We start from the raw sequence: 447374 nt of genomic DNA on the forward strand, positions 1-447374 counted from the left end.
TCCTGGCCGACGTAGTGGTCCAGCCCGGTCCCGGGCTCGCCGAGGTTGCCCGTCAGCGTCACGAGCAACTGGATGGCGCGGTTGCCCAGGTCGTTGTGGTACCAGTCGTTGACGCCCTTGCCGTGGATGATCTTCGCGGCGTCGGCCTCGGCGAACTCGCGGGCGACGCGCTGGTAGGTGTTCTCGCCGACGCCGGTCTCCTCGTGGACGAACTCGGGGGTGTACTGGGCGAGTTCGTCCCGGAGATTCTCCCAGACCGTGCGGACCCGGACCGTGCCGTCGTCGGCCTGGACGGTCCGGTCGGCCGACAACTGCGGGTCGAAGTCGAGTTCGATGCTCGCATCGGGGTCGTGCTGGCCGTCACGTTCGCCGAGCGACCCCGGCGCAGTCCTGAGAGTCCCGTCGGCGTCGACCATCACGAACACCTTCTCGGGGTCGTCGGCGTCGGTCGCCATTCCGACCTCGCTCGCCCGGAGGAACTTCCCGGTGTCCTCGCGGACGAGCAGCGGCATGTCGGTCTGCTCTTTGAGGTGGGCCTCGTCGTACAGGCCCTCGCTGACGATGGTCTGGGCCATCCCGAGCGCGAGCGCGGTGTCGGTCCCGCCCTCCGGCGAGATCCACTCGTCGGTGTGGATGGCCGTCTGGGAGTAGTCGGTGAAGACGCCGACGCGCTTGGTGCCGTTGTAGCCGGCGTCGAGGAAGTACTTCGCGTCGGGGATGCGCGTGACGTTGACGTTCGACCCCCAGGCGACGAGGTAGTCGGCGTTGTACCAGTCCGCCGACTCGGCGTTGTCGGTCTGGGTGCCCCAGGTGATTGGCTGGCCAGGCGGCAGGTCGGAGTACCAGTCGTAGAAGCTGTGCGAGACGCCGCCCAGCAGGTTGACCAGCCGAGAGCCGCTGGCAAAGGAGACGGGTGACATCGCCGGGATGGGTGTGAACCCGGAGATGGCGTCGTATCGGCCCTCCTGGACCTCGTCGATGACGTGGTCGGCGATCTCGGTCAGCGCCTCGTCCCAGGAGATGCGCTCCCACTGGCCCTCGCCCCGGTCCCCGGTGCGCCGGAGGGGGTGGGTCACTCGCTGGTCCGCGTTGACGTAGTCGGTGTAACAGGCTCCCTTCTGACACCCGCGGGGGTTCGGGTCCGGGAGGTCGTCGTCGATGGTCGGGTAGTCACCGGCCTGCTCCTCGCGCCAGACCTGGCCGTCCTTGACGAAGACGTTCCACGAGCACGACCCGGTGCAGTTGACGCTGTGGGTCGAGCGGGCGACGGAGTCCCAGTCCCACTCCTCGCGGTAGAGATCCTCCCAGTCCCGGTAGGGGTAGTCCCCGATGGGGTCGTCGACGGCCTGCAGGCCGCGCATCCCGTCGTCGGCAAAGGAGAGGCCGGTCGCACCGAGCAACGACGCGGCACCGAGGCCCTTCACGAAGTCGCGTCTGCTGATTCCGGAGCTGTCCATCCAGCGATCGTCGTCGGGAGTCTGTCTACTCATGGGTCATGAAGACGGTCAACGTTGCACAGGCGGTTCCGGCGAGGGCGAGCACGAGGCCGGCGGTCGTCGAGCCACCGGCCTCGAGGCCGGCGGCGACCAGTCCGACGCCGGCCAGCTTGCTGGTGGTATCCAGCAGGCGGTACTGCCGATGTGTGAGAGTCGCGAGTTCAGTCATCGCCGTCACCACCTCCTTCGCCCTCGCCGGCCGGCGTATCCGCCCCACCGTCGGCGGCGACGCCGTCCTCGTCAACGCCGGCCCCCGCGTCCTCGTCGCGTAGAAGGAGATAGGTCACGACGCCGAACAGCGGGGGCACCAGGAGCAACGCGGCGCTCAGGACGGGGTTCACGACGCCGGTAGTCGTATCCAGCACCTGATCGGCGAGGATGTTGTTCATCCCGGCGATGGAGGCGATCATGATGAACGCGACTGCGGCGACGCCGACGCCGGTCTGCCACGGCCGGGAGAGCGGATCGGCTGTGAAGTGCGTCGGTTCGGGGGTTCGGTCGATGAACGGCCAGGCGGCGACGGCGGCAAAGACCAGTCCAGGCAGGACGATGCCGCCGATGAACTCCCCGCTGACGTGGACGCCGCCGACTGTGAAACTGGCCCACGTCGGGAGCAGTTTCAGGAAGCCGTATACCCACATCAGGAACCAGTCGGGCATGATGAGCGCCGGGGTGGACGCGGGGTCGTTCGGCCCGTACTCGGCGACGTTGTGGACCGGGAGCAGGCCGGCGAGTGCCGACAGGGTCGCCGCCGTCACGAAGAACACGACGGCCGAGACGGCGGCCTGATTCGGGAACGCGGGCAAACCGACGATGACGTCGTCGTCGTCCTCGTCGACCGTTCGCCGGCCCGACTCGACGTCGCCGTCGCGCGGGGCCTCGGTGTGTTTCTGTCGTATCAGGATCGTCATGTGCAGCGCCAGGCCGCCGGCGATGAGCAGCGGGATGATGAGGACGTGCAGGAAGTATAGTCTGGGGATGGTCGCGCTGCTGGGGAACTCGCCGCCGAAGACAACCTGCCCGAGGAAGTCCCCGACGACGGGGATGGAGACGGTCAGGTTGTAGCCGATGCCCGTCGCCGTGGCGGCGAACTCGTCGAAGGGCAGCGCGTACCCGGTGTAGGCCGCGCCCATCGCGAGGGCGGCGAGGCCGGTACCGACGACCCAGTTCGGTTCGCGGGGGTTGCGGTAGGCCCCGGTGAAGAAGACCCGCAGCATGTGCAACCCGATGGAAGCGACGAACAGGTGGGCCGCCCAGTGGTGGAGTCGGCGGATGAACATCCCGAACGGGACGTCGTAGGTGATGTGCAGCACCGAGACGAACGCCTCGGGCATCTCCTGGCCCTGGAACTTCTGGACGCTCCCGTCGTACTCGACGTCGGAGGTGGAGGGTTCGAAGAAGAACCCGAGGAAGACCCCCGAGAGCACTAGCAGGAGGAAGCAAAACATCGCCACCTCGCCCAGCAGGAACGAGTCCTCGGCGGGGAATGCCTTCCCCAGGAACCGCTGTGCAGACTCGAGGTCGAGTCTGCTGTCGAACCAGCCGTAGAGCCGCTCTGAACGGGACATCTACTCTCCCCCCGCGCCGACCGGACCCTCGAAGTCGCCGGTCGCGACCAAGTACCCGTCGCTGCTCAGCGTGATGGGCAACTGCGGAAGCGGTCGCCCGGGCGGCCCATCGGTCACGGCCGCGCCCCGAAGCGGGGCGAACTTGCCGAAGTGACACGGGCAGACGAGCAGGTCGTCCTCTCGGTCCGAGACCATACAGCCGGCGTGCGTACATACTTTCGAGAACGCGGCGTAGCCACTGACCGTAAAGCCCATCTCGATGCCGCCGCCGTACTCGCTCTCGGGGAAGCGCACGAGGAGCGTCGGCGCGTCCTCGATGCCGGGTCGTGGTTCCGGGAAGACCGTCAGCAGCTCGCCCTCGTTCAGACGGTCCTCGGCGATGCGCTCGCCCGCCTCGTCGACGAGCGGGACGCCATCCGAGTAGACCGGGCCCTCGTACCCACGCTCGAATACCTGCGTGAGACTCGCCAGCGGGGCGGTGAGACTCGCCACTGCGGTCACGCCGCCGACCGTCGCGAGGAACTTCGCGAAGTCACGTCTTCGCAGCTCGGCGCGCACGTCGCTGTAGAGCGTCGGACGCGTCTCGAGTTCCCCGGAACACGAACACTCCTCCGTGCCGTCGTCGTCGGGTTTCGGATAGTCCATCAGTCGTGCCCCCGTATCTCTGCGACCTCGACGTGTGGCATGAACCAGGCGTAGTACGCGACGGTCGAGAGCGCCAGCGAGAGGAACATCCCCGTCGCGTAGGCCCCGAAGTACTGGGTCCGCGCGAGGGTGAGGTACTCGGCCGTGAACAGTGCCGCGAAGACGATAGAGAGGACCGTCAGGCCCCCCATCACGACTAACCCCTCGATGGCGTCCGAGGCGTCGTGGTACTCGACGACCCAGCGGTGCTCGGTCTGGAACCAGGGGAGCGACACCGACCCGCCGTCGGTCACCGGTTCGGCGTCGTCCGGCGGTCTGACCGCCCGATTCATGAACTGGTGGACGCCGGCGAGGACGCCGACGAGCGCGAACAGCGCCACCCAGACGATGACGCCGACCTGACTGGGCGAGAGCTTGTTAGGCGTATCGACGAATCCCTCAAGCGGGCGCAGCTCGCTCACGCTCTCGTCGATGGCTATCTCCTCCGACGGCGGCTCGCCGTGGAGCGCGACGTACCACATCGGGAGCAACACCGTCGTGAGTAACAGGGCGATAAGTATCGTGTTCCGTCTCATACCAGGTATCGTGTCTCTATAGTCGGGCGCTGTCCGGTACTCGAAACCGCGTCGTCGGGCCGTGCTATTGGGGGTTGCAGTAGAAGCGGGTTCAAGTACGCTCCCAAGATGTTAGGGGCTTTTTAAGGGGTTCGACGGGCGAACATATTCGCACACAGATTTATCATTCAAACTACTACAAGTCATAGCTGATGACTGACCGGCTCCTCACAGAGGTGGAGGTGTTCAGGCCGCAGTCGTGCATGGTGTACCCGCACGCGAGCGAGGAGTGGGTCGTCGACTCGGTGACGCGCCGCCGGTTCGGGACGGACCACGACAGGGTCGTCGAGGAGTTTACCCTGAAAGGCGAGGGCGATGAGCCACCCATCGAGTCGGAAGCAGCCACGGGTCTCGAAGAGGTGTTCGCCCACGAGTCCGGCCACATCTACCGGTTCGAGCGGGAACCCGACCGGGGGTGTATCTGCGAGCGAATCGAGCGCCGCGGGAGTCTCGTCCACGAGTTCCGCGCGGGCGAGGACACGACGGTGGTCACCTTCCTCAGCCCGGACGCCGAGACGCTCCGGGCCGTCATCGAGGATCTGCGGTCGGAGGCCGAGTGCGTCCAGTTGCGCCGCCTCATCGAGAGCGCGGACGGGGTGGGCGACAACCACCCAGTCGTCCTCGACCGCGAGATGCTCACCGACCGGCAGCGAGAAGTCCTCGAGCGGGCGTTCGAGCTGGGCTACTTCGACCACCCCCGCAACGCCAACGCCGGCGAGGTCGCGGCCGACCTGAGCATCACGACGTCGACGTTCACGGAACACCTGGCCGCGAGTCAGCGGAAGTTGCTCGAGGCGCTCTTTTCCGGGTGAAGCCTGGGAGTTATTGTGCCCGCGTGACAGACGGGGACCATGACCGACGACCACGACCACGACGACCACGACGACCACGACCACGACGACCACCACGCACACGACGCGTCGGCGGTCGCCGTCGCCGTCCTGACCGTCTCGTCGTCGCGCACACTCGAGGAGGACCCCGCGGGCGACGTGATCGCGGCAGCCTGTGAGGAAGAGGGTCACGACGTCGTCGGGCGGCGACGGGTCGACGACGACCGGGACGCCATCGTCGAGGCGGTGGCGGCGGCCATCGACGAGGACGACGCCGACGTCGTCGTGACGACCGGCGGGACGGGGCTGACGCCCGACGACGTCACCGTCGAGGCCCTCCGCCCGCTGTTCGACCGCCGCGTCCCCGGGTTCGGCGAGCTGTTCCGCTGGCTCTCCTACGAGGAGGTGGGCCCGATGGCGATGGCCTCGCGAGCGACGGCCGGCGTCGTCGACGAGCAACTGGTCTTTTGCCTGCCCGGAAGCGAGAACGCCGCACGGACCGGTGCCGAGCGCCTCGTCGCCCCGGCCGTCGGTCACCTCCTCGGGCTAGTCCGTCGCTGAGGGTACCCGTACGGTTTTGCGGACCGCCCTGTTACGACCACCCGATGACCGACGAGTTCACTCACGTCGACGAGGAGGGACAGGCCCAGATGGTCGACGTCGGAGAGAAGGCAGACAGCCAGCGCCGGGCGGTCGCCCGCGGGGAGATTCGGCTCTCGTCGGGCACCCTCGAGGCCATCGCGGCCGACGAGGTGGAGAAGGGCGACGTCCTGGCGACGGCCCGCATCGGTGCCATCCAGGCCGTCAAACACACGTGGGAGACCATTCCGATGTGCCACCAGATTCCCGTGACGAACGTCGACGTGGCCTTCGACGTCGGCGAGTCGGCCGTCGAGGCGACGGTGGCCGTCGAGACGGTCGGCAAGACCGGCTGTGAGATGGAGGCCCTCGAAGGGGTGACGACCGGCCTGAACGTCGTCTGGGACATGGTGAAAGCAAGCGAGAAAGACGCCGACGGCGAGTACCCGTCGACGGCCATCGAGAACGTCCGCATCGTCGAGAAGTCGGTCGACCGGTAGTCGCCGGCGTCGGTCGCACCCCCGCACGCGGTTCGGACAGCGGGACCGCTCACCGTCGAAAACACATAGGTATCTGCACCGACAAGGAGGTTCCATGCAGGTCCTCGGCATCGTCGGGCACGCAGACACCGGGAAGACGACCCTCGTCGAACGCCTCGTCTCGCGGCGCGCCGACACACACCGCGTGGCGACGGTCAAGCACTGCGACCACGCGCCCGACGTCGACACCGACGGGAAAGACACCGACCGCCACCGCGCTGCCGGGGCGGCCACCACCGTCGCGACGACGGACGACGGCGGGTGGTTCGCCACCGGCGAGTCACGAACCCTCGCGGAGACGCTCGACGACCTGGCCCCCGACTTCGACTACGTGTTCGTCGAGGGGTACTCCGACGCGTCCATCCCGAAGGTCGTCCTCGGGGACCGGCAAGCGGTCGACCCTGTCGTCCATCGCGCCGCTGACGGCGAAACGGCGGACGTCGACGCGGTTCTCGAGGCGGCCGACGCCCGCGACCCGTACGTGACCCTGGCGTCGCTCGTGCGCGAGGTCAAGCGCAGTCCCGACGAGGACCGCTCGGGGGCCATCGCCACCTTCACCGGCCGGGTCCGCGCGCGCGACGGTGACGACGACCCGCCGACGGAGTTCCTGGAGTTCGAGCGCTACGACGGCGTCGCCCAGGAGAAGATGGCAACACTCCGCCGGGATCTCGAGGCCCGCGACGGGGTATTCGCGGTGCGTCTCCACCACAAGACCGGCGTCGTCGAGGCCGGCGAGGACATCGTCTTCGTCGTCGTCCTGGCCGGCCACCGCGGCCAGGCGTTCCGCGCCGTCGAGGACGGCATCAACCGGCTGAAAGAGGAGGTCCCGCTGTTCAAGAGGGAGGTCACCGTCGACGACGAGTTCTGGGCCCACGAGCGATAGGTGGCCGGGACGGGAGCCGTTCCGGTCGGTTAGGCGACAGGACTATAACAGTCATCTTCGTACTTCTACGTGATGTCGAAGAAGGTCATCGCCATCGTCGCTATCGCCCTCCTGGCACTCGCGTACGTCTACCGCGATTAGCGACGGCACGTTCCCGGTGGTATCGCCCTCCGACCACGTTTCCGAACCCTTAGGAGCGACAGCGCCGTAGGCCGCGCCATGTACGGCGTCGTCACGCGCAACGAGGACGAGACCGAGTGGTCGGAGTTCGACCGCGCGTTCTACGAAGTCAAGGACGTCACCGGTCGGGCCGCCGAACCGGTCGCCGGCGCGGTCAACATGGTGTCGTGTTTCGGGGACAACGCCGTCGAGAGCGAGGAGGAGCTGCTGGCCTTCGACGACGAGGGCACGGCGGCGACACGCAACGAACCGTACTTCGACTGGACGTACGTCTGCCCCACCCACGACCGGTACCGCGAGGGCCTGCTCGACATCATCGAGGAAGCGGCCGCGGTCAACGAGGACGTCCGCCTCGACGACGTCGGGTTCCCGCGCGAGGAGTACTGTCACTGCGACCGCTGTGAGCGGCGCTTCGCCGGGAGCGAGTTCGAAGACTGGGGCGCCTGGCGCACCGACGTCATCACCTCCTTCGTCGCCGCGGCCCGCGAACGGGTCCCCGGCGACCTCTATCTCACGCTGTACCCCGACCCGTACCCCGGGCACCTCGAGGCCCGCAGCGGGGTCGCCATCGACGACCTGGCCCCGTACGTCGACGAGTTCGTCGTCCCCATCTACGACATGGCCTACTCGACGACCTACTGGCTCGAGATACTCGCGACGGGGTTCCGCGACCGGCTCTCGACCCCGTTCAGCGTCGAACTGTACGCCGTCGACGTGGACATCGACGACCTCGCGAAGGCCACCGAAGTGGCCGCGGAGTACGGTGAGAGCGTCCTCTTTGGCTACGACGCGAGCAACGCCAGGGCGACCATCCGCCGGGTGAACGCCGACGCGCGCGAAGGGCAGTCGTTCGGCCCGAACTGACTGGGTCGCGGGTGCCTTTATTTATTCGCCGCACTACATATCTAGTATGCGCGAACGCATCACTCGTGTATTCAACAGGGCGAAGTACGCAGCTATCGGCGGGGCCATCGGTGGCGCTGTCGGCGGACTGTTCAGCGCGCGCGGCGCGAGCACGGCGGCCGGGGCCGGCGCGCTCGCCGGCGCGATTCTCGGCGAGAAGTGGGCGTCGGCCGCCCCCGTCGTCCAGCGGGCCCGCTCGAAGGCAGACGAGGAGTGGGCCATCGCCGGACCCGTGGTCGAGAAGGCGAAGGCGAAAGCGAAGTCCCACGTCCCCAGCAGGCGGTAATCGGTCGCGGGGGCTCAGTCGAAGAACCGGTCGCGCCACCGCAGAATCTCCTCGCGGTCGCGCGTGTCCTCCGGGAGGGTCTCGAACCACCGAGCATCGCTTATCTCGCCGTCGGGGTCCGAGACGCTGACCGCCGTCGTCTCCGCGCGCGCCTCGAACACCGGCAGGATGCCCCAGGTCTCGTTGCCGTCGCAGTAGAACTCGACGCGACCGAGCATCCCGAGACCCTCGATAGTGGCCTCCACGCCGCTCTCCTCGCCCAGCTCGCGCAGCGCCGCCTCCCTGAAAGACTCGTCGCCGTCGAGCTCGCCTCCGGGTAGGACCCACTGACCGACGCCGTCGTGGCGGACGAGCAGTAGCTCGCCTGGGGGCCGGTAGGTCAGCGTGTGTGCGCCGAAGGGCGCGCCGTGGGCCTTGGCGTCGGTGGCGACCCGCTTGAACCGGTGGCGCGGCACGCGGCGGTGGCGGGTGAACTCTACGAAGTCCTCGTGAGCGGTCGCCAGGTCGTGATACGTCTGCTCGGCCTGCTGGCTGGCGACGTCGGCGAGATACCACAGGCTGTCGACGGTCGTCATCCGTCCAGCGAGTCGGCATGCCGGGTCGCGAGACGATACCGTGGACGGGAAGGTCGAGGCGAGTAGGTCATAGTTCGGCGTAGGGGAGTATTGCCTATAAGTCTTCGACAACGAGCGCGGCTTCACCGCACGACCGGTGTCTCCCCGACGCCGGGGCGAATCAGTCCCTTTTTGACGAGTCGTCCAGTAGCGGCGCCTATGGCATTCGAAGAAGACGATCAGGTCATTCTCCACGACGAGCACAGCGACTACGACGGACAGGAAGGTATCGTCACGCAGGTCGTCGAGACGATGTTCGGCGACGCGAACTACACCGTCTCGTTCGAGGACGGCCAGGAGCAGGGCGTCCCCGAGGACAACCTCGAAGCCGTCGAGGAGTAAGGCCCCGATGTCGTCGGTCCCCTTCCACTACGTCGACCTCCGCACCTTCTGTTACGCGACGGAAGACGAGAAACGCGTCGAGGAGGCCCTCCGTACCTTCCTCCCGGAGGACTACCCTATCGAACGGGTCGAGAACGAGGGCCACTACGGGGACCGCATCGTGGTGCTCTCGGCACGGGTGGAGAACGCCGACGACGTCAGGCACGTCCTCACGCAGGTCGCGACGCTCCCGGACATCGACGAGGTGCGCGCGGAACTGGACGACCGGGTCGACGACAACTGCTCGTTTTTCCTCACGTTCGACAAGCAGGCCGCATTCGGGGGCGAAATCGCCCGCGGTGACGGCATCACACTCCGTGCGAAGGTGGAGGCCTACCCCGCGAAGCGAGAGAAGGCAGTCGCGAACGCGCGGGAACTGCTCGACGAACTGTGATGTACGAGGCCGTCCACGCCCGTCCCGACGGGGCGAGCACCGTCGCCAGACAGGCGCTTTCGGCCGCCGAGTACGGGTTCGACGGCGTCGTCGTCCGGAACCACGGCGACGAGCGGGCGAGCGACGACAGAGACGCCATCGCGGCCGAGTACGGCATCGACGTGGTCGCCGGAATCGAAGTCCGTGCCGAGGACCCCTCGCGGGCCAGCGGTCTCGTCGGGAACGCGCGGTCGAGCGAGACGCTGGTCGCCGTCCACGGCGGCGACGTCCGGATGAACCGCTTCGCAGTCGAACAGCCGGCAGTCGACGTGCTCGCCCACCCGATGCGTGGCGACGGCGACTTCAACCACGTCCTGGCGGCCGCCGCCGCCGACAACGGTGTCCGGGTCGAGTTCTCGCTGGCCCGCGTCCTCCGAGCGGAGGGGGGCAGTCGGGTGCGGGCGATCCAGGACCTCCGGAAGCTCCGGGAACTCGTCGCGGACGCCGACGCGCCCTACGTCGTCAGCGCGGACCCGTTCACGCACCTCCAGTTGCGGGCCCCGCGTGAACTCGTCGCCGTGGGCGAAGCCGTCGGGTTCGAGGCCGACGCGGTGCGTGCGGGGCTGGCGGAGTGGGGCCGACTCGCCGAGCGCAACCGCGAGCGAGGGTCCGAGTCGTTCGTCGAACCGGGCGTCCACATCGATGAGGACGAACAGTGAGGACATCGAGGTGGTGGGCGCGCGCCAGGACCGCACGGTTCTTGTCCCGTCCGCCGCTGGAACCGGTATGAACGGCGACCGACGGGCCAGGGGCGACCGGCAGTGAAGCACCTCCCGAAGCACCTCCGACCTCGCTGGCGGTACCTCGCCATCGCCATCGAGACCTGGCCAGACGCCTCGTTCGACCGGCGGGCGCTCCAGCGCGACCTGTGGTACGCCGCCCAGAACCTGCTGGGCGACACCGGGAGCGCCGAGGTCGACCTGACCGTCGTCTCGTTCGACCGGACCGGCGGCGAGGGAGACGCCATCGTCCGCACCCGGCGAGGCCACACTGACGAGGCCCGTGCTGCGCTGGCCTGTCTCGACAGCGTCGGCGACGACCCGGTGGGGCTTCGCGTCCGCGGCATTAGTGGGACCGTGCGTGCCTGTGAAGAAAAGTATATACGCGGGCCGCCGGAAGCACCTGCCAAGAGACAGGTCGTGTTCGAGAACCAGGACCGTCGGGCCGTCGAACGGGGCGAGCGAATCGACGTCCAGACCGACGACGGGTTCGCGGGCGCGACCGCACTCGATTTCAGATAACTATGCAGGGACAAAGTCAACAGCAGGCGTACGACCGCGGGATCACCATCTTCTCTCCGGACGGACGTCTCTATCAGGTCGAGTACGCCCGCGAGGCGGTCAAGCGAGGGACAGCGAGCATCGGCGTCAGGACGAGCGACGGCGTCGTCCTCGCCGTCGACAAGCGCATCCGCTCGCCGCTGATGGAGCGCTCCTCCGTCGAGAAGATCCACAAGGCCGACGACCACATCGGCATCGCCTCGGCCGGCCACGTCGCCGACGCGCGCCAGCTCATCGACTTCGCCCGTCGACAGGCCCAGGTCAACCAGCTGCGCTACGGCGAGCCCGTCGGCGTCGAGACGCTGACCAAGGAGATAACCGACTACATCCAGCAGTACACGCAGGTCGGTGGCGCGCGCCCATTCGGCGTCGCCCTCATCATCGCCGGCATCGCCAACGGCGAACCGCGCCTCTACGAGACGGATCCGTCGGGGACCCCCTACGAGTGGAAGGCACTGGCCGTCGGCGCCGACCGCGGCGACATCCGCGAGTACCTCGAGGAGCACTACTCCGAGGAGATGGACCTCGACGCAGGGATCGACCTCGCGCTCGAGGCGTTGGCCTCCGTCAACGAGGAGGGCCTCGCCCCGGAGGGCATCGGGGTGGCGACCATCGACGTCGACACCGAGATGTTCCACGAGCTCACCGACGACGAGAAGCACGCCCACCTCGAGGAGGCGGGCCTCCTGGCGGCCGACGAGGACGACGAGGCCGGCGACGCCGAGGAGTAACAACCGCGGGTCGACGGCCCCGAGCGCTTCGCGACTGATCGCTCGGGTCGCGACGAACGGTCGTGGCCACGTGTTCAGGCGTGTCTGCCACGCTTCGGGTCAGCAGGTAGCTCGACGGCGCGGCGAACCCGAGAGCGAGGAGTCCGGCGTATAGTACGGGACCGGCCGGGCGCGACCTGCGACGCTACCCATCGGTCAATGACGCCCCACACCACCCCAAAGCGACCCCTCAGTCGTCGCTCGCTTCCGCTTCTTCGCTCTCCTCGCGTTCTTGCTCCTGGCTCGCCTGTCGCTCGCGCTCGCCCTCGTCGGAGCGGGCGGCGACCAGCGCACCGCGGGAGACGCTGTACATCGGTTCGTCAGCGTGCCGGACGTCGCTGATGGAGAACGGGATGTTGGCGTCCTCCAGGTGCTGTTCGAACAGCTGTGCGAACCCGTTCGGCGAGGACGTCCCGCCGGTGACGACGACAGGGACGTCGAGGCCCTCCTCGACGTCCTCCTCGTCGACCTCCTCGACGATGTTGCCGATGACGTAGTCCAGCAGGTTCTCGTAGTAGATAGCGAGCGCGCCCTCGACGCCGCCGACGTCGGTCTGGAAGTCCAGTTCGAAGTCGTCCTCCTTGATGGAGGTGACCTTGTCGACCGAGCGCCCGGTCGCCTGGGCGGCCTGCTCGTCGATCCAGTCCCCGCCGCGGGCGACGGAGAACTTCATCACCGGCACGGCGTAGTACGCCAGGCAGACGTTCGTCATCCCGGCGCCGAAGCTGATGCCCAGGCCGGTGAAGTCGTTGTCAGCCAGGTCGGAGTAGATGACCCCCATCCCCTCGTTGATGGGTTCGGCGTCGTAGCCCATCTCGTTGAGGAACGACTCGATCGTCTTCTGGTGATAGAGCGTGCTGAGGTTCGAGTCCATCGGGTCGGCAGGCGACGAGAAGTACAGCTTCTCGTTCGGGTAGTCCGGGGACCCGACCACCTGCTCGATGATGAGCTTCATCATCGGAATCGCGGACTTCTCGGAGGACGAGAGGATGCCCTGGGACATCGGCCGTCGTGTCTCGCGGTTGAAAATGTTCGCGAAGTTGAGGGCGTCGTCGCCGAGGACGTACACCTTGTCGTCCTTCCGGATGTGGAGCACCTCCGAGCGCGACAGCATCTGTTCGGCCATATCGCTATACTCGATTTCGACGAACGAGTTCCGCTGCTGGACGAAGACGGTTTCGTTACCTTCCTGTTGCGCGGAAATCAAGTTCATCGTTCCCACGTCGAGACCTTTAGCCATGGTAATACGTTACGAACGTCGGTGGTTTCGACAGATAAATCTACCTGTAGGTTGGGGTAATGACACGTTACTCGAACGACCAGAACGCGACCGACGTCAGTTCAGGATGTCCGCGATTCGGGCCAGGATGCGTTCGAGCAGGGTATCCTGTTTCTGTTCGGTCTCCTCGCGCTGGCGCTGGCGCAGTTCCTGTAGGCGGTCCGTCTGGTCGTCGACGGTCGAGGTCGACCGGTCGGACTGTTTGTTCCCGCCCTTCAGGCTCTGGAGGTTGTTGACCTGCGTGTCGACGGAACTCCGGTGGACCCGTTCGGCCTCGACGTTCATGCCCGAGGTGTCCATGTCTTCGAGGTCGGGGTTCAGCTTCAGGGCGGTCCCCTCGTGGCGTTCGACGCCGCCCCAGGTGATGTCGACGTTCGCCATCGCCTCCTCGATGTCGCGCTGGATGTCCTCGTCGGAGAACTCCTCACCCTCGTCGTCCTCGATGCCCTCGATGTCGCCCGGCCCGGGCCGCGCGCGCTCGACGTGGTACGCCACCAGTGCGCCCCCCGTCGAGGCCAGCAGTGCGGTCAGGCCTGCGCCGTAGACGAACATGACGTGAATCGCGTACTGGGGGCCGGACCCAGAGGCCCAGTTGAACGGGTACGCGAAGACGAAGAAGGCCAGGCCCGCGAGACAGACCACCGACCCGGCCACGCCGCCGTAGACGGCGCGTCGGCCGACCGGGAGGAGGACGATGACACTCGAGAGCGTCGCGGGTAGGGCGACCATGCCGACGGCGAAGGCCGCCTCGCGGAAGACGTACCCCTCGGCCCCGCCGAACTGGCCCGCGGCGCTGATGACGAACGCCGCAATGCCGAGCCCGATACCGCCAAAGAAGAGCGCGAACCCGACGTATACGTCTACCTCACGGTCGGGTTCGCCGATGTAGCGTCGATACCACTCGAAAAGTCGTCCGTCAGCGTTCTGGTCTGTCATGGAGCATCGGTCGTTATCGTCGGGTACAACAGTATTGCCGGTATCTCGTAATCAATCTTTCCTGGGCCGGTATGCGGTGCTCGTCCCTCGTCACTCGAAGGAGATCCGTGTGACGCGACCCGGCGTCTCCCGGAACCGCCAGACGCGACTGTCCCGGCGTGCCGGGTCAACCCGGTCGACCTGCCGGAGGCCCTGAGTGATACACTCCCACCAGCTGTCCGGACTGTCGTACCCGGCCGGGTAGTCCTCGTAGAGCGCCTCGACGAAGTCGCTCCGCGTGGCCTCGGACTCCGACCTGAGGAACGCGAGTGCCGCACCGACGGCCTCCTGGCGGCGCTCCGTGCGCTCGTCGTTCCGCCCGGGAACGTCGATGGCACTCAGGTCGGTGATGTCCGCGCCCGGCGGCTTCTCGCCGACCAGCGGGCGGTCCGAACGGTACTCATCAGTGCCGCCGTCGCCCAGTTGCTCGCGCGTCCTGGCGATGGCGTCCTGGGCGAACAGATCCAGTCGCTGCCGCTCGACGGAGGAGAGTGCATCCGCGGCCGCGGTCAGCTGGTCGTCCTGGATTCGCGCCGTGACGCCGCTCCGGTCGTCGGTACCCGTCCCGTCTGTGACCGCCGCCTCCGCGACGGCCGCCAGGTCGTCGTCCGCCTCGACGTCGGTCACCCGGTCGGCGTACTCCGCCAGGCGCTGGCCCGTCTCGCCGTCGGACGCGATGTCCAGTCGGTGCGTGACGAGCCACCGGAGGTAGCCGTCGATGCCGTCGAACCCGAGCACGTCCGCCTCGACCGCGAGCGACCGTGCGGTCTCTGTGTCGACAGTGAGTTCCAGTGACCGCATTCGAGTCCTCTCTTGCAGAGACGTCGGTATAAAGGTTCCCGACCGTCTGACGCTCCCGTCTCCCACTCCCGACGCAGTAAGGCCTTTAAGCCGGCCCCCGTAACCGACAGGTATGATATCGCTTGACGAGGCTGTGACGGCCCGCCTCGAATCCCACGGGCAGCGGTTCGAGGTACTCGTCGACCCGGACGCGGCGCTGGCGATGAAACGCGGCGAGTTCGACGGCGAGCTCGAGGACGTCATCGCCGCGGAGGACGTCTTCGAGGACGCCGTCCGCGGGGACCGGCCCCCCGAGGAGATGCTGGAGAAGGTGTTCGAGACGACCGACTCGATGGAGATAATCCCGGCGGTCGTCGAACGCGGTGAGATACAGATCACCGCCGAGCAGCGCCGGGAGATGCAGGAACAGAAACACAAACAGCTCGTCCAGCGCATCACGCGCAACGCGGTGAACCCGCAGATGGACGACGCGCCCCACCCGCCCGAGCGCATCGAGTCCGCCCTGGAGGAGACGGACTTCCGGGTCGACCCGATGGAACCCGTCGAGAGCCAGGTCGACGAGGCGCTCGACGCCCTCCGGCCGGTAATCCCCATCCGGTTCGACGAGGTGACCGTCGCGGTCCAGGTGCCGCCGGACTACGCCGGGAGCGCCCAGGCACAGATACGACAGTTCGGGAACCTGGAACGCGAGGAGTGGCAGTCCGACGGGTCGTGGGTCGGCGTCCTCACGTTCCCCGCCGGCCTGCAAAACGACTTCTACGACCTCGTCAACGAACACACCAGCGGGCAGGCCGAGACCCGAATCATCAAAGACGAGGACGACCTCAACACTCGCGGCTGAGCAGTTCGATCCGGGGAGCCGCCGTTATCCCTTCTTGAAGCCGATGATGAAGCCGCCGGTGAAGCCCGCGCTGACCGGGAGCGCAGAGAGCAGCGACAGCAGCCAGGAGGGGGGCTGTCCCGCGGCCGCGCTGCCCGCGGACGCCGCGGTGTCCTGTGCCGTCCCGGTGATGGCGTCCCAGTTGACCTGGAGGACGCCGCGCGTCTCGAGGAACTTGAACAGAGCGAGTTCGAGACCGACGATGATGGCGATTATCTTCGCGACCTTCTTGGCGGCGTAGCCGATGATGCCGCCGATGAGGCCACCGCCGCCGAACTCGAGTCCCATCTGCCGGAGTCCGAGGCCGTCGAGCTGTAACGCAAACTCTACCATGTCGGATACTTACCACCTGCTTTTATATCCTTTGTGCCTCTCGCCGTCCGTCTCTGTGACCGCGGCGCGACCCGAGAAGGCCAGGCCCTGGCCCGCCTGCCGCCAGCTGTCACCCGTTCTTGTAGGTCACGCCGGCGCCGGTCTCCGGGTAGGACCAGTCGACGTTGCCATGTGGACAGGCAAAGCGACAGCTGCTACATTCCAGGCAGTTCTCGTAGGCGATCTGGGGGACGCCGTCCTCGCCCTCACGCCAGACGTTGGCCGGACACACCGAGATACACTCGTAGGTGACACACTCCTCGGCACAGAGGTCGGGAATCTCCACGTCCAGGTGGGACTCACCGGGATCCTCGTACTTGACGGTGTAGAGGCGGTCTTCGAGCGAGTCGTTCTCTATCGTGGGGGTCTTGGGTTGGGCGCTCATGTCAGATCAGTTTCCGGTATCGGAAGGCCAGTTTCGCCGCGCCCGTGTATCCGCCGACAGCCTCGAGCAGTCGCTGGCGGGCCGCGGACGCGTGTTCCTCTTTCGGCGCTCTGTCCATCTGGAAGTACTCGCTGCCGGCGTCGGCCACCGCTCGCGGGAGCTCCTCGAAGAGGAACTCGCGGTCGGACTGGACCGTCTCCATCAGCCACTCGTACCGTTCCAGGTTCCGGACCACGAACGAGTCGGTGAGGTCCTCGCGGTACTGGGCCAGTGCGGCGTCGTCGGGCGTGGCACCCGACGCGGCCGCTGCGAGGGCCTTGCCGGCGTGGTAGCCGCTCTCGACGGCCATGTTCGTCCCCTCGAGGTGGACGCCGTTGTTGAGGACCAGACCCGCTGCGTCGCCCACGATGACCGCGCCGTCGTGGACGAGTTCGGGAATCGACTCCGCGCCGCCCTCCGGAATCGTCTTGGCGGTGTACTCGACGGTCCGGGCGTCCCGGAGCAGCGGCGCCACCTTCGGGTGGGTCTTGAACGCGTTCAGCGTCCCCTCGGGGTCCGGTTGCGTGGTCGCCGCGTCGGACAGGCGGTAGGCCAGGCCGACGCTGACGGTGTCCTCGTTCGTGTAGATGAACCCGCCGCCGAAGGCCTCTCCGACGGCGCCCTCGCCGAAGTAGTGGTAGGAGACCCCGGCCTCGTCGGTCAGGCGGAACCGCTCCTCGATTGCGTTCTCGTGCTCGGGGAACTCCAGAACCTCCTTGACGCCGACGGCGACGTTCTCGGGGGACTCGGGCTTCTTGAGGTCGGCAGCCTCGCTGACCAGCGAGTTCCCGCCCTCCGCGAGGACGACGTAGGGGGCGCGGATCGTCCCGTCGGGCCGGTCCGTCTCGACGCCGACGACGCGGCCGTCCTCCGTGACCAGTCCCGTCACGGTCGTCTCGGTGAGCAGCGTCGCCCCCGCGTCGACCGCCTGCTCGGCGAACCACTCGTCGAACTCCCCGCGCAACACGGTGTACGAGTCGTTGTGCGGCGGTTCGTGCCACTCGCCTGGACTGATGGAGACCGCCGTCTCGTCCCGGTCGGTCAACATTCCAAAGCGGCGTTCGGCGATGTACCGCTCCAGCGGCGCCTCGTCGATGTCGACGAGCTCGCGTATCGTCGGCGTGTAGAGCACGCCGCCGAAGACGTTCTTCGCGCCGGGATACCGACCGCGTTCGACGAGCAGTACCTCCAGCCCGCGGTCTGCCATGGTGACGGCCGCCGCGCTCCCGGCGAGCCCGGCACCGACGACGATAGCGTCGAAGGCGCCGTCGTAGCTTGGCGTCTCCGTCTCGCGGCCCGTTCGGTCGAGTGCGTCGGTCATTGGGTCACCTCCAGCAGTCCGTCTTCCTCGATGCGCGCCGCGAGGTCGGGACAGACGTCGAAGAGGTCGCCGACGATGCCGTAGTCGGCGTGCTCGAAGATGGGTGCGTTGGGGTCGTCGTTGATGGCGACGACGACGTCACTGTCGTTCATCCCCTCGACGTGCTGGACAGCACCGGAGATACCGACGGCGACGTACAGCTCCGGCCGGACGGTCTTGCCCGTCTGGCCGACCTGTCGGGCGCCCTCGACCCAGCCCTCGTCGACTGCTTTCCGGCTGGCCGCCAGGTCCGCGTCGAGCGCGTCGGCGAGTTCCCGGACCGGTTCGAGGTCGCCGTCACAGCCGCCACCGACGGCGACGATGCGGTCCGCCTCCGTGATGTCTGCGGTGTCGCCGACCTCGCGTTCGCGGACCGCCGACATCGTGTCCGCCTCGTCGACGACCACCTCGACGTGCGCTATCTCGCCTTCGCGGTCAGGGTCGGGGTCGGCCGCCTCGAAGACGCCGGGGCGTATCGTCGCCATCTGGGGCCGGTGGTCCTGACAGAGGATCGTCGCGAGGACGTTGCCCCCGAACGCCGGCCGCCGGGCCTGCAACAGGCCGTCCTCGTCGACGTCGATCTCCGTGCAGTCCGCCGTCAACCCGGCGTGTGCCGGGACGGCGACCCGGCCGGCGAAGTCCCGCCCGGTGTGGGTGCCGCCGATGAGGACGATGGCGGGTTTGCGAGCCTCGACGAGCGCGCGGAACTGCTCGCCGTAGGGGTCGGCGCGGTAGGGCTCGAAGACCGGGTCGTCGGCGACGAGCGCGCGGTCGGCGCCCCGCTCGATGGCCGCCTCGGCGACGTCGTCACAGTCCTCGCCGACGACCAGCGCGACCAGGTCCTCACCCAGTTGCTCGGTCAGGTTCGTCGCCTCGTCGAGCAGTTCCCAGGAGACGTTCATCACGTCGCCGTCATGGGACTCGACGAACACCCAGACGTCGCTGTACTCGTCGACGTCGACCGTGCCGTCGTCGCTCATGCCATCACCTCCGTCTCCTGGAGGGACTCGAGCAGGTCGTCGACGTCCTCGACGACCTCGCGCTCCCGCTCGACGGGGTCGACGGTCTCCATCCCGCCGACCTCCGTCGGTGAGGCGTCCATCCCGACCTCGTGCTCCTCGAGGCCGAGATCGTCGGCGGACAGCTCCATCGGTTCGAACTCGTTCTCGGCGTAGAGCTTGCGGTGGAGCGCCGCCGTCCGCGGTTCGTTCTCGCCGTAGGCGACGGCGACGACGACGGGCAGGTCCGTCGCGACGACCTCGTGGCCGCCCTCGACGTCGCGGGTGGCCACGAGTTTGCCCTCCTCGAGTTCGGGTTCCAGCGCCTCGACGTAGGTCAGTTGGGCCCAGCCGAGGTGGGCCGCGATACCCGGCGGTACCTGCCCGGTCGAGGAGTCGGTCGTCTCCTCCCCACAGACGACGACGTCCGCGTCCAGCGCCTCGGCGGCTGCCGCGAGCGTCAGACTCGTCGGCCAGGTGTCACTCCCGGCGAACTTGCGGTCGCTGATGAGGGCGGCGTCGTCACAGCCCAGCGCGACGGCGGACTCGAGGACGTCCGTAGCCGTCGGCGGCCCCATCGTCATCGCCAGTACCTCGCCGCCGGTCTCGTCACGGAGCGACAACGCTGCCTCCAGCGCGTTGCGGTCCGGCCGATTCATCACTGCCGGTGCGCTCGCTCGGTCCAGGTGGCCGGTATCCGGGTCGATACCGACCTCGTCGTCGTCGGGAACCTGCTTCACACCGACAACAATCGTGGGTTCGATTGTCATAGATTGATCATCACACTGTGGCTCACTGCCGAATTGTATCGCTGTGCGTCAGTTGCAACTTCACGACTCCCCATGGTAAGGTATCCCGCCCACTCCTGAGAACCAGGAACAGACACTAAATTTATATAGCGGGGCAGGTGGAACCGCTCCTGAGATCTGTGGTTCCGCTCTCGGCCGCCCAGCCCGGACGAAAAAAGACCCGCAGGCGGGGCGCAGCGGAGCCGGTCTGCGACCCAGCGTCGCAGACTCGCGGCCACGGTGTCACCCTGGTCCCGGCGTGGCTGGAGGAGGACAGAGACGTCATCGAACGGCAGTTGCTCCGGTTCGATGGACCGTCCGAAGAGTGAAACCGACGGGACGACAGACCAGCGCATGGACGAGACAGTCGACGCGTACTCGGGCCCGTTCCGATTCGAGTACGACCCGGCGGTCCTGCGCTACGGGTGTGACTGCGTCGCCGACCTCGGTGACGAACTCGCCACACACGGCCTCGAGCGCGCGCTCGTGGTCTGTGGCTCGACCGTCGGGGAGACGGCGGCGGTCATCGACCCGGTTCGCGAGGGCCTGAGCGACCGGCTGGCCGGCGTCTTCGCGGAGACCACGCCCGTCAAGCGCCTCGGGACGGCCTACGACGCGCTCGAGTGCTTCGAGTCGGCGGACGCCGACGCCATCGTGAGCCTCGGGGGCGGGAGCAGCCTCGACGTCGCGAAGGTGCTCAGCGTCCTCACCGCGACCGACGAAGCCCCCGCGGCCGTCGGCGCGGCCTTCGAGGAGACTGGGACGCTGTCGATCCCCGAATCGGACCTGACGCCAGTCGTCGCCGTCCCGACGACGCTCGCCGGTGCCGACCTCTCTATCGGCGCGGGCGTCACCGCCGACCCGGGGACCTGCCCGGTGACGACCCCGGTCAGCGGTGGGATCTCACACCGCTCGCTGATGCCCGCCGTAGTGTTCTACGACCCCGACCTGGTGGCGACGACGCCACGGCCGATCCTGGCCGCCTCGGCGATGAACGGGTTCGACAAGGGCGTCGAGACGCTCTACGCCCGGACGGCGACGCCGGTGACCGACGCGACGGCGGTGCGTGGACTCGGACTATTCTCGGACGGTCTCGCGGCGCTCGGTGATGGCGGGACGGACCACGGGGTCTACGCCGCGCTCACGAAGGGCATCATGCTCCTGCAGTACGGCATCGCCAGGCCCGACACGACGACGCTCTCGCTGGTCCACACCTTCGGCCACGGTCTCACCAGGACCGACGACGTCCAGCAGGGGGCCGCCCACGCCGTCGTCGCCCCGCACGTACTCGAGTACGTCTTCGCTACCGTCGACGGCCGACGGACCCTGCTCGCCGAGGCGCTGGGAGTCGACGCCGCCGAGGACCCCGCGGCGGCGGTCGTCGAGCGAGTCGAGACACTCGTCGACGCCCTCGAGTTGCCGACGCGACTCCGCGACGTCGACGGCCCGGAACCGGACGAGTTCGGCACGGTCGCCGAGGCGATTCTCGACGACGCGTTCGTGGCCAACCGGCCGCCGGGACTCGAACCGACCCGCGAGGACGTCGAGGCAATTCTCGAAGCGGCGTGGTAGGACGGGGCGCGGGGGCGACCGGCGGGCGCCCGGCGCTGGTATTTGTTGTCTGAGTATCACTGCTGTGCATGGACGAGTTCGGCATCGAGGCCACCGTCGCGTCGGTGGACTTCGCCGGGAACGTCCGCGAGGTGACCGAGGACGCGGCCTGCATTGAGCGCGGCCTCGAACAGTCCGACCGGCACACCCTCTATCACACCGAGGGGCGGTTCGTCGACGAGCGAACCCTCGGGGTCGACGGCGACCGCATCCGCGGGCTCCCGGAGGCCGCCGCGCTCGCGGGCGGGAACCGCTGCCGTCGGCTATTCGAGGGTGCCGCGCAACACCTTCGCCGCGACGAGAATCGGGTCCCAGACCGGGCTGAACGGCGGAGCGTACGCGAGGTCCATCCGTTCGAGGTCGGCGACGGTCGCCTCGCCGTCCAGCGCCGCCGCCAGCGTGTCGATACGGATGGCCGCCCGGTCGCGGCCCACGATGGCCCCGCCCAGCACCCGGCCGCTCTCGCGGTCCGCCGTCAGGGTCACCGTCGTCTCGTCGCCGCCCGGGTAGTACCCCGAGCGCGACCCGGCCGTGATGGTCTGCGAGACGGGGTCGAAGTCCGCCTCCCGGGCCGCCCCGTGGTCCAGCAGGCCGGTGCGCCCGCACTCGAGGTCGAAGGCCTTGACGACGGCCGTCCCGGAGACGGCGCCGACCGGTTCCGGGTCGCCCGCCACCGTCTGCCCGATGGCGCGACCGGCGCGGTTCGCCGTCAGCCCCAGGGGAATCCAGACCGGGTCGCCGGTCACGGTGTGGTGCATCTCCGCGCAGTCCCCGGCGGCGTAGACCCCATCGACTGACGTCCGCCCGTACTCGTCGACGGCTACCGCCCCGGAGTCCCCGAGTTCCACGCCCGTCCCCTCGAGCAGGCGGGTGTTCGGCCGGACGCCGATGCCGACGAGCGCCATGTCGACGTCGATGCGCCCGTCACTGTGGACGACGCCGGAGACCGCGTCCTCGCCGACCAGTCGCTCGACTTCGGTGCCCAGGTGGAGCGTCACGCCCTGTTCGCGGAGGTGGTCGGCGACGCGCTCGCCGACGGCCTCGCCGAACGGGGGGAGCAGGCGGTCGGACCGCTGGAACACGTGGACGTCCAGGCCGTGTTCGGCGAACGCTTCGGCCATCTCGACGCCGACGTAGCCGCCGCCGACGACCGACACCGTCTCGGGCGGGTCGCGGGCGGTGTACCGCTCGACGAGCGCGGTGTCGACGGCATCGACGGACGTGTCGACGGCCGGGACGCCCGGGTCCGAGAGCGCCGCCCGGACCGCCGCGGCGGAGTCCAGCCCGTGCATCGTGAACACCCCCTCGAGCGTGCTCCCCTCGATGGGTGCCGTCACCGCGTGGGCGCCGGTGGCGACGAGCAGGTCGCCGTAGGGCTGGACCAGCTCCTCGCCGTGATGGTCGACGGTGACGATACCCTCGTCGGTGTCGACCGAGACGACCTCGTGGTTCCGCCGGACGTCGATACCGCGCTCCGCGGCGTCGGCCGGCGACAGCGAGAGCAGGTCCGTGATGTGCTCGACGGTCCCTTTCACGTAGTAGGGTGTCCCACAGTGGGCATAGGAGATCCACTCCCCCTTCTCGAAGACGAGGACGTCACCCTCCGGGTGTTCGCGAGCGAACTTGCTGGCGGCACTCAGGCCGGCGGCGTCACCGCCGACCACCACGAGCGGGTCGGTCATACCCTGATACTGGATTGCGGGCCACTAATATCTGAGTTACCTCGCGGTAGGCCGGTCCCGTCGAGACGCCGTGAGACGCTGGTCAGGCGACCCTATCCAGGTCTGCCGCGGGCCAGTCGAGGACCACGCGAACGTCGACACCGTACGTCTCGACCGCGACCCGGTCCACCGCACGCACCTCGCCCGCGGTGACCGCCGCCCCGTCCGGTGTACGGAACGAATCGAGGCCCATGGGCGACCGACTCGCTCCCGGCCCGGGAACCAACGGTAACACACTGTTACTCGCTTACGCGCAGTAACTTTAAACGGTTGCTAGACGAATGGTGGACAGACATGAGCGACTCACCCGAGCGACTCGAAGTGTGGTGTGCCGGCGAGGACTGGTGTCCGATCACGACGACGGCGACGCTCATCGGCAAGAAGTGGCATCCGGTCATCATCCACCGCCTGCTCGATTCGGGGCCCTCCGGGTTCAACGAACTCAAAGACGACGTCGACGGCATCTCCTCGAAGGTCCTCTCGGACAGTCTCGAGGACCTCCAGGAGAAGACGCTCGTGGACCGGGAAGTCATCAGCGAACAGCCCTTCAGAGTCCAGTACTCGCTGACCGAGCGAGGCCGGTCCCTGGAGGACGTCATCACCTCGATGGCCGAATGGGGTCAGGAGAACCTCAAGGAACCCACAGACTCCGACGGCGGCATCGGGTGATCTGCGGGGAGTCAGGCCCGTTTCAGCACCAGTCGTCGAGCGTGACGACGAGGGCGGTCTGTATCCACGCGTCCTCGCACTCCGTATCGTAGATGATGGTCTCGTCGGTGCCGGTCGTGACGAGTCTGTACCGGTCGTAGCGCTCGCTGTCGGGTCCGGTCGTGGGGAGTCGGCCGTCGGTGTCGGGGGTTCTGGAAGACATAGGGGGTGGCGGCAGTTTGGTTACTCTACATCACCTAGTACCACTCGGTAACCCTTAACACCTGCGTATGCCGGTGGTTACCGGGCCACCGGCTCGAAACCTGCCGACCCCCACACCCACCCGCGAGGGAGCGAGGCGGAGCGCGTTACCCCCACGTGAGCTGCAGTTAACTGCGAGGCGACCGTCCTGTATCCCGAGTGATAATACATGGCCGATTCCGAGTTCGACCTGCGCGCACCGGACCTGACGAGCGAGGACCTGCTCGTCATCGACGACCCGTACTTCTCGGGGGACGACGTGGCTATCGTGACGGGGGCCGCGTCGGGCATCGGGCGGGCGACGGCCGTCGCCCTGGCGTCGAACGGCCTCACGGTCGTCGGGGCCGACATCGACGCCGAGGGGCTCGAGGGGACGGAAGACATCGCCACAGAGTGTGACGCCGCGGGTGCCTTCCACGGCGTGGAGACGGACCTGACCGACGACGGGGACGTGGCGGCCGTCGTCGAGGCTGCCGCCCGAGAGGGTGCCCTCCGGTTCGTCGCGAACATCGCCGGGATGCAACACATCGCCGGCATCGACGAGTTCCCGATGGAGAAGTACGACCTGCTGACCGACGTCATGCTTCGCTCGCCGTTCAAGATGGCCCAGGAGGCGATGCCACGCATCCGGGCGACCGACGACGGCGTCGGGGCGATCGCCAACATGTCGTCGGTCCACGGGCACTACGCCACGAAGGACAAGCCCGCCTACATCACCGCCAAGCACGGCGTCGACGGGCTCACGAAGGCCATCGCCGCCGAGGGCGAGGGGGCGCTCCGTGGCTTCTCCGTCAGCGTCGGCTACGTGCTGACGCCGCTGATGGTGAACCAGATCGAAGACACCGCCCGGGAGCGGGGCATCTCCGAACGGGCGGTCGTCGAGGACGTGATGCTCGGACAGGCACGGACCAAGGAGATGATGACCCCCGCCGAGGTGGCGAACCTCTTCGTCTTCGGGTTCTCCCGGCACGCCAAGCACCTCAACGGCGCAGACCTGCTCTTCGACGGCGGGTACACCACCACGTATGAGTGACGCCGAGCGCGAGGAGGGGGCGACGCGCGTCGCCATCGCCTGCCAGGGTGGCGGCAGTCACACCGCCTTCACCGCCGGCGTCCTCAGGACCCTGCTGGCCGAGTGGGACGACCACCACGAACTCGTCGGTATCAGCGGCACCTCCGGGGGTGCGTTCAACGCGCTGGCGGTGTGGTACGGCCTCGTGACCGGGGACGAAGGCGACGCGCGGGACCTGCTCGACTCGCTGTGGGACGACCTGGCGGCCTCTAGCCCCCAGGACCGCTGGACGAACGAGGTCCTCACGGGAACCTCGCGGCTGGAGAGCGCCGGCTTCCCGATTCCGTCGGTGAGTCCCTACCAGTTGCCGGGGCCCGAGGTCGGCAAACGGCGAATCAGGGCGGTGCTCGAGCGCCACATCGACTTCGAGGCCATCCCCGAGCTCTGCGAGTCGCGCGTCCCGAAGCTGGTCGTCGGCACCGTCGATATCAACGCCGGCGTCTTCGAGACGTTCACCGACGGCGACGTGGACGTCGACGCGGTGCTCGCGTCCGCGGCGGTACCAAACCTGTTCCGGGCCGTCGAGGTCCACGGTCATCTGCACTGGGACGGTCTGTTCTCCCAGAACCCGCCGATCAGTGACCTGTTCCACGTCGCCCCGGCCCGGAAACCCGAGGAGCTGTGGGTCATCCAGATAAACGAGCAGACGTTCGAGGGCGAACCGCGGACCATCGACGTCATCGCCGACCGCCGGAACGAGCTGTCGGGGAACCTCTCGCTCAACCAGGAGCTGCGCTTCATCGAGCGTGTCAACGACTGGATAGAAGCGGGGACGTTGCCGGCAGACGAGTTCACGCACACGGAGGTCAGCCGGATCCAGAAGGGACGACGCTACGGCTGTGCGACGAAACTCGACCGCGACCCCGATTTCCTCGACGAACTGCAGGCGCTCGGAAAGCAGCGGGCCCGGGAGTTCCTCGAAGGTCGCGAGGGCTAGGGCTCGCCGTACGTGTGGAAGTCGACGGCCTGTTCGAGCAGTTCGTCGGGGATGCCCGGCACCTCCTCGGACCGTACCGGCCCCTGTTCCTCGAGGAGGTCGGGGTCACGCGGGAAGTCACGGAGTTTGAAGTGCACCGAGATGCCCGCTTTGGCACCCTGCCCGAGCGCGACGGGGACCTGGTTGTGGCCGGGTGTCAGGTCGCCGACGGCGTAGACGTTCTCGACCGACGTCTCGCCGTGGTCGTCGACGTCGACGGTGCCGTCGTCGTTGACCGCACAGCCGAGTTCTCGCGCGAGGCCGTTGTTGTACTCCGCGCCGTACATGGCGAACCCGCCCTCGTACTCGCGGACGCTCCCGTCCTCGAACTCCAGGGCCTTCAGCCAGCCGTCCTCGCCGTTCTGGACGCCGGTGACGTCCTCGTGGATGACGTCGATAGGGTGATGCTCGAGCATGCCGGCCGTCGCCTCGCTCCACTCGGGGTCGTCGCCGCGGGTCAGCAGGTCCACCTCGTCGGTGAAGTTCAGCATGATGGCCGCGACGTGGGCCGCGCTCTCGGAGTGGCCCATCACGTACACCGACTCGTCGACGAACATGTAGGCGTCACAGTGCAGGCAGTAGTGCAGGCCCCGGCCCGTGCGCGGGAGCGGCGGGTCCGGACGGACGTCGTTGAACCCCGTCGCGAGGACGACGTACTCGGCCTCGTACTCGGCGGCGTTCCCCGAGAGGACGACGGTCCCGTCCTCCTCGCGCGAACACGTCGTCACCATGTCCTGATGGAGGTCACAGCCGTAGGCCTCGAGCTGCTCGCGGCCGGTCTGGAGGAACTCGGCGCCGCTCGTCGCCTCGGTGACGCCAAGCAGGTTGTGGACCTCCTGCATCATGGCCGCCCGACCCCCGCCCCGGTTCACCACGGCCGTACTGTGGCCGAGTCGCGTGCTGTACAGCGCGGCGGTCATGCCGGCGGGGCCCCCGCCGACGACGACCACCTCGTACTGGTGACGGTCGGTGTCACTCATGGCGATACCCTCACAGCGCGTCGTGATATATCTGTGTCACGAAGGGTCATCGTGGAACGTCCTCGAAGGCGTGCTGGACGACCTTGTTCAACGCGGGGTGAGCGTGGATGGTGTCGGCGATATCGTCGACGTGGCCGGAGCCGGCCCGCATCGCGACGACGACCTCGTGTATCATCGTCGAGGCCTCGTAGCCCAGCGCGTGACAGCCGAGTATCTCGCCGTCGGGGCTCGCGAGCACCTTCACGAAGCCGTGGTCGAGTTTCTTCGCCCGGCCCATCGGCGTGCCGGGGAGGTCCCGTCGCCCGACGACGTACTCGCTTCCCGCCTCGTCGAGCTGGGCCTCCGTCTCGCCGACGCCGGCCATCTGGGGTTCGGTGAAGATGGCGTGGGGCATCGCAGTGAAGTCGGCGGCCCGCTCGCTCCCGTAGACGACGTTGTCGACGGTGACCTGGGTCTCGTAGTCGCCGGAGTGTTTGAACATGAAGTTGTCCGCGATGTCGCCCTGTGCCCAGACGTTGTCGGCCGAGGTCTCCAGGCGCTCGTTCGTGACGACGGAGCCACGGTCGTCGGTCTCGATGCCGGCCGCCTCGACGTTCAGGGTGTCCGTGTTGGGCCGGCGACCGAGCGCGACTAAGAGCTGTTCGCCGGCGACCGAGATCTCGTCGCCGGACTCGGTCTCGGCGTGGACGGTGACGCCGGCCTCGCTCTCCGAGACGGCCGCCGCCCGGTGGCCGGTGTAGACGTCGTGGCGCTCGCGCGCGATGTCGGTAAACGCCTCGGCCACCCCGGGGTCTTCGCGGGGGACCAGGGTGTCCATCATCTCGACGATGGTGACGTCCGTCCCGAGTGATTCGAAGAAGTAGCCCAGTTCCACGGCGATGTACCCGCCACCGAGGACGACCAGCGAGTCAGGCTGGTCGCGCTCGTAGAGCGCGTCCCGACTGGTCCAGAAGTCCACCCCGTCTATGCCGTCGATGGGCGGCACCAGTGGACGGCTCCCCGCGGCGACGACCACCTTGTCGGCTGTTACGCGCTCGCCGTCGACCTCGACGGTCCGCTCGTCGACGAACACGGCCTCGTCCGCATACAGCGTGAGGTTGGCTTTCTCGCGGTAGCGCTCCTCCATCCCCTCGGCGATAGGCGAGAGCGTCGCCTCCATATCGTCTATGACGGCGGCGTAGTCGACACCGTCGAGGGAGGCGTCGAGGTGGAACTCCGTTGCCCCCCGGACGCGGTCGGCCGCCGTGGCCGCCTGGATGAGCATCTTCGAGGGGTTACAGCCGCGGTTGAGACAGGTGCCGCCGAGCGGCCCCTTCTCGACGAGGGCCGTCTCGAGGTCGGCTTCTGCGGCCGCCGCGGCGACGTTGTTCCCGGTGCCCCCGCCCACCACGAGCACCTCGTAGTGAGTCATCGGCGGTCGTCTTCCCCTGCCTCGTCGCCGTGCTCGGCGCCCCACTCGAGCATCGACGTCAGGACGGGTTCGAGCGCGGCACCGCGTTCTGTCGGAGAGTACTCGACCCGGACCGGCCGGTCGCTCAGCAGGTCGCGGTCGACCAGGTCGTCGTCCTCCAGCGCCGCGAGGCTCTCGGCGAGCATCTTCGAGGAGATACCCTCGAGCGAGCGCTTCAGCGCGCTGAAGCCCATGGGACCGTCGGCGAGCAGTCTGTAGACGATGCGGACGTGCCACTTCCTGGCGACGACGGCCTGTGCAGTCGCGAACGCGTCGTGCGTGTCGACGAACGTCCTCGCCCTGGTCCGGCCGGACGCGTGGGCCCGGTGGAGGGTCTGGGTCTCTGAACTCATCGTGTGTCGGGGAAGACACCCGAGGGGTTACTTAACGTACCCCGGACGGGCAGCCGACGTTCCAGCGGGCGTCAGGCTTATATACGAGATCCCGCGCTCGTTCGAATCGCTCGATGTGTCTGAGAGCGTAGTCCGCCCCAGACAGGGCGTGTACACCGAGTGAACACCCCCACGGCGCTTATCCGCTCGGCTCGCGTACGTGACAGTATGCCAGTCACGGATACGGACGAACTGCGCGAGATCCTGGAGCGCGAGCGCGTCGCCGTCGTCGGGTGTTCCACGACGCCCGGCAAGGACGCCCACGAGATACCGAAGTACCTGCTCGACCAGGGCTACGACGTGATACCGGTCAACCCCTTCGCCGACGAGGTCTTGGGCCGGAAAGCCTACGACTCGCTCGCGGACGTCCCCGGCGAGATAGACATCGTCGACGTGTTCCGGCCCAGCGAGGAGGTGAGCGACATCGTCGACGCCGCGCTCGCACGGGACGAGGATGCGGTCATCTGGTTGCAGCTGGGCATCCACGACGACGACGCCGTGGAACGGGCAGAGAGAGCCGGTCGACAGGTGGTCCAGGACCGCTGTATGAAGCCGACCCACCAGCAGCTGATGGCGTAGGGCACGCAGAACTGGGCGCACGGGACAGGGAGGTCAATCACCACAGTGACGGTCGGTGGGCCAAGGGTTTTGGCCGCTCCCGCCCTTCATGACTGTATGAACGCGGACGAAGTCGCCGCCCTCATCGAACAGGACATCGCCGACGCGAACGTCACCGTCACGACGCCGCGGGACCCGGACGACGACAAGCACTACGCTATCTCGGTCGTCTCCCCGGAGTTCGCCGACAGGACGCTGGTCGAACAGCACCAGCTGGTCCACGACGCGCTGGGCGAGCACCTGACCCGCGACATCCACGCCATCGAGCTGACGACGGCCACCCCGGACGAAGCCTCGAACTGAGTCGGGGACGCCACGTGACCCCCACCAGCGCCACTGATTTACCCCTGGTCGCACTACAGGTGAGCATGTCCTTCGAACCCGAGACGCTCTCCGAGGCCGAGGTCACAGAGCTAGTCGACGAGACCATCGCGAACAACGAGGTGGTCCTGTTCATGAAAGGCACCGAGCTGATGCCACAGTGTGGCTACTCGCGGAAGGCCCTGGGCCTCATCAGGCAGTACCGCGAGGACGTCGAGACGGTCGACGTCCTGCAGGCGACAGACGCCTTCCGGGCCGCGCTCTCGGAGTACAGCGACCGCGAGACGATTCCACAGACGTTCGTCGACGGCGAGTTCGTCGGCGGGAGCGACATCTTAGAGCAGCTCGACGAGCGCGGCGAGCTGGAGCCGACGCTGCAAGGGTAGCCTGTCTCGGCGAGTTCCGCGAGGAGTACGGGCGCGCTTACTCGTCGTCTTTCATCTCGCCGAGCTTCTCGACGAGGTCCGAGGTGGAGGCTTCCGTCTCGAAGGACACCTCCCCGTCGTGGTCGTTCTCGTGGACGGCCACGCCGTCGCTGTCGTCGGTATCTACGTCCTGGTCCTTTTGCTCAGACTCGTCGTAGCTCCCAAAACCCATACCAAAGACTTGGGGAACCAGCGGCAAAAAACGTCCGGTAGTAAGCGCCTCCGGCGTGTGGTACCGCGTCCCGTCCCGCGAGCGCCCGCTCCGGTGGGCGAACCACGGGTACGCCCAGGACTCCGGGAAGCAAAGGTTCTTGTTTCTCCTCGGCTTTTCGGTAGACAACGATACTCGAGAGCCGTCGTTCTCGCGACGGCGACGTAGTCTTCAACGGACAGGTTTCCCGTATCATGAGTACTGCAGACGAGACATTGGCGAAGATCAAAGCACAGGTCGAATCGGAGACGCCCAGCGACATCACCATCGAGTCGGTGACGTTCGAGGGGCCCGAACTGGTCATCTACACGCCGGACGCCCAGACGGTGGCGAACCGCGACGGTATCGTCCGGAACCTCGCCCAGACCCTCCGAAAACGAATCAACGTCCGCCCCACCCAGGATGCGCTGGTCCCGCCGAAGGAGGCCCGGCCCCGAATCGAGGAGATCATCCCCGAGGATGCAGGCGTCCAGAACCTGGATTTCGACACCCAGACCGGCGAGGTGTTCATCGAGGCCGAGAAGCCCGGACGGGTCATCGGGCGCCACGGCGAGACCCTGGACCAGATCGCCGCCAGCGTCGGGTGGACGCCCGAGGTCGTCCGGACGCCGCCGATGGAGTCCTCGACGGTCTCGAACGTCCGGAACTTCCTGAAACAGGAGCGCGACGAGCGCCGCGACATCCTGGAACGGGTCGGCCGACAGATCAACCGCCCGATGACTGCCGACGAGGAGTGGGTGCGACTCACCACGCTGGGCTGCTGTCGCGAGGTCGGTCGGGCCTCGTTCATCCTTTCGACCCCGGAGTCGCGCATCCTCATCGACTGTGGCGACAAGCCGGGCGCGCAGGGCGAGGTGCCCTACCTCCAGGTACCAGAAGCGCTCGCGGCCGGGCCCAACTCCATCGACGCCGTCGTCTTGACCCACGCTCACCTGGACCACTCCGCGCTCATCCCCATCCTCTTCAAGTACGGGTACGACGGCCCCATCTACACCACCGCACCCACCCGCGACCTGATGGGCCTCCTCCAGCTTGACTACCTCGACGTGGCCGCCAAGGAGGGACGCACGCCGCCCTACGAGAGCCAGCAGGTGCGGGATGCGTTGAAACACACCATCCCACTGGAGTTCGGCAACGTCACCGACATCGCCCCGGACGTGAAACTGACGATGCACAACGCCGGCCACATCCTCGGGTCGGCGGTGTGTCACTTCCACATCGGTGAGGGCCGGTACAACGTCGCCTTCTCCGGTGACATCCACTACAAGGACACCCGCCTGCTCGACGGGGCGGTCAACGACTTCCCGCGCGTCGAGACGCTCGTTCTGGAGTCGACCTACGGCGGCAAGAACGACTACCAGACCGACCAGGAGGACTCAGAGCGGGTCCTCAAGAAGGTCATCAACGAGGCTCACCAGAAGGACGGCAAGATCCTCATCCCCGCGTTCGCCGTCGGCCGCTCCCAGGAGCTGATGCTCGTCTTAGAGGAGGCGATGCGCGAGGGGGACATCCCGACGATGCCGGTCTACCTCGACGGGATGATCCGCGAGGCGACGGCCATCCACACGGCCTATCCCGAGTACCTCCGCGGGAACCTCCGCCAGCGCATCCTCTACGAGGACGAGAACCCCTTCCTCGCCGAACAGTTCGCGCAGGTCGACGGCGGCGAGGAGATGCGCCAGGACATCGCCGACGGCGAGCCCTGTATCGTCCTCACGACCTCCGGGATGGTCACCGGCGGGCCCGTGATGTCGTGGCTCCGCCTGCTCGGGGGCGACCCCGACAACACGATGGTGTTCGTCGGCTACCAGGCCGAGGGGACGCTGGGGCGACAGATACAGCGGGGTCAGGACGAGATAACCATGTCGGACAAGAGCGGCCCGCGGGCCGAGCGCGTCAGCCTGAAGATGGGCGTCGAGACCGTCGACGGGTTCTCCGGCCACGCCGACCGGCAGGGCTTAGAGACGTTCGTCGAGACGATGCACCCCCGGCCGGAGAAGGTGCTCTGTGTCCACGGCGACGAGTCCTCGACGAACCAGCTGTCCTCGGCGCTCTACCAGAAGTTCAACATGCGGACGTTCAACCCGAAGAACCTCGAGACGTTCCGGTTCGTCTGAGGGGAAAACGGTCAGTCGGACTTCGATTCCGGGCCCACGTCGTCGGTGGTCGAACTGGACCCGTCCGAACGGAACGTGTTAAACCCGAGTATCGAGTGCAGCGGGCACGTCTGAGTCAGGCCGGTCACCGTGAACACGGCCCCGACGACGAGCAGCAGGGCGGCCACGACGAGCCCTGTCGTCCCCGCTGTGATGGTCAGGATGCCGGAGATGGCGGCCACACCGACGATGAGGAGGACCGGTCCGAGCACGAGGCGAGCGATTCTGTCGATTCCGCCGACGTTCTTTTGCATAAGTACGTCTCCATTATTGTATAGCACACCCACCATTATGAAAAGTTCTGGTCGTTCCCGGGAATCGAGAACCTGTAGCCGCGAGACCGCCGGTGGCCGGAATCGGCCACTGAAGCCAGTCCGTCGGCCGTCCGTTCACCGGCCGGGGACTCACTCCTCGGTCGTCTCTCTCTGCCGGTCCTCGTCGCTCTCGGCGAGGTTGAGCGCGCCCAGGAGTCTGGCGCTGACGACCTGTTCGACGATGTCGACCAGCTGCGCGTCGTCGCTGGTGTAGTCGGCGAAGATGCCAAGCGGTATCTGTCCGCCGGCCATCTCGCGGTGGCCACCGGCGCTGCCGACGTCGCTGAACGCTTCGTCCAGCACGTTGCCGATGTGGACGCGCGTGTCGGCCGACCGCCCGCTGAACTGGATCTCGTCGTCGATGATGCCAAAGACGATGGCGGTGTCGACGCCCTCAAGCGTCGCGAGGTAGTCGGCCGCCTGGGGGAGCGCGTCGCGCTCTCTCGTCCGACCGACGTGCGAGAGGAGCACGGACCCCCGGACCACGCGGTTCTCGATGGCGTCGGCGATGGCGTCGACCGTCGCCCCGCTGACCGCCGGCGACGACAGCTGTCTGAGCAGGTCCCCGTCGGCGAAGTCGTGGAGGAAGCCCGCAGCGTCGTACTCGGCCCGCGTCGTCCCGCGGAGGAAGCCGAGCGTCTCCTGACGGATGGCAAAGAGCAGCGCCGTCGCGAGCGTGGCGTCGACCTCGACGCCGAGTGCCTCGATGTAGCCGGTGAGGATGCTCGCCGTCGCCCCGATCTCCTCCCGGTGGTCGACGAAGCGGGCGGTGACGTCCTCGGCGGGGTGGTGGTCGATGACGACGTCGACGGGGGTGCCCTCCGGAACCTGGTTGTTCTCGCCCGGGAGGGAGTGGTCGACGAAGGCGAGCAGGGACCCGTTCTCGCGGTTCGTGACGACATCGGGGTCGAACGGCTGGAGGTCGATCTCGAGGAGGTTGACGAACGCCCGGTTTTGCTGGTGCGAGATGTCGCCGCTGTAGAGGATGCGTCGCTCGTCGATGCCGGCCATCGCAGCGATGCGTCCGAGTGCGATCGCGCTCGCCAGACAGTCCGGGTCCGGGTTGTTGTGACAGACGATGGTGATCTCCTCGCCCTCGACGAGCAGCGACCGCAGGTCCTGTGGCTCGCTCATCAGGTACTGCTTGCGTCGGCAGGGTCAAATACTCTCCCCGCCAGTCGCGAGGAGCCAAGATTCTCGGTCCCCCGGTCCCAACGGACGATATGGACGAAAGCCGTGGTGACGACGTGACCGCTCTCCCGTGGTACCTGAAGGCAGTCATCCTCCTGCTGTTGCTCGTCGTGCTGTTCATCATCGCCGTCGACATCCTGCACTTCGCGAATGCGTTCTGAGACGTGCCAGGAACTGCGCGGCGAAAGCGTAACCGCTCAGACCAGCAGCTGGATGTCGGCCTCGACCATCTCCTGGAAGGCGCTCGCGGCGCCCACGCCGGTCGTGACGCCGTCGTAGAAGTCGTCCTCGTCGTAGTCCAGCAGGTCGATGGTCATCTGGCACGCCTGGAGGTCGACGCCGGTGTCGAGCGACATCTGGATGAGTTCCTCGACGGTGGCGACGTCGTTGTCGGCGATGCGTTTTCGCATCATCCGCGTGGTCATCGCGTCCATGCCGGGCAGGGCCGCGATGGCGTTTGGCATCGGCATGTTCGGGTTGCCGACGGCGCTGAGCTGGAGGTCCGAGGAGTGGTCCTCGTGGAGTATCTCCAGGCCCCAGAACGTGTGGAAGACGGTCACGTCGTAGCCGAAGGCCGACGCCGTGCTCGCGAGGATGAGCGGCGGGTACGCCATGTCGAGGGTGCCCTTCGTGGCGATGATGACCATCTTCTTGGGGTCCTCGCCCACGTCGTCTCTGACGGCTGCGAGTTCGGCCTCGAGCTCCTCTACGCGTGACTCGAGGCGGGCCAGGTCGGGCGTGGGCTCGCCCGCCGTGGTGTCGTCGGTGCTCATCTCAGCGCTCACCTTCCCCGCGGATCGTGGTCGGCGAACTGGTCGGCATCGTCACGCCACCCTGGCGACGAAGTGCCGGAAGACCGTCTCGCCTCCATCCTCTGTCTCCTGCTGGTCGACCAGTTCCACGTCGGCCGTCGACTCGGCCCAGCCCCCGATGTCGCTCATGCTCCCGGGGTCCGTCGCCAGCACTTCGAGTGTCTCGCCCTCCGCGATGTCGTCGACCGCCTGCTTGGTCTTGACGACCGGCATCGGGCAGTTCTCTCCACGAACGTCGAGTGTCTCTGACGCGTCGATATCTGAGTTCATCGTGATTCCTCGGCAGGTAGTATTGTCCATTACGATAAAAACCCTGCGATAGTATTGTCCATAAACTCCAATACAATAATAGAGTTGTCTGCACGAAACGGAGTACAGGGCCTCCGAGTGACGATATCTTTCGACACATCCAAAGTCTTATTTTGCGTACTTTACAATACTCATCCAACGATGTATCAGCACAGTTCCAGCGGTGACGTCCTCACGGTACCGGCCGAACCGGCGGGCTGCTCGGGGGTGCCCGGGGGCCGATGACGGCACTCGCACAGGTCGCGTTCGCACCCGAGCTGTTCCCGAACGGGGTCGTCCAGTACCTGGTCGGCGGGTTCTTCGTCGGTCTCGGAATCAGCGTCATCTACCTCGGCTCCGGCATCATCGCGGGCAACAGCACCTTCCTGGAGACCTCGCTCTCCTACGTCTCGAAGCTGCCGCGGTTCAACCTCCCGCGGTTCGTCCAGTCGCGGGACTGGCGGGTTCTCTTTACCGTGAGCATCGTCCTCGGGGCCGTCGGCTACAAGGCCCTCTTCGACCCGACTGTCTTCGTCACCGAGGTGCAGTGGTGGCGACTGCTGGGCGGGGGCGTCCTCGTCGGCGTCGGGACCCGAATCGGGAAGGGTTGTACCGCGGGCCACGGCGTCTGTGGCGTCGGCTCCGTCTCGCGGACGTCGATCGCCAACGTCGCCCTGTTCCTGGGGACCGCTATCCTCGTCGCGCTCGGCGTCGCGGCGCTGGGGGTGACCCCCTGATGAGCGACGCCGGCCGCGGGCCGTACTTCACCTTGCTCATCGTCGGCGGGGGTCTCCTCGAGGGGTTCGGCCTGGCATACAGCGGGATGGCCAGGCCCGAGGTCGTCCTCGATTTCCTCCAGCTCCAGGACCTGGGCCTGTTGCTCGTGATGGGCGCGGCGTCGGTCACCGCCGGGGTGACCTTCTGGGCCGCAACGAAGTTCGGCGACCGGGCACCGCTGACGGGGCGGGCCTACACCAAGCGGGTCAAATCGATGGACCGCAACGTCGCCGTCGGCGGCGTCGTCTTCGGCGTCGGCTGGGGACTGTCGGGCATCTGTCCCGGCGCGGGCTACGCGAGCGTCGGTATCGGGAACTACCAGATACTCTGGGGTCTGGCCGGCATGTTCGTCGGCGCCTACGCGCAGGGGTACTGGCGGGCGCTCCGCTCGAGTGACAGCGCGAGTAGCGTGGCCGCCGACTGAGATGGTTCGCGTTCCCTCGCGGCCGTCGTCGCGGCAGACGACAGACCTACTGTCCCTCGACGACGATACCGGAACGATGGCACCGAACCCAGCGGTCAGGTCCCGACTCGCCCCGACGAATCGACTGCCCACCGTCGGTCCGGTCACCGGGAGCGAGGTGGTCTGACGTGGGGTTCCACACGTTCGACGCGGACAAAGCGGCCCTGCTCGACGACGTCTCGCGGTTCCGGTACTGCTCGCGCGACGAACTCGTCGGTCACCTCGCGTGTGACCCGACGGCCACCGTCGCCGACCTGGGCAGCGGAACGGGCTTTTACACCGACGAGGTGGCGCCGTTCGTCGGGACGGTCTACGCCGTGGACGTCCAGGCCGAGATGCACGACTGGCACCGCGGGAACGGCGTCCCGGCCAACGTCGACCTGGTGACGAGCGACGTCGCGTCACTGCCGTTCGACGACGGCCACCTCGACGCCGCCTTCTCGACGATGACCTTCCACGAGTTCGCATCGCCCGAGGCCCTCACGGAGCTCCGCCGGGTTCTCGCCGACGGCGGCCGCGTCGTGACCGTCGACTGGTCGGCAAACGGCACGGGCGACGCCGGCCCGCACATGGACGAGCGATTCAGCGCGGCCGAGACGGGCGCGCAGTTCGAGGCGGCCGGGTTCGACGTGCCCGTCACGCAGGAACGGCCGGACACCCTGCTGGTCGTCGCCGTCGCGTAGGGTCGCGACCCGGCGCCGGGAGCTGACGTGCTGTCGTCGCAACAGTAGTGTGTAGAATCCACACACTTATGCTCGCGACGCCCGTACGTTGACATAGAATGCCAGAATCAATGAGTGAATACCTAAAGCAGGACATGGAGTGTGAGGGGCTGCTGGAGTGTTTCCACGGGCTGAAGGCGCTCGACAGGGAGATATTCGGCGTCCTCGCGTCGGCCTCGGAACCGCTGACCGTAGACGAGATCGCGGCGGAGGTCGACCGGGAACGCTCGACGGCCTATCGGGCGGTCCAGCGCCTGCTCCAGGCGGGGTTCATCCAGAAAGAACAGGTCAACTACGACCAGGGTGGCTACTACCACGTCTACCTCCCCACCGACCCCGACCAGATGGCCGACGACATGCAGCGGATGCTCAACGACTGGTACGCGAAGATGGGCCAGCTCATCCAGGAGTTCCGCACGAAGTACGATCAGCCAGAGCGGGCCGCCCCAGAGCAGTAGCGACGTGACAGACGCGGTTGCATCCCGCCTCGAGGCGCGACGCGAGGCACTCGCGGAGACCACACTCGACCTCCTGGCGGTCGATACCCAGAACCCGCCGGGGGAGACGGCCGCGCTCGCGTCGCTCGTCGAGGACCGGTTCGAGACGCTGGGGCTGTCGACGGAGCGCCTGACCGTCGACCCGGCGAAGCCGAACCTGCTGGCGACACTGCCCGGCGAGCGCGACACCACACTGCTGTACAACGGCCACTTCGACACCGTCCCCTACGCCGCGGGCGAGTGGACACACGACCCGCTGGGCGAGTGGGTCGACGACAGACTCTACGGCCGGGGGGCGACCGACATGAAGGGGCAGGTCGCCGCGATGCTCGAGACGGCGGCGGCGTTCGTCGAGACGGACACGACACCGCCGGTGACCCTGCAGTTCCTCTTCGTCAGCGACGAGGAGACCGGCGGGCCGGCGGGACTGGAGTCCGTGCTCGACCAGCACGACCTGTCGGCGGCCGGCTGTGTCATCGGCGAGACGACCTGTGACAGCGACCGCTACGCGGTGACGGTGGCCGACCGGGGGAGCATCTGGCTGACCCTGTCGGCGACGGGCCGAGGCGCACACGGCTCGCGACCGATGCTCGGCGAGAACGCCATCGACCGCCTCTACGGCGCCGTCGAGCGCATCCGGACGCAGTTCGGCGACGAACCGCTCGCGTTGCGCCGGGAACTGCGCCCCATCGTCGAGGAATCGGTCGCCTACTACGAGGGGACGATGGGCGCCGACGTCGCGACCGACCTGTTCGAGACGCCGACGGTGAACCTGGGGGTCCTCGAGGGCGGGCACAGCATCAACAGCGTACCCACACAGGCCAGCGCCCGCGTCGACGTCCGCCTGACGGCCGGCGTGGACACGAGCGACCTGCTCGCGCGCATCCGCGACTGCGTCGACGACTGTGAGGGCATCACCATCGACGACGTCGGCTGGAGCGTCGGCACGTACGAACCGATAGACAGCCCGCTCCCCAGCGCCGTCGCCGAGACGGCAGCCGCGGTCACGGGCGAGTGTATCTACCGGCGGAGCGCCACGGGCGGCGGCGACGCCAAGACGTTCCGCAACGCGGGCATCCCGACGGTGGAGTTCGGCGTCGGCACCGACACCGTCCACGGCGTCGACGAGTACATCACGGTCGAGGCGCTCGTCGAGAACGCGACCGTCTACGCGCGATTGCCGGAGGCCTTCGAAGCCGTGCTGGCTGGCTGATCGGCCGACCCGTCAGTATTGTTCCATTCACACAAAACAATTAAGGGCGTCGGTCACCAAGTCTCGCTTGATGAGCAACGACGAGTCACTCGATGAGATCCGAGAGAAGAAGCGACAGGAACTGCAGACCGGTACCGAAAACGAGTCTGGTGCGGCGTCACCGTCCGAACCGGTACAGATCAACTCGGTCGAGGAGCTGGACGAGGCGGTCGACGAATACGACATCGTCCTCACGGACTTCTACGCGGACTGGTGTGGTCCGTGCAAGATGATAGCGCCGACCGTGGCGGAGATAGCCGCGGAGACGGACGTCGCCGTCGCCAAGGTAGACGTCGATGCCAACCAGCAACTCGCCGCCCAGTACGGGGTCCGCGGCGTCCCGACCCTGGTGCTGTTCGCCGACGGTCAACAGGTCGAAGAGGTTGTCGGGGTCAAGGGCAAGGACGCGCTGCTGTCGCTCATCCAGCGATACCAGTGACGTCGCCCGCCGGTCCGTGACAGCGTGACCGGTGCAATCCGTGCGGAACTCAGACCGACGTTGGTAGAGACCCGGCGGTAATTCAGAAGAGTCGATATGTCGGTCGCGGGCGACTGTCGGCCTGTCCCACCCGGGACAGCGACCACATGACTGCCCAGCGATCTACCCAGCCAGCAGGGACGAGCAGGCGCGGTTTCCTGCTCGCCACCGGCGCCGTCGGCCTCGACGCGAGGGTCGCCCAATCTGACGGCCCGAACGGCACCCGCACCTTCAGGGTGCGCATCGAGAACGGCTCCGGGGAATCGACGCTCCAGACGACCGACGGCGGGAAACCGGTCCCGCTCTCCCGGGCGGCCACGCCGTTCACGCGCGCGACGGACCAATTTCAGCAGCGGCGCGTCCGCCACGCCCGTCGACGGCGACGGGCCTGCGCCCCTGTTCCCGGGCGAGCCCTACGAGTTCGCGGTCACGGCCACCCGGGGACGACCGACGCAGTACCTCTCGCTCGTGATCATGTCCGACCGGTCGAACGCCCTGTCCTACGCACTCGGCGTCGGGCCGTCGTGGCACTGTTCGATGGCACCGCCCCACTCGCCTGGAACGTGACCGGGCACTTGGGGCTCCGGGACGCGAGGACGGAGATAGACGAGGAACCCGGCGTCGGGGGCGACCAGGCCCCCCGACACCGTCGCGACGGCATCGGCCTGGTCGAGCGCGCACCGTCGCCCACGTCGACGCCGTCAACGGGTACGGGTACCCCGCGATGGACGCCGTTATCCAGGTCCAGATTACGCCGTCGGGTGAGGCCTGAACCGGGAACCGAGTCGGTCCCACCCGGTTGCTGGATGGGGCGAGGCGAGCGACGGGACCGACGGGCCCGACTCGCTCGCCCCGACGATTTCGGGTGCCTACTGCCAGTCGGTCAGGTCGACGAGACGGTCCGAGACCAGCCACTCGCCGGGCGCGTCGGTCGCCATCGAGACCGTGTCACCGACGACCTCGAACGTGGGCGTCTCCATACTTCAGCCACGCTCTCGGAGCCGTTATCGGTGATACTTACCCTGTTCGGGCGGCCGGTCACCCCGACGCCCACGCGACCATCCGGCCGTAGACCGGGTCGGTCGACAGCGCGTCGGCGTCGCCCACGAGTACGAGGGACTTCTTCGCCCGCGTCAGCGCGACGTTGATGCGCCGGTAGTCCTCGAACAGCGGGCCGTCCAGCGCCCCGGTGGCGGTAAAGGAGACGACGATGACCTCCTTGCTCGACCCCTGGAACCGGTCGACGGTGTCGACCGCGACGTCGGGGAGACGCCGGGAAATCTCCGAGACCTGCGCGCGGTAGGGCGCGATGACGCCGACGTCGGCCGCCTCGACGCCGGCCTCACGGTAGGCGGCGACCACGTCGGCGACGGCGTCGGCCTCCGTCGGGTTCGTGTTACCGACCTGCACGCCGTCGGGGTCCACGAACGAGACGCGGTCGCGCAGGTGCGCCGGGAGCGCCTCGATCGAGGCGCCCGGCAGGTCGTCGATGCGCTGGCCGGCCACGTCGCCGTTCGCCGGGCGCAACGCGCCGTCGTAGAACTCCTGTGAGGCGAAGGCCTGGATGTGCTGGGCCATCCGGTACTGCTTGTCGAGCATCACGCCGGCGTCCGGGTAGGTCTCGATGAGGCGTTCGAACAGCGACGTCGTCAGCGTCTCGTCCTCGGACTGGACGACCGGGGGGAGCTGCTGGTGGTCACCCACCAGGACGAACCGGTCGGCCAGGGTCGTCGCGGCCAGCGTCCCCGGTTCGGTGAGCTGACCGGCCTCGTCGACGACGGCGACGTCGAACGACTGGCTCTGGAGCGCCGTGCCGCCACAGGTCGCCGTCGTCGCGGCCACCACGTCAGCCGACTGGAGGCTGGCGGCACACTCGCCGGGGTCCCCGCTAGTCTCGAGGCGATACTTCTGCATGTCCTCGCGGACCCCGCTCTCGGTGCCCACGCGGACGACGTCGGTGAATCCCTGGTCCTCGAGGGCCTCGATGGCGTTGTCCACCGCGCGGTTGGTGAACGCCGACAGGAGGACCCTGTCGCCGCGCCGCACGAGTGCCCGGACCATCCGGGCCAGCGTGTAGGTCTTGCCGGTGCCGGGCGGGCCGTGGACCAGCGCGAGGTCCTCGGCGCCAACGGCAAGCGAGACGGCCTCGTCTTGGGCGGCGTTGTTGTCGATAAACGTCTCCTCTGGCGGCTCGAAGCCTGGCTCGCGCCGGCCAAAGAGGACGTCTTTGGCCCCGGCGGACTGTTTCAGGAGCGCGTCGTGGAGCGCGTTCTGGAGGCGACTGGTGGTGAGTTCGGAGGGGTAGACGTCCAGGCGGCGCAGGTCCAGCGGTTCGTCGGCGGTGACGACGATCTCCTCGCCGCTCACGGCGTCGCCGTTCGCGCTATCCGAGGCGCGTTGCGCCTCGCCACCCAGTCGTTCGACGCGGGCGAGTTCGGCGTTGCCCGTCACGGGGTCGCCGTCGCTCGCGAGCACGAGGTTCCCCTCGCGTATCTTCGAGACAGCGCCGGTCCCGCGAGCGCGGAGTTCCCAGCGCCCGCCGTCGAGTTGTCGCCGACCCGTCGGTTCCAGGTCGACGAGCGCCCGGTCGTCGTCGGCCCGTTCCTCCGGGGTCTGCTCCCACAGTTTCGCGTATTCGCGGTGGACGGCCCGGCGTTCGGCCTCGATAGCCGCGTAGAACCGCTCGAAGTACTCCCGTTCCTCGTCGGGGATGGCGACGCCGACCTGGCCGGCCTTGGACTCCTGGTCGAGGCGGCCCGAGACGGCCATGCAGGTGTCCTGTTCGAAGCAGTACTCGCACTTGGCGTTGGCCTCGTATCCCGTGGGGACGGCGGTGTCGTGTTCCATCGCGGCGATGGCGTTCCGGGTCCGGATCACGTAGTTCAGCAGGCCGGGGCCGATGGCGAACTCCTTCGCTGGCGAGAGGTCGCCGCTCTCCTCGTTGCGGTCGACGGCCGCGTTCTTCGTATAGAGGAGCGTCCCGGTGTTCGGGGCGGCCTCTATCGGAGTCTGGGAGCCGCCGTCGCCCGCCATCACCTCGCTTACGTCAAGCGAGTTCGCGGCGCGTTCGCCGAGCATCAGGGCGTAAGCCGTCGCCTGGATCTTGTCCTGGAAGCGCGGTTCGCGCTTGGTGTTCTTCCCGGTCTTCAGTTCGACGGGCATTCCCCGACGGACGGCGTCGGCCCGCCCCTTCATGCCGTAGCGTTCCGAGATGAGCGTCATCTCCGAGCGCCACTCGCTCTCCGCGGGACCGAAGTCCCGCGCCGAGCTGTCAGCGGCCGTCGCCGCTCCGTCGGGTTCCGTGAGCGTCCCCTGGTTCAGCCAGCCCTCGATGGCTTTCGCGTGGTCCCGGACGTCGCCGGCCACCTCGTCGGCCTCCCGACCCAGCAGGCCGATGTCCAGTCCCGCCTCCCTGACCTGCTCCTCGATGGCCGTCTCGACGTCCTGGCCCCGCAGGAGGTCCCCGAACACCTCGTGGACCACGGTCCCCTTCACGAGCGGATAGGCGAGGTCGGCCCCGTCGAGTTTCCGCAGGTAGTACATCCGGGGACATTGGACCCACGCGCGAACGTCGGTCACGTCGACGAGGAAGTCCGGTTCGACGACGACGGCCGCGTCGCTGCCGACCGAGTACTGCGTCTCGCCGCGGTAGGTCCGCTCGTCGGCGTCGTAGACGGCGATCTCCATCCCCGGCTCGACGACCGCGCCCGTCTCGGTCCACTTGCCCCACAGCGTGACCGTCATGGGTTCGCCGGCCCCCTGCTCGGGCCGCACCGTCACCTCACAGAGGTCGCTCTCGCCGTGGCTCGTCTGGACTGTCTTCGGGCCGTCGACGTCGACGACGACGCCCCGGAGGCCGTCGGCCCCGCTCACGGCCCGGCCTCCCGTCGGCGGCGAGCGCGACTCGCCGGTCCCTGACTCCCGTGCACGCTCACGGGGACGGCGTCGATACCCAAAAGTCGTTCGCGCCCGCTCATTCCTCGGCGGCGCCGTCGTGGGCGTACTCACGGAGCGTCTCCAGGTCGACGTCCGCGAGGACGGCCTCGCTGGTCGCCTCGAGCACGACGGGCGGCGCGACGCCCGCCTCGTGGGCCTCCACCCATCGAGGCACGCACAGACACCACGCGTCGCCAGGCTCCAGGCCCGGGAAGTCCAGTTCCGGGCGGGGCGTCACCAGGTCGTTCCCTCGTGCCTTGCTGAACTGGAGGAACTCGTCGGTCAGCACGGCACAGATCTCGTGGCGGCCCGGGTCCCGGGCCACCGGGTAGCAGTGGCCGTCGCGCATGAACCCCGTCATCGGGTCGGTCGAACAGGCCGCGAGGTCGCCGCCGAGGACGTTGGCTTCGCTCTCCATGCGTCGAGTGGTCGGGGCCTCCGGTATAACGGTTCGGTACGGAGTGAAGGTGTAGCCGGTCGGTGAGACCGATGGCTTCATTCTCGCGGGGACCCAACACGGACTTAACAATGCGCGTTCGCGACTGGCAGGACATCATCGAAGACGTGATGGAGAGCAACGCCGACCCCGGTGGGTGGCGCGCCGTCGGCGGCGACCGCGCGAACGGCATCGGCGAGGACATCTACTTCGGCCACCCCGACTCCGGGGTCTACCAGATGAAGACCTACGCCAAGAACCCCTTCGAGGTCCAGGGGGTCGGCACGCGGGTCGCCCGGCGCGTCGACGACGACATCGAGCCCCTGTTCCCGGAGGAGGGGACCGGCATCTTCGGCGTCCAGCAGGGCATCGAGGACGAGGACGAGGCCGAGGAGAAGGTCGAGGACCTGGAGACGGTCCTCGAGACCCACGCCGACGCGCCGACCACGCCGCGCGCACTCATGGAAGACGTGCTCGACGCCGTAGACTCGCCGGCCTACGGCCCGATGGAGTTCGACCAGTACGACCGCCCCGAGCGGATGGAGGGGCTGACCGACACGTTCGAGGAAGCCGAGGAACTGCTCGACGCGGAGTTCGAGGACGTCATCGACGAGGACGTCGACCGGGGGTTCTACTGATGGCCGGAGGCCGCTGATGGTCGGACCGTCCATCACCGACGCGGACCGCGAGCGGTTCCTCCTGTGGTTGAAGTTCGGGTTCGCGCTCCTGGTCGGCGGTTCGATGGCGATGGTGACGGTGTACGGCGGCGCAGCACTGCCCGTCGTCACCGGCGTCTTCGTCGGGACGACTGCGCTCGGCGCGGTGTTCGCGTGGATCGCGATACCCGACAGCGTCGCGGGCCAGCCGTACGATACGCGCGAGCGGGGGCCGAAACCAGGCACCCGGACGCGGGCGCGCCGCGAGCGCGAGGCGACAGAGGCCGAACCGCGACGGGCCGACGGTGACGGCCGCGAGCGCAAGAACTGAGCGAACCGCACGCTCACGACGGGTCCCGGCAGTGAGAGCGGCGGCGAGGCGTCAGTCGTCCGCGGGCGTCGGACTCCCGCCGATCTCCGGGCGGACGACGTCGCGGTCGGTCGCCTCGCCCTCGATATCGTAGGGGTACTCGCCGGTGACACAGCCCAGACAGAGGTCGGCGCGGCTCTCGCCCAGCGCCGCCGCGATGGCGTCGATAGAGAGGTACGACAGCGTGTCGGCCTCGATGTCGTCGCGGATGTCCTCGACGGACTGGCCGGCCGCGATGAGCTCGTCGCGGGAGGCCATGTCGATACCCATGTAACACGGGGAGACGATGGGCGGCGAGCCGATGCGGACGTGGACCGCCTCCGCCCCGGCGTCTTTCAGCAGGGAGATGAGCTGTGTCGAGGTGGTCCCGCGCACGATCGAGTCGTCGATGATGGTGACCGACTTCCCCTCGATGGTCGACTTGATGGGGTTCAGTTTCAGGCGGACGGCGCGTTCGCGCTCGTCTTGGGTCGGCATGATGAACGTCCGGCCGACGTACCGGTTTTTCATCAGGCCCTCCGCGAACTCGATGTCGGAGCCGTCGTCCTGGGCGGCCTCGGCGTACCCGGAGGCAAACGCCCGACCGGAGTCGGGCACCGGGAGGACGACGTCGGACTCGATGCCCGACTCCTCCCAGAGCTTGCGGCCGAGCTCCCGCCGAATCTCGTAGACCAGGTTCTCGTCGATAGTCGAGTCCGGTCGGGCGAAGTAGACGTGCTCGAAGAAGCAGTTGGCCGTCCGCTCCTGGTCGACGAGCTGGTAGGTGTCGAAGCCGGTTCCGTCGGGGTAGAGGACGACCAGTTCGCCGGGTTCGACGTCGCGGACGAGATCGCCGTCCAGGGTGTCGATTGCCGCTGACTCGGAGGCGATGACGTAGCCGTCGTCCAGTTCGCCGATACAGAGCGGCCGGTTGCCCTCGGGGTCGCGGACGCCGAGCACCGTCTCGTCGTGCATGATCGTCAGCGAGTACGACCCGTGGATGCGGTTCATCGTGCGCTTGACCGCGCGCACGAGGTCCTCCTCCAGCAGGTTCCGTGCGAGGTCGTGTGCGATGACTTCGGTGTCGCCGTCTGAGGTGAAAGCGTGACCCAGTTCGGCGAGTTCGTCGGCGATCTCGTCGGCGTTGACGAGGTTCCCGTTATGCGAGAGCCCCAGCGACCCGGACTTGAACGAGACCGAGAAGGGCTGGGCGCAACTGGAGTTGACGCTGCCCGCGGTCGGGTAGCGGACGTGCCCGATACCGTTTGACCCGTTCAGCGATTCGAGGTCCGCCGGGGCGAACGCGTCACCGACCAGTCCCATCTCGACGTGGCTGTGTTGCTGGAAACCGTCGTGGGTGACGATGCCGGCCGACTCCTGGCCGCGGTGCTGGAGGGCATACAGAGAGTAGTAGAGCGGGCGGGCGGCACTTCGGTCCTGAAGAGAGATGCCGACGACGCCGCACTTTTCGTGCATTTGTGGGATGTCAGACCGTTACTCGCCGGCCTTTGACTGCCACTCGTAATCGCGTCGTTTCGCCGATTTGCCGAAGCCACACGACGCACAGACCTTCTTTTTCTTGTGATACGACTTTTCCCCACACCGGCGACACTTCACGTGTGTCGTGGTGTTTTTCTTACCCTGGCTCGGAGTTCCTGCACCAGTCATGGATTAATCGAGACGACGTTATCCCCGCGTATAATCGTTGTGTCTTCGTCTTCGATGACCAGGTTCATGTGCTGGTCGTAGCCCGTCAGTTCGCCCTCGAATATCTCGCCCCCCTTCAGCTGTACGGTGACCTCTTCGCCCAGCGACGCTTCGAGTACGTCAAGCGGTCGTCCACTCATGTTCGGTTGGGATAGTGATGGCCGCTTAAACGTACCGCTTGCTCGACCAGGCGAGGTCCGCGTCGACGCGGCGGCCTCAGACGTCGACGCTGAAGGGGGCGTACGCCGCGGCGTCGGCCGCGAACCCGGCCACCAGGTCCGCGAGCGCGTCCAGGTCCGCCGGGTCGATGACCTCGACCGGCGTGTGCATGTAGCGGTTCGGGAGGCCGACGTTGACCGAGGGGACGCCGTCGCGGGAGGTGTAGAACGCGTCCGCGTCGGTGCCGGTCCGCGTGCCGGTGGCCTGCAGCTGGACGTCGATGCCCGCCGTCTCGCCGACCTCGCGGAGCGCGTCGACGACGACCGGGTGGTTCGCGCTCCCGCGGGCGACGACCGGCCCGCCGCCGAGCTCCACGCCGGTCGAGCGCTTGCCGGGCGACTCCGGGGCGTCGGTCGCGTGGGTCACGTCGATGGCAAGCGCCGCGTCGGGGGCGACGTCGAAGCCGACCATCTTCGCGCCCTGGAGTCCGACCTCCTCCTGGACCGTCGAGACGGCGTAGAGCGTCGCGTCGGTGCCGCGCTCGGCCGCCCGACGGAGCCCCTCGGCGGCCGCCCAGATACCGATCCGGTTGTCCATCCCGCGGGCCGAGAGCCGCCCGTTTTCGAGGGAGCGAATCTCCTGGGAGAACGTCACCGGGTCCCCCCGGTCGACCAGGGCCGCCACCTCGTCGCCGTCCGCTGCCCCGACGTCGACGTACTGCTCGCTGATCTCCGCGACGGCCTCGTCGTCGGGGTCGCGGAGGTGGATGGCCGTCTGCCCGACGACGCCGGGGACCGGGCCGTCGGCCGTGTGTATCGTGACGTGCTGGCCGCGCGTGACCGTCTTGTCGGACCCGCCGATACGGCTCAGGCGCACGAACCCGTCGTCCGTGAGGTCGCGGACGATGAAGCCGATCTCGTCGCCGTGGCCCGCGAGCGCCACCGACATCTCGCCCCCGTCCAGTTTCGCCACCGCGTTGCCGTAGTCGTCGGTGTACACCTCGTCGGCGAACTCGGCGACGTAGTCGACCCAGACCCGCTGGCTGTTCGCCTCGTAGCCCGACGGCCCGGGCGTCTCCAGCAACGACTCGAGGAACGCACGCTGTGGTTCGTCCATGCCCGGCGTTGGACCCCGGACGTCATGAAAGGGCGGTACGGGGCAACCGATAAGGTCGACGGGGGAGAACTGCCAGTATGGTTGACGTTACGCTGTTCGAACTCCACCTCGAGGGGTCCCAGTTCACGGCCAACGCCCCCGACAGCGGGGTCGGCGGGGCCACAGAGAGCGACGAAGACACCGGGGAAGTCGCCGACGAGGGGACGGGTACCGTCCCCGTCGCCCTCCTCGCCGTGCTCGGGGTCGTCCTCGCGCTCGCGTCCGCGGTCGCCGCGAAGAAGATACTCGGCGGTGTGGACGAGGCGTCCGACTGACCGGACAGGGACGGCAGTTCTCCCGGCCCGGGCGACGACCAGTACCGGACGGTCCGTCGCGGAGCCACCGTCACCGTGGCGACGAGGGCGAGCGGTCGGCCTCCCTGTGAGCGACGCGAACCTGGCTGTTAATGCGGGTGGGCCCCAACAGCGAGCAGAGCCGTGGCGGACCCATCGCTTCCCCGTCCCGTGCCCGCGAGGCCCGCACCGCCGGCAGCGGGCAGCGGGTGTGTCGTCTGGCATCGCCGGCACCTCCGCACCACCGACCACCCGGCCCTGGCGTACGCGGCGCGAGAGTACGACACGCTCTGTCCGCTGTTCGTCTTCGACCCCCGCTTCTACGACGACGCGTCGCTGGCCTGTGACGCCCGGATCCGCTTTCTCCACGAGTGTCTCTCCGACCTCCAGGACCAGTACGCCGACCGCGGCGGCGAACTGACCCTCGCACACGGGGACCCGGTCGCGGTGCTCGAGGGGTTCGTCGACGCGGGGTGGGACGTCGTCGCCACCGCCGACCCGACCGGCCGCTACGGCCGTCGGCGTGACGACGCCGCGGCGCGGCGCTGTGACGTGACCTTCGTCGACGGCGACGGGCTGGTGCGAGACGCTACCGACACCCGGGAGAACTGGAGTGACCGCGTCGAGGCCTGGTTCACCGCCCAGGAGGCGACGTGGGACGGGACCGCGGTCACGCTCCGGAACGAGTCGACGTCCGTCACTGTCGATGCTGTCGAGAACGCGTACGACGTCGAGCCTCAGAAGACGGACGTCCCGCGGGGCGGCACCACCGCGGCACGCCGGCGGTTGCGCTACTTCACGCGGCACCTCGGGGAGTACCCCGGAAGCATCTCCGCGCCGGCGGACGCGGAGACCGGAACCAGCCGGCTCTCGCCGTACCTCCGGTTTGGCTGTCTGTCCGTCCGCGAGGTCTACCAGTACGTCGACGAGCACGCGACCCACGACCGGGGGCGACAGATGTTCGTGTCCCGGCTGTACTGGAACCGCCACTACAACCAGAAGCTCGAGGACTGGCCGGGGTGGATGCACAGGGCGGTGAACCCGGTGTTGCGGGACGTCCACGCCGACACCTACGACCCGGACCTGGTGACCGCCTGGAAGCAGGGCGAGACCGGGTACCCGATGGTGGATGCCTCGATGCGCTGTCTTCGGGAGACCGGCTGGCTGAACTTCCGGATGCGCGCGATGTGTGCCTCCGTCCTCTGTGACCTGCTGCGCCAGCCGTGGCGGGTCGGGGCCGACTGGTTCTACTACCACCTCGTCGACGCGGACCCGGCGATAAACTACACGCAGTTCCAGAGCCAGGCGGGCGTCGTCGGGACGAACATGCTGCGCACGTACAACCCGCGGAAACAGGTCCGGGACAACGACCCGGAGGGCACGTTCGTGCGGCGGTGGGTGCCGGAACTCGAACCGCTCCCCGTCGAACACCTGGACCAGCCCGAGAAGACCCCGCTACACGTCCAGGACGAATGTGGAGTCACGATCGGCGAGGACTACCCGTACCCCGTGGTCGAGTACGAGGCGGCGCGACAGGCGCGCCTGGAGGAAGTCGAGTCGCTCCAGGACGGCGCCGAGGCCGCCCTGTCCGACCCCGAAGTCGCCCGGCGAGCGTCGCTATCCCGGCGTGGCCGGACAGACGACTCCGTGGACGGGTGCGCGGACGATCTGGGGGACGACGACGGGTCGCAGACGTCACTGTCCTCGTTCTGAGTGGAGCGGGTCGGCGGCGCCCGACCACACCACTTTCGCCCGGCTGATCCCGGTCGGCCAGCGTGCCGACCAGCATCGTATTGGATATATCTTACAATACCGAGGTCGATCAGAGACCACACACGACTGTGAGAATCCGTCGGCTCCGTGGCTTGAACCGTACCACTGTATTCAGTTCCAATATCTTAATCCTCGTCGACCCGGCCGGCGCAGACCGGTTGTCCGGACACATAGTATTGTATAGAATTTGGATTACTATGCAAACGTTTTAGTACACCCATCCGGTAGGTGGGGGTGACGACATGAATCCAGAAGACTTCCCGAGTCCGGACGAAGAGGTGGAGACGGTCGACCCTGCGACACTCAAGCAGCGCATCGACGACGGTGAGGACGTCACGCTGCTCGATACGCGGATGGAATCGGACTACGAGGAGTGGGCCATCGACGGCGAGAGCGTCTCGTCCATCAACGTCCCGTACTACGAGTTCCTCGACGACGATATCGACGCGGACGTCCTCGAGACAGTCCCCGACGACCGCGAGGTGACAGTCCTGTGTGCGAAAGGCGGCGCCAGCGAGTACGTCGCCGGTCGGCTCGCCGAGCACGACTACGAGGTCGAACACCTCGAGGAGGGAATGAACGGCTGGGCGCGCATCTACGAGGCCGTGGAGGTCACGGACTACACCGGCGCGGGAACCCTCCTCCAGTACCAGCGCCCCTCCTCGGGCTGTCTGGGCTACCTGATCTACGACGACGGCGAGGCGGCGGTCATCGACCCGCTCCGGGCGTTCACCGACCGGTACCTAGAGGACGCCGAGGACCTGGGCGTCGACCTGCAGTACGCACTGGACACCCACATCCACGCCGACCACATCTCGGGCGTGCGCGACCTGGACGAGGCGGGCGTCGAGGGCGTCATCCCGGCCGCCGCCGTCGACCGCGGGGTCACCTACGCGGACGAACTGACGACCGCGGCGGACGGCGATACGTTCTCCGTCGGCGAGGTCACCATCGAGGCCGTCTACACCCCCGGCCACACCACGGGGATGACCTCCTATCTGGTCGACGGCAGCCTGCTCGCGACCGGGGACGGGCTCTTCGTCGAGAGCGTCGCCCGCCCCGACCTGGAGGAAGGCGACGAGGGCGCACCTGACGCCGCGCGCATGCTCTACGAGTCGCTGAACGACCGCGTGCTCTCGCTGTCCGACGACACGCTCGTCGGCGGGGCCCACTTCAGCGACGCGGCCGAACCGGCCGCGGACGGCACCTACACCGCCCCCATCGGCCAGCTGGTCGAGGAGATGGACGCGCTCACGATGGACGAAGACGAGTTCGTCGAGCTCATCCTGTCGGACATGCCACCCCGCCCGGCCAACTACGAGGACATCATCGCGACGAACCTCGGGCAGAACGCCGTCGACGACGACCGGGCGTTCACGCTCGAGCTGGGGCCGAACAACTGTGCAGCGAGCCAGGAATCCCTCGCGGGTGACTGAGGAGGGTGATGGTCCCTGAACTAGTCCCGCTCCAGGTCGCCGCCGACCTGTTCCCCCACGGCGTCGACCGGTACGCCATCGGCGGGCTCCTCGTCGGCCTCGGGGCGGCGGTCATCTACGTGGGCACCGGCATCAGCGCCGGCGCCAGCACGTTCCTCGAGTCGACGCTGTCGTACGTCTCGGGCCAGTCGCGGTTCCAGCAGTACGTCGCCTCGCGCGACTGGCGACTCGTGTTCACGCTCGGTATCGTCCTCGGGGCCGCTATCTACGCCGTCGTCTACCAGGGCGGCGCCTGGACGACGGACGTCGCCTGGTGGCGACTGCTCGCCGGCGGCGTCCTCGTCGGCGTCGGGACCCGCGTCGGGAAAGGGTGTACCTCCGGCCACGGGGTCTGTGGCGTCGGGTCGGCCTCGAAGACGTCGCTGGCGGGCGTACTCGCGTTCCTGGCCACGGCGATACTGACGGCCCAGGTGGTCGCCGCGCTGGGGGTGACGCCGTGATGGCGGGCGCTCTGTCGGACCGCCACCCGCTGTTCGTCCCGCTCGTGCTGGTCGGCGGCGTCATCTTCGGCTTCGGTCTCGCGTTCAGCCACATGGCCCGGCCCGAAGTGGTGCTGAACTTCCTCCAGTTCGAGGACTTCGGCCTGCTGTTCGTGATGTTCGGCGGCGCGGCGGTGACTGGCCTCGCGTTCTTCGTCGCGCCGCGCGCGCTGGACCGGGCGCCGCTGACCGGCGACCGGTTCGAGCGCCGGCTGAAGCCCTTCGACCGGAACGTGCTGGTCGGCGGGGGCATCTTCGGCGTGGGCTGGGGGCTGTCGGGCATCTGTCCCGGCGCCGCCTACGCGAGCCTCGGCATCGGCAACGTGACCATCCTGTGGGCTATCGCGGGGATGTTCCTCGGGGCCTACGCGCAGGGGTGGTGGCGCAGCCGGACGGACACCGTCGACCCTGCCGCCACCGGGGCGGACTGACCCCATCGACCGATGGATGTCTCCGTCGTCGCGCTCTTTCTGGTCGCCGGGCTCGCGAGTCTGTTCATGGCCTGGGTCATCGGTGCCGGCTCCAGCGGCGCGACCCCGTTTGCCCCCGCCGTCGGCGCGAACGCAATCTCGACGATGCGCGCTGCGTTCGTCGTCGGCATCTTCGGGCTGGCGGGCGCGGTGACACAGGGAGCGAACGTCTCTGAGGCCGTCGGCCGCGGCCTCGTCGGTGGCGTCAGTCTCCCCGCCCTCGGGGTCATCGTCGCACTCCTCGCCGGGGCGGGGCTCATGGCCGTCGGCATCTACACCGGGTATCCCATCGCGACGGCCTTCACCGTCACCGGTGCGGTCATCGGTGTCGGCCTGGCTCTCGGTGGGGCGCCCGTCTGGGGGAAGTACCAGCAGATAGCGACCGTCTGGGTGCTGACGCCCGTCGTCGGTGGGGGACTCGCCTACGGCATCGCGAGCGTGTTGCCGCGGCCGACGGTCCCGGAGGCGGCGACGGTTCCCACCCTCGCCGCGCTGGTCGGCGTCGTCCTCGCCAACGTCGAGTTCGCCTTCCTCGGCCCCGGCGGCGGTCCCGGGACGCTCACCGGGTTCGGCCAGCGCGTCCTCGGTCTCGACGGACTCGTCGCGGCCGTCCTCCTGTCCGGAGTCGTCGCCCTCGTCGTCTGGAGTGCGGTCTACCGGGACATCCGTCGCGACGAGGCGGCCGGACTCAGACACGTCCTGCTGGCCCTCGGTTCGCTGGTCGCGTTCTCGGCCGGGGGGAGTCAGGTCGGCCTCGCGGTGGGCCCCCTCTTACCGCTACTGGACGAGGTGGGGACGCTGTCGCCGGCGGTCGTGCTGGCCGGTGGTGGCGTCGGCATCCTCGTCGGGTCCTGGACCGGTGCCCCGCGGATGATAAAGTCGCTCGCCCAGGACTACTCTTCACTGGGGCCGCGCCGCTCGATCGCGGCGCTCGTCCCCTCGTTTCTCATCGCACAGACAGCGGTGTTCCTGGGCGTGCCGGTGTCGTTCAACGAGATAATCGTCAGCGCAATCATCGGCAGCGGGGCCGCGGTCGGCGGCGGGAGCGCCGTCGACCCGCGGAAGATTCTGGTCACGGTCGGTGCCTGGGCCGGCTCCTTTGTCCTCTCGCTGGCCGTCGGCTACGGGTCGATGACGGCCATGAGCGCCCTGTAAGTCGGGGCGCCTCAGGCGGTTCGTGGCGGCGGGACGAGGTAGACGTTCCCGTTCGCGCGGGCCACGACGTCCTCGGAGACGCTCCCGAGCAACAGCCGGCGCATCCGGCTCCGGCCCCGGGAGCCGACGAGCGTCGTCGTCGGTTGCACCGTCGATTCGACGTCGAGGATCTCGTCGGCCGGGTCACCGCGCCGGACCTCGACGGTCGTGTCGATGTCCCACTGGGAGAGGGTCGCCGCGAGCTCGTCGAGACGGTCCGCCGGATCCCCGGCGTCGTCCGTGGCGTCTTTCGGTGAATCGACGTGGACGAGCGTCGCCGCCTGCGTCGCGTGTCGGAGATACGAGAACGCGTCGAACGCGCGCTCGGCGTTCTCGGAGAAGTCGGTCGCGTAGAGCACCCGCTGGAACAGGTGCGCTCTGAGTACGTCCGGGTCGTCGGCCTCGCGCTCGATGCGGTTGACCAGGAGCGGGACGACGGTGGTCCGCGCGAGGTTGCGGGCCGTCGACCCGATGACGCGGTTCTCGAGCGGACTCTGTCCGCGCGAGCCGATTATCGTCAGATCCGCGCGCTCGGCCTCGGCGATGCCGTTGATACGCCGGTGAGGGGTCCCGCGCACGACGTGGGTCTCGGTCGCGAACCCGGCATCCGCCATCACCTTCCGGTACCGGGCGAGTCCGCGCTCGCGCCGCTCTCTGAAGTCCATCCCGGGCATCCCCGCGTGGACGTTGGACGGGATGACCGTGACGAGGTGTATCGTCTCGACGCCGATGCGGCCGAGACACTCGAGGCACGTCTCGTTCTCTATCGCTGCTTCGCTCGCCGCCGAGAGGTCTGTCGCGTATATCGCCCTCATAGCCGTGGATACGATACCTGGCGTTAATATTGTTTTGATTGGGCAAGACTGGATCGCAGAACAGGCAGGCAAGGTGCAGAGCGACCCCGCCACAGTCGGGAGGGCCACCGTGGTATCGAGCCCGGTACTCGTGAAGCGCCGAGCGCGCGAGGGTTAATTTCGCCGGTCAGTCAGCGCTCTCAACTGGTTCCGGGGGCGGCCGATATCTCTATAACGTATCCGAATATCTCGGTGAGTTAGCAGTCGGATACCCTTCAGTAATATTGTGTCGATAACCCAAAACCGTTATCAGTCTCCTCGGGTTACGGTGGGATGAGCAGAAAGGTATGATATTCACACGACAACACAACTGCAGAGGTGACGTCGGATGGTAGACCTCGGAGCCCTCGCGTCGATGGGCGACGGCGTCCTCGACGCGGCGACCCTCATCGGAATCGTCCTCGTCGAGGCGGCGCTCCTCTACGTTGGTTACGGGGCGGTCGAAGAGGCGTTCGGACACGCGGTGGTCAAACGGATACGGGGTGAGTGAGAGATGGAGATACTCGGACTCGGTCTGGGGATGGTCGCACTGTTCGTCGGGTTCGGGCTCCTCATCGGGGTCCTGTTCGGGTTCTTCGGCATGGGTGGGTCGTTCCTGGTCACGCCGGCGCTCCTGGTGATGGGGTATCCGACCCGCGTCGCCGTCGGGAGCGGCCTCGCCTTCGTCTTCGGGACCTCGGTCATCGCGACCCTGAAACACCGCGACCTCGGACAGGTCGATTACAAACTGGGCGTGTTGATGATCGCCGGGACGACCGCCGGCATCGAGGTCGGCAAGGGGGTCGTTTTGCACCTCGAGTCACTCGGGATGGCCGGCAGCATCATCAGCGTCACGTACGTCGTCCTGCTGGGTGGTATCGGCGCCTTCGTCACCTACGAGGCACTCAAGGGCGGTGGTGGCGGCGGCATCGACCACGACGCGGCGGACGACGACGTCGACGCCGACGACATCCCGGACATCGCAAAGAAGATACAGTCGTACCGCGTCCCGCCCATGATATCCCTCCGTGGTGGCGTCAGCGTGTCGCTGTGGATGATTCTCGGCGTCGCGTTCGTGACCGGACTCCTGTCCGGGTTCCTCGGCGTCGGCGGCGGGTTCATCCGCATGCCCGCGCTGTTCTACCTCATCGGCGTGCCGGTGCCCATCGCCGTCGGGACCGACCTCTTCGAGATCGTCTTCTCGGGGGGGCTGGGGAGCTTCCTGTACGCACTCGACGGCGGCGTCGACCTCTCCATCGTGGTCCCGCTGCTCGCCGGGAGTGCCTTCGGGGCCCGCGTCGGCTCGGCCGCGACCAGCATCGTCGACGAGGACGACATCAAGGTCTACTTCGGCCTGATGTTGCTCGGTGGCGCGCTGGCCGTCGCGGTCCGTGAGGCCGGCAACTTCTACGGTATCGACGTGCTGAACACCGTCAGTCTCGTGCTCATCCTCGGGTCGGCGCTACTGGTCAGCGGCGCCGTCGTCTACAGCAGCATCACCGCGCTGCGAGACGAGACAAAGACGTCCTCGCCGGCATGAGTAGTTCGTAGTATTGTGGTTGATACACACAAGCATTTTACGGCCTCGAGACGTAGTCGACGGTAGACCAATGCCAGAGTCGATGAGCGAACAGTTACGCCAGGAGATGGTGTGTGAGGGGCTGCTCGAGTGCTTCCACGGGCTCTCGCAGCTCGACACCGAGTGCTTCCAGGCGCTCGTCGAAGCCGAGGAACCGCTGACGGTCGACGACATCGCCGAGTCGGTCGAGCGCGAACGCTCGACGGCCTATCGGTCGGTCCAGCGCCTCCTCCAGGCGGGCTTCATCCGGAAAGAGCAGCGAAACTACGAGCACGGGGGGTACTGTCACGTGTACACTCCGACGGACCCCTCGGAGATCGCCGACCAGATGCAGCGCGTGCTCAACGACTGGTACGCCAAGATGGGCCAGCTCATCCAGGAGTTCGAGACGAAGTACGCGACAGGCACCGAGTCGCCGGCCCAGGTAGAGCGCTGACGCCGGGTCTCGTGACTCCGGTTTCTCCCTCTTTGACCGGCCGAGTGAGGACAGTGTGCAGGTGACGGGCACCCGGTCGCCACCGTCACCGGGCTCTCACCGATAGGTGGCGGCCGGGGCGCTCGCCCGCTCGAAGACCAGCGTCCAGCCGCGCATCGTGAGTGTGACCTCGCCGTCGTCTAACTCGACGAGGTCGTGCTGGCGCAGGCTCCGGAGGAGCGACTCGGGGGCGTCCGACTCGGCCGCGAGCTCGGCCCCGGAGTCCGTGCGCCCGCCGTGGGCGTACAGCCGCGTCAGGGCGCGGACGACGGGGGCCGGCGGTTCGAACCCGCGCAGCGGCTGTCGGGTACGGCTGTACTCGCGCCGGAGGTACCGGCCCAGGAGATTGAGCTTCCGCGGCGGGTTCAGCGACAGGTCGACGCCGACGACGACGCCGTTCCTGACGTACCGGAACTCGATGGCCGGGTCCCGCCGGCCCTGCAGTTCCCGCTCCGACCGGCCGACACTCACGATAGACTCGAGCTCGACGTGGAGGGGGTACCTGATGCCCGTACAGCCGACTCGACCGGGGGTGACGCGGAGTTCGCCGATCTCGAACTGCCGGTCGGGGACCCGGCCGCCTATCGTCGCCGGGTGACACGCGGCCACCTCGGTCCCGTCGAGCAGCCGGCGGAACAGCAGGGCGCTGACGCGTCGCAACGTCGTCTCGGACCCGTCGACGAACAGCACCACCCGCTGGCCGCCGCGCTCGAAGCCGACGGTGAGGACCGGAGCGCCGAAGGCCTGCTCGGCGGCCTGCGGGGGCGGGCCGAGTCTGACGTCGAAAATCTCGTCGAGGTTCGCCTCCTCGGCCAGCTCCGTGCCTCTGACCGAGAGGCGGGAGTCGTCGAGGCGGAGCTGTGCCTCGCTCGGTTCGCTGGAGACGGACGTACAGAGCACCGTCGCCGAGATGTCGAGCGTCGGCGTCACGGTCGGTCGCCGGGAGTCCGATCCGCTCGCGGCGGCGGGACGGCCGCCCGGTCGCGGCGGCACGGGGACCGGTGGTGCTGTGGTTGCATCCGTATCGGTACGACGAGGTCGACGGCCACAGAGTCACTATGACGGACGTGGAGATATAAGCGTTCTAGATGGTCTGTCGCGTCGACCGGTGTCAGGGCCTCGGCGACGCCGGGTCGGGTCGCGCCGGGTCCGGGAGGAAGGCTTTCCTCGGTCGCTTCCGTACCGACGTGCCGTGTCGCTGCACCGACTCGCGAGATGGAAACGACCGCTCCGGTTCGTCATGGGTTTCGTCTACATCTGTGCGGGCCTTGGCCACTTCCTCGCCCCGAAGGTGGTCGAACAGGTCGTGCCACCGCAGCTCCCGCGGCCGCGAGCGCTCGTCTACCTCTCCGGGGCCGCGGAAGTCCTGCTCGGCGCCGGCGTCCTCTTCGAGCGGACCCGGCGGCTGTCGGCCCGGGGACTGGTCGGCCTGCTCGTGGCCGTGTTCCCGGCGAACGTATACATGGCGGTGACCGACGACCTGGCCCTCGAGGGGGTGCCGGAACCGCTGCGCGACCCGCCGGATGCGGCGCTGTGGGCGCGGCTGCCGCTCCAGGCCGTCCTCGTCGCCTGGGCGTGGTGGTACACCGACCGGTCGTCGGGTGCGGAGTAGTCGTGCCATCGCCCCAGACAGTGCCCGGTGGGACGTCCGGCGTCGGTCTGTCTCCCCAGGCACACCACACGACGCCGAGTGCCGGACTCTCAGGCCTCGTCGTCCGACGGGGGGCGGACCACCAGCACCGGGACGTCGGTTGTCCGAAGGACGCGCTGGGTCACGCTCCCGAGCAGCACCCTGTCGAGGCCGCGCCTGCCGTGGGTCCCCATCACGATCAGGTCGACGTCGTTGTCGTCGGCGTACTCGAGGATGGCCTCGTGAGGAGACCCCTCCAGGACGTCAGTGACGACGGTATCGACGTCTCGCCCGCGGGCACGCTCGAGGACCTCCGCCTCCGCGCGCCGGCCCGCCTCCTCCAGGTACCCGACGACCTGCTGGGTACGTGGGTCGAGCGGGAGGGGATTCGTGTCGACGACGTATAGCACGTACAGGTCCGCGCCGGACGTCTCAGCCAGGTCCAGGGCGTGTTCGACGGCGCGCTCGGCGTCCGAACTCCCGTCCGTCGGCACCAGTATCCGGTCGTACATGGACGGATCTACGCTCCGAACGGTCATAGGTGTGACCCGGGGGCCCGGCAATCCCGTGTCGGGCGGATTCGTCCCGCGGGACGCTACATGAACATCCGGTCTTCAGGGTAGTCCCGGCCCCCGGACGCGTCGCTCCCTTCTATCGACTGCATCCTGGTCGCGAGCTCCTCGTAGTAGCGTTTCATCTCCTCGGAGCGGGCCTGGAGCTCCGTCTCGTCGACCTCGAGGCCGTAGAGCGTCTCGAGCGCGTCGAGGAACCGGAGCGCGGCCTCGAAGTCCGGCCCCGGCGGGTGCGTCGGCGTCGTCAACACGCCGGTCGGCGGCGTCTCGTCCTCGAGGCTCCGGAGGAGGAGTTCGCTGACGACGCCGTCGAAGAACCCGCCCGCGAGGGGCTGGATGTCGGCCGAGCCGATGCGACGGGTCCGGAACTCGTCGGTCCCGACGTGGAAGACGACGTGTTCGTCCGGGCCGTGCGGGAACGGGACGCCGTGGAGCAGACAGACCTCCTCGATGCCATGGGCCTCGACCCACGCCGACACGCCGTCGGCGAGCGGTTCGCCCGCCCACACGGGGACGAGTATCTCGCTGATGAGCAGGGAGATGTCGGACCCCGCGGCCGAGTACAGTCGCATGGGGAATCGCGGTTCGCCGCCGGTGAAGGGTGTGATGTCGGGCAGGTTGTCGGTCCTGACGTGGCCGACCTGTTCGGTCAGCGTGTGCGAGACCAGGTAGTCGATGGCCGTGAGCCCTGCGAGGCCGAGATTCGCCGTGCCGAGGATGAGGGTGTCGCCGACGTCCGCCTCGGGGGTCGACTCGATGTCGAACGATGGTGGTGCTGTCGCCATGTCGTCTCGTGTATCGCTCAATAGGACAATAATACTCACTGCCCGGACGGCCCGTCGGCGGGTTCGTCGTCGGGCCGCTCACTCCTCGGATTTCGCAGACTCGGCGACCGCTTCGAGGAGCGTCTGCTGGTTCTCGACGTACGCCGGGGCGTCGTGGTCACGCTCGAAGCTGACGACGCGGGAAAGCGCCGCCTGCCCGTCGGACGCTGTCGATTCGATTTCGTCCGCGAGGTCTGCGTAGGCCGCCGCGAGCTGCTCGAAGGCGTCACGACGGGCCCGTTTGGCCGCGACGACGGCCTGGGTCTCCTCGATATCGTCCTCCAGTGTCTCTATCTCGGCGAGATCGGCGTCGGCGTTCCCGCCGGTCGCCGCGGCGGGCGATACCGGCCTCGCGTCGCCCGAGGTGGACCGCGCCGAGAGGCGTTCGCGAACCTCCTCGATACCCTCGTCGGCCTCCTCGAGCAGTTCGTCCGCCGCTCGAGTGAGCGACTCGACGCGGCCCCAGAGAAATCGGGCCTGCGTCCGACAGTAGTCGGCGAGTTCCTGGACGGAGAGCGGCGCGCTATGGTCTTCCATTGTCGGGGAGAGGCGCCCCAGGCTGAAGCCAGTTGTCACGCGGGTCGCTCACGGCGCCCGGAAGACCCGTATCGTGTCGCGCTTGGTCGGCTCGTGGATCAGCTGGGCGAAGCCGTACTCGGCGAAGACGTGCTTCCAGTTTCGGTAGTACAGCGGAAACTCGTCGTCGACGTAGCTCACTCCGGTCTCCCCGCGGCCGCGCTCGGGGCTGTTGCCCTCGTTCTCGGCGGTGACGAGAAGCTCCCCGGCGACGCGGGCGACGTCCTCGAAGACCCACTCGTCGTCCGGGTGGATGTGCTGGAGCGTCTCGACGGAGTAGACGACGTCGAAGGCGTCGTCGTCGTACTCCCCGAGGAGGTCCTCGATGGCCCCGGCCTGGAACGTCCCCGTCTCGGCGAGGGTCGGGAACGCGTCGGCCATCACCTCGAAGGACTCGTCGTTGATGTCGATGCCGGCGAGGTTCTCGAACCCGTGCGAACGGAGGTGCTCGAGGTGGCGTCCGGACCCACAGCCGAGTTCCAGAATCGCGGCGTCGTCGGAGACGTAGTACCGGAGGGCGTCGAGAATCGTCTCGCTGACTTCGTTGGGGCCAAGTTCGGCGTAGTAGCGCGGCGAGAACCGGCCGGAGCGACCGGCCCAGTCCTCACGTACTTCGTCGGGGTCCATACGGGGGTGGAGACGGCGACGGTGTAAGTGTCTCTCGAAGTTGCGAGCATCCCTGGCCGAGGGCGATCCGCCCCGGATCACACTGGCGCGGCGGACCCCGTCTGCAACGCGACCACCACGACCAGCGAGGTGACGAACACGCCGACCACGAGGAGGCCGTAGTTCGCAAAGGGGTTGTCGGCCGTCCACAGACTCGCCGAGTAGTGGGTCGTCGACAGCGGCGTGAACGGCGTCACGCCCATCGGCGTCAGCGCGTCGCCCGCGACGTGGCCGAGGATACCCACCGTCCCACCGACGGCCCCGACGAGCGCCCCCGCCGTCGGCGTGAACAGGCCCACCGATTCTGCGGAAAGTGAGAGCGCGGCGCCACAGGCGAAGCCGACGGCGAGTGCGGCCCAGACCGTGTGCGTGATGCCGCGGTGGGAGACGAGCGGCAGTCGGTGGTCGACGTCCGGCGCCGTCGCGAGGCCGACGGCGAGCATCCAGCCGACCACCGCGAGCAGCGGTTCCCCCAAGACCACGAGCCCAGCGCCCAGAGGTGCATAGAGGAGGAGATTCACTCCGTAGTGGCCATTCCGGTACATCCGCGTGGAACGTGGCGGGATCGAAGGGAAAGCGTTGTGGCTCGTCGGCGGCGCCCTCGAACATCCATCTAATTGACCCCACGCCCGGGCGGCCCCGACGCGTTCAGCCGGCGAGTTTCCCCGCGAGCACCTTCGCGGCCGTCAGCACGGGGTCCCAGACGGGGCTGAACGGTGGCGCGTACGACAGGTCCAGATACGAGAGCTGGTGGACCGTCATCCCAGCGTGGAGCGCGGTCGCGACCGTGTCGATGCGCTTTGCGACGCCCTCGGCCCCGACCATGCTCGCACCGAGCACCCGGCCGCTCTGTCGGTCGCCGACCAGCGTGACCTGTATCTCCGTCCCGCCGGGGTAGTAGTGAGCCCTCGATTCGGTCGTTATCGTCACGGAGACAGGGTCGAACCCCGCGTCGACGGCCGCCGCCTCGTCGATGACCCCCGTGCGTGCGACCTCGAGGTCGAACGCTTTGACCGCCGCCGTCCCGGCGATCTGCCCGACAGGCAGCGGGTCGCCCGCCACGGTCTGCCCGATGGCACGGCCGGCACGGTTCGCCGTCAGCGCGAGTGGGACGTGATCGGGCGCATCGGTCACGACGTGGGTCGCCTCCGCACAGTCCCCCGCGGCGTAGACGTGTGCGTCGTTCGTCCGGCCGTACTCGTCGGTCGCGATGGCCCCGGTCGGCCCCGTCTCGATGCCGGCACGCTCGGCGAGGTCCGTGTTCGGCGCCACACCGACGCCGACCAGCGCGAGGTCTACGGGGACCCGCTCGTCGCCGGCACGTATCGCCTCGACCGCTCGCTCACCGACGAGTTCCTCGACCGGCGTGTCGAGGTGGAGCGTGACACCCTGTTCGCGGAGGTGGTCTTCGACGACGGCGGCGGACTCGGCCCCGAAGGGCTGGAGGATGTGCGGGAGCATCTCGAAGAGGTGCACGTCCAGCCCGTGTGTGGCGAAGGCCTCGGCCATCTCGATGCCGACGTACCCGCCGCCGATGATGCCCACGGCCTCTGGCCCCTCGGCCGAGGTGTACTCGCTCGCGACGGACCCGTACCCGGTATCCGAGCGGTTCGCCGTGGGCGTCTGCTCGCCCAGGGACCGGCGTATCTCGGCCCCCTCGTCCATGCCGTGGAGGGTGAACACGCCGTCCAGGTCCATCCCGTCGAGCGGCGGTTTCACCGCCCGCGCACCGGTGGCGACCAGCAGGTCGCTGTAGCGCTGTTCGAGGGTCCCGTCGGGTCCGTCGACTGTCACCACCCGCCGCTCCCGGTCGATGTGGGTCACCTCGTGGCCGGTGCGCAGGTCGATGTCGCGGTCCTGGATAAACTCGGTCGGCGTCATCGAGACGAGATCGTCGAGCGTCTCGACGTCCCCCTTGACGTAGTAGGGCAGTCCGCACGCGCCGTACGAGACCCAGTCGCCCTTCTCGAAGACGACGACGTCCCGGTCGGGCGCGTCACGTTTGAACTTGCTCGCGGCACTCATCCCCGCGGCGTCACCGCCGACGATTACGAACGGGTCGGTCATACCGGATGGTTCGTCCGCCAGGCACATATAGTATTGTGTTAGATTTGAATTATTGTTAGGGTGTCAGAATTTCGGGGCGTCGAGATCTCTCCCGGTTTGTGGGCCAAATAACCCCGAATAGGCGATTCGAAGCCGTGGAAGACCGGTGTTCGATTTCAATGTGTCCACGGAACTCGGCGGGAATATTCTGTCTGGTGTACAATCCTACACGCTGTTCCGAACGGATTCAGTGCATGAGCGTGCACCCTCCCGCGGGGGAACACCGGGCGCACAGTCACGGAAACTCCCGTCCCGGCCGTTCCCAGGAGTCGGGACCCACCGCCCCAATTAATGTCATTGGAACATTATTTTAGCGCATGAACTTCGACGAGTTCACCGGCGAAGTACAGCATCGACTCGAACTGGCCGACACGGGCCAGAGCGTGCGGGCGATCCGGGCGACGTTACTGCCAGTGGGCCAGCGTCTCTCGGCGGGGAACGCCGAGGACCTCGCGGCGTCGCTCCCCATCGAGATCAAGTGGTACCTCGCCGGGGCGGTCCACGAACACGGCCAGCACTTCGACTGGGCCGAGTACGTCGAGCGCGTCAGCGGAATCGAGGGGGCGGACCCGGCCGACGCGGCGCATCACGCTCGGGTCATCGTGGACCTGGTCGAGAGCGTCGTGCCGGCCTCCGACTTCCGGCAGCTCCGCGACTCGCTTCCCGGGAGCGAAGGCGACGAGAACTGGGGGAACCTCTTCGAAGTCGTCGACAGCGGTGGATGGAGCGAGCGCTGACCTGACGCGGTCACGCGCTCCGGCGAGACCGGCCCGGCCGCGCTCACGGACGACGTCCGCGACGAATTTGCGCGGGCTGTGCCGACTGGACCCACGTCCGTGACCGGACAGGACGACACCCGACGCGTCGACCGGGGCCGTCAGGATACCGTCCCGTTCGACGTCACCGACCGGGATAGCCACGTGCGTTCAATTCTGCTGTCCCACGAGCGTGGCACACACTCCGGCGCCTTGAGCGGTGTGGACCTGTCGTCGTACTGAACCGACCGTAACCGGTAGGCGTCTGTCGCCCCAAGGTACGGCCGGGACAATGGCTACGCATCAGTTCACAGACCGAAGCGAGGCGGGCGAACAGCTCGGAGCGGCGCTCCGCGAGCGGGATGTCGACGTCGACCTCGTGCTCGCGATTCCAAGGGGCGGACTCCCACTGGGACGCGCCGTTGCGGACGCGCTGGGCGTGCCACTCGACGTCGTCGTCGCGAAGAAGATCGGGGCGCCACACAACCCGGAGTACGCCCTCGGTGCCGTCGCCAGCGACGGGAGTGTCTGGCGCAACGAGTCGGCACTCCGGCAGGTCGACCCCGGCGAGGAGTACTTCGAGCGCGAGCGCGAGAAGGAAGCCGAGAACGCCAGACGGAAGGCCGAGCGGTACCGCCAGGGCGGTTCGGAACCGGACGTCCGGGGCAAGGCCGTCGTGGTCGTCGACGACGGTGTGGCGACCGGGTCGACCGCCAGGGCGTGCCTGGAACTGCTGCGGCAGAACGGCGCCGACCGGCTGGTCCTGGCGATACCCGTCGGTCCGCCCGACACCGTCGCGGAACTGGGCCAGCTGGCCGACGCCGTCGTCTGCCTGTGGACGCCCCAGCACTTCAGCGGGGTCGGGCAGTTCTACGACCGGTTCGACCAGGTGTCGGACGAGGCGGCGATAGCGTACCTCGACCAGGGAGGGGTCTGATAGTGACTGCTGTGAGTCATTTCGGTACCAACCGCACGACTACGTGCGGTCGTACCGGTAAACAGTCACAGCAATCACTATGAGGCCTGTTCACCCGTTCGGCGGTCGGGGCGGTCGGTGGCACCGGCGTCCGGAACGGCGACCTCCCATGGGACAATACTTTGATCCCCGCCCGTCCTTTGGTACCACGAGACGATGTCATCGACGGAGGCAACGACCCTCACGAGGCGGAGGCCGACGCGCTTCTCGACCGGCACGAGACCGCCGTTCTCTCTCTTACGGACTCCACCGAACCGTACGCGACCCCGACCGCGTACGGCTACGAAGCGGACGCCTGTGGGTTCTTCCTGCGGCCCGCGCCGCCCCAGCGGACAGAGAGACGCGCCGTGCTCTCGACGGGACCGCGGGCACGTGTCATCGTCTACGAGGCAGCGCCGCCGATCTACCGGAACGTCGTGGCAGTTGGAACCCTGCAGGGGGTCTCTCGGTCGGAGCTGCCCGTCGAACACCGCGAACAGTGTCCCCGAGTCCGTCGGGAACGCGGCGCGCGCGACCGCCCGAAGCTGAAGCGCCGACTCGACGAACTCGAACCGACGGCGGTGAGTGGTCGGCGGATCGAGACCGTGGGACTGACCGCCACGAACGGGGCTCGCTCCGGGGGAGCCCGACACAGCCCAGGTGGGACGACACGTACACTGGAAGGTCGGCACCTGTCGACTCGGGCGGTGAAGAGACGTGAGACCCCAGCAAAGCGTTCGCTCGTACGTGCCGGATTCTGGGGAATCGATACTGTCGAAAGGTGCCACCTCGTCAGCGACTAGTCTACCGAGAATTCGGGGGCCGGCTGGGGTTCTGTCCCGTCGTCGGTCTGTCGTTCGGTGATCTCCAGTTCGCCCTGGTCCTCGATGGCTACCTGATACCCCAGATAGGTGAACTCGACGCGGACATCGGCGTTCGACGTCGTCACCAATCGATCCACCTGTTCGACGTCGAGCACCTCGTACAGTGGCGGAGTCAGTTCGGCCGGGTCGGTCCCTTCACGTTCGGCGATGCGCTCGGCAACGCGAGAAGAAAGCGACGAAATCCGTTCCATAGGCGACATGATCTCTGAGAGATAATAAAGTCCGGCAGGTTCGAGAGAATCACCACGTTCAGTAGTTTATTTTTCTCCGGCGGCCGGTCCGTGTCTGCGCCCACTCCAGAGACGCGGGCGGCCACCGCCACGGCACCCGATAGAGAGCAGATCGTGTAACCCGAAGACACCGTAACGTGACACGTCGGGGAGAGATGTGTCGGGCGATCTCGCGTTCCCCCCGGTACCCCGCCATCGCTGCCCGCGACATGCGATGGTTATTTTATACCGGGGCTGGAGGAGTGTGGACGAGAGACGGCACGGTCGACAGATAGACCGAAGCAACCACATGACCGACGAAATCGAGGAATTACTCCAGCGTGTCGGCCTGACCGAGTACCAGTCCCGAGCCTACGTTACCTCGGTCCGTCTCGGGACGGCCCGGTTCACGGTACTGGCAGAGGAGGCCGAGATTCCACAGCAGCGCATCTACGACGTCGTCGACGACCTTCAGGAGTTCGGCCTAGTCGAGGTCAACGAGGCCAGCACCGGGAAGGAAGCGGTCGCGATACCCCCGGAGGTGGGCCTCGAGGAGCTGAAGAACCAGCAGGTCAGTCAGTTCGAATCGCGCTTCGAGCGGGCGATGACCCAGCTGGACGGGATTGCGGGCGACGTCGACCGGCCGAGTGGCTACGTGACGGTCGTCAGCACCGAGTCATCGGTACGGCGACACGTGTCGCGGGCCATCGAGACGGCGGACTGGTGGCTCTTTCTGTCGCTCCCGATGGAGTGGTACGGTGCGTTCAAATCGGAGGTTCGCGAGGCCCTCGACCGCGGCGTGACGGTCCGGTTGCTCGTCCAGACCGACGACCTGGCGACGGTCGAGAACACCACGTACCACGAGGAGCTGCTCGTCAACTGCCGGCTGGAGGCCGACCTCGTCGTGGCCGCGGACCGGGACTACGGTATCTTCCGTGGCCTCTCTGCCCCGTCAGTCAGCCGGCCGTCGCTGGTGACCCGTGACAGGAGCATCGTCGAGATGTTCCAGCGATACAGCGAGCAACTGTGGCTCGGGTCGCGGGAGATAGCGACGCCGGCCAACCGGCCGCGCCGGTACCTCACTCCCTGGCGGGCGATCATCGACTACGAGTCGGCGCTGGAATCGACCAGGCCGGTCGAGGCCTACGTCGAGGGGAACGACACGGATACCGGACAGCCCGGGACGTGGGTCGGCCCAGTCGTCGACTATCGGATGGAGGCGGACCCCGACGTCGACTACCGGACCGTGCTTCCCGAGGTAGCCCAGATAACCGTCGAGACAGAGCGCGGCCGGGTCAGCGTCGGCGGCTGGGACGCCGTGCTCGAAGACGTCGCTGCCTACGGCCTCGAGATGCGGCCCGACCGACCGCGTCGGTGAGCCGGCGATGGGCGTCGACCGCGGCCCGGGACAGGTTCCGCCCACTCGCGCGCGTTCACTCGAACCGGGGTACGGGCGCTGCGGGATTTGAACTGTATGAAAACTCGCCGTGCTCGTCTTCCAGGGTTCGAATCCTCAGCCGACGCGCCGCAGCGCTCACCGTCGTTCGCGCAGAACCACGGGCGCTGAGAGCGCTCGGTCCTCGGTCGAGCGAATCGTCTCTTCAGGCGTGAGGCGTCCGTACTCGCGGGTTTGTGGACTGGGATATTCTGAGAGGACAGACAATCTGTTTCGCTCGCGGTGCATACAACGCGCGTATCGGTCATCAGGTCGCCACTTGATTTCACCGACTCGAACGATTAGTACAGTGACTATACTGAACGATTCGAGTAACTCGGAGGCAGTATCGTCTCGTGTTCCACTCGCGCGTTGTATCTCGCACGCTTCGAATCACCCCTGCCGAGGTTCCGTAAAATAGCGCGTTATCGCTACGGAGGTTGTCTGTAGGAGATTCCAATCACTCATTTCGGGGCGCCAGGGGCGAAACAAGCGGTACGTAGAGTGTGAATCGGCCGCTACGCACTATCGTTAGTCGCCCAGGTATTGCGGATGGAACCTGCAGGACGTCTCCGTGGTCGACGGTGGTCCCGGGTTGTGCCGCGTGATCGCATAGAAGAGCGATATATCGTTTACAGTACCCGACGTCGGATCGACAGTAAGCGGGCCGGCCGTTTAGAGTTCGACCGGTTCCTGGCCGGGCGCAAGTCGGCTGTTGAGTTCGTCGAGATCGAGCTCCAGGCCCAGACCTGGGCCCTCGGGGACCTCGATGCGGCCGTCCTCGATGAGTGGGTCGCCGATGTAGAGGTCGTCCCACCAGTCAACGTCGCGAGCGTGCCACTCGAGGACGAATGCGTTCGGCACGGTCGCGCAGGCGTGCACACTCGCGACTGTACCGACTGGGCTGGCGACATTGTGTGGCGCCACTGGAACGTCGTAGGCGTCGGCGAGGGCGGCCATACGACGGAACTCCGAGAGCCCACCACACTTCTGGATGTCGGGCGCGGCGACGTCGAGGGCATCCTCATCGAGGAAAGGCACCAAGCCTTCGACGCGTGTGATGTTCTCACCGGCGAGTATGGGCGTCGACGTGGCCTCGGTGACACGCCGGTGGGAGTCTGCGTTCTCCGGCGGAACGGGATCCTCGAGCCATGCGATATCGAACTCCTCGAGTTCGCGCGCAACGCGAAGAGCGGTCTCCACGTTGAAGTTCCAGTGGAGGTCGAACGCGAGTAACGGGTCGTCACCGATGCGTTCGCGGACTGCCGCAACGACGTCAACCTTGTGCTGGACGGCGGCGTTGGATAGGCGGCGGGTTGCGGTATCCGCGTCGCCAGCGGCGACATCGAGATCGAACTTGAGTGCATCGAAGCCATCGTCGATAACTGCCTCGGCAGCGTCGGCATACGCTTCGGGTTCGTACGCTTTGAAGGACTTGTCGGACCCTTCATCCAGGTGGGTGCCAGCGTGACTGTCACAGTAGATGCGGATCTCGTCGCGGTATTTCCCGCCGAGGAGTTGGTAGATGGGAAGATCGACGAGCTTTCCGACGGCGTCCCAAAGCGCAGTTTCGATGCCAGAGACGGCTGCCTGCGAGAATCCAGTACCGCCGGCGAGTCCCGAAAGAAGCTGCGTCATGTGTTCGGTAAGGCGCTCGACGTCGTAGGGGTTCTCACCTACGAGGCCGGGTTCGAGATACTCGATGTGCTCGCGGATAGGGCCATTGTACGCTTCCCCGACGCCGGTGACGCCAGCGTCTGTCTCCACGGTAATGATGTTCCACGGAAAGTTCCCGCCGATGACATGACAGGTGATGCCAGTGATTTCGACGTCGCGGCTCGGATCGCGCGACATCCCGCGGTCGCTGAGATCACGCCACTCGATTCCGCCCTTCATCTCAGAAACGAGGTGATGGTATTTCGAGTTCGACATTGTGCAGAAGGCCCATCTCTCGCAGTGTATAAATAGATTCAGCACGGAACTGGAATACGTCGCCAGAGCTGTGGGGAGAGAGATCAAACTTACCCGTTCCGTATAGGACATCGGTCAGTTCGATATTGGCTAGTGGATCAGGTTTCCAAGCCATCTGTCTCTATAAAAGCTGTTCTCCTGCCGTTGCTTTACTCGCTCTGTAATGAGAGGTACAAATCTACATAGAATAAGGCAAACACCGCTGGTGGGAGTTGCGAGTGCTAACTCGAGAGTCCCGATACTGTCTGGTCGGACTGTAGCGACCGATAGGCGCGCGATGTCTTGCCGCTACGAGAATCAGCTGTGTGTATGTATTTTTCAGCAATCAGTACGGAGAATTAGATGGTTTCTCCGGGGAGGCCTGTTTAGATGCACGCGAATCGTCAGACGACACCTCGGACTCGGAACCGTTCGACCGTCGAACGGAAAGTAAGCACACTGCGTCTCTCGGCAGAACCAACCCGTCGCTGTCTGTCGGCCTGAATCGCGAAAACGGCTACGGGCGCTGAGGGATTTGAACCGGATTCAGACGTGCTCGCCACGCTGCGCGCGACTGGCAGGGTTCAAATCCTCAGATAGCGAATTTGCGACTCACGGTTTGTTCGCCGCAAAATTCCACGGGCGCTGAGGGATTTGAACCCCCGACGGTTTGGTCCGAAGCCAAGCACTCTGTCCAGGCTGAGCTAAGCGCCCTACGTGAACTGCTATACCGACGTTGTGGTTTAAACCAACCGGTTCGAGACGGGCCCGGGTGAGCCAGTCACGCGCCGCCGGCCGCCACTCACTCGGTCTCCGGGGACGTCTCGGCCTCTTCAGCCGGAAGGTCGGCCTCTTCGAGAACCGCGGCGGTGTCGATGCCCTGCTGGTCGGCCAGCGCCTCGACGATTGCGCGCTGTTCGGCGAGTTCCCGGTCGACGTCGTCGACGCGGTCGTTGGTCGCCTCGACTGTCTGTCGGAGGTCCTGGAGTTGCGTCTTCAGCTCGTTGACCTTGGTGTAGACGTCATCTGCGACGTCCGCTACTTTCTGTATCTTCTTCGCCGTCGATCCCAATCCCATGGAGTCCGATACGTGGGGAAGCCATTTCCCGGTTTCCCTCGAACGCCGCCGTTAAGACCACGCCGTTCCGAGCGCCGGTATGAACGCGTTGCGCGTCGCGCCGACCGTCGGCATCGTCGGCTGTGTGCTGTATATCCTCTCGCTGGCCGCCCCGTACGTCATCGTCGGTGAGCCGACCGCCGTCAGCGCCTACTACGGTGCCGGGGTGCTCTCGCCACTCGTCCTCGGTGTGCTCTCGCTGGTCGCCATCATCGTCCTGGCGGCCGGGCGGGAAGGGCGGACCGACCCGAGCGTCGCCGCGGGCGCGGGGCTGGTGGTCGGCCTCTTCGTCGTGGGACTGAGCCTCGCCTGGGCGGTGACCGTCCCGGGTGACCTCGTGCTGGGACTGACCGAGTCGACGCTCATCGAGCACCACCGGTGGGCCGTCGTCGCGGCGGGTGTCCCCATCCCGGTGGGGTCGGCGTGGTTCGCCCGCGCGCTCGGCCTGCTTTGAGCCGGGCGTCGTCTGTCAGTTTGGGGGACATTCGAAAGGCCCTTATGGGGCGGCGGCGGAATCACGATGTGGACTAGGTCGGGGGGTTTGGCCCCCCTCGATACCCGCACTATGGTCATCAGCGGGGACCGAAACCCGGGGGCGTCCGGTCTGACGGACGTGGACCCCGTGAGCCAACGTCGAAGCCTCGTCCCGCGGGGACGGCGGTCCACGCGGTCACATCTGCAGGGATGTGCCCGCGCGGTTAATCGATGGCACTCCGTCAGGCACGGAAGTGAGCAGCGGACCATCGAACACCCGTCGCTCGTGGGGTCGCGGGGTGGAGGAGGCAAACGGGATTACCCTCGTCCGAACGTCGGGCAATTCCCGGGGTCCACTCTCATTCATAGACGGCCACTTTTTGCTGCGTCGGGTGTCCTCGCGAGCCTTCGGCTCGCTGTGGGCACCACTCCTTGCAAAAACGTGGGGAAAAATGCCGGACTCTCGACCTCCGGTCTCGAGTCCGGTGAAACCGCGCCTCCGGCGCGGTATGCTTCTTGACGGCCTGCCCTTCCCCGGGTCGTGGCACGGAGGCCACTCCCGGCCATGATGTACAATCCGACGCGCGAGTTACGATAGAGATGGAATCCCACTGCGGTCCAGCGTCCGACGAGCGAAGCGAGGCGGTTCACCGGAAGCGCGACGAAGCCGCGCATTCCGGCAGTTTTCCCCACGTTTTTGCAAGCGGGGGTTCGCGGAGCGAACCCCCCGCAGTAAAAAGTGGTTAGGGTTCGACCAGCCCTTCGACGTTCGATAGCTCCAGGCCGCCACCGATGGTGCGGTTCGGGTAGGGGATGTTGATGTCCTCCTCGTCGAAGCGCTGCTTGACTGCCTGGACGTACTCGCCGCGGGTCTTCACGAAGTCGGCGCGGCTGGGGTCATCGATCCAGACTCGGGACTGCAGGCCCACCGATGAGTCGCCGAGCTCGACGAGGCGCACCGACGGCGCGGGGTCCTCCATGATGCCCTCGTTCGCCTCGGCCTCCTCGATGATGATCTCGGTCGCTTTGTCGATGTCGTCGTCGTAGCCGATACCGAAGACGAACTTCAGGCGGAGCTGCTCCTTGGCGACGGGGTTCTTGATCACGCCGTCGGTCAGGTTCGAGTTCGGCACCGTCAGCAGTTCGTTGTCGAAGGTCCGGACCCGCGAGACCCGCAGGCTGATGTCCTCGACGATGCCGGAGTTGCCGTCCCACTCGATCCAGTCGCCGATGCGGAAGGGCTTGTCCGTGTAGATGAAGATGCCGGCGACGAAGTTCTTCAGGACGTCCTGCATCGCAAAGCCGATCGCGAGCGTGGCGGCCGCCGCGATCGTCGCGAGCGACTGGAGGAAGTTGCCGAACTCGGCCAACCCGAACGCGACCGAGACGGCGACGAAGAGCATGACGATGCTCGTCAACTTCTTCAGCGGCTTTCGTGCGTGAGCGTCGAGGTCGCGCGATTCCAGCGAGCGGTCGACGAGTGGGATGACGACGACCTTGCCGAGGACGTATATCGCGACGAAGGCGACGACGAACACGATGGCGCTCGCGATGGCGGTCGCCGCCGGAACCCCGAACCCGTCGAGGAACTCGGCGATGGGGCCGACCTGCATCATGGCTCGAACACCGCCGTGTGCCCGCGAACGCGGACCACCTCGGCGTCGACGAGGTCCGCGAGGTCGTCCGCCAGCGCCTCGGTCGTCGTTCCGCCCCGGGACGACCGGAGGAACTTGACCTTCACGTACTCGGCGTCGTCGAGCTGCGAATCGAGTTCGTCGGCGACAGATTCGATGCCGTGCTTGCCGACCCGGAGCGTCGCGTCGAGCGCGTGGAGTTTCCGTTCCGTGTTGTCAGCGACCATTGTGTGGGGAGTAATTACGCCGAGGATTTTAAAAGCGTACCCAACACGACCGGTCACGAGTACGGATACCGTGACTGTGCGCCACAGGCACAGGTGACGACCACGTGCCCGTTCTGCGTCCGCACCCTGGCGTTGCGTCCCGGGACGAGGTAGGTATCACACGACGAACACGTCGAGCGCTCGAAGGTGCGCGGGAGCCGGAGGCGCTGGCGCTCGCCGACGCGACGTGCTCGCCGGACGTACGCCCGAGCGCGCTCCTCGTGGCCCGAGAGCACGGCCTCCCGGGCCAGCTCCTGGAGGCGCTCGATGCGTTCGCGGGCGATGGTCGCCTCGTCGGTCATGGTCGCCACTCCGGGAGGGGCCAAAAAATGCCTTCCGAAGCGCGAAGTCGGTAGGATTTTCGGCGGTGCCGGCGACCATCTGGATGTGCGCGTCCTGAACTACCTCGAACTGGAGTCCCGCCTGGACCGGTCGGGCATCGGCACCTCGGTGGACCACCAGCGGGCGGCGCTGGCCGAGACGGACGTCGACGTGGTCACGTCGCCGTGGCGCGACGGCCATCCGGCATGGGCGCTGGGTGGGAAGGTAGCGTTCGACGACCCCGTATTCCGGGAGTACGACGTCGCTCACTGCAACATGATCGGCCCCGGGTCCGTGGCCGTCGCCAGACACGCGAAGCGACACGACGTGCCACTCGTCCTCCACGCCCACGTCACCCGCGAGGACTTCCGGGACAGCTTCCGGGGGTCGAATCTCGTCGCGCCGGCGCTCGGGGAGTATCTGAAGTGGTTCTACTCGCAGGCCGACCTCGTGCTCTGTCCCTCCGAGTACACGAAGGGCGTCCTCGAGGACTATCCCGTCGACGCGCCCATCAGGCCGATCACCAACGGGGTCGACGTCGACGCGCTCGAAGGGTTCGAATTGACCCGCGAGGAGTACCGCGAGCGCTACGACCTCGATGGGATGGTCGTGTTCGCCGTGGGCAACGTCTTCGAGCGCAAGGGGTTGACGACGTTCTGTGAACTCGCCGAAGCGACCGACTACGACTTCGCCTGGTTCGGCCCCTACGACGACGGCCCGCAGGCCTCGGCGGCGGTCAGACGGTGGACGTCGGACCCGCCGGCAAACGTCACCTTCACCGGGTGGATAGACGACATCCGCGGGGCCTACGGGGCCGGCGACGTCTACCTCTTTCCCACCAAGAACGAGAACCAGGGCATCGCCGTCCTCGAGGCGATGGCCTGCGGGAAGGCCGTCGTGCTCTCGGACATCCCCGTCTTCCGCGAGTACTACGAGGACGGCCACGACTGTCTCATCTGTGCGGACAGGTCGGAGTTCGAAGACGCCCTCGAACGACTCGAAGCGGACCCCGACCTGCGCCGGCGACTCGGCGAAAACGCAAAGGCGACGACACGTGAACACGGACTAGAAAGGGTGGGCGAGCGACTGGTCGAGACCTACGAGGAGGTGGTCTGACCGTGGACGGAACCGGAACGCACCGACGACTCGACGACCGCTGCACAGTCGACCGGGTTCATCAGGGCCTTCGGCGTCGCGGCGGTTCCGTACATGATATTCTACGTACTGTCCGGGTCACTGCGAGGGGCGAGCGGGACGCGCCTCCCGCTTCTGGCGCGTGTCATCGGCCTGTTCGGGTTCTTCCTCGGGTTCTCCTATCTCGCCGGCGTCACCTTCGGACTCGGGCCCGTCGGTGCGTATGCCGGGATCGTCCTGAGTTACGCCTGGATGATGCTCGTGCTCGCCTTGGCGTTCCAGCGCGGCGACTGGGCGGGGCGAGCGACCGGGATGATAAGCGCCCGTGAGTCAGCAGGCGAGTGTGCGAGACGTGCGAGTCGGCTGCTACGGCTCGCTTGAAACCCTCAATTGGTGATCGGTCTCAGGAACCGTGGTGAATTCAGGGCGCATATTCATCACTGTCCGGTCAGACAGAAGCGAGGATACAGAGCCGCTATTGGGCAAAGCCGCCCTGCCACTAGCCTCGATATTCCGGGCGGGACGACAGCTCACGCTGTTTTGACGAACTGTGCGCTACCATTCTGCTCGATTATGATGCGATAGCCTTCATAACTAAACGTGATTCCGACCTGTGCTCCACGGACCGGAGGATTCGAAAATATTTCGTCGATAGTATTGCCAAGGTGTTCGTATGTGGGGGTCAGTTCTTCAGGCTGTTTCCCTTCCAGATCAGCCACTATTTTCGCAATTTGCACGGATGGCTTGTGTTGATTGACCTCCAATTGTCGGTGGGCAATTTCGTCCGAGGGCGAGTTCATCGTCGTCTTGGAGTTGGAACTCTACGCGATTAGTCGTCGTGGCTTATTACTTTGACTCTCACAGTGTTGCTCTTCCAATCGAACAAATATAATGGTCGATGGTGTTATAAGCCCGTTTGCCATGTGTTATTTAATGGGTGATTCTGAATCTCCCTCTAACACACAGGGCGTCGTTGCGGTCAGGTTCGCGGTGTCCGACCCGACGTATCCGTTTGTCGGGGTAACGCAAGAAGCGGATTGTAGGGTCGAACTCGAAAAGATGATACCGCGGGGATCGGGCAAGTTTGCGGAGTTTTTCACCATCATGGGTGCCGATCCGGATCGTATCCTCGACCTTGCCCAATCAAACGACTTCGTCGAACCCCGACTCGTTGCGAGGTATGAAGACGGTGGCCTCTACGAATTTGTCGTAGAGGGGTTCTGTCCCGCGCGGGATCTGGCCGAACTCGGGGCTATTCCGCAAGAGGTGGTGGGTGAGAACGGGAAGGGGCACATCGGTGTCGAAATACCACCGACTGAAAACCCATCCAGCATCGTCGAGGAGTTCCTCGACGACCATCCCTCGGCGACCGTAGTTGCCAAAGAGACGAAAGAACGCTCAACACCGCTATTTACGATTGAAGAGCTTCAACAGGTAATGGACGACCGGCTCACCGAGCGACAGAGAGAACTACTTCTGGCCGCGTACGATGCTGGATATTACGAACGATCACCCGAAACAACTGGCGAAGAGATCGCCGATGCGTTCGGGATTAGTCCCGCGACGGTTTCACAACACCTCCACGCCGCCGAACGCAAACTCATCTCACTACTGAGCCAAGAGAACAGCTCGTTTCAAAGCAAACAGTAGTTTCGAATGTTTCAACAGAGCCACCGAGACGACCGACGGACCGACGCGACACCAATGACAAGCGTTTAGCCGCTGATGGTGGTACGCCCGTGAAATGGCACTGCCGCACGTCGCCGCGTTCACCGATACGTACCTGCCGACGGTCAACGGCGTGACCTACACGGTCGAGACGTGGCGCGACCGCTGGCAGGCCCGCGGCGGGCGGATGGACGTGGTCTACCCGGCGAGCGACCACGAGGCCAGGGACGGCGAGTACCCCGTCCGGAGCCTCCCGTTCCCGTTCTACGAGGGCTTTCGCCTGGGGATGCCACAGATTCCCGACGCCGTCGCGGACGCTGACCTGGTCCACGCCCACACCCCATTCAGCCTCGGCATGGGCGGCCAGCGACTCGCCCGCAAGCTCGAGGTGCCGCTGGTCGCCTCCTACCACACGCCGACCGGAGAGTACGCCGAGTACGTCGCGTTCAACGGCACCGTCGAGGCGGCGGTCCAGGCCGGCGCCGAGAGCTACGAGCGGTGGTTCCTGGACCGCGCGGCGGTAGTCCTCGTGCCGAGCGAGCGCACGGCCGGGCACGTCCGCGAGACGGTCGGTACAGACGCGCGCGTCGAGGTCATCCCGAACGGCGTCGACACCGACTTCTTCGAACCCGTCGACGCGGCGGCGTTCCGGGACCGCCACGACCTGCCCGAGGGGCCGCTCGTGGGCTACACGGGGCGCCACGGCTACGAGAAGTGTCTCGGCGACATCCTCGAGGCCTGCGAGGGCCTCGAGGCCACGGTCGTATTCGGCGGCGACGGGCCAGCACGCGAGCACCTCGAGGCGGAAGCCGCCGAGCGAGACATCGACGTCCGGTTCCTGGGCTTCCTGGACCGGGCGGAACTCCCCGCACTGTACGCGGCACTCGACGTCTTCGCGTTCCCGAGTCCGGTCGAGACCCAGGGGCTGGTCGCCCTGGAGGCCAACTGCTGTGGGACGCCCGTGGCCGGCGTCGACGCGGGCGCGCTCCGGAACACCATCCACGACGGGCAGACGGGGTACTCCTACGAGGAAGGGGACATCGAGGGGTTCCGCCGGGCCATCGAGCGCGTCCTCGACGAGGGCGAAACGCTTCGACAGCGGTGTCTCGACCGGCGGGAGCGCGTCAGCGTCGAGCACGCGGTCGACCGGCTCGAGTCGGTCTACGACGACGTGCTGGCGACGGCGCGACGGTGACAGAGCGCCAGCGGGGTACTGGAGGCGAGCCGCCTCGACCGTGTCTGTCTTCGGGACGTAAGCGGGGCGCGATTACTCGCGCGAGTGGCTCATCCCGACCCCAAAGGCGACGCCGTTGACGAGGCCCAGCGCCAGGCCGAAGTAGAAGTTACCCAGGGCGACCGCCAGGACGAGACCGACGCCGGCTCCCAGGGCGACGCCCTTCAGGACGGTCGGCCAGTGCAGCCAGTCGACGCCGAGACGCGGGACGTTCATCGTTTCTCCTACGCGCGCTGTAGGCAAAAAGCTACCAGCGGGAACGGGGGTCGGAGTGCGGTGACGACGACGGCCGCGGTACCTATTTGTTACTGGAGTGACCAATTTTCCGGTGAGATGGATGATAGTGACTCCGACGACGACGCCGGCCCGCAGGAACGAATCATCGAACGTCAGGTCGACCCGGTGCCGGGGGAAGCCAACGTCCGACTCCTGGAGACCATCGCCGACGTGGAGGGGGTCGACGCCACCGACCTCCCGCGCCTCTATCCGTGGCTCGACGAGATTCTGAAGAACCTCTTCAGCGACCCGCCGGCCGACGAGGCCCAGACGGAGGTCACGTTCTCGTACTACGGCTACAGATTCACGGTCACACAGGACGGGAGGATAACCATGCGGAAACTCGGCTCGCTGCCCGACGACGTAGCGTAGTCAGGCCAGCGCGCTGCCGGCGCGGACGAGCGTCCGCTCGCCGAAGGCCGGCCCCACGAGCTGGAGGCCCACGGGGAGCCCCTCGTCGGTCTCGCCGGCGGGCACGGAGATCGCCGGGAGGTTCGCCAGGTTGACCGGCGTCGTGTTGGCGTCGGCGAGGTACATCGTCAGCGGGTCCTCGAGGCTCTCGCCGCGTTTCATGGGCGGCACCGGCATCGTCGGCGAGGCCAGCACGTCGGCGTCCTCGAGGGCCTCGTCGAAGTCCCGTTTGACCCAGGCACGGGCGTCCTGTGCCTTCTTGTAGTACTTGTCGTGGTAGCCGGCCGAGAGGGCGTAGGTGCCCAGCAGGATGCGGCGCTTGACCTCCTCGCCGAAGCCCTCCTCGCGGGCCTTCGCGAACGACTCGTTCCAGTTGCCGTCGTAGCCGCCCGACTTGCCGTAGCGGACGCCGTCGAACCGGGCGAGGTTCGAAGAGGCCTCGGACATCGCGATGACGTAGTAGGCCTCGACGGCGTGTTCGACGGAGGGGAGGTCGACCTCGTGGTAGGTCGCGCCCTGCGCCTCGAGTTCGCTCATCGCGTCCCAGAACGTCTCGACGACGGCGTCGTCGGCCCCGTCGAGCAGTTCGGTCGGGACGCCGATGGAGAGGCCGTCGACGTCACCGTCGGCGGCGTCGGCGTACGACTCCTCGCCGTCGGGGGCCTCGCGGGTCGTCGCGTCGTGTTCGTCCGGCCCGGCAATGACCTCGAGCAGTTCGGCGGCCTCCTCGACAGTCGGCGCGATGGGGCCGATCTGTTCGAGGCTGTTCGCGTAGGCCACGAGGCCGTACCGGGAGACCAGGCCGTAGGTGGGCTTGATGCCGACGACGCCACAGAAGGCGGCCGGACAGCGGATGGAACCACCGGTGTCCGAGCCGAGTGCCAGGTCCGCGTCGCCCGCGGCGACGACGGCGGCGGAGCCACCGGAGGACCCGCCGGGGACCCGCCCCTCGGCGACGGGGTTCTCGACGGGGCCATAGGCCGACGTCTCCGTCGTCGTGCCCATCCCGAACTCGTCCATGTTGGTCTTGCCGGGGATGGTCGCGCCGGCGGCTTTCAGGCGCTCGACGACGGTCGCGTCGTACGGCGGGACGTACTCCTCGAGCATCTTCGAGCCACAGGTCGTCCGGACGCCCGCCGTGGAGATGTTGTCCTTGACCGCGACGGTCCGGCCGGCGAGTGGCCCGTCGTCGCTGCCCTCGATGCGCTCGGCCGTGACGTAGCCGTTGTAGTCGGTCATCTCACGACACCTTCGGCCCCTTGAACTGGCCCGCCTCGGCCTCGGGGGCGTTCCGGAGCGCTTCCTCCTGGCTGAGACACTCGTGGACCTCGTCCGGGCGCATGACGTTCGCGAGGTCGGCCTCGCGCTCTGTCTCGGGCACCTCGTCGAGTGCCTCGAACGCTTCGAGGATGTCACCGAACTGCTCGGTGAACCGCTCGACCTCGTCGGCCTCGAGGTCGACGCGCGCGAGTTCCGCGACGTGTCGGACCTCCTCGGGGTCGACGGCGTTGTCGCTCATGTCTCCGGGGTAAACTGGCCCGGCAGTAAGCGTTTCGAAACGACGACCCCCAAACTAGGTTGGGTAATTACTGAAGGTGGAGGCTCACTAACGTATCTAACAACAGAATTTATGGAATTGGAAAGAATACCTTCGAATGAGAGCAAAGGATTTAAGTCGCCCGAGCCACAACAGAACGTTACAGAAGGCGTTTTCCGGGTCTCCGACCCGTCTGTCCGTAACCAATGACCGATACGACCATCCGCCGATACACGAGTGAGCGCGAGACCGAAGACCAGCAGGCCACAGAGGAAACGGCAGTCGTCTGTCCGGAGTGTGGTGGCTCCCTGGTCTCCGATAGCGAACGCGGCGAAACTGTCTGTGAAGACTGCGGGCTCGTGGTCGAAGAAGACGAGATCGACCCCGGCCCCGAGTGGCGAGCGTTCGACTCGACGGAGAAGGACAAGAAGTCCCGCGTCGGCGCGCCGACGACGAACATGATGCACGACAAGGGCCTGTCGACCAACATCGGCTGGCAGGACAAGGACGCCTACGGCAACTCCCTGTCCTCCCGCCAGCGCGAGAAGATGCAGCGCCTGCGCACCTGGAACGAGCGGTTCCGAACCCGCGACTCCAAGGAGCGCAACCTCAAGCAGGCGCTGGGTGAGATAGACCGCATGGCCTCTGCCCTGGGACTCCCGGAGAACGTCCGGGAGACGGCCAGCGTCATCTACCGCCGTGCGCTCGACGAGAACCTGCTGCCCGGCCGGTCCATCGAGGGCGTCGCGACGTCCTCGCTGTACGCGGCCGCCCGCCAGGCCGGGACCCCCCGCTCGCTCGACGAGATTACGAGCGTCTCCCGCGTCGAGAAAGACGAGATCGCCCGGACCTACCGCTATGTCGTCCGCGAACTGAGCCTCGAGATCCAGCCCGCCGACCCCGAGAGTTACGTCCCCCGCTTCGCCTCGGACCTGGACCTCACCGAGGAGGTCGAGCGCCGGGCCCGCCAGCTCCTCCAGAACGCAAAGGAACAGGGCGTCCACTCGGGCAAGTCTCCGGTGGGTCTCGCGGCCGCGGCCGTCTACGCGGCCTCCCTGCTGACAAACGAGAAGGTCACCCAGAGCGAGGTCAGCGAGGTGGCAAACATCTCCGAGGTCACCATCCGCAACCGCTACCACGAACTGCTCGAGGCCGAGGACAGCGTCCACCCCTAGCAGACCGTAACCTAGACTTCCCGGAGGGCCCTCCGGCCGGTATGGAGACCACCCGTCACTTCGTCGCCACCGTCTACGTCGTCAGCGACGGCGCCGTCGCGCTCCACGAACACGACAAACTGGGGATGTGGCTCCCCGCGGGCGGCCACATCGACCGGGACGAACTTCCCCACGAGGCGGCTCTGCGCGAGACGCGCGAGGAACTGGGCCTGGACGTGGACCTGGTCGCCCCGAAAGAACAGATCGCCAGCGAGACGGTGCGCTCGATACCCCAGCCACAGCACTTCCTGCTCGAGGACATCAACGTCGACGCGAGCGGGGCGGTGGGCCACCAGCACATCGACTTCATCTTCTACGGCGCAGCGGGGAGTCGCGACATCGACCCCGGACCGGGCGAGCAACCCGCCGAGGACTGGGGCTGGTTCACGCCCGAGGCCCTGCGGGACGACGCCGACCGGTTCCCCGAGGACGTAGTCGAGGTGGGACAGCGCGCGATCGCCGCGGTCGAGGGGCGGTAACTTTTTATCAAATTGACACGAACGTGCTAGCATGTATCGTGTTCTGCTTCCCATCGACAGCAACGTAGAACGGGCCACGGCACAGGCAAGCGCCGTACTCGACCTGCCCCACGCCAGCGATTCGGTGACCGCGACAGTCCTGCACGTCTTCGAGGACGAGGTGACAGCGGAGAAGACGTCCATCGAACAGACCACCTCCGGGAAGAAGATGCTCCAGATGCTGCGCGACGCGGGCGTCGACGTCGAGACGGTGAGCGTCCACGGCGACCCCGAGGAACGGATCGTCACCGCCGCTGCGAAGCGCGAGGCGGACATGATCATCCTCGGCGGGCGCAAGCGCTCGCCCCTCGGCGCACTCGTCTTCGGGAGCGTCAGTCAGGCCGTCATCCTCGATTCCGACCGTCCGGTGACGGTCACGGGGAGCGGCGTCGACGGAACGGCCGAGTCGTCGCCGGCGTGAGCGACTCGACGTACTGTGTGACGTGGTCGTCCATCCGGCGCTTGTAGCCGGCCTGCCGGGCCAGTCGGTCGAGTTCGCGCGCGACCAGCGAGCCGTACTGCGCGGCCTTCTTGTCACGCGTCGCGACGGCCTCGGGGAGCGAGCCCAGTGCTACCTGTCTGAGCGCCCACTTGCGCGTCTCGCCGTCGACGAGCATCCGGTCGTCGAGGCGAAGCGCCGCGCGGACCACGGCGTCGTGTAACAGCGGCGCGACCGGTTCGACGCCGGCGGCCCGTAGCGCGAGCACGTCCCGCTCGAGCTGGTCTGGCAGCGTCGCGACCACCTCGCGCTGGGCGCCCCGGACCGTGTCTGCCTCGACCCGGGGGTCCTCGGGGGCCTTCGCCACCTTCGCGTAGCCGCCGAACAGTTCGTCGGCCCCCTGGCCGACGGCGAGCCGGTCGAACCCGTCCGCGGCGACCCGCTCGGCCGTGAGATACAGCGGAAGCGCTATCTGGATCGCCATCGCGTTCGTCCGGCCGGTGGCGGCGACGAGTTCGGGGACCGCCCGTTCGAGCGCGTCGTGGGTCAGTTCCACGACGGTCAGGTCGCGGTCGAGCGCCGCGGCGGCCGAACGGGCTGCCTCGACATCGTGGCTCTCCCGGAAGCCGGCGACGTACAGCGGCGCGTCGAGGCGCGCCGCGAGCAGCGCGGAGTCGACGCCGCCCGAGAAGGCGAGGGCCAGTCCGTCGGTGTCGACGGCGTCGATGCGCCTCTCGACGGCCTCGCGGACGGCCTCGACGGCCGTCCCGCGGTCCGCGTACGCGGCCGGGGCCGGGAGCGACCAGACCGAGCGGGCCCCAGCGTCGTCGCGGACGTACCCTGCGGGGAACGGTTCCGGCGTCTCGAGGTCCGACGGGTCGTGGCTCCAGACGTCGGCCGGGAGCTGCTCCCCCGAGGCGTCACGTTCGACGAACAGCGGGTATCGGCCGAGCACGTCGCGCACGAGCGCACCCTCGAGGTCGCCGGAGAACCCGCCGGTCCCCGGCAGTGGCTCGCGGGAGGCGAGCGCGGCCCGGACGACCTCGGGGTCGGCGCCCTGCATCAGTCCAGGTAGGTCGAGAGGCGGTTGACGACGCGGCGCTTCGCGCCCCCGGCGGCCTGGCGGAAGCTGATGCGCCAGGGCGTCCGCTCGCCCTCGACGGTGGTCCGGCCGTCGGCGATGGCCGAGAGGATTGCCGCGACGGAGCGTTCGTCCGCGTCGACGTTCGTGACCGCCTGGCCGACCATCTCCGCGATGTGGGCGTCGCTCCCGGCCGTCATCGGCAGACTGCGGCGGCGCGCGAAGCGTTCGGCCTGTCGGTTCGACCGCCCGGTCAGCAGTCGGGAGTTGTACACCTCGATGGCGTCGGCCGTGGCGAGTTCGTCCTTCGAGATGTGTTCTAAGACGCCGTGGCGCGACTCCTGGAAGGGATGGGGGACGACCGCGAGGCCGCCCTGCTCGCGGATGCGGTCGAGCGTCTCGCCGAAGGAAAGGCCCTGCGGGATCGCCTCCTGGATGCCCAGCGCGAGGACGTGGCCGGCGGCACAGGTCACCTCCATGCCCGGAATCCCGACGAGGTCGTACTCCGGTGCGAGCTGGGCGGCCCGGAGACTGGCGTCGATCTCGTCGTGGTCGGTGACTGCGAGTGCGTCCAGCCCGACGGCGCTGGCCTGCTCTAGAAGGAGTTCGACGGAGTCACGGCCGTCGTAGGACAGCGACGAATGCGTGTGGAGCTCGACCGACAGCACAGGTGGCGGTTAGCAATGCCCCGGCAAAAACGCCCCGATACGCGTCGCGGCCGAAAACCGACCGTCCGTGCCCACCGGACGGTATCCCGACCGACCAGTTCCCTCCCCCGTCAAGTCACCAGTCTGGCGCGGGTGTGCAGTGCGACCGCTCACAGGTCGTGACTGCGTGCGGAGATACTGGCGCGACGGGAATCAACGCCTACCCCGACGATTTCGGGTGTTGAAAGACGGCGCCTCAGTCCGCGGGGTTGGCCACGTCGGTGCCGGCGTCGAACGGCGCCGGACCGCGGACCTCGTCGTCGGTCAGGTAACACTGCGGGTCGGGCGCGAACAGGTCGTCCTCGATGGTGAGCGCGCGCAGGCGGGAGGCGCCCCGGCAGACGCCGGCGTACCGGCAGTCGGCACATTTCCCCTTCAGGTGGGCCTCGCGGTTCCGCAGCTGGCGCAACAGCGGGTTGGACTCGTCGTCCCAGATGTCGCCGAACGAGCGGTCCCGGACGTTCCCCAGCGAGTAGCCCTGCCAGAACTGCGTGAGGTGGACGTTGCCCTGGTAGTCGACGTCCGCGACGCGTTCGCCGGTCGGGTCGCCCCCGTTGACCCGGAGGTACTCGTAGACCCGCCGGGCCTGGGCCTCGCTCATGTGCTCGCGGGCGTACTCCACGAGGTAGGCCGCGTCGGCGTAGTTGCCCACCAGCAGCGTCTCGATCTCCTCGCCCCGGTCGTGGTACTCTCGGGTCATGTCACAGACGCGTTTCACGGCCGCTCGGCGGTCCTCGGGGGTGAGGTCGGCGTCGACGATCTCGGTGCCGCGCCCGCCGTAATCCAGGTGGTAGAAACAGAAGCGGTCGACGCCCACGTCGGTCAGCAGGTCGACCACACCCTCTAAGTCCGGCGCGTTGCGCTCGGTTATGGTGTAGCGCAGGCCGGTCTTGAGGCCGGCGTCCAGACAGTTCTCGATGCCCCTGACCGCGCCCTCGAAGGCCCCATCCAGGCCGCGGAAGTCGTCGTTGCGCTCGGGGAGGCCGTCGACGGAGACGCCGGCGTACTTCAGCCCGGCGTCTTTCAGCGAGGCGGCGCGCTCCTCGGTGATGAGCGTCCCGTTCGTCGAGAGGACCGGGCGGACGCCCACCTCGTTCGCGTAGGCGACCAGTTCCTCCAGGTCCTGGCGGACCAGCGGCTCGCCGCCGGAGAACAGCACCACCGGCGCGCCGTAGTCGGCCAGGTCCTCGAGCAGCGCCTGCCCCTCGGCCGTCGAGAGCTCGCCGTCGGCGATGTCGGTGTCGGCGGCGGCATAGCAGTGGTCACAATAGAGGTTGCACTGCTTGGTGACGTTCCAGACGACGACCGGCCGGCGCTGTTTCTCGTCGCGGATCTGAGACTTCGTGGACTCGTCGGCCGCGTCGTAGCGCAGGCCGTCACCCTCCGCATCGAGGTCAGAGAGGAGCTTCGAGACGGAGATCATTCCGCGTCCCCCTGTAGTGTCTCGGCGGCCATCTCCTTGCGGTCCATGGTTGCGTCGTCGTTGGCCTCGGCGTCGTCGGCCACGAGGGACTGCTCGGCGGTCTGGAACCGGCGCGTCTCGTCGGCCGGACAGAGCCACAGGCGCTCGACGCTGTGACCGAAGAGGGCACTCGCCTGTTCCCGGGCGACGGCAGCCGTGGGCGCGCTCACGCTCCCGGCGTGAGTGAGCGGTTCCGCCGGGTCCTCGCTGACGAACAGTTCCCACTCCCGACTCGTCGCACCGCGGGGGGCGTCCACCTCGTTGTCCAGGCGTTCCATACGGGCCTTCTAGAAGGCCCCGTAAAAAATGGGTCTACCGAGTTCCCACCGCCTGAGAACGGCGTCAGTCAAGCGGTGTGTTCCACGGGCCGTCGGGTGCTCTCGCCGGCACCCCGTCCGTGTCCAGCGGGAGCTGCTCGCGGGCACGCTCGACACCCTCGCGGACGTTCTGCCCGACCCCGTTCAGGTGGGCCTGGGCCAGCAGCGGGTTGACGCTCGACGCTTCGGCGTGGGCGTAGACGTCTGTCGTCCCGTCGGGGCCGGGAAAGAGCATGAGGTGCAACTGCCGGCGCGCCAGCGGGCCGTCGCGGTACACCCACGACGCGTGCTCGGGTGCACCCTCGCGAGTCTTCAGGCGGGCGAAGGGGTTCCTGACGAACCCGGCCGTCCAGAGGCGATCCTCCGCGGACGCGAGCGGCTCCGGCAGCGATCCGGCGTACTCGCCCTCCGTGATCGGCCGTGGCCCCAGCCGATCGTCGAAGCATCGGCCGAGGGCCTGCGAGGCGGCCCGCCGGAGCGGCTCCCACCAGGCGGCGGCCGGCCCCCTGTTCCACCGGAACGGGAGGCCGTACGTCTGGGCGAGTCCCACGGCGGCGCCGAGACGCGTCAGGGGCGATGGGAGCGAATCGACCATGCGCTACCTGTACACGGCCCAACAGTATCAAAGCCACACCTGGGGGCAGCGGACGGTCGTACCCGCAAAATGACGGTTCGGGTCGGGCGAGACCACACGACTGCGACGGAACCGGGCCGACGAGTCGGTTAGGTTAAAGGGTTGGGGGGGTCAGGTTCGGGCAAGGATGGTTCGGGACCCGTTCGCTGACGACGACACGCCGGAGTTGGAGACGGTCCTCGACGCGCTCGACGACGAGGACTGTCGGGCCATCGTCAGCGTCCTCGACGAACCGATGACGGCGAGCAAGATCTCCGAGGAGAGCGGCATCCCGCTTTCGACGACCTACCGGAAGCTCGAGCTGCTGACCGAGTCGTCGCTCCTCTACGAGGGCGTGGAGGTTCGCTCGGACGGGCAACACGCGAGCCGGTATGCCATCGACTTCGAGGAGGTGGTCATCGCGCTCGACGAGGATCGGGAGTTCGCCGTCGAGATATCTCACCGGGCCAGGTCGCCAGACCAGCGACTCGAGAACCTCTGGTCGGAGGTGCGAAAAGAGACATGAGTCCACACATCCCCAGTTCACAGGTCGGTATCGTCGTCTCGAAGACGCTCATCCTCATCATCGGTGGGCTGATTACCTACTACGCGTACCAGGCCTACCGGCGCACGGGGTCGCCCGAACACAAGTGGCTCACATACGGGTTCGGGGTGGTGACAGCCGGGGCGATAATCGGCGGGGTGCTGGACCTCCTCGTCGGCACCTTGCTGGACGTCGAGCTCATCAACACGAGCGTGTTCGTCTCGAGTTCGTTGACCGCAATCGGCCTCGGCATCATCCTCTACTCGCTGTACGTCCGGTAGGGGGCCGTTCCCAATGGCTAAAAATTGGGGGTGGTTTATACAGGGAGCCATGTCGTCCGTCAGGCTACGATGGTCGATACGAGTACAGTCCTGCTGGTCGCAGCCAAGACGGTGACGCTGTTTTGTGGCGCTGTCCTGACGTATCTGACCTACCAGGCGTACCGGCGGACCGCATCGCCGGCCATGCGAGCCCTGTGGGTCGGCATCAGTTTCGTGACCGCCGGTGCGGTATTCGCCGGGAGCCTCCACCAGGTGCTGAACGTCACCGTGGCGACGAGTGTCGCCGTCGAGAGCGTCTTCACCGCGGCCGGGTTCGTGGTGCTCACGTACTCGCTGTACACCGAGCAACCGAGCGAGGAATGAGCGCCGACTCACCCGTCGGGCGCGTCGCCCTCGGTCGCGACCGGCGACCGCGGACCGTGGATGGCCAGCACCGAGAGCAGATTGCCGGCAAACACCGCCGCACCCAAGAACGCGAGTCCACCGGCGAGTCGAACGTCGACGGCGAGTCCGCCCTCGTGTGCGACCGAAAGCAGGCCGGCCGTGACCAGCGAAATCGCGTCGAGGCGGCTCAGACGCCCGTCGTAGAGGTCGTCTATCGTCGGAACGGCCTGCAGTCCCACCCGGTCGCTGTACCGGTCGACCCAGACGAGGAAGGGGACGACGTGATAGAGCGTCCCGAAGACGGTGAAGCCGACGACGCCGACGAGCAACAGCGTCCCGCCGGCCGGCCCCCCGAACAGGTCGGCCAGCGCGAGGGGTGCGTCCGACCACGCGAGGGCCGCGAGCGGCGCCCAGACGAGCAACGACAGGGCCACCACGGCGTACCGGGTCAGCATCGGCGACCACTCGACGGGGCCTCGGACCAGTCGCGAGGCGAGGACGACGCCGACGACGCCCAGGCCGGCGGCGACCAGCAGGCCGCCGAGCCGCGCGAGGTGGGCCAGGCCCACGAGTCGGCCGACCGCCAGGAGGACGACCCCGACCGGATAGCCGACCGTCTCGGCCCGCAGCAACGCTCGCTCGGGGCCCCAGTCGGGGGCCTGCGTGAACATCGGCCCGAGCTGGGCCAGCGCCCCGGCCACCGTCGTCAGGACGGCGCCGAACACCGCCAGTGTGGCGTGGGCGGCGAGCAGTCGCCCACGCGTCACGCCGGCCACCGGTGTGAGGCCGACCGCACGGTCCAGGGCGAGGCACACCCCGGCGACCGTCACCAGCGCGAAGAAGGTCAGCGCCGTCGCGAAGTGTGCCGTCGTCGCGTCCCACTCGTCGCGGGGCAGGGACCGGCCCACGTTGTAGACGAAAGCCCACACGCCCGCGAGCGCGACGGCGCCGGCGACGGGGAGCCACAGTCGCCGGTGGGTCAGGAACGCGGCGGCGAGACCGGCGAATCCGAGCGCCGAAAGCGGCAACTGGGCCGCCGCCAGCCGTCGCGAGTGCAGTGCCGTCCCGGTCCAGACCGGGACGAACTGCGTCATGGCCCCGAGGATGGTGAGACAGACCCAGCCGGCCAACAGCAGGTGCACCTGCGCGAGGTGGGCCCCGCGCCCGCGGCCGAGTCCGACCGCGACCCCCGCGAGCAAAAACCCCAGCGCGACGACGAAGTGAGCGAGCGGAACGGTCGTCGGCGGTCCGGCGTCGGCGTCGACGGCTCCGGGAATCGGGTTCATCGGTCGCTCATTGGGCCGGGACGGTGCTGGACCTGGGGCCGAACACGTTCGGGGAAACCGTCCCCGGCGCGGCGCCGGTACCGGGATACATGGCCTCCGAGACAGTCGTCGCCGAGACGGACGCACCGACGGACGCCCGGGTTGAGCACCTCGAGGTCGGGTCGCTCGGGCCGCCGGAACCGCTCACGCGTACGCTCGAACGCCTCGCTGAGTTGTCCGACGACGCCGTGCTGGTCCAGCACAACGACCGCGCGCCCCGGCACCTCTACCCCCGGCTCGAATCGCGGGGGTACGCCTTCGAGACAGTCGAGACGACCGACGAGACGGTGACAGTGATATGGAAGGGATGACAGGGACAGACGAGACGCCGGACGTAGAACAGGCCGTCGAACATATGTGCGACCGCGGCGCGACAGTCAGGTCGGCCCAGGTAGAGCGGGCGCTCGAGGAGTTGCGTGCCGACGGCGACCTGACCGACGCCCAGCGGCAGGCGGTCGAGCGGCTGAGCGATCGCCTGGTCGAGCGGTTACTCGCGGTCCCACGCGAGAGCCTCAGGGCCGCCGACCGTGCCGGCGACGTCGAGACCGTCGAGACGGCGATGGAACTGTTCGGCTAGAACTGCGGCGCCAGGACCAGCAGGGCCTCGCTGTCGGCCGTCGCCGACAGCGACACCTCGTTCCGGCCGTCGAAACGGACCACGTCGCCCCCCGAGAGCGATCTGACCGTCCCGCCGACGGTCAGCTCGACGGCGCCCTCGACGAGGTGCAAGACGAGGTCCCGGCCCGGGTGGGTGTGGGCCGGCACCGTCTCCCCCGCAGGCAGCGCGAGGCGGACCGTCCGTGGTTCCCCCTCGAACACCCGCGTCTTCCCCGTCTCTCCCAGGTCCTCGAGGGAGACGTGGTCGATACCCTCGGTGTCGTCGGCGTCCGGGTTGTCGTCGGGAATCGCCTCCTCTGTCGGGTTGCTTTCGGTCATCCTCTCTTTGGCAGCTTCGCGACGTACTTGTGTGGTTGTACCTCGGTACACTCGTAGTTTTCGGCGTCGAACGCCTCGACGTCGGCCCGGAACTCGAGGTAGAGCGGCCGCGGGTCGTGGTCGTTGACGATCTCGAGCGTCTCCCCGTCGTCCAGTGCCTCGAAGGCTGCGTGTACCTCCTGGTGGCGCTGTGCCGGCGGGAGGTCCCTGAGGTCGAGCGTCGTGGCAGGCATCGTCGTCGGCTTCGAGCCGTCCCGACGAGGGGATTCTGGCGAACACGTTCGGCAGCAGACTCTGTGTGTCCCGGACCGTTCACACAGATATGGGATTCCTCTCGGGCGTGCGCGGCACCGACAGCGGGTTCGACGGCTACGACTCTTTCGACCAGGCCCACCTCCCGGCACCCGGGTCGTTCCTCGAGGGCCACGACGTCCTGACGGGTCGGACACACGCGGCCTTCCACCGACTCACGCGGACCCTCTTCGAGGAACGGGGCGTCTACGACGCGACGTTCGGATACAACCTCGCGCGACTGAATCTCGACCGGCGCCACCCCGACGCCGGCTTCCGTTACGCCCGCGAGCGAGAGCCGCCGGCCGGCGGAGGCGACTCGACGGGTGGTCGGGTGCTCCGAGCGTCGTTCACGCCGACGACGGCGTTCTGTCCGCAGAGCGACGCGCTGACCCTCGGTGCGTTCCGCGCGTGGAACGGCCTCGAGGACCGACACGAGTACGACCTCGTCCGGGTGCGGGTCGACGGGACCCACGACCAGAGCCCCGCCATCAACGGCCACCTCGCACAGATCGAACGGGCCTTCCTGGAGACCGGGTCGGTGGCGACTGCCGTCGAGACGGCCGAGAGATCCGGGCAGACACCCCCATAACTGAGGAGCTATATGTATGCCACCTAAACCCGTCGCTGTCGGGCGGTCTCGTCGAATCCGAGGAATTGAAGTGAGTCGGTATCGTCCTCTCACTATCGAACGATGACAACGTCAAACGGGGGTGAAGACGGCTTCCAGGTCGGCAGTGAGGAACGACCGGGTGACGTCGTCCTCCAGGGCGTGGCGGCACAGAAGGGCTGTGACGTCCTCGACCTGGCACCGTTGCAGGATGCTGTCGACGTCAAGGCGCTGAACCAGCTGTTCGAGGCCCCGGGCGTCGAGCGTCTGGAGTTCGTCTACGAGGGGTTCGAGGTCGCCGTCGAACCCGGACGCGTCCTCCTCAGAGAACTGCCGTGAGCGCCCGGCCTGTGCGGACCTGGTTCTCGCGGGCGTCGTAAGAGAGCACGTCGACCGCGTCCAGTTTCGGCAGGTCGACGTGATGGAGTCGTAGCCGGAGCGTGTCGGGACTCCCGACAGCACCGTGAGCTCCCTCCGCGACGAGCTGCTCCGAGAGTTCCTCGAGCGACGTGGGCTCCGTCCGGTCGGCGACCAGCTCGACGATCTCGCGCCGGTACGGACGGGCGACGAAGACGGCGACGACGTCCCACTGCGGGTCCTCCGGCCGGTCGGGCGACGGGAGCGAGACACCCAGCGCCTCCAGGTCGACCGGGAACCGGGGGACGAGTCTGACACCGTCGGCCGTCCGGACGACCAGCTCGGCCGATTCCAGTTTCGGGAGATGGCAGTGATAGAGGTCGATGCGCCGTCGCTCTCGTTCGTCGTCGGTCACCCGTCCCGGGGGCCGTTGCTCTTCCAGTGCGGCCAGCTGTATCGCGAGGTCAGATTCCGTCATCGAGCCGGGCTCGTTCGCGACGAGCGAGAGAATCCGGCGGTGTCGCATGTCAGAGAGGATATCGGAGATGAGAAGCGGGTCGACCCGCGTACCCTTGCCTGACTTGCTCATGCACGCTAATTGATCGTGCTGGATAATGGGTACGCTGCCGGAAATATTCGGTACCCGTTCACTCGTCGCCGAGCAGTCCCTCGAAGACCTGCTTCTGTGCCCGGCGGATGTGCTGGTGGAACGTCGAGGACCCGATGCCGAGCGACGCGGCGACGTCCTCGCCGGAGTTCTCGCGCGGCCAGTCGAAGTAGCCGGCGTAGTAACTCGCCTCGAGCGCGGCCCGCTGGCGGTCCGTGAGCCGTTCTATCAGCGCCGTCTCGGCGGCGCCGTCGGCCGTCCGGCCGGAGTTCTGACGGCGCGCGAGCATCTCGATCCCGGGGGTGGCCTCGCTGATGCGGTCGAGTACCAGCTGTGTGTCGGCGTCCGCGGGGAGGTCGAGTTCCAGCAGGAGCGTCCCGTCGTCGACCGTCGCCTCGCGGATGCGTCCCCCGTTGCGTGCCACCGGTCCCAGCACGGGCGGGTCGGTCAGGGTGGCCTGAATCCGGGTCGTCTCCGCCTCGGTGCCCAGTACCTCGATGGCTTCCCAGTGTGGGACCGCCGGGGACGCGACCCAGCGTTGCAGGACGTCGACGACGTCGCCCGTCCCACGCCCGTAGACGAGGAACCGGTCGGCGTCGAGCGGAATCGTCCGGTCGAACGAGAGCGTCCCCTCGCCCGGGACCGGGCGAGACAGGCGCTCGAAGACGTCGCGGTCACGCAGCGTTATCTCGACGACGTCGTCGCTCAGCAGGGCCCGCTTGCGCTCGACGGCCGCGATGGCGTGCCCGAGAATCTCGCCGAGCTGGCCGACGACCTGACGTTCCGTCTCCCCGAACGCACCCTGCCGGTCCGAGTACAGTCCGACCAGTCCGTACAGCGTCCCCTCGTGACAGACGGGGAATGCGGCGACGGACGAGTAGCCGAACTCCTCGGCGAGGTCGTACCACGGCTCGAACGTCGGGTCCTCGAAGACGTTCCGACACACCTGCATCTCCTGTGTCTCTATCGCCCGGCCCCCGGGACCCCTCCCCCGTGGCGAACTCGAATCGGCGACGACGCGGGCCCGCTCGAGGTAGCCGTCGACCCCGGCCTCGACTCGGGGCCTGACCAGTCCGGTTTTCGGGTCGACGTCGGCCACCCAGGCGAACGAGTACGAGTCGGAGGCTGCGAGCTGTTCGGCAGCGGCGCGCTCGATCTCCTCGCGCGTCGACCCGTCGACGACCGCCTCGGTTATCTTCCGGACGGTCTCGTGGAGGCTGTTGAGCGCGGCGAGGCTGGCCCGCTCGCGCTCTATGTCTCGTTCGCGGGTCTTCTGATCGGTGATGTCGAGCATCGCCCCGCGGACGACGTCGTCGGTCCCGGGGGCCCGTTCGGAGAACACCCGGAGCCACGTCACCGTCTCCTCGTCGGGACAGATGCGAAACTCCGTCTCCAGCCGTTGCTCGCCGTCGATGCACGCTTCCATCACCTGCTCGACGCGGGCGCGGTCCTCGGGGTGAACGACGTCGAGGACCTCCCCGGCCGTCACGGACGCACGCGGCTCCATCTCGAATATCTCGAACAGTTCGTCGGTCCAGACCAATTCGTACGGCGGTTCCGAGACGTCGAGTTCCCAGCCGCCGACGTTCGCGAGTTGCTCTGCGTGTTCGAGCAGGCCGGTCGTCCGCTGCAGTTCCTGTTCGCGTTCGACCCGCTCGGTGATGTTCTGGATGTACCCCCGTACGGTGTGGGTCTCGCCGTCGTCGACGAGCGCCTCCCCGGCCGCCCTGACCCATCGCTCCTCGCCGGTCGCGGTTATCAGCCGGATGTCCTCGCTGTAGGGCTCGCCAGCCTCGATACATCGCTCGATGCGCGACGCCATCACGGCCCGGTCGTCCGGGTGATAGAAGTCTAACCCGTCGACCAGCTCCGGGTCGAAGTCCTCGTCGTCGACCTCGTGGATGCGCCGCGTCCCCTCGGTCCAGGTTACCGTGTCCGACGCCACGTCGAGTTCCCAGCCACCGACCTCGCCCATGCGCTCGGCGTTCCGCAGGAGGTCCTGGGTCCGGTCGATCTCGGCCTCGCGCGCCCGCCGGGCTGAGATGTCCCGGATGACCCCCGTCGTCCCCCGGAAGTTGCCGTCCGGATCCGTGCGCAACGCGATGTGGTTCTCGACGGGGACGGGGTCGCCGTCTTTCGGGATCGCCTCGTACTCGACGGTGAAACTGTCGGCCGTCTCGTCGACCAGCAGGTCGCCGATGATATCCGTGATGCGTTCGATCTTCTCCTCGCGCATGCCGATGGCGACGGAAGCGCCCAGCAGTTCGTCGGCGTCGTATCCCGACAGGTCGACGGCCGCGTCGTTGACGTACGTGAACCGCCCGGCCGCGTCGAGTTCGTACACCGGGTCGCCCAGGGCGTCGAAGAGGCGCCGGTACCGGGCCAGCTCGTCCTCGAGGTCCGAGACGTCCGGGGTCGTCTGTCGCGGGCGCCACCAGACCCGCCCGCTGGCGCCGACTTTCTTCGTCTCGAGGGCGCCGCGGTCGACCAGCGTCTCCAGTCGCTTGTAGGCCCCGCGCCGACCGCAGTCCAGCTCGGCCGCGATTTCTTGGGTCGTGCGTGGTTCCTGTGGGTCCGCGGACTCGTCGAAGACCGCGAGCGTCGACTCGTAGACGTCCCCCGACCGAGTTGCCATGCACCCGAATCGTCGACGACTGACATAACAGTTCCGCCGGCGGAACCAGCGCGGCCGGCGGGGGCAGACGATGGCGCATGGAAAGCAATTTAGCCGGCCGGCGGCGACTGACCGGTAATGAGCCTGTCCGACGCGGACCACGACGTCGTGGTCGACGAACTCGACCGGGAGCCGACCCGGGCGGAGGCGGCCCTCTTCGAGAACCTCTGGAGCGAGCACTGCGCGTATCGCTCCTCGCGGCCGCTCCTCTCGGCGTTCGACTCCGAGGGCGACCAGGTCGTCATCGGCCCCGGCGACGACGCCGCCGTCGTCTCCCTGCCGGCCCACGACGGCGAGGAGATGTACATCACCATGGGCATCGAGTCACACAACCACCCCTCGTACGTCGACCCGTTCGACGGCGCGGCGACGGGCGTCGGCGGCATCGTCCGCGACACGCTCTCGATGGGGGCCTACCCCATCGCGCTCGCGGACAGTCTGTACTTCGGTGACTTCGAGCGCGAACACTCCCGCTATCTCTTCGAGGGCGTCGTCGAGGGGATCTCCCACTACGGGAACTGCATCGGCGTCCCGACGGTCGCCGGGTCGGTGGCCTTCCACGAGGACTACGAAGGGAACCCGCTGGTCAACGTCTCCTGTATCGGCCTGCTCGAACCGGAGCGGACCCTCACCGCCGAGGCCCAGCAGCCTGGCAACAAGCTCGTCCTGGTCGGGAACGCCACCGGCCGCGACGGCCTCGGTGGGGCCTCCTTCGCCAGCGAGGACCTCGCGGAGGACGCCGAGACCGAGGACCGGCCGGCGGTCCAGGTCGGTGACCCCTACGCCGAGAAGCTGCTCATCGAGTGCAACGAGGCGCTGCTGGACGAGGAACTGGTCGAGTCGGCCCGCGACCTCGGAGCGGCCGGCCTGGGCGGTGCCTCCTCGGAACTCGTCGCGAAGGGCGGCCTCGGCGCCGAGATAGAGCTCGACCGGGTCCACCAGCGCGAGCCGAACATGAACGCCATGGAGATCCTGCTGGCCGAGAGCCAGGAGCGCATGGTCTACGAGGTCGAACCCGGGAACGTCGAGCGCGTCGCGGAACTGGCCGAGCGCTACGACCTGGGCTGTTCGGTCATCGGCGAGCTCACCGAACCGGGGACGAACTACGTCTGCACCTTCCAGGGCGAGACGGTCGTCGACGTCGAGGCGGAGTTCCTCGGCGACGGCGCGCCGATGCACGACCTGCCCGCCGAGGAACCCCCCGAACAGGAGCGTGACCTCCCGACCGTGAACCTCACCGAGGCCTTCGAGCGCATCGTCGCCAGCCCGAACACCGCCTCGAAGCGCTGGGTCTACCGCCAGTACGACCACGAGGTCCAGGTGCGGACGAGTGTCCTGCCGGGCGACGACGCCGCCCTGCTGGCCATCCGTGAGGCCGGCACGGGCCTGGCCTTCTCGGCGGGTGCCGACCCGAACTGGACCGGCGCCGCCCCCTACGAGGGGGCCCGCGCCGTCGCCCTGGAGAACGCGACCAACGTCGCGGCGAAGGGCGCCGTGCCCCACGCCGCCGTCGACTGCCTCAACGGCGGCAACCCGGAGAAGCCCGACGTCTACGGCGGCTTCAAGGGCATCGTCGACGGCCTCGCCGACATGTGTGCGGACCTGGACGTGCCCGTCGTCGGCGGCAACGTCTCGCTGTACAACGACTCGCAGGCCGGTCCCATCCCGCCGACGCCGACGCTCGCGATGGTCGGCGTCAAGGCGGGCTACGACGCTCCGCCGATGTCGCTGTCCGGCGAAGGCACGCTCGTGGTGGTCGGCGACCACGGATTGGATGGTGACGCCGACCCGAGACTGGGTGGCTCCGAGTACACCTCGATCTTCGGCGGCACCGACGCCTATCCCGACCTGCCAGCCGACCCGAAGGGCCTCGTCAGCACCATCGCCGAGGTGGCCGACGAGGACCACGTGCTCGCCTCCCACGACGTGAGTCACGGCGGCCTGGCGGTCGCGCTCGCGGAGATGGTCCACGAGGACGCCGGCGCCAGCGTCGACATAGAGACGGTCGAGCGCGGGACGCGCAAGCGCCTGCTCTTCGGTGAACAGCCCGGTCGCGTGGTCTTCGAGACAACCGACCCGACGGCGGTCGCCGAAGCGTTCGACGGCGTCGCGCCCGTGACAGTCGTCGGCGAGGCCGACGGCTCGAGCCACCTCGAACTGACGGTCAACGAGGAGACGCTACAGTACCACGCCGGCGAGATCGCCGACCTCCGCGCGACCATCGACGACGAACTCGCCTGACGGCGTCGCCGGACAGCACGGTCGAGTAGCTGGCCACGGGACACGCGGGAGTGCCCCGGCAGGTCTCAGGCCAGTGCGAACGCGATGCCGAAGGTAAGTACCAGGCCCAGCAGCGCGACGCCGGCGCCGGTCAGGATCTGGGACGTCGTGAAGTCGCTCTGTGGGGCCGTCGAGCGAAGCGGCGGCGCTCGCTCGGGCAGGCTGACGTTCTCGGGGTCGTAGTCCGGACGTGACTCCGCGTGGTGGTCGTCGTGGTCGTCTGCCATGGTCGTGGATTTTCCGAGCGCATACGAGTAACTGTCGGAATCTCGTTTCGGGTGTCAAACGGGCGATCGGCGGGCTCAGCGACCATCGCGCCGTCGTCGCGAGACGACCCCGTGGGCCGTCGAGAGGACGACGAGCGACGCCACGACGAACGCGCTGACGGCGTTGGCCGCCAGGTGGATCGGCAGGAGCGCGAGGTAGTTCGCGACGAAAAGCACCGTCGCCCCGGCCCCGACGCCGCCGTAGTACTTGTGCCAAGGCCGGTCGCCGTCCGGTTCGCGTCGCGCCATCTCCAGGACCTGCTCGGCCTCGTCGGTCAGCTCGACCCGCCCCCCGCGCCGGTCGTAGTCGACGACGCCCGTGTCGGCCATCTTCGGGAGGTGACACTGGTAGAGTGCGACGTAGACGCGCTTCCGGGCCGCCGATCCGATCATCGCGACGGTCACGTCGTTCTCTTCGGCGGCGATCTCCTCGGCCAGCCTGCCGAGACCGACCGGTCCATCGGCCCCGTCGAGGTACTCGAGCACCCGTCGGCGGCGCTCGTTTTTCAGGAGAGTGAAGACGGCGCCGGTCGGCAGTTCTGACTCGTCGGTGTCGTTCAGTGCGGCCGACTGCGTGGGCCCGGGGGACTCCTGTCGGCCGCGCAGGTCGGTGAGCGTATCACTGCTTCCCATGGCGTGTCACAGAGAGTCATTAGACGTATCGGTACTTCAACTGGAAGAATAGTACACTCGTGTTCACACTCATTCGGCCGGTTTCGCTCGGCTTATCTCGCCCGGACCGCCCGACTGTGAACGGATCCACGCGACGCCGGGCACGCGAGTTCACACAGCGGGTGAACGAAATAAATCGTCGCCCGCCGACGAACGAGCGGGGCCGACGCCGGTCCGACGCAGTCGTGAAATGGGAAAGTCCAGATTACCGGCCCCGGGCCTCACTTGCGCCAGTCGAAACCGTCAAACGGCCATGTGGCGAACGTTCGGACAACAAATGACGCTCACCAAGCGAATCATCCCCTGCATCGACGTCGACGTCGACGAGAACGGGGACGCGGCGGTGTACACCGGGGTCAACTTCGAGGACCTGGAGTACACCGGCGACCCGGTCGAGATGGCCAAAGCCTACAACGAATCCGGCGCCGACGAGTTCGTCTTCCTGGACATCACCGCCTCCGCCGAGGGGCGGGAGACGATGCTCGAGACGGTCTCGGCGGTGGCCGACGAGGTCTTCATCCCCCTGACGGTCGGCGGCGGCATCCGGACCAAGGCGGACATCAAGGAGACGCTGCGGGCCGGCGCCGACAAGGTCTCGATCAACTCGGGGGCCATCGCCAGGCCCGAACTCATCGAGGAGGGCGCGGCCGCCTTCGGCAGCCAGTGCATCGTCATCTCGCTGGACGCTCGCCGGCGCTTCGACGACGCGGGCGAACACTACGTCGAGGTCGACGGCGAGGAGTGCTGGTTCGAGTGCACCGTCAAGGGGGGCCGCGAGGGGACCGGCATCGACGCCGTCGCCTGGGCCATCGAGGCCGAGGAGCGCGGCGCGGGCGAGATTTTCGTCAACTCCATCGACGCCGACGGCACCAAGGACGGCTACGACATCCCGCTGATGAAAGCCGTCTGCGACGCCGTCTCGACGCCCGTCATCGCCTCGTCGGGCTGTGGCAGTCCAGAGGACATGGAGGAAGTGTTCGTCGAAGCCGGCGCCGATGCCGGACTGGCTGCCTCTATCTTCCACTTCGGTGAGTACACCATCGCCGAGACCAAGGAGTACCTCGACAGCGTGGGTATCCCGGTCAGGCGCTGACGGCCAGGGACGAAGTATCAGCGCCACCCGTCCGGAATGTCGGCCCGGTGATCCTCGAACAGCTCCAGAACCGGTCGAATCTCCTCGAACGATGGTCCCCTGGTGACCTCGCCCCGCCTTTCGTCCCAGGCGATGTAGCCATGCGAACGGAGCAACGGAAGGTGGACGTGTTCGAACTCCACCTGCAGCGTCTCCGGGTCGACACGGCCCTCGTGGACGTCACCGGGGAGCGCCACGCCGTCGGACTGCGGGTTGTGATCGAGGAGGGCGACCAGCAGTCGGCGACGGGCGGGGTGTTCCAGGGACCGGAGTACCCGCTGCCAGATATCCACCCCAGTCATGCGTCAATAAAGTGCGCCCATCCGGATAATATTTTGGGAGAATCGAAACATCTGTGTGTCAAACGGTAGTGTCAGTCGAGTCCGCGCCACACGTCCGTCGACCGCAGCCGGGCGGTGGTTGCCGGGACCCGCTCAGGGCATCGGCAGGACGACGCCGTTGGGCAGGACCCCGGCGAGCACCAGCAGCCCGAGGACCAGGGTGGTGGCGGCGACGGCCGCCATTGGCGGGTCGAGGTGGGTGTCTGCGTGGGCGTAGAGCGTCCGGCCGAAGAACTCGCCGGCGAGGCCGGCGAGCGCCCCGAAGCTCGCGCCCAGGAGCAGCGCCCCGAGGAACGGGACCTCGCTGGCGACGAGGGCGGGCGTCATCTCGCCGGGGCCGTACTGGGCCGGGACGAGCGAGAGCGCCGCCAGGGACGCGGGCAGCGCCATGTGCAGGACGACCGGCGGCCGGTAGTTGTCGACGACGACCAGCGCGAGCGTCACGGTAGCGAGGCCGAAGGCCAGGTACGGGCTGGCGGTCCGGTAGGCGACGTACGCACCAAACAGGCCCGCGCCGGCGCCGAGCACCAGCGTCCTCGCCCACCCGGACTGGTGGGGCAGGAACGGTTCGACCACCGGCCGCTCGCCGCCCTCGCGGGTCCGCTCGCCGTCGTAGGCCGACATGTCGAGCCAGCCGCCCTCGGGCCGCCCGACGAGTGGATAGCCGAAGACGAGGCGGTGGGTGAACCCGGAGACGACGACGGCGAGGGCCACGGGGTCCAGCGGGAGCGCGAGCAGCGACCCCGAGACGGCCGCGACGGCGTAGCCGAAGGCGCCGAAGACGCCGCCGACGACGAGGACGTCGGGGTCGGCCCCCAGCGAGACGCCGACGGCCTTGGCCGGGTGGTACTCGGTGTCCGCGGGCATCTCGCCCCGGCGCGCGGCGAAGGCCGCGGCGGCGACCCCGCCCGCGAAGGCAACGTGCGGGCCCAGCACCGGCCCCAGGCCGACGCTCCCGGTCAGGCCGGCGGCCGCCGTCTCCGCGCCCACGCTGCGCCCCACGAGCGTCGCCGCCTCGCCGGCGACGACGACCAGGCCGGCCAGCGCGAAGGCTCCGTAGGCCCCCAAGGCGGCGCCGAGGAGACCCCCGGCGAACGCGCTCAACAGGAGCTCGACGGCGAGGGGCCCGAGTCCGGGTAGTTGCAGCGGGACGACCATCAGCCAGACCACCTCGGGGGGCGACGCAGGAACATCGGTATCCACGGCGTCCCCGCCGAGGCTGAAATAGCCATCGCTCGCCGGGGCGCGGGGGACGGAAGCCGCGAGGGCTTTGTACGCGGGTCACCTAGGAGTGCGCGATGGAATGGCGGTGTGAGTGGTGCGGGAAGCCCCACGAGGAGAACGACCCGCCCTGTGACAACTGCGGTCACGGGACCTACGAACGTGCCGTCCGACAGGTGAACGAGGAGGTGGTCGAAGGCGGCGCCGCCTGGGTGTGCCAGGACTGTGGGCGCGAGCACGTCCGCAACCGTCCGCCGTGTCGCCGCTGTGGCGGTTCCGACTTCGAGCGCCGTGTCGGCCCGCCCGAGAGCGACCCGCTCGACGAGATCGCGACGTCGTGGCGCGACGTCATCGAGGCGAAGTACGTCCTCGGGTACCTCGCCGTCGCCGCGTTGCTCGCAGTCGTCGTCCTCACGACCTTCGGGTTCGTCTCGCTGCCGGGTCTCGGAACCGACGCCGGGGCCGCCCCGCCGGCGGTCCCGGACGCTCCCGGAAGCGCCGACGTGGCCGAGGGGCTGGACCTCGCCGCGACGGAGGAGGCCTACGTCGCCGTCCTGAGCGAGCGCCGCGAGGCCGCCGGCGCGAGTCCCCTGGTCCGGAACGCGACGGCCGACGAGGCCGCGGCCTACTACAACAAGGCGCGCGTCGACGCCCGCTACGGCGGCGGCGAGGGGCCGGACCGCGAGGCGTTCGCGGCGTTCGACCTGGCCTGTTCGCGGCCGAGCGTTGTCGCCTACGAGGTGGCCTTCGACCGGACTCCGCGGTCGGTCGCCGACTTCGACGACGAGGCCGCGTTCGCGACGGCGCTGGTCGACAGCTACGCCGAGCGCGGCGCGGCCTACCGGGCGGCCGAGACGGGTACCGTCGGCGTCGACGTCCACGTCTCGCCGGACGGGCGCGTGTTCGTCACGCACGTGGTCTGCTGAAAAGAGCGACGTGGTCTGCCGAAAAGAGCGCGGTTACGCCGCGGACTCGAAGGCGTCGGTGAAGGCGTCGGCCTTCTCGATGACGCGGTCGGTACCGTCCTCGAGGGCGTCGAGCGCGTCGACGTCCGTCTCCGTCTTGATGGTCAACACGGGGTCGGTCTGCCCGCCGGACTGCTCGGGGTTCACGTCGTAGGTCGCCGCCGTCACGCCCTCTGTCTCGAGCAGCGCACCCTTGATGACGTTCATGAACGTGTGGTCCTCGCCGGCTATCTCGAGCGAGAGTTCCGTGTCGGATTTGTCGATGACGCGAAGGTCCATGTCCTCGTCTGGGCGCCTGCGACCCATCAACGTGTCGTTTCCCGCGTGCCAGACCCGGCACCGTCAGACCAGCGCGTACACCATCAACAGCCCGAAGTAAAGCAGGATGAGCGAGCCGAGCGCCTTCAGGCGGAACGTGCCCAGCGACCCCTCCTCGTCGGCGTGGGCCGCCCGGAACGCCGCTACCTCCGCGTCCGTGAGGGCGCCCGGGTGCTCGAGCCCCCGGTGGAGCGCGAGCCAGGACTCGCGGGCGAACGGCCGCCCACAGTAGCCACACTCGTAGGCCGTGGCGTCCTCGGGGACGTCGTAGGCCTCGTCGCTCGTGGGCACGGTATCGACGCCGTCGTCGAGTTGCCGTTCGCTCATAGGTGTGGCAGTGGCACCTCCGGACGCGAGACGACCCAGAGACTCGTCATCGTGTAGAACACCATCACGGCGATGAAGGGGTACTGCGACCGCACGGCCTGCAGGCGCGCGGGGAAGAGGTCGTAGGCCGCAGTGTGGGCCACCCAGATGGCGACGAGATGGCCGACGACGACCGACGCCAGCGCCACCCCGCCGAACCACCCCGGCAGGTCGAGCACCGGGACGAGCGCAGGCGAGCCCAGCGGGTCCGCCAGCGCGACGGCCAGCGACGGCGCGAGGACGAGGAAGTAGCCGAGGTAGTGGGCGAAGTGATAGCCAGCGGCGATTGCCAGCAACGGCGGCGCGAACCGCCGGGCCAGGACCGCCGGGGCGAGGTACGTCTCGGCGGTCTGTCGACCGGCCCGGACGGCGAGGCGGTACACGCCGAGAAAGAGCGCGAACCCCGCGACGAGCGCGAGCGGATACAGCAGGTGGGCCGGCAGCCCCGCGGCCACGAGCGGCGTCGTCAGGTCGCGCCAGGCCGGCGTCGTGACCAGGCCGTCGTAGGTGGTGACCCACAGCAGCGCGACGACGAACGCCACTTCGTCCGCGCCATCGACCAGGCGTGCCGTCGAGAGGTCCATCCCCGGCACCCGCAGGCGGTAGCCGTCCTCGCCCCGGCCGACCGGCGCGACGCGGCCGTAGTACCGGAAGACCCGCTCTACGGGGTCGACCCGGTCGAACCACGTCGCCGGGCCGAAGACGACGGCGCCGGCGAGCGTGACCACCGAGTACACGACGACGACCGTGGCGAGCAACCGCGGGTCGTCGGCCAGTGGGCTGACCACCTCGACCCAGACGAGCGCCAGCAGGCCGGCGACGCCGGGCCAGGCCCCGAGCCGGTCGGGGTACGACCGGTCCAGGGATGGCAACAGCCCCGCCAGCGTCTTCCAGGGGTTCAGGACCGTCCAGGTGTTGCCCAGCAGGTACGTCGTCATCGCCAGGCCGGCCCACCAGCCCACCCACACCAGCAGGATCGCCAGGTTGGTCCGGGCGTTCGTCGGGCCGAGAAAGCCCGTCACGAGGATGGCGGCGAGCCCGACCACGCCGACGGCCCGGCCCGCCAGCACCAGGCCCCGTTCGCCGCCCGACGTGAGCGGGACGCCCCAGGCGTGGGCGCGCTCGATGAACGACCGGTCGGTCACGAACGAGGCGAGCAGGAACGAGGCACCCACGGCCGCACCGCCCGTCGAGAGGAAGAGCCACGTCGGGACCGTCAGCGTCTCCCGGCCGCCACCGGCCAGGCTGCCCCCGTGTGCGCTCGCCGTGCCGACCGCGAGGAGCCCCACTGCCGCACACAGAACGCTGACGACGAGCCGGCCTCGACGGACTGTCATCGGTTCCGATTGGTTCCGCCCGTCCCTGTATGTTCCGACATCGGGCGAGCGAATTGGATGGGCTTTTAGTAATCGACTCGCAAGGACCGGGTATGAGCACGACCGAAGAACGCACAGACGGTGGCCACGGGGACCACCACCTCCCGGCGACGGAGGACTGGCCCCGCGGGTTCGGCGAGGCGAGCTGGTGGCCGTTCGTGACGGCCATCGGCGCATCGGGCATCTACGTGGGCGCGGCGCTGTTCGTCCTCTCGATGGCCGAGGAACCGCTCGTGGGCGGGACAATCAGTGCCGGCGCCGTCGTCGGCAGCGTCGGTATCTTCCTCGTGGGCCTGTACGGCTGGCTCTACCACGCCTTCGTCTCGGACTTCTGGGAACGTGGCACCAACCACCACTCCAGTCGAACGCTGAAGTTCGCCATGCTCCTGTTCCTCGGGACTGAGGTGGCGACGTTCGGGGCCGGGTTCATCTACTACTTCATGATCCGCGGTGGCGACGTCTGGGTGGACGCCGCCATCCCCGAGGTGTTCGGGTCGCTCGTCATCGTCAACACCGTCATCCTGCTCATCAGCTCGGTGACGCTGCACTACAGCCACCACGCGCTCATCAACGGGAACCGCGACCGGTTCATCAAACTGCTCGGCGTGACGCTGCTGCTCGGCATCGTCTTCATCGCCGGCCAGGTCTACGAGTACTACGAGTTCATCGTCCACGAAGGGTTCACCATCGGCGAGGGCATCTACGGGTCGGCCTTCTACGGCCTGACCGGCCTGCACGGCCTCCACGTGACGATGGGCGCCGTCCTGCTCGGTATCGTCTTCGCCCGCGCCTACTACGGGCAGTACTCCCCCGAGCGCCACACCTCGGTCTCGACGGCCTCGATGTACTGGCACTTCGTCGACGTCGTCTGGGTTTTCCTGGTCGTCGTCCTCTACATCGGCGCGAACCTGGTCTGAGTTTAAGCCCCTCCCCCCGTTGTCCCCGGTATGGAGCAACTCGACGTCAACGACGGGTTCGACGTCCACGACTACCGCCACGGGTTGAAACTGCTCACCCAGGACCGCGACACGATGACCCTCGAGAACCGCGCGGACTTCGCCTGTCCGGCCTGCGGCGAGGCGTTCGACCGCCTGTTCGTCAGCGAGAAGCGCACGAACACGTTCGGTGACCCCGGACGCCCCTTCTGTCTCGCCCGAACCGACGCGCAACTGCTGGTGCTGACGCACTGACCTCCCGATCACCTTCGCGACGGACTGCGGACCAGAGTTGGAATCCCGACGGGTACGGCGAGCGAAAATGAAACGATATTTCAGGGCGCTCGATAGAAAAGCCACACATGCGAGATGCGCAGCGGGGTGACCAGGTATTCATCGCTCTCGCCGACGAACGACGGCGGCGCGCCCTCTCGTTACTGGCCGACCACACGGAACTGACGCTCCCCGATCTGGCAGACGAGATCGCCGAACGGGAACACCGGACGTCGCTCGCCGACATCCCGCCAGAGGCGGTCTGTCAGCTGTACCTCGAACTCTATCACCGACACGTCCCCCAGCTGGAGGCCGCCGACCTCGTCACCTACAGCCAGGAGCAGGACCGCCTCGCCGTGACCGAACTCGGGCAGAAGGTCGATCAGACGCTGCTCGAATCCGTCGAGTCGTTGCTTTCCTGACCCGTCTTCGCACGAAATACCAAGTAAGCGGGTCGTTACCTGTCTATTTGGTCTATTCCGAAGGAAAGAGCCGGTGGAGGGATTTGAACCCTCGGCCTAATCCTTACGAAGGATTCGCTCTAGCCAGTCTGAGCTACACCGGCACGCCGAGCGCCTCGCAGCACTCGAACAGTGTGCGATAACCGCAATAAGGATTGCGAATCGGGGGCGTCGAGCGAACGTGTCCCACGCCCCTCCGGCGCTTCTCGGCCGCTCTCGACCCCGAACTCACCGCCGGAGGTGCACGTCCAGGACGACGTTCTGTTCGCCCGGCGCGTAGGACCGGACCGCCCGGCGCGCCTCGACGGCCACCTCGTACTCGGGTTCGGCGGCGGCCCGAATCGCGCGCTCGCCGGGCCCGAACAGGTCGTCGTCGGACTGGATGTCGTAGTAGTGGAGCGTACAGTCGTCGCCGGCGAGGCGAATCGCCGTCTCGAGGAACTCGTCGGCACTGTGGGGGAGGTTCATCACGACGCGGTCGGCCCACCCCTCGTAGTCGGTCGCGACGTCGCGGACGTCGCCACAGACGGCCGTCACGCGGTCGGCGACACCGTTGCGCTCGGCGTTCCGCCGGAGGTACTCGACGGCCGCCGCGTTGATGTCCGTCCCGACGCAGGTGGCCCCGCGCTTCGCGAAGGGGACGACGAACGGGCCGACGCCGGCGAACATATCGAAGGCCCGCTCGCCCGCCTCGACCTGTTCGACGACGCGGTGGCGCTCGGTGGCCAGTCGTGGCGAGAAGTACACCTCGGCCAGGTCCAGTTCGAACGCACAGCCGTACTCGCGGTGGACGACCTCGGTGGTGTCGCCGGCCAGCACCTCCCAGTCGCGGACGCGCTGCTCGCCTTTGATCTTCGAGGCGCGGTTGAGGACGCCCTCGACGGGGAGGTCCGAGGCCATCAGCGCGTCGGCGACGGCCCGGGCACGCGCCGGGTCGTCCTCGTCGACGATGACCAGGTCCCCGATGCGTTCGTAACTCGGCTCGAACCCCAGGATGTCCGCGGGCATCGTCTGGCCCTCGCGGACGGGCGCGTCGAACTCCACGACGGCGAACTCGTCGGGAACGCCGGTCGGGTCGGTGACGGGGACGTAGAGCCAGCCGTCCTCGACCGTGATGTCGTACCCGTCGTCGACGAGGTCCGCCTCGGCGAGTCGCTGCCGGGTCACCTCGCCGTCCTCGCGCGGGACACGAACGCAGGGAACGCCCATACCACCCCTCCCCCGCCGCCGGCGGTAAGCCTGACGCTTCGCGCCATTTATCTCCGCGGCTCTCCGACAGCGGATATGCTCACCTTCGTCGGCCTCGGCCTCTACGACGAACGCTCTGTCACGCTCGCCGGCCGCGACGCCATCCGCGACGCCGACCGCGTCTTCGCGGAGTTCTACACCAGTCGGCTCGTCGGCACCGATCTGGAGACGCTGGAGGCGTTCCACGACACCACCATCGAGGTCCGGGACCGCGCCGGCGTCGAACAGGACCCCGAACCCGTGCTCGCGGCCGCCGAGGACTCCGAGGTCGTCTTCCTGACCGCCGGCGACACGATGGTCTCGACGACGCACACCGACCTCCGCCTGCGGGCCGCGGAACGGGACATCGAGACCCACGTCGTCCACGGGACGACCGCCCAGACCGCCGCCGGGTCGCTGACGGGTCTACAGAACTACCGCTTCGGGAAGGCGACGACGCTCCCCTTCGAGGACGCCCACGGCGGCGACGGCGTCCCCGACAGCGTCGTCACGACCATCGCGGACAACCGCGCCCGCGACCTGCACACGCTGGTCTACCTGGACATCAAGGTCGACGACCCTCACTGGGACGACGGGGACGAGACGTACATGACCGCCGACCACGCCGCCGGCCTGCTCGCGAACGAGTTCCCCGAGACGCTGGGCGTCGTCGTCGTGCAGGCCGGCAGTCCGGACCCCACCGTCGCCGCCGACACGCTCGCGGCGCTGGCCGAGCGATCCTTCGGCGACCCGCTACACATGCTCGTGATTCCCGGGTCGCTGCACCCCATCGAGGACGACGCGCTGACCGCGCTCGCTGGAAAACCCTAGTCGTCGCCCGGCGCCGCCGCCTCCTCACTCGGGTCCGTCGTCCCCTCGAACGCGCCCGCCAGGTCGTACTCCGTCCCGGTCACCAGGAAGAGCAGGTCCTCGACGACGACCGTTATCTCCGGGAGCTCGCGCACCAGCAGCCAGGTGATGCCCACCAGCACGACCACCGACCCGACCTGGGCCAGGATGCGGTCGGCGATGTAGTACGAGACCATCCGCGGGTCGGAGAGGCCAAAGAGGGTCATCATCGGGTCGACGAACCACTGCATCTGCTGGAGCCCGAAGGAGATGGCGATGAAGACGTTCCGGACCAGGTTGAGGCCGTAGATGACCGCCGAGGTCACCGCGAGCGCCTTGAGTTTCCGCCCCCAGGGCGCCTTCACCGCGAGGATACCGCCCGCGAAGATGGCGATGCTCCCCAGGCCCGTACACGCGAGCAGGATGTTGTACGTGATGGGGCCCTCCTCGTGTTCGAACCAGAACGTGCTCTCGTAGGGGTACTGCTTCGTCGCGATGCGGACGCCGTCGTGGGTCAACCCGTCGACCACCAGCGGGTCGACGCCGACCAGGCCCAGCAGGAAGGCGGTCTGGTCGGTGACGAGTTCGACAAGCCACTGGCGAATCGGCCCGACGGTCACGGCGGGGACGTAGACGATGCCCATCAGCCCCACCGCGCGGGTGAGGACGAAGAGTGAGTCCCGGCCGTTCCACAGCAGGTAGGCCGTATAGGCCGACAGCGGCACCGCGGCGACGCTGCCCAGACCCTCGACGAGGCTCTTCTGCGTGAACACGAAGTGCGGGACGAGGACGAGCCAGAAGAGGGCGAACAGCCCCCAGCCGGCGACCGCGACGCGGCGCGCCCATCGTTCGTTCGTGTACGCGAGGACGCTGCTGCCGAGAAACGCCGCCAGCACCAGCCACATCAGCGGCTCGGAGTACACCAGCGGGTCGAACGACAGTCCACCCAGCTCGACCGTCGACTGCAGGACTGTCGCTGTCATGGATGCTATCTTGGCAAATCCGCCGTATATGTTTTGTCGTTACGTCTGCGTGTGCATCGACACCGCACGGCCGCCGGCCGGCGCTGTCGCTATCGGACGGAGCGCGAAAGAAAGGTCGGAAGTCAGGGACCGGAACTGCTCCGGTTAGTTGTTACGGCGGACTGCGAGGAGCGCCGCGGCGACCAGTGCGATGAGAGCGAGCACGGCCGTGAAGCCAGGCCCGCTGTCACCGGTGGTGGTCTCCTCCGGCGGTTCCGTTTCGGTCTCCGTCTCGGTCATCTCGGTGGCCGTTTCGGTCTCCGTCTCGGTCTCCGTCTCCGTCTCAGTCTCCGTCTCGGTCTCTTCCTCGCCGACGGTCACGTCAGCGCTGTCCGTCACAGCGGTGCCGTTGTCGGTGTACGGCGCGTCGTTGTCCGGGAAGTCGTAGGTCTCGTCACCGTCGTCGTCCAGGTGCGGCATGGCGACTGCGGTGAAGTCCCCGTCCTGCGGGGAGTCGAGCGTGACCTCGATGTCCGAGTGGCTGCCAGATTCGAGGTAGTCGGAGGCTCCGATGACGTCACCGGAAGCCGAGCCCTCGTGGATGGCGATGAAGCCGCCGTCGGACAGCTGCGCGCTGTCGACGACGACCGTCGTGCCGTCGGAGTCCTGGTCGGAGATGCTCACGGAGGCCGTGGCGGCACCAGCGACCGTCCCGTCGATCTCGTCACCCACGTCAGAGCCGCCGAGGCGGGTCTGCGCGGTGAAGTTGGCGCCGGGGCTCACGTCGCTGAAGTCGGCCATCGCGGTGAAGGTGCCGTTCGGGCCAACCGTCGTGGACGGCTGGAGCAGGAACGGACTCTCGCTGTCCGAGCTCCGGATACGGACGGTGACCTCCGAATTCTGCGGGAGGTTCGTCGTACCGCGGAACTGCTGGTCAGCACCAGCGCGGACCGTGATGTCGTCGTCGTTGTTCAGCGAGGCGTCACGGTCTTCCATCGTGGCCGTGTCGTTGACGACTGCGTCGTCGTCGACAAGGTCACTGCGCTCCTCGTGGAGCGTGAAGTTCGCGAGCATCTCGTCACCATCTCCGAAGTTCCCGGCAGCGGAACTGTCGAAGAAGTGGTCGGTGTCGACCGTGACGAAGTGCGTGTTGTTCTGCGCGTCGTAGATGACACTGCGGTTCTCGTTGTTCAGGTTGTCGTACTCGTCGAAGGTGACTTCGACGTTCGCACCGGGGTCCGCGTTCTCGAAGGTGAGGTTCGCGGGCGAATTGGCGGCACCGAAGTTAGCCTCGTTGTTGAGGTAACTGTATGCGACAGTGTCGTTCGCGATGTCGTTACCGTTCGGGTCGTTGATGCCGTTGTCCTTGACGAACTCGAGGGCACCGTCGAGACCGGAGGCCTGAACCTGAACGACCATCGTGTCGTTCCAGGTGACCGTGTCGGTCTGCGTGAGGTTGCCCTGTGCGGCGAGGTCGTAGACCATCGAGACGTTCCCGTTGTTACCCTCGTTGAGGTCGCCGAAGTCGCTCTCCGGGGCGACCCAGACCTGGGCGCTCTCGGTCGAGCGCTCGCTGAGGGAGATCGTCGCGACGTCGTCCTCGTCCTCGACGCGGTTCGTGTGACCCGCAGTCACGTTCATGTCGTAGTCGGTCGCGTCGAGGAGCTTGGAACCGACCTCGTCGAGGTCAACAGTCCCGGAATCGTCAACGTCGTTTTGCGAGAAGCCACGCTCGTCGAGGACCGTGACTTCGTCGTCGTCGTCAACCGTGGTCACGACTGCAGCGGTACCAGAGTGGGTAGTGTCGGTCCACGTGGTATCACGCGCACTGGATGCACCAGCGGAGAAGCTGTTGAACTGGATGGTAACCTCACCGTCACCATTGTCGTCGGTGACCTGCATCGTGAGGTTGTAGTTCGTATCGGCGATGTTACCGATCTGGACCGTACCTTCGTCCGTACCGTCGAGCTGGACGGTCACGTTGACCACGTCGCCGCGCTCCTGGCTGTAGACAGCCTGACTGAAGCTGGCTTCGTCGTCAGCAGCCTCGGAGACGTTGATCTGAGACGTCGTGGCGCCGACGGAAGTCTGGTTGTCGATGACACGGACGGTGTACGGACCGTCGCCGGCGTCCTGCGTGCCGAAGTTGAACGTGTTGTTGCCGGTGCTGGAGAGCGACGTCGTGTTGGTTCGGCTAACGACGTCGTCGTTGTTGTCACGGAGAAGGACCTCGGCGCCCTGGCCACCGCGCGTGATGGTGACGTTGGCTTCGAGGTCGTCGTCGTCGGTGATGTCGGTGTCGACGGCTTCGATGCCGAGGCCGACCTGGTTCACCGTGAACCCGGTCGCACGCTCGAACGCATCGTCACCGTCGGTGTCGTGCGTGATGTTGTAGCTCTCACCGACGTCGAGGTTCTTCGTGTTGAGGTAGACAACGTCGCTGTTGTCGTCGAAGGTGCCGGAAGCGATGATACTGCCACCGCTCTCTCGGACAGTGAATGAGTTAGTGGCGGTCGGGCCGGCAGCGGTATCCTCGACGGCGATACGCTCACCACGGTAGACGTCGATGTAGTTCAGTCCCCCCTTACTGAACGAATCGTCGCTGGCGACGTTAGTGGTGGACGGCGCCACTGTCCGGGAGGTGACTCGAATGTTGCGCTTGTAGAGCGTGGTGGTATCGACACCGTTTGCCGACACTTCCCGCAGAACGACGGTCACGTTCTGGTTCGGCGATGGGTTTGCCAGCGAGCCGCTGAGGGAGACCTCAATTCGGCCATTCTCGTCAGTCCCACCGTTGTTGTCGATGTTGACGTTTCCGTCACTTACCTTCTTGCGCTCGACATAAACGTCTATTTCTGGACTAGCGGCTGTAACGGTACCGTCAGAGTTGACGGCCGTGTCGAGCGTTGAATTGAGCTGTACTTCGATATTGTCCGCGTTACCCCCGCTATTGGCAGTATACTCAGTCGCCTGAGTAATGCCGACGTTAGCGGCGGCAGCAGCCCCTCCCGAGAACGCAATGGTCCCGGCGAACACCGAGAAGACCATCAGCGCTGTCAGGAACAGGCTTCTGAGTTTTTCGTTTGTATCTGTCATAGTTTGTTGATTGCTATCGGGCGGCGCCAGCTGCTTTCCACGTAGCCAGAGCGCAGTCGCCGCGACCACGCGTAGACCGAACCAGTGTACTCGCATCTAGCACCATGGGTAGGGGTACGCTCTAAACCTATGGTGGGTATTATAAATGTTTTGTGGTCAGCCATGCGGGATGACACACAGCACCAAGCCTGTCAACGGCCCCGAGAGAGAATCTCGTGGACGTTTCGGACCGTTACAGTTCGTTTCAGGTACGTGTCATGCGACCGTCTGACGTGGAGCAGACGTGTTATAAATGAACGAAAAGCCGCCCGGTCAGTTCGTGACGATCTCGACCTCGTGCCCGTCGGCGTCCTTGGTAAAGGCGTAGCGGTCGTCGCAGCTCGCGGGGTCGCGGTAGTCCTGGGCGTCCCGCTCCAGCAGCGTCTCCCACGTCTCGTGGAGGTCGTCGGTGCTGACCGCGAGGTGGCCCCAGGCGTCGCCCAGCTCGTAGGACCGACCGTCGTAGTTGTAGGTCAGCTCGACGGACATCGCCTCGTCGGCGGCCTCGCGGGGCTTCAGGAAGTACAGCGCGAACGAGTCGTGCTCGGAGCGACGGAACAGCTCGTAGTCGAGTTTGCGGGCGTACCAGCCGATGGCCTCGTCGGCGTCCTCGACGCGCAGCATCGTGTGGTCGAGGGACCACGTCGCGCCGTGGTCGCGCTCGACGATCTCGACCTCGTGGCCGTCGGGATCCTTGACGAACGCGTACGAGCCACCGCAGGAGTCCGGGTCCCGATAGTCCTCGACGCCGGCGTCCATCAGTTCCTCGTAGGCGTCGTAGACGTCCGCACACCGGACGGCGATGTGGCCCCACGCGTCGCCCATCTCGTAGGAGCGCCCGTCGTGGTTGTAGGTCAGTTCGAGCATCGCGCCCTCGTCGTGCATGTCCTCGGGGCCGAGGAAGACGTTGGTGAACGTGTCGGCCTCCCAGCGGCCCTTCTCCTCGTAGTCGAGGTAGTTCTGGTACCAGTCGAGCGACGCGTCCAGGTCTTCGACGCGCATCATCGTGTGGTCGAGCGTCAGCATATGCGTGCCGTGGGACGGGTGCGCGAAAAGGTTACCGTCCTAGGAGAGACACACAGTGGGTCTGGGGACGGGAGTACCGAGAGCCAGAAAGCCCCCGACCTATCGACTCCCGCGGCTCGCTGCGCTCCTCGTTCGTTTCACTCACTGCGGTGCTTGCGTCGCCGGGGTTCGTCGATAGGTCGGCCCCTTTCAGTCCCGCCCGGGTGGAAAGTCCACGGGGTGGGACTGAAAGGGGCCGCTCGCTCCGGGAAGACGGGCGACGTAAGGACCGCAGGCCTGCGGCCGAGGACCGCAGCGAGCCCCTCGACCGGAGCGAGCGGGGGCTTTCTGGCTGTTCGAAACTGTCTGGACCCTGCCAGCAGAGAGACGGACGACTCTTCGAAACTCAGCCGGTCCACCAGCTCACTCAGCGTCCGACCCGACACCGAAGACCCCAGTCTCACGCACCGTCGGCCAGTAGAACCACCAGACGACGGCCAGCATGACGACCGTTCCCAGCGGGAACCCGACGTAGCCGACGCGGCGGTTGAACCCGAGAACGACCGTAATCTGTGAGAGGCCGGCCGCGGCGAGCGCGAAGGCGGTCAGGCGCACGTCCTCGCGCCAGACGACGCCGGCGACGGCGCTCCCCAGGGCGATGAGATACAGGAGGACGCCGGTCCCCCAGGCCTCGATGAATCGGGGGAGGCCGTCGGTGAAGCGAAAGAAGAAGTCGTACACCGAGACCACCATCGGGGGGTTGGTGTTGAACAGGCCAAAGGAGAACACCAGCGTGAGTTCGTCGCCGATAAGCAGCACCGTCCAGGGGACGAAGCCGGCGACGGCGACGGCGAGAAGGCGGCGGCGTGGGCCGTGCTCCATACGCGTGGGTAGGGAGTCGGCGCAAAGAGTCCACGCATTCCCACGCGGGGCCGCCCGTGCATGCGGAGGAGAATACTCGGTCGCAGCTTACCGCCGGGCGACGATACGCAGGACGTCCTCGTCGGCCAGTTCGTGGCCGCGCCCGACCTGTTGCTCGTCGTGTTTGGCACTCGGCCCGGTGACGCGGGCGAAGCGGAAGCGCTCGTCGAAGCTGCCCCCCAGCTTCTCACAGGCGTCGTCCACGGTGTCGCCCTCGCGGAGGATGAGCGGTTCCTCGTAGTCGACGCCGCGGCCGGGTTTGTCCATGTAGATGCGGATGAGCCCCAGTTCCTCCCAGATGCGCTCGGTCAGGCCCTCCAGCCCTTTCTCCTTCTCGGCACTGATGAAGATGGCCTCCTCGGGGTCGATGTCCCGGTCCCGGAGTTCGCCTTTCACCGTCGGGAGGTAGTTCTCCTCGATGAGGTCGGCCTTGTTGACGACGACGATGGAGGGGAGGTACACCCGGTTGTCCATCACGCCGTCGATGAGGCGGTCTAAGTCCATCTGCTCGCCGATGGTGACGTCGGCGTTGACGTAGCCGTGTTCGCGCAGGACGGCCTTGATCGTCTCCTCGTCCAGGTCGAGGTCGACGGAGCTGTTGATGCTCAGGCCGTCCTTGGCTTTCTTTCGCACGGACACGCGTGGGGGGTCGGTGTCGAGGCGGATCTTGTTCTTGTACAGTTCCTCGCTCAGGCGGTCGTACTGGTCGATCTCGAACACCGACACCATGAACACGATGAGGTCGGCGGTCCGGACGACCGAGAGGACCTCCTTGCCGCCGCCGCGGCCGCCGGCGGCACCCTCGATGAGGCCGGGGACGTCGAGAATCTGGATGTTGGCGCCCTTGTGCTTGAGCATCCCCGGGTAGACGTCGAGCGTGGTGAACTCGTAGGCACCCGTCTCGGACTCGGCGTTGGTCAGGGCGTTCAGCAGCGTCGACTTGCCGACGCTGGGGAACCCGACGAGGGCGACGGTGGCGTCGCCGTGTTTCTCGACGCCGTAGCCGCCGCCACCGCCCGAGGAGGACTGCTGTTGCTCGAGTTTCTCTTTCTTCTCGGCGAGTTTCGACTTCAGCCGGCCGATGTGGGCCTCGGTGGACTTGTTGTAGGGCGTACTCGCGATTTCCTCCTCGAGTTCCTGTATCTCCTCTTCGAGCCCCATTACGTGTACCTCCGCCGCGCGCGCTGGATAAGGCTTTCTTCCCTCGCCGACCGGCCCGTCGTCAGTCGGTAATTCTTGCCAGCCACGTGTAAGTCGACACGCCTTTAGGCGGCCAACCGTCAGGTTCGATCATGGCAGACGTCGAGCGCTTCCGCGACAGCACGCAGATCCGCCTGCCAGCCGGTGCGCTCGACGGCATCCGCGAGGAACTGGAAGCGCGGTTCACCGTCACGGTCCGTCGGGAGGACGACCACGTCCGCATCATCGGGTCGCCGGTCGAGATCAAGGCGGCCGGCGAGTTCCTCGCGATGAACGGCGTGACCTTCGCCTAACGGCCGCAGGTCGGCCGGTCCGGCCGTGTGTCGCACTCACGGGGGCGTCGGTGAAACGCAATCCTTTAAACCGCCGAACGGGATGGCTGAGACATGGCTGGAACTATCGAAGTGCTCGTTCCCGGCGGCCAGGCCAACCCTGGCCCGCCGCTCGGTCCCGAACTGGGCCCGACTCCCGTGGACGTGCAGGCAGTCGTCCAGGAGATCAACGACCAGACCGCAGCGTTCGACGGCACCGAAGTCCCCGTCACCGTCGAGTACGACGACGACGGGTCGTTCTCCATCGAGGTGGGCGTCCCGCCGACGGCCGAGCTCATCAAGGACGAGGCCGGCTTCGAGACCGGCAGCGGCGAACCCCAGGAGAACTTCGTCGCGGACCTCAGCGTCGACCAAGTCATCCAGATCGCAGAGCAGAAACACCCCGACCTGCTGGCCTACGACCTCAAGAACGCCGCGAAGGAGGTCGTCGGCACCTGTGCCTCCCTGGGCGTGACCATCGAGGGCAACGACCCCCGGGAGTTCAAGGAGCGCATCGACGGCGGCGAGTACGACGACGTCTTCGGCCAAGCGGCCAACGCGTAACGCCGACCCGACTCTCGGAGTGCGATTTCCCTGTTCGCTCGCCCGAAAGCGGTGTGTCCGTCCCCGTACCCGCGCCGGTATGTGACTGTCACACACCGTCTGCGCGGTGGTTCGACGCTTTTAAGTGTCGCATCGGCCTCCACACGGACGAGACAGGCAACCGCCTGTTTCACTGACCCGTAGCAGCCGTTTGGCGCACTACGGAGGTGAACAATGGCAGACCAGGAAATAGAGAATGCAGTCTCTCGCGCACTCGAGGACGCACCTGAGCGGAACTTCCGCGAGACGGTCGACCTCGCAGTCAACCTGCGCGACTTAGATCTCAACGACCCGTCGAACCGCGTCGACGAGTCCGTCGTCCTCCCTGCCGGCACCGGTCAGGAGACCGCCATCGTGGTCTTCGCCGAGGGCGAGACAGCCCTCCGTGCCGAGGAGGTCGCAGACGACGTACTCAGCCAGGACGAACTCGAGGAGCTCGGGGGCGACGACGACGCCGCCAAGGACCTCGCAAACGAGACCGACTTCTTCATCGCCGAGACGGACATGATGCAGGACATCGGTCGCTACCTCGGGACCGTCCTCGGTCCGCGCGGCAAGATGCCGGAACCGCTCGACCCCGACGACGACGTCGTCGAGGTCATCAACCGAATGAAAAACACCGTGCAGCTGCGCAGCGGTGAACGTCGAACCTTCCACACCCGCGTGGGTGCCGAGGACATGTCCGCCGAGGACATCGCCGACAACATCGACGTCATCCTCCGCCGCCTGCACGCCGACCTAGAGAAGGGGCCGCTCAACATCGACACCGTCTACATCAAGACGACGATGGGGCCCGCCGTGGAGGTGGCCTGACATGAGCGCCGAAGGCGAACGCAAGACAGAGACCATCCCGCAGTGGAAACAGGAGGAGGTCGACGCCCTCGTCGAGACCATCGAGTCCTACGAGAGCGTCGGCGTCGTCAACATCGCGGGCATCCCGTCCCGCCAGCTCCAGGACATGCGCCGCGACCTGCACGGCACCGCGGAACTCCGCGTCTCGCGGAACACGCTGCTCCGGCGGGCCCTCGAGGAAGTCGACGACGGCGCGGAGGACCTCACGCAGTTCGTCGAGGGCCAGGTCGGCCTCATCGGAACGGACAGCAACCCGTTCTCGCTGTTCCAGGAGCTCGAGGCCTCGAAGACGCCGGCTCCCATCAGCGCCGGCGAGATCGCCCCGAACGACATCGTGATTCCCGAGGGCGACACCGGCGTCGACCCCGGACCGTTCGTCGGGGAGCTCCAGAGCGTCGGGGCGGACGCGCGCATCCAGGACGGCTCAATCCAGGTCCTCTCGGACTCGACCGTGCTCGACGCGGGCGAGGCGGTCTCCCAGGGGCTCTCGAACGTCCTCAGCGAGCTCGGCATCGAACCGAAGGAGGTCGGGCTCGACCTCCGCGGCGTCTTCGCGGACGGCGTGCTGTTCGAACCCGAGGAACTCGAGCTGGACGTCGACGAATACGCGGCCGACATCTCGGCCGCGGCCAGCCGGGCCTTCAACCTCTCGGTCAACGCCGAGTACCCGACGGCCCAGACGGTCCCGACGATGCTCCAGACGGCAAGCGGCGAGGCAAAGAGCCTCGCACTCCAGGCCGCCATCGAGGACCCCGAGGTCGTCCCCGACCTCGTGAGCAAGGCCGACGCGCAGCTGCGCGCGCTCGCGGCCCAGATCGAGGACACGGAGGCGCTGCCCGACGAGCTCCAGGACGTGGAGGTCGCCGCGGCACCTGCGGAATCGGCTGACGAAGACGACGAGGACACCGCAGACGAGGACGCCGGCGACGACGTCGAGGCCGAGGCCGAGGAGGCCGAGGACGACGATGACGACGATGACGACGCTGGCGACGCGCTCGGAGCGATGTTCTAACCACCCACACACCACATCACAGAACAATGGAATACGTTTACGCTGCACTCATCCTGAACGAATCGGGCGAAGAGATCAACGAAGACAACCTCACCGGCGTGCTCGAGGCCGCCGGCGTCGACGTCGAGGAGTCCCGCGTCAAGGCGCTCGTCGCCGCGCTGGAGGACGTCGACATCGACGAGGCCGTCGAGCAGGCCGCCGCTGCACCTGTCGCCGCGAGCGGTGGGGCCGCGGAGGCCGACGAGGAGAGCGCCGACGAGGCCGACGACGAGGCCGACGACGAGGCCGACGAGGAAGAGGCCGACGACGAAGACGACGACGAAGACGACGACGCAGGCGGCGAGGGCCTCGGCGAGCTCTTCGGCTAATCAGCCGACGGCAACCAGCGAACTTTTCTTCGGTGCCGACCCGCACAGCGACGCGTCCCGCGAGCGCCCGGGCGAGTGCTGCCCTCGCGAAGCCACCGGACCAGCGCGCGGGGATACGGACGCCACCGACCGGTGCTGAGGTTCAAGTACCGGGACGGGACCAGGGGCATCTATGCTCCCGGTCAGACTCTCGGGCGACCCCGTCGCGACGGCGACGCTGCTGGCGGCGGTGGCCGGGGGCGTCTGCCTCGGCACGGTCAGCGGCCTCGTCCCGGGCCTCCACGCGAACACGTTCGCGCTCCTGCTCGCCGCTACCGCCGGCACCGTCCCGGGTCCGCGCCGCTACGTCGGGGCGGCGATGCTCTCGGCCGGCGTCGTCCACACGTTCCTCGATGTCGTCCCCGCCCTGGCGCTTGGCGTCCCGGACCCCGCGATGGCCGCCGGCGCGCTGCCGGGTCACCGGCTCGTCGTCGAGGGCCGGGGCCGGGAAGCGCTACGGCTCTCGGCCGTGGGGAGCGCCGGCGCCGTCGTGCTGGCGGCGCCGCTCGCGCTGCCGGTCACGGCCGGGATGGTCGAACTCTACCCGCTGGTCGAGGCCCATCGCTCGCTGGTCCTCGGCGGCGTGGCGGCGCTGCTCGTCGCCACCGAGCGCGACGCCAGAGCGATGGTCGGGGCCTGCTGTTCGCTCGCGGCCAGCGGGGGCCTGGGACTACTCGTCCTCGACGCCGAGGTGACGTCGCTCCTGCCCGTCGCGGACGTCCTCGTGGCGCTGTTCGCGGGACTGTTCGGCGCGCCGGTGTTGCTCGCGGCCATCGACGGCGAGGGCGCCCCCGCACAGGCCGACGCGACGGTGACGACGCCGCGGCGGAGAGTCGCCGGCCTCGTCGTCGTCGGGACGCTGTGTGGCGCGGTCGTCGGCTACCTGCCGGGCGTCTCAAGTGCCGTGGCGGCGACCCTGGCGCTCGGGCTGACCGCGGACGGCGGCCCGCGTGCGTTCGTGGTCACGACCAGCGGCGTGAACACGGCGACGGCGGTGTTCGCGCTGTTTGCGCTCGTCGCGCTCGGCGAACCGCGCACCGGCGTCCTCGTCGCCATGGAACGGGCCGGCGTCCCGCTCGCGCTCCCCCCGCTGCTGACCGCGGTGGCACTCGCCGCCGTCGCCGGCGCGGTACTGGTACCGGTGCTCGGCGACCGGTACCTCCGGACCGTCGGCCGACTGAACCCGACGCGCCTCTCGCTGGCGGTCCTCGCGGCCCTGGGCGTCCTCTCGTGGGTCTTTGCCGGCGCCGTCGGCGTCGGTGCGTTCGGCGCGGCGACGCTCGTCGGGCACGTCCCGCCGCACTTCCGGACGCGCCGAGCGACGCTGATGGGGGTGTTGCTCGTCCCGCTGACCCTATAGGTAGCCCCGCCGGCGGAAGTGAGCGAGCATGACGGCCACGATGAGCGCCATCCCCAGCATCGTCGCCGGGTAGCCGAAGGTCCACGTGAGCTCGGGCATGTTGTAGGGGCTGTCCGCGAAGTTCATCCCGTAGACGCCAGCGACGAACGTCAGCGGGATGAATATCGTCGCGACGACGGTCAGCACCTTCATCACCTCGTTGGTCGACTGCGAGAGGGTGTTCAGGTAGATGTCGCGGGCGCCCGCCACCAGGTCGCGGTAGGTCTCGGTCAGGTCGACGACCTGGACCAGGTGGTCGTAGACGTCCCGGAAGTACTTCTCGGTCTCGGGGGCGACCTGGGCGGGATCGCCGCGGGCGAGGACACCTACGGCCTCGCGGGCCGGCCAGGCCTGCTTGCGAAACGAGAGCAGGTCCCGTCGGACGTCGTTTATCTTCTCGAGGGTCTCCCGGTCCGTCGAGACGGTGACCTCCTCCTCGATCTCCTCGATGTCGGTCTCGATCTCGTCCAGGAGGTCGAAGTAGCCGTCGACGATGACGTCCAGCACCCGGTAGGCGGTGAAGTCGGCGCCGCGGTGGAGCAGGCGCTCGTCCCCGCGCGAGACGGCGTCGAGGACGCGCTGGACCGGTCGCGCCGCGCCCGGCGAGACGGTGACCACCCAGTCGTCGCCGACGAAGATACCGACCGGCGTCGTCTGGACCTCCTTCTCGAAGGTCGTCTCGCCCGGCGAGAGCGCCGCGACTTTCAGCAGGACGAACGTGTAGTCGCTGAACTCCTCGGTCTTGGCCCGAGCGTGGTTCCGGACGTCGTCGATGGGCAGCGGGTGGAGGTCGAACGCGTCCCGAATCGCGTCGACTTCCGCCTCGGTGACCGACGTGGCGTGCACCCAGGTCGTCCCCGGGGCGCGACGGGCCGCCGAGAGGTCGTCGTAGGCCACCGCCTCCTCGTCGGCGTAGACCACGGCCGAAATCACGGTTCGGTTCCCCCCTGGGCACGGCCGACGGTCAGAAGCGTCAGCCCGAGCATCAGCGCCGTCAGCGAGAACGCCCGGCCCGAGTACGGCACGAGGACGCCGACGGCGTAGCCCCCGAGGCCGACGGCGGTGAGCAGCGCCCCGGCGATTGCTGCCGTGTGCATACCGGCCACTCGCCGGCCGGGCAGAAAACGGTACGCCCCGGTGGCGTCAGGAAGTGGGGTGCTGGATGGCGCCCAGGAGCGTGTCGACCCGGTCTCGCTCGTCGATGCGCTCGGGGTGGACGGCGATGGCGACGACCACGTCACCCTCGTGTTCGAAACTGGAGACGTGCAGGCGGACGTCTATCTCCTGGCCCTGGACCTCGGAGGTGCCGGTGAACTCGCTGACCGTGCGGTCCTCACCGAGGATCTGGACGGTCCGGTTGCCCTGGCTCTCGACGTCGCTGATGCGCCCGGAGCGCTGGACGAGTCGCTCGACGAGGCGGCGGTTGGACTGGCTCGCGAGCGGGTTCAGCGACTGGCCGGCGACCGTCGCCCCCGGCGTCGAGAGGAGGACCAGGCGGGCGAACTCGACTTCGCCCAGCGGTCCAAGGTCGACCGAGCGGTTGTACTCGGCGACGTGGTTCGTGATGCGGACGGTCCGCTGTTGTCCGACGACGGAGACGTTCCGGGTCACGGTCTGGGCCTCGGCGCGGGCCTCGTCGTAGCCGGTCGTCTCGAGGGCGGCGGCGTCGACCGCCGCGGGTTCGGCCTCGAAGGCGACGGTCTCGCCGGTGATCAGGCCGACGCATCCGGAGGAGACGACGAGGAGAGCGACGAGCGCGGTGAGGAGTCCGGTTCGCATGGTGTCCCAACAGATGCCCCGTGGTGTAAAAAAACAACACGTGTCGGACCGTCGGCCCGGCTCGGGCAGAACCAGTCAGCGAGGGGGCCCGTCCCAGAGCGGTTGCTGCGCTCGATTGCGGGTGTCGGCGACAGTCACTCGGCTACGGGCCCACCCGGGTCAGATGGTCACACCGGTCGAGGACAGCGAGGCCACGACGAGCAGCAGTCCGAGTGCCAGAAGGATGCGGACCGGCCGCGAGTTTGCGTGGAACAGGTTCATCGTACGTTCCACTGACGTGCAGGTACGGTATTGGTATACACTACCTGTCACGACCCGGGCCACGGGAGGGCGGGTGTCGGCGCGGCGGAAGTCGTTGCTTACAGCCAGAGGGCGGTGTCATCGTGCGCGCCCGGTACCTAGACACCGAGCGCCGTGAGCTCGTCGTGTCACTCGTCACCCGCCACGGCTTCCCAGCCCCGCATCCCGTCTTCGAACCTGGGTGTAACCGGCTCGCCACTGACGGGACCAGCACGTTCCGATGACAGAATCGAGAGGGCGCCCGGACCCCACTTGAATCGGAGTCACAGGCGTTACGGGGCCGCGTACGTCGGTGAAGATATCGACCGGAAAGCTATCAGAACAGGCTCGCCAGCACGTTGATCACGGCCCATTTCAGTGAGTTGATGACCCCGATGCCGTCGATTCGGATGTCACCGTCCATGAGAGCGTTCTGGAACGCGGTCGTGGGGGTGTTCGATTCGAGGATCCTGTCGATGGTCGCCCGGTCGGTCGTCATCTTCAGCGTCGCGTCGTCACGAGTTCCCTGTTCGAGTTCCTGAATCTGGAGTTGCGCGTTCATTCGGAACGACGCAGTGCCTTGCGTGCCATCTGCATCGGTGACGATTAGATTCACGCGCTCGTTTTTCAGCTGGTCGGCGGCGATGCCGAGGTCACTCGCGTCGACGTTCTCGTTGTACGTCGAGACGAATCCCTCGAAGCTCCCGAACATCTCGTCGGCCCACGCTGGCTGGTCAGATTGGGCGAGGGCTGGGGCGACTCCGAACGACGCGACCGAGACGACGACGACCGTCGCAATCAGTAGTCGGACGGATTGAGAGCTACTTGGTAAGCATTTCATAACGACAGTAGGTACGCCGATCGAGTATATATACTCGTGCTGACGGGTGATAGCAGTCGTCGGCTCCACATCGCAGCGAGCCGGCTCTGACAGTGTCGTGACGTCGCTGCAACGACCCCAGTACCACCAGACCCAACGGAGAGACGACCGGAGGGGTGCCGATACCTCAGAGCCGGTAGGTCGGGCCGTCGTCGGTGTCCTGCACCTCGACGCCGAGTGCCTCGAGCTCGTCGCGCAGCTCGTCGGCGCGCTCGTAGTTCCCGGCCTCCCGCTCCTGCTCGCGGACCTCGAGAACGAGTTCGACGAGGTCGCCGGCGATGGTCACGTCGCCGTCCGTCTGTTCACCGAACGAGAGGCCGAGGATGCCACCACCCAGGTCCTCGAAGGTCTCGACGGCGCGCCGGAGGCCCCGGTAATCGAATGCTTCGTGTGCATCCACGTGGGTGTTGACCGCCGCCGTCACGTCCAGGAGGGCCGTCGTCGCCTCGCGGGTGTTGAAGTCGTCGTTCATCGCCGCCTCGAAGTCCGCCCGGGCCGCGTCGACGGCCTCGCGGAGCGTCTCGTCGGCGACGGTAGCGTAGGCGTCGACGTCGTCGCAGGCCGCGACGGCGCGCTCGTAGCCCCGCTGGAGGCGGTCCCAGCGCTCCCGTGCCTCGGCAATGGTCGCCTCGCTGTAGACGGCGCTGGAACTGTAGGCCGTCGAGAGCAGGAAGGTCCGGAGGACGTCGGGGCCGAACTCCGCGACGGCGTCGCAGACGGTGAAGTAGTTGCCCAGCGAGGAGGACATCTTCTCGCCTTTCGTCTCCAGTAAGCGGACGTGGAGCCAGTACGTGGCGAACTGCTCGCCGGTCGCGGCCTCGCTCTGTGCCACCTCGTTCTCGTGGTGGGGGAAGACGAGGTCCTGGCCGCCGACGTGGACGTCGATGGACTCGTCCAAGTGGGTCATCGACATCGCCGAGCACTCGATGTGCCAGCCGGGTCGGCCCTCGCCCCACGGCGAGTCCCACGTCTGGGCCGTCTCGCAGGCCGCCGCGGCCGGCGCGGCCTCGGGATGCTGGTGTTCCTCGACGTCCTCGGGTCGGACGCCGCCGGCCTTCCAGAGCGCGAAGTCCGCCGGGTGGTGCTTCTCCGACTCGGCGGCCGCACCCTGTGACTCGATGTCTTCGACGGTCTGGTTCGACAGTTTGCCGTAGTCCTCGAAGCTGCGAACGTCGAAGTACACCGAGCCGTTGGCCTCGTAGGCGTGGCCCGACTCGACGAGGCGCTCGACGAGCGAGATTATCTCGGGGACGTGCTCGGAGACCCGGGGGTAGACCTCCGCGCGCTGGAGGTTCAGCGAGCGCATGTCCTCGATGACCTGCTGGACGTAGTGACGGGCGACGTCGGCTTCGCTGTCGCCGTCCTCGCCGACGCGGGCGACGATCTTCTCGTTGACGTCGGTGAAGTTCTCGACGTGGCGGACGTCGTAGCCCAGGTGCTCGAGCCAGCGACACATCACGTCGACGTGGACCCACCCGCGGGCGTGGCCCAGGGGGGGCGGGTCCGACGTCGTCAGCCCGCAGTAGTACAGCAGCACCGAGTCGGGGTCGCGCGGCTCGAAGGGCTCTTTCTCGCCGGTCAGCGTGTTCGTCACGCGCAGCGTCATTGGCAGGAGGGTCTGTCCGCGCCCGCTTTAAGTCGTCGGATGCCTGCGCGCGGTCGCTGCCGGGGCTACCGGCCGACCGCGGCCTCGACGAGACGGAGCGCGTCCGGTCCGTCGCGACGTTCGACGACGACGACGAGCGTCTCGCCGCCGACCGCGGCGGCCTCGACGTCGACGTCAGCGGTTCCGAACCGGCCGAGCACGTCGGCCAGCGCCGCCCCGGAGAGGTCGCCGGTGGCGACGACGGCCGTCAGTGACCCCGCGTCGCGCCCGAATCGAGCGTCGCCGACGACCAGCAACGGGTCCGTCGCCTCCGCGTCCACGGGCCCCAGGCCGGTCTCCATCGACACGCGCGCCTCGGCCGCGGGCGGCCCGTACTCTGGCAGCTCCTCGGCGAACCGGCGCAACGCCGTCGCGACGGCGTCTACCTCACCGTCGACGTCCAGCGCCCTGGCGGCGGCGGTGTAGTTGACGACGTCCGCCCGGAGCGCGTCGTAGAGGAAGGGGCGCGCCCGGACGGCGTCGCGCGTCTCGCTCGCGAGTGACATACCGGACCTGACGCTGGAGGGGACAAAAACCCGCGTGACTCGCGGGCGAAGCCCCTATGAACGGTTCGTCCTAATCCAGAGGTATGACCCCAGCGCTCGTCATCGCCGCCCACGGCTCGCACCTGAACGCCGAGTCGAGCACGCCGACCTACACCCACGCGGACACCATCCGCGCGACCGGCGCGTTCGAGGAGGTCCGGGAGTCGTTCTGGAAGGAGGAACCGTCGTTCCGCGAGGCGTTGCGGACCGTCGACGCCGACGAGGTGTATCTCGTGCCGCTCTTTGTCTCGGAGGGGTACTTCACCGAGCAGGTCATCCCCCGGGAGTTCCGCCTCGAGGGCTGGGACCCGGACCTGTGGCGCTCCGACGGGACGAGCGCCACACACGCGACGCTCACGGCCGAGGATACCGGCCAGACCGTCCATTACTGTGGCCCGGCGGGCACCCACGACGCGATGAGCGACGTCATCGTCCAGCGTGCCGAGTCGGTCACCGGCGACCCCGACGTCGGCGAGGGCTTCGGCCTGGCGGTGGTCGGCCACGGCACCGAGCGCAACGAGAACTCCGCGAAGGCCATCGAGTACCACGCCGGCCGCATCCGCGACCGGGGCCGCTTCGACGAGGTGCAGGCGCTGTTTATGGACGAGGACCCCGAGGTAGACGACGTCACGGAGTACTTCGAGAGCGACGACATCGTCGTCGTCCCGCTCTTTATCGCAGACGGGTTCCACACCCAGGAGGACATCCCCGAGGACATGGGCCTGACCGACGACTACCGCCTCGGCTACGACGTCCCCACGGACGTCGACGGCCACGCCATATGGTACGCCGGCGCGGTCGGGACCGAACCGCTGATGGCCGACGTCGTCCTCGAACGGGCCGCCGACGCCGGGGCCGACGTCGACGCAGCCATCGAACAGGTCCGCGAGCGGACCAGCGGCGCCAACCCGACCGCGGGCGACTGACCGCCGGTCGGAGACCGACTCGTTTTTTTCGCGGGAGCCCTGTCTCCCGGTATGCACGGCGACCATGTGGACGCGCTGGTGGCGACCGCTCCGGACGGCATCGCCTTCGACGACCTCCGCGTCGACCGCGAGGGGGACCGCTACGCGTTCGAGACGCCCGAGGAGACCCACGGCGCGCTGAGCGAGGGCGACCTGCGGGACGTGGCCGCCGACTCGGCGTACGTCAGCAACTGGTACTTCTGGCACGCCGTCGCGCCACAGAAGGCCGACCGCTGGGCGTTCCTCCGGTGGCTCGAGGACGCCGACGAGACGGCCCTGGAGTCCCGCCTGGACGACCTGGGGGACGGCGTGGTCAGCGAGTGGGGCCAGCTTCGGGTCACCGCGACTGTCGACGACGAGGGCGAGCGGCGCTACCACGTCCGTCACGCTGACGATGCGCGGGCGGACGCCGCCGCCCTGACTGCCCACGAGGACCCGCGGGCGGCCCGCGACCTCGCGAAACACGACCGACGGGGGCGGTACCGCCCGCTGAAGTCGGCCCCGACGCTCCGGACCGGGTGGCGCTTTGCCGACCTCGCGGCGGCCGACCTCGTCGAGACGGTCGAGACGTTCTATCCGGCGTCGGTCGCCAACTGGCACCGCGAGCGCGAGGGCGACCTCGATATCACCCACTGGCACGAGACCGTCGAGCGCCAGACCGGCATCTACGGCGTCGTCAAGACCTGGGATCGGGGTGAGGGGTACGAACACGTAAACTGGGTCGCCGAGGCCTGCTGTGACGACTCGCAGTGTCTGAAGCGCCGCGAGTGGCACTACGACGGGGAGACCGACCTCGACGTCGACGGTGGCGACGGCCGCTTCCCGTGTCGCGAACCGTGTTCGGTGGTCATCGCGGCCGCCAGACAGTGGACGAAACTCGAGAGCGAGGACACCCGGACCTACGAGTTCGAGCTGACGCCCAGCGAGAAAGAACAGGTCGAGGGCATCATCGAGGCCGTGGCCGACGGGCGGGCCGGCGACATCCGCGAGGCCGACGTCTACGAGGACGCGAACCGCTATCGGGCACGCTTCCTCCGGGCGAAGCAGTTCGACGAGGACGGCAACCTCGGCGGCGTCCCGACGGACCGTGACGACGGGGAGTGACCCCTATTCGGAACTGCGGACGTACAGCGCGACGAGCGCGGCCGCGACGACGGCCAGCGAGCCCAGCAGCAAGCCGACGTTGTCGAGGACGGTGACCGCGACGACGGCGAAGGCGAGCGCGATCCCGCCGAGCGCGAGGACGGGGACCGACTGGTTCTCCGGGAGCAGCGAGCCCGACCCCCGCTCGGGCCGTGGCTGTGGTTTCGAGAGCGATTCGTCTACCAGCACCGACTCCTCCCCGGCCGCGGGTTCGTGAACCTCGACGTCGACGTAGCGCGTCTGGGCCCCGTATCCCGTGACCACCTTGAGCGAGCCCCGGACCGGGAAGGACGCGTCCTCGTCGACCTCGATACGGACCCGCCGCTCGGACTCGCCGCTGACGTAGTGGTTCGACGCCTCCAGCGTCGCCGCCGCCGACAGGTCGTCGTCGATGTGCAGGTGCACGTGGAGCGCCTCGCCGTGGTTGACGACGCGGACGTCGAAGCTCCCGTCGGCCTCGAAGGCCGTCGGAACCTCCAGTCCGTGGAGCTCCTGACGGTTGACGTGCACGGGCAGGGCGTCTGTCACATAGTCGATTCCGGCGGGACAGGTAAAAAAGGTTCAGGCGGGGGCCTCGTCGCGCATGTCCGGCGGGAGGAGGTTGGGGATGCCGTCCTCGATGGGGAACGCCTCGCCACACTCGGTACAGACGAGTTCGCCGGTGAGTATCTCCTCGTCCGCACGTTCCTCGACGGTGAGTTCGAGGTCGTGTTTGTCCAGCGGGCAGCAGATGATGTCCATCAGGTCCTCTTTCATACGTCGGAGGTGGGCTGGCGGGCGCAAAAGTCTGCCGCTCTCCAGAAAGTCGGGTGCGAGAGCGCCGTCTAGAACGGGTGTTCGCGGACGATAGTCTCGCCCCGGCCGGGCCCGACGCCGATGGCGTAGGCCGGCGTGTCGAGCTGGTCTTCGATGTACTCGACGTAGGTGCGGGCGTTCTCGGGGAGCGCGTCGTAGCCCTCGTCGGCCACCGCACCCCAGTCCACGTCGTCCCAGCCCTCGAAGGTCCGGAGCGTTGCCTCGCAGCGTGCCCACTGCTCGGTGGTAGCGGGCATCGTCGTCAGTTCCTCCCCGTCGAGGGTGTAGGAGTGGCCGACCTGCACTTCCGCCAGACCGCCGAGCACGTCCAGGTGATTGATCGCGAGGCCGTCGAACCCGGAGACGCGGGTCGCGTGGCGCAACATCGGCATGTCGAGCCAGCCGACCCGTCGGGGTCGTCCGGTGACGGTGCCGTACTCGCCGCCCTCCTCGCGGATGTAGCGGGCCAGGTCCTCGTCGGGGCCCTCCTCGTCGCCCTCGTAACCCGGCGTGTCGCCGACGACGCCGCCCAGTTCGGTCGGCAGCGGTCCGCTTCCGACGCGGGTGAGGTAGGCCTTCACGATACCGACGACGTCGCCACTGCCGACGACCCCCGGACTCAGACCGGTGCCGACGGCCGCGCCGCCGGCGGTGGGGTTCGAGGAGGTGACGAAGGGGTAGTTCCCGTGGTCGATGTCGATGATGGTCCCCTGGGCGCCCTCGATCATCACGTTCTGGCCGTCGACCATCGCGTCGGAGAGAAACTCGCCGGCGTTGACGGTCATCCCGTTGGCCTCGAAGCGGCGGCCGTACTCGCGGAACTCCTCGAAGAGCGCGTCGACGTCGAAGGCCTGGGGCTCCTCTAGATCCGCGATATCGACGCCGTAGACCTCCTCGACCAGCGCGCGCTTCTGCGGGACGGCGTACTCGAGTCGCTCCCGGAGGACGTCCGGCTCGAGCAGGTCCCCGATGCGGACGCCCCGGCGGCCGGCCTTGTCCTCGTAGGTCGGGCCGATACCCCGACCGGTGGTCCCGACCTCCTGGTCGTCCTCGCTCTTTACCTCCTCCTCGATGCCGTCGAGGACACGGTGGTACGGGAGGATGACGTGGGCGCGCTCCGCGACGCGGACGTCGGGATCGAGGCCACGTTGCTGCAACGTGTCTATCTCGTCGAACAGCGTCCGCGGGTTGACGACGCACCCGTTGCCGAGCACGCCGACCTTGCCGCGGATGGCTCCGCTCGGCACGAGCGAGAGTTTGTACTCCTCGCCCTCGTGGACGACGGTGTGGCCGGCGTTGTCGCCGCCCTGGTAGCGGGCCACGACGTCCGCGTCGTCGCCGTACAGGTCGACGATACCGCCCTTCCCCTCGTCGCCGAGCTGTGAGCCGACGATGGTTACGGTCATCGCACGACCATTCCGGCCACCGTGATAAACAGATTACGGTCCGAACGTCCGGTTCGCTGGCCGTCGCCGGCTGTCAGCCCTTCCCATGTGAACTGTTGCGATGGCTTTATGACACCGCTGTCCGTACGAAACAACCGGCAAAGGCGGGTAGATGAGGGTAACTTTTAAACCCCGCAAACACAAGTTAACAATTGCCATGATAGACAGGCTTGAGAAGGAAGTAGACATGCTGGAGCGACACCTCCAGGTGCTCCGCATGGTGATTGAGAACGAGCCTATCGGTATCGTGAAGATGTCCAACGAGACTGGATATCCCCACCACAAGGTTCGCTACTCGCTGCGCGTGCTCGAGGAGGAGAACCTCATCGAGCCCTCCAGCCAGGGAGCAATCACCACCGAGCAGACCGGCGAGTTCGTCGACGACTTAGACGAGAAGATCGACGAGATCATCGAGAAGCTCGAGGGCATGAAGATCGAAGATGCCGCCGAGATAGAAGGCTAGGACGACTGTTTTCGTCTCGCTACAGTTCGGGTACCGCCAGGTGGAACTCCTGGTTTCTCGCTTCGAGCAGACAGAGGTGGTACCCGTCCTTGCGCGAGAGGTTCACGTAACTGTCGCGTTTGTCCCGGCTGAACAGTCCGCTCGAGGTCGCCTCCTCGGCGGTCTCCAGGGCACCCGGTTCGAAGAAGCTGCTGGTGACCAGGAACGCCGCCGCGAGCGTCTCGGAGGCGTTGCCAACGCGCTCGCCGTCGCGGACGAGCGTCGTCATCTGCTCTTCGGTGGCGGGGGAACGCGAGTCGTTCATGTTCGCGACGACGAGCGGGTTGCCCATCCGGTCGCGGACGACCACGTCGAAACGCTCCTGTGAGCGGTGTTCCTCGCCGTTCTCGACGTAGGTCACCGACACCTGGCCGTTGAGTTCCGCGCGGTCGATTCGGGGGATGGCGTCGAAGAGGTCCTGCATCCCGCTGGCGTGGCCGGTGTTGGCGATCTCGTAGAGCAGGTGGCGGATGAGCCAGTCGACGAAGCGGTACTGCATCGTCCCGTGGAGGAACGCCTCGAAGGGCTCGCCGTCGACGGACGCCTCCTCGGCCTCGAACTGGGTGTGGTACTCGAGGCGCAGGTTCTCCTCGACCGCCTCGCGCCCGACCTCGCCGTCGTGAGCCTTCGCCAGCGTGGCCTCGCCCTTCGAGTGGTACCGGACGAACAGGTTGGTCTTGCTGATGGCGTCGCCGGGGGTGAGGGCGGTCCCGGAATCGGTGACCGCACCCCCTGCCTCCTCGAGCTGGCGCTCCAGGCGCTCGATCTCGGCGCGTGCCTCCTCCAGGTCGGACTGGAGGCGGTCACGTTCGGCTCGAAGGTCATCCGCCGTCGACTCCAGCGATTCGACCTCCGCCTCCAGACGTGAGATCTCGTTCTCGCGCTCTGCCAGCTCCGACTCGAGGGACTCGACCTTGCTCGGATCGCCGTCGTCGCTCTCGTTCGAGTTCGTCGGGGTCGGCCGCGTCGCCGGACTCGAGGACTGCGTCGGTTGCCGGCGCGTCTGTGGCGACTCGGCTGTCCCCGCCCGGGGTCGGTCACGCCGCGGGCCGGCGTCGGCCCCGGGGTCGCTCTCGGACGCACTCGCGGCCGACTGGTCGGACGAGGCCGACCGCTCGGGGTCCACGGACGGAATCGAGCGCGTCTCGAGGTCCGCCGCCGTGGTCGCACCGCCGCTGTCGCCGCTCGTGTCGGCGCCGCGCTCGGCGTTCGCCAGGCTCTCGTCTCGCTGTTGACTCACCGGCCCGGTCTGGACGGCCCCGTCCGTTGGCTCCCCGTCGGGCGTCGGGGGCGACTCGCCGCTCGACGCCGGTCGTTCGCTCGTCGGCTCGGTCTTCGGCGTCGGGTCGTACCGTTCGACGCCCGAGTCGGTCGTATCGGACTGTTGCCGGGGGTCCGACCGTGACTGTGTCGGCTCCGTGTTCGACGCCGCCGCGTCCGCCGACGTCGCCTGCTCTGTCGTGTCAGTCGACGCCTCGGCGGCTGGGTCGTCGGCCTCGCCGCCGGAGCGGACCGACGCCCCCTGACTCGACCCGGCGGCCTTCGACCCCGGCGGGCCACTGCTCGACCGGGCACTGACGTCCTCCCTCGACTCGGACTCGGCGTCCCCGTCGCTCCCGCCACCCGCCGGCGGCGCGTCCGCCACTGCACCCCCGGACGCGTCGGCGGCCGTCGCGTCGTCTCCGTCGTCGGCCACCTCGGACGGCGAGTCCGGGGCCTCCTCGACGGCGACTGCACCCGAGTTCTCGGCTTCCTCCGTGGCCCCCTCGGGTTCGGGGATCTCTACTGGCGTGATGTCGACGGGCTTGACCTCGTAGATGCCCACCTCACCGTTAGCCTGGTCGAAGGCCTCGTCGTCGGTGAGCAACCGCTCTGCCGACCCGACCCAGGCGACGCTCATCGAACGGCCCTGGTGGTAGACGACGTAGTAGTCGCCCGAGAGAACGTTCTCGGAGAGCTCGACGAAGCCGGTGAACTTCCCGTCAGCGAGCGTCCGGTCGACCTCCTCGATGGCGGTCTCTTCGGTGTAGTACTTCGCCCGCACCTCGTCGGCGCGGTCCTGCATCACCGCGAGCAGGGGGAGTGCCTCGTGTGGAGCCTCGCGGGCGGTGCCGTCGGCGTCCTCGAAGTCCTCGATGTCGCCGTCGAGGACTCCGACGACCGTCCCGTTCAGCATGAACAGTCGCGTCGGGCCGGCACGGACGGCACCCGAGAATTCGTCCGCGGCGAGTTCCTGGAGGCCCTCGTACCCGCCCGCGAACGGGACCGGTTCCCAGTCGCCGACCCGTTCGTCTGTACGTGTGGTCATTACCTCATGGAAGCCCCATGGAAGACAAATAGTTTGTGCCCAGACCGGCCAGAACAGCGAGTCCGATGGGCATATGTCGCCCGACCCGTAACGAGGGGGTATGGAAGAGCAACCGGGGTTGAGCGACCAGTATCGGACCGCCAGCCCGTGGCCGGTGTTCATCGCACTCGGCCTCGCGCTGTCGGAGGTGGGCGTCTTCGTCGGCCTGTTTCCGGTGGCCGTCTTCGGCCTCATCCTCTTCGGTGGCAGCGTCGCCGGCATCCTCACCGAGTCGGGCTACGCCACCCGCCCGTGGCCGACGCTCGTGGCGGTGGGTGCGGTGCTCGCGCTCGTCGCCGCTGCCATCGCCCTCTGGCAGATCCCCGCGAGCGAGTTCTACGTCGCGAACATCGGCGACAACGGCCTGCTCTCGCGGATGGTCGCCGTCGTCGTCGCCGGCGTCGTGATGGCCGCGATGGGCAGCGTCGGGTCGCTCTTAGAGCAGTCTGCGGTCTGACGCCGACACGCTGACGGTCCGGGCGACCGTCTGTCGGGTATGACCGAACCAGCGATGACCCGGTTCCCCGTCCCCGACGAGGCGGACCTGCCTGCCGACGTGCGCGAACGCATCGAACGAGAGACCGAGGAGGCCGGCTTCACCCCGAACGTCTTCTCGGCGCTGTCCTACCGGCCGTCGCAGTTCCGCGCCTTCTTCGCCTACTACGACGCGCTGGTCGAGGACAGCGCGCTCGAACGCGCGGAGATCGAGATGATAATCGCGGCCGTAAGCGGCGTCAACGACTGCCTCTACTGTGTCGTCGCCCACGGCGCGCTGGCCCGTATCTACGCCGACGCCCCCCTGCTGGCCGAGCAACTGGCGACGAACCACCGGACCGCGGACGTCGGCGAGGCCCACCGGGCGATGCTCGACTTCGCGGTGAAGCTGACCGAAGCACCCGCGCGCGTGTGCGAGGACGACATCGAAACCCTCGAAGACCTCGGCTTCTCCCGGGAAGCGGTCTGGGACGTCGGCGCCGTCGCCTCGTTTTTCAACCTCTCGAACCGGATGGCCCACCTCGCGGACATGCGTCCGAACGAGGAATTTTACACGCTTGGTAGAGAGTAATTATTCGCCGAACGGGTAGCGGACACATATCTACGGGTAAGACCGAGATACCGGGCTCGATACACTATCAATTCTATAATACTTTTTCCCATCACGGGAAGCAAACCAGCAGGTATTCCACGCCCCACCGACCCGTACAGCTCGTGGCGGTATTATTCTAGTAGATAGAATAGGAACGCCCGCCTCGATACTCAGCAGGCTCGAGTAATCTCGGAGTACCGACCAGAGTTGGTGTGGCATGAGCCCCCAGTCCCCGGTCGTCGACTGTCGCCTGGCGACTGTCCCTGGTTCGAACGGAGCGATTCATCTCTCCCGTTTGTATCCATCTCTTGATATCAGCACCCTTCGATCGGCAGGTCGACGTGGCGTCCAGCGAGGTAACTATGTATTATCGTTGGTAATTCAATCGAACTATCACACTGCCGGATGAAAGGTTGTCACGTTATTAGACATCGTAACACTTCGATTGCGAAGGATGCACACACATACCAGAAAAGTCACAGCACTCTCGCTGGTGCTGTTGATGCTCGTATCATCTTCAATCGCGATCGGCTTTGCCGGCGCGTCGCTGCAACAGGCCGGGAACGCCGGGAACGCTGGGAACGTCGGCGCCGCGACGGTCTCGTTCTCCGACCAGACGACGGCCGGGACGACAGTCACCGTCGACTCGGTCAACGTCTCCGAGGGCGGGTTCGTCGCGATACACGATAGTAGCCTGCTGGAGGGCAACGTAGCCGGGAGCGTCATCGGAGTGAGCGAGTATCTCGAACCCGGCGAGCACGAGGACGTCGAAATCACGCTGTTCGACGTCCCGGGCGCAGAGTTCGATCAAAGCGAACTCACCGAAGACGACACGCTGATCGCGATGCCGCATCTGGACACGAACGCCAACGAAACGTACGACTTCGTCGAGACGGACGGCGCGGCGGACGGTCCGTACGTGACAGAAGACGGCTCGCCGGTGACTGACGCGGCCAACGTCACCGTCGAAGCGGAGGAGCTCACGGAGGGTGAGTCGTACACCGTCTCGAACCTCTCGGCACCGCCGTCCGTCGAAGAGGGTGACCCGGTGACCGTCAGTGCGACGATAACGAACCCGAACGACGTCGCAGACACGCAGGAAGTCGTCTTCAGGTTCGACGGCACCGTAGTGGTCCGCGAAGAGGTCGAACTCGCGGCCCAAAACTCGACGACCGTCTCGTACACTCTCGATACGTCGGAAGTCGACACCGGGTCGTACTTCCACGGCGTGTACACGCGGTCCGACGGCGCGCCAGCACAGATCCAGGTCGTCGACGACGTACAGTCCTTCGAGGTGTCGAACCTCTCGGCCCCCGAGGCTGTCGAAGTTGGCAGCGAGTTCACGGTGACCGCGACCATCACCAACCCCAACGCGTTCGTCAGCAGACAGTCCGTCGAGTTCCGGTTCCAGGGTGGCCTCGTCGAGGCACGGGACGTCTCCCTCGACGCTGAGAGCAATTCCACGGTCGAGTTCCAGGCTGACGCGAGCGACGTCAGTCCGGGCACGTACATCCACAGCGTCTTCACCCGTGACTTCGGACAGTCGGCACTCATCACCGTCGAGACACCTGGAGAGGGCCCACCGACTGAGGAACCCACCGAAGAACCGACTGAGGAACCCACCGAAGAACCGACTGAGGAACCCACCGAAGAACCGACTGAGGAACCCACCGAAGAACCGACTGAGGAACCCACCGAAGAACCGACTGAGGAACCCACCGAAGAACCGACTGAGGAACCCACCGAAGAACCGACTGAGGAACCCACCGAAGAACCGACTGAGGAACCCACCGAAGAACCGACTGAGGGCGACGCGTAGAGGATAGCCGAGACCCTGTTCGAGTCGCGGGCGAGCAAGGCGAGCGACCACTACCGAGTTGGGCAGTCGGTCCGGCGGTCTGTGTCTCCGTCCCGGCTCTTCCTCGCGACGTCTCCCCACGTGCTGGCCCGTCCGTCGTGGTTCCAGCACGGGGTCGTCAGACGTGCCGCGAGCCGGATCGGCGGTGACGACCGACGACCACCTGAGCGAAACCAACAGTCTATTTACCGCCCTGTGCTAACCCCGATTTATCCATGGCACTGTTCGGATTCGAGAAAGACACCCTGCTCGACCTCACTGTCAACTTCATCCCGCTGGGTATCATCCTCTTTTTCATCGCCGCGTTCGCCGTCGTGCCCGCGTTCGGCGTCGACCCGGTGTTCTCTGGGATGCAGTTCGCGCTGATGATCTCGATGTTCTTCTTGCTTGGCGTGCTGACCTACTACGCCGGGCGTGCCATCGAGAACGCCGAGAAGGAAGCGGAGGCGGCGGCGCTCGAGGAACCGACCGACAGCGACCCGGAAATCGAGGGGACGACCGAGGAGTCGGCGGCGCTCGACGACGAGGGAGCGGACGCCCAAGCGGCGATCGAGCAGACTGACGACGACGCCTGAAGACGGAGACGGACCGACCGAGGGCGGCGCGGAACCGACCCTTTCATTATCGTCTAGTCCCGAAGGGCGACCATGGCAGCAGGAGATCTATTGCTGACGGGGTTGATGGCCGTCCTCCTCGTCGGCATTGCCGCGCTTTTGACACGCATCGAGGACTGGCGGTCGTACACGCCGCTGGCGGGCGGGGGTTCCGCTACCGGCGAGACCGTCGTCCACAGAGAGAAGCCGACGGGGGTCATCCGCTGGCTGACGACCGTCGACCACAAGGACATCGGCCTCCTCTACGGGGCCTACGCGGTCATCGCGCTCGCCGTGGGCGGCATCATGGCGATGCTCATCCGCCTCCAGCTGGTCACGCCCGCCGGTGCCCTGCTGGGGCCGAACGCGTACAACGGCATCCTGACGAGCCACGGCATCACGATGCTGTTCCTGTTCGGGACGCCCATCATCGCGGCGTTCGCGAACTACTTCATCCCGCTGCTCATCGGGGCCGACGACATGGCGTTCCCGCGCATCAACGCAATCGCGTTCTGGCTGCTCCCGCCCGCGGCGCTGCTCATCTGGGCCGGGTTCTTCCTCGCGCCCATCACCGGCAACATGATCGAACCGGCCCAGACCAGCTGGACGATGTACACGCCGCTGTCGGTCGAACAGACCAACCCCGGCGTCGACTTCATGCTGCTCGGCCTGCACCTCTCGGGCGTCGCGGCGACCATGGGGGCCATCAACTTCATCGCGACCATCTTCACCGAGCGAGACGACGAGGTGAGCTGGGCGACGCTTGACATCTTCTCGTGGACGGTCCTCACCCAGTCGGCGCTCATCCTCTTTGCCTTCCCGCTGCTGGGCAGCGCCATCGTCATGCTGCTGCTCGACCGCAACCTCGCGACGACGTTCTTCGCTGTCGAGGGCGGCGGGCCGCTGCTCTGGCAGCACCTGTTCTGGTTCTTCGGCCACCCCGAAGTGTACATCCTGGTCCTGCCGCCGATGGGCCTGGTCAGCCTCATCCTGCCGAAGTTCTCGGGCCGGAAGCTCTTTGGCTTCAAGTTCGTCGTCTACTCGACGCTGGCCATCGGCGTGCTGTCCTTCGGCGTCTGGGCCCACCACATGTTCTCGACGGGCATGGACCCGCGACTGCGGGCCTCGTTCATGGCCGTCTCGATCGCTATCGCCATCCCGAGTGCAGTCAAGACGTTCAACTGGATCACGACGATGTGGAACGGCCGGCTGCGCCTGACGACGCCGATGCTGTTCTGTATCGGCTTCATCGCGAACTTCATCATCGGCGGCGTGACCGGCGTCTTCCTCGCCGCGGTCCCGGTCAACCTCATCCTCCACGACACCTACTACGTCGTCGGCCACTTCCACTACATCGTCATGGGCGCCATCGGCTTTGCCGCGTTCGCCGGCATCTACTACTGGTTCCCGGTCTTCACCGGCCGGATGTACCAGCGTACGCTCGGGAAGGCCCACTTCTGGCTCTCGATGGTCGGGACGAACATCACGTTCTTCGCGATGCTGGCGCTTGGCTACCTCGGGATGCCCCGCCGGTACGCGACCTACCAGTTCGACGGCGCCATCGCGCCGCTGGCACAGGTCCAGACGTTCCACATCGCCGCGTCCGTCGGTGCGGTCATCCTGTTCGTCGGCCAGATAATCTTCGTCTGGAACCTCGTCCAGTCGTGGCTCGAGGGCCCGGTCGTCCAGGACGGCGACCCGTGGGACCTGGAGCGCGACGGCATGCTCGACCGCGAGTTCGAGTGGTTCGACCGGAAGCTCGAGACGGCCGTCGCCGACGGCGGTGAAGACGAGGACCAGTCAGTGCTGCCCGACGGCGGCGAGCGGACCGACGCGGACGACTGAGACGGGCGGCCCTGTTTTCGCGACGGCGGACGCATAGATTCACGCACAGCGCCGACGAACCGGCGAGTGACGGGCTCGTCCGTTGGCGCAGTGACGCTGGACGACAGGGAGAGCGACCCGCCGGGAGCACACGAGGACAGTCAGGCCGCGCCGGCGACCAGCACCATGGCGGTCACGAACATCATCACGGCGATGCCGGAGAGCACGAGGAACAGCAGTTCCTTCTGGGACATACCCTCCGTAGGGGACGGAAGTGAAAAAGGCTAATCGTCTCGCGGCCGACGCTCTGGTATGAGCGAAGCAGTCGCCGCGAGATCCGGCGACAGAATCGTCGTCCGCCTCTACGTCGCCATCGTCGCCCTGGCGGGCGTGATGGGGTACGTGCTCGGCGTCATCCGCCCGGAGAACCTCCAGCCAGTGCTGTTCGGGATCATCCCGCTCCCGCCGACGCCGCTGGGGGTCGCCATCTACGGAGTGACGACAGTGGGCGTGGGGCTCGGGGTGTTGCTCTTGCTGGTCGTCTACGTCTCGCGGTACGACGAGGCGAGCGAGTGACGGCCGGTCCCGCAGGTCACCGGGCTGTCGACGCACGGACCGACGGGCCCGCGTCGCCGACGACGGACCGGGAGGGCGGGCCGACGGCTCAGACCGCGCCCGCCGTCTCGGTGTAGGACCCGTAGGCCGCCTCGAAGACGGCCATTATCTCGCCCATCGTCGCGTAGTCTTTCACCGCGTCCACGATGGCCGGCACGACGTTGTCCCCCTCGTCGACGCGGTCACGGAGCGCGGCCAGGTGGGCCTCGACGGCCGCGTCGTCGCGCTCGGCTTTCACCCGTTCGAGGCGCTCGTGCTGTCGCTGCTGGACGGATTCGTCGACGCGCAGCAGTTCTGGTTCGGTCTCCTCGGCGACGGTGTAGGCGTTCACGCCGACGACGACCTCTTCGTCGCGCTCGACACGTTCCTGGTACTCGTAGGCCGAGTCCTGGATCTCGCGCTGGAAGTACCCCTGCTCGATGCCCGCGAGGACGCCGTCGCGGACCGACCCGTCACCCAGCTCCTCCTTGATGTGTTCGATGTAGGCCATCGCCTGCGACTCGATGTCGTCGGTGAGCGCCTCGACGGCGAAACCCCCCCCGAGCGGGTCGACGATGTCGGCGGCGCCGGACTCCTCGGCGATTATCTGCTGGGTCCGCAGGGCGACCCGGACCGCCTCCTCGGAGGGCAGCGCCAGCGCCTCGTCGAAGGAGTTGGTGTGGAGGCTCTGGGTGCCCCCGAGGACGCCCGCCAGCGCCTGGATGGTCACCCGGACGACGTTGTTGAGCGGTTGCTGGGCGGTCAGGGACTGGCCGGCCGTCTGGGTGTGGAACTTCAGTTGCTTGCTCTGGGGGCGGGCCGCGCCGTACCACTCGTCCATCACCCGGGCGTAGATGCGCCGCGCGGCCCGGAACTTCGCCACCTCCTCGAAGATGGCGTTGTGCGAGTTGAAGAAAAAGGACAGCTGGGGGGCGAAGTCGTCGACGTCCAGCCCCCGGTGGAGGCAGTCCTCGACGTAGGCGAAGCCGTCGGCCAGCGTGAACGCCAGTTCCTGGACGGCCGTCGATCCCGCCTCGCGGATGTGATAGCCCGACACCGAGACGGGCTTGAAGTTGGGCGTCTCATCGCTTGCGTACTCGATGACGTCGGTGACGAGCTTCAGCGAGGGCTCCGGGGGGACGACCCACTCCTTCTGTGCGATGAACTCCTTGAACATGTCGTTCTGGAGGGTGCCCCGAATCTGGTCGCGAGCCACGCCTTGCTGGTCGGCCAGCGCGACGTACATCGCGTAGACGACCGGTGCGCTCGGGTTGATGGTGAAGGAGGTCGAGACCTCGCCCAGGTCGATGCCGTCGAAGAGCACCTCCATGTCCGCGAGGGTGTCGACGGCGACGCCCTCCTTGCCCACCTCGCCGTCGGCCATCGGGTCGTCCGAATCCAGCCCCATCAGCGTCGGCATGTCGAAGGCCGTCGAGAGCCCCGTCTGGCCCTCGTCGGTCAGGTAGTGGAACCGCTCGTTTGTCTCCTCGGCGGTCCCGAACCCGGCGAACTGCCGCATCGTCCAGGTCCTGCCCCGATACATCGTCGGGTAGACGCCGCGAGTGTACGGCGCCTCGCCGGGGAACCCCAGGTCGGCGTCGTAGTCGATGTCGGCGACGTCGAGCGGGGTGTAGAGCCGGTCGACCTCGAGGTTCGAGACGGTGGCAAAGCGGTCGCGGCGTTCGCCGTGGGCGTCCAGCGCCGGGTCCAGCGTGTCGTTCTCCCAGGCGTCCTTGGACTCACGGATCTTCCGGAGGTCCGCCTCGTCGTACATACCACGTTATATGACACCAGATTGCATGAACGTTCGGGCGCTTCCCCCGTCACTCCTGGAGGCGCTGGGTCGTCTCGACCAGCGGGTGGTGGGCGTAGTCGACGACGTCGATGTCGGCGATGGACTCGAGGTCGGACTCGGCGGCCGTCTTCGCCATCCCCAGTTCCACCGGGGGGTCGAGCACGATGACGTAGGCGTCCATCCGGTCGATGTCGAGGCGCTCGGCGGCCTTCACCCGGTGGTGGCCGTCCGCGAGCAACAGGTCGCCGCCGTTGTCGATGACCACGAGCGGTTCGGCCAGTTTCCGCTCGAGCTCGTAGACCCGGCCCTCCAGCTCGTCCGCGTAGACCGTCGTCTGTGTCGGCGTCAGGTCCGCCAGGGACACCGTCCGCCGCTCCTCGTGGACCGTCGTCCCGTGGATGTTCTCTAGGGTCCGGCCCAGTTTGTCCACCTTGTCGGGGGTCGCGCGCTCTATCTGCGAGCGGATGACGTCGGCGTTCGAGATGATGCCCACGAGGTTGCCCGCGTCGTCGACCACCGGCAGCTTCTGGATACCCGACCGGAGGATGACCCGGGCGGCGTCCTGGACGGCCATCTCCGGGTGGGCGACGAGGATGTCGTCGGTCATCACGCGGAACATCGGTTCGTGGTCCTCGGCTAAGAGCAGGTCGCGGGAGCTGACGAACCCCTCGACCCGCCGGCCGTCGGTGACCGGGAAGCCGCTGAACTCCTCGTTGTTCGAGATGCGCTCGGCGACCTCGGCAACCGTGTCGTCGAGTTCGACGGTGGCGACGTCGCGTGTCATGTACTCCCCGACGGTCGGCCGGCCGGAGTCCTCCATCGACACTCGATTGACGACCGACGGCCAAAAAGACTCCCCTACCGGGGGTCGGCGTCGCCGTCGCCGCTCGCCGGGGCCGTCGCCTCGTCGTCCTCGTCGCCGGTCTCGCCGTTCGAGCTCGATTTCGACTCGCCCTCGTCGGGGCGCGCCCGCCCGACCAGCGAGTCGCCCAGCGTCGCGCTGGCGAATCCCTCGGTCGCGTACTCCGAGGGGCCGTACACGTCAAGCAGGCGGTTCGACCGCGCCTCGACGGCCTCGAGGAACCGGTTGTTGACGACCCCCGTGACGATGTCGTGCAGCGACTCCGCCCGGTCGTCGACGGACTCCAAGACGCCCAGCGTGATCTGGGCGCCGGCCATGTCGGCGTGGCCGCCCGCCGACCCGATCTGCCCGAAGGCGTCACGGAGCGCCTCCCCCAGGTCGATGTCCGCGCCGCGGGCCCGGGCCGACGCGTAGATGGTTCCCTCCATCACGCCGTAGACCATCGTCGCGTGGACGCCATCCAGGTCGAGCAGTCGGTCCGCGGCCTGGGCCAGCGCGTCCCGGTCGGCGACCTGGCCGACACAGCTGAGCAGGACCGACCCCTCCTGCTCGCGGTTCGTGATGGCCCGCCCGATGACCGAAAGCGTCTCCGAGGTCACGCTCGGGTCCTCGATGCGCTGGAGGATACCCATGTCGGCCCGCTCGACCAGGCGCGCCGCCGCCAGGAAGTCCTCGGCGGAGACTTCCCGGCGGAAGTCCCGCGTGTCGACACGGATGCCAAAGAGCAGCCCCGTCGCGATGGGTCCGGGGATGTCGACGTCGAACCGTCGGAAGTAGTCCACCAGCAACGTGCTCGTCGCGCCGACGCCGCTCCGGAGGTCGACGAACCGTCCCTCTATCGGCACCCGCGGTGGGTGGTGGTCGATGACGATGTCGATGTCGAGGTCCTCGGGCAGCTGGTCGTTGACGCCTGGCCGGGAGTGATCGACCAGCGCGAACCCGGCGAACCGGTCGAGTCCCTCGTGGTCTCCGGGCTCTAAGTTCTCGAGGTCGTAGTCGAGCAGGTTGACGAACGCCCGGTTCTCCTGGTGGGAGATGTCGCCGTAGTAGCAGACGGTCGCCGAACAGTCGGCGCGGTCGGCCAGTTTTGCCAGGGCGACGGCGCTGGCGATGGCGTCGGGGTCGGGGTTGTCGTGGGTCACGATGGCCAGTTCCCCGTCGACGTCCCGGAGGATACGCTGGAGCTGGCGGACGCGCGTCCCGTCCTCGCCGACGGCCTCCCTGAACCAGCCGGTGAGCACCTCCTCTGGGTCGACGAGTCTGTCGGCGACGGTCCCGAAGGACTCGCGCTGGTCGGCAGTCGCCCCCGTGCCGGTGTAGACGAGCAGGAACGCGTCGGGAAACAGCGTGGCCGCCGTCCGCGCGGCCCGCAGGTTCGTCGCGGGGTCCTCGGAGGCGACGACGACGGTGTCCGGCGCGACGTCGAGTGCCACGAGTTCGTCGGGGTCCGTCTGGTCGGCCTCTGTCACGCCGATGCCGTCGTCCCGGAGCGCCCCGGCCCGGGGCCTGTCGTCGGTGACGACCACGAGGTCACCCTGCCTGTCACCGAGCGTATCGAGCAGCGACAACGCGGTGGGCCCGGCGCCCAGCACCAGCCGGGAAGACATACCAGCTCCTCTACCCGGAGCGGCTAAAAACCCTTCACTTCAGTCGTTCCTGGAGGAACGAGGGGTGTGCGGCGGTGACGCCGTCGAGCGCGAGGATATCGTCCTCGATGACCCTGGCCATCGACCCGCCGTCGGGCGCGCGGACCTCGGCCATCAGCATGTGGTCGCCGCTCGACGTGTACAGTGCCTCGATGGCGTCGACGTTCTTCAGCTGGCGCGTCGCCTCGACGTACCGCTCGCTCGCCACGTCCATCCCCACCAGCGCGATAGACTGGCCCGCGAGTTTCTTCGGGTCCACGTCGGCCGAGTAGCCGACGATGACGCCCTCCTCCTCGAGCTTCTCGATGTACTTTCGCACCGTCGGTTTCGAAACGTCGGCTCTGTCAGCGATCTCGGCGTACGACGCCTGTGCGTCTTCCTCAAGGATAGACAGGATTCGACGCTCCGTCGACTCGGTGCTCATGTAGCGTATTTTTCCGTGGACAAAAAAATATCTTCCGAACAAGAAACCCCTCGTGTACGACAGCCCAAACGGGGTTGTCGACGGGTTACTTGTGGTGGTGGAGCAGCTCGTCGTAGGTGCGCTCCCACTCGGCGTCCTCGTCGAAGTAGCGCTCGGCGAGTGGCTCGTCGGGCATCTCGCCGGTCGCACGCTTCTCCTCACCGTAGGACGGGCTCTGGTCGTCGACGTAGTAGCGACCGGTCAGCACCTCACCCTCGTAGAGCTTGTTCTCGGTCTGGAACATCATCTCCGCCGCCTCCTGGCGGTCGTTGACGTCGTGGTCGTGCTCGTCGGACTGCTGGATGTCCGTATACGGGACGTAGTGTTTCGCGTCCTTGTTCCAGGTCGGACACTGCGTGAGGAAGTCGATGTGGGCGAACCCGTCGTGTTCGATGGCCTCGGCGATGATCTCCTTGGCCTGGTTCGGGTTGACCGCGGCGGTGCGAGCGATGTAGGTCGCACCGGCGTTCAGCGACTGGCTGAGCGGCCGGATGGGCGACTTCGCCGAGCCGTGGGGCTGGGTCTTTGACTTGTGGCCCTTCGGCGAGGTCGGCGAGGTCTGGCCCTTCGTCAGCCCGAAAATCTCGTTGTTGAACACGATGTAGGTCATGTCGTGGTTCTCACGGGCCGTGTGGATGAGGTGGTTGCCACCGATGCCGTAGCCGTCACCGTCGCCGCCGGCGGCGATGACTTCCAGTTCCGGGTTGGCCAGTTTCGCGGCCCGAGCGACGGGCAGCGAGCGGCCGTGGATGGTGTGGAACCCGTAGCTGTTGAAGTAGCTGTTCAGTTTCCCGGAACAGCCGATGCCCGTAAAGAGAGCGACCTCGTCGGGGTTCTTGCCCACCATGGGCATGGCCTGTTTCAGCGCCTTGAGGACGCCGAAGTCACCACAGCCCGGACACCACGTCGCCTGCGGTTCGATGCCGGGTGTGAATTCGTCTCGGTCTATCTCGCTCTCGTCTCCGATTGCACTGAATGCACTCATAGTTAGTCACCCGCTGCGGGGAGGTACTTCATGTTGGTCGCGGCGAGGTCCTCGCCGTTGATGCTGGATTCGAACCCGTCGACGATCTCGGCGGGTTCGAAGGGGTTGCCGTTGTACTTCAGGAGGCTCGACATCTTGTCGCCGTACTTGCCGATCTCCTTCTGCGTGAGGCCGCGGAACTGCCCCGTGGCGTTCATCTCGACGACCAGCGCCTGGTCGACGGACTCGAGGAACTCGCTGACCTCCTCGACGGGGTAGGGCATCATGTCGGAGACGCCCAGTGCCTTCACAGAGTGACCGGTCTCGTTGAGGCGGTCGACGGCCTCGAAGGCCGTGTCCTGCTGGCTGCCCCAGACGAGGATGCCGTAGTCGGCCTCCTCGGGGCCGTGGTAGGTCTGGTGGTCGGCGTTCTCGTCGAGGTCCGCACGGATGTCGTCGAGCTTCTCGAGCCGGCGGTTCATCTGGGCGATACGGTTCGCGGGGTCCTCGCTGATGTGGCCCTCCTCGTTGTGCTCGTTCCCGGTCGCGAGGAAGCGACCGTTCTTCTGGCCGGGGATGGAGCGCGGACTGACGTTCGACCCGTCCTCGGGTTCGTGCAGGAACCGCTTGAACTTCCCCGAGGAGTGGTGGGCCGCCTCCTCGATCTCCTCCTCGGTGAGGACCGAGCCTGGGTCGGCGTTCGGTTCCTCGTCGAAGTGGCTCGCCGGCAGGTTCCGGAGCTCGCCCTGGATCTTCTGGTCGTAGATGACGATGGTCGGGATCTGGTACTCGTAGGCGATGCGGAACGCCGAGCGCGTCTGCGTGTAACACTCGCGGATGTTTGCTGGGGCGAACACGACCCGTGCGGAGTCACCCTGTGACGTGTACAGGACGTGTTCGAGGTCGGCCTGCTCGGGCTTGGTCGGCATCCCGGTCGACGGACCGGCACGCATCGCCTCGACCAGCACGACGGGCGTCTCGGTCATCTCCGCGAGGCCGAGCGGTTCGGACATCAGCGCGAAGCCACCGCCGGACGACCCGGACATGGCCTTGACGCCGGCGTGCGAGGCCCCGAGTGCGAGCGCCGCGGCCGCGATCTCGTCTTCGACCTGCTCGGAGATGCCACCGAAGTTCGGCAGGTGCTGAGACATGATGGTAAAGACGTCGGTCCACGGGGTCATGGGGTATCCGGAGATGAACCGACAGCCCTCGTCGAGGGCCCCATACGAGATCGCGTTGGAGCCCGAGAGGATGACCTGCTCCTCGTCGTGGGTGTTCTCCGGAACCTCGATGTCGTGGTCGACGTCGAGTTCGTTGGCCGCCTCGTAGGCGTCCTCGAGGACCGCGAGGTTCGCTTCCTGCATGTCCCCGCTCATGTTCTGTTCGATGAGCGTCTCGAACTCGTCGGTCTCGATGTCGAGGATGGCGGCGGTCGCGCCGATACCGGCCGTGTTGCGCATGATCTCGCGGCCGTGTTCCTTCGCGATGCCGCGCAGGTCCATCGGGACGACCTCCCAGCCGTTCTCCTCGGCGGCCTCCTCGAGGCCGACCTCGTCGACGTCTTCCTCGTCGAGGAGTCCCTCGTCGTACAGCAGGACGCCGCCCTCGCGCAGTTCGTCGAAGTTCTCGTACAGCGGTTTGAGCTCCTCTTTCCCGTAGTAGGCCTCTTCCTGGGGGTTGCGTGCGAACGAGTCGCCCAGGGCGAGCAGGAAGTTGTAGCCGTCGCCGCGTGACTGTACCGGTTCGTCCTTGGCCCGTACCTCCACGTACGTGTGGCCACCCCGGATCCGCGACGGGTAGTGGCGATGTGTGAACACGTGAAGTCCCGAACGCATCAGGGCCTTCGCGAAGTTCTGACTCGTCGAGTCGATTCCGTCGCCGGAACCGCCAGCGATTCGCCAGATTAGCTCGTTGTCTGTCATGGTTAAATCTCGGCCCCAGCTGAGGTGCCGTACTCTGGCAATTGGGGGGCCGTGACTAAAGATTTTCCACTCCGACGACACTCATTAATCGTTATCTTTCGTTTGACGGGGCTCAATCGGCCGATTTCGGGAGGCGAGCGACAACGGAGTTCGAAGAACGTCGAGTCGGGAGTGGGCAGATACACACGTGGGAACCAACCTGGGACCCTGACCGGCGGAAGGCATAACCAGACGGGCCACCTACCTCTGGCGTCGATGTCGCTCTCCGAACTCATCGCCGGCGTCGAGGGGCACGAACAGACGCTGACCGTGTACAACGCCGGCGACGACGTCAGTGACGAACTGCGGGCGCAGTTCGCCGACCGCAACATCCGCGTCGAGACGGAACGCACCGAGAGCGGCCGGCCCGGCGAGTTCGTCACGCTGAGCGACGACGGCGAGGTGGTCACGGCGACCAGTCTGGCGGCCTTCCGCGACGAACTCGGCTCGGGGTCGGCCACGGGATCGGTCGGCGACAGCCCGTACCGGCCGCTTCTCGACCACCTGGACGAGACGATGTTCACCTCGTGGTCCATCGACCGCCTGGTGGCTGCCTCCCGGGAGATCGAGGACCGGGCCTGGCGGGTCGGCCGCGGGGCACTCCACGCCGGGTTCCAGACCACCACGACGCTCGAGGGCGAACGCGACCTCTACGAGCGTCTGGGCGAGACGGACGTCGACGTCCACGCCTACGCGTACCCGGACTCGGATCCACCCACCCACGATCGGTTCACGCTCCATCATCCACCCACCCACGATCGGTTCACGCTCCATCTCGAGCGGGCAAGCGAGATCGAGAACTCGTGGTTCGTCGTCTTCGACGGCGGCGGCGACGACGAGCAGAAGAGCGCCCTGCTGGCCGAGGAGCGCGAACCCAGAGCGTTCTACGGGTTCTGGACCTACGACCCGTCGACGGTCGACTACATCCTGGAGCATCTGGAGTCGACCTACGGCTTCGTCGAACAGTGAGCGAGGTCGAGGCCGGCGAGGGCGAGAACCGCATGTTCCGTATCGTCGAGACCGGTCAGCGGGTGAGCGGCCTCGAGCTGGAGTTGCACCTGTTTTTCGACCGCTGGCGCGTCAGCGAGCGCAGCGACGACCGCCGGGTCGTCCGGACCGCCGACGGCGAGACGCTGACGCTCGAACGCGACCGGGAGTACGCCCGGCTTACGTAAGGTTCTCGAACACCGAGCGGTCGTGGCCCAGCAGCACGTCGGCCCCCGTCTCGCGCTCGAGGTCGCGGCACCGCTCGAGGCTGTCCTTCCACGCGCCGTTGTTCCACAGCAGACTCGTGGCCATGGGCTGGCCGGCGTAGTTCGCCTCGACGTAGGCCTCGTCGCCGACAACGAGCAGTGGCCGGTCGGGCCGATGAACGAGCGCCCCCAGCAGCCCAGGTGTGTGACCCGGCAGGTTGAGCAACTCGACGCCCTCGGTCAGGTGGTACCGGTCGCCGTGGACCACCTGCCAGTTCAGGTCGTGGTCGAAGTCGCTGGCGAGGTAGGCGATCGAACCCTCGTCGGTCTTCGCGCTGTAGTACGCGAAGGGCAGTTCCTCGCGGTGGACGTAGATCGGCACGTCCGTCCCCGCAAAGTTGTAGAGGCCGCCGGCGTGGTCCAGGTGGAGGTGGCTCATCACGACGGCGTCGATGCCCTCGATCGAGTAGCCCGCGGCCCCCAGATCGTCCGAGAGGTGGTGGTCGGCGGCGTCGACGTGAGCGAACGCCTCGTACAGCGGGGCGGGCCAGTACCCGTCGCCGGCCTCGGGATGCGAACCGGTGTCCCAGAGGATGGTCATCTCGGGCGTCTCGATGACGAGGTTCCAGACGACGAACTCGGCGTACTCGTGGTCGGGCGAGCGGTTCGAGGCGGTGGCGACGGCCTGCCCGTCGACCACGAAGTTCATGTCGGCAGTGACAGTCCCGCGGTCGACGAACGAGACCGAGATATCGTCCATACCCCAGATACGTGTCAGCGCCGGATAAGGAGTGGCCCAAACAGGTAGGGAGTGACAGTGCGACGCAATGACCCGGCGTTACTGCGGGGCCTGCCGGTAGATGAGGTTGCGCTGGATGTCGTTTGCCCCTTCGTAGATGACCGGGATGCGGACGTCACGGTAGACCCGCGAGATGCGGTTCTCGGTCAGCACCGAGCGGCCGCCGTGGAGCTGCATCCCCTTCTCGGCGCAGTCCGTCGCCGCCTCGGTGGCGCGGGTCTTCGCCAGTGCGGCCCAGTACCCGGCGTTGTCCTGGTTCGCCACGCGGTCGGCGGCGTGCCAGGTGAGCGTCCGAGCCGACTGGAGTTCGAGCTGCATGTCGGCGAGCTTGTGCTGGACGGCCTGGAACTCGTCGACGGTGCGGCCGAAGGCCTCCCGGTCGTGGACGAACTCCCAGGCCTCCTCGATGGCGGCCGTCGCCAGACCCAGGCCGTGGCCGCCGACGATGACCCGGCCGTGGTTGAAGAACTCCGCGAGCATGTAGAATCCGGCGCCCTCGACGCCGACGAGGTGGTCCTCGGGGACCCGGCAGTCGTCGAAGACGATGTGGGCCTGCTTGGAGGCGCGAAAGCCCATCTTCTCGGGGATGTGCTCGGCGTCGTACCCGTCGGTGTCGGTGGGCACGATGAACATCGAGTAGTTGCCATAGCGGTTGTTCGGGTCGTCGCCCGTCTTGGCGTAGACGGTCACCCAGTCGGCCTCGACGCCGTTGCCGATCCAGTACTTCTCCCCGTTTATCACCCACTCGTCGCCGTCCTTCTCTGCGGTCGTCGACATCCCCGCCAGGTCGCTGCCGGTCTCGGGTTCGGAGACGGCCAGGCCGGTGATCTGTTCGTTCTCGGCGACCGGCCGAAGGAACTCCTCTTTCTGGGACTCGTCGCCGTGGTCCTCGACGATCTCGGCCCCGAAACTCGCCAGCTGGAGCGTGAGCGCGATACCGGCGTCGGCCCGGTAGAACTCCTCGGCGATGGCGAGTATCTGGTGGAGGTCGTAGCCCTTCCCGCCCCACTCCTCGCCGATGTCCTGGGCGACCAGGCCGGCGTCCATCCCCGCTTCGAGGATGTCGACGGGGTACTCGCCGGACGCGTAGTAGTCGGCGGCGTTGGGCGCGATGTGTTCGTCGGCGAACTCCCGTGCGGCCTGCTTGACCTCGTGGGCGTGCTCGGGGACCAGCTCGTCTGAGAGTAACTCCATGGCCGACCCATGGACCGTGCCACCATATACCTCGTGAAACTTCCGAAAACGTCGCCGGAGTTGTTTCCGCGAAATCGCCGATAATCGGCCGGTAATCTTTTGGCAGTCAATAGCAAGCGAGTGGTATGGATCGACGCGACTACCTGGCCGCGGGTGCGGGTGTCGGTGTGGCGGCGCTCGGTGGCTGTTCGTTCCTCGCGGCCGCGGAGACGCCCCCGCCCGCGGTACCACGGCAACGACTCGACGAGGGCGAGTGGGTCCAGACCGGCGAGACGTCAGGGACGGTGCTCGAACGCAGTTACGGCCCGGTGACGCTCGAGGCCGTCTCGCACGCCCTGCGGTACGTCGACCAGGGCCTGCAGACGCAGGTAGCCGACCGGACGCTGGGACAGATAGCGACGGCGCTGGCGGTCTTTTTCGCCTCGCGGGTCGACTTCAGCCCCGACCTGGACAACCTCCCGGGCGGCGTCGGCCAGGAAGAGATCGTCGACCAAGTCCGGGCCAGCAGTCGCGAACAGTTCGAACAGCAGCTGCGCGACCAGGGACTGACCGACATCGAGAAACGCGGCGAAGGGACGCTCGATATCGATACCGGCGAGACCGCGGAGACAGTCGAGATGACCGCCATCTACCCCTTCGAGGGCATCGAGTTCCCGGTGACCGAGGACGAACGCGTCACCATCCCGGCGGCGGACATCGAGGTGTCGGCGCTGCTGGCCGTCTGGCACCACGGGGACTTCGTCCTCATCTCCGGTGGCGCTTTCCCCGCACAGAACTTCGCGACGACCGTCGAGGACGACCTGAGCGAGGGCATCACGGTCTCCGTCGACGTCGATCTCGGCCTGACGCCGGCGGCCTACGGTGAGGAGATCCGCGGCCTCGTCGCCGGCGTCGAGTGAGACACTGCACGTCGACATCCCGGTCCTGGCCGTCGGTGGACCGACGGTCGCCGGGCGCCCCCGACCCGGCGACTCGCACTGGTACACTCCCCGAGTATCGATCGGCCCGGCTATCTCGCTGCTCTCGAGCGGTCGACTCGACCAGGAATCCGCCCTCAGACGTCGATTTGCTGCATGAGGTCGACCAGTTCCTCGAGTTCGGGGAAGGTGTAGACGGTCACGTTGATGTCGGAGTCGAGCGCCTGGACGCGCGAGTCGAACATCAGCGCCATCTCGCCGTCTCGGTCGCCCACGAGCTGGTCGACCATCCCGCTACCCGGCCCGAACGTGAAGTTCGGCGTGGAGATGTCGATGGTCGTGTCCAGGACGTTGGCCCACCCGTCGATGAACCCGGAGGTCATGATGTTCCCGATCTCCTGGATGGCCGACCGCTCCATGTCGGTGAAACCGGTCGCGCTGGGGTCGGTCTCGCCCATGTCGCCGATCATCCCAGCCGCGAGGTCCTTCGCGCTCCGGGCGCTGAACAGAAAGAGGATGTAGCCGTGGGGCTTTTCGACCATCTCGATGCTGATGCCGATCTGTTTCTCGTCGCCGATGTGGGTCTTGATGTCCGGGATGTCGATGAAGTTGATCTTGGTAATCTCCATCTTCGTCTCCATCCCCGTCATCTGGCTGAGGTGGCTGGCGACCGTGTTGCCCCCCTCCTTGGCCATCTGGTTGAACAGTCCGAGCTTCCGGATATCTATCTTCAGACTCATGAGCAAAGGGGTCTTGGCGGAGATTCTGTCCGCTCGTACATAAGCGGTGCACCCACATTTTCGCAGGCGAGAATCGGACTCACGCGACTCTGACGCTCACCGCGACCCCCTCGCCCAGCGGGAGGAGTCCGGTCTCGAAGTCCGGGTCGGACCTGACCGTCTCGAGGTAGTCCGCGATGCCCCTGCTCATCGCGTTCGCGTCGACGGACTCGCCCGCGAGCAGGGCCCGCACGTCCGTGAAGTCCAGCGGCCCGGCCTCGATGGCGTTGTCCGCCGCGACGACGCCCCCGACGGGCACCTTCTCGCGAACCGCCGCGAAGGCCTCGGCGTAGCGGTCCTTCTCGTTGTCGACGAGCACCACGTCGAACGGGCCCGCGTAGTCCTCGACGGTGTCGATGGCGTCGCCGTGTTCGAAGCGCGCCCGGTCGGCGTAGCCGCCGCGCTCGAGGAACTCGCGGGCCTCGTCGAGTTCGTCGGCGTCGACCTCGGTCAGCACGACCTGGCCGTCCTCGGGGAGTGCCGGGGCCATCCAGTACGCCGAGTAGCCGAAGCCGGAGCCGAACTCGAAGACCCGCTCGGCGTCGACCATGCGGGCAAGCATCCGGAGCCACCCGCCCACGGCCGGGCCGACCGTCGGGAACCCCTCGCGGTCGGCCTTCGCGTCCATCTCCGCGATGACCTCGTCGGGCTCGGGGGCGAGCGTCCGGGCGAACTGTTCGGTGACGTCGAGCAGCGGAGTCTCGTCCATACCGGTCGTGTGTCCGGCCCGGTGGTAAATCTCTCCCCACGAGCAGGCCTCCGACAGGTACTCAGTCCCCGTCCCGGGCGCTGGCGACCAGGGACTCGACCCGCTCGCGAGCGACCGGGTTCGTCGTCACGCCGTCGCGTTTCAGCGCCGTCCCGACGACGACGCCGTCGGCGGTTTCGAGCAGGTCGCCGACCGTCTCTGCCGTGACACCGCTGCCGACGAACACCGGGACGGACGGGTCGACCTCGTCGCGGGCCGCGACGACGGCATCGAGGACGCCCTCGTCGGTCGTTGCACCGGTCCCAGCCCCCGAGACGACCAGGCCGTCTGCCAGGCCCCGATCGATGGCGTCCGCCACCTGCTGGTCGAGCGGGCGGTCGGCCAGCGGCGCGGAGTGTTTCACCGCGACGTCTGTGAGTATCGCCACGTCGGCGTCGATGCGCTCGCGCAGACGGAGCGTCTCGTGGGCCCGTCCCTCGACGACGCCCTGGTCGGTGAGACGGGCGCCGGTATGGACGTTGACCCGGACGAACGAGCCACCGGTCGCGGCGGCCACCGAGAGCGCCGCCGCCGCGTCGTTCCGGAGGACGTTGACCCCGACCGGGACGTCGACGGCGTCGCGGACGGCACCCGTGACGGCGGTCACGTCGGCGACGACGTGGGCCGGCACCTCGTCGGGGTAGAAGGGCGCGTCGCCGAAGTTCTCGACGACGAGCGCGTCGACGCCGCCCGCCTCGAGCGCCCTCGCGTCCGCGACGGCCCGCTCGTGGATCTCGGCGCGGGAGGCCTCGTGTGCCGGTGCGCCGGGGAGCGCCGGCAGGTGGACCATGCCGACCACGGGCCGTTCGGCACCGAAGACCGCCGCTCGGTTCATACCGCTCGCTTCGGCGGCGGGGCTGAAAAAGGCAGTCGCCCGACTCCGGCGCTACGCGTCCCAGTAGTCCGGTTCGTTCCCGGGCTTCCACTTGATGGAACAGCCGCGAGACGGGCGTTCCGTGGCGGTCACGTCCTCGCCCGCGAGCACCGTCTCGACGTGGGCCGCCATCTCGCGCTCGGTCGGGTCGTCGTCGGGGTTCGGGGCGTCGTCGAGTCGGCCGTGGTAGGCCAGTTCGAAGGTCCCGTCGACGTTCCGGAAGAGGAACGGGTCGGGCGTACAGCGGGCGCCGTAGGCCGCCGCGACGGACTGGTCCACGTCGAAGAGGTAGGCGTCGTACTGCACGGTACCGTCTGCGACGACCGCCTGCATCCGCTCGAAGGAGTCGTCGGGGTACTGCTCGGGGTCGTTCGGGTTGATACCGACGACGGCGAGGTCGTCGAACTGCTCGGCGAGGCGGTTCAGTTCGGGCATCTTCGCCTTCGCGTACGGACAGTGGTTGCAGGTGAACACGACCAGCAGGGCGTCGTGGTCCTCGAGGTCCGAAAGCGAGTGGGTGGCGCCGTCGGTACCGGGCAGTTCGAACGCCGGCGCGGGGTCACCGTGTTCGAGTACGTCGGATTCCGAGTCTAGCGAGACCATACCCTCACTTGGGCGAGTGTGGACAAAAACGTCCTGTCGGCGGTGCCCCGGTCACTCGGGGACTGGTCGCCCGGCGGAGGCGTCGCCCGCGACGGCGAGTACGACCGCCGTCAGTGCGATGGCCAGCACGCCGATGCCCGCGACCGCCAGGAAGGCCGCCTCGACGCCGGCCCGTTCGACGACGACCGCGAGCACCGGCGGCGCGACCGCCGCCCCGCCGGAGATACCGACCGTGAGGAGGCCGAAGTTCTTCCCGGCCGAATCGGCCGACGAGAGCGCGTCGGCCAGCGACGCACGGGCCGGTCGACTCGCGTCGACAGTGGCGCTCAGGACGAGCACCAGCGCGAGGGCACCGAGCGTCGGGAGCACGCCGAGTCCGAGCGCCCCCGCGACGGCGACCAGCGCCGCGTACCCCGCCACGAGCACCACCGCGGGCGAGAACCGGTCGGTGAGCCACCCGCCACCGAAGATGAGGACGGCCCCCGTGACGAGCATCGCCGACACCGCGAAGTTGGCCGTCGGGTCGGGGACCCGGTAGACGGTCGCGAGCAGGCCGGCGGTGAACTGCTTGATGCCCCACCCGGCCATCGACGTCACGAACCACAGGACGGTGAGTGCGACGATGGGGGGCGAGGAGAGCACCGTCCGGAGTTCGGCGCGCGCTCGCTGGGGGAGTGAGGCCGCCGTCGGCGCCGTCGCAGTCGGGGCGGTGACGTCGTCGTCGACGTACCGGTCCAGCGTGACAATCGCCACCACGCCGTAGAGCCCCCCGAGCACCGCGATGGAGCCGACGGCCAGTCGCCAGTCCAGGCCCAGCGTCGCGAACAGCGCGACGACGGCGGGCGGCGCCGCGAACCCGACGGCGCCGGTGAACCCGTGGACGCTGTAGGCCCGGCCACGCGTCGCCGGCCCCGTCGCCGCCCCGATGAGCGGGTAGTGGGCCGGGTGGTGGCCGGCGATGCCGACGCCCGTGACGGCGCTGGCCACCAGGAGCCAGGCGTAGGACTGGGCGGTCGCCGTCAGCAGCGCCCCCAGCGCGCCGAACGAAAGCGAGAGTGCGAGGACCGGCGTCCGCCCGCGCGAGTCGGAGACCGACCCGAGCGGGAGCTGGAGTGCCGTGACGACGACGCCGACGACGCCGAGCGCGACGCCAAGCTGGGCGTCTGTCACTCCGAGCTCGCTCCGGAGCGGGCCGAAGATCGGCGGCAGGAGCATGAAGTACGCGTGGTTCGCGACGTGGGACCCGCCGACGAGCGCCACGACCAGACGGGACTGGGAGTCGGTGACCACCGTTGGCGGTGCCTCGTGGCGACGGTAAAAGAGCGTCCTGATTGCGCGCTCGCCGCGGCGATCGGGTTACGACGTCGACTCCGTGGCGCCGAGGCGGTCGGTGACGGCCTCGTCGAACGCGGCGGCCGCGGCGTAGACCTCGCTGTCCCGGTCGACGGTGTATGTCGTCTCCTCGCCATCGGCCTCCTCCTTCGAGAGAAAGCCCATCTCGACGAGGTGCTCCAGCGTCCCGTCCAGGTACAGGGTCTTCATCGCGACGCCGGCGGACTCGCTCAGTTCGGTCCGCGTGTACTCGGTGTCGGCGTCGAGACGGAGTATGGCGTCGATGACCGCCGGTGCGTCGTCGTGTTCGGCGACGTGGCCCCACCCCGTGTCGGGGTCCTGTGCCTGCCCAACTTCGTCGTGCATTACGTTCACCCAGGTCGGGCCTCTCAATAAAGTCCGGGGCTTCTCTGTGAGGGGACGGGTCGGCCCGGCACGCGACGGGCGGGAGGAAGCAGTACCGCGGGAGGGGCGAGGGAGCAAGGTTTTTGTCCGCGACCCTCCGCCTCCTCTGTATGAGCAGTCGACGAGAGATCCTGGACCTGCTTCGGGAGAACGCCCGCTACACCACCGAGGACATCGCCCGCCAGACCGACTTCTCCGTCGAGGAGGTAGCGGCCGCAATCGAGGACTTCGAGGAGGCAGGCATCGTCCGCGGGTACCAGGCCGTCGTCGACTGGGGCGCCGTCGAGACCGAGGACGAGCGGGTCCGGGCGACCGTCGAGCTGAACGTCGCGCTGGACCGCGAGACCAACTACGGGGACATCGCCGAGCGCATCGCCAAGTTCCCGGAGGTCACCTCGCTGCGACTCGTCAGCGGCGACTACGACTTCGACCTCGAGGTCGAGGGCGACTCGATGCGCGAGGTGTCCCACTTCATCAGCGACAAGATCGCGCCCATCCCCGAGATCACCCAGACGGTCACCCACTACATCATGGAGTCCTACAAGGAACAGGGGATGGAGTTCGGCGACCGCGACGACGACGATAGACTATCGGTCTCACCATGACCTTCGAACCTGCCGACCGGGTCGAGAAGGTCCCGCCGTCGGGTATCCGCCGGTTCTTCGAGCTGGCCGAGGAGATGGACGACATCATCTCGCTGGGCGTCGGAGAACCGGACTTCACGGCGCCGTGGGCCGCCCGCGAGGCCGCCATCGCTTCACTCGAGCGGGGCCGGACCTCCTACACGGCCAACCGCGGCAAGCGGGAACTGCGCGAGCGCATCGCCAGGTTCGAGGCCGACAAGCACGAGCTGCCCTACGACCCCGACGAGGAGATACTCGTCACCGCGGGCGCCAGCGAGGGCATCGACCTCGCCTTCCGCGCGCTGTCGAACCCCGGCGACGCCATCGCCGTCGTCCAGCCCTCGTACGTCTCGTACGTGCCGGACGCGACCTTCGCCGGCGCGGAGGTCGTCGACGTGCCCACGCGGGCCGAAGACGAGTTCAAACTCACGCGGGACGTCCTCGAGTCGTCGGGCGCCGCCGAGGCGGACGTGCTGGTCTACTGCTACCCGAACAACCCGACGGGCGCGACGATGACCGGTGACGAACTCGCCGAGGTGGCGGCGTTCTGCCAGGAGCACGATCTCGTGGTGTTCGCCGACGAGATATACGCCGACCTGACCTACGAGCACGACCACACCTCAATCGCGACGCTGCCGGGGATGCGCGAGCGGACCATCGTCTTCAACGGGTTCTCGAAGGCCTTCGCGATGACCGGGTTCCGCCTCGGGTACGCGATGGGGCCGCCCGAAGCCATCGAGGCGATGAACCGCATCCACCAGTACACGATGCTCTCGGCGCCGACGACGGCCCAGTACGCCGCCATCGAGGCCCTGGACAGCTGCTGGGGGGAGGTCCAGGAGATGACCTCGCAGTACGACCGTCGTCGCAAGTACGTCCTCTCGCGCTTCGAGGAGATGGGCATCGACTGTTTCGAGGCCGCCGGCGCGTTCTACGCGTTCCCGAAGTGCCCGTGGGACGACGCCGAGGAGTTCGCCGAGGCCCTCTTGCAGGAGGAGGGCGTCGCCGTCGTGCCGGGCACTGCCTTCGGTGAGGGCGGGTCCGGCCACCTGCGCGTCTCGTACGCCACCGGCCTGCCCGACCTCAAAGAGGCGATGTCGCGCATGGAATCGTTCCTCGAGTGAGAGACGGTCCGGTGTGGCGACGTCCGAGTTATCAGATATTGTAACGGTCCCGTAAGTTTCAGTATGGGCCGGGGTAAAGCACAGTCAACCGTGCCGAATCGTGTCAAACCGCGGATAATACCGCGGGACGGGTCACTGACAGTCGATTTCTCTACGGGTCAGCGAGCATGAAACACAATGGCAATTGACCACTCCGAGGACCGAGCGACCGACCAGCCACAGGCCGGACCGGCGGACGAGGCCGCGACCGTCGGCGAGTACACCTGGGACGACCTCCGTCGGGAGGTCCACAGCGGCGGCCGGTTCGACCGGAGCGAGTACCTCGGGTTCGAACCGAACAAACTCCCACAGCACCTCGATGACGGGGCGAGCGCCGCCAAGTCACTCACCGAAGTGTTCGAGTCACACATCGACCCGAGCACGACGCCCGTGAGGAAGGACGTCTACTCGTGGGAGCACTTCAAACAGGAGTATTACTACGAGGACGGGGAGCGCCCGACGGACGGCGAGGGCAACGTCGTCCCGTTCGACGCGTCCGAGTACCTCGCGTTCGAGCCCGAGCAGACGGAGAACGTCCTCTCGCACGGCGAGGACCTCGCGGCCGAACTGGACGCCGTCGTCGACCGCAACACCGTCGACGTCAACCCCGACCTCGACGAGGACGCGTTCTTCTCGACACGGGAGGGCTACACGACCGTCGTCAACCGCTACGACCTGGAGAAGGCGGTGCCACAGTCCAAGAAGTCCCACTTCAAGGAACTCGAACGCTACTGGGTCAACAAGCCGTTTGCCTGCGTGGTCATCTTCCACTCCCGGAAGGAAAACGAGAAGAAGTACTACGTCATCGAACCGCACCGCAACCCCATCGAGTCGGACCTCATGTCCTTCCTCTCGGGCAAGCTCAAGACGGCCATCAAGTACTCCGAGGACGACGTCATCGTCAAGGGGTCGGAGGCCGACCGTGCCGACGTCATCCAGCGCGAGGCCGAGCAGCTGCTCTCGCGGTACGACCTCTACGACGGGTCCGTCGCGAGTTCCGGCGACGACGGGAGCTTCGTGGGGCAGGTCAAGCGTCTCCTCGGGATGGAGGCCGAGTCAGAGACGGACGAGGGGCCACTCGAGGGCATCTCCGCGCGGCCGGAACCGGCCATCTTGGAGGACGACCCGAAGACCCTCAACGAGTACCAGGTCGAGAAGCTGCTGTACATGCTCAAGCGGGACTTCATCGGCTACGCCCGCATCGACGGCATCAAGCACGACATCAACGTCGAGGACATCTCCTGTGACGGGTACAACTCGCGTGTGTTCGTCTACCACACCGACTACGAACAGATCATCTCGAACGTCGAACACGGCGAGGGCGAACTCGACGACTTCGTGGTGAAACTCGCCCAGCGGTCGGGCAAGGGTATCTCGAAGCGCCAGCCCCAGGTCGACGCCACGCTTCCCGACGGGTCACGTGCCCAGCTGACTCTGGGCCGAGAGGTGTCCGACCACGGGACGAACTACACGATTCGTCAGTTCAAGGACGTCCCCTTCACTCCCATCGACCTCATCAACTGGAACACCTTCTCGCTCGACGAGATGGCGTTCCTCTGGCTGTGTATCGAGAACAACAAGAGCCTCATCTTCGCCGGGGGTACGGCGTCAGGGAAGACCACCTCGCTGAACGCCGTCTCGCTGTTTATCCCCTCGAACTCGAAGATCGTCTCTATCGAGGACACCCGCGAAGTCGAGTTGCCCCAGCGTAACTGGGTCGCCTCGGTGACACGGCCCTCGTTCGGCGAGGACGACAGAGGCGACGTCGACGAGTTCGACCTGCTGGAGGCCGCGCTCCGGCAGCGGCCCGACTACATCGTCATGGGCGAGATCCGTGGCGAGGAAGGTCGCACCCTGTTCCAGGTCATGTCGACCGGGCACACCACCTACACCACCTTCCACGCCGACTCGGTCGGCGAGGTCATCAAGCGCTTCACCACCGAACCGATAAACGTCTCGAAGACCCTGTTCACGGCGCTGGACCTGGTCTCCATCCAGACCCAGACGCGGGTCGACGGCAACAAGGTCCGCCGGAACAAGTCCCTGACCGAGATCAACGAGTACTCCGCGGAGAACGACGAGATCAACGTCAGGGACGTCTACGAGTGGCGGGCCCAGCGCGACGAGTACGTCCAGATGGGCAACTCCAACACCCTGGAGGAGATCAAGTTCGACCGCGGGTGGACCCAGGAGAAACTGGACGAGGAGATATTCAAGCGCAAGGTCGTCCTCGCCTATCTCATCGAACAGGGGCTCAACACCTACACCCAGGTCGCAGCGACCGTCCAGGCCTTTATCAACGATCCTGACACGATACTGACGCTCATCGCGAACGACCAGTTGAAGAACTCGCTCGAGGACCTCCGGGAGATGGAGTCGGTCAAGATCGATATCGACCCCGCGAAAGAGGAGATGGTCCCCCGGCCCGAGGCGCCCGCGGAGATGGTCGAGGAGACCAAGGCCGTCCTCGACGACGCCTCGTCGCTGTTCGACAGCTACCGGAGCCGCGACACCCCCGACATCGTCTCGGCCCTGATGGACGGCGAGATGGACCCGGAGTCCGAGACCGAGGACGCCGTCGGGTTCGGCGAGTTCGTCCCGAAGGTCGGGGAGGAGTGACCGATGAGCCTCAAGACGACGGACCGCCAGGAGCTGGCCAGCGGCGGCGCGCTGGGTGACACCTTCTACCCGGCCTACCAGCGGCTGTTCGACGAGGAGGGCGACTTCGTCCAGGGTGTCGAGGAGAAGCTCGCCCAGGCCCGGATGGCCGACAACGTCGAGATGTTCCTGGCGCGGGCGCTCGCCGTCGGCGTCATCGCCGGGCTGGCGCTGTGGCTCGTGGGGACGCTACTGGGCTACCTGGTGGTCAACCTCCTGATTCCGAACCCCTCGGAGTTCACCTTCATCGGTATCCCCGTCTCCGACTCGACGTCGGCGCTCATCGACACGCTGAAGCTGCCGATTCTGGTCCTCTGTACCGGCCTCGTGTTCGGGTTCATCGGCTTTGCCGTCGGCTTCGGCTCGCTCGTCTCGATTCCGTACTTCCGCGCCGGGGCCCGGAAACGGGAGATCAACGTCCTCCTCTCGGACTCCATCTCGTTCATGTACGCCCTCTCGGTGGGTGGACTGAACCAGCTCGAGATCCTGCACGCGATGGGCCAGGCCGACGACACGTACGGCGAGGCCGCAAAGGAGTTCCAGTCTATCGTCCTAGAGACCGAGTACTTCGATACGGACTACCGGACGGCAGTCAGGAACCAGGCGCTGGAAACGCCCTCGGATCAGCTCTCGCAGTTCCTGACCGACATGCTCTCTATCATCAACTCCGGGGGTGACATGACCTCGTTCCTGGAAGACCAGAAGGAGAAACACATGCGGACCGCCCGACAGGAACAGGAGAAGATGCTGGAGACGCTGGAGCTGTTCGGCGAGATGTACATGACCCTCTCGCTGTTCCCGCTGTTGCTCATCATCATCCTCGTCATCATGTCGATGATGGGCAACGCACAGACGATGCTCATCTACGGGACGGTCTACGGCCTGATTCCCCTCACCGGCATCGCCTTCCTCGTGCTCGTCTCGACGGTCACCCAGGACTCCGTCGGCGACGGCTACCTGCGGCCCAACAACCGCGAGGAGGACGTCGTCGTCGACGAGGGCATCGGCGTGTTCAACCTCGGCCTCGTCGAGCAGTACACCGGGCGCCACGGTATCTTCGACCGCATCAAGAACCGCGAGGGCACCTACGAACTCACGCAGATTCTGCTCAAACCCCACCTGTTCTTCCGGGACCACCCCATGCTGGTGCTGGGACTGACCGTGCCGACGTCCATCGTCGCGCTGGCAGTCACCGTCGTGCTCGGCTGGGCGCCGCTGTCGGTCGACGGGATGCTCGCGAACCCCGTGCTCGGCACGTTCGCGTGGGTGTACGTCCCGCTGTACATCAACTTCCTCCCGCTGGCGGTCTTCTACGAGTGGAACCAGCGCTCGCGGAAGGCCATCGTCGGCAACCTCTCGGAGAACCTCCGGAAGCTGGCCTCCGCCAACGACACCGGGATGACCCTGCTGGAGTCGATCAAGGTAGTCTCGGAGACGTCGGCCGGGAAGCTCTCCGACGAGTTCGAGACGATGCACGCGAAGGTCAACTACGGCACCAGCCTCAAGAACGCCCTCCGGGAGTTCAACAACAAGTACCACGTGCCACGCCTGGCGCGGACGGTCAAGCTCATCGCGGAGGCCCAGGAGGCCTCCAGCCAGATTCAGGACGTGCTCTCGACGGCCGCACAGGCCGCCGAGAACCAGGACGACATAGAGCGCGACCGCAAGTCCCGAACCCGCATGCAGACGGTCATCATCATCATGACCTACCTGACGCTGTTGGGCGTGATGGCGCTGCTGAAGACGCAGTTCCTCGACGTCATGGCCGGCCTCTCCGCCCAGGCCTCGAACGCCGGCGGCTCGGGCGCGGTCGGCGGTGGCGGTGGCTTCGGGGGCAACGTCGACACGAACATGCTGTCGATGCTGTTCTTCCACGCGGTGACCCTGCAGGCCATCCTGTCGTCGTTCATCGCGGGCTACATCCGCGAGGTCAAGCTCATCGCGGGCGTGAAGTTCGTCGTCATCCTCTCGACTATCGCCCTCGCCGTCTGGATACTGGTCGGGTGACCGGCCCGGACCGTTCCCACGACGTCTCGCGGCGTCGGTGAAGCCCCCGGAGCGCGTATCGATATCGAGAGCGCGGCCAGGCCCTCGCGCTCGGGAGTACGACAGATGACAGACGACGACGGACTCGCCCACCAGATTCGCGAGTCCCTGGGCGACCGACCGGGACTGACCGCTGAAGACGCCGTCGAGACGTGGCTCGACCGCTGTCTCGCGTTCGCCGAGTCGCTGCCCGAAAAGTGAGTGGGGCCGACTCCAGGCCGGGTCGGCGGAGCCGGCACGACGTGGCGGTTTTATTCGACCGGCCGCTCAAACGTCGCCCGTGTCCCCCGAGCGAACCTGTCCCGACTGCGCGGAACCGCTCGAGAAGATGGAGCTCCAGGGAACCGATGCGCTGGGCTCGCTCGCCATCGTCGCTCCGGCCTCGGACGACGGCTTCCTCAGCAGCCACCGGGCCGACGAGGTGCTGACGCCCGTGCCGTACGTCTGTCCCGAGTGTCGACGGACGCTCGTCTACGCAGAGGAGTGAATGGACTCGCCGGGATTGAGCGACCGCGAAGCGGTCGCGATGTTCGGCGAGTCCACGACTGAGGGAGCGAAAGCGACCGAAGAAAGTGGACTCGCCGGGATTTGAACCCGGGGCCTCTCCCATGCCAAGGGAGTGATCTACCTCTGATCTACGAGCCCTCTCGGCATTCACCTGTATCCGGTGGCCTTTCTTAAAGGCATCGAACCACGGGGGAGGTGTGAGACGGTCCCGTACGACACAACTGATAATTGCGGCACAATGGCTAAGAGCATCCAGTACGAGCATCGATCAGACGCGGTTACCAGGGTCATATCGGGTCAATTATCATGGATGTGAAACGGGGCGGAGATCGCGAGGCACGTAGCCAGCAGGGACGGGCAGCGACAGAGCGCGGGCAGACGACGCTCGATTTCGCCATCGGCATGAGCCTCTTCCTCGCGGTCCTCATCTTCACCTTCCTGTTCGTTCCAGGTCTGCTGGCACCGTTTACGGCCGGCGGGCAGGATGAGACGGTATCGACGAATCGGGTTGCCGACTACCTGACGAAAGGGGCGCTCGGGACGCCGCGGGACCCGTTCGTCCTCGACACGCAATGTACGATTCTCTTCTTCGATAACCGGACGGCGGCGGACAAGTGCGGCGGCGACTGGAGCAGTGACACGCCGGTCGAGGAGACGGTGGGTCTCGACCCGGCGCGGCAGAACCTGAACGTCACCATCCGGGGGACGGCACCGAACAGCGGCGACGAGGAGGTCCTGTGCTGGGACGAGGACGATAACGTGCTCGTCGGCATCTCGCACGGGACGTGTGGCACCAACCCCGGCGACCCCGACGTCCCGTTCACCAGAGGCGACACGCCCCCGGACACGAACGACGCGACGGTGACCGCCCTCCGCGTCGCCTCGCTGAAAGGGACGGACGTCACCGTCTACGTGGAGATGTGGTAGGATGCGGGGCCAGGCACACACGCTGGAGGCCACCGTCGCGAGCCTGTTGCTGCTCGCGAGTCTCGTCTTCGCGCTCCAGATGACGGCCGTGACGCCGCTGTCTGCGAGTACGTCCAGCCAGCACATCGAGAATCAGCAGCAGGCCACTGGCAGTGGCGTCCTCGCGGCGGCGGCCGAGGAAGGGGCGCTCAAGCCCGCGGTGCTCTACTGGAACAACTCGAGTCAGCGCTACCACGACACCAACGGCAACCTGGGCTACTACACGAACGGCCCGCCGAACAACACCTTCGGCGACATGCTCAACCGATCGTTCGACCAGCGGGGCATCGCGTACAACGTCTACTTCACGTTCCAGAACGCCGGCGGGGAGAGCATCACCCAGCGGTACGTCTACAGCGGGGCCCCCAGCGACAACGCGGTGTCGGCGTCCCGCACGGTGACGCTCCTCGACGACGACCACCTGTACAACGCAAACGAGACGCGCAACGCGACGGCGCTGACGAACCCGAACATCACCTACCCGATACCGGACACGGGCCGGAACGTGTTCAACACGGTCCGCGTGGAGGTGGTCGCGTGGCGCATCTAGCCCGCGAGGACCGGGGTCAGATAATCCTCATCGCCGCGTTCGCGCTGGCGGTGACGTTCGTCGCGCTGGCGCTCATCGTCAACTCCGCTATCTTCACCGAGAACCTCGCCAGTCGAGGCGAGACGGGCGGGAGCGACGACGCACTCGACGTGCGTGCGATGGTCGAAGCAAGCGTGGGCGAGGCTATCGCCGGCGCGAACATCCACAACACCACGTCGACGACGACGCTGGGCGAGGGGGTAAAGGACGGTATCGGGGAGACGACCGACCAGCTGGAACTGCAACACGTCACCAGCAGCGCGCTGGTGGAGGTGTCGCTGGTCTCGGGGTCGCCGGTGAACGGGTCGCGAATTGCCCAGAACGAGAGCGGGGGACGGACCTTCGAGGACAACGCCATGTCCGGCGACGCCGAGTGGCAAGTCGTCACCCGCGTCGAGCCTCACTCGGACCGGTACAACGGGACGCGTGCCTTCAGGATGAACGTCTCGACGCTCCCGGATTCGGGCGACGCGTTCGTCGTCACGGCCAACGGGACCGATGGGGAGCCGACCTGGGAGATGCGCCTCTACAGCGACTCCGACGGGGACGTCGACGCCGGTGAGGACGTCACCGTCGAGGTCACCACGCCGAGCGGGAGCGAGAGCTGCACCCACGAGACCGAGCACCCCTACGTCCACGTCGACGTGACCGGGGGGGCCGTGGCCGGCGAACCGTGTGACGCGCTCCGGCGAGGGTTCTACGATGGCGGCGATACATCCGTCTTCGACGGCCGGTTCGCCCACGGCGTCGGGGACGAGCGGTACAACATCACCTTCGAGAACGGCGGCGAGGTGGTCGGGAACTACTCGCTCGTGACCCGGTCGACGGGTGCCAACCCGACCCCGAACCTCAACACGGCCGTGGGCGCCTCGCCCTACGTCACCGACGCGGTCTACAACGTGAGCGTCGAGTTCACCTACGAGACCTCGGAGGTCCGCTACGAGACCAGGATTCGGGTCGCCCCGGGTGAGCCAGATGCGTGAGGACCGTGCCGTCTCGACGGCGCTTGGCTACGTGTTGACCCTCTCTATCGCGTCGCTGCTCGTGACGGGCCTGCTCGTCGCCGGCAGCGGCTTCGTCGAGGACCGCCGCGAGCAGGTGGTCCGTGAGGAACTGACCGTCATCGGCCAGCAGGTCGGGGCCGACCTGGCCCGGGCGGACCGGCTCGTCCTCGCGGCGGACAGCAGCGGTGGGGACCTGACGGTCCAGCTCAACCGGACCTATCCCGACCGCGTGACGGGGAGCCCCTACCGGGTAGCCATCGACCAGTCGAACGAACGGGTCGTCCTCAGCGCCTCGAACCCGGAGATTACGGTGACGGTCGGCGTCACCCACGAGACGTCGCTCCGGGACTCCTCGGCCGACGGCGGGAACATCCAGCTGGCCTACGACAGCGGGGACCTGGTGATCCGCGATGTCTGAGCGTGGGGTCAGCGAAGTGCTGAGCTTCACGCTGGTGTTCGCGCTGGTGGTGACCTCGGTCGCCATCGTGTCGGTGAGCGGCCTCGGGAGCCTCCAGGACGCGCGCGACGCGGAGCAACTCGAGAACGCAGAGCGCGCCTTCGACGTGCTGGCCGACAACCTCGCCGATCTCCACCGACAGGGCGCCCCGAGCAGGGCGACCGAGATCAGCCTCGGCCAGGCGCAGCTGGCGACCGAGGACAACGTCACGATGACCGTCAGAGTCGAAGACAGCGGCGGGACCACGACGGTCGGGACCTGGGAGATTCGGCCGCTGGTCTACAGCGGCAACCAGGAGCGAGAGCTCGTCTACGAGGCCGGCGCCATCTTCCGGACCAACCGCGACAGCGGGTTCGTCGTGCGCGACCCGCCGCTGGTGGTCGACGACGACCGGGTACTGCTCCCGGTTATCGGGCTCAACTCCCCGCAGGTCCAGAGCCTCGGCGGGTCGACGGTGCTGGTCCGGGCCACCCACCGCGAGGCCGACGTCGCGTTCTCACGGACGGACGGGTCCATCGAGTCGCTCACCGTCGAGGTAGCGTCCCCGCGGGAGGCCCAGTGGGAGCAGTACTTCGAGTCACACGGGTTCACCTGTACCGGCAGCGCGCCGATATCGTGTGTGTACGACCCGCCCCCATCGGACAACTTCGAGCGGGTCTACATCGTCTACCACGACATCGGCGTCGTCATCGACAAGTAGGGCTCACCCGCTCGTGACGTTCAGTTTGTTCTCCGAGATGTGGAGGTAGGTCAGCCGGACGATGTTAGTCTGGGGCGGGATGGCGCGCTGGCCCAGGAGCGCCTGGTCGTAGTGGACCGTCCCGCCGTTGTCCAGCTCGACGCTGCCGGCGACGATGCCGCCATAGAGGTGTGCCTTGCCGATGTAGACGTCGCTCGACCCGGTGATGCCTGCGGGCGCGTATATGACCCCCTCGTAGCGGATAGTCGAGGAACCCGACCCGCTGATGCGGGTCGTGAAGTCGGACTTGCCGTAGAGCCAGAACTGCGAGGCGTTCTGGTTGTCCGCCACGTCGACGACGCCCCCGGAGTTGGGAATCGAGAGGTGCGCGCCGGTGGGACTGGTGGCCTCGCCCTGGACGAACACACGCACCTGTCCGTCACCCTGCACCTCGATGCGCCCGTCGTTCTTGATGTGGACGAAGTCCCGGACCGCGATGGTGACGTCGCCGCTCCCGGTGTCGAGCGTCAGCGTCCGGCCGTCGAGCGTCAGGCTGTCGAGGTAGTAGACGCCCTCGGTGAGCGTCTGGTCGCCGCTGTCGAGCGTGGTGCTCGTGATGGGGACGCCAGCGTCGCCGTTGTCGTTCTCGGCGCTCGCGTTGTCGACCTGCTGCTGGACGTAGCCGTCGACCGGCGCGGCGCCGTCGACACCGCCGATCTGGGTGACGCTCCCCTCGACGGTCCCCTTGATCTTCTTGCTCGAGGTGTACTCGACGCTGCCGTTGACCCACCCGCTCCCCTTGACCTCGACGCGGTCGCCGGAACGAATCGACCCGTTGACCTCGCTGTTGCCCGTGACGACGACGTCGCCCGCGGTGGTGACGGTGCCGAACGCGCCCCTCGTGTCGGCGTACGCGCCCGTCCCCACCGAGGAGTCGTAGCTGTCGGTCCGGGCGGGGTCGCCACCGTTGCCCGAGAGGCGGATCTCGCCGCCGGCGGACGTCGCGGCGACGGCGCTGGTCACCTCCCGCGGGCCGGTCGGGACGGTCAGCGTGGCGGTGACCCGCTGATTCGGGTGGTCGTAGGAGGCCTTCCCGTCGGTCCGCTCCTCGAAGTACCGGCCCCAGGCGCGGTAGTACTCGCTGGTGACGGTGACGTTGACGACGCCGGTCTCGAGGGGGTTCGTCCGGTCGGCGCTCGCGTCGGGGTAGACCTGGGTCGTCTCGCCGGGGGTCAGCGAGGCCCGGCCGGACAGCGTCGTGTCGCCGCTGACGGTGATCAGCGGGAGCGTCAGCGTCGCGTCACGGTAGTAGAACTCCGGCGGTGAGACCATCACGGTCCCGTTCCGGGATTTCTTCCAGACGCCGCCGCCCTGGTAGGCGACCTGGCGGTCCTCGTTCTCGTAGACGACGGCGCCGAGCGGGACGTCCAGCAGCGTCGTCGTCGTCGTCGGGGACGCCGAGGAGTTCGTGATGGTTATCTCCATCCGACCGGCCGCGTCGTCGACGCGGTACCGGGCACCCTGTACCCGCGAGAGCGACACCTGCTGGCCGTTCGAAGAGCCCAGTGCGACCATCGCCGCCTGGGAGTCCAGCTGTGTCATCACTTTCTCCGAACGCGAGACGTCCAGTCCCACCTCGGTGTCGGTCAGCGCCGTCGCGCCCAGCCCCACGACCAGCGTCGACCCGACGATAACCATGCTGAAGACGAGTAACAGTCCGAGCGGCGCGGACTGCGCACGCTGTCGACCCTCGCGGCGACGCCAACCAGTCATTGCCGCCCCTTTGTTATCATGTGTGATAAATCAAGTGGCCACCCGACGAATTCGTGCCGTGTGAAAACGCCGGCCGGGATATATACTCGCCGCTCCGGATATCAGACGTGAGGATTTCCCCTCCCCCGGACGACTCGACACCGGTCCCCGGCGGTCAATCCTCGAATCGCACCGTGTTCTCGGAGACGTGCACGTACGTTATCTTCACGACGTTCGCCTTCCGACTGACGACCTGCGTGTCTCCGAGTGCCTGGTCGTAGTGGATGCGGCCCTTGGTGTCGATATTCACGTCACCGGAGACGATGCCGCCATAGATGTCCCCGTTTTCGACCCGGGTTCCCCCTGGACCGCCAGCTCCGACAGGTGCCCAGAGCACGCCGGTGAACTGACCCCCGTCCACCGATGCGTTGAACGTGTCGTTCGCGTAGAAGCGGAGCTGTGGGGCGTCGTCGCCGGGGACGGAGACCGTGCCACCGTGGACTCTGAGACCGGCGTCTCGCCATCCCGAGACGCTCACTTTGCCGTCGCTCGGGTTCGCCCCCATCGTCCGGACGTAGACGTTGACGCGATTGTCCCCCTGGACGTCGATGGTACCGCTCACGTCGACATACTCGTCGACGACGATGGTGATTGCGCCATCGTTCGTGTCGAGTTCTAGCGTCTCGCCACTGCCGAGGTCGATTCTCTCGAGGTGGTACCGCCCCGCGTTCTCGATCGTGACCGTCGACCGACTCGAGAAGTCGAGCGTGGGGTCCGGCCCGCCCGTTATCGCGTCGTAGGCGTCGTTCGCGTCGTCGTTGTCGTTGTCGTCTGCCACATCCTGTCCCATCGTGGCGACGAAGTGATTCAGCGGTGACCGCGTGTCGACACCCGAGATCTGCTCCTCGCTATCGTAGGAGGCGCTCCCGGACGCGGAGAAGCTGTCCGTCCAGTAGATGTCTCCGTTGATGTCGGCGCTGCCGGTGATGTCGACGTCGGACCCAGAACGGATGTTCCCGTGGAAGTTTGCGTTGCCCTGATAGTCGACGGAGCCGCCGAACGTGACGTTCCCGTTCGACCCCGTGGCGCCGGAGGAGTACTGCGAACAGTAGTCGCCTGGCTCCGACGAGTTGTAGCTGTCAGTGTAAAACGGGTTCGATCCGGGCGAGTCCCCACACGGGCGCCCCCCGTTGCCCTGGACCTGGAGGCTTCCGGAGGAGAGCCCGGCGACCGCAGACGTGAGTTTGGTGGTTCCGATAGGCGTCACCAGGTCGATGGTCACCCGCTGGTTTGGGGGGTCGTAACTGACTTCGCCGTCGGTCCGCGTCTCGAAGTATTGCCCCCAGGCCCGGTAGTAGTCGCTCGTTATCGTGACGACGATGGTCCCGTTCTGAATCGGGTTCGAGACGTCGACCTCGTTCGAGCTGGTCCGTCGAACCGACGCTCTCTCGCTCAGCGAGGTGTCACCCTCGACACTGATAATCGGGAACGTCAGCGTCGCGTTCCGGTAGTGAAACTCCGGCGGCGAGACCATCACCGACCCGCCGTCCGTCTCTTTCCAGACGCCACCGCCCTGATATGCGACGGTACTGCTCGCCCCAGTCGTGCGGACCGAACCGAGGTCACGGTCCACGAGCGTGACAGTTCCACTCGGTTTCTCGTGTTCGATAGTGACGTGCCCGGCAGTCTCGTCCAATACGTACCCGTCGTTCACCCCGCCCGGGATGTGAACAGTCTGTGCGTTCGAACTGCCGAGCGCGACCAGCGCCGTCTCGGAGTCCAGCTGCGTCAGGGCTTGTTCTGCCCGTTCGTTTGCCAGCTGGTCTTGCGTCGTCGTAATCGCTCCCGACCCCAGCGCGACGACCGCCGTCGCGCCGATAAACATCACTGCGAACACCAGCAAGAGGCCCAGGGGCGCGCTCTGTGCCCGGGTTCCCAACGGCGGCTCTCTGGACCCCATACTTCTTTCAGGATTCTATCGCTTACTTAATAAGTTCGGTGGCTCGGCTATCACTTTAGAGACTAACCGACAATCGCCGGGCACGAGCGCCCGTCGGTAGGCCGTGATCGGGTCACTCGTACGTGACGGTAGTCTGTGACGGCGCCGGTCGCAGGACGTAACTCGTGGCAGCACCGCGCTGGACGGGGCGGAGGCCTGCCGTGAGAATGGTGGCGTCGCCGGTCCCGATCTCGAACGGCGCGCCGAACCTCAGTGGACCGTCGTCGGGCGTCGTGACCATCGCCTCACGGCCGTCTGTCAGTGCGGCGTCGATGCGGGCGACCACGAGCTTGAGATAGACGTACTGGCCGGTCATCAGCTCCTGTTCGAACGCGAAGGCGGTCCCGTCGTCGGCTACCTCGACCAGGTCCACCGACGCGTCCTCGATGGAAAAGAGCAGCTCGGCGCCCTCGTGTTCCTCCGTCTCGGTGGCAGCTGCCGCCGGGAGCACGCGCAACTCGCTGACCGTGACGACACAGGAGTCGAAGTCCGCGACGGCGTCCGAGGCGTCCCGGAACCGCGTCACGAGGAGGCCCGTCTCGCCGTTCCGGCCAGGACAGCCCGCGAGCGCACCGCTGCCGGCCACGAAGCCGGCCGTCCGGAGGAAATCGCGGCGCTGCATACCGAGGTAGTACACGAGTCCGTTATAAAGGTCTGCTGCCCGCTCCCGCGAGATAGAAACCGTTTTGTCGGGCCGGCGACGACGACCCGGTGGGAACAGCACGACCGCAAATCTGACACGCCGTGGGCTTCCATGGCTCGGGATTGCGGCCGTGTTCGGCATCAGCCGATGCCAATACGCCTCGCTACCGGTTAGCGACGAGCGGTCTGTGCCGTTCCAACCAGAACTATGGCACGAATGCACACACGCCGCCGCGGCTCGTCCGACTCGGACAAGCCCGTGGCAGACGAACCCCCCGAGTGGAGCGACGTCGACGAGGACGCCATCGAGGACCGCGTCGTCGAACTCGCCGAACAGGGCCACTCGCCCAGCGAGATCGGCCTGCAGCTGCGCGACGAGGGCGTTCAGGGCACCCCCGTCCCGAACGTCAAACTCGCGACCGGCAAGAAGGTCACCGAGATCCTCGAGGACAACGACGCCGACCCCGACCTCCCCGAGGACCTGCGGAACCTCATGGAGCGGGCCGTCCGACTCCGTGAGCACATGGACGAGAACCCCGGCGACCACCAGAACAAGCGTGCGCTCCAGAACACGCAGTCGAAGATCCGCCGGCTCGTCGACTACTACCGCGGTGACGAGCTCGACGAAGAGTTCACCTACAGCTACGACGAGGCCGTCGAACTCCTCGACTGATGTCGGCGACCGGTCGGGACAGCGCGCCAGCCCACGCCGCCAGTGACCTCGCCGCGTCGCTGCGCGAGGCCGCCTTCGTGCGCCTCGTCAGCGGTGCGTCCGGCGCGTCGCTGGCCGCGACTGGCGTCCTGGCGCGGGCGCTCGACGACGACGGCACGCCGTTCCAGGCGAGTGTCGTCGGGCCCTTCGCCGACTCCGACCGGACCACCGACGCCGACTGCGTGGTCGCGCTCGGCCACACCGTCCCGAACGCGGACGTCACGCTCACCGGCCGGGTGGCCGTGACGGCCTTCGAGACGGCCCGGGAGCTCGGCGCGTCGACGTCCCCGACCCTCGCGCTGGCCGGCACCCTCGCCGCGGGGCAGGTCGACGGGACGGTCGCCGAAGCCGCCGAACGCGCCGGTCTCGACCGGCGCCCTGGCGTCGCCGTCCCCGTGGCGGACCTCGCCGACGGACTGGCCCACTCGACGCTCCTGTCTGGGCCGTTCTCCGGCGACGAGGAGCGTGCACGGGCGACACTCGCCGACCTCGACCTGCCCGCCAAATTGGGTGCGGACGACCACCGGCGCGTCGCGTCGCTGGTCGCGCTGGCGGTGACGGGCGCCGAGACGGCGTCCGAGCGCGCCACGACGGCGGTCCAGCGGGTGCTTCGCCCCTACACCGGCGGCCCGTTCGAGACGGTCGGTGGCTACGCCGACGTCCTCGACGCCGCCGCCAGGACGCGGCCCGGCGCCGGCATCGCGCTGGCGCTGGGCCACGACAGCGTCTGCGAGGACGCGCTGGCCGCGTGGCGACGACACGCGAGTCGCGCCCACGAGGCCGTCCGCGAGGCGACGACCGGCCGCTACGAGGGTCTGTACGTCGCGCGCGGCGACGCGATGCCCGTCGGCACCGTCGCCAGACTCGTCGCGGACTTCCACTCGCCCGAACCCGTCACCCTCGTCGTCACGGACGGCGAGGCGGCGGTGCGGGCGACCGATGGCCGGGACGTGGCCGCACCGCTCCGGGCCGCGACAGACGCCGTCGGCGGCCGCAGCGTCGAGACAGACGCCGGCGCGCGGGCGCGGTTCGACGTCTCCACGGCCGACCTCATCGAAGCGTTCAGGGAGGCCCTATGAGACGCGCTGAAGTCCGCACGACACACGGGTCCGCCGACGCCGCAGCACGCGTCGCGGCCGCACTCCGGCCCGACAACACCGACGAGATGGACACGCGCGTCGACGACGACGCCGTCGTGACCACCGTCGAACGCGAAACCACGGGCGGCCTGCAGTCGACCGTCGACGACTACGTCGTCAACCTCAGAGTCGCAGCACAGCTTACGAACGACACCACAGAATCCAACCATGAGTGAACGAAGCGTCTCCAAGCGCAAGCAGCAAAAGCGGTGGTACACCGTGCTCGCTCCCGAACAGTTCGACCGGGAGGAGCTCGGGCGCACACCCGCAGACGAACCGGACCAGGTGCTCGGTCGCACCATCGAAACCACGCTGGGCGAACTGAACAACGACGCCAGCGAGAACAACACGAAGCTGACCTTCAAGATCAACGAGGTCGCGAGCGACTCCGCGTACACGGAGTTCGTCAAGCACGAGCTGACGCGGGACTACCTGCGCTCGCTCGTCCGGCGCGGTTCCTCGAAGATCGAAGCCTTCGTCACCGTGCTGACGACGGACGACTACCGCGTCCAGATTCAGCCCGTCGCGGTCACGACCAAGAAGGCCGACGCCTCCCAGGAGAAGGCCATCCGCCGGACGATGATCGACCTCGTCAGGGAGACGGCCAAGGACCGCACCTTCGAGGAGGTCGTCGACAGCGTCGTCGAGGGACGGCTCTCCTCGGCCATCTACGGCGAGGCCAAGGACATCTACCCCCTGCGGCGCGTCGAGATCCAGAAGACCACCCTCGAGGCTCGTCCCGAGGAAGTCGCCGCCGAGGAAGAGGCCGCCGTGGACGTCGACGAGGAGGACGTCGACGTCGACGAGGCCTGAGCCGGTCGCAACTCACTTTTCTGCGGGGGAGTCGTGGCTCGTACTCACCAGCAGGCACCCGACGCAGCGACGCGAATCGAGCCCGTCCGCTCAGTCTGACCCCGGGGTCACGACCACGGTCCCGACCATCCCGCCGCGCTCGTGGGGGATACAGAAGTAGGGGTACTCCCCCTCGACCTCGAAGGTGTGCTCGTAGGACTGCCCCTCGAACAGTGTCCCGCGGTTGCTGTTGCCCCAGGACTTCCGGGCGGACTCCTCGGAGTCGAAGTCACCCGACGCGAAGAACGCGGCACCGTCGGGGAGTTGCCCCTCGTAGGCCGTGACCGTGTGGCCCTGCTTGCTCGTGTTCAGCCACGTGAGCGTCGTCCCCGGTTCGATTTCGATGCGCTGGGGTCGGAAGGCCCGCGCCGACATCCCGACGTCGTAGTCCTGGGTCCCGCTGCTCCCGCCGATACACCCCGCGAGGCCGGCCACCGCGGCCGGTCCGACCGTCCGGAGGAAGGCCCGACGCTCCATGGCCGGGAGTGAGGCCTACGCGACTAAAGACCGCTCGGTTCCGACCCGGTCAGTCCCGGAAGGTCAGGCCGTCGCGCAGGACCCTCGCGTCGGCCAGGAGCGCGTCCCGGTCGGCGTCGGTCGCGCCGGTCAGCGTGACGTGGCCCATCTTCCGCAGGTCGTAGACCTCGCGCTTGCCGTACCAGTGCAGGTGGGCCCGCGGGGTCGAGAGCACCTCGCGCTCGCCGTGGAGTTCGGCGGCCTGGCGCTCCGCGACGTCCCCGAGGATGTTGGTCGAGACGGCCGACGAGCGGAGGTCGGTGGGCCCCAGCGGGAGGCCAGCGACGGCCCGGACGTGCTGTTCGAACTGGGAGGTGTGACACCCCTCGATGGTCCAGTGCCCGGAGTTGTGGGGGCGCGGCGCGATCTCGTTGAGCAGGATCTCGTCGTCGCTCGTCTGGAACAGTTCGATGCCGAAGACGCCGCGGCCCTCCATCACGTCGAGGACGTCGAGAGCCACCTGTCGGGCGCGCTCGCGGACGGCCGCGTCGGCGCGGGCGGGAGCGACCGACTCCCGGAGGATCTCTTCCTCGTGGACGGTCTCGGTGACGGGGTAGGTGTCGCGCTCGCCGTCGCCCCGACAGCCCATCACGGCGAGTTCGCGCTCGAAGTCGACCATCTCCTCGACCATCGCCGGCCCCGCGATGTCCGCGACGGCGTCCGCGACGTCCCCGGGGCCCTCGACGGGCACGTTCCCGCGGCCGTCGTAGCCGCCGGTCCGGGCCTTGAGCATCGCCGGGTAACCCAGCTCCTCGCAGGCGTCCCGGAGGTCGTCGGCCGTCTCGACGGCACGGTACTCGGGGACCGGCACCCCTGCCTCGGAGAGGCGGCGCTTCTGGACGAGCTTGTCCTGGATGGTCCGCAGCGTTGCCGGGTTGGGGTGGACCGGCGTGCCCGTCTCGGCGGCGACGGCCTCGAGCACGTCCGGGTCGGCCAGCTCGATCTCGAAGGTGAGGTAGTCCGACCGCTCGGCCAGCTGGCGGAACGTCTCGCGGTCCTCGAACCCGCCGACCAGCTGGTCGCGGACCACCGGCGCGGCCGGGCAGTCCGGCGTCGGGTCGGCGACGACCAGTTCCAGCCCCAGGGGGGCCGCGGCCTCCCCCATCATGCGCCCGAGCTGGCCACCGCCGACCACGCCGACGGTCGGTCCCGGCGAGGTGAGTGTCATGTCGCTGGATTCCGGTGCGGCGCGCTTAAGCGTTGACTTCTGGCTCGGCGTCAGCGGTAGGACTCGTGGACCCAGACAGTGAAGACGTTCTTGTAGCCGCTGGTCCGCAGCCGGTAGGTCTTCCCGGTGTAGCCGTTCTCGCGGAGTCGCTCTTTCGGGACCGTCGAATCGTAGTCCTGCGTGAGTATCATCGGCGGGCGCTCGGTCATGGCCGTCACGCCCAGTGCCGTCGGACTGTTCTCGCAGGCGGTCTGGACGTCTTGCGCAGCGAAGTACCACGGGATCGGGAGCGCGTTGTACCACCGCATGCAGGTCGGCTCCAGGTTCCAGTAGGAGTCGTCCCACTCCGAGCGGTTCTGCTCGACGAAGGCCTCGTTGTCGTCGTAGGCGTCGCCTTTTTCGCCGTGGTAGACGACGACGTCGGTGCCGTTCGCGTTGGCCGTCGCGACGCGGTCCATCGTCTCGAGCGCCGTCCGGGTCGACTCCTCCGGCTGGGCGAACTGCACCAGCGGGTTCTCGTCGGCCGTCCCGTCGACGTAGACGTTCGTGACCGCCACGTTCGCGACGAGGACGGTCACGAGGACGACGACGAGGCCCGTTATCGCGACGCCGACGACGTCGTCCATCTCCAGGGACTGCACGCCCCAGCGGAACACGGCCGCGAGGCCGACCCCGGCCGGCAGTGCGAGCGGCACGACGGCGTGGGTGACCAGCCACGGGGCACCGATGTCCGTCCCGGCCGGGTACCCGAAGATGGAGACGAACCCGCCGTAGGCGACGAAGGGGACGAGGTGGCGCGCGCGGACGACCCCCAGGCGGTCGAGCGCGAACCCGAACACCGAGAACGCGAGCAGGGGCGCGGAGGCGAACCCGAGGGCCTTCAGTGAGGTGCCCAGATGGCGCCGGTAGTTGTCGGGGGTCTTCTCGGAGGCCGGTTCGAACCACTCCCCGTACTGGTCGACCACGCGGTCGAGCGTTGCCTCGACCATCTGTGGGAACAGCCGCGGTTCGAAGACACCCTGCCAGAACCCGACGGCGCCCTCCGAGGGCGGGGCCGGCGGGTGTCTGAGTCCCTCCAGACCGGCGCCCCGGGGGGCATAGAAGAACAGCGAGACGACGAGAAAGACCCCGGCGGCCAGCGCGACGTGGCCGGCGTAGGCGCCCAGCACGCTCGCGGGGCTGTCGTGGCGCCCTCGGAACGCTCGGACGGGTTCGACCAGCGTGTGAATCCCGCCGTAGAACCGGCCGACGATCCGACGCTTGACGGCCGCGAGCGAGGGGCCCGCCCAGACGAAGGCGGCCGCCTCGCGGTAGCCGTTCGGGAGGACGAACACCTTCGCGAGCAGCAGACCCAGCGCGCCCAACCAGGTGAGGACGTAGACGATGGCGTTCTCCTTCGAGGCGAAGCCAAGCGCCATGAAGAAGGCGACGGCATAGAGGTACCGTGGCCGGCGCGTGTCGTAGAACCGGACCAGGAGGCCAAACGCGGCGAACATGAACGCCGCGACGAGGACGTCGCTGCGCATGAACCGCGAGTAAAAGAGCACGACGGGATTGACCGCGAGCAACAGCGCCATCGCCACCGTCTCGGTCTCGCGCAGGTGCGCACGGAACAGGAGTGCCGTCAGCGGCAACAGACTGCCGACGACGGCGACGGGCAGTCGCATCGTGAAGTCGTTCGGTCCGAGCGCGGCGAACACGTAGCGGTCGACGTGCTGGATGAACGGGCCGTGGATGATTCGCCGGTAGGCGAAAGAACCGGTCTCACCGTAGTGGAGCGCCCAGTAGGCCACGCGCCCCTCGTCGAAGTGGGCGGGGCGTGCACCCAGGAAGGCGAGTCTGAGGACGAACGCGAACAGCGAGACGCCGACGACGAGTTTCACGAGGGCGTGCTCGTCGGCGTCGAGCCATCGCTGGACGCGGCCCTGAAACGCGCGGAGGGGCGATAGGACGTCGCGTGACCCGACCATACTGGGGTCAAGCCCATGAGGGATTAGAATCCTTCTGGTTTCTCGAGGCGGAACGGTAGTTCTTTAGTGCCAACAGCCACCCAATCAGGTATGGTGCAGCTCGGACTGGTCGTCGCCCAGTACGACAAACACGGCGCCGTCGTCGAGGAGATGACCGAGTCGGCGCGATCGGCCGCGGCCGGCCACGACGTCGTCGAGACGGTGACCGTCCCCGGGGCCTACGATACGCCGCTCGCGGCGGACCGCCTGGCCCGGCGGGACGACGTCGACGCCGTCGCCGTCCTCGGGGTCGTCATCGAGGGTGACACGGACCACGACAAGGTCATCACCGACGCCGCCGCACAGGCCCTGACAGACGTCTCGCTCGAGCGAGACACCCCCGTCACCCTGGGCATCCTCGGCCCGGGGATGAGCCGGGCCGAGGCCGAGGCGCGGACCCACAAAGGGGGGACGGCCGTCACGAGCGCCATCGAACTCGCGACGAAACTACCATGACTATGGACTTTTCAGCACGGGTCGAACGTGTAGAGCCGAGCGCGACGCTCGCGATCAGCAACAAGGCCGCCGAACTGGAGGCCGAGGGCAAGGACGTCGTCGACCTCTCGGTGGGCGAACCGGACTTCGACACCCCCGAGAACATCAAGGACGCCGCCAAGGCCGCACTCGACGCCGGCCACACCGGCTACACCCCCTCCAACGGCATCCCCCAGCTCAAGGAGGCCATCGTCGAGAAGCTCCACGACGACGGCCTGACCCAGTACGGCACCGAGAACCTCATCGTCACGCCGGGGGGCAAGCAGGCCCTCTACGAGATATTCCAGACCGTCGTCGACGACGGCGACGAGGTCGCCCTGCTGGACCCCGCGTGGGTCTCCTACGAGGCGATGGCGAAGCTCGCCGGCGGGACGCTCACCCGCGTCGACACCGCGGCCCACGACTTCCAGCTCGAGGGCGCGCTCGACGACCTCGCCGCTGCCGTCTCCGACGAGACGGAACTGCTCGTCGTCAACTCCCCGGGCAACCCCCACGGCGCCGTCTACTCCCGCGAGGCGCTCGAGGGGCTTCGCGACATCGCCGTCGAACACGACGTCACGGTCATCTCCGACGAGATATACAAGGAGATCACCTACGACGGCGTCGAGGCCGTCTCGCTGGGCACCCTCGAGGGCATGGCGGACCGCACGGTCACGCTCAACGGCTTCTCGAAGGCCTACTCGATGACCGGGTGGCGCCTGGGCTACTTCGCCGGCCCCGAGGAACTGGTCTCCCAGGCCGGGAAGGTCCACTCCCACTCGGTCTCCTGTGCGGTGAACTTCGTCCAGCACGCGGGCGTCGAGGCCATCACCAACACCGACGAGGCCGTCGCGGAGATGCGCGAGGCCTTCGCCGAGCGCCGGGAGTTCCTGATGGGGCTCTTCGAGGACCACGGCGTCGAGGTGCCCGAACCCCAGGGTGCGTTCTACATGATGCCCCACGTCGCGCCGGAGGGGGACAGCGAGTCGCGGAGCGACTCGACTAGTCGACCGGTGGAACCGGGAGACGACACCGAGTGGTGCGACCGGGCCATCTCCGAGGCCCAGGTCGCCACCGTCCCCGGGAGCGCCTTCGGGACGCCGGGCTACGCGCGCATCTCCTACGCCAACAGCAAGGACAGGCTCCAGGAAGCCGTCGACCGCCTGGCCGAGGCAGACCTCATCTGAGGACGGCCGGCTGACGGTCTGTCCGGCGGGCCCGTCAGGCCCGCTGCTCCAGAACCCGGTCGACGATGCGCCCGGTCGAGAGCAACCGGTCGTCGACGTCGTCGAGCGGCGTCGCCCGCCGAATCTCGGCGTCCAGCCCCCGTTCGCGCAGGGCAGTCCGGAGCGCGTCCGCGTCGTGGTGCTGGTCGTACCCCAGCGCGATGACGTCCGGGTCGATGCGCTCGATGGGGACGAAGATGTCCTCCGGGTGCCCGAGGTGGGCCTCGTCGACCGGTTTCAGCGCGGCGACCATCTCCCGGCGCTGGCCGTCGGGAATCACCGGCGGTTCCTTGTGGGTGACGTTGACCGAGCGCGCGACGATGACGTGGAGTTCCTCGCCCATCGCCGCGGCGTCCGTAAGGTAGTGGACGTGGCCCGGGTGGAGGATGTCGAAGGTCCCCTGGGCGACGACGCGAGTCACGAGTCGAACTCCTCCTCGCGCAGCTCGCGGTCGATGTCGGTCTGGTCGAAGTCGAAGAAGGCCTCCTCCGGCGGGTCGACGTCGAGCACGTCGAGGTCGACGGCCTGGCCCTCGCTGTCGAAGGCCCGCCAGTCGTCTGGTCCGTACGGGTAGCCGATGATGATGTGGACGTCGCCGCGGCCGAACGTGGCCAGGTCCGCGTCGCTCGGCCGGAGGACCCCGTTGGGGTGCGAGTGGACCGACCCCGCGGCCCGCATGTCGTTCGGGACCATGCTCGTCTTGACCGTCGCGCTGACCGGGTTCGACTCGGTGCCGGGGATGACCAGCACGTCGGTCAGAACGGTGCCGTCCTCGTCGATGCCGACCTCGCTCGCGCTCGCGCCGCGAAGCAGGCCCATGTACTCGTTCGGGTGGGCGTCCTCAGACGCGGCGAGTGCGAAGTCGAGCGCCGACTCGGCGATGCCGAGGATGCCGCCCGAGCGAAACAACCCCATGCCTGGCGCTCGGGTCCGGTCGGTTCTAAGCGTTGTGTCTCGCGTCCACGGATTCCGAAGAGTACAAACGGCGGCTTGCCGAAGAACGTGCAAATGTCTTCGCCAACTGGCACCCCCGACGGTGCCGTGGTTCCCGACGGGGGAACCGTCGTCTTCGATCTCGCTGCAGAGTGTACTGTCGACGACCTAGAGGAGGGCGCGCTCTACCACGCGACGGTCAACGGGACCGTCGAGTACGGCGTCTTCGTCGACCTCTCGGAGGAGGTCTCGGGCCTGGTCCACGACTCGAACCTCGTGGGCACCTACGAGGTCGGCGACGACCTCGTCGTCGAGCTGGGCGAGATTCGCCCGGACGGCGACCTCTCGTTCGAGGAGGTCCAGATAGCCGACTACGAGGAGCGCCACGTGGCCCACGGCGATGCCCGCGACGTCGCGGCCCTCGCGGACGCGACCGGCGAGACGGTCGTCGTCGAGGGGCAGGTCGTCCAGATCAAACAGACCGGCGGCCCGACCATCTTCCAGGTCCGGGACACCACCGGCGTCGTCCCCTGTGCCGTCTTCGAGGAGGCGGGCGTTCGCGCCCACCCCGACGTCGAGATAGACGACGTCGTCCGGGCCTCCGGGCGCGCCGAGGAACGCGACGGCGGCGTCCAGGTCGAACTCGACTCGCTGTCGGTCCTCGACGGGGCCGAGGCCGATGCGATTCGGGCCGACATCGAGGACGCCACCGCGGCGGCCGCCCGCCCGGCCGACGTCGAGCCGCTCGTCGAGTGGCCCGCCTTCGAGAAGCTCTGGGACGACCTCCGCGAGGTCGCGACCGAGCTCCGCCGGACGGTGCTCGAGGGGCGCCCCATCCGGATGCGCCACCACGCCGACGGCGACGGCCTCTGTGCGAGCGTCCCGCTCCAGGTCGCGCTGGAGAACTTCATCGCCAGTCACTACACCGACGAGGACGCCCCGGACCACCTGCTCAAGCGCCTGCCGAGCAAGGCGCCGTACTACGAGATGGAGGACGTCACCCGCGACCTGAACTTCGCGCTCGAGGACCGCACCCGCCACGGACAGAAGCTCCCGCTCGTGTTGATGCTCGACAACGGGTCGACCGAGGAGGACACTCCCGCGTACCGCAACCTCCGCCACTACGACATCCCCGTGGTCGTCGTCGACCACCACCACCCGGACCCCGAGGCGGTCGAACCCTTCCTCGAACACCACGTCAACCCGTACCTCCACGACGAGGACTACCGCATCACGACGGGCATGCTCTGTGTCGAGCTCGCCCGGATGATCGACCCCGACCTGAGCGACGACCTCCGGCACGTCCCCGCCGTCGCCGGACTCTCGGACCGCTCGGAGGGCGAGGCGATGGGCGACTACGTCGACCTCGCGCGCGAGCAGGGGTACTCGGAGGGCGACCTCCGGGACATCGGCGAGGCGCTTGACTACGCGACCCACTGGCTGCGCTACTCCTCGGGCGAGCAACTCATCACCGACGTGCTCAACGTCGACTGCGACGACCGGGAGCGCCACGAGCGGGTCGTCGAGTTCCTCGCGACCCGCGCCGAGCGCGACGTCACAGACCAGCTCGACGCCGCGATGTCCCACGTCGAACACGAGCGACTCGACAACGGCGCCCACCTCTATCGCATCGACGTGGAGAACCACGCCCACCGCTTTACCTACCCCGCGCCGGGCAAGACAACCGGCGAGATACACGACCGGAAGGTCGCCGAGACGGGCGACCCCGTCATCACCATCGGTTACGGGCCCGACTTCGCCGTCCTCCGGTCCGACGGCGTCCGCCTGGATATCCCGCGGATGGTCACCGAGCTCACCGAAGAGGTCGACGGCGGCGGCGTCTCCGGCGGCGGTCACCTGGTCGTCGGTTCCATCAAGTTCGTCTCGGGGATGCGCGACGCCGTCATCGACGCGCTCGTCGAGAAGATGGCCGAGGCCGAACGCGACGACGCGCTCGGGAGCGCGACGGCCCTGCCCGAGGAAATATAGGCGACCTCTCGCCCTTCGTTCGCGGTAGTCCGGGCAGGTTCGAGGGACGGGCTTGTGCGGAGAGTCGGGCCGGTCCCCGACGAGTAACCGCTTCGACAGGCCCGGTCACGGCGGATCGACCCCCGCGTTCGACCCGAACCTGACGCGGCGCAGCGCGAGGCCGGCGACGGCGAGCGCCCCGGCCGCGGCGGCGACCGTACCGACCGGCACGTCCGGCTTTCCGCCGCGCCAGTCGGCGTCGAAGACGGCCCCGTAGTACGAGGCCACGTCGCGCCCGTGGAGGACCAGCACCGTCTCGCGGTTCGCCGTCGCGGCCTGTTCGTTCCAGTTGAGGCTGCCCAGGACGACGGCCCGGTCGTCGACGACGGCACCCTTCGCGTGAATCTTCGCGTAGCGGCCGCCGGGGTCGGCAAGTTTGGCGGTAAGCGGTGCCCCGGTTCGGTCGGCCCAGCGGTCGAACCGTTCGACCGTCCGCTGGTTCTCCTCGCGGACGTACCACGCGCTGCTGAGGAGCAGGCGAACGGTGACCCCGCGACGGGCCGCGCTCCGGAGCGCCCGCAGTAGGGGTTCGTCCCACGCGCCGACCGTCGGTTGGACGACGTCGACGGACGAGGTAGCGCCGTCCACCTGCGCGACGAGTTCGCGCTGGGCGTTGTCAGGGGTCACGAGCAACGTCGTACGGTCGACCGACACCGTCTCGGGGTCGAAGCGGCGGGGGTAGGACGCCGTCGCGGGTTCGCCGCGCTCGAAGCGCCGGCCGTCGCGGTATGTCGACCACCGGACGGCGTCGCGCCACCCGGCGTCGGCGCGAAAGGTCGCCGCGAGCCCGTCGACGACGGCCGACTGGCCCGTCTCGACGCCCCAGCCGCGACTGCTGTTGCCGCCCGTGCCCGCCGGCTTCCAGTTCTCGGTGAGGACGACCGCCCGGTCGTCGCCGACGGCGTACTTCGCGTGGTGATATCGATACCGGGCGTGCGGGCCGGCGACGAGGCGGATGTCGATTCCCGCCCCGGCCAGCCTGTCGAGCGTCCGTGCGCCGGCCCTGGTTCGGCCGCCGACTGGTTCGCCCTCGAGCAGGACCCTGACGTCGGCCCCGCGGCGCTGGGCGGCCACGAGCGCGTCGGCGACCCGTGCCGAGGTCAGCGTGTAGCCGGCGAGGTAGACCCGTCGGTCCGCACGCCGGATAGCGCGCAGCGGGGCCCGCGGGGCGTCGGGGAGCGTGAAGACGCGCACGTCGGCAGAGCCACCGGCGACGACCGGCCTGTCGGTCGCTCCCAGCGGCCGCCAGCGGAGCGTCGACCCGCGCACGACGCCCACCTCGCCCTCGACGGCGTCGGCGTACCGGACCCGCTGGACGGTGTGGTTCGCCCGCCGGAGCGAGACGGTGTCACCGCCGTTGGCCAGTTCCAGCGACCCGTTCACGCCGACGACGGTCGCGTCGGTCAGGTTCCGGACGCGGCGCGGGTCAGTCGTGACGGCGACGCGACCCGCGACCGTCCCGTTCGGTAACTCGAGCGTCGAGCGCCCGTCGGTCAGCGCGTACCGCCCCAGATCGGTCCCGGGTGGCACCGACAGGACGACGAACTCGCCGCGGTCACCGCCGGCCAACGGGTTCGGGTAGACGGCGTGGACCTGCGGGGCGGAGGAGGGCTCTGAGGGTGTGGACGCACCCGGTGCCGGTGTCCCGCCGGCGGCGGGGCTCACGACAAGGAGCGAGACGACGAGCGCGACGGTGACCAGTCTCCGCATCGGCGGGTCTGGTCGCCCGTTCGCACAAAAAGGTACGCCCGACTCAGGCGTCGGCGGCCTTCTCGGCCTCGGCCTGCACGAGGTAGGCGCGGTCGTCGGCGTACTGAGCCGCTTCGTCGAGCGCGTCCCGCGTACCGATCTGACAGAGGGCCCACGCGGCCGACGCACGGACCTCGTCGCTGTCGTCGGACTCGAGGATATCTGCGAGCGGGTCGATAGCCCGGGTGTCGCCGAGCAGGCCGAGCGCGCGGGCCGCGACCGAGCGGATCTCCGGGTTCTCGGCGTCCATGCGGTTGGCGACCGGCTGGACCGAGTCGGGGCTCCCGATGGCGCCCAGCGCGCGCAGGGTCACCTTCTGGAGGGCGACATCGCCGTCCCCGTCGATGAAGTCGTGGAGCGTCTCGGTCGCGCGCTCGTCGCCGATCTTCCCGAGCACGCCGATCTCCTGCTTGTTGCGCTTCTGGGCGCGCTGGTGCATCACCTCGAAGGCGGGTTCGGCGTCGCTGCCGAGGTGATAGAAGATGTCGACGATGTTCTCCTCCATGAACTCGGAGCCGACCTTCTCCAAGGCGAAGAGGACGAGTTCGAGGTTCCCCTCCTGGGCGTGGAGCTTCGCGGCGTTCCACTCGGGCGGGAAGTCCTTGCGGTTCTCGTTGGTCAGGATGTCGTAGAAGCCCTTGGCGTCGAGTTGCTCCTGTACCGTGAGGTCGTCCCAGACCTCGGCGGCCTCGAGGTCGTCTTCGAGCGTCTCGGCGGCCTCGAGGAGCGCGGCGATGGTCTCCGCGTCGTCGTCGGCATCCAATTCGGCGTCGCCGATCGCGTCGGCGACGGCCCCGAGTGCCCCGGCCGCGTCCTCGGTGCCCTCGCCGACGTCGGCGTCGTGGTCCACGTGCTCCTCGCTCGCCGCGAGGAAGGCGTCGACGGCGTCGACAGCGTCTGGTTCGCCGCTCTCGGTCCACTCGCTGTCGGTGACCGTTCCCTGCGCGGTCTCGAGGATGTCGACGACGTCCTCGGCGTACGGGCCGCGCTGGGACTCGAGGTCGTCCTGGAGGTCAGAGAGGCGGGATTCGAGCGCCTCGCGGGGGTCCTCGGCGTCCTCGTCGTCCTCGTCCGGTTCGGGCAGGTCGGCGGCCTCGAGGTCGCTCTCGACGGCCTCGAGCGTCGCCTCGACGTCGTCGAGGGCGGCCTCGGTCTCGGCTGCTTCGAGGTTCGCTTCGGCTTCGTCCAGTCGTGTCTCGAGTTCGTCGGCCGTGACGTCGGCCGCCTCGTCTTCGGCGGCGTCCTCGGCGTCGGGCTCGTCGTCCCCGTTGCTCATGTACGCAGGTGTGTCGGTACGGGCCAAGAGCGTTTTCCTTTCTCGGCGAGTCCGTTCGTCTCGCCCGCTCGACTCATTCTCTCACCGAACATCGCGACCGCTTCGCGGTCGCTCAATCCCGTCACAGAGAGGTATCCTTACGTGTCCGCCCGGCCGACGGCCTCGTATGCCCGCAGACAGCGTGCAGTCGCTCATCGACCAGTTACACGAGGAGGCGGCGATGGACCGGCCCGACGAAGCGACGCCCGACGTCGGCATCGTGATGGGGTCGGACTCGGACCTGCCCACGATGGCCGGTGGGAAGGGGGAACGGCCCGGCGCGTACGCGGCGCTGGCCGAGGAACTGGGCTTCGAAGAGCAGACCGACTACACCGACGCCCCCGATAGTCGGTTCACCTTCGAGACGTTCGTCGTCTCGGCCCACCGCACGCCCGAGTTGATGTACGCCTACGCCGAGACAGCCGAGGACCGTGGCATGGACGTCCTCATCGCGGGGGCGGGCGGGAAGTCCGCCGACCTCCCGAACATGACCGCGAGCATCGCCTACCCGCTGCCGGTCATCGGGGTTCCGGTCCAGGAAAAGTCCGTCGACTCGGTCATCGGGATGCCCCAAGGCGCACCCATCACGGCGGTCGACGCCGGCAAGTCGTTCAACGCCGCGCTCTCGGCGGCCCAGATTCTCTCGCGGGAACACGACGAACTCCGCGACCGCCTCGTCGAGTACCACCGGGGCCTGCAGGAGGACGTCGGCGAAGCCTCCCGTGACCTCCACGAGCTCGGGACGCCCGGGTTCAAAGACGCCTACTGGGACGAGGACTGAGCGAACCCGACGCACCCCCAGCAGGAGGTGTGCCTCGGGAACGGCAGCGTCGGTGCCGGCAGCTGGGACACGTCGGTACGTCACGTACCGGGGTCACTGGGAGGCCCGGTGTGGTCTGGCCCTGATAGAGGGTGCCAGGCCCGTGTTTCGGGGGCCTCGTCACGGACCGTTCGAACCGCCCGAAATCGGGCGGCCGGAGTGGTTATCAACCCTTATATGCCAGTACTTCCAACCGACGTACGATAGGAGTTTCCCGAATGAGTAATCCATGGATCGCCATCGGCGCGCTGGCGGTCGTGGGGCTCGCCATCCCGGTCAGCATGATGGTGGTGTCGAGCCTCCTACGGCCGAGCGTGCCCGAACAAGGCAAACGTGCCACCTACGAGTCCGGCGAGGTGCCGACCGGCAGTAGCCGACAGATTCGGTTCAACATCCAGTACTACATGGTCGCGCTGCTGTTTGTCATCTTCGACATCGAGACCGTGCTCATCTTCCCGTGGACGGTCATCTACCGCGACGCCGTCACGGAGCCGACCGTCGGGATGATGTCGGTACTGCTGCCGATGGTCGTGTTCATCGGCGTGCTCGTCGTCGGGCTCGCCTGGGCGTGGCGCAACGGCGCAGTCCGCTGGGTGCGCAGTCCGCGCGCGACGAAGGGGGCAGACACATATGAGTAGTGACCAGACACCACCGGCCGTAGAGGACGTATCGACACAGGAGGCCCGGATGGGCGAGGGCGTCGACGACCGCTTCAACTCGACGCTGCGCGAGGCGTTCGGGTCGACCCCGTTCATCCTGACGAAGTTCGACAAGTTCATGAACTGGGTGCGGGGGTCCTCGATGTTCATGCTGCAGTTCGGCATCGCCTGTTGCAGCATCGAGATGATCCACACCTACGCCATCAAGCACGACCTGGACCGATTCGGTGCGGGGGTTCCGCGCGCCTCCCCGCGCCAGGCGGACGTCATCATCGTGCCGGGCACCATCGTCTCGAAGTTCGCCCCGCGGATGAAGCGGGTCTACGACCAGATGCCCGAGCCGAAGTTCGTCGTCTCGATGGGGTCGTGTACCATCTCCGGCGGCCCGTTCCAGGAGGGCTACAACGTCATCAAGGGCGCCGAGGAGGTCATCCCGGTCGACATCCACGTCCCCGGCTGTCCGCCCCGTCCGGAGGCGCTCGTCTACGGCGTCGCCAAGCTCCAGGAACGCATCGCCAACGGCGAATCCTCGCCGGTGACAGTCAAACCGTACGAGCTCGAACAGTTCGGCGACCTCGAACGGGACGAACTCGTCGACAAGCTCGCCGGGGAGATCGACGAGGACGACCTCGTCATGCGGTACAACTGGAACGACTCGCCATAACAATGAGTACGATAAGACATTCCTGCTCGCTCCGCTGCGCGGGCTGTGACTCATCTACTCACACTCGACACCGGAGGTGTCTCGCGTGAGTATAGAGAAAGTACCAGAGACGGACGGCGAAATCGGCGTCACGGACGACGGCCTCGACTACGACGCACTGGCTGACCTGCTCGGCGGGCACGTGCTCGACCGTGAGGAGCACGTCAACGCCGAGGGGTTCGTCATCCGCCCCGACGAGGTACAGGAGGTCCTCTCGACGCTGAAGACCGAAGCGGGCTTCGACCACTGTTCCTGTGTCACCGCACAGGAGTACGACGACCGCTACGAGTCGATCTACCACCTGCGGAAGTACGACGACCCGACCCAGGAACTGTCGGTCGTCGTCCCGACGACGAAAGACGACCCGACCAGCGAGTCGGCCGCCCGCGTCTTCGACACGGCCGACTGGCACGAGCGTGAGGCCTACGACCTGGTCGGCATCGACTACGACGACCACCCGGACCTGCGACGCATCCTCCTGCCCGAGACCTGGCAGGGACACCCGCTCTCGCAGGACTACAACCAGGACCAGCCACAGATCGTCACGCTCCGGGAGAACGCGAACCCGCTGCAGGGCGACCACCGCAGCGAGGACGATTCGGACACGATGTTCGTCAACATCGGTCCCCACCACCCGGCGACCCACGGCGTCCTGCACGTGAAGACGACGCTGGACGGCGAGCAGATCGCCGACATCGACCCCGATATCGGGTACCTCCACCGCTGTGAGGAGCAGATGTGCCAGCAGGGGACCTACCGCCACCAGATCATGCCCTACCCCGACCGGTGGGACTACGTCTCGGCGGGCATCCTCAACGAATGGGCGTACGCGCGTGCGGCCGAGGACCTCGCGGACATCGAAGTGCCCGAGTACGCACAGATCATCCGGACGATGTCCGCGGAGTTCTGTCGCATCGCCGCGCACATGCTCGCGCTCGGTACCTTCGCGCTGGACGTCTTCGGCGACTTCACCGCCATCTTCCAGTACGCCTTCCGCGACCGCGAGGTCGTCCAGAACATCTTAGAGGACCTGACCGGCCAGCGCCTGATGTTCAACTACCTCCGGCTTGGCGGGGTCGCCTGGGACCTGCCCGAGCCCCGCGAGGAGTTCTTCGAGAAGGTCCGGGACTTCCTCGACGAACTCCCCCACAAGCTCGAGGAGTACCACGACCTCATCACGGGCAACGAGATCTTCCAGATGCGGTGTGTCGACACGGGCGTCCTCACACCCGAGATGGCAAAGCAGTACGGCGCGACCGGTCCCGTGGCACGCGGGTCGGGCGTCGACTACGACCTCCGGCGTGACGACCCCTACGGCTACTACGACGAACTGGACTGGAACGTCGTCACCGAGGAGGGCTGTGACAACTTCTCGCGCGTGCTCGTCCGCATGCGCGAAGTCGAGGAGTCGGCGCGCATCATCGAGCAGTGCGTCGACCTGCTCGAACAGTGGCCCGAAGACGAGCGCGAGATCCAGGCCAACGTCCCCCGGACGCTGCGCCCGGACCCGGACAAGGAGATCTACCGCGCCGTCGAGGGCGCGAAGGGCGAACTCGGCATCTACATCCGTTCGGACGGGACGGACAAGCCCGCGCGGTTCAAGATCCGCAGCCCGTGCTTCTCGAACCTGCAGACGCTGCCCGAGATGTCCCAGGGCGAGTACGTCCCGGACATGGTCGCCTCGCTGGGTAGCCTCGATATCGTCCTCGGGGAGGTGGACCGCTGATGCTCCAGGAGTCCGCCCCGCTCCCCGAGGCCCTGGCGAACCTGCTGGGCCTGGACCCGAACAACACGCTCGTGATGATAATCATGAGCCTCATCGGCGCGGCCTTCATCGGGACGCTGATGATGACCAACACGGCGCTGGCCGGCCCGTGGGCAAAGCGGAAGATCACGGCGGCGTTCACCGACCGCATCGCGGTCAACCGAGTCGGACCGTTCGGCCTGCTCATCATCGTGGCCGACGCCGTCCGACTCCTCTCGAAGGAACTGATCGTCCCCGAGGGCGTCGACCGGCCGGCGTGGGACCTCGCGCCGCTGGTCATCGCCAGCACCGCGCTGCTGGGCTTCGCCGTCATCCCGATGGGCAACGGCATCCAGCTGGCCGATCCCGAGGTCGGCCTGGCGTACGTCTTCGCGACGGCGTCGATGGCCTCCGTCGGCCTGGTGATGGCCGGCTACGCGTCGAACAACAAGTACTCGTTCCTCGGCGGCCTGCGTGCGGTCGCGCAGAACCTGGCCTACGAGATTCCGCTCATCCTCACCGGAGCCTCGGTGGTCATCTTCGCCGGCTCGCTCCAGATGACCGAGATCGTCGCGGCCCAGTCCGAGACGCTCATCGGGCCCATCCCGTCGTGGTACGCCTTCGTCAACCCCTTCGCGTTCGTCCTCTTCATGATCGCGAACCTCGCAGAGGTCGGGCGCAACCCGTTCGACATCCCGGAGGCGCCGACCGAGATCGTCGCCGGGTACCAGACCGAGTACTCCTCGGTGTACTTCGTCCTGGTCTACTTAGGCGAGTTCATCCACATCTTCCTGGGCGGGGCCATCATCGCCACCATCTTCCTCGGTGGCCCGGCCGGCCCCGTGCTCCCGGGCATCGTGTGGTTCATGATCAAGATCTGGGGCGTCTTCCTGTTCACGCAGTGGGCCCGCTCGGCGGTCCCGCGCGTGCGCATCGACCAGCTCATCGAGATCGGCTGGAAGGGGATGCTCGTGCTCTCGCTTGCGAACCTCATGCTGACCGCGGTCATCGTCGGGGTGATCGCCTGATGTGCCCCGGCGAGACCGTCCACGGAGGTGACTCCACATGATAGGAATCCTGAAATCGATGGCGACGACGATGAAACACGCGCTCGACGGGGAGACGTTCACGGTCGAGTACCCGGACGTCGCCCCCGAAGTGAGCCCTCGCTTCCGCGGCGTCCACAAGTGGAGCCAGGAGCGGTGTATCTGGTGTCGCCAGTGCGAGAACGTCTGTCCGAACGACACCATCCAGATCGTGATGGACGACCAGCGCAACGGCGAGGAGTACAACCTCCACATCGGCCAGTGTATCTACTGCCGTCTGTGTGAGGAGGTCTGCCCGACCGACGCCATCCTGCTGACCCAGAACTTCGAGTTCACCGCGGACACGAAAGACGAGTTCGCCTACAACAAGGAGCAACTCAAGAACGTGCCGTGGTACAAGGACATCGACCCGCTGGAGTCCCGGGAACCGGACCGGGGTGCCTGGATCGGCGAGGGCGACGGCGAAGTCGACTATCAGTAGCGACCGGCTGCGTACGGAGGCATTTTTGTCATTCCGAGGGCGTGAGCGACCGGTGTGTCGCTCCACGGCGAACGCCGCGAGGGCGGGACTTATGTCACACCCCCTGTACTACCCGACATGCATCGGCGAGCGTATCTGGGCGGGGCCGCGATGGCGGTGGCCGGCCTCAGCGGGTGTGGCGGTGGTGAGAGCGAACCCCCGGTGGCCGGGGAGATAGACGTCACGTTCGAGACCAGAGCCTCCCGGAGTTACACGATCAGGCTGGAACTGGTCGACGTCGACGACGACGTCGTCGACCAGTTCGAATCGGAGTTCCCGACGGACCAGGACGATGCGCCGAGCTTCTTCGCAAGCGGGCTAACCGACGGGCCCTACAACATCACCATCTCGACAGCGGCCGACAGCCAGACCCTCGAGTGGTCACCGGAGGGCTGCCAGCGCTTCGAACTGCGCGTGACTCTGCTCGCGGACGGCCTCCTCGAGTACAGCGGGCGCTGCTTACCGGCCGAGTCCTGAGCCGGGAGCGACGTGGCTACTGCCCCGGGAACAGGAGGAGGCGTCCGGTCACGAAGACGAAATAAAAGCCCAGCAGGTAGGCACCCTCGGTCCGGGTGAGCGTCCAGTCTCGAACGTGCGTCGACCAGACCAGCAGGCCGGCGCCGACGGCCAGTTTGACCGGGAGGTCCCAGACGACGACGGCCGGCGGGACGTGGTACGTCGAGACGACGCCGCCGAGGCCGATGCCGACGAGGGGGTTCACGACGTTGCTGCCGACGAGCGTGCCCAGGGCGACGTTGGGGGCCCGGCGACGGATGGCCTCCATCACCGTCGTCAGTTCCGGGAGCGCGGCGGCGACGCCGAGGGTCACCACGCCGACCATCGAGCCCCCCAGCGCGAGCGTCGCGACGACGGTCTCGACGACCGAGAGCAGCAGCGACGCGGACAGCAGGACCACGACCAGCAGCGCGGTGGCGACGAGAGCGTCGCGTCGGGGATCCGCGCTGGGGCGCTCACGCATCGCGTCCGGCTGTCGCCGGCCCACCACCCGGACGACGACGTAGGCCAGGTAGAGGGCGAGCAACGCCGCCCCGTCGAGTCGGCTGACGGTGCCGTCGGCGGCCACCAGGAGCGTCACGGCCAGCGCACCCAGCATCGGGAGGTAGCTCTCGCGGACGAACGAGCGAGAGAGGGGCACGCTGCCGTAGGCGATGAGGAGGACGCCAACCAGGAGGAACTGCTGGACCGTCGAGGATCCCATGTTCCCGCCGAGGACGACGGCAGAGGTGACCTCGTAATCCAGCGTGCCGGAGACGATGCCCAGCGAAGCGACCAGGTGCGAGCTGAGCTCCGGCAGGCTCGTCCCCAGTGCGAGGACAGTCATCCCCACGAGCACCTCGTCGACGTCGTAGTGCTCGGCGAGCGCGAGCAGGCGGTCGATGGCGCGACCCGCGGCGGTCACCAGTGCATAGAGCGCGACAGCGCCGACAGAGACCTGTGTCAGGAGCGCCTCGGTCACCACCATCTCAGCGGCCGGCCAGCCAGGTGTCGTCCCACGCGAGCTCGTGGGCCGGGTCGAAGGACTCGGTGGTCCAGACCGGGCAGTTCTCGCACTCCCAGACACGCCCGACGGTCCCGTCTCGGGTGACGACGCCCACCGAGGCCCAGGTGTGCCGGTCGCAGTAGTCCCCGCCAGACATGTTTGTGAACGGAGACGAACGGGGCCGGCAAAAGTCTACCTGCGTGTCCGCCGGGCCACACGGCCGGCCCGGTCGGGTGGGTCGTGCCAGACGTCCCGACCCGGCCGAGATATCACGGCGAGAAACCGGCAATCTATGCGGAGACCGCGAGCGCAAAGAGGAATCTTCAAAGGGCCGCCGGCAAGAGAACCAAACAAGATGGCACTGTACGAAACAATCGCGTTCGTGCTGTTCGCTCTCGTTACCGTGAGCAGCGCGGCCGGCGTCGTGCTCGTACGCGACGTCTGGCACTCGGCGTTGTTACTGGGCGTGTCACTGCTCAGCGTCGCCGTGTTCTACGTCATGAACCAGGCAGCATTCGTCGCGACGATGCAGATTCTGGTGTACATCGGCGGCGTCCTCGTGCTCATCACCTTCGCAGTGATGCTGACCCGGGAGGACGAGTCGGTGATCGAGGTGACACCATGACCACCAAACCCGAACTGTCGACGGAAGGGAGTTTCGTGCCGGGACTGGCCGCAGTAGCACTGTTCCTCGTGTTCGTTGCAGTGTTCATGGCGGCGTCGTTCCCGGACCCCGTCGGGTTCGGCGAGTCCGCAGCGATAACGACGAGTCTCGGGGCCGCGATGTTCGACATCGCGCCCAGCGTGCTGATGGGAGAGGGCGAGACGGCCGTTCCGTCTGAAGGGTTCATCGTCGCCTTCATCCTCATCGCCGTCGTTCTCGACGCGGCGCTCGACGGGGCCCTGATGCTCGCAAAGCGCGAGGAGAGCGGTGAGAACGTCTCGCTGAACGCGGACGACGGCGAGGGCCACGCCGTCGCGACGGACGGGGGTGACGGGTCGTGATTCCCGTCGAGTCGTACCTCCTGCTCTCCGCGGCCGTGTTCTGCATCGGCCTCTTTGGGATCCTCACTCGAAAGAACGCGCTCATCTTCCTGATGTCCGTCGAGCTGATGCTCAACGCGGCGAACATCAACTTCGTCGCGTTCTCCATCCAGCACGGCAACCTCACCGGCCAAGTTTTCACCCTGTTTACGATGGCGCTGGCGGCCGCCGAGGTGGCTGTCGGCATCGGCATCGTGCTGGTCCTGTACCGGAACTTCAGCGACGTGGACGTCACGATTCCGACGACGATGAGGTGGTAACACATGGCTGCATTCACATACGCACCCGCGATCGTGCTGTTGCCGTTCGTATCGTTCCTGGTCGCGCTGTTCCTCGGCGATCGGATGCCGAAAGGGGGCGCGCTGGCCGGCATCGCCGCGACCGGTGGGTCGCTGCTGCTCTCCATCTGGGTCGCGCTCACCGTCGCCGGCGGCGGCGCGTACAACGAGTTCGTCTACACGTGGGTCGCCGGCGTCGAGTCGGTGACGCTACGCTTTGGCCTCCTTCTGGACCCGCTCTCTGCGCTCATGTTGCTCATCGTCACGCTCATCTCGTTCCTCGTCCACATCTTCTCGCTCGGGTACATGAACGACGAGGACGAGACGGGCCTCCCGCGCTACTACGCCGGCCTCGGCCTGTTCACGGCGAGCATGCTCGGGTTCGTCGTCGCCAACAACCTCCTCATGGCGTTCATGTTCTTCGAGCTGGTGGGGCTGTGTTCCTACCTGCTCATCGGGTTCTGGTTCCGCGAGGACGGCCCGCCGAGTGCCGCGAAGAAGGCGTTCCTGGTCACCCGCTTCGGTGACTACTTCTTCCTCATCGGCGTCGTCGGCGTCGTCGCCACCTTCGGCACGGGCCTGTTTGCCCCCATCACCGAGGGCGGCGAGGTCGTCGCCCAGAGCTTCCCGGTGCTGGCCGAACACGCCGTCGTCGACGGCGAGACGGAGGCCATCGCGATGCTCGACACCGTCGGTCTCTCCGCGCAGGCGTGGTTCACGGTGCTTGGCCTGCTGGTGCTCGGTGGGGTCATCGGCAAGTCCGCGCAGTTCCCGCTGCACACCTGGCTCCCCGACGCGATGGAGGGCCCGACGCCCGTCTCGGCGCTCATCCACGCGGCGACGATGGTCGCGGCCGGCGTCTACCTCGTCGCGCGGATGTACGGCTTTTATGCCATCTCCCCGACCGCACTGGCTGTCATCGCGCTCATCGGTGGGTTCACGGCGCTGTTCGCCGCCACCATGGGCCTCGTCAAACAGGAGATCAAGCAGGTGCTCGCGTACTCCACCATCTCCCAGTACGGGTACATGATGCTCGCGCTGGGCTCCGGTGGCTACATCGCGGCGGTCTTCCACCTGACCACCCACGCCGTGTTCAAGGCGCTGCTGTTCCTCGGCGCGGGGTCGGTCATCATCGCCATGCACCACAACGAGAACATGTGGGACATGGGCGGCCTGAAAGACAAGATGCCGGTGACCTACTACGCGTTCCTCTCCGGGTCGCTCGCGCTCGCCGGCATCCTGCCCTTTGCCGGCTTCTGGTCGAAAGACGAGGTACTCTACGAGGCGCTCATCCACGGCCTCGGGAGCGAGGGCGGCCTCGCGACGTCCTACATCGTCGCGTACGCGATGGGACTGCTGGCCGTCTTCTTCACCGGCTTCTACACCTTCCGGATGGTCTTCCTGACCTTCCACGGCGAGCCCCGGACCGACACCGCGCGTGACCCCCACGGCGTTCGCTGGAACGTCAAGGGGCCGCTTGCGGTGCTGGGCGTGCTCGCCGCGACGGTCGGGTTCATCAACATGAAACCCGTCGCGGAACTGACCGGCGCGCACATCGACTTCCTGCACGCGTGGCTCGAAGGACCCGAAGAGGGCGGCTGGCCGGCCGCGCTCGTGACCGACTCGCATCACTACGGCGAACTGCTGCACGACGTGGCGGGCGTCTCGGCCGGTGAACCGCTCGGTTCGATCGGCACGCTGCTGGCGTCGGCGGCCGTCTCTCTCGCACTCGCTGTCGCCGGGGCCGGCCTCGCGACCGTGCTGTACCGCGGTCCGGACCCGGTCGAGCACACGGACAAACTCGGCAGTCTGAAGACCCTATTCATGCACAACTACTACCAGGACGAGTACCAGGTGTGGCTCGCGACGGGGCTTACCTACCCCCTCGCACGCGTGATGGACAAGTTCGACCAGGGCGTCGTCGACGGCGTCGTCAACGGCGTCTCCAGCGTGAGCCTGTTCAGCGGCCAGCGCGTCCGGCGCATCCAGTCGGGCGTCGTCAGTAACTACGCGACGCTGCTGACGCTGGGGCTGGTCCTGCTGCTTGCGGCCTTCGGCATCATCGGGGGGTGGTTCTGATGGTGATGGTCGCTGCCCTCCTCGCGATTACGCTGCTGGGCGCGGGCGTCGTCATGCTCGCGCCAGATCGCTACGCCGGCAAGCTCGCGGCTGCGATCAGTGCCGTCCCGGCGCTCCTGAGCGTCTACATGTACTGGGCCTACCTGACCCAGTTCGAGGGGACCGGCAACGCCCTGCTGCAACCGGGTGACGTCGCCTTCGGGCAACAGATTCCGTGGATCGACTTCGGTGGCCTCACCGTCTCCTACTACGTCGGGCTGGACGGCGTCAGCATGCCGCTGCTCGCGCTGACGACTATCCTCACCACGCTGGCCATCGTCTCGGCCTGGACGCCCATCGACGAGCGCCAGTCCCAGTTCTACGGCCTGATGCTGTTCATGGAGATGAGTCTCATCGGCGTCTTCTCCGCGCTCGATTTCTTCCTCTGGTTCGTCTTCTGGGAGGGCGTGCTCATCCCGATGTACTTCCTCATCGGTGTCTGGGGCGGCCCCCGGCGCAAGTACGCCGCCATCAAGTTCTTCGTCTACACGAACGTGGCCTCGCTGGTCATGTTTGCGGGCCTGTTCGCGCTGGTCTTCTCGACGGACCTCACCTCGCTGGCCCTGCCCGCGATGGCCGAGGCGTTCCGGTCGGCCAGCGGCCTGCCCACCGTCTTCGGGATGAACCTGCTGACCCTCTCTTTCATCCTGATGTTCTTCGGGTTCGCGGTGAAGGTGCCCGTCTTCCCGTTCCACACCTGGCTCCCGGACGCCCACGTCGAGGCGCCGACGCCGGTGTCGGTGATGCTTGCGGGCGTCCTCCTGAAGATGGGGACCTACGCGCTCCTGCGGTTCAACTTCACGATGCTACCGGAGACGGCCCAGCAGCTCGCGGTGCCACTGGCCATCGTCGGCGTCGTCAGCGTCATCTACGGCGCGATGCTGGCGCTGGCCCAGCGTGATCTGAAACGCATCGTCGCGTACTCCTCCATCTCGTCGATGGGGTATGTCATCCTGGGCCTGGTCGCCTTTACCCCGCACGGCATGGGCGGTGCGACCTTCCAGATGATCGCCCACGGCCTCATCTCCGGGCTGATGTTCATGTCCGTCGGCGTCATCTACAACGTGACCCACACACGCATGGTCGGCGACATGTCCGGCCTCGCCGACAAGATGCCCTGGACGGTCGGCATCTTCGTCTCGGCCGCCTTCGGCTACATGGGCCTGCCCCTGATGGCCGGGTTCGCCGCCGAGTTCCTCATCTTCCAGGGCGCCTTCGACGCCGCGACGCTGGGTAGCGCCGCGCCGGTGCTCACGGCGGCCGCGATGTTCGGCATCGTCATCGTCGCGGGCTACCTGCTGTGGGCCATGCAGCGTACCCTCTTCGGTGCGTTCAACCTAGAGACGGACTACACGGTGTCTGAGGCACCGTTCCACGACGTCGCACCGCTGGCGGTGCTCTTGCTGCTCGTCATCGTGCTCGGCGTCAACCCCGACCTCTCCTACGAGATGATACAGAACTCGATTCTCCCGGTCATTGACCTCGGAGGTGGTGTATAGATGGTGACACAGCTGGCGCCGCTGCAGGCGGCAGCGGTCCCCGGATGGACGGCGCTGGCGCCCCCGCTGGCGCTCGCCGTGACCGCGCTCGTGCTGTTCCTGGTCGATACCGTCGACCCGGATACGACCAACACCAGCCTGCTCGCGGGCATCTCCGTCGTCGGGTCGCTGACCTCGCTCGCGCTCGCCGTCTGGTTCGTCGTCGGCGGTACTGGAATCCCGACCGGCCAGGGCGGCCAGGGGACGCCGGTGCTGTTCAGCGGCCAGCTGGTCGTCGACCAGCTCGCGCTGTTCTTCATGGTCATCGTCGGCAGCGTCACCGCGCTCGTGACGCTCGCGAGTTACGACTACGTGCGCGAGCACAGCTACCAGGCCGAGTACTACTCGCTGGTCCTGCTGGCCGCGACGGGGATGTCGCTGCTCTCGGCGACCAACTCCCTCGCGTCGGCGTTCGTCGCCTTCGAACTCGTCTCACTGCCCTCCTACGCGCTCGTCGCGTTCCTCAAGAAGAACCGGGGCAGCGTCGAGGCGGGCCTGAAGTACTTCCTCATCGGCGCCGTCTCCTCGGCGGTCTTCGCGTACGGCATCTCGCTGGTGTACGCCGCGACCGGCGTGCTCCGATTCGACGCCATCGCGACGGCCATCGAGAGCGGCGTCCTCCAGACCGTCGTCGACGGGTCGGTCCAGGCACAGGCCGGCGAACCGGCCGTGACGATGTCCATCCTCGGGGTCGGCATCCTCATGATCATCGGCGGCGTCGCGTTCAAGACGGCCGCTGTGCCCTTCCACTTCTGGGCGCCGGAGGCCTACGAGGGTGCGCCGGCCCCGATCTCCGGGTTCCTCTCCTCGGCGTCGAAGGCCGCTGGCTTCGTGCTCGCGTTCCGCGTGTTCGCCACCGCCTTCCCCATCCAGGCGCTCATCGCCGACGGCGGCGCCCTGAACTGGGTCGTCGCCTTCCAGGTGCTTGCCATCGCGACGATGTTCATCGGGAACTTCGCCGCGGCCACCCAGGAGACGGTCAAGCGGATGCTGGCCTACTCCAGCGTCGGCCACGCGGGCTACGTCCTCATCGGACTGGCCGCGCTGTCCTCCTCCGGTGAGGGGCTGGCGTTCAGTATGAGTGCCGGAATGGCCCACCTGCTCGTCTACGGCTTCATGAACACGGGTGCATTCCTGTTCATCGCGCTGGCCGAGTACTGGGGCGTCGGCCGCCGCTTCGAGGACTACAACGGCCTCGGTCGCGAGGCCCCGCTGGCCTGTGCGGCGATGACCGTCTTCCTCTTCAGCCTCGCCGGCCTGCCCATCGGCGGCGGGTTCTTCTCGAAGTTCTACCTGTTCTCGGCGACGATGAACGTCGGGGCGTGGTCGCTCGCGGCCGCGCTCGTCATCAACAGCGCCCTCTCGCTGTTCTACTACTCGCGGGTCGTCAAGGCGATGTGGATCGAAGAACCCAGCGGCGAGAAGCGGGTCGAGTCCTACCCGACCGGCCTGTACACCGCCGTCGTCGCGGCCGCCGTCGCGACGGTGCTGCTCGTGCCCGGGTTCGACTACGTCTCCAGCGTGGCCTTCCGCGCGGCGACGCTCCTGTAGGCGGCCCGCGGCAGGTTTCGCTCGTATTCCGCGGTCAGGGCCGCTCGTAGACCACCAGGCCGCCGGTGTCGCGGCGCTCGACCCGCCCCTGGGCCTCCAGAACGTCGAGGTGACCGACGGCCTCGCTCATCCCCGAGAAGTACTCCGTCGCGGGGAGGTCGCCAAAGAGGCCAGTCATCACCGCCGCGGGCGTGGTCGCGCCCTCCGCGACGATGTCAGCGACTTCGTCGGTCCGCCGGTCGTGGGCGGCCAGGATCTCGTCGATGCGGTCCTTCGGGGACTCGACGGGCTCTCTGTGGCCCGTGAGGAAGCGGTCGTGGCCCTGCTCGCGGAGCCACCGCAGCGAGTCGTTGAACGCGGGCAGGACCCGCGGGCGCTGTCCACCCCGGTCCGGCGGCGGCTGGAGGAACGGGTTGGGCGTAATGTCGCCCAGGACGTTGTCGCCCACGATGGCCGTGTACTCGCCGTCGTCGTCGAAACTGAAGAGTATCTCGCCCACCGCGTGGCCGGTGACCTCGTCGACGGTCAGGCGCTCGTCGTCGACGGTGACGACGTCGCCCGCGTCGAGTTCCCGGTCCGTGGCGACGCTCTGGGCGTACGCGAGGAAGGCCTCGGGAAGCTGGGTGACGGCCTCTGCCGTCTCACGGGAGATCCCACACCGCTCGAAGAAGTCAGTGAAGTACTCCTGTTCGTAGTGCAGGCGCGCGGCGAAGTCGTCCATGATGGCGGCCGCCTCGGGACTCGCGAGGACGCGGGCCCCGCGGGACCGCAGGCGGGCCGCCAGCCCGAAGTGGTCCGGATGGGGGTGTGTCACCAGCACCTGTTCGACGTCGCCGGGACCGAGTTCCCTGGCCTCAAGCGTCTCGAGCAGTCGCGACCACGCCTCGTCGCTGTCCGGTCCCGGGTCGACGACGGTCCGACCGCCGACGTACGCGTTGACCGGACCCACCTGGAACGGCGTCGGGATCGACACCCGTGTGAACATACCGTCGTGTTCCCGCCCATCGGCCAAAACAGTTCGTGCCGCCCGGCCGGAGCAGTTCTCTCGACCCGTTGCGGGTGCCACAAAAGATATATTCGTCCTCTACGTAAGGACAGATATGAACAAACACTTCGAAGACGCACGCTACTACCTCAAGCGCGCTGGCGAGACGGCCAAGAAGGGCGTCGAGACCGAACTCGAACCCGTCGAGGAGCGGTTCCGCGAACTGACCGGCGACGAAAAGGAACCCGAACCGGGCCGACTCGAGAAGGTAAAGGCCGACCTGAAAGAGCTCCAGGAGAAAGCCGAGGGCGAGGCCGAGACGGCCATCGCCGACGCCCGCGCGAAGATCGACGACTACCGTGGCACCACGGAACAGGAGGCGTAACCGGAAAGCAATTCTTAAGACTATCCCCCCGATACCCCTGCGTGTAGCGGGTTGGTGATCTAGTCCGGTTATGATACCTCCTTCACACGGAGGAAGTCGGCGGTTCGAATCCGCCCCAACCCATACGCGACACGTACGGATTGTATTCGGCCGTATTCTCCGCTTTTAGAAGCTCTAACGGAAGAATCGCCGATATCGGTGGAGATTTCGAGGTCGTGAATCCATTCGCTTGTTGCACGCGGGTTCCCTCCGTATAGCGATCCGGTTATTGAATATGGTTGCCCATATAAAAAAGTGGAGGCTGATTGGAGTTTTCAGCGCGCGCGATAGTTGACTTACTCGCGGTGGGATTTCCTTCAAATTCGTTGTTCCATCTGCTCGAAAACTCCGTGCCATCGTTCGGGCATATCGTCAGTGTCGTACACTCCCTCGTTCGCCAGTTCTAAGAGTCGAACAGCTTCCGCATCAGGAAGGTTCTGGAGAGTCAGTTCCTCAACTGTCTTTCTCCGCGCTCGTTCGGTACTCATCGGCCGGTCGCGTTCGATTGCGGAATAGAAATGATACCAAAACATGAGGCTGCCCTCTGGTGGGAGAGTTGGCGGATGGGAGGGATCAAGTCGATCGGGGATTACGGGGAGTGCCGAGACCGTCGAGAGAACAGCGAGGAAGGAACGTCGAAGCATAGTGTCGACAGAGTGGTTGCGCTCAAAAATCCTTCCTCGCGTCATCACCATCCCAGGATCCAGTAGGTTCTACAGTTTCCGATACCTTGGGCTGATCTCACGAGCGTTGTTCACGTTACAATAGAATTCCAATTCGCTCAACTCTCCATCGGTCTCTTCTATTAGTACATCCAGATGTGTTCCGAGGGTTCGAACGTGTAGACTTCTGGGCATTCGAATCGCGTGTCGGGAATCCGGTTCGGGGCTTGGAGCCGGTCAAGAATACCAGTGAGATGTTGGACACCGACGACAGCAACGACTGTTTCAACACCATCCTTGTGGTACAGTTCATACAGTCGTCCTGCCATCACGTCGTCGCGGATTTGAAGGACTTGCCTGAACAACTCCGGGATTCGCTCTCTTGTTTTCTCGCGCCACTCCCGAATGAGTCCGCGATTCAACTGGTAGTACGTGTCGAGTGTGAGTTCATCCGGAGTTTCGATTAGTCCGAAACCCGTGAATATTTCCGCGTCAGCTTGGGCGAATTTCTCGTTCTGATCCTCTTGGTATCGTATATAAGGTACGTCGATCCCGGCAATCGACAAGCCGTCAGTATGCTGTGTCGCAAAAGATGCCGCTTGGACTTCGTGGTCAGGTGGCCACTCCAGGTCGAGTGTTTCTGGCTGGTGTTGACGGATCGCTTTGTCACAAGCCTCGACAGCAATGATCTCGGGCTCATACCGTCTGATTGCGTCGAACAGCCGGTCAATAGTTTTCGACTCATGATGCAATCCTCCGAAGATATGTATGCCTTCCACCCGTCCAGCGAGCGTATCACCTTCTGACCCCGTCGCGTAGATCGGCTTGAAGCCCGTGTGCTTGAAGAAATCGTCCGAGGGAAGATCAGCGGCCGGCTTCTTCACCGGAATCGTTGTTTCGATGGTCTGATCCAAGGGATCAGATCCTTGTGAGAAGTCAGTGTGGCGTGGATCGTCACTCATTGTTAGAACCATCGCTGGGCAGGCAGTATCCGACGTACTCTGCGGATCGATCCTGTAACAGTGTATAGTCAGCACTCAATACACCGAGCCGGTGCGCGTAAGTCTCCGATAGCATACTACATATTTGACTGATACCCGGATAAACCTCTGCCAATCAAAGCGGTTGATACGCCCAAATACGGTCGAATACGGGCTTCTAGGCGTATTAGCCGATGTGGGAACTGAGTTCTATTGGGAACCTGCGCGCGTGAGACGGCTGTCAGCGTGTTCGGTGTGATGAAACTTCCAGAATACCGTTACGCAGCCGTTGCGATACACGTCTGGATCAGGCCTTTCTTTACACCGGATGGTAGCTACGATCGTTGTGAACTTCGACGTGCCTGTGGAGTGGAAATCAGCGTACCCTGGGTTCCTCTCGTAATTTCGTACGCGCCCAGTTACACGTCTTGTACCTGCCCCATCCTCCGGTCGTTTTGCGTACATTGATATGTACAAGTGTCTGTCGACAAGTGCTGGGCGCTCGGGTGGGACGTTCAGCTTCGAAGAGAGAGTGACTCCCCTGGTACCAGGGGTCTCACCTACGAAATTCGACGGTGGTGCGCCGAATTTCGATGGCCGTAGTGGTGTACGGCCATTCCATCATTTTGCCGTCTGGTATGAAGTTTTTCTGGTCACCCCGGTCTTGCCCATCGGGTGAGAGGCAAGGACTGCCGTTCAATCGTGATCATCGTCAAGGGTCTCTCAATAGCGAGGAGCAGTGAGTGTCTCTGAGTGTCTACAGCGTAGGCTCCACTACCGCTCCACGGTACGGTTTTATTCGTGTTAGACTGCTGCTGTGTGTATGGACGAACTGACGGCGAATATCTCGTTTGACAGGTTCGCGGATATGCCGGAGTTCTACGGATCCGGGGCTGCGGAATACCGCCTGGCGATGGTGAAAGAGCGGGCTGACTTTCTCGATCTGTTCGCAGGCGCTCGTCACGTGGACGCCGTGACGTACGCGGAGACACCCGACCTGATGGTGAAAATGCTGACCGAGTACGACATCGGCTCACTTGACGTGCTCATTGGGAACGCCGAAGACTACGCCGACCAGGTGAACGAAGTCTCGACGGCGAGGTCGCTCGTCCGACTGCGACAGGACGATCGACTCACGATTCGATTGAAGAACCGGAAGACTGTCCACTCGAAGATTTACCGGATCGTGATGCCGGACGACACGGTGAAGCTCGTCCAAGGGTCAGCCAACCTCTCTCGGAACTCCTGGGAGTACCACACGAACCAGATCTCCGTCATCACGACCGATGTCGGGACCGAACTGGACGAGGAGTTCGAGCGGTTCATCGACGAGTACCGTGAGGGGTACAGCGACCAGACGCTCCTCGAAGGGCTTGTCGAGGCACTGGAGGATGCCGATTCACCGGAAGAGCGGGAGAACCGCATCGAGTACTGGGTTGGTGCCGGTGATCTCGACGTGAGCGATACTGCTGCCCTGAATCAGGACGCGGTCGAGGACCTGAAAGATGTCGCCGATCAGGTCACTGCCGTCGTTGACGACCCTGAGGATGCTGACGAGACGGTTGCGTTCGTCGAAGAGCCTGAGAACGCCGACCGCAACGTCGTGGAGCCGGACGAGCCAACGGACGAAGACGATTCGATCGACGCTGCGGACGACGACGAGTCACCGGACATCGGGCTCGTCGAATCGGATCACGAAACAGGGTTGACGGACGGGCTTGACCGTCCGCGGGTCCGTGCGCCCGACGAGAAGATACGAATGGGAACTAGCAAGGTGGACAAAGACACTGCCGACGAGTTCGGGGCCGGGCTCCGTGACCGCGGCGCGACCGTCGAGGATCACAGCATCACCGCGCCGCTGAGCGCGTACAACAATCAGGTTAAGGAATCGACAGCCATCCCAACGATGTCTGTCCTTCCGGAAGCCGAGCAGGTCGTGATCGGTGAGGACGACGAGATGATTCTTGTCGCCACCGACGAGCCGACCCCTGAAGTTCTGGATCACTGCCTCGAAACCATCGAAGACTACATCGAGACGGTCCAGAATCACGGCCACACGCAGTCCGAGACCGCAGTGATGGCGCAGATGTACGAGGCGTTCCTCTACGGGTTCTGGGCCCCGTTCGCCAACCAGTACGCCGAGGCATTGTCGTCACCGTCACGGACGCTAGACAACGTCCTGCAGCACCTCTACATCGAAGGGAAAAGCGACGCGGGGAAAGACAAACTCACCGAGTACATCCTGCGACTCGTCTCCGACAACACGGTCATCTCCGGTGTGGACGCAGACGACGTCGGCGTCAAAGAGGTTCGCGGCGTCCGCGAATGGGACACGTGCTTCCCGTACGCCATCATCGACGCAGAAAAAGAGAAGATCCAGCGGTGGAGCCCGATCCGAAACTACTGGGGTGACTGGACACCCACCAGCGTCGATCAGCCGTGCCTCATCTTCACGACCAACGACGCGCTCCCGAAATCCGAGTTCCGGAACCGAATGAAAATCCTGAGTATGGACGTTTCGTTCCCCTCCAATCCGGAGGACCCGGGATTCCGTGAAGCGCAAAAAGACCTCTCGGAGGTGCTGGAACGACAGAACCCGATTTTCAGCTACGTGGCCCGCCGAATGCTCACCGAACAACCGTGGACCGACGGGAACGGCACGATCGAAGACGTCCGCCGCATCATCCGGGAATTCTACGACGAAACCGGTCGAGAGCAACCCGAGTACTTCCCCGCCGACGAGCCGGCCGAGAAAACGTACGACACGGGACGGTTGAAGTGGCAGCGAGATATCCAGGGCGGCCGTGTCACGTTCGAGTCGGAGCCAAATGCCATCACAGCTGACTTCGACCGCGACGAGTACGAGGTGTACGATTACGAGAAGCGCCTCCCCAAACGGTTCATGTCCGAGAAATCGTCCACAAGCGTCTACATCGGTGCACCCGAGGAATTCGCTGAGTGGATCGGGTACTCCGTCAGCGAACTCCTAAACGGCGCGGCCGAAACCGGCACGGACATCGAACAGTCAGACCACACAGAAGACGCGTCGGATACCGACGACTCCGGTGGATTCTTTTCTCGGCTGTTCGGAGACTAATCTCGTCGATTCCCTGTCCGATTCTCCGGGGGGACTACACGAGCTCCATCGCCTGCTCGGTCAGTCGGTAGCGATACGCTGGGCTGACAAATACGATCTGCCCGTAGTTTTCCGATTTCGTGACCTCTTCAGAGGACTCAATCGCTTCGACAGCCGTATTGAGTCGGTCCACTGGGTCGCCGGACCGCAGAAAGTCAATGACTTGCTCTGGTTCGATACCGAACTCCGCAGCGAGGATACTTCGGATTGTCCGCCCAGCACCGTCAGCGACGGCGACAGACGGTGCTGAGGCACGGGCTTGCGGCCCATCTCGCTCCGCAGCATCCTCAGAAAGCGCCGTGACCTGCAGTTCGTCGTCGATATGCGCGATGAGGGCATCCAGGTTTGCTTTAGCTTCCTCAGTCACTTGCCCGTTCACGATGTCATCAAGCCGCTCGCTAATCGCAAAGACGTCCGGCCCGGGCGGCGCTGTCTGCGCAAGGATCCCGATATCCACGAGATGATTGAGTACCGTCCTCGGTTGGTACTCAATATCGACATCAAGCGAGTCAACCATCTCCGCTCGTTTGATACCCTCTTCCTCGGAGTCGATTCTTGCCTTGTAGAACGCTTTTGCGACGGCTACCTGGTCGGCAACGCTGTGCGTGTTCCCCTTTCGTTCCCGGATATACCGCTCCAAACGGTCGAAATCAGCGTCATCTTCCTCGTCAATCGTGAGCGCGTCCCTGACTGTGTCTGGCAGTTCTGGACGCGGCGCATCACGGTGCCGCTTGGCTTTCTCCGACAGGCGCGTGTTATCGTAGAGTGCACGCGCGACGGGGAGCCCACGGAGATAATTGTACTCGTAGAGAATCTCCACACCGTGTTCAGTCAGGCCGTAGAACTGACTGGGAAGATCGCGCGCGTCCTCATTCGGCGGGTACCGATAACAGTCGATGATATCGTTGTCACTGAGAACCTCCAGCTGATCCCGGATTGCGGCCTTGTTCTTCGGCATCATGTACGCCAACTCATCAAGTGAGAGGAGATGCTCTGGGTGGCCAAGGATGAACTGCAGAATCAAGTGTCGCGTCTCCTGGGAGAGAAGGTCGTAGATCTGCCGCTGTTCTTCAAACGGGCCGCCACCCTCCGCGGCAGGCGCATCACTCATGATCTCACTTGAGAGTACCTTGGCGACGCGAATAATACTTTGGGTCAACTGGTGTGGTTGATAAGCGTATTAGCCATATTGGTTAGCAACCTATTTACCTACTCGTCAAGGAGCACACAGTATGGCTGACCCCGGCCCGCCTCCGAATGCAGGGGAGATCATGGAGAGCGTGAACGATGCGCTCCAAGGTCTCGAATTAGAACCTCACGAAACATCGGACATACTGGGGTTCGCCAACCGAGAACTTCCGCACCTCCACACTCCCGAAGACTCGTATTTCATCCTCGGCAGCTACCGCGACCCCTACATTCGACGACTCCGTATCGTCCAGAACGAACTGGACAAGCGACTCGGTACATACCCGTTCCTGATGGGCGATCTCCCAGAATTAGATATTGACCGGCTCCCGGTCTTCCGCATTCGATTCACACTCCTCGCTGCACACGCCGACACCATTGTCGCCGTGTATGAACAGGACGGCGGCGGCGAAATCACCGAACTCGGAAAGATCAGCATGACACCATACTTCGACAAATCCTACGTGCTACCACGGGACTACGCGTGGATGACCGCACAGAACCTCGACACGGAAGCAGACGTCATCGCCGCTGCCGCGACGATGTACTTCAACGACGACCTCGACGAAGCTACCACCGAAGAAGAGCTGGACTCGCTCGTCACAGCGGCGAACAAGAACGATATCGATCTTGCGAAACCAGACCTCATAGAGCGACTTGAAAATCGAAACGACGTCGAAGACGCCCCAGTTTCATACAGTTGGGTGCATCTCAACGAATTCCGGCTTTTCGAACTTCACGGGCGGTGCCTCGCGTGGAGCACTCCCGACGGACTCCGCGATGTCGTAGCAGAAATCCCGTAACACGTCGTGTCGATTTAGCGCTGTCAGCCCGGATCAGATTTACTCCCCAGTTTCAAGTATGTCAGCGACTGGAATCGACTCGACAGTCACGTTCACTGATGGTGTTGAGTCGGTCTCTATGAGTCCGAGGTCTTCCCCTCGTTCAATCACGGTCAAAATAGCATCCGTAACTGCCTGCTCATCAACTCCATCCACTGTTGCGATCACACCATTACCGAATAACACAGCGGTGGTCATTGGCTGGTCTACGTGGTAAATCAAACCGGGGAACCGTTCTGGCTCGTACTCGATATTCTCTAATCCGAGACCGATTGCGAGTGCATTAAGATTTAAATTGGATTCTAATTCGACGTATCCCGCGGTTTCACCAGCGTTCAGTTCGACACCAACGTCAGTGAGCGTGTCTCGTAGCGTGCCTGGGGTAAGTCCCTCGGTAGTCATATAAATGGCACACCGGGCACCAGTGTTGTAAATCTACTGTGGGATAGTGATTAGTCTAAGCTCTGAACGCCAGTCGAGTCTCCCTCCCCGAAATCAGCCGATTCGGACTGTGTCGGTTCGCGTTGTCGTTCATCATATGCTTCGCGCCATTCTTCAATGACTGGCCTGCTTCCAGCACCGTGTGGTGTGCGTCGCTGTCGAACCTGGATCAGTGCCGGCGTGTTCATTGCGTCACCAGACACAACCGCTTGCCCTGGGGTTAAACCGGGCAACTCCCGAAGCACGTCCTCGCCAGCGGCCTCCACGGAGTTTTTGATCGCGTCCTGGTCATTCGGGTTTTTGATCTGCATCGAGATCTGGGTTCCACACTGCGACAGTACGTCTTGATCGATTTTCGACGGACGTTGACTGATAATCCCGAGTCCGAATCCGAACTTGCGGCCTTCAGACGTGATCGTTCGCATAATTCCGAGCGACGGCGCATCACCGGAGGCTGGAGCAAACCGATGTCCCTCTTCGAATAAAGCGAAAATCGGATGCTCGATATCCGAATCGCGGTCCCGTACGTCATCAAGTCGCTCTCGATACATCCGACGCAGAAGAACGGTCGTGATAAGTTGCTGGTCCCACCGATCCAACGTATCCATCTGGAGCACCGTACACTGCCCCGGATCTACAATCTCGTCCAGCGGAACGTTTTCTTCGGGATGGAAGAGATCATTCCGTTCAATCGACCGTCGGAGTCGCCACTCTAGTGCGCCGACACTCGCGTCATCATCGCCGTAGATCCGCTCCATTTCGGCAATGAGTTCGTCTATACCCCACGTCCGACTCTCTTGTCTCTGCATCGCGCGCCACGCCGTCGAAAGCCGCTCTTGCATCCGATTACTCGGGTTGTCCAAGATCGCCATCACGTCACCAATCTCAAGTTCAGAGATGCGAACTCGAAGGCGCTCCGGGTCGTAATACTCGATACTTGGTTCATACCCATCTGCACCTTGGAACGTCTCTTCACCCTGCATTTCCGCCAGCGTGTCGTACTCACCGTGTGGGTCAAACACGAGCAGTGATGCACGCGAGCTCGGACGCATCATCTCCTCGATTAGGACCGACGCTGTGTAGGATTTCCCGCTCCCTGTTGAAGCGAGAATCGCTAGGTGTGTCGAAGCGAATTCTTCGATTGGAATGTGTAGATTTGTCGCCTCTGCCGGTCGATTCAACAGCCAGCCGATGTGTGCGACTCCGTCAAGTGTTGTGACATCCGTGCTGTCAGTTTCACAGCCGAGGTTCGGCAACACGGTTTCGAGTTGCTGGTGTGGTGCAATCGACAGTGGCGTCCCCGGGTCAGGCAGCTGGCGAGGATTAGCGAACGTCGTCATGTTCGTGTCGTAGTACCCGATAACCGTTGCTGTCAACCGGTACAACTCAGTGTCATCAGTCGGCACACCGAGCGTTGCCGCAACTGTCTCCGGCCCGACCTCCGGATCCGCAAGGAACCCTTCAGGAAGCCCCCGAATTAGCTCACGGTTCGTCACGCGAGCGAACACCGATCGTGGCTCACCTTCAACCGAGACAGTGTACGTGATGAACTCACCCGTCTTGATCGACTTGTCCGACGGAGTCACGAACACGAATTCGTTCGGATCGTCACCCGGTCCAGCAACGGTGCCGACCACGTCTGATCGATCAGCCATCAGACCACACCTCGCTGTTCACGCGCTTGCCACTGCACGTTCTGTTCCACCACGTCTAGTACTCGCTGATTTGGATCGTCTTCCGGCAGCATCCCTCGTAACCGGTCAATCAGTGCGACGATGACCTCCGACCCGAGGTCACCAGCAATATCTAAGAGTCGATCCATATACGCCAACTGAATCTGATCGTCGACGGTATGGAAGGAAACCGTGACCTGATCAGGACAGTGGAAGACGGTATCCTCGACTTCTAACGTCCACCGCGGCATTTGATGCGTTGGCTCTTGTATTGCCCCGTCTTCGGCGATTTCTGCGGTACCGAGAAGCGCCACGCCAGCAAGCGTGGTGCGCTCTTCGATGTATCCCGGCGTGAATTGGGCCTGATCGTCCTGCGCTAATCGCGGCCCGGTTCGCCCCTGGTCAGGATCGACTAACTGCGTGTCATAAATCACGCCCATGACTGCGTGCTCGGTTCCGTCGACAGTTTTCTTGATGAAGACGGGTTGCCCGAATTCGCGCTCGTGTAGTTCCGGTGGACGATCACAGTCTCGTTCCTTGTACACCTCGGCGACGTAATCCAGGTGGCTGTTCGAGGACACGATGCTGCCAATCCGAACGCACGAATCGAGATCCGGACTGTCTCCGTCAGCTAGTGCGTCTGTCATAGCTTCGTCTCCGTACTGTTGTCTGGTCGTCGAGCGGTGCATCCGGCTGGTGCGTGTGGGGTGTGGTGGTGGTGAATCATCGTCGTCGCAGTTCCTTGCTTAGTGCTTTGGCGTCCCATTCCAGCGGTACGTCGTTCGATTCAGCCCAGCGTTGGACGACGCGCTGGAACTGTTGTCGGTCCTGATGGTCTAACACAGCGTCGCTGTCGGCCTGTTGCAGGATTTCAGGATAGCCACGTCCGATGCCTGCTTCTGCCCGCACAATGTCGACGGTGTACTCGTACATCGAATCGTACCCGTCGGGACCGTTACTGCGGCACAGCCACCCGGGGAATTCGATTCGGTCGAGTCCAGCACCTGGCGGCACGTTCAGGTACGAGAACAAGATGTCATCGCGGAATTCGTACGCTTCCCCGTTGTACGTTGTCTGCAACGCGTCGATACTCCCGTCGCGTTTCGAGATGAACGGGATTGTCGTGTCACCCCACGGGCTCATCAACTCCGTCAGGACGTGCGCATCCGGAATGACGCGATCCGTCCCGAATTCCTCGCGTAACAGGAGCCGCGTCATCTTCACGAGTTCAGTCGCGCTTGACCCGGCAACGTACCCGACCAGCGGGATCTCATGGTGCTGACTCGCTGCAATAACTCGACTCAGCGTGGAGATGTACCGCTCTCGGGTCTCTGGCTTCAGCGGATTCGCAAATGACGCGATCAACGGGCCGTCGTAGAACACGACCGGCGTCTGATCGATATCACCTGTATCACGCGCGTCAGCTAACTCCGAGAGCTGGTTGATGAGTAGCTGTCCTTCGTGTTCGAACCGGTGATGCCCCACAAGTTGGGAATCAACGAACCGGTAGTCACCGTCCTCTGATTCTTGTGTGACCTCGTCAGGCGTCAAGAGTCGTCCTTCGACGCCGCGGTCAAGCCGCCCCTCGGCGTGATGGTGGTTGACTGCCCATGCCGCTTGGACGTACGCGAGCGGGACGTTGAATTGCGTTGTCGGCGGGAGCTGTGATCCATCGACAGCCATCACCGGCACATCACGAACAATATCGCGCGCCCACTCGTTGACCTCCTCGTGATTCTCCCACCCGTCACTCTCCGGGTACGGGACGATGATACTGTCCACGTCATCGAACTCGTCCGTCGGATACGCCCCCGGGTATGATGCGTCCTGAAGCGACGCTCGAATCTCAGCACTCGTCCATTCATCGGGCAACCGCTGAAACGCCTCCTGATACCGCTCCACGATCCCCGTATCGTCTTCGAGATACGTCTTAATCGTGTCAACGTTCGCCTCCAATTCAGACGCGACACCGCGTTTATCGATCGGCATTAATTGACCGACACCTCCGACGTCTGCCGGTCTTTCTTGATTGTGATCGTGTAGTCCGTCATCGAATCGAACGTCTGGTCGTGGCTAATGACCGTGAGTTGCTCGAAGCTATCCAGCTGTTTGAGCTGAGTGACGAGATTCCGCTTCTTTTGCCGGTCAAGGTTCGCCGTCGGTTCGTCCAAGAACGCGATCCCTACAGACGCTAACTGTTCGAGAATCGCCAGCCGCACCGCAAGTGCAGCTGCCATCTTCTCCCCGCCACTCAGCGTCGAAAACGACTTTCGGACATCAGCATCGTGCACGACGATCTCGTAGTCACTCGTCCACTCCAGCGTCTCAGCTGACGCGCCGCGAATCGACCGGAACAACTCATTCGCCCGGGATCCAATCCGGTCGGTGATGATCTCTCGCATCTTCGGCCCGGCCTCGCGGACGTTCTCCCGCACCCAGTCGGCGAACTGCTGGTCCGCTTTCAGCTCCTTCACCTGCTGGAGTTTCTCCTGGCGCTCCTCTAGCTTCTCCTCTAACTCCTCGATCGTTTCACGAACCTCCTCCAGGTTCTCCTCCTTATGCTCTAATGACCGCCGATCACCTGCCAGTTCCTCCCTGAGCTCCTCAATGTCTGACTCCAGCGTCTCGAATCGCTCTTCATCGAACGACGCTTTCGTCTCCTCCAGTTCTGCCTCCGTCTCTTCGAGATTCGTTTCGAGGTCTGCAAGCTCGCTCTCCAGGTCTTCGACTCTCTCCTGCCGCTCCTCCACTTGCGACGCTTGCTGCTCGTACTTGATATACGTCTGATGTGCCGACTCCGTCTCTTCCAGCGTTTCCTGAACTTCCTCCAGCTCCTCATCTAACCCCTTGAACTGCTCTAACTCGTCTTCGATCCCCGCCAGCGCCGACTGTTCTTCCTCTAGTTCCGCCCGTTTTGCCTCCAACTTATCAGGGACATCAGCATGCTCCTTCACTCGGAATTCAGCAGTCTGGTACTCGTCGTACGCCTCCTCCAAGTCATCTCGCTCGGCTTCGAGGTCCGGGAGATCCGCCAATTCGTCTTTCAAGTCCGCTAACTCCGCTTCCAACGCTTCCTTATCGGCACGCAGGTCTTCGATCTCACCTTCCAACGACTCGATTTTCTCCCGGTGCACAGAGAGCTTATCAAAACGCTGCTTGACCTCTCTCGCCGCGGTACGCTGCTCACGCAATGCATCAAGTTCCTCGGCGAGTTCTTCACGTTCGGTCTCGATTTCCTCGATCCGGGTTTCACGCTGTTCGATCGTCTTCGACCGGTGATCCTCGTCTAACGGGCGGTCACACGTCGGGCACGGGGCATCAGCATCCGCGTCACGCAACCTGTCCAGCTGTTCTTCAAGCCGCTCCCGCTCGCTCGCCAGTTGCTTCCGGTTCGCCTCCCGGTCGTTGATCTCATCGGAGAGCACTTCCGGATCCGTCGTCGCTTCCCACTCGTCCTCTATCTCCGCAATCGTCTCCTCTTTCGCCTCGATCTCGCTCTCCTTCGATTCGATCTCCTCGGCCAACTGCTCGATTTCCTGCTCTAACGCCTCCACGTCGTCTTCGCGGTCTTTCAGCGACTCAATACGGTCATCGAGTTCCTCGTACCGCTCCTTCTCCGCTTCACGCGCCTCCAACGTCTCCCGAGCAGCCTCCAGTTCTTCCAAGTCCTCTTCCAGCTGTTCGACCTCGAATTCGATCGCCTGGATCGTATCTTCCTGTTCGTCTCGATCCTCAACGAGAGCGTCCCGTTCGGCCTTCTGTTCCTCTAACTCGTCCTGTCGTTCGCGCGCTTCCTTGTACCGGCTGTACCCCTCGCGGTTCGCCTCGCACTTCTCCTGTGCCTCTTCGGCAGCCGCGAGTTCCTCCTTCGCCGTCTCCAAACTGTCTTTAGTCGAATCGATCTCCCCTTCCAGCGAGTCAGCTTCCTGGTCAAGGCGGTCGATATCCTCTTCAACGGCTTCCAGATTCTCGTACTCCGACTCTTTCTCCGTCAATTCGCCACTTTTCCGTTCGATTCGCGCTTCAATTGTCGCAACGTCATCGGCCAACGACTCCGCTTCCGCTCGCTCGTCCGGCAGCCCCTGTACCTCGCCGGTGAGCGTATCAATGTCCCTACGGAGATCCTGCTGCTGACTCTCGATCGCGTCCGGCACGTCCTTGAGCGTCTCCCACGACTCCTCGTACGCATCCAGATTCAGGAGCGCATCGAACGTCGCCGTGCGATTCCGAGGCGTCTGCGAGAAGTCCGACAAGAATCGTGTCTGTGGCACCCCGATGCTGGAACTCCAGAGACTGCTGAGTTCGTCTCCATCTTCAACATCAAAGCGTACGCACAACCACTCCACCAACTGTTTCTTCGAATCGATGTCTTGATCGATCCACTCGTCAGCATCGGGATCATACCGGTGCACGCCGTACTTCGACCGGCCGACCGACCGAACAACTCGGTACCGTTCTATCCCGCTTTGCGTGTCCTGCTCGAACGTGACTTCGACAGTTCCCGAACTCGCGCCTTCCCGCAAGAACTCCTTGTTGTTGAACGGGAGCGAGTCGAACAACGCGAAACCGATGGCCTCCTGAATCGTCGATTTCCCCGCACCATTCTCACCGAGAATCGCCGTCACGCCGCCTTCAATCGGCACGACAGTCCGATCCTCGTACGACTTGATGTCTTCCAACGCAACTTCCGTGATTCTCATTGTTCTACCACCTCTCCTGCCTCCGTCTCAACGTCTGCTTCGTCGCCGCCCGTCGTGTCAACGGACGCCTCTTCGTCCGTTTCGGCATCGGCAAACGGGTCTTCCTCGATATCCAGCACCACGTCGTCCGCCAAGTCCGGGAACAACTCCTGCCGCGCCGAACTCACCGAGTCACGAATATCCTCGACGGCTTCGTCAGCCTGCGCCATCTGATGAGCATTCCCTAACACGTCAGCGACATCGCCTGCATGATCATCGTAGATCGATTCCTTCGTAATCGTCTCGAAGACACGGTGTTCTAACGCAGCCGTGTTCAGCTGCCCATCTTTGAACACCTCGTCCTCGTCAATCTCCGAGAGAAGTTGCTGCACGTTCGCCGTCCGAATCCCTGTATTCACCTGCACGTACAACGCGTCGCACGCATCTTCCACCCACGCCGCAAGTTCATCCGTTCGGAAATCCCCACGGCTAAACTGCAACGTGCCCGTGAACCGAAGATCGATAATCGGTTCTCGCGGCTCGCCTTGTGCCGTGAACTCGTCCTGACTGCAGTACTCTGTCAACGCAGCCTGCTCATCCCGAACGTGCTCCTGAAACGCGGTTTCGAGATCACCGGGTGACTCATGCGCCGTCACGTCGAATTCAATTCGGTAGTACGGCCGTCGCTTCGTCAGATGATGCTCCACGTCGAACCCAACCGCGTCACCACCAGCCCCGGAGCCTCCGACGTCAAGCGCGACCGAGTAGTAGCCATGCTCCCACTCAGGTCGCCCTTCCCGCGTGTTATGCGCTTCCGGTGACCCAGGATTGTATATCCACTCGCCCGACTCGTACCGCTTGTGAATGTGCCCAAGCGCCAGGTAATCCACCACCTCTTTCACGTCCCGCAGTTCGCCGTGGGTTACTGTCCCGCCGAGCGTCGGCACCTCATCTTCCATCCCGAAATGCGCCAGCAACACAGTCCACGCCGGTTCCTCATGCATCTCATTCGTCTCTTTGATCCCCTTCGCCACCTGCTGGAGCGCCTGGTCTGTCTTCGCACCGCGCCACTGCAGGCCGAACACGCGAATCGGCCCGTCTACGTCCGCGACATCAATATCATAAAACCCTGCAGACTGCCCCGGCTCTTCCGGATCGTACGGGTTGAGCCACGCTGTCTCCGGATCCGCATTCAGTTCCGCCTGCAAAAACACGATGTGTCCGCGCTGATGCAGGTAATTCAACCACGTCACGTCACGCGGCGTCAGGTTCTCATCGTGATTCCCACGCGAGACTAACACCGGCACCTCATCAGGTATCCGTTCGAGTTCCTGTTCGATCTGATGCAGGATCTTCGGCCGTAAATCCCGCGAGTGGAACAGGTCACCCGGTAATAGAATCGCGTCTGTCCCGCGCTCCTCGATCATCTCTCGGAACGCAGCACGCGTGGTCGATACCATGTCATCCTCGCGTTGTTTCAATCCATACTGTCGATGGCCAAGGTGCGTATCAGCGATGTGCGTGAGTGTCAACATTATCAGTGTATCGTGGAGGGTACTTATTCAGCCAAGCGTGCTACCAAATCACGGGCCTGAAAGTATGTGACTACGTGTAACCGGACGGCTATTAAACATCAGTCAACCAGGGTGAAAGTGGAACAGGGACGACATACAGCATAGTTATCCATACGGGTGTTCAGAAATCAAAAATATTGGAGTCTCTAAGCTCTCTACTTTCACTTTGGATGGCTCGCCTTCTTACGAATCGTCGCTGTAATAGTAACATAGACGTATGACCTCCAAGATCTGCCAAGCAATCCAGCAAAACCGCGTAATCGAATTCCGCTACGACGGTCATTACCGAAAAGTCGAACCGTACTGTCACGGCACCAGCAAACGCGGCAAAGAATCAGTAAGAGGGTATCAGGTCGCAGGAGGAAGCAACTCTCGCAGTATCCCGTTCTGGCGACTCTTCACGGTCGCAAAGATCGGAGATCTAAGCCTCACCGACGAAACATTCCAAGGAAACCGACCAGCATACAACCCGAACGATAAGGATCTACGCGTCCACTGTAACATCTAACTCGGATTCTCAACGACCAATTTCCGCTTAGCACATCCAGATTTATACTTGCCACGAGTCTAATCTCAAACACGATGGCACCGTCCTACGTGAGCCGGGGTTCAGATGTCGATGAAGAACTCGCGGAGCGGCTGATTCAGCGTGTACAAGAGGATCCCGCAAAACCGTGGACTATCTTAGAAGATTTCATCGGCATCACTCTCTGTCCAGTTCGTATCGTAGCTTGAGAACACTGCGGCGTCGAAGACACAGGGGAGCACATCGGCTGTTGCACAGCCGTCTTGAACGATGTCCATGATGAAGTGGTAATACTCCGGCGTGCTGAGTCCTGACCCGGAAACGTGGTAGGGAAGATCGAAGTTCTTGTTCAGCCATTTCGTGATACGAGAGTCAAGTGGAATCTCGAACCTTGTCAGACCGAGGATCTGGAGGATGTTCCGCGCTTGCTTTGACCCTACTCTGTGGAGTCCATCACCAGCGAGTCGCTCGGACAGGTATGTCGCTGCTTCTCGCTCGGTCCCGGGATCGCCGGCTTTCGGCTCCCGGGTTCGAGCCTCAAGCAATAACTCTAGTTCACTCCACAGTTCGTCCCACCCTCCAGAGTCCAGACGTTCGAGATTCGTCTCACAGGCGTCACCGATGTTGTTGTAGTACCGAATCCCTCCGTGTTCTTCGAGCGTCTCGGAAACGAATCCGCTGACGTCATCGACATCCCGACACTGATCGAGACTCACCGTCTGAATTTTGTTCTTCAGAAATTTGGAGACGTGACTGTCCGGTCCTGAGCGCTGCTGGGAGGTGAGTAGTGCTGCGAGATGGGCATTCCAGAACTGATCCGGAGTGATTTCGATCTCGGCATTGCTCACGTTCTGTTCCCGTCGTTTCTGCACAAATGGGTCGTCTTCTTGGTTGGAGATTATCTCAAGAACGTTGTCGATTTCCTCGTCCGAGAACGTCCATTCGACCTGAGCCATACGCATCCGTCTTATCCACCGCCGAAAAATCTGTTGAGGATGCTTTAACTCCAGTAGCGTGATTCCCACAGGAACTTTCTGCCTTCTCTGAGCAATCAGGTGTATGGAATCGGGAAAGAAATCGTTAGAAGAACTGACGACAGCAGGGGTGTTCCACGTTCCGGAGTACCAGCGGTACTACTCGTGGACCGAGCCGGAGTGGGACGACCTCTGGACTGACCTCTACACGCTACCTCCGGACAAGCAGCACTACTTCGGGACGATCATCATCCAGAAGACGGATGAAACGGAAAGCGGTGGGAGTACTGGTGGATACGGCTCTTCTAGAGAGAAACCGATCAACCTCCTCATCGATGGCCAACAACGCCTCACCTCGCTTGCGTTGCTGGTGCGCTCAATGACGGAGTGTCTGGAGGATATCGCACCGGAAACGGATCACGAGGCCGAGATACTCAGCGACGTCGAAGAGATGCGCGAGACGCTTCTTGTTGAGGACAACATCTATCAGCTCCAATTACTTGACGAGGAGGACAACAAGTACCTCGAATGGTTGCTTACCGGGCACGACGTTCACGAGCCAGAGCGCCCGTCTCAGCGGAAGATGATCGAGGCGAAGGAATACTTCGACGAGCAACTCGATAATCTCACTGCGTCCCCTGATGTTAATCCTGTAGACGTCGCCACCGAACTCAAACAGCTCTGGGAGACCATCCTCGAACTCGAACTGATGGTGTACGTCGTTGACGCAGCCAACCCGGAGAAGGCGACACTCATATTCGACAGCGTCAACGATCGCGGTCGGTCCCTCTCAACGTTCGACAAGACGAAGTCCTTCCTGATGCGGATGGCCTACCTCGCTGCGGCCGACGAAGGTGAGGCCCAAGCAACCATTCGCCGCATTCGGCAGTCCTTCGGAGAGATGTACAACGATCACCAGACGATGCTGGAGTCACCGTACATCACCGACATCAGCGACGATGCGGTCCAGCGGTACCACTTCATCTCGTACTTCGACTGGTCAAACTCCGACGAGTACAGCGATCCCGCCTTCCTCACCGAACTGAAAGAACACATTCGCACGCTTCGAAGGGAAGACTCTCAAGCGTGCTTGGAATACATCCGCGACTACACCAACAGCTTAGAGCGCGGGTTCAACGCGTTAGCGAAAGTACTCGACCGTACTGACGACGACGACATCTCGACGCTTGTCCAGCGGATACATCGCCTGCGTCATGCGACGAAGTTCTACCCGCTGCTCCTCAAAGCCTGGCCGAACCTCGATGAGGACGGGAGACAGGAGCTTCTGAACGCGATTGAGACGTACATCTTCCGCGTCTACTCTATTGGGAACCATCGGAGCCACACTGGTGAATCCAGCCTTTACGTCCGCACTCGGAACCTCAGCAAGGACAGCCCTGCCGATGTCTGGGTGAGCAAAGTCGTCTCCCTGATGAACCGATACGAGGACGACTCGCAATTCCGACGGTCACTGTCCGCTGCAGACCTCTACTCGAAAGCAAGCTCACAGGACCTTCGGTACCTCTTCTACTTCTACAACGAACACCGAGCTGACGAGAAGGGTGAACGTGGGGGCCCGACGCTCTCGGAAGCAATGAGCAACGAATACACGGTCGAACACATCTGGCCACAGAGTCCCGACGAACTCCCGATCCAGGATGCCGACGAGTATCCGAGTCCCGAAGCTCGGTATGATGCATATGTTCACCGGCTCGGGAACCTCACGTTGGCAAGCAGATCGTGGAACTCGAAATGGGGGAACGCTGCGTTCGAGACAAAGCGCGACGACGGGTACGTAGAGTCGAAGCTCTGGGTTCAGTGGGACATCCAGGACAACTACGACGAGTGGTCCGTCGAAAATATCGAGAACCGCGAAGAGGCGATAATCGAGTTTGTTCTCAAAGAGTGGGCGACGCCTGAGACACGTCTTGGCGGTGTTGAAGAACCTGCAGACGCCCTTGACCGGCTTACGACGGAGGAACAGTTCGTCCTCAAGGCACTCCGCCAGAACACCGGCGGCGCGGTTCGTCGTGTCATCCACGGAGATGTGTGCGAACTTCCCGATTCACCGTTCACGGAACCAAATTCGAACGGTACAGAGCGAAACGAGGTGGGTTCGATTCTGAGTCGCCTCCAGAACGTTGGTCTCGCCGAGCAGAACAAGCATACCTGGTCACCCACCGACGAGGCACTTACCGTGGAGGCCCCCACCTAACGCCCGGTTTCTGCGAGCCGTCTAAACCTCGCAGTCCGAGTTTTCCTTGTGCCCGTGATTGATGTGATGGATTATCACGCGTGTCGAAGATTTATTCTGCCCCAGCCAATCGCCTGTAAATGAACCGACCGCTTAGTCGTCGTTCGCCTGGCTTGCTTGGAGATCTCGGATGAGCTGAGCAGCTTCTGACGCGACATAGTCGTACCCGCCTTCGATAGCCAGCCCCGCTGTTTGTCCCATCGCCTTCTCCATATGCCCTATGTAGGCCTGCCCGGAATCCACAGTGCTACCAGCACGGAATAACGCACCTCGCGGTCCGCCTAATTCCATTCCTTTCTGTTCTTCTAACTCTACGATGATGTCTTTTGCTTCGTCAAGTTTCTGTACTCGGACGCTTGCGTTTGTTTCTTGCATTGGTTCGACCCGAACAGGTTGAGACTCTACCCAGTTTAAAAACCTTGGCTCTCAGGCGTTCCAGGCACCAGATAAAACGCAAACAGATGGTTCCCTACAGTTTTGACCACGGAAGAGATGGCACGGAAATACCGAATACACCATCTAAAGCGCCCGGAACGTCGGTTTCCGCAATCCAACATAATATCGCCCGCATTTGAGCGGGAGACTCAAAGGAGCAGAGTGATCAACAATGGAAATTACGGAATCGCTGTAGAGATCCCACACGAGGATTGTTAAGCGTTCCCGGATACTCACTTGTAATCAGTTAACAACTATTATGCAAACAGATGCCTTGTTGACGGATGATGGAACTGCCAGAGACGCCCCGGATCACCTATCTGGACGTCCTCAAAATGTTCGCCCTTCTGGTAATCCCCGCCGTACTGGCAGTCATCTACTACGGCACCCCCCTCTCGTTCCAACAGACCCTCGTTCTCGACCACACTAACCCACGCCTCCACAACTTCTGGACGAACGCACTTGTTCACGACCATCGACTAGATGACGGCCACCTAATCGGCAACCTCGTCGGCTACCTACTCTTGGTCTTCCCTTGCTGGATCCTTCAGAGCTACTGTGAGCAGGAACGTCGATTCTGGGCCGGATTGGCCATTATCCTAGCGATCGGTCCATTCATCATCAGCGCCAGCAGCTACCTTGCGTTCTATGAAATCCTAGGCTTTGAGATCCAGAACGACCGGGGATTCTCCGGAGTTGTCGGTGCTCTGGCCGGGTTCCTGCTTATGTCTATCCTTCACACATTCGCCCAGAAACAGGAGGAAACAGTTGCCGTGCTATCGATGGGGCTCTACTTCGGGTATCTGATGCTGGGGTTCGGTATACTGACCGGGCGGAGCGTAGTCATCAGTGTGGGCGTACTCATCCTCTTTGGTATGTTTGCCGGTACGCGAACCTCGTACGTGGCATCGGCCGCCGAACTATCTGAATGGGGGAATAAAAACGGTCGGCTGAGCTTGGTACTCTTAGTTTCGATCGTTGTGAGCGTCCTCGGATTCACCGCCTCGCTCCCGTCAGATATCACGTCCGATGGCGGAGTGACAAATATTGTGGCGCACGGTGTCGGCATCCTATTCGGTATGGCGGTTGCGGGAAGCCTCCGATACCACCACAAACGGTCCTCTGCGGAAGAATCGACCGCTGTCTGACACCACGCAGCACCATCACTCCTCAACCAACGGGTCGATTGTCCGTTCGATAAGTGCATCCGTCAATTCCTGGTCGTGCCTAATGCACACCAAATCGATACTATGCTCGTCGCACAGCTCCTTCTTTTTCTGGTCGCGCTCCTGCCGCTGTTTGAGACCCTCCTCGCCACCCCAGTGATCCACAGCCTCGTAATGCTGAATTCCCTGGTATTCAATCCCGACATCAGCTTCTTCCAGAAAGATATCCAGCTCCAGTCCGTCGAGAAAGTCCGGTCGGTAGTGACGCTTGATGGTGTGCTCAGGATAGTTCGATTCCACAAGCTGGTAGAGGATAGTTTCGCTGGTCCACCGGTTCCCCTTCTTGTAATGGCCGAACGCCTGCCGAACCTCGTTCTCGACGCTGTCCATAATCTCCTTGCGCTCCGCCTGTAACTGATCCTGTAGCTCCGCGAATTCCTCGGCTTCGTCGCCGGGTAGTGGGTCCATCTCTTCGTAGGGCTCCCGGACCTCGCGGATCCGGCGGTACCGCTCCTCCCGGTCGATATCATCCGGCAGTTCGTCGCGGACCTCGTCAATCGCTTCCTCTTTCTGCTCCCGGATTTCTCGTTCGCGCTCCCATTTTTTGTCCTGCAGGCGTTCGTATCGGTCAAGGCGGTCGCGGAAGCCATCGTCCACGATGCCGGTGATATCTTCGGGGAGGACGTCGTGGAGATAGTCATTCCCATCGCAGATACCGTATTCGTACTGTTGCTGGTTAACGTACCAGCCGTGTTTTTGCATGAAGACAGTGCCGTACATCTCGTGACAGTACCGATATTCGGGGACGACACCGTTACAGCGGTGGCAGAGCTGATCGGCAAAATTCAGTTCATTAACGATGGCATCCGGTGAGTCAACATCCGTATCCGAGACTTGGTCAAGTGCATCTTCGGGGAATTTCCGACTGAGAATGTTCTCAACTGAGGGTGTACGGCCAGAGACAGCCGGGTTCTCCATTCCACACCGGATGTAGTTCCGGATCGCGTCCTTAGCACAGCTGCAAAAATGGAGATCGCCATCCGACTCCGGTTTGAACCCGATAAACACACCGTAGTGAGCTGGGTACTGAACAATCGGGTAAGGCAGTTTGTCCTGCCGGTTTTCACAGCCGGAGTCCACGACAATAGGGTTCTCCGCCATAGTTTATCGATATGTACTAACAGAACACCATTTCAAAAAGCCATACACCCGAAGCGCCACTCAAACTATTCACCGGCTCACCAACATTAGAACCTCATCACCGGGCGAGAACCAGTACAGTGCACGAATAGCACTCGTAAACGCAACACGAATGAACGCCAACTGACATTCGCCCAGACACACCGATTCAAGAAATTAACGACCCGAACAATAGGCGTTGGATTCCCAGTTTGGTATCCGGTTATTGAGATCCAGTACTAACGTTTGCGACCCGTGTTCTGAGGTACTCTTGGAGTTGATCGTCACAGCAGTACACGTAACATCCTTTCATACCGCGGCTCATCAGCGTACGATACGTGTTCTTAATCACTTCCTCAGCGATCTCAGCCGCCTTGGCTGGCTGTTCGTCGAACATTTTCTTGATGCCGAACAGCGACCGGTCGGTGGTTGCGCGTGCTTCGTGGTCAACGACGATCTCGCCATCGCGGTATTTCAGATCCTCGCCGATAATCACGCCGACGTAGTCGAATTCAAGCCCTTGGCACGTGTGGATACACCCGACTTCGTCAATCGAACCTTCGGCGATCGCCCAGGGGTCGCCAGCATCTAAATTCCAACTCCGCTCGTAGTCACCGATCTTGATATCATGTGCCTCAGGATTGGACCGTTCCTCTTTCTCCCACTCCCAGCAATACCCGGCCACCACTCGTGACAATCGCGTGCGCTCGTTCTTCCGCACAATCGTCGCGTGTAGCGTACTTGGGTCATCGAACATTCGCACATCGTAATCTAAGTCGAACCCATCCGCGTTCGCCGTGTTCCGGATCTCCAACACGTCATCAAGCCACGCGATGTACCCTTTCGAGCCGTTGCATCGAAACTGTGATTCCAACGCTAACTCTTCGATGTCAGCGCCCAAGTCCCGGGCATGCTTTCGAATCTCGTCCTTAGATCCAATATCATCGATATGGACGCGCTGACTCTCATCAATGAAGAATACGCTGAATTTCGCGGCGTTAATGATCTCCATGATCTGGTTCTCACCACGCCCGAAGAACGTCGATTCCTCGTTCAAGCGATGAGCCTCGTCAGCGACCAGGGCGGGCAGCGTGTTCGCCTCAGTCTCCACGTAACTCCCTGCACCCGTGAACAAGTGGTCGATCTCTTTAACCAACTTGTCGCCCCGCAGTTTCTCCTTGTACACCTCTCGCGGCGCACGGTTTTTCGAGACGTACTGCGTCACAAGATCGTTCTGGATCAGTTCCGCTAAGATATTGATCGCAACCACCGTCTTCCCAGTCCCAGGTCCACCATCAACGATCAATACGCGTTTTTGCCCATCACGATTAGACTGCTTCGCTAACTCAACTGCCCGCTCAAACACGACTTTCTGCGAGTCAATCAATGTGAACTCGTCTTGCTCTTCCAGCATCGCCAACAGCGAATCCTGCAGTGTCTTCGCCGGCTTGAGTTCCCCCTCGTTCAACTCGTAAAGCGTCTCCCGGTCGTCACCAACATCAATCTGTGTTTCCAGAAACGACCGCAGTTCCTTCGCATCACCACGAACATACAGCGGCGCTTGCTCCGTATACGGCTGGTACACGTCATTATCTATTTTCCCACGGTGCTCCTGCTCGAAATTGTGGAGATACGCCGCCGGGTAGAGATGAATTGGCTTCTCCTGAATAGAGGTGTTAAAATCCTTCAACAACTCAGCGTACGACACCGCTTGGTAACTCGGGTGCGTCGTCTCACGAATCCCGCCTCCAAGAGCGGTTTTGACGATCCCATCCTTACCCTCAACAGTCTCCGTACTCTCTCCTGCCCACTGCTTCAACTCAACAATTGCCACGTTCGAATTGCCAGCCGCATCGTACCCCGAGATCAGAAAATCGATTCGACGAGACGTAAGCGGAATCTTAAATTCAATAGCGACACCCGCATCGTCAGGCACATCGCTCCCACGCAACACCTTGTACATATACTGGAAGGAGTTCTCCCACGACCGAACCTCACTCTCACTCCCCATGCCAAGCCCCTTTGACTCGTACCCGCGCTTGATCTCCGGCACCAACTGATCAGCCAAGGTATCGTCTAAGAATCCAGATTTCGTATTCTCATAGACAAGCATACTCGTTATTCGTCGTACTTCTTGTTGCTTCCTTTATATTCATCCACCGGATAACGCTGCCTGTTCTTCTCCAGCTTCCGCTCCAGAGCGGACTCCAAATCGATATCGTACACATCAGCGTATCGCAGCAGAAAAAACAAGATATCCGCCAGTTCATCCTCGACCTCTTCACGTTTCCCAGCCTCTGCTAAGAGATCCGATTGCTCGCTCCGATCCTTGAACCGGAACACTTCCAACAACTCGCTGGACTCCGTGACCAACCCGATCGCCAGCTCTTTCGGCGTATGATACTGCCCCCAGTCCCGCTTTTCACAGAACTCCCTGACCTCCGCATTCAACTCATCAAACTGCATACGCCCCCCTTTACCGGACATTCATAAAGAAGTACGGCAGCACGAATCACGAAGAGAAACCAAACACACAGCCACACCCGTCACTCGCTTCGCAGAATACACGGCTTCACATCGGAATCGTCCTCAACTGCGCGTGAGCTGCTGCACGAAATTGAATAGCACGTTGGCATGGAGAATGTCTTTCCAAATGGTAGTAAGTAGCTACAAGACTCTGGCCGTTAATCACCCGATTCGTGGAGGATTTAGAATCACGACTAGAAGAGTTCGCAAATGCAATACACGGGTTGTCCACAGATGCTGCCCATCCGAAAACTGCATTCGAACTACTGGACATGGGGCGGTACGAAGACGCCTGGCAGTCGTACCTTCGGTACTTTCTGGCCCCAGACCAACCACATCAATTCGAGGGTGAGTTTCTGAGTCGGTTCTTCGACCTTCTTGAGAGCAACGAGATGATCTCGTTTTCACCTCCGGAGACGGGTCTCCGGGCAAACCAGGGTGTCGAGGTCACAGCAGAGCGTCAATCTTCAGACGACAATCGACCCGATCTCATCATCACGAGTGGCTCAGAGTGGTTTCTCTGTATCGAACTGAAAGTGCATGCCTCTGAAGGCGGAGGAGAACAGCCTCAAACCACCCGGTATGCAAACGACGATTCCATTGTCCCGAACGGGGTCTCGACCTACGAAGACGGGGATTTCATTTACATCAAACCGACAGAAGCTGCGCCTTCGGTCTCGCCAGCGTTTTCTGACCTCGCCTGGCGAGATGTTCAGTCGGTTGTCCAGGACACTCTGGCAAATTCGACGGGACACGCCCCAGCACGATCGCTCGCACAGCTCTCAGATTTCTCGACGCTCATCGATTCCCAACTAGCCATGACCGAGATAGACGAAGATACACGACAGCGTAAGGATCTCTACTTCGAATACCGCGACGAAATCACCGAGGCGCGAGACGCTATCGAAACGTTCGTCAAGACCATCCTTCAGCAAAACTGGGGACAGGCACTAGAGGAATCGTACCAGCCCAGCAACGACCACGAGATGGAGTGGCAGTACGACGATATCGGACAGGGATACGGTCAGGCCCGTGTTCCCCGGTGGGTGACAGCCAAATCTGGCTCAGAGAACCTTGACATACACTGGGAACACAAACCAACGGAGGACGACTTCACGAAAGGACAGCTTCGATTCATCCTCGAACTTGAAGAGCCAGACCGCTCAACAATTACCAACAGTAGCGGTGAACGATACCACCAGTTCCGAGACGACATCCTCGCCCAAATTGAAAGATCCGTTCAATCAATCGAGGACCCGCGATGGGAGGAATCAGATAAGAACCCAGGGCAGTCACAGAAGAAGTTAGCTCGATTCGTATACGAGTATGAGCCTGGCGACGAGGACGGATACTACCAAAACCTCCAGTTCGCATTAGAGGACTCAGAACCGGTCACCCGACTAGTGACGGAGATTCTGGAGGCACAAGATTACACGCAATACTCAAAGGAGTAAACAAATATCATCGGCGATGCAGAATCTGAAGGTCACAGTGACGCGGCATCCCACCGACTTAGGTACTGCACTGTCATAAGACATGCATGAACTTGTGGCTCGTGCCTGTAGACGAACCGTCGTTTCAGCGAACACTTGCCGAACCAATCGACCTGTCGGACTGGGACGACCGACCAGACTCATTTCCTGATCGCGCCCGTGTTTGGGGCGTCCGGACTGATCCGGAACAGGGTTCTTGGAAGCGAAACCGCCGGAATCTCGAACGGATGGAGCGCGGCGACCCGATCCTGATCTACCGTAACTCGGAGAGCCAGTATACGGGGACCGGGCGTGTCGGTCCGATGGCGCACACCGAACACGTCCGCGACGAGTATTGGGACGGTGGCCCGGCACTCGATGTCTACGTCGTGGAGGGCTACGACGACTCGGTCGATGTCGAACCGGAGACAGTCAATCGATTGCTCGGCTACGAGGAATCATTCTGGCCACAGGGACTCTGGCGGGTAAGTGACGACCGTCCGACGGAACGAGTTGTTCGTAAGTTCGACATCTGAATTGGCGGTAGTAAAAACCTTAACAACGGGTCGGCTACCTGTTCGAATAAATGTCGAGGTCGTCTCAGCCGCTCTTCTCAGACAATCATCTCTCCGAACACGAGCGAAGCCAACGCAAGAAAATGCGGCAGGAGATCGAACAGCTCTCCTCTGCTGAACTGGATAACAGCACGGACTCTCTCGCCCTCATCTTCGCCTCCAAATACACGCCGACTCCGATCCGGCTTCACGAACCGAAAACGGAGGATGTCGGCCAAGTCAAGAAAACCATCGAACGCCTCGGACCTTCACGGAACCTTCCCGGCGGCGGCAAGGTTACCAAGAAAGTTCAACGCCTGAAATTGAAAGTGCCGTACAGCGGCGAGAAACATCTTCTCTTGAAGCGACCGAAGAGAACCACTCATCCGTTGCCAACATACGACGAGCTCACTCAGAGCCAGATAGTTTACAACGTTGATTACGAGGTCAAAGGGAAAGACGCGGACGAGATCAAGAAAACGATCGACAGCGAGATATCCAAGTGGGAGGAGCGGCTGGAGCGCGAGGTCGAACACTTGAACCGGGATATCCGGAAGATGCAGGAAGACTTCGAGAACCGTGCCCGACGCCACATCGAAACTCACCGGGAGAACATGGAGGCGAAGGAAGAGGCCCTAGACGAGCTCGGGATCTCAACCGAATCCGTGGACGAAGGTTTCGTCGAACCAGAAAAAAAGAAGGACCTTGAGCTCCCCGATCTCGAAGGCGAGGCGGAGCAGCGGCAGCGGATCCGGGATCGGACTTTCGTCGACATCCTGGACATCATCAACGGCATGAGGGTGAACATCGAACGGTCAAAGAACCGGCTCCGAGAACTCGACGAGGAGTCACTCCGCGACATCTTCCTCGGAGCAATTGACTCGCACTACGGCTCGGCGACCGGTGAAAGCTTCAACCGCGGTGGGAAGACGGACATCCTTCTCCGCCACGATAGTGTGAACCTATTCATCGCGGAGTGCAAGTTCTGGCAGGGGAAATCCCATTTCCAAGACGCGGTTGACCAGCTGCTCGGCAACCTGACCGTTGACGACGGCCACGCCGCTCTCCTTGTCTTTTCTAATAGAGGGGACGTGGTCCAGGTTCGTAACCGGATTGAGGAAGCTATCGAAGCCCACGAGAACTTTGAGACGGATCTGACGCGGTTTGAGGACCACGAAGTCTACCGGTTCCAGGCTCCTTCGGGTTCCGAGGTAAAAGTCGCGGTGAAGGTCGTCGATCTTGGGGCCTGACAAGCCTTGATCTTTAAAAACGATTTCTCCCCATTCTCTCTTAACCTGCGAGGTCGCCCTCTTGGATGGATCACACCGATATCTCAGAGCGGGATATAGAGTTCGAGTTCTGGAACGGCCTGTACTTCCTTCTCGTAGGATTCCCGGCAGCACAATGTCGATCTACGGTTCTAACCACGGCAATTTCAGAGGCTATGGAACCGATGAGCTACATTATCGAGGCCGCGATCATCCTCAACGCACTCACCGTCATAGTCGTCGTCTGGGGGATTGGCGTGAGAGCGTACCGATACCTAGCTTTGACCCTTCATCTCTAACCAATTTCCGCCTTGAAGACAGCCGGCGAGAATTTTCTATCCGCAAAATTGATACTTGCATGCTATGTGGTACCACTAACGTGCCCAGTCTCGAACAGATCAAGCAGAAAGGTGGGGTGGGTCTTGGAGCCCTATACCTTGTTTCGCTCCTGATAGCTGGGTACTACCTCGATGCATCCACTTTTGATCGAAGCGTGTCCGCCGGAATCATCGCAGTTATCCCGCCATTCATGGTCTGGGGAGCGGCGAAACAGTTCTACAAGAAGTGGGCGAAAATATTCGCCACGGAGAAAGTCGCCGAAGCCTTCGTCCGGATCAAGTTTCACCAGGGCTCGAAGAGATTCTACAACGAGTACAGCGAGGAGCTTCCAGGAAGAACTGGATGACCTTGACGAGAAGTTCTTCAACCAGATAGTCAACATTCTCTCAGGGATAGTCATCACCGCCGCGATCCCTGTATCCGCAGTACTCGAATTCGGTGAATTCGGGTACACCGGGATAGTCGCAGGCTTCGGACTGGCAGCCGTGTTCGGCTACGGCCTCAGCATAGCCTCGTACAGGAAAATGAACGAAGTCCTCGAATACTCAACACAAGTAGCAAAGGTGACAGATGAGGCTTGATTCAATCGAAATCCGCGAGTTCTCGCAGCAAGATGAATATACCGCCGAAACACACCCTGAAAAAGAAGACGTCAACGGAGACTCGCTGTTGATCAAAGGGACGAACCGTAGTGGGAAAACACTAACCTTCAACGCGCTTCGATACGCCGTTCTCGGCGAAACTGTCGGAATGTCTCCTGGCCGCGGCAACGAAGTCGAAATCGGGTTTACCGACGGGTCACGGTTCTTCCGCGGCCACCCAAGCGCGTGGTACGAAACAAGGGACAACGAGTTCGAGGCGGGCGAGGCTCAAACACAGCTCCGGGAAGATACAGGGCCAGAGAACATCTTGGAGAACTATTTCCTGAATTCCCGTATCGAGATGCTGCCGCTGGAGAACCTGTCGCGTCCGGAGCGGTTAGATTTGATCCGGAGCGTTACTGACCCTGAGCACCAGGTGCTTATCGAGCGGCACTCCAAGGCCTGGGATCAGCTTGACTGGTGGATCTCCGAGGAAGACGACGAGTTACGGAAAGTAGAGGAAAGCATCGATGAGGTCCGCAGCAAGATTCAGAGCTTTGAGTCGCAGGAACGACGTATGAAAACGGTTGTCACGATGGGTGAGTCCGGGCAGCTGGAGAAGATTCGACGCGTCCTCGATGAGCACCAGGAACTGGAAGAGGAACTGGATGACTTGTTTGCACGGAAGGAAGGGATTCGGAAGCAGTTGGATCGGCTGCGGAACCGTCGTGACTACGCCGAGTCCTACAGGGCCGAGGTCAACGAATTGATCGCCGAGGCTGTAAGCGATTTCGTCTGCCCGGCGTGCAAGACATCGGTCACCAGTCGAAAGGCCGAGAACCGGATCGATGATAATCGCTGTCCGTTCTGTGCACGTAAGAAGTCGACCAGCGAACTCAGAGAGGAGCTAGAGGAGAAGCAGGAGGATACAGAAGGGGTGGCAGAGGAACTCCAAGAGGAGATTGACGAGTTGAAGGAGGAACGTGAAGAAGTGCAACACGAGATCGAACGCCTCAAAGCCGAGCAACCGTCGTTGGAGGACTTGGATCCGAACGCTAAGCGTAAGCTGGATGATCACGACGGTGATATCAAGGCCGTTGTCGACGAAGCGGTGAACGCTCTGGAAGAGGTACGTGAAAAGCTGGAACACCGGCGGGAAGAGCTAGAACAATTGGAAGAACAACGCGACGTCATCGAGGACCGACTTGAGTTCTTGAGAGAGTCGAGAAGATTTGCGGAGGAACGGTTAAGCGAACTTGAGGAGGACAGTTACAGGGCTGCGGTGAGAGAGTTCGCCGATGCATGGACCGAAGTCTTCCAAGAGTTGTCGCCGGAGATCGGCCAGCAGATCTGGGTCAGTAATGAGGGTGAAATATTCCTACCGGGCTCACCAGCTGACCGACCGTACAACGGCGACGATCTCAGTGATTCGGAGCGGCAACTATTGAATATCTCCTTCGTGATCACGTTGCAGAACTTCGCCACCGACAGTGGCTTAGCTGCCGTCAACACGTTGGTTTTAGATGAGCCGTTCAACCATCTGGATCGGACCAGCACCAGCGACCTGCTCGGATACCTGTTAGAAGACGAGAACCGGCAGTACGTCTTCACATCGTCCGACGAGAACGTCTGGGATGTAATCCCCACCTCGCAGATTATGGAGTTGCAGCGGAACACGATTCAGAGCAAGCTCACAGACTTCCCCTGATAACCAAACATGAGTGAAAAAGACCCCCGGCCGGACATCCCGATGCCGTTGGAAGAGGCGGCTCACCACCCGCATCTCCTTCTCCTCGACGAGTTCGAGGGAGAAATCGACGGCCGGTTAAAGTACCATAAGTCGCTTTACCAGTACCGGAACGCGCAGGAACTGGACGAGACAGACTGGCCTTTCCGCAGCGAAGAACGAGGCCCGATGGACGAGGGCTTCACCGCCCTCATGGAGGAATACGAGAAACTGGGCCTGGTCGAAGTAGACGATGAAGAGGGGAAGATCTACATCTACCGGACGACCGAAACCGGGTCACGAGTCATACGAGGACTGCGACGCGGCCTGCGGAAGATCCGCGGTGAAGAGGCGGAGGACCGGGAGGAGACAGCAGAGCTGATCGCGGAGTTGAACATCGATAGAAGCGGGAATGAAATCGTGGAGGATGAGGATGTTCAGGAGGCGAAAGAGAACCCGTACCAATCCGACGTCTGAACGCGGATTTACCCCTCATCTCTATAGCAGGTTTACCGCTAAATATGCGCCTCAACTTTCAAAACAACTCCTGAGAGCCGCCTCGCCAGGAGACTTCGAATACCGCGCACGAATATGGCAAATGAACGCAACTCAGCAATCCGTCAACTGAAACTCACACACATGGTGTGCGTCTAGCACACTCTGGACTCCACCAACCAGATCACCTCCGCCACGTCTCACCGAGCTTCGCGCAACACCCACGGCTTCGCATCCGGGTCGTATTCGCTGATTTTCCCGCTGTGACTGCGTGTCTCCGCGGCAAGCACGCCGATGTGCTTGAGTTGCTGGACGAAATTGAACAGCACGTTCGTTCGAATAATGTCCTTCCAGACGGCCTCCTCCTCGTAGATGCGGGACACTTGCCCTGCCTCGATCAGTTCCCGGGCCCGTGTTCGGCCTGCCCGCGTGCAGAACGTGTTCAGGAAGACGTTCGGGTACTCGTGAACCAACCGACGAACCAAGTCCGGGAAGTGGATCCGCGGCCCCTCTTTCCGCAACGCGTCAAGTAACAACCGGAACTCCGGGTGTCGCTCGTAGCAGTTCCGAAGCAGAATAGCGAGCGGCTGGTGCTCCGCGACGACCGTCGAACGGCCGACCTCATCTTTGACTGCATCGAGCTCCTGGAGTGTCGATATCCCGTATCCGCGAAGCACTGTCGCTGCAAGTTCCCCCTGGTCAGTTAGCGAGAACCGATCAGTACCCTCCAACAGTCCAAGTGACAGCGCACTCCGCCGGGCCTGGGTGCCCGCGCCGAAGCCGTACTCAGCTTCGATCACATCCGCTAATTCATCGCCAGCCAGCGGGCCCTGCTGATCGACCGCGACGACCGGCGCGAGATAATTCAGCGGTTGGGCAAGCGAAAGACTCGCAATATCACCGGAAATGTCACTCCGGCGCAGTCGAACCGACAATTGCCCCTCAATATCAACGACCTGCTCGTGGGACTCCGAGGTCGGTGGACTCGACCATCGCGTCACCCCATCGTCCGTCGCACCGATCACGCCGACACCTTTCGACCGGAGCAAATCAGTATGTTGCCCGACCGTGTCGGCAGCCGCCGCAAGATAGGAGACGTGCGCCCCCTGCTGGTACGTGAGTGCCTGCCCGATCCCGCGGAGTAACCCGTTCGATCCCTTCACCTCGACGGCGAACACGCGATCAGCATGCGTAAACCCAAGCACATCCGGATACCGCCCACCAATCGTGATCTGGTGGGTCTCGCAACGGTTCAAAACATCCGCGTACGTATCTTGATGCCACCCGGGCACATGGACGAGTGGCTGGTAGTCGCGTGTTTCCAAGTCTATCCACTCATATTGTCCTCACAATATTTCTTCGAATTCGAATTCTGAGTCATATCCATCTCGAACAAACACATCGGGATCATCTGTCGGGCGTACGAACGTCTCCGCGATGATCTCCTCATACCTCCCAATATCAATGACATCACCGAGATCAATGGCCTCTGAATGACCAAACCCACCCATATGCCCGTAGAAGTCGAGCCAAAGTGAGTGGTCGTCAAAGTCATCAGTACTCTGGCTACTAGCTTGGAATAGTCCCTTCCCGCCAATAACAATCACTTTCCGCATCATTCGACTTGCTGCGACATTGAATCTGTTCGGGTCGAAAAGGAAGTCGGCCAGTCGATTGATGTAGCTTGGATCAGTACTTGTGGCCGCGACAATAATCAAATCCCTCTCGCGCCCTTGAAACTTCTCGACAGTATCGACCTTTACCTCCTCAGGGACCTCATCAGAGGTGTTGAGTGCTTCTTTCTGCCGATTAAACGGTACAACAACCCCGACAGTAATTTCATTTTCCGGGTCCGTAGTGTCAGAGTGTTCGTCGACTACATCGTAATGAGAGACGATCTCCTCAATAAGCGACTGTTCGATCGGACTTCGCTTTTCGGCTGTTGAGTCCGTGTGTTCTAATAATGATATGCGAGTCTCAGGTTCAAACACCGGCTCTAACGGCTCGGGTACGTCCCCCTGTGGAGTAGGGAATGGCGGGTGGTTGGCGCAACTGGTCAACTCAATTCCGTCCTGCTGGTAGACGAGGTCTGTATGCATCTGTGCAGGCTCGTCGGGGAGTCGATATGTGTATGTGAGCTGGTGGAGCGGAATAGTGTCATCTTCGTTCTCAAGGTCTGGCGGTTCTCGACGGATGTGTTCAAGGGTGTCTGGATCGATTTCTCCACGTAGGAAACGATGGAAGTTCAATGCCGATAGGAAGGGTGTGTTCAATTCGATTGGCCGCCGATCTTCTCTCTCCCATTCGTGTTGCTGGATCGGTTCCATCTGCCGATGGTCCCCTACTAATCCAATCTGACCGTCTTGGCGCAGGAAGGCTCCAACGAGGAGATACAACGGCAGATCCATCATACTGGCCTCGTCAACTAGGATCATATCTGCATACCTGGCATCACCGTTGCTCATAACCGTCTCCCCATCGCTATCTTCGGCGTACTCTGCCATCTTGTCGATAGCTCGATAGAGGGAGGCGGGTGTGCCAGCCATGATGAGTTGGTCTGTCTGCTCATCAGCCTCATCATTAATATAGGAGTCATACAGTTCCTCAAGCCGGTCGGCAGCATCGTCGTCACTGTAGTGGATATGTTCGACGGAATCTAGGTCAACGCCCTGTCCCTCACTAGAGCAAATCCGTACGATATCGAGATCATCAAACTCAGTATCGAGGTCGGCATGGAGTTCAGCTACACTCCGCAACGCTTCATCAACCGCATCGTGAGATAACGCCGAAATAAGACCAACAAACCGAGAATCCGACGTCTCGACAGTGGTAGCATGATGGACTCGACTAAGTAATGTCGGTGCAAGAGTGAATTTTGTTTTTCCCGTTCCAGGTGGACCCTGTAGAAGCATCACACCGCTGTTCGTGTCGGTTATAAACCCATGCTGATCTTCATTAGGCCCCGGCACAGCGCATTCCTCGTCGACATCAGCGTCGTCCTCTGAATCTGGATTATCGTCTAACTCACGAATGAGATCAATAAATGGTTCTAGAGCATCAGGGTCAGGGCCAGCGACTGAGAGGTCCTCCCGATCACCATTGAACACTTGAGCGAGCCGCTGATAGACGACGTTTTCATCGATGCGACCGGGTTCAAGGGCCGTCGCAGCACGAGATTGGGGAATCATATCTACACTGGGATCGAGCACATATTCGAGGGGATCGCCACTAAGCGACTCTTCTAAAGAAACGCCCCAATCGGAGGGATCATGATCGTCTGCAGTCATCCAGTCCTGGTGCTCGACACAATACATTTCGTCTGCAGTGTCACCTTGAGGCCAATCTCCGAGTACCGATCCTTCAATAGTCCCACTATCCAAATCGACGTCATCGACGATCGTCGTCGGATGGCGCTCGATGTATATTGGGTTATCCTGGTACACTTCTTCTGGTATCTCGCCAGTGTCGGTCAATTGGGTTAGCACGCACCACTCGTCAACCGAAAGCGGGTTCGGCGCGATACTGTCGTGGTGCTCTGGATCATACGGCTCACGGTTGTAGCGCAACAAGTCACCATCGATGTATGCATCATCGAAACCCGAGTCGTTTCTGTCGATTCGGGGCCGTGTATTCTCGAAAATAACGGCTTCGCCTGATGCAGCCCGTTCGATGAGTGGTTGCCGATAGTACGATTCTAACCGATTCTGTTCAGACCAGAACTCTAATTGCTGGTACTCACGAACCGCATCAGCCAACGAACGGGGCCGGAAGTGAATATCACGGAACGAGCCGGTTCGAAGTGGCTCCTTATCAACGAAAGCATCCTTGTTCCAAGTGCTCCGCTCGATATGGCGAATCGCGTACGAGAACTGCTGGGCAAGAAGCGTCACATCCTCTTCGGTGATGCGTTCAGAGTGGGTCGCAGAACGATAGAGGTAGTCTCGAACGAGATCAGGATCATCGCTCACATCCGGATCTAACTCGTTATGAATTCCCCAGATATATTCTAAGGGTATCTGGTCAGCCTCACGGTTGGAAACTGGATACGCCCAACTCGCCAAATTATGACTGTCTGGATCTACATTACGCGAGACCGCATGATCAAGTTCAATCCCGCCAGACGGGTTACCGTGACCTACGAGTCCATCGAAGAGCCCCCTCTCAAAGAGAGTGGTTAAATCGACTTCCTCACCATCCTCACGTGTTGCGATCCATTGGAACCAGCCACTGTCATCAGTCCACTGATCCGATGTGTTGCGCATATACTGGGCAGTCGTTTGCAACAACCCCAATCCAGCAAAGCGGAAAGCGTACCGTTCCCGGAAGTCTTGCTGCAACACCGACACCATCTCTTGATCGATTCCCGGCCGAAGCCCTAACAGCGTCCGGACAGCCTCTGAACCGTGAACATCGGGATGGCGACGCAATGCAGCAAGTAACGACTGGCGCTGGTGGTAACTATAAAAATACAGGTGAGGGAACCCTTCTGATTCAGCTAAGCCTTCCGACCGCAAATCGGGTGCGACCTGAGCGATTGCCTCCCCAAGTTGTGCGAAAAATTCACGGAGAAGTTGTCGCTCCTGATAATCCTTGTCGTCAGGGTCGGTGTGGATGGCATCAATTATCTGGCTTACGTCTCTTCCTTCGTCGGACCTCGAATTCTCAACATAGGCATTCAGCAGCGTGACACGATCAAGCGCAGGGTCATGTTGAACAAAGAGATAAATCCGAATAAGCGCACCTGACGGATAGTCGGCCCCGCCCGGATAAGAGCGCCCATGCTCATCTCGCGGTAGGTTATACCCTGACCCTTGCAGGTGGTGCCCCCATAAGTCTGGGTCTGAACCATAGTCAGCGTCCAATTCGGTCAGAAAATGATACGCGATCTGCGACCGCATCTGCAAATTAGTGAGGTCTGTTTGTTCCCGGACTGCCTCAACTAGCTCGTGATTTCGCGGAGTGAGTGCCCCCGCATCCGTGTGCGAGCTATCTGATCCCGGTTGGTCAAATAACAGTGCAAAATCTTCGAGGTCAGTAATCCCGCCATCTATCTCAATCCCTTCCAAAGCGTCCTGAGTACTGGGATCGAATCCAAGGAGTTCCAATCCTTTTGACTCAGCAGCACGCGTCATACAGACAGACTCATACTCACATCCCGAACAACGCCGATCAATTCGATTCCGCGTCATATCGAACTCAGCGTCAAGTATCTGATCGAATTCATTCCCTGGACTAAGCTTCAATCTGAGTTTCCCCAGATACCGGGAATAGTCGAAGTCTTCGACGCTACCCATCCCACCCCGGAAATCATTCTGCTGTGTAATGACCGTCGCAAAAATTCGATCGAGAGAGCACTCGACTCCTACGTCTGTCGCTACTTGGTTTACCAAACTCGCATATGCCGCTGCCTGATACGAATGAGGAACTTTCCGCTCGTCCGAGTTCTTCAACTCGGCGAGAAGGACTCGAATCGAATCCTGTTCTGCAGTCAGGAACACCAAGTCTGCAGTTCCAGAGACATCGTAGGCCCCGATCTCACCCGAAAGACTAGGTTGGTGGACAACCATCACATCATCCTCAGGCCCGCGTGTCCCTGCCTCTCGAAGAAGGTCAGCTACGGCCGACTCGGGAATAGACCGGTCATCACCGATCGTCCGGTCGTATCCATCCCAATCACTCTCAGCAGGACCAATGAACTCGTACGTCGCCTCGTCTAAGGCGTCTAACTGCCGGTATTCGAAATCGACACCCTCTCCCATCAAAACAGGACTTTTTTCATCAGTATCCCACTGGCGGCTATGCAGTTCCACCTGCGCGTCGTCATCATACTTCCACGTCAAATACATCTGACAAGACTCTACAGAGAAATACCGACCAATCGTACTCGGATTTAGTGTTGGGCGGGTAGTCGACATCTGCTCCTTCCATCGCACCATTGAAATAAATAACCCCGGCTATTTTCGCTTTCTAGACTCCGGAACATTACGGATTACTAACTCCTCGTACTGTGTCTACTACTTGTGCTTATATCAAAATTCCCGAATGTACAGACATCCGGGAAGCAGCGTTACTCGATGTGATACGAGCCCTACCTTCCCTCACAGCTCAGCGTAATTCGGACGTTCCTTGTATTGAATAGGATCCTCGACGCCAGCTTCCTGGAAGGCTTTGAGGCGATAGGCACAGGCGTCACAGGTGCCACAGGCCGGGGCTTCTTCCCGGTAACAGCTCCACGTCAGTTCGTACGGGACATCCAGTTCGAGGCCGCGTTCCGCAATCGCTGTCTTCGTCCAGTCCACGAACGGCGCTACTAACTCGATCGATGTCTCCGGTTTCGTCCCCACGTCGATAACCTGCTGAAACGCGTCAAAGAACTCGGGACGGCAGTCGGGATACCCGGAATAGTCCTCGCTGTGCGTTCCGATAAACACTGCACTGCAGTCATTGGCTTCGGCGTACGAAGTCGCCATTGACAGCAGGTTCGAGTTCCTGAACGGGACGTAACTCGACGGAATCTCATCGCTGCCGAGATCAACTTCCTCGACATCGATACTGTCGTCGGTCAGGCTGGAGGCACCGATCCTGGCCAAGTGGTCGGTCTCGATATGGAGAAAGTCAGCCACCTCCATATACTCGGCCAACTGTTGAGCACATGCAGACTCCTTGTCCGCTGTCTGCTGGCCGTAGGTCGTGTGGAGAAAATACAGGTTGTATCCTCGTCGCTGTGCCTCGAAGGCTGCCGTTGCACTATCCATTCCGCCCGATACCAAGACAACCGCACCGTCCCGCTCCTTCGTTTGTTCAGTCGTCATAGCTGTGTTCTATGTTTCTGGTGCGTCGTTCCAGAGGTCGACGTGGAGCCGTGGTGTATACTGGTAGCCGTGCTCCATAGCCACCTCCGCAGCCACTTCACGCGTTTCCGCCAATCGATCCCGGGTCGCTCCCTCCGGCATCAACAATACGTCCGAATCCCGGATCGGAACACTGGCTGACTCCCGGAGGCGATCAACCAGCCGGTTGATCTCCGGCATATCGTCCCGGCCAGTCACCACGAACTTCAGCTGGAAGTCGTAGTTCTCCACCAACCGGCAGAGAGCGTCTATGTCTATCCGTCGATCCTTGTGCCGGTCCGCCCATTCGCCGTCGCCCTGTGGATCCTTCTCTTGGGTCGGCGTGCTGCTCGCCAGTTTTGGACTGATGCTCGCCAGGTCAATAGCGGTGTCTCGGTAGATGGTGCCGTTTGTTTCGACCGTTATATGATAGCCGGCGGCACTGAGGCGTTCTATCAGGGTGACTATCTCATCGTGAATCATTGGCTCCCCGCCAGTCACCACGACATGGCCTGCTTCCCCGTGGTCGTTGACACGATCAACGATAGTGCCGACATCGAGCCAGGAGTGGGTTGGCTGCCAGCTGGTATGGTACGAATCACAGAACCAACACCGTAGATTGCACCCGCTGGTCCGAACGAAAACGGTCGGCATCCCCGCAAGCTTCCCCTCGCCCTGCAGCGAATAGAACAACTCATTAACCGGCAACCCCTCTTGGGCTTCCGTAGTGGTTACATCGTCATCGATCGTTTCGGCATCCGAGCTTACCGGCATCGCTCTACACCGGCCCTCCAGCAGCAAGTTCACCAGTCTCCCGAACCTCGACTACGATATCACTGACCGTGTCCGGCAACGTTTCTTTAAGCCGTCGTTCAAGAGTGATTCCCATCACTTCGGCTGTCGGTGGCTGATTGAGGACGATCAGAGCATCGCCGTCGCCACTGGCCTCAAAAGCCTCGATCAGTGGATCACCCTTCTCCACGAGAAATCGGTGATCCCACTCAGATAATACAGAAGTGATGTCTCCCTTGTCGATGACCCACCCTTCGCTGGTCAGAGTGCCAGTTATCGAGACGCTGACTTTGTAGTTATGCCCATGAGGACGGCTGCACTTGCCGTCATGGTGTAGAATCCGGTGTCCTGTACTCAGGCGAATCGGCCGCTCACGTCCGACGTGTAAGGTTCGCTCAGTCTCGGAGAGATCCTTCGATGTGAAGAAGTACTCCTCAGATAGGTCTTGGGCCATACTGCAATATTATCTGAGGCATACTTAACTTTGAACCACTTGCCGAAAGTTATGGTAACTTCGGAAATGTGTCTGTGATGTGACGGTTTTGAGAACGAGAAGTTAATTGAGGGCAACGATAGAGTTACTACACAGGTCATTTGATGTCGGCATTCAGGACTCTTGGAAAGGCTACATACGGCCGTCGAGGCGAAATAGACACGCCTGCCGGCCGTATCCAGACGCCCGAACTTCTGCCTGTGGTAAACCTAATCGGAGGAACGACAACAGAATCCGGTGGTATCTGGCGGTATACCCGTCGCCATCTCTTCGAGAGTGACAGCGTCCAGGGAATTATGTTTCAAGCGATGTCGTTTCTCGACTACAATCTCACCCCCGACAATTTGGAGGAGTGGCGTGAGAAGCCGCTCAAACAGCATTTCGAGGAGAGTGACGTTGAACCAGGGTTTGATCAACCGCTATTTATCGACTCGGGCGGATTTAAGCTGATGAACTCGACGAAGTTCGGACAGACGCCTGGCGAAGGCGGTAGTGAGAACGACTGGGATATTTACACGAATCCAGAGAGCATCTTGGACTTGCAGCTTGACTACGGCGCGGATATCATTGCCACGTTGGACTTTCCGATTCCACAGAACCTGAATAAGGAAGAAACCACTGAACGGATGGAGAAGAGTATCGATAACGCGGTTGAGACTCTCCAGTTGCTCGACGAACGCGAACTGGAGGAGACGCCGTCGATGTATGTGGCCATACACGGCCACAACTACGAGGATGTCAACTGGTATGTCAGTCAATTTCTGGACCGCGCCGATGAACTTGATGAAGCCTTCGAGGGGTTCGCACTCGGTTCGCTCGTCCCTCTCAGTAGCTCCCCTGACACCTTGGTCGATATCGTCCAAGGGGCAAGAGACGCGATACCCGAGGACCGTTACGACGAAATCGCATTCCACGTCTTCGGCATAAGCGGAAGGCTGTGTCCTCTACTATCTCTCCTCGGGGTAGATACGTTCGATTCGAGAAGCTATCAGTACGCAGCCCGGAACAAGAAATTCATCCACCCAGACACCTGGCAACGGATTAGCCTGGATCAGATTGATGACTGGGATGACTGGCCCTGTGACTGCCAGGCCTGTCAGAACATCCACTTAGACGATATGCGACACGCCCTGCTGGAATCCGAGGTCAGTAACAAGCCCATCGAAGGTGAACACGGGACTCATTTCAAGAGCGAATACTACGCGCAGATAGCTCATCATAACTTCGAGCTGTACAGCCGCCAGATGCAACAAGTTCGTAACGCCATTGACGAGGGGCGTTTACTCGAACGTGTTGCCAACTTCGCTCAGGGAAAGAATATCGTAGAGAAGGGGTTGAAGCGGGCTCAACTACACAATCCTGAACTCCGTGAACAGCTTGCAGACATTGGTTATGAAGGGTTAGTTGCTGGACCGGATGACGAGACGTTCCAGACCAAGCTATCTAGCTTCCTCGAAGGGGTCGAGGACACGACACGCAAGAAACGGACCATATCGTTGAAGCACGGGCCAAATGACTTTGACATCCTCCAACGCAACGATTATCAGCCGCCGAGCGAGGCAGACGTACTGCTGATTCTACCCTGTAGCCAGGAGAAGCCGTATTCGGAATCACGGACACATCAGGCTGTCCTCTCCCGTCTTGAGGACTACCGTGAGCGATATCATAAGGTGTCCATCTCAGGGCTATACGGGCCGGTACCTGAGGACTTCGAGGAGGCCGACCCGGTGATGAGCTACGAATATGTATTGACGACTGCCGATGACGACCAAGTTGAACTTGTTGCGAACCGACTTGCTCGTTACCTGAACCGGTACGGTGAGCAATTTGACCAAATTATAGCCTACACCACGAACAAAGCCTACCGACGTGCTATCGATACGGCATTCAACCGGTATGGCCGCGGTGAAATATACCCATCTGACCCGCGAGCTCTTCAGCTGACCGAGCATTTCCGTAATGAAAATATCGACGAGCTCGTTGGCCGATTTGCCAGTTCACAGTAATACGTAACCAACCATCCTGCAGACGTCTAGTGGTTATCCCCAAGAACTAAGGTCTCCTCATGCGATCAGCAGAGTATATGACGTCGTTATTAGTCCAATCGTGTTCTGCAACGAAGGAACAGGTGGATACACCGGTTCCTGCTCTTGATTTGTACGATGGATACTTCTTCAGGATCATAAAGAAGGCATTGCGCACGGGTCGATTTCAGTCTGGAATTGACATTATGATTATATCTGCGGAGCACGGAGTTGTAGAACCTGATCAGGAAATCGAATATTATGACCGGCGGATGGACACAGAACGTGCTGACAAACTGAATGACCAAGTCGTCAGCGCTATTGCCAGCAAAGTCACTACTAACGGGTATGACAAGGTATGGATCAATCTTGGAAAGGACTATCTTCCCGCTATCGATGGGGTTGAATCTGCCGTTGATGTACCCGTTGACTATATCGAAGGCACCGGTATCGGAATGAAGGGAAAGCGGCTGAAGCACCTGGTTTCCAGTGGCCGTTCTATCCCGACGCACGGTGACTGACACTATGGTTTCGTTTGATATTGTTGCAGAGGCGGGCGAGGCAAGACGTGGACAGCTCCGAATAAATGACCGGACTTTAGAGACTCCTCACCTATTCCCCGTCATCAACTTCTACGGCGGTGGTAATGAGGGTGCTCTGTTCGGTGGCGGCGTTCACCGCACGGTCAAGGAATTCCTAACTCACGATAACGAAATCACTGGTGGTGAAGACTATAGTGACCTTTTCCGCGGTGTGATGACGTCGATCTCCTCGCTGGCCGACTATGGCATTCGAGAGAAGAAACTGGACTGGTATCTCGGCAATGAAATCCGCGAGTGGGATTGTTTCAGCGACTATAATGGGATGATCTTCGCAGACTCCGGCGGCTACAAAATCCTGAAGCAGGGCGGTCTAGAAGGTCAGGACTTTGAGAAGGACATCGACCAGGATAAGGCGCTAGATATACAGCTGGCTCTTGGACCAGACATCGTGGTCAATCTGGACCACCCGATCCATCCGGATGACGAGTTCGAGGAGCGGATCGAAAAGATGGAGCAGACAGCTGCCAACGCTGCTCGGTTCGCAGAGCGTCGTGACGAGGTTGACGGGGCCTGCTACCTCACGGTGCATGGCTATTATGAAGCGATGCTCGAACGATCCTTCGACCTCATCGAGGACGAACTCTCAGAACCAATCCCCGAAGCGTTCGATGGGATTGCGTTGGGTAGCCTCGTCCCGCGAAAAGACAACGTCGAGATTCTCGTCGAAGCAGTATCTGATTGTAAACGGGAGATGCAACAGCGAGGTTACGAAGACCTCCCTCTACACGTATTAGGAATCTCGGGGAACGCAATGCCGCTACTCGTTGCTGTCGGGGCCGATACCTTCGATTCTGCCTCCTACCTACACCAAGCGATCAACGGGAAGTATTGCGTCAACCTGTTCGAGACTGTTCCGATTGATGAAGCTAACTTCGACTCCTGTGAATGCCGCGTCTGTAACGACGACTTCCACCGAGCACGTATGCGGAACGAGATGGAGGACCTGTATCAGAAGGATATCCTCGGCTCGGTGGCAGCGCATAATCTCGCGGTTCAGCAACGGGAGCTTCGCAAGTTTCGCCAATTGATCGCTGAGGGAGACAAAGAACGGGTTGCTGAGTATTTGGAGGAGGCAGTGAAGGATCAGAAAGGCTTCCGGAAGTTCGCCTACCAGCTAATTAACGAACGAATTAACCCATACTTCGAGGAAATAGACACAACCTATGCATAAGACACCACAAGTCAACGAGGTCAACGAGTTCATCGAGATAGCTAGCGACTTTGAAGATCCGTTAGAGGTCATTAGGGAAGCTCTGTCAAATTCCTACGATGCGAACGCAACGCAGGTCGACATCAATATTGAACAAGATGACGAGGGGCGGAACACCTTGGTCATCAAGGACAACGGCCACGGGATGGACGAAGATGACCTCTCGTCGTTCTTCGACCTCGGGAACTCGAACAAAAATGACGCTATCGGGTACAAAGGCCACGGCACCAAGATCTACTACAAGAGCGATAAGGTCCGTGTCGAGACCGTCAAGGACGGGACGCGGATCGAATCGGTGATGAACCAGCCGTGGGCGAAGCTGAACAACCGCGAACTCCCCACGTACTCCATCGACACGACAGACGTCGACGAGCCATCACGTACCCGGATCGAGGTACACGGTTTCCGTGCTGGCCAGGGGTTCGACCCAAAACAGCTCACCTACAACAAGATTGAGCATTATATCAAGTGGAAAACGATCGGCGGGTCGACGGCGTGGTACTTCAACGACGACTTCCACGAGATGGAGATCAAAGTTGAGCTTTCACCCTCGATTGACGACACGCAGGATCCGATAGAGACCGATAACCGGTTGAAATTCCCGGCTGAAAACCTGGATCCGGACGGTGAGTTCGTGGCTGAAGAGATGTGTAAGCACTACCCACCACAGGAACTGACCGTCACGCTCGATGACAGCCGTGAATTGACGGTTGAGGTCGTCGGGATGGTCGGTGGTAAGGAAGCTCGGAACAAGCTGCCGACCTATGGGAAGCATTCCGCCCAATTCGGTATCTGGCTGGCGAAGGATCACATCAAGGTCGAACGGTACAACGATGCTATCGGTGCGGACAACGAGTTCTTCCACTTCTTCTTCATCGCTAACTGCCAGGGTCTCGAACTCTCCGCGAATCGAGAAAAGATCCGGAACAAATCCGGCGATGTCTACCAGGCCATCACGGACGAACTCGACCGGTTTATGACCAAAGTATGCCAAGATTCCTGGTACCAGAACTATATCGAACGCCGCAAGCTGGAGGACAAGAAACGCAGCATCCAATCGCAGGAAAGTACGCTCGAAGAACGTCTCCAGCGGACCAGGGATGAAGGTGGACTCTCACCATCAAATCCTGCGGAGGTCATTGCCGCCCTGGAACGATACAGTGCAAATGGAGCGCCGGAGACCGTCCGGATCGCAGACTTCCAAATGGATGATGAAGTGAACGCGATCCTTGAGACCGACAACGGTTTCGAGAACGCTGCCCTCCACGTCAAGCTGAGTGATTTCTTCGAGGAAGAAGCTGCACTGTCACACATCGACCGGCTCATCTGCTGGAAACTCGGTGACTTAGATGCACTCACAAAGATTGAACGCTCCTCATACCTCGGAGAACCTATCCGGTTCGACTTCCAGAGCAGGGAGGTCCATTACGGCGGGGACACGAAGCGGACGATCCCAATCTTGGAGTTAGCCGATAGCGTCTCTTCGTAGATCCTTGGTTAGAGGAACTCCTCAAGTTTGGCGCTGTCGCCAGCATGCCAGCTTCTTCGGGGCCGGATCTTCACAGGGACCATTTCCTCGCTGCTGTCGTTCATGACGTATGCGTAGCCGGGGTCTTTCGGGATGTTCTCCATATAGTGGCCAAGGGCATTCGTGTCGTGCAGTTCAGACACTTTGTCGCCAACCGCATCGGAGTCCTGTCCGGCTGTCAGCCGATGGATCACGACCGTGTCACACTGCGATAGAATCCTGCTGTCTAATGCGCCCGGCTGCTGGGTTGCCATGACGACTGAAAGACCTGGCCGCCGTCCCTGCCGAACCCACTCTACAAGCGGCTCTGTACTTGGGACAGTCTGACCCGATGGTGCGAACAGGTGTGCCTCATCGAGGAACAGCCAGACAAGGGGGAAATCAATCTCTGAGTCGGCACCTCGAATCCGGGCAACTTCCTCACGGCTGCGCTCGAAGCTCCGCTCATTATATGCTTTCCGAGCAAGGATCCCAGTCAACAGAGTCCGCAGGTTCCACGGTAATGCACCCGCGCCACTCAGATCGAGGACAACGAATTCGCCTCCTTTCACGATCTCGTCGATAGTGTTACCCGTGGAACTGAAGACACCCCACGAATCAGCCTTCTCCAACCGTCGGAGCAGAGCCTCCTTGATGTTGGCACTCTCCTCAGACCGTTCGACGCGTTCGATAACGTCGTGAAGGCCGTAGTACTGCCCGAATTCCTCTTCGACTTCCTCAATAACTTGAGCTAATAATCCGGCCTGCGCTTGCGTCTCATCGATATCCAGCACATAGAACCAGTCGTCCAAGGTGAGTTCCGAGGGGTAGAGCTCGAACCCCTCGTGGAAATACTCACTCACATCCTCGTAGCGTTCCTCCAGTCCCGCTGGATAATACACGGTGATAGGGTACTCTTCAGGCGTCAAATCCCAGTCGCTCAACGCATCCTTGGACTGAGTCTCAACCTGCAAACTCCAATAGATCCCCATCGCATCGACCACTAGACCCGACAGGTTGTCCTGCACCATCCTTGGCAGCGACATCAATTCCTCCATGAATACCCCGAGTGTGTGGGACTTGCCGGAGCCCCGCTTCCCACACACGGTTACCATATGCGGGTTATTCAGGTCAATATGGACATCCTCCCGCAACTCGCCTTGAGATGAGAACTTCCGGCCGATGTATCCGGCCAGTTGCTCGTTATCGCCACCGATGATCATTCTTCTTCACCTAGTTCACTTCGGACGCGTTGCTTAATTAGGGTTCGACGAAGGGACTGGATATCATCGTCCTCCCCGTTCAGGGCGTTAATGACCTGTTCAAAGTCCGAATCCGACAGCGCCATCAAGGAATCGTCAACATCCACTTCCTCCGTCTCAAGGATCGTATCGGGTGATTCTGATGCCCCATACCTGTCGAGCACCTCCGAGATCTCGTCCTCGTCGTAAGCCTCCTCTTCGATATGCTGCTTGATCTGGTTCCTCCACCTGTCCCACGGATTCTTAAACTGGTCGTAGTCGAAGTCAGTAGCTGATTCGTCGAGGGCGTCCTCGCAGCTATCTAGCACCCGGTCACCTTGCCCAGACCACGAACTCCCCTCAGGAAGCCGGTCCTCCTGATTCTCCAAGTACTCGCGTTCCTCCTCTACCTGTTCCTCAAGCTCTTCGATTTCGTCCCCGATCTCCCCAATGAGGAACTCCTTATCAGACTCCAGATCCGCAACGTCATCGTCCGCCTCATAGTCTTCAACGTCAGGTATGATCTGTCGTCGATGCCGTTCGAGTTCAGATACAGTCGGGTCCAGATCCCGCCCATCATCACTGAATTCGGACAGCACGTCGCCAATTGACAGATCTTCGATTAAGTCTTCGACAGTGGTTCGGTCATAGTGGTCGTTGACCGTCGAGACAACAGAGACATCGATATCATCGAGGTTCAGATCAGGATCGGTGCCCTTCAGTGAGGTGTAAGTCGATTCTAATTCCTCGACATCGTTCATCAACTCGTATACATCCTCAGCCGCTTCCAACTGCTCGACCAACTGCTCGACAGCCGGTGTAATCAGGAACAATACCTCGGTTTCCAGTTGTCCAAGGGGACGCAACTCCGCGATATAGTTGGGAACTTTGGTGCCGCTGAAAGCAGGACTGCTTCCCAGAGTCCTGAGCCGCTGGTCGAGATTGCCATGTTCTACGGAGAGGTCCGTATCGCAGCGTTCTTCTAAGTCATCAAGCCGGCCAGCTGCTGGGATATCATCGACGTCTGTGTAGGCCTCGCGGAGTGATGCAAGCTCGTCAGTATCAATGTCCTCTCCGCGGGCGCTCTTCAGCACCTGCTTCTCAACCGTTTTGCGGAGATTATCCTGGATCGTTTCCCATCTTGCTTCTTGATCGCTTTCAACGCCGATGATCGTCTCGGTATCGTCGAGAATCCACTCCTCGGTGTAGTCCCCAATGACGAACAGGAGGAATATGAGTGCCCGAGTAACGCTGTCGATCTCCGTCGTCCCGAAAATGAGGTCATACACCTCGTCTTCGGTGACCTCATCATCCTCCAGCATTTCTTTCAAGTCGTCTATATTACTCTGGAAGTTGGCTGTATAGTTATCAGTGATATCGCCATCATTCACGAAGGACTCGTTCTCCTCAAAGTCCTCAAGAGTATCACGGAGGTCATCACCAAACATCGGATCAAAGCTCAAATACGGATAATTAGGCATTATGGCCTCAGGGATGTCTGGGTCAGTGAATTCGAGCGAGTCCTCGTACTTCAGATGCTGCACAGCATAGGCGAGATTCATTGCTTCCTTCCCGTTGTAGGTGCCGTCGTACCCCAACCGGTTGAGAACATAATCAGATCTGTATATCCCGGATAGACCGTCATTCAGGTTTACCGGCGAGAAGAGGTAGTTGGTTTGGGTAAGCATCCGGAGCTGGCCGTCAGGGAGCCGTTCCTCGCCTGGATTTTCTTCCTCAAGACCTCGGATCAGACAGAGTTTCGTCCAGAGCAGGTACCGGTCGAATTCAGACGAACTGGGGTACTCCGAACGAAGCGTTGAGAGTACCTCTTCGGTTTGATCCCGTTCCGTCTGATCATGCCGAATATCCGGGTTCAGGTCATTTTCTAGGTCCTCAGCAAGGTCTTCAGCTCGTTCATAGCGTTCAGATACCTCATACAGTGCAGCGACATCGTCGTCCTCGTCGGCCTCTGTGAGGCAGACGATGAACTCAAGGGCAGTTGGCGGGTCATCCGATGAATCGATCTGCAGTTCCTCCGGTGTCTCCTTGAAGCACAAATAGACCTTGTCCGTGTAGCTCAGCTGGCCATCGACATCGAATTCGATGTAGCTTGAGCTATCCGCATCAAACGGGATGTCGAAGACTGTTCGGGCGTCATACCATTCCCGATAGAGCTGAATCGGGCTGGTACTTCGCAAATCTTCATCAGTGATGACGTCGTTGATTTCTTCGGAGAGATTGACCTCGGAGTCTGGAGCAGCTTCTGCCGTTAGTTCACCTGAGTCAAATATCAGGCTACCGTCATCATCAATATCGAAGTAATCGGTTCTCGTGCTTGCGGTGTCGATCAGGTGAGTTAATTCCTCGTCACTGATGTCTATCGTATACTGGTCTGCGAGGTTTCCCAGCTGTTCGGAACTGTAGAGAGCGGGATTTTGACTCCGGTACAGAATTCCGTCTTCAGCTACCGCAAAAAGTAGCCGTTGTTGCGTGTATGTACAGTCATCAAAGTCTCCCTCAATACGCTCCTCAATGCTATCTCGTCCCGGGAGGTCATCGAGGTTCCCGCGATCCAACTCTCCCAGTTCATCACGCACCTCGTCGCCATACCGATACAGCATGTCGAGGTCGATAATACCGTCCTGATCCCATCGCTTGAAATACTCGTTCGCAATCAGTTTGAAGTCCCGGAATCCCCGAACAACGCGGTCTCCGCCTTCCTCCCTGTACCCCTCTGTGATCGATAAAGCGAAATTCAGGAAATCCTCAGTGAAGGGATACACATAGGTCTCGTCATCGTCTGCATTCAGACGGGTTTCCCAGTCGTCCTTATCATAGTCTTGGAGCAGTGGAAGGGCGTAGCGGCGATATAGGTCGGCAAAGAGTTCCTTGCTCTCCTCCCGAGACAGGTCAATATTATACGCAATACTCTCTCTAACTCGATCGGTCAGGTCACTTCTTGCGTTCAGGATTTCCGGCCAGTCTTGGAGTGGGAGCGTATTTGCAATGAGAAGATATGGTGGATCCTCAACGTCTTCGAACCCCACCACGGACTTCCGAATCATTTTGCGCACAATCGCCCGGAGTTTCAGTTCTTCATCAGTCACCGGCCCGATATCGAATGCCTGCTCAAACTCATCCAGGCAGATAACCGGATATCGGCCTGTCTCCTCTTTATAAAGCCGAGTGAACCACGTAAGTGTCTCGTGGATATCTCCTGTAGTCAGCTCCTTCACAATCATTGCGACATCAGCAACCGTTGAAGGATCGTCAAACACCTCCTCCAGGCGATCCTGCTGTGAGGACGGCAACGCCTGAAGATCGCTCACCGTGAGATTCGCCTTCTTCTGTTGGAACTCATCAACTAGGTCACCTTCGGACAGCCCATCAGCAGGGGACACCAGTCCCTCAAAAACCCGTCCGAGCATCCGATTCGGGCTGTCACAGTCCTCAAGGCTAACCTCAACTGGATCAATAGGAGTCTCTCCATAGGTGAATTGATCATATTCCACCTGTTCACCATCCTTCGTAAATTCCTTCGATTGGCTGCACAGGTCAACCAGATTGTTCATCAGCACCGTCTTGCCGGAACCGTATGCTCCGTGCAGGACAACCCCCGGACTCTGTTTATCGGAAAGGCCAGAGTGGATCCCCCGGATGATAGCATCCCGCTTGTCGGTGAGGATAAAACCAGAGTCTGACTCGATAAAGTCCCGGAAATTAGGATGTTCGTCCGTAGCAAGGGTTTCGCAATCTCGCTCGAATCCCTTGATGGTCTGTGCCTCAAGGAGCGTGACGATGTGCGTTTGTGCTTGATCCATAGTATCTTTATGTAGAAGGGCGGACTCGGAAGCGCATTAGTCCGGATTTGATGTATGATTCCTCGGGGACAACATAAACACGGCGACCAGCGACGTGCTCTTTAAGTGGACGTGTCATCAGGACGATTTTATCTCCCTCCCCATCATCTTCATCATCTGGACCGACGAACGCGATATCGAAGTCGCCGGAGAGACGGAACTGGAGCTCGTAGACGAATTCGAATACAGATCCCTGGGCAGCTTTGGCGTCCCCTGCTGTTACGATAACGAGTCTATTCCAGGGTTTGTTCAACTCGTCCATTACGGGTGCTACAAGCGCCATGAGAGGTCAGTCGACTACCTCCATAATTTTCCTGCCGTGGTACCTACGGGTTGAAATATGTCCACCGTCCTCTAATTCACCTAACACTTCATCGATGCGTGATGAATCCCAGTCAAAATCCATTTTCAGGATATGTTCAAGATCCGAATACGGCATATGGCGGTCATTCTCTTCGAGAATCTGTAACACGATCTCTTCGTCATTCTGTCGGAAGTAGAGGTACTGCGTGGGGTCGATTTTCCATCGCCGGCCCTCCTTTTTCAGTATTCCCAGGTCATTGAGAATGCCGCCGATCGTCCCTGCGGTGTTCGAATTCCCCTTTGCATCGAATTTCATCATGTCATTGATCGCATTTCCTCGGTTGGTGCCGAGATCGTAATTCCGCTCTGCAATTCGTTTGTCGACACCTTTGATGGCTCTCCAGAAATATACGAAGTTGTCCCGGGATTTCTCGACTAGGAGTCGGAAGGCAGCGACATCCTGAGGTGAGGCCTCAACGAGGTCACGCCCTTCCTCGGTGAGATAGATCCCGTCCTCACGTTGTTCGATGACTTCTACGGAGCCGGCGTATCCGGGCAGCGTGAAGGTGAACCACTCGTCCAGCGGATGACTGAATAGATTGTTGTCGCGTTCTTCGTTGATGGTCTCCATCTGTTCACGGAGCTCTTCTTCAGTGATACCGGGATTTCTGGAGACTAAGCGGACAAACCGCTGTAGACCTTCGATAACCCGTTGGTTCCCTAACTGGGGGAGAGCGAGATCCAGGTCCTCTTTCTTTGCCGCTGCTCCGACAGCCTCGTCAGTACTGTCACTCATGATTGTAGTTCAAATTCTAAGCGGACACCACATAATTCTCCAAGTGACGTCCCGCCGTGGTGGCCGTGGTCGGTTGCCCGTGGTCCCTTAACCGCATACCGTGACAGCGTCCCGATCGTTGGCGAATCAAATATTGCCTCGCCCGAAGGTAGATCAACGTCAATACCGGGCTGCTGTTCCAGTCGTGTCATCGTGTCGTTTTCGACACTACTCGTCCATCCGTACATGTACTTTGACCCAGAGTTTAGATAGGGCTTAACCCGGACTGCCTCCGCGATTGTCTCATCTGAGAGTGTTTCGTCATCCGAGATATAGCGACGTGCCTCATCAAATGGAATTGATCGGCCCGAGCCTGCGAGGCCAAGGGGGACACGGGTCGTATTGGATCTGGTTTTCCCCTCTAACCGTTCGCAATTCAACTCGAATACCTCGTCCACATCCAAGGCTTCCGTCAGCATGGACGTATTGAACCGGTAGTCGGATCGGACAGAATCGATGATTTGCTCCCGCTCATACGTGGTGATTTTCCCGTGGTCCGATGCAACAACGAGAGATATGGATTCAGACTCAAATTCAGGTTCTGCATCTTCGTACGCATTCTCGATAGCTGATTCAATATCTTCGTAGATCTGATCAATAAATCCCCCCAGCGCCTGGTAGTAGTTAGAGAACTCAGAGAAATCGAGCGCCGTGTGCAGGAAGGAATCGAAATCGCTGACGTATAATACGAAATCCGACTTCATCGCCTCTCGGGCTTCTGGCGGCCGGGACGGATCAGTGTACACCTCAATGCGTTGCCGAAGCGCGTTCTCTAGTTCACCAGTCAACTCTTCTCTCACATCACGGAGAGATGCCTGCGACCCGGTCAGATCTCGTGCCGTTGTCTGGCGAATATCCGCTATCTGCTCGGCAACTCGTGTAATGCCCCGTTCGGAAAGATGGGTGGACTGGATGAGCTCGAAACTGTGGGGGGTTGTCCGGTCGATGAAATCGAATGCATCGGAGCCATAGTCCTGATGGAGGTCATAGACATTGTCGCCCCGACGCGGCGCCCATCCATAGATTCCCGTCTCGGAGGCAGGAAGTCCAGAGAGAAGTGTTGCCATCGCAGAGGGTGTATACGAGGGAAGATTCGAATAGAGCACATCGACATCCGCAGGGTCTCTCCCCAAGGCATCCAACTGCTGAATCACCTCGAAGTCTATCAGGCCGAAGCTATCAATAACCAGGAAGATGCGGACGTCGCTCTCCGACCCCGGTTCTAACAGATCTGCGATGTGGGGATGCTCGTTCGAGCTGACAATTTCTGGATAGGATGAGACAACAAGGTCGGTAAACGCATCGTATTTCCGCACCAGCGTTGTCAGCAAATCCGACTCAGACGGAGCAGTCGGTGTCGATTCCAAGACGAACTCAGACCACCGACGAAGGAACTCAGGAAGATTCTCCAACGAGACTTCCATCGCCTGGATCTCTGCCGCTTCTTCCTCCAACTCAAGGTGATCGAGCAGCCGGCCCCTCGCCTCATTCATCACGGTCAAGTGAGGATAGGCAACGACCTCCTCCGCTTCTAATTCCATTGCCGCCCGCCAATACGGTACAGCAATATCTATCCACTCCTCACCAGAGAGTTCCTGGTTAACGGCTTCCCCACCAGAGATCATAACAAGCTCTGTAACGTGCTGGAGGAAACGCCCAAATCGATCAAGGGCGTCCCGGGTCGGTCGCTCCCCCAGTTCGCCGCTCGCAAGTTGCTCGGCCTCGTCACCAAAGGTATCCTGAGCTGCGGCGAAACGCCGTGATATCTCGTCGTCGTCAGCCCCAGCAAACACGAGCCCAAAGTGGGACGCTAAAAGCTCTCCTGCATCAGAGGGATCAGCGTACCGTAACTCGATGTCATCGCCGCCGATCTCGTTGACCGCTGCCTGCAGCGTATCGATAAAGTCCCGGTCAACTGTTGTCGGGGCAAGATCCTCGATATTCCGTGAGGATTCCCGAGAAATCACGGTTTCCAAAGCTAACCGCCGAAACGTCACAATCACCTCCTCCCCCAGCTGCCGAAGATGCAGTAAGACATCGCGCTTCCCCGTGCCTGTCGGGATATCTTCGCCATAATGATCGACACACTGCACGGTGAAGACGTTCCGCTGCTGATTATCTTCCAGCCGATCAAACACCGTCTTCTCCTGGAGGTTCAGAACACGCAGAAAGAACTCGGCTAATGGTTCAGGAGCGTCCGAGAGTTCATCGTACTGGATGTAAACATCCTCATAAACGTCTTCCTGCGTTCGCTGCAGTGCTCCAGTGTCGACCGTTTTCCCGACAGCACCGGCTACCACAAGCCGGGTCAGATACTCAGCCAACGACAAATCGTGTCTATCAAGCGAGGCATCGACTGTAGCCCCGTAGGCCTCTCGCTGAGCAACGTTCGAATCCTCAATCCCCAACCGCGCGAACTCCAAAAACGATGAGCCGACGACATCGTCTCGTCGATCGATGAAGGCGGGCGGACAAATAACAACTGCAGAGTTAGCGCCCGGCTCGCGGGCTATGAAATCGATCGCACTGTGTACTGTTTCTTCGAATTCTTGGAAGGTACGGGGATAATGAAGACATCGCACGGAATCATCCGCGAGTTCTGTTAAAAACGTCCGGCCCAGCGGAACGGGGTGTGTAGATGGAACGTAGTACAGGATTCCGACCGTTTCAGTGATCTTTGAGCTGGTTTCGGTGAGGTTGGTAATACCGTCGAATTGGAGAGAGGGTTCAGCAGAATCCTCTAAATCCGTGATCATTGTCTAATCCACTGACTGCCCGGCACTAAGTGTTTGCCCACCGCCTCTGTCAGGGATTAGACAATCTGTTTCAGGGGCACTATCTAGTTCTGAATCTCGGTAGCTGGCGTTCGTCCATCAGGCGCTTGATTGGGTCGATCCTGGTTGTAGTAGTGTCTGAACCGCCGCAATCACCGACGAGCTCTTGACTGACTGCCCCGCCAAAATGAATGAATGCGGTCAATTCGCATCGCCACGATCTGAAACCACTTTTTGATGTGGTTCCGCTCTGTGTAGTTGACCTGACCGCTCAACTCGTGGCAAGCAAAGGCAGTTAGATAGCCACCAATATCGACGAGAAACTCTTTGTCGGCGACATCCTGTTTCTCGGTGAGGCGATGCAGGAACACCGCCGCGGGGTCAGTCCCGCGGCGGCTGAACACGTCAACTTCGAGCAGCAGTTTCGAGTCCGTGTCGATGGCGGCGTAGAGCCACTGTTCCTCGCCATCTACTTCGATCTATTTCTCATCGACTACGACCGTGACGGCGCTGCCATCAGCGGATCACACTGTTTTTTTTCGGTGTCGTTTTCTTCCAGTACTATATCATTTGGTGACAGCGATCGACACCCACCCAGTCTAAGACAAATTCGACTTCAAGCAACGATAGCCTCATCGAGTGACTTCGCACCGCGAAACAGCGTACGGATGTCGGCGTGTACTCGTTTGCCCAAGTATCTTGATTCCCCACGTCTAAGCGTTCTCTGAGGAGGTCTGCGAGTTTCATGGACAGAACTCATTACGACCTCCTCGCTTCTCAATCCCTCAACTAGACAGTGCCCTTATGTCTATTATGTAGTATTGCGAAGTGTCCAATAATCGGTGGCGGGTGTTAATCGATCTGTTGAACTCGCAGTCACATCCGAATGCAGAATGCCACTGTGACGAAGCATCATTTTAAATTGATATACTGTTGTACTCTGGTAGACATCGGCCGTTTTCAGCGCTTCAGGAGATAGAGAATCATCTTCTGAGAACACTTTTTCCCGAGCACCGCTACCTTGCCGGATGAATAGTTCAACCGTGTATGCGGGGCGCTTGTCGTACATAGACTGTACGAGTTTAGGCAGTGTTGGACCAGCTGTTGATTCTTCGATATTGGTACTGTCTGGCGTTTCCTTTTCGATGGTATCCACAAGGAATGGAGTTGCAGGATATTGGAACAATAGATTTCTCGTAAACTCACCCCACCCTCTATGCTCTTCGATCAAATCTTCCTGTTTTCCTCGGCCACCCCAGTCATCCATTTCTTCAAGGGTATCCCCGACTGTGCCATGTGTTCTTAATGCAAATCGAATTACTTCTTTGCCCAAAGATGTGACTACTAATTCTCTACTGTGGTCACTTCTAACAAGTCCTAAAAATTTAGCACCAGACTTGCCAGATTTGAACCCATGAACGATATTTGACTCAAACAACTCCTCGCTCCCTCTATCGCTTGCAATCACTAATGGAATCCCGAGATATGTCTTTGGATGATTGTAGTGGAATGATTGATCAGCGATTCGTTGTGCACCGGCTTGCCATCGGACAGCAGACGCGGTGTCATCTGTCGCTACCCCTTTTGGAACGGGTGGTTCCCGAACAGCGACATCATTATCTGTTACTGCTAATAGACCAATATCTAATTCCCGGGCCAATTGACGGGTACGTCCAGTAATTGCAGTTGAGGGAACTGTCGCAATAGAAGCATTACTCTCAGATAGCCGGTCGTACGCCTGCAGAATTGCTTTTTTTACTGGCACTTGCGTACCAGTCCGCTGCTTGGTCTCTCCCTTCGCTTCTACAGCAATTACCGGAAGTGAATCTTGGGGAATGTCTAGGTGCTCTATGAACGCGGGCGGTGGCCCAGCAAATACCATATCGGGGTAGCCGGATCCAAGTGAGACATGGTTAAACGGTGAAAGAACATCCCGGATTTCAGGTTCGATTGACCCAACATTCTGCCATTCGTCTTTTCGAAACTGTGTGTCTACAGTTGCATAGCGAATTGTATCAGCTGTGGATGGAATCGCATCAGAAAGCATGAACTCTTTCGTACGGGCCAGCACTTTCGGTTCAGATAACATTACAGCACCTTTGGGTTGCTAAATGTGACCAAGTGTATTAGACCTACTGTCTATTATGAATATGTATAACTTATTATTTGCAACTAGTCGGCACTGAAGAAAATATGGATAAATTCTCCCTATCAGTGGTACAAGAGGGTTCTCAAGAACAGAGCCGGCAAATTTCGATTTAAGTATTCAAGAGTTTCGTGACCCCCTCGGATCCTCCACTAAGCGCCAGAGAGCTGTTGGTTCGTGAAGGTATTCGATATAATCTGCTGCGTGTAAGCGATCAAGCCTTTTTGTTACTGTCGGACGAGATAATCCGGTGAAGTCTACCAGTGAACCAGTAGTTAGATTACCCTTTTCAACGAATTCGTCAATCACCCTCTCAGTGTTCTCATCGATCTTGAGTGGCATTTGTTGGTATATATTTTTGCATCTCCATTATTCCCACCACATTAGATGTGTATTTACTATTAACCTTTACTATCCGTTAAGCATATAACTAAGGCCGCCATAGGAATGAGTGAACACCCGGTCCCGTTGGGGTATTTGTACCAAAATACCCGCGTGTTGGATCACGCGGGCCGGGTTCCCACTCCAAAGGTAAGAACCCATGCACGACATAGAGTTCGCTGGACAAGAGTCCGATGATCAGCTGATTAAAGATATAAGCCAAATAAAGTTGATTGCGCTCGGGGAAGGGGCCGCGGCTTGCGAAGCCTGCGGTGAAAAACTGCGGGAAGGCGCTCCGCTCGTTGCGTTCGCCTTCCGGCTGGCCGACCAGCCGACCTTCCAGTTCGGGCACGTGAAGTGCACTGAGTGTCGGCACGAGCCAACGGAGTACTTTACGCTCGGCGTGCGCGAACTCGTGCTTGACGGCCGCGTCGGGACCTGTGCTGACCCTGCAACACAGTCGTCGTGGCCGGTCCTGCTGGCACCACGCCCACGCGCGGTGAGCCCGGCGGACACCACAACAGTACAACCCCTACCGGGAACCACGTGGTTCCGACACCCAATTGCGCGGAGCGACGTCTTCGCCGCGGCGGATCGCCCATCGACGCGCAAGCCTTGGCAGCGACCGGTGGTGCGGGCTGACAGCACCGAACGCGATAGTACATCCGAACCAGAATCCGAGCCGGATTCGAAGGGTGACGATACAGCCGAAACCAGTGCCCCTCGCGCAACTGCGGATACCCGCGGAGGTGCTCGCTGACGATGCACGGGGACGAAGACACGCAGGCCTTCGATGCCTCGCACCTCGACATCGACTTCGAACTCCCCCGATCCGTCGATGAGATGCTGTTCCCGGACATCTACGTCGGCCTCAATATCGATCTGCTTGCACCGGGTGATGGGATCGTCACGGACCGACATCATGCCTCAGCGGATCGGTACGAGGCGGATGATCCGCAGAATCAGATTGCGGGGCAGATTTCGCCGTTCACGTTGTCGGGGTGGCTGCGCCATGGGTGTGAGCGGGTGGTGCAGTCGGCGGGCGCGACGGCGTGCCATCCCGGCGAGTCGAACGCGGATTACATGCTCGAAGACGTCTATGACCGTGATCTGGATGCGGGGTATCACGAGAAAGGCACTTGTGTTGATGGCGATGCCGACGCGGGCTGTGTCATCCACGATTTGTTCGGTGGGTTCGGTGATCGGGCGGGGCGTGTTATTCGCCGGCCGGTTCGGTTCTCACCGATTCGACGGCAGGTGGATGTGACGAAGGGCGAAGCCGAGGCTCATTACCGGCAGCTCAACACGCAGGTGCGGTCGCGGAATGCTGAGGATGAGGGCCAACCACTCAGGCAGGCGACGCGGGATGTCGTCGGGAATCTGGTGGGGACATGGCGACTCACGCTCCGCGAGTTGAAACCCGAATATGTGGGTCTGCTCGTCGAGGCGATCGCGTACTTGGATGCGCATAGTGATGAGTACGCGATGCAACTGGGCGGCGCGCGAAACTTCGGTGCCGGGATTGTCGACGCCGAAGTGGTGAATCCGCTGTACACGGACGCTGAACTCCGGCGTGTCTACAATCGCGCGCAGGATGCGACGAGCGGGATGGCAACCAAGGACGATGTCTGGCGTGAGCAGTGTCGTGAGGTGTTCGTGCGGGCGTTACAGGAACGGATGGCTGCTCGTGATGGTGACCTGCCGGTGCCTGACGGTGACAGTGTGTCGGGAGGTGAGTCGGCGTGACGGGGTCGGACGGCGGATCGTCTGGAGCTGACGGTGGGGATGGCGACGAGGCTACGGGCGCGGATGAGGATCTTGATGGACTCCAGCCGGTTTCGACGACGCTCCGGTCGGCGCAACACCGAGGATCTGACGAGGATGCTGCCGGGTATGATCGAGAAGACTCGGAGCAATCGGGGCCTGATGTACCAGACCCGGACGGATTGAATGAGATTCAGCCGGTTTCGTCGGAGTTGCGTTCGGCACAGAGCCAGGCTGGTGCAGGCGATGCTGGGATGGCCGATGATGCGGGCGAAGATGATGACGTAGATGCGTCGGATACCGGCGGGAGTGACGATGACTGATTCGTCGGCGGCGACTGCGGGTGCTAGTCGTGACTCTGCTGACAGTGAGGCCGCGACGGACGTGGATCCGATGCTGGCGGTGTATCGTCACGATGTGCATAAGCTGCGGGGGCAGGCGCACGCAGCGGCTTGTGAGCGGGTTGTTGAGGTGAGAGTAAACGAGTCAGTGCCGTTGGGTGCGGATCGGGATGCGGCGCTGCTGAGCCGCCCACATGGCGAGCCGGAGCAGACGGTGGATGCGCACGCGGCTCCGTCCCGGATATCACTGTTGACTGGTGACGTGGTGATGACGGGCGCAGTGGACGCAGATGGTCGTGGGGCGGCCGTGCGGGAGTTAGTCCGGATCGAGGAGCCGGTGGCGATGCACGAGGCGTGGTTGTCGTCAGATGTGGCGGCGCTGTTCAACGAGTCGCTGTATTACCCGTACACGTCGCTGAAGTACCACACGTTGCTGGCGGCGGCGCTGCTCGATAATTACCGCGCAGGCTTCGGGTTCGAGGAGTTGTTCCTGGCGGTCGAGGAGTCGGACGGGCCGGTGACGCCGCACCGGACGGTGCTCTCGGTACCTGGAGTTCGGCTGTGCGTGACTGGCGAGCCGGGCGATCGTCCAGCCGCCCGCCTTGGTGATGGGCCGGCGCGGTGCTTCGCGGACGTGTGGGCGCGCCTGCCGGTGCACCCGTTCGATGTGGATGGTGAACGGGTGTGGCGGGTGTTGGATGCGCAGTTGCGGCGGATTCGGTCGTGGTCGGCGGCACTCCAGTATATCGAGGAGTTCGTTGCGGCGTACGGTGGCGGGTCGAGCGACCGTGGTGGGCGTATCGACTCAGGTGGTGATGACCGTGGTGCGTGAGAGAGACGCGGTCTGCGAGCGACGGCGTGCGTGTGGACGGGTGCAGCGTGGACGGGGTGATGACACTGGAAACGGGGTATGGGGGTTGTCGATGTGGCGAGTAGGGACTGTTGATGGGCCTGTGGCTGGAGCCGGGCGGTCTCCGTGGTGGGTGATCGCTGTGCCGGTGCTTGGAAACGCTGGTGTGAGACGTGCTCGCGGCTATGGCACTGGAAATAGGGTGTGTGGTCGGGTGCAGTATGGGTGTGGCGTAGAAGACACTGGAAATAGGGTGTGGGGAGGTGGATACGGTGGACATCGCTTGGCAGACTACCTCCTTGAAAATCGGGTTGACAGGCGGTTGTGCGGTGATGGCACTGGAAACGGGGTGTGTGTCGGTGACGGTTGTCGTCGTGCGCGTGGTGGGACGTATCGTTCCAGAATCTGGAGTGGAAACGGAGGGGTGTGTGAATGAGTGTCATCCAGCAGGTGTTGTTCGAGATGCAGGGATCCTACCTCGGACACCCGTATTTCGTGACGGGGAACGCGCTGTACAACGCGATTGCGCGGCGTGTTGACGAGGCGGCGCGACGGGCGTTGCACGTGAGTCACGGCGTGTTCGTTCCGGGCGAATACGGCGAGTACCCGGACGCGCATTCGAAGTCGGGGTATGCGGGGAAGCTCGGTCAGTCGCTGCCGCCGGTGGAGGCGTATGATGATTTGTTCGTGTTCCGGGATGCGGCTCAGCGGTGGTTGTTGGATTCACGGCCGCGAGATGCGCATAACACGCATGACGTGGAGCGTCATGGTGACCGGATGGCGTTTGCGCCGACGTGTTTCTTCGGGCGACCACCGGAGCAGCGGAATTCGAAGCGGTCAGTGCAGTGGTTCGTGCACTGCTACCTGCATGCTGGGCGGGGCGATGATGATGTCCTGCCGGTCTCTGGAGACGTGCTTGACGGGATCCGGGTTGGCGGGGCGCGGAACTACGGGTTCGGTGAACTGTCGCTAGCGGATTCGCAGATCGTTGATCTCGATGCGCTTGACTACGGACGACTCACGGACACGGCGTCGGGCGCGTACGTGCTTGAACTCGTGTCACCGTACGTCCTGTCGAGCGAGTACCCCGGTGCGGATGAACAGTCGGTACCGTGGTGGTGGGACGCGAGTACGGAGTCGCCGGCGGTCGAGGCCGGGTCGGTGGCGACGGATGGGCGGCGTGATGACGGGTTGCGGCGACGGGAGACACGGCTCGTTGACGGTGGTGATGTCCATGAGGTAGTCACGGTTGATCACGGGCAGGTGGTGGGGTATGCGGGGAGTGACCCGGTGGCGACGGCGCGAAACGGCGTGACGCGTGTCGGGACGCATTCGCGGTTTGGGTTCGGTGAGTTCCGTGTCCGGCCGGCTGGTGAGAGCCGTGTTCCGAAGTGAGCGTGATGTGAGAGGACGCTCGCGGTAATCTATCATCTGCTGTGTGGGTGATGGTACGGGTGCGTGCGTTCTGCTTCACTCGTTAAGCCTGGAGGGTTTCGTGGAAACCCTATTTTTCAAACCGGGTCTCGTATGAGACAGTAGGTCAGTAGCGATGGCTGTCAGCCACAGACCTAAGCGGTAAGTGCTCTGTATCACGGTTCTATTGGCCAAGCATATCGCTTCGGCTCTTCTGTGCAATATTGTCAGATAGTCTGAGTAGCCCGAGGCATCGATAGCTGAACTCCCGAATATGAGGCACCGACCAGTCTCGTTTTTATCATGCCATTAAGGACGATTAAAACATGTTATATTAGATTCGAATGTGAACAACCGCTGTGTCAGAGCGATTTATATCTTTGATTAACTGTCTGAAATGTCACATAATGTTCAACACTTGAGTTAACTCATACAGTATATGTTTGACTCCAGGCTGTTTGATCGCATTCTTCAATTCATGTCGGGTCATGAGGGTGAGATTATCTCAAGTGCTCGAATTGATCATGAGCTCACATCTCGAAATGACGAGTCCGAGGCTGATAGCCAGGAGATAATAGGTGCAGTGCAGGACCTGATTATGCTTGGGGAGCTGACGCTGGTCAATATACAACAGCATGCTAGGGTAATCTACACACCGTCGATCAATCCACAGAAACATGCTGAAGAGCAGACAGATGACTTGGTGTGGCAGGCATACATCGCCGAAGGTGATCGGAAACGGCACCTTCCAGGGCTGTTCACCACAAAAGCTGCCGCTGAAGACTTTCTTAACGCTGGCTCTGGGGGTGTTGCTGACGAGTTGACACCTGTTGATGCGCTGAATTGTGTCTTCGCAACGCAAATTGGAGGGTTCGAAGGTTTTGGCGTTCAAACGGCAGTCTTGCGTTGTCAACCAGTGTGGCAGACGCTTGAGTTCGGCTATCAACGGCCAGCAGACGATGAGGATGATACGCTTGAAATTAGCGACGAAACCAGATTGCTTGTCTACCATCAGATCGAGGATGCAATCACTGACACAAACGCTCTACCTGACCTTTTGGTCAAATCTGGTGATGCTGTTGACAAAATGGCTGTCGCCAATTTGGCGACAGAGCTTTTATCCACATTAGATGAGATTAGTGTCAACGGTGAGTTTGACAAAACCCCAGCAGTTCGGCGTGAACTTCGGAAAGGAATAAAAACACAGCTTTATAAAAGCGATGTTGAATTCACGGCGAGCCAGCGGGATCGTATTACAAACGATCTAATCGAGTTCAGCTGGAACTACTGGTGAAAATAGCGAAGGCTGGGTCTCACAGAACTAGTAGTTCGATGAAGTGTGATCCAGTGATTGAACGGTGTGATGGATTTCAACCATGACCTGGTTTGAGGCAGTTGCGACAGCAAACTCGGCAGAACACCTGCCACTCCATTTCTGATAAATAATGTTTCGAGGCTACGGCATCGTCTCATCACATCAGTCATTGCTGGCAGCCGGTCGGTTACTGTCTCCTCCAGAATCCGTCATGGTGGTTCCCCGGCGCAACGGTATCGTGAGCGAGCGTTCGTAATGGGATTACGCTTGCTTCGCTGGTAATCAGTTCATCGAGTTCAGCGCTGCTCCTGGCCGTGACGACTTGTTGTTGGGGGACCTCGGTTTGTTAAGTAATTTTTCTGGTAGTTACTGCTCGTATCGGTGACCCAAGAGTTTAAATATATTCGGGTTTGGATGGTGTGAAAGTGCGATAATACCCGGTTTGAGGAGCAAGAAGGGCGAACAGATATAAAATACCAAAATTCAATCATTTTATATATCATGGAAGCCACGATACAGGTAGTCGTGATAGTCGGTCAACAGAAGCGCTCCATCCATAATGCTGAGCATCGAGGAGATGCATACCCGGTAGTAACAGGAACAGAGAGAAGAGCCGCGATCATCGCCCGGCCACCTCACGCAACGGATACGCCAGACACCGGTCGGATAGCGCTGAATCTGTACAGAACACCGGAGAGTAACCGATGGGAACGTTAGAGCAGGTGGCGCTCGACATTGAGACAACCGGGTTCGATGTCACTGTTGAGGTGACGAACGATGTGGATCTGTTCTCGGACAGTGCGGAGACAGTGATGGCGTTCGAGGACGGACAGACGACGGAGTTAGTGACGCATAACGCGGCTGACGCGTGCGTTGACGCGGCTCGCGGAGCGGTACTGCTCGAAATCGGATTTCAGAGGGAAATCGTTGACGCCGACGATACACGACACGTAGCTCCGCATAGCAGTTTGAAGCGATACACCATGGAGTACCGGGGAGCGCGGGAGACGACTGCGGGTTCACGATTTCGAATGAGTGAATTACAGACACGACGGTCGCGGATGCTAGGCGTATCGAGGACGATGACAGTGCGATGTACTGAGAGGGTAGGGCTGTGAGTCGGTGGAGTCACGGGGCGGATACGGTGGATGCGGCGACGCGGGCATTGATGCTGGCTAGACGTGGGAATCGGTGTCAGTGGTGCGGGGCGCGTGGTCCGCCGCGCGGCTGGGCGATCCTGCACGTCCACCACATTGAACGCAACCCGGATGATGTGGAGGAGGATGATCCGAAGAATTTAGCCGTGACGTGCCGCGGGTGCCATAACTGGTTTCATCACCGGCCAATGATCACGGATGCCCCGGTGCCGCTAACACATGCTGATATGCAGGTGTTGTTGCCGAATGACGTGTTATTGTTGAACGTGCTGGATGAGATCGGGCCAGCACCGTTCCGTGACGTGTTCGTGCGGATGAAAGTGTTGTTGTCGGAGCCGGCGGTACGCGAACGGTTGTGGGTGCTGATGGGGTTAGACCGGATGGTGGCGGGACGGGACGAGCAACTGGTAGATCAAGATGCGAAAAGCGGGGCGTGGGGATTCCCGGGCGATGTGGAGACGTCGGCGCGCGGGTACGTCCCGGATGACCGGGCGTTAGCGTTCCAACGCGCTGAAGACGAGTTAGTGCGCCGGGCACTCGACCGCGGGTGTAGCCGGGAGCACGTCGCATCAGTGTTTGATGTGTCGCGTCGGAACACGTTCCATAAGCAGTACCGCGCAGCTGCGTACGCGTTCCCGCTCGACGAATTCAGTCGTGGCGGGCGGCCAGTGGAACGTGATGAGGAGATGAGCGCGACTGTGCGTGAGGAGGAAGACATACCGGATGGTGACTTGGAGCCTGTTGAAACGTGGGGTGGCGAACCTGATGAAACGAACAGTGATGTGAGTGATTTGTTGAACGGAGATTGAAGCACGTAGAGGAACACCGCATTCGAACAGACGATGGGTGCGTGCAGTTGACCGTTTGCCTGTCCGCATCGGAACAACTCCGAATCAAATTTTTTAAGGCTGTATTGGAATCCGCAACTCCTGATAGTTTATCGTGGCCGTGTTGCATGCAGCGCGCGTATCTCGCCTGGAACCCTTGCCAGAAAACGGTAGCCCGAATTGGTCAGTACAGGGAACCCACATACCAGTCAACCCGCCGACTTACCTAAAAACTGCCAGGAATGCCGTGCGAGATACAGAGGGTGCACCCATCACTGCTCGCTCGTTTATTTCTGGAGCTGTTCACCAACATCATCTGTTAAAACGAGACTGCTTACTCGTCGTTTGGGGCGCGAGTATATTGTTTAGTATCTTTATCTCGGTATCGGTTCGATTCCTCGTTGTACTCTTCGTTCGTGACTTTATTTTTGATCTTATCGACTCCGTCCTTGATTTTGTTAGAAGTCTTCTTTTCGTAGTCTTTGTCAGACATACTCTAACCTTAGCTCTAATGTGCATTAATACTATCGGGCACACCTCATTTTGAAGAGTTTGCAACATCGGTTTAGCTCTGTACTGATCAACCCGATTATCTCAAATCTGAGGAATCCCTCTGCGAGGTACGCGCCCTGTATTGACCGCACAGAGTCGGAATGTGTCATCTTCTGAGGGGTTCAATAAAGCTGGAATTCTGTATCGAACAACAGTTCTTGTGAATCCATTATATCGTCCTTGCCTGCTCAACTGCCGTCAGCTGATGATTGGTTTCCGATCATACGATGGACGTCGTATCATTAGGATCCGTACCCGATTCGTCCTTCTGGACATCTGCTTGCTTAGTGGACTCTAATTCATCAGGATTGCCAACCAGGAGAGTGTAAATGCCAGGAGATGGGCAAGCATCAGACCTTGTTGAATCCGTGTTGGCGTGGCAGGTCGTGAGAACCGAAGTCTAGCAGCGTTACTGTTTTAGTCTGGTCGTCGATTTGTACAACAAGCCGTTTGCTCCCTGTGACGTCGATGTATCGTTTGTCTTTTGGACCGAAGCTCATCCCCTTCCATGTCTGGTGCTCGAACCGGTTTCTGATGTCTTCGATAAGATTGTCAACGTCGCGTTTCAGTGTCCCATCGGCCTTCCGATAGCTCCGCTCGAATTCGTCCGTTCGAGAGATGGGGCGTTGCTCTACATCGAGTGAGCAAGTTCCGGGTTGATTCGTGATCGTGCCGTAGTCTGAATCAGGTTCCCGTCGCGTGATGTACACCTGAATTCGGGTGGGAACACTCCGGTCGAGTCGGCGGAATGGAAGTTCATCAGCGAGGAAGCCTTCAGAATGTGTGGTGCTGATATCGAACGCTGACGAGAGCACGCTGACCTGTTGTCGATGAAGCGCCTGTGACGATTCACTGCTGAGCTGTGAGAGTGCGTTGTCGTTGTTGTTTGTGAAAGCCGCAGTCATGCGGCGGAGGAGCGGGTCATACAGGCTAGAGGGAGCGAGACGGCGACACGCTGCGCTACGGTCAAGTTGTCGGAGTAACCGGTACCGCGTAGCGGTTTCGTCCGCGTCAAGTCGGCGATTCTGGTCATAGTAGACATCATACGCGACGATACCAGTGAAGTCTGCCAGATGTGTGGCGAGTAACTCTAGTTGGTGGTCAACCCACCGGTACCGGACGAGCAATTCCTCTGCGAGGTCGAACGCTTCGGTTAGAGACTCGAACGGTGACTGGGGATTAGCATCCGTAGTGGCGTCAAGATAGATCGACTCAGGTGGGGTGTCAGGTTCCGCGGTCAGTTCTCGTGCCCAACCGTCTAGTAAATGCCCCAGACTGCGGATGCACCGCTGCGGGATGTAGACACCGTATGACTGCTCATCGGTATGGAACGGTGTGTATCCGGTGACACCGTCAAGCCCGTATGCACCGACTGCCGTATCCCACTCGGCTTCGAGAAAGTGTAAGACCTCCTCGGCACGCACCTCGTCGTCACTGGGCGTGGCGTCTTGAAGTCGGTGTTCGTACTTCTCTCGCGGGATAACGTGCCCGTCCACTGGCCAGCCGACAGTCGTTTGATGATCATTGAATACCGATGGAGGGTTGATACCATCTCGCAGAGGCCCGCCATACGGTTTGTAGCTCTCGCCAGCTGCATACCGGGAGAGGAAATCCCGACAGTCCATGAGGCGCATGTGCTCCAATCGAATTCTGGTAACGAGTTATACCCCGTGGAAAGGGGCGATATTCTAAATTAACCAAGCAACACGCGAAATAGAATCATTATGGGATGTCGTAGCGGTCACACACGATGGAGTTGTTTTCGATGGTGAGGAGCCAGGCAATACGGTCATCCGGGTCGTTGTTTGTACTCATGTGTTCTGCTGCCCCGGTGTACATGACTGGAACATCACCCCAGTCTGTTCGGTAGGAATCATGATGGTGGCCTGCGAGGATGAAGTCGAATTGGCCTCCGAATTGGCGGTTGATACGTTCGAGGTCTACAGTCTCTGGGCCGTGGCCGGAGAGTTGTTCGATGGTTTGGTGAAGGATTAAGATGCTGAGTGGTTCTGGAACGAGGGTTGGGAAGGCTAAGTCGTTCCATGGAATGTTCCCGTCCTTGTGGTGATTGAGTCCGAAGATGCGGACTTGGGAATTGATCGAGACACCGCTTGGATCAAGATTGGTCACTAGATTTCCGGTTCGCTGTTGGAGAAGTTCGTCGCCTGGTGATGAGCTATGATTCCCTGTGATGTAGTAGAATGGGATATTGGCATCGGCCAATGGTTCGAAAACGTGCGTGTCAACATAGTCTGCATGGGTCGAAGTGGCGGATTCGTGGAAGATATCCCCGACGTGTATGACAGCGTCAACGTCCCGGTCAATCCCGTACTCGATCGCAATACTAAGTGCGTGGCGAGGGCTGATTTTCTTCCCGGTCCGTGGATGTGTTGTTCGACCGATGTGCGTATCGCCAATGACAAGCAGTCGCGTGGCTGGATCAGTTGAACCAAGCGGTTCGATTTGCGTTTTCTTGCTTGGTGCCAGATCGATTTCGAATCCCTGCCCGCCTTTTTGCACGCCGCATCGTGAGATGCGGTACCGGTGGTTCTGCTTCCAGTCGATCGGGATATCCGCACCTTCGTAGTCAATAAGCCGAAGCGGGTTACCGGCAGTGTCGATAAGTTCAATGACTGCTCGTCGTGACTGTCCAGCTTGCCAATTGACATCGGAGACTGTAACGATGATAGGCTCAGGAAGTGACTGACCTGGGGAAAGGTCGTCAACAGTAATCAGGAGAGAACACCACTACTACATCCACATAGTCGCCTGTGATATGTGGATATCGAAGTTCAGTCTCGGAGGACCGGATTTCTTGAGGAGTAAGTATTTGAATCGTATCCAGACTCTCGGAAGATGGCAGTGGCAGTCTTGCCGCGGATAGCGGTGGCGCTGTCACGCGGTTGTTAAGGATTTGATGTCGTTGAGTTCGTTTTTAACAGTCACTGTCAGCATTAGTGAACTCATGAGATCGTAGGTGACGAGTGCGTCTTCGGCTTGAATCACGTATTCTGCTACTGCCGAGATATCCTCCTGCGAAGTGTCTGGATGCGGTGTTGCTCCGTTGAAGAAGGCGTCTTGGTTCGCAAATCGTTGAATGAGCAGGTAGAGTAGCAGTGCTTGAATCCCGCGTCCGGATAGCTCGATTTCGCTGTCCTCGGCACCGAGTTCGACCGTGAGATTGCTGAGGAGCGTGTTCACTTGCTCGATGAGTGGTGCGCCCATCATGAGATGCTGGCCGATGTACGGGTGTATGTCTATGAAGACAACGACGAGGCGACTGGCGAGCCTGTTCTGTGAGCGGAAGACGGTGTAGCCTGAACGGTGTTCGAATTCGAGGACGATACCGGGGTGCAGGAAGAGGATCTCGCAGAGTGATTGCCACGTTGGCTCGTCTGCGATGGGTTGGTCACGATGCCCGAATAATAGTTCTTGTACATCCGGGTTCTGCTCAGCTTGGTCGATTATCCCATTCACATGCTGAACTACCTGCGTCAGTGCTGTAAGCCATGTGTCGATCTCGGATTCGCATGCTTTGAATAGCTTCTCCGTGTTGATGCGGTCCGTGTCGAGGTGACCGAGTCGGTCGAGTGTAAAACACAGTTCAATTGTTTCCCAGAACGTCTGGGCGTGGTCGGTAAACGCGTCGAGGGTCGCTGGCTCTGGCCGGTCCGTTACTGTCAGCGCAGCCAGTGCTTGTTCACGATGGTAGGACAGGTGGTCCTCGACCAGTGAGTGCAGCGATGGCAGCGATCGATCTCCTTCGGTGATCTTTGGCGGTGGACGTTCCCCATCGGGGTCGTTCTGTGAGCGTGTGTCGGTCTGGGGGCTGTCGTCGCCTGTTTGCTTTGCTCGTTTCTGTAATTCGGACAGGGCGATGTCGAAGACGTTGACAGCTGCAGTGTCCGGGTTCTGTAGGACCTCTCGCAATAATGTGTTTGAACTCTGGGTGCCGGCACTCCGCGTAATTTCTCGGTACTCACGGTAATATGCCTGCATCTCTTCGACGACGCGCCGCGGATTACTGGTGGTCCCATCGACTGTGACGGTAACGACTGCGCCGGTCCACTGTTCGCGCTCATCTCCTGTGAGCAGGAGCGTCACCTCCTGGGAACTCTCATCGGCAGGGGCCTTGACGGTTTTCTCAGCCCCAGTGTCCGTATGCACCCGGATCTCGTGGTTGTCTGACAGTCCAGAGATGGTCAAAATGAGTTCGGTGTCGCCTTCAGAGCCAGGCTGAGTGACTCGTGCATCTTCTAACCGAACTTCTCCTTTCTCGGTTGGGGTGCGTGTTTCCCAGTCTTCGTAGCTTGCCGATCGGAGGTCCAGTTCCGCTGGATTAGCGACTGGTTCTGACACGGTGAACTGGAATGCTGAGGAGTCAAAGACTGCGTCTTCCAGTGTTTCTTCATCGGTTTCCTGGGCGATGGTCACTAAGCCGGCTTCGACGTTTCCGTGTGATGCCGACGCTGTCAGCGCGGTACTGGTCATGTTCGGACTGCCGTAGAGACACGCCTGGCCCCATTCACCGTCGAGTACCATGAATTTCGCATGCACCCATCGAGTTTCTCGGTCCGGCTGTATTCGGCGCACAGAATACTCGAATGGGGAAAGCGTCTCTGCTAACTCGTCTACAGTGAGGGCAGTGCTTTCCGGTTCGACCAGTAATTCAAGATGGGCGGCATCCAGTCGCTCTGCAAGGTCACGAAGTACAGTCGGCGACCCGAAATACGGCGCGTACAATCGGGCTCGTTCAATCTCACGACCACCGTGTTCTGCCACTCTGTCAAGCAGCTGCGTTATGATCGGGTCGTCGAGGTTCGACACAAACCAGGTCTTCCGGTCGGTCTCATCGACAGCAGACCCCTCGATTTCGTCGAGCCATGCGAGTGTCTCTGCTGTTTCGGTGATGTAGGTGCGAGCGTCTTGCCCGGTGATGAAATCCTCGTAGTCGAGTAAGTCGGTGTAAAAATCACGGATGGATTTCGCAACGAAGTACGAATCGCCAAGCTGCGCTGTCTCGTCCTCGGAGGTGGGTTTTTGAAACCCGTCTGCGAATCCGATCTGGGCGGCCTTACAGTACTCTTCAAGCGTGAGATTTGCAGAACTCACCGAGTAGAAGACGCTTCGTTCTGACGCGAACAGATTCACTTTCGGGTGAAACACCCCTCGTGACTGAACTGGCTCCAATAGGTAGTCCGTTCCAATCGGGGCTTCACGCCAGTCAGGACTCGTGATCTCTCGCTCGTACCGGTTGCCATCGACAAGGACGAGCGGTAACTCGCAGTTCCGGCGTTGTAACCGCGGACGCACGTAGCTACTGTAGAACTGTGGATCAAACGGATACGTCGTTTGAATCGCTTGCTGGATACTCCATCCCCGGCCATCCAGTATATCCAAGAGATTCACGCGTCATCCACCTCCACGAGCCGGGACAACACGTCGGAAGCAGCCGAGGTCGGTGCATACCCATCTTCTGTCGTCGTCAGGAGCCCGGCATCGCGGAGCAGCGTGTTCATCTCACTAAAACGGATGAGCGACGACCGCGCAGTAAACGGTCGGGACCCGCGTTCGACATCTGCTTCCAGACACAGCCGTTCGTCTTGATCGAAGGATACGGCGCGTTTGAGGTTCCCCGGACTCAGCCGACTGTAAAATACTTCCATATGCGTTTGTACCACCTTTTCGTGCAGCACTTTTCGTGCGAATTCAGACAATGGCAGTTCCTCGTCAGTGGCTTCAACGAACCGAGTTAGCTCTGGGAGGGATGTATACGGCGAGTCGAACCGGTTGTACGCGTAGTTGTATAGCCACTCACGATCTGATTGCACCTGTTTGAACCGAGCGACAACTAGCAAGAGTAGTGCAACTGACCGCGCTAAACTCGTTGTCCAAGATTCCAATTGGGCTTGCTCGTCATCGATCTCGTCGTGCAGTTGATTCAGTGACGAACGAAGCGATTGCCCCAGCAGGGCCTCATTCAGATTGGTCTCACCGGCTACTGCCGGTTCTGCTTTCCACCCTCTGGACACGACAGACTCAATGTCTGCCATCGCTTCGCCGACCGTCACTGTCTCAGCGGCGGTGGCCTCAGGTACAGTAATGGACAGGTCGTTCCGTTCAGCGATTCCGTACAGCATCAAATCACGTACCGCGTTGACTGGGTCTGCCGTCTCTTCACTCTGTGTCGTTGAAACACCGCTGGCCACTGCTGAAAATGCTGCAGACATCTTACGTTCGTCTGTCACCTCTGCCAGTAGTGTCTCATAGTCAGCCCGCGGTGGTATGCGCGCATTCAAGAATGTACACACGGCTTCTAACTGCCCCTCGATAGCGAGTCCCGCATAACTCTGCAACCAGTACAACCGCATCAATTCTCGATACTGATTGAACCGCCTCGCATCACTTGCAGTCAGGTGCAGCTGATCGGCGTCATCAGCGGCATATAACTTCCAGAACCGACATAGGAAACACGCATGGGCCGCTCGCATATCGTGAAACCCGCGGAAATACCGTTGATACAGCGAACTTGCCCCGGCCTCCTCGAACTCACCTTCTTCTATCGTTGTTTTCAGATGCTCAAGAACATCCAATTCAAAATTCTCAGGGAACCCATCTGCCAATTGGACCGTTCCTGATTGTTTGTTGCCGTCCCAGTTCACGAACCCGAGCATGATTTGTTGTAGTGCTCGCCGCTCTGACTCGAAGTCATCCTCCAGATACACGGACTGATTCGCAAAGCCCCGCGCGATTGCCTCAATATCACCGCGTTCAGCCCGTCTATCACGTGCGCACGCAAGGATTCGGTCCCGTTCGTCACCAACGGTCCGATCAACGATCTCTGCGAGTTCGTGTCCAGCTCCAGTCAACTCGAAATCACCTCGCTTCAACAGATAATTCTGCAGTTGATTCTGGTAGAACTGAGCGTACGCGTAGCCATCATTCTTCAACAGCTCTAACTCATCGAGATCAACCTCCTCAAACTCCTCGTGGTCAAAGTTGAACCGAGAGTTCCCGTCCATCCCGCGAAGCGCTTCTCCGCCTTGATCCGTTTCTAACTGGCGGTACCGACTAGCAAGACAGAACATCTTCTCGACGTTTTTCACCCGCTGATATCGATTGTCTGCATCCGCATCCAGTTCCTCTAATGCCCAGCAGAAAATCGACAGGTAGCGAAGTCGAAGTGTTATCGATGTAATTGATCCATGGGCGAACAAATTCCGAAATCGATTCCGTGACCGGTTCGCATTCAACGGATCCGCGGGCATTCCCCGTTCATCAATCTTCGCACTCCAGCGGGGCTCGATCAGCATACACTATTCTATATAATCTGGAGAGAAATATTTTCGGAGCGTTTTCCTGGTGAATTACCACCGCTAAATGTGCCTAAGCAGAACACTCTCTAATGTGTTCGATTTTGAGAACGGGGAAGTCGACGGAAGTCAAGACGCGTTGGAGGGGGTTGACGCTGCTGTTACCGCCTGGAGAGCTTCACAGTGATGCAATCTAAAGTAAGTTTAGAACAGGGCACGGTAGTTCACAGATGTGTCTCTCTGTGAAATATGAGCGCTGCTGCGGTGTGGAAGTCCGACGTTAGTTTATTTGACGACTGGGGAGTGGATTCTCGCGGTCGAGTACGTCCCGTATGTGATCGTCTGCGGCACTGAGTCCGTCTTTCAGTGGGACTCCGTCCATCCCGGTGATGGTGTCCGATGCGTACAGCGTGATGCGATGGAACTCATGTGGTCCGTATGGGTCCTCATCGAAGTGGAAATCGTACCGATGGCCATGGTAGGTGATGGCGTCGGTTTCCGTGATGATGTCCGGGAGTTCCTCTTGTGCGGCTGTGTGGGCGGTAATGTGGAGGGTTCCGGTTTCGAGGCTCTGACGGTGGATCGCAAGTTGCGCGACGTTGTCCTGACCACGATCATCAAGATAGCCCCGCGCGAAGTCTTCGAGTGATCGTCGCGTTTCCGTTTCGTCAAGGAGGCGCGTAGTGACGTCGTCGAGTGTGTTCTCGTTGGGCTGGCACCGTCTCTGGAGCCGGTGGCCTGTCTGTGAGTCGAGCCACACCAGCTTTGGACTGCTGAGGGCTTCTTCCCGATTGGGGAAGGTGACTGCTCCGAGGGTTTCCTCCGCTTCTTCGATCTTCTGCTTCGCGGCCGCCTTGTGTTCTTGTATCTCTTCGCTCGTCACTGGGTCGCAGATGATGAAATCTACATCAAGTTTCCAGCCGCCGTTGAATCCGGCACTATTGGTGGAGAGGATGAGCGCTGCTGCGTCTTCGGTGAGGACGTAGTTGTGTTCGTCAACAGTTTCGGTGAGTGTCCACACCTCGGCTTCGCGTCGGGTGAAGGTCGTGTTGGCGACGAGGGTTTCAAGATGGTCTTCGAGTTGGTTACTCAGGGCTTGGCCGAGGTTCTGTACGTCACTCGTTGAGATGCCGTCGGGGTATTCGCCTTGCTCTGTCCAATGTTCGGCTATGATGTTTAACTGTGCTCGCTCTGTCTGCTCGTCTAAGTTGGTGTTTCGTACCATTGTTTGTGGTTCTGTGGATGTACCGTCCGGGTTGCTGTGTCGTCGCGGAGTAGCGCTTCGCGCTGTGTGGCCGCGGGTGAGATCGATCACCCACCGTTTTGCCCTGCGTTGTCGTCAATTTCAGACGGCACCCCTTCTATGAGAGACACTGGTATAAACGTCAGTAAATTAGGCCCGCTAGTCAGGCTATAGGCTCTAAAAACCTCTCTGAAGCGCTAATTTTCTATATCTGCCCCGTCGCTTGGTGACGGTTTTACAGATTCCATTGTTACTGGCCAGTTGTGGAGTGGCAGCTCTCACCCACGATAATATTAATGTGTGGTGAGCATATATCTATACTTGATTATGCTCAAGGGGCATTTCGGGTCGGCGGGGGCGAGTATCGAATACGGGGATGCTGGCTGCCTCTTCCCAGTTGATGAACTGGATGCGACGGTGCTCCAGTATCGAGATGCCCAACTCGCGCTTAGCGAGGTTAATGGCTCGAACGTCATCCTCGTTGCTCCGACGAGCCTCGCAACCAGTTACTTCCTCACCCAGCACGCACTCACCGCAATTCCCGTCGACAGTCTCCCCGCTGCGGTGCAGACCCAGGTCGCCGACGAGCTTGACGGCTCCCTTGATACGTTCGAATTCATCCAGATTGGTAAGTGGAACTGTGACAGTCCAAACCATTCGCTCGCCGAATTCACGAACGCCTGACCCCTGGCCGTTGGACGCACGGAATCAAACAAGCCCAGCAGCACACGACCCCCCTAATGACTGAGCCACTCGCCGACAAGTATCCGGAGGCCGCCCGTACATCGAAGAAGCCGTCGACGAACACGGCGAAGGCTGGGTGTTGGAGAATTACTACCAGCAACTCTACCCGCTCGGGCAGCTCATGGCAATGCCAGAAAAGGACGAACTCCCGTTCTACGATCCGGACGAGCACGACACGATAACCGAGGAAGAACGAGTGGAAATGTACCAAGCGTGGGCCGAGTACCGGGAGAACCTTCGCACCGGAGCGGAACCTGATGAGTGACTGTCTCTCTACATTGTTGTCAGACGGCTTTCTCACCGAGGTTTTGACTTTCTCTGTGGCGTTGCGACAATAGAGAGGGGGCTCTGGTTAGTGTGGGCTTACGAGTATGTGCGGGTGACTGGCAACACGCCTATGTGGCTGTACATACAACGTACGTACAACGATGAGCACGAAGCGAGTGAATTTCCGGCTTCCGGAGGAATTGATCGCTCAAGCGGACGTCGCTGCGGAAGTTACGCACAAAAACCGGACCGAGATCCTGGTCGAAGCGTTACGGCAGTATCTTGAACAGAAGGAATCTGATGAGAGCTTCCGAGAGGCGGTCGTGGAGTTGTATCTCGACGATCAGATCGAGTTTGAGAAGCTCGCAGACGTTATTGGTCGGCAGGATGCCGAGTCAGTACGGGCGTCAAAACACGTGCTGGATCGGGGCGAGGAACTCGCTGACGATCTCGCAGAGTTGTGACTGTCGTCATCGATACGAGCGCGCTCATTTCACTCGCTGTTGGTGGTGTACTCGATCAGACGTTGGCAGCGTTCGACGCCGTCACGACGCCGACGGTTATTGAGGAACTCGAAGAGACGGCTGAGTACGATGATCGGCACGGCACAGCGGCGACCACCGTACTCCAATGGACGGACACACTGACGGTGCAAGACGCTGACGGCGCGCCGTTCGAAACGAGTCGTGTCGATGCCGGAGAAGCGAGTTGCGTTGCCGTAGCCCGCGATGTTGACGCTGCGTTCCTTGTGACGGACGATTATCGAGCACTGCCCGAACTACAGGGGCTGGTCGATGCGGAGGTTGCGGTGTCACCGATCGTACTCCGAGCGCTCGTCAAGCGTGATGCGCTCAGTTCCGAGGACGCGGAAACCGCGTTCGAAACAATCGCTTCCGGTAGGGATTGGCTTGACGCGCCGATTTACCGGTACGCGCGCCAACTGTTCGGCGAGTGATTGCCACCTACATTCTTCTTGACGGTAATCGTTGGTGACGTATGGATTTGGATCAGGCCCGTGGGATCTTACTCGGGTTAGCGTGTGGGGATGCGCTTGGACGGCCAGTTGAGTTTGCGTCTGCGTCGGGGATCAGTGCTGAACACGGGCGGCTTGACGAGATGGTCGGGTACGGAACGTGGAACCAGCCCGCTGGGACGATTACAGACGACACTGAACAGGCGCTGTGTATCGCACGAAGTCTGGTAGAGCACCAAACGTTCGATCCTGCTGATGTCGCTGACCGGTTCGTCGCGTGGTACGATAGTGGCCCCTTCGACATTGGTGGGATGACAAGGCGGTCGATCAGCCGTCTCCAACGCGGCGATGCGTGGGACGAGGCAGGCCAGTACATCTGGGAGAACAGTCCGGAAGGGCAGAACGCGGGGAATGGGAGTGTGATGCGGTGTCCGCCGCTCGCCATCCCGTACGCGAGTGACTGGGATCGACTCGCGGACGTGAGTCGGCAGTCCTCGCAGAGCACGCACGCTGACCCGCGGTGTACCGAAGGCTGCTCGGTACTGAACGTCACGGTGGCTGGTCTGCTTGAGGACGCTGACACGCCGTTGCAGGACGCGCTTGATTATGTGGGTGCGGACGCGCCCGATGAGCTTCTGGCGGCAATTCGACCGCTTGCTCGCGGTGAGTCACCCGACACGCTGGCGACGTCGGGATATGTCGTGCATTCGTTGCAGACGGCACTCCACGATGGGTTATTCGCGGAGAGTGCTGAGGAAGCGATTGTGACGGCCGTGAACCGCGGTGGTGATACGGACACGATTGGTGCGATTGCGGGTGCGGTCGCTGGGGCGCGGTTCGGAGCGTCACAGCTTCCGGATCGATGGCTGAATGCTATCGACGAGACCGATGAGCTCGAAGTGCTGGCTGAGCGACTCGTGGAGGTGGCGTGATGTACGTGTTGGCGTTCGACCGGGACTGGACGGTGGACGTGAATTCGCATCCTCGGCGAGAAGCGGTGCCGTTGGAGTGGGTGCGGTACTGGGCGCACGAGGCTGGTCACGAGGTGTGGGCGATCGGGAATCAGGACCTTGTCGAGGAAGCAGATATTCCGGGCACGGTGGAGTCGATTCGGCAGCGTGACGGGCACGTCGATGCGCTCGGTGAGCAAGACGAGTACGGGTATTACGAGTGGTGGCCTGAACGCGAGGAGCGCCTCCGGATTCTCTCGGGGTTGTTCCCGACCGCCGACGGGTACATCGCCGTTGATGATCTCGATTTGGGGCACGTCGATGGCTGGGACCACTACCACGCGTGGGACTTCGTCGAGTATGTCCGACAAGGAGAACTCGGGCTGTCAGCACCGCCCTCAACTGATCTGAGCCCGGACGGCGGGTTTGAATCCAGTGACGCAGTTCGAGACATTCTTGCCGACGGGTACGTGTTCGAACTCACACACCGGACGGACGGTGAACAGAAGACGCATCTCGTCACACATTTCGAACCGGACCGCCCGTCGATGACTCCATTGAAAGGCCCGCCGACGTTCTGGTTCGAGACTGTCGGGAACGACGACCGGTTTTCTGTTCGGCTCCCCGAGATTGAAGCGTTACATCCGGTCCCGTACGACCGCCTCGCTGACCCGATAGCTGGGGCGGCGTTCGCGGCAGTTCGAACGCACCTCGAAGATGACCCTACGTCGGTGGATGAGGAACTGCTCCGGACGATGCTGTCTGATGCGGCAGCGGCTGGGACGAACGTGGATCGCCGTGAAGCGCTCCGCCTGGCGATGACCGCGGTGAAACACCGTGCTGACGCTCGAAAAGTCGCTGTCGATGCGACTGTCGCGTTACTGGCTGACGAGCCCTCAGCGCTTGACCGCGCGGCGCTCCAAGCACTTCACGAGGCCGCGACGGACTATCCAGCGGTGCTAAACGATCACGTGGGAGACCTGGCGGCGTATGCGAGTCAGGACTCGATGTACCAGACAGCCGCGACGCGTTGCTTGATGGAGTTGGCGGAAACTGACCCGGCAGGCGTGCTCGACGCCGTCCCTGCTCTGGAAGCCGCCGCGACGGCAGAGACGGAGGCAACACAGAGTTACGCGGTGTACGCACTGTCCAGTATCGCCGCAACGTATCCTGAAGAAGTGTACCCCGCGATAGACGCCTTGATCGAGGCGATAAAGAGTGAAAATGAGACGACGCAGACGAATGCGTTAGCGGCGCTCGGGAAGATCGCGTCGAACTACCCGGACGCCGCGGAACCCATCGTGGACGAGCTAGTGGCAGTACTGGACGCCGACACGAAACGTGTTCGAAATAATGCGGTCGGGTTGCTCGGTGACCTCGCACAGGAACATCCGGCGGTCGTGATTGAGTACGCTGATCAGATTGCGGCCCGTCTTGAGGATAACAATATTCAGGCGCGTGTCAACGCGTCAATCGCACTCCAGCGAGCAGGTGAGGCAGACCCGACTGCGATTCGAGCGCAGAAGGACCAGTTAGTGGCTGCGTTGCAGGATCCGAGTCCAGAAGTCCGGGCGAATACGTGCTTGCTGATCGGGAATGCGAACGTAAGTGTGCGTATCAAGACACTTGAAGAACTGAAAGAAAACGATCTGGACGAGACAGTGCGCGACCGAGCGGGATGGGCGATTTCACGTCTGGACTGAGACACGTGCGAATCGAGTCAGACATCGGCGACGGTTCGAGACTCCATGCGATACCGCGTCAAGTTGTCCTATACTGTCAGGGTGAACTATAGCCACGAGAGACCAGTGTTGAGTTCTTCGAGGAAGGATGGCCGGATCTGAACAGTGGGCGGGAACGAGAGTTGTTCGCCTTCCCGGTCAAGGATTGTTTCGCGGAGGAACGGATGGGCTGGGTCGAATGAGGGGCTTGCTTGGATGCGATAATCGCTGTCGATGGTGAACAGCGCGGCGTCGAATGCGCGGTGGTGCAGCGAATTCAATACGAGAACGTTCTCCGGATGTTCGGCGAGATCGGGATGTTGACTCCGTGGCAGGATGTGCGCGAGATCCAACAGCTCATCTTCTCGAATACCGGTCAGGGTACACGCGTGGTCATAGCGGTCAAGTGTGTCTGCACGGAAGGCGTCGCTCACGGTGATTTCGGACGTTTCGTAGCGGCGAATCCGACCGCTCGAATCGAGCGGTTCGCCGGTCGGCCACTGAGCAACCTCCCCGGTCTGGACCCAGTCCCGCCAAACGTCCGGTGCTTCGCTGTCGTCGTTCTGCTGGGCGCGGTCGTGCAGCCACGTGACGGGGACGGCGTTAGTGTTGAGTATTGAGAAGTGGAACTGGTAATTCGGGATCTGTGTCCCGTCATCGGCCTGGTACGCGTGGACTTCGAAGTGGTCGGGAACGCAGAGCCCGCAGAACTCGACGACCCCTGATTCGGGTTTGCGGAAAACGAGGACGGGCGGGACGTCCTCGCGCCGCCCGGCCGCAGCGTTGTCGAAGGCGGCCTTGATTTTCTGGTTCTGCGCGGACTCCTCGTAGGGGTTCGAGGCCTTCGCGTCGCCCCAGTAACTGATGTACCCGGCGTTGACGGCGAGCGTGTCCTCCCACGGGTCGTCGTGCTGGGAGATGCCGCTGTCGTTGGAGACGAGCACGAGCGCCGCGGGCGTATCAGACCGATTCGCACCGAGATCACGAATCCCACCAGTGTTTTTGATACCGGTGTCAAGCGAGCCACGGATCCATCGCAGAAACTGGTCGTCCGAGTCGCGGTAACTCCCGGTGTCGCGGTATTGTTGCCCGACCCGAAACGCGTGTCGCATAATATCACGGCATTACGTCTGACAGTCAATAAATACCTGCGTGACGCGCTCTGCCCGTTGTCCACTTCAGCCGGGGGTTGAGGGCTTGAACGCACTGACCTGGTCACCTAGCTGCTCTCGGAAGTCGTCCGTTGACGTTACTTGGATGCTTCCCGGTATCGGGCCGTAGTCATCCCAGTTCGAGGTGTATCGAACGACGCGCGAGTGAAGCTCCCCGCTTCCGGTTTCGAGGTCGTACTCGTCGAAGACGTGGTATACGTTGGTGACAAGTCTCCATCGCCGTGTTTGAAACGCTTGAGGACTGCACCGATTCGCTGGTAGACGAGAGCAGTCAAACAAGGCGTATTCAACCAGTGGACGCCCAATTCGACAGTTTATTCGGGGAGCACCTGACGGCTGAGTGCTTACGAGAAGGCCACGTCCTGAATCGCTTTGAGCAGTTCCGAGTGAGTTACGTCCAGCCGGTATCCGAGTTCTGGCGACCGAGCCCGATTGATCATGGTGTGCCAGTTCTGGAAGAGTACAGCGGCGTTGATGCCGTACCGGCGAATCTTCGGGTTGGAACCGCCTAATGCGGGCATGAAGTCGTTCGAAACCTGGTTGATCGACTCCTCAATCGCCCACCGCTGGAAGTAATCAGCACGAACCCCGTTCGCTGACCGATCTGGCAGTTCCCGGCCCGTGAAGAACGCAACGTGCGTGTCCATCACCCCAACGCCCTTCATTCCTGCAGGATCCGAGAATTCTCCCCGGAATGACGGGAGAGGAAACGCACTCGTGAGCGAGGGGTCCGAGGAATCGTCCGCGTCGGAATCTCTCTCCCAGTCATCCAAGGTACGTGTCTGTAACTCAGTTTCCTCGGGGTTTTGGTACGTCTTGATTGTCTCCTTATCAATCTCCGGGTTCTCGATCTCGCCAGCGGTAACCTCAATTACGTCCGGGTTTGTCGCCTCCTTCGGATACACCACCAAATTCGGTTTCGGGACTGTCCCCGCCTTCACTCCCTCGGCGTACCCGACGTATCCTTCCGGAGTGAGTCCTTTGAGCGTCTTGACTGGGGGTCTATCGGGTGCGCTAACTATCCAGTCCCCATCAGCGACGCGCCGAGCAACGCCAAGGAGTTCACCGGGAACCATCCCTGCATCCGCCAGCATCATCTCGACGTCCAAGAGTTGAGTTGGTCCAGACAGGATGTCTCTCACGCTACCGGGGTACTCGGACTTCTCTTCGAGGAGCCTGACTCCAAGGGTGAACCGATTCTCGTTGTCGATGATGCTGACGATCGAGAACGTCCACTCCTCCGTAACATCGTTCATCCGTTTCCCGTACCGGCTAATGGTCGGTGCTTCACCACCGGTCCACTCGATTTCAAGGAGATCTGATGCGATCGAAACCGGGTCGGTGAAGAACCCCATGTCGTTTGCCACGCTCATCGTCTGTTGATGGACCTCTGTGAACTGCTCATCGACAGTCGGCACATCTGTATCGGTGTACGAATCGAATCCCGTCGACTCGGGGAGTTCGTTTGCGATGTATTTCGGGAGGGCAGTCCCCTTCGGGACTTGTTCGTAATTGTAATCCCACAAGGCGACGTCGGCCGCAGTTTCTAAACCAGCGCCGTCACGTGCCGAAGCCGCAAGCAAGCCGATGAAATCAAACACGGTGAACTGTGGGTCGTCCCGTCCGAACGTTAGCGGATCAAGTGTCTCTCGCTTCAACAATCGAACCCAGTTACGGAGTGCCTCACGCTCATCAGCCCGCGTAAGCGTCTTCTCCGAGAACGCCGGGGTTAACGCGTTCAGTCCGTACGCTTCTCGAACTGATTCCGGAGGCACGAGACCGTTTCGATACGCTGCGTACGCCGCGCGCACAGCCGCGTTCTCGAACGCTGCTTCGAACCCTTGCTCTTCGTCGAAGACTTCAGGCGGGATTTCCGAGTGAAGATTGCTGACGGTGCTGTAACTCGGAAGCGCCTGTGGAGTATCATACCCAAGGGCTTCACAGACCGCGGGACTATTTTCCAGATGCCTGTAGTACCGGCTTTGATTCGACACACACCGACATTTTTCGAGAAATGCGACTTTGAGACGTCGGTTGAGTATGGATGACGATGGGAGTTCGAGGCTTTCTTCAGCGAGAGCCGTCTCCGCGACCTCAAGCACGGCTAGGCTGTAAAGCGTTGATCCGTCGTTAGGATGATCGAGGTCAGCCCACTTGCACCGGTTCCGCTGATGGAGTTGGGCAGCTAAGTGCTTCTTGCTGTGTAATGTTCCGACGGACTCAACGGCAGCTGAGTATTCAACTTCGACCCCGCGTAACCGGATGGGCCCGTAGGATTCTTCGTTCGGATGGTTCTCGTACTTTATCGGAGCTGTGTACTCCTCGTCTACTCGCTCGTTATTCGGGCGAATAGCGTCCTGAAACTCGAATTGTGAGATTTTGGACATTCGTTCATATAAGATTGTTAGCTTGGTGCGGGATAAATCCTCGCTGGCAAATAATCTAATTCAGAGGAACATCGTGAGCAATATCCCATATCATATCTGATGTGTTTCTGAATACCGGGGCGATTCGGAGTCACAGGAACGAACTATGTCGGATTGTTGCCTCGAAACACCAGAACCCCTAGATCACCCATCAACAGGCCGCGTTTGACGGCACCCACCGAACTCGCGCTGTTCGAGCGATGTATTCGCCACCTCTTGTGAACCTGTACACACCGATAGGAAGACACCCTGTAAGCCTAAAATCGTTATTAAGGGGTGTTTCCCCGATGGTTGAGGTAGAAAAACTACACCCTCGACTTATGTGGCCTACTGCTTTTGTCGACACATGACCGTCGACGAATCATTTGATCCTCCGGTGTTGAACGAGGAGACACCATCGTTTGATGCGCCCGTTGCTGTGGAGTGGTGGCATGGCTTCCAAGATAATAGGGAGCCAGAACTCGATACTCATCATGGCTTCCATGATGCCGCGCACGTCGGCGATGGAACCCCTCCGACGGTTCAGGACGGCGAGTTCATGACTGCGTCGGGTGCACGTGTAACCGCCAACAGCCAACCTGGAGATATGCGGGAGTCGCGGTATCTCTATACCACTCATCGGGAAGCGCTCTCGCGTGATATCAGACCGTGCGTCGAGTGCTTTCCCAGATACGCCACTGACCGGCGACTGGAGAAAGTACGAGAAGAAGGCGGGATTCTCACTGAAGCCGGCGTGGAGGGGGCGGTGTTTCCGGTGTGGATCCGGGCTGACAAGGAATCTGGGTGGGATCTTGACTCGGTCCATAATTCGTACACGTCTCTCCTCTATCGATCGTTTGCGATCCGAAACTACGCGGGGTCAGTCGGGGGACGACTCCGATACTCATTACAACCGATTCGCAAGTGTGAGTACTCGTCGTACGAGGAAGCTGCTGCCGTTGACCCCGCGATGGCACATGTCTCCACTCTCAGGACGATCCAGCCGGAGGAGCTGCCGGAAGTCAGAGAGCGCCTCGGCGACGAACCTCTCTCGATCCCAGTTGAGCACGAGCACCGATCCACGGACACAGGAGAGACACGTGCGTCTCTGGTACACCGCGCGGAAAATCCGCCGTGTGGATATGAACGCGAGACACCGTTCGGGCCGTTAGATGATGTCGATGATGAATTTCAGGAAGAGTTGGATTCGGAACGGCAATCGGTTGCCGATGTCATAGAACGCGGGACCGTCGTCGAGTTCTGCGAGGCCTGTTTCCCCGAACTTGCTGAATTCACGGATGCCTGAGCACTGACCCGTGGACACACGTAGTCAAACAGCATCTAAATCAAGTCATGGTGTCAGCGCGGCAAAAGATTAGGCCGTTCTGATTTCTAAAGCTCGTTCGGTGCGCCAATGACAAAGAACGCCGACGGTCAACTCAAGACGCTTCGAGAGAAAATCCGAAACGACGAACGGGATCTGGACGAAGCAAATCGTGATGCACTGCTTGAGTTCAGTAACGGACTCTTCCTCATTCCCAGTCAAGTCGGAGACCAACGGCATCTCAAGCTGCTCCGGCACAATGTGAGGATGGCCGAACACGCTGGTAGCCTTGTCGAAGCACTTGAAGATGAGAATGCTGCGAAGGAGATCGTCCGCTGGATTCACCGTACGTACGACAATGCGGAGACAAACCGTGATTACCGCGTCGCGCTGAAGCAGTTCGGACGGCGTGTCACTGACCAGAACGGAGATGATCCGCCCCAGTCGATGGAGTGGATTCCATCGAATACTCCGAGTACGTACGATCCCGCCCCGGAACCTAGTAACATGCTTCAGTGGAAGGAAGACGTCCTCCCCCTAATCAATGCTACTCGAAACCCTCGTGATGCAGCACTCATCGCGGTTGGGTGGGATGCAGGTGCTCGTTCCGGTGAACTTCGCGCTCTCACGGTCGGTGATGTGACGGACTACGAGCACGGGTACCAGATCACGGTACAGGGAAAGATGGGTCAGCGGACCGTTCCCCTTATTCCGAGTGTTCCGTTTCTCCAACGTTGGCTTGCTGCTCACCCGAGCGATGATCCTGCAGCACCGCTCTGGAGTAAACTGACTGAGCCGGAGGCTCCGAGTTACAATGCACTTCGAACGGCCGTGAAGGATGCTGCCGACAGAGCAGGGGTCGAGAAGCCAGTGACGTTTACGAACCTCCGCAAATCCAGCGCATCTCACTTGGCTTCTCGCGGACTGAATCAGGCCCACATCGAGGATCATCATGGCTGGACTCGTGGAAGCGACGTCGCTTCCCGGTACGTATCCGTGTTTGCAGACGATACGGGTCGAGAAGTCGCTCGTGTCCACGGCTTAGAAATCGACGAAGAGGAAGAACCGGATGCGACTGCTCCGGTCGAATGTCCGCGGTGTCATCAACAAACGCCACGAGAAATGGATCACTGCCTTCACTGCCGACAGACGATCAATATGGAGGCCGCGCTTCGGCGAGAACAGACCTGTGAGTGGTGTGGATCCTCAATCTCATCTTACTCTGAACACATACCGAACTGCACCGACATCAGGGTGCATCAGGGTGAACCACAGTGACCCATGACTAACCGTCGAAATTACTGGAAGTCCTACTGTTCACTAGTCACTGTCAGTAGTGATCAGATCGGACAGCTCGAAGAGTCGGACGTCATCGCGCGTGTCAGCGACGTTTTTGAGATCGGCGGTGTATCCGGAGCGGCTGAACAAGACGTACAGCGTCTCTCCGTCTGCTGGCTCTTCTGACCATCGGACTTCTTCCGTGGTTCGTTCGAGATTAGAGAGCACGCCTTCGCTCACGGGTTTCGATGTGAACTTACACTCGCCGGCGACGAGACCATCGCCGGTGAGACCGAGGGCGTCCAGTTCGTGTTCTTTGAACCACCACTGCCCGATGTCACGGAACTGCCGGTCGATGAGATCTGGAAGCGCTTGCTGGCAGAGGCGTTCGAACAACGGACTCACGTAATCTGCCAGTTCAGGCGCAACGAGTTCGTCGTACGCGTCGTCGCCGAGCATCCGAAGCTGATCTTGGTTCCCGTAGACGAACCGGAACCAGAACCGGAATAGCGGCGCGGCGATGCGGTACCGGCCGCGTTTCGAGGCTGTCGGTGATTCGGTGACCGGGATGTGGCGTTCGACAAGGCGGAGTCGACGGAGCTTCTGGAGGTACGTGCTGAGCGATCCTGAATCCACGCCAGCCATCCCCGCAATCTCGTTCGGAGTGCGACGCCCGTGTGCGAGCGCGCGGAGAATGCTGAAGTACGTGTTCGGCTGTCGGAGTTCGGTACGGAGGAGGAACTCTGGCTCAGAGTACAGGAGGCCACGCTCCGAGAGGATCGACTGCTGGACGTTCATGCCTAACGGCTGGTCAGGATCGATGGTTTGGAGGTAGTACGGCGTGCCACCGTAGATGGACCATGCAGTGATTGCGGTTTCGGGATCGTAGTTTGGGAAGAACTGGCGAGCATCGGTCACTTCGAGGGGCTTGAGGTCAATCGTTGCGGTCCGCCGACCGTACAGCGGCGCGCTCCCGGAGAGGACCTTATCTTCCATCACGCTGATCGAGGAGCCGACGAGCACGAGCGTCATCCCCGTCTCTTGTAGCTCCATGTCCCATACTCGCTGGATCCGTGAGGGGAGCGATTCGTCCTCTTCGATGAGGAACGGGAACTCGTCGATAACGACGACTGCATCTTGGTCGCCGAGTGTTTCGAGAAGTACCTCCCAGTCGCGGCGGACGTTCTGTAGTGAAGGGAACTGTGCGGTGGCGGTGTCGACGAACTGTTCGAGTTGGTTCTGTGCTGTGGACTCGACTGCCTGGTAGTAGACGGCGTCGTCCCGATCGGCGATGGACTGGCGGACGAGCTCGCTTTTGCCGAGGCGGCGACGGCCGTAGATAACGACGAAGTCAGCAGTCTCGGACTCGTAACAGTCCGTGAGTTGATCGAGTTCGACGTCCCGATCAACGAATTGCTCCATACCACCCATAGCTGCTCTCCTCAAATAGAACTTCTGATTTTGGAAATCGTAGTTTCCGAAATCGTGATTTCGTCTCTCGGAAGTCTGGAGCAGAAGTTGGTAGTGATATCTGCCAGTTGACAGTTGGAGGGAACCACCAACTCGTATTCCGAACTGTAGCGCACGTTTATATACTTGATTACTGGGAAGGCTCTGGACGACGTCCATGGTACGATGATTTTGTAACCGCGTGACTACGAGGCGATACACAGGTCTAATCCGACTCAAGAGCTCGGGAAAACGGGGATTCCCAGACGGGCCCTTTATATATTATCGGCTTAGGGCCAGTCATTAAATACACCTGTGTAATATGCCGGTGTACCTGAAAGATGATAGAACACACGCTAGAACCAATCACTCCACAGAAAACTAAAGAGATGTATCTGAAAGAGCGGGAGAACGCCAGGTACGCGACTCGACGGACCATCGAAGACGTCCTCGAAATCTTCGTCGAGTGGGCGGAGGAAGACGAGATCGAGGACATGAACGATGTTAGGGGCCGCCAGCTTCGGCGGTTCAAGAATTGGTGTCAGAACACCTCCGACAATAACACTGTGAGCCTCAACGGGATCATGAGTGTCGTACGTCGGTTTCTGGTCTTCTGTGTCAAGGTCGAGGCGGTCTATCCGGGCGTGCCGGACAAGACACCGATACCGAACGTCCCTGATGATGAAGACGTGTCCGACGAGAAACCGAGTGACGAGCTCGTCGAAGCAGTGCTCGAATACTTGGAGACCCACGAACCGACCTCGCGTCGTCACGTTGAGTACCGAGCGATCAAGGAACTCGGTAACCGGGTCGGTGCTATTCGCGCAATCGACGTTCGAGATGTTGACACAGACGAACAGGTGATTCGGCTTCGACATCGTCCTGAGAGAGAGTTCCCGGACGAGCGAGGAACGCCACTCAAGAACGGCAAGGACGGGGAACGTAATCAGAACATCTCGAAAGAGCTCGCCGAGCTGATTGACCAGTATAAAAATAATCCGGACCGTCATGACGTGGAGGACAGGTTCGGACGGAAACCGCTGCTGACCACCAAGGATGGTCGGCCGGATATCACGACGATTCGGCGTGACCTATATAAGCTCACACGTCCCTGCAAGTTCTCGAACGGGTGCCCACACGATCGGGATATTGACTCGTGCAAAGCCACGAAGAGTCGGCACGCCTCGACTTGCCCGTCCAGTCATAGTCCACATCCACTCCGGCGCTGGTCGATAGAAGACCAGATCGAGAGCGGCGTGTCGAAGGAACTTCTCGCCGACCGCGTTGACGTGTCAGTCCCAGTGCTGAACAAGCACTACGATAGGCGGTCCGAAGAGCGGAAGCGGAAGCACCGACTGGAGTTACTGGAGAAAATCTTCGACGGGTACGGCGACCCTGACGCGACTATTGACGCAGGGGTGCTCGTGGACTTGTTCGTCAACAGCGACGGAACCGTGGACACGGAAGCGCTCATGGAATTCAACGCGGACGGAGAGAACAGCGCTTCGAAAAAGTCGAAGACAGAAGAGATGCAGGTGACAAACGAGGAATCCGAGCAAGGGGCGGAAGAATCGTCACCCGAGGATCAGGTGACAAAGAAACAGTCCGACCAAGAGCCCGAAGAGTCCCCGCATGAGGATCAGGCGACGTTCGAACGATTCTCCGACGGGGTCACGAGTCCATTGCATCCGGCACTCGTTCCGGTGTTTGCTGGACTCGCTGCTAGTGGGCTGACGTTTCGTCGCCTTCGTCGGGAATTTGAAGCGCTGACCTCCAGCCCCGGGACGGCGCTTCGACCGAGCCGCGGCCGAGTAGCAAAAGGTGCGACCGCTTACACGCTGTTCGTCGGGCTGATAGCGTTCAACCTCGTGAACCTCAGTCTGATTCCCAGCGGAGTGCTCTAACTAGCGCCCGAAGCGACTGAGCTCTGGGACTCAGTCACGGGATGACGTCAGATCACAGGAGGGTGAAGCGGTTCGGATCGGTGGACGGGACCATCGTAATGCTCTGAGTGTGCGGTTACTGCCGTGACTTCCGAATCCGGCGCTTGGCCCTGTGTTCCAGTATTCGACGAGCGTAGAAGGAGTCGTCCCGGTCACCGTCTGCAACTTTTTCGAACGTCTTGCGAGAGATTTGCTTGGTCAGTAACTCACCGTCTTCGATCGTCCAGGCGAACGGTTCGTCGGGATCAAGTCCTTGCTCCCGCAGCATCGGTCCGTCCACTCGTAGCGACATCACGAGCTCGTCGCCGTACTCGGCCGCTTGTTCGCGGCTCAGCACGATGTTATCGAAATAGCCGTTCCCATTCGACTTAGGCGTAGCCCACTCGACAGACCAATCGGGGCCAAGATCGGTTGGTGACATAGGCAGACACCAGTCCCAGGGGCAAAAGAACCCGTCTGATGACTCACAACGTTTTGGTGGGGGTAGACGGACTCGAAGCGGATACGGCGGTTCACTACCCGAATTGCGTATCATAGAACGGGTCACACAGCCTCTTTTCAAGGATTGTGGGACGAATCAGCCGCTCTATAGCACGTGCGTATCTTGCGCAGAAGAACCGCCAGATTAGGTCGGTAATACAGTTGAAGTCGTGAGCACGTCAGTCAGACTGAGACACCGACAAATATCTGTTCCACTCAGAACAGAAGTCCTTCTAAACATATGGTATGCAACAGATTCAGTATTGTCGGCATCCTACTGTTTTTACGTGGAAGATTTGTTATGGCAAAAAACGTAACGTGCTCGCACTGTGGAGAGCAAATGAAACAAAAAGGCGCTACCGATAACTCTAATCGCCTTTCTAAGAGCTATATGTTCCTCTGTACGAATGACTCCTGTCCGAATATTTCAACGATTAGTATCTCAAATAGTGAGTAGTATTCTGACTACCAACTGTTCCCTAATTCAATAGTCCAATACTGGTAGCAGCTTTCGTATTCTGAGGCACCCACTCAGGCAGTTTAGAGATTGCAATGCTATCAGGAATCCTTTTTACACACCCAAAAGTAAGATGCTACCACTTCCCAATGGTTGACCTTCCGGAACAGTTGTCTGATATCCAGCTTTCTCGACGAAATCGGATTGTCGTGTATTATCTCTCGGGTCTTGTGGTACTCGTCAGCGTGTACGCGTTGGCCTACAACGTCGCAATGGCACAGCTGGAAGGAGTCAACCAGTCGATATTTGCGTCGCTGGAGTTCGTCGTGCAGACGATGACCACGACCGGGTATGGGCAAGACGCGGGTTATTGGAGTCATCCGTTGATGTTTCTATTGGTCACGGTGACCCAAATTTCCGGCATAGCGATCGGCTTCTTTACGCTCCGGCTCATAATCATCCCGCTATTCACTGGCGCAGAGGTCAACCTCGACAACCGACTCACGGCAAAACAGGACCATGTCATCATCTGCGAATACCGACGCGACTCTGCCGTGCTCCTTGAGGAGCTCAAAGAGCTTGGTATAGACTACGTCTTGATTTCCTCGTCCGAAGAAAACGCCAAGGACCTCTCCGACGACGGGTACTCCGTTATTCATGGCTCCCCACAGGACACGACAGCATTCGAGCGGGCTAGCATAGAGACGGCACAGGCGGTAATCACAGACGCCGGGAGTGCGAACGTTAATACCATCTTGACAGTTCGGTCGATCGACCCGGATATTGATATTATCACGCTTACTGATGACAGCGATATGCGAGATATCCTGTTGGATACGGGCGCAGATACCGTTTTGTCCCCGCACGGTGTGCTCGGTCAACGGCTCGCCGAGAAGGCGGTCTCGTCGTTCAGCTCGGAGTTGACGGACACGATCGACCTTGGTGGTGAAATAGAGGTTTCAGAAATCCCGGTCCAGCAGGGGAACCCGCTGATAGGGACACGAATCCGCAACTCGAAAATCAGAGAGGAGACCGGCGCAAACATCATCGGCGCGTGGATAGATGGGGAACTGCAACTCCCACCAAATCCGGACGCGATTATCCGCTCGAACACCGTGTTGCTCGTCTCCGGTGCACACGACGACCTAGAGGCGTTCAGTGATTTCATCCAACCGGCCCGCACACTCCGCAGACACGAGCGCATCATCATCGCGGGGCAAGGTGAAGTCGGCGAGGCCGCATTGGACGTGGTGTCTGAGGCTGGACTCGATGTCGTAACTATCGACGTCAATGACGGGGACAACGTGGATATCGTCGGGGATGCAGGGGCTAACGAGACGTTGGAAGAAGCCGGGATAGAGACCGCTGGCGCGATCATCGTCGGCCTTCCGAACGACTCGGACTCGCTCTTGACAACAGTGTTAGCACGGTCGCTGAACTCCGACATCGAGATACTCGCTCGGGTGAGTGACACTGACGCGACGCGGAAGGCGCTGAGTGCAGGTGCGGATTACGTGCTGTCAGTACCACGGGTGAGCGCTCGGATGGTCGCCAGAGAGCTTCGGGGAGAGGATGTCCTCGCACCGGCGAGTCAAATTCGGTTGCTCCGCGTCCCCGCAACGCCCCTGGCAGGGTCGACACTCGCGGAGTCGGGCATTTACGAAAATACCGGCTGTCGTGTCATCGCTGTCGAAGACGATTCGGGCTTTACGAGTACGATCGACCCGCAACGGCGGTTCACCGGAGATGAACGAATCGTCCTCGTCGGCTCCGACGAGGCGGTCCAACAGTTCAGAAAGCGATTCGAGGATTCACCGGTGGAATCGGAGACCTGATAATCCAGCTTTCTACTTCGGTTCTACTGTCTCGACAGGTTCCGTTTTCGTCGATGTACTGTCGTAGGGGCCCCGGACAATCCCAACGTTACCCGTCGCCTGTTGACTGATTTGTTCAGCAATCGTACCGAATCGGAGTCGAGCTGCTTCGCCGCGTTCGGAGAGTCCGACGCAGATCGTGTCGTAGTCACGTACTGCATCGAGAATAGTGTCTTCGATGTCATCGCTGACCAGAACCTTCGTTTCGAACTCGTCGGTCCTGATTCCTGCCCGTTCAGCGACGGCTGTGATTGTCTCCTCACCGCGTGCGATTGGGTCGGCACTGGCGGTCGAACTCTGGACGTTCAGCAGTGTCGGGACTGTGTTGTCGAGGGTCGCAAACTCGACGGCTCTCCGGGCCGCTACAGGTGCGTGTGGTCCGGGTCCTGCCAGTGCAATGGGGCTGCCGATTCTCTCGTTGTGCAGCGTCACGAGTGACACTTCACACGGGGCCTGCTCGACGACGGGGTCGAGATTCGGCCCGAATACGGCCTCGTCTTTGGTGAGCGAGCCTTGCCAGCCGAGCAGGACCTGGTCGGCATCTTCCTCGATGAGTGTTTCCAGAATCGTCTCTCCGACGTTCTGGCCGGTCACTGCGCGTGTCTGCAGCCTCACGTCCATCTCCGTCGCGTGCTGTTGGGCGGCTTCGAGCAGTTCCCGCTGGTGGGTGAGCCGCTCGGCTGCGACGTTCTGTTGTGGTGATTGGTCCGCGACCTGGATGACGTTGACAGCGACCAGTTCCGGTGTTCCATCATTTGTGTGGGCCTTCGCCGTCGCTGCTCCGAGTCGGATGAGATCCTGTTGCGTGTCGGGGTTCGAAATCGGCACGACGACGCGATACGCGTCGGATATATCAGGTTCCAACGCTTCCGTTATGAGTCCCGTCTCGAATCCCTGGTCTCTGGCGTAGACGATGTACCAGCCGGCTCCGAGCGCGACGATTCCGAGGCCAAGCAGAATGATGACGGTCGCCATCTGTGAGATGACGAGTACTGTCAGTAGTATCCCCAACACCGGAACGGCGGGGTAGAGCAGGTCCGGAATCCGGAACGATGGGTCGTACGCGTCGGGGTCGGCACGTCGGAAGACGACGAGTGCGACGTGAACGAGCGAATACGAGACGAGGAAGCTGAAACTCGCCACCTCGGCCAGGAGAGAAACGATTGTTTCGACACCGAGGCCGGCGGTAACGAGCAACCCCGTGACAGCCCCGGTGACGATAATCGCCCGGTGTGGCGTCCCGAACCGGTCGTGCGTGACGTTCAGGTGCTCGCTCATGAGGTCGTCACGCCCCATGGCGAAATTGACCCGGGCCGCTGCGAGAATCGACGAGTTCGAACTCGAAATCGCTGCAATCGCGGCGGCAGCTACGATTGCGACCACGCCTATCGAACCGAGATAGACGACGGCGACATCTGAAACTGGGACGAGCGAATCGCCCAACGAATCGTAGGGGAGAACTCCAGTGCTGACGAGCATCACCAGCGCGTAGAGGATAGTCACCAGCACGACGGAGAGAAGCATCGTCAACGGAATGTTTCGACTCGGGTCTTTGACTTCGCCGGCGACCGTAGCGATAATTTCGAAACCGAGGAACGAGACGAACACGATGCCAGTCGTGGCGATAATCCCGCTCGGGCCAGTCGGAGCGAACGGCTCAAGATTCGCCGGGTCGATGAAGAACAGTCCGACAGCGACGTAGATCAGGACGATGACGGTTTCGGCCCCGATCATGACGTTCTGGAGTTGGCTGGATTCCTCCGTGCCGTAGTAGTTGACGCCGACTATCAGTGCGAGGCCGACGAGTCCAAGCAGGACGATGAACAGGCGGCCGTCGAGGAACGGTATCGGCGCGACGAGATACTGCCCGAAACCGATCATGTAGAACGCGCTCGCAAACATCAGGCCGCTCCACATTCCCCATCCGACGATACTCCCGAAGAACCCTCCGAGCGCCTGGTTGACGTAGTGGTAACTCCCACCGGCAATGGGCATCCCAGTAGCGAGTTCAGACAGTGAGAGAGCTGCAAGCAGGGCGACAAACCCCGCAATCACGAACGAGAGCGAACTTGCGGGGCCAGCGCCCTCCGCTGCAATGCCAGGCAGGATGAAGATTCCAGCCCCGATCATCGTCCCGCCGCCGAGCGTCATCGCTTCCAGGAAACCGATATTTCGTTCTAGTTCACCGCTACTACCGCCTGTCATGCCGTTCGAATGGAAACTATATTCATTAGAATCTCAGTCGATATCTCGGACGATAATCGTTGGTTTGTCGATTTTGTCGAGGACCGGGGTCAACACAGTCCCGATAATCCGCTCTCGAAGTGTTGGCTCCGTCTCACCGAGGATGACCAGATCGTACTCGGCAGCCAGATTGACGATAGCCGACGTCGGGTCGTCGTCTTCTGCGAGGGTCCAATCAATCCGTTCGGGGTCCACGCCGTCTTCGGAGAGTCGATCGGCAGCACCACGGAGCATGAACTCACCCTGACTCGGGTCGGCTCCCGTAGAGCTAGCGTGAAAGAGGGTGACTGTCGCATCGTTCATCCGGAGTAGGTCACCGACGAGTGAGATGATTCGCTCCAGATTGACATCTCCCCGGAGCGGGACGAGAATTCGCTCTATCGAGCCGATTTCGTTCGGAACAAGCACCGCACCACAGTCGTGTTGGTCTGCGACGCGGTCGATTGTGTCCTCGCGGTCTTTCGTGAACACGAGAACGCCCTCTACTTCGTGACCAGCACTGTCGAACTGATTGACGATATCGTCCAGCCGCGATGCCGCCTCGGATTCGTGGTCAGCTTGGAGATGGGCCGGTGCTGTCTGTTTGGGAACCGGGTAGTACCCAAGGACGACAACGTTGACCGGTCTGAGAAGCTGGAGAATCCCCTGGTCTGGTGGGTCTGTCACAGAGACATCCACCGGAACGAGAATCGTTGAATCACCGCTGAGGGGCATATATAGCTGTATTCAGACGAGTGGCTTCATTGTTTGTGTCCAGACATGGTTTGTGCAGTTTCGTTCTCGTAGCCAGCGTGTGATTAGGTGAAAACAGTCTTAATATCGCCCAAAAAATAGATGTACCGTCTCTTCAGGCTCAAAACGATGGAGGACACCAGATTACGGGTAGCCAGTGCGGACACATTCGTTGGGCTCTTTTCAAGAGTAGCCCGACTAGTTTCTTTGAATAACGATAGCGTGTCATAGAAACGTTCACAGCCGATTTGTTGCGGTGCAAGCGGGTGGAGAAACATGCTGGATCGAGTATGATTACAGAAGGTAGTGCAAGATATAGAGGATAGATGCAGCACGGTCGCCATCGACTGTGGAGGCTCCGTGACGACCCGCCCGTAGTTGGAGGCAGCACTGGCACGTGCAGGCGGTAGGGGGACCGATGGTAGAGACACTACCCAGTCATCGGCACGAAATCTCTCGGCTGTCGCTTGACCGATACCAGGTGAACAGCCGGTGTTGAGGACCGGCCGGGACACGTCTACTGTCCGTCGCCCCGGATAATAGGAATGCCGGTGACAGTGACCCACATCTGGTTCCTTATTTGGATGGTTTTTTCGAGATTACTTCTGGCGCTGGCTCCAGTGGGACGTGGTCCTGGGTATTCCGTCGTCGGAATGCGTCCATATTCGACCCGGGTAGGTAGAATATGTCGACGAATGACTCGGGCACAGTCTTGAACTCTTGTTCGCCACGCTCCTGAAACACCGTGTTGAGGAACTGTTCGATACGGCCTGGATCTGTCGAGAACTGATACATCGCTGGCGTATAGAACTCTTTGGTGGGTTCCTCAGAGACAATCCTCGCCTCTAAGTCGCCCCCACGCTCGTGGAACAGTCCAACAAGTATGCGCTCGATTCTGCCAGGTTCTGGCGAGAACTGGAACGTCGCCGGGACGTAGAACTCGGGTGATGACGCCTCTTTGCTCGTTGGGTTTGTCTCTTCAGTTGCCATTGACAATCTCTGTGTAATAAGTTCTCTGAGTTGATATAATTATGTTTATTTGGCACTGTCTAGTTCTGAACCTCCTCCGCTGGCGTTCGTCCGTCGAGTGCCTGGTTCGGTCGTTCGTGGTTGTAGTGGTGTCTAAAGCGTCGTATCCACTGTTTCGCGCTGGATTGACTGCCCCTCCAGAAGGAATGGAAGCGGTCGATTCGCATGGTCACAGTCTGGAACCACTTTTCGATGTGGTTCCGGATTCGGTAGTCAAGCCGACCGCTCAAATCGTGACGTGAGAGGGCAGTCAGGTAGCCGCCAGCATCGACGAGAAACTCTGTCTCGGCGACATCGTGTTTCTCGGTGAGCCGATGCAGGAACGCCGCCGCGGGGTCAGTCCCGCGGCGGCTGAACACGTCAACTTCGAGCAGCAGTTTTGATTCGGTGTCGACAGCGGCGTACAACCACTTTTTCTCGCCGTCAACCTCGATCTGTTTCTCATCGACCGCGACCCGCGACGGCGACGCCGTCGGCGGGTCGCTCTGAGCCTCGGACAGCGTATGCACCCAGTTCCAGACCGCACCGTGAGAGCGATCGACACCCAGCAGGTCTAAGATCGCCACCGTCTCCCTGATCGACAGCCCCGCCGTGTGGAGACGCACTCCAAATCGCCGGACGGGTGTCGGGGTGCGCTCGTTCTCCCAAACGTCTTGACTGTCCTCCTCTAACGTTTCTCTGAGCAGGTCTGCGAGTGACATGAACACCTCTCGCTACGGCCTGCTCACTTCTCAATCCCTCAACTAGACAGTGCCGTTTATTTCATATTATCACAAAACTTGATATACAGTCTCGACTAAGTGTGTGGGCTTCGGATGCATGAAGCACTCAAAGCGGGTGCCGCTGCCGTTCGAGACATTCCCCGGTGACTTCCATGCTCTCGTCAGTGACTCTGACAGTCACCTCGTAGCGGGCACAGGTGTCGGTGTTCTATCTACTTCTCTGTATCTCGCACGCCCCACGATGACCTACCGAGAAACCATCAAAAAAGTGGCTGTTGAATACAGAGTGTCAGCCTTGTTTAGACGCGGTGCATATCGTCCTCTACGGCTTGTACCCAAACACCGAAACCGAGTCGAGAGGCACTCCCGGGCTGGTTCTGTTTGCCCGATACAGACACTAACCGACGCCTTCAGGTGCGTCTAAACAAGGCCCAGAGGGTGTATTCAGCAGGGGCTATTTTCGAGTCACGGAGAATAATCCGTATGTGATGGTATCTCATAGGTTCTTGTAGCATTCATCAGAGTCATTCGTCGGGATACTCCAACAGTAGATCCCCGACGAAGACATACGGGTGATCGAAGGCGCTTACTTCACCGAAGGTGACCGGCTCATCCGGTGGCTGGACTGCTCCGAGCGACCTGCCATCCATTCGTGCAGTCGCCCGTGTAACGACGCGTACCCTCGGCGTCTTGAGATGGCCAAACTTCCCGGTTTCCGTGTGTCGCCCAAACATCCGTCTGTGCAGCGGCTCGGGGAGAGACCGTTGCATAAGTGTCAATACTCGGCTCATCACGGAGTCATCAACTGTCCCCTCGAGTTCGATGGTTGCCCCCTCACTCACGTTGACGGTAATGTCGATGTGGTCGGTGGTCCATTCCCACTCCATCTCGGCCATTATTGACCGACTCCAATCGTGGAAGGCGGCAATTTCAGCATCGGCACCTTCTGTGTCATAATAGAGGATCCGCGTGTCGTCTGGTTCGACGACCCAGAACTCCCTGTATCCGCCGAGGTCGGTCGGCGTCGATTCGAAGTCGTACAACCAGATACTGTGTCCGCTCTCGAAGCAGATACCTGGTAATATCCGTCCACTGAATGGCTGGAGAGATTCGTCGCTGAGACGTTGATCGATGGTAGTATTTTGTGCCATGGTATCATACTACGATGAAAAACCAAATTAAGTTTCTGACTCGATTTGGAAGCCTGTCACCTCTCGTATATGGTTGGCCGATATGCGCCCTGTCTCTTCCACGCGAGTCCTGACAGGACTTGGATAGACAGTGCGTGCGAAGCTTTCTATGACACGCTCTAACGATCGAACTCCCTCTCTGGCGGCAGTAATCTCAGAAAACAGGATGGATTCTCGTGACTAAGCCAGATCCGTTACGCGTAGAGTACATAACCGTAGACGAACTCATCGATTTCATCACGTATGCGGTCGAGAGTATCAGTCTCGGATTCGATCGATGGGGTGATGACCACATCCGTGGGCCAGGGCTGTATTTTGTCATTGTCACTGGCGTGCACTCCGGCGAATATGCCGACCCGATGAGTGGCAGTCACTGGCCGACCGAGGACTGCCACGTCGTGACTGAAGATCTCGACAGGTTTGTCACGTCAGCCCGAGCGGTCGGGCACACAAACGACGGTGCAGTCATAATCAGTACGGATGGAACCATCCAGGAGCAAATGGTCCGCATCAAAAGCCAGAGCGGCAATGGGACTACAGACAAAAAGCCAGGCTATCGAGTACGCCGACTGGATGGGTACAAAACACATGAGCGCAATCGAGGTCTCCGTCCGTGAAGAGGTGGTAGCCACGGTTACACTCAGCGAAGAGAACGGCCGAATGTCCATATTCAAGGACGGTGACTACGACGACTATCTACGCGAAAAATTGGGTGGTGTCTGGCGGTCGAGAGAGTGAATGTATGCCGCCTATAGCTATCCTTCAGACTGGAGAGGGTCTTTATGAGCAAGTCTATCGAAGCGGTAGTATGGGAGGAGACGACGATCAGGGTCTTACAACGGACGACATTTATTACGAATAGGTTTTTGAGCCATACACTGCGGGGGAACTCGTCTCGTCTTTTGATGTCCCGAAAGACTGCGTTCGCAAGCTTATGCAACGGCTCTCTAGCTCGGGGAAGCTTCCAAAAAAGAAATCCAAGCCAAACCAGGCCATCTGGATTCGAGACGCATCAGTTCAAGAGTGTGCAAACTGCAGGTACAAATATGAAGTCAAATTTCATCACCCGGTGTGGAGAACAGGTATAGCGAGGGAGACTCCCACTCATGAACGTCCTTGTTCCCGTCCGATATCCGCTCACAGAGACCAACAAACAGGCGATCCGGCGAGGGATTGCGCTTGTAGATGCCGATGACGATTCGGAACTCCTCATTTTCCACATGAACGAGGTGCAGAAAGATCAGCGTATCAATCGACAGTCGTTACGCGACGCCGTTGAATCCGCGTTCGACGGACTTACTGCAAGTTACGTCGTGCGCGACGGGTTTTTTGCTGAAGAGGCGATTATCGAAGCGGCGATCCAGTTCGACACGGATTGTATTGTCCTGAGCAAATATCGTCGTGACCGGTGGAAACAGCTTCTCGAAAAGATTCTCGACCTGGATCATGATCCTGAACAACTCATTCACGAAACGACGGGAATCACAATCGAAGTCATTACTGAGAGCGACCACGCGTCCAGCAACGCATGAGTACGTCACTACTGTCACGAGTACGGGATCACTGGATTGGCTGGCAAGCCCTCGGACTCCGTGTGACTATCACCCTTACTGCTGCTGTCGCATTACTGTCCGTTGTGACGGGAATCGCAAATATCAGTGCGCAGTCTGTTGCCGGTCCTATCGCCGAATTCATCCCACCCGCAATCCAGCGCACGGCTGGATTTACCGGGGCATTAACCGGTTTTCTCATGATCGGGAGTGCCTACGGAATGCGTCGCAGGCTTCGAATTGCCTGGTACTCGACTGTCATTCTATTGCCTGTCACGGCACTCCAGGGCGTGTTGCAGTCGAGTCCGCTCTCGGTGCCACTGATCGTTCTCTCCATCCTGGCGATGCCGAACGTCCTGTACAATCGCCGGCAATTCGACCGAGCGGTGGAACTGACGACTGGTCAAATCGCTGCCGGGATGGCGATCATCGGAGCACAGGTATATGGAACCGCTGGAGCCTACGCGCTCCGCGAAGATTTCACTAATGTCAGTACACTCGTGGACGCGTTCTACTACACGCTGGTTACCGCCAGTACGGTCGGATACGGTGATGCTGCGCCGACATCACAGGTAGCACGGCTGTTCGGGATGTCCGTCGTCATCATCGGAACAGCCAGTTTCGCGGTTGCACTCGGAACACTCTTGGGGCCACTCATCCAAGCACGCTTTGCGAAAGCACTCGGGAGAATGTCTGAAGACGAACTTGGACTCCTCAACGATCATATACTCATCCTCGGATACAGTGATATCGTTCAGGTGATTCTCGACGACATCCAGAACCGTGGCGATGTACTCGTCGTCTCGCCCGACAGAGAGGCTGTGCGCGAACTAACTGATCGGGGCGTTAATGCACTCACTGCGGAGCCAGATGATGAGGATTCTCTCCATCAGGCCGGCGTTGAGCGTGCCCGGACAGTTATTGTCGCAACAAACGACGACGCAGCCGATGCGTTGACAATACTGACCGTTCGACAACTCAATCCCGAGATTGATATCCTCGCTATTGCCACCAACCGCGAGAACATGAAGAAACTGGAACGTGCAGGTGCGAATACCGTCATTAGTCCGGCAGTCATCGCCGCACAGCAACTCGTGGAATCAGCTCTCGGAGTCGATTCCGATACCGGATTTGACCTTCTGAATGAGCAGCGTGATGATGAGCCAGATTCCTCATGACCCCATCAGAAAATTTTGCTAAGGATTGAGTGCGCTGTAGGGAGCGTACCACGGAGCAGTGCTCCACCGAACCCGAGACTGATGAGTCCCATCATAACGGCGAACTGTGATCATCTCACTCTCCAACCTCACCTACCTTATTCGAGACTTACTGGATGTTATTCACTTGCCTGCCACAGTTTGGACAATACCTGACAGAAGATAATACGGGGTGGAGAAACTTCACTTCGAATTCGTAGTCACAGTGTGGACAGGTATTATCGGGCGGTTCACGCATCCAAATTCGGAGATTGGGTTCCGGTTCCTTCTTTCGAACCTTCCCCGCCCCGGCGAGACGTCGAAGTATCGACCACATATTACCGAGAGACGTTCCGATACGGTCTGCCAGTTCTTGCGTGGTATAGGGTACGAACGGTTCCATCTCCTCGTAGACTGTTTCCTCTGAGGGCTGGTCGGAATCCCGATTGTCCGTTGGTGGGTCTGTAGGCATTTGCTAATAATACGCTCTGGTCCGTTGTTAAACCACTTCTATTCTGTAACCGAATCGAATTCAGGTTATACACATGATTAGGGTGTCATAGAACAGTTCACGAGGTAGTTTGTTTCAGGATTTTTGAAGAAGAACTATCTTCTCAGTACATCTGCTTATCCATCGATAGGCGGTGGTGCAGAATACGTTTCAAGGTCTAACTCGGCGGATTTCAGTTTGAGTTGACCTCATCAGTGACCGGTTAATTAGCGAAGATTTGTTTCCGATTCCTGAAGAGCAGTCAAGTGACATTATAAATCGAGATCTGGCGGTAGAGGGTCTGTGAAGACTTCTGCACCACCGCCCATCGATAGTGAAACTCTGGTCGAAAGAGATAGTACCAGTCGGTCACCCATCAGCGTCAGCATCCCCACCGTCAGCATCTGCGTCAGCGTCTCTTCCATCCGAATCAGCGTCACCATCGTCACTATCGGAATCGCTGTCCTCGTCATCGCTATCTATGTCGGTAACCGAACTTGGCTTCGAATCGGTTTGGACGGTAGCCGAGTTCGATGAGTTCGAAGTTTTCCCGGCGTCAGCGCCAATACTGTAGAGAAAAAGAGGGGGGCAGATATATGCGGCAATTGCCAGCACCACAAAGAGCCGGTCGATGAAGATGAGCAGCCCAAAGGCGGTAAGCGCCGCCGCTGAAGCTGTATGAATCGCAGTATGGGTGTATTCACGGTAATACTTCCACAATCCGTCCAGCCATTGTGCTGTTGCTGATACTGGCCCCTCTCCGGCTGCTATCAGAGGCATACACAACCGTTAGTGATTCAAGACTAAAACCCTCAGCTTTATCTCGATATTAACTGCACGCTCTGTACTGACCAACTCGAAGATGCGAAGACCGGGTATGAGAAACGTTGTATGACACCCTACACATGATGGCTGCACGAACGGTTTTGATATCGGTGTCGTCCGAACAATAATTACGATGCTCGGTCCAACATGGGTATGAAGATTTTTGAGACACAGCTTCCCGGCGTCGGACGGCGTTACGAGGTTTCATTTCCCGACGGAGGGACGTTCACAATCGTTATCCACAACGACGGAACACGAACGGCGTTTTGGCAAGATGACCCGGACGGCGACGGCGAAAAACTGTTCACGACGAGTGAGCGCGATGCTGAGAAAATTGCGGAAATCTTCGAAGGCGTCTTTTTCCAGCCCGTCTCCGACGAGCTCGACGACGCGCTCTCGGGCGCTCGTATCAAATGGGTGGCTATCCCAACGGGTTCACCGGTCACTGGACAGACGATCGGTGATGTCGGTATCCGAACGAGGACGGGAATCTCTGTCCTCGCTGTCGAACGCGATGACCAGATAATCGCAAACCCGACCCCGAACACGCAGCTATTAGCGGATGACGTTCTCGTCGTCGTCGGTGATGACGATGCACATCAAGCGCTTGAAGAGCTGCTCTCGAAACTCGAATAGGCTATGGCACGCGAGCCACCACCGGAACAATAATTCACCTGTAGATACCTGTCACATCCGTGGCTTCGACGAGTCTCATACTTTCGGCCGGTGTATTTCTTACAGTTCTTACGTTGGGCGGCTTGATTGCCGTTCGAATCGGCCAATCGGTCATTCCGGCGTACATTCTCGTCGGTGTTCTCATCGGTCCCTTTGCACCCTCAATTGGTGGCGTCTCTCTCACCGTCGTGGACTCGACGGAGTTCATTCGGCTGTTGGCCGACCTAGGTGTGATATTTCTGTTGTTCTTTGTCGGCCTGGAGTTGAGCCTGACGTCATTACTCCAGAAACGCTCGCAGTTCCTCCGAGCTGGAGCAATCGACATCGGCGTCAGTTTCCCACTCGGTATCATTGTCGGTTTTCTCTTCGGGTTCACGCTTCTCGAATCACTGTTCATCGGCCTCATCGCGTTCAATTCCTCAACGGTCATTATCGCTAAATCCCTCCTTGATTTAGAATGGATCGTCAATACAGAGAGCGAGGCGATTCTCGGTGTGATCGTCATCGAGGACATACTCACTGCTGCCGTATTCGCCGTTCTTTCGGCAGTTCTGCTTGGCGCTGCCGACATTGCTTCACTCGGTCGGACACTCGGACAGGCAGCAGTTGTGTTGGTGGCACTGTCGCTGTTCGCCTACTACGGTGGGGAGTACCTCGACCGAGCGTTCGACATCCAGTCGAGTGAACTGTTCCTCCTCGGCGTCCTCGGTCTGACAGCGCTCGTCGCGGGACTCGGCTTCGCCGCCGGCGTCAGTGACGCCATCGTGGCGTTCCTCGTCGGCCTGGCGTTCGGACAGACGTCCCACGTCGAGCGAATCGAGACCAAACTCGCTCCGAGTCGTGACCTCTTCGCGGCAGTGTTCTTCTTCGTCATCGGCCTCCAGACCGACCCTCGGCTCGTGCTCTCGGTCGCGGGATTCGTTCTCGTTGCCGTTATGGTCACGGTGGTTGGACAGATCCTGAGCGGGTTCTTCGCCGGTCGGAGTTTCGGCCTCTCGATCGAGCAGGCATCGCGGATGGCGAGTGCGCTCGTTCCCCGTGGAGAGTTCTCGCTGGTGATTGCAGCATTTCTCGTCACTACGGGGACCACTGACGCTCTCAGGGAGACGATTCCAGCGTTCACTGTCGGCTACGTCTTGCTCACGAGTATCCTTGGTACGATACTAATGCGGAACGCACATCTCATCGAACAGGTTGCACGAACATTCTCGCCAGAGTGACGACGTTGTCACGTGCCGCTTTGGATCAACTCATTCAGCGCTGCGTGTTCCTCTCGTGTTCCGATGGCGACGAGGATGTCCTCGCTGTTGAGTTCGAAATCAGATGCTGGATTCGGTATTGTTTCAGTGTCCCGCTGGACGGCGATTACCGTCGTGCCTGTGTGGCTTTTGATTTTGCTTTCCTCTAGTGTCTGTCCTGCGATAGGGGAGTCCACTGAGATGTCGATCCATTCGATGATGGCATCACCGAGCGGGACTGTTAGTTCGTTCACGTTCACCGACTCGAAGTACGCCCCTTCGAGAATCGACCCGAGCTTGTTCGCTTCATCTCCCGCCAGATCAAGGAGTTTCTCACCGTTCGCTTCTCGGTTGGTTCGTCTGTAGAGTTCACAGCGCCCATCATGATGGACGACGACCGATGCAAGGCTGTCATCGGCTAGTTCGAGATCGAATTTACGGCCGACCCCCGGGAGGTCAGTCTCGTAGACGGTCATACCAACTGTCGGTCAGCCTTCCGAATAATACTGTGGCTTCTCTTCGCTATGTCGTGGGCTTGAGATAGCATCGGAAACACGTGCGACGCACGAATGCACGGAACACTCCTGCCTTCCGTTATTCGAGCCAGGTGTGCCTTGATAGTGGCTTCGTCTGAATCAGATGAGTCAATTCGGTCACATCAAGCACCGAAGTGATGGCCGGTACGCGCGTTCTATACAGCAGGAGGGCCATTAGTTGTAGGTCGCTTGGCGACATTCTCATACCGGACCGCCACACTCGTGTGAGTTGAGTTCTCACTTTACTGGACCAGGTTGGTACTCATCTCCAGAGTTTACTAACTGTACTAAATGACCCAATTCAGCCGTTCGAACGGTTTTAGCCGCTATACAGAAATGATATACTCAGATATAATATGACCCGCCTTATTAAATCACGTTCATTTTGTGAGACTTCTTCAAAGGGCGTTCAGGACCTCCGAGACGATATTAGTTCTCACAAAGAGCACAACGTGGTCGCCGGTCTCAATTATGGTATCTCCTCGGGGGACAACGAATTCATGGTCGCGGGTAACTGCCCCAATGACGACGGCGGATGGAAGGTCAGCGACGCTCTCTTCGATTGGACGATTAGTGAGAACACTTTCTTCGCCGATTTCGATCTCGATAACCTCTGCCTGGCGACCTTCGATGAGCGAGAGATTTTCGATCTCCCCCTCCTGAGTAAAGCGAATAATCTCTTCGGCAGTTACTTTTCGGGGGTTGACTGCAACGTCGACGCCAACCGCCTCAAACAATGTTGCGTATTCCCCGTCTTCAACGATTGCGACCGTCCGCTGAACACCGATATTCTCGGCTAGTAAGGTAACCAGGAGATTCTTCTCATCACTGTCTGTCGCTGCGATGAGTGTTCCAGCCTGGTCAATATTTTCGTTGAAGAGGAACTCTGCATCAGTTGCATCGTGGTTGAGTATCAAGGTGTGCTGTAATGTCTCGGCCAGCTCCTGAGCCCGATCTGCATCCTGTTCGATCAACCGTGGCTCGATATTCTGTTCTTCCAGTCGGTTTGCGGTATAATATCCGATATCGCTGCCGCCGACGATGACAATATCGTCGCTCCCGTCTGGAAGATTCGGTGAGGCAGCCGTTCTCGAAAAAGCCTGAATGCTTGTCGGCTCACCGATGACGATTACCCTATCTCCGGCCTTGATAGCGGTATCTCCGTCCGGGATTATGATGTTCCCATCTCGGGCGAGCGCAGCAAAAGTCAGTGCTTCGAATCGGTCGGCCTCCGCAACAGTTTGACCGACAAGTTCGTTGTCTCCGGTAAGCTCAAACTCAGCCATCTGGACAAGGCCACTGGCGAATGTCTCAGCATCAATTGCGGATGGCAGTCCAATGATACGAGCGACGTTGTCTGCTGTCTGGAGATTCGTCGAGACCATGAAGTTGACACCGAAAGCTCCCTCGTACTGCTTCCACGTCTTGAAAAACGTCTTATCACGAACTCTGGCAATTGTAAAGGCGTCACTGACAGTTTTCGCTGTTCCACACGTGACTAGGTTCGTCTTGTCGTTGTCAGTACTCGCAACCAGCATATCCGCCTCTGTTATATTGGCTTGTTGTAGTGTCTCCAGAGAACTCCCATCTCCTTTGATCGGCAGCACATCTGTAGAATAGGTGAGTTGTTCGACCTTTTCCGGGTTGGTGTCAATAACGACGACATCGTGGTCTGCAGCAAGACTCGTAGCGATATTCGCTCCGACCTCGCCAGCGCCGACGATTACTACTCGCATCGACTCCCGGGAACCGTTCATACGTGACTAATAGATGACTTCTCCTAAAGGGTGTTCCGCACGTATCGCTAGTGGAGAGGGATTTCCCGCTCCTGAACGTACTGTCCAAACACTGAACAGGTGCCCGTGAACCACCTCAAATCAATCCCTGAGGCACTTGGCTTGCTCCGCCTGTAGAGTTCTCCACCGCTACAAGTGATGAGCCAGATCAAATCACTGTCGAGACCAACTGAATCGCTGGCGGGAGGGTAATCCGGAGCAGTGCCCCACCGAAGCCGAGACTGATGAAGCCCCACAGGACAGTGAACTGCGATTTGTCGTCTTCTACTCCCATCAAGAGATGATACAAAACGAGCGATCCGGAAGTCTGGACGAGAAACAGTCCAACAAGTGCCCCACTACTGACGAAGAACGGATCTGATTCGAGCGAAAGGATTGGATACGATAGCTCGGGCCAGCCGAATAGAATCGCAGAGATGGCTATGCCGAGGTATAGCAGGAACACGGTAGTCACGAGGATAGTACCACGAATACCGACAAAAAATGAGAGTTTGAGATACGACTCAAGAAGGACTGCCATCCTCGCCAGGCGTGATTGGGACGGGTTCAATGTATCAGTCACGGACTTCTTCTTTCGGTATTAGTAAGGAACGGATATTAATATACTGGAGAAGTAGGTAATATTCTTCTCTCCGAACTCAAAGATAGAGAAGTACGCTAGTGGTCTGTACTATCCGGTAGATACACACTCTTAACAGATAGTGGCTGTACTGACCAGTATGAGCAGTGAGTCTACGGACGAGGAACTCCTCGCACACGTGCTTCTTCCCGTCGCTAACGAGGATGACGCGTTGGCAACGGCGGAGGCTCTCAAACCCTACGGACCGAATCATGTGACAGCCCTCCATGTCGTAGAGAAAGGGGGTGGTGTACCGGATAAGTCACCAGTCGAACAATCCGAACAACTGGCCGCGGAATCGTACGATGCCGTCCGGTCCGTATTCCCCGACGCCAACGACCACACCGCCTACGGGCGGGACGTAGCCGACGAGATCTTCAAAGCTGCCGACGAGGTTGATGCCAGTGCTATTGCTTATCGAGCCCGTGGCGGGAACCGGCTTATGGATTTTCTCTCCGGTGACATTTCACTGAAGCTGGTCACAAAGGCTGACCGCCCCGTCATTGCCCTTCCCCGTGAGGAGGAAAAATGAGCGACGAAGACCTCGCCAAGGACCTCGGACCACTGGCGGCCCTGACCATCGGCGTCGGAACGATGATCGGGGCAGGCATATTCGTCCTTCCCGGGGAGGCTATCCTCAAGGCTGGATCATTCGCATCTGTAGCGTTCATCCTCGGCGGCGTGATTGCCATGTTCACGGCGCTGTCAGCCAGCGAACTCGGCACCGCAATGCCCCGATCGGGTGGGGCGTACTACTATGTCAATCACGCTCTCGGCCCCATGTTTGGCTCAGTCGCCGGATGGGCCAACTGGCTTGGACTGGCCTTCGCCAGCGCCTTCTACATGGTCGGATTCGGCCGCTACATTGCCCGTATCTTCGGACTCTCCGGTAGTGTCGGCGTCGGTCCGATATCGATTACCGTGGTGAAATTGATAGCGCTTGTCGGTGGGGCCTTCTTCGTCCTCATCAATTACGTGGGGGCGAAGGAAACCGGCCGATTACAGAACATCATCGTTGTCTTGCTTATCGGTATCCTCACTGTGTTCACGTTCCTCGGGACGCTTAGAGCCGAGCCGTCGAACCTCCCGGCTGCTACTGACGTCGTCACTACGCTGGAAACCACGGGACTCATCTTCGTCTCCTATCTCGGCTTCGTCCAGATTACGAGCGTGGCCGAGGAGATCAAAGACCCCGGAAAGAACCTGCCGCGGGCGGTCATCGGCAGCGTCGTCATCGTGACCGTCATCTACGCTCTCGTGCTGGTGATCATGAGCGCGGCCGTCCCACAGGGATTCATCGCGGACATCATCAGTTCTGACGCCGAGAACCCCATCGCCGTCGTCGAGGTTGGTAACTACATCCAAGGGGCCGCAATGGGGGGTGCACTCCTGTTCGGCGGCTTGCTCGCTACCGCTTCCAGTGCGAACGCCTCCATCCTCGCGTCCTCGCGTATCAACTTCGCCATGGGCCGTGACCGGATCGTCACACCAGCACTCAACGAGATACACCCGAAGTACGGGACACCATACAGAGCAATTGGCATCACCGGCGGGCTCATTCTCCTCTTCATCATCATCGGGGACCTGACACTGCTCTCGGGTGCTGCATCGGGACTACACCTCATCATCTACGGGTTGCTGAATCTTGCACTCATCGTCATGCGTTACGTGAACCCCGATGAGTACACTCCAGATTTCGTGGTTCCGCTGTATCCCCTGATGCCGATTCTCGGTGTCGTTCTCTCCTTTGCGTTGCTAGTGTTCGTCGCCGGCGACGCCCTGTTGCTCTCCTTTGGCATTGCTGCCGCAGCAGTGCTGTGGTACGCACTCTACGCCCGTTCACGAACCGAAAAACAGGGTATCTTGTCGAAGCACATCATCTCACGGTCCGGAGAGATGCCCGACGCGGCTGTCAGCGCGGCCACTGGAGTCCAGCCGGACGGCGGGCAGTACCGCGTGATGGTGCCACTGGCCAACCCTGCACATGAGACGGACCTCATCACACTGGCCAGCGCTATCGCCAAACAGCGCGGCGGGAAGGTGGTTGCTACCCACATTGTCACGGTGCCCGACCAGACGGCGCTCTCGGCCGCGGCCGACCGGTCCGACGAGATAGACAAGAGCTCACAGCACTTACTCAACAACGCCCGCGAGGACGCTGAAACGTTCGGCGTCGATGTCGAGACACACACTATCCTGTCACACAAATCCTACGAGGCCATCTTTGACGCCGCCCGCACACATACCGCCGACCTCGTCGTGATGGGATGGGGGCCGGACTCACACGGATCACCAGGACGGGCCGAATCGGCAATGGACGAACTGACCGAGGCAGTCCCCTGTGACTTCCTGGTCCTCCGTGACCGCGGGTTCGACCCCTCGCGCATCCTGCTTCCCACAGCTGGCGGTCCTGACTCTGAGCTGTCAGCCGACATTGCGAAGCTGCTCCAGTCCGAATACGACTCCGAGGTGACGCTGCTCAACGTCAACGACGACCGTGAGGCAGGCGAGCAGTTCCTCCAAGATTGGGCGGCCGACCAGGAATTAGAGGACGCCGAACTCCTCGTCAAATCCGGTGACATCGAGACGGCGATCCAGAACGCATCTCATGACGCCACACTCCTGCTCATCGGCGCGACCGAGGAGGGGCTACTTCGCCGACTCGTCTCCAGATCGCTCGTGCTGGACATCGTTGACGACGTGGAGTGTTCGGTCCTACTCGCGGAGAAACACCGCAACCGTGGACTGCTCGAACGGCTATTCTGAGACTGGACATAACCATCTTCGGCAGCGAGAGGCTTGATGGGTCTCCCTTCTGACCGAACGATCACCCTCACCGTCACGCCAAGAGTGACTGTTCCGATGGATGAGGCTGTCTATGCGATCCTCCGACCGCGGGCGAAGAGAAACCAGAAGAACGGAGAGTGGTCTCTTGATACGCACCCCGCTCTCGGTTGGCGGGAAAACGAGGTATCGGTGTTCGGGTGATGAATACAACCTCTGTATTGGCCGGTTTGCAACTCCACGTTTCAACGGAAGACCGCTGACCGATACGCGCCCTGTACGTACCGGCCGCTGGATGTTCGAGGAGTGCGTGAATGATTCTATGACACGCTCTACCCGAAAGGAATCGAAGGAGGTTCGTGAGGCCGCTACCCTTCAGACTTCGTCAAGGTATCCGCGGCGCTGTTCCAGCTTCACCTCCGCGGACCGCTTGTCGTAGTGCTTATCGAGCACTTTCCGGCTCACGTTCATTCGGTCGCTAACCACCTCGACCGGCACGTCCTCCGTGAGGAAGTGCGTGATGCTGCCGCGCCGAATCGCGTGGGGACTGACTGCTTTCGGGCACTTCTTGTCGGTGCCCTGCTCGCAGTCCGGGCACGGGTCGTTAATGTAGCACGGAGCGGTGGCCTGGTTGATCTTCCTTCTGATGGTGGTTCGACGCATCCGGCCGTACTCCGTAGTAATGAGCGGTTCTCTACCGTAATCGTCGGTGACGTCGTGCCGGATCGCGTCAACGTGATCTTCCAGCGCTTCCGTCAGCTCCGTGGACAGCGCTATGAGTCGCTCACCGGTTGTCCCGTTTTTCAGTGTCGTCCCCTGATCGGGTCGATGGACGAGTTCGACGCAATCCTCGTCGAAGTCCACGTCCACCAGATCGAGGGAGAACGCGGCTCCCATTCGCATCCCGGTCTCCCAGAGAAGCGCAAGCAACACGTGATGTGTCGACGCGTACTCGTACCGTGAGAGGTACTCAAGGATTTTCTCTGCCCGTTCGGTTTCGAGAATCTTCTCGCTGCTCTGTTCACTCCGCCGGACGCGAGGGATCATCAGCTTCGAGTAGAGATTCTCCGGAACCGCCTCCACTGAGCCGGCCCATTTGAGAAAGACGCGGAAGCCGGACATCAGATTCTTCATCGTGAGCGCGTTGACATCGTCGTCGTCGGCAATCCAGAGCCGGAACCGCTGAACGTCACGGCCCGACAGGTCGTTCAGGTTATCGATGTCCTCAGCGTCGCACCAGTTCAGAAATTTCTTCATCCGGTATCGATGGTTCCGGACGGTCGATTCTGTGCAGTCGGTCGCCTTGTGTTCGAGGAACAGCTCGACCCCGGTCTCGGGATCGAGCGGTTCGAGATCGTCTTTGTCCGTGTGCATTGTTCTCACGGACCGCCAGTAGAGAGCGTCTCCGGCCCGCGAACGGCAGCGAAGGGTCGGTACGTACCACGAACCCTGTCCGCCCCAACCCACTTCTGATATCTCGCAAGGACGAGCGGAGCGAGAACTCCGCGAGATCGAAACGGGTCGTCGGATTCGGACTCTGCAAGGCGAGCAGCGAGCCGTTCTCCGATGAGAATCCGCCCCAATCCATACCGAACCCCGTGAGCGACTGGTCCGAGTCGTCTACATTGAACCTTGCGAGACGAACGGCGTGCGTCTCGCTCCGGCGAGCCCCCATGCTGGTCCATCGCTGCCACCGCCCACCGAGAGGGAAGGCGACGGACAGGTACCGACCGGTCACGAGCCGTGTCACTCGGGGTCGGCGTGCAACGAGAGGGTGACACCGGTGACGGAAATCGAGGCGCCCAGGACAGTCAAGCCGAGGTACGCGAACGCGATCGACCCCATGTCCTGGATGGCCGCGTGGTACTCGCTGGTCGTATGCAGGAGCAGCAACAGGGTGCCTGCGACACTGGTGAGGAGTCCTGCCACGGTGACCCAGAGGCCGAACTTCGCCATAGTGTCAGCTCTGTCGCACCGCGTAAAAATAACACGCCAGCAGTGCGGGTAGTGTTTAGTTACGAGATTCAGGTCGTGAACAGCCAGAAAGCCCCGGCTGGCTGAACTCGGGGGCCTCGCTGCGGTCCTCACTCACTCTGTTCGTTGCGGTCCTTGCTTCGTCCGCCATCGTTCAGCCAGCCGCCCCTTTCAGTCCCGCCCGTAGCCGAGTGGTCCGCCGGCCTGGGCGGGACTGAAAGGGGCCGTGCTATCGGCGAACCCCGACGACGCAAGCACCTACCGGAGCGCAGCGAGTCGCGGGAGCCGATAGCACGGGGGCTTTCTGGCTCTCAAAAACGATTGCTGCGAAAGTAAACACTGCCGCAGTGCGCTCACCGGCCGCACCAGCCTGTGGTACTGGGTCGCGACAGCCACCGCGTCCGCCGGCCGTTCGACGTCGCTGGCGGTGGGCATCGGTACGAGTGCCCCTCGCCGGGCAAATTTCTCCTCGGGAGCAGGACCCGGTTCACTTTCACTTTCACTTTCACTCTCCACCCGTGGCTCGCCCCTTTCTAGCGCGGCGCCGAGGGTGGGGGTATGCCCACGCAACCGAATCAGACCACGCCCGACTCGACGACCGTCCGGCACCTGACGACCGTCGTCCTCGAAGAACGGCCGGACGGTGGCTGGGTCGCGACACAGAGCGGGATTCCAGTCGAGGGACGCGGCGGGACCGCCGCCGAAGCCGCCACGAACTACTGCCGGCAGATCGACGGCCGTGCCCGTGACGATGCGTAGAGCGACCGACGAGGTGAAGATCGAGTATCGGTGTCGTGGCTGTGACTACGCCTTCAGCGAGGCACTGGCCGGTGTCGTCGCCTGCCCGCGGTGGCACGCAATCGACGACCACGCGCGACACAGCCGCGGCCCGGCTGGGGGGTGACCCGTGCCCGGTGAGCGAGACGTGGGATCCGCCGACAGGTGGCGGATCCGGTGTCCGAACGGTCACGTCGACCTCCAGGACCAGCGCGGTCCGTCGGCGTATTGCAAGACCTGCGGGACCGCCTATCCGTACGACGACCTCGTCGACGCGCGCGAGTCGAGCGAGGTCACGCTGGTGGGACCCGCAGGTGACGCGGACTCGTAGGGTCGACCGTCGGCGGCCCGACCGCCGGGCCGTGTGCCGACCACGTTCTCCCCGCAGACGTGGCCGGCGGCCATCCCGACGCTCGCCCACGGTCTCCCCACGTCGAGCCTGGTTCCGGTCGCGTTCGATGTCGAGAGGGCCGGCCTCACGGACGACGCCGTCGTCACCGTCGCTGGCTTCGCTCACGAGCCCGGTACCGTACAGGTCCGCAACGTCGAGGGACGCGATGGGGTCCGCGACGCGCTCGTCGACGTGCTGAACGCGACCCGTGAAGGGGCGTCAAGTTGACCGTGGCCGACGGCGAGCGGGAGCTGCTCGAGAACTTCGGGTCGGTCGCGACCGAGCGCACCGACGGCGACACGCACTACCTGACCGCGTTCGACCGGGGCGAACGAGACCTGATCCGCCTGCACAACCTGGCGGACGTCCGGCGGACGCGCCGGCTCGCACTCCTCGCGAGCGAGTTCGTGCCACGGAGCGAGTGCAGGGTGAACGACCGCGGGTCGCCGGGGCGGTCGAGGCGAGCCGGACGGAGGACCGCCGGCGTTCCGTGCCCGTCCGTGGGGGCCAGGCGACACCGCCTGTAGCGGTGTCGAACGGGAGAGTGTGTCCGTTGCAGCGTGGGTACCCACCCGCCCCGGGGCTGTGTCCCCGTCGATAACGGTCGGTGAGCGCCGGCCCTCAGAACGGCCTCCAGATACGACGATCGGTGTCCAGCAGCGTCTCGGCACCGGCTACGAGCAGGAGCGTCACCAGGAGGGTGCCGGCGGTGAACGGGACCGCCGCCGACAGGACGCCGGGGTCGAGGCCGAGGAGGGTTGTCGCCGGATTGCTCGGGCCGTCGTTCGCCCAGACCGGGAGCAGCAACGTCGAGAAGAACCCGGGAACCAGGACCAGCGCACCGTACGCGACGGTGCGCTCTACGAACCCGGCGTGGGCCGTATCGGTCGGTGGGGCCGTGTCCGCGGTCGGCCCGGAGCCGGCCTTCCAGACGTGTTCGGCGGTCTCGTGACCCCGCGTGTATGCCCCCCAGTCGACGCTCTCGGCGCCAGCGCCGGACTGGCGCTGCTGGCCCGCACCACGTCCCGTGGCGTCGCGGGCGGTCCGGTCGCGCCGGTAGGCGTCGCCGGTGTCGGTCCCGCCGTGCTGGCGGTCCGCCAGGTACTGTTCGTGCCCGAGCTCGTCGTAGCGAGCCCGTTCCTCGGGGTCCGAGAGCACGTCGTAGGCCTCCTTGATCTGGATGAACTGCTGCTGGGCGTCGGAGTCGTCGTTGTGGTCCGGGTGTTTCTCCTTGACCGCCCGCTGCCAGGCCTGCTTGATGGCCGACCGGTCGGCCCCCTGCGAGACGCCGAGGCGGTCGTAGTAGGTCTCAGTCATCGAACAGCCTCCCGTGGCGGGCCTCGTGGCACGACCGACACAGCGTCCGGAGGTTCATCGGGTGGTCGACCCCGTCCCGACTGCGCGGGTACTGGTGGTCGACGTGGAGCTCGGTGTCGCCGTCGCGAGGGCCGCCCAGCGCGCCGCAGTTGCGACACTGGTGGCCGTCGCGCTGACGGACCAGCGTCGCCAGCGTCGCCCAGTCGTCCGGGTACGGCGGCGTCTCTCGCAGTTTCGCCTTCGTGGGCGTCGTCCCGGCGAACCACGGTACCAGCCGCGTCGGCGTCACCAGGAACGACCGGCGCGCGTAGAGTCGCGCCCGCGACGGCGGCCACAGGAAAAACACCTTGGCGAGCGTGTCCATGCACATGTGCGCGAAGACGTAGATGGCGTCGGCGGCGTTTCGCGCCCCGTGTGGCCGGTAGGTGCGCGCGTGCTTCCAGAGTCGGTACAGCCAGGTGAACACAGAGAGTGTCAGCAACGGACTCCACAGGAGGGCCGTGATGCCGACCCGGGCCGGCTTGCTCAACGGGGCCCGCTTCCCGCTGGGGACGAGGTCGTCCTCGAGGGGGCGACTCGCCATGTCGCCACCAGCGAGCGCCCGGAGCGCCCCGTCGAGCTGGTCCGACTCGAGGAAGAAGTCCTCCGTCTCGTCCAGCGAGTCCGCCTCGCGGACCCGCTGGAGTCCCGCTCGCGCCGCCTCCCGCGGCGTCACCAGGTCCGGCCGGTAGTAGGCGAGTTTGGTCAGCGCCGCCGCGGCTACCACGCGCTCGTCTCTGTCCGCCGACCGCAGCGACTCGACCATCAGGTCCGTCCCGTCCCCGAAGTCCTGTGGGTACCACGTCGCCAGGTTCGCGATGGTCACCAGGACGTTGTGCCGGACGTTCGGGTCGACGTCGTCGAGTCGCGCGAGGATCGCCTCGCTCGTCGAACGCAGCTCCAGCGGGTGGTGGATAGACAGCTCGACGAGGACGCTCGTCGCCTGGGCCCGCACGGTCGGGTCCGGTGCGGTCAGCAACGGCGGGAGGTCAGAGAGATGTCCGAGTGCCGCCCCCGGGTCCGACTGGGCGAGATCCAGTAACCGTGTCGCGTGGGCCGACGGGTCTTTCTTTCGTCGTTCGTCACCTTCCATTTACACTGGCCGATGCTCGGGAACTGGACATAAATTGTCGGTTTCCATTTCAGCTGGCGATAAAGCGCGGGGCCACACACAACACCGGGTGGACGTCCCCGGACCGCGCTCCCCGCGGACGTCGACCCGTCCGACCAGTATTACTATAGTTCGCTACCCGCTGTGGAAAATATATGGGGCTTGCACGCGCGAACCAACTGGGGCGTCAAGGACTCCTCACGCTCGCGTCGATGGCGGTCACGGCCGTCTGCGGGGCGGCGTGGGTCGCGGTCCTCGTGACGCAGTCGGGGTGGCACGGCCTGGTCGAGCCGGTACTGAAACTCTCGCTGGCGGTGACCGGTCTACTGGTCGGGTTCGTCCCCTGGACGCTCCGGCGGACGGAGACGGTTACGTGCACGAACGTCCTCCGGGTATTCACCGTCGTCGCGGCCAGCGCCGTCGCGGTCGGCGTCTGGGCGAACGGGGTCACGGCGCCGGCGAGTCTCGTCTGCTACGGGATGGTCGTGGTCGGCGCGGTAGTCGGCGGTGCCAGCGAGGCTCTCGTCGCGAGCAAGGTGGGTCAGCTGGTGCTGACGTGGAACCTGATCTTGGTCCTGTACCTCACGGCACTGGTGGGCGTGGCGAGTCCAGCACTCGCCGGCGACCTGCCACGGCCCGTCGTCTCGGCCGTCGTCGCGACGCTGACCGTCGTCGGCCTCCACGGCGCGTTCGTCAGGGAACGGCGGGCGCTGACCACGGGGGTGCAGTGACCCGTGGCTGGACTCATCGTGGAGGCGATCGCGGGGACGAAACGGTCGCTATCGGTCGTCCTCAACGAACTGGTCGTCCTGATCGCGCTGGGTATGCTCTTCGCCATCCTGAAAGTCGCCGTCGTCGTCACCGGCCTCGTCGTCTTGCTCGTCGGCTTCGTCGTCGATCTCGTTGCCTCGTCGCTGGGCGGGGTGCTGTACTCGCTGGGGGCCCTCCTCATGGTGTCCTCGGCCCTGGTCTCGGGCATAGCCGCATTCGAGGCGTTCAGGACCGAACTCGCCCAGAGCGCCTCGGACCGGGAGTTCCTCCCGACCAGACAGCAGATTCCCGAGAACCCGGTCGTACTGTTCCTCGTGCCACTCGCCGTCGCCGGGGCCACGGCTGTCGCGGCGCCGGGACTCCTCTTCGGGACCGGCGCGCTCGCCTACGCCGTGACGGGCTACGTCGCCCTGAGCGTGCTCTACCGAGCAAACGCCGTCTGTGCCCACTACAGCGATCAGCAGCAGCAGTGGTGGGTCACCGACCCGCCGCCCTACCGGGAGGCGCTGTTGGAGTGGGGGGCACCGCTGACGCAGATTGCCACCGGCATCGGCGTCGCCGCGGTCCTGCTGGGCGTCGAGGGCGCGCTGTTCGACTTCGTCTGGGCAGCCATCGCGCGACAGCTGGTCGCGTGGGCGCGGACGCTACCGCTGGTCTCCGGAGCGGCCGTAGACGCACTGTGGCTGGCCGGCGGCCTCGCCGTCGTGGTGCTGCTCCACTGGCTCGCGTACGCGTTCTTCCCCCAGTTGCGGACCGCCCGGCAGACGCTGGTGGAACTGGGCGCGCTCGGTCTCGACCTGCTGGCAGCCCTCTACGTGCGAGTGCGGGCGCTGGCGGCCCACGTGTTCCTCCTGCACCCGCGGTGACGGGGGTGGCGTCCGGGGGCCCCCGACAGCGCACGCCGACGAATGTTCCCGCACCTGTCGACGCTGAACCAGCGGCCTCGGCGTAACAATTAGATAATCGGTCCACGAAACAAACACCAATGGCCGCGCTGGTTCAGGTGTTGGGGACGCTCGCGGTGCTGGTGACGCTCAGTGGCAGCTATCGACTGTTCTCTTTTTTCTTCGACGACCCGCTGTTCAGCGGGCTGGTCGCCGCGGCGGTGACCGTCGCGTTCATGATCGCCTTCCCGGTGGTGACGACGGCGCTGGGCCTCGCGGTGCTCGTCGCCCCGTTCGTGGTCGCCTATCGGTACCGTGACCGCCTCCCGTCGACGCCGGCCCTGCCGGCCCTGCCAGCCCTGCCGGACCTGTCGGGGCTGTTCGACGGAGGCCTCAGTTCGTCGACCGGCGAGACGGGGGGACAGCGGTGTCCGAACTGCGGTGCGAAAAACGACCAGCTGAACCGACACTGTGACGACTGCGGGGCGCTCCTCGTCGGGGGTGACGCCTGATGCCCGGGCCGCTCCAGGCTGGCGGGGTGGGACCGACCTTCTTCAACCTGCTGGCGATAGCGATACTGCTGTTCTACGCGTACCACCACGTCGAGTACCGGCGGGCCAGCGACGCGAGGGTCAAGCGGACGGCGAGACAGCGCGCGACGGCGTCGCTGATGGGCTTTTGCTTCTATGCCGTGCTGGTGGCGGCTTACGGCCCGTCGGGGACCTGGGTCAAGCCCATCGGGTGGGCAGTCAACTCCTACTTCCGGCGGGTGGCGGAGGGTCTGGTGACGACGGGCACCACCGAGAGCGGCGGGTCCACGCTGCTCGCCGGTATCAAGGTACTCGGTCTGATGACCTACGTGGTGCTGTTCTCGGTCCTGACCGTCTCGAACGGGGTGGTAAAGCGCATCTGGAACGGTGTTTCCGACCGGATCTGACATAATAGATATCTGCCATGTGGTTCAGATAATTTACCTGTTGCCAAAATTTTAAGCGCGTTCTGTCAGAGTTCATGGTGAGATGGTTTTCAACATCGGAATCGACCTGGGGACGACGAACAGCGCGATGGCCGTCTACGACGACGAGTCGGAGTCGGTGCAGATGGTGGAGAACTACAGCGGCGACCCGACGACGCCGTCGGTCGTCCAGGTACTCGAGGACGACGTCATCGTCGGCAAGGACGCGCTGGCGAACCAGGAGCGATACCCCGACCGGACACTCGCGCGGACGAAACGCGACATGGGGAGCGACACGACCTACGAGATAGACGGGACCGAGTATCCACCCGAGCGCGTCGCCGGCTACATCCTCCAGAAGCTGAAAGAGGACGCCGGGGAGAGCGAGTTCGGCGGCGACGTCGACGGGGCAGTCATCACGGTGCCGTACTACTTCGGCGGGTCCGCCCGGCAGGCCACGGAGGACGCCGGGACGAAGTTCGCCGACCTCAGCGTCTACCGCCTGATGAACGAACCCACCGCGGCGTGTTACGCCTACGGCTACCAGGAGGAGAGCGACGAGACGCTCTTCGTCTACGACCTGGGTGGTGGCACCTTCGACGCGACGCTCGTCGAGGTGGCGAAGGACGACATCGACGTCATCGACTCCAACGGCGACGACGAACTCGGCGGGGAGAACTTCGACGACAAGCTCTACGAGTTCGCCCGCGAGGAGCTGGTCGACCGGGGCGCCAGCGACCCCGACGAGTCGAAACACACCAAGGCGACGCTCCGAGAGACGGTCAAAGAGACCAAAGAACAGCTCTCGGGACGCGAGGACGCCGCCATCGCCTACCAGGCCGACGATTTCTACGAGGTCGAGCTGTCGCGGTCTGAGTTCCACGACCTGACCCAGGACTTAGTCGACAAGACGATCTCGCTCACCGAGGAGCTGTTCGATGACGGCGACTACGAGGTCGACGACGTCGACAACGTCCTCCTTGTCGGCGGGAGCACCCGGATGCACCACGTCCAGGACGCCGTCGAGGAGTTCTTCGGGATGGAACCGTCGACGGACACCAACCCGGACCAGGTGGTCGCGAAGGGCGCAGCCCTCGAGGCAGCCCAGTACGACCCCGAGGGTGGGAACCTCCCGACCCAGAGCATCACGGACATCCTCTCGCACTCGCTGGGCGTCGAGACCCACAACGACGACGGCCCGAACCAGTTCGACCCGATTCTCGAACAGGGCGCGGACCTCCCGAGCCGTGAGACAAAGCCCTACGGGAACCCAGACGACACGGAGCAGAACCTCATCGTCAACGTCATCCAGGGCGAGTCGGACGAGGCCAATCACGATGACAACGAAGAACTGGGCCGGTTCGTCCTCGAGGACGTCCCGGGCGATACGAAACTGAACGTCGAGTTCACCGTCAAAGAGGACGCGACCCTCGACGTGACCGCCGAGGCAGAGAACCGGGACATCGAGGGCGGCATCAACATCTCCGACGGCATCGGTCTGACCCAGGAGGAGGCCGGGATCATCAATGAGGATACCCAAGATTTCACCTCGAAGGCCGTCCAGGGTCGCGAGGCGGACGCCGATACCGACGACTGAAGCCCGGACCCGGACGTTTCGACTCCCGAGAGACGGCTCTTCGGCTCTCGCCGGCATCATCGCGGATGTGACAAGCAATGGATCTCAGTATTCGACTGGATACCGACCGAGCAGTGTTCAGGGACAGCAGCGGGACGAGCGAAACGTTCGAAGTCGTCCCCTCACGCATCGCGCCGACGACGGCGGGCGTCGTCGTGGGGGATCGGGCGGTCGCGCGGGGCGGCCAGCCGGTCCTTGACCCGGGGACGCTCGTCGTCCCCGAGGACGCGGCGGCCGACAGTGGGCCCGCCCAGCTCCCGGTCGGCGTCTTCCTGGCGGAATGCGTCGGGGAGTTCTGCGGTGACCTCGAGTCCGGGGAGAGGGGACCGAGCGTCGACGGTGAGCCGACGGACGGCGGACAGGCCGACGGGAGTGGGGTGAGCGCCACCGTTTCCGTACCCGGGTGGCTCGATGCCGACCAGCGAGCGACCGTCCGGCGGGCGGCACGGTCCGCCCACCTCCCCGAGTGTCGCGTGGTCTGTCGACCTACCCAGGTGGCCGCGGCGCTCGCGTCGGACCGGGACTCGGCGCTCCCTCGACTGACCCCGGGCGCACTGGCGCTCGTCGTCGACGTCGGCGACAGGAGCGCCGACCTGGGCGTGTACGCGGCGACGGAGGCGGGCCTGCGCGCACGCCGGCGGACGAACGTCGAGGGCCTCGGGAGCGCCGACTGGAGCCGCGCCGTCGCGACCACGCTCCTGACACAGGCCGGCGAGGCCCGCGACGTGACCGTCGAGTACACTGATGGCGCGCTCGCCGAGCTCTCTGAGGTCGTCCGCGAGGCGGTCGGCGGCGCCTCGACCCTCCCGGTGTCGATCGAGCTGGAACTGGCCGACGGCGTCACCCTCACCGCGGGCGACCACACGCTCTCGGAGTCGCTCGAACTGGACCGGGAGGTAACGACCGGACTCCTGCACGCGGCCCTCGAGGACTACGCCACGGAACTGGCGGCCGCCGCCACGGACGTACTCGCGGACGCAGACGTCGCCCCGGACGACCTGTCGACGGTGGTACTCGCCGGGGACGGCGCGGACCTCGAACCGGTGCGGAACGCGCTCGCCGGCCACGTCGGCGAGGCGACGACGGTCGTCCAGTACCCGCTGGGCGGGGCCGAGGACCCGGCACCATCGGCCGACACGGGCACGGTGACGGACACGCTCGACGGCGCCGTCCGCGTGGTCGCGAAGGACGGCGAGGACCTGGCGGCGACGCCGACCGGCGACTCGCTGGCCGGGGTCGACACGGTCCAGCAGGTGTCGGTCACCACCCAGACCCCCGAGGGACAGCACGGGCGCCTCGACGTCGAGATCGGTGACCCGGCGACCGGGGAGCCACGGGTCACGGCGTCGTTCACCGTGTCCGGGTTCCCGGCGGTCGCCGGCGACGAGCAGGCGGCGACGACGCTCGTGGTCTCGGTGACCGGCGACCCGCCGGTGAGCGCCGACGACATCGAGCTCGATGTCCTCGAATCGGCGGGTGAGACGACCCCGACCGTCGACCGCGAGACCTACGACGACGGCACCTGGCTCCAGTTTGCCGACGAGGGCGAGCTCACGGCCGTCCCCGACAGGGCGCGGACACCGGTGGCGACCTACGCGCGACAGCGTGACGACCGGGGTCCGGACCGCCCCGACCCGAAGGCGGTCATCGAGGCGATCCACAGCGTCAGGACGGACCTCTGGCAGTGGGGCATCGTCAAGGAGAACCCCCTGGACCCGGAGAACGTCGAGATTATCCTCCGGCAGCTCGACCAGAAGCTCGAACAGCAGCGCATCGAGTTTTTCGTCCCGGACGTCGGGACCGAGGCCGGGCCGCGGCGTCACTACATCAGGGAACAGCGGGCGGCCGACGAACCCGAGGGGACGATCCTCGAAGTGCTCGAACCCGGCGTGGAGGTCGACGGGGTCATCACGAAGAAGGCCATCGTCGCCATCGCCGGCTAGCCCCGGCCGCAGGTCCTCACTCCTCGCCAGCCCGCTCGTAGGCTTTCGACTGCCGGAGGTCCTCGACCCGGTCCAGCACCTCCCGTGCCAGCTGTTGCTGACTGTTGTCGCTGAACTCCGCGAGGTCGGCCCTGAGGTCCGCAAGTATCTCCTCGTACTTGGCGGCAAACCCCTCCTTGATCTCCTCGACGAGGACCGTCTCGAGGACGTGCTGGGCTTCCGCATCGCTCACCTCGTCCAGATCCAGATTCTCGAGTGCCCGGTCGATCTCGTCGTCGTCGCCACCGCCGACGACGCTCGTCACCTGCTTGAACGGGTCGAACCGCCCGCCGCTCTCCGAGGCCTCCAGGTCGGCGTCCCCCTCGGCGAGCTCCAGGAACAGCTCCGCCGACTCCCTGGTGGACTCCCGGAGCGCCGTCTCGAGTTCCGACTGGCGGCGCTCGATGATGTTGTCGAGGTTCTCGAACAGCATGTCGGCGGACTTGAGCTTCCTCGCCTGGGACCGCTTCAGCTCGTCGAGCTCGTCCCGGTAGCGCGGGAGGTTCGAGACGGAGAGGGCCCCCTCCTGGTCGAGCGACTCGATGTGGGACACGAGGTCGAAGTCCCCGAGTTCGACCCGCCCGACCGGGTCGCCGATGACGACGTCGAACTTGTCCGTCTCCTTTCGCTGGTGGGAGACACATCTGAGCGCCCGGAGCGTGCCGTCGACGGCGTAGGCGAACCGGTCGACCTGGGTGAGCGACGCGTACATCTGGAAGTCCTGGCGGCGGTACTGCTCCCAGAACTGCGCGAGGTACTCGCTGTCCGGCGGCGTGACGCCCGAGTCCCGGCCGCCCGCGGTGGCTGCCGTCGGGCGGTCCCCCTCGGGCCTATGGTCCGGGGAAGGCGGTTCCGCCGAGTCGGTACCGGGGTCGTCGGGTGAGGTATCGTCGTCGGGTGAGGTATCGTCGTCGGGTGAGGTATCGTCGGCGGTCGGGTCACCGGGGGCGCCGTCGTCGGCACGCAGGTCGTCGACGTCGACGAACTCGTCGTCGCCACCGGACCCGCTGTCGGATTCGGCCGGCGGCTGCTCGGGCCGGTCCGACCGGGACGTGACATCGCCCTCGAACCGCGTCGTCCGGGAGTCGTCTCGCTGGCGAACGCCGTCGGACCCGGGCCCGATGCGGGCGTCGAGCCGCCGGAGGTGGACGGTGGCTGACCCGTCGATGTCGGCGGTGAACGAGCGGCTGCGAGCGTCCCTGAGCGCGTTGACGACGTCTTTGAGACTCGCCTCGCTGACCGCCTCCACCGGAGCCCAGAACACGTCGAAGTACGCCATCGTCGTGTTCCGACTCAGGTCGTCCTCGCGCTTTCCCTCGAAGACGACGACCAGGTGGTCGCCGATCGTCTCAAAGAAGTAGCCCGGCTCTCTGTTCAGCGCGCTGTCGCCGTCGTTGAGCAGTTCCGTCAGCGGGTCCGTGCTGCTCGATTCCTCCGGCGTCGGGACGAACGTCGGTTCCGCGCCACGCTGGTAGTCGTACGTGTCGAATATCGCGTGGTCGAAGGTGAGGCTCAGTCTCTGAGCCATGTCACCACCTCGTCGAAGCCCTTGGTGACGAACCCGCCGTCGTTGTCCCTGGCCAGCTTGTCCGATTTGGGATTCGTCGGGTCCGCCGGCGGGACGGCCGTGCTGAAGAAGGCTATGCGCTCGTTTTGCTCGACGTGGTCGAGCAGGTTCTGTACCTTCGGGACGTCACCGAGCTTCAGCTTGTCGTCGAGGTGGGCATCCAGGCCCCGGTCGTACGTCCGCGCGGAGAACATCGCCTTGCTCTTCATGTCCGGGGTCGACGGGTCGTAATCGAGGAGGTCGACGGCCGTCGGGACGAGCGCCGTCTTGACCTTCTGTCGCGAGACGGACTCGAGGACGTCCGAATCGAAGGTCGGTTCCTCGTCCCGGATGGTCATCTTGTGGAAGTTGACCAGGAACAGGATCATCGAGGCCTGCGAGTAGTAGTGCTTGAAGATCGTCTCCCAGTCCCCGATGTCGAGCGCCTCGTCCCCGCCGATCTTCGACCTGACCGACTGGAACTCCGACTCGACGCGCGACTCGTCTATCGCGTCGTTTTTCACCTCGTCCCAGATGTTCGAGAGGACGATGTCGATCTGCTCGCCGGGGATGTCCACGAACTGGAAGTCGATGTCGGGGACGAGACTGCTCCCCTGGCTGAGCGTCAGTTCGACCACGTACCCCTCGGTGGTCTGGTCGGGATAGACGCCCCGGGTGTTCATCCGCTTGATGACCCCGTCGAAGAAGTCTTCCTCGACGTTCCCCTCCTTCTTGCGGTACGTAACGTTGATATCGTCGGCCCGGTGTGCGTGCCGGTAGAGGCCGCCGATGAACGTCGACTTCGACCCTGCCTGTCCCGCCACGACCATCACGTTGTTGTTCTTTGGCATCGTTTTCCCAAGTTAGGTGGTCTACTGTATCCACGGGAGCGCTTCGCTGTACGACGACGCGAGTTCGCGCCGGAGGATGCGAACGTACCCGACGACGACCACCGTCATCAACAGCGCGGCGATGAGAAACGGCGTGTCCCCGTTCTCGAGGAACGAGATTACGGTGTACCCCATGCCGAACAGGTACGTCTCGAGGCCCATGAGGCCAGCGAGCGCGATCGCGTGGAAGTTCGTCGGCTGGTTGAACCGGTAGTGGAGCATGCCGCCGACGAAGACCAGCAGCGCGAGCAGGCCATAGGAGACGGCGTCGAGCAGTTCCACCCCAGGAACTGGCACCAGCACGCCCAGGAGCATGACGAGCGAGAGTCCCGTCGTCATGACGACGCCGGAGGCCGTCCGGGAGCGCCACCGGAGGAGCAACAGCGAACCCAGCAAGACGAAGCTGAGCGCGTACTGCATCCGGAGCACTTCGCCGGGCAGCGCCCCGACGGTCTGTGCCCTGAACAGCACCGACCCGACGCCGAGAATCCCGGCCCCACCGTACACCAGGAGCACGTCCTGTTTCTCACCCTTGGATAACGCAGACCAGCGCATCTATCGTATCCATGCAGCATTCCATAGAATAATCTTGCGGTGCTTCAGCAAATACCAATACCCGAGACGGGGAAACGAGCAACACGCCCGTCGTGTCAGCCGATCGTAACTATGGGCCGCCGATACGATAGCTGGGCCAGGTGGCGTCCCCGACAGGTCACGGAGCCGTTGTCCCGGCGGTCGCTCGGGGGCACACCTTCGTGCGGGGGGCGTTGCCGTTAAATCCACCCCCGAAACCGTGATAAGATATATGACATCACGGATTGCAGGCATACGTATGCCAGTCGAACTATCGGCGTATCCGAAGAAGAACCCGATCGAGGTGGGTGGCGACCGGTTCACCGGCGCCATCGACTTCGACGTCGAACCGCCGGACGACCCGCTTCCGGTCCACGTCGTCTTCTGTATCGACAAGAGCGGGTCGATGTCGGGCCGGGACATCGAGGTCGCGAGAGAGGGGCTGATCCAGGCGACACAGGGTCTCCGGAAGCAGGACGTCTTCGGCGTCGTGGCCTTCTCGAGTAGCGCCGAGGTGCTCGTCTCACCCACCCGGGGCGACAACGCGAGCGACAGTCACGCGGCGATCTCGAATCTGGGTGCCGGCGGCGGGACGAGTATCATGAACGGCCTGGCCCGGTCGAAGGAACTGCTCGGCCAGATGGCCGCGTCGGGGTCGAGCTCGCTCGGTGGCCTCCTCTCGCTCGACAGCGGGGCCAAACCCGTCGAGTGGGTCGTGCTCATCACCGACGGGGGGAGCTCCATCGACGAGCACCGCCTCGACACCGAGTTCGACGAGAGCGGCATCACCGTCCAGAGCGCCGGCATCCGCAACTACCGCCAGGACGTCATCAAGACCGTCGCGGAGCGCACCCAGGGCGAGTGGGCCGACGTGGGCAACCCACAGAAGCTGGGCCGGTTCTTCGACCGGAAGCTCTCGGAGGCCCGCGGGGTCGGGGCGGTGAACCCTGACCTCCACCTCTCGCCGGCTCAGTTCGCCGACATCAAATCCGTCTATCACACCCACGGTGACCAGCAGAGCACGATGGACCCCGAGTGGGAGGGACAGGACTGCACCGTCAGCATGGACGACATGATAGCGGGCAAGGAGTCGAAGGTCCGTCTCGACCTGTTCGTCGACGGCGAGGCCAGCCTGGAGGAACAGAAGATACTCGACGCGACCCTCGAGACGGCGACCCAGACCGTCAGCGACGAGATGGCGGTCGAAATCGCGGCCGGCGTCATCGTCGAGGAGGCGGCCGACGACGAGGGTGCCCTCGACGACGTCGCCATCAGCGACGTGATGGAGACGGCCCTCGAAGCGGGGCCCGACGAGGCAGAGACGAAGATCGCCCAGTGGGAGCGCGAGGACGACGTGACCGAGTCCACGGTGGCCAAGATGGAGGACGTGATCGACGACATGAAACAGACCGGCGACGAGAAGGAGGCGAAAGACGACGTCTCGCGCGTCCTCAGCGAGTGGGACGACGACGCCTGACTACTGTAGCAGGATCCGCTGTTCGGCCTGTTCTTTCACCGAGAGCGAGGGCTTGTCGGCGGTCAGCGTCTCGATGCCGGTCCGGTCCATCAGGTCGACGGTGGCGACCCCGTCCTCGCCGGTCTCCCAGGTCTCGGCCCGCCGGGCGGAGTGGATGACGGCGCCCGACACCGGCGTCCCGTTCTCGTCGACGACCTTCACGCTGACCTGGTCGCCGGGCGAGGCCACCTGGGGGACGTCCGCCATCGACAGTTCCGGCTGGTGTTCCGAGACGGTGAACGTCTCCTCGACGGGGCTGAACTCGAACCGCTCCGACGACTTCTCGGCTGTCAACTCCAGGTCGTCCTCGCTCTGCATCGTCAGGGACACCCACCCGTCGGCGTCGGTCGTCGCCTGGTGCCCGTGGTTGGTCGTGACCGTGGCGTCGGTGACCCCCGTGTCGCTCGTGTCGGTGATCTGTATCTCCACCTCGCCGCCCTCCTCGAAGGACCCGCGCGTCTGCCCGACGGCCAGCGACGCGTCCCCCCGGTGGACGTGGAGGTCGGTCGTCTGCTCGACGTAGTTGACGTCCGCCGCGTCGGTCTGTTTCGACACCGTCACCTCGTAGGACCCGGGGTGCTGGAAGGTCAGCGTCGTCTCGCCGTTGCCGTCCGTGCTCCCGGTCGGGCCGCCCGCCGCCTCGACCACGGCGTCTCTGACCCCGGTGCCCGCGTCGTCGACGACCCTGAACGTGGTCTCCTCGCCCACCCGTATCTGGTTGGTCGCCACCTGCAGGCGCAGCGGAATCTGTTCCTCGACGACGTCGATCTCCGCGGTGGCCGGGGCGTAGGTCACCGAGTTCGTGTCGTTCGCGTTCGCCTCGACAGTCCGCGTGCCCGTCGAGTCGAACTGGAGTTCGACGTAGCCGTCGGCGTCGGTGCGTCCGACCGGATCGCCGTCGACGAGCACCGCGATCGCCTCGACGCCGGTGCCCGAGCTGTCGGTCACCCGGAGGCGCTCGCGCTGGCGCACCGCTAGTTCCGTGGGCATGCCGACGATATCGAGGTCGATGTGCCGGGGCTGGACGTCCAGCGTCGCGGAATCCTCGTGGTAGTTCATGCCGCCGCTGGTCCGGACCTCGACGTTCCCCGCGGTGTCGAACGTCATCGACGCCGTCCCGTCACTGCCGGTCACGGTGCTGTGGCCGCGGTCGGATTCGACGTCGATGCCCGACTCCGGGCCGTCCGAGGACGTGACCCTGAACTCGACAGTGTCGTCGACCGTCGGTTTCGGCGTCCCGACGTCCAGCGAGAGGGTGGTCGGTTCGGGGTGGCCCTCGGCGGGGTGGTTGCTCTCGATCCAGCTGATGGCGTCCTTGATCTCGAGGACGGCGTCCGTCGCTTCCTTGTAGCCCTCCTCGTCGCCGGCGCCCTTGCGCTGTTTGATCTCCAGGTCCTTCTTGCTCTTGAGCGTGTTCGCGGCGTCCAAGATCTCTTCGCGGGTCATCGTCCGCTCGACCCCGAGTTTCTCGTACGGATCGTCCCCCTCTATCGGCCGAGCCTCGGTCATTGATCGATCGTTCGCCGACGATCGGTAAAAAATTTAGCTCGTCGCCGGCGAACCCTGGGCGCCGGCGGTCGCCGCCGCGCCCGTCGACGCCGACGAGATACGCTTCACTGACTTCACGAGCGTCGCGTTCGGCGGGAACGCCCGCTTCGAGCGGACGCTGTTCGTCGACGAGGCCGACCTCTCGAGCTGTCGGTTCGGCGACGAGGCGGCGGAGTTCGAAGGGAGCGCGAACGGGCACAACGACGACGCGAGCTTTGAGGCCGCGACCTTCCACCGGGAGGCGGACGTCGACACGGCGACCGGTTGCGGGCGGAGAACTGGGACGCCGCCTTCACCCGGGAGGCCGACGTCGCGCTTCGCAACCGCGCGAAGGCGCTCGGGAAGTGGTTCGGGAACAACGCGGTACACCGATGGCGAACAGCCCCACCATGATGAACGCCGTCAGGATCTCGAGGACGTCCATCAGGAGCTCGGAACTGGACCCGATGCGCGTCAGGACGTCCTCGTAGGAGAACTGACCCGCCCCGACCCCGAACTGCGTGTTGTCTTCTGACATTTTCGGGTTGGTTTTCGCAACGACTGTACTAGACTTTTCCCGGACTCCGGCGCTCCAGACGTCGGTCTCTCGGGAGTCGGAGGTGTTCTGGCAGCCACACGCGTGTCGATTGTACGCACGAAGGGGCGAATTCTCTACATCGAGAGGGGCTATCCACCCCCATCAAGACAGTTTGGCGGCTCAATTCGAGTAACCACCGACAGGGAGCCAATACGAGCGTGTCTGGGTCTATTTTGGGGAGAGAAAGGAGGAATGCACCAGTAACTCCGGAGTGGACGAACGAACCGGCCGAACCCGCACGGCCGGCGGTCCTAGTAGTTGAGGTAGACGGTCTTGGAGACGGTATCGAAGTCCAGGCCAGCGTCGCCCTGCTCGCGGTAGGTCCCGCCGGTTTCGGCTTCGATCCACGCTCTGTCGACGTAACTGTGGTACGTCTCTCCCATTCGTGGGCGCCACTCGGTCCGGACGGGAGAGTGTTTTGGTACCACCGGAAATGCCAAGTCCCCGGGCAGCGCACAGATACGACATGCGCTACTATCGCACCGCAGTAGAGGAACGTCTCCACCTGGTCGCACTCGACGACGGAACGGCCTACGACCTGACCTCGGCCCGGCCCGCCGTGACAGACTTCGACGACCTCGCCCACGTCGCAGACGTGGCAGACGAGTCCGTCGACGACATCGCGAGGGGGCTGCTCGACGAGGCCGACGTCGTGGACGTGCCGGACGAGGAGGCGGTCGCCGTCCCCGTCGCCGCGGACGAGGTGTGGGCTGCCGGCGTCACCTACGAGATAAGCGAGCAGGCCCGCGAGGCAGAGAGCGGGATGCCCGAGATGTACCTCCAGGTCTACGACGCCGACCGGCCGGAGATATTCTTCAAGGCGACACAGAGCCGCATCGTCGGACCGGGTGACGCGGTCGGTATCCGCCGGGACTCGGAGTGGAACGTCCCGGAACCGGAACTGGGTATCGTGTTACACCGGGGCGACATCGTGGGGTACACCATCGGCAACGACATGAGCAGTCGGTCGATCGAGGGCGAGAACCCGCTCTACCTGCCACAGGCGAAGGTCTACGACCGCAGCTGCTCGCTGGGCCCGTGTGTGGTGTCCGCAGAGTCCATCGGCGACCCCCACGACCTCACGATGTCGATGACCATCTCGGACGGAGACGAGATACGCTACGAGGGCGAGACGTCCACCGGCGAGATGGTCCGGACCTGCGAGGAACTGGTCTCCTATCTCACGCGACACAACGCGGTGCCCGACTCGGCAGTGTTGCTGACCGGCACCTCGCTGGTCCCGGACGAGGGGTTCACCCTGTCGGAAGACGACGAGATCGACATCACCATCGACGGTATCGGTCGGCTGATGAACCCGGCGACGATGGTCTGACGACGGCGGGAGACGGGGAGCTGGATCGCCGTTCAGACTGAGTGAACACAGACGCGGAGACCGCGCGGTCGCCCCGGGCCGACCCCCGCTCGCCGGCCCCCTGCACCGGTGTCGGTGAGTACGCTGGTACGCGACGGCCCAAGACGAGTACGGGTGTTTCCGAACTCCCGACATACAGCAATTATATCGTCTCTAGTGACGAATCTCTCGCTCAGAGGACCCTGGCGGTGACGGCCCGAGACAGGGGGTGTGCCCCCCGGTCGAGCGGCGCATATCCCAAACTGTCCAACAATAGTAAACGTCTGTCACGGCCGAATCCGGCGCCCCCAGTCTGAGATAACAGTCGTACCTGTGTTAGCACCATGGTTTATAGTGTTTTTTCATGACGTGCAGATATTTCCAACATTGTTGGACGAGTCGACAGCCCCGGCAGGTGCTACCGCGCACCGCTGCTTGCCACTCAGTCTGAACCTCCGTTCAGTCAGGCCGGAAAAGAGGAGGTCGTCCAGCACTCGTCGAGAATAGTCCTGTCCCGGTTCTGAACCAGGGAACCACCGGCGAACGAGGTTACCGGACCATGTAGCCGCCGTCGATGAGGAACGACGACCCCGTCACGTAGGCCGCGGCGTCGGACGCGAGGTACACCGCCAGCGGCGCGATGTCCTCCGGCGTCCCGAACTCGTCGAGCAGCATCTCGGACTTCCACGTCTCGATGAGCTCCTCGTCGTCGGTGAGGATGTCCGTCTCGATGTAGCCGGGGTTGATATTGTTGACGCGGATGTCGTGTTCGGCCCACTCGGAGGCCAGCTGGAGTTTCAGCCCCTCCAGCCCCCCCTTTGAGGCCTGGTAGTCGACCTGGCACTGCGGGTAGTTGGCGACGAACGCCGACATCGAAGAGATGTTGACGATAGAGCCCCCGTCACCGTCGATCATCTCCCGGCCGGCGTGTTTCGCGCAGATGAACGCACCGGTCGTGTTGATGTCGAGCGTCTTCTGCCAGTTCTCGAGCGGTTTCTCCTCGGCGGGTTCGTGGATGGCGACGCCGGCGTTGTTGACCAGCACGTCGACATCCCCGAACCGGTCGACGGTCTCCTCGACCATCGCCTGCACCTCCGCCTCGTCGGTGACGTCGGTGGGTATCGCGGCCGTCTCGGCACCGGTCTCGTCGGCGATCTCCTCGGCGGCCGCCTGGCCGCTCTCCGCGGTCCGGTTGGCGATGACGACGTTCGCGCCGACCTCGCCCATGCCCGTGGCGATGCCCTTGCCGATGCCGCGATTGCCGCCGGTCACGATGACCGTCTCTCCGTCGAGTCGGAACCTATCTAGTACTGACATGCGGGCGGAGTATCTGGCGGTCGGTACATAAATATCGGGGCTCGTCAGTCGATCGGGTCGAGGACGACGTTCTCGACGCCCCGAGGCGGTGGGCCGCGGGGAGCGGTTCCGGGTCGGAGACGTTCGCGTCCGGGAGCCGGTCGCCCAGGTCCCGGGCGTAGTCCTCGCTCGACAGTCCGTGGGTCCCCCGGCGGGGAACGAGGACGTCGACGTCCGTCGGCCGCATCGACAGCCCCGACGCGGGCCGGGGCGGTACGACAGCCTCAGTACGTGGCGAGAGGGTGTCACACCGGTGCTACCGCTGGGCGTGCAGTGACAGTTCCTGCCGGATGGAGTGGGACAGACCCCCAACCCGGTCGTCACCGACGGGAGCGAGCCGCGAGAAACGAGTATCCGACGCTCAGTTCGAGCCAGCCGGGTTCTCGTAGTTGTGGTAGATGGTCTTCAGCTGCGTGTACTTCAGCATGCCGTACTTGCCGTCTTCGCCCCCGAGACCGGACTCGTCCCAGCCGATGTGGTGGCCCTGCCAGGACTCGCCGATGGAGCGGTTGACGTAGGTCTCACCGAACTCCAGCTCGTCGATGACGCGGTTGACGAGCTGGTAGTTGTTGGTAAAGAGGTACGAGGAGAGGCCGTACTTAGACTCGTTGGCGTACTCGATGGCCTGGTCCATGGAGTCGACCTCGACGACGGGGCTGACCGGGCCGAACACCTCCTCCTGGATGACGTCCATGTCCTGGGTGACGTCGGTCAGCACGGTCGGCCGGTACCAGTAGCCGTGGTCGAACTGCTCGCCCTCGGGTGGCGACCCGCCGGTCCGGAGCGTCGCACCCTGTGCGACGGCCGTCTCGACGGCGTTCTCGGTCGCCTCGAGCTCGGCGGCGCTGACCTGTGGGCCCATGTCCGGGTCGTCGCGCGGGTCGCCGACGACGACGTCCTCGGCGGCCTCGACGAGGCGGTCGGTGAACTCCTCGGCGACGTCGGAGTGGACGTAGATGCGCTCGGCGCAGGTACAGACCTGCCCGGTGTTGGCGATGCGGGCGGTGAGCACGTCCTCGACGGCCGCCTCGATGTTGGCGTCCTTCCAGACGATGGCCGGGGCCTTGCCGCCCAGTTCCAGCGAGACTGGCTTGAGTGAACTCGCGACGCTCTCGTTGATCGCCTTCCCGGTGCCCGTGTCGCCGGTCATGGTGACCATGTCGACGCCGTCGGCGGTGACGAGGGTGTCGCCGACCGTCGAGCCGTGGCCCGTGACGAGGTTGACGACGCCGTCGGGCAGGTCGACGTGCTCGTCGATGAGTTCGACGGCGCGGACCGTCGCGAGCGGCGTGTTCGAGCTGGGCTTTGCGACCATGGTGTTGCCCGTCACGAGCGCCGGCGCGGTCTTTCGCATGAACAGCGCGATGGGGTAGTTCCACGGGATGATGCCCGCGACGACGCCGTGGGGGCGTCGCTCCAGGGTCAGCTTCTCGCTCGGGAAGTCGCCGGGGACGACGTCGCCCTCGATGCGCCGGTCCCACTCTGCCATGTAGTTCGACATGTCGGCCGCGCTCGCGACCTCGCCCATCGCCTGCCCGCGGGGCTTGCCCTGCTCGGCCATGATGAGTTCGGCCAGTTCCTCTTGGTGGTCCATGAGCACGTCGGCGATGTCACGGACGAGCTGGCCGCGTTCGGGTGCGGGGCGGAGCCCCCACTCTTTCTGTGCCTCGTTCGCGGCCTCGACGGCAGACAACACCTCGGACTCCGTGGCGTTCGCGATGGTCCCGGCGACCTCCTCCGTTGCCGGGTCCAGCACCTCGATGCGCTCGTCGTTTGCCGCTTCGATCCACTGTCCGTCGACGTACAGTGTCTGCGATGACATTGTCAGTTTGATTTGCTTCCCGTGCCGTAATAATATTTGCGACAATCTATCACGGTGCGGACCGCGAGCGAGTCCGGAGGGGCGGCGAAACCCGTGGCGCTACATCGAGACCATCGTCTTGACCACGCCCGGGTCCTGTGCGGCTTCGAGCGCCGTCGTGAGGTCGTCGAAGGAGTACTCGTCGTCGATGATACCTGCCACGTCGACGGCGTCCCGCCGGAGCAGGTCCACCGCTTCCGGGTAGGTGTTGCTGTATCGGAAGGAGCCGTGGATCTTGACCTCCTTGTTCGTGGCCCGGGTGAAGTTGAAGGGGATCTCCTCCTCGCCGATGCCGACGCAGGTCATCGTGCCGCCGCGCCGGACGGCGTCGAGGGCGGCGCCGTAGACCGGCGCGGCCCCGGAGGCCTCGATGACCTTGTCGACGCCCCGGCCGTCCGTGAGGTCCTCGACGGCGCTGGCGAGGTCACGTTCGGTCACGTCGATAGTTCCCGCGGCGCCGCGGGCCTTGGCACGGTCGAGCTTCACGTCGACGACGTCGGAGATGTAGACGTCGCCGGCGCCGGCGGCGTGGGCCGCCTCCATCGCGACCATTCCGATGGGGCCCGCGCCCGTGACCAGGACGGTGTCGTTGGACTCGATGTCGGCCTGCCTGCTCGCGTGGATACCGACGCTGAGCGGTTCACACAGCGCGCCCTCCGCGGTGGAGACGCTCTCGGGGAGGGTGTAGACGAAGTCCGCCGGCCACGCGACGTACTCGACGAACGCGCCGTCGTCCGGGGGCGTGGCCATGAAGGTGATGTCGGCACAGAGGTGGTACTCCCCCCGCTTGCAGAACTCACAGCGCCGACAGGGGACGCCCGGTTCGATGGCGACCCGGTCGCCGACCGCCGAGCTGTCGACGCCGTCACCCGTCTCGACGACCTCGCCCGCACACTCGTGGCCGAGGACGATGGGGTCCTCGACGACGAAGTCGCCGATCTTCCCCTCGGTGTAGTAGTGGAGGTCCGACCCGCAGATGCCGACGTCGGCTATCCTGACCAGCACCTCGTCCTCGTCCGGTGTCGGTCGCTCCCGCTCTTCGAACTGCAGCGTCTCGATGTCTGTCATGACGGCCGCTTGCATGGCAGGTGAACGTGCGTCGGTCCCCGTGTTAAATCTTGTCTCGGCGGAGCGGCGCCGCCGAACGGCGCGTCCAACGATCATAGACAGTCCGCGTCGCTCAGACGGGGCGAAATCGGTCGAAGACGCCCAGCCACGGGAGTGCAAGTTTTAACTATCACTGTGCCCAGTGGGGGCATATGAAGACCGGGAGCGTAGCGACGTTCGAACAGTCACTGGCGAAGGTGGACGCGACGTCGACCACCGTCGACCCCGAGGGATTCACGGACGCGCTCGAGGCGGCCATCGAGACACCGGCAGTGGGCGCCCCGTTGCCCTTCGAGGACGTCTCGCTCGCGGACACGAGCGTGACGGTGGACCCGTCCCGGTCGGCCCTCCAGGCCGCCGCCTGTGGCGTGACCGGCAGTCCGCTGGGCATCGCCGAACTGGGGACCGTAGCCATCGAATCGACCGCGGGCGGCGACGAGCTCGTCTCGCTGTACCCGGAGCGCCACGTCGCCGTCGTCCGCGCGTCGGACGTCGAACCCGACCTGACGGCGGCGTTCGGGTGGCTGAGCGACCAGTTCGACGCCGGTCGCCAGTCGTTCGTCATGGCGACGGGACCGAGTGCGACCGGCGACATGGGCGCGCTCGTCCAGGGGGTCCACGGCCCCTCGACGGAACACGTCATCATCATCGAAGACAATGAGTGAACCAGACCACACCCAGTCGACGAGTACAGGGGCCGGCAGCGACCACAACGAGATACGGAAGAACACCCAGCTGTTCAACGAACAGCGCTACGATGCCGTCGCGGGCGTCGAGAACTACGAGGACTACCGGACGAGAGCCAGGGAGATAAAGGCGGACGCCATCGACCGGCTCCCGGACCTCATCGAGCGAACCCGCCGGGCCGTCGAGGCTAACGGCGGGTCCGTCTACGTCGCCGAGGACGCCGCCGACGCGACCCAGCACATCGAGGGGCTCCTCGCCGAGGAGGACGCCGAGAGCGTGGTCAAGTCCAAGTCGATGACCACCGAAGAGATCCACCTCAACGACGCGCTGGAGTCCGCCGACGTCGACGTCTGGGAGACGGACCTCGGCGAGTTCGTCATCCAGGTGGCCCAGGAGGAACCGTCTCACATCGTCGGGCCGTCACTGCACATCTCCCGCGAGGAGATAACCGAGCTCTTCGAGGCCGAGTTCGACCCCGACGAGCGACTTGACTCGGCGGAGAAGCTCACCGAGTTCGCCCGGGAGTACCTCGGCGAGCGAATCGAGGCGGCGGACGTCGGCATCACGGGCGCGAACTTCGTACTGGCCGAGAGCGGGTCCATCGCGCTGGTGACCAACGAGGGCAACGCCCGCAAGTGCGCCTCGATCCCCGACACCCACATCGCCGTCGGCGGCATCGAGAAGATCATCCCCTCCATCGAGGAGCTGCACCCGTTCGGGGAACTGCTCTCCCGGGCCTCGACAGGCCAGGACATCACGCAGTACCTCTCGATTCTGACCCCGCCCGTCGAGACGCCCGCGTTCGACTTCGATGGGGCCGAGGACCCCACGATGAGCGAGGCCGGCGCGGACCGGGACTTTCACCTCGTGCTGGTCGACAACGGACGGACGGCGATGCGCGAGGACGAGGACCTGCGCGAGACACTGTACTGCATCCGCTGTGGCGCGTGTGCCAACTCCTGTGCGAACTTCCAGAGCGTCGGCGGCCACGAGTTCGGCGGCGAGACGTACACCGGGGGTATCGCGACCGGCTGGGAGGCCGGCATCGAGGGGCTGGACGTCGCCGGCGAGTTCAACGACCTCTGTACGGGGTGTTCCAGCTGTGTCAACGCCTGCCCGGTGAAGATCGACATCCCGTGGATAAACACCGTCGTCAGGGACAGACTGAACCACGACGCTGAACCCGACTACAGCGACGTACTGGTCGACGGCCTGGTCCCCGACGAGGAACCGTCCGGGACGCCGCTGCAAAAGCGGTTCTTCGGGAACTTCGAGACGGTGGCGAAACTCGGGAGCGCCACCGCGCCGCTCTCGAACGCCGTCGCGGGGACCGGCCTCGCACGGAAGGCGATGGACCGGTTCCTCGGCGTCGACGCGCGGCGGGACCTGCCGACCTTCGAGCGGACGACGCTCGTCGAGTGGGCGCGCAACCGCACCGCGCAGGTCACGGACCCCGAGCGTCGGGTCGTCCTCTACCCCGACGTGTACACGAACTACGTCCAGACCGAACGGGGCAAGGCCGCCGTCCGCGTGCTGGAGGCGCTGGGCTGTTCGGTCACCGTCCCCTCGGTGGCCGGGTCCGGGCGCGCGCCCCTCTCCCAGGGGATGCTCTCGACGGCGCGGTCGAAAGCCCGGACCGTCGCCGACACCCTGGGCGAGTACGTCGCGGACGGGTACGACGTCGTCGTCGTCGAACCCAGCGATTACGCCATGTTCCAGCGGGAGTACGAGAAGCTCCTCCCGGAGTCTGCCTACGACAGCCTGGCGGACGGCAGCTACGAGATCTTCGAGTACGTCTACGGCCTGCTGGAAAACGGGGCCGACGGTGACGCGTTGCCGGGCGCCGACGGCGCGGGCGTCGCCTACCACAGTCACTGCCAGCAGCGCACGCTCGGCGTCGAGACCTACACCGAGGCCGTCCTGGCGGACCTGGGCTACGACGTCGTCACCTCCGACGCCGAGTGTTGTGGCATGGCCGGTAGTTTCGGGTACAAGAGCCAGTACTACGACATCAGCATGGACGTCGGGGCCGACCTGGCGGCCCAGTTCGACCCGGTGGCCGACGAGCGCACCGTCGTCGCCAGCGGCACCTCGTGTATCGAGCAGCTCGACTCGCTGCTGCGCGCGGAGACGCGCCACCCGATCCAGCTGCTCGACCGGAACTGAGTCGCCGGGTCCGCGTCCCGGTCGCGCAGAGGAGAAAGATTAATAATCGCAGTCCATGAGGTATCTAATATCATGCGAGGTGCTGTACTGAAAGATTATGGCGAACCGCTCGAGATCGAAGAACGAGACACTCCGACGATAGCCGACGACGAGGTACTCGTCAAGACGGAGGCCTGTGGCATCTGCCGGAGCGACTGGCACGGCTGGCAGGGTGACTACGCGTGGCTGGAAGGCGGCGCTGTCACCAAGGGCAACATTCTGGGCCACGAGCCCGCAGGGACAATCCTGGAGACCGGCGACGACATCGAGAACTTCGACGAGGGCGACCAGGTCGTCGTCCCGTTCAACATCGTCTGCGGGAAGTGCAACAAGTGCCGCGACGGCGACGCCCACATGTGCGAGAACATCCTCCACTACGGGTTCGACGACGCGGCCCAGCCGGGCGCCTTCGGGACGCACCTGCGCATCCCGAACGCCGACTTCAACCTCGCCCGCATCCCCGAGGGCATCAGCGCCCACGAGATGGCGGGCCTTGGCTGCCGCTATGTCACGTCCTACCACGCCATCGCGGACCGCTCGGGCATCGACGCCGGCGACTGGGTCGCCGTCCACGGCTGTGGCGGCATCGGCCTCTCGGCGGTCAACGTCGCCGACGCGCTCGGCGGGAACGTCATCGCCGTCGACTTAGACGACGACAAGCTCGACCTCGCCGAGGAGATGGGCGCGGTGGAGACGGTCAACGGCGCCGACATCGAGGACGTCCCCGGCGAGATACAGACGATAACGAACGGCGGGGCCCAGATCTCCGTCGACGGCCTGGGCATCCGGACGACCTGCCTGAACTCCATCAACAGCGTCGAACCGACCGGGACCCACGTCCAGATCGGTATCACGACCTCCGAGGAGGAAGGGCGCATCGACATGCCCATCGACTACATGCTCCACTCGGAGATCGACTGCATCACGGCCAAGGGCTTCCAGCCCCACCGCTACGACGAGCTCTTCCGCCTGATGGACAAGGGCAAGATCCAGCCGGACAAGCTGGTCACGAAGCACGTCGCACTCGACGACATCAACGACCGCCTCGAGGCGATGACGAACTTCGAGACCAAGGGCGTCGAAGTCATCACCGACTTCGAGTAACGCTCCCGCAGTCACCCCCGCGATTCTTTCGGGCCCTCACGACCGGCGAGCGGTTGCACTGCCGGACGGTGGCTCGACATGCAGTGCCAGCGATTCGGCATGCTGTGTCGGTAGATTCGACATGCCGTGGCGTAGTCTGTTCGCGAGTGCGCGCGAGGAAGGCGAACCGGGAACTGCGCGGGGGACGGCAAACGTCACAGACACAGTCGCGGCTGGCGCCAGGCGGTCAGTTCGTCCCGGTGTCCGGGTCGAAACTGCAGTCGCCGACCTTGCCCAGCGACTCGATCGACTCGGGCAGGAAGACGGGCTCGGACTCCGGGATGACGCGGTCGACGGCCGACCCCTCCCGCAGGACCCCGGTGAACCGGTACTTGTAGTCGGTGTACAGCGTCGAGTTCTCGGGGACGATGACATAGAGCGTCCCGTACGGTTCCTTCTGGAGGCCCTCTCTGGTGTTGGCACAGACGGGGTTCGCGTCCCGGATGATGCCACCCTGGTACCACCCCTCGACCGTAACTCGCTCCCCGACGTAGCGGTCGGGGTCGTCCTCGATGGCCTGGATGGAGACGTTCCGTGCGCCGTCCTGGAGCGGGAGGCCGCCGTAGCCGATCTGGACGGCGAAGACGGCGCCGACGACCAGAGCGAGTCCGACCAGAACGCTACGTTTGCGGGTCATCGTCCTTCGGGACCCCACGTCGCTGCAGTCGTCACCGACACGTCACCCGATCATGAGACGCAGGATGTCCTCGCGCTCGATCTCCTCGCCCGAGAGGTCCGCGACCTTCTCGCCACGGCGCATGACGATGATGCGGTCGGCGATCTCGCGGACCATCTCCAGGTTGTGGCTGACGATGAGGATCGAGTGGTCGTCCTTGAGGTCGTTGATGGTGTCCATCAGCTTGTTGATGATGTCCTCGGAGAGGGCCGTGAACGGTTCGTCGAGGACGAGAATCGGCGGGTCGGGGTAGATCGCACGGGCGAACGCGAGAATCTGGCGCTCACCACCGGAGAGAAGTTGGGCCTGCTTGTTGACCGGGAGGTCGAACCCGAGCTGGTCGAGCATCATCTCGCATTCGCGGCGCATCGCCTTCTTGTCGGAGAACTTTACGAGTCCCCCCAGGTAGTCTTTCGTGATCTGCCGGCCGATGAAGACGTTCTCGAACACGGGGCGGATGCCGACCAGCGCCATGTCCTGGTGGACGACGCCGACTTCGGACCCGAGCACCTCCTCCTGGTTGTTGGGCGTGAGCGTGGCGCCCGACCGGTACGTTATCTGCCCCTCGTTGATGTTGTGCAGGCCCACGAGAGAGTACAGCAACGTCGACTTGCCCGCGCCGTTGTCGCCGACGAGGGCCACCACCTCGTTGTCCCCGAGCTCGAACGAGACGTCGTCGAGGGCCTGCACTGTCCCGAAGCTCTTCGAGACGTTCTCGGCTTTCAACACGGGCTCCTGGGTCGATTCCGTCGATTCTACGGTCTCTTGACTGGACATTGATTGTGAGGAATAATGTAGTCCCCCTATTTATATTTACCGTGGACGGGCCGACGGCCGACCGGCCCATGAAACCGGGAGACTGCACCTCAGTGCCGACCGATGGGAGCCACGGTTGCCGGTTCGCGGGCGGGCGCCCGCGAGCCGAGAGTTCACCGCCCCAACCGTGTCTGTCGGTATCACCCAACAGTAAGAATAAAATAGCATTACCGTTACAGTGGCCATATGGCGTTCGAATTGAGCGCTGACTCGTTAGGTTTCGATTCGAGTCAGAACCCACTGACGGAGGCGTTGAAAGAGTACTTCATCTGGCCGCTGCTGGCCGTCGTGTATCTCGGCATGTCGGCCCTGTTCCCGCAGGTCTGGGGAGTGCGGATCGTCAATCAGGTCATCATCAGTTCCGTCGATCTGGTCGTGCTGGCCATCGGCATCACGTTCGTGATGGCCGCCGCGGAGATCGACCTCTCTATCGTCGGCACGATGGGCGTGGCACCCTTCGTGGCGACGTGGTTAATCAAGTCCCTGGGCGTGCCGTTCATCGTCGCCGTGGGCATCGGGCTGCCACTCGTCGCGGCGGCCATCGGGCTGACGAACGCCTATCTCGTCAACAAACTCGAGATCGACTCGCTCATCGCCACGCTGGGGACGTACTTCCTCCTCATCGGGGTGCTGTTCGTGTTCACGCAGGGGGCGACCATCTCCGGATTCGGCGAGGCCTATACCTTCATCGGGAACGAATCGTACGCGGGCATCAGCCTCATCCTGGTCGCCATCCTGGTCATCGCCGTCGGTGCCCACCTCGTGCTCACGCGCCTGCCCTTCGGACAGGACCTCCTGCTGACCGGCGGTAACGAGGACTCCGCCAGCCGCGCCGGTGTCAACACCGAGAAGGTCCGCCGGAACGCCTTCATCATCTGTGCGGTGCTCTCGGCGCTGGCCGGCTTCCTGCTGTCCTCCCGCCTCGCCATCATCAGTTCCACCTTCGGACAGGGGCGGCTCCTGCCGGCCATCGCGGCCCCGATTCTGGGCGGCATCCGACTCACCGGCGGACAGGCCAGCATCCACCAGGCCGTCGGTGGCGCACTCCTCCTCCAGATGATCGACACCTGCCTGACCATCGCCGGCGTCAGCGGGTACAACGTTCGGCTCTTTACCGGGGTGCTGGTGCTCTCTGCGATCATCCTCGGTGGGCTGCGGACCTACAGGACGGAGTGACGCCACGGAGCCACTTTCCTGCGGTCGTCGCCGTCCGCCTCCGGCCGGGCGGCGCGGATGAAATATTAATTCCGTTTCTTTCGGTGCAAAAGAGTTAAGTACCAGACTGTAGCATGTGCATGTAGGTTTACGCCTGTTAATCATGACCGACTGGAGCGACTCCACGGACGAGACGCGGCGTAGTTATCTGAAAGCACTCGGTGCGGCCGGGCTTCTCGGCGCCGGGAGCCTCGCCGGCTGTTCGAGCGACGGTGGCTCGGGCGGCGACGGCGGTTCCGGAGACGGCGGTTCCGGCGGCGACGGTGGCTCCGGCGGTGACGGCGGGTCCAGCGACGGCGGATCCAGCGACGGCGGCAGCGACGCCGGGAACCTCATCGGCATCCCGATGAAGTCCCTGTCGGCGTTCTTCTTCCGGACGGCGGCCCGGGGCGCACAGTACGAGGCCGAGCAGCTCGGCTACGATTCATAGCTCATCGGCGCCGAGATGGACAGCGAGCAGCTGAACCGCCAGATTTCGAGTCTCGCGACGCGAGAAGAGACGGCGGCTATCATCACGGACCCCGTCGACAGCGAGGCCCAGCAGTCACCCATCAGCAACGCGATGGACGACGGCATCCCGGTGGGCGTCGTCGACACACCAGCGTCCAGGGAGGCGACCGTCACGGTCGCGTTCGACAACTACCTCGCCGGCGAGAACCTCGCCGACCGGTGTGCTGAGGAACTCCGGAACAAGTACGGCTCCCTGGAAGGGACGAAGGTCGTCTACTTCCACGGCTTCCTCGGCTCCTTCGCCTGGAACCAGCGCATGAAGGGGACCCGGGACCGCATGGAGGAGATCGCGTCGAACTCCGGGCTGGAGTTCCACAACGTCGAAGGCGGCGGCTCCCCCGAGGAGTTCTCGACCTCCGCGACGGAGTGGCTCTCGCAGAACCAGGACGTCGACGCCGTCCTCAACGCCTCCTCGGGTGGCTTCCTGGCCGGCGTCGTCCAGACGCTCGACCGCCAGGACCAGCTGTACTACCGCGGCAACGAGGAGCACATCTTCGTCGGGGCCGTCGACGGCTACCTCAGCGACGTGAAGTGGATGAACGAGGGGTACATCGACTTCATCTCGATGCAGAACCCGGTCGCGTACGGCCAGATCTGTGTCGACCTGCTCGACGAGTACGCCATCGGCCAGGGTGCCCGTGACGTGATTCCGGTCGGCGAGACGGCGACCGACGTCATCAAGCCCGAACGGTTCTACTACGGCGCGGAACTGGGTAAGGAACCGGAGATCGAACAGACGGATTACGGCCCGCGCTACACGGTGCCGACCTACATCATGGGGCCGGAGAACGTCGACAACGACATGCACTGGCCCAAGCTCGCCGAGAGCCGCCTGGGCATGGAGTCCGAGACGGCCGACCTCGACCTCTCGCCGCAGGGCGACCCGCTGTCGTAAGCCGGCGCCCGTCTGTCGGACGCTCTCCCCCAGCTACGTTCGATTCGCCTCGATTTGCCGTTCTCTTCTCCCGTTTTCAATGCTTGCAGATGCCGGCCGTGACGTTCACGTCCTGCCCGGTGATGTGGCTCGCCTGCTCGGAACACAGGAACAGGACGACGTTGGCCACGTCCTCGGGTTGCGTGAACGCGTCGAGCGGCGAGACGGCCCGGAACTCCGCTTCCACCTCGTCGTAGGGGCGGTCCTGGTTGGTCGCCTGCCCCTCGATGACCTCGCGCAGGCGCGGGCCCTCGACGCTGCCGGGACAGACGGCGTTGACCGTGACGTCGTCGTCGGCCACCTCCTCGGCCAGCGTCCGGACGAACCCGATGATGCCCATCTTCGCCGTGGTGTAGGGCGTCCGGTAGGTGAGCGGGCGCTTCCCGCTCATCGAGGAGATGTTGACGATGCGCCCCGCGTCGGCCTCCCGGAGGTGGGGGACCGCCGCCCGCGTGGCGTTGAAGTGCCCGCCCAGGTTCACCTCCAGGGTGGACATGAACTCCTCGTGGGTGATGTCCTCGATGGGTTTGGACGGGCCGGCGATGCCGACGTTGTTGACCAGGATGTCCAGGCCACCGAACTCGTCGACGGCCTCGTCGACGACCCCGGCCATGTCGTCCGGGTCGCTCGCATCGCCGGCGACGGGCGTGACAGTACCCTCCAGGGACTCGAACTCGCTCGCCGTCGCGGCCAGCGCGTCCGCGTCGATGTCGTTGACGACCACGTCGACGCCCGCCGACGCGAGGTGCTCGGCGATGTGTTTCCCGATGCCGCTGCCGCTCGCCGTGACTATCGCGCTCTCGCCAGGAATCGTCAGTTCTGCGCTCGCCATGTGTCGATGGAGCGTTCGGATACCTGATAGGCGTTTGGGTGCACGCCACACCCGTAGATTGATTTGGGGGCGGCGAACACAAGGGAGTATGCGAACGCTCGAACCAGTCATCGTCTCGTGTGCGGTGACCGGCGCGATTCACGTCCCGACGATGTCCCCGCACCTGCCGGTGACGCCCGAGGAGATCGCGTCGGAGGCCATCGCCGCCGCCGAGGCCGGCGCCAGCATCGTCCACATCCACGTCAGGGACCCGGAGACCGGGGAGCCACAGACCGACCTCGACCTGTTCAGACAGGTCGCGGCGGAGATACAGGCCGAGACGGACGTGATCGTCCAGCCGACGACCGGTGGCGCGCCGACGATGCCCGTCGAGGAGCGCGTCAGCGTCGTCCCGGAACTGGAGCCCGAGATGGCCTCCTGTAACATGGGGTCGATAAACTTCGGCCTCTACCCCCTCCTCCAGAAGTACGACGAGTTCGAGTACGAGTGGGAACGGGAGTACCTCGAGGGGACCCGCGACCTGATATTCCCGAACTCGTTCGAGGACCTGGAGACGGTGCTCGACACCTTCGCCGAACACGACACGAAGCCCGAGCTGGAGTGTTACGACGTCGGGCACCTCTACAACGCGAAACACATGCTCGACCGGGGGTACCTGGAGCCGCCGCTGCACGTCCAGTTCGTGCTGGGCATCCACGGCGGCATCGGCACCGACGCGGAGAACCTGAGCCACATGGTCCACATCGCGGAGAAACTGTTCGGCGACCAGTTCTCGTACTCCGTCATCGGGGCCGGGCGGTCGGAGTTCGCCCGCGCGCTCCAGTCCGTCGATGCCGGCGGGCACGCCCGCGTCGGCCTGGAGGACAACCTCTATCTCGCTCGCGGCCAGCTGGCCGAGAGCAACGCCCAGCTCGTCGAGAAACTGGTCGATCTCACCCACAGCGTGACCGGGCGGGAGATAGCGACGCCGGCCGAGACCCGCGAGTTCCTGGGCCTGAAGGGCCAGGCGGCGACCGACTTCTGAGCGCACGGCCGGAACCCGGCCCCAGTTACTATACTCCTGGCGGGTGACAGTCGGCGTATGAGCGAGTGGATAGACCTCACCCAGACGCTCGCCGAGGACAGCCCGACGCTCCCACCGTTGCACCCGAAACCGGAGTTCGAGGACTACGCGACGCTCGAGGAAGACGACTACAACTCGACGCTCTTGCACCTCGAGACCCACTGCGGGACCCACATGGACGCGCCGACGCACTTCCTCTCGAAGGACGAGTACCGGACTATCGAGGAGATCACCGTCGACGAGATGGTGACCGAGGGCGTCGTCTGTGACTTCACCGACAAGGCCCCCGGGGAGGGTATCGGGCGGGACGAGCTGGCGGCCCAGTGTGAGGCCCACGACCTCCAGGCCGGCGACTACCTGATACTCGACTGTGGGATGGCGCCGGCAGACACCGAGACGTACCTCAAGAACTTCGTCTATCCGGAGGAGTCGGCCGCCGAGTACATGGTCGAACGGGACATCGCCTGCGTTGCCATCGACGCGCTCTCGGCGGACAAACCGGGGGCGACCCTCGAGGAACACCACGTCCACTACACGCTCCTGCCCGAGGACATCCTCATCGTCGAGGGCGTCGCGAACCTCGAGGGCGTCTCGCCCGGCCGGTACGACGTCATCTGCACCCCGATTCCGTACGCGAACCGCGACGGGTCACAGGTCCGGTTGCTCGTCCGGCCCCAGTAGGTCCGTCGTCGCGCTCTCCGTCCCGGAGCGCGTCAGAAATAAGTGGCCGCTGCGTGTGGGAGGAAGTGACGATGTCAGTAGATATCGCCAGGGAGTACTTCGAACGGTCGGACGACCCGGAGGCCTCGGTCGAAGACGTGGTCGAACTGTTCGCCGACGACGCGGTGCTGAAATCGCCCCGCGAAGGAATCTTCCGGGGCCGGGAGGCCGTCCGCGAGTTCTTCGAACTGAACGCCGAGTTCTTCGCCAGCGGGAGTCACCACATGGATCGGTTCTACACCGACGGGTCGACCGTCGTCTGCGAGGGGACCATCGAGGGCGAGACGACCGCGGGCCGGTCCTACGAGGGCGTCGGGCTGGTCGACGTGATGGAGTTCGCGGACGGGGAAATCACGGCGCTACGGGTCTACCTCGACTACAGCGCGATTCTGACCGAGATTCCCGACGAGGTCCCGGACTTCCGGGACTGAACCCCGGGGGTCGGGGAAAACTATTTTATCGCACACGGGGAACTCCAAGACGGTTTATCATGTACGAGTACGACCAGCCGTTCCGCTTCGTGCACCGCACAGACGTCGTCTTCGGGAAGGAGAGAGCCGCCGACATCGGGGAAGAGCTGTCCCGACTCGGCGTCGAGCGTCCGTTGCTCGTCACCGACCCGACGCTCGTCGAGGTGGGCGTCGTCGAACCGATCGTCGACGCGCTGGAGGCCGACGGCATCGACTACGACCTCTACGACGAGGTGGAGCCGAATCCGCGGGTCGCCACGGTCGAGTCGGGCGTCGACCGCCTGGAGTCGGGTGACCGCGACGGCGTCGTCGGTATCGGCGGCGGGAGCTCGATGGACACGGCGAAAGCCATCGCCGGCCGCGCGACGAACGGCGGGACGATCGAGGACTACGAGGGTCTCCAGAACTTCGACGTCGAACCGCTCCCGACTGTCACCGTCCCGACGACCATCGGGACCGGCAGCGAGGTCACGTCGGCGGCCGTCATCACCCACCCGGATCGCGACGAGAAGCTGGGGATCCTCGACGACAATCTCATCCCGAACGTCGCCCTGCTGGACCCGACGCTGCTCGAGTCGCTCCCGTCGGACGTCGCGGCGTCGACGGGGATGGACTGTCTGACCCAGTCGGTCATGGCCTATCTCTCGACGAATGCGAACCCGATCACCGACGCGCTGACCAGGGCCGCCGTCGAGATGATCTCCGAGAACCTCCCGGCCGCCGTCGCGAAGAAGGACCTCGACGCGCTGATGAACATGCAAATCGCGACGACCATCGAGGGCACCGGGTTCATGAACGCCGGCCTCGGCCTGGTCCACGCGATGTCCCACCCGGTGAGCGCCCACTACGACACGCCCCACGGCGTGACCAACGGGGTCATCCTCCCGGCCGTCCTGAAGTACAACCGGGTCGCACGCGAGGAGAAGTACGCGGACCTGGCGAACGCGATGGGCGTCGCGACGCACACGATGACGACGCGCGAGGCGTCGAAGCGCTTCGTCGAGGAGGTCGAATCGCTCTCCGCCGCCGTGGGCATCCCCGACGGGCTCGCCGAGCTCGGCGTCGAGGAGTCGTACCTCCCGGACCTCGCGGAGGCCGCCGTTACGCGCAAGGACACGCGTCGCAACAAGGGCACGAACCCCCGCGTCTCGACAGAGGAGGACGTCCTGGAGATCTACCGCGACGCGTTCTGAGCGGGCCAGACGCGCTCACCACCGTGTCACCGCCTGTCGCGGGAGACCGGCACACGACGTGTCCATCACTATTGGACCGAACGTGACAGAAACCAACGATTAGATTCTTTTGCCGACGTCCAGCAGGGGTAATTATGGCACAAGACGGCGCGTCAGGTTCGTCGGAACACAACATCCAGGCCGTCCACACGATGTTCACCGTCGTCGACGGCCTCCGGGAGTTCGACAGCGTCGGCGTCTCGGAGCTCGCGTCGACGCTCGAGTTACCGAAGAGCACTACGTTCGTCTACCTGAAGACGCTCGAGGAGGCAGGCTACGTGGTAAACGACGGCGGCGAGTACCGCCTGGGGCTCCGGTTCCTCGAACTCGGCGGGTCGATTCGCCAGCGCCTCCGGCTCTTCCAGGCGGCCAAACAGGAGATAGACGACCTCTCCTCGCAGGTGGGCGAGGTGGCGAACCTCGGCGTGATGGAGGACGGCCAGCGCGTCCTGCTGTACACCTCCCAGCCCTCCGACGGGATGTTCGACAACGCCCCGACGGGCGAGTTCACGAACATGCACTGGACGGCGCTCGGGAAGGCCCTGCTCTCACAGCTGGCAGACGAACGCGTCGACGCGATCGTCGACCAGCACGGCCTCCCGAGCGCCACCGACGCCACGATAACCGAGCGCGACGCACTGTTCGAGGAGCTGGAGACCATTCGAGACACCGGTTACGCGATCGAGGACCAGGAGCGCCGCGAGGGCGTCAAAGCCGTCGCAATCCCGGTCCGGTACAGCGACGACCCGGACCCCGTCGCCGCCGCGGCCATCTCCGGTCCGAAGCGACGACTGGGTGACGACAGCCTCGACGACGGCATCCTCGACAAGCTCAGAGAAGCCGTCAACATCATCGAGCTCTCCTACAAGCACTACTGAGCCATCGCCGATCCGGCGCCACGGTTTCACGACGAGGTCGCTCCGTGTGGCCCACAAGTCGTCCAACATCATTGGATAGTGATACCCGGTAATGTGGGCCAGAACCCAGAAGCGCTTATCTCGGGAGGGACGTCCGAGTTTAAATAACGAAAGTACATATGGTATACCAGAGAGAATGTGCCGCGGGAACAAGCGTCCAATGATAGTAAACAACGAGATTGAGCCCGTCGGACAGCGATATTTGACAGTGCCGGAGTCCGATACTACGCGGGAGATCGGAGAATATCGCTCGGGCGCGTCCCGAGCAGTACATCGACGGTCGCAGTCCCGCATTCGGAGATCCGGTGGCCCCGATGTGTCGCCGAGGACAACGCTTTTACTGGTCGCTGGAGTGGCCTACTGTATGGAATCGTTTGCTGGATTCGACCGACCGAGCGGCCCCGCCGGGGTCCGCAACTACGTCGCCGTGATACCGGTCTCGGTCGCGGCGTCGGCGGTCGCCGACGCTATCGCGGAGCGCGCGGGCGAACAGGTCCACTCGACGCCCCACCAGATGGGGACCGACCCGCCCGAACAGGCACGAGAACAGATAGAGCGGACGCTATCCGGCATCGGGACGAACCCGAACGTGGGTGCCGCAGTCGTCGTCGAACTGGGGACCGAGTCGACGGACGCCGACGCCGTCGCCGACGCGATCGCCGACGCCGACCGCGACGTCGAAGTACTCAGAATTCGCGAACGCGGCGGCACGTCCGCGTCCGTCGAGGCCGGCGTCGAGGCAGCCAACCGGCTCTGGGCCGACATCGCCGGCCTGGAGCGGACCGAACAGGACGCCAGCCAGCTCATCTTCGGCGTGGAGTGTGGCGGGTCTGACGCCACGAGCGGCATCGCGTCCAACCCCGCCGTCGGCAGAGCCTGTGACCGCCTCGTCGAGGACGGGGGGACGGCCTCGTTCTCCGAGACGTCCGAGTTCATCGGCGCCGAGCACATCCTCGCGGACCGCTGTGAGTCCGAGTCACTCCGGGAGCGCCTGCTCGAACGGGTGGACTTCCGCGAGTCGGCCGCCCAGCTGATGGGCGTCGACCTCCGGGGGGCCCAGCCCAGCCCGGGCAACCAGGAGGGCGGCCTGACGACCATCGAAGAGAAGAGCCTCGGGGCAATCGTGAAAGGCGGCACCACGCCCGTCCGCGGCCTCGTCGACTACGCCGACTCACTGCCGGTCGGTGGCGGCCTCGTCTTGATGGACACGCCCGGCTACGACATCGAGAGCGTCGTGGGCAAGGTCGCCGGCGGCGCGCAAGTCGTCGCGTTCACGACCGGACGGGGGTCGACCACCGGCAACCCCATCGCCCCGGTGATCAAGGTGACGGGCAACCCCAAGACCGCCGAGCGACTCGCGTCGAACATGGACATCGACGTGAGCACAATCCTCGAGGGTGAGTCCATCGAGTCGGCCGGCGACAGGGTCTACGACCTCCTGCTGGAGGTCGCGAGCGGCAAGCGGACCGCCGCCGAACTCCGACGCCTGGAGGAGTTCGCCATCAACGAACTGCAGCCAAACGAGCTGGCCCAGCTGAGGGAGAGCGCATGAAGGGAGAAGTACTCGGCGGCGTCGGCCTCCAGATGAGCCGGCACGACAACGTGGTCACCGCTATCGACGACGTCGAGGCGGGTGCGGTGATCCCGTACGACGGCGGGGAGGTCGGCGTCGAGGAGGCGGTCCCCTTCGGCCACAAGATAGCGCTGGTCGAACTGGCACCGGGTGACGAGGTCCACAAGTACGGCGAGGTCATCGGCCGGGCGACCGAACGCATCGAACCCGGCCAGTGGGTCCACACGCACAACTGCAGGAGTACGCGCGGCCGCGGCGACATCGCCGACGGCGAGGAGGAGGTAGCCTGATGGCGCCCGTCTCCGACCAGCGGCCAGTCGACCCGTCCGCGCTGACCTTCGAGGGATACCGCCGCGGCGACGGGAGCCTCGGGGTCCGCAACAACGTCTTAGTGATGCCCTCGGTCATCTGCTCGCACATCGTCGCCGACCGCATCGCCGACGCGACGGACCGGGCGGTCAGCGTCCCCCACGACCACGGGTGTGGACAGATCGGCGCCGACCACGAACAGACCGAACGCACGATGGTCAGCCTCTCGCAGAACCCCAACATCGCGGGGACCACCGTCGTCGGCCTGGGCTGTGAGCACCTCCAGAGTGACGACCTCGCGGCCACCATCGCAGAGCGGGACCGACCGGTCCGCGAGACGGCGATTCAGGCCGCCGGCGGGTCCGACGCCTGTATCGAGGAGGGCACCGAGGCGACGCGGGAGCTCGCCAGGACCGCCGAGTCCTCGACCAGCGCGGAGGCGACGCTGTCGGACCTGACCGTCGGCGTCGTCAGTTCCGACGTCGAGGCCTCGACCCGCGAGGTCGCCGACCCCCTCGTCGGCGAGGTCGTCGCGTCGCTGCTCGAGGCGGGCGGGCGAGTCGTCGTCGCGGGCACGGAACGGTTGGCGGCTCACGTCGACACCGTCGCCGAGCGTGCCGCGAACGATGCGGCCGCCGAATCGCTCCGGGCGGTCGCCGAACGCGGCGCCGGTCAGCCCGGCAACGTCAGGAACATCGCCCACCGGTCCGGCGAACAGTCCCTCGAGTCGCTCACCGGCGCCTGGGGCGGGGCCCCCGTCGAGGACGTCCTGGAGTACGGCGAGCAGGCGACGGCCGACGGCGGCCTGTCCCTCGTCGACGCCCCCTCGCGGTTCGAGGAGGCCACGACGGCGCTGGCGGCCGCCGGCGCGTCCATCGTCATCCACGTCACCGCCGACGGGATTCCGACGGGCCACCCGGTCGTTCCCGTCCTCAAGGTGACCGGCGACGAGGCGACGGCCACGGCCCTGGCGACCGACATCGACGTCGACGCACGGACCGCCGACGCAACCGACGTCCTCCGGCAACTCGCCGCGGTCGCCGACGGGGAACAGACCGCGACCGAGCGCCACGGGCTCACGAAGTTCGCCATCAGCCGCATCGGCCCCTCGCTGTAGGGCCGTACCGCGGCCGTCGACTGGGTACCGGCGTGTAGCGACAGTCGGTTTGCGTTACGGGAGAGTATAGACAGGAGATGCAAAGTATTTAGAGATGTTTCATATACGCCCCCATACTTACATTTCGATGCTTAGTTACAGACTGTCTCAAATCAGATATTGCTATTTAACTTCCGCTCACGTGCATATACATGTGTATTCGACGACCCGCGGGCTTCCGTGGTCGGGGACACGCTGGATCGTCCCGGCGGACCGGGAATGCGCGTGGCAGGGGCTGCGACGAATCGGGGGACACGTGCGTCGGCTTCCGCCACCCGTGAATCACCCGGAGAGAGGGGACCGTCGGCCCGGTGCGTCGCGTTCAAGCCCCCAAAACGATTTATTCCGGCGGTGAGGACGGAAACGTATGTCCCTCGAGAAAGTCGTCGTGTCGGTAGAGAAGGCGGATCGAGAGCACCTGGAGACGCTCGTCGCGGAGGCCATCGACGTCGTCGAGTCGAGCGAGGCGACGGTGTACCTGCAGTACCTGTTCGAGGAAGAGGAGTTCGAGCGGATGGTCGACCAGATCGACCCGGACGCGGGCAGCGCCGTCGCCGCCGACGACGTGGCGGCGCGCCAGGAGAGCGTGAAGGCGCCCGCGGACATGCTCGACGCACACGGCGTCGACTACGAGATAAGCGGGGTGGCCGGCGGCCGGCCGGCCGAACAGATCATCCGCCGCGTCGAGGAACTGGACGCGGACCTGCTCGTGGTCGGCGGCAGCGAGCGCTCGCCCGCCGGCAAGGCGATGTTCGGGGATTACGCACAGCAGGTGCTCCTGAACGCGCCGTGTCCGGTCCTGTATATCAAACGCGAGTGAGCGACTGAACGGGTCGCGTCCTCAGCGGAGGCGCCCGAACAGTTCGTAGTCGTGGTCCGGTTCGTAGCGCCGGAACAGCAGGCTGTTCGCGAGCACCGAGACCGACGAGAAGGCCATCGCACCGGCGGCCAGCACCGGCTGGAGCAGGCCGAGCGAAGCCAGCGGTATCATCGCGGTGTTGTACCCCAGCGCCCAGAAGAGGTTCTGCTTGATCTTCGCGAGCGTCCCCTCGCTGATACGGATGGCCTTCACCACGTCGAGCGGGTCGTCGCGCATCAGCGTCACGTCGGCGGCCTCGATGGCGACGTCGGTGCCGGAGCCGATGGCAGTCCCGACGTAGGCCACCGCCAGCGCGGGCGCGTCGTTGACGCCGTCGCCGACCATCATGGCCTTGCGGCCACCGTGGGACCGTCGGTCCCACGAGGATCGCGGTCCGGCGGATCGCTCACCCTCGTCCTGGATGGCCTCGACGGCGTCGGACTTGTCCTCGGGCAGGACCTCCGCGCGGACCATCTCGGGGTCGATACCGACCTGTTCGGCGACGGCGCGGGCGGTACGCTCGTTGTCGCCGGTGATCATCATCACGTCGGTACCGCGTTCCTGGAGTGCCGCGACGGCGTCGACGGCGCTGTCTTTGACCGTGTCGGCGTTGGCGACGACGCCGACCAGCGCGCCCTCGTGGGCGACCAGCATCGCCGTCTTGCCCTCGCTCTCCAGGCGTTCCATCGTCTCGGCGGCCGGGTCCGGGTCGACGCCGCTGTCCCGGAGCAGTTTTCGGTTCCCCACGAGCACCTCGCCGCCATCGACGGTGGCACGCACCCCGTGACCGGGGACGTTCTCGAAGGCCTCGGCATCGGCGAGCGACAGGCCACGCTCGCGAGCGCCGTCGACGATGGCCCGGGCGAGGGGGTGTTCGCTCCCGCGCTCGGCGCTGGCGGCCAGGCGGAGGACCGCGTCCCCGTCGAGATCGCTGCGGGTGGTCACCTGGCCCCCGTCGGCGACCGACTCGCCGCCGTCCGGGACCGCGGCGTCGGCGTCGAACGCGACCACGTCGGTGAGACGCATCTCGCCTTCGGTCAGCGTCCCCGTCTTGTCGAAGACGACGGTATCGACGTCCCTGGCGCGTTCGAGGATGTCACCGCCCTTGAACAGGACGCCGTTCTGTGCGCCGATGGTCGTCCCGACCATCGTCGCCGCGGGCGTCGCCAGGCCCAGCGCGCAGGGACAGGCGATGAGCACCGCGGACGCGAAGACGACGACCGCGAACTCGAACGCCGAGAGCGTGGCCGGGCCGCCCCCGACCAGCCCCCACAGCGGGAGCGCCCCGACGAACCCGGCCAGCGACGCCGGGAAGAGATACCAGATCGCACCCCAGAACAGCGCGTTGACGATGACCGCGGGGACGAAGTACGCCGAGATACGGTCGGCGAGGTTCTGGATGTCGGGCTGGCGCGACTGGGCCTCCTTGACCGTCTGGACGATCTGCTGGAGCGCGGTGTCGGCCCCGACCTTCGTCGCCTCGACGACGAGCACGCCGTTCTCGTTGATGGTCGATCCGACCACCTCGTCGCCCTCGCCTTTCTCGACGGGCACCGACTCGCCGGTGACCATCGACTCGTCGACGGCGCTCTGTCCGTCGACCACGACGCCGTCGGTGGGGATCTGCTCCCCGGGCCGGACCTTCATCCGGTCGCCCACCTCGACGTCCTCGATGGCGACCTCGCGCTCGGTGCCGTCCTCGTCGACCAGCGTGGCGGTGTCGGCCTCCATCTCCAGGAGTTTCCGGAGCGCCTCGCTGGCCTGGCCCTTCGAGCGGGCCTCGAGGTAGTTGCCCAGCGTGATGAACACCAGGATGAGCGCGGCCGTATCGAAGTACAGGCCCTCGCTCGCCAGCAGGCCCAGCAGGACGACGACGGAGTACAGGTACGCCGTCGACGACCCGAGTGCGATGAGGACGTCCATGTTCGCCGTGCGGTTCCTGACCACCGCCTTGTAGGAGTTCCTGTAGAAGGGGTACCCCAGCACGACCTGGACGGGGGTCGCCAGCAGGAACTCGACCCAGCCAAAGTCGACGCCGAACACCGTCGCCGGGAGGAGGTCCCCGCCCAGGACCAGGCGCTCGACGAGGAAAAACAGGAGCGGCGCCGCGAGAGCAGCACCGAACAGGGTGAGCCGGCGCTGCCGTCGGATCTCCTCGGTCCGGGCGGCCTCACGTCGCTCGTCGTCCGAGTCGCCCGAGTCGTCGTCCTCCCGGATCGGCGTGTAGCCCGCGCCCTCGATGGCCTCGTAGAGGTCTGCTACCCTCGCCTCGGCGGGGTTGTAGGTCACCTGCGCCTCGTCGGTGGCGAAGTTGGCCGTCGCCTCCACGACGCCGGGCGTCCTCCCGAGCGCACGCTCGATCGACTCCGAACAATTCGCACACGACATGTCGCTGATGCCGATAGTGACCGACTCCGTCCGCGGCGCGTAGCCCGCGTCTTCGATGGCGTCGAACACCTCGCGGAGGGAGACGCGCTCCGGGTCGTACTCGACTGTCCCTTCGTCGGTGGCGAAGTTGACCGACGCCGACGAGACGCCGTCGAGCGACTCCAGGGCCTCGGCGACGGTCCCCGAGCAGTTCGCACAGCTCATCCCCCCGATCTCGACCTGGCTGCGGCGATGACTCATTGGCTGGGGATACGCCCTCCAGGTTCAACCCCGTTTCCCTTTCGATACCCAGGTGAGAGTGGGACTGTAGTTTCGGATCCAAAGCGTCGCCCGTCGCCTCCCGCGTCACTCGACGCCCTGCTTGAGACGTTCGTACTGTTCCTCGAAGCGACTCTCACAGGACGGACAGCAAAACTGGTACAGGTCGCCGTCGAGTCGGCGGGCCGACCCCTCGCTGTCGACGGTGTTGCCACACTGGGCGCAGGTGAGCGCGAACTCCGTCCCGCCCAGGTCCGGCGACCAGTGGGCCCCGGCCAGCAGCGTCACCTCGACGTCCGCCACCGCGTCGTCGGCGACGGTGTCCGAGAGCCAGCTGGCGATGTCGTTGTCCGGCACTCGCGCGAACACCACGAGGTCGGCCGCCGCAGTGGTGAAGACGTGTTCGACGGCCCCGACCCCAAGGAGCGTCTCTCGCACCGGCGCAACCTTGGACGCGACGTCGAGCGTGACGAGGACGGGAATCCCGCTTCGCAGCTGTGACCGGTCGACGTCGAGTGTGAACCGCTGGATGACGCCGACGTCCTCGAGACGGTCGACCCGGTCCGAGACGGCGGGCGCCGAGAGGCCCACCACCTCGGCGATGTCGCTGAAGGGTCGACGCGCGTTCGAGAGCAGCAGCTGCAGGATCTCCAGGTCGGTCTCGTCCAGTTCGCGCATGCCACCAGTTCGACGCCGCGGCGCAAAAGCGTCACGGCGAGTTGGCGTTCGATTCGAAATTTCCCCTGGCAGATAAGTTTGTATTCGAAGGTGAGTTCATCGGTGACGGCGGTCAGCCTCGCCTCGAGGTCCCGTATCGACGCGTCGATGTCCCCGACGAGCTCGGGCTGGCAGCGGTCGGCCTCGGCGGTGGCCTCGATCTCGGTCACGAGTTGCTGGGCCGATTCGCCTCTGGCCCAGGTGAATCCGTACCTCGTGGCATGATTCTAGTACCGTTCTGGCATCACAGACGACGAGGGCGGGACGCTATCGAGCATCCCCCCGTCCCGACTCACCGGCGTCGAGACAGAATTTATCGTATTTATTATAATTGTCGTGTACGTGTGTGACATCTGGCCCGTATTCACACGACGGAACGACGCTCTCCCGCACCGATGATCGCTGTATCACACCGAGACACCGGAATCGACGCGATTGTCCGACGTTCCGGACGCTGCTGGCACCGCCGGGTGCGCCCCGGTGTCGACGACGTGACATCCGCAGTTCCTGCGGGGGATGGGACGAGCTCGTGGACGCGAACGTACCCTGGAGGTACACGTGTGAACCACAGATTCACTCGTGTGCACGACCCTCGCCACAACAACTCTTATTTCTCCCCTCTGTCATACCTGCACCATGGCACACGGGCGCGAGGACAGCGACCGCGCAGCCCCGGACCGCGTCCCGCTGGATGCGATCGTCGACGTGTTCCGGGCGCGCGACGACGTCGCGCGCCCGTTGACCGCGAGCGACATCATGGACGAGGTCGGGTGTTCCCGCCGGACGGCCCACAACAAGCTCAACGAACTCGTCGAGGAAGACGTCCTCAAGACGCGCAAGGTCGGCTCCCGGAGCCGCGTCTGGTGGGAACCGATACACGAACGCCCCGACGAGCGCCCGACCGAGGCGTCTCCGACCCCCGAACAGCTCGTCGAGGAGGTCGACCTGCCCGGGACGGGCACGACCCTCAAGGCCCGCCAGGAGGCGTTGCTTGCGGCCTACGAGTACCTCCGGGAACACCCCGAAGCCAAGAAGTCGGACTTCCTGCAGGACGTCTTCCCGGAGAACCCCGCGGAGTACGAGACCGCGGAGGGCTGGTGGAACGCCATCCAGCCCGCGCTCGCGGAGCTCCCCGGCGTCAACCCCCCCGAGGAACGGGGCCACATCTGGCACTTCCTCGGTGGGTAAACACTTTTGCCAGGGTAGTTCAACGTTCTGCACACGTACGGGCGACCGGTCGCATACGAATCGAGAGTCTGCCGCTATGAGCCAAGGGAACACACAGGAGCGGGAGGGGACGGTGTACATGTCCGAGGAGGAGGGACGCGGGTACCGCAGCTCCTCGTATATGCCCACGGCGTACGACAACCTCGACGTCGCCCCGGAGACGGCCGAGTTCCCCGACCGGGGACGGGACGGCGGCTACCGCGTCCTCGATCTGCCGCGGGTGCCCAAACTCACACACGTCGTCGGCCCCAGCGCCATCATGCTCGGGGCCTCGCTGGGCAGCGGCGAGACGCTGTTCTGGCCGGTCCTCATCGCCCAGCACGGCTGGGCGCTGTACTGGGCCTTTTTCTTCGGCGTCCTGACCCAGTTTTTCATCAACACGGAGATACAGCGCTGGACGCTCGCGACCGGCGAGTCGGTCTTTCGCGCGTTCGAGCGGGTCCACCCGTTCTGGCCGTTCCTGTTTCTCGTCCTCGGGTTCGTCAGCCTCGGCTGGCCCGGATGGGCGGCGAGCGCCGCCAAGGTCGGCGCCATCGGCGCCGGCCTGGAGGAGCTCGAACTGACGCTGGGCCCCGTCGACCTGGTGGCCTGGCGCCTCTTTGGCATCGTGTTGATGGTCCTCATCTGGACGACCTACCAGCTGACGCCGCTGATGTACAACGTCGTCGAGCGGACCCAGATCATCCTGGTGACCATCGCCTCGGTGTTTGCCGTCGCGCTGTTCGTCGCCCTGGGGTCGGTCAACGAACTGGCGAACGTGCCCGGCGGCATCGCCAGCGTGGGGACCATCCCCCCGGGTAGCGACATCGCCATCTTCCTCGGCGGCCTCGCCTACGCCGGTGCAGGCGGGTACCTCAATCTCTCACAGAGCCTCTGGGTCCGCGAGAAGGGGTACGCGATGGGGCGCTACCAGGGCCGCATCAAGAACCCCATCGTCGGCGACGACCCGGAACCGGTCCAGCGTGACGGCTTTTCGTTCCCGCCGACGGTGACGAACATGCGGCGCTGGCGCGGCTGGTGGCGCCTCGCCCAGCTGGAGCACTTCCTGACGTTCGTCGTCGGCCTGCTGGTCGTCGCGACGATGATGATGGCGCTGGCCGCCGAGTACGCGCAGGGCACCGCCGACGACGGCGTGGCGATGTGGGCCAACAGCATCGTCCCCCAGGTCGGGGCCATCGGCGGGGCGCTCATCTTCACGACGCTGTTTTTCGCCCTGCTGACCACCGAGTACGCCATCGTCGAGTCGTTCGTCCGCAACAGCGCCGACATCGTCTACGAACTGTACGGGCGCGACGCGGGATGGAGCCTCCCGCGCATCTTCTGGACGCTGCTGACCGTCTTCGTCCTCTGGGGCGTCGCCATCCTGGCCTCACCCATCCCCATCGAACAGCCCTTCGGCCTGCTGGTCGTCGCGGCGGCGATGTCGGGCGTGATGATGTGGCCCTACACCGCGCTGGTGCTGGTCATCAACGCCACGCGCCTGCCCGAACATACGCAAATCGGCTGGTTCAGGGTCGTCACGATGTGGTGGGGGACGGGCTTTTTCGGGTACTTCAGCGTCCTCCTCGTCGGTCGCGTGCTGACCGACACAGCCGGTCTCGCCGCCTTCGAGACGGACGCGGCCGTGGTCGGGAGCGGCGTCGGCGGGTACGCCCTGTTTGCCTTCTTCGCGGCCGTGCAGGTCCTCGTCGTCGCGGCGTCCATCCGGGGGAAACGCGCCACGAGCGGAACCGTCAGCGACGCCGGCGAGGCGGCCGGCTACCTCGACTGAGATGGCCGGACCGACCCTCGCCGCGCTCGTCGACCGGCGTCTCTGGGTCTACGGCGGGGGACTGGCGACGGTCCTCGTCGCCCGGACGCTCATTTCGCCCTCGGCGGGACGGGCCCTCGCCGTGAGTCTCGTCCTCGGTGTGATGGTGCTCACCTACGCGGCAGAACTGTGGCACGCCGCCGAGCACCCGTCCGTCCGCCCCGGCCTCCTGGGGGCGGGCGTGGCCGGCGTCGTCGCCGGGTGCTGGCTGGTGCTTACGGACACGCTCGCCGGCCTGGTGTTCGTCGCCGGGGGGCTGCTCTTTCTCAACCGCGGCCTGACCGGTGGGGGGGCAGTGTGACCGAGGTGGCACCGTCGGCCGAGGTCCACGTCCACGTCCACCTCGTGATGGCCGGGACCTTCCCTCTGCGCGTGGCCGACCTGCTGTTTACCGACGACGCGCTGGTGATTCCGGAGTACCACTACCTGACGCCCCTGCTGGGTATCGCCCGGGGCGAGACCCACGAGGTGGCCGAGGAGGCCGTCGAGCGATACCGGACCGGCGGCGTCGCCGCCCTCGTCGACTTCGCCGAGCGGACTCACCGCGTCGGCTACGAGGACCTGGAGCGCGTCAGAATCTACGACGGTCGACGGCTCGGACGGCCGAAAGTCGCCGTCGACGTCGCGTCGGGGCCGCCCTACGCCTATCGCGTCCACGCCCCGGTCGACGTGGGGGCGCTCACGGACGCGCTGGCGGCGCTGGGCCGCCGGCGCGGGTTCGACGTCGTCCGGGAGCCGGGGGTCGGCGTACGGCCTGTCGCGAGCCTCCGGCGGTTCCTCGCCGACCGCTAGGCCAGCGCCGCAGCGAGTTTCTCGACCGGGTGCGGCGGTTCGGCGTCGGCACCGTCCCGGTCGCCGAGTTGTGTGCGACAGGACGCGCCGGGGGCGACCACCGTCTCGCCGTCGCTGTCGTCGACCTGGTCGAACAGGATCGAGCCGATGGCCTTGCTCATCGAGAAGTGCTCGCGCTCGTAGCCGAAGCTCCCGGCCATACCACAACAGCCCGAGTCCAGCGGGTCCACCGCGTAGCCGGCCCGGCGCAGGACGCCGACGGCGTGGTGGTCTTTCTTCGTCGCCTTCTGGTGGCAGTGGCCGTGGTAGGTCAGCGCCTCGCCGGGGTCGGTCCACTCGACGTTGCGGTCCAGGTCGAAACGATCGAGGTACTCACAGAGACCGTAGGTGTTGGCCGCGAGCGTCTCGACGGCCTCGCCCGAGAGCAAGTCGAGGTAGTCCAGCTGGAACATCACGGCGTCGGAGGGCTCGACGAGGACGACGTCCCAGCCCTCGGCGGCGGCCGGCGCGAGCGCCTCGACGTTCCCCTCGGCGGCCGCGCGTGACTTGTCGAGGAAGCCCTTCGAGTGGGCGGGCCGGCCGCTGTCGGTCCGGTCGGCCAGTGTGACGTGGACGCCGGCGGCCTCGAGCACCTCGACGGCCGCCCGGCCGATCTCCGGGTGGCTGTAGTTCGTGTACGTGTCGGGGAAGAGGACGGCCTTCCGGTCGGCCGCGGCCTCGCTGACCTGCGGGCCACGGTCGGCGAACCAGTCCTGCAGGCTCTCGCGCTCGAAGGTCGGCAGCGAGCGGTCGCTGGCGATGCCGACCGTCTTCTCGATGACCGTCCGGGCCCCGGGCACTGCCCCGGCGGCGTTCGAGAGCGGGGCGAGCGCGCTGCCGACCCTGGCGAGCGTGTCGACGTTGGCAAAGAGCTTGTCCCGGAGGCTCGACCCGTGTTCCTGGTGGTAGGCGTGGGTCACCTCGGCTTTGAGTTTGGCCATGTCGACCTCGCTCGGGCAGTCTTTCGCACACCCCTTGCAGCCGATACAGAGGTCGAGCACCTCGGACATGAACTCCTCGTCGGTGGGGTCGTCGGGCAGGTCGCCGCTCATCGCCTGCCGGAGCATGTTCGCCCGGCCGCGGGTCGCGGTGATCTCCTCGTCGGCCGCCCGGTAGGTCGGGCACATGACGCCGCCGGTGGTCTCCTGGGGCCCCCGACAGCCCCCACAGCCGTGACAGAGCTCGACCATCCCCTGCATGCCGTTGTCGTTGGTCCAGTTGAGCGTCTCCTCGAACCCCGCGTCGAACTCGTACTCGGGGTCGAACCGGAGGTTCTCGGTCATGTCCACGTCCCCACAGACCTGTCCGGGGTTGAGTATCCAGTCCGGGTCGAAGGCCGTCTTCAGGTCGCGAAACGTCTGCCAGAGGTCCTCGCCGTACAGCTTCTCGTTCCACTGAGTCCGGGCGCGGCCGTCCCCGTGTTCGCCCGAGACGCTCCCGCCGTACTTGACGACCAAGTCGGTCACTTCGTCGGCGATGGCCGCCATCTGTTCGACGCCCTCGACGGTCTTGGTGTTGACCAGCGGTCGGATGTGGAGCACGCCCGGCCCCGCGTGGGCGTAGAAGGAGGCGAAGGTGTCGTGGTCGTCCAACAGCTCCTGGAAGTCCGCGACGTACTCCGGCAGCCGCTCGGGCGGGATGGCGGTGTCCTCGATGAACGCGACGTGTTTCGCGTCGGTGGTCCGAGAGAGGAGGATGGGGAGCCCGGACTTGCGGAGCTTCCAGAACCGCTGGCGTTCGGCCTCGTCGTGGGCCTCCAGCGCGTCGAACGCTCGAACGGGGGCCTCCAGGGCGATTCCACCGTCCGTCGGTTCTGCCTCGGTGGTGACGCCGTCGGTCCGGTCGGCAAGCAAGTCCGCCACCTTCTGCTTTCCCTCGGCGTCGTCGTCCGCGTAGAACTCCACGAGCAGGACGGCGGTGGTCCCCTCGGGGAGCATCTCGACGACGTCGGCGAACTCGGCCGTCTCGCTCGCCATGTCGACGAGCACGTCGTCCAGAATCTCGACGGCCGCGGGGTCGTGTTCGAGGATGTCCGAGACGTCGTCCATCGCCTCGATGAGGTCGTCGTAGGCCAGCAGCGCCATCGACTTCGTCTCGGGGATCGGTTCCAGCGATACCTCGGCCTCGGTGACCACGGCGAGGGTGCCCTCGCTGCCGGCCAGCAGCGAGGCCAGGTTGACGACGCCGTCCTCGCGCAGTTCCTGGACCACCCAGTCCAAGTTGTACCCCGAGACGTTGCGCTTGAGGTCGGGGTATCGGGCGTCGATCTCGTCCTGTTCCTCCGCGAGAACCCGCTCCAGCTCGGCGTAGATGCGCGCCTCGAGGTCGCCCTCGGGGTCGGCCCGGTCCCGCAGTTCCTCGCGGGTGACCTCGCCGAAGGTGGTGACGGTGCCGTCGGCCAGCACCACCTCGCAGGACTCGACGTAGGCGTCGGTCTTGCCGTACTTCAGCGAGTGGGCGCCCGTGGAGTTGTTGCCGATGGCCCCGCCGAGGACGCTCTTGTCGCCCCAGGCGGGGTCGGGGGCGAACTTCAGGCCGTCGTCGGCCAGCGCGGCGTTCAGGTCGCCCAGCGTGATCCCCGGTTGCGCCCGGGCCCGGCGCTCCTCCGGGCGCGTCTCGACCAGGGCGTCCACGTGCTGGCTGAAGTCGAGCACGACGGCCTCGTTGACCGTCTGGCCGGCCAGACTCGTGCCGCCGCCCCGCGGGAGCACCGGAATCTCGCGGTCGGCACAGTAGGAGACGACGGCCGCGACGTCCGCCGTCGAGCGGGGGAAGACGACCCCGATGGGCGTCACCTCGTAGATGCTCGCGTCGGTCGCGTACAGTTGCCGGGAGTACTCGTCGAAGCGTACCTCGCCCTCGACCAGTTCCTCGAGGTCGGCGACGAGGCCGGGACGCGCGACGTCGTCGCTCCGGTAGTCGTAGGCCGATTCGTCCGTCGATGGGCCGGAGTCGGTTGCCATGGTAGCGTTCTCCCCTGGGGCGCTGGACGACCCGTGCCGGTCGGCAGGTCGCAGTCAACGCAGTCCCTAGGCTGTAATCAAACGAGCATCAAAATTGTTCCCATGTTCGCCCCCACCCCGTCGGACGACGAGATCGATGCCAGCGAACGGCCGGCTACCGGTCGAACACACGTCGAACCCGACGCGTTCCGGCGACACCGGTACGTTTACACCGGTTGCATACGTGTGCACGGGACGAGATGGTCACATCACACACGGACGCGTTCGTCGAGTCAGCCCGTCGCGTCGACGCCGTGGTGACGCCCACCACCGTCGACGAGTTCGCGGGCACGCTCGAGGACGTCGTCACGGAGCCGGCCGTCGGGACGCCCCTCCCGTTCGAGGGCGTCACCTACGACGGCACGGCGGTCGACGGGGCGCCGACGGGGGCCGCCCTCGCGGAGGCGGCGACAGGGGTCACCGCCGCTGCCGCAGCCATCGCCGACTACGGGTCGGTCGTCCTCCAGGAGACCGGGGCCGGCGAGGAGCTGCTCGGCCTGTACCCCGACCGGCACGTCGTCGTGGTCGCGGCCAGCGACGTGGTCCCGGACATGCCCGCCGCCTTCGAGGCACTGGACGGGCAGTTCGACGCGGGACGCAGGGACGCGATACTCGCCACTGGCCCCAGCGCCACGGCCGACATGGGGGCCGTGGTCAAGGGCGTCCACGGGCCACGTGAGGTCCAGATACTCCTGCTGGAGGACCGATGAGCGACTCCCGACGGCAGAAGGCCGCTCGCATCCGCTCGCTCCTGGAGACGGAGGGCGACGCGGTCTTCGAGAACACGACGACGTTCAACGACGGGCGCTACGAGTCCGTCGAGAAGCTCGACGACTACGAGGGACTGAAGGCGCGCGCTCGTGCGATCAAAGAGGACGCCATCGCGAACCTCCCGGACCTCGTCGAGGCGGTCACCGAGACCGTCGAGGCCAACGGCGGGACGGTCTACCTGGCCGAGGACGAGGCCGACGCCCAGCGCTACATCGCCGAAGTCGTCGAGGACCGGGACGCCGACTCGGTGGTAAAGAGCAAGTCGATGACGAGCGAGGAGATAGAGATCAACGACCACCTCCAGTCGCGGGGCGTCGACGTCTGGGAGACCGACCTCGGCGAGTTCGTCCTCCAGGTGGCCGACGAGGCCCCGAGCCACATCGTCGCGCCGGCCATCCACCGCTCCCGGGAGAACATCGCGGAGCTGTTCGACGCCCACTTCGACACCGACGCCCCCTTAGAGACCGCCGAGGACCTCACCGAGTTCGCCCGCGAGTACCTCGCCGAGCGGATAAAAGACGCCGACGTCGGCATGACCGGCGCGAACTTCGTCACCGCGGACACGGGCACCATCGCGCTGGTGACAAGCGAGGGCAACGCCCGCAAGTCCGTCGCGACCACCGACACGCACGTCGCCGTCGCCGGCGTGGAGAAGGTCGTCCCCAGCCTCGGGGACCTCCAGCCGTTCGTCGAGCTCATCGGCCGGTCGGGGACGGGCCAGGACATCACCGCGTACGTCTCCCTGCTGACCCCGCCCGTCGGGACGCCGGTGCCTGACTTCGATGACGACGAGACGCCGCTGGCCGAGGCGGGGCCCGACCGGGACTACCACCTCGTGTTGATCGACAACGGCCGGATGGCGATGCGCGACGACGACGACCTGCGCGAGACGCTCTACTGCATCCGCTGTTCGGCGTGTGCCAACTCCTGTGCGAACTTCCAGCACGTCGGCGGGCACGCCTTCGGCGGCGAGACCTACTCGGGCGGCATCGCGACGGGATGGGAGGCCGGCGTCCACGGCGAGGACAGCGCCGCCGAGTTCAACGACCTCTGTACGGGCTGTTCGCGCTGTGTCAACCAGTGCCCGGTCGAGATAGACATCCCGTGGATCAACACCGTCGTCCGGGACCGCATCAACCGTGGCGCGGACCCCGATACGTTCGACTTCCTCGTCGAGGGGCTGACGCCCGACGAGGAACCGGCGGGGCTGGACGTCCAGAAGCGCTTCTTCGGGAACTTCGAGACGGCGGCGAAGCTGGGGAGCGCCACCGCGCCGCTGTCGAACTGGGTGATGGACGCGGGCCCGGTCCGGTCGGCGCTGGAACGCTTCGTCGGCGTGGACAGCAGGCGGGACCTGCCGACCTTCGAGCGCGAGACGTTCCGCGAGTGGTTCGCGACACGCGGCCCGCGTGTCGACCCCGCCGACGCCGCCCGCGAGGTGGTCCTGTACCCCGACGTCTACACGAACTACGTCTCGACGGCCCGCGGGAAGGCCGCCGTCAGGGCGCTGGAGGCCCTGGACGTCCACGTGACCGTCCCCGCAGTCGGCGAGTCCGGCCGCGCCCCCCTCTCCCAGGGGATGGTGTCGACGGCGGGCGAGAAGGCAAGCAGGGTCTACGGCGCGCTCGCCGAGCACGTCGACGCCGGGCGCGACGTGGTCGTCGTCGAGCCCTCGGACCTGGCGATGTTCGCACGCGAGTACGAGCGCCTGCTTCCCGAGCGGTCTCACGAGCGCCTCGCCGAGCAGAGTTACGAGGTGATGGAGTACGTCTACGGCCTGCTGGAGAACGGCGGGGACCCGGACGCGCTGGCCACCGGGAACGAGGCGGTGGCCTACCACTCGCACTGCCAGCAGCGGACGCTGGGCCTGGCGGCCCACACCGTGGCCGTCCTCGAGCAGCTGGGCCACGACGTGGTGACCTCCGACGTGGAGTGCTGTGGGATGGCCGGCAGCTTCGGCTACAAGCAGGAGTACTACGACCTCTCGATGGACGTCGGCGACGAGCTGGCCACCCAGTTCACGACCGACGAGACGCGCGACCGGACCGTCGTCGCGAGTGGGACCTCCTGTCTGGAACAGCTCGATTCGCTCCTCCAGCGGGTGCCGACCCACCCCGTCGAACTCGTCGCGCCGCGCTGAGCGCTCACCCGCCGTCGGCCCGCTCGAGGTCGGCGGCAGCCGCGTGGAGGCGGTCGCTGGTCCGCGACGCCAGCAGGAGGCGTGCCGCGCCCGTCGACGACGCGTCGTGGAACATCACTGCTACGGACGTCGGCAGCCCTCATAACTGCTCACCGGACCGGCGATGGGTGACACAGATTCGTCAGGCCGACCCCGCGGGGTCATTCCGGTCCATCCGGCCGGCGTCGAACTCGACGCTGCGGCGGGTGTACTCGACACCCGCGACGAACGCCAGCGCCCAGGCGAGCACGAGCGCGCCACCGACGACGCCCACACTCGATTCGAGAGCCGGCCACGCGACAGACACGACGCCGAGGGACCCGGCCAGCAGGCCGGCCAGCCAGGCCGGGTAGCGCCAGTCGCGGTCTCGGAACACGGCGAGACCGCCCATCAGGACGACGAGGAACGCCGAGACGGCCATCGCGCCGTAGTGGACGAGAGCCACGTGTCCCACCGGGTCGGCGGGACCGACCTGTTTCAGCAGCTCCAGGCTCGCGTAGACCAGCAGTGGGACGGCTCCGGCGACGTACAGTGCGGCGACCCGGCGGTCCACGCGGTCGGCCCGCTCGAAGCGGAACAGCGACCGGCCGGCGGGGTGCAGCGCCAGCGCGACCAGCGCCAGCACCGCCGAGACGGCGAACCCGGTCAGGAGCGGCGAGTCGGCCAGGAACGCCAGGACGGCGACGGCCAGCACGCCGACGACGGGCGCCAGGATGGTGTTGACCCGCCTGCGAGGGTGGTACAGCAGGAGCAGGGCCGGGACGACGACGCCCAGGACGAGCAGCGGCGAGATCACCATGTCGTGTATCTGGTGGGTCCCGTAGGACTGGGACCACCCGAGGACGCCGGCCCCGATGATCTCGCGTGGCGTCAGCGCGACGTTCAGCCCGGCCAGCGCGAGGACGGCGAGGCTGAAGAGCACGAACCGTATCTTCTGGGTCGCGGTCAGCGAGCCGAATCCGGACTCGGTGGCCGAACCCTGTTCGACGGTGGTTGCCATGTGAATCAATTATATAAGTACACTGTCTATGGCTAAATACCTTGCTAGAGATACAGTAGCACTCTCGTGAGATGCTATCGAGTCGTATATCAGCCGTCTTCGACTCTTCGCGGGTTCTGAAGGACGAGACCGTCAGACAGAAATGAGCGTATTCTAATATTTCGTGTCGCCGGCCGAGGCCCACACTCTGGGACGGCCCCGGCGACGGTCACCGGGCCCATCACCGGCATATGAATTAAGGGTGTCGCCGTCGAACGTCCGCTCGTGCGCTGTGAACGCTGCGGGGAGGCCGTCGAACGGTACGAGCTCGACGGAGCGGCCGCTATCAGCTGCCCGCAGTGTGGCTTCATCGGCGTCCCGGCCGACCACAGGGCAGAGCCAAAGCCCCACGAGTCCTGGCAGGACGCCTTCGAACGGTTCTACGACCGCTTCGGCGTCGAGGCAGACGGGACGAAGTCGACAGCGACGGCGATGGTCAGACACCTGACCGACCTGGAGGGGGTAGGGCCGGCCGTCGCGACGCGACTCCGACAGGGCGGCTACGACTCCGTCGACGCGCTGGCGACGGCGACGCCCGAGGACCTGGAGGCCGTCGACGGGATCGGCCCCAAACTCGCCGCGCGGCTCATCACGCAGCTGTCGGACGAGGAACCCGCGACGGTGGACGCCGACGGCGGTGCGTGACCGCCGGGCCGCTCAGTAGTTCTTGAAGAGATACTGTCGAACGTCGTCTTTCGTCCGCACCCCTTCGGTTGTCCCGTCCGGCAGGTCCACCTCGTATGGGGCTTCGCCCTCCTCGGTCCTGCGCCACTTGTCGTCGTGCTCGCGGAGCAACTGGTTGGCCATCGAGAGGGCGTCCCCCGCGTCGTCGACCGGGTTCGACGTGGCGGTAGCCGTCGATTCCGCGTCCGCATCTCCGGCCTCGGCGGTTCCCGCTTCGTCGTCGTCTGCCGTCGTGTCGGCGGCCTCCGCTCCGTCGTCGTCTGCCATCGCGTCGGCGGCCTCCGATCCGTCGTCGCCTGTCGTCGTGTCGGCGGCAGCGTCCGCATCGCCGGTGGCCGGCGACGTGTCCTCGGCCGTCTCGTCGTCAGCCACGGCCTCGCCGCCGTCGTCGGTGTCGTCTGCCGCGTCCGCCAGGCGGTCGGCCAGTTCCGTGGGACCGAGTTCCGAGAGCAGTTTGCCCCGCATCTCGTCGGCGTCGATGCCGCTGCCGGGGATGTCGGGCACCTCGGCGGCGATGTGCTGGAGTTCGGGATACTCCGCCGTCGCGATGCGGTCGTACCCCTCGGCGACCACCACGGAGTCGCGCTTGTCCGGCGGCGTGTAGGTGTCCAGCAGATAGTCGACGGCGTCCTCGAGGCGCGCGTGGCCGTACGTGTCGACGAACGCTGTCTCGACGTCCGCCCGGATTGCCTCGAGTTGTTCGTACTGCGACTCGGTGAGCGATATCTCCGGCATCGTGCGGTCACACGACGCCGACGGGTATAATTCGTTCCCCGGGACCGTCCCGCCGAGCGACACGTTCCATCGCGTGCCTGTCGAGAGCGGTACGGCACGACGTCAGCCCCGCGCCGAGACCGGTTCTCGCAGGGCCCACACGTCCGTCGTCGGGTCCAGTCGCGTGGGCTCTGCGCCGCGGTCGGTGAGGATGCCCGCGTGGTACAGCATCGCCTTCAGCTGGAAGACCGTCGGCGAGTGATAGACCTCGCCGTCGACGAGCGCGTCGGACCGGAGGTCGCCCTCGGCCGTCAGCACCCGTTCTCGGACGCGGTCCGTGCCCCGAACGAACAGCTCGACGGTGAACGTCGGGTGCTGGACGTGGAGCCACTCGACGAACTCGACCAGCGAGGGGGCCGGGAAACCGTCGTCGTGGCACTGCTGGAGTTCCTCGACGAGCAACTGCGTGGCCGGGTACGCGAAGACGACGCGCCGGGTCAGTTCACCCCAGGCCGGCGCGGCCTCGATGAACCGGGCGCGAGACCCCGACCACTGGGCGAACACGTCCAGCGCCGCGTCGACCGAGTCGTGCCGCCTGCGCGCAAAGCGGACGACCTCGTTCCCGAGCGATGTGAGCCTGAGAGACGACCGGTCGTCATCGACCAGGCCGAGGAAGACGGCGCCGCCGACGGCGGCGTCGACGGCACCGACGACCCGGTCTGCAAGGAGTGACCGTGCGTCGCCACCGTGGGCGACCGCAAGCGGGACCGCAAGGTAGTTCTTCGGGTGGTTCAGGCCGAAACTCCGGTCGGTGACGCCCTGCGCGCTGGCCTGGAACCGGAGCGCCGACGCCTCGTCAGTGGTCCGCGCACCGACGACCCGTGGTCGTTCGAGCACCTGGAGGGAATCGTCGGCGCCGACGCCGAGGACGCCGACGTTGAGCTCCCGCGCCAGCGTCCGGGCCGCCCGGGATATCGCACCGGTCGGCGCGGCGACGTAGGCGACGTTCGCCTCGTTGAGGCGGTCGTGTGCCTGTATCACCCCGCGTTCGACGTCGACCCGACCCCCGCTCGTGTGGCCCTTGGCTTCGACGGCGACGAGTGGCGGGTCGTCTCCGAGCCGGTCCACGGCGACCAGGTCGGTGTCGAGCTGGCCGACGGCGACGAGGTCCGGGTAGCCCGACCCGATCCGAACGTGGTTGAACGGGGCCAGCGCGTCCCGCGTCTCGGCGGGAATCGGATAGTCCTCGAGCCACCGGTCCTGTGCGAACTGGGTGTCGGCGACGACGTAGGCGCGCTCGTCGTCTCCCGGAAAGAGGTCCCGCTTGGCCCGTGCCAGAACCTGCGGCTCGGTCAGACTCGCCGCCGTGGTCATACGGGCAGTTGCGGACCAGCCCTCAAGAATCCCCTACCTGGACTCAACGGTCCAGCAGCGACCGGATGCGCGCGAGCGGGCCGCCGCCCGACGGGTCGTCCCGAGCGTCGACGCCGGGGAGTTCCTCGGCGAGTGCGCGCACCTCGGCGTCGTCGAAGCGGGGGTCGGACTCGGCGTCGTCGAGCCACCGGTCCCACTCGGCCGGCGAGAGCAGTCCCTCGGAGTCTACGTCCCACTGGTCGACCAGAGCCTCGCGGTCACGGAACGGGACGTTCATGCCGCTGTCGCCCCAGTACAGCGGCGCGAGTTCGAATGCGTGGGACTCGCGGCCGACCCAGACGAGGCGGTAGGGGTAGCCGTTGTAGAGGAAGACGTCGTCGGGACTCACGACGTCGCCGTTCGGGAGTTCGAGTGTGTCCGGCATGGGTTCCAGTTGGGCGGGGAGACGGTTCAGTATTGCGCGTGGCCGACGCTGGCCGGTGAACGGGCGGAAAGTGGGAATGTCGTGGCGACCGGTCGGTCAGTACTCGTGGAGGGGACGGCTCCGGATGCGGCGCCGGAGGTCACCGAGCGCCGGTTCGGCGTCGCCGTCGAACTGCTGGCAGACGGCGTGGACCTCCTCGCGCGTAATCTTGACGTTGCCCTCGCGGACGACGTCGGCCGGCCGGGTCCGCAGTTCGCGGATCGTTCCGACGGCAAGCAGGAAGGGAATCGCCCACGCCGAGAGCGTGTTCCCGCGGGTGACGGGCATCGCTTCGAGCCACGCCTGTGCGCCATCGAGGTACTGCTCGGCGCGTTCGGTGACCCGTTCGATGACGGGAACGAGCGACTCGACGTTGGCGCCCTGGCCCACGTCGCTGTGGTCCAGGCCCTGGTCGTCGAGCAGCTCCAGCGGGAGGTAGACGTTGTTCTCCTCCTCCATGTCCGTCGCGGCGTCTTTCGCGACGTTGACAAGCTGGAGCAGGAGGGCGAACGCCCGCGCGTTCTCCTCCATCCGGCGGGCCTGCTCCTCGGTGGCGGCGTGGGTCAACAGACCGGTCACGAGGGTCCCGACGGTGCCGGCGGCATACCAGCAGTACTCCTCGAGTTCCGACAGGGTCCTGATGCGGAGGCCGCCGTCGTCGGCGTAGCGGTCGACGAACATCGCCATCCCGTCGACGAGTTCACGGACCGGGCCGCGGATGGTCTCCGTCGAGTCCCCCTCGAGCTGGCGGAACACGCGGACGACGCGCGGCGCTTCGTCGACGACCTCCCAGTCCGCGGACCGGGTCGCCGGCAACCACTCGTCGACCTTCGACCGGAAGGCCCGGACTGTCGTGTCCGAGGCTGGGTCGAGGACGTGACTGTAGGTCCGCAGTAACTCCGCCTGGGCACCCGGCGGCACGTGCCCGGCGTCTTCTATCGTGTCGGCGACGCGACAGAGGAGATAGCCGACACAGATGTCCCGTGCCATCGGCTCGTCGAGTTCCGCGATTGTGAGACTAAACGTTCGCGAGACCCGGTGCACAGCGTCGTAACACCACTCGATGTCTTCCTGTGCCGACCGGTCTGTTTGGTTCTGAGACATTCCCGACACCCGCCGTAAGGGTCACTGTGCTAAAAAGGATTGGCTATGGGCGACGCGCCCCGAAACAGCACCCCTAAATCGACGCCGGCCCAAAGCGGGACCATGTCCGTCACAGACCGGGAGGGACGACGATGAACGGGGCCAGGGCGGCCGTCGTCGGACTGACCGTCGCCGCCGTCGTGGTCGTCCCCGGACTCGCGAACTGGTTCCTGGGTGCAGTGGGCTACCCGACAGTCGGGAGCGCCGTCTGGGTGCTCGGCTACGGTCTGGGCGTTCTGTTTATCTGGTACGAGTGGATACGCCCCCTCGACATCACCGCGCCCGAGGGCGTCTCCACGGACGAGGACGCGGCCGACGAGTGAACTGCGTGTAGAAACAAGCGGAATCAGTCACCAACGAGCATCTGACAACCCTTATTGCGCTCGTGGACGCACACCGGAGCATGACTGACCGGTCACTCGACGAGGGCACGCCGGGCTACGGCGCCCGCGCCGGCTGGACGCGCGAGCAGGCGAGCCGCATCGAACGGAGCGACGACACCGTCGCCCCGATCATCTACCCGCCCGCCGAGGACCAGATTCCCGCAGTCCACATCTGGGACACCTGGTTCCTCCGGACCCGCGACGGGCAGCTCGCCGAGGTTGACGGCCACCGCGTCTGTTTCTCGCTGACCGCCCCCGCGGACCTCCTGCCGGGCAAGCGCCACGACGTCGCGACCATCCGGTGTTTCTACTCCCCCGACGGGCGGACCTGGCACGACGCCGGCCCCGTCTTCGAGGCACCCCTCGGCCAGCGCCAGTGGGCTGGGTCGGCGCTGTACGACGGCGGCGACGTCTACGTCTACTACACGGCCGCCGGCGAGGACGGCGCCGACGACCTGACCTACACCCAGCGCATCGTCGGCGCGAGCGGTGGGACCATCGACACCGGCGACGGCTTTTCGCTCGAAGGACCCTGGACGCACCACGAACTCCTGTGCCCGGACGGCGAGCGCTACGAGCGCGAGGACCAGTCCCGGGGGATGATATACACCTTCCGGGACCCGTGGTTCTTCGAGGACCCCGCCACCGGCGAGACCTGTCTGCTGTTCGAGGCCAACACCCCCGTCGCCGAGGGCAGCGACGCCTGCGGCGGCGACGCCGCCCAGCAGGAGTTCAACGGCAGCGTGGGCATCGCCCGCTCGCCGTCGGGCGACCCGCTGGAGTGGGAGCTGGCCGATCCGCTGCTGGACGCCGTCGGTGTCAACCAGGAGCTCGAACGCCCGCACGTCGTCTACAGGGACGGTCTGTACTACCTCTTTGTCTCCAGTCACCGACACACGTTCGCGCCCGGGCTGGAGGGGTTCGATGCCCTCTACGGGTTCGTCGCCGAGGAACTGCACGGCGAGTACGTCCCGCTCAACGACTCCGGCCTGGTCGTCACGAACCCGGAGAACGCCCCCTTCCAGTCGTACTCCTGGATGGCGTTCCCACACGACGACGAGGTGCTGGTCCAGTCGTTTTTCAACTACTTCGACTTCGACGGCGGGACCCTCGACGAGATCGCACACCTCCCCGAGTCCGAGCAGATGCGCCGCTTCGGCGGGACGCTCGCGCCCACGATTCGCGTCGCCGTCGACGGGACCCGGACCCGCATCCGCGGCACGCTCGGCCACTGGGAGATCCCGAAGGACGGCGAGGCGCTCCCGCCGACCGACCGCGAGCTGATTCGACGTGCGCGGGGGCGTGACCGCGGCGGCTACGTCGCTGGGACCCGCGAGGACTGACTGGGACGCCGGCAGTCACCGCCCTCGTGTCGGGCCGACGTGCTATCTGTGGTGACTGTTCGCTTCGTTGCGCAACACATCTTTATCGTTCCGGAATGACGTTGCGGGTACGACGGATACCCATGAGTGAAGACTGGCCAGCGACGACGACCCACCCCCTCGTCGTCGTCGTCGGCCACGGTGACGTGCGCTCGCTGACCGAGCCGCTTGCGTCCGTGCCGGACGTCACCGTCCGTGACGCGATACCCGCGCCCGCGACCAATGGCGACCGCGAGGCTGCCGGCGCGGCGGTGACGATGTTCGTCACCGACCTCACGGCGACCATCGCGCCGACGGCGCGGGACCGACTTGCCAGGCGGGACGGCCTCACGCTCTCGGTGGTCGCGGCCCCGGCGTCGGACGACAGCCTCGACGCGACGACGGCGCGGACCGCCCAGTGGCTCCGCGGGGCCGTCGACGCGATGGTCGTCGTCGAACCGGCCCACCACGACCCCGGCGTCCGCCAGGTCGTGAGCACCTGTGCCGACATCATCTCGCGACCGGGCGTCATCAACCTCGACCTGGCCGACATCGGGACCGTGCTGGGCAGCGGCCGGGTGGCCGCCATCACCACCGGCGTCACGCCCGAGGCCGAGGACATGGCCGTGACGGCCGTCAGCGCCGTCGAGGAGGCGCTGAGCGCCCCGGCCGTCGACATCGGCGACTACACCGCCATCCTCGTGAACCTGGTCGCCGGGAGCGAGCTGACGATCAGCTCGGCCGTCGAGGCCGTCGACGGCATCCAGGCCTCGGTGCCCGACGACGCCCACCTCATCTGGGGCACCGCCGTCGACGACTCGCTGTCTGACGTCCACGCGCAGGTCGTCGCCGCCGGGAACGACTCGCCGACGTTCGACGCCATCGTCGAGCGGGCGAGCCACCCCGACCCCGGCCCGAACAACTGCCCCCGCTGTGGCGGGCACATCGCCGTCTACTCGCTGGGCGACCGCGAGACACGCGCCTGCGAGGACTGTGGCTTCGCGGACACGCCCGGCGTGGGCACCCGGTCCTGACCGCGCCTCATACTGCCGGCTGTAACATTTAGAAAATACTCGGCACCCCGGGGTGCCGAGAATCTTTACGAACTTACAGCCGGCAGTATCAGTCGTCGGGCGGCGCCGTCGGGGCGGCCCCTCTGGCCTCGTCGTGCGCCCACATCGACCCCATCTCCCAGCGGTCCAGCGACGCGACGGTCGCGCTGCCGCCGTCGGCGGTCAGCGAGACGCCCAGCGCGTCCTCGCGGGTCGGGTAGACCCTGGTCGTCAGGCAGTGGCGCTCGTTTGCGAACACCTCGACGACCGACCCGTCGACGAACACACGCAGGGAGAGCGGCGCGTCGTAGGGCGTGACCCGCATCGTCTTGGTGTCGCTCGTGGCCTGCGAGTCGTGGCTGGCCGACGCCCGGTCGACCGCGATATGGCTGTCGCGCGTGTAGCGAATCGGCGTGTACTCCTCGCGGTCGGGCGTCTCCAGGACGGCCAGTTCGACGGCCTCGGCGTCCTCCAGGCGGACCGTCGCGCGCAGTTCGAACGACCGGCTCTCGGCGTCGAAGTCGACCCGCTCGCCGGCGTCGAGACGAACCGCATCGTGGTGGACGTTCTCGCCGCGCAGCTCGGTCAGTTCCGGCGCGGGGCGCTGACAGAGGCCGCCGTCGTCGGCCAGCGACAGCTCGCGAGGGACCGACATCGCGCCCGACCAGCCGGCGTCCCACTGGGCGCTCACGTCGCGGGCCTCGGGCAACCAGCCCCAGGTGAGGGTGCGGCCGTCGTCGGTCCACATCGACTGGGGGGCGTAGTAGTCGCCGTGGTCGAGTCTGTCGCGCCGTTCGACCTCGAACTCGCCGTCCTCGTACTCCCCGACGAAGTAGACGACGTCCTCGTAGTTCGAGACGTGGAGCAGCTGCTTTGCGCCGAAGTCGAGCAGTTCCGGACACTCCCAGACCGTCCCGTCGAGGTGCTCGTCGCCGGTAAGAATCGGCCCCTGGTACTCCCAGTCCCGGAGGTCCTCGGACTGATACAGCAGGACGGCGCCGCCGCCGTCCTGCATTCCCGCGCCGATAAGCTGGTTCCAGACGCCGTCGGCGCGCCAGACGCAGTGGTCGCGGAACTCCCCGTCCCAGTCCTCCGTCGAGAGGACCTGCGGTTCGAGGGGGACCTCCTCGATGATGGGGTTGTCCGGGTCCGTGACCCACGCGGAGAGGTCGTCGTCGGCCGCCGTGGCGATACAGGGCAGCTGGAGCGTGTCGCGGCCGCCGGTGTAGAGGATGGTCGGCGTCCCGTCGTCGTCGACGGCACACCCCGACCAGCAGCCGTCGCGGTCCGGGCCGTCGGGCGAGGGCGAGAGCGCGACCGGCCGGTCCGCCCAGTGGACCAGGTCCTCGCTGACGGCGTGGCCCCAGTGGATGGTGCCGTGGAACGGCCCGGCCGGGTTGTACTGGTAAAAGAGGTGGTAGGTGCCGTCCCAGTGGATGAGTCCGTTGGGGTCGTTGAGCCAGTTGGCCGGCGCGGTGAGGTGATACGAGGGGCGGTGTGGGTCGTCCGCGAGGCGGCCTCGCAGCGCCGTCATCCCCGCCGTGTCGCGCGGCCGGTCCGTGAGCGAGACCGTCTCGTCGCCGGCCAGAAAGGCGAGCGCGTCGGCGACGAGTCGCTCGCGGTTCCCCCGACAGACGTCGTCGGTCGGCTGGCTGAACGAGACGCCGGAGCCGACCCCGAGCACGTCGCCGTCGCCGGGGTGCCAGGTGACCGTCGAGAGCTGCGAGACGACGTCCGTGTCCCCCCGGACCGTGCTCGCGAGTACCGTGCCCTCGGCCGGTGCCATCCGCTCGTAGCGGGCGTAGGGCGTCGTCACGCCCGGCCCGCGCGTGTGGACCCGGAGCGTGTCGAACGCGTCCCGGACGGGGTGGTCACGAAACAGGGTCTTCCAGAGGTGCCCGGCGGGTTCGGGCGTCTCCGCCCAGCCGACGGCGTCTGGGGCGACGGGGTCGAAACCCAGCGGCTCCACGGCGGCCATCGCGCCCAGCGTCAGCAACAGCGCGCCGCCGTCGCGGACCGAGGACGCGATGCGGTCGGCCCCGCCAACCGGCAGCTGCGCCTCGTCGAGCGGGTCGTCGCGGTGCCACCAGAGGACGTCGTAGGCCGCCGGGTTGACGTCGGCCAGCGAGCGTCGCTCGACGTCGCCCATCGCCGAACGGCACCACTCGTACGCTCGCTCCTGCTCGTCGGAACAGGACCCGGCGTAGAGACAGCCGACACGTGGGGTGTCTGCCATTGGACATACTCGTCCCGCTCGATTATAAAAGGATTCGGCAATCGGTTTCGACCGTTTGTGACCGAACGTGCAGGCTCGGTCGCGCGGTCCGGCCAGTGACGGGTCGAGTTACGGAGAAGCGTGCGGGGCTACGAGACGCGTGCGTGACGGGCGGCCGCCTTCCAGTCGATGATGGTCTCGTGGCAGACCGGGCAGACGAGTTCTGTCAGTTTCGTCGTCTCGTCGTTGTACGTCATCCGAGTGCCACAGTGCGGGCAATTTGTCATTACAGTTCGTTATAGATACCCGCCCCACTTAAACATGCGGTCCCTACCTGGAATCGGCGCGGAACTGCTGGCCGGCGTCACTCCTCGACGACGGGTTTCGGGGTCGCCGACACCGTCAGTTCACGGGCCTCGATGATGGCAGAGAGACACTCGTCGTCCATCAGTCGCACGTCCATCTCGCTTGCCCGCCGGGAGACGTCGCCGCCGATGTGCCCCGAGGTCGCGAACATCACCGCGCTCACCTCGGCCCGCGCCCGGCGGCACTCCGCACACGCCTCGATGGGGTCGGCGCCGACGAGCCCCCCCTCGGGCCGGTGGTCGACGACGACGGCCATCGCCTCGCTGGCCGGATCCTCCCGTTCGGCCAGCAGTTCGTACTCCGTCGAGTCGGCCTCGCCGACCGCCCACCCCGACGCGTCGAGGACTTCGGCGACGGTCTCGGCGAACGCCTCGGGGTCGAGCGAGCGAAGCTGGGCGGCCATCGAGTGGTCCTCGGCCGACTCGGTCGTCCTGGCCGGTTGCTCCCCCGACTCGACGGCGTCGACGGCGGCCTCGATGTCGCTCTTGGGGTCGGGGTCGTCCGCCGTCATCTCGCCCTCGGACACCGCGTCCGCCTCCGCGTCGTCCGCCGGTGACCCGATGGTCGCCTCGACGTCGTACTCCGGTTCGAGGTCGGTCTCGATGCGGTCGGGCACCGCCTCGCCGGCCATCGCCGCCTCGACCCGCTCGATGCGCTGGTCGAGGGCCTCGAGTTCGGTCTCCAAGTGCGTGACCGCGTCCGGATAGCAGTCGCGGGCGGTCTCGAGGGCCGTCTCGTACTTCTGCCGGGCGTCCTCGTACTCCTCGAGGGCCGTCTCGTACTGTTCGGCGTCGGCGAACCAGTCGCCGGCCCCCATCGCGTCGCTGGCGACGGACCGGCGGGCGGCGGTGAGGTTCTCCGCGACGACGCGGAGTCGCTCGCGTATCTTCTCCGGGTCGCCGGCGAAGCGGCGCTCGTCGGCCCCCCAGTCGACCTGGAGGGCGGTGCGGTAGTGCTCCAGGGCCTCCGCCCAGTACTCGGCGGCCTGTCCGGAGTCGTCGGCGGCCGCGGCCTCGTTGTCGGCGGCGACGGCCTTCCGGAGCGGGGACTGTTCGAGCTGTTCGATGAGCGTGTCCAGTCGGTCCCGTTCGGCGAGTATCTCGTCGATATCGGCCAGGTGTCGGTCGAGCGAGAGGACGGCCTCGTACTCGTCGCGGGCCCGTTCGTAGGCGTCGTAGGCCGCCTCGTACTCGTCGGCCCGCCAGCGTTCCTCGCCCTCGTCGGTCGCTGTCCGGGCCCGCCCCAGTCGGATGGACGCGAGCGTCCGCAGGCACCGCTCGCGGACCACCTCGACCCGACTCGCCATCGAGTCGCCCTCGCGACCGGTGTTGAACTCGCTCGCCGTCGTGCTGGCTTTCTCCAGCAGCGTGCTCGCCCGCTCGGCCGCGGTCAACGCGGCGTCGTTCGATCCGTCGTTGCGCAGCTCGTTTGCCTGGACCAGTTCCCGTTTGACATCGTCGAGCGTGTTCTCGACGTGGATCCACTTCTGTGCGGCGTCGTCCAGGTACCGCGTGACCGCCCCCAGGCCGTCGCTCTCGCAGTGGATGTACCACCGCGTTCCCCCGGTGCGGTGGAAGGTGAGTCGCCCGTGTCTGAGACTCGAGTCGCTGTCGACCGTCTCGATCTCCGCGAAGGGGACGGCGAACTGCCGGTCCCCGCCGTCGGAATCGGCGCCGCCCACCAGGACGACGACCCGCCGGTCTGTCAGGACGGCGACAGTCCGGTACCCGCTCCCCGGTCTGACGTGGTCGGTCGTGTCCCCGGACTCGACGGAGACCCCGTTCTTCGAGTTCGTGACGACGTACTGTGGCGTCTCGTCGGCCTCTATCGCCGAGACGGCGGGTTTCTCGGCGAGATACCCTTTGGACAGGAACCCACCCCGTCCGGTACTGGTGAGCACGTCGGGATACGACCCACCTAAATTATCTAAATTGATAATTTGACCCATTATGAGAGACTACTATGTCGGGCACTATGATTCTCACTTATTGGTTCTGAAATTTCGTCGTTAATATTAACAGGGTACTACTTACTTGCATATCAGGACTGGGTGGAAGCCCCTTCCGTTGCATGGTTCCCCCCTGAGAACGGGCCGCGTCTGTCGGCGGACGGACGCGCGTCTGACTTACCTTTACCTATCAGGTCCAAGTACCAGGGCGTATGCCCCGCATCCGACTGGACCCGCCGGAGTTCGAGCGGTCCACCGACGCCACCGGAGGGAACGACCGAACGGGTCGGGCGGCCGCTCGCGACGACGCCTTCGCCCGGATCGACACCGAGGTGTTTCAGGTGCTCTCGGGGACCTACGGGCTCGAGAAGTGCGGGCTCCGACCGCGAATCGATCGCTGGATGGAGTGCTGGAGCGACGTTTAGCTGTTCTCGACCAGGCGGGCGGCGATGCGCTGTGCGCCGAGGGTCGGGGCGACGTCCGGCTGTTCGGCCGCCGTCGCCTCGACGTCGCGGTTGAGCTCCTCGCTGAGTCGTTCCTCGAACTCGTCGACGATGCCTGGGATGCAGGCCATCCCGCCGGTCAGGACCACCGGACGGTCCAGCGCCAGCTTGTACACCTTCATGTAGTCGTTCGCCAGCTCCGGCAGGAACGTGTTGGCCAGCTCGTCGACTACGTCGTCCAGGTACTCGTCGACGGCGTCCATCACCGACCGCTCGATGGTGAACTCGTGTGACCCGCCACCGGGTTGCTGGATGATGTCCGTGAACGGTTCGAAGTCGATGAAGTCGGCGTGTTCCTCCTTGTACTCGCGGGCGGTCTGGGTGTCGATGTTGACCCGGCCCTGGGTCTCCTCCTCGACGTAGTTGGCGATCATCCGGTCGACCTCGTTGCCCGTCACGGCACCGGTGGTGAACGGGGAGAGCTGTTCGCCCCGTCGGTACGCGGAGGCCTCGAGGTTCGTCGACCCCATGTTGACCGCGACGAATATCTGGTCGATGGCCTCCAGGTCGTCGCCGAAGGCCGGAATCGACCCGCAGAGCGACTCGGGGTAGCTCTCGACTAACTCCATGCCGATAGAGGACCCCTCGATGACCGACTGGAGGTTCTCCAGTCCCGTCGGGTTGTCGATGGTCGGAATCGCGTAGACGACGCCGCTGTCGGCCGGGAGGTCGTTCTCCTCGATGAGGGCCTCGAAGAACGTCTCGGTCATCTCCGCCCGGTCTGCGTCCTCCGGCAGCCCCGAACGGAGCATGTACTGGACCCGGTCGGGGTACTCGCGAGCGGCCTCCTCGCCGTAGAGCACCTTCTCCTCGCCGGTGAGGGCGTCCTCGTAAGTTGCCATGCAGGTCAGCGTCTTGATGATGCGTGTGTCGGTACCGTGGTCGTCCGGGAGCGCGATGACCGTCCGCGTGCTGCCGAGCTTGACCCCGATCGGCACCACCCCGTTGGCATCGTCCGCCCCGTCAGCGTCGTCGTCACTCATGTACGGTGGCCTGTTGACGCTGGTCCGGTATATAACCTCACGTCAAGAATCAGCCGTGATAAACCCGCGGTCGGCCTCGGACTCAGCGCATCGCCGACAGCTTGGCGACGTAGACGAGGCTGAGCAGGTGGTCGTCGACGCTCAGGGTGTTGTCGTCGTTCGTCGCCGACTCGTCGATGCCCAGCAGGTAGTCCGAGAGCGTCGCCTGGACGTCCTCGGTTATCCAGTCGATGGACTCGTAGTAGTCCAGCGCCTCGTCGGCGCCCTGGTAGCCCGAGTGCATCAGGAGGAACTCCAGCCACTCGAAGACCACGAACTCGGCGGCGTAGTTCTCCGGGAGGGCCGCGAGGTACGGCTTCTCTGCCGTCTCGCCACCGAGGAACGGCAGCAGTTCGCGGTAGAGGCCCGACCGGAAGGAGCTGCCCGCGAGCATCTCCTCCTCGGCGTCTTCGAGCCCGATGTCCAGGTTCGACGGGTCAGGGACGTCTTCGTCGTCGGCCAGCCCGTTGTCCCGGTCGTCGCGCTGTCGGGCCATCTTGCGCAACTCGTCTAGATCGTAATCGCGCGGGTTTATGGTCATGTGACAGCTGTGTTCCGCCTCCTCCGTCATAAACCTTGCACCCCGTCTGACGGCCGTCAGACGGCCAGATACCGAGAAATCACCGAGATTCGCAATGCCGCACCGAGTTACGCGGATGATAATCGGGGGCGTATTTTTATAGTGGCCGAGGGTCGAGATTCCTCCAGTTGGACGATGAGTCGGCACGACGACGCCGGTCCGGCCCGCATCTGCGTGACCAACGCAAAGGGCGGGACCGGGAAGACGACGGTCGCGATAAACGTAGCGGGAGCGCTGAACGACCGGGGTCGAGACGTCCTCTTCGTCGACCTGGACCCGCAGGGCAACGCCACGGAGGGGCTCGGACTCGTCGAGGCCTACGACGCCGACCCGCCGTCGCTGTTCGACGCGCTGACGCGTGACCCCGCACTCCTCTCGGACCTGGTGGTCGAACACGAGGAGATGGACGTCGTCCCATCGAGCATCGACATGCTCCAGGCCGAACACGAGCTGACGATAGCGGACCTGATCGCCCGTGCCAGGACACAGGACCGCGACGTCGACCCGGCCGCGCTGGCCTCCTTTGGGTTCAACGTGACGCCGGCGACGGTCGAGGGCGGGCACGCCCTCGACGTGCTCGACCGGGCGCTGGGGACGGTCAAATCCGAGTACGACTACGTCATCATCGACTCGCCCCCCTTCTACGGGAAGCTGACCGACACCGGCGTGTTCGCCGCGCGGCACATCCTGGTCCCGGCGCTGGCGGAGGCCACCTCCGAGCGGGCCATCGAACTGCTGATGGACCAGATGGCCGCGCTGGAGCGCCAGACCGGGATCAGCGTCGAGACGGTCGGCGTGGTCGCGAACCGCATCGAGGCCACCTCGGAGGACGAGATGATGCTCGAGTGGTTCGACGCGGCCTTCCCGGACAGTCCGGTGTGGCAGGTCCGCAAGCGCGTCGCGCTCCAGCGGGCCTACACCGCCGGGAACTCCGTCTTCGGCGTCGAGGAACAGTGTGACATGGCCAGCGTCTTCGAGGACATCGCCGACAGGTTCGACGAGCAGTTCGGATTCACCGAGGTGATAGCATGAGTGACGACGACCGCATGGACAGAGCAGAGCGTATCCGCAAGATGCGCGAGGGGAACCGGACCGAGACAGACGCGGACGCGACTGATGGGCCGGCGGACGACGTACAGGAGACCGCCGCGGGCAGCGAGGGGTCGGGTGAGTCCGAGACGGCCGACCCCGACGAAGCGCCCGGCGACGAGACGGCGATGGCGGCCGCCGAGCGGGCCGCCCAGACGGCTGCGGAGGTGGCCGGCGGGACAGACGCCACGGCCCAAGCCACCGAGGAGCTGCAGGCGGCCACGCAGGCGGCCGCCGAGACGGCGCAGGGCCCGACGGGCGTCGAACTCCCCGACCAGCAGGTCGTCGAGGCGGCCATGGCAGAGAGCGAGGCCGAGGAGACGACCGGCGCGGCGAGCGCCGCGGCCATGGACGAGGGGTCGAACCAGTCAGAAGAGCTCGTCCGCGTCCTCGAGTTCGCGCTGGGCGAGGAATATTACTGCCTGGACATCGAGTACGTCGAGGAGATCGTCAAGCGCGAGGACGTGACGCGGGTCCCGAACACCGAGGCCTACGTCGAGGGCGTGGTCGACCTCCGGGGACAGATAACGACGATTCTGGACCCGAAGGCGATGATGGACATCGACGACGACGGCGACCAGAATCTCATCGTCGTCTTCGATCCCGACGTGTTCGAAGAGCAGGGGGCCATCGGCTGGATCGTCGACGAGGTCCGCCAGGTCTCGCCGGTGGTCGAGGCGGAGGTCAACAGCCCTCCGGTCGACGCCGACTACATCAACGGCGTCGTCGACCGGGAGGAACGAGAGCAGTTCGTCATCTGGGTCGAACCCGACGACGCACTCGAGTCGGCCACCGCCGAGGGCGACTGACCGGCCTACTCCTCAGTCTCCGAGACGTCGACGATGTCACCGGCCGTCGCCTCGTCCGCGACGTCGGGGACGCCCAGCTCCTCGCGGACCAGATCAGTCGCGTTCTCGATGGCGCCGACGGTCCCCAGGTAGCCCGCGCCGACGGTGGTCTTCAGCGCCAGCGCCGGCCGCCCGGTGATCACCGTCGGCCCCACCTTCGCGACGGCGTCGTCGCCCACCGAGACGAGCCAGCCGGGGACGTCGAATCGGTACCGGTCGAACCGGGGCTCGAAGCCACCGTCCCCCTCGGACAGGTGCTCGACGAGTCTGACGACGTTGCGGCCGGCGACGCGAGCCTCGCGAATCGCCGCCGCGGCACTCGCCGGGACGGCCTCCCCGTCGGCGTCGACGACCCGTGCCGCGTCACCGACGGCGAAGGCCCGCTCGCCCAGTCGCAGGTCGGCCCTGACGACGGGGCGGTCGCCGGCCATCGCCTCGGACCCGGTGATGCCACCGGTCCAGACCAGCTGGTCGTAGGCCACCTCGTCGTCCTCCAGGCGGACCACGTCGGCGTCCGCGCCGGTGACGTGCGCGCCGGTCCTGACCGTGACCCCCTGGTCGACCAGTGTCTCCCGGACCGCCCGCTGGAACGACTCCGCGAAGGTCGGCGCGACGTGGGCCGCCTGTTCGAGCAGGAGTACCTCGACGTCCATCGACTCCTCGCGGGCCAGCGCGGCGAGTTCGCCGGCCACCTGGACGCCCGAGAGGCCCGCGCCGCCGACGACCACGCGGTCGCCGTCCCCGAGCGCGAGGAAGTCCTCGCGGATCCGGGTGGCGTGTTCGAGCCGCTTCAGCGGCGTCGCGTGGGCACGGAGCCCCGGGACGTCGAAGAAGGCCGTCTCGGCCCCGAGACAGACCGCCCCGACGTCGTAGTCGAGGCGCTCCTCGCCGTCGCCGGTCCCGAGGGTCGCGACCCCCGCGTCGGCGTCGACCGCCGTCACCGTCGCCCGGCGGACCGCACAGCCGAGAGCCTCGCGGAGGTCGACGGTGATCTCGTCGGCCAGCGACGGCCGGCGGACCACCCGGTGGAGTTCGTGCTGGACGAGGTGGTCGCGTGCCTCGTCGACGACGACGAGGTCGGCCGTCGCCGGGAGCGTGCGTTCGAGTCTGCGAGCGAGTGTCAGGCCGGCGTATCCGGCGCCGAGGACGGCGACGCGCATGGCCGTTCGTTAGGTCCGGGCGCGTATAATCGTGTGGCACCGCGAGCGTCGGAATGCGGGGTGCCCGGTCGACCCGGCGCCGGGCCTCAGAACAGGGCCGCGTCCGAATCGAGGACCCGTGCGGGACCACCGACCTCCCAGACGCGGGTGTCGACGCCGCAGTCCGCCACTGTCTCCTCGACCCGGTCGACGTACCGGTCGGTGGTGTTGACGTAGACGCTCGCGCCGGTGTCGACGGAGAAGTAGACGGGGAGCCCCTCCTCGCGCAGTTCGCGGACGGCGTTGAATATCTCGATGGTGCGCGGTTGCCAGTAGACCCATCCCGCGGGGCCGGTCATCGTCGTCGCGGCGAGCGACAGCGAGTCGTGCTCGGCGAGTTCGAACGCCCGGTCGAAGTCGGCGTCGTACAGGGCGTCACGCATGTCTGCGATCTGGCCGTGCATGTGGGCCATCCGGGCCTCGAACATGTGGCTGTCGGCGGCCTCCTCGTGGGCCGCTTCGGTCTCCTTGTACGACGGGACCATCCCGGCGACGATTCGCAGCTCCGCCTCGAGGTCGGTCTCGATGCGTTCGCTCCGGCAGTCCCGGTCGTTCATGCCCGTCCGGAGGTGCGAGAACGCGCCCGTGACGGCCCGGGCCGCCGAGGACGAGCCGCGGCGAGCGACCGTCGAGATCTCGGGTCGCATCATGTCGAGGCCGGCGGCCTCGACGAGCGCCATCGCCGCGGCGGCAAAGCCCGAGGACGACGAGCCAAAGCCGATGTTCGTCGGGAAGTTGTTGGCCGACTCGAAGCGGACGCCGTGGTCGATGCCTGCCAGGTCGCGGACGTGGTCGACGACGGCGTCGATGCGCTCGGCACCGCGACCCTCGACCGGCTCGCCGTCGATGACGTAGACGTCCGCCTCGCGGTCCGGGTCGAACTCGACGGTCGTCTTCGAGTGGCTCGGGGCCGTACAGACCGAGATGCTGTCATGGTACGGGAGGCGCAGCTCCTCGTCGCGCATCCCGTGGTACTTCACGAGTCCCTGGATGGGGTGGGCCTTCGCGGTCGCTTTCATACCTGACCCTTCCGGGCTGCCCACTTTGCTATTGCGAACCGCGGACGGCTCGGCTCAGATCTCCTCGATGGCCGCCTCAGGTGCGTTGGTCTTGACGCTCTCGATGCCCTGCTTTGCCTTGGCCTTGCTCGCGTACCCCTCGCCGCTGTCGGCGATGATGTTCCCGTTCGCGTGGCGGAGCCGCCAGCGCCACTGATCGGCGGTGTCGGTGTACAGTTCGAAAGTCGCAGCCATGTTCGTCTCGCTTCACTCGACAGACACATAAGAAACCTGGGGCCGACGGTCTGGGTCAGTACGTCGGGCTCTCCTCGCGGACCCCCTCGCGCTTGTTGACCAGGCGGGCGAGCGTGAACAGGGCGTCAGAGAGACGGTTGAGGTAGACGATGGCCGTCTCGTTGACCCCGGCCTCCTCGGCCGCGAGCGACACAGCCCGACGCTCGGCCCGGCGACAGACGGCCCGCGCGTGGTGGAGTTTCGCGCCCGGTGCCGACCCCGACGGGAGGATAAAGGACTCCAGCGGGTCCAGTTCCGCGTCGGCCGCGTCGATGATAGCCTCGATCTCCTCGACGTGGTCCCCGGTGAGTCGCGGGTCGCCCGGCTCCGGCGAGGGGTTCGCGAAGTCGGCCTGGACGATGTGGAGGTGGTTCTGGACGTCCCGGAGGTGGCCGTCGATGTCGTCGTGCCCGGTGGGGCGGACGACGCCGACCAGCGCGTTCACCTCGTCGACGGTCCCGTAAGCCTCGATACGCCGGGAGTCTTTCGAGACACGCTCCATGGTCCGCAGGTCGGTCTGTCCCTTGTCGCCGCGGCCGGTGTAGATGGTCATACCCGGGAGTGGGGGTGCCACGGTCTTATACCCGCGCCCGGTGCAGGCGACAGCGGTCAGAGCCGCCGGTGGACCTCCGAGAGCACGGTCGGTGGCAGGTCCAGGGCGGCCAGCAGCGCCTCGCGCTGGTCTGTGTCACCGTGGCCGGCGACGAAGCCGTTGAGCCGCGCCGCCACCGTCGAGTCGACGAACCCGTCGCCGAGGAGAGCCTCGAGTTCGTCCGAGACGACCGGCGTCGATCGGAGTTCGTACTTCTGGTGGTAGTCCTCGGCCAGCGTGAACCTCGAGAGCGTCTCGACGGCCGTCGCGACTGACTTGCCCGTCCGCGCGGCCAGGTCGTCTCGGGTGCGTTCGGCGGCCGCTCGCTGGGCCGCGTCGTGGACCAGCACCACGCCGCGGTACTGGCGTTTGTGGGCCGACGAGAACGGGTCGTGGTTCGCCCAGACCACCGAAAGCAGGGCCTCGTAGGTCAGTTCGTCCGGGTCGTACTCGACCTGGACGACCTCGGTGTGGTCGCCCAGCGCGTCGTACGTCGGGTCGGGGTCGGTCCCGCCCGCGTATCCCACCCGCGTGCGGACGACGCCCGGCATCGCCCCGAACCGGGCGTCGGGCCCCCAGAAACAGCCCATGCCGAACGTCGCAGTCTCGGTCGCGTCCGGCGGCGGCGCCCCGGCGTCGAGCGACGGCGGCGAGCGGGTCCCGGCATCCGCGTCCGTCCGTTCCATGGAGACACCAGGTGCCCCCGGGGCTTGCCTCCTTCGCCCCTGGGGGCGGGAACCGGGAGTTTCAACTAGTCGGACCCGCAACCTCGCCACATGAGCCTGGAACTTGAGCACTACTGTCCCGTCTGCGAGGAGTATCGCGACTTCTGGAAGGTCGCCAGTACGACGATGCACCTCGGCGAGAAGATCAAGTGGCACTGCCCCGAGTGTGACTACGGCTTCGTCCGCATCGACAACGAGGTCGACACCAGCCAGGTTGCATAGGGCTCGGTAGCGGTACGGAGCATACATAGCAATTCTTTTACAATAGCGACGACGTCTCTCGAACGAGCATGAGTGTCGACCCCCGGAGCGTCCCCGAGGCGTCCACGTCTGCCCGCCGGCCCGACCGTCACCTCTCGATGCACGTCGTCGAATACAGCGACGGCGCGGACCGCTGTACAGTCTTTCCGCCCGGCCTCTCGGGCGACGCCCGCATGTCGACGTGGCTCTCGGCCGACCGATCGGCGTTCGTCTCCCTCTCCGAGAGAGAATAACAGAGCGTTTTTACAGCTGTGAGTCCGATTGTAATCTAATGACTATCGAGGTGCTGCTGGTCGACGAGGATCCTGACGTCCTCGACGTCGTGGCCACGTTCCTCGAGCGGGAGGACGGCCTGTCGGTCACTACCCAGCGCGACCCGGCGACGGCCCTCGAGGAGGCACGGAGCGGTGCGTACGACGCTATCGTCAGCGACTACACGATGCCCGGGATGGACGGCCTCGAGCTGTGCCGGGCCGTCCGCGACGAGGACGGCTCGACGCCGTTTTTCCTCTTTAGCGCCCGCGAACCCGAGGACGTGGAGCCGGACGCCTCGGCGGCCGGCGTCACGAAGTTCGTCCAGAAGGGGACCGGCACGGAGCAGTACGGCACCCTCGCCGACCACATCAGGGACGCGGTCTAGGTGTCGGTCCGGGGCAGCGTCAGCGTGACCGCCGCACCGCCCGCGGCGGACTCCTCGAAGTCGACCGTCCCGCCGTAAGACTCGGTCACCCAGACGACGAGCCACAGCCCCAGGCCGCTCCCGTGGCTCAGCTGGGTGATGGGTTCGCGACCGGTCACCACGGCGAGCTCGTGCTCGGGTAGTCCCGGCCCGTCGTCGGCGACGGTGACCGACACCGTCTCGGGCGAGACGTCGACGTCGACTTCCACCGTCGGTGACTCGCCGGCGTGAGTCTTCGCGTTCTCGACCAGCTCGTCGAGAATCCGCCGGAAGCGGCCGTCGGCGGCCGCCGCGGCCGTCTCGGGAACGTCGGTGACGATGTCCCCGTCGAACTCGCGGCGGCTGACCGCGACCAGGTCTTCGACGACCGTCGGCACGTCGACCGGTTTCCGGCCGGCCTCCTCGCGGCGGGCCGACTGCTCGATCTGCCGGGCCCGGTCGCTGAGTTCGGCCACCTCGCTCGCCTTGCGCTGGAGTCGTTCGAGCAGTTCCAGCCGTCGCTCGTCGTCGATTCGCGACTGCAACTCGTCTGCCAGACCGAGCACGACGGTCAGATCGTTGCGGAGGTTGTGCCGCAGGACCCGGTTGAGCACCTGCAGGCGCCGCTCGCGGTCGCGCTGTTCGGTGATGTCGGAGTAGATACCGAAGCTCCAGACCTGCTCGTCGTCGCGGCTGTAGGGCACCTCCCGGTAGAGGAAGTCCCGGATGCCCTCCTCGGTCTGTCGGCGGACCTCGGTCTTGACCGTCTCGCCCCGGGCCGCCGTCGCGTCGATGCGAGCCGCCTCGGCCCGGGCGTCCTCGGTCAGGGGGAGCACGAAGTCGTTCAGCGGTTCCTCGACGACGTCGTCGGCCTCGAAGCCGAACACCTCGGTGAACGCGGCGTTGACCGACTTGACGACGGGCTCGCCGTTGCCGAGTTCTGTCTCGACGACCGCGTCCGGGAGGTTGTCAAAGAGGTACGAGAAGCGGTCCCGCTCGTCCTCGAGTTCCGCCTGGGCCTCCCGGAGGTCGGTCAGGTCCCGTACCACGCCGACGGTCCCGCGGAAGACGTCGTCGTCGAGGACGGAGATCTCCACCTCCGCCGGTCGCTCGGTGCCCTCGGCGGTCTCGAGGGTCGTCTCCACCTTGAACGTCTCGTCGGTCTCCGAGGACGGCAGCGCCGAGATCTGGTCCTCGAAGACCGAGAGCGACTCGGCGTCGAGGACGGCCTCGGGGTGCTCGCCGAGCAGCGCCTCGCGCTCGAACCCGAGCCACGTCGCGAGCGGGTCGGTCACGAGCTGGAAGCGGCCCTCGTCGTCGAGGACGTAGACCATGTCACGGACGTTCTCGACGACCGTCTCGTACTCCAGCAGGTGCTGTTCTCGCTCGACGCGGTCCAGCGCGGCGGCCGCGTTCGAGGCGAGGATCTCGGCGACCGAGACGTCCGCGTCGTCGAACGCGCCGGGGTCGGGTGAGGCGATGCTGACGACGCCGTGGCCGCCGAGCGGGATGTACATCGCGGCGCGGGCGTGCTCGTTGTCGTAGTCCTCGCCGGCATCCGCGAGGTCGTCGACGCGTATCGTCTCGCCGCGCTGGAACGCCTCGCCGGGGAACGCCTCGTCGTCGTCGTAGACGGACCGCGGCGGGACGTCGGCCGTCGCCGCCGTCGGGACGAGCGTCCCCGCATCGGGGTCGTGCAGGCGGACGAGCGCCAGGTCGAAGCCCAGTTGCTCGCTTGCGGCCTCGATGACCGTCTCAGCGACGGCCTCGGACGTCCGCGCGTCCATCAGCGACCGCGAGGTGTCGAGCAGGCCGGACAGCTTCCGGTCGTGTTCCTTGTGGTCGGTGATGTCGTGGAAGTACACCGAGAGCCCGCCCTCGGAGGGATAGGCGCTCACGCGGAACCACCTCTCGACGGGCGGGTAGTACTCCTCGAAGGACACCATCTCCTGGGTGTCCATCGCGTGGTGGTAGGCGTCGTGGAACTGCGACCCGACGGTATCGGGGAACATCGACCAGAGGTTCTCGCCGAGCACCTCGTCGGCGGGTCGCCCGAACACCTCCTCTGCCCGGGTATTCCAGTACGTTATCTCCCAGGTGTCGTCGACGGCGAAGAAGGCGTCGCCGATGCGTTCGAGTATCTGCTCGATGCGCCGGTGGGCCTCGCGCAGTTCCAGCTCCCGCTCCTTGCGTTCGGTGATGTCCCGGATGATGCCCGCGGTACCCTCGAACCACTCCCCGGCGTCGTCCCACAGCAGCGTCATATGGTCCTCGGCGGGGAACGAGATGCCGTCCGCGCGCTGTATCTCCAGGTCGAAGGTCTCCTCGTCCTCGCGGTCCTCGAATATCATCTCCCGGACGATTGACTCGGCCCGTTCGACCACCTCGTCGGACTTGATGGCGCTCGTGTGCGAGCCAAGCAGCGCGGACTCCTCGTAGCCGGTGAGGTCGGTCATCGCGTCGTTGACCAGTTCGAAGTGGCCCGTCTCGTCGAGGGCGTAGACGCCGTCGTCGACGGCCTCGATGACGTCCTCGTAGCGCTCCAGGTCGGCCTCGCGCTGGCGCCGTTCGAGTTCGCGGCTCACCCACTGGGCCAGCAGTTCGATGTACGTCTTCTCGGCGTCGGAAAAGGGCACCTCACGGGGCTCCTCGTCGGCGAAGCAGAGCGTCCCGTACAGCTCCCCGTCGACGACCACCGTGCCGCCCAGATAGCAGGCGATACCGGACATCGGGTAGGCCACGTCGTCCTCCCAGCCCTCCGCGGCGGCGTCCCGGACGCCGTAGCTGTCCCCGTCGTCGACGATGCGTCGACAGTACGTGTTCGCCAGGTCGGTCTCGATGCCCGACTGGACGACGTCGTGGTCGCCGACGGCCGTCACCACGTCGTAGTCGGTCCCCTCGATGCGACTCAGGTAGCCAAGCGAGAGGTCGAGGCGGTCCCTGCCGAGCTCGAGGACCCGCTCGACGGTCGCCTCCTGGGAGTGAGCGTCGGCCGCGGCCAGTTCCGTCAACCGCTGGAGCGATTCGTTGTTCCGTTCGAGCTCGAGTTCGCGTTCTTTCTGGTCGGTGACGTCGGTCGCGATGGCGACCAGCCGCGGCCCGGCCGCCTCCGGGGTCTCGATGACGCCGCTCGTGTATATCCACCGCGTCTCGCCGTCGAGGAGCGCCCGGAACTCGGCCTCGAACGGGGCCTCGTCGGCCAGCGCCTGCTCGAAGGCCGCCTCGAGCGACGAGCGGTCCTCCGGGTGGAGGTACTCGCGGAAGGCCTCGACGGTGCCCTCGAAGTCCTCGAGCGTCGTGTCGAACAGGTCTGCCGTCGCCTCGTCCCAGACGACTTCGCCGGTCTCGACCCGCCACTCGTAGACGCCGGTCTCCGTGCCCTCCAGGGCGAGATCGAGTCGGCGGTTGGTCTCCTCGAGTTCCCGTTCGCGCTCTTTGCGGTCGGAGATGTCCCTGACGATGCCGGTACAGTACCACTCGCCGTCGATCTCGAAGTCCCCGAAGGAGATAGAGACGGTCAGTCGCCCACCCTCGGCGGTGCGCAGCGGGAACTCGAGGTCCGACCAGTCGACAGATCGCTCGCCGGTCCGGAGGTAACGGGCCACCCCGTCGAGGGGTTGCTGTCGGAAGTCCTCGGGTACCAGCGTCGTGAAATCGGCCCCCACCAGGTCGCCGGGGTCGTGGCCCGTCAGGTCCGCGAGGTGGTCGTTGACGTAGACGATGCGACTCTCGGCGTCGATGGTCACGATTGCGTCGGCGATGCTCCCCGCGAGCGCGTCGAACGACGCCGGGAGGTCGGCGGCAACGTTCGATTGCCCCGCCGGTGCCTCGCCGTCGATCAGGTCCGCCAGGCGCGCCTCGAGAGACACCTCGCTTCGCGGGACGTACTCGGTGACGCCCAGCTGGGTCGCCCGTGCGGCGACCCCGCCGTCCGGGTCGTCGGTACAGAGGACGACCGGCAGGTCGGCGTTCCGTTCGCGGATCGATTCGAGCAGGTCGAGGCCAGTGTCGGGCCCGTCGAGGGTCTGGTCGCAGACGACTGCGTCCGGAGTCGTCTCTGAGAGGACGGCGAGCGCCTCGTCGCGCGTCGTCGCCGTCCGCACCGTCGCCCCTCCCGTCTGGAGAGACCCGTCGCCGTCGGCACGCACGTACAGCAGGAGTGGCGACCCGGTCATTGAGTTCGTATGGAACCCCGCACTTGGCGAGTATATATCGAACGGTGCGGCTATCAGTTGCCGAAATCGGAGCGGTCGAGCCGCTGCCAGCACAGCTGTGGGTCGCGTGCGGCACCGACCTGGTCGATGCGGCGGGCGGTCGACCGGGTCGGCGCGTCGGCGAGGGTGCCGTCGGCCTCGCCCGCGACGGCATCGAAGGCCGCGGCGAGGTGGTCGAGCGACCGCTTGCTCTCGGATTCGGTCGGCTCCGTCATCAGCGCCTCGTCGACGATCTCGGGCCACTTCGTCGTCGGGGGGTGGACGCCGTGGTCGAGCATCCCCTTGGCGACGTCGGCGGCGTCCTGGTCGCCCGCGCTGGCGACGAACTCGTGGTGGAACGGCCCGAACGGCACGTCGTAGGGAATCTGCTCGGCGAGGTAGTTGGCGTTCAACACGGCCTTGGCGCTGGTGTCTCTGAGCCCCGAATCGCCCAGTCGAGCGATGTACGCGAAGGCCTTCACGAGGACCGGCCAGTTGCCGTAGAACCCGTGGACCTTGCCGATGGAGTGTGCGGGGTCGTAGTACTCGAAGCCGGTGGTGCCGGCGCCCGCCTCGCCCTCGGCACCGGTCTCCCTGCGGACGTGGGGCCGGGGCAGGAACGAGGCAAGCTCCTCGGTGACGCCGACGGGGCCCGCCCCCGGCCCACCGCCGCCGTGGGGCGTCGCGAACGTCTTGTGGACGTTGTAGTGCATCACGTCGAAGCCCATGTCACCGGGGCGTGCCCGGCCCAGGAGCGCGTTGAGGTTCGCCCCGTCGTAGTAGAGCAGGCCGCCGGCGTCGTGGACCACGTCGGCGATGGCCTCGATGTCGCGCTCGAACAGCCCCAGCGTGTTCGGGTTCGTGAGCATCAGCGCGGCGGTGTCCTCGTCGACGGCGGCCTCGAGCGCGTCGACGTCCACCCGGCCGTCGTCGTCGCTGGGGAGTTCGACCACGTGGTAGCCGGCCATCGCCGCCGTCGCGAAGTTCGTCCCGTGGGCCGAGTCGGGGATGACCACCGACGAGCGGTCCGCACCGTTGTGTTCGTGGTAGGCCTTGGCGATCTGGATGCCCGTGAACTCGCCGGCCGCACCCGCCGGCGGCTGGAGCGTGACGGCGTCCATCCCGCCGATACGGGCGAGGTAGTCCTGCAGGCGGTGACACAGCTCGAGGGTCCCCTGGACGGACTGGTCCGGCCGGTCCGGGTGGACCGCCGCCTTCGGGTGGGCCGCGACGTCCTCGGTGAACGACGGGTTGTACTTCATCGTACAGGAGCCAAGCGGGATGGGGCCGCTCTCGACCCCGTAGTTCATCTGCGCGAGGCGCGTGTAGTGGCGGGCCAGTTCCGGTTCCGAGAGGTCGGGCAACTCCAGCGAGTCCCGCGTCAGGTCGTCGGGCAGGGGTCCGTCCGCTACGTCGACCTCGCAGGTCGACTTCTCGGCCAGCAGGGGCTCGTAGCGGGCCCCCTCGGTCCAGCGGGCCTGGTCGTAGTCCATCAGGCCACCTCCGCGATGGTCTCGACGAACCCCGCCTCGCGCTGGGGCGGCTGGGCGGTCGCACAGACCTGTATCCGGTGGTCGCCGACCGCGTGGACGCCGTAGCCCTCCCTCGCCAGATCCTCGACGACCACCCGCGCGGGCTGGTCGACGTGGGCGACGAACTCCCGGAAGTGGTGCCGGTCGTGGACCGGCGCCTGGAGCCCGACCACCTCGTCCAGTCTCGCCGCGAGATCGCGGGGTCGAGTCACGCAGTCCTCGGCCAGGTCGACCAGGCCGTCGGGTCCGAGCCAGGCCGCGTGCATCGCGGCCCGCAGGGCGACCCACGCCTGGTTCGTACAGATGTTCGAGGTCGCCCGCTCCTTGCGGATGTGTTGCTCGCGGGTCTGCAGGGTCAGCGTGTAGGCCCGCTGGCCCGCGGCGTCCTCGCTGGCGCCGACGAGTCGGCCGGGCACCTGCCGGAGGTACTCCTCGCGCGTGGCAAACAGGCCCAGGCCGAAGCCGTAGGCCGTGCCCGTCCCGAGCGTGGCGGCGTCGCCGACGACGACGTCCGCGCCCACGTCGGCGGGACGCTCGAGCAGCGCCATCGCGACGGGGTCGGTGCCGAGACAGAACAGCGCGTCGTGCTCGTCGGCGAGGTCACCGACGGCACCGGCCCGTTCTTCCACGACGCCGCGGGCGGTCGGGGTCTCGGCGTAGACCATCGCGACGTCTTCCGCCATGGCCGCCGCGAGCGCCTCGACGTCGACGCAGCCGTCGTCCATCGGATAGGACGCGACCGAACAGCCGGGGCCGTCGACGTAGTTCTCGAGGACGGCACGCTTGCCGTCACGGAGGTGCTCCGGGACCAGTATCCGGTCGCCCGAGACGGACCGGACCCGCTGGGAGAGCGTCGCCGCCTCCCCCAGCGCCGTCGCGTCGTCGTACATCGAGCAGTTGGCGACGTCGAGGCCGGTCAGCTCGACCAGGAGCGACTGGTACTCGAACAGCGCCTGGAGGAACCCCTGGTCGACCTCCGGCTGGTACTGAGTGTAGGAAGTCAGGAACTCCGAGCGCCGCGAGAGGTCCTCGACCAGCGACGGGACGTAGTGGCCGTAGTGCCCCCGACCGAGGAACTCGGTGAGGTCGGCGTTGTGCCCGAGCAGGGCGGCGATCTCGGTCCGAACCGCCTGTTCGCTTCGCGCGTCGATGCCGAGGTCCCCGTCGAAGGCGACCGAGTCGGGGACGTCGAACAGCGCCTCGACGTCGTCGACACCGACGGCATCGAGCATCGCCTGCGTCTCGGCGGGCGAGTGCGGTACGTATGGACTGCCGGTCGTGGGTGGGCCACTGTCGCTCATCGCGGCTGGCACCCTGCCGCACGGACAGACATGATACGAAGGCCTACCGGTGTCAGCTACATTAGCGTAGCCATCCGAACGGTGCTCACTCGATCTGGTCGCGGTAGTCCGCTGGCGAGAGGAGGTCCTCGAGTTCGGCCCCGTCGGCGAGGTCGAGTTCGAGGAGCCAGCCCTCGCCGAAGGGGTCCTCGTTGACGAGTTCGGGCTCGTCGCGCAGTCGCTCGTTGACGGCGGTGACCGTCCCCCCGACGGGCGCGTAGATGTCCGAGACGGCCTTGATCGACTCGACGATGCCGAAATCGTCTCCGGTGGCCAGTTCGTCGCCCACCGCCGGCAGTTCGACGAAGACGACGTCGCCCAGCTCGTCCTGTGCGAAGTCGGTGATGCCGACGCGGGCGATGCCGTCGGTGGTGCGGACCCATTCGTGTGACTCCCTGTACCGGCAGTCCGCGGGAACGTCGAAGCTCATCTGTCGAGGAATGGCGTGGCCCTGGTACGTGCCTTCTTCGGTTCGCCGCGGACGACGACCCGGACGGACCGGTCCGGCGCTGCGTACGCCGTCGGCAGGTACGCGAGCGCGATGGGGGTTCCGAGTGTCGGACTCATCGTGCCGCTGGTGACCGTCCCGAGGTGGTCCCCGTCGGGGGTCGTCACCTCGTAGCCGTGACGCGGAACCCCGCGCTCGACGAGTTCGAGGCCGACGAGTTTCTCGTCGACGCCCTCCTCGTCGACGCCCTCCAGCGCGTCGCGACCGACGAACTCGGTGTCGAGCTCTACGGTCCACCCGATGCCGGCCGCGTATGGCGTGCGCGGGTTCTCCTCGGGGTGGAAGTCCTGGCCGGAGAGGAGAAAGCCCATCTCGAGCCTGAGCGTGTCACGCGCCCCGAGCCCGCAGGGCTGGCAGTCCAGGGCCGTCCACACCGTCTCGGCCGCGTCCCACGGACAGAGGACTTCGAACCCCTGCTCGCCGGTGTACCCCGTCCGGGCGACCAGTGCCTCGACGCCGGCGACGGTCCCGCCGGCGATCTCGAACCGCGAGAGGTCCGCGAGCGCGACGTCCGATTCGGCCGCCAGGAGTGCACGTGCGTCGGGACCCTGGACTGCCAGCATCGCGTACTCCTCGGTGCGGTCGGTCACCGTCGCCGTCAGCCCCCATGCCTCCCGATGTGACTCCCAGCGGTCGGTCATCTGTACGTCGTGGCCCGCGTTGGGCACGAAGAGGTAGTCCTCGGTCTCGCGCTCGGGCAGGCGGTAGACGACGGTGTCGTCGAGGATAACGCCGTCCGCGTCGGTGATAGCCGAGTACTGTGCCTCGCCGGGGTCCAGCGCGGTGACGTCGTTGGTCGTCAACCGCTGTGTCAGCTGGGCCGCGTCCGGCCCCGACACCGTGACCTGTCCCATGTGCGAGACGTCGAACCTGCCGACCGTCTCGCGGACCGCCGCGTGCTCCTCGCGTATCGAGTCGAACGCCACGGGCATCTCCCAGCCGCCGAAGTCGGTGAACCGGGCACCCGACTCCTCGTGGCGTTCCGCGAGCGGGGGCGTTCGGAGTGTCATGTCGGCTGCGAGGGGGCGGACCGCCTTACCGTTTGCTTCCCGACACGAACGTGGGCCACTTCATAAACTGTATAGCGCGATAGCAAATTGCTATCGTGAAGTTGCCACAGTTTCGGAGGATAACCAAATACTACGGCTACTCTGGAGAGGATACCGTGAAAATTGCTTAGATTCTATTCTAAAACACCGTCTGATTATGATACTATTCTATATCCGTCAGAAACTGTGGCGTCAAACGGCCGTTCAGATAGCGTCGCCACTCACACCGATTACGAGCGTTCGATGTCGGTCTCGTTCTAATCGTCCGGTATGAGGTCTGCGGACACCAATTCCACAACCTCGCCGGCAGTCAAGACGGGTGCGTAGTCCATCGGTCCGTCGACGGCAGCCTTCAACAGAAAGTCGGTGAGTCGCCAGATGTTGTGTAGCAGGACCGCGAACACGAGTAAAACAGCCTCACGCGGTAATCCTTCGAGGAAGTTTTCGCGAGGAAGTCGTTCTTGATGGACTTATACTCGTTTTCGATCTGCCAACGGCGACTATACCGGTGACAGAACGTCTCTGCCTCGTCTGGGCCTACCTTCAGATTCGTTGCGAATACGGCAGTTCCGTCTGTCTTCGTCGATGGCACGTGCAGAAACCGCATTGAGTGCGACCTCCACGTCAACTGATGTCCGTTCGACGGCCACATCACGGCCGTCTGCCTTCATCGTCTCAATAGCGTCCCGTTCAGAACTTGTGACACGCTTCGGAATGAGGTAGTTCACATCGAGATTCGAGAGTGTCTGGTACACGTCCATCGAGTCGAACTCTCGGTCGCAGAGTACCGTCTCGATGGGGACGTGTTCGTTCGCTCGCCGGACCATCCGCCGGATGACGCGGTGAACCTGATTAGACTGGTTGTCGTCCCAGGCCGAACTCTCTCGGATGGGTTCGACGGCCAATACCAGTGGGATATTCTCGCCGACAATCGAGAGCGTCGCGAACTTGAACGCCCGTTCCTCCTCAGCCTGAACCCCACTGACCATCGGCATTGCCTCGACCTCCCCGTGGTAAGGGACGGTCGTGATGTCAATCGCTACGGTGACTGACCGTCGAAACGACGCTTCTTCGGCGAGTACTGCGCGCAACTGCTCACTAGCGCAGTCGAACCCCTCGATCGGGTCTTCGGGCTCGAACCGTTTGATCGCCCGTAAGTGCGTGTCACCGTGTGGACCGTATTCCTCGCCGCGTCTGTATTGGAAGCGAGCCGCACCCTGTGGTGTCCCACAGCCGACCATTCCCATGAACGTCTGCAGTTCGAAAAACTGTGTATCGTCGTAGGAGGCGTTCTCTGCCCGTCCGGAATCAAACCTGTCGAAACCGTGGTCACGAGCTAAGCGTGTCGTCTGCTGGATCTGCTCGTCAGTGAAACCATCCTCTGACTCGTCTTCGTCCGGTTCGTCGGGGAACGAACTCGGGTCTCGCTGTGGCGTTACCACCTCGCCTTTCGGCCGAGCCTCGGGCACATTCAGATCCCGATCGTGGATTTCCTTGACGACGTAGTGGGAAGCCGTGGTGACGAACTCCCGGGTTGTCTCATCGAATCGGTTACGCCAAGTCCGCGAGAGCACCGATTCATCGGGGATTTTCTCCAAGTGGAAGGCAACTGCGAGTTCAGGATACTGGGCGAGCGAACGGTAACTCTCACCGGTGAGTTCGCGGTAGAGAAACAAGCGTACCATCCCCTCGAACGAGTGCGGTGCTGGATGCCACTCAGGGTAGCCGTCATTGAGCGAATTGAACGACCCCTCCAGAGTTCGAAGAGCCGTGCAGAGTGACTGATCGGCTTTGAGTGCCTCTGTGAGTGTCACCCCGACGAGGTAGGCGTCGGTCAACCGTCGCTCCTGACAAGCCATGTGAGCTATCCCACCAGCCAGTCACACAAGCGACGCGATGCCACTCTCTTTGCGCAGGAACCGCTGCTGTTGAATCGGTCAGCAGAAACAAGTACTCTGCAAGTCTCGCAGCTACGCTTCGTTCACCCATAGCTAACACCTTCATTGATGGTGACTCAATCACCCTGCTCGACGTTGAGGGCGAGAAACTGGTCGAGAGATTCTGGAACCAACTATGCTGAGATAACTCGTGTGAGGACAACAAGCTTCTCAAGAAGAGGCGCGGCGTGAGTGGGAAAACTGGCATCTATAACCCGTGAAATCGGTCTGCAGAGTGCCGTCCATCCAAACTGCACCGATTCTCTGATTCCGGATACCACCGTATGCAACCGAAGAAACCTCCTAAAGCGATTAGGAAGAGTTTCAGTCTGCTGTTTGGGTACCGGTGGGTGGCGTCACTCCCGAAAGTTCGGGGATGGATAGATCTACCCGGCGGAGCAGTTGCGCGTTGATGGCGACGATCACCGTACTCAGCGACATCAGGAGCGCGCCCACTGCGGGCGACAGCAGAATCCCGATCGGAGCCAATACGCCCGCTGCAAGCGGAAGTGCAAAGACGTTGTACCCGGCTGCCCAGACGATGTTTTCTTGCATTTTCCGGTAGCTCGCCTTGCTGAGTTTCACAAGGCGAACCACGTCCATCGGGTTGTTCTGGACCAGGATGACGTCGGCCGACTGGACCGCGACATCGGTTCCACTTCCAATAGCGATTCCGACGTCTGCCCGTGTCAACGCGGGCGCGTCATTGACGCCGTCGCCAACCATCCCCACGAGCTTGCCCTGATCCTGAAGTTCCTGTACTTTTTTGTCCTTGTCCTCAGGAAGCACCTCCGCGAACACAGTGTCGATGCCCAATTCGTCAGCCACCGCATCGGCGACATTCTGAGAATCACCGGTGAGCATTGCCACCTCGACACCCAGATCGTGCAGAGCATCGACGACGCGGTAACTCTCCTCGCGGATGACGTCGGCCATCGCGAACGCGGCGATCAACTCTCTGTCACGAACGAGATACACTACGGTCTGTGCGTTCTGCCCGGCTTCATCAGCGAAGCGCTGGAGGTGATCGGGAACTTCTCTATCGAGTTGGGTCAACAGGTTCGGGCCGCCGACGTACACTTCGTCCCCCTTGACATTCGCGCGGACGCCACGGCCTTTGATCGCCTCGAAATCGCTCGCGTCAGGTGCAGTGAGGTCTTGCTCCGTGGCAGCCTCGCGGATGGCTCGCGCGATCATGTGCTCGGAATCGCTCTCGACAGCCGCGGCCAGCGCAAGCGCGTCGTCCTCGTCAACATCGTCGACGGTTGCTATGTCGACAACACCGTGCTCGCCTTCGGTGAGTGTGCCTGTCTTGTCAAAGATGATGGCGTCCAGATTCCGTGCCTCTTCCATCGCGATTCGGTCGCGAACGAGCATTCCGTTCCGAGCGGCGAGTGACGTGTTGATTGCGACGACTAGCGGGATGGCGAGTCCAAGCGCGTGAGGGCAGGCGATGACGAGAACCGTGACGACGCGCTCGATAACCGTTGCATTGAACGAGACCGCGAGCGTCCACGCGATTGCGGTTACGACTGCCGCCCCGAGCGCGACGTAGAACAGCCAGCCGGCAGCGCGGTCGGCCAGCACTTGAGTTTGAGACTTGCTCTGCTGGGCTTCCTCGACGAGTCGCATGATGCCCGCGAGCGTTGTCTTCTCGCCTGTCGCACCGACGCGCACGCGGAGACTGCCGTCGCCGTTGATCGTCCCACCGATGACTTCGTCGTCGGGCTCTTTCGAGACCGGTTTCGACTCACCCGTGATCATCGACTCGTTGACGTCCGAATCACCCTCCTCAACGATGCCATCAGCAGGGACGCTCGCTCCTGGACGGACGAGAACCAAGTCACCCTTGGCAAGTTCGTTCACTGGGATCTCCTCGGTGTCGCCGTCGTCGGTGATCCGCTCAGCAGTATCAGGCATCAACTTCGCCAACTCGTCGACAGCACTCGAGGCACGGCGTACCGATCGCATCTCGATCCAGTGCCCCAGCAGCATAATATCGATAAGCGTGACGAGCTCCCAGAAAAACGCCGATTGCGTTGGGAAGACCACGCTCGCGAGGCTGTAGACGAATGCGACCGAAATGGCCATTGAGATGAGTGTCATCATCCCCGGTGACCGGTCTTTCAGCTCCGGCACTGCCATCTGGAGGAACGGAATCCCACCGTACGCGAAGACGACGACCGCGAAGACGGGGTTGATCCACTCGCTGCCCGCAAATGCTGGGACGGAGAAGCCGAGCCACTCCTGCAGCGTCTCGCTGTACAGAAGCACTGGAATCGACAGAAGCGTTGAGACAAAAAAGCGCCGCCGAAACATCTGCTCGTGGCCCTCGTGCATCCCACCGTGCCCATCTTGTCCATCGTGCTGACTGTGTTCGCCGTGAGGCTGAGATTCAGCCTCCGTTTCGTCGGGATGCGTATGGTCGGTCTCGTTAGCCTCCCTTTGGGGTTCGTCGTCCATTACCAAACAATTGGCTCCGAGGGTGCTTCAACGTGGAGGTTACTGTAAATTGACACGCCTTCTGAGCAGGCTGGTGCCTACCGGATGTTTACGAGACCGATATGGCCGGAGATGATCCTACGGCTCCTTGCGGTGGTCTCGATACGTTTTGGCCGCAAGAATGACGTAGACTGCGCCGATAATCCGTACACCTGCCGTAAATCGTTCGTTCCATTCGATAGCGTCTGGACTTTCAAAGAGGAACGTGGTGGCTAATTCGCGATACAGGTCGGGGAACACAAAGACAACTGCACCAAACGCTCCGGTGAGATTCATCATCCACGCATAGAACCGGCCGCCGAGGAGGGAGATCACGGCTACCAGAATCCCTTCCGATCGGATGGCTGGATTGACCCATGTTCTAAGAGTGCCTTCACCGGGATTGGCAATCGCGGATTTCTCAAAGAACGCAACAATCTCGTCAGGGAACAGGGCCGTAACGGCCCCGAGGGTGCTGATGAGTATCCGGATCATACGCTATTGTACGACTGATTCGGAGTTAATGGTCTTCACTAATCTACACCTCTGAGAACGGTATCTACACGTAGTCGTCCAGAAGTCCAATAATACATAACAGGTAGAGATGCAGAATTACTGTGTAAGGAGTTGTCTAAGGACGTAGTGGAGGATGCCGCCGTGTTCGATGTACGTTACGGCGGCCGGCGTGCCGACCTGTGCCGTGACTGGGAACTCGACGGTCGAACCGTCATTACGCTCGGCGATGACGGTCAGCTCATCCATCACGTCGAGTCCGTCATCGAGGCCGTGGATAGTGAAGACCTCCGATCCATCTAGCCCGAGAGATTCCCACGAATCGCCGTCATCGAACTGCAAGGGGAGCACACCCATACCGACGAGGTTGTCGCGGTAGATACGCTCGTAACTCTCGCCGATGGTTGCGCGGACACCGAGCAGGTCCGTTCCTTTCGCCGCCCAGTCACGACTTGACCCTGTCCCGAGCTCCTCGCCCGCCATCACGATGAGTGGGGTACCCTCATCGCGGTAGCGCTGGCTGGCCTCGAAGACGGTTGTCTGCTCATCAGTCGGGTGATGAATCGTGTAGCCGCCCTCGATGTCGTCGAGCATCTCGTTCTCGATGCGAACGTTGGCGAACGTCCCCCGCATCATCACCTCGTGGTTTCCCCGGCGCGCGCCGTATGTGTTGAACTCGTGGGGCTCGACGCCGTGATCGAGCAGCCACTGACCCGCGGGGAGGTCAGGTCCGAAGGGGCCAGCAGGGCTGATGTGGTCGGTCGTAACGGTATCGCCAAGTGCCAGCAGGTAGCGGGCGTCCTCAATATCGGCGACGCCGGGTTTCTCGAGGGGGAAGTCCTGGAAGAATGGCGGCTCTCGGATGTACGTCGACTCGTCGTCCCACTCGTAGACGTCACCACTTGGCGCGTCGAGAGCAGCCCACCGCTCGTCACCCTCGAACACGGAGGCGTACTTCTCCTCGAACATCTCCGGAGAGACGTTCTCGTGGATTGCTGCCTGCACGTCCGCTGCATCGGGCCAGATGTCCACCAGATACACCGGTTCACCCTCCTCGTCGGTGCCCAGCGGCTCGTTCTCGAGATCGACGTCCATCCGTCCTGCCAGTCCGTAGGCAACCACGAGCGGCGGGCTCACGAGGTAGTTTGCGCGAATCTTCGGGTGGATACGCGCCTCGAAGTTCCGGTTCCCCGAGAGGACGCTCGTCGTCCAGAGGTCGTGGTCGTCGATCGCTTGCTCGATGGGATCGGGAAGCGGTCCGGCGTTGCCGATACAAGTGGTACAGCCGTAGCCGACGACGGCGTACCCGAGTTCTTCGAGATATGGAAGCAGCCCCGATTCTTCGAGATACTGCGTGACGACGCGGCTACCGGGTGCGAGACTTGTCTTGACGTACGGCGGGACATCCAAACCTTTCTCGACGGCGTTCTGGGCGAGCAGTCCAGCAGCGATCATCACCGAGGGGTTCGACGTGTTCGTACAGCTCGTGATGGCGCTGACTAAGACATCACCATGCCCGATTTCGACCGTTTCCCCGTCGAGGTCGACCTCGACGCGTTTGGTTAACGGATGCAGTTCGGATTCGGGTTCGACCTGAACGCCGCCGTCGGTTTCCGCATTAGCTGTACCACCCTCACCGAGCCACCGCTGTAGAGCGTCCTCGTCAACGTCGTCGAGGTCGTCCTCGAACTCCCCGTGGAGAAGTCCCCGGAAGCTCTGTTTCACGTCCCCCATAGGAATCCTGTCCTGTGGCCGCTTGTGTCCGGCCAGACTCGGTTCGACTGTCGAGAGGTCGAATTCGACGACCTCAGTATATTCTGATTCCTGTTCCCCGAACAGCCCTTGGGCTTCGAGGTACTCGCGAACGAGGTCGATGTGGTCGGGGTCACGCCCGGTGAGTTCGAGATACTCGAGCGTCTGTTCGTCGACCGGGAACATACTGATCGTCGAACCCTGTTCGGGCGCCATATTGGCGATCGTGGCCCGGTCGGGGACTGTGAGATTCGCCACACCAGGACCGAAGAACTCCACGAACCGGTCGACGACGCCGACCTCGCGGAGTCGTTCGGTGATGTGGAGGACGAGATCCGTCGCCGTCGCGCCTTCGGGTAATTCGCCTTCGAGACGGACGCCGACGACCTCGGGGAGTTTCATCGTGACCGGCTGACCGAGCATCGCCGCTTCCGCTTCGATGCCGCCGACGCCCCACCCGACCACACCGATGCCACCGATCATCGGAGTGTGGCTGTCCGTGCCGACGAGTGTGTCCGGCAGGAGCCAGTTCTCGCCGTCTTGCTCGCGGGCGTGGACGACCCGACCCAGATGCTCGAGGTTCACCTGGTGGACGATACCGGTGCCTGGCGGGACGACATTGAAGTTCTCGAAGGCGTTCTGCGCCCATTTGATCGCGCGATACCGTTCGGCGTTGCGCTCGTACTCCAGTTCGACGTTCTTCTCGTAGGCGTCCTCGGAGTCGAAGTAGTCGACCTGGACGCTGTGGTCGATGACGAGATCAATAGGAATCTCCGGTTCGACCAGGGTCGGGTCCCGATCTTTTCGGTCGACTTCGGATCGAAGGGCCGCCAGGTCGACGACTGCGGGCACGCCGGTGAGATCCTGGAGGACGACTCGTGATGGAGAGAACGGAACCTCCGCGTCCGGTACGTCTGGCTCCCAGCCAGCAGCATTCCTGACGTCCGCCGCAGTAACAGTTTCGCCGTCGGCGTTCCGGAGCACCGACTCATAGTGATTGCTGTGACTGTTTACCGGTACGGCCGCACGTAGTCGTGCGGTTGGTACCGAAATGACTCACAGCAGTCACTATCAAGCAGAATACGGATGCTCACCGGGAGCGTGTCGAGGTCACAGAGTCCCTGTTCTTCGAGTGCTCGAAGATCGGCCATCTTGTACGTCGTCCCGTCGACGTCGAGCTCGCGGACGGCATCGAACGGAAGTGTATCAGTCATAGTATCTACACCTGGGATTGGCAGTCGTATCAATCACTCCCCGAATCTGATTCGACGAGAATCGGGGTTTGTTACGCAGAGGCATCGTATCCAGCGGCTTCGACCACAGTCACGAGTTCATCCTGTTCAGCGGATCCCTCAACCGTCGCGGATTCTGAATCGCGATCCGCAGTTGCGGAAGTAACCCCCTCAACCTCTTCGAGTGCCTCTTCGACGGTCTGCTCGCAATGTTCACAGGTCATTCCTTCGACGGTAATTGTCTGAGTCATATCCATTCGTAGTTAGGGGTGAGTATTCTATGTGGTTTTCTGCTTAGAATCCAATGTAATCGCAGCCCTGAATCACCGATTTCGAAGGTGTATCGTGGACAACAATAATGTATCCTGCGAGACGAAGCGGTCGTATGCGCAATCTGGATGAAACCGACTTGGAAATCCTCTCGTTGCTCGCCGATGACGCTCGCCGCCCGTTCAGCGATATTGGCGAGGAGGTTGGTCTGTCGGGGCCAGCCGTTTCTGACCGGGTCAAACGATTACAGGAAGCTGGCATCATTAACAACTTCACGATTGACGTCAACCGGGCTCATCTCCGAGCTGGTGTTCCGGTATTTATTCAGGCCGAAATCGGCACAGGGTCGTTGGAGGCCGCCCGCAATCGAGTTCGGGAATCCGATGGCGTTGAACACGTCTTCACGACCTCAGAAGGTGATCTTTGGTTCTATGCCCGTGTCGAAGCCCAGAACGTTCGTCAGTGGGTAGATGGGCTCTTTAACGAGATAGATGTAGCGGATTACACCGTCACGCTAATTGACGAGATTGAATGGACACCGTCCGTTGATGGCGTCGAATTTGCACTCACCTGTGCCGAATGTAACAATACCGTCGATAATGAGGGTGAGACGACGCGAATCGACGGCGAGATCTATCACTTCTGTTGCCCGTCCTGTCTCACACGCTTCGAAGATCGGTATCAGCGACTCGAAGAGGGTACGTAACGCAGTCTTTGGAATCCAAATTTCCTGCGGTCGAAAACCCACCTCTCGAAGCAGCAAGTGGCCTAAACCTAGACCCCGTACAATAGACTAAGCATGACAAGCCAAACAATCCGTCTCGATATCACGGGGATGTCCTGCGCCAACTGTTCGGCGACGATTCAGGACACTCTCGAATCTCTCGACGGGGTATCGGAGGCGAATGCGAATTTCGCCACCGACGAGGGTTCCGTAACCTACGACCCCGAAGAGGTATCGCTCCAAGAGATCTACGACGCGATTGACGAGTCCGGGTACGGTGCGGTCTCGGAGACGGTGACGATTGCCATCTCCGATATGACCTGTGCCAACTGCGCCGAGACCAACGAAACCGCTCTTGAGAGTACACCGGGTGTCGTTAACGCGAAGGTCAACTACGCGACCGATGAAGGGCAGGTCACCTACAATCCGGCAGAGGTGTCGCTCGATGCGCTGTACGATGCTATCGAGGACGCCGGCTACTCGCCCGTCCGCGAAGATGGGGACGACGAAGAGTCGGGCCAAGACGCACGAGATGCCGCCAGACAGGCTGAGACCCGGAAGCAACTCAGGCTGACCCTCTTTGGGGCAATGTTGTCGGCACCGTTGCTCTTCTTCCTTATCGACAATTATCTGCTCGGTGGCACGATCGTCCCTGAAGCCGTCTTCGGCGTGGAACTCGGCTGGATTGAGTTCCTCCTTGCCACGCCGGTGCAGGCGATCCTCGGCTGGCCGTTCTACAAGAACTCGTACAAGGCGATCGTGAAGAACGGCCGCGCCAATATGGACGTGCTGATTGCGATCGGTTCAACAACGGCTTATCTATACTCTGTGGCAGTCCTGTCTGGACTCATCGCGGGTGGGGTCTACTTCGACACGGCAGCCCTCATCCTCGTGTTCATTACGCTCGGTAACTACCTCGAAGCTCGGTCGAAGGGTCAAGCGGGTGAGGCCCTCCGGAAGCTCCTCGAAATGGAAGCCGAAACGGCGACCATTGTCCACGAGGACGGCAGTGAAGAAGAAATTCCGCTTGAAGAGGTCACAACGGGTGACCGGATGAAAATCCGTCCGGGCGAGAAGATCCCCACAGACGGTGTTGTTGTCGACGGTCAGTCCGCCGTCGACGAGTCGATGGTCACTGGCGAATCTGTCCCTGTAGAGAAAGAAGAGGGCGATGAGGTCGTCGGCTCGACGATCAACGAGAACGGCGTCCTCGTTGTGGAGGCGACGAAGGTCGGCGAGGACACGGCCCTCCAGCAGATCGTTCAGACTGTCAAGGAAGCCCAGTCGCGCCAGCCTGACATCCAGAACCTCGCGGACCGCATCTCCGCGTACTTCGTGCCGGCGGTCATCGCGAATGCCCTATTCTGGGGTGTTGTCTGGTTCCTATTCCCCGAGGCTCTCGCCGGCTTCGTCGACTGGCTCCCGTTGTGGGGTCAGGTCGCTGGCGGCCCTGCTCCAGTCGGTGGGACCGTTTCGGTCTTCGAGTTCGCGATTATTGTCTTCGCGTCCTCGATCCTCATCGCCTGTCCCTGTGCACTAGGGCTGGCGACGCCCGCAGCCACGATGGTCGGGACGACTATCGGGGCCCAGAACGGCGTCCTGTTCAAGGGCGGTGACATCCTCGAGCGCGCGAAAGACGTCGATACAGTCGTCTTCGACAAGACGGGCACCCTCACGGAGGGTGAAATGGAACTCACCGACGTGGTCGTCTTCGATAGCGATGGAAATGCGGTGACTGACGGTGGCGAGCCGACACCGGATGGTGGACAGCTCGGCACTCGTGAGCGCCTCTCAGAGGATGACGTGCTTCGGCTGGCGGCGATAGCCGAAAGCGGGAGCGAACACCCCCTCGCCCGGGCAATCGTCGATGGGGCTGAAGAACGCGGGCTGGACGTGACTGAGCCTGACGACTTCGAGAACGTTCCGGGCCACGGCATCAAAGCGGTCATTGGTGACAGTGAGGTGCTGGTCGGCAACCGCAAGTTGCTGCGGGACAACGGCATCGAACCCTCGCCCGCCAAAGAGACGATGGAACGTCTCGAGAACGAGGGGAAGACAGCGATGCTGGTCGCCTACGAGGGTGAGCTCGTAGGTGTGGTCGCGGACGCCGACACAGTGAAAGAAAGCTCCAAGCAGGCTGTCACGGCCCTCCAAGGGCGGGGCGTTGACGTGATGATGATTACGGGCGACAATGAACGAACTGCCCGTGCGGTCGCTAAACAGGTTGGTATCGACCCGAAGAACGTCCGCGCAGGAGTCCTTCCTGAGGACAAGTCTAACGCGGTCGACAGTATTCAAGATGAGGGGCGGCAGGCGATGATGGTGGGCGACGGCGTCAACGACGCGCCGGCGCTCGCGGTGGCCCACGTCGGGACAGCAATCGGCTCCGGCACCGATGTCGCCATCGAGGCTGCGGACGTCACGCTGATGCGAGACGACCCGCTCGACGTGGTAAAGGCGATCCGCATCTCGGACGCGACACTCCAGAAGATCAAGCAGAACCTCGTGTGGGCGCTCGGGTACAACACGGCGATGATTCCGTTAGCGTCGCTCGGCCTCCTACAGCCCGTGCTCGCTGCAGCAGCAATGGCGTTCTCGTCGGTGTCGGTGCTGACGAACAGCCTGCTGTTCCGCCGATACACCCCCGATCACGACTACAAGCTCTTCGGATTCCTTCGCTAATCGTCGTCTCTATATCAATGTCGAATATTTCCCGCCAAACGGTTCAGAGGTACCTCGTCGAGACAGCCAGTAGCGAACCGATATACCTCCGGGCTCGCGAGATTGCCAGCGACCTTGACGGATCTCCCAAGGCAGTCGCGCAGTACCTCAGCCAGCTCCAGGACGGACTCACGATCGTTTCACTCGAACAGTGGGGGCGCTCGAAAAGCACGACGTGGCGATTGGAGGTGAACGAGTCGTGAGTACTGTCACCCGACGCGTCGAGACTGCCCTTCCGGAGACCGGCTCACGCGAGTGGTGGGCGCTGTACCTGCTGGCCCCGCTCGTCCTCATCGGTGGGGGCCTCCCCGTGTTCCCGACGCTGGTCTACGACCGGTTCATCTGGCAGTATCTCTGGGGACCAGTCGTCGCCGATGCGGCCGGTCAGTCAGTCACGCACGAGGGGATTCGTGCTGTCCAGGGCTACAACGCGGTGAACACGATAATCTACCTCGCAGCAGTCGTGTACAGCCTCCCCGGACTACGAGCGTATCTCGACCAACTCGACGTCACGTTCGACGCACGACTGGCCTACGGGTTCGCTCCGATCATCATCGCTGGTGGGGCGATGCGCGCCCTCGAGGATATCGGACTGCTCGGCGACTACGCGGTGTGGTTCATCACGCCATCGATTTACATCGTCGTGACCGCTGTCACCATCCTCGCGCTCGGTGTCGGTGCACTCGTGCGTGACCAAAGTATCGGATCTATCCCGCTAACAGTCGAGCTTGTCGGGTCGGTGTGGGCTGTCGGGGCCGTCGGGTGGGCTGTTTGGCACGGCCTCTCGACGTCGACCCCACTCCGCCTATGGGTTCCTGTCGCGACAACGGGGATAGCGCTCGGCGTGACCGGACTCTACTACTGGGGCGCGAGTTTCGCCACTATCGCCCACCTTCGACATCCGATAGTCCTGCTGGCTGTCTTCGGGCAAACGTGGGACGCTGCGCAGAATCTCATCGGTGTGACGTTCCTCGGCTACTCCCCCAAGTTGTTCGTCACGAATCTCGTGTACCAGGCGACTGGATTCTCCGGGTCGACGTTCGTCCTCAAACTGCTCGTGACTCTCGGCATCGTGTGGTATCTCGCTGCTGCGAAAGAGGAGTTGAATCATACGTGGTGGTGGATGATAGCGTTCTTCATCGGGGCTATCGGGCTTCCGATGGGTGTCAGAGGGTCACTCCGAATGATGCTTGGTATCTAACTTAGGACTGCATCGCAGCTGTCAGTGCTCGGTCGAGATCTGCGCGGAGGTCTGCCACGTCTTCGAGACCGACACTCACACGGATGAGCCCGTCGGTGATTCCTGCTTCCTGTCGCACTTCACGAGGGACCGACGCGTGGGTCATCGTTGCAGGCTGTTCGATAAGACTCTCGACGCCCCCGAGGCTTTCCGCCAGCGTGAACACCTCGGTCGCGGAAACGAGTGTCTCCGCCATCTCCAGCGTACCGTCGAGTTCGAAGCTCAACATCCCCCCGAAGTCGTCCATCTGCGTGGCGGCCAGGTCGTGTTGTGGATGGGAATCCAGTCCCGGATAGTACACTCGGTCGACAGCCGGATGATCGTCGAGCCACGCCGCCAGGTCGCGGGCGTTCTCACTGTGTCGATCCATCCGGACGGGGAGCGTCTTCGTTCCCCGGAGGACGAGGAAGCACACGAACGGATCCGGCGTCGCCCCCACGCTGTTCTGGTAGAACCCCAACTGCTCGTCGAGACCTTCGTCGTGGGTAACGAGAGCACCGCCGACGACATCGGAGTGACCGCCGAGGTACTTCGTCAGCGAATGGGCGACGATGTCAGCGCCCAACTCCAGGGGGCGCTGGAGATACGGCGTTGCAAACGTGTTGTCCACGGCACAGAGAGCGCCGCGATCGTGGGAAATTTCCGCGATGTCCGCGATATCGACGACCTGCATCAGTGGATTCGTGGGCGTCTCGAGCCACACGAGTTCCGTCTCCGGAGAGACTGCCGCCAGGACCGCGTCGCGGTCGGTCGTGTCGACGAAGTCGAACGCGAGGTCGTAATCCTTGTAGACCTGCGTGAATAGCCGATGGGTCCCGCCGTAGACATCTTCACCGACCACGACGTGATCGCCTGCTTCGAGCAGATTCAGGACCGTGTTGATCGCGGCCATCCCGCTGGCGAAGGCCCGTCCGTACGCTCCGCTTTCGAGGCTGGCGAGGTTCGCTTCCAGCGCTGCACGCGTTGGATTACCGGTCCGCGAGTACTCGTAGCCACGGTGATCGCCGGGCGCGTCCTGGGCGAACGTCGAGGAGGCGTAGATGGGCGTCATGACTGCGCCGGTATCCGGATCCGGGCGTTGGCCGCCGTGGATCGCCCGCGTGTCGAACCGGCCAGCGTCGTGCGTCTCGTCTCGCTGGTCGTCGCTCATGCTTTCCCCTCCCAGGTCTCGAAGGAACCGTAGATGTTCTTCGAGAGGTACCGTTCGCTGCCATCGGGAAACACCGTAACGACGGCAGGTGCTGGGAGATCAAGTTCACCAGCCGCGGCCTCTTCAGCGACCTCGCGTGCAGCGACGCTCGCCGCACCCGAACTGGAGCCGACGAGATGCCCCTCCTCAGCGGCGAGACGGGTCACTTCGGCGTGTGTGTCCCGGTCGCTAACCGTCCGAATGTCGTCTATCGCGGCTGGATCGAGCAGCTCGGTCACGTCCGGGTCGTGTGTGCCGATGCCTTCGGTCTTGTAGGGCGCCTCTTCGCGTTCTCGGTTCAGGAGTTCGCCAAACGTCGAGCCCTCCGGTTCGACGGCTACGACGTGGACGTTGGGGACATGCTCGCGCACGGCCCGGGTGATGCCCATCAGCGTCCCGCCGGAACCGACGCCCGCAACGATTGCGCCGACGTGCTCGCCGAGGGTGTTGAGAATCTCCTGGCCCGTTGTCTCGTAGTGGGCTTCGACGTTCAACGGCGTCCCAAACTGCTGTGGAACGACGGCGTCGTCGCGCCGGTCGGCGATCTCGTGGGCCGTTTCGGCAGCCTCGCTCATCCCCGCGTCACCGGAGACATGAACGATCTCCGCACCGAGCGCGGCCATCAGTCGTTCTTTCTCCTCGCTGAATCCGCGGGGAACGACGAAGACCGTCTCCAGCCCGAGTCGATTGGCGGCAATCGCCATTCCGATGCCAGTGTTTCCGGCGGTCGGTTCGACGATCGTGCCGCCGGGCGGAACGTCGCCGCGTTCGAGGAGTCGTTCGAGGATGTGCTTGCCGATTCGGTCTTTCACGCTGCCGCCGGGATTGAACCTCTCCAGTTTCGCGTAGACGGAAACGTCGCTAGGCGTCGCGTCGAGTTCGACGATCGGTGTATTACCGATTGTTCCGAGGAGCGATGCGTCGGAGTCGTTGTGACGAGTCATATCTCTGGGTCATATGGGGGCAATCTGTGGCCGGTACGCTCGTTGACGGGAATCCGTCAACAACAGCGACAGCCCGAAGACCCAGCGCAGAAACAGTCCGCGAGGATAGCAGTGCGGGAGTGCAGTCGGTGTGTCACCCGCCGCTGCCGGCGGGACGCCGAGCCGTGATCGCGGGCACGCCGTGATGGAACCGTCACGGCAGTTCCCTCAACCGAGGGGGCTCGCCTCATACGAAGACCTATGAGACGCTGTCTTTTGTGGTTTCCTCTTTGGAACTGAAAGTCAGCACCGACGTCCTACCCGAATCCGTTCTCGATACGCAGGAAAATGGGGCGTTTCACCCGTTCTACAGCCGTTCACGACGCTTCTGGAACTCTTCTTCGTCGATTTCTCCTCGTGCGTAACGGCGTTGGAGGGTTTCCATCGCGGAATCGTCACTCTCTGAAGGTGCATCCCCTCGAGCCGTTGCCCAGTAGAGGAGTCCGCCCACCAATCCCAGCATTCCGAGTGCCCCGCCGACGAACGGGACACCGCCCCACCCGCCCCTCGAGCCACCCATCATGCCCCCTCCGCCGGGCCCCATCATGCCACCATCGGTGCTCCCGCTTCCGTCGACGTCCGAGCCGACGGCCACGGCGCCGTTCTGGACGATCGTATCGCTATCGGGAACCTCGCCGTCGGGGATCGAGCTCTCTTCGGCCGGTCCCCCGGGGTTTCCGACGACGATGCGGCCGACCATGCCGACCGACTTGTGTGGGATGCAATAATAGTCGTACGTGCCGGGGGCCTCGAACGTGTACTCGAAGCTCCCCTGCGAGATTGTGCCGCTATCGAAGGCCGTCCCGTCGGCGGGAACGCGGTCCGGATAGGCCGTCGCCGAGTGTGCACCGGCTGCTATCTCGAAGCGGACGGTCGTGCCGGGTTCGACGTGGAGTCCGATCGGGTCAAAGTAGTTGTTGCCCATCTTCACGACGGGCGTCTCCTGTGCGCTCACTGGCTGAGAGAGGCCTGCGCTGGCGACTGCGCCGCCACCGAGCACTCCCAGAAACTGACGTCGATTATAGTTCGTCATGTGGTTTGAATTGGTCTGGTGGTCGTTATGTTCGCACGACATCGACGAGACGTTGGGCGAGTCCAGACGACTGCTGGGTCGCGCTCTCGATAGCTGACTCCAAGTCGTTCCGCTCGACGATGCCGATGAACTCGGCGGTCTGTTTACCGCTCGCGTAGACGAGTGTCGTCGGCGTCTTCCGGACGCCGTATTCCTCGGCCGTTTCCAGATCTTTCTGGATGTCGACCTCCCGGAACTCCACATCCGGATACGTGTCCTCGAGGCCGTCGTTTTTCTCCCGCTGTGTTGCGCATGCCCCACACGTCTGTTGGGTGAAGAGGATGACTTCGGTCACATTGTATACTACGGTCTTGTAACTTATTCACATTACTATTCAGAATCGTAAGCTGAGAGTGTCCCAGATATTTGATTCAAAGACGCGCTCACACAGTGGTGATAGGGAATAGCCTGACAAATGAAATCGAGTACACAAGCTTGGAGTATCCGCATCGTGGTGAGTACTCGTTGGTCTACTCCGACCGTTCGAGTTTGTCGCGGCGGGATTCGAACTCTTCGTCGGTGAGATCGCCGCGAGCGTACGCCGTGCGGAGTTCCTCCATCGCGGGATTTTGAGACGTCTGGCCTTCATTCGCACGTCGGAAGAGGAGGTAGCCACCGCCGAGGAGGATGAGGAAGAAGATGATCTGAACGAGCATCCCGACGAACGGCCACCATCCGCTGTTGGTACCGCCGTAGCCCATCATTCCGCCGAATCCCATCCCCATCGTGAGCAACGGGAGCACGATGATCGCTCCGAAGATCAGGAGAACGATTGTCGTGGTGTCGAGCTGGTTCGACGAAGACATCGAAGATCAGGCCTCCGGCGTGGATTCGTATTCGTCGCCGACAGCCGAGAGAACACGCTCGAAGCGTTCGGTGACTTCGGTCGCGATGGAGTCGAGCCCATCGTTGTCTGCGATCCCGACTAATTGCTGCGGATCAACGGCACTCACGACGATATCGCCGTCATCGGTCTCGTAGACAATGACGTTACACGGGAGGAGTGCGCCGAGTTCGATTTCTTCGGTCAGTCCCTCGTATGCCAGCGGGGGATTGCATGCACCGAGAATGCGATACTGACGGAATTCTTCGCCGAGTTTCTCCTTGAGCGTCGCCTGGATGTCGATGTCACAGAGGACGCCGAATCCTTCGTCTTTGAGCGCTGCCATTGTCGTGTCGACGACGTCGTCGAACTCGCCGGCTACTTCTGTTTGTATTGTATAGTCCATTATGTGCAATACTCATTCTATATGGTTAAGGGTTGGGTTCCAACACAACGGCCGTTGAGTGAGAGTGTGACGTCTCGGCTGAACAGCAACGGATCCAGTCATCCGGTTCGTTCGAGTTCTTTTCGCCGTCGATCGAATTCATCGTCCGAGAGATCACCGCGGGCGTAGCGCTCACGGAGAACCGATAGCGACTGCTCGTCGCTCCCGCCGGATTCTCTATTGAGGAGCGCATAGACGATGTAGAGCGGGACGGCGAGGAGAATCCCCATCCAAAGCAGTCCCCAGAGCCCCATCGCTCCGCCGAAGAGGCCCCAGCCGCTCCCGCCCATCATCCCGCCACTGTACCTCCCGCCACCGTGGGCAGCAGCCGTTCCAGTCGCTGCGACCAGCAGCGGGACGGCGAGTAACGCGAGTCTACGAGCAGTGCGTCCGATGTGAGTGATGAATTGCGTCATTTTCTCGAGCTGGTGAATCGCGGTGTTCGGTTGAAACGATTGAAACGGTCAGGGCCGTCAACAGTGGCCCTGCCCGTACATCCCGCCGTTGTAGTTGCCGTCAGTCCTGTCGTGGTATCTCTTGTCTGCCCCGTCGTGGTATTCCTCGTCAGCCATGTCCTGGGCCATCTCGTCGACAGTCACACCCATGTGCGACTCCATCCACTCGACGCTACCAGGACCCATGTGTTCGGTCATCTGCACTTCCATCCGGGTCGCCCAGTCATCTGCGGTGGCATTGTCCGTGGGCGCGTCGTCAGCGGTCGTGTCGTTACCGTGTGCGCTGACAACGGGTACGGCAAACGCGAGTCCGACGATCGCGAGCGCCACGAACAGCCATCCTCCGAGGTTTCGGTTGGTCATTGTCTTTTGCCTCACGTAGTCATACGATGGGTTCGGGGTTATCCTCGTGGGTGTAAATCCAAACAGCAGACCGTTCGAGAACGTCTATAACCGCTTTTAACCGTTTTGCTCCACGAAGGTCGTTCATACCTGCAGAATTCGAGAGGGAGAGCGCCCGATAGATAGGGACTATTGTCCCGTGTATTGCTGCCGAAGATCATCACTCGGATATACGCGATAAGTCCGACCTTGTCGTTCCCGATACAGCAGACCGCGCTCCTCGAGTGAACTCACGGTCTGGCTCACTTTGCTCTTCGAAAACTCAGATCGATCCCGAAGTTCGATCTGTGTGATTCCGGGAGACTTCAGGACTGGTTCGAGGACGCGTCGTTCATCATCCGGTAAGAGATCGAGCACGCGCGCTTGCGGATTCGATTCTGGGTTGATAGACGTCGTTGGTGAAGTTTCCTGATTCATCGATGTAGGTGTTGTCGCCGATGTCTGATCGGAATCGATATGCTCCGCTGAGTTCGCCTCTTCCGAGTCGGTGAGATTTCCTCGAACCACGTAATAGACGCCACCGATAACACCTGCGACCAGCAGAGTTCCGACCACATACCAGAGAGGGTTTGGACCGTGCATCGCCCCCATAGATGAATCCATCATCGAACCCATCGATTGCTCGATAGCCCGACGCTGCTGATAGGCCCGCCAGCTGAGTGCCCCGCCGGCTAGGAGGACGAATCCGAGGACCACACCGACGGCAGTATCTGCTCGACGGCGTTTCATATGGCGGCCCCGAATTGCGAGATTTGACTATTCATACCGTCCATTTGGGCGCGTCAGGTGTGACAATTGCGGATTGAAACTGTGATGATGAATCCCTTCTCAGCGGAATAACCACAGTGCGATCATCAGTGGTCATGGTCGTGATCGTGACTTGATATCTGCGGGCTTTGATCAGCAAATTCCGTTGGTTCTTCTTCGAACGTGCGCTTGCAGGTCTTCGAGCAAAAATGGTACGTCGCCCCATCATGGGACGCGCTCGGCCCCTCATCGTCGGTTCGCATCCCACAGACCGGATCACGATACTGACCCGGTGCACCGAGGCCACGCCGGTACACGTACAGCAGGAACCCGGAGAGCGCGAAGGCGATGAGGTTGAGGTAGAACGTGTAGTTGAGTTCGAAGTACGTCTGCTCGGTTGCCGTCTCGCCACCCGCGAGGTCCGGGATGATGCCGAAGGCGTCGAATAGCAGCTCCATTAGGAAGCCGGTGAACGCCATCGTGACGAAGAAGACGCCGAGGATGTACAGCATGATCTTCCAGCCGTAGTACTTCCGGTAGACGTTCAACACGGGGATCGTGATGAGGTCAGCGTAGACGAACGCGATGATCCCGGCGAAGCTGACGCCACCGCCCCACAGCGCGACGGCGAACGGGACGTTCCCCATACTACCGACGAAACTGAGCACGGCGATGATGACGCCCATGACGGCGTTCTCGGCAGTCACGAGCAGGCCGTCGCCCTGGATGAACAGGGTGTTCCAGACCCACTGCGGGACGAACACGATGACGAACCCGGAGATGAGAAAGCCGGCAACGATGTCCTTCCAGATCATCGACCACTCCTTACGGTACTGATTCCCGACCTTGTACCAGCCACCCCACGACAGCAACTCGTCACGCCACCCGCCGCTACTCGACGTCTCCTGGCGGTAGGTTTCCATACAGCCCTCCGAGCAGAATTTGAGCGTCTCACCGCCGTCGGTCGTGAGCGTGTACTCGTCTTTCCCCTCCATCCCGCAGGTGGGATCTTCCGTGACGCCCGATGCGTGATCACGTTCGTTGAGCGTTTCTCGGACTTCGTTAAACAGGTTCTCGGGGAGCGTCAGGTGAACGATGACCGCCATGACGGCGATGAGGATCAGGCCGCCGAGCAACTCCGCGAGGAGGAATTCCCACCCTAGCAGGATCAAGATCATCAGTCCGAGTTCGACGATGAGGTTCGTCGACGCGAACATGAACGCGAGGAAGTTCACCGCGTGCGCCCCCTTCTTGAACAAGCCCTTCCCGATGGCGAGGGCCCCAAAACTACAGCCACTACTCGCTGCTCCGAACACAGTCGCCTTGGTTAGTCCAGTTAGATCGCCCTCACCCAGCACCTGTGCCATCCGTTCCTTCGAGACGTAGACTTGAACGAGACTCGTTATCGTGAGCCCCATAATGATCGCCCACGCCGCCGTCCAGAGAAACCCGACACCGATGCGGAGAGATTCGAGGACACCATCAATTATCGTCGCCTGCATGGTTACATTATCGTAGGAATCATCTATTGCAATTGTCGTTAGAAAACATCCGCTGCCAGGGTGTCCAAACTATGGAAACAAAAGTATGAACCGGGACGATCTCGCGAAAAGAGAGTGAAAATCAAGCTCTCGCTACCTTCGCAGACAGAGCGCGCGCTTCGACTATCGTGAGCCGAGGAGCCGACGTGCGAGTGTCGTCGTCTGTTCCCAGAGAAATCCGATTTCAACGCTTTGTCGGGTAGTTACTACTGGTGCTTCTCGAATATACGAGTCGTTTCTGAGCGTCTCTAACAGAAAGTCAGCGACATCAGCCCGTGAAATCGGCCGGGCACTGGCGTCAATATCGACACCATGGATGTATTCGCCGGTTCGCGGTGCGTCCGTCAATCCACCGGGCCGTACGATCGTCCAGTCGAGGTCGCTTTGCATAACCAGTTCTTCTTGCCGTGCCTTGTCTGCCATCAGATCGTGGAGAGCGGTTGCGTTTGCAATTCGGACATACCACGGAACGGTTTTAGAGCTTGAACCGAGACCCATCGAAGTTAAGACGAGTAATCGGCTGACTGGCCGGTCATCCATCGCCTCGATAATGTTCCGAGTCCCCCGCGACACGATATCCGGTGGGTTGTTCGGTGTCCGCCCAAGGAGACAAACCACGGTGTCTGTATTCTCAACTGTTTCAGAGACTGCCTCTGGATCCAAGACATTTCCTTCGATAGCTGTGATTTGCTCACCTGACGGGAGTTTAGCCTGGGATCGGGTAAGGGCCCGTACGTCATAATCGGCTGCGAGCGCCTGCGTTATCAAACGTCGACCTGTCCCACCAGTCGCCCCAAACACAGCGAGTTTCATGAAAGTGAACCGGTAAAGCGGTTGTACATCTCAGCAAACAGGTAGGTGAATACCCCGGTAATGATCACTGCTTCAAGGATTCCAGCAATAGTCCCAGCGGGTGTCGGCGTGAAGAACAAATGCCACTGCTCCATCATCTCGACCCCGCCTTCGTAGACTCCGATCGCCCCGAAGAGACCCAGTAGAAGCATGATCACAGCCGCGACCGTAGCTGCTGCCGCAGCAAATGGAAGTGGATCAAGACGCGGTGATACCTGACTGGATTCTGGAGTCTCACGAACGCCGGTTTGCTCAGGTGGTGTATTCATATGAAACACTACGAGTGGGCAATTCACTGAGTTTGTGGATACGATTCGAAACCAGCTATATCGAACTGCTACCAACCACAATATGAAGACAGAAAGGCACCACGTCACGGGTTTGATTCATTACTGAATCTCTATCTTCGCACGATCCGATCCGGTGAGTCAGCGTGACAGCGCGACGGCTCCCAGAATTAGATTGGATTCGAACGCAAAACTGTCCCAATACCTGGATGTCAAAAGTATCCACGGGATAGATCGCAAGAAGAAAAGACACAATCGCATTGAATAGGGAAGCCGTATTGATTACTAGAAATGGATCTCATGGAGGGAAAACTATGCCTGACAAAACAGATGATATCCGACTCATTACGATTGTCCTCATTATCATCGGTGCGTTCGTCCTCTTCCCGATGTTCTTCATGGGCTTCGGGATGATGGGAGTTGGCCCGATGATGGGTGGTACTTGGGGCGGCCATATGTGGGGTGACGGAACGATGTCTGGCTGGATGTACGTCGTCGGCATCGTGATGCAGCTCCTGTTCCTCGCAGCCCTCCTCGTTGGTGGATACCTACTCTACCAAGCAATAGCAGGGAACAAGAGCAACTCGAACCAGGCACTCGAAGAACTCCGACTCGCGTACGCTCGTGGCGAATTGACCGACGACGAATACGAACAACGACGAGAGGCGCTCAAACGCGACACGGAGTCACAGTAAGACTGATTCGAGGAATGACGGGCACATCCGATCACCATCCCACAACGGCGTACCCGTCACTCCCGCCTTGGCTCGACCGATATACAACGTTGGGCCTCTACGCACTACTTGTCGGGACGGGACTCTTTCTGATCGCATTCGTTACGAATCCAGTCCCTGATCCCTCATTCCCTTGGGCGACGCTACCGGAGTCGCTCCGACTTCCCTTCGAGCAACCACGGATTGAACACTGGCCCGTGACATACACTATCGGCATCTGGCTGTGGATCCTCGGATTTCCGGCGTTGTTCCTCGCTGGCTACAGACGAGTCGGTGCTCGGACGCCATTCGGGTCGACGACATGGCTCGCAGGACTTCCCACGCTGGCGATGCTCGGCTGGACGACGTACTGCCGGTTCTTCTGGCCGAAGCTCCATCCACCGACCTGGAATGCCCCCTCCTACACGTTCGTCTGCTGGCTGTACTGCTCCTCATATGACGTGGTCTGGAGCAACGCAGCCTATGTGATTGCGCTATTCGGAATTGTCGCGACACTACTCGCAATCCGACACCAGTACGGCGATGGGTATGCTCTCCTTGGGTTTGGACTCCTCGCATTCCCGCTCGGATTACCAGCAGTCTACGGAGGATATCGCCGGACGACACGAGCAACGACCTGAGAACAGAGGAAGAGCTAGCTCAGGGGTCTCGGTGAGCACGTACGAACGCACGTCGCAGGACGGTCAAGAGGACGTACGTCTCGTACTTCTGGGTTCGGCAGTGCTCGCAGGGCTGCATATCCGCGACTATCTCCTCGATCGAATCGTCGTACTCATCCGTGAGCGTGGTGAGCGCGTCCGTAATCTGGGGCTGGACGGCGTCGATCATCTCCTCCACGGCGGCGTCAGCCGAATCCGGCAGCGAGTACGAAAGGACGATAGTATTCGCATGATAGTACTTCGTCGTCCCACCGCGCCCCTCTTCGAAGCGCACGACGTCGACGAGACCGGCGTCCCGGAGCTCGTTGATGTGGTGTCGAACCGTATTTTCCGTCCGGTCGACGCCGCGGTCCTCAAGACGGCTGTGGACCTCGGTCGCAGTCGAGGCCTCCTCAGACAGAATATCGAGGATCATTGCTCGCATCGGTTCGTCGATGGCGTCCGAAATCCGGGTGTCTCGCACCGCGATGTCGTCGAGACGGTGGTCGGTATCGGAATTATTCATATAGGAACTGAGAGTGAGAACGAGGGAAAAGGTAGCGGGACGCGATCGAAGAGGCAACCACCGAGGAACTAGTCCCGAACGGATCCGTGAGGTCGAAAGCCCTAGACGACCTGTTTGACTATTCCAACAGCTTATTTCCGCATTCAAACATATCATCTAAAAAATACTTATTGGGATACGGGCACTACCTCAAACTGTAATGAGCAACACAACCCAGTTCCGCGTCCTCGACTTCGATTGCCCGACCTGTGCAAGCACCGTCGAACGCGCCCTCTCAAACGTCGACGGCGTCCAGCACGTCGAAGTCCACTACGCGACCGGCCGCGTCGAGATCGAGTACGACGACAGCGTCGCCGACCCCGACGCCTTCGCACAGACCATCGAAAACCAGGGGTACACGCCCCAGCCCGCCTAATACCATGAACACACAATCGGTCATGCAGTACTACCGGAAACACCGGAGGGCCATCGTCACGGCGACGAGCGGCGTCCTCTACGGCGGTGGCTGGAGTCTCGGCTACCTCACAAGTTTAGAAATGGCAAGCGCCGCCATCCTCGTCCTGGCGACGACCGTGGGTGGCTACGACATCGCCAAGACCGCCTACCACGAGGTCACCAACCGGACGCTCGGCATCAAGACGCTGGTGACGCTGGCTGCAATCGGGGCCATCGTCATCGGGGAGTACTGGGAAGCCGCCGCCGTCGTCTTCCTGTTCAGCCTCGGCAGCTACCTCGAAGGCCGAACGATGCGCAAGACCCGGACAGCCCTCCAGAAGCTCCTGGAGATGACCCCCGAGACGGCGACCGTCCGTCGCGACGGGGAACTCCAGGAGGTCCCCGCCCGCGAGGTCGAGGAGGGTGAAGTCGTCATCGTGAAGCCAGGCGGGAAGATTCCGGTCGACGGTGACGTCGTCGACGGCGAGAGCAGCGAGGGGTCGGAGACCCCTCGAGCGAACGGGGAACCCGTGAGCGCCGTCAACCAAGCACCAGTCACCGGCGAGAGCGCGCCCGTCCACAAGGCCGACGGCGACGAGGTCTACGCCGGGACGGTCAACCAGGAGGGCGCACTGGAGATCCGAACGACGGGTGCGGGCTCGGATACGACGCTCGAACGGATCATCCGTCGCGTCGAGGAGGCTCAAGAGGCTCAGTCGCCCACGGAGAGCCTCATCGACCGGTTCGCGAAGTACTACACGCCAGCCGTCATCGTGCTGGCCATCGGCGCGTATGCAGTCACGCAGAACGCGATCCTGTCGCTGACGCTGCTGGTCATCGGCTGTCCCGGGGCGCTGGTCATCGGGCCGCCGGTCAGCATCGTCTCCGCCATCGGGAACGCCGCCCGGTCTGGCGTACTGATGAAGGGCGGCGAACACCTGGAACGCGCCGGCAAGATCGACCTTGTCGCCTTCGACAAGACCGGTACCCTCACGAAGGGCGAGACCACCGTCGCCGACGTCGAGGGGTTCGGCGTTGCTGATGACGAGGTCCTCTCGCTCGCGGCGACCGCCGAGAAGAAGAGCGAACACCACCTCGCCGATGCCATCGTCGACGCGGCCCGCGAGCGACCGACTGCTGCGACGGACGGCGGAACGACGGTCGCCCAGGCGGACGATACGGACGGTGGGCGCAGGTCGGTTCCCGATCCGGGCGACTTCGACGTGGTCGCTGGCAAGGGCGTCATCGCCCATGCCGATGGCCAGGAAGTTGTTGTCGGCAACCGCGCACTGCTGGACGACCGCGACATCGACATCCCCAGTCGGGTCGCCGACTACGTCCGCGAGCGTGAGGGGCGCGGCGAGACGGTCGTCCACGTCGTCCGCGATGGGGACATCATCGGTGCAATCGCGCTGCGGGACGAACTCCGGGAGTCTGCCCCTTGCGTCGTCGCGGCACTCCAAGACGCCGGCATCGAGACGGTGATGCTCACCGGCGACAACAAGCGGACGACCGCCGCCGTCGCCGAGGAGGTCGGCATCGACGAGTACCGCGCCGAACTGCTCCCCGAGGACAAACAGACGGTCATCGAGGGCTACCAGGCCGACGGGCACGTCGTCGCGATGGTCGGCGACGGTATTAACGACGCGCCGTCGCTGGCGACCGCCGATGTCGGCATCGCGATGGGTGCTGCGGGAACGGATACCGCCATCGAGACGGCTGACATGGCGTTGATGGCCGACGACCTCGAACGCATCCCGTACGCGGTCAAACTCAGCAAGGCGACGCGCTGGAACGTCCTCGAGAACGTCGGTCTCGCGGTGCTGACCGTGACCGTCCTCCTCGCGGGCGTGCTCACCAGCTACGTCACCCTCGCTGCCGGGATGCTGGTCCACGAGGCCAGCGTCCTCCTCGTCATCCTCAACGGGATGCGACTGCTCCGCTACTGACCACTAGACACTACCACCACCACTCATGACATCGAATTCCACTGCGACTGACACGGCCCAGACTAGAACCAATTGGCAGGTCGACTACGACGTCGATCCGATCGAAATCCGCGACCCCGTCGCGGAGGCCCTCGGCATCCTCGAACCGGGCGGGCCGTTCGTCATCACCTATAGAGACGCTGTGAAAGAGGCGGGACACTCCTGTCCGACTGCCTCGGGCGCCTACCGGATCGTCCAGTTCGGACTCGACGCCCTGTATCCCGACGACTATCCAATCCGGAGCGAAATCGAGGTCCAGGCGGCCGGCCCGCAAGACGATGCTGCGTACGGCGTGATGAGCCGCATCATCTCGTACGTGACTGGCGCGACCGACGACGACGGATTCAGCGGACTCGCCGGCGGCTACGGCGGCCGCCGCGATCTCCTCGTCTTCGACGCGTTCGACCCGGACACGGCGGAGCCGACGTTCCGGTTCCGTCGAACCGACACTGACGAGACCATCGAAGTGACCTACCACGTCAGCGACGTTCCTGACGGTAGACCCGCAATAGGGAACCTCCAGGGGATTCTCGACGGATCGGCAAGCGACCAGCAACGGGAGGCCTTCGCTGACGCCTGGCACCGCCGCGTGCAGGTCGTCCTCAGAGACGACTCGCTGTTCTCCGTCGAAGGGGTGTGAACGCGGCGGTACCCCTCACACTCGTAATGAGAGTTACCACGATATACTGTTGGGCCCTTGAGTGCCTTGGTAGCGCCATCATCTAACTCGCCGACATCGATATGAGAGTACCCCACGCAAACCGTCTCCTCAGAGTTGTCCAAGTATCGAGCTGCAACCACGAGCCCAAATACTCAAACAGGAATCTCGCCCATTCCGCGTCAACTGCCATATAGAGCAAGGTAATCGTGTTTCCAATGGTCGATATCGATCTTCGCAGCTTCTGAAAGTCGTTGGATGATTGACCGTGCCCCATCAGTCGTAATCTACGGCAACGTCTGCGGACACATCTATGCTGTCGTGTGAGCCATCGGAGTACCCCGTCGGTGCCGTCGGTATTGACGGGGTACAAGAGGCCAACTATGGCTTATTTCTAGTTCATTTCTCACTGATTCGAAGGCACACATCAAATCTATCCTCCGAGGTTGTGGATCCTCCGAATATGGCTCTATAATGAATAGGCTTCGCACGTAGAAGTGCTGTAATTATATTTACCGAGTCTCCAAGAGTGTGCTTCTGAGAAACCTATCGAATTTCGGTCACAAAATAGCGATGATAGCCGCGTTCAGGACAGCGCCACCGCTCACGAATCAATAAGCCCGTGGAACAGCGAGATTAGTCGGGTGGGTCAAGCCCGTAGCTTTTCTTCGCCAGTGTTAGGAACGAGTTCGTCGTGATCGCAGGTTCGTCAGAAACCTCACCGTCCATCTCCATCTGGACCAGGATGTCGACGAGCCGCCAACAGTTGTACAGTACGCAGGCGAACGCGAAGTTGAAGTACCGATAGCGGTGGTCTGGTGACTTCGTTTCCGCAAGAAACGTCTTCAGTTTCTTGAAGCCGTTCTCGATTCCCCACCGACGCTTGTACTTCGACATCAGGCGTCCGATCTGGTGTTTCATCCCCACTTGGTCCAGTGGGTCAGTCTCTACGAACTCCAGATTCGTCTCGAACGGAACTGTCGGTGCTCCGACCCGGTCCGGTTCCTCGATGTCTTCCTCTTCCCGTATATCATCAAGCAAATTTCCTAATGGCGAGTCACTGTCGCTACCTTCCGAGAAGGGTTTGGTGTCGCCAACATCACTGAAGTCCTCAAGCAATTCCTGACGAATTGTTATGTCCGGACCATCGGCGTTCTCTTCTTCCCGTTCCCACTCACGTTTAGGGAGATAGACGGCCTTCCGCGTCGGGCCATCGTCGAGTCGCTCCTGCACAACGACGTCGGAGTCCTTGTCAGCGGCCGCCATGCGTGCAATATTACTCTCATGGTCACTACTGGAGCGGACCATACCAGGGTTCAGATACGAGACCGCGTGTTTCTCACAGGCGTCCTTCACGCTGTCGTGAGCGAACTCACGGTCCATCATCACGAAATCCAGACCGGGCACGATGTCGGTCGCACCCTCAAGCAGATCGTCAACAAGGTCTGCTCGACTGCAGCCACGCTGGACTGGTACGGCGTCGAGCATCAATGGAACGTCGTGGCCGACAATTTTGATGACTGCCCACTGGCAGTACGGCCCGTCGTCGCCTTTGTAGCCGAGTATCCACGAGTCGGTATTGTTCCCGCTGCGGTCGCGCTTGACCTCGCCGTCCCACGGCTGGCCCTTTGTGATGTCAATAGCTGCTGTCACCTCGCGGCCCATCTTGTCCTTGGACTTTGCGCGGGCGACGAGCGTGCGAGCAGTCTCTCGGAGCATCCGCCGGACGCGAGTCACACCGAGTGTCTTCGTCTGGAGACGGTGGGAGTCACCGGACGGCGTCCGCTGTCGGGTAGTATCATCCGTGAATGACTGTGCGCCGTCGTTGGCGTGCATGAGAGTGTCATAGAACCGTTCTCACAGCGTGTCTGCTCTCTCTACTACGTATTCAAACCGGGCGCATAGTCAGATTCCAGATCGCCGGTCGGAGTGGATTACCAGTGGTCAGTACAGTCGAGGTATGTACCGCAGATTGGAGTCGATATTCGTGTGAACTCGATAATTATTAAACTATCACACCCACCAATCTTATCACTGGGTTTGTAATAGTGCTAACATGGAGAACTCCGAGTGCAAGAACTCAATTCACTCTCTCGGACTACTATTCCAAAAGTAGATGACTTCCGAGCGGCCCTCAACGAAACAGATCTAGCGCGGCATCTCGCGTACTTCTACGAAAACCCGACGGCACAACTCACTCTCGCCGCCGAATTTATTGACTACGGACTCCAGTCTAACTACCAGTGCCTCTATTTGGCCGATGAGAACAATCTCAAGACGGTCAGACGAGCGTTCAGCGTCAATGGGATTGACGTGGCTGAGCGGCGCAAAGATTCGGACTTGTGTATCGATACCGCTTCAGACGTGTACTTGGAGTCTGGGTTTGCTCCCGACCAAATGGTTGCGCGGCTACAAAAGGCCTGTACCGCCAGCGTCGAGGCTGGCTATGAAGGTCTGTTCGTAGTGGGTGAGAACACGTGGTGCTTCCACACTGAGCAGTCCTTCGATCATATCGTCAGCTTCGAATCGGACTTCGACGAGGTCTGCCCAACGCTCCCCGTTCACGCACTCTGTCAGTACGACCTAACGCGGTTCAGTGAGGAGTCGATCGCAAAAGCACTCTGGACCCACAAGCAGGTCATCTATCAAAACACTATCTGCGAGAACCCGTACTATATTCCACCGAGTGACTATACCGAAACGGAAAACCCGGAACAGAATGCGGGACTGATGCTTGAGCAGATGTATGACCTGGCACAGGCTAGACAAGATATTGAGCAGCGTGATCAGCGGCTGTCTGTGCTCAATCGCGTGTTGCGGCACAATATCAGCAATGATCTCACAGTAATCACGGGAACGCTAGAAAGTCTCGCTGAGACGGCTGACATAAAAAAACCAAAACAAGAACGGATCCACTCCGCGATCCAACATTGCGAAAAAATTGTGGAAATATCGGAGAAGGCCCGGTATATCCGACAGACGATTGGCCGGAGTCGAACCGAGCAAATAGAACTTGGATCAGTTATTGATCGAGCCATCGACCAACTACAAATCGACTATCCGGATGCAAACATTACTGTTTCTGGGCCCTGCGATATCGACGTGTTCGCCGACGAAAACTTCGATATTGCCGTCAATGAGATACTAACGGTCCTCGCCCGGTTGCAGGATGCTGATCAAGCGACTGTCTCACTCACTATTTCGACACCGCGCTTGGACACTGCGACATTGACGTTCCACGCGCCGGGCGTCGTAATCCCAGAGCGGGAACAGAAGGCGATTCAACAGGAATACGAGACAGAATTAGAACACGGAGACGATATCAGTATCTGGTTAATTAAGTGGATTGTCGAGAATGCCCACGGGAGCCTGAGCTTCCCGACCAAACAGCCTGAAGATCCGCAGTTCGAGTTACGGATACGCCGACTTACTGAATAATACAGCAAATTTCTGCTTGTATCCCATAGTTATTGCCGATCGAATACCCTATCTACTCCACGCCCTGTCGATTCCTGTTCTAGAATCTAATCGTTGTAACCGGCTCGAATGACTTCGGTATACTTGTTCCAGTTTGCCCTCGATATGTCCCAAAATGTCAAATTAAACTCGCTTGTACTGTTGATAATCTTGTAATCAATAAGCAACTCTACTGAGCAGATGTTTCATCGGATGTGTTCTGCATAAATAGCCTGATAGCTATTTTCAGATAGCTCCTTAGCGAGATCGCGCTTCTCTATTCCAGGAGCTCATCCAGCTTCGGAACGATTTCGTATCGCGGATACTGGTTTATCACGGAACGCGGAGTGGTCCACACACGGACCGGGGCGAAGCGCCAGAGATAAACCGGACCACCGGCGAGAGAATTTCATGAACCTGTTTCGCCGGTTTCTGGGCGATCGCGGGGGTGACGGGCCAGACCGGGCGGGCGTGTTCGTCGACGGGCCCAACGTCTTCCGCAGCGAGTTCGACGTCGACCTGGACGACATCCGTCGGATCGGCGAGTCCTACGGGTCGCTGGCGGCGACGCGTCTGTACGTCGACGAGAACGCCTCGCCGGGTCTCATCCAGGCCGCGGAGGCCCGGGGCTTCGAGGTGGTGACGACGAGTGGCGACGTCGACGTGCGCCTGGCCGTCGATGCGACGGAGGCTGTCGTCGCCGACCGCATCGACGTCCTCGTCGTCGCCTCGCGGGACACGGACTTCAAACCGGTACTGGAGGTGGCCGCCAGGGAGGGCGTCACGACCGTCGCCCTGGCCCCCGGCGAGCACGGGCGCTCGGACGCGCTCCAGAACGCCGCCCACGACGCGCTCTCGCTGCGGGGCGACGTCGAGTAGCCAAACGGGAACGGCTTTTGCCGTGGCTCCCGGTGGGTCGGACATGGAGATCGACGACACGCCGGTGCTCGACAACCACCTGCACCTGGATCCCGTCAACGGTCGGGGCGTCGAAGCCGCCGCGGAGTTCGCCGAGCACGGCGGGACCCACCTGCTCGTGTTGAACAAACCCTCGTGGATGCTCGTCGAGACGGCGACTGACGAGAGAACGTTCCGCGAGGGGTTCGACCTCACCGTCGCGGTCACCCGCGAGGCGTCCGGCGTGCTCCCGGGCCGGGCCTGGCCGGTGCTGGGCGTTCACCCGGCGCTGATTTCGAAACTCGTCGACGAGGGCTACGAGCCCGAGGAGGCCCGTGACATCATGCAGGCGGGCCTGGACGTCGCCGCCGAGTACGTCGCCGACGGGACGGCGCTGGCCCTCAAGACCGGGCGGCCCCACTACGACGTGGACGCGGCCGTCTGGGAGGCCGCGAACGAGGTGATGCGCTACGGGTTCGAACTCGCAGCCGACCGGGGCTGTGCCGTCCAGTTGCACACCGAGGGCGGCGAGGACTTCGAGACCGTCGCCGAGTGGGGCGAGGCGGCCGGGCTCGACCGGCGACAGGTCGTCAAGCACTACTCGGGCGGTCGTCTGCGTGGCCCGACGAAGTCGGTGCTCGCAGACAAGGACGAGCTCGAGATAGCCATCGAGGAAGGCGACCCGTTCCTGATGGAGACGGACTACATCGACGACCCCGACCGGCCGGGGGCGGTGCTCGGCCCGAAGACGGTCCCCCGCCGGGTCCGGTGGCTGCTGGAGGCGGGCCACGGGGGAGCAGTCCGGACGGCCCACGTCGAGACGCCCCGGGACGTCTACGGCATCGACACCGAGGCGACCCTGGAGCGCAATTGAGCCCCGTCGGGCGATACCCCCCAGTTCGTAGCCGTGCGACAGCGAGGCGCGCGTGACTCGACGGTGAGATCGGTCGGGCGCAGCCCCCAGAAACTATATAGATTGAAATACTCGAAAGTGAGAGGTTTTGACACGGATAAAGGTACGTTACGCCACGTGGCTCTGGACAGTACGTGTGGCACGAAAACGACGATATAGCACGTCTTTGCGGCGTTCGTGCCAGTACTGGGGTGGGAAGCGGGAGGCGGATCGATGTCCACTGAGTGGCACTGTGCGGTCGTCGAGGAGGGCTGTCTCGCCGGCGAACGGGCCATCCATATATATTTTTAGCCAGATTTATAATCAGAGGGGACTGATAGTGATTTACATGGAGACACGCAAGGTCCAGGTCACGGGTGGATCGACGTACACCGTCTCGCTCCCGAAGGAGTGGGCGACCGAGAACGGTGTCAGCGCGGGGAGCGTCGTCGAGTTCCACGACGAGGAAGATCTCCTGTTGCTGTCGCCGCGCCGCGAGAACGACCGCGTCGAGGGGACCCTCGACGTCGGCGGGATGGACGAGGCCCACGAGCTGACGCGGGCCGTGATGACGATGTACGTCAGCGGCTTCGACGTCATCAGGCTCGAAGCCCCGCGAATCACGGCCGAACAGCGCCGGACGGTCCGTGACGCCACCCAGGGACTGGTCGGCCTGGAGGTCATCGAGGAGACGGCGGACCACATCGTCCTCCAGGACCTGCTCGACTCCTCGGAGCTGTCGGTCCACAACGCCATCACCCGGATGCGACTGGTCTCGCTGACGATGCTCGACGACGCCGTCGAGGCACTCGTCGAGGACGACGACGATCTGGCGGAGGACGTCATCCACCGCGACGAGGACGTCGACCGCCTCTGGTACATGGTCTCGCGCGTGTTCCGGACGGTCCTCCGGAACCCGACCGCCGCCAACGAGATCGGCTTCCCTCGCGAGACGGTGTTCGACTACCAGTCCAGCGCGCGCCAGCTCGAGCGCATCGCGGACCACGCGACCAAGATCGCCAACCTCGCGCTGGACGTCGGGGAGATATCCGGCGACACCGCAGACCTGCTCGACCAGTTGCGAGAGGAGGCCACTGCCGTCCCCGAGACGGCGATGGACGCGCTCCTGGCCGAGGACTCCGACGAGGCCGTCGAACTTGCCAACAAGGCCCGCGGGAAGATACGCGACGTCGACGACACCGCCCGCGAGGTCGACGGCGAGATCAGGGAGTTCGACCCACAGAGCGCCCAGGTACTGGGCCTCGTGGTCGACTCGCTGTCGCGCACCGCCGACTACGGGGGAAACATCGCCGAGAGCGCCCTCCAGAAGGCCGCACCGCGTCCCTGACCGGGCGCCCGCTCTTTCCCGGCGGTCAGCCGTAGTACCGTTTCAGGGCCGCCGCCGCGCCGTCGCTCGTCTTCAGGTACCTTCGGTCGCCGTCCGGTGTCCGCACCGCGTAGTCGTACGTGTCGCTGTCGGGGACGTACCAGTGCTCGGCGAACCGCTCGAGGGGAGCCTCCGCCGTCCGGCCACCGTTGGCCGCTGGTTCGTCGGTCCCCGTCCCGTCCGCCGTGCCCGCACCCCCGGCGTCCCCGTCGTCGACTGGTGCAACGAGCAGGTCGCCGTCGACCGGGTAGTCGCTCGGGACGCCCGTGACCACGTCCTCGTTCCGGTCGGCCTTCATCGCCTCCCGCATCAGAATCGCCTGCGTGTTGACGACGGGGTCGTCCTCGTCGGGCGTCTGCTGGTGGTACCGACCGTCGCTGCCCATCAGCCAGCGCTTGCTGTTGTCCGCTAAGATGAGCTCGAGGTTGAACTTCAGCTGCCGGCGGATGTCGCGGTCCTCGACCGGGGCCACCGCCTCGACGCGGCTGTCCAGGTTACGCGTCATCCAGTCGGCGCTACCGATGTAGTACTCGGGGTCGCCGCCGTTCTCGAAGTAATAGATACGGGAGTGTTCGAGGAACCGCCCGACCAGCGAGTGGACCTCGACGTTCTCGCTGATGCCCTCGAGGTCGGGTCGCAACCGACAGATGTCCCGCACGACAAGATCGACGTCCACGCCGGCCATCGACGCCCGGTACAGTTCTTCGACGATATCGGGGTCCTCGAGTCCGTTTATCTTCACGACGATTCTGGCCCGCCTTCCTTCGAGGGCATGCTGCGCTTCGCGGCGGATGAAGCGGGTGAACTCCCGGCGCATGGTCACCGGCGCGATGAGCAGTTTGCGGAACTGCTCGTCCATTCCCGGCCCGGTAAAGGAGTTAAACAGCGTCACCAGGTCCTGACCGATGTCGCGGTCCTCGGTCAGCAGGCCCAGGTCGACGTAGCCTTTGGCCGTCTCGGAGTGGTAGTTTCCGGTGCCCACGTGGGAATAGAGATTGACGCCGTCGTCCTCCTCGCGGACGACGAGCGCCGTCTTGGTGTGGGTCTTCAGGCCGATGGTGCCGTAGGCGACGTGGATGCCGTTCTCCTCGAGTCGCCTGACCCACTCGAGGTTGTTCTGCTCGTCGAAGCGTGCCTTCAGCTCGACCATCACCGCGACCTGTTTCCCGTTCTCGGCGGCGTCGATGAGTGACTGGATGACCTGTGAGTCGCTGGCGGTCCGATAGATGGCGGCCTTGACCGCGAGTACGTCGGGGTCTTCGGCCGCCGCCGAGAGGAACCGCTGGACGGTCTGCCCGAAGTCGTGGTACGGGTGGTGCAGGAGGATGTCGCCGTCGTCGATGTCGTCGAAGACGCTGGTCCGGGGACCGTCCTCGTGGTCACCGAAGGGGTCGCCGCTCGACTGCTCGAGCCGCGGGTGGGGCTGTGGCGTCCACGGCTCGAGTTTCAGGTCCGGGCGCTCCAAGTCGGTCAGCGACATGAACTCGCGGTAATCGAGCGGTCCCGTGAGCGGGTAGATTTCGCGGTCCTCGAGCTCGAGCTGTCGCTGGAGCGTCTCGCGAATCCGCGGGTGTGTGTCGGCCTCGATTTCCATGCGCACGACCGTGGCAAAGCGGCGCTGTTCGAGCACCTCCTCGATCATGTCGATGAGGTCCTCGGCGACCTCCTCGTTGCGCCGGACCTCCGCATTGCGCGTGAGGCGAAACAGCGCCGTGTCGATGATATCGACGTTGGGCAACAGCAGGTCGAGGTTCGCCCTGATGACCTCCTCTAGGAGCACGTAGCGGTGGTCGTCGCCGATCTGGACCAGCCGGGACTGGTTCGGCGGAATCTTCACTCGCGTGAACGTCGGGTCCTCGGCGTCTGGTCGACGGGTCAGCACGGCGAGCGACAGCGAGCGGTTGGAGATGAACGGGAACGGGTGTGCCGGGTCGAACGAGAGCGGCGTCAGCGTCGGCAACACCGACTCCTCGAAGTAGTCACGTACCCGGGATTGCTCGCCAGCGTCCAGGTCGTCGTAGTCGAGGACGTAGATGCCCTCGTCGGCAAGTGCCGGCCGGATCGTCGCCTCGTAACACGCCGTCTGCCGTTCGAGCATCGGCGCCAGCGTGTCGTGGACCTCCTCGAACTGCTCGACCGGCGTCCGACCGTCGGCCGTCTCCTCGGTCACGCCGGCCTCTATCTGCTGTTTTAGCCCACCGATGCGTTTCATCACGAACTCGTCTAGGTTCCGCGTGACGATGGCCAGGAACCGGACCCGTTCGAGCAGCGGGTTCCGGTCGTCCAGCGCCTCGTGCAGGACGCGGCGCTGGTAGGCGAGTTCGCTCAGTTCGCGGTTCAGATACAGCGACGGGTCGTCGAGCGACACGTCTCCCGGGTCGTAGGGTTCGGGAAGCTGCGACTCCTCGTTGTCCATGCTATGGCAGCGGGACGGGTCGGGGCTCGACGATGCTGTCCGACGACCGTTCCTCGTAGGTCTCCGGCGGGTCGACGGATATCAGTTTCCGCGCAGCAGTGTCGTAGGCGGTCAGTTGCCCGCCGTAGACACAGCCGGTGTCCAGGCCGACCGCGTAGTCGGTGACGTGGGGTTCGGCGAGGACGGTGTGACCGAAGAAGACGCGGGGGCCCTCGCGGCGCTCCTCGAACCAGTAGGGCCGGTCGTAGCTCCCGTCCGGGACGAGCGAACGCATGTTCAGCAGTTCCGTCAGCGAGTGTTCGACGACCGGTTTCCGGTGGTCGACGCCGCCGTGGGCGACCATGGCGCCGTCCCACGAGACGACCACCGGCATCGACTCGATGAAAGCGAGGTCCTCGTCGGTCAGCGCGTCGATGGACTTGCGCCCGTCGACGAGCTTTTGTTCGTTGTTCCCGCGGACGCTGAGGAGGTTCGGTCGCTCGCGGACGAGGTCGACGACGCCCTTGCTGTCGGGGCCCTTGCGGACGAGGTCACCGACGAAGACGACCAGTTCGTCCTCGCGGGGGTCGAGGTGCCCGAGGAGTCGCTCGAGGGTGTCACGGCACCCGTGAACGTCCCCGACCACGTAGATGTTTTCCCACTGCGTCGCGTCGATTCGTCGGTGTGATGCATCGACCGTCGGATTGAGCGTAGGTCCAGCGTCCATGTGTGGGTCACCGCCCCGCGAGCGGGGTATGTAGGGGGAACTAGGACTGGGCATACTTAGGCAGTTTATATGTTCGCTATATATCGAACAGTAGGATTATATTCCGCTGGGTGGCGATCCGGCGCGGCACCGCCGCTGGCGGCGGTCGCCGACAGGAGAAGACCGACTGCGCCGTGTCTACTCGAGGACGGCGTTGACCTGGCCGTCCTGGCCGGGTCGGGACGTCACGCGGGCCGTGCCCTCGGACGTCTCGACGAGCGCGCCCTTCGTGATGATGTTCCGGCGGGCGTAGTTGGGGTTCGAGGGGTTCTCGACGACGTTCTCGATGGTCGCTTCGACCGTCTCTGCGCCGTCGGCGACGCTCGCGACGTTCGTGGTGACGGCACGCACCTTGCTGGTGTTGCCGCGGGAGTCGACGACCTTCAGCTTCTGGTCGCCGACCTGGGTCTCGGTGGACTCCTTGCCCAGCTCGTGTTTCTTCTTCTTGTGGTTCGGTCGCCGACGACCGCCAGTCCGCTTGCGAGGGGAGCGTCCCTGGTCTTTCATACTCCAGGGATGTTCCAGCGGCTACTTGAACCGTTCGATGCCGACCTGCCGGCGGCCACAACCGTAACCGTTAGGCCCGGCCCGCCCGCTCCCCACAACGATGAGCCTCAAGACGGCCGTGGCCGCGCCGTTCCGCCAGCGCGGCACGGAACGGATGGCCGAAAGCGAGTTCGTCGTCGCGCTCTCGCTGGACCGGAGCTGGTTCTCGCCCGACCAGGCCAAGACGCTGGTCGACATCGCCGCCAGCGAGGGGCTGGTCGAACGCGACGGCGACGACCTCGTGGCCGTCTTCGACCCCGGGGGCGTCGACGTGCCGGACGGGTTCGCGCCGGGCGAGGAGATACTCCAGTCGCGGTCGACGTTCGAGCGCGTCCTCGACTCGGTGCTGGAGACCGGCGTCGAGAAACAGACGGCGGTCGCCGAGATAAACGCCCTCCAGTCCGAGCTCGGACTGACCCTGGAGGCCGCGGCGGTCGTCTACGCCCGCAGCGAGGGCGTCGACGTCACGGCCGTCGCCGCGGAGGTCCGGGAGGGGTTGTGATGGTCGGGGACCGCGTCACCGACGGCAGGCGCATCGGCCAGTTGCTCGCCTCGGAGCTGACGGGGCTAAAACGGGGGCCCCTGGCCGACGTCCGGGTCGTCGACGCGGACCCTGACGTCGAACCGACCGCCGACGGGGCGTTCGCGTACGCCGTCGAGTACCGCGACGAGCGCGTCGGAACCGTCCACGTCACGCCCGCGACGGCGCGACTGACTATCGCCGCGGCGCCGTCGCTCGCAGTCGAGCGAGAGGACGTCACCGTCGAGTCGACGGCGAGGGGAACGGTACTGGTCGCACACAGCGGGGCCGCGGTCAAACGACTCGTCGACGAACTTGCTGCCGTCCTTGAGAGCTAGACCGAGTTCGGTTCGGCGATTGTCTCTGCCGTCCAGGCGATAAAGCCCGTGAGCACGAGCGCCGCGCCCACGAACGCGAGCGTCGCCGCCGTCACGAGAACTGGCATCGACACGCCGAACGGGATGCCGACGATGACGACGACGGGCGCGAACGTGATGGCCAGGCCACCGGTCGCGACGGCCTGGCGCTGGTGGTGCGAGAGGTCCACCCCGAACTGGAAGTACGGGTTCTCCGGTTCTGGGGCCGCCAGTCCCACGCAGAACAGCGGCACGCCCAGGAACACGAGCGTCGCCGCGACGGCGTTGGCCCAGAACGCGAACGAGAGCGCCGGTGGCACGAGCGAGAGCAGCGCGCCGATACCGAGCAGTGTCATCCCCCCGGCGAGTCCCAGGGGACGGAGTCGGGGGTCGTCCAGTAACCGGCCGAGATCCGGGAGCGTCTCGGCTACGTGTCCGACGTTCAGTGAACGGTCCATAGCCCGTCTTTCCGAGGGAGTGGTTAATAGCCGCCGCTCCAGTTATCATATATGATATCGTAGGGTGGAGAGGGAAACGCTTGTGTCGCTGCCACTCGCCGCGCTACCCATGCACTTCTTCGACCGACTCGCAGACCGTATCTCTGCCGCCGACAGCGTCGTCTCGGTGGGTCTCGACCCCGACCCGGACCGGTTGCCCGAGGCCGTCCGCGACGCCGACCTCCCGCGCTGGCAGTTCAACCGCCGTATCATCGATGCGACCCACGAACACGCCGCCTGTTACAAACCGAACGCGGCGTTCTACGAGGACGCCGACGGCTGGCGGGCGCTCGAGGAGACCATCGCGTACGCCCACGGGCGGGACGTGCCCGTGTTGCTCGACGCGAAGCGGGGCGACATCGGCAACACCGCCCGCCAGTACGCCCGGATGCTCGACGACGAGGACGGGCCGGCGGCCGACGCCATCACTGTCAACCCGTTCCTCGGGCGCGACTCGCTCGAGCCGTTCCTCAAACGGGCCGACAGGGGCGTGTTCGTTCTCGGCCGGACCTCCAACCCCGGTGGCGCGGACCTCCAGGACCTCGAACTGGCCACCGGCGAACCGCTGTACGAACGGGTGGTCCACCTCGCCGACCTCTGGAACGAGAACGGCAACGTGGGGCTCGTCGTCGGCGCGACCAACCCGGACGAACTCGAGTCCATCCGCGAACTGGTGCCGGACATCCCGTTCCTCGTCCCCGGGATCGGCGCCCAGGGCGGCGACGCCGAGGCCGCCGTCGAACACGGCCTGGCCGACGGCGTCGGGCTGGTCAACTCCTCGCGAGGCATCATCTTCGCCGGCGAGGACGCCCGTGGCGACTTCTTCGACGCCGCCGGCCAGTCGGCAAAACAGCTCAAGCGACGGCTCAACCAGTTCCGGTAGTCAGAACCGGTAGGTGTCGACGCCGTCCGGCCGGTCGGTCGACTCGGGGTCCCCGCGGCCCCGCGACCGGCCGACCTCCGCCGCGCACTCGACGCACAGGCCCGTCTCGGCGTCCCAGTGCTCGTCACAGACCAGGCTCCCACACCGGTCGCAGGTGTGTTCTACGTCCGGTGCGTTACAGACCGCACAGAGTCCCGCGACGCTCATGCCATCTCGTACCACGCCCAGCGCCTTGAACGCTTGGCCCGCTGACAGGCGAGACGCTTACATTTCTGTGGGCCGAAGGCTGGTTCGTGCAGTACGAGCGGCTCATCACGGGCGTGGCGGCGGTGTTCGCAGTGCTGACGGTCGCACTCACAGCCGTGGGCCTGTTCGCGAACCCGGCCGTGCTCTTTCTCGCGGCGATGTTCGCGGCCTCGACGTACTTCATGTACTACCACCTCAGCGGGAAGATGGCCGCGAGCGTCTACGAGCGCGTCGAGCGCCGGGCAGCCACCGGGAACGGACGCGGGGGGTTCGGCGCCGGCCCGCGTGAGGCGTGGCGACCGCCGCGCGACGGCCAGGGTGCGACGGCCCGGGAACGGGCGCGGGGCGCACGACAGCAGCGCCGACAGCGGAGGACGCGAACCCGCCAGCAGGGCCAGCGCCGCCAGCGCGTCCAGCAGTCACGTGGGCTGTCGACCGCAGAGGCGTACCGACGACTGGGACTGGACCCGAGTGCCGACCAGCGAGCGGTCAAGCAGGCCTACCGCGAGAAGGTCAAGGAGGTCCACCCGGACACCGAGGCCGGCAGCGAGTCGGAGTTCAAGCGGGTGAAGGCGGCCTACGAGACGCTGACCGACGACTGACCGCAACGGGGAAACCACCGGACTCGCAAGGGGGCGTATGGCCGCCCACAGCGACGTCCCGCCGCTGGTCGTCGACATCGACGGAACGCTGACAGACAGCCACCGCGCCATCGACCCGCGCGTGTTCCCGGTCCTGCGGTCGTGGCCGGATCGCGTCGTCGTCGCGACGGGGAAGGCCATGCCCTTTTCCGTCGCTCTCTGTGAGTTCCTCGGCGTCGAACGGACCATCGTCGCCGAGAACGGGGGCGTGGTGTTCGTCGAGGCGACGGACACGCTCACGCTGGAGGGCGACAGGGACGCTGCGCTCGCGGTCACCGACGCCTACCGCGAGGCGGGCCACGACCTCGGCTTTGGCCGCGTGGACCTCGCGAACCGCTGGCGCGAGACGGAAGTGATCGTGAACATCGACCAGCCGCTGGCGCCGCTCGAGCGGTTCGCGACCGGGCGGGGCCTGCGCGTCCTCGATACCGGGTTCGCCTACCACGTCGTCGACCCGAGCGTCGACAAGGGCCGTGGATTGGAGACGGTCTGTGCGGAGCTGGACCGGACGCCGGCCGAGTTCCTCGCGGTGGGCGACTCCGAGAACGACGCCGAGCTGTTCGACGTTGCCGGCGAGTCGGTGGCCGTCGCGAACGCCGACGAGGCGGCGCGGTCACGGGCCGACCGCGTGACCGACGCCGCTTACGCAGACGGATTCCTCGAGGCCGTCGGGCCGTATCGGGGCTGAAAGGCGATGCCGCGTGGCGGCCCACGCGGGGTGGCGTCGCACTCCCGCTAAGTCCCGCGTGGCGGGGGGCGTCCACGTGGCGGAGTGGGCCCGGCATCACGGATACATAGTCGCACAGGGAGTCGGGTGAGAGAGTGAGTCACCCAGACACCTCAATAGACGGTAGCGGCCCGGAAACCGGGGAAAGCTTTTATCTCGTCCTCCGCTACGGAGGGACATGAGCCCCGACCGGGCCGTCCTCAACCGCGCCCTGCAGCGCGGCGAACAGGAGGGTGGCAGCGTCGAGTTCAAAGAACGGCTCACCGAGAACCTCCACCTGTCGGAGGGGCGACTTGAGTCCCTCGCGGCCCAGCTGCGCCACCGCATTCTCTCCGGGGACGGGGAAGCGACGTACGTGGTCGGCGTCACCGACGACGGCGGCATCGCCGGCATCTCGCCGGCGGCCTTCTCCGAGTCGATGGACGTCCTCAGCCTGCTGGCCGACGAGGCCGGCGCCCACATCGAGGAGGTCCAGACCTGGGGCGTCGACGGCGTCGCCGACGCCGCGGTCGACGAGGACGACCCGGAGGGCATCGTCGGTGTGGCCACCATCACCGAGGGGTCGGTCCTGACCGACGACGACCACATCGTCGTCGGGACGGCGGGCCACGTCGACCACGGCAAGTCCACGCTCGTGGGGTCGCTGGTGACCGGCGAGGCCGACGACGGCCAGGGCGACACGCGGAGCTTCCTCGACGTCCAGCCCCACGAGGTCGAACGTGGCCTCTCAGCGGACCTCTCCTACGGCGTCTACGGCTTCGACGCGGACGGCCCGGTGAGGATGGACAACCCCCACCGGAAGACCGACCGCGCACGCGTAGTGGAGGAGTCGGACCGCCTGGTGTCGTTCGTCGACACCGTCGGTCACGAGCCGTGGCTCCGGACCACCATCCGCGGGCTGGTCGGGCAGAAGCTGGACTACGGCCTGCTGACCGTCGCCGTCGACGACGGGGTGACCGCGACGACCCGCGAGCACCTGGGCATCCTGCTGGCGACGGACCTGCCGACGATCGTCGCGCTCACGAAGGTCGACCTCGTCTCCGACGACCGGGTCGAAGCGGTCGAACGGGAGGTCGAGAGCGCGCTGCGCGAGGTCGGCAAGACGCCGCTGCGCGTCGAGCGCCACGGCGTCGAGACGGCCATCGAGGAGATATCCGAGACGGTCGTCCCGGTGCTGAAGACCAGCGCGGTGACCCAGGCGGGCTTTCGCGACCTGGACGCGATGTTCGAGTCGCTCCCGAAGACCGCCGGCGAGGACGGCGAGTTCCGGATGTACGTCGACCGGACCTACAACGTCCAGGGCGTGGGCGCGGTGGCCTCGGGAACGATCAAGTCCGGCGAGGTCGAGGCCGGCGACGAGCTCCTGCTGGGCCCGATGCAGGACGGGGCCTTCCGCCCGGTTGAGGTGCGCTCCATCGAGATGCACTACCACCGCGTCGACGAGGCCCGCGCCGGTCGCATCGTCGGCATCGCGCTCAAGGGCGTCCGCGAGGCCGACATCGAGCGCGGGATGGCGCTGCTGCCACGTGACGCCGACCCGACGCCCGTCCGAGAGTTCGAAGCCGAGGTCATGGTTTTGAACCACCCGACCCGCATCGGCGAGGGATACGAACCGGTCGTCCACCTCGAGACGGTGAGCGAGGCGGCCGTCTTCAGTCCAGACGACGGACAGTTGCTCCCCGGCGACGCCGGGCGCACTCGCGTCCGGTTCAAGTTCCGGTCGTACCTCGTCGAGGCGGGACAGAAGTTCGTCTTCCGGGAGGGCCGTTCGAAGGGCGTCGGCACCGTCACCGACGTCTCGCCGGCGGAGTGACGCCTCGTTAGGTATCCGCTATTTTATTGTCGCGTGCCTTGACGGGAGTAGCCACAATGCACATTCTCCTCTTCGGTGCAACCGGCCGGGTCGGGAGCGAGGTCCTCAAGCGGGCCCGGTCCGGGGGGCACGACGTGACCGCGTTCGTCAGGGACCGCCGGTCGGTGCCCACGGACGTCTCGACCGTCGTCGGCGACGTCCTCGACCCCGAGGCCGTGATGGAGGCCGTGCCGGGTCACGACGCCGTCTGTAGCGCGCTGGGCCCCGGCGAGGACGACGACGTATCGGTCGTCGACGAGGGGCTGGCGAACGTCGTCCAGGCGATGGAGCGAGCGACCGTCGACCGACTGGTCGCCGTCGGCGCCGACGGCATCCTCCAGGCCACGCCGGCGCGCCTCAGACTCGAGACACAGGAGTTCCCCGACGAGATGCGCCCGCTGGCGGAGGCCCACTACCGGGCGTTCGAGGTGGTCCGCGCGTCGTCGCTCGACTGGACGCTGGTCTGCCCGCCGCTGATGCCCGACGGGGCGGTGACGAACCACTACCGGACGGCGACGAACTCCCTCCCGGACGGCGGCCAGTCGATACGCGTCGGCGACATCGCCGCCTTCGTCTACGAGGAACTGCTCGCGGACGACCACGTCGGCGAGCGGGTCGGCATCGCCTACTGAGCGGCGAGCGCGTAGCCCTCGCCGCCGGCGGTCAGGACCCCGAACGTGGCCCCCCACTCGAGCAGATGCTCGACCCGTCCGCGCCAGACCGCCGTCCAGTCGGCGTGCCGGTTGCGCTCCCAGGGCGGAATCGCCTCGCTGACCGCCGCGAACGCGTCGTCGACGTCCAGCGGACCGTCTCCGAGTGCCGCGACCAGTTCCTCGACCAGGAAGACCCGCTGTCGGAACGCCGTCCCCACCTGCTCGCGGTCGAGCGAGTGTTGCGTGCGGTAGTAGCCACGCTCGGCCTCGGCGACGAGGTCCAGCGCCTGGAGGAAGGTAAGCAGCGTGCGGGCCTCGTCACGGGTGGCACAGTCGGTTGCGTCCTGGATCGCCCGACAGCAGTCGGCCTCGGGTTCGGGCACCAGCGGAATCGCCGCGCGAGCGTCGGCCAGCGCGTCGAGCGGCCGGGCCGGCGGGGCGACCTTGTAGCGCACGGTTACAGGCCGAAGCTCTCCGCGAGCACGTCCTCGCTGGTGTCGCCGACGACGTGGGTGTCGCCACCGACGACGTCGACGGTCACCTGCGCGGGCGCGAACAGCTCGACGGGGAGGTCCTCGAAGGCCCAGTCGACGTCCTCGAAGACGGCCTCAAGCGGGGTGCCGTACTCGCCGGCCGCGACGGAGGCCACCTCGTCGAACCGGTCGAACGGCTCGTCGACGGTCAGGTGGACCTCGGCGCCGTAGGCCAGCGCGTCGGTGGTCCGGGCCATCGCCGTCGCCTCGTCGCCGGCCACCGGTGCGACCGGCACACGGGCGGTGGCCGACAGCACGGAGACGGGGTCGAAACCGAGCTCGGAGAGACGGAAGACGGCGAGTTCGGCGGCCCGCGCGGCCGCGACGACGCTCCCGGTGAGACTCGCCGTCGAGAACGCCGGGAGGAAGACGCTCGTCTCCGGCACGCCGGTCCGCTCGGCGACCTGTGCGGCGACGTCGCCGTCGGGCAACCGGTCGGTCTCGAGGGCGAGGACGGCGAAATCCGCCGACTCGCGGTAGCCGACGCGCTGAAAGACGTCCTCCTCGGCGACGAGCGCGCGGGCCGGTCCGCTTCCCAGGCCCTCGAAGTCGCCGACGCTGAGTTCCCACCCGCCCTTCTGCGAGCACAGCAGCGCGAGCGCGGGGTGGTCGGTCGACAGTTCGACGTGGGTCAGCGGGGCGCCCGCGACGCCGCCCATCGTCGTCTGGACCGTCGCCAGGCCGGCAGTCTGGATCTCGGTGAGCAACATCCCGGCCTCGACGGCCCCCGGCACCTCGACGCCGAAGTCGAGGACGGCCGCGTCGCCCTCCAGCGCGTGGACCCCGATGGTGAGTTCGTCCGCGAAGTCGATGGCCTCGTCGACGAGTTCCGTGGCCATGCGGTTGAGACTGTCCATGTCGCCCGGGTCGGGAGCGACGGATAAACAACTTCGCTTCTCGGGAGTCACCCGAGCTGGTTGCGTGGCTTCGTCGTCGCTCGTGTGGCGTTCGGCGGCAGGTTGCGCATCGGCGGTGGGAGTCGGTCATCGTGGGGCACGCGCACCGGGGCCGACGGTGTCAGATGGCTACCGCTATGTGGGGAGCCAGAACCGGAGAACCCACCCCACGGTGCGGGACTACTCGCCCGAACTCCGGGCCTCGCGGCCCAGTTCCGCCGCCACGGCGTCGACTTTCTCGCTGGCCCGCTGATCGACGCCGCGCTTGTCGTCTATCTTCAGGAACGTCTCGACCCGGTCGGCCTGCACGCCGACCGCCTCGTGGGCGGCGTGGGCGGCCGCGAAGAGCTCCTCGCTGTCGTCGGCCTCGATGATCGTCCCCATCGGCGTCGTCTCGTACTCGACGTCGAAATCCGCCAGCGCCTCGACGGCGTCGGCGACGTAGGGGGCCATGCTCTCCTCGACGACCGGTGCGACCGAGAGGAACCCGATGCAGGTCATGGTGGGACGTACCGGGCCAACGGGCAAAAGTGGTGGCTGCCGACAGTCAAGAGCGTTCTTCCGCGTCGGTTCCCACGAGGCTCAGTCGTCAGTACCCCGGACGCCGTCGGTGACGTCCGCGACGGCGGCCGGCGGGCGGTAGTCTCGGTACTCCGAGACGGCAGTCACCACGAGGAACAGCGCCACGAAGGTGCCGGCGACCAGCGCCGAGTCGCCCGGGTCGAGGACGTCCAGGGTCCGGTGGAACCAGAACAGGTCGGCGACCCACGAGTCGTGGAAGGCCGAGAGCGTCGGGCCGGCGAGCGGCGCTAACTGCTGGAGGTCGGGGAGCAGCGCCATGCTGCCGCCAAGGAGGACGAGCGTCCGCGGGAACGGAACGCGGGCCCCGAGGAGGACGACGAGCACCGTGGTCAGCGTCGCGCCGAGCGCGAAGTGACCGATCGCGAGGGTCATCTACCGGATCTATAGGGCGAACGACGATTTATACTGCCCGCTGTGCACCCTTCGGGCGCCTACCTACGGTGCGGTCGCTCGCGGTGTGGCAGCGACAGAAGTGCGCTGGCCGGGATTTGAACCCGATGCAAATCCTCGCTCCGTTCGGATTTCCGTGATTCAAATCCTAGTGCGAGTTCGCGACTCACGAGTGACGAGCACACGCTACGCGGTGCTCGTCGGAATGGTTCGTCGTAGAAGTGCGCTGGCTGGGATTTGAACCCAGGTTGTGACCATGGCAAGGTCACGTGATACCACTACACTACCAGCGCGCACGTCGCCTCTCTGCATTCAAATCTGGCGGGGGTGATAGTAAAAAGCCTTCCGTTTTCCGGGGCGAATCGTGGGACACGAGGGCATTCACACCGGGTGAGAACGGGTTGCAACCGTGTGGTACGTATCCAGTCCGCAACGTTTCGAAAGCGGCAAATCCCGTGTGAGCGATTCACGCCCAGCGGACCCTGACGACCCATGTGAACGCGTCGCACCGCGCGCGTGAAGCGGGGTCTTTTTAAGCCAGGAAGGGGGACGTATCGGCACAGTCTAGTGGCGCGACGTGGAAGCGTCACGGCATGACGACCAGCGTACTCGTGCCGTCTTCCCTCACACGGGAAGCCGAGGACCGACGCGAGGCAACTCGCAAGCTCGGATACGTGGCCCGCGCGGCCACCGTCTTCCGGGCGGATCGGCTGACAGTGTTCCCCGACCCAGCGGGCGAGGGAAAGTTCGAAGACGGGTTCGTCGAAACCGTGCTGCGGTACGCCGCGACGCCCCCGCACCTCCGAAAGGAGATGTGGGATAAGCGGGACGAACTGGAGTACGTCGGCGTCCTGCCGCCGCTCCGCGTGCGTTCACAGACCGGCTCCGGATCCGAGGGTTCGGGGTCGTTAAGACAGGGAATCGTGACCGAGGTCGGAGCTGATGGGCGCGTTCGGGTCAATTGCGGACTGCAACACCCGATCTCCCTCCCCGTTCCAGACGGTATGGACGCGGGCGAGGGGGAGCGCGTGACCGTCAGGGTCTCTTCGCGACGGCCGGTCCGGGCGAAACTCGTCGACGCACCCGTTCCCGGGTACGACGTAGACGCCGCGGACCTCGATACGGCGCTCTCGCGTGCCGACGCCGGACTCACCATCGCGTCATCGCGGTACGGTGAGCCGGTGTCGACGCGCCGACTGGCCCAGGTGGCCACCCGACGTGACTCCGAGGGCGGTATGACAGTCGCCTTCGGCGCACCCGAGCGCGGGTTGCCGGCGATACTCGACGTGGACCCGGACTCCGTCGCAAGCGACCAGACAGGAGACGAGCCCGCAGGGTTCGACCTCTGGCTGAATACGGTTCCGAACCAGGGCAGCGAGGTCGTGCGAACCGAAGAAGCGATGTTCGCCTCCCTCGCCTGTCTAACCCTCACGGAGTAAACGAATGCCACAACCAAGCAGACCACGCAAAGGCTCGCTGGGCTTTGGCCCGCGCAAGCGCTCGACGAGCGAGACGCCTCGCTTCAACAGCTGGCCCTCTGACGACGGCCAGCCGGGCGTCCAGGGGTTCGCCGGCTACAAGGCGGGCATGACACACGTCGTGCTCGTCAACGACGAACCCGACTCCCCCCGCGAGGGGATGGAGGAGACCGTCCCCGTGACGGTCGTCGAGACGCCGCCGATGCGCGCCGTCGCCCTGCGTGCGTACGAAGACACGCCGTACGGTAAGCGTCCGTTGACGGAGGTCTGGACCGACGAGTTCCACGCGGACCTCGATCGGACCCTGAACCTGCCGGAGGAACACGACCCGGACGCTGCAGAGGAACAGATCCGCGACGCACTCGCGGCCGGTAATCTGGGAGACGTACGTGTGATCACTCACACCGTCCCCGACGCCGTCCCGAGCGTCCCGAAGAAGAAGCCCGACGTGATGGAGACTCGCGTCGGCGGTGGGTCCGTCGAGGACCGCCTCGAGCACGCCCTCGAACTCGTCGCGGAAGGCGGCGAGCACTCGATGAACGACGTCTTCCGCGCCGGCGAGTACGCCGACGTCGCGGGCGTCACCAAGGGCAAGGGGACGCAGGGTCCCGTCAAGCGATGGGGCGTCCAGAAGCGGAAGGGCAAACACGCCCGCCAGGGCTGGCGCCGACGGATCGGCAACCTCGGTCCGTGGAACCCATCCCGCGTGCGCTCGACGGTCCCCCAGCAGGGGCAGACGGGGTACCACCAGCGCACCGAGCTGAACAAGCGCCTCGTCGACATCGGCGAGGGCGACGAGGCCACTGTCGCCGGTGGCTTCGTCAACTACGGCGAGGTCGACGGGCCGTACACGCTCGTGAAGGGTTCGGTGCCCGGCCCGGACAAGCGCCTGGTGCGCCTCCGGCCCGCGGTGCGTCCGAACGACCAGCCGCGCCTCGACCCCGAGGTGCGCTACGTCTCTACGGAGTCGAACCAGGGATAACCCATGCAGGCAACACTATACGACCTGAACGGCGAGGCCGACGGCGAGATCACCCTTCCGGACGTCTTCGAGACGCCGGTTCGGGCCGACCTCGTCGCCAAGGCAGTTCGCGCCGCCCAGGCAAACCGCAAACAGGACTACGGCGCCGACGAGTACGCCGGCCTCCGCACGCCGGCCGAATCGTTCGGTAGCGGTCGCGGGCAGGCCCACGTGCCAAAGCAGAACGGCCGTGGCCGCCGCGTCCCGCAGACGGTGAAGGGGCGACGCGCCCACCCACCGAAAGCCGAGACGGACCGCTCGAAGGACATCAACGACAAGGAACGCCAGCTGGCCGTCCGCTCGGCGCTGGCCGCGACGACCGACGCCGAACTCGTCGCCGAACGCGGCCACGAGTTCGACCGCGACGAGGTGCCCGTCGTCGTCACCGACGACTTCGAGGACCTCGAAAAGACCCAGGAGGTCGTCGACGTCCTGGAGGCGCTGGGCGTCCACGCCGACGTCGAACGCGCCGACGAGACCAAGATCAAGGCCGGACAGGGGAAGGCCCGCGGGCGCAAGTACCGCCGGCCCTCCTCGATCCTCTTTGTCACCAGCGAGGAACCGTCGCGGGCCGCCCGCAACCTCGCCGGTGCCGACGTCGCCACCGCCCGGGAGGTCAACGCGGAGGACCTCGCGCCCGGCGGCCAGCCCGGTCGCCTGACCGTGTTCACGAAGTCCGCCGCCGTGGAGGTGGCCGACCGATGAGCGTCGACGTCATCAAGTACCCGTACGTCACGGAGAAGGCCATGAACGACATGGATTTCCAGAACAAGCTCCAGTTCGTCGTCGCCGACGGGGCCACGAAGGCCGAGGTCGCCGACGCCGTCGAACAGCAGTACGAGGTCACCGTCGACGACGTGAACACGCAGAACACGATGGACGGCCTCAAGAAAGCCGTCGTCCGCCTCTCCGAGGACGACGACGCGCAGGAAGTCGCCTCCAGAATCGGGGTGTTCTAACGATGGGACGACGAATCCAAGGACAACGACGCGGCCGCGGCTCGCCCACGTTCCGGGCGCCGTCGCACCGCTACAAGGCAGACCTGGCGCACCGGAAGGTCGAGGACGGCGACGTCGTCGCCGGCACGGTGGTCGACATCGAACACGACCCCGCCCGCTCGGCACCGGTCGCCGCCGTCGAGTTCGAAGACGGCGACCGTCGACTCGTGCTGGCGCCGGAAGGCGTCGGCGTGGGCGACGAACTGCAGGTCGGCGTCAGCGCCGAGATCGCCCCGGGGAACACGCTCCCGCTCGCGGAGATCCCCGAGGGGGTCCCGGTCTGTAACGTCGAAGCCAGCCCCGGTGACGGCGGCAAGTTCGCCCGCGCGTCGGGCGTCAACGCCACACTGCTCACCCACGACCGGTCGGTTGCGGTCGTCAAGCTCTCCTCCGGGGAGATGAAACGGCTGGACCCGCAGTGCCGTGCCACCATCGGCGTCGTCGCCGGTGGCGGCCGCACTGACAAACCGATGGTCAAGGCCGGCAACAAGTACCACAAGATGAAAGCCCGCGGGACGAAGTGGCCGAACGTCCGTGGTGTCGCGATGAACGCCGTCGACCACCCGTTCGGTGGCGGCGGCCGACAGCACCCCGGCAAGCCCAAGTCCGTCTCGCGCAACACACCGCCGGGTCGCAAGGTCGGGGACATCGCCTCGAAGCGGACCGGTCGAGGTGGTAACGAATGAGTTCAGAGTATCAAATCGGCCACGAAGGAGAGTTCTCCTTCCGCGGCCACACGCTCGACGAGCTGCAGGACATGGCGCTCGACGAAGTCGCGGAACTGCTCCCCGCACGCCAGCGGCGAAGTATCACACGCGGCCTGACCGAGGAGAAACACAAGCTCCTGGAGAAGGCACGCGACGCCGAAGAGGAGGCGACGGCCAACGACCCCATCCGGACGCACCTGCGCGACATGCCGGTGGTCCCGGAGATGGTCGGGCTGACCTTCGCCGTCCACAACGGCCAGGACTTCGAGCGCGTCAAGGTCGAGCCGGAGATGCTCGGGCACTACCTCGGTGAGTTCCAGCTCACCCGTACCTCGGTCGAACACGGGCAGGCCGGCATCGGGGCGACACGCTCCTCGAAGTTCGTACCGCTCAAATAACTATGGGAATCAGCTACTCAGTCGACGCCGACCCGGAGACCACCGCGAAAGCGATGCTTCGGGAACGGCAGATGAGCCACAAGCACAGCAAGGCCATCGCCCGGGAGATCAAGGGCAAGACGGCCGGCGAGGCCGTCGAGTTCCTCGAAGCAGTCATCGAGGGCGACCAGCCGGTCGCGTTCAAGCAGCACAACTCGGGCGTCGGCCACAAGAGCAAGGTCGACGGGTGGGACGCCGGTCGCTACCCGCAGAAGGCCAGCGAGGCCTTCATCGACCTGCTCGAGAACGCCGTCGGCAACGCCGACCACCAGGGATTCGACGGTGAATCCATGGAGATCATGCACGTCGCCGCCCACAAGGTCGGCGAACAGCAGGGTCGCAAACCGCGCGCGATGGGCCGGGCCTCCGCCTGGAACACGCCGCAGGTCGACGTCGAACTCATCCTAGAGGACAGCGAGGCCGCCGAAGCCTCGAACCGGAGCGGCGGAAGCCGCGAAGGGGGAGAGGAATAATGGCCGACGAACTCCAGTTCATCGAGGACGGCCTCCAGCGGACCCAGATCGACGAGTTCTTCGCGGACGAGCTCGGTCGCGCCGGCTACGGCGGCATGGACGTCGCCAAGACGCCGATGGGGACCCAGATCGTCCTGAAAGCCGAGAAGCCAGGGATGGTCATCGGCAAGGGCGGGAAGAACATCCGGAAGATCACGACGGAACTCGAGGAGCGGTTCGACCTCGACGACCCGCAGATCGACGTCCAGGAGGTGGACGAACCGGACCTCAACGCCCGCATCGTCGCGGACCGACTGGCCAACGCACTCGAGCGTGGCTGGTACTTCCGCAAGGCGGGCCACACCACCATCGACCGCATCATGGAGGCCGGCGCGCTGGGTGCCGAGATCGTCCTCTCCGGGAAGGTCACGGGCGCCCGCTCGCGCGTCGAGAAATTCAACCGCGGCTACATCAAGCACAACGGTGAGCCGGCCGAGGAAATCGTCGACAGCGGCGTCGGCGTCGCGGTGATGAAGCTGGGCACCATCGGTGTCCGGGTCAAGATCATCCCGCCCAACGCCGAGCTGCCCGACGACTTCGAGATCTACGAGGACGTCGAGATCGAGGACTACGTCGCGGACACCGACGGCGAGAGCGTCGAGGAGCTCCTCGAGGGCGAACCCGAGGACGCCGAGACGACCGAGGTCAGCGGCGAACCCGACGACGGCGTCGAACCCGACGAGGCCGCCGCAGCCGTCGACGAGGAGGTCATCGAGGAAGACGTCGAGGTCCCGACCGACGAGGACGTCGAGGACGTCGACGTCGACGAGCTCGAGGCCGCCGTCGACGAGGAGCTCAACGAGGACACCGCCGCCGAGGCGGAGGAACTGATGGACGAGATGGACGAGGCAGACGACGAGGAGGGTGACGACGAATGACCGTCCTCCACGTCCAGGAGGTCCGCGACATGACCCCCGCCGAACGCGAGGCGGAGCTCGAGGACCTCAAGACGGAACTGCTGAACGCCCGCGCCGTGCAGGCGGCGGGTGGCGCCCCGGACAACCCGGGCCGCATCAGCGAGCTGCGACGAGCCGTCGCCCGCATCAAGACGATCCAGCGGGAAGAAGGCGACCTGCAGGAGGACGAATAATGCCACTGACACCCGAGACGCTCCCACGTCACGAACTCGTCGGCCTCGACGTCGAGGTCGTCGCGGCGTCCAACCCGGACGTCGTCGGCATCAGCGGCCGGGTCGTCGGCGAGACGACCCAGACGCTGGCCATCGAGGGGGCCGACCGGGTGTGGCACGTGCCGAAGGACAGCGCGACGTTCGCGTTCGAACTCGACTCGGGCGAGATCGTCCGCGTCGAGGGCGAGCGACTCGTCGCCCGTCCCGCTCGACGCACAGAGAACACAGGAGATTCACAATGGCGCTAGGACTGAACGTACAGGAACCGGAGGAGACCTGTGCCGACCAGCACTGTCCGTTCCACGGAGAGCTCTCCGTGCGCGGCCAGACGCTGGACGGCGAGGTCGTCTCCACCGACATGCAGAAGACCGTCGTCGTCGAGCGAGAGTACGACGTGAAGGTGCCCAAATACGACCGCTACATGAAGCGGCGTAGCCGGATTCCGGCCCACGCACCCGAATGTCTCGAGCTCGAAGTCGGCGACACGGTCACAGTAGCAGAGTGTCGACCGCTCTCGAAGACAAAGAGCCACGTCGTCGTCGGCGTGGTCGCGGACGAGCAGGACGGTGATGCCTGATGGAGGCGCTCAACGCCGACGTCACGCAGGGCCTGGAGAAGGGCTCGCTCATCACGTGTGCCGACAACACGGGCGCACGCGAGCTCAAGGTCATCTCCGTCCACGGCTACTCGGGGACGAAGAACCGTCACCCGAAGGCTGGCCTGGGCGATAAGATCACGGTGTCGGTCACCAAGGGGACGCCCGAGATGCGTCGCCAGGTGCTCGAGGCCGTCGTCGTCCGCCAGCGAAAGCCCATCCGCCGACCCGACGGCACCCGCGTCAAGTTCGAAGACAACGCGGCCGTCATCGTCGACGAGAACGAGGACCCCCGCGGGACCGAACTCAAGGGGCCCATCGCACGGGAAGTCGCAGAGCGGTTCGGAAGTGTCGCGTCCGCCGCGACGATGATCGTATAGAACCATGACAGAGCAACCACACAAACAGCGAACGAGTCAACGACGCGCCTCGCTGCACGAGAAGCACAAGCAGGTGCGGGCGACGCTCTCGGACGAACTCCGCGAGGAGTACGGCCAGCGCAACGTCCGCGTCAACGCCGGTGACACGGTGGAAGTGCTTCGCGGCGACGACGCCGGCGAAGAGGGCGAAGTCCTCGAGGTCGACCTCAAAGACTCCGTCATCCACGTCGAGGGCGTGACCCTCGAGAAGACCGACGGCGAAGAGGTCCCCCGGCCGCTCGACACCTCCAACGTGCGAGTCACCGAACTCGACACGGAGGACTCGAAGCGAGTCGTGCGTCTCGAATCGGAGGATGATTCCGCATGAGTAACCACCAGAAACGCCTCTCGGTGCCGAACAGCTGGCCCGTAGAGCGCAAGACAGCCACGTTCACGGTCAAGGCCGGTGCCGGCCCGCACGGTGAGTCGGGGGTCCCCCTGCTCATCGTCCTGCGGGACGTGCTCGGCTACGCCGACAACCGCAAGGAAGCGCGCTACGCGCTCAACGAGGACAACGTCCGCATCAACGGGACGGCCGTCTCCGACGAGGAGCGGCCCGTCGGGATGTTCGACATCCTGGCTTTCACCGAGCGCGAGGAGTACTACCGGGTCTTCCCCGGCGAGGGCGGGCGGCTGGCGCTGACGGCCATCGAGGCCGACGCCGCCGAGTCCAAGCTCGGCAAGATCGTCACCAAGACGCAGGTCGCCGGCGGCGACATCCAGCTTGGCCTCCACGACGGCGAGACGCTCGTCGTCGAGGACGCCGACACCTACGACGCCGGCGACTCCATCGTCGTCGACAACGAGGACGGCTCCATCGTCGCCCACTTCGAGTACGAGGAGGGCGCGCTCGTCACAGCCGTCGACGGCACCCACGCCGGCGAGATCGGCACCGTCGACGAGATCCAGGTCACGCCAGGCTCCGCACAGAACAACGTCCTGGTCGCCCAGGAGGTCGGCGAGGGCTTCGAGACCATCGAGGAGTACGTCGTCGTCATCGACGAGAACTTCACGGGCGATTCGGACGACGAATCGGAACCCGTGAGCGGCGAAGCCGCGAGCGAGGGTGATGACGATGAGTAGCGAAACCGAATCGAGCGCCGACTTCCACGAGATGCGCGAACCGCGCATCGAGAAGGTCGTCGTCCACATGGGCATCGGCCACGGTGGCCGCGACCTGGCCAACGCCGAGGACATCCTCGGTGAGATCACCGGCCAGACGCCCGTCCGGACGAAGGCAAAACGGACCGTCGGCGAGTTCGACATCCGCGAGGGCGACCCCATCGGCGCGAAGGTCACGCTGCGTGACACTACCGCCGCAGAGTTCCTCGAGACCGCACTGCCGCTTGCCGACCTCAAGTCGTCGCAGTTCGACGACACCGGCAACTTCAGCTTCGGCGTCGAGGAGCACACGGAGTTCCCGAGCCAGGAGTACGACCCGAACATCGGAATCTACGGGCTGGACGTGACGGTCAACCTCGTCCGCCCCGGCTACCGCGTCGCCAAGCGTGACAAGGCGTCCCGGTCGATTCCCTCGAACCATCGACTCAACCCGTCGGACGCCGTCGCGTTCGTCGAGTCGACCTTCGACGTGGAGGTGAGCGAATGAGCGAAAGTGAAATCCAGGACGAGCCCGACGCCGACACAGAGGCAGAGCGGACCGGCCAGCTCGAGTCCTGCCAGCGCTGCGGGCGCCAGCAGGGACTCGTCGGCAAGTACGACATCTGGCTGTGTCGCCAGTGCTTCCGCGAGATCTCTCGTGGGATGGGCTTCAAGAAGTACAGCTAACAATGACAGGAAACGACCCATTCGCCAACGCGCTGTCGGCCATCAACAACGCCGAGAGCGTCGGGCATCTGGAGCAGACGGTATCGCCCGCCTCGAACGAAATCGGCTCCGTCCTCGAGGTCTTCTACGACCGCGGGTACATCGACGGGTTCACGTTCGTCGACGACGGCAAGGCCGGCGAGTTCGAGGTCGAACTGAAAGGTGCCATCAACGAGTGTGGCCCGGTCAAGCCCCGCTATTCGGCGGGCGCCGACGAGTTCGAGAAGTGGGAGAAGCGATTCCTCCCCGCCCGTGACTACGGGACGCTCGTCGTCACGACCAGCCACGGCATCATGAGCCACTACGAGGCCCGCGAGGCGGGCGTCGGTGGCCAGATCATCGCGTACGTGTACTAACAATGCCACGAGTAGAACTGCAGATTCCGGAGGACGTGTCCGCCGAGATGGACCACCTCGACGTCACCGTCGACGGTCCCAACGGCACAGTCACACGTCGGCTCTGGTACCCCGACATCGACGTCTCGGTCGAGGACGACGCGGTCGTCATCAAGTCCACGGAGGACGACGCCAAGACGATGTCCACGATGGGTACCTTCGAGAGCCACATCGAGAACATGTTCCACGGCGTGACCGAGGGCTGGGAGTACGAGATGGAGGTCTTTTACTCTCACTTCCCCATGCAGGTCAACGTCGAAGGTGACGAAGTCGTCATCGAGAACTTCCTCGGCGAGAAGGCCGCCCGTCGCACGACGATCCACGGCGACACCGAGGTCCAGATCGACGGCGAGGAACTCACCCTGACGGGCTCGGACATCGAGGCCGTCGGCCAGACCGCCGCGGACATCGAACAGCTCACCCGCGTCAACGACAAGGACGTCCGGGTGTTCCAGGATGGGGTGTACATCACCCAGAAACCCAACCGAGGTGACGCCTGATGGCAGACGACCCCGACAACAGAAGCACCGACGCCAACGCGGACGAAGAGGCACTCCCGCAGGACGAGACGCCCGACGAGGACGTCGAGTCCGAGAAGCCCACGGCGGGCGAGCCCGCCGAGGACCCCGACCAGGTCGCCGAGGCGGCGGCCGAAGACGACGGGGACCCAGACGAGGCAGACGACGAGATGGACCTGACCGACATCAGCGGCGTCGGCGAGGCCAAGGCCGACGCGCTGCGCGCGGCCGGCTTCGAGACGGTCGACGACGTCCGCCGGGCCGAGCAGTCGGACCTGGCCGAGGCCGAGGGCGTGGGCAACGCGCTCGCGGCCCGCATCAAGGCCGACGTCGGCGGCCTCGAGGTCGCCGAGGAGGCCGAGGCCGAGGTCGAAGACGAGACCGAAGAAGAGCCCACCGAGGACGTGGAGACGGAACTCCAGCCCCGCGGGCTCGCCGACAAGACGCCGGACTTGGACGACGAGGAAGCCCGGCTCCTGGCCCAGCGACACCGGGTCGGCAAGCCGAAGTTCAACCGGCAGGACCACCACAAGAAAAAGCGCGTCTCGACCTCGTGGCGCCGCCCCCGCGGCCAGCTGTCGAAACAGCGCCGCGGCATCAAGGGCAAGGGCGACACCGTCGAGGCGGGCTTCCGTTCGCCGACGGCCGTCCGCGGCAAGCACCCCTCGGGCTTCGAGGAGGTCCGCGTCCACAACGTGGCCGACCTCGAGGGCGTCGACGGGGACCGCGAGGCCGTCCGCATCGCCTCGAAAGTCGGCGCTCGCAAGCGCGAGCGCATCGAGGAGGAGGCGGAGGCCGATGGCATCCGCGTCCTCAACCCCACCTACGTCGAAGTGGAGGTGAGTGAGTGATGACGAACCTGAAAGCACAGAAACGACTCGCCGCGGACGTCCTCGACGTCGGGAAGAACCGGCTGTGGTTCGACCCCGAGCGCCAGAGTGACATCGCCGACGCGATCACCCGCGATGACATCCGCGAACTGGTCGACGAGGGCGCCATCACGGCGAAAGACGAGAAAGGCAACTCCCGTGGCCGCGCACGCGAACGCGCACAGAAGCGTTCCTACGGCCACCAGAAGGGGGCCGGCTCCCGCAAGGGCAAGGCCGGCGCCCGGAACAACGAGAAGGCGGACTGGACGTCGCGCATCCGCGCCCAGCGTTCGACGCTGCGCGACCTGCGCGACGACGGCACGCTGTCGAAACGCGAGTACCGCGAGCTCTACGACATGGCTGGCGGTGGCGAGTTCGACAGCGTGGCGGACCTCGAACGATACATCGCAGCAAACTACGGTGACGAATAATGGCGACAGGACCACGATACAAGGTGCCGATGCGGCGACGCCGCGAGGCCCGAACCGATTACCATCAGCGGTTGCGCCTGCTGAAATCCGGCAAGCCCCGCCTCGTTGCTCGAAAGAGCAACAAGCACGTCAGGGCGCAGCTGGTGACGCTCGGGCCCGAAGGCGACCGAACGCTGGCGTCCGCACAGTCGGGCGACCTCGCCGAGTACGGCTGGGAGGCGCCGACGGGCAACATGCCCGCGGCCTACCTCACTGGCCTGCTCGCGGGGCTGCGCGCACTGGATGCAGGCGTCGACGAAGCGGTGCTCGATATCGGCCTCAACTCCCCGACACCCGGAAGCAAAGTTTTCGCAATACAGGAAGGCGCCATCGACGCCGGCCTGGACATCCCCCACAACGACGACGTGCTCGCCGACTGGCAGCGCACGCGCGGTGGCCACATCGCCGAGTACGCCGAGCAGCTGGACGAACCGCTGTACAGTGGGGACTTCGACGCGACGGACCTCCCGGAACACTTCGACGAGGTCCGGGAGACGCTACTGGAAGGTGACATCGAACTATGAGCGCTGACAACGGCTGGGAACCCCGCACACGCCTCGGCAAGCAGGTCGCCGAGGGCGAGATCGACTCCATGCAGGACGCTCTCAACTCGGGGCTTCCCCTGAAAGAATCGGAAGTCGTCGACCAGCTCGTTCCCGATCTGGAAGACGAGGTGCTGGACATCAACATGGTCCAGCGGATGACCGACTCCGGCCGGCGGGTGAAGTTCCGCTGTGTCGTCGCGGTCGGCAACCGCGACGGACTGGTCGGCTACGCCGAGGGTCGCGACGACCAGGTCGGCGGGGCCATCCAGAAGGCCATCGACATCGCGAAGCTGAACATCATCGACGTCTCCCGTGGCTGTGGGTCCTGGGAGTGTGGCTGTGGCCGTCCCCACACGGTCGCGCTGCGCACCGAGGGCAAGGCCGGGAGCGTCGAGGTCGAACTCCAGCCCGCACCGCGCGGCCTGGGCCTCGCGGGCGGGGAGACCGTCCGCAAGGTGCTGGAACTCGCCGGCATCGAGGACATCTGGACCCGTTCGTCGGGCAACACCCGCACGACGGTCAACTTCGCGAAGGCGACGTTCAACGCGCTGCAGAACACGGCCGAAGCCCGTGTGCCCGAACGCACCTTCGAGAAACGTGAGGTGATCGAGTGATGCACGCACTGGTCCAGCTCCGTGGCGACGTCAACATGGATACGGACATCCACGACACGCTGAAGATGCTGAACATCCACCACGTGAATCACGCGACCCTCGTCCCCGACACGGACACCTACCGCGGCATGGTGTCGAAGGTCAACGACTACGTTGCCTTCGGCGAGCCAAGCCAGGAGACCCTCGAGCTACTCCTGGAGACGCGCGCCGAACCCGCCGAGGGTGACGCCGACGTCGAC

General features: G+C 63.8%; 457 protein-coding genes, 5 tRNA genes, 1 other RNA gene and 10 pseudogenes (2 of these 473 only partly in view). 244 read left to right on the forward strand and 229 right to left on the reverse strand.

The window, feature by feature from the left end:
• The 5 genes in view from narG to P1K88_RS12540 are tightly spaced (each overlapping or abutting the next) and all read right to left on the reverse strand, a layout consistent with a single transcriptional unit that may run on beyond the window.
• Positions 1-1490: the 5' portion of a nitrate reductase subunit alpha gene (narG, locus tag P1K88_RS12520; RefSeq protein WP_276410539.1), read on the reverse strand. 1372 nt of this gene lie to the left of the window's left edge; the window shows 1490 of its 2862 coding nt (coding positions 1-1490); its start codon is at positions 1488-1490; its stop codon lies beyond the left edge, outside the window.
• Positions 1483-1665: a DUF8120 family protein gene (locus P1K88_RS12525; RefSeq protein WP_276410541.1), complete on the reverse strand. Its 183-nt coding sequence runs from the start codon at positions 1663-1665 to the stop codon at positions 1483-1485. The genes narG and P1K88_RS12525 overlap by 8 nt, the downstream gene beginning before the upstream one ends.
• Positions 1658-3064, reverse strand: a complete 1407-nt coding sequence (locus P1K88_RS12530; protein WP_276410543.1) for a cytochrome b — start codon at positions 3062-3064, stop codon at positions 1658-1660. The genes P1K88_RS12525 and P1K88_RS12530 overlap by 8 nt, the downstream gene beginning before the upstream one ends.
• A complete protein-coding gene (locus P1K88_RS12535) occupies positions 3065-3712 on the reverse strand; it encodes a QcrA and Rieske domain-containing protein (RefSeq protein WP_276414144.1) in 648 nt (215 codons plus the stop codon).
• Complete coding sequence (locus tag P1K88_RS12540; protein WP_276410544.1) at positions 3709-4284, reverse strand: hypothetical protein; 576 nt, start codon at positions 4282-4284, stop codon at positions 3709-3711. Before P1K88_RS12540 ends, P1K88_RS12535 begins: the two co-directional genes overlap by 4 nt.
• Before the next feature lie 191 nt (positions 4285-4475).
• Between P1K88_RS12540 and P1K88_RS12545 the strand changes: the two genes are divergently transcribed.
• The 6 genes from P1K88_RS12545 (at position 4476) to P1K88_RS12570 (ending at position 8523) form a co-directional block, all read left to right on the forward strand.
• Entirely contained in the window at positions 4476-5135 is a 660-nt protein-coding gene (locus P1K88_RS12545) for a helix-turn-helix domain-containing protein (protein WP_276410546.1), read from the forward strand.
• Positions 5136-5174: 39 nt separating this feature from the next.
• A complete protein-coding gene (locus P1K88_RS12550; RefSeq protein WP_276410548.1) occupies positions 5175-5714 on the forward strand; it encodes a MogA/MoaB family molybdenum cofactor biosynthesis protein in 540 nt (179 codons plus the stop codon).
• A 44-nt stretch (positions 5715-5758) separates the two neighbouring features.
• Positions 5759-6232: a cyclic pyranopterin monophosphate synthase MoaC gene (moaC, locus tag P1K88_RS12555; protein ID WP_276410550.1), complete on the forward strand. Its 474-nt coding sequence runs from the start codon at positions 5759-5761 to the stop codon at positions 6230-6232.
• A 94-nt stretch (positions 6233-6326) separates the two neighbouring features.
• Positions 6327-7154 (forward strand): molybdopterin synthase, encoded by an 828-nt coding sequence (locus P1K88_RS12560; protein ID WP_276410552.1) that lies wholly within the window; start codon positions 6327-6329, stop codon positions 7152-7154.
• A gap of 219 nt (positions 7155-7373) precedes the next feature.
• Positions 7374-8198, forward strand: a complete 825-nt coding sequence (locus tag P1K88_RS12565; RefSeq protein WP_276410554.1) for a hypothetical protein — start codon at positions 7374-7376, stop codon at positions 8196-8198.
• A 46-nt stretch (positions 8199-8244) separates the two neighbouring features.
• Positions 8245-8523, forward strand: coding sequence for a glycine zipper 2TM domain-containing protein (locus P1K88_RS12570; protein ID WP_276410556.1), 279 nt, complete (start codon positions 8245-8247; stop codon positions 8521-8523).
• A 14-nt stretch (positions 8524-8537) separates the two neighbouring features.
• On the opposite strand, the gene P1K88_RS12575 is transcribed toward P1K88_RS12570, so the two are convergent.
• Positions 8538-9098, reverse strand: coding sequence for an NUDIX hydrolase (locus P1K88_RS12575; RefSeq protein WP_276410558.1), 561 nt, complete (start codon positions 9096-9098; stop codon positions 8538-8540).
• Positions 9099-9296: 198 nt separating this feature from the next.
• On the opposite strand from P1K88_RS12575, the gene P1K88_RS12580 reads away from it, so the two are divergent.
• The 5 genes from P1K88_RS12580 (at position 9297) to psmA (ending at position 11962) form a co-directional block, all read left to right on the forward strand.
• Positions 9297-9479, forward strand: a complete 183-nt coding sequence (locus P1K88_RS12580; protein ID WP_276410560.1) for a DUF1918 domain-containing protein — start codon at positions 9297-9299, stop codon at positions 9477-9479.
• A 7-nt stretch (positions 9480-9486) separates the two neighbouring features.
• Positions 9487-9912, forward strand: a complete 426-nt coding sequence (locus P1K88_RS12585; RefSeq protein WP_276410562.1) for an RNA-binding protein — start codon at positions 9487-9489, stop codon at positions 9910-9912.
• Positions 9912-10610, forward strand: coding sequence for an RNase P subunit p30 family protein (locus P1K88_RS12590; RefSeq protein ID WP_276410564.1), 699 nt, complete (start codon positions 9912-9914; stop codon positions 10608-10610). Before P1K88_RS12585 ends, P1K88_RS12590 begins: the two co-directional genes overlap by 1 nt.
• Positions 10611-10712: 102 nt before the next feature.
• Positions 10713-11192, forward strand: coding sequence for an Rpp14/Pop5 family protein (locus P1K88_RS12595; protein ID WP_276410566.1), 480 nt, complete (start codon positions 10713-10715; stop codon positions 11190-11192).
• 2 nt (positions 11193-11194) lie between these two features.
• A complete protein-coding gene (psmA, locus tag P1K88_RS12600) occupies positions 11195-11962 on the forward strand; it encodes an archaeal proteasome endopeptidase complex subunit alpha (RefSeq protein ID WP_276410568.1) in 768 nt (255 codons plus the stop codon).
• Between the two features lie 229 nt (positions 11963-12191).
• Here the strand turns inward: psmA and P1K88_RS12605 are convergent, their stop codons facing one another.
• The 3 genes from P1K88_RS12605 to P1K88_RS12615 all read right to left on the reverse strand — a co-directional run bounded on the left by P1K88_RS12605 (position 12192) and on the right by P1K88_RS12615 (position 15056).
• The gene (locus P1K88_RS12605) at positions 12192-13241 is read right to left on the reverse strand and encodes a disk-shape morphogenesis protein volactin (protein ID WP_276410570.1); all 1050 of its coding nucleotides are present in this window, start codon (positions 13239-13241) and stop codon (positions 12192-12194) included.
• Positions 13242-13337: 96 nt separating this feature from the next.
• A complete protein-coding gene (locus P1K88_RS12610) occupies positions 13338-14216 on the reverse strand; it encodes a cell division protein CdpA domain-containing protein (protein WP_276410572.1) in 879 nt (292 codons plus the stop codon).
• Positions 14217-14306: 90 nt separating this feature from the next.
• Positions 14307-15056 carry a hypothetical protein gene (locus P1K88_RS12615; RefSeq protein ID WP_276410574.1) on the reverse strand — a complete coding sequence of 250 codons (750 nt, stop codon included), beginning with the start codon at positions 15054-15056 and terminating at the stop codon, positions 14307-14309.
• A gap of 112 nt (positions 15057-15168) precedes the next feature.
• Between P1K88_RS12615 and P1K88_RS12620 the strand changes: the two genes are divergently transcribed.
• Positions 15169-15897, forward strand: a complete 729-nt coding sequence (locus P1K88_RS12620; protein WP_276410576.1) for a ribosome assembly factor SBDS — start codon at positions 15169-15171, stop codon at positions 15895-15897.
• Between the two features lie 24 nt (positions 15898-15921).
• On the opposite strand, the gene P1K88_RS12625 is transcribed toward P1K88_RS12620, so the two are convergent.
• The 5 genes from P1K88_RS12625 to P1K88_RS12645 form a co-directional block, all read right to left on the reverse strand.
• Entirely contained in the window at positions 15922-16269 is a 348-nt protein-coding gene (locus tag P1K88_RS12625; protein ID WP_276410578.1) for an FUN14 domain-containing protein, read from the reverse strand.
• Between the two features lie 109 nt (positions 16270-16378).
• Positions 16379-16693, reverse strand: a complete 315-nt coding sequence (locus P1K88_RS12630; protein WP_276410580.1) for a ferredoxin family protein — start codon at positions 16691-16693, stop codon at positions 16379-16381.
• 1 nt (position 16694) lies between these two features.
• Positions 16695-18053 carry an FAD-dependent oxidoreductase gene (locus P1K88_RS12635; protein ID WP_276410582.1) on the reverse strand — a complete coding sequence of 453 codons (1359 nt, stop codon included), beginning with the start codon at positions 18051-18053 and terminating at the stop codon, positions 16695-16697.
• Positions 18050-19072 (reverse strand): electron transfer flavoprotein subunit alpha/FixB family protein, encoded by a 1023-nt coding sequence (locus P1K88_RS12640; protein ID WP_276410584.1) that lies wholly within the window; start codon positions 19070-19072, stop codon positions 18050-18052. The genes P1K88_RS12635 and P1K88_RS12640 overlap by 4 nt, the downstream gene beginning before the upstream one ends.
• A complete protein-coding gene (locus P1K88_RS12645) occupies positions 19069-19860 on the reverse strand; it encodes an electron transfer flavoprotein subunit beta/FixA family protein (RefSeq protein WP_276410586.1) in 792 nt (263 codons plus the stop codon). Before P1K88_RS12645 ends, P1K88_RS12640 begins: the two co-directional genes overlap by 4 nt.
• Positions 19861-20232: 372 nt before the next feature.
• Between P1K88_RS12645 and P1K88_RS12650 the strand changes: the two genes are divergently transcribed.
• A complete protein-coding gene (locus tag P1K88_RS12650; protein ID WP_276410588.1) occupies positions 20233-21450 on the forward strand; it encodes an iron-containing alcohol dehydrogenase family protein in 1218 nt (405 codons plus the stop codon).
• 56 nt (positions 21451-21506) lie between these two features.
• Here P1K88_RS12650 and P1K88_RS12655 read toward each other — a convergent pair whose 3' ends face one another.
• The 3 genes from P1K88_RS12655 to P1K88_RS12665 all read right to left on the reverse strand — a co-directional run bounded on the left by P1K88_RS12655 (position 21507) and on the right by P1K88_RS12665 (position 23403).
• The gene (locus P1K88_RS12655) at positions 21507-21635 is read right to left on the reverse strand and encodes a hypothetical protein (RefSeq protein ID WP_276410590.1); all 129 of its coding nucleotides are present in this window, start codon (positions 21633-21635) and stop codon (positions 21507-21509) included.
• Between the two features lie 117 nt (positions 21636-21752).
• Positions 21753-23171 (reverse strand): FAD-dependent oxidoreductase, encoded by a 1419-nt coding sequence (locus tag P1K88_RS12660; RefSeq protein ID WP_276410592.1) that lies wholly within the window; start codon positions 23169-23171, stop codon positions 21753-21755.
• Positions 23172-23253: 82 nt separating this feature from the next.
• Positions 23254-23403 carry a hypothetical protein gene (locus tag P1K88_RS12665; protein WP_276410594.1) on the reverse strand — a complete coding sequence of 50 codons (150 nt, stop codon included), beginning with the start codon at positions 23401-23403 and terminating at the stop codon, positions 23254-23256.
• Positions 23404-23504: 101 nt separating this feature from the next.
• Here P1K88_RS12665 and P1K88_RS12670 point away from each other — a divergent pair, with 101 nt between their 5' ends.
• Entirely contained in the window at positions 23505-23879 is a 375-nt protein-coding gene (locus P1K88_RS12670) for a winged helix-turn-helix transcriptional regulator (protein ID WP_276410596.1), read from the forward strand.
• A 22-nt stretch (positions 23880-23901) separates the two neighbouring features.
• Here the strand turns inward: P1K88_RS12670 and P1K88_RS12675 are convergent, their stop codons facing one another.
• Positions 23902-24081: a hypothetical protein gene (locus P1K88_RS12675; RefSeq protein WP_276410598.1), complete on the reverse strand. Its 180-nt coding sequence runs from the start codon at positions 24079-24081 to the stop codon at positions 23902-23904.
• Between the two features lie 207 nt (positions 24082-24288).
• Between P1K88_RS12675 and P1K88_RS12680 the strand changes: the two genes are divergently transcribed.
• Together P1K88_RS12680 and P1K88_RS12685 are read left to right on the forward strand one after the other, a co-directional pair.
• Positions 24289-25152, forward strand: coding sequence for an SDR family oxidoreductase (locus P1K88_RS12680; protein WP_276410599.1), 864 nt, complete (start codon positions 24289-24291; stop codon positions 25150-25152).
• Positions 25145-26128 carry a patatin-like phospholipase family protein gene (locus P1K88_RS12685; RefSeq protein ID WP_276410600.1) on the forward strand — a complete coding sequence of 328 codons (984 nt, stop codon included), beginning with the start codon at positions 25145-25147 and terminating at the stop codon, positions 26126-26128. Before P1K88_RS12680 ends, P1K88_RS12685 begins: the two co-directional genes overlap by 8 nt.
• Here P1K88_RS12685 and P1K88_RS12690 read toward each other — a convergent pair.
• From P1K88_RS12690 to P1K88_RS12700, 3 genes are read right to left on the reverse strand one after another with little or no spacing between them, the layout of a single operon-like run.
• The gene (locus P1K88_RS12690; protein ID WP_276410601.1) at positions 26125-27147 is read right to left on the reverse strand and encodes an NAD(P)/FAD-dependent oxidoreductase; all 1023 of its coding nucleotides are present in this window, start codon (positions 27145-27147) and stop codon (positions 26125-26127) included. The genes P1K88_RS12685 and P1K88_RS12690 overlap by 4 nt on opposite strands.
• A gap of 46 nt (positions 27148-27193) precedes the next feature.
• Positions 27194-28558, reverse strand: a complete 1365-nt coding sequence (locus tag P1K88_RS12695) for a dihydrolipoyl dehydrogenase family protein (protein ID WP_276410602.1) — start codon at positions 28556-28558, stop codon at positions 27194-27196.
• A complete protein-coding gene (locus P1K88_RS12700; RefSeq protein ID WP_276410603.1) occupies positions 28555-28950 on the reverse strand; it encodes a winged helix-turn-helix transcriptional regulator in 396 nt (131 codons plus the stop codon). The genes P1K88_RS12695 and P1K88_RS12700 overlap by 4 nt, the downstream gene beginning before the upstream one ends.
• A gap of 207 nt (positions 28951-29157) precedes the next feature.
• On the opposite strand from P1K88_RS12700, the gene P1K88_RS12705 reads away from it, so the two are divergent.
• The 3 genes from P1K88_RS12705 (at position 29158) to P1K88_RS12715 (ending at position 30314) form a co-directional block, all read left to right on the forward strand.
• Positions 29158-29568 carry a CoA-binding protein gene (locus tag P1K88_RS12705; RefSeq protein WP_276410604.1) on the forward strand — a complete coding sequence of 137 codons (411 nt, stop codon included), beginning with the start codon at positions 29158-29160 and terminating at the stop codon, positions 29566-29568.
• A 96-nt stretch (positions 29569-29664) separates the two neighbouring features.
• Entirely contained in the window at positions 29665-29910 is a 246-nt protein-coding gene (locus P1K88_RS12710; RefSeq protein WP_276410605.1) for a BolA/IbaG family iron-sulfur metabolism protein, read from the forward strand.
• A 65-nt stretch (positions 29911-29975) separates the two neighbouring features.
• Positions 29976-30314, forward strand: a complete 339-nt coding sequence (locus P1K88_RS12715; protein WP_276410606.1) for a glutaredoxin family protein — start codon at positions 29976-29978, stop codon at positions 30312-30314.
• Positions 30315-30351: 37 nt separating this feature from the next.
• Here the strand turns inward: P1K88_RS12715 and P1K88_RS12720 are convergent, their stop codons facing one another.
• The gene (locus tag P1K88_RS12720; RefSeq protein ID WP_276410607.1) at positions 30352-30525 is read right to left on the reverse strand and encodes a DUF5786 family protein; all 174 of its coding nucleotides are present in this window, start codon (positions 30523-30525) and stop codon (positions 30352-30354) included.
• Positions 30526-30758: 233 nt separating this feature from the next.
• On the opposite strand from P1K88_RS12720, the gene P1K88_RS12725 reads away from it, so the two are divergent.
• Entirely contained in the window at positions 30759-32681 is a 1923-nt protein-coding gene (locus P1K88_RS12725; protein WP_276410608.1) for a beta-CASP ribonuclease aCPSF1, read from the forward strand.
• An 11-nt stretch (positions 32682-32692) separates the two neighbouring features.
• Here P1K88_RS12725 and P1K88_RS12730 read toward each other — a convergent pair whose 3' ends face one another.
• Positions 32693-32974, reverse strand: a complete 282-nt coding sequence (locus P1K88_RS12730; protein WP_276410609.1) for a YgaP family membrane protein — start codon at positions 32972-32974, stop codon at positions 32693-32695.
• 150 nt (positions 32975-33124) lie between these two features.
• Complete coding sequence (locus P1K88_RS12735) at positions 33125-34168, reverse strand: DHH family phosphoesterase (protein ID WP_276410610.1); 1044 nt, start codon at positions 34166-34168, stop codon at positions 33125-33127.
• A gap of 89 nt (positions 34169-34257) precedes the next feature.
• Between P1K88_RS12735 and P1K88_RS12740 the strand changes: the two genes are divergently transcribed.
• Positions 34258-34386: a hypothetical protein gene (locus tag P1K88_RS12740; protein WP_276410611.1), complete on the forward strand. Its 129-nt coding sequence runs from the start codon at positions 34258-34260 to the stop codon at positions 34384-34386.
• 36 nt (positions 34387-34422) lie between these two features.
• Here P1K88_RS12740 and P1K88_RS12745 read toward each other — a convergent pair whose 3' ends face one another.
• Both P1K88_RS12745 and P1K88_RS12750 read right to left on the reverse strand, forming a co-directional pair.
• Positions 34423-34998: a DsrE/DsrF/DrsH-like family protein gene (locus tag P1K88_RS12745; RefSeq protein WP_276410612.1), complete on the reverse strand. Its 576-nt coding sequence runs from the start codon at positions 34996-34998 to the stop codon at positions 34423-34425.
• A 51-nt stretch (positions 34999-35049) separates the two neighbouring features.
• A complete protein-coding gene (locus tag P1K88_RS12750; protein ID WP_276410613.1) occupies positions 35050-35307 on the reverse strand; it encodes a sulfurtransferase TusA family protein in 258 nt (85 codons plus the stop codon).
• A gap of 260 nt (positions 35308-35567) precedes the next feature.
• On the opposite strand from P1K88_RS12750, the gene P1K88_RS12755 reads away from it, so the two are divergent.
• The 6 genes from P1K88_RS12755 (at position 35568) to trxA (ending at position 39475) form a co-directional block, all read left to right on the forward strand.
• Positions 35568-36062, forward strand: a complete 495-nt coding sequence (locus tag P1K88_RS12755) for a YeeE/YedE family protein (RefSeq protein ID WP_276410614.1) — start codon at positions 35568-35570, stop codon at positions 36060-36062.
• Positions 36062-36526 carry a DUF6691 family protein gene (locus P1K88_RS12760; protein WP_276410615.1) on the forward strand — a complete coding sequence of 155 codons (465 nt, stop codon included), beginning with the start codon at positions 36062-36064 and terminating at the stop codon, positions 36524-36526. Before P1K88_RS12755 ends, P1K88_RS12760 begins: the two co-directional genes overlap by 1 nt.
• Before the next feature lie 167 nt (positions 36527-36693).
• Positions 36694-37248 carry a class I SAM-dependent methyltransferase gene (locus tag P1K88_RS12765; protein WP_276410616.1) on the forward strand — a complete coding sequence of 185 codons (555 nt, stop codon included), beginning with the start codon at positions 36694-36696 and terminating at the stop codon, positions 37246-37248.
• A 98-nt stretch (positions 37249-37346) separates the two neighbouring features.
• Positions 37347-37745 carry a helix-turn-helix domain-containing protein gene (locus tag P1K88_RS12770; RefSeq protein ID WP_276410617.1) on the forward strand — a complete coding sequence of 133 codons (399 nt, stop codon included), beginning with the start codon at positions 37347-37349 and terminating at the stop codon, positions 37743-37745.
• Positions 37746-37749: 4 nt separating this feature from the next.
• On the forward strand, positions 37750-38997 hold the full coding sequence (locus P1K88_RS12775; RefSeq protein WP_276410618.1) for a M20 family metallopeptidase: 1248 nt from the start codon (positions 37750-37752) through the stop codon (positions 38995-38997).
• 70 nt (positions 38998-39067) lie between these two features.
• Positions 39068-39475 (forward strand): thioredoxin, encoded by a 408-nt coding sequence (gene trxA, locus P1K88_RS12780; RefSeq protein ID WP_379786786.1) that lies wholly within the window; start codon positions 39068-39070, stop codon positions 39473-39475.
• Positions 39476-40552: 1077 nt separating this feature from the next.
• Here trxA and P1K88_RS12785 read toward each other — a convergent pair.
• A complete protein-coding gene (locus tag P1K88_RS12785) occupies positions 40553-43387 on the reverse strand; it encodes an AAA domain-containing protein (RefSeq protein ID WP_276410619.1) in 2835 nt (944 codons plus the stop codon).
• Positions 43388-43487: 100 nt separating this feature from the next.
• Positions 43488-43868: a DUF2237 family protein gene (locus P1K88_RS12790; RefSeq protein WP_276410620.1), complete on the reverse strand. Its 381-nt coding sequence runs from the start codon at positions 43866-43868 to the stop codon at positions 43488-43490.
• 110 nt (positions 43869-43978) lie between these two features.
• Here P1K88_RS12790 and P1K88_RS12795 point away from each other — a divergent pair, with 110 nt between their 5' ends.
• Positions 43979-44524, forward strand: a complete 546-nt coding sequence (locus P1K88_RS12795; RefSeq protein WP_276410621.1) for a hypothetical protein — start codon at positions 43979-43981, stop codon at positions 44522-44524.
• Between the two features lie 16 nt (positions 44525-44540).
• A complete protein-coding gene (locus tag P1K88_RS12800; protein ID WP_276410622.1) occupies positions 44541-44873 on the forward strand; it encodes a hypothetical protein in 333 nt (110 codons plus the stop codon).
• A gap of 51 nt (positions 44874-44924) precedes the next feature.
• On the opposite strand, the gene purF is transcribed toward P1K88_RS12800, so the two are convergent.
• From purF to P1K88_RS12820, 4 genes are all read right to left on the reverse strand, one after another.
• A complete protein-coding gene (purF, locus tag P1K88_RS12805; protein ID WP_276410623.1) occupies positions 44925-46367 on the reverse strand; it encodes an amidophosphoribosyltransferase in 1443 nt (480 codons plus the stop codon).
• Between the two features lie 18 nt (positions 46368-46385).
• Positions 46386-46559, reverse strand: coding sequence for a 50S ribosomal protein L37e (locus tag P1K88_RS12810; RefSeq protein WP_276277754.1), 174 nt, complete (start codon positions 46557-46559; stop codon positions 46386-46388).
• A complete protein-coding gene (locus tag P1K88_RS12815) occupies positions 46556-46738 on the reverse strand; it encodes an LSM domain-containing protein (protein WP_276277755.1) in 183 nt (60 codons plus the stop codon). Before P1K88_RS12815 ends, P1K88_RS12810 begins: the two co-directional genes overlap by 4 nt.
• A gap of 76 nt (positions 46739-46814) precedes the next feature.
• Positions 46815-47873: a M20/M25/M40 family metallo-hydrolase gene (locus P1K88_RS12820; protein ID WP_276410624.1), complete on the reverse strand. Its 1059-nt coding sequence runs from the start codon at positions 47871-47873 to the stop codon at positions 46815-46817.
• A gap of 77 nt (positions 47874-47950) precedes the next feature.
• On the opposite strand from P1K88_RS12820, the gene P1K88_RS12825 reads away from it, so the two are divergent.
• The 6 genes from P1K88_RS12825 to P1K88_RS12850 all read left to right on the forward strand — a co-directional run bounded on the left by P1K88_RS12825 (position 47951) and on the right by P1K88_RS12850 (position 53578).
• Positions 47951-48187 (forward strand): hypothetical protein, encoded by a 237-nt coding sequence (locus tag P1K88_RS12825; protein WP_276410625.1) that lies wholly within the window; start codon positions 47951-47953, stop codon positions 48185-48187.
• 162 nt (positions 48188-48349) lie between these two features.
• A complete protein-coding gene (locus tag P1K88_RS12830; RefSeq protein ID WP_276410626.1) occupies positions 48350-49918 on the forward strand; it encodes an FAD-binding domain-containing protein in 1569 nt (522 codons plus the stop codon).
• A 302-nt stretch (positions 49919-50220) separates the two neighbouring features.
• Positions 50221-51414 carry an MBL fold metallo-hydrolase gene (locus P1K88_RS12835; protein WP_276410627.1) on the forward strand — a complete coding sequence of 398 codons (1194 nt, stop codon included), beginning with the start codon at positions 50221-50223 and terminating at the stop codon, positions 51412-51414.
• 8 nt (positions 51415-51422) lie between these two features.
• Positions 51423-51914 carry a YeeE/YedE family protein gene (locus P1K88_RS12840; protein ID WP_276410628.1) on the forward strand — a complete coding sequence of 164 codons (492 nt, stop codon included), beginning with the start codon at positions 51423-51425 and terminating at the stop codon, positions 51912-51914.
• Positions 51914-52384 carry a DUF6691 family protein gene (locus P1K88_RS12845; protein ID WP_276410629.1) on the forward strand — a complete coding sequence of 157 codons (471 nt, stop codon included), beginning with the start codon at positions 51914-51916 and terminating at the stop codon, positions 52382-52384. Before P1K88_RS12840 ends, P1K88_RS12845 begins: the two co-directional genes overlap by 1 nt.
• A gap of 12 nt (positions 52385-52396) precedes the next feature.
• On the forward strand, positions 52397-53578 hold the full coding sequence (locus P1K88_RS12850; protein ID WP_276410630.1) for an inorganic phosphate transporter: 1182 nt from the start codon (positions 52397-52399) through the stop codon (positions 53576-53578).
• A gap of 11 nt (positions 53579-53589) precedes the next feature.
• On the opposite strand, the gene P1K88_RS12855 is transcribed toward P1K88_RS12850, so the two are convergent.
• The gene (locus tag P1K88_RS12855; RefSeq protein WP_276410631.1) at positions 53590-54432 is read right to left on the reverse strand and encodes a universal stress protein; all 843 of its coding nucleotides are present in this window, start codon (positions 54430-54432) and stop codon (positions 53590-53592) included.
• 367 nt (positions 54433-54799) lie between these two features.
• On the opposite strand from P1K88_RS12855, the gene P1K88_RS12860 reads away from it, so the two are divergent.
• The 3 genes from P1K88_RS12860 (at position 54800) to P1K88_RS12870 (ending at position 56465) form a co-directional block, all read left to right on the forward strand.
• Positions 54800-54961 carry a DUF7512 family protein gene (locus P1K88_RS12860; RefSeq protein ID WP_276410632.1) on the forward strand — a complete coding sequence of 54 codons (162 nt, stop codon included), beginning with the start codon at positions 54800-54802 and terminating at the stop codon, positions 54959-54961.
• A gap of 3 nt (positions 54962-54964) precedes the next feature.
• The gene (locus P1K88_RS12865; protein ID WP_276410633.1) at positions 54965-55990 is read left to right on the forward strand and encodes a sulfite exporter TauE/SafE family protein; all 1026 of its coding nucleotides are present in this window, start codon (positions 54965-54967) and stop codon (positions 55988-55990) included.
• Between the two features lie 70 nt (positions 55991-56060).
• Positions 56061-56465, forward strand: coding sequence for a helix-turn-helix domain-containing protein (locus P1K88_RS12870; protein WP_276410634.1), 405 nt, complete (start codon positions 56061-56063; stop codon positions 56463-56465).
• A gap of 96 nt (positions 56466-56561) precedes the next feature.
• On the opposite strand, the gene P1K88_RS12875 is transcribed toward P1K88_RS12870, so the two are convergent.
• Positions 56562-57434, reverse strand: coding sequence for a CheF family chemotaxis protein (locus P1K88_RS12875; RefSeq protein ID WP_276410635.1), 873 nt, complete (start codon positions 57432-57434; stop codon positions 56562-56564).
• Positions 57435-57744: 310 nt separating this feature from the next.
• Here P1K88_RS12875 and P1K88_RS12880 point away from each other — a divergent pair, with 310 nt between their 5' ends.
• Positions 57745-58116, forward strand: a complete 372-nt coding sequence (locus P1K88_RS12880) for a DoxX family protein (RefSeq protein WP_379786810.1) — start codon at positions 57745-57747, stop codon at positions 58114-58116.
• 89 nt (positions 58117-58205) lie between these two features.
• Here the strand turns inward: P1K88_RS12880 and P1K88_RS12885 are convergent, their stop codons facing one another.
• From P1K88_RS12885 to P1K88_RS12910, 6 genes are all read right to left on the reverse strand, one after another.
• On the reverse strand, positions 58206-58646 hold the full coding sequence (locus tag P1K88_RS12885; RefSeq protein ID WP_276410637.1) for a universal stress protein: 441 nt from the start codon (positions 58644-58646) through the stop codon (positions 58206-58208).
• 83 nt (positions 58647-58729) lie between these two features.
• Positions 58730-59491, reverse strand: a complete 762-nt coding sequence (locus P1K88_RS12890) for a proteasome assembly chaperone family protein (protein ID WP_276410638.1) — start codon at positions 59489-59491, stop codon at positions 58730-58732.
• A 78-nt stretch (positions 59492-59569) separates the two neighbouring features.
• The gene (locus tag P1K88_RS12895) at positions 59570-60067 is read right to left on the reverse strand and encodes a hypothetical protein (RefSeq protein WP_276410639.1); all 498 of its coding nucleotides are present in this window, start codon (positions 60065-60067) and stop codon (positions 59570-59572) included.
• Positions 60068-60115: 48 nt separating this feature from the next.
• On the reverse strand, positions 60116-60733 hold the full coding sequence (locus P1K88_RS12900) for a class I SAM-dependent methyltransferase (RefSeq protein ID WP_276410640.1): 618 nt from the start codon (positions 60731-60733) through the stop codon (positions 60116-60118).
• Between the two features lie 77 nt (positions 60734-60810).
• Positions 60811-61317 (reverse strand): metal-dependent hydrolase, encoded by a 507-nt coding sequence (locus P1K88_RS12905; RefSeq protein WP_276410641.1) that lies wholly within the window; start codon positions 61315-61317, stop codon positions 60811-60813.
• 103 nt (positions 61318-61420) lie between these two features.
• Positions 61421-62839: an FAD-dependent oxidoreductase gene (locus P1K88_RS12910; protein ID WP_276410642.1), complete on the reverse strand. Its 1419-nt coding sequence runs from the start codon at positions 62837-62839 to the stop codon at positions 61421-61423.
• A gap of 356 nt (positions 62840-63195) precedes the next feature.
• Here P1K88_RS12910 and P1K88_RS12915 point away from each other — a divergent pair, with 356 nt between their 5' ends.
• From P1K88_RS12915 to P1K88_RS12925, 3 genes are all read left to right on the forward strand, one after another.
• Complete coding sequence (locus tag P1K88_RS12915; protein ID WP_276410643.1) at positions 63196-63615, forward strand: DUF2267 domain-containing protein; 420 nt, start codon at positions 63196-63198, stop codon at positions 63613-63615.
• 310 nt (positions 63616-63925) lie between these two features.
• The gene (locus P1K88_RS12920) at positions 63926-64570 is read left to right on the forward strand and encodes a phosphoribosyltransferase (protein WP_276410644.1); all 645 of its coding nucleotides are present in this window, start codon (positions 63926-63928) and stop codon (positions 64568-64570) included.
• 179 nt (positions 64571-64749) lie between these two features.
• Positions 64750-65391: a pyridoxamine 5'-phosphate oxidase family protein gene (locus tag P1K88_RS12925; RefSeq protein ID WP_276410645.1), complete on the forward strand. Its 642-nt coding sequence runs from the start codon at positions 64750-64752 to the stop codon at positions 65389-65391.
• On the opposite strand, the gene P1K88_RS12930 is transcribed toward P1K88_RS12925, so the two are convergent.
• Entirely contained in the window at positions 65388-65663 is a 276-nt protein-coding gene (locus P1K88_RS12930; protein WP_276410646.1) for a HalOD1 output domain-containing protein, read from the reverse strand. The genes P1K88_RS12925 and P1K88_RS12930 overlap by 4 nt on opposite strands.
• A 328-nt stretch (positions 65664-65991) precedes the next feature.
• Between P1K88_RS12930 and P1K88_RS12935 the strand changes: the two genes are divergently transcribed.
• Entirely contained in the window at positions 65992-67059 is a 1068-nt protein-coding gene (locus tag P1K88_RS12935) for a TrmB family transcriptional regulator (RefSeq protein ID WP_276410647.1), read from the forward strand.
• A 732-nt stretch (positions 67060-67791) separates the two neighbouring features.
• Here the strand turns inward: P1K88_RS12935 and P1K88_RS12940 are convergent.
• The 3 genes from P1K88_RS12940 to P1K88_RS12950 form a co-directional block, all read right to left on the reverse strand.
• Positions 67792-69048, reverse strand: a complete 1257-nt coding sequence (locus P1K88_RS12940; protein WP_276410648.1) for a mandelate racemase/muconate lactonizing enzyme family protein — start codon at positions 69046-69048, stop codon at positions 67792-67794.
• A 657-nt stretch (positions 69049-69705) separates the two neighbouring features.
• A tRNA-Arg gene (locus P1K88_RS12945) sits at positions 69706-69780 on the reverse strand.
• A gap of 88 nt (positions 69781-69868) precedes the next feature.
• The gene (locus P1K88_RS12950; protein WP_276410649.1) at positions 69869-70144 is read right to left on the reverse strand and encodes a DUF5798 family protein; all 276 of its coding nucleotides are present in this window, start codon (positions 70142-70144) and stop codon (positions 69869-69871) included.
• Between the two features lie 79 nt (positions 70145-70223).
• Here P1K88_RS12950 and P1K88_RS12955 point away from each other — a divergent pair, with 79 nt between their 5' ends.
• Both P1K88_RS12955 and ffs read left to right on the forward strand, forming a co-directional pair.
• Positions 70224-70637 (forward strand): DUF7548 family protein, encoded by a 414-nt coding sequence (locus tag P1K88_RS12955; RefSeq protein ID WP_276410650.1) that lies wholly within the window; start codon positions 70224-70226, stop codon positions 70635-70637.
• A 66-nt stretch (positions 70638-70703) separates the two neighbouring features.
• Positions 70704-71016: signal recognition particle sRNA (ffs, locus tag P1K88_RS12960), an RNA gene on the forward strand.
• A gap of 384 nt (positions 71017-71400) precedes the next feature.
• Here the strand turns inward: ffs and P1K88_RS12965 are convergent.
• From P1K88_RS12965 to P1K88_RS12975, 3 genes are read right to left on the reverse strand one after another with little or no spacing between them, the layout of a single operon-like run.
• Entirely contained in the window at positions 71401-72270 is an 870-nt protein-coding gene (locus P1K88_RS12965; protein WP_276414146.1) for a mechanosensitive ion channel family protein, read from the reverse strand.
• Positions 72270-72518, reverse strand: a complete 249-nt coding sequence (locus P1K88_RS12970) for a YhbY family RNA-binding protein (protein WP_276410651.1) — start codon at positions 72516-72518, stop codon at positions 72270-72272. Before P1K88_RS12970 ends, P1K88_RS12965 begins: the two co-directional genes overlap by 1 nt.
• Before the next feature lie 53 nt (positions 72519-72571).
• Positions 72572-72859: a ribonuclease P protein component 4 gene (locus P1K88_RS12975; RefSeq protein ID WP_276410652.1), complete on the reverse strand. Its 288-nt coding sequence runs from the start codon at positions 72857-72859 to the stop codon at positions 72572-72574.
• An 85-nt stretch (positions 72860-72944) separates the two neighbouring features.
• Between P1K88_RS12975 and P1K88_RS12980 the strand changes: the two genes are divergently transcribed.
• Together P1K88_RS12980 and P1K88_RS12985 are read left to right on the forward strand one after the other, a co-directional pair.
• Positions 72945-73994 (forward strand): glycosyltransferase family 4 protein, encoded by a 1050-nt coding sequence (locus P1K88_RS12980; protein ID WP_276410653.1) that lies wholly within the window; start codon positions 72945-72947, stop codon positions 73992-73994.
• A 93-nt stretch (positions 73995-74087) separates the two neighbouring features.
• A complete protein-coding gene (locus tag P1K88_RS12985) occupies positions 74088-74393 on the forward strand; it encodes a hypothetical protein (RefSeq protein WP_276410654.1) in 306 nt (101 codons plus the stop codon).
• A 149-nt stretch (positions 74394-74542) separates the two neighbouring features.
• Here P1K88_RS12985 and P1K88_RS12990 read toward each other — a convergent pair whose 3' ends face one another.
• Entirely contained in the window at positions 74543-74812 is a 270-nt protein-coding gene (locus P1K88_RS12990; protein ID WP_276410655.1) for a HalOD1 output domain-containing protein, read from the reverse strand.
• Between the two features lie 133 nt (positions 74813-74945).
• On the opposite strand from P1K88_RS12990, the gene P1K88_RS12995 reads away from it, so the two are divergent.
• Together P1K88_RS12995 and P1K88_RS13000 are read left to right on the forward strand one after the other, a co-directional pair.
• Positions 74946-75662 (forward strand): bacterio-opsin activator domain-containing protein, encoded by a 717-nt coding sequence (locus P1K88_RS12995; protein WP_276410656.1) that lies wholly within the window; start codon positions 74946-74948, stop codon positions 75660-75662.
• Between the two features lie 94 nt (positions 75663-75756).
• A complete protein-coding gene (locus P1K88_RS13000; protein ID WP_276410657.1) occupies positions 75757-76875 on the forward strand; it encodes a glycosyltransferase in 1119 nt (372 codons plus the stop codon).
• A gap of 72 nt (positions 76876-76947) precedes the next feature.
• Here P1K88_RS13000 and P1K88_RS13005 read toward each other — a convergent pair whose 3' ends face one another.
• On the reverse strand, positions 76948-77130 hold the full coding sequence (locus P1K88_RS13005; protein WP_276410658.1) for a hypothetical protein: 183 nt from the start codon (positions 77128-77130) through the stop codon (positions 76948-76950).
• 117 nt (positions 77131-77247) lie between these two features.
• Here P1K88_RS13005 and P1K88_RS13010 point away from each other — a divergent pair, with 117 nt between their 5' ends.
• Positions 77248-77562: a HalOD1 output domain-containing protein gene (locus P1K88_RS13010; RefSeq protein ID WP_276410659.1), complete on the forward strand. Its 315-nt coding sequence runs from the start codon at positions 77248-77250 to the stop codon at positions 77560-77562.
• On the opposite strand, the gene gatA is transcribed toward P1K88_RS13010, so the two are convergent.
• Together gatA and gatC are read right to left on the reverse strand one after the other, a co-directional pair.
• The gene (gene gatA, locus P1K88_RS13015) at positions 77563-78840 is read right to left on the reverse strand and encodes an Asp-tRNA(Asn)/Glu-tRNA(Gln) amidotransferase subunit GatA (RefSeq protein ID WP_276410660.1); all 1278 of its coding nucleotides are present in this window, start codon (positions 78838-78840) and stop codon (positions 77563-77565) included.
• Position 78841: 1 nt separating this feature from the next.
• Positions 78842-79120, reverse strand: a complete 279-nt coding sequence (gatC, locus tag P1K88_RS13020) for an Asp-tRNA(Asn)/Glu-tRNA(Gln) amidotransferase subunit GatC (protein ID WP_276410661.1) — start codon at positions 79118-79120, stop codon at positions 78842-78844.
• Between the two features lie 224 nt (positions 79121-79344).
• Here gatC and P1K88_RS13025 point away from each other — a divergent pair, with 224 nt between their 5' ends.
• Genes P1K88_RS13025 through P1K88_RS13035 form a run of 3 tightly spaced genes read left to right on the forward strand, consistent with a single transcriptional unit; the run spans position 79345 to position 81291 of the window.
• The gene (locus P1K88_RS13025; protein WP_276410662.1) at positions 79345-80313 is read left to right on the forward strand and encodes a transcription initiation factor IIB; all 969 of its coding nucleotides are present in this window, start codon (positions 79345-79347) and stop codon (positions 80311-80313) included.
• Positions 80314-80354: 41 nt separating this feature from the next.
• A complete protein-coding gene (locus P1K88_RS13030; RefSeq protein WP_276410663.1) occupies positions 80355-80831 on the forward strand; it encodes an NUDIX hydrolase in 477 nt (158 codons plus the stop codon).
• Positions 80832-80862: 31 nt separating this feature from the next.
• Positions 80863-81291, forward strand: a complete 429-nt coding sequence (locus P1K88_RS13035; protein WP_276410664.1) for a universal stress protein — start codon at positions 80863-80865, stop codon at positions 81289-81291.
• Here P1K88_RS13035 and P1K88_RS13040 read toward each other — a convergent pair.
• From P1K88_RS13040 to P1K88_RS13060, 5 genes are all read right to left on the reverse strand, one after another.
• On the reverse strand, positions 81245-82372 hold the full coding sequence (locus tag P1K88_RS13040) for an asparagine synthase C-terminal domain-containing protein (RefSeq protein WP_276410665.1): 1128 nt from the start codon (positions 82370-82372) through the stop codon (positions 81245-81247). The genes P1K88_RS13035 and P1K88_RS13040 overlap by 47 nt on opposite strands.
• A complete protein-coding gene (locus tag P1K88_RS13045) occupies positions 82372-83058 on the reverse strand; it encodes a PHP domain-containing protein (RefSeq protein WP_276410666.1) in 687 nt (228 codons plus the stop codon). The genes P1K88_RS13040 and P1K88_RS13045 overlap by 1 nt, the downstream gene beginning before the upstream one ends.
• Before the next feature lie 235 nt (positions 83059-83293).
• Positions 83294-84520 (reverse strand): TIGR04347 family pseudo-SAM/SPASM protein, encoded by a 1227-nt coding sequence (locus tag P1K88_RS13050; protein WP_276410667.1) that lies wholly within the window; start codon positions 84518-84520, stop codon positions 83294-83296.
• On the reverse strand, positions 84517-84837 hold the full coding sequence (locus P1K88_RS13055) for an Htur_1727 family rSAM-partnered candidate RiPP (RefSeq protein WP_276410668.1): 321 nt from the start codon (positions 84835-84837) through the stop codon (positions 84517-84519). The genes P1K88_RS13050 and P1K88_RS13055 overlap by 4 nt, the downstream gene beginning before the upstream one ends.
• A gap of 64 nt (positions 84838-84901) precedes the next feature.
• Positions 84902-85471 carry a hypothetical protein gene (locus P1K88_RS13060; RefSeq protein ID WP_276410669.1) on the reverse strand — a complete coding sequence of 190 codons (570 nt, stop codon included), beginning with the start codon at positions 85469-85471 and terminating at the stop codon, positions 84902-84904.
• Between the two features lie 166 nt (positions 85472-85637).
• On the opposite strand from P1K88_RS13060, the gene P1K88_RS13065 reads away from it, so the two are divergent.
• The 3 genes from P1K88_RS13065 (at position 85638) to P1K88_RS13075 (ending at position 86677) form a co-directional block, all read left to right on the forward strand.
• Entirely contained in the window at positions 85638-86015 is a 378-nt protein-coding gene (locus P1K88_RS13065; RefSeq protein WP_276410670.1) for a helix-turn-helix domain-containing protein, read from the forward strand.
• Complete coding sequence (locus P1K88_RS13070) at positions 86012-86314, forward strand: DUF7521 family protein (protein WP_276410671.1); 303 nt, start codon at positions 86012-86014, stop codon at positions 86312-86314. Before P1K88_RS13065 ends, P1K88_RS13070 begins: the two co-directional genes overlap by 4 nt.
• Before the next feature lie 69 nt (positions 86315-86383).
• Positions 86384-86677, forward strand: a complete 294-nt coding sequence (locus P1K88_RS13075; protein WP_276410672.1) for a DUF7521 family protein — start codon at positions 86384-86386, stop codon at positions 86675-86677.
• Between the two features lie 8 nt (positions 86678-86685).
• On the opposite strand, the gene P1K88_RS13080 is transcribed toward P1K88_RS13075, so the two are convergent.
• Entirely contained in the window at positions 86686-87984 is a 1299-nt protein-coding gene (locus P1K88_RS13080; protein WP_276410673.1) for a heme-copper oxidase family protein, read from the reverse strand.
• An 89-nt stretch (positions 87985-88073) separates the two neighbouring features.
• Between P1K88_RS13080 and P1K88_RS13085 the strand changes: the two genes are divergently transcribed.
• Positions 88074-88334 (forward strand): DUF2249 domain-containing protein, encoded by a 261-nt coding sequence (locus P1K88_RS13085; protein WP_276410674.1) that lies wholly within the window; start codon positions 88074-88076, stop codon positions 88332-88334.
• Positions 88322-88600, forward strand: a complete 279-nt coding sequence (locus P1K88_RS13090) for a glutamyl-tRNA reductase (protein ID WP_276410675.1) — start codon at positions 88322-88324, stop codon at positions 88598-88600. Before P1K88_RS13085 ends, P1K88_RS13090 begins: the two co-directional genes overlap by 13 nt.
• Here the strand turns inward: P1K88_RS13090 and P1K88_RS13095 are convergent.
• Positions 88597-88959, reverse strand: a complete 363-nt coding sequence (locus P1K88_RS13095; RefSeq protein WP_276410676.1) for a cupin domain-containing protein — start codon at positions 88957-88959, stop codon at positions 88597-88599. The genes P1K88_RS13090 and P1K88_RS13095 overlap by 4 nt on opposite strands.
• Positions 88956-89192: a DUF2249 domain-containing protein gene (locus tag P1K88_RS13100; RefSeq protein WP_276410677.1), complete on the reverse strand. Its 237-nt coding sequence runs from the start codon at positions 89190-89192 to the stop codon at positions 88956-88958. Before P1K88_RS13100 ends, P1K88_RS13095 begins: the two co-directional genes overlap by 4 nt.
• 89 nt (positions 89193-89281) lie before the next feature.
• On the opposite strand from P1K88_RS13100, the gene P1K88_RS13105 reads away from it, so the two are divergent.
• Entirely contained in the window at positions 89282-89842 is a 561-nt protein-coding gene (locus tag P1K88_RS13105) for a DUF7998 family protein (RefSeq protein WP_276410678.1), read from the forward strand.
• Between the two features lie 102 nt (positions 89843-89944).
• A complete protein-coding gene (locus P1K88_RS13110) occupies positions 89945-90199 on the forward strand; it encodes a HalOD1 output domain-containing protein (protein ID WP_276410679.1) in 255 nt (84 codons plus the stop codon).
• Here P1K88_RS13110 and P1K88_RS13115 read toward each other — a convergent pair.
• Positions 90183-90806 (reverse strand): DUF7344 domain-containing protein, encoded by a 624-nt coding sequence (locus tag P1K88_RS13115; RefSeq protein WP_276410680.1) that lies wholly within the window; start codon positions 90804-90806, stop codon positions 90183-90185. The two genes, P1K88_RS13110 and P1K88_RS13115, sit on opposite strands and share 17 nt — an antisense overlap.
• A gap of 58 nt (positions 90807-90864) precedes the next feature.
• On the reverse strand, positions 90865-93459 hold the full coding sequence (locus P1K88_RS13120; RefSeq protein WP_276410681.1) for a PAS domain S-box protein: 2595 nt from the start codon (positions 93457-93459) through the stop codon (positions 90865-90867).
• A 117-nt stretch (positions 93460-93576) separates the two neighbouring features.
• Here P1K88_RS13120 and purL point away from each other — a divergent pair, with 117 nt between their 5' ends.
• On the forward strand, positions 93577-95739 hold the full coding sequence (gene purL, locus P1K88_RS13125) for a phosphoribosylformylglycinamidine synthase subunit PurL (RefSeq protein ID WP_276410682.1): 2163 nt from the start codon (positions 93577-93579) through the stop codon (positions 95737-95739).
• Positions 95740-95804: 65 nt separating this feature from the next.
• Here purL and P1K88_RS13130 read toward each other — a convergent pair whose 3' ends face one another.
• Together P1K88_RS13130 and P1K88_RS13135 are read right to left on the reverse strand one after the other, a co-directional pair.
• Positions 95805-96005: a DUF7550 family protein gene (locus tag P1K88_RS13130; protein WP_276410683.1), complete on the reverse strand. Its 201-nt coding sequence runs from the start codon at positions 96003-96005 to the stop codon at positions 95805-95807.
• Between the two features lie 75 nt (positions 96006-96080).
• Positions 96081-96677 (reverse strand): DUF7344 domain-containing protein, encoded by a 597-nt coding sequence (locus P1K88_RS13135; RefSeq protein ID WP_276410684.1) that lies wholly within the window; start codon positions 96675-96677, stop codon positions 96081-96083.
• Between the two features lie 316 nt (positions 96678-96993).
• Between P1K88_RS13135 and hisF the strand changes: the two genes are divergently transcribed.
• Positions 96994-97809, forward strand: coding sequence for an imidazole glycerol phosphate synthase subunit HisF (hisF, locus tag P1K88_RS13140; RefSeq protein WP_276410685.1), 816 nt, complete (start codon positions 96994-96996; stop codon positions 97807-97809).
• 17 nt (positions 97810-97826) lie between these two features.
• Here the strand turns inward: hisF and P1K88_RS13145 are convergent, their stop codons facing one another.
• Together P1K88_RS13145 and P1K88_RS13150 are read right to left on the reverse strand one after the other, a co-directional pair.
• Positions 97827-98150 (reverse strand): transcriptional regulator, encoded by a 324-nt coding sequence (locus P1K88_RS13145; RefSeq protein WP_276410686.1) that lies wholly within the window; start codon positions 98148-98150, stop codon positions 97827-97829.
• A gap of 132 nt (positions 98151-98282) precedes the next feature.
• Positions 98283-99347, reverse strand: a complete 1065-nt coding sequence (locus P1K88_RS13150) for a DUF7973 family transport facilitator (protein WP_276410687.1) — start codon at positions 99345-99347, stop codon at positions 98283-98285.
• 140 nt (positions 99348-99487) lie between these two features.
• Here P1K88_RS13150 and P1K88_RS13155 point away from each other — a divergent pair, with 140 nt between their 5' ends.
• Positions 99488-100336, forward strand: a complete 849-nt coding sequence (locus P1K88_RS13155; protein WP_276410688.1) for a hypothetical protein — start codon at positions 99488-99490, stop codon at positions 100334-100336.
• A 33-nt stretch (positions 100337-100369) separates the two neighbouring features.
• Here P1K88_RS13155 and P1K88_RS13160 read toward each other — a convergent pair whose 3' ends face one another.
• The 3 genes from P1K88_RS13160 to P1K88_RS13170 form a co-directional block, all read right to left on the reverse strand.
• A complete protein-coding gene (locus tag P1K88_RS13160) occupies positions 100370-100654 on the reverse strand; it encodes a DNA-directed RNA polymerase subunit L (protein WP_276277841.1) in 285 nt (94 codons plus the stop codon).
• A gap of 63 nt (positions 100655-100717) precedes the next feature.
• Positions 100718-101020: a C2H2-type zinc finger protein gene (locus tag P1K88_RS13165; protein WP_276410689.1), complete on the reverse strand. Its 303-nt coding sequence runs from the start codon at positions 101018-101020 to the stop codon at positions 100718-100720.
• Entirely contained in the window at positions 101017-102396 is a 1380-nt protein-coding gene (locus tag P1K88_RS13170; protein ID WP_276410690.1) for a hypothetical protein, read from the reverse strand. Before P1K88_RS13170 ends, P1K88_RS13165 begins: the two co-directional genes overlap by 4 nt.
• A 92-nt stretch (positions 102397-102488) precedes the next feature.
• On the opposite strand from P1K88_RS13170, the gene P1K88_RS13175 reads away from it, so the two are divergent.
• The 3 genes from P1K88_RS13175 (at position 102489) to P1K88_RS13185 (ending at position 104065) form a co-directional block, all read left to right on the forward strand.
• Positions 102489-103352, forward strand: coding sequence for a cytochrome c oxidase subunit 3 (locus P1K88_RS13175; RefSeq protein WP_276410691.1), 864 nt, complete (start codon positions 102489-102491; stop codon positions 103350-103352).
• 30 nt (positions 103353-103382) lie between these two features.
• Complete coding sequence (locus P1K88_RS13180; protein WP_276410692.1) at positions 103383-103625, forward strand: DUF7385 family protein; 243 nt, start codon at positions 103383-103385, stop codon at positions 103623-103625.
• Between the two features lie 107 nt (positions 103626-103732).
• Positions 103733-104065, forward strand: a complete 333-nt coding sequence (locus P1K88_RS13185) for a DUF7344 domain-containing protein (protein ID WP_276410693.1) — start codon at positions 103733-103735, stop codon at positions 104063-104065.
• A 68-nt stretch (positions 104066-104133) separates the two neighbouring features.
• On the opposite strand, the gene P1K88_RS13190 is transcribed toward P1K88_RS13185, so the two are convergent.
• Positions 104134-104208: transfer RNA gene (locus P1K88_RS13190), tRNA-Thr, on the reverse strand.
• A gap of 124 nt (positions 104209-104332) precedes the next feature.
• Positions 104333-105313, reverse strand: a complete 981-nt coding sequence (locus P1K88_RS13195) for a class I SAM-dependent methyltransferase (RefSeq protein WP_276410694.1) — start codon at positions 105311-105313, stop codon at positions 104333-104335.
• Between the two features lie 75 nt (positions 105314-105388).
• Here P1K88_RS13195 and dph5 point away from each other — a divergent pair, with 75 nt between their 5' ends.
• Positions 105389-106162, forward strand: coding sequence for a diphthine synthase (gene dph5 / locus P1K88_RS13200; protein WP_276410695.1), 774 nt, complete (start codon positions 105389-105391; stop codon positions 106160-106162).
• Here the strand turns inward: dph5 and artA are convergent.
• From artA to P1K88_RS13225, 6 genes and pseudogenes are all read right to left on the reverse strand, one after another.
• Positions 106159-107163, reverse strand: coding sequence for an archaeosortase A (gene artA, locus P1K88_RS13205; protein WP_276410696.1), 1005 nt, complete (start codon positions 107161-107163; stop codon positions 106159-106161). The two genes, dph5 and artA, sit on opposite strands and share 4 nt — an antisense overlap.
• A 144-nt stretch (positions 107164-107307) precedes the next feature.
• Positions 107308-109773 (reverse strand): DUF7282 domain-containing protein, encoded by a 2466-nt coding sequence (locus P1K88_RS13210; RefSeq protein WP_276410697.1) that lies wholly within the window; start codon positions 109771-109773, stop codon positions 107308-107310.
• Positions 109774-110142: 369 nt separating this feature from the next.
• Positions 110143-110334 (reverse strand): annotated as a pseudogene (locus tag P1K88_RS18470) (surface glycoprotein); the annotation flags it as partial.
• 216 nt (positions 110335-110550) lie between these two features.
• On the reverse strand, positions 110551-111303 hold the full coding sequence (locus P1K88_RS13215; RefSeq protein ID WP_276410698.1) for a VOC family protein: 753 nt from the start codon (positions 111301-111303) through the stop codon (positions 110551-110553).
• A 402-nt stretch (positions 111304-111705) separates the two neighbouring features.
• A complete protein-coding gene (locus P1K88_RS13220) occupies positions 111706-112164 on the reverse strand; it encodes a TIGR04206 family protein (protein ID WP_276410699.1) in 459 nt (152 codons plus the stop codon).
• A gap of 87 nt (positions 112165-112251) precedes the next feature.
• Complete coding sequence (locus P1K88_RS13225) at positions 112252-113364, reverse strand: OBG GTPase family GTP-binding protein (protein WP_276410700.1); 1113 nt, start codon at positions 113362-113364, stop codon at positions 112252-112254.
• Between the two features lie 131 nt (positions 113365-113495).
• Between P1K88_RS13225 and P1K88_RS13230 the strand changes: the two genes are divergently transcribed.
• The 6 genes from P1K88_RS13230 to P1K88_RS13255 all read left to right on the forward strand — a co-directional run bounded on the left by P1K88_RS13230 (position 113496) and on the right by P1K88_RS13255 (position 117948).
• Entirely contained in the window at positions 113496-113696 is a 201-nt protein-coding gene (locus tag P1K88_RS13230; protein WP_276410701.1) for a VNG_1110C family protein, read from the forward strand.
• Positions 113697-113789: 93 nt separating this feature from the next.
• Entirely contained in the window at positions 113790-114278 is a 489-nt protein-coding gene (locus tag P1K88_RS13235; RefSeq protein WP_276410702.1) for a 50S ribosomal protein L11, read from the forward strand.
• A gap of 213 nt (positions 114279-114491) precedes the next feature.
• Entirely contained in the window at positions 114492-115130 is a 639-nt protein-coding gene (locus tag P1K88_RS13240; RefSeq protein WP_276410703.1) for a 50S ribosomal protein L1, read from the forward strand.
• A gap of 1 nt (position 115131) precedes the next feature.
• Positions 115132-116181, forward strand: coding sequence for a 50S ribosomal protein L10 (locus P1K88_RS13245; protein WP_276410704.1), 1050 nt, complete (start codon positions 115132-115134; stop codon positions 116179-116181).
• A 26-nt stretch (positions 116182-116207) separates the two neighbouring features.
• A complete protein-coding gene (rpl12p, locus tag P1K88_RS13250; RefSeq protein WP_276410705.1) occupies positions 116208-116549 on the forward strand; it encodes a 50S ribosomal protein P1 in 342 nt (113 codons plus the stop codon).
• Positions 116550-116721: 172 nt separating this feature from the next.
• Positions 116722-117948: a tripartite tricarboxylate transporter permease gene (locus P1K88_RS13255; protein ID WP_276410706.1), complete on the forward strand. Its 1227-nt coding sequence runs from the start codon at positions 116722-116724 to the stop codon at positions 117946-117948.
• Here the strand turns inward: P1K88_RS13255 and corA are convergent.
• The 6 genes from corA to P1K88_RS13285 form a co-directional block, all read right to left on the reverse strand.
• Positions 117943-118920: a magnesium/cobalt transporter CorA gene (gene corA, locus P1K88_RS13260; RefSeq protein ID WP_276410707.1), complete on the reverse strand. Its 978-nt coding sequence runs from the start codon at positions 118918-118920 to the stop codon at positions 117943-117945. The two genes, P1K88_RS13255 and corA, sit on opposite strands and share 6 nt — an antisense overlap.
• Positions 118917-119084, reverse strand: coding sequence for a hypothetical protein (locus P1K88_RS13265; protein ID WP_276277862.1), 168 nt, complete (start codon positions 119082-119084; stop codon positions 118917-118919). Before P1K88_RS13265 ends, corA begins: the two co-directional genes overlap by 4 nt.
• Positions 119085-119130: 46 nt before the next feature.
• Complete coding sequence (locus tag P1K88_RS13270; RefSeq protein ID WP_276410708.1) at positions 119131-119766, reverse strand: DUF6517 family protein; 636 nt, start codon at positions 119764-119766, stop codon at positions 119131-119133.
• A 616-nt stretch (positions 119767-120382) separates the two neighbouring features.
• Positions 120383-120757: a hypothetical protein gene (locus tag P1K88_RS13275; RefSeq protein WP_276410709.1), complete on the reverse strand. Its 375-nt coding sequence runs from the start codon at positions 120755-120757 to the stop codon at positions 120383-120385.
• Positions 120758-121052: 295 nt separating this feature from the next.
• Positions 121053-122531, reverse strand: a complete 1479-nt coding sequence (gene cysS / locus P1K88_RS13280) for a cysteine--tRNA ligase (RefSeq protein WP_276410710.1) — start codon at positions 122529-122531, stop codon at positions 121053-121055.
• A gap of 65 nt (positions 122532-122596) precedes the next feature.
• A complete protein-coding gene (locus P1K88_RS13285; RefSeq protein ID WP_276410711.1) occupies positions 122597-123076 on the reverse strand; it encodes a DUF7523 family protein in 480 nt (159 codons plus the stop codon).
• 83 nt (positions 123077-123159) lie between these two features.
• Here P1K88_RS13285 and P1K88_RS13290 point away from each other — a divergent pair, with 83 nt between their 5' ends.
• On the forward strand, positions 123160-124041 hold the full coding sequence (locus P1K88_RS13290; RefSeq protein ID WP_276410712.1) for a CbiX/SirB N-terminal domain-containing protein: 882 nt from the start codon (positions 123160-123162) through the stop codon (positions 124039-124041).
• 51 nt (positions 124042-124092) lie between these two features.
• Positions 124093-125184, forward strand: coding sequence for a DR2241 family protein (locus tag P1K88_RS13295; protein ID WP_276410713.1), 1092 nt, complete (start codon positions 124093-124095; stop codon positions 125182-125184).
• A 3-nt stretch (positions 125185-125187) separates the two neighbouring features.
• Here the strand turns inward: P1K88_RS13295 and P1K88_RS13300 are convergent, their stop codons facing one another.
• The 3 genes from P1K88_RS13300 to P1K88_RS13310 all read right to left on the reverse strand — a co-directional run bounded on the left by P1K88_RS13300 (position 125188) and on the right by P1K88_RS13310 (position 127424).
• The gene (locus tag P1K88_RS13300; RefSeq protein WP_276410714.1) at positions 125188-125751 is read right to left on the reverse strand and encodes a DUF7524 family protein; all 564 of its coding nucleotides are present in this window, start codon (positions 125749-125751) and stop codon (positions 125188-125190) included.
• Between the two features lie 33 nt (positions 125752-125784).
• Entirely contained in the window at positions 125785-125979 is a 195-nt protein-coding gene (locus P1K88_RS13305; RefSeq protein WP_276410715.1) for a methytransferase partner Trm112, read from the reverse strand.
• Between the two features lie 68 nt (positions 125980-126047).
• Complete coding sequence (locus P1K88_RS13310) at positions 126048-127424, reverse strand: adenylosuccinate synthase (RefSeq protein ID WP_276410716.1); 1377 nt, start codon at positions 127422-127424, stop codon at positions 126048-126050.
• A gap of 196 nt (positions 127425-127620) precedes the next feature.
• Here P1K88_RS13310 and P1K88_RS13315 point away from each other — a divergent pair, with 196 nt between their 5' ends.
• On the forward strand, positions 127621-127926 hold the full coding sequence (locus tag P1K88_RS13315) for a hypothetical protein (protein ID WP_135304560.1): 306 nt from the start codon (positions 127621-127623) through the stop codon (positions 127924-127926).
• A gap of 19 nt (positions 127927-127945) precedes the next feature.
• Here P1K88_RS13315 and P1K88_RS13320 read toward each other — a convergent pair whose 3' ends face one another.
• Positions 127946-130273, reverse strand: coding sequence for a DUF7527 domain-containing protein (locus tag P1K88_RS13320; protein WP_276410717.1), 2328 nt, complete (start codon positions 130271-130273; stop codon positions 127946-127948).
• A gap of 100 nt (positions 130274-130373) precedes the next feature.
• On the opposite strand from P1K88_RS13320, the gene P1K88_RS13325 reads away from it, so the two are divergent.
• From P1K88_RS13325 to P1K88_RS13350, 6 genes and pseudogenes are all read left to right on the forward strand, one after another.
• Complete coding sequence (locus P1K88_RS13325; protein WP_276410718.1) at positions 130374-130769, forward strand: DUF7541 family protein; 396 nt, start codon at positions 130374-130376, stop codon at positions 130767-130769.
• Between the two features lie 39 nt (positions 130770-130808).
• A complete protein-coding gene (locus P1K88_RS13330) occupies positions 130809-131378 on the forward strand; it encodes a peroxidase-related enzyme (protein ID WP_276410719.1) in 570 nt (189 codons plus the stop codon).
• A 475-nt stretch (positions 131379-131853) separates the two neighbouring features.
• A complete protein-coding gene (locus P1K88_RS13335; protein WP_276410720.1) occupies positions 131854-133218 on the forward strand; it encodes a DUF7282 domain-containing protein in 1365 nt (454 codons plus the stop codon).
• Positions 133219-133472: 254 nt separating this feature from the next.
• Positions 133473-133700: pseudogene (locus P1K88_RS18325) on the forward strand (DUF6684 family protein); the annotation flags it as partial.
• 204 nt (positions 133701-133904) lie between these two features.
• Positions 133905-135695, forward strand: a complete 1791-nt coding sequence (locus P1K88_RS13345) for a cbb3-type cytochrome c oxidase subunit I (RefSeq protein WP_276410722.1) — start codon at positions 133905-133907, stop codon at positions 135693-135695.
• A 291-nt stretch (positions 135696-135986) separates the two neighbouring features.
• Positions 135987-136250, forward strand: a complete 264-nt coding sequence (locus tag P1K88_RS13350) for a DUF7520 family protein (protein ID WP_276410723.1) — start codon at positions 135987-135989, stop codon at positions 136248-136250.
• Positions 136251-136338: 88 nt separating this feature from the next.
• Here the strand turns inward: P1K88_RS13350 and P1K88_RS13355 are convergent, their stop codons facing one another.
• The 6 genes from P1K88_RS13355 to P1K88_RS13380 form a co-directional block, all read right to left on the reverse strand.
• Positions 136339-138042 carry an acyl-CoA mutase large subunit family protein gene (locus P1K88_RS13355; RefSeq protein WP_276410724.1) on the reverse strand — a complete coding sequence of 568 codons (1704 nt, stop codon included), beginning with the start codon at positions 138040-138042 and terminating at the stop codon, positions 136339-136341.
• A gap of 49 nt (positions 138043-138091) precedes the next feature.
• Positions 138092-138883, reverse strand: a complete 792-nt coding sequence (locus tag P1K88_RS13360) for a CBS domain-containing protein (protein WP_276277878.1) — start codon at positions 138881-138883, stop codon at positions 138092-138094.
• A gap of 38 nt (positions 138884-138921) precedes the next feature.
• Positions 138922-140532, reverse strand: a complete 1611-nt coding sequence (locus tag P1K88_RS13365) for a DHH family phosphoesterase (RefSeq protein ID WP_276410725.1) — start codon at positions 140530-140532, stop codon at positions 138922-138924.
• A 34-nt stretch (positions 140533-140566) separates the two neighbouring features.
• Complete coding sequence (gene lrpA1 / locus P1K88_RS13370; protein ID WP_276410726.1) at positions 140567-140995, reverse strand: HTH-type transcriptional regulator LrpA1; 429 nt, start codon at positions 140993-140995, stop codon at positions 140567-140569.
• An 85-nt stretch (positions 140996-141080) separates the two neighbouring features.
• Positions 141081-142019, reverse strand: a complete 939-nt coding sequence (locus P1K88_RS13375; RefSeq protein WP_276410727.1) for a thiamine pyrophosphate-dependent enzyme — start codon at positions 142017-142019, stop codon at positions 141081-141083.
• A gap of 2 nt (positions 142020-142021) precedes the next feature.
• Positions 142022-143920, reverse strand: a complete 1899-nt coding sequence (locus P1K88_RS13380) for a 2-oxoacid:acceptor oxidoreductase subunit alpha (RefSeq protein WP_276410728.1) — start codon at positions 143918-143920, stop codon at positions 142022-142024.
• Between the two features lie 255 nt (positions 143921-144175).
• Here P1K88_RS13380 and P1K88_RS13385 point away from each other — a divergent pair, with 255 nt between their 5' ends.
• Together P1K88_RS13385 and P1K88_RS13390 are read left to right on the forward strand one after the other, a co-directional pair.
• Positions 144176-144928: a DICT sensory domain-containing protein gene (locus tag P1K88_RS13385; RefSeq protein WP_276410729.1), complete on the forward strand. Its 753-nt coding sequence runs from the start codon at positions 144176-144178 to the stop codon at positions 144926-144928.
• The gene (locus tag P1K88_RS13390; protein ID WP_276414167.1) at positions 144925-145134 is read left to right on the forward strand and encodes a hypothetical protein; all 210 of its coding nucleotides are present in this window, start codon (positions 144925-144927) and stop codon (positions 145132-145134) included. Before P1K88_RS13385 ends, P1K88_RS13390 begins: the two co-directional genes overlap by 4 nt.
• Here P1K88_RS13390 and P1K88_RS13395 read toward each other — a convergent pair.
• Entirely contained in the window at positions 145127-145912 is a 786-nt protein-coding gene (locus P1K88_RS13395) for an N-acyl homoserine lactonase family protein (protein WP_276410730.1), read from the reverse strand. The two genes, P1K88_RS13390 and P1K88_RS13395, sit on opposite strands and share 8 nt — an antisense overlap.
• 78 nt (positions 145913-145990) lie before the next feature.
• Positions 145991-147145, reverse strand: coding sequence for an acyl-CoA dehydrogenase family protein (locus P1K88_RS13400; RefSeq protein ID WP_276410731.1), 1155 nt, complete (start codon positions 147143-147145; stop codon positions 145991-145993).
• Between the two features lie 125 nt (positions 147146-147270).
• Here P1K88_RS13400 and P1K88_RS13405 point away from each other — a divergent pair, with 125 nt between their 5' ends.
• Positions 147271-148044 (forward strand): DUF6517 family protein, encoded by a 774-nt coding sequence (locus tag P1K88_RS13405; RefSeq protein WP_276410732.1) that lies wholly within the window; start codon positions 147271-147273, stop codon positions 148042-148044.
• Between the two features lie 155 nt (positions 148045-148199).
• Here P1K88_RS13405 and P1K88_RS13410 read toward each other — a convergent pair whose 3' ends face one another.
• The 6 genes from P1K88_RS13410 to P1K88_RS13435 all read right to left on the reverse strand — a co-directional run bounded on the left by P1K88_RS13410 (position 148200) and on the right by P1K88_RS13435 (position 152764).
• Positions 148200-148802 carry a chemotaxis protein CheC gene (locus P1K88_RS13410; protein WP_276410733.1) on the reverse strand — a complete coding sequence of 201 codons (603 nt, stop codon included), beginning with the start codon at positions 148800-148802 and terminating at the stop codon, positions 148200-148202.
• A gap of 79 nt (positions 148803-148881) precedes the next feature.
• Positions 148882-149550, reverse strand: coding sequence for an O-methyltransferase (locus P1K88_RS13415; RefSeq protein WP_276410734.1), 669 nt, complete (start codon positions 149548-149550; stop codon positions 148882-148884).
• 61 nt (positions 149551-149611) lie between these two features.
• Positions 149612-150424: a BtpA family protein gene (locus P1K88_RS13420; RefSeq protein WP_276410735.1), complete on the reverse strand. Its 813-nt coding sequence runs from the start codon at positions 150422-150424 to the stop codon at positions 149612-149614.
• Between the two features lie 51 nt (positions 150425-150475).
• The gene (locus tag P1K88_RS13425; RefSeq protein ID WP_276410736.1) at positions 150476-151066 is read right to left on the reverse strand and encodes a thioredoxin family protein; all 591 of its coding nucleotides are present in this window, start codon (positions 151064-151066) and stop codon (positions 150476-150478) included.
• A 51-nt stretch (positions 151067-151117) separates the two neighbouring features.
• Positions 151118-152356, reverse strand: a complete 1239-nt coding sequence (locus P1K88_RS13430) for an MFS transporter (protein ID WP_276410737.1) — start codon at positions 152354-152356, stop codon at positions 151118-151120.
• Between the two features lie 66 nt (positions 152357-152422).
• A complete protein-coding gene (locus tag P1K88_RS13435; RefSeq protein WP_276410738.1) occupies positions 152423-152764 on the reverse strand; it encodes a hypothetical protein in 342 nt (113 codons plus the stop codon).
• Between the two features lie 149 nt (positions 152765-152913).
• On the opposite strand from P1K88_RS13435, the gene P1K88_RS13440 reads away from it, so the two are divergent.
• The 6 genes from P1K88_RS13440 (at position 152914) to P1K88_RS13465 (ending at position 159780) form a co-directional block, all read left to right on the forward strand.
• Positions 152914-153408, forward strand: a complete 495-nt coding sequence (locus tag P1K88_RS13440; protein ID WP_276410739.1) for an Lrp/AsnC family transcriptional regulator — start codon at positions 152914-152916, stop codon at positions 153406-153408.
• Complete coding sequence (locus tag P1K88_RS13445) at positions 153405-154550, forward strand: pyridoxal phosphate-dependent aminotransferase (RefSeq protein ID WP_276410740.1); 1146 nt, start codon at positions 153405-153407, stop codon at positions 154548-154550. Before P1K88_RS13440 ends, P1K88_RS13445 begins: the two co-directional genes overlap by 4 nt.
• 177 nt (positions 154551-154727) lie before the next feature.
• Entirely contained in the window at positions 154728-157208 is a 2481-nt protein-coding gene (locus P1K88_RS13450) for a type II/IV secretion system ATPase subunit (RefSeq protein WP_276410741.1), read from the forward strand.
• A gap of 3 nt (positions 157209-157211) precedes the next feature.
• Entirely contained in the window at positions 157212-159254 is a 2043-nt protein-coding gene (locus P1K88_RS13455; protein ID WP_276410742.1) for a type II secretion system F family protein, read from the forward strand.
• Positions 159255-159359: 105 nt separating this feature from the next.
• A complete protein-coding gene (locus P1K88_RS13460; protein ID WP_276410743.1) occupies positions 159360-159494 on the forward strand; it encodes a hypothetical protein in 135 nt (44 codons plus the stop codon).
• Between the two features lie 79 nt (positions 159495-159573).
• The gene (locus P1K88_RS13465) at positions 159574-159780 is read left to right on the forward strand and encodes a hypothetical protein (protein ID WP_276410744.1); all 207 of its coding nucleotides are present in this window, start codon (positions 159574-159576) and stop codon (positions 159778-159780) included.
• Between the two features lie 86 nt (positions 159781-159866).
• Here P1K88_RS13465 and P1K88_RS13470 read toward each other — a convergent pair.
• A tRNA-Ala gene (locus P1K88_RS13470) sits at positions 159867-159938 on the reverse strand.
• A 168-nt stretch (positions 159939-160106) separates the two neighbouring features.
• Between P1K88_RS13470 and P1K88_RS13475 the strand changes: the two genes are divergently transcribed.
• Genes P1K88_RS13475 through P1K88_RS13495 form a run of 5 tightly spaced genes read left to right on the forward strand, consistent with a single transcriptional unit; the run spans position 160107 to position 163516 of the window.
• Positions 160107-160727, forward strand: a complete 621-nt coding sequence (locus tag P1K88_RS13475; protein ID WP_276410745.1) for a DUF7287 family protein — start codon at positions 160107-160109, stop codon at positions 160725-160727.
• Position 160728: 1 nt separating this feature from the next.
• Entirely contained in the window at positions 160729-161316 is a 588-nt protein-coding gene (locus tag P1K88_RS13480; protein WP_276410746.1) for a DUF7288 family protein, read from the forward strand.
• Positions 161304-162338: a DUF7261 family protein gene (locus P1K88_RS13485; protein ID WP_276410747.1), complete on the forward strand. Its 1035-nt coding sequence runs from the start codon at positions 161304-161306 to the stop codon at positions 162336-162338. Before P1K88_RS13480 ends, P1K88_RS13485 begins: the two co-directional genes overlap by 13 nt.
• Positions 162331-162777: a DUF7266 family protein gene (locus tag P1K88_RS13490; protein WP_276410748.1), complete on the forward strand. Its 447-nt coding sequence runs from the start codon at positions 162331-162333 to the stop codon at positions 162775-162777. The genes P1K88_RS13485 and P1K88_RS13490 overlap by 8 nt, the downstream gene beginning before the upstream one ends.
• Positions 162770-163516 carry a DUF7289 family protein gene (locus tag P1K88_RS13495; protein WP_276410749.1) on the forward strand — a complete coding sequence of 249 codons (747 nt, stop codon included), beginning with the start codon at positions 162770-162772 and terminating at the stop codon, positions 163514-163516. The genes P1K88_RS13490 and P1K88_RS13495 overlap by 8 nt, the downstream gene beginning before the upstream one ends.
• A 3-nt stretch (positions 163517-163519) precedes the next feature.
• On the opposite strand, the gene P1K88_RS13500 is transcribed toward P1K88_RS13495, so the two are convergent.
• The 3 genes from P1K88_RS13500 to P1K88_RS13510 form a co-directional block, all read right to left on the reverse strand.
• Positions 163520-165268, reverse strand: a complete 1749-nt coding sequence (locus P1K88_RS13500; protein ID WP_276410750.1) for a polymer-forming cytoskeletal protein — start codon at positions 165266-165268, stop codon at positions 163520-163522.
• Between the two features lie 154 nt (positions 165269-165422).
• Positions 165423-167207, reverse strand: a complete 1785-nt coding sequence (locus tag P1K88_RS13505) for a DUF7289 family protein (RefSeq protein WP_276410751.1) — start codon at positions 167205-167207, stop codon at positions 165423-165425.
• Between the two features lie 112 nt (positions 167208-167319).
• The gene (locus P1K88_RS13510; RefSeq protein WP_276410752.1) at positions 167320-167868 is read right to left on the reverse strand and encodes a DUF4382 domain-containing protein; all 549 of its coding nucleotides are present in this window, start codon (positions 167866-167868) and stop codon (positions 167320-167322) included.
• Positions 167869-168096: 228 nt separating this feature from the next.
• Between P1K88_RS13510 and P1K88_RS13515 the strand changes: the two genes are divergently transcribed.
• From P1K88_RS13515 to P1K88_RS13530, 4 genes are read left to right on the forward strand one after another with little or no spacing between them, the layout of a single operon-like run.
• Positions 168097-168561 (forward strand): 30S ribosomal protein S15, encoded by a 465-nt coding sequence (locus P1K88_RS13515; RefSeq protein WP_276410753.1) that lies wholly within the window; start codon positions 168097-168099, stop codon positions 168559-168561.
• Positions 168561-169679: a hypothetical protein gene (locus tag P1K88_RS13520; RefSeq protein WP_276410754.1), complete on the forward strand. Its 1119-nt coding sequence runs from the start codon at positions 168561-168563 to the stop codon at positions 169677-169679. The genes P1K88_RS13515 and P1K88_RS13520 overlap by 1 nt, the downstream gene beginning before the upstream one ends.
• Positions 169676-169915: a KEOPS complex subunit Pcc1 gene (locus tag P1K88_RS13525; protein ID WP_276410755.1), complete on the forward strand. Its 240-nt coding sequence runs from the start codon at positions 169676-169678 to the stop codon at positions 169913-169915. The genes P1K88_RS13520 and P1K88_RS13525 overlap by 4 nt, the downstream gene beginning before the upstream one ends.
• Positions 169908-170552 (forward strand): 30S ribosomal protein S3ae, encoded by a 645-nt coding sequence (locus tag P1K88_RS13530; protein WP_276410756.1) that lies wholly within the window; start codon positions 169908-169910, stop codon positions 170550-170552. Before P1K88_RS13525 ends, P1K88_RS13530 begins: the two co-directional genes overlap by 8 nt.
• Before the next feature lie 90 nt (positions 170553-170642).
• Here the strand turns inward: P1K88_RS13530 and P1K88_RS13535 are convergent, their stop codons facing one another.
• The 3 genes from P1K88_RS13535 to P1K88_RS13545 are packed head-to-tail and all read right to left on the reverse strand — an operon-like array spanning position 170643 to position 174245.
• On the reverse strand, positions 170643-171068 hold the full coding sequence (locus tag P1K88_RS13535; RefSeq protein WP_276410757.1) for a plastocyanin/azurin family copper-binding protein: 426 nt from the start codon (positions 171066-171068) through the stop codon (positions 170643-170645).
• A gap of 49 nt (positions 171069-171117) precedes the next feature.
• A complete protein-coding gene (locus P1K88_RS13540; RefSeq protein ID WP_276410758.1) occupies positions 171118-172275 on the reverse strand; it encodes a 5-(carboxyamino)imidazole ribonucleotide synthase in 1158 nt (385 codons plus the stop codon).
• 50 nt (positions 172276-172325) lie between these two features.
• Positions 172326-174245, reverse strand: coding sequence for a flippase activity-associated protein Agl23 (locus P1K88_RS13545; RefSeq protein WP_276410759.1), 1920 nt, complete (start codon positions 174243-174245; stop codon positions 172326-172328).
• A 90-nt stretch (positions 174246-174335) separates the two neighbouring features.
• On the opposite strand from P1K88_RS13545, the gene ribH reads away from it, so the two are divergent.
• Positions 174336-174740, forward strand: a complete 405-nt coding sequence (gene ribH / locus P1K88_RS13550; RefSeq protein WP_276410760.1) for a 6,7-dimethyl-8-ribityllumazine synthase — start codon at positions 174336-174338, stop codon at positions 174738-174740.
• Positions 174737-175945, forward strand: a complete 1209-nt coding sequence (locus P1K88_RS13555) for a pyridoxal phosphate-dependent aminotransferase (protein ID WP_276410761.1) — start codon at positions 174737-174739, stop codon at positions 175943-175945. Before ribH ends, P1K88_RS13555 begins: the two co-directional genes overlap by 4 nt.
• A gap of 34 nt (positions 175946-175979) precedes the next feature.
• Here P1K88_RS13555 and P1K88_RS13560 read toward each other — a convergent pair whose 3' ends face one another.
• Positions 175980-176405: an FAD synthase family protein gene (locus tag P1K88_RS13560; protein ID WP_276410762.1), complete on the reverse strand. Its 426-nt coding sequence runs from the start codon at positions 176403-176405 to the stop codon at positions 175980-175982.
• Positions 176402-176899 carry a Mov34/MPN/PAD-1 family protein gene (locus P1K88_RS13565; RefSeq protein ID WP_276410763.1) on the reverse strand — a complete coding sequence of 166 codons (498 nt, stop codon included), beginning with the start codon at positions 176897-176899 and terminating at the stop codon, positions 176402-176404. Before P1K88_RS13565 ends, P1K88_RS13560 begins: the two co-directional genes overlap by 4 nt.
• A gap of 93 nt (positions 176900-176992) precedes the next feature.
• On the opposite strand from P1K88_RS13565, the gene P1K88_RS13570 reads away from it, so the two are divergent.
• Positions 176993-178906: a Hef-associated nuclease gene (locus P1K88_RS13570; protein ID WP_276410764.1), complete on the forward strand. Its 1914-nt coding sequence runs from the start codon at positions 176993-176995 to the stop codon at positions 178904-178906.
• Positions 178907-179011: 105 nt separating this feature from the next.
• Here P1K88_RS13570 and P1K88_RS13575 read toward each other — a convergent pair whose 3' ends face one another.
• Positions 179012-180655, reverse strand: coding sequence for a phospholipase D-like domain-containing protein (locus P1K88_RS13575; protein ID WP_276410765.1), 1644 nt, complete (start codon positions 180653-180655; stop codon positions 179012-179014).
• Between the two features lie 43 nt (positions 180656-180698).
• Positions 180699-181970 (reverse strand): HEAT repeat domain-containing protein, encoded by a 1272-nt coding sequence (locus P1K88_RS13580; protein ID WP_276410766.1) that lies wholly within the window; start codon positions 181968-181970, stop codon positions 180699-180701.
• Positions 181971-182136: 166 nt separating this feature from the next.
• Between P1K88_RS13580 and P1K88_RS13585 the strand changes: the two genes are divergently transcribed.
• The 7 genes from P1K88_RS13585 to P1K88_RS13615 all read left to right on the forward strand — a co-directional run bounded on the left by P1K88_RS13585 (position 182137) and on the right by P1K88_RS13615 (position 187978).
• The gene (locus tag P1K88_RS13585; RefSeq protein ID WP_276410767.1) at positions 182137-182790 is read left to right on the forward strand and encodes an AIR carboxylase family protein; all 654 of its coding nucleotides are present in this window, start codon (positions 182137-182139) and stop codon (positions 182788-182790) included.
• A 257-nt stretch (positions 182791-183047) separates the two neighbouring features.
• Positions 183048-183467, forward strand: coding sequence for an NADH-quinone oxidoreductase subunit A (locus P1K88_RS13590; RefSeq protein WP_276410768.1), 420 nt, complete (start codon positions 183048-183050; stop codon positions 183465-183467).
• Positions 183460-184152: an NADH-quinone oxidoreductase subunit B gene (locus P1K88_RS13595; RefSeq protein ID WP_276410769.1), complete on the forward strand. Its 693-nt coding sequence runs from the start codon at positions 183460-183462 to the stop codon at positions 184150-184152. Before P1K88_RS13590 ends, P1K88_RS13595 begins: the two co-directional genes overlap by 8 nt.
• A gap of 91 nt (positions 184153-184243) precedes the next feature.
• The gene (locus P1K88_RS13600) at positions 184244-185917 is read left to right on the forward strand and encodes an NADH-quinone oxidoreductase subunit D (protein ID WP_379786809.1); all 1674 of its coding nucleotides are present in this window, start codon (positions 184244-184246) and stop codon (positions 185915-185917) included.
• On the forward strand, positions 185917-186963 hold the full coding sequence (locus P1K88_RS13605) for a complex I subunit 1/NuoH family protein (RefSeq protein ID WP_276410771.1): 1047 nt from the start codon (positions 185917-185919) through the stop codon (positions 186961-186963). The genes P1K88_RS13600 and P1K88_RS13605 overlap by 1 nt, the downstream gene beginning before the upstream one ends.
• A gap of 37 nt (positions 186964-187000) precedes the next feature.
• Positions 187001-187462, forward strand: coding sequence for a NuoI/complex I 23 kDa subunit family protein (locus P1K88_RS13610; RefSeq protein WP_276410772.1), 462 nt, complete (start codon positions 187001-187003; stop codon positions 187460-187462).
• Positions 187463-187579: 117 nt separating this feature from the next.
• A complete protein-coding gene (locus tag P1K88_RS13615) occupies positions 187580-187978 on the forward strand; it encodes a hypothetical protein (protein ID WP_276410773.1) in 399 nt (132 codons plus the stop codon).
• A gap of 16 nt (positions 187979-187994) precedes the next feature.
• Here the strand turns inward: P1K88_RS13615 and P1K88_RS13620 are convergent, their stop codons facing one another.
• Both P1K88_RS13620 and P1K88_RS13625 read right to left on the reverse strand, forming a co-directional pair.
• A complete protein-coding gene (locus tag P1K88_RS13620) occupies positions 187995-188984 on the reverse strand; it encodes a sodium:calcium antiporter (RefSeq protein ID WP_379786775.1) in 990 nt (329 codons plus the stop codon).
• A 1-nt stretch (position 188985) separates the two neighbouring features.
• Positions 188986-189159 (reverse strand): hypothetical protein, encoded by a 174-nt coding sequence (locus P1K88_RS13625; protein WP_276410775.1) that lies wholly within the window; start codon positions 189157-189159, stop codon positions 188986-188988.
• A 198-nt stretch (positions 189160-189357) separates the two neighbouring features.
• Between P1K88_RS13625 and P1K88_RS13630 the strand changes: the two genes are divergently transcribed.
• From P1K88_RS13630 to P1K88_RS13655, 6 genes are read left to right on the forward strand one after another with little or no spacing between them, the layout of a single operon-like run.
• Complete coding sequence (locus P1K88_RS13630) at positions 189358-189627, forward strand: NADH-quinone oxidoreductase subunit J (protein WP_276277930.1); 270 nt, start codon at positions 189358-189360, stop codon at positions 189625-189627.
• Entirely contained in the window at positions 189624-190007 is a 384-nt protein-coding gene (locus P1K88_RS13635) for a proton-conducting membrane transporter (protein ID WP_276410776.1), read from the forward strand. The genes P1K88_RS13630 and P1K88_RS13635 overlap by 4 nt, the downstream gene beginning before the upstream one ends.
• Entirely contained in the window at positions 190004-190306 is a 303-nt protein-coding gene (nuoK, locus tag P1K88_RS13640; protein ID WP_276410777.1) for an NADH-quinone oxidoreductase subunit NuoK, read from the forward strand. The genes P1K88_RS13635 and nuoK overlap by 4 nt, the downstream gene beginning before the upstream one ends.
• A gap of 3 nt (positions 190307-190309) precedes the next feature.
• The gene (gene nuoL / locus P1K88_RS13645) at positions 190310-192403 is read left to right on the forward strand and encodes an NADH-quinone oxidoreductase subunit L (RefSeq protein WP_276410778.1); all 2094 of its coding nucleotides are present in this window, start codon (positions 190310-190312) and stop codon (positions 192401-192403) included.
• Positions 192404-192405: 2 nt separating this feature from the next.
• Positions 192406-193941 (forward strand): complex I subunit 4 family protein, encoded by a 1536-nt coding sequence (locus tag P1K88_RS13650; protein WP_276414147.1) that lies wholly within the window; start codon positions 192406-192408, stop codon positions 193939-193941.
• Entirely contained in the window at positions 193942-195531 is a 1590-nt protein-coding gene (locus P1K88_RS13655; RefSeq protein ID WP_276410779.1) for an NADH-quinone oxidoreductase subunit N, read from the forward strand.
• Positions 195532-195565: 34 nt separating this feature from the next.
• Here P1K88_RS13655 and P1K88_RS13660 read toward each other — a convergent pair whose 3' ends face one another.
• Positions 195566-196516 (reverse strand): MBL fold metallo-hydrolase, encoded by a 951-nt coding sequence (locus P1K88_RS13660; RefSeq protein ID WP_276410780.1) that lies wholly within the window; start codon positions 196514-196516, stop codon positions 195566-195568.
• Between the two features lie 115 nt (positions 196517-196631).
• Between P1K88_RS13660 and P1K88_RS13665 the strand changes: the two genes are divergently transcribed.
• Together P1K88_RS13665 and P1K88_RS13670 are read left to right on the forward strand one after the other, a co-directional pair.
• On the forward strand, positions 196632-196901 hold the full coding sequence (locus tag P1K88_RS13665; RefSeq protein ID WP_276410781.1) for a DUF7553 family protein: 270 nt from the start codon (positions 196632-196634) through the stop codon (positions 196899-196901).
• Between the two features lie 48 nt (positions 196902-196949).
• Positions 196950-197024 (forward strand) — tRNA-Val (locus tag P1K88_RS13670).
• A 233-nt stretch (positions 197025-197257) separates the two neighbouring features.
• On the opposite strand, the gene P1K88_RS13675 is transcribed toward P1K88_RS13670, so the two are convergent.
• Both P1K88_RS13675 and P1K88_RS13680 read right to left on the reverse strand, forming a co-directional pair.
• Positions 197258-197428, reverse strand: a complete 171-nt coding sequence (locus P1K88_RS13675) for a hypothetical protein (RefSeq protein WP_276410782.1) — start codon at positions 197426-197428, stop codon at positions 197258-197260.
• 317 nt (positions 197429-197745) lie between these two features.
• Positions 197746-198564, reverse strand: coding sequence for a hypothetical protein (locus tag P1K88_RS13680; protein WP_276410783.1), 819 nt, complete (start codon positions 198562-198564; stop codon positions 197746-197748).
• An 841-nt stretch (positions 198565-199405) separates the two neighbouring features.
• Here P1K88_RS13680 and P1K88_RS13685 point away from each other — a divergent pair.
• A complete protein-coding gene (locus P1K88_RS13685) occupies positions 199406-201679 on the forward strand; it encodes a phospholipase D-like domain-containing protein (protein WP_276410784.1) in 2274 nt (757 codons plus the stop codon).
• Positions 201680-201713: 34 nt separating this feature from the next.
• Here the strand turns inward: P1K88_RS13685 and P1K88_RS13690 are convergent, their stop codons facing one another.
• Complete coding sequence (locus P1K88_RS13690; RefSeq protein ID WP_276410785.1) at positions 201714-202829, reverse strand: hypothetical protein; 1116 nt, start codon at positions 202827-202829, stop codon at positions 201714-201716.
• 121 nt (positions 202830-202950) lie between these two features.
• Between P1K88_RS13690 and P1K88_RS13695 the strand changes: the two genes are divergently transcribed.
• Positions 202951-203709, forward strand: coding sequence for a DUF8170 family protein (locus P1K88_RS13695; RefSeq protein ID WP_276410786.1), 759 nt, complete (start codon positions 202951-202953; stop codon positions 203707-203709).
• 206 nt (positions 203710-203915) lie between these two features.
• On the opposite strand, the pseudogene P1K88_RS18475 reads toward P1K88_RS13695, so the two are convergent.
• The 7 genes and pseudogenes from P1K88_RS18475 to P1K88_RS13730 all read right to left on the reverse strand — a co-directional run.
• Positions 203916-204057 (reverse strand): annotated as a pseudogene (locus P1K88_RS18475) (TATA-box-binding protein); the annotation flags it as partial.
• A gap of 143 nt (positions 204058-204200) precedes the next feature.
• The gene (locus P1K88_RS13705) at positions 204201-205844 is read right to left on the reverse strand and encodes an ATP-binding protein (RefSeq protein ID WP_276410788.1); all 1644 of its coding nucleotides are present in this window, start codon (positions 205842-205844) and stop codon (positions 204201-204203) included.
• The gene (locus tag P1K88_RS13710; RefSeq protein ID WP_276410789.1) at positions 205844-206509 is read right to left on the reverse strand and encodes a DUF8166 family protein; all 666 of its coding nucleotides are present in this window, start codon (positions 206507-206509) and stop codon (positions 205844-205846) included. Before P1K88_RS13710 ends, P1K88_RS13705 begins: the two co-directional genes overlap by 1 nt.
• Before the next feature lie 76 nt (positions 206510-206585).
• Positions 206586-207851, reverse strand: coding sequence for a DNA double-strand break repair nuclease NurA (locus tag P1K88_RS13715; RefSeq protein WP_276410790.1), 1266 nt, complete (start codon positions 207849-207851; stop codon positions 206586-206588).
• Positions 207851-210562, reverse strand: a complete 2712-nt coding sequence (locus P1K88_RS13720) for an AAA family ATPase (protein ID WP_276410791.1) — start codon at positions 210560-210562, stop codon at positions 207851-207853. Before P1K88_RS13720 ends, P1K88_RS13715 begins: the two co-directional genes overlap by 1 nt.
• On the reverse strand, positions 210559-212076 hold the full coding sequence (locus tag P1K88_RS13725; protein ID WP_276410792.1) for a metallophosphoesterase family protein: 1518 nt from the start codon (positions 212074-212076) through the stop codon (positions 210559-210561). The genes P1K88_RS13720 and P1K88_RS13725 overlap by 4 nt, the downstream gene beginning before the upstream one ends.
• Positions 212077-212799: 723 nt before the next feature.
• The gene (locus P1K88_RS13730) at positions 212800-213597 is read right to left on the reverse strand and encodes a hypothetical protein (protein WP_276410793.1); all 798 of its coding nucleotides are present in this window, start codon (positions 213595-213597) and stop codon (positions 212800-212802) included.
• Between the two features lie 103 nt (positions 213598-213700).
• On the opposite strand from P1K88_RS13730, the gene P1K88_RS13735 reads away from it, so the two are divergent.
• Positions 213701-215830 (forward strand): DUF262 domain-containing protein, encoded by a 2130-nt coding sequence (locus P1K88_RS13735; RefSeq protein WP_276410794.1) that lies wholly within the window; start codon positions 213701-213703, stop codon positions 215828-215830.
• 132 nt (positions 215831-215962) lie between these two features.
• Here the strand turns inward: P1K88_RS13735 and P1K88_RS13740 are convergent, their stop codons facing one another.
• Positions 215963-216244, reverse strand: coding sequence for a hypothetical protein (locus P1K88_RS13740; protein WP_276410795.1), 282 nt, complete (start codon positions 216242-216244; stop codon positions 215963-215965).
• Between the two features lie 347 nt (positions 216245-216591).
• Between P1K88_RS13740 and P1K88_RS13745 the strand changes: the two genes are divergently transcribed.
• A complete protein-coding gene (locus tag P1K88_RS13745; RefSeq protein WP_276410796.1) occupies positions 216592-217452 on the forward strand; it encodes a hypothetical protein in 861 nt (286 codons plus the stop codon).
• A gap of 15 nt (positions 217453-217467) precedes the next feature.
• On the opposite strand, the gene P1K88_RS13750 is transcribed toward P1K88_RS13745, so the two are convergent.
• The 3 genes from P1K88_RS13750 to P1K88_RS13760 form a co-directional block, all read right to left on the reverse strand.
• Positions 217468-218631: a hypothetical protein gene (locus tag P1K88_RS13750; protein WP_276410797.1), complete on the reverse strand. Its 1164-nt coding sequence runs from the start codon at positions 218629-218631 to the stop codon at positions 217468-217470.
• A 241-nt stretch (positions 218632-218872) separates the two neighbouring features.
• The gene (locus tag P1K88_RS13755; RefSeq protein ID WP_276410798.1) at positions 218873-220762 is read right to left on the reverse strand and encodes a DUF2075 domain-containing protein; all 1890 of its coding nucleotides are present in this window, start codon (positions 220760-220762) and stop codon (positions 218873-218875) included.
• Positions 220763-220767: 5 nt separating this feature from the next.
• A complete protein-coding gene (locus P1K88_RS13760) occupies positions 220768-221115 on the reverse strand; it encodes a nucleotide pyrophosphohydrolase (protein WP_276410799.1) in 348 nt (115 codons plus the stop codon).
• A 233-nt stretch (positions 221116-221348) separates the two neighbouring features.
• On the opposite strand from P1K88_RS13760, the gene P1K88_RS13765 reads away from it, so the two are divergent.
• The 7 genes from P1K88_RS13765 to P1K88_RS13795 all read left to right on the forward strand — a co-directional run bounded on the left by P1K88_RS13765 (position 221349) and on the right by P1K88_RS13795 (position 227592).
• Positions 221349-222629 carry a PD-(D/E)XK nuclease family protein gene (locus P1K88_RS13765; RefSeq protein WP_276410800.1) on the forward strand — a complete coding sequence of 427 codons (1281 nt, stop codon included), beginning with the start codon at positions 221349-221351 and terminating at the stop codon, positions 222627-222629.
• Between the two features lie 341 nt (positions 222630-222970).
• Entirely contained in the window at positions 222971-223183 is a 213-nt protein-coding gene (locus P1K88_RS13770; protein WP_276410801.1) for a hypothetical protein, read from the forward strand.
• A gap of 122 nt (positions 223184-223305) precedes the next feature.
• The gene (locus P1K88_RS13775; RefSeq protein ID WP_276410802.1) at positions 223306-224451 is read left to right on the forward strand and encodes a hypothetical protein; all 1146 of its coding nucleotides are present in this window, start codon (positions 223306-223308) and stop codon (positions 224449-224451) included.
• Positions 224452-224516: 65 nt separating this feature from the next.
• A complete protein-coding gene (locus tag P1K88_RS13780) occupies positions 224517-224768 on the forward strand; it encodes a hypothetical protein (protein ID WP_276410803.1) in 252 nt (83 codons plus the stop codon).
• Positions 224769-224848: 80 nt separating this feature from the next.
• Complete coding sequence (locus tag P1K88_RS13785) at positions 224849-225154, forward strand: hypothetical protein (protein ID WP_276410804.1); 306 nt, start codon at positions 224849-224851, stop codon at positions 225152-225154.
• A 224-nt stretch (positions 225155-225378) separates the two neighbouring features.
• Positions 225379-227097, forward strand: a complete 1719-nt coding sequence (locus P1K88_RS13790; protein WP_276410805.1) for a hypothetical protein — start codon at positions 225379-225381, stop codon at positions 227095-227097.
• A gap of 9 nt (positions 227098-227106) precedes the next feature.
• Positions 227107-227592 (forward strand): hypothetical protein, encoded by a 486-nt coding sequence (locus P1K88_RS13795; protein ID WP_276410806.1) that lies wholly within the window; start codon positions 227107-227109, stop codon positions 227590-227592.
• Between the two features lie 218 nt (positions 227593-227810).
• On the opposite strand, the gene P1K88_RS13800 is transcribed toward P1K88_RS13795, so the two are convergent.
• From P1K88_RS13800 to P1K88_RS13820, 5 genes are all read right to left on the reverse strand, one after another.
• The gene (locus P1K88_RS13800; RefSeq protein WP_276410807.1) at positions 227811-228935 is read right to left on the reverse strand and encodes a hypothetical protein; all 1125 of its coding nucleotides are present in this window, start codon (positions 228933-228935) and stop codon (positions 227811-227813) included.
• Positions 228936-228956: 21 nt separating this feature from the next.
• Positions 228957-233420 carry an AAA domain-containing protein gene (locus tag P1K88_RS13805; protein WP_276410808.1) on the reverse strand — a complete coding sequence of 1488 codons (4464 nt, stop codon included), beginning with the start codon at positions 233418-233420 and terminating at the stop codon, positions 228957-228959.
• Between the two features lie 288 nt (positions 233421-233708).
• Positions 233709-234422 (reverse strand): 7-cyano-7-deazaguanine synthase QueC, encoded by a 714-nt coding sequence (gene queC / locus P1K88_RS13810; RefSeq protein ID WP_276410809.1) that lies wholly within the window; start codon positions 234420-234422, stop codon positions 233709-233711.
• Positions 234423-234431: 9 nt separating this feature from the next.
• Positions 234432-235214 carry a 7-carboxy-7-deazaguanine synthase QueE gene (locus P1K88_RS13815; RefSeq protein WP_276414148.1) on the reverse strand — a complete coding sequence of 261 codons (783 nt, stop codon included), beginning with the start codon at positions 235212-235214 and terminating at the stop codon, positions 234432-234434.
• A gap of 4 nt (positions 235215-235218) precedes the next feature.
• A complete protein-coding gene (locus P1K88_RS13820) occupies positions 235219-235686 on the reverse strand; it encodes a 6-pyruvoyl trahydropterin synthase family protein (protein ID WP_276410810.1) in 468 nt (155 codons plus the stop codon).
• Positions 235687-235829: 143 nt separating this feature from the next.
• On the opposite strand from P1K88_RS13820, the gene P1K88_RS13825 reads away from it, so the two are divergent.
• Genes P1K88_RS13825 through P1K88_RS13840 form a run of 4 tightly spaced genes read left to right on the forward strand, consistent with a single transcriptional unit; the run spans position 235830 to position 241050 of the window.
• Entirely contained in the window at positions 235830-237731 is a 1902-nt protein-coding gene (locus tag P1K88_RS13825; protein WP_276410811.1) for a tRNA-guanine transglycosylase, read from the forward strand.
• 59 nt (positions 237732-237790) lie between these two features.
• A complete protein-coding gene (locus tag P1K88_RS13830; RefSeq protein WP_276410812.1) occupies positions 237791-238270 on the forward strand; it encodes a DUF6884 domain-containing protein in 480 nt (159 codons plus the stop codon).
• Positions 238271-238274: 4 nt separating this feature from the next.
• Positions 238275-239522 (forward strand): tRNA-guanine transglycosylase, encoded by a 1248-nt coding sequence (locus tag P1K88_RS13835; RefSeq protein ID WP_276410813.1) that lies wholly within the window; start codon positions 238275-238277, stop codon positions 239520-239522.
• Entirely contained in the window at positions 239515-241050 is a 1536-nt protein-coding gene (locus P1K88_RS13840) for an ATP-binding protein (protein WP_276410814.1), read from the forward strand. Before P1K88_RS13835 ends, P1K88_RS13840 begins: the two co-directional genes overlap by 8 nt.
• 8 nt (positions 241051-241058) lie before the next feature.
• Here P1K88_RS13840 and P1K88_RS13845 read toward each other — a convergent pair whose 3' ends face one another.
• From P1K88_RS13845 to P1K88_RS13885, 9 genes and pseudogenes are all read right to left on the reverse strand, one after another.
• Positions 241059-242291 carry an ATP-binding protein gene (locus P1K88_RS13845; protein ID WP_276410815.1) on the reverse strand — a complete coding sequence of 411 codons (1233 nt, stop codon included), beginning with the start codon at positions 242289-242291 and terminating at the stop codon, positions 241059-241061.
• Positions 242288-246130, reverse strand: a complete 3843-nt coding sequence (locus P1K88_RS13850) for a hypothetical protein (protein ID WP_276410816.1) — start codon at positions 246128-246130, stop codon at positions 242288-242290. The genes P1K88_RS13845 and P1K88_RS13850 overlap by 4 nt, the downstream gene beginning before the upstream one ends.
• A gap of 7 nt (positions 246131-246137) precedes the next feature.
• Positions 246138-246431, reverse strand: a complete 294-nt coding sequence (locus tag P1K88_RS13855) for a hypothetical protein (RefSeq protein WP_276410817.1) — start codon at positions 246429-246431, stop codon at positions 246138-246140.
• 27 nt (positions 246432-246458) lie between these two features.
• On the reverse strand, positions 246459-247268 hold the full coding sequence (locus tag P1K88_RS13860; protein ID WP_276410818.1) for a hypothetical protein: 810 nt from the start codon (positions 247266-247268) through the stop codon (positions 246459-246461).
• Positions 247265-250063, reverse strand: a complete 2799-nt coding sequence (locus P1K88_RS13865) for an alkaline phosphatase family protein (protein WP_276410819.1) — start codon at positions 250061-250063, stop codon at positions 247265-247267. The genes P1K88_RS13860 and P1K88_RS13865 overlap by 4 nt, the downstream gene beginning before the upstream one ends.
• A gap of 83 nt (positions 250064-250146) precedes the next feature.
• Positions 250147-250828, reverse strand: a pseudogene (locus P1K88_RS13870) (DDE-type integrase/transposase/recombinase).
• A 64-nt stretch (positions 250829-250892) separates the two neighbouring features.
• Positions 250893-252170 carry a hypothetical protein gene (locus P1K88_RS13875; protein WP_276410820.1) on the reverse strand — a complete coding sequence of 426 codons (1278 nt, stop codon included), beginning with the start codon at positions 252168-252170 and terminating at the stop codon, positions 250893-250895.
• 177 nt (positions 252171-252347) lie between these two features.
• Entirely contained in the window at positions 252348-252569 is a 222-nt protein-coding gene (locus P1K88_RS13880; protein ID WP_276410821.1) for a winged helix-turn-helix domain-containing protein, read from the reverse strand.
• A gap of 88 nt (positions 252570-252657) precedes the next feature.
• Complete coding sequence (locus P1K88_RS13885) at positions 252658-252960, reverse strand: hypothetical protein (protein WP_276410822.1); 303 nt, start codon at positions 252958-252960, stop codon at positions 252658-252660.
• On the opposite strand from P1K88_RS13885, the gene P1K88_RS18595 reads away from it, so the two are divergent.
• From P1K88_RS18595 to P1K88_RS13915, 7 genes are all read left to right on the forward strand, one after another.
• Entirely contained in the window at positions 252841-253368 is a 528-nt protein-coding gene (locus P1K88_RS18595; RefSeq protein ID WP_473092253.1) for a DUF8112 family protein, read from the forward strand. The two genes, P1K88_RS13885 and P1K88_RS18595, sit on opposite strands and share 120 nt — an antisense overlap.
• Positions 253369-253370: 2 nt before the next feature.
• Positions 253371-254354 (forward strand): hypothetical protein, encoded by a 984-nt coding sequence (locus P1K88_RS13890; protein WP_276410823.1) that lies wholly within the window; start codon positions 253371-253373, stop codon positions 254352-254354.
• Positions 254355-254687: 333 nt separating this feature from the next.
• On the forward strand, positions 254688-255545 hold the full coding sequence (locus P1K88_RS13895) for a DUF8168 family protein (RefSeq protein WP_276410824.1): 858 nt from the start codon (positions 254688-254690) through the stop codon (positions 255543-255545).
• Positions 255546-255995: 450 nt separating this feature from the next.
• Positions 255996-256958, forward strand: coding sequence for a hypothetical protein (locus P1K88_RS13900; RefSeq protein WP_276410825.1), 963 nt, complete (start codon positions 255996-255998; stop codon positions 256956-256958).
• 457 nt (positions 256959-257415) lie between these two features.
• Positions 257416-258270 carry a hypothetical protein gene (locus P1K88_RS13905; RefSeq protein ID WP_276410826.1) on the forward strand — a complete coding sequence of 285 codons (855 nt, stop codon included), beginning with the start codon at positions 257416-257418 and terminating at the stop codon, positions 258268-258270.
• A 725-nt stretch (positions 258271-258995) separates the two neighbouring features.
• Positions 258996-259409: a hypothetical protein gene (locus P1K88_RS13910; RefSeq protein WP_276410827.1), complete on the forward strand. Its 414-nt coding sequence runs from the start codon at positions 258996-258998 to the stop codon at positions 259407-259409.
• A 50-nt stretch (positions 259410-259459) separates the two neighbouring features.
• The gene (locus P1K88_RS13915; RefSeq protein ID WP_276414149.1) at positions 259460-260257 is read left to right on the forward strand and encodes an HNH endonuclease; all 798 of its coding nucleotides are present in this window, start codon (positions 259460-259462) and stop codon (positions 260255-260257) included.
• 920 nt (positions 260258-261177) lie between these two features.
• Here the strand turns inward: P1K88_RS13915 and P1K88_RS13920 are convergent.
• The 5 genes from P1K88_RS13920 to P1K88_RS13940 all read right to left on the reverse strand — a co-directional run bounded on the left by P1K88_RS13920 (position 261178) and on the right by P1K88_RS13940 (position 269365).
• On the reverse strand, positions 261178-262461 hold the full coding sequence (locus P1K88_RS13920; RefSeq protein ID WP_276410828.1) for a type II toxin-antitoxin system RelE family toxin: 1284 nt from the start codon (positions 262459-262461) through the stop codon (positions 261178-261180).
• Positions 262462-262549: 88 nt separating this feature from the next.
• Positions 262550-263347, reverse strand: coding sequence for a metallophosphoesterase family protein (locus P1K88_RS13925; RefSeq protein WP_276410829.1), 798 nt, complete (start codon positions 263345-263347; stop codon positions 262550-262552).
• 375 nt (positions 263348-263722) lie between these two features.
• On the reverse strand, positions 263723-266236 hold the full coding sequence (locus P1K88_RS13930) for a phospholipase D-like domain-containing protein (RefSeq protein WP_276410830.1): 2514 nt from the start codon (positions 266234-266236) through the stop codon (positions 263723-263725).
• Positions 266233-268140 (reverse strand): hypothetical protein, encoded by a 1908-nt coding sequence (locus P1K88_RS13935; protein ID WP_276410831.1) that lies wholly within the window; start codon positions 268138-268140, stop codon positions 266233-266235. The genes P1K88_RS13930 and P1K88_RS13935 overlap by 4 nt, the downstream gene beginning before the upstream one ends.
• A 280-nt stretch (positions 268141-268420) precedes the next feature.
• Complete coding sequence (locus tag P1K88_RS13940) at positions 268421-269365, reverse strand: hypothetical protein (RefSeq protein WP_276410832.1); 945 nt, start codon at positions 269363-269365, stop codon at positions 268421-268423.
• Positions 269366-269710: 345 nt separating this feature from the next.
• On the opposite strand from P1K88_RS13940, the gene P1K88_RS13945 reads away from it, so the two are divergent.
• The 6 genes and pseudogenes from P1K88_RS13945 to P1K88_RS13970 all read left to right on the forward strand — a co-directional run bounded on the left by P1K88_RS13945 (position 269711) and on the right by P1K88_RS13970 (position 274020).
• Positions 269711-270067 (forward strand): DUF8165 family protein, encoded by a 357-nt coding sequence (locus P1K88_RS13945; protein ID WP_276410833.1) that lies wholly within the window; start codon positions 269711-269713, stop codon positions 270065-270067.
• A gap of 56 nt (positions 270068-270123) precedes the next feature.
• Positions 270124-270392, forward strand: a pseudogene (locus P1K88_RS13950) (DUF8110 family protein).
• A 163-nt stretch (positions 270393-270555) separates the two neighbouring features.
• Positions 270556-270858 (forward strand): CopG family ribbon-helix-helix protein, encoded by a 303-nt coding sequence (locus P1K88_RS13955; protein ID WP_276410835.1) that lies wholly within the window; start codon positions 270556-270558, stop codon positions 270856-270858.
• Entirely contained in the window at positions 270855-271349 is a 495-nt protein-coding gene (locus P1K88_RS13960; protein ID WP_276410836.1) for a PIN domain-containing protein, read from the forward strand. The genes P1K88_RS13955 and P1K88_RS13960 overlap by 4 nt, the downstream gene beginning before the upstream one ends.
• 41 nt (positions 271350-271390) lie before the next feature.
• Positions 271391-272299 (forward strand): ADP-ribosylglycohydrolase family protein, encoded by a 909-nt coding sequence (locus P1K88_RS13965; protein WP_276410837.1) that lies wholly within the window; start codon positions 271391-271393, stop codon positions 272297-272299.
• Entirely contained in the window at positions 272299-274020 is a 1722-nt protein-coding gene (locus P1K88_RS13970) for a HEAT repeat domain-containing protein (RefSeq protein ID WP_276410838.1), read from the forward strand. Before P1K88_RS13965 ends, P1K88_RS13970 begins: the two co-directional genes overlap by 1 nt.
• A gap of 86 nt (positions 274021-274106) precedes the next feature.
• Here P1K88_RS13970 and P1K88_RS13975 read toward each other — a convergent pair whose 3' ends face one another.
• The gene (locus tag P1K88_RS13975; RefSeq protein ID WP_276410839.1) at positions 274107-275150 is read right to left on the reverse strand and encodes an HNH endonuclease; all 1044 of its coding nucleotides are present in this window, start codon (positions 275148-275150) and stop codon (positions 274107-274109) included.
• A gap of 404 nt (positions 275151-275554) precedes the next feature.
• Positions 275555-277597, reverse strand: coding sequence for a hypothetical protein (locus P1K88_RS13980; RefSeq protein WP_276410840.1), 2043 nt, complete (start codon positions 277595-277597; stop codon positions 275555-275557).
• A gap of 385 nt (positions 277598-277982) precedes the next feature.
• Between P1K88_RS13980 and P1K88_RS13985 the strand changes: the two genes are divergently transcribed.
• Together P1K88_RS13985 and P1K88_RS13990 are read left to right on the forward strand one after the other, a co-directional pair.
• On the forward strand, positions 277983-278921 hold the full coding sequence (locus tag P1K88_RS13985) for a hypothetical protein (RefSeq protein ID WP_276410841.1): 939 nt from the start codon (positions 277983-277985) through the stop codon (positions 278919-278921).
• Between the two features lie 108 nt (positions 278922-279029).
• The gene (locus tag P1K88_RS13990) at positions 279030-280217 is read left to right on the forward strand and encodes a site-specific integrase (RefSeq protein ID WP_276410842.1); all 1188 of its coding nucleotides are present in this window, start codon (positions 279030-279032) and stop codon (positions 280215-280217) included.
• A gap of 42 nt (positions 280218-280259) precedes the next feature.
• On the opposite strand, the gene P1K88_RS13995 is transcribed toward P1K88_RS13990, so the two are convergent.
• Positions 280260-281639: an ATP-binding protein gene (locus P1K88_RS13995; protein ID WP_276414150.1), complete on the reverse strand. Its 1380-nt coding sequence runs from the start codon at positions 281637-281639 to the stop codon at positions 280260-280262.
• A gap of 368 nt (positions 281640-282007) precedes the next feature.
• Between P1K88_RS13995 and P1K88_RS14000 the strand changes: the two genes are divergently transcribed.
• The gene (locus P1K88_RS14000; protein WP_276410843.1) at positions 282008-283570 is read left to right on the forward strand and encodes a tyrosine-type recombinase/integrase; all 1563 of its coding nucleotides are present in this window, start codon (positions 282008-282010) and stop codon (positions 283568-283570) included.
• A gap of 115 nt (positions 283571-283685) precedes the next feature.
• Here P1K88_RS14000 and P1K88_RS14005 read toward each other — a convergent pair whose 3' ends face one another.
• Positions 283686-284030 carry a hypothetical protein gene (locus P1K88_RS14005; protein WP_276410844.1) on the reverse strand — a complete coding sequence of 115 codons (345 nt, stop codon included), beginning with the start codon at positions 284028-284030 and terminating at the stop codon, positions 283686-283688.
• A gap of 665 nt (positions 284031-284695) precedes the next feature.
• On the opposite strand from P1K88_RS14005, the gene P1K88_RS14010 reads away from it, so the two are divergent.
• Complete coding sequence (locus P1K88_RS14010; protein ID WP_276410845.1) at positions 284696-286381, forward strand: potassium channel family protein; 1686 nt, start codon at positions 284696-284698, stop codon at positions 286379-286381.
• Between the two features lie 12 nt (positions 286382-286393).
• Here the strand turns inward: P1K88_RS14010 and P1K88_RS14015 are convergent, their stop codons facing one another.
• The 5 genes from P1K88_RS14015 to P1K88_RS14035 all read right to left on the reverse strand — a co-directional run bounded on the left by P1K88_RS14015 (position 286394) and on the right by P1K88_RS14035 (position 292190).
• Positions 286394-288625, reverse strand: coding sequence for an amino acid permease (locus tag P1K88_RS14015; RefSeq protein WP_276410846.1), 2232 nt, complete (start codon positions 288623-288625; stop codon positions 286394-286396).
• Positions 288626-288658: 33 nt separating this feature from the next.
• Positions 288659-289378 carry a universal stress protein gene (locus tag P1K88_RS14020; protein ID WP_276410847.1) on the reverse strand — a complete coding sequence of 240 codons (720 nt, stop codon included), beginning with the start codon at positions 289376-289378 and terminating at the stop codon, positions 288659-288661.
• Between the two features lie 594 nt (positions 289379-289972).
• Complete coding sequence (locus P1K88_RS14025; protein WP_276410848.1) at positions 289973-290386, reverse strand: hypothetical protein; 414 nt, start codon at positions 290384-290386, stop codon at positions 289973-289975.
• A gap of 59 nt (positions 290387-290445) precedes the next feature.
• The gene (locus P1K88_RS14030; RefSeq protein WP_276410849.1) at positions 290446-291126 is read right to left on the reverse strand and encodes an IS6 family transposase; all 681 of its coding nucleotides are present in this window, start codon (positions 291124-291126) and stop codon (positions 290446-290448) included.
• A gap of 545 nt (positions 291127-291671) precedes the next feature.
• Positions 291672-292190, reverse strand: a complete 519-nt coding sequence (locus P1K88_RS14035; protein ID WP_276410850.1) for a hypothetical protein — start codon at positions 292188-292190, stop codon at positions 291672-291674.
• 675 nt (positions 292191-292865) lie between these two features.
• Here P1K88_RS14035 and P1K88_RS14040 point away from each other — a divergent pair.
• The 3 genes from P1K88_RS14040 to P1K88_RS14050 all read left to right on the forward strand — a co-directional run bounded on the left by P1K88_RS14040 (position 292866) and on the right by P1K88_RS14050 (position 295065).
• Complete coding sequence (locus tag P1K88_RS14040) at positions 292866-293075, forward strand: diadenylate cyclase (RefSeq protein ID WP_276410851.1); 210 nt, start codon at positions 292866-292868, stop codon at positions 293073-293075.
• A 368-nt stretch (positions 293076-293443) separates the two neighbouring features.
• On the forward strand, positions 293444-293869 hold the full coding sequence (locus P1K88_RS14045; RefSeq protein ID WP_276410852.1) for a hypothetical protein: 426 nt from the start codon (positions 293444-293446) through the stop codon (positions 293867-293869).
• Positions 293866-295065 carry an NAD-binding protein gene (locus tag P1K88_RS14050; RefSeq protein ID WP_379786768.1) on the forward strand — a complete coding sequence of 400 codons (1200 nt, stop codon included), beginning with the start codon at positions 293866-293868 and terminating at the stop codon, positions 295063-295065. The genes P1K88_RS14045 and P1K88_RS14050 overlap by 4 nt, the downstream gene beginning before the upstream one ends.
• 877 nt (positions 295066-295942) lie before the next feature.
• Here P1K88_RS14050 and P1K88_RS14055 read toward each other — a convergent pair.
• On the reverse strand, positions 295943-296353 hold the full coding sequence (locus P1K88_RS14055; protein ID WP_276410854.1) for a hypothetical protein: 411 nt from the start codon (positions 296351-296353) through the stop codon (positions 295943-295945).
• Between the two features lie 198 nt (positions 296354-296551).
• On the opposite strand from P1K88_RS14055, the gene P1K88_RS14060 reads away from it, so the two are divergent.
• Both P1K88_RS14060 and P1K88_RS14065 read left to right on the forward strand, forming a co-directional pair.
• Complete coding sequence (locus tag P1K88_RS14060; RefSeq protein ID WP_276410855.1) at positions 296552-297034, forward strand: cation:proton antiporter regulatory subunit; 483 nt, start codon at positions 296552-296554, stop codon at positions 297032-297034.
• 59 nt (positions 297035-297093) lie between these two features.
• The gene (locus P1K88_RS14065) at positions 297094-298293 is read left to right on the forward strand and encodes a cation:proton antiporter (protein ID WP_276410856.1); all 1200 of its coding nucleotides are present in this window, start codon (positions 297094-297096) and stop codon (positions 298291-298293) included.
• A gap of 8 nt (positions 298294-298301) precedes the next feature.
• Here the strand turns inward: P1K88_RS14065 and P1K88_RS14070 are convergent, their stop codons facing one another.
• The 3 genes from P1K88_RS14070 to P1K88_RS14080 all read right to left on the reverse strand — a co-directional run bounded on the left by P1K88_RS14070 (position 298302) and on the right by P1K88_RS14080 (position 301163).
• Positions 298302-298787 carry a cation:proton antiporter regulatory subunit gene (locus P1K88_RS14070; RefSeq protein ID WP_276410857.1) on the reverse strand — a complete coding sequence of 162 codons (486 nt, stop codon included), beginning with the start codon at positions 298785-298787 and terminating at the stop codon, positions 298302-298304.
• Positions 298788-299245: 458 nt separating this feature from the next.
• Positions 299246-300583 carry a Trk system potassium transporter TrkA gene (gene trkA / locus P1K88_RS14075; protein WP_276414151.1) on the reverse strand — a complete coding sequence of 446 codons (1338 nt, stop codon included), beginning with the start codon at positions 300581-300583 and terminating at the stop codon, positions 299246-299248.
• 208 nt (positions 300584-300791) lie between these two features.
• Positions 300792-301163, reverse strand: coding sequence for a hypothetical protein (locus P1K88_RS14080; RefSeq protein WP_276410858.1), 372 nt, complete (start codon positions 301161-301163; stop codon positions 300792-300794).
• Between the two features lie 199 nt (positions 301164-301362).
• On the opposite strand from P1K88_RS14080, the gene P1K88_RS14085 reads away from it, so the two are divergent.
• Together P1K88_RS14085 and P1K88_RS14090 are read left to right on the forward strand one after the other, a co-directional pair.
• Positions 301363-301794: a universal stress protein gene (locus P1K88_RS14085; RefSeq protein WP_276410859.1), complete on the forward strand. Its 432-nt coding sequence runs from the start codon at positions 301363-301365 to the stop codon at positions 301792-301794.
• On the forward strand, positions 301791-304028 hold the full coding sequence (locus tag P1K88_RS14090; protein WP_276410860.1) for an amino acid permease: 2238 nt from the start codon (positions 301791-301793) through the stop codon (positions 304026-304028). Before P1K88_RS14085 ends, P1K88_RS14090 begins: the two co-directional genes overlap by 4 nt.
• Positions 304029-304421: 393 nt before the next feature.
• On the opposite strand, the gene P1K88_RS14095 is transcribed toward P1K88_RS14090, so the two are convergent.
• Together P1K88_RS14095 and P1K88_RS14100 are read right to left on the reverse strand one after the other, a co-directional pair.
• The gene (locus P1K88_RS14095; RefSeq protein ID WP_276410861.1) at positions 304422-305420 is read right to left on the reverse strand and encodes a tyrosine-type recombinase/integrase; all 999 of its coding nucleotides are present in this window, start codon (positions 305418-305420) and stop codon (positions 304422-304424) included.
• Between the two features lie 372 nt (positions 305421-305792).
• Positions 305793-306002 (reverse strand): hypothetical protein, encoded by a 210-nt coding sequence (locus P1K88_RS14100; RefSeq protein ID WP_276410862.1) that lies wholly within the window; start codon positions 306000-306002, stop codon positions 305793-305795.
• 576 nt (positions 306003-306578) lie between these two features.
• On the opposite strand from P1K88_RS14100, the gene P1K88_RS14105 reads away from it, so the two are divergent.
• The 5 genes from P1K88_RS14105 to P1K88_RS14125 are packed head-to-tail and all read left to right on the forward strand — an operon-like array spanning position 306579 to position 307715.
• Positions 306579-306779, forward strand: a complete 201-nt coding sequence (locus P1K88_RS14105; protein ID WP_276410863.1) for a hypothetical protein — start codon at positions 306579-306581, stop codon at positions 306777-306779.
• Complete coding sequence (locus P1K88_RS14110; protein WP_276410864.1) at positions 306766-306924, forward strand: hypothetical protein; 159 nt, start codon at positions 306766-306768, stop codon at positions 306922-306924. Before P1K88_RS14105 ends, P1K88_RS14110 begins: the two co-directional genes overlap by 14 nt.
• Positions 306925-306945: 21 nt before the next feature.
• Complete coding sequence (locus P1K88_RS14115) at positions 306946-307128, forward strand: hypothetical protein (protein ID WP_276410865.1); 183 nt, start codon at positions 306946-306948, stop codon at positions 307126-307128.
• 33 nt (positions 307129-307161) lie between these two features.
• Entirely contained in the window at positions 307162-307416 is a 255-nt protein-coding gene (locus P1K88_RS14120; RefSeq protein ID WP_276410866.1) for a hypothetical protein, read from the forward strand.
• Positions 307413-307715, forward strand: a complete 303-nt coding sequence (locus P1K88_RS14125) for a hypothetical protein (protein WP_276410867.1) — start codon at positions 307413-307415, stop codon at positions 307713-307715. Before P1K88_RS14120 ends, P1K88_RS14125 begins: the two co-directional genes overlap by 4 nt.
• A 94-nt stretch (positions 307716-307809) precedes the next feature.
• On the opposite strand, the gene P1K88_RS14130 is transcribed toward P1K88_RS14125, so the two are convergent.
• Positions 307810-308505 (reverse strand): DnaJ domain-containing protein, encoded by a 696-nt coding sequence (locus P1K88_RS14130; protein WP_276410868.1) that lies wholly within the window; start codon positions 308503-308505, stop codon positions 307810-307812.
• Positions 308498-309637 carry an HNH endonuclease gene (locus P1K88_RS14135; RefSeq protein ID WP_276410869.1) on the reverse strand — a complete coding sequence of 380 codons (1140 nt, stop codon included), beginning with the start codon at positions 309635-309637 and terminating at the stop codon, positions 308498-308500. The genes P1K88_RS14130 and P1K88_RS14135 overlap by 8 nt, the downstream gene beginning before the upstream one ends.
• A 173-nt stretch (positions 309638-309810) precedes the next feature.
• Between P1K88_RS14135 and P1K88_RS14140 the strand changes: the two genes are divergently transcribed.
• The 6 genes from P1K88_RS14140 (at position 309811) to P1K88_RS14165 (ending at position 315844) form a co-directional block, all read left to right on the forward strand.
• Positions 309811-310386 carry a hypothetical protein gene (locus P1K88_RS14140; protein WP_276410870.1) on the forward strand — a complete coding sequence of 192 codons (576 nt, stop codon included), beginning with the start codon at positions 309811-309813 and terminating at the stop codon, positions 310384-310386.
• Positions 310387-310389: 3 nt separating this feature from the next.
• Positions 310390-311292: a hypothetical protein gene (locus tag P1K88_RS14145; RefSeq protein WP_276410871.1), complete on the forward strand. Its 903-nt coding sequence runs from the start codon at positions 310390-310392 to the stop codon at positions 311290-311292.
• Between the two features lie 119 nt (positions 311293-311411).
• Positions 311412-311822, forward strand: coding sequence for a zinc ribbon domain-containing protein (locus tag P1K88_RS14150; RefSeq protein ID WP_276410872.1), 411 nt, complete (start codon positions 311412-311414; stop codon positions 311820-311822).
• Entirely contained in the window at positions 311822-312247 is a 426-nt protein-coding gene (locus tag P1K88_RS14155) for a hypothetical protein (RefSeq protein ID WP_276410873.1), read from the forward strand. Before P1K88_RS14150 ends, P1K88_RS14155 begins: the two co-directional genes overlap by 1 nt.
• 82 nt (positions 312248-312329) lie before the next feature.
• A complete protein-coding gene (locus P1K88_RS14160; RefSeq protein WP_276410874.1) occupies positions 312330-313862 on the forward strand; it encodes an Hsp70 family protein in 1533 nt (510 codons plus the stop codon).
• 77 nt (positions 313863-313939) lie between these two features.
• Positions 313940-315844, forward strand: coding sequence for an Hsp70 family protein (locus P1K88_RS14165; RefSeq protein WP_276410875.1), 1905 nt, complete (start codon positions 313940-313942; stop codon positions 315842-315844).
• 16 nt (positions 315845-315860) lie between these two features.
• Here P1K88_RS14165 and P1K88_RS14170 read toward each other — a convergent pair whose 3' ends face one another.
• From P1K88_RS14170 to P1K88_RS14180, 3 genes are read right to left on the reverse strand one after another with little or no spacing between them, the layout of a single operon-like run.
• Positions 315861-317411 (reverse strand): hypothetical protein, encoded by a 1551-nt coding sequence (locus P1K88_RS14170; RefSeq protein WP_276410876.1) that lies wholly within the window; start codon positions 317409-317411, stop codon positions 315861-315863.
• The gene (locus tag P1K88_RS14175; protein WP_276410877.1) at positions 317396-318280 is read right to left on the reverse strand and encodes a hypothetical protein; all 885 of its coding nucleotides are present in this window, start codon (positions 318278-318280) and stop codon (positions 317396-317398) included. Before P1K88_RS14175 ends, P1K88_RS14170 begins: the two co-directional genes overlap by 16 nt.
• A 21-nt stretch (positions 318281-318301) precedes the next feature.
• Positions 318302-318874, reverse strand: coding sequence for a hypothetical protein (locus P1K88_RS14180; RefSeq protein WP_276410878.1), 573 nt, complete (start codon positions 318872-318874; stop codon positions 318302-318304).
• 277 nt (positions 318875-319151) lie between these two features.
• Here P1K88_RS14180 and P1K88_RS14185 point away from each other — a divergent pair, with 277 nt between their 5' ends.
• Positions 319152-320369, forward strand: coding sequence for a vWA domain-containing protein (locus P1K88_RS14185; protein WP_276410879.1), 1218 nt, complete (start codon positions 319152-319154; stop codon positions 320367-320369).
• On the opposite strand, the gene P1K88_RS14190 is transcribed toward P1K88_RS14185, so the two are convergent.
• The 3 genes from P1K88_RS14190 to P1K88_RS14200 all read right to left on the reverse strand — a co-directional run bounded on the left by P1K88_RS14190 (position 320370) and on the right by P1K88_RS14200 (position 322916).
• On the reverse strand, positions 320370-321917 hold the full coding sequence (locus P1K88_RS14190) for a carboxypeptidase-like regulatory domain-containing protein (RefSeq protein WP_276410880.1): 1548 nt from the start codon (positions 321915-321917) through the stop codon (positions 320370-320372).
• A 33-nt stretch (positions 321918-321950) separates the two neighbouring features.
• The gene (locus tag P1K88_RS14195) at positions 321951-322325 is read right to left on the reverse strand and encodes a hypothetical protein (protein WP_276410881.1); all 375 of its coding nucleotides are present in this window, start codon (positions 322323-322325) and stop codon (positions 321951-321953) included.
• Positions 322326-322784: 459 nt separating this feature from the next.
• Positions 322785-322916 (reverse strand): hypothetical protein, encoded by a 132-nt coding sequence (locus P1K88_RS14200; RefSeq protein ID WP_276410882.1) that lies wholly within the window; start codon positions 322914-322916, stop codon positions 322785-322787.
• Between the two features lie 83 nt (positions 322917-322999).
• Here P1K88_RS14200 and P1K88_RS14205 point away from each other — a divergent pair, with 83 nt between their 5' ends.
• Positions 323000-323866 carry a fumarylacetoacetate hydrolase family protein gene (locus P1K88_RS14205; RefSeq protein WP_276410883.1) on the forward strand — a complete coding sequence of 289 codons (867 nt, stop codon included), beginning with the start codon at positions 323000-323002 and terminating at the stop codon, positions 323864-323866.
• Between the two features lie 567 nt (positions 323867-324433).
• Here the strand turns inward: P1K88_RS14205 and P1K88_RS14210 are convergent.
• The 4 genes from P1K88_RS14210 to P1K88_RS14225 all read right to left on the reverse strand — a co-directional run bounded on the left by P1K88_RS14210 (position 324434) and on the right by P1K88_RS14225 (position 328184).
• Complete coding sequence (locus tag P1K88_RS14210; protein WP_276410884.1) at positions 324434-325201, reverse strand: SDR family NAD(P)-dependent oxidoreductase; 768 nt, start codon at positions 325199-325201, stop codon at positions 324434-324436.
• Positions 325185-325427: a hypothetical protein gene (locus P1K88_RS14215; protein ID WP_276410885.1), complete on the reverse strand. Its 243-nt coding sequence runs from the start codon at positions 325425-325427 to the stop codon at positions 325185-325187. Before P1K88_RS14215 ends, P1K88_RS14210 begins: the two co-directional genes overlap by 17 nt.
• Before the next feature lie 174 nt (positions 325428-325601).
• On the reverse strand, positions 325602-327062 hold the full coding sequence (gene aldA / locus P1K88_RS14220; RefSeq protein WP_276410886.1) for an aldehyde dehydrogenase: 1461 nt from the start codon (positions 327060-327062) through the stop codon (positions 325602-325604).
• Positions 327063-327161: 99 nt separating this feature from the next.
• On the reverse strand, positions 327162-328184 hold the full coding sequence (locus P1K88_RS14225) for an NAD(P)-dependent alcohol dehydrogenase (protein ID WP_276410887.1): 1023 nt from the start codon (positions 328182-328184) through the stop codon (positions 327162-327164).
• Between the two features lie 176 nt (positions 328185-328360).
• Here P1K88_RS14225 and P1K88_RS14230 point away from each other — a divergent pair, with 176 nt between their 5' ends.
• The 3 genes from P1K88_RS14230 (at position 328361) to P1K88_RS14240 (ending at position 332204) form a co-directional block, all read left to right on the forward strand.
• Positions 328361-328873, forward strand: a complete 513-nt coding sequence (locus tag P1K88_RS14230; protein ID WP_276410888.1) for an LUD domain-containing protein — start codon at positions 328361-328363, stop codon at positions 328871-328873.
• On the forward strand, positions 328866-331061 hold the full coding sequence (locus tag P1K88_RS14235; protein ID WP_276410889.1) for an LUD domain-containing protein: 2196 nt from the start codon (positions 328866-328868) through the stop codon (positions 331059-331061). The genes P1K88_RS14230 and P1K88_RS14235 overlap by 8 nt, the downstream gene beginning before the upstream one ends.
• A 72-nt stretch (positions 331062-331133) precedes the next feature.
• Complete coding sequence (locus P1K88_RS14240) at positions 331134-332204, forward strand: alcohol dehydrogenase catalytic domain-containing protein (RefSeq protein ID WP_276410890.1); 1071 nt, start codon at positions 331134-331136, stop codon at positions 332202-332204.
• Between the two features lie 226 nt (positions 332205-332430).
• On the opposite strand, the gene P1K88_RS14245 is transcribed toward P1K88_RS14240, so the two are convergent.
• Entirely contained in the window at positions 332431-332880 is a 450-nt protein-coding gene (locus tag P1K88_RS14245) for a hypothetical protein (RefSeq protein ID WP_276410891.1), read from the reverse strand.
• 42 nt (positions 332881-332922) lie between these two features.
• Positions 332923-333696 (reverse strand): ATP-binding cassette domain-containing protein, encoded by a 774-nt coding sequence (locus P1K88_RS14250; RefSeq protein WP_276410892.1) that lies wholly within the window; start codon positions 333694-333696, stop codon positions 332923-332925.
• A 225-nt stretch (positions 333697-333921) separates the two neighbouring features.
• Between P1K88_RS14250 and P1K88_RS14255 the strand changes: the two genes are divergently transcribed.
• The 3 genes from P1K88_RS14255 to P1K88_RS14265 all read left to right on the forward strand — a co-directional run bounded on the left by P1K88_RS14255 (position 333922) and on the right by P1K88_RS14265 (position 336355).
• Positions 333922-334911, forward strand: coding sequence for an ABC transporter permease (locus P1K88_RS14255; RefSeq protein ID WP_276410893.1), 990 nt, complete (start codon positions 333922-333924; stop codon positions 334909-334911).
• Between the two features lie 142 nt (positions 334912-335053).
• Positions 335054-335380, forward strand: a complete 327-nt coding sequence (locus P1K88_RS14260; RefSeq protein ID WP_276410894.1) for a hypothetical protein — start codon at positions 335054-335056, stop codon at positions 335378-335380.
• A gap of 15 nt (positions 335381-335395) precedes the next feature.
• A complete protein-coding gene (locus tag P1K88_RS14265) occupies positions 335396-336355 on the forward strand; it encodes a sugar ABC transporter substrate-binding protein (RefSeq protein WP_276410895.1) in 960 nt (319 codons plus the stop codon).
• Between the two features lie 76 nt (positions 336356-336431).
• Here P1K88_RS14265 and P1K88_RS14270 read toward each other — a convergent pair whose 3' ends face one another.
• On the reverse strand, positions 336432-337226 hold the full coding sequence (locus P1K88_RS14270; protein WP_276410896.1) for an SDR family NAD(P)-dependent oxidoreductase: 795 nt from the start codon (positions 337224-337226) through the stop codon (positions 336432-336434).
• An 88-nt stretch (positions 337227-337314) separates the two neighbouring features.
• Between P1K88_RS14270 and kce the strand changes: the two genes are divergently transcribed.
• From kce to P1K88_RS14315, 9 genes are all read left to right on the forward strand, one after another.
• Complete coding sequence (gene kce / locus P1K88_RS14275) at positions 337315-338250, forward strand: 3,5-dioxohexanoate:acetyl-CoA acetone transferase (RefSeq protein WP_276410897.1); 936 nt, start codon at positions 337315-337317, stop codon at positions 338248-338250.
• Between the two features lie 57 nt (positions 338251-338307).
• Complete coding sequence (locus P1K88_RS14280; protein WP_276410898.1) at positions 338308-338970, forward strand: cyclase family protein; 663 nt, start codon at positions 338308-338310, stop codon at positions 338968-338970.
• 71 nt (positions 338971-339041) lie between these two features.
• The gene (locus tag P1K88_RS14285) at positions 339042-339440 is read left to right on the forward strand and encodes a nuclear transport factor 2 family protein (RefSeq protein ID WP_276410899.1); all 399 of its coding nucleotides are present in this window, start codon (positions 339042-339044) and stop codon (positions 339438-339440) included.
• Between the two features lie 59 nt (positions 339441-339499).
• Positions 339500-340672 carry an iron-containing alcohol dehydrogenase family protein gene (locus P1K88_RS14290; RefSeq protein ID WP_276410900.1) on the forward strand — a complete coding sequence of 391 codons (1173 nt, stop codon included), beginning with the start codon at positions 339500-339502 and terminating at the stop codon, positions 340670-340672.
• 134 nt (positions 340673-340806) lie between these two features.
• A complete protein-coding gene (locus P1K88_RS14295) occupies positions 340807-341589 on the forward strand; it encodes an IclR family transcriptional regulator (RefSeq protein WP_276410901.1) in 783 nt (260 codons plus the stop codon).
• A 403-nt stretch (positions 341590-341992) separates the two neighbouring features.
• Positions 341993-343180, forward strand: coding sequence for a UxaA family hydrolase (locus tag P1K88_RS14300; protein WP_276410902.1), 1188 nt, complete (start codon positions 341993-341995; stop codon positions 343178-343180).
• Positions 343177-343491 carry a UxaA family hydrolase gene (locus P1K88_RS14305; protein ID WP_276410903.1) on the forward strand — a complete coding sequence of 105 codons (315 nt, stop codon included), beginning with the start codon at positions 343177-343179 and terminating at the stop codon, positions 343489-343491. The genes P1K88_RS14300 and P1K88_RS14305 overlap by 4 nt, the downstream gene beginning before the upstream one ends.
• Complete coding sequence (locus P1K88_RS14310; protein WP_276410904.1) at positions 343491-344627, forward strand: UxaA family hydrolase; 1137 nt, start codon at positions 343491-343493, stop codon at positions 344625-344627. The genes P1K88_RS14305 and P1K88_RS14310 overlap by 1 nt, the downstream gene beginning before the upstream one ends.
• 406 nt (positions 344628-345033) lie before the next feature.
• Positions 345034-345486, forward strand: a complete 453-nt coding sequence (locus P1K88_RS14315) for a universal stress protein (protein WP_276410905.1) — start codon at positions 345034-345036, stop codon at positions 345484-345486.
• Between the two features lie 21 nt (positions 345487-345507).
• Here the strand turns inward: P1K88_RS14315 and P1K88_RS14320 are convergent, their stop codons facing one another.
• Positions 345508-348153, reverse strand: a complete 2646-nt coding sequence (locus P1K88_RS14320; RefSeq protein WP_276410906.1) for a heavy metal translocating P-type ATPase — start codon at positions 348151-348153, stop codon at positions 345508-345510.
• A gap of 105 nt (positions 348154-348258) precedes the next feature.
• Positions 348259-348849, reverse strand: coding sequence for an AsnC family transcriptional regulator (locus tag P1K88_RS14325; protein ID WP_276410907.1), 591 nt, complete (start codon positions 348847-348849; stop codon positions 348259-348261).
• A gap of 675 nt (positions 348850-349524) precedes the next feature.
• On the opposite strand from P1K88_RS14325, the gene P1K88_RS14330 reads away from it, so the two are divergent.
• From P1K88_RS14330 to P1K88_RS14345, 4 genes are all read left to right on the forward strand, one after another.
• Positions 349525-350076, forward strand: coding sequence for a dimerization/docking domain-containing protein (locus P1K88_RS14330; protein WP_276410908.1), 552 nt, complete (start codon positions 349525-349527; stop codon positions 350074-350076).
• A gap of 76 nt (positions 350077-350152) precedes the next feature.
• Positions 350153-351886, forward strand: a complete 1734-nt coding sequence (locus tag P1K88_RS14335) for an Nramp family divalent metal transporter (RefSeq protein ID WP_276410909.1) — start codon at positions 350153-350155, stop codon at positions 351884-351886.
• 1 nt (position 351887) lies between these two features.
• Positions 351888-352226, forward strand: coding sequence for a hypothetical protein (locus P1K88_RS14340; protein ID WP_276410910.1), 339 nt, complete (start codon positions 351888-351890; stop codon positions 352224-352226).
• The gene (locus P1K88_RS14345) at positions 352223-352717 is read left to right on the forward strand and encodes a hypothetical protein (RefSeq protein WP_276410911.1); all 495 of its coding nucleotides are present in this window, start codon (positions 352223-352225) and stop codon (positions 352715-352717) included. The genes P1K88_RS14340 and P1K88_RS14345 overlap by 4 nt, the downstream gene beginning before the upstream one ends.
• On the opposite strand, the gene P1K88_RS14350 is transcribed toward P1K88_RS14345, so the two are convergent.
• Complete coding sequence (locus P1K88_RS14350; protein WP_276410912.1) at positions 352714-355719, reverse strand: FAD-binding and (Fe-S)-binding domain-containing protein; 3006 nt, start codon at positions 355717-355719, stop codon at positions 352714-352716. The genes P1K88_RS14345 and P1K88_RS14350 overlap by 4 nt on opposite strands.
• Positions 355720-355958: 239 nt before the next feature.
• On the opposite strand from P1K88_RS14350, the gene P1K88_RS14355 reads away from it, so the two are divergent.
• Together P1K88_RS14355 and P1K88_RS14360 are read left to right on the forward strand one after the other, a co-directional pair.
• On the forward strand, positions 355959-356468 hold the full coding sequence (locus P1K88_RS14355; RefSeq protein WP_276410913.1) for an LUD domain-containing protein: 510 nt from the start codon (positions 355959-355961) through the stop codon (positions 356466-356468).
• Complete coding sequence (locus tag P1K88_RS14360) at positions 356465-358669, forward strand: LUD domain-containing protein (protein WP_276410914.1); 2205 nt, start codon at positions 356465-356467, stop codon at positions 358667-358669. Before P1K88_RS14355 ends, P1K88_RS14360 begins: the two co-directional genes overlap by 4 nt.
• A gap of 181 nt (positions 358670-358850) precedes the next feature.
• Here P1K88_RS14360 and P1K88_RS14365 read toward each other — a convergent pair whose 3' ends face one another.
• Complete coding sequence (locus P1K88_RS14365) at positions 358851-359708, reverse strand: hypothetical protein (protein WP_276410915.1); 858 nt, start codon at positions 359706-359708, stop codon at positions 358851-358853.
• 264 nt (positions 359709-359972) lie between these two features.
• Between P1K88_RS14365 and P1K88_RS14370 the strand changes: the two genes are divergently transcribed.
• Positions 359973-360392: a helix-hairpin-helix domain-containing protein gene (locus P1K88_RS14370; RefSeq protein WP_276410916.1), complete on the forward strand. Its 420-nt coding sequence runs from the start codon at positions 359973-359975 to the stop codon at positions 360390-360392.
• A 12-nt stretch (positions 360393-360404) separates the two neighbouring features.
• On the opposite strand, the gene P1K88_RS14375 is transcribed toward P1K88_RS14370, so the two are convergent.
• The 4 genes from P1K88_RS14375 to P1K88_RS14390 all read right to left on the reverse strand — a co-directional run bounded on the left by P1K88_RS14375 (position 360405) and on the right by P1K88_RS14390 (position 364086).
• Positions 360405-361166 (reverse strand): hypothetical protein, encoded by a 762-nt coding sequence (locus P1K88_RS14375; protein WP_276410917.1) that lies wholly within the window; start codon positions 361164-361166, stop codon positions 360405-360407.
• A gap of 102 nt (positions 361167-361268) precedes the next feature.
• Positions 361269-362519 (reverse strand): hypothetical protein, encoded by a 1251-nt coding sequence (locus P1K88_RS14380; RefSeq protein WP_276410918.1) that lies wholly within the window; start codon positions 362517-362519, stop codon positions 361269-361271.
• Positions 362520-362562: 43 nt separating this feature from the next.
• Positions 362563-362943 carry a hypothetical protein gene (locus tag P1K88_RS14385; protein WP_276410919.1) on the reverse strand — a complete coding sequence of 127 codons (381 nt, stop codon included), beginning with the start codon at positions 362941-362943 and terminating at the stop codon, positions 362563-362565.
• A gap of 96 nt (positions 362944-363039) precedes the next feature.
• The gene (locus P1K88_RS14390) at positions 363040-364086 is read right to left on the reverse strand and encodes a phytoene/squalene synthase family protein (protein ID WP_276410920.1); all 1047 of its coding nucleotides are present in this window, start codon (positions 364084-364086) and stop codon (positions 363040-363042) included.
• Positions 364087-364217: 131 nt separating this feature from the next.
• Here P1K88_RS14390 and P1K88_RS14395 point away from each other — a divergent pair, with 131 nt between their 5' ends.
• From P1K88_RS14395 to P1K88_RS14405, 3 genes are all read left to right on the forward strand, one after another.
• Positions 364218-364448, forward strand: a complete 231-nt coding sequence (locus P1K88_RS14395) for a DUF7996 family protein (RefSeq protein WP_276410921.1) — start codon at positions 364218-364220, stop codon at positions 364446-364448.
• Between the two features lie 80 nt (positions 364449-364528).
• Positions 364529-365851, forward strand: coding sequence for a glycoside hydrolase family 68 protein (locus P1K88_RS14400; protein ID WP_276410922.1), 1323 nt, complete (start codon positions 364529-364531; stop codon positions 365849-365851).
• Positions 365852-365973: 122 nt separating this feature from the next.
• Positions 365974-366903, forward strand: a complete 930-nt coding sequence (locus tag P1K88_RS14405; RefSeq protein ID WP_276410923.1) for an FtsZ/tubulin family protein — start codon at positions 365974-365976, stop codon at positions 366901-366903.
• 88 nt (positions 366904-366991) lie between these two features.
• Here P1K88_RS14405 and P1K88_RS14410 read toward each other — a convergent pair whose 3' ends face one another.
• Positions 366992-369157 (reverse strand): glycoside hydrolase family 32 protein, encoded by a 2166-nt coding sequence (locus P1K88_RS14410; protein WP_276410924.1) that lies wholly within the window; start codon positions 369155-369157, stop codon positions 366992-366994.
• A 343-nt stretch (positions 369158-369500) separates the two neighbouring features.
• Positions 369501-371450: a hypothetical protein gene (locus P1K88_RS14415; protein WP_276410925.1), complete on the reverse strand. Its 1950-nt coding sequence runs from the start codon at positions 371448-371450 to the stop codon at positions 369501-369503.
• A 212-nt stretch (positions 371451-371662) separates the two neighbouring features.
• Here P1K88_RS14415 and P1K88_RS14420 point away from each other — a divergent pair, with 212 nt between their 5' ends.
• Positions 371663-371875 (forward strand): hypothetical protein, encoded by a 213-nt coding sequence (locus tag P1K88_RS14420; protein WP_276410926.1) that lies wholly within the window; start codon positions 371663-371665, stop codon positions 371873-371875.
• Here the strand turns inward: P1K88_RS14420 and P1K88_RS14425 are convergent.
• Together P1K88_RS14425 and P1K88_RS14430 are read right to left on the reverse strand one after the other, a co-directional pair.
• A complete protein-coding gene (locus P1K88_RS14425) occupies positions 371872-372936 on the reverse strand; it encodes an actin-like salactin (RefSeq protein ID WP_276410927.1) in 1065 nt (354 codons plus the stop codon). The two genes, P1K88_RS14420 and P1K88_RS14425, sit on opposite strands and share 4 nt — an antisense overlap.
• 82 nt (positions 372937-373018) lie before the next feature.
• Positions 373019-373516 carry a FlaD/FlaE family flagellar protein gene (locus tag P1K88_RS14430; protein ID WP_276410928.1) on the reverse strand — a complete coding sequence of 166 codons (498 nt, stop codon included), beginning with the start codon at positions 373514-373516 and terminating at the stop codon, positions 373019-373021.
• A gap of 174 nt (positions 373517-373690) precedes the next feature.
• Here P1K88_RS14430 and P1K88_RS14435 point away from each other — a divergent pair, with 174 nt between their 5' ends.
• Positions 373691-374587 carry a ParA family protein gene (locus tag P1K88_RS14435; protein ID WP_276410929.1) on the forward strand — a complete coding sequence of 299 codons (897 nt, stop codon included), beginning with the start codon at positions 373691-373693 and terminating at the stop codon, positions 374585-374587.
• Positions 374584-375453 (forward strand): chemotaxis protein CheW, encoded by an 870-nt coding sequence (locus P1K88_RS14440; protein WP_276410930.1) that lies wholly within the window; start codon positions 374584-374586, stop codon positions 375451-375453. Before P1K88_RS14435 ends, P1K88_RS14440 begins: the two co-directional genes overlap by 4 nt.
• A 5-nt stretch (positions 375454-375458) precedes the next feature.
• Here P1K88_RS14440 and P1K88_RS14445 read toward each other — a convergent pair whose 3' ends face one another.
• From P1K88_RS14445 to msrA, 5 genes and pseudogenes are all read right to left on the reverse strand, one after another.
• Complete coding sequence (locus P1K88_RS14445; RefSeq protein WP_276410931.1) at positions 375459-376652, reverse strand: NAD(P)/FAD-dependent oxidoreductase; 1194 nt, start codon at positions 376650-376652, stop codon at positions 375459-375461.
• Between the two features lie 86 nt (positions 376653-376738).
• Positions 376739-377710, reverse strand: coding sequence for a phosphomevalonate decarboxylase MvaD (mvaD, locus tag P1K88_RS14450; RefSeq protein WP_276410932.1), 972 nt, complete (start codon positions 377708-377710; stop codon positions 376739-376741).
• A 54-nt stretch (positions 377711-377764) separates the two neighbouring features.
• Positions 377765-377938, reverse strand: a pseudogene (locus tag P1K88_RS14455) (HVO_2922 family protein); the annotation flags it as partial.
• Positions 377939-377999: 61 nt separating this feature from the next.
• Entirely contained in the window at positions 378000-378536 is a 537-nt protein-coding gene (locus P1K88_RS14460) for a cob(I)yrinic acid a,c-diamide adenosyltransferase (RefSeq protein ID WP_276410934.1), read from the reverse strand.
• 56 nt (positions 378537-378592) lie between these two features.
• Positions 378593-379261 carry a peptide-methionine (S)-S-oxide reductase MsrA gene (gene msrA / locus P1K88_RS14465; RefSeq protein WP_276410935.1) on the reverse strand — a complete coding sequence of 223 codons (669 nt, stop codon included), beginning with the start codon at positions 379259-379261 and terminating at the stop codon, positions 378593-378595.
• A 90-nt stretch (positions 379262-379351) separates the two neighbouring features.
• On the opposite strand from msrA, the gene P1K88_RS14470 reads away from it, so the two are divergent.
• The 3 genes from P1K88_RS14470 (at position 379352) to P1K88_RS14480 (ending at position 380201) form a co-directional block, all read left to right on the forward strand.
• A complete protein-coding gene (locus P1K88_RS14470; protein WP_276410936.1) occupies positions 379352-379522 on the forward strand; it encodes a DUF7838 family putative zinc beta-ribbon protein in 171 nt (56 codons plus the stop codon).
• Positions 379523-379590: 68 nt separating this feature from the next.
• Positions 379591-379794 (forward strand): DUF7511 domain-containing protein, encoded by a 204-nt coding sequence (locus P1K88_RS14475; protein WP_276410937.1) that lies wholly within the window; start codon positions 379591-379593, stop codon positions 379792-379794.
• Between the two features lie 38 nt (positions 379795-379832).
• Entirely contained in the window at positions 379833-380201 is a 369-nt protein-coding gene (locus P1K88_RS14480; RefSeq protein WP_276410938.1) for a response regulator, read from the forward strand.
• Here P1K88_RS14480 and P1K88_RS14485 read toward each other — a convergent pair.
• The 10 genes and pseudogenes from P1K88_RS14485 to P1K88_RS14535 form a co-directional block, all read right to left on the reverse strand.
• Complete coding sequence (locus P1K88_RS14485; RefSeq protein WP_276410939.1) at positions 380198-384394, reverse strand: PAS domain S-box protein; 4197 nt, start codon at positions 384392-384394, stop codon at positions 380198-380200. The two genes, P1K88_RS14480 and P1K88_RS14485, sit on opposite strands and share 4 nt — an antisense overlap.
• Before the next feature lie 53 nt (positions 384395-384447).
• Positions 384448-385905, reverse strand: coding sequence for an aminomethyl-transferring glycine dehydrogenase subunit GcvPB (gene gcvPB / locus P1K88_RS14490; RefSeq protein WP_276410940.1), 1458 nt, complete (start codon positions 385903-385905; stop codon positions 384448-384450).
• Positions 385905-387245: an aminomethyl-transferring glycine dehydrogenase subunit GcvPA gene (gene gcvPA, locus P1K88_RS14495; protein ID WP_276410941.1), complete on the reverse strand. Its 1341-nt coding sequence runs from the start codon at positions 387243-387245 to the stop codon at positions 385905-385907. The genes gcvPB and gcvPA overlap by 1 nt, the downstream gene beginning before the upstream one ends.
• An 85-nt stretch (positions 387246-387330) precedes the next feature.
• Positions 387331-387714: a glycine cleavage system protein GcvH gene (gene gcvH / locus P1K88_RS14500; RefSeq protein WP_276410942.1), complete on the reverse strand. Its 384-nt coding sequence runs from the start codon at positions 387712-387714 to the stop codon at positions 387331-387333.
• Positions 387711-388802, reverse strand: a complete 1092-nt coding sequence (gene gcvT, locus P1K88_RS14505) for a glycine cleavage system aminomethyltransferase GcvT (protein ID WP_276410943.1) — start codon at positions 388800-388802, stop codon at positions 387711-387713. The genes gcvH and gcvT overlap by 4 nt, the downstream gene beginning before the upstream one ends.
• A gap of 296 nt (positions 388803-389098) precedes the next feature.
• Positions 389099-390700, reverse strand: a pseudogene (locus P1K88_RS14510) (transposase).
• Between the two features lie 402 nt (positions 390701-391102).
• A complete protein-coding gene (locus tag P1K88_RS14515; RefSeq protein ID WP_276414152.1) occupies positions 391103-393118 on the reverse strand; it encodes a heavy metal translocating P-type ATPase in 2016 nt (671 codons plus the stop codon).
• 240 nt (positions 393119-393358) lie between these two features.
• A complete protein-coding gene (locus P1K88_RS14520; RefSeq protein ID WP_276410945.1) occupies positions 393359-393754 on the reverse strand; it encodes a hypothetical protein in 396 nt (131 codons plus the stop codon).
• 117 nt (positions 393755-393871) lie between these two features.
• A pseudogene (gene acnA, locus P1K88_RS14525) lies at positions 393872-396738 on the reverse strand (aconitate hydratase AcnA).
• A 71-nt stretch (positions 396739-396809) separates the two neighbouring features.
• Positions 396810-397007, reverse strand: a complete 198-nt coding sequence (locus P1K88_RS14535) for a heavy-metal-associated domain-containing protein (RefSeq protein ID WP_276410948.1) — start codon at positions 397005-397007, stop codon at positions 396810-396812.
• A 134-nt stretch (positions 397008-397141) separates the two neighbouring features.
• Here P1K88_RS14535 and P1K88_RS14540 point away from each other — a divergent pair, with 134 nt between their 5' ends.
• The 4 genes from P1K88_RS14540 (at position 397142) to P1K88_RS14550 (ending at position 401672) form a co-directional block, all read left to right on the forward strand.
• The gene (locus P1K88_RS14540; RefSeq protein ID WP_276410949.1) at positions 397142-397732 is read left to right on the forward strand and encodes an AsnC family transcriptional regulator; all 591 of its coding nucleotides are present in this window, start codon (positions 397142-397144) and stop codon (positions 397730-397732) included.
• Positions 397733-397825: 93 nt separating this feature from the next.
• Positions 397826-400432, forward strand: a complete 2607-nt coding sequence (locus P1K88_RS14545; RefSeq protein WP_276410950.1) for a heavy metal translocating P-type ATPase — start codon at positions 397826-397828, stop codon at positions 400430-400432.
• A gap of 17 nt (positions 400433-400449) precedes the next feature.
• Positions 400450-400674, forward strand: coding sequence for a DUF7123 family protein (locus P1K88_RS18480; protein WP_419181074.1), 225 nt, complete (start codon positions 400450-400452; stop codon positions 400672-400674).
• Positions 400671-401672: a DUF63 family protein gene (locus P1K88_RS14550; protein WP_276410951.1), complete on the forward strand. Its 1002-nt coding sequence runs from the start codon at positions 400671-400673 to the stop codon at positions 401670-401672. Before P1K88_RS18480 ends, P1K88_RS14550 begins: the two co-directional genes overlap by 4 nt.
• Position 401673: 1 nt before the next feature.
• Here the strand turns inward: P1K88_RS14550 and P1K88_RS14555 are convergent, their stop codons facing one another.
• The 12 genes from P1K88_RS14555 to P1K88_RS14605 form a co-directional block, all read right to left on the reverse strand.
• Complete coding sequence (locus tag P1K88_RS14555) at positions 401674-402861, reverse strand: cystathionine gamma-synthase (RefSeq protein WP_276410952.1); 1188 nt, start codon at positions 402859-402861, stop codon at positions 401674-401676.
• A complete protein-coding gene (locus P1K88_RS14560; RefSeq protein WP_276410953.1) occupies positions 402858-403844 on the reverse strand; it encodes a PLP-dependent cysteine synthase family protein in 987 nt (328 codons plus the stop codon). Before P1K88_RS14560 ends, P1K88_RS14555 begins: the two co-directional genes overlap by 4 nt.
• A 346-nt stretch (positions 403845-404190) precedes the next feature.
• Positions 404191-404838, reverse strand: a complete 648-nt coding sequence (locus tag P1K88_RS14565; RefSeq protein WP_276410954.1) for a plastocyanin/azurin family copper-binding protein — start codon at positions 404836-404838, stop codon at positions 404191-404193.
• Between the two features lie 103 nt (positions 404839-404941).
• Complete coding sequence (locus P1K88_RS14570; RefSeq protein ID WP_276410955.1) at positions 404942-405250, reverse strand: thioredoxin family protein; 309 nt, start codon at positions 405248-405250, stop codon at positions 404942-404944.
• A gap of 175 nt (positions 405251-405425) precedes the next feature.
• Complete coding sequence (locus P1K88_RS14575; protein ID WP_276410956.1) at positions 405426-405761, reverse strand: SHOCT domain-containing protein; 336 nt, start codon at positions 405759-405761, stop codon at positions 405426-405428.
• 6 nt (positions 405762-405767) lie between these two features.
• Positions 405768-406184, reverse strand: a complete 417-nt coding sequence (locus P1K88_RS14580) for a DUF302 domain-containing protein (protein ID WP_276414153.1) — start codon at positions 406182-406184, stop codon at positions 405768-405770.
• 98 nt (positions 406185-406282) lie between these two features.
• The gene (locus P1K88_RS14585) at positions 406283-406639 is read right to left on the reverse strand and encodes an SHOCT domain-containing protein (RefSeq protein WP_276410957.1); all 357 of its coding nucleotides are present in this window, start codon (positions 406637-406639) and stop codon (positions 406283-406285) included.
• 57 nt (positions 406640-406696) lie between these two features.
• Positions 406697-407041, reverse strand: coding sequence for a hypothetical protein (locus P1K88_RS14590; protein WP_276410958.1), 345 nt, complete (start codon positions 407039-407041; stop codon positions 406697-406699).
• A gap of 168 nt (positions 407042-407209) precedes the next feature.
• Positions 407210-407809, reverse strand: coding sequence for a helix-turn-helix transcriptional regulator (locus P1K88_RS14595; RefSeq protein ID WP_276410959.1), 600 nt, complete (start codon positions 407807-407809; stop codon positions 407210-407212).
• Positions 407810-407934: 125 nt separating this feature from the next.
• On the reverse strand, positions 407935-409329 hold the full coding sequence (locus P1K88_RS14600; protein WP_276410960.1) for a permease: 1395 nt from the start codon (positions 409327-409329) through the stop codon (positions 407935-407937).
• A gap of 162 nt (positions 409330-409491) precedes the next feature.
• Positions 409492-410181 carry an NAD(P)-dependent oxidoreductase gene (locus P1K88_RS18485; protein WP_379786761.1) on the reverse strand — a complete coding sequence of 230 codons (690 nt, stop codon included), beginning with the start codon at positions 410179-410181 and terminating at the stop codon, positions 409492-409494.
• Positions 410178-410489 (reverse strand): hypothetical protein, encoded by a 312-nt coding sequence (locus P1K88_RS14605; RefSeq protein ID WP_276410961.1) that lies wholly within the window; start codon positions 410487-410489, stop codon positions 410178-410180. The genes P1K88_RS18485 and P1K88_RS14605 overlap by 4 nt, the downstream gene beginning before the upstream one ends.
• Positions 410490-410821: 332 nt before the next feature.
• Between P1K88_RS14605 and P1K88_RS14610 the strand changes: the two genes are divergently transcribed.
• Both P1K88_RS14610 and P1K88_RS14615 read left to right on the forward strand, forming a co-directional pair.
• Positions 410822-411202 carry an SHOCT domain-containing protein gene (locus P1K88_RS14610; protein ID WP_276410962.1) on the forward strand — a complete coding sequence of 127 codons (381 nt, stop codon included), beginning with the start codon at positions 410822-410824 and terminating at the stop codon, positions 411200-411202.
• 14 nt (positions 411203-411216) lie between these two features.
• A complete protein-coding gene (locus P1K88_RS14615; RefSeq protein ID WP_276410963.1) occupies positions 411217-411861 on the forward strand; it encodes a hypothetical protein in 645 nt (214 codons plus the stop codon).
• 19 nt (positions 411862-411880) lie between these two features.
• Here P1K88_RS14615 and P1K88_RS14620 read toward each other — a convergent pair whose 3' ends face one another.
• Entirely contained in the window at positions 411881-412405 is a 525-nt protein-coding gene (locus P1K88_RS14620; RefSeq protein WP_379786760.1) for an ArsR/SmtB family transcription factor, read from the reverse strand.
• A gap of 199 nt (positions 412406-412604) precedes the next feature.
• Between P1K88_RS14620 and P1K88_RS14625 the strand changes: the two genes are divergently transcribed.
• The 3 genes from P1K88_RS14625 to P1K88_RS14635 are packed head-to-tail and all read left to right on the forward strand — an operon-like array spanning position 412605 to position 415468.
• Positions 412605-412820 carry a heavy-metal-associated domain-containing protein gene (locus tag P1K88_RS14625; RefSeq protein ID WP_006432883.1) on the forward strand — a complete coding sequence of 72 codons (216 nt, stop codon included), beginning with the start codon at positions 412605-412607 and terminating at the stop codon, positions 412818-412820.
• A 4-nt stretch (positions 412821-412824) separates the two neighbouring features.
• Positions 412825-414789 carry a heavy metal translocating P-type ATPase gene (locus P1K88_RS14630; protein ID WP_276410965.1) on the forward strand — a complete coding sequence of 655 codons (1965 nt, stop codon included), beginning with the start codon at positions 412825-412827 and terminating at the stop codon, positions 414787-414789.
• A gap of 25 nt (positions 414790-414814) precedes the next feature.
• Positions 414815-415468: a hypothetical protein gene (locus P1K88_RS14635; RefSeq protein WP_276410966.1), complete on the forward strand. Its 654-nt coding sequence runs from the start codon at positions 414815-414817 to the stop codon at positions 415466-415468.
• A gap of 56 nt (positions 415469-415524) precedes the next feature.
• On the opposite strand, the pseudogene P1K88_RS14640 reads toward P1K88_RS14635, so the two are convergent.
• A pseudogene (locus tag P1K88_RS14640) lies at positions 415525-415773 on the reverse strand (site-specific integrase); the annotation flags it as partial.
• Positions 415774-416122: 349 nt separating this feature from the next.
• A pseudogene (locus P1K88_RS14645) lies at positions 416123-417328 on the reverse strand (transposase); the annotation flags it as partial.
• 228 nt (positions 417329-417556) lie between these two features.
• Between P1K88_RS14645 and P1K88_RS14650 the strand changes: the two are divergent.
• The 4 genes from P1K88_RS14650 (at position 417557) to P1K88_RS14665 (ending at position 422079) form a co-directional block, all read left to right on the forward strand.
• Entirely contained in the window at positions 417557-418924 is a 1368-nt protein-coding gene (locus tag P1K88_RS14650) for an MEDS domain-containing protein (RefSeq protein WP_276410967.1), read from the forward strand.
• Between the two features lie 429 nt (positions 418925-419353).
• The gene (locus P1K88_RS14655) at positions 419354-419821 is read left to right on the forward strand and encodes an NYN domain-containing protein (protein ID WP_276410968.1); all 468 of its coding nucleotides are present in this window, start codon (positions 419354-419356) and stop codon (positions 419819-419821) included.
• Positions 419822-419864: 43 nt separating this feature from the next.
• On the forward strand, positions 419865-420713 hold the full coding sequence (locus tag P1K88_RS14660) for a TatD family hydrolase (RefSeq protein ID WP_276410969.1): 849 nt from the start codon (positions 419865-419867) through the stop codon (positions 420711-420713).
• A 367-nt stretch (positions 420714-421080) separates the two neighbouring features.
• Positions 421081-422079 carry a phosphate uptake regulator PhoU gene (locus P1K88_RS14665; RefSeq protein ID WP_276410970.1) on the forward strand — a complete coding sequence of 333 codons (999 nt, stop codon included), beginning with the start codon at positions 421081-421083 and terminating at the stop codon, positions 422077-422079.
• A 25-nt stretch (positions 422080-422104) separates the two neighbouring features.
• On the opposite strand, the gene ppk1 is transcribed toward P1K88_RS14665, so the two are convergent.
• From ppk1 to P1K88_RS14680, 3 genes are all read right to left on the reverse strand, one after another.
• Positions 422105-424534, reverse strand: coding sequence for a polyphosphate kinase 1 (ppk1, locus tag P1K88_RS14670; protein ID WP_276410971.1), 2430 nt, complete (start codon positions 424532-424534; stop codon positions 422105-422107).
• Position 424535: 1 nt separating this feature from the next.
• A complete protein-coding gene (locus tag P1K88_RS14675; RefSeq protein ID WP_276410972.1) occupies positions 424536-425240 on the reverse strand; it encodes a metallophosphoesterase family protein in 705 nt (234 codons plus the stop codon).
• A gap of 177 nt (positions 425241-425417) precedes the next feature.
• Positions 425418-425786, reverse strand: a complete 369-nt coding sequence (locus tag P1K88_RS14680; protein ID WP_276410973.1) for a 30S ribosomal protein S8e — start codon at positions 425784-425786, stop codon at positions 425418-425420.
• Positions 425787-425886: 100 nt separating this feature from the next.
• On the opposite strand from P1K88_RS14680, the gene P1K88_RS14685 reads away from it, so the two are divergent.
• Positions 425887-426327 carry a DUF2240 family protein gene (locus P1K88_RS14685; protein ID WP_276410974.1) on the forward strand — a complete coding sequence of 147 codons (441 nt, stop codon included), beginning with the start codon at positions 425887-425889 and terminating at the stop codon, positions 426325-426327.
• Positions 426327-426683, forward strand: coding sequence for a DUF7993 family protein (locus P1K88_RS14690; protein WP_276410975.1), 357 nt, complete (start codon positions 426327-426329; stop codon positions 426681-426683). The genes P1K88_RS14685 and P1K88_RS14690 overlap by 1 nt, the downstream gene beginning before the upstream one ends.
• On the opposite strand, the gene P1K88_RS14695 is transcribed toward P1K88_RS14690, so the two are convergent.
• The gene (locus P1K88_RS14695; protein ID WP_276410976.1) at positions 426680-427159 is read right to left on the reverse strand and encodes a hypothetical protein; all 480 of its coding nucleotides are present in this window, start codon (positions 427157-427159) and stop codon (positions 426680-426682) included. The genes P1K88_RS14690 and P1K88_RS14695 overlap by 4 nt on opposite strands.
• 109 nt (positions 427160-427268) lie before the next feature.
• Here P1K88_RS14695 and pyrF point away from each other — a divergent pair, with 109 nt between their 5' ends.
• A complete protein-coding gene (gene pyrF / locus P1K88_RS14700; RefSeq protein ID WP_276410977.1) occupies positions 427269-428081 on the forward strand; it encodes an orotidine-5'-phosphate decarboxylase in 813 nt (270 codons plus the stop codon).
• Here the strand turns inward: pyrF and P1K88_RS14705 are convergent, their stop codons facing one another.
• Complete coding sequence (locus P1K88_RS14705; protein WP_276410978.1) at positions 428082-428288, reverse strand: hypothetical protein; 207 nt, start codon at positions 428286-428288, stop codon at positions 428082-428084.
• A gap of 86 nt (positions 428289-428374) precedes the next feature.
• On the opposite strand from P1K88_RS14705, the gene P1K88_RS14710 reads away from it, so the two are divergent.
• The 4 genes from P1K88_RS14710 (at position 428375) to P1K88_RS14725 (ending at position 432179) form a co-directional block, all read left to right on the forward strand.
• Positions 428375-428929: a J domain-containing protein gene (locus tag P1K88_RS14710; protein WP_276410979.1), complete on the forward strand. Its 555-nt coding sequence runs from the start codon at positions 428375-428377 to the stop codon at positions 428927-428929.
• Positions 428930-428966: 37 nt separating this feature from the next.
• Entirely contained in the window at positions 428967-429656 is a 690-nt protein-coding gene (locus P1K88_RS14715; RefSeq protein ID WP_276410980.1) for a phosphoglycolate phosphatase, read from the forward strand.
• A 217-nt stretch (positions 429657-429873) separates the two neighbouring features.
• Positions 429874-431508: a GTPBP1 family GTP-binding protein gene (locus tag P1K88_RS14720; RefSeq protein WP_276410981.1), complete on the forward strand. Its 1635-nt coding sequence runs from the start codon at positions 429874-429876 to the stop codon at positions 431506-431508.
• Between the two features lie 56 nt (positions 431509-431564).
• The gene (locus P1K88_RS14725) at positions 431565-432179 is read left to right on the forward strand and encodes an NAD(P)-dependent oxidoreductase (protein WP_276410982.1); all 615 of its coding nucleotides are present in this window, start codon (positions 431565-431567) and stop codon (positions 432177-432179) included.
• Here the strand turns inward: P1K88_RS14725 and P1K88_RS14730 are convergent.
• From P1K88_RS14730 to P1K88_RS14750, 5 genes are all read right to left on the reverse strand, one after another.
• Positions 432173-432655: a double winged helix-containing putative transcriptional regulator gene (locus P1K88_RS14730; protein ID WP_276410983.1), complete on the reverse strand. Its 483-nt coding sequence runs from the start codon at positions 432653-432655 to the stop codon at positions 432173-432175. The genes P1K88_RS14725 and P1K88_RS14730 overlap by 7 nt on opposite strands.
• A 2-nt stretch (positions 432656-432657) precedes the next feature.
• Complete coding sequence (mch, locus tag P1K88_RS14735) at positions 432658-433590, reverse strand: methenyltetrahydromethanopterin cyclohydrolase (protein WP_276410984.1); 933 nt, start codon at positions 433588-433590, stop codon at positions 432658-432660.
• A 219-nt stretch (positions 433591-433809) separates the two neighbouring features.
• Positions 433810-434130, reverse strand: a complete 321-nt coding sequence (locus P1K88_RS14740; protein WP_276410985.1) for an MTH1187 family thiamine-binding protein — start codon at positions 434128-434130, stop codon at positions 433810-433812.
• 81 nt (positions 434131-434211) lie between these two features.
• Complete coding sequence (locus tag P1K88_RS14745) at positions 434212-434583, reverse strand: hypothetical protein (protein ID WP_276410986.1); 372 nt, start codon at positions 434581-434583, stop codon at positions 434212-434214.
• A 240-nt stretch (positions 434584-434823) separates the two neighbouring features.
• Positions 434824-434894, reverse strand: a tRNA-Gly gene (locus P1K88_RS14750).
• A gap of 300 nt (positions 434895-435194) precedes the next feature.
• On the opposite strand from P1K88_RS14750, the gene P1K88_RS14755 reads away from it, so the two are divergent.
• The 23 genes in view from P1K88_RS14755 to rpmD are tightly spaced (at most 4 nt apart) and all read left to right on the forward strand, a layout consistent with a single transcriptional unit that may run on beyond the window.
• Entirely contained in the window at positions 435195-436040 is an 846-nt protein-coding gene (locus P1K88_RS14755; protein WP_276410987.1) for an RNA methyltransferase, read from the forward strand.
• A 4-nt stretch (positions 436041-436044) separates the two neighbouring features.
• Positions 436045-437061: a 50S ribosomal protein L3 gene (rpl3p, locus tag P1K88_RS14760; protein WP_276410988.1), complete on the forward strand. Its 1017-nt coding sequence runs from the start codon at positions 436045-436047 to the stop codon at positions 437059-437061.
• A gap of 3 nt (positions 437062-437064) precedes the next feature.
• Positions 437065-437805: a 50S ribosomal protein L4 gene (gene rpl4p, locus P1K88_RS14765; protein WP_276410989.1), complete on the forward strand. Its 741-nt coding sequence runs from the start codon at positions 437065-437067 to the stop codon at positions 437803-437805.
• A complete protein-coding gene (locus tag P1K88_RS14770) occupies positions 437802-438059 on the forward strand; it encodes a 50S ribosomal protein L23 (RefSeq protein WP_276278042.1) in 258 nt (85 codons plus the stop codon). The genes rpl4p and P1K88_RS14770 overlap by 4 nt, the downstream gene beginning before the upstream one ends.
• A 2-nt stretch (positions 438060-438061) precedes the next feature.
• Entirely contained in the window at positions 438062-438784 is a 723-nt protein-coding gene (locus tag P1K88_RS14775; protein ID WP_276410990.1) for a 50S ribosomal protein L2, read from the forward strand.
• Entirely contained in the window at positions 438781-439203 is a 423-nt protein-coding gene (locus P1K88_RS14780; protein WP_276410991.1) for a 30S ribosomal protein S19, read from the forward strand. The genes P1K88_RS14775 and P1K88_RS14780 overlap by 4 nt, the downstream gene beginning before the upstream one ends.
• Positions 439204-439205: 2 nt before the next feature.
• A complete protein-coding gene (locus P1K88_RS14785; RefSeq protein ID WP_276410992.1) occupies positions 439206-439715 on the forward strand; it encodes a 50S ribosomal protein L22 in 510 nt (169 codons plus the stop codon).
• Positions 439715-440632: a 30S ribosomal protein S3 gene (locus P1K88_RS14790; RefSeq protein WP_276410993.1), complete on the forward strand. Its 918-nt coding sequence runs from the start codon at positions 439715-439717 to the stop codon at positions 440630-440632. The genes P1K88_RS14785 and P1K88_RS14790 overlap by 1 nt, the downstream gene beginning before the upstream one ends.
• Positions 440629-440844, forward strand: coding sequence for a 50S ribosomal protein L29 (rpmC, locus tag P1K88_RS14795; protein ID WP_276278047.1), 216 nt, complete (start codon positions 440629-440631; stop codon positions 440842-440844). Before P1K88_RS14790 ends, rpmC begins: the two co-directional genes overlap by 4 nt.
• On the forward strand, positions 440844-441131 hold the full coding sequence (locus tag P1K88_RS14800; protein WP_276410994.1) for a ribonuclease P protein component 1: 288 nt from the start codon (positions 440844-440846) through the stop codon (positions 441129-441131). Before rpmC ends, P1K88_RS14800 begins: the two co-directional genes overlap by 1 nt.
• The gene (locus P1K88_RS14805) at positions 441122-441460 is read left to right on the forward strand and encodes a 30S ribosomal protein S17 (protein WP_276410995.1); all 339 of its coding nucleotides are present in this window, start codon (positions 441122-441124) and stop codon (positions 441458-441460) included. Before P1K88_RS14800 ends, P1K88_RS14805 begins: the two co-directional genes overlap by 10 nt.
• Positions 441460-441858: a 50S ribosomal protein L14 gene (locus P1K88_RS14810; protein WP_276410996.1), complete on the forward strand. Its 399-nt coding sequence runs from the start codon at positions 441460-441462 to the stop codon at positions 441856-441858. Before P1K88_RS14805 ends, P1K88_RS14810 begins: the two co-directional genes overlap by 1 nt.
• Before the next feature lie 4 nt (positions 441859-441862).
• The gene (rplX, locus tag P1K88_RS14815) at positions 441863-442225 is read left to right on the forward strand and encodes a 50S ribosomal protein L24 (protein ID WP_276410997.1); all 363 of its coding nucleotides are present in this window, start codon (positions 441863-441865) and stop codon (positions 442223-442225) included.
• Complete coding sequence (locus tag P1K88_RS14820; protein WP_276410998.1) at positions 442222-442980, forward strand: 30S ribosomal protein S4e; 759 nt, start codon at positions 442222-442224, stop codon at positions 442978-442980. The genes rplX and P1K88_RS14820 overlap by 4 nt, the downstream gene beginning before the upstream one ends.
• A complete protein-coding gene (locus P1K88_RS14825) occupies positions 442973-443506 on the forward strand; it encodes a 50S ribosomal protein L5 (protein WP_276410999.1) in 534 nt (177 codons plus the stop codon). Before P1K88_RS14820 ends, P1K88_RS14825 begins: the two co-directional genes overlap by 8 nt.
• On the forward strand, positions 443503-443685 hold the full coding sequence (locus P1K88_RS14830) for a 30S ribosomal protein S14 (RefSeq protein WP_276411000.1): 183 nt from the start codon (positions 443503-443505) through the stop codon (positions 443683-443685). Before P1K88_RS14825 ends, P1K88_RS14830 begins: the two co-directional genes overlap by 4 nt.
• A gap of 2 nt (positions 443686-443687) precedes the next feature.
• Complete coding sequence (locus P1K88_RS14835; protein ID WP_276411001.1) at positions 443688-444080, forward strand: 30S ribosomal protein S8; 393 nt, start codon at positions 443688-443690, stop codon at positions 444078-444080.
• A 2-nt stretch (positions 444081-444082) separates the two neighbouring features.
• Positions 444083-444619, forward strand: coding sequence for a 50S ribosomal protein L6 (locus P1K88_RS14840; protein ID WP_276411002.1), 537 nt, complete (start codon positions 444083-444085; stop codon positions 444617-444619).
• Positions 444619-445488, forward strand: a complete 870-nt coding sequence (locus tag P1K88_RS14845; RefSeq protein WP_379786756.1) for a 50S ribosomal protein L32e — start codon at positions 444619-444621, stop codon at positions 445486-445488. Before P1K88_RS14840 ends, P1K88_RS14845 begins: the two co-directional genes overlap by 1 nt.
• Entirely contained in the window at positions 445488-445937 is a 450-nt protein-coding gene (locus P1K88_RS14850; protein WP_276411003.1) for a 50S ribosomal protein L19e, read from the forward strand. Before P1K88_RS14845 ends, P1K88_RS14850 begins: the two co-directional genes overlap by 1 nt.
• Positions 445937-446500, forward strand: a complete 564-nt coding sequence (locus P1K88_RS14855; protein WP_276411004.1) for a 50S ribosomal protein L18 — start codon at positions 445937-445939, stop codon at positions 446498-446500. Before P1K88_RS14850 ends, P1K88_RS14855 begins: the two co-directional genes overlap by 1 nt.
• The gene (locus P1K88_RS14860; RefSeq protein WP_276411005.1) at positions 446497-447135 is read left to right on the forward strand and encodes a 30S ribosomal protein S5; all 639 of its coding nucleotides are present in this window, start codon (positions 446497-446499) and stop codon (positions 447133-447135) included. Before P1K88_RS14855 ends, P1K88_RS14860 begins: the two co-directional genes overlap by 4 nt.
• Positions 447135-447374, forward strand: the 5' portion of a protein-coding gene (gene rpmD, locus P1K88_RS14865; protein WP_276411006.1) for a 50S ribosomal protein L30. Its footprint extends 225 nt past the window's final position; the window shows 240 of its 465 coding nt (coding positions 1-240); its start codon is at positions 447135-447137; the stop codon falls past the right edge of the window. The genes P1K88_RS14860 and rpmD overlap by 1 nt, the downstream gene beginning before the upstream one ends.

The sequence above is a fragment of the Haloarcula halobia genome (assembly GCF_029338255.1).
Lineage (GTDB): Archaea > Halobacteriota > Halobacteria > Halobacteriales > Haloarculaceae > Haloarcula > Haloarcula halobia.

Excerpts from the sequence above, each read along its gene's own strand:
- P1K88_RS13855 (WP_276410817.1), bottom strand. The coding sequence starts at position 246,431 with ATGGACGAGTTGAACAAACCCTGGAATAGACTCGTTATCGTAACAGCA.
- P1K88_RS12990 (WP_276410655.1), bottom strand. The coding sequence starts at position 74,812 with ATGAACTCGCCCTCGGACGAAATTGCCCACCGACAATTGGAGGTCAAT.
- P1K88_RS12800 (WP_276410622.1), top strand. The coding sequence starts at position 44,541 with ATGGTCGGACCGTCCATCACCGACGCGGACCGCGAGCGGTTCCTCCTG.
- P1K88_RS13135 (WP_276410684.1), bottom strand. The coding sequence starts at position 96,677 with ATGGGAAGCAGTGATACGCTCACCGACCTGCGCGGCCGACAGGAGTCC.
- P1K88_RS13980 (WP_276410840.1), bottom strand. The coding sequence starts at position 277,597 with ATGTCCAAAATCTCACAATTCGAGTTTCAGGACGCTATTCGCCCGAAT.
- P1K88_RS13150 (WP_276410687.1), bottom strand. The coding sequence starts at position 99,347 with ATGGTCGTCCCGCTGCAACTACCCGGACTCGGGCCCCTCGCCGTCGAG.
- P1K88_RS14395 (WP_276410921.1), top strand. The coding sequence starts at position 364,218 with ATGAACGGGGCCAGGGCGGCCGTCGTCGGACTGACCGTCGCCGCCGTC.
- P1K88_RS12690 (WP_276410601.1), bottom strand. The coding sequence starts at position 27,147 with ATGAGTGACACCGACCGTCACCAGTACGAGGTGGTCGTCGTCGGCGGG.
- P1K88_RS14160 (WP_276410874.1), top strand. The coding sequence starts at position 312,330 with ATGGTTTTCAACATCGGAATCGACCTGGGGACGACGAACAGCGCGATG.
- P1K88_RS14050 (WP_379786768.1), top strand. The coding sequence starts at position 293,866 with ATGAGTACGTCACTACTGTCACGAGTACGGGATCACTGGATTGGCTGG.
- P1K88_RS12790 (WP_276410620.1), bottom strand. The coding sequence starts at position 43,868 with ATGGAGAGCGAAGCCAACGTCCTCGGCGGCGACCTCGCGGCCTGTTCG.
- P1K88_RS14520 (WP_276410945.1), bottom strand. The coding sequence starts at position 393,754 with ATGATCCGGATACTCATCAGCACCCTCGGGGCCGTTACGGCCCTGTTC.
- P1K88_RS13905 (WP_276410826.1), top strand. The coding sequence starts at position 257,416 with ATGTTTGACTCCAGGCTGTTTGATCGCATTCTTCAATTCATGTCGGGT.
- P1K88_RS13620 (WP_379786775.1), bottom strand. The coding sequence starts at position 188,984 with ATGGTGGTGACCGAGGCGCTCCTGACACAGGTCTCTGTCGGCGCTGTC.
- P1K88_RS14860 (WP_276411005.1), top strand. The coding sequence starts at position 446,497 with ATGAGCGCTGACAACGGCTGGGAACCCCGCACACGCCTCGGCAAGCAG.
- P1K88_RS13380 (WP_276410728.1), bottom strand. The coding sequence starts at position 143,920 with ATGACAGACAACGAGCTAATCTGGCGAATCGCTGGCGGTTCCGGCGAC.
- P1K88_RS14000 (WP_276410843.1), top strand. The coding sequence starts at position 282,008 with ATGATAGAACACACGCTAGAACCAATCACTCCACAGAAAACTAAAGAG.
- P1K88_RS13385 (WP_276410729.1), top strand. The coding sequence starts at position 144,176 with ATGTCGCTCTCCGAACTCATCGCCGGCGTCGAGGGGCACGAACAGACG.
- P1K88_RS13495 (WP_276410749.1), top strand. The coding sequence starts at position 162,770 with ATGTCTGAGCGTGGGGTCAGCGAAGTGCTGAGCTTCACGCTGGTGTTC.
- P1K88_RS14555 (WP_276410952.1), bottom strand. The coding sequence starts at position 402,861 with ATGAGCGACGACCAGCGAGACGAGACGCACGACGCTGGCCGGTTCGAC.
- P1K88_RS14445 (WP_276410931.1), bottom strand. The coding sequence starts at position 376,652 with ATGCGCGTCGCCGTCCTCGGCGCCGGATACGCCGGCCTGACACTCGCT.
- P1K88_RS14300 (WP_276410902.1), top strand. The coding sequence starts at position 341,993 with ATGGAATCGTTTGCTGGATTCGACCGACCGAGCGGCCCCGCCGGGGTC.
- P1K88_RS13455 (WP_276410742.1), top strand. The coding sequence starts at position 157,212 with ATGAGCCTCAAGACGACGGACCGCCAGGAGCTGGCCAGCGGCGGCGCG.
- P1K88_RS13880 (WP_276410821.1), bottom strand. The coding sequence starts at position 252,569 with ATGCCACTCAAGATCGATGAGAACACTGAGAGGGTGATTGACGAATTC.
- P1K88_RS13110 (WP_276410679.1), top strand. The coding sequence starts at position 89,945 with ATGACAACGTCAAACGGGGGTGAAGACGGCTTCCAGGTCGGCAGTGAG.
- P1K88_RS14745 (WP_276410986.1), bottom strand. The coding sequence starts at position 434,583 with ATGACCCTCGCGATCGGTCACTTCGCGCTCGGCGCGACGCTGACCACG.
- P1K88_RS13715 (WP_276410790.1), bottom strand. The coding sequence starts at position 207,851 with ATGCCGATCGATAAACGCGGTGTCGCGTCTGAATTGGAGGCGAACGTT.
- P1K88_RS12615 (WP_276410574.1), bottom strand. The coding sequence starts at position 15,056 with ATGCGGTCACTGGAACTCACTGTCGACACAGAGACCGCACGGTCGCTC.
- P1K88_RS14420 (WP_276410926.1), top strand. The coding sequence starts at position 371,663 with ATGCCCCGCATCCGACTGGACCCGCCGGAGTTCGAGCGGTCCACCGAC.
- P1K88_RS13500 (WP_276410750.1), bottom strand. The coding sequence starts at position 165,268 with ATGACTGGTTGGCGTCGCCGCGAGGGTCGACAGCGTGCGCAGTCCGCG.
- P1K88_RS12760 (WP_276410615.1), top strand. The coding sequence starts at position 36,062 with ATGAGCGACGCCGGCCGCGGGCCGTACTTCACCTTGCTCATCGTCGGC.
- gatA (WP_276410660.1), bottom strand. The coding sequence starts at position 78,840 with ATGACCGACTACAACGGCTACGTCACGGCCGAGCGCATCGAGGGCAGC.
- P1K88_RS13910 (WP_276410827.1), top strand. The coding sequence starts at position 258,996 with ATGGGAACGTTAGAGCAGGTGGCGCTCGACATTGAGACAACCGGGTTC.
- P1K88_RS12950 (WP_276410649.1), bottom strand. The coding sequence starts at position 70,144 with ATGGGATTGGGATCGACGGCGAAGAAGATACAGAAAGTAGCGGACGTC.
- P1K88_RS14305 (WP_276410903.1), top strand. The coding sequence starts at position 343,177 with ATGAAGGGAGAAGTACTCGGCGGCGTCGGCCTCCAGATGAGCCGGCAC.
- P1K88_RS13975 (WP_276410839.1), bottom strand. The coding sequence starts at position 275,150 with ATGCGACACGCGTTTCGGGTCGGGCAACAATACCGCGACACCGGGAGT.
- P1K88_RS14090 (WP_276410860.1), top strand. The coding sequence starts at position 301,791 with ATGAGCGACGAAGACCTCGCCAAGGACCTCGGACCACTGGCGGCCCTG.
- P1K88_RS12810 (WP_276277754.1), bottom strand. The coding sequence starts at position 46,559 with ATGACTGGTGCAGGAACTCCGAGCCAGGGTAAGAAAAACACCACGACA.
- P1K88_RS14740 (WP_276410985.1), bottom strand. The coding sequence starts at position 434,130 with ATGACCTGCATCGGGTTCCTCTCGGTCGCACCGGTCGTCGAGGAGAGC.
- P1K88_RS14230 (WP_276410888.1), top strand. The coding sequence starts at position 328,361 with ATGAAGACCGGGAGCGTAGCGACGTTCGAACAGTCACTGGCGAAGGTG.
- P1K88_RS12660 (WP_276410592.1), bottom strand. The coding sequence starts at position 23,171 with ATGACCGACCCGCTCGTGGTGGTCGGCGGTGACGCCGCCGGCCTGAGT.
- P1K88_RS13565 (WP_276410763.1), bottom strand. The coding sequence starts at position 176,899 with ATGGGGTTGTTTCGCTCGGGCGGCATCCTCGGCATCGCCGAGTCGGCG.
- P1K88_RS13160 (WP_276277841.1), bottom strand. The coding sequence starts at position 100,654 with ATGGACCTTCGCGTCATCGACAAATCCGACACGGAACTCTCGCTCGAG.
- P1K88_RS14180 (WP_276410878.1), bottom strand. The coding sequence starts at position 318,874 with ATGCGCTGGTCTGCGTTATCCAAGGGTGAGAAACAGGACGTGCTCCTG.
- P1K88_RS12640 (WP_276410584.1), bottom strand. The coding sequence starts at position 19,072 with ATGAGCGACGACGGCACGGTCGACGTCGACGAGTACAGCGACGTCTGG.
- P1K88_RS14785 (WP_276410992.1), top strand. The coding sequence starts at position 439,206 with ATGGGAATCAGCTACTCAGTCGACGCCGACCCGGAGACCACCGCGAAA.
- P1K88_RS14675 (WP_276410972.1), bottom strand. The coding sequence starts at position 425,240 with ATGGACGCTGGACCTACGCTCAATCCGACGGTCGATGCATCACACCGA.
- P1K88_RS14020 (WP_276410847.1), bottom strand. The coding sequence starts at position 289,378 with ATGCCCCTCAGCGGTGATTCAACGATTCTCGTTCCGGTGGATGTCTCT.
- P1K88_RS14605 (WP_276410961.1), bottom strand. The coding sequence starts at position 410,489 with ATGAATACACCACCTGAGCAAACCGGCGTTCGTGAGACTCCAGAATCC.
- P1K88_RS14655 (WP_276410968.1), top strand. The coding sequence starts at position 419,354 with ATGAACCTGTTTCGCCGGTTTCTGGGCGATCGCGGGGGTGACGGGCCA.
- P1K88_RS12620 (WP_276410576.1), top strand. The coding sequence starts at position 15,169 with ATGATATCGCTTGACGAGGCTGTGACGGCCCGCCTCGAATCCCACGGG.
- P1K88_RS12570 (WP_276410556.1), top strand. The coding sequence starts at position 8,245 with ATGCGCGAACGCATCACTCGTGTATTCAACAGGGCGAAGTACGCAGCT.
- P1K88_RS12545 (WP_276410546.1), top strand. The coding sequence starts at position 4,476 with ATGACTGACCGGCTCCTCACAGAGGTGGAGGTGTTCAGGCCGCAGTCG.
- P1K88_RS14340 (WP_276410910.1), top strand. The coding sequence starts at position 351,888 with ATGGCCGGACCGACCCTCGCCGCGCTCGTCGACCGGCGTCTCTGGGTC.
- P1K88_RS14260 (WP_276410894.1), top strand. The coding sequence starts at position 335,054 with ATGACCGACTGGAGCGACTCCACGGACGAGACGCGGCGTAGTTATCTG.
- P1K88_RS12995 (WP_276410656.1), top strand. The coding sequence starts at position 74,946 with ATGGGTGATTCTGAATCTCCCTCTAACACACAGGGCGTCGTTGCGGTC.
- P1K88_RS13005 (WP_276410658.1), bottom strand. The coding sequence starts at position 77,130 with ATGAACGTCCCGCGTCTCGGCGTCGACTGGCTGCACTGGCCGACCGTC.
- P1K88_RS14105 (WP_276410863.1), top strand. The coding sequence starts at position 306,579 with ATGCCCACGCAACCGAATCAGACCACGCCCGACTCGACGACCGTCCGG.
- P1K88_RS13605 (WP_276410771.1), top strand. The coding sequence starts at position 185,917 with ATGCTCCAGGAGTCCGCCCCGCTCCCCGAGGCCCTGGCGAACCTGCTG.
- P1K88_RS13100 (WP_276410677.1), bottom strand. The coding sequence starts at position 89,192 with ATGCCTGCCACGACGCTCGACCTCAGGGACCTCCCGCCGGCACAGCGC.
- P1K88_RS12850 (WP_276410630.1), top strand. The coding sequence starts at position 52,397 with ATGGATGTCTCCGTCGTCGCGCTCTTTCTGGTCGCCGGGCTCGCGAGT.
- P1K88_RS14265 (WP_276410895.1), top strand. The coding sequence starts at position 335,396 with ATGGACAGCGAGCAGCTGAACCGCCAGATTTCGAGTCTCGCGACGCGA.
- P1K88_RS13655 (WP_276410779.1), top strand. The coding sequence starts at position 193,942 with ATGGTGACACAGCTGGCGCCGCTGCAGGCGGCAGCGGTCCCCGGATGG.
- P1K88_RS13450 (WP_276410741.1), top strand. The coding sequence starts at position 154,728 with ATGGCAATTGACCACTCCGAGGACCGAGCGACCGACCAGCCACAGGCC.
- P1K88_RS12860 (WP_276410632.1), top strand. The coding sequence starts at position 54,800 with ATGGTAGACCTCGGAGCCCTCGCGTCGATGGGCGACGGCGTCCTCGAC.
- P1K88_RS13220 (WP_276410699.1), bottom strand. The coding sequence starts at position 112,164 with ATGGAGCACGGCCCACGCCGCCGCCTTCTCGCCGTCGCCGTCGCCGGC.
- P1K88_RS12565 (WP_276410554.1), top strand. The coding sequence starts at position 7,374 with ATGTACGGCGTCGTCACGCGCAACGAGGACGAGACCGAGTGGTCGGAG.
- P1K88_RS14810 (WP_276410996.1), top strand. The coding sequence starts at position 441,460 with ATGGAGGCGCTCAACGCCGACGTCACGCAGGGCCTGGAGAAGGGCTCG.
- P1K88_RS12575 (WP_276410558.1), bottom strand. The coding sequence starts at position 9,098 with ATGACGACCGTCGACAGCCTGTGGTATCTCGCCGACGTCGCCAGCCAG.
- P1K88_RS14540 (WP_276410949.1), top strand. The coding sequence starts at position 397,142 with ATGCGCAATCTGGATGAAACCGACTTGGAAATCCTCTCGTTGCTCGCC.
- P1K88_RS13145 (WP_276410686.1), bottom strand. The coding sequence starts at position 98,150 with ATGACTGGGGTGGATATCTGGCAGCGGGTACTCCGGTCCCTGGAACAC.
- P1K88_RS12880 (WP_379786810.1), top strand. The coding sequence starts at position 57,745 with ATGGGTTTCGTCTACATCTGTGCGGGCCTTGGCCACTTCCTCGCCCCG.
- P1K88_RS13270 (WP_276410708.1), bottom strand. The coding sequence starts at position 119,766 with ATGCGAACCGGACTCCTCACCGCGCTCGTCGCTCTCCTCGTCGTCTCC.
- rpl4p (WP_276410989.1), top strand. The coding sequence starts at position 437,065 with ATGCAGGCAACACTATACGACCTGAACGGCGAGGCCGACGGCGAGATC.
- lrpA1 (WP_276410726.1), bottom strand. The coding sequence starts at position 140,995 with ATGAGCACCGAGTCGACGGAGCGTCGAATCCTGTCTATCCTTGAGGAA.
- artA (WP_276410696.1), bottom strand. The coding sequence starts at position 107,163 with ATGACAGCGACAGTCCTGCAGTCGACGGTCGAGCTGGGTGGACTGTCG.
- P1K88_RS14720 (WP_276410981.1), top strand. The coding sequence starts at position 429,874 with ATGAGCCCCGACCGGGCCGTCCTCAACCGCGCCCTGCAGCGCGGCGAA.
- P1K88_RS14610 (WP_276410962.1), top strand. The coding sequence starts at position 410,822 with ATGCCTGACAAAACAGATGATATCCGACTCATTACGATTGTCCTCATT.
- P1K88_RS12795 (WP_276410621.1), top strand. The coding sequence starts at position 43,979 with ATGCGCGTTCGCGACTGGCAGGACATCATCGAAGACGTGATGGAGAGC.
- P1K88_RS14140 (WP_276410870.1), top strand. The coding sequence starts at position 309,811 with ATGGGGCTTGCACGCGCGAACCAACTGGGGCGTCAAGGACTCCTCACG.
- P1K88_RS14175 (WP_276410877.1), bottom strand. The coding sequence starts at position 318,280 with ATGCCAAAGAACAACAACGTGATGGTCGTGGCGGGACAGGCAGGGTCG.
- P1K88_RS13790 (WP_276410805.1), top strand. The coding sequence starts at position 225,379 with ATGAGGCTTGATTCAATCGAAATCCGCGAGTTCTCGCAGCAAGATGAA.
- msrA (WP_276410935.1), bottom strand. The coding sequence starts at position 379,261 with ATGGAACGGACGGACGCGGATGCCGGGACCCGCTCGCCGCCGTCGCTC.
- P1K88_RS14825 (WP_276410999.1), top strand. The coding sequence starts at position 442,973 with ATGAGTAGCGAAACCGAATCGAGCGCCGACTTCCACGAGATGCGCGAA.
- P1K88_RS14790 (WP_276410993.1), top strand. The coding sequence starts at position 439,715 with ATGGCCGACGAACTCCAGTTCATCGAGGACGGCCTCCAGCGGACCCAG.
- P1K88_RS12550 (WP_276410548.1), top strand. The coding sequence starts at position 5,175 with ATGACCGACGACCACGACCACGACGACCACGACGACCACGACCACGAC.
- P1K88_RS14545 (WP_276410950.1), top strand. The coding sequence starts at position 397,826 with ATGACAAGCCAAACAATCCGTCTCGATATCACGGGGATGTCCTGCGCC.
- P1K88_RS14380 (WP_276410918.1), bottom strand. The coding sequence starts at position 362,519 with ATGACCACGGCGGCGAGTCTGACCGAGCCGCAGGTTCTGGCACGGGCC.
- P1K88_RS13230 (WP_276410701.1), top strand. The coding sequence starts at position 113,496 with ATGGCAGACGTCGAGCGCTTCCGCGACAGCACGCAGATCCGCCTGCCA.
- gcvT (WP_276410943.1), bottom strand. The coding sequence starts at position 388,802 with ATGACACTCCGAACGCCCCCGCTCGCGGAACGCCACGAGGAGTCGGGT.
- P1K88_RS13615 (WP_276410773.1), top strand. The coding sequence starts at position 187,580 with ATGCATCGGCGAGCGTATCTGGGCGGGGCCGCGATGGCGGTGGCCGGC.
- P1K88_RS12710 (WP_276410605.1), top strand. The coding sequence starts at position 29,665 with ATGAACGCGGACGAAGTCGCCGCCCTCATCGAACAGGACATCGCCGAC.
- P1K88_RS12585 (WP_276410562.1), top strand. The coding sequence starts at position 9,487 with ATGTCGTCGGTCCCCTTCCACTACGTCGACCTCCGCACCTTCTGTTAC.
- P1K88_RS13025 (WP_276410662.1), top strand. The coding sequence starts at position 79,345 with ATGACCGATACGACCATCCGCCGATACACGAGTGAGCGCGAGACCGAA.
- P1K88_RS14780 (WP_276410991.1), top strand. The coding sequence starts at position 438,781 with ATGAGTTCAGAGTATCAAATCGGCCACGAAGGAGAGTTCTCCTTCCGC.
- P1K88_RS14560 (WP_276410953.1), bottom strand. The coding sequence starts at position 403,844 with ATGACTCGTCACAACGACTCCGACGCATCGCTCCTCGGAACAATCGGT.
- P1K88_RS13750 (WP_276410797.1), bottom strand. The coding sequence starts at position 218,631 with ATGGCGGAGAACCCTATTGTCGTGGACTCCGGCTGTGAAAACCGGCAG.
- P1K88_RS13080 (WP_276410673.1), bottom strand. The coding sequence starts at position 87,984 with ATGAACCCGATTCCCGGAGCCGTCGACGCCGACGCCGGACCGCCGACG.
- P1K88_RS14625 (WP_006432883.1), top strand. The coding sequence starts at position 412,605 with ATGAGCAACACAACCCAGTTCCGCGTCCTCGACTTCGATTGCCCGACC.
- P1K88_RS14315 (WP_276410905.1), top strand. The coding sequence starts at position 345,034 with ATGTCCCTCGAGAAAGTCGTCGTGTCGGTAGAGAAGGCGGATCGAGAG.
- P1K88_RS12670 (WP_276410596.1), top strand. The coding sequence starts at position 23,505 with ATGAGCGACTCACCCGAGCGACTCGAAGTGTGGTGTGCCGGCGAGGAC.
- P1K88_RS12590 (WP_276410564.1), top strand. The coding sequence starts at position 9,912 with ATGTACGAGGCCGTCCACGCCCGTCCCGACGGGGCGAGCACCGTCGCC.
- P1K88_RS14480 (WP_276410938.1), top strand. The coding sequence starts at position 379,833 with ATGACTATCGAGGTGCTGCTGGTCGACGAGGATCCTGACGTCCTCGAC.
- P1K88_RS12890 (WP_276410638.1), bottom strand. The coding sequence starts at position 59,491 with ATGGCGACAGCACCACCATCGTTCGACATCGAGTCGACCCCCGAGGCG.
- P1K88_RS12625 (WP_276410578.1), bottom strand. The coding sequence starts at position 16,269 with ATGGTAGAGTTTGCGTTACAGCTCGACGGCCTCGGACTCCGGCAGATG.
- P1K88_RS13350 (WP_276410723.1), top strand. The coding sequence starts at position 135,987 with ATGAGCGAAGCAGTCGCCGCGAGATCCGGCGACAGAATCGTCGTCCGC.
- P1K88_RS13770 (WP_276410801.1), top strand. The coding sequence starts at position 222,971 with ATGGCGCACACCGAACACGTCCGCGACGAGTATTGGGACGGTGGCCCG.
- P1K88_RS13775 (WP_276410802.1), top strand. The coding sequence starts at position 223,306 with ATGCGGCAGGAGATCGAACAGCTCTCCTCTGCTGAACTGGATAACAGC.
- P1K88_RS12930 (WP_276410646.1), bottom strand. The coding sequence starts at position 65,663 with ATGGAACGGATTTCGTCGCTTTCTTCTCGCGTTGCCGAGCGCATCGCC.
- P1K88_RS14705 (WP_276410978.1), bottom strand. The coding sequence starts at position 428,288 with ATGAGCGTCGCGGGACTCTGTGCGGTCTGTAACGCACCGGACGTAGAA.
- P1K88_RS12650 (WP_276410588.1), top strand. The coding sequence starts at position 20,233 with ATGGACGAGACAGTCGACGCGTACTCGGGCCCGTTCCGATTCGAGTAC.
- P1K88_RS13330 (WP_276410719.1), top strand. The coding sequence starts at position 130,809 with ATGACCGAACCAGCGATGACCCGGTTCCCCGTCCCCGACGAGGCGGAC.
- P1K88_RS12840 (WP_276410628.1), top strand. The coding sequence starts at position 51,423 with ATGGTCCCTGAACTAGTCCCGCTCCAGGTCGCCGCCGACCTGTTCCCC.
- P1K88_RS12955 (WP_276410650.1), top strand. The coding sequence starts at position 70,224 with ATGAACGCGTTGCGCGTCGCGCCGACCGTCGGCATCGTCGGCTGTGTG.
- P1K88_RS14425 (WP_276410927.1), bottom strand. The coding sequence starts at position 372,936 with ATGAGTGACGACGACGCTGACGGGGCGGACGATGCCAACGGGGTGGTG.
- P1K88_RS14185 (WP_276410879.1), top strand. The coding sequence starts at position 319,152 with ATGCCAGTCGAACTATCGGCGTATCCGAAGAAGAACCCGATCGAGGTG.
- P1K88_RS14585 (WP_276410957.1), bottom strand. The coding sequence starts at position 406,639 with ATGACGCAATTCATCACTCACATCGGACGCACTGCTCGTAGACTCGCG.
- P1K88_RS14475 (WP_276410937.1), top strand. The coding sequence starts at position 379,591 with ATGAGTGTCGACCCCCGGAGCGTCCCCGAGGCGTCCACGTCTGCCCGC.
- P1K88_RS12900 (WP_276410640.1), bottom strand. The coding sequence starts at position 60,733 with ATGGACCCCGACGAAGTACGTGAGGACTGGGCCGGTCGCTCCGGCCGG.
- P1K88_RS14695 (WP_276410976.1), bottom strand. The coding sequence starts at position 427,159 with ATGGACCGTTCACTGAACGTCGGACACGTAGCCGAGACGCTCCCGGAT.
- P1K88_RS13735 (WP_276410794.1), top strand. The coding sequence starts at position 213,701 with ATGGAATCGGGAAAGAAATCGTTAGAAGAACTGACGACAGCAGGGGTG.
- P1K88_RS14630 (WP_276410965.1), top strand. The coding sequence starts at position 412,825 with ATGAACACACAATCGGTCATGCAGTACTACCGGAAACACCGGAGGGCC.
- P1K88_RS14685 (WP_276410974.1), top strand. The coding sequence starts at position 425,887 with ATGAGCCTCAAGACGGCCGTGGCCGCGCCGTTCCGCCAGCGCGGCACG.
- P1K88_RS13710 (WP_276410789.1), bottom strand. The coding sequence starts at position 206,509 with ATGACAGACGCACTAGCTGACGGAGACAGTCCGGATCTCGATTCGTGC.
- P1K88_RS13170 (WP_276410690.1), bottom strand. The coding sequence starts at position 102,396 with ATGACAGTCCGTCGAGGCCGGCTCGTCGTCAGCGTTCTGTGTGCGGCA.
- P1K88_RS13875 (WP_276410820.1), bottom strand. The coding sequence starts at position 252,170 with ATGTTATCTGAACCGAAAGTGCTGGCCCGTACGAAAGAGTTCATGCTT.
- P1K88_RS13075 (WP_276410672.1), top strand. The coding sequence starts at position 86,384 with ATGGTCGATACGAGTACAGTCCTGCTGGTCGCAGCCAAGACGGTGACG.
- P1K88_RS13355 (WP_276410724.1), bottom strand. The coding sequence starts at position 138,042 with ATGTACGACGAGGCGGACCTCCGGAAGATCCGTGAGTCCAAGGACGCC.
- P1K88_RS13860 (WP_276410818.1), bottom strand. The coding sequence starts at position 247,268 with ATGAGTGACAGTACTGACGAGGCTGTCGGAGCAGCGGCAAAGAAAGAG.
- P1K88_RS13065 (WP_276410670.1), top strand. The coding sequence starts at position 85,638 with ATGGTTCGGGACCCGTTCGCTGACGACGACACGCCGGAGTTGGAGACG.
- P1K88_RS13265 (WP_276277862.1), bottom strand. The coding sequence starts at position 119,084 with ATGCACACGGCAGCAATCGCCGGGGCGCTGCTCACCGCCGTCGGCCTC.
- rpmC (WP_276278047.1), top strand. The coding sequence starts at position 440,629 with ATGACCGTCCTCCACGTCCAGGAGGTCCGCGACATGACCCCCGCCGAA.
- P1K88_RS13235 (WP_276410702.1), top strand. The coding sequence starts at position 113,790 with ATGGCTGGAACTATCGAAGTGCTCGTTCCCGGCGGCCAGGCCAACCCT.
- P1K88_RS14590 (WP_276410958.1), bottom strand. The coding sequence starts at position 407,041 with ATGACCAACCGAAACCTCGGAGGATGGCTGTTCGTGGCGCTCGCGATC.
- P1K88_RS13010 (WP_276410659.1), top strand. The coding sequence starts at position 77,248 with ATGGATGATAGTGACTCCGACGACGACGCCGGCCCGCAGGAACGAATC.
- P1K88_RS13030 (WP_276410663.1), top strand. The coding sequence starts at position 80,355 with ATGGAGACCACCCGTCACTTCGTCGCCACCGTCTACGTCGTCAGCGAC.
- P1K88_RS14255 (WP_276410893.1), top strand. The coding sequence starts at position 333,922 with ATGGCGTTCGAATTGAGCGCTGACTCGTTAGGTTTCGATTCGAGTCAG.
- P1K88_RS14715 (WP_276410980.1), top strand. The coding sequence starts at position 428,967 with ATGGCCGCCCACAGCGACGTCCCGCCGCTGGTCGTCGACATCGACGGA.
- P1K88_RS14025 (WP_276410848.1), bottom strand. The coding sequence starts at position 290,386 with ATGGCAACTGAAGAGACAAACCCAACGAGCAAAGAGGCGTCATCACCC.
- mvaD (WP_276410932.1), bottom strand. The coding sequence starts at position 377,710 with ATGAAAGCGACCGCGAAGGCCCACCCCATCCAGGGACTCGTGAAGTAC.
- P1K88_RS12915 (WP_276410643.1), top strand. The coding sequence starts at position 63,196 with ATGAACTTCGACGAGTTCACCGGCGAAGTACAGCATCGACTCGAACTG.
- P1K88_RS13575 (WP_276410765.1), bottom strand. The coding sequence starts at position 180,655 with ATGCGGAGACTGGTCACCGTCGCGCTCGTCGTCTCGCTCCTTGTCGTG.
- P1K88_RS14770 (WP_276278042.1), top strand. The coding sequence starts at position 437,802 with ATGAGCGTCGACGTCATCAAGTACCCGTACGTCACGGAGAAGGCCATG.
- P1K88_RS12825 (WP_276410625.1), top strand. The coding sequence starts at position 47,951 with ATGGTTGACGTTACGCTGTTCGAACTCCACCTCGAGGGGTCCCAGTTC.
- P1K88_RS13625 (WP_276410775.1), bottom strand. The coding sequence starts at position 189,159 with ATGTCTGGCGGGGACTACTGCGACCGGCACACCTGGGCCTCGGTGGGC.
- gcvPA (WP_276410941.1), bottom strand. The coding sequence starts at position 387,245 with ATGAGCGACAGTGGCCCACCCACGACCGGCAGTCCATACGTACCGCAC.
- P1K88_RS14725 (WP_276410982.1), top strand. The coding sequence starts at position 431,565 with ATGCACATTCTCCTCTTCGGTGCAACCGGCCGGGTCGGGAGCGAGGTC.
- P1K88_RS14350 (WP_276410912.1), bottom strand. The coding sequence starts at position 355,719 with ATGGCAACCGACTCCGGCCCATCGACGGACGAATCGGCCTACGACTAC.
- P1K88_RS14595 (WP_276410959.1), bottom strand. The coding sequence starts at position 407,809 with ATGAAACGCCGTCGAGCAGATACTGCCGTCGGTGTGGTCCTCGGATTC.
- P1K88_RS14805 (WP_276410995.1), top strand. The coding sequence starts at position 441,122 with ATGGCGCTAGGACTGAACGTACAGGAACCGGAGGAGACCTGTGCCGAC.
- P1K88_RS13570 (WP_276410764.1), top strand. The coding sequence starts at position 176,993 with ATGTCTTCGCCAACTGGCACCCCCGACGGTGCCGTGGTTCCCGACGGG.
- P1K88_RS14060 (WP_276410855.1), top strand. The coding sequence starts at position 296,552 with ATGAAGATTTTTGAGACACAGCTTCCCGGCGTCGGACGGCGTTACGAG.
- P1K88_RS14845 (WP_379786756.1), top strand. The coding sequence starts at position 444,619 with ATGGCAGACGACCCCGACAACAGAAGCACCGACGCCAACGCGGACGAA.
- P1K88_RS14040 (WP_276410851.1), top strand. The coding sequence starts at position 292,866 with ATGGGACTACAGACAAAAAGCCAGGCTATCGAGTACGCCGACTGGATG.
- P1K88_RS12820 (WP_276410624.1), bottom strand. The coding sequence starts at position 47,873 with ATGGACGAACCACAGCGTGCGTTCCTCGAGTCGTTGCTGGAGACGCCC.
- P1K88_RS14330 (WP_276410908.1), top strand. The coding sequence starts at position 349,525 with ATGGCACACGGGCGCGAGGACAGCGACCGCGCAGCCCCGGACCGCGTC.
- P1K88_RS14580 (WP_276414153.1), bottom strand. The coding sequence starts at position 406,184 with ATGGACTATACAATACAAACAGAAGTAGCCGGCGAGTTCGACGACGTC.
- P1K88_RS18485 (WP_379786761.1), bottom strand. The coding sequence starts at position 410,181 with ATGAAACTCGCTGTGTTTGGGGCGACTGGTGGGACAGGTCGACGTTTG.
- P1K88_RS13285 (WP_276410711.1), bottom strand. The coding sequence starts at position 123,076 with ATGTCACTCGCGAGCGAGACGCGCGACGCCGTCCGGGCGCGCCCCTTC.
- P1K88_RS13395 (WP_276410730.1), bottom strand. The coding sequence starts at position 145,912 with ATGGACGATATCTCGGTCTCGTTCGTCGACCGCGGGACTGTCACTGCC.
- P1K88_RS18480 (WP_419181074.1), top strand. The coding sequence starts at position 400,450 with ATGTCGAATATTTCCCGCCAAACGGTTCAGAGGTACCTCGTCGAGACA.
- P1K88_RS12975 (WP_276410652.1), bottom strand. The coding sequence starts at position 72,859 with ATGACCGACGAGGCGACCATCGCCCGCGAACGCATCGAGCGCCTCCAG.
- P1K88_RS14235 (WP_276410889.1), top strand. The coding sequence starts at position 328,866 with ATGAGTGAACCAGACCACACCCAGTCGACGAGTACAGGGGCCGGCAGC.
- P1K88_RS14280 (WP_276410898.1), top strand. The coding sequence starts at position 338,308 with ATGAGCGAGTGGATAGACCTCACCCAGACGCTCGCCGAGGACAGCCCG.
- P1K88_RS14250 (WP_276410892.1), bottom strand. The coding sequence starts at position 333,696 with ATGTCCAGTCAAGAGACCGTAGAATCGACGGAATCGACCCAGGAGCCC.
- P1K88_RS13365 (WP_276410725.1), bottom strand. The coding sequence starts at position 140,532 with ATGTCTTCCCGGCTGGTGCTGGGCGCCGGGCCCACCGCGTTGTCGCTG.
- P1K88_RS13815 (WP_276414148.1), bottom strand. The coding sequence starts at position 235,214 with ATGCCGGTAAGCTCGGATGCCGAAACGATCGATGACGATGTAACCACT.
- P1K88_RS14015 (WP_276410846.1), bottom strand. The coding sequence starts at position 288,625 with ATGACAGGCGGTAGTAGCGGTGAACTAGAACGAAATATCGGTTTCCTG.
- P1K88_RS14800 (WP_276410994.1), top strand. The coding sequence starts at position 440,844 with ATGCCACTGACACCCGAGACGCTCCCACGTCACGAACTCGTCGGCCTC.
- P1K88_RS13175 (WP_276410691.1), top strand. The coding sequence starts at position 102,489 with ATGAGCACGACCGAAGAACGCACAGACGGTGGCCACGGGGACCACCAC.
- P1K88_RS14295 (WP_276410901.1), top strand. The coding sequence starts at position 340,807 with ATGGCACAAGACGGCGCGTCAGGTTCGTCGGAACACAACATCCAGGCC.
- P1K88_RS14690 (WP_276410975.1), top strand. The coding sequence starts at position 426,327 with ATGGTCGGGGACCGCGTCACCGACGGCAGGCGCATCGGCCAGTTGCTC.
- P1K88_RS12855 (WP_276410631.1), bottom strand. The coding sequence starts at position 54,432 with ATGAGGGCGATATACGCGACAGACCTCTCGGCGGCGAGCGAAGCAGCG.
- psmA (WP_276410568.1), top strand. The coding sequence starts at position 11,195 with ATGCAGGGACAAAGTCAACAGCAGGCGTACGACCGCGGGATCACCATC.
- dph5 (WP_276410695.1), top strand. The coding sequence starts at position 105,389 with ATGCTCACCTTCGTCGGCCTCGGCCTCTACGACGAACGCTCTGTCACG.
- P1K88_RS14375 (WP_276410917.1), bottom strand. The coding sequence starts at position 361,166 with ATGCCGGAGATATCGCTCACCGAGTCGCAGTACGAACAACTCGAGGCA.
- P1K88_RS14150 (WP_276410872.1), top strand. The coding sequence starts at position 311,412 with ATGGCCGCGCTGGTTCAGGTGTTGGGGACGCTCGCGGTGCTGGTGACG.
- P1K88_RS13840 (WP_276410814.1), top strand. The coding sequence starts at position 239,515 with ATGCATAAGACACCACAAGTCAACGAGGTCAACGAGTTCATCGAGATA.
- P1K88_RS14355 (WP_276410913.1), top strand. The coding sequence starts at position 355,959 with ATGGTCACATCACACACGGACGCGTTCGTCGAGTCAGCCCGTCGCGTC.
- P1K88_RS13985 (WP_276410841.1), top strand. The coding sequence starts at position 277,983 with ATGACCGTCGACGAATCATTTGATCCTCCGGTGTTGAACGAGGAGACA.
- P1K88_RS14170 (WP_276410876.1), bottom strand. The coding sequence starts at position 317,411 with ATGGCTCAGAGACTGAGCCTCACCTTCGACCACGCGATATTCGACACG.
- P1K88_RS14055 (WP_276410854.1), bottom strand. The coding sequence starts at position 296,353 with ATGCCTCTGATAGCAGCCGGAGAGGGGCCAGTATCAGCAACAGCACAA.
- trxA (WP_379786786.1), top strand. The coding sequence starts at position 39,068 with ATGAGCAACGACGAGTCACTCGATGAGATCCGAGAGAAGAAGCGACAG.
- P1K88_RS14835 (WP_276411001.1), top strand. The coding sequence starts at position 443,688 with ATGACAGGAAACGACCCATTCGCCAACGCGCTGTCGGCCATCAACAAC.
- P1K88_RS14310 (WP_276410904.1), top strand. The coding sequence starts at position 343,491 with ATGGCGCCCGTCTCCGACCAGCGGCCAGTCGACCCGTCCGCGCTGACC.
- P1K88_RS13755 (WP_276410798.1), bottom strand. The coding sequence starts at position 220,762 with ATGCTTGTCTATGAGAATACGAAATCTGGATTCTTAGACGATACCTTG.
- P1K88_RS14485 (WP_276410939.1), bottom strand. The coding sequence starts at position 384,394 with ATGACCGGGTCGCCACTCCTGCTGTACGTGCGTGCCGACGGCGACGGG.
- P1K88_RS13695 (WP_276410786.1), top strand. The coding sequence starts at position 202,951 with ATGGCTGACCCCGGCCCGCCTCCGAATGCAGGGGAGATCATGGAGAGC.
- P1K88_RS13490 (WP_276410748.1), top strand. The coding sequence starts at position 162,331 with ATGCGTGAGGACCGTGCCGTCTCGACGGCGCTTGGCTACGTGTTGACC.
- P1K88_RS14240 (WP_276410890.1), top strand. The coding sequence starts at position 331,134 with ATGCGAGGTGCTGTACTGAAAGATTATGGCGAACCGCTCGAGATCGAA.
- P1K88_RS14635 (WP_276410966.1), top strand. The coding sequence starts at position 414,815 with ATGACATCGAATTCCACTGCGACTGACACGGCCCAGACTAGAACCAAT.
- P1K88_RS13585 (WP_276410767.1), top strand. The coding sequence starts at position 182,137 with ATGCCCGCAGACAGCGTGCAGTCGCTCATCGACCAGTTACACGAGGAG.
- P1K88_RS13530 (WP_276410756.1), top strand. The coding sequence starts at position 169,908 with ATGAGTGAACGAAGCGTCTCCAAGCGCAAGCAGCAAAAGCGGTGGTAC.
- mch (WP_276410984.1), bottom strand. The coding sequence starts at position 433,590 with ATGGACAGTCTCAACCGCATGGCCACGGAACTCGTCGACGAGGCCATC.
- P1K88_RS12755 (WP_276410614.1), top strand. The coding sequence starts at position 35,568 with ATGACGGCACTCGCACAGGTCGCGTTCGCACCCGAGCTGTTCCCGAAC.
- P1K88_RS12695 (WP_276410602.1), bottom strand. The coding sequence starts at position 28,558 with ATGACTCACTACGAGGTGCTCGTGGTGGGCGGGGGCACCGGGAACAAC.
- P1K88_RS13295 (WP_276410713.1), top strand. The coding sequence starts at position 124,093 with ATGCACGGCGACCATGTGGACGCGCTGGTGGCGACCGCTCCGGACGGC.
- P1K88_RS13090 (WP_276410675.1), top strand. The coding sequence starts at position 88,322 with ATGGAAGGGATGACAGGGACAGACGAGACGCCGGACGTAGAACAGGCC.
- P1K88_RS13040 (WP_276410665.1), bottom strand. The coding sequence starts at position 82,372 with ATGCAGGGCGCCGACCCCGAGGTCGTCCGGGCCGCGCTCGCCTCCCGC.
- P1K88_RS12920 (WP_276410644.1), top strand. The coding sequence starts at position 63,926 with ATGGCTACGCATCAGTTCACAGACCGAAGCGAGGCGGGCGAACAGCTC.
- P1K88_RS13970 (WP_276410838.1), top strand. The coding sequence starts at position 272,299 with ATGTACGTGTTGGCGTTCGACCGGGACTGGACGGTGGACGTGAATTCG.
- kce (WP_276410897.1), top strand. The coding sequence starts at position 337,315 with ATGCGAACGCTCGAACCAGTCATCGTCTCGTGTGCGGTGACCGGCGCG.
- P1K88_RS14430 (WP_276410928.1), bottom strand. The coding sequence starts at position 373,516 with ATGACCATAAACCCGCGCGATTACGATCTAGACGAGTTGCGCAAGATG.
- P1K88_RS14365 (WP_276410915.1), bottom strand. The coding sequence starts at position 359,708 with ATGGCAACCACCGTCGAACAGGGTTCGGCCACCGAGTCCGGATTCGGC.
- aldA (WP_276410886.1), bottom strand. The coding sequence starts at position 327,062 with ATGTCATCGCAGACACTGTACGTCGACGGACAGTGGATCGAAGCGGCA.
- P1K88_RS14270 (WP_276410896.1), bottom strand. The coding sequence starts at position 337,226 with ATGGCGAGCGCAGAACTGACGATTCCTGGCGAGAGCGCGATAGTCACG.
- P1K88_RS12700 (WP_276410603.1), bottom strand. The coding sequence starts at position 28,950 with ATGAGTTCAGAGACCCAGACCCTCCACCGGGCCCACGCGTCCGGCCGG.
- P1K88_RS14410 (WP_276410924.1), bottom strand. The coding sequence starts at position 369,157 with ATGGCAGACACCCCACGTGTCGGCTGTCTCTACGCCGGGTCCTGTTCC.
- P1K88_RS12675 (WP_276410598.1), bottom strand. The coding sequence starts at position 24,081 with ATGTCTTCCAGAACCCCCGACACCGACGGCCGACTCCCCACGACCGGA.
- P1K88_RS13830 (WP_276410812.1), top strand. The coding sequence starts at position 237,791 with ATGCGATCAGCAGAGTATATGACGTCGTTATTAGTCCAATCGTGTTCT.
- P1K88_RS13155 (WP_276410688.1), top strand. The coding sequence starts at position 99,488 with ATGGAATGGCGGTGTGAGTGGTGCGGGAAGCCCCACGAGGAGAACGAC.
- nuoL (WP_276410778.1), top strand. The coding sequence starts at position 190,310 with ATGGCTGCATTCACATACGCACCCGCGATCGTGCTGTTGCCGTTCGTA.
- P1K88_RS14460 (WP_276410934.1), bottom strand. The coding sequence starts at position 378,536 with ATGACCATCTACACCGGCCGCGGCGACAAGGGACAGACCGACCTGCGG.
- P1K88_RS13720 (WP_276410791.1), bottom strand. The coding sequence starts at position 210,562 with ATGAGAATCACGGAAGTTGCGTTGGAAGACATCAAGTCGTACGAGGAT.
- rpl3p (WP_276410988.1), top strand. The coding sequence starts at position 436,045 with ATGCCACAACCAAGCAGACCACGCAAAGGCTCGCTGGGCTTTGGCCCG.
- P1K88_RS13595 (WP_276410769.1), top strand. The coding sequence starts at position 183,460 with ATGAGTAGTGACCAGACACCACCGGCCGTAGAGGACGTATCGACACAG.
- P1K88_RS14165 (WP_276410875.1), top strand. The coding sequence starts at position 313,940 with ATGGATCTCAGTATTCGACTGGATACCGACCGAGCAGTGTTCAGGGAC.
- P1K88_RS14190 (WP_276410880.1), bottom strand. The coding sequence starts at position 321,917 with ATGACCGAGGCTCGGCCGATAGAGGGGGACGATCCGTACGAGAAACTC.
- P1K88_RS13515 (WP_276410753.1), top strand. The coding sequence starts at position 168,097 with ATGGCACGAATGCACACACGCCGCCGCGGCTCGTCCGACTCGGACAAG.
- gcvPB (WP_276410940.1), bottom strand. The coding sequence starts at position 385,905 with ATGGACTACGACCAGGCCCGCTGGACCGAGGGGGCCCGCTACGAGCCC.
- P1K88_RS13445 (WP_276410740.1), top strand. The coding sequence starts at position 153,405 with ATGACCTTCGAACCTGCCGACCGGGTCGAGAAGGTCCCGCCGTCGGGT.
- hisF (WP_276410685.1), top strand. The coding sequence starts at position 96,994 with ATGACGCTCACCAAGCGAATCATCCCCTGCATCGACGTCGACGTCGAC.
- P1K88_RS13325 (WP_276410718.1), top strand. The coding sequence starts at position 130,374 with ATGGAAGAGCAACCGGGGTTGAGCGACCAGTATCGGACCGCCAGCCCG.
- P1K88_RS13890 (WP_276410823.1), top strand. The coding sequence starts at position 253,371 with ATGCACGGGGACGAAGACACGCAGGCCTTCGATGCCTCGCACCTCGAC.
- P1K88_RS13275 (WP_276410709.1), bottom strand. The coding sequence starts at position 120,757 with ATGTTCGGGAGCTTCGAGGGATTCGTCTCGACGTACAACGAGAACGTC.
- P1K88_RS13900 (WP_276410825.1), top strand. The coding sequence starts at position 255,996 with ATGAGTGTCATCCAGCAGGTGTTGTTCGAGATGCAGGGATCCTACCTC.
- P1K88_RS13665 (WP_276410781.1), top strand. The coding sequence starts at position 196,632 with ATGAACAAACACTTCGAAGACGCACGCTACTACCTCAAGCGCGCTGGC.
- P1K88_RS14390 (WP_276410920.1), bottom strand. The coding sequence starts at position 364,086 with ATGTCTCAGAACCAAACAGACCGGTCGGCACAGGAAGACATCGAGTGG.
- P1K88_RS13105 (WP_276410678.1), top strand. The coding sequence starts at position 89,282 with ATGGGATTCCTCTCGGGCGTGCGCGGCACCGACAGCGGGTTCGACGGC.
- P1K88_RS14830 (WP_276411000.1), top strand. The coding sequence starts at position 443,503 with ATGAGCGAAAGTGAAATCCAGGACGAGCCCGACGCCGACACAGAGGCA.
- P1K88_RS13320 (WP_276410717.1), bottom strand. The coding sequence starts at position 130,273 with ATGACCACACGTACAGACGAACGGGTCGGCGACTGGGAACCGGTCCCG.
- P1K88_RS14290 (WP_276410900.1), top strand. The coding sequence starts at position 339,500 with ATGTACGAGTACGACCAGCCGTTCCGCTTCGTGCACCGCACAGACGTC.
- P1K88_RS13580 (WP_276410766.1), bottom strand. The coding sequence starts at position 181,970 with ATGAGCAACGGGGACGACGAGCCCGACGCCGAGGACGCCGCCGAAGAC.
- P1K88_RS13055 (WP_276410668.1), bottom strand. The coding sequence starts at position 84,837 with ATGGAACGCCTGGACAACGAGGTGGACGCCCCCCGCGGTGCGACGAGT.
- P1K88_RS13545 (WP_276410759.1), bottom strand. The coding sequence starts at position 174,245 with ATGGTCGGGTCACGCGACGTCCTATCGCCCCTCCGCGCGTTTCAGGGC.
- P1K88_RS12735 (WP_276410610.1), bottom strand. The coding sequence starts at position 34,168 with ATGAGCGAGCCACAGGACCTGCGGTCGCTGCTCGTCGAGGGCGAGGAG.
- P1K88_RS12630 (WP_276410580.1), bottom strand. The coding sequence starts at position 16,693 with ATGAGCGCCCAACCCAAGACCCCCACGATAGAGAACGACTCGCTCGAA.
- P1K88_RS13310 (WP_276410716.1), bottom strand. The coding sequence starts at position 127,424 with ATGACCGTAACCATCGTCGGCTCACAGCTCGGCGACGAGGGGAAGGGC.
- P1K88_RS14405 (WP_276410923.1), top strand. The coding sequence starts at position 365,974 with ATGAGTGAAGACTGGCCAGCGACGACGACCCACCCCCTCGTCGTCGTC.
- P1K88_RS14080 (WP_276410858.1), bottom strand. The coding sequence starts at position 301,163 with ATGGCAGTCCTTCTTGAGTCGTATCTCAAACTCTCATTTTTTGTCGGT.
- P1K88_RS13705 (WP_276410788.1), bottom strand. The coding sequence starts at position 205,844 with ATGGCTGATCGATCAGACGTGGTCGGCACCGTTGCTGGACCGGGTGAC.
- P1K88_RS13245 (WP_276410704.1), top strand. The coding sequence starts at position 115,132 with ATGAGCGCCGAAGGCGAACGCAAGACAGAGACCATCCCGCAGTGGAAA.
- P1K88_RS13590 (WP_276410768.1), top strand. The coding sequence starts at position 183,048 with ATGAGTAATCCATGGATCGCCATCGGCGCGCTGGCGGTCGTGGGGCTC.
- P1K88_RS12895 (WP_276410639.1), bottom strand. The coding sequence starts at position 60,067 with ATGGAAGACCATAGCGCGCCGCTCTCCGTCCAGGAACTCGCCGACTAC.
- P1K88_RS13730 (WP_276410793.1), bottom strand. The coding sequence starts at position 213,597 with ATGGCTCAGGTCGAATGGACGTTCTCGGACGAGGAAATCGACAACGTT.
- P1K88_RS14095 (WP_276410861.1), bottom strand. The coding sequence starts at position 305,420 with ATGCACACGGACAAAGACGATCTCGAACCGCTCGATCCCGAGACCGGG.
- P1K88_RS13130 (WP_276410683.1), bottom strand. The coding sequence starts at position 96,005 with ATGGCAGACGACCACGACGACCACCACGCGGAGTCACGTCCGGACTAC.
- P1K88_RS12870 (WP_276410634.1), top strand. The coding sequence starts at position 56,061 with ATGCCAGAGTCGATGAGCGAACAGTTACGCCAGGAGATGGTGTGTGAG.
- P1K88_RS14385 (WP_276410919.1), bottom strand. The coding sequence starts at position 362,943 with ATGCCGGACACACTCGAACTCCCGAACGGCGACGTCGTGAGTCCCGAC.
- P1K88_RS14245 (WP_276410891.1), bottom strand. The coding sequence starts at position 332,880 with ATGACCCGCAAACGTAGCGTTCTGGTCGGACTCGCTCTGGTCGTCGGC.
- P1K88_RS13820 (WP_276410810.1), bottom strand. The coding sequence starts at position 235,686 with ATGGCCCAAGACCTATCTGAGGAGTACTTCTTCACATCGAAGGATCTC.
- P1K88_RS13940 (WP_276410832.1), bottom strand. The coding sequence starts at position 269,365 with ATGGTACGAAACACCAACTTAGACGAGCAGACAGAGCGAGCACAGTTA.
- P1K88_RS14005 (WP_276410844.1), bottom strand. The coding sequence starts at position 284,030 with ATGTCACCAACCGATCTTGGCCCCGATTGGTCTGTCGAGTGGGCTACG.
- P1K88_RS12685 (WP_276410600.1), top strand. The coding sequence starts at position 25,145 with ATGAGTGACGCCGAGCGCGAGGAGGGGGCGACGCGCGTCGCCATCGCC.
- P1K88_RS13965 (WP_276410837.1), top strand. The coding sequence starts at position 271,391 with ATGGATTTGGATCAGGCCCGTGGGATCTTACTCGGGTTAGCGTGTGGG.
- P1K88_RS13795 (WP_276410806.1), top strand. The coding sequence starts at position 227,107 with ATGAGTGAAAAAGACCCCCGGCCGGACATCCCGATGCCGTTGGAAGAG.
- P1K88_RS13895 (WP_276410824.1), top strand. The coding sequence starts at position 254,688 with ATGACTGATTCGTCGGCGGCGACTGCGGGTGCTAGTCGTGACTCTGCT.
- P1K88_RS13740 (WP_276410795.1), bottom strand. The coding sequence starts at position 216,244 with ATGCAAGAAACAAACGCAAGCGTCCGAGTACAGAAACTTGACGAAGCA.
- P1K88_RS13995 (WP_276414150.1), bottom strand. The coding sequence starts at position 281,639 with ATGGAGCAATTCGTTGATCGGGACGTCGAACTCGATCAACTCACGGAC.
- P1K88_RS14515 (WP_276414152.1), bottom strand. The coding sequence starts at position 393,118 with ATGCACGAGGGCCACGAGCAGATGTTTCGGCGGCGCTTTTTTGTCTCA.
- P1K88_RS13165 (WP_276410689.1), bottom strand. The coding sequence starts at position 101,020 with ATGAGCGAACGGCAACTCGACGACGGCGTCGATACCGTGCCCACGAGC.
- P1K88_RS13945 (WP_276410833.1), top strand. The coding sequence starts at position 269,711 with ATGCTCAAGGGGCATTTCGGGTCGGCGGGGGCGAGTATCGAATACGGG.
- P1K88_RS12725 (WP_276410608.1), top strand. The coding sequence starts at position 30,759 with ATGAGTACTGCAGACGAGACATTGGCGAAGATCAAAGCACAGGTCGAA.
- P1K88_RS13685 (WP_276410784.1), top strand. The coding sequence starts at position 199,406 with ATGGACGAACTGACGGCGAATATCTCGTTTGACAGGTTCGCGGATATG.
- P1K88_RS14855 (WP_276411004.1), top strand. The coding sequence starts at position 445,937 with ATGGCGACAGGACCACGATACAAGGTGCCGATGCGGCGACGCCGCGAG.
- P1K88_RS12605 (WP_276410570.1), bottom strand. The coding sequence starts at position 13,241 with ATGGCTAAAGGTCTCGACGTGGGAACGATGAACTTGATTTCCGCGCAA.
- rpl12p (WP_276410705.1), top strand. The coding sequence starts at position 116,208 with ATGGAATACGTTTACGCTGCACTCATCCTGAACGAATCGGGCGAAGAG.
- P1K88_RS13000 (WP_276410657.1), top strand. The coding sequence starts at position 75,757 with ATGGCACTGCCGCACGTCGCCGCGTTCACCGATACGTACCTGCCGACG.
- P1K88_RS12665 (WP_276410594.1), bottom strand. The coding sequence starts at position 23,403 with ATGGGCCTCGATTCGTTCCGTACACCGGACGGGGCGGCGGTCACCGCG.
- P1K88_RS12985 (WP_276410654.1), top strand. The coding sequence starts at position 74,088 with ATGATATTCTACGTACTGTCCGGGTCACTGCGAGGGGCGAGCGGGACG.
- P1K88_RS14320 (WP_276410906.1), bottom strand. The coding sequence starts at position 348,153 with ATGAGTCATCGCCGCAGCCAGGTCGAGATCGGGGGGATGAGCTGTGCG.
- P1K88_RS13935 (WP_276410831.1), bottom strand. The coding sequence starts at position 268,140 with ATGCTGATCGAGCCCCGCTGGAGTGCGAAGATTGATGAACGGGGAATG.
- P1K88_RS12705 (WP_276410604.1), top strand. The coding sequence starts at position 29,158 with ATGCCAGTCACGGATACGGACGAACTGCGCGAGATCCTGGAGCGCGAG.
- P1K88_RS12560 (WP_276410552.1), top strand. The coding sequence starts at position 6,327 with ATGCAGGTCCTCGGCATCGTCGGGCACGCAGACACCGGGAAGACGACC.
- trkA (WP_276414151.1), bottom strand. The coding sequence starts at position 300,583 with ATGCGAGTAGTAATCGTCGGCGCTGGCGAGGTCGGAGCGAATATCGCT.
- P1K88_RS14470 (WP_276410936.1), top strand. The coding sequence starts at position 379,352 with ATGAGCCTGGAACTTGAGCACTACTGTCCCGTCTGCGAGGAGTATCGC.
- P1K88_RS14755 (WP_276410987.1), top strand. The coding sequence starts at position 435,195 with ATGACGACCAGCGTACTCGTGCCGTCTTCCCTCACACGGGAAGCCGAG.
- queC (WP_276410809.1), bottom strand. The coding sequence starts at position 234,422 with ATGACGACTGAACAAACGAAGGAGCGGGACGGTGCGGTTGTCTTGGTA.
- P1K88_RS14045 (WP_276410852.1), top strand. The coding sequence starts at position 293,444 with ATGAACGTCCTTGTTCCCGTCCGATATCCGCTCACAGAGACCAACAAA.
- P1K88_RS14210 (WP_276410884.1), bottom strand. The coding sequence starts at position 325,201 with ATGTCAGTACTAGATAGGTTCCGACTCGACGGAGAGACGGTCATCGTG.
- ribH (WP_276410760.1), top strand. The coding sequence starts at position 174,336 with ATGGTGCAGCTCGGACTGGTCGTCGCCCAGTACGACAAACACGGCGCC.
- P1K88_RS13305 (WP_276410715.1), bottom strand. The coding sequence starts at position 125,979 with ATGAAAGAGGACCTGATGGACATCATCTGCTGCCCGCTGGACAAACAC.
- P1K88_RS14440 (WP_276410930.1), top strand. The coding sequence starts at position 374,584 with ATGAGTGACGACGACCGCATGGACAGAGCAGAGCGTATCCGCAAGATG.
- P1K88_RS13400 (WP_276410731.1), bottom strand. The coding sequence starts at position 147,145 with ATGGAGTTACTCTCAGACGAGCTGGTCCCCGAGCACGCCCACGAGGTC.
- ppk1 (WP_276410971.1), bottom strand. The coding sequence starts at position 424,534 with ATGGACAACGAGGAGTCGCAGCTTCCCGAACCCTACGACCCGGGAGAC.
- P1K88_RS13120 (WP_276410681.1), bottom strand. The coding sequence starts at position 93,459 with ATGGCAACTCGGTCGGGGGACGTCTACGAGTCGACGCTCGCGGTCTTC.
- P1K88_RS14775 (WP_276410990.1), top strand. The coding sequence starts at position 438,062 with ATGGGACGACGAATCCAAGGACAACGACGCGGCCGCGGCTCGCCCACG.
- P1K88_RS12525 (WP_276410541.1), bottom strand. The coding sequence starts at position 1,665 with ATGACTGAACTCGCGACTCTCACACATCGGCAGTACCGCCTGCTGGAT.
- P1K88_RS13225 (WP_276410700.1), bottom strand. The coding sequence starts at position 113,364 with ATGGGGCTCGAAGAGGAGATACAGGAACTCGAGGAGGAAATCGCGAGT.
- P1K88_RS13475 (WP_276410745.1), top strand. The coding sequence starts at position 160,107 with ATGGATGTGAAACGGGGCGGAGATCGCGAGGCACGTAGCCAGCAGGGA.
- P1K88_RS12715 (WP_276410606.1), top strand. The coding sequence starts at position 29,976 with ATGTCCTTCGAACCCGAGACGCTCTCCGAGGCCGAGGTCACAGAGCTA.
- P1K88_RS13180 (WP_276410692.1), top strand. The coding sequence starts at position 103,383 with ATGGAGCAACTCGACGTCAACGACGGGTTCGACGTCCACGACTACCGC.
- purL (WP_276410682.1), top strand. The coding sequence starts at position 93,577 with ATGAGCCTGTCCGACGCGGACCACGACGTCGTGGTCGACGAACTCGAC.
- P1K88_RS13825 (WP_276410811.1), top strand. The coding sequence starts at position 235,830 with ATGTCGGCATTCAGGACTCTTGGAAAGGCTACATACGGCCGTCGAGGC.
- P1K88_RS14680 (WP_276410973.1), bottom strand. The coding sequence starts at position 425,786 with ATGAAAGACCAGGGACGCTCCCCTCGCAAGCGGACTGGCGGTCGTCGG.
- P1K88_RS12770 (WP_276410617.1), top strand. The coding sequence starts at position 37,347 with ATGCCAGAATCAATGAGTGAATACCTAAAGCAGGACATGGAGTGTGAG.
- P1K88_RS13610 (WP_276410772.1), top strand. The coding sequence starts at position 187,001 with ATGATAGGAATCCTGAAATCGATGGCGACGACGATGAAACACGCGCTC.
- pyrF (WP_276410977.1), top strand. The coding sequence starts at position 427,269 with ATGCACTTCTTCGACCGACTCGCAGACCGTATCTCTGCCGCCGACAGC.
- P1K88_RS13215 (WP_276410698.1), bottom strand. The coding sequence starts at position 111,303 with ATGCTGACGCTCGACCACACGATGATGCGCGTCGAAGACCTGGACGCG.
- P1K88_RS14415 (WP_276410925.1), bottom strand. The coding sequence starts at position 371,450 with ATGGGTCAAATTATCAATTTAGATAATTTAGGTGGGTCGTATCCCGAC.
- P1K88_RS14070 (WP_276410857.1), bottom strand. The coding sequence starts at position 298,787 with ATGACCGTCTACGAGACTGACCTCCCGGGGGTCGGCCGTAAATTCGAT.
- P1K88_RS12635 (WP_276410582.1), bottom strand. The coding sequence starts at position 18,053 with ATGACCGACGCACTCGACCGAACGGGCCGCGAGACGGAGACGCCAAGC.
- P1K88_RS13420 (WP_276410735.1), bottom strand. The coding sequence starts at position 150,424 with ATGAACCGAGCGGCGGTCTTCGGTGCCGAACGGCCCGTGGTCGGCATG.
- P1K88_RS12645 (WP_276410586.1), bottom strand. The coding sequence starts at position 19,860 with ATGACAATCGAACCCACGATTGTTGTCGGTGTGAAGCAGGTTCCCGAC.
- P1K88_RS12750 (WP_276410613.1), bottom strand. The coding sequence starts at position 35,307 with ATGAACTCAGATATCGACGCGTCAGAGACACTCGACGTTCGTGGAGAG.
- P1K88_RS13780 (WP_276410803.1), top strand. The coding sequence starts at position 224,517 with ATGGATCACACCGATATCTCAGAGCGGGATATAGAGTTCGAGTTCTGG.
- P1K88_RS14225 (WP_276410887.1), bottom strand. The coding sequence starts at position 328,184 with ATGCAAGCGGCCGTCATGACAGACATCGAGACGCTGCAGTTCGAAGAG.
- P1K88_RS13505 (WP_276410751.1), bottom strand. The coding sequence starts at position 167,207 with ATGGGGTCCAGAGAGCCGCCGTTGGGAACCCGGGCACAGAGCGCGCCC.
- P1K88_RS13115 (WP_276410680.1), bottom strand. The coding sequence starts at position 90,806 with ATGAGCAAGTCAGGCAAGGGTACGCGGGTCGACCCGCTTCTCATCTCC.
- P1K88_RS14600 (WP_276410960.1), bottom strand. The coding sequence starts at position 409,329 with ATGCAGGCGACGATAATTGATGGTGTCCTCGAATCTCTCCGCATCGGT.
- P1K88_RS13725 (WP_276410792.1), bottom strand. The coding sequence starts at position 212,076 with ATGTTGACACTCACGCACATCGCTGATACGCACCTTGGCCATCGACAG.
- P1K88_RS13630 (WP_276277930.1), top strand. The coding sequence starts at position 189,358 with ATGGCACTGTACGAAACAATCGCGTTCGTGCTGTTCGCTCTCGTTACC.
- P1K88_RS14130 (WP_276410868.1), bottom strand. The coding sequence starts at position 308,505 with ATGACTGAGACCTACTACGACCGCCTCGGCGTCTCGCAGGGGGCCGAC.
- P1K88_RS13050 (WP_276410667.1), bottom strand. The coding sequence starts at position 84,520 with ATGATCTCCGTCTCGAAGCTCCTCTCTGACCTCGATGCGGAGGGTGAC.
- P1K88_RS13035 (WP_276410664.1), top strand. The coding sequence starts at position 80,863 with ATGTATCGTGTTCTGCTTCCCATCGACAGCAACGTAGAACGGGCCACG.
- P1K88_RS14665 (WP_276410970.1), top strand. The coding sequence starts at position 421,081 with ATGGAGACACGCAAGGTCCAGGTCACGGGTGGATCGACGTACACCGTC.
- P1K88_RS12905 (WP_276410641.1), bottom strand. The coding sequence starts at position 61,317 with ATGTACCGGAATGGCCACTACGGAGTGAATCTCCTCCTCTATGCACCT.
- purF (WP_276410623.1), bottom strand. The coding sequence starts at position 46,367 with ATGCACGAAAAGTGCGGCGTCGTCGGCATCTCTCTTCAGGACCGAAGT.
- P1K88_RS12845 (WP_276410629.1), top strand. The coding sequence starts at position 51,914 with ATGGCGGGCGCTCTGTCGGACCGCCACCCGCTGTTCGTCCCGCTCGTG.
- P1K88_RS13525 (WP_276410755.1), top strand. The coding sequence starts at position 169,676 with ATGAGACGCGCTGAAGTCCGCACGACACACGGGTCCGCCGACGCCGCA.
- P1K88_RS13335 (WP_276410720.1), top strand. The coding sequence starts at position 131,854 with ATGCACACACATACCAGAAAAGTCACAGCACTCTCGCTGGTGCTGTTG.
- P1K88_RS13375 (WP_276410727.1), bottom strand. The coding sequence starts at position 142,019 with ATGAGTGCATTCAGTGCAATCGGAGACGAGAGCGAGATAGACCGAGAC.
- P1K88_RS12680 (WP_276410599.1), top strand. The coding sequence starts at position 24,289 with ATGGCCGATTCCGAGTTCGACCTGCGCGCACCGGACCTGACGAGCGAG.
- P1K88_RS12580 (WP_276410560.1), top strand. The coding sequence starts at position 9,297 with ATGGCATTCGAAGAAGACGATCAGGTCATTCTCCACGACGAGCACAGC.
- P1K88_RS14575 (WP_276410956.1), bottom strand. The coding sequence starts at position 405,761 with ATGTCTTCGTCGAACCAGCTCGACACCACGACAATCGTTCTCCTGATC.
- cysS (WP_276410710.1), bottom strand. The coding sequence starts at position 122,531 with ATGACGCTGCGCGTGACGAACACGCTGACCGGCGAGAAAGAGCCCTTC.
- P1K88_RS13345 (WP_276410722.1), top strand. The coding sequence starts at position 133,905 with ATGGCAGCAGGAGATCTATTGCTGACGGGGTTGATGGCCGTCCTCCTC.
- P1K88_RS13920 (WP_276410828.1), bottom strand. The coding sequence starts at position 262,461 with ATGCGCCTCATGGACTGTCGGGATTTCCTCTCCCGGTATGCAGCTGGC.
- P1K88_RS13440 (WP_276410739.1), top strand. The coding sequence starts at position 152,914 with ATGAGCAGTCGACGAGAGATCCTGGACCTGCTTCGGGAGAACGCCCGC.
- rplX (WP_276410997.1), top strand. The coding sequence starts at position 441,863 with ATGACAGAGCAACCACACAAACAGCGAACGAGTCAACGACGCGCCTCG.
- P1K88_RS13865 (WP_276410819.1), bottom strand. The coding sequence starts at position 250,063 with ATGATCACGGATTTAGAGGATTCTGCTGAACCCTCTCTCCAATTCGAC.
- P1K88_RS13845 (WP_276410815.1), bottom strand. The coding sequence starts at position 242,291 with ATGATCATCGGTGGCGATAACGAGCAACTGGCCGGATACATCGGCCGG.
- P1K88_RS13070 (WP_276410671.1), top strand. The coding sequence starts at position 86,012 with ATGAGTCCACACATCCCCAGTTCACAGGTCGGTATCGTCGTCTCGAAG.
- P1K88_RS14200 (WP_276410882.1), bottom strand. The coding sequence starts at position 322,916 with ATGGGAGAGACGTACCACAGTTACGTCGACAGAGCGTGGATCGAAGCC.
- P1K88_RS13745 (WP_276410796.1), top strand. The coding sequence starts at position 216,592 with ATGGAACTGCCAGAGACGCCCCGGATCACCTATCTGGACGTCCTCAAA.
- P1K88_RS14840 (WP_276411002.1), top strand. The coding sequence starts at position 444,083 with ATGCCACGAGTAGAACTGCAGATTCCGGAGGACGTGTCCGCCGAGATG.
- P1K88_RS14030 (WP_276410849.1), bottom strand. The coding sequence starts at position 291,126 with ATGTCACTCGCAGACCTGCTCAGAGAAACGTTAGAGGAGGACAGTCAA.
- P1K88_RS12835 (WP_276410627.1), top strand. The coding sequence starts at position 50,221 with ATGAATCCAGAAGACTTCCCGAGTCCGGACGAAGAGGTGGAGACGGTC.
- P1K88_RS12885 (WP_276410637.1), bottom strand. The coding sequence starts at position 58,646 with ATGTACGACCGGATACTGGTGCCGACGGACGGGAGTTCGGACGCCGAG.
- P1K88_RS12530 (WP_276410543.1), bottom strand. The coding sequence starts at position 3,064 with ATGTCCCGTTCAGAGCGGCTCTACGGCTGGTTCGACAGCAGACTCGAC.
- P1K88_RS13535 (WP_276410757.1), bottom strand. The coding sequence starts at position 171,068 with ATGGAGCGTCGGGCCTTCCTCCGGACGGTCGGACCGGCCGCGGTGGCC.
- P1K88_RS13915 (WP_276414149.1), top strand. The coding sequence starts at position 259,460 with ATGCTGGCTAGACGTGGGAATCGGTGTCAGTGGTGCGGGGCGCGTGGT.
- P1K88_RS13850 (WP_276410816.1), bottom strand. The coding sequence starts at position 246,130 with ATGGATCAAGCACAAACGCACATCGTCACGCTCCTTGAGGCACAGACC.
- P1K88_RS13435 (WP_276410738.1), bottom strand. The coding sequence starts at position 152,764 with ATGCACGACGAAGTTGGGCAGGCACAGGACCCCGACACGGGGTGGGGC.
- P1K88_RS13315 (WP_135304560.1), top strand. The coding sequence starts at position 127,621 with ATGATAGACAGGCTTGAGAAGGAAGTAGACATGCTGGAGCGACACCTC.
- P1K88_RS13290 (WP_276410712.1), top strand. The coding sequence starts at position 123,160 with ATGACCCCAGCGCTCGTCATCGCCGCCCACGGCTCGCACCTGAACGCC.
- P1K88_RS14620 (WP_379786760.1), bottom strand. The coding sequence starts at position 412,405 with ATGAATAATTCCGATACCGACCACCGTCTCGACGACATCGCGGTGCGA.
- P1K88_RS13690 (WP_276410785.1), bottom strand. The coding sequence starts at position 202,829 with ATGAGTGATGCGCCTGCCGCGGAGGGTGGCGGCCCGTTTGAAGAACAG.
- P1K88_RS12970 (WP_276410651.1), bottom strand. The coding sequence starts at position 72,518 with ATGGTCGCTGACAACACGGAACGGAAACTCCACGCGCTCGACGCGACG.
- P1K88_RS13480 (WP_276410746.1), top strand. The coding sequence starts at position 160,729 with ATGCGGGGCCAGGCACACACGCTGGAGGCCACCGTCGCGAGCCTGTTG.
- moaC (WP_276410550.1), top strand. The coding sequence starts at position 5,759 with ATGACCGACGAGTTCACTCACGTCGACGAGGAGGGACAGGCCCAGATG.
- P1K88_RS14155 (WP_276410873.1), top strand. The coding sequence starts at position 311,822 with ATGCCCGGGCCGCTCCAGGCTGGCGGGGTGGGACCGACCTTCTTCAAC.
- P1K88_RS14325 (WP_276410907.1), bottom strand. The coding sequence starts at position 348,849 with ATGCGCGAACTGGACGAGACCGACCTGGAGATCCTGCAGCTGCTGCTC.
- P1K88_RS12730 (WP_276410609.1), bottom strand. The coding sequence starts at position 32,974 with ATGCAAAAGAACGTCGGCGGAATCGACAGAATCGCTCGCCTCGTGCTC.
- P1K88_RS14435 (WP_276410929.1), top strand. The coding sequence starts at position 373,691 with ATGAGTCGGCACGACGACGCCGGTCCGGCCCGCATCTGCGTGACCAAC.
- P1K88_RS13085 (WP_276410674.1), top strand. The coding sequence starts at position 88,074 with ATGGCCTCCGAGACAGTCGTCGCCGAGACGGACGCACCGACGGACGCC.
- P1K88_RS14085 (WP_276410859.1), top strand. The coding sequence starts at position 301,363 with ATGAGCAGTGAGTCTACGGACGAGGAACTCCTCGCACACGTGCTTCTT.
- P1K88_RS12740 (WP_276410611.1), top strand. The coding sequence starts at position 34,258 with ATGGACGAAAGCCGTGGTGACGACGTGACCGCTCTCCCGTGGTACCTG.
- P1K88_RS13635 (WP_276410776.1), top strand. The coding sequence starts at position 189,624 with ATGACCACCAAACCCGAACTGTCGACGGAAGGGAGTTTCGTGCCGGGA.
- P1K88_RS13185 (WP_276410693.1), top strand. The coding sequence starts at position 103,733 with ATGCGAGATGCGCAGCGGGGTGACCAGGTATTCATCGCTCTCGCCGAC.
- P1K88_RS13835 (WP_276410813.1), top strand. The coding sequence starts at position 238,275 with ATGGTTTCGTTTGATATTGTTGCAGAGGCGGGCGAGGCAAGACGTGGA.
- P1K88_RS14285 (WP_276410899.1), top strand. The coding sequence starts at position 339,042 with ATGTCAGTAGATATCGCCAGGGAGTACTTCGAACGGTCGGACGACCCG.
- P1K88_RS12610 (WP_276410572.1), bottom strand. The coding sequence starts at position 14,216 with ATGACAGACCAGAACGCTGACGGACGACTTTTCGAGTGGTATCGACGC.
- P1K88_RS14100 (WP_276410862.1), bottom strand. The coding sequence starts at position 306,002 with ATGGCGAAGTTCGGCCTCTGGGTCACCGTGGCAGGACTCCTCACCAGT.
- P1K88_RS12745 (WP_276410612.1), bottom strand. The coding sequence starts at position 34,998 with ATGAGCACCGACGACACCACGGCGGGCGAGCCCACGCCCGACCTGGCC.
- P1K88_RS12540 (WP_276410544.1), bottom strand. The coding sequence starts at position 4,284 with ATGAGACGGAACACGATACTTATCGCCCTGTTACTCACGACGGTGTTG.
- P1K88_RS13990 (WP_276410842.1), top strand. The coding sequence starts at position 279,030 with ATGACAAAGAACGCCGACGGTCAACTCAAGACGCTTCGAGAGAAAATC.
- gatC (WP_276410661.1), bottom strand. The coding sequence starts at position 79,120 with ATGAGCGACAACGCCGTCGACCCCGAGGAGGTCCGACACGTCGCGGAA.
- P1K88_RS13460 (WP_276410743.1), top strand. The coding sequence starts at position 159,360 with ATGACAGACGACGACGGACTCGCCCACCAGATTCGCGAGTCCCTGGGC.
- P1K88_RS13255 (WP_276410706.1), top strand. The coding sequence starts at position 116,722 with ATGCTCCCGGTCAGACTCTCGGGCGACCCCGTCGCGACGGCGACGCTG.
- P1K88_RS14850 (WP_276411003.1), top strand. The coding sequence starts at position 445,488 with ATGACGAACCTGAAAGCACAGAAACGACTCGCCGCGGACGTCCTCGAC.
- P1K88_RS13425 (WP_276410736.1), bottom strand. The coding sequence starts at position 151,066 with ATGGTCTCGCTAGACTCGGAATCCGACGTACTCGAACACGGTGACCCC.
- P1K88_RS12720 (WP_276410607.1), bottom strand. The coding sequence starts at position 30,525 with ATGGGTTTTGGGAGCTACGACGAGTCTGAGCAAAAGGACCAGGACGTA.
- P1K88_RS12865 (WP_276410633.1), top strand. The coding sequence starts at position 54,965 with ATGGAGATACTCGGACTCGGTCTGGGGATGGTCGCACTGTTCGTCGGG.
- P1K88_RS14615 (WP_276410963.1), top strand. The coding sequence starts at position 411,217 with ATGACGGGCACATCCGATCACCATCCCACAACGGCGTACCCGTCACTC.
- P1K88_RS13405 (WP_276410732.1), top strand. The coding sequence starts at position 147,271 with ATGGATCGACGCGACTACCTGGCCGCGGGTGCGGGTGTCGGTGTGGCG.
- P1K88_RS14360 (WP_276410914.1), top strand. The coding sequence starts at position 356,465 with ATGAGCGACTCCCGACGGCAGAAGGCCGCTCGCATCCGCTCGCTCCTG.
- P1K88_RS13760 (WP_276410799.1), bottom strand. The coding sequence starts at position 221,115 with ATGCAGTTTGATGAGTTGAATGCGGAGGTCAGGGAGTTCTGTGAAAAG.
- P1K88_RS14820 (WP_276410998.1), top strand. The coding sequence starts at position 442,222 with ATGAGTAACCACCAGAAACGCCTCTCGGTGCCGAACAGCTGGCCCGTA.
- P1K88_RS13680 (WP_276410783.1), bottom strand. The coding sequence starts at position 198,564 with ATGAGTGACGATCCACGCCACACTGACTTCTCACAAGGATCTGATCCC.
- P1K88_RS12965 (WP_276414146.1), bottom strand. The coding sequence starts at position 72,270 with ATGCAGGTCGGCCCCATCGCCGAGTTCCTCGACGGGTTCGGGGTTCCG.
- P1K88_RS13555 (WP_276410761.1), top strand. The coding sequence starts at position 174,737 with ATGACTATGGACTTTTCAGCACGGGTCGAACGTGTAGAGCCGAGCGCG.
- P1K88_RS13955 (WP_276410835.1), top strand. The coding sequence starts at position 270,556 with ATGAGCACGAAGCGAGTGAATTTCCGGCTTCCGGAGGAATTGATCGCT.
- P1K88_RS12935 (WP_276410647.1), top strand. The coding sequence starts at position 65,992 with ATGACCGACGAAATCGAGGAATTACTCCAGCGTGTCGGCCTGACCGAG.
- P1K88_RS13510 (WP_276410752.1), bottom strand. The coding sequence starts at position 167,868 with ATGCAGCGCCGCGATTTCCTCCGGACGGCCGGCTTCGTGGCCGGCAGC.
- P1K88_RS13360 (WP_276277878.1), bottom strand. The coding sequence starts at position 138,883 with ATGGAGGACTCCGGCCGGCCGACCGTCGGGGAGTACATGACACGCGAC.
- P1K88_RS13415 (WP_276410734.1), bottom strand. The coding sequence starts at position 149,550 with ATGGACGAGACTCCGCTGCTCGACGTCACCGAACAGTTCGCCCGGACG.
- P1K88_RS13060 (WP_276410669.1), bottom strand. The coding sequence starts at position 85,471 with ATGGTCGATTCGCTCCCATCGCCCCTGACGCGTCTCGGCGCCGCCGTG.
- P1K88_RS14205 (WP_276410883.1), top strand. The coding sequence starts at position 323,000 with ATGCGCTACTATCGCACCGCAGTAGAGGAACGTCTCCACCTGGTCGCA.
- P1K88_RS14135 (WP_276410869.1), bottom strand. The coding sequence starts at position 309,637 with ATGGAAGGTGACGAACGACGAAAGAAAGACCCGTCGGCCCACGCGACA.
- P1K88_RS14010 (WP_276410845.1), top strand. The coding sequence starts at position 284,696 with ATGGTTGACCTTCCGGAACAGTTGTCTGATATCCAGCTTTCTCGACGA.
- gcvH (WP_276410942.1), bottom strand. The coding sequence starts at position 387,714 with ATGAGCTTCGACGTTCCCGCGGACTGCCGGTACAGGGAGTCACACGAA.
- P1K88_RS14335 (WP_276410909.1), top strand. The coding sequence starts at position 350,153 with ATGAGCCAAGGGAACACACAGGAGCGGGAGGGGACGGTGTACATGTCC.
- P1K88_RS13660 (WP_276410780.1), bottom strand. The coding sequence starts at position 196,516 with ATGTTCACACGGGTGTCGATCCCGACGCCGTTCCAGGTGGGTCCGGTC.
- P1K88_RS13240 (WP_276410703.1), top strand. The coding sequence starts at position 114,492 with ATGGCAGACCAGGAAATAGAGAATGCAGTCTCTCGCGCACTCGAGGAC.
- P1K88_RS13410 (WP_276410733.1), bottom strand. The coding sequence starts at position 148,802 with ATGAGTCTGAAGATAGATATCCGGAAGCTCGGACTGTTCAACCAGATG.
- P1K88_RS13195 (WP_276410694.1), bottom strand. The coding sequence starts at position 105,313 with ATGGGCGTTCCCTGCGTTCGTGTCCCGCGCGAGGACGGCGAGGTGACC.
- P1K88_RS12940 (WP_276410648.1), bottom strand. The coding sequence starts at position 69,048 with ATGTCGAACTCGAAATACCATCACCTCGTTTCTGAGATGAAGGGCGGA.
- P1K88_RS13520 (WP_276410754.1), top strand. The coding sequence starts at position 168,561 with ATGTCGGCGACCGGTCGGGACAGCGCGCCAGCCCACGCCGCCAGTGAC.
- P1K88_RS14215 (WP_276410885.1), bottom strand. The coding sequence starts at position 325,427 with ATGCGGCCGACGGACGTCGACGTCCTCGTTCCCCGCCGGGGGACCCAC.
- P1K88_RS14660 (WP_276410969.1), top strand. The coding sequence starts at position 419,865 with ATGGAGATCGACGACACGCCGGTGCTCGACAACCACCTGCACCTGGAT.
- P1K88_RS13675 (WP_276410782.1), bottom strand. The coding sequence starts at position 197,428 with ATGAGTACCGAACGAGCGCGGAGAAAGACAGTTGAGGAACTGACTCTC.
- P1K88_RS14400 (WP_276410922.1), top strand. The coding sequence starts at position 364,529 with ATGACTGACCGGTCACTCGACGAGGGCACGCCGGGCTACGGCGCCCGC.
- P1K88_RS12815 (WP_276277755.1), bottom strand. The coding sequence starts at position 46,738 with ATGAGTGGACGACCGCTTGACGTACTCGAAGCGTCGCTGGGCGAAGAG.
- P1K88_RS14535 (WP_276410948.1), bottom strand. The coding sequence starts at position 397,007 with ATGACTCAGACAATTACCGTCGAAGGAATGACCTGTGAACATTGCGAG.
- P1K88_RS13095 (WP_276410676.1), bottom strand. The coding sequence starts at position 88,959 with ATGACCGAAAGCAACCCGACAGAGGAGGCGATTCCCGACGACAACCCG.
- P1K88_RS13540 (WP_276410758.1), bottom strand. The coding sequence starts at position 172,275 with ATGACACTCACCTCGCCGGGACCGACCGTCGGCGTGGTCGGCGGTGGC.
- P1K88_RS12910 (WP_276410642.1), bottom strand. The coding sequence starts at position 62,839 with ATGACCGACCCGTTCGTAATCGTCGGCGGTGACGCCGCGGGGATGAGT.